This is a genomic window from Variovorax sp. F042 (genome assembly GCF_057814215.1).
In genome coordinates, this window is sequence record NZ_JBVASX010000001.1 from 1,275,830 (window position 1) to 1,722,262 (window position 446,433).

General features: G+C 66.4%; 445 protein-coding genes, 3 tRNA genes and 1 pseudogene (2 of these 449 only partly in view). 199 read left to right on the top strand and 250 right to left on the bottom strand.

Going from position 1 to position 446,433, the window contains the following annotated elements; genetic code table 11:
- From ACZYSP_RS06115 to ACZYSP_RS06140, 6 genes are all read right to left on the bottom strand, one after another.
- Positions 1-579: the 5' portion of a tripartite tricarboxylate transporter substrate binding protein gene (locus tag ACZYSP_RS06115; RefSeq protein ID WP_256216987.1), read on the bottom strand. It extends 393 nt beyond the left edge of the window; 579 of the gene's 972 nt are visible here — the first part of the coding sequence; it begins with the start codon at positions 577-579; the stop codon falls past the left edge of the window.
- Between the two features lie 68 nt (positions 580-647).
- A complete protein-coding gene (locus ACZYSP_RS06120) occupies positions 648-1,511 on the bottom strand; it encodes a fumarylacetoacetate hydrolase family protein (protein WP_093081565.1) in 864 nt (287 codons plus the stop codon).
- A gap of 43 nt (positions 1,512-1,554) precedes the next feature.
- The gene (locus ACZYSP_RS06125) at positions 1,555-2,112 is read right to left on the bottom strand and encodes a VOC family protein (protein ID WP_093081567.1); all 558 of its coding nucleotides are present in this window, start codon (positions 2,110-2,112) and stop codon (positions 1,555-1,557) included.
- Between the two features lie 28 nt (positions 2,113-2,140).
- Positions 2,141-2,860 (bottom strand): FCD domain-containing protein, encoded by a 720-nt coding sequence (locus tag ACZYSP_RS06130; protein WP_093081570.1) that lies wholly within the window; start codon positions 2,858-2,860, stop codon positions 2,141-2,143.
- Between the two features lie 6 nt (positions 2,861-2,866).
- Entirely contained in the window at positions 2,867-3,418 is a 552-nt protein-coding gene (locus ACZYSP_RS06135) for a cupin domain-containing protein (RefSeq protein WP_093081572.1), read from the bottom strand.
- A 9-nt stretch (positions 3,419-3,427) separates the two neighbouring features.
- A complete protein-coding gene (locus ACZYSP_RS06140) occupies positions 3,428-4,537 on the bottom strand; it encodes an alcohol dehydrogenase catalytic domain-containing protein (RefSeq protein WP_354338187.1) in 1,110 nt (369 codons plus the stop codon).
- 149 nt (positions 4,538-4,686) lie between these two features.
- Here ACZYSP_RS06140 and ACZYSP_RS06145 point away from each other — a divergent pair, with 149 nt between their 5' ends.
- Positions 4,687-6,315 (top strand): bifunctional 3-(3-hydroxy-phenyl)propionate/3-hydroxycinnamic acid hydroxylase, encoded by a 1,629-nt coding sequence (locus tag ACZYSP_RS06145; protein ID WP_354338186.1) that lies wholly within the window; start codon positions 4,687-4,689, stop codon positions 6,313-6,315.
- Entirely contained in the window at positions 6,312-6,722 is a 411-nt protein-coding gene (locus ACZYSP_RS06150; RefSeq protein ID WP_093081579.1) for a nuclear transport factor 2 family protein, read from the top strand. The genes ACZYSP_RS06145 and ACZYSP_RS06150 overlap by 4 nt, the downstream gene beginning before the upstream one ends.
- A 130-nt stretch (positions 6,723-6,852) precedes the next feature.
- On the opposite strand, the gene map is transcribed toward ACZYSP_RS06150, so the two are convergent.
- Entirely contained in the window at positions 6,853-7,644 is a 792-nt protein-coding gene (map, locus tag ACZYSP_RS06155) for a type I methionyl aminopeptidase (RefSeq protein ID WP_354338184.1), read from the bottom strand.
- Positions 7,644-7,898: a ParD-like family protein gene (locus ACZYSP_RS06160; protein ID WP_093080223.1), complete on the bottom strand. Its 255-nt coding sequence runs from the start codon at positions 7,896-7,898 to the stop codon at positions 7,644-7,646. Before ACZYSP_RS06160 ends, map begins: the two co-directional genes overlap by 1 nt.
- 188 nt (positions 7,899-8,086) lie before the next feature.
- Between ACZYSP_RS06160 and ACZYSP_RS06165 the strand changes: the two genes are divergently transcribed.
- The 6 genes from ACZYSP_RS06165 (at position 8,087) to ACZYSP_RS06190 (ending at position 14,055) form a co-directional block, all read left to right on the top strand.
- The gene (locus ACZYSP_RS06165) at positions 8,087-9,019 is read left to right on the top strand and encodes a DUF2167 domain-containing protein (RefSeq protein ID WP_093050667.1); all 933 of its coding nucleotides are present in this window, start codon (positions 8,087-8,089) and stop codon (positions 9,017-9,019) included.
- Between the two features lie 179 nt (positions 9,020-9,198).
- Positions 9,199-10,329, top strand: a complete 1,131-nt coding sequence (locus tag ACZYSP_RS06170; protein WP_256216933.1) for an ABC transporter substrate-binding protein — start codon at positions 9,199-9,201, stop codon at positions 10,327-10,329.
- A 1-nt stretch (position 10,330) separates the two neighbouring features.
- Entirely contained in the window at positions 10,331-11,359 is a 1,029-nt protein-coding gene (locus ACZYSP_RS06175; RefSeq protein WP_354338183.1) for an adenosine deaminase, read from the top strand.
- Positions 11,356-12,189, top strand: coding sequence for an ABC transporter ATP-binding protein (locus ACZYSP_RS06180; protein ID WP_489013131.1), 834 nt, complete (start codon positions 11,356-11,358; stop codon positions 12,187-12,189). The genes ACZYSP_RS06175 and ACZYSP_RS06180 overlap by 4 nt, the downstream gene beginning before the upstream one ends.
- The gene (locus ACZYSP_RS06185) at positions 12,186-13,016 is read left to right on the top strand and encodes an ABC transporter permease (protein WP_354338182.1); all 831 of its coding nucleotides are present in this window, start codon (positions 12,186-12,188) and stop codon (positions 13,014-13,016) included. The genes ACZYSP_RS06180 and ACZYSP_RS06185 overlap by 4 nt, the downstream gene beginning before the upstream one ends.
- A gap of 34 nt (positions 13,017-13,050) precedes the next feature.
- Positions 13,051-14,055 (top strand): isopenicillin N synthase family dioxygenase, encoded by a 1,005-nt coding sequence (locus ACZYSP_RS06190; protein WP_354338181.1) that lies wholly within the window; start codon positions 13,051-13,053, stop codon positions 14,053-14,055.
- Between the two features lie 12 nt (positions 14,056-14,067).
- On the opposite strand, the gene ACZYSP_RS06195 is transcribed toward ACZYSP_RS06190, so the two are convergent.
- From ACZYSP_RS06195 to ACZYSP_RS06225, 7 genes are all read right to left on the bottom strand, one after another.
- On the bottom strand, positions 14,068-15,009 hold the full coding sequence (locus tag ACZYSP_RS06195; RefSeq protein ID WP_176928711.1) for a LysR family transcriptional regulator: 942 nt from the start codon (positions 15,007-15,009) through the stop codon (positions 14,068-14,070).
- A gap of 100 nt (positions 15,010-15,109) precedes the next feature.
- Entirely contained in the window at positions 15,110-15,898 is a 789-nt protein-coding gene (locus ACZYSP_RS06200) for an enoyl-CoA hydratase-related protein (protein WP_354338180.1), read from the bottom strand.
- 2 nt (positions 15,899-15,900) lie between these two features.
- Positions 15,901-16,731: an SDR family NAD(P)-dependent oxidoreductase gene (locus ACZYSP_RS06205; protein ID WP_307616736.1), complete on the bottom strand. Its 831-nt coding sequence runs from the start codon at positions 16,729-16,731 to the stop codon at positions 15,901-15,903.
- A 25-nt stretch (positions 16,732-16,756) separates the two neighbouring features.
- Positions 16,757-17,176 carry a MaoC family dehydratase gene (locus ACZYSP_RS06210; protein WP_354338179.1) on the bottom strand — a complete coding sequence of 140 codons (420 nt, stop codon included), beginning with the start codon at positions 17,174-17,176 and terminating at the stop codon, positions 16,757-16,759.
- 18 nt (positions 17,177-17,194) lie between these two features.
- Entirely contained in the window at positions 17,195-17,635 is a 441-nt protein-coding gene (locus ACZYSP_RS06215) for a MaoC family dehydratase N-terminal domain-containing protein (protein ID WP_093050690.1), read from the bottom strand.
- A gap of 13 nt (positions 17,636-17,648) precedes the next feature.
- On the bottom strand, positions 17,649-18,833 hold the full coding sequence (locus ACZYSP_RS06220; RefSeq protein ID WP_097198820.1) for a lipid-transfer protein: 1,185 nt from the start codon (positions 18,831-18,833) through the stop codon (positions 17,649-17,651).
- A 40-nt stretch (positions 18,834-18,873) separates the two neighbouring features.
- Positions 18,874-20,433 carry a long-chain-fatty-acid--CoA ligase gene (locus ACZYSP_RS06225; RefSeq protein ID WP_489013136.1) on the bottom strand — a complete coding sequence of 520 codons (1,560 nt, stop codon included), beginning with the start codon at positions 20,431-20,433 and terminating at the stop codon, positions 18,874-18,876.
- A 111-nt stretch (positions 20,434-20,544) separates the two neighbouring features.
- Here ACZYSP_RS06225 and ACZYSP_RS06230 point away from each other — a divergent pair, with 111 nt between their 5' ends.
- Positions 20,545-21,570: an AraC family transcriptional regulator gene (locus tag ACZYSP_RS06230; protein ID WP_354338175.1), complete on the top strand. Its 1,026-nt coding sequence runs from the start codon at positions 20,545-20,547 to the stop codon at positions 21,568-21,570.
- Between the two features lie 49 nt (positions 21,571-21,619).
- On the top strand, positions 21,620-22,201 hold the full coding sequence (locus ACZYSP_RS06235) for a GbsR/MarR family transcriptional regulator (RefSeq protein ID WP_093050701.1): 582 nt from the start codon (positions 21,620-21,622) through the stop codon (positions 22,199-22,201).
- An 11-nt stretch (positions 22,202-22,212) separates the two neighbouring features.
- Here ACZYSP_RS06235 and cydX read toward each other — a convergent pair whose 3' ends face one another.
- The 12 genes from cydX to ACZYSP_RS06295 all read right to left on the bottom strand — a co-directional run bounded on the left by cydX (position 22,213) and on the right by ACZYSP_RS06295 (position 36,931).
- Positions 22,213-22,362 carry a cytochrome bd-I oxidase subunit CydX gene (gene cydX, locus ACZYSP_RS06240; protein WP_093050704.1) on the bottom strand — a complete coding sequence of 50 codons (150 nt, stop codon included), beginning with the start codon at positions 22,360-22,362 and terminating at the stop codon, positions 22,213-22,215.
- A gap of 20 nt (positions 22,363-22,382) precedes the next feature.
- Positions 22,383-23,537: a cytochrome d ubiquinol oxidase subunit II gene (gene cydB, locus ACZYSP_RS06245; RefSeq protein ID WP_489013140.1), complete on the bottom strand. Its 1,155-nt coding sequence runs from the start codon at positions 23,535-23,537 to the stop codon at positions 22,383-22,385.
- Positions 23,534-25,153, bottom strand: a complete 1,620-nt coding sequence (locus ACZYSP_RS06250) for a cytochrome ubiquinol oxidase subunit I (RefSeq protein ID WP_093050710.1) — start codon at positions 25,151-25,153, stop codon at positions 23,534-23,536. Before ACZYSP_RS06250 ends, cydB begins: the two co-directional genes overlap by 4 nt.
- A 44-nt stretch (positions 25,154-25,197) precedes the next feature.
- On the bottom strand, positions 25,198-26,910 hold the full coding sequence (locus tag ACZYSP_RS06255) for an amino acid ABC transporter ATP-binding/permease protein (RefSeq protein ID WP_489013142.1): 1,713 nt from the start codon (positions 26,908-26,910) through the stop codon (positions 25,198-25,200).
- Entirely contained in the window at positions 26,907-28,595 is a 1,689-nt protein-coding gene (gene cydD, locus ACZYSP_RS06260) for a thiol reductant ABC exporter subunit CydD (RefSeq protein WP_489013144.1), read from the bottom strand. Before cydD ends, ACZYSP_RS06255 begins: the two co-directional genes overlap by 4 nt.
- Before the next feature lie 156 nt (positions 28,596-28,751).
- Complete coding sequence (locus ACZYSP_RS06265; protein WP_093080249.1) at positions 28,752-29,864, bottom strand: acyltransferase family protein; 1,113 nt, start codon at positions 29,862-29,864, stop codon at positions 28,752-28,754.
- Positions 29,865-29,923: 59 nt separating this feature from the next.
- Positions 29,924-30,886: an NAD(P)H-dependent flavin oxidoreductase gene (locus ACZYSP_RS06270; RefSeq protein ID WP_093050722.1), complete on the bottom strand. Its 963-nt coding sequence runs from the start codon at positions 30,884-30,886 to the stop codon at positions 29,924-29,926.
- Between the two features lie 79 nt (positions 30,887-30,965).
- A complete protein-coding gene (locus ACZYSP_RS06275; protein WP_097198814.1) occupies positions 30,966-32,756 on the bottom strand; it encodes an acyl-CoA dehydrogenase in 1,791 nt (596 codons plus the stop codon).
- Positions 32,757-32,830: 74 nt separating this feature from the next.
- Positions 32,831-33,763, bottom strand: a complete 933-nt coding sequence (locus ACZYSP_RS06280; protein ID WP_093050728.1) for an electron transfer flavoprotein subunit alpha/FixB family protein — start codon at positions 33,761-33,763, stop codon at positions 32,831-32,833.
- A 2-nt stretch (positions 33,764-33,765) separates the two neighbouring features.
- A complete protein-coding gene (locus ACZYSP_RS06285; RefSeq protein ID WP_440533432.1) occupies positions 33,766-34,515 on the bottom strand; it encodes an electron transfer flavoprotein subunit beta/FixA family protein in 750 nt (249 codons plus the stop codon).
- A gap of 135 nt (positions 34,516-34,650) precedes the next feature.
- Positions 34,651-35,931 (bottom strand): mechanosensitive ion channel family protein, encoded by a 1,281-nt coding sequence (locus tag ACZYSP_RS06290; protein ID WP_489013148.1) that lies wholly within the window; start codon positions 35,929-35,931, stop codon positions 34,651-34,653.
- Between the two features lie 46 nt (positions 35,932-35,977).
- Positions 35,978-36,931 (bottom strand): histone deacetylase family protein, encoded by a 954-nt coding sequence (locus tag ACZYSP_RS06295; RefSeq protein WP_489013150.1) that lies wholly within the window; start codon positions 36,929-36,931, stop codon positions 35,978-35,980.
- Positions 36,932-37,011: 80 nt separating this feature from the next.
- On the opposite strand from ACZYSP_RS06295, the gene ACZYSP_RS06300 reads away from it, so the two are divergent.
- The 5 genes from ACZYSP_RS06300 to ACZYSP_RS06320 are packed head-to-tail and all read left to right on the top strand — an operon-like array spanning position 37,012 to position 42,733.
- The gene (locus ACZYSP_RS06300) at positions 37,012-37,932 is read left to right on the top strand and encodes an AAA family ATPase (RefSeq protein ID WP_093050740.1); all 921 of its coding nucleotides are present in this window, start codon (positions 37,012-37,014) and stop codon (positions 37,930-37,932) included.
- Positions 37,929-38,906, top strand: coding sequence for a DUF58 domain-containing protein (locus tag ACZYSP_RS06305; RefSeq protein WP_489013153.1), 978 nt, complete (start codon positions 37,929-37,931; stop codon positions 38,904-38,906). The genes ACZYSP_RS06300 and ACZYSP_RS06305 overlap by 4 nt, the downstream gene beginning before the upstream one ends.
- A 13-nt stretch (positions 38,907-38,919) precedes the next feature.
- Positions 38,920-40,941 (top strand): transglutaminase TgpA family protein, encoded by a 2,022-nt coding sequence (locus tag ACZYSP_RS06310; RefSeq protein WP_489013155.1) that lies wholly within the window; start codon positions 38,920-38,922, stop codon positions 40,939-40,941.
- Positions 40,942-40,994: 53 nt separating this feature from the next.
- Positions 40,995-42,107 (top strand): lytic murein transglycosylase B, encoded by a 1,113-nt coding sequence (gene mltB / locus ACZYSP_RS06315; RefSeq protein WP_307616747.1) that lies wholly within the window; start codon positions 40,995-40,997, stop codon positions 42,105-42,107.
- A 5-nt stretch (positions 42,108-42,112) separates the two neighbouring features.
- Positions 42,113-42,733, top strand: coding sequence for an HD domain-containing protein (locus ACZYSP_RS06320; RefSeq protein ID WP_489013158.1), 621 nt, complete (start codon positions 42,113-42,115; stop codon positions 42,731-42,733).
- Positions 42,734-42,746: 13 nt separating this feature from the next.
- Here the strand turns inward: ACZYSP_RS06320 and ACZYSP_RS06325 are convergent, their stop codons facing one another.
- From ACZYSP_RS06325 to glpD, 16 genes are all read right to left on the bottom strand, one after another.
- Positions 42,747-43,235, bottom strand: a complete 489-nt coding sequence (locus ACZYSP_RS06325; RefSeq protein WP_489013160.1) for a hypothetical protein — start codon at positions 43,233-43,235, stop codon at positions 42,747-42,749.
- Positions 43,232-44,311: a beta-ketoacyl synthase N-terminal-like domain-containing protein gene (locus ACZYSP_RS06330; protein WP_489013162.1), complete on the bottom strand. Its 1,080-nt coding sequence runs from the start codon at positions 44,309-44,311 to the stop codon at positions 43,232-43,234. The genes ACZYSP_RS06325 and ACZYSP_RS06330 overlap by 4 nt, the downstream gene beginning before the upstream one ends.
- Positions 44,308-44,583: an acyl carrier protein gene (locus tag ACZYSP_RS06335; RefSeq protein WP_256328860.1), complete on the bottom strand. Its 276-nt coding sequence runs from the start codon at positions 44,581-44,583 to the stop codon at positions 44,308-44,310. Before ACZYSP_RS06335 ends, ACZYSP_RS06330 begins: the two co-directional genes overlap by 4 nt.
- Entirely contained in the window at positions 44,580-45,737 is a 1,158-nt protein-coding gene (locus tag ACZYSP_RS06340; RefSeq protein ID WP_489013165.1) for an ABC transporter permease, read from the bottom strand. Before ACZYSP_RS06340 ends, ACZYSP_RS06335 begins: the two co-directional genes overlap by 4 nt.
- Before the next feature lie 5 nt (positions 45,738-45,742).
- Positions 45,743-46,651 (bottom strand): ABC transporter ATP-binding protein, encoded by a 909-nt coding sequence (locus ACZYSP_RS06345; protein ID WP_097198804.1) that lies wholly within the window; start codon positions 46,649-46,651, stop codon positions 45,743-45,745.
- Entirely contained in the window at positions 46,651-47,631 is a 981-nt protein-coding gene (darH, locus tag ACZYSP_RS06350; protein ID WP_489013167.1) for a BtrH-related acyltransferase DarH, read from the bottom strand. Before darH ends, ACZYSP_RS06345 begins: the two co-directional genes overlap by 1 nt.
- On the bottom strand, positions 47,628-48,023 hold the full coding sequence (locus ACZYSP_RS06355) for a DarG family dialkylresorcinol biosynthesis protein (RefSeq protein ID WP_093050769.1): 396 nt from the start codon (positions 48,021-48,023) through the stop codon (positions 47,628-47,630). The genes darH and ACZYSP_RS06355 overlap by 4 nt, the downstream gene beginning before the upstream one ends.
- Before the next feature lie 2 nt (positions 48,024-48,025).
- Positions 48,026-49,159, bottom strand: a complete 1,134-nt coding sequence (locus ACZYSP_RS06360; protein WP_489013170.1) for a beta-ketoacyl-ACP synthase III — start codon at positions 49,157-49,159, stop codon at positions 48,026-48,028.
- On the bottom strand, positions 49,149-50,129 hold the full coding sequence (locus tag ACZYSP_RS06365; RefSeq protein WP_489013172.1) for a dialkylresorcinol condensing enzyme: 981 nt from the start codon (positions 50,127-50,129) through the stop codon (positions 49,149-49,151). The genes ACZYSP_RS06360 and ACZYSP_RS06365 overlap by 11 nt, the downstream gene beginning before the upstream one ends.
- A 184-nt stretch (positions 50,130-50,313) precedes the next feature.
- Positions 50,314-52,047 carry an ABC transporter substrate-binding protein gene (locus ACZYSP_RS06370; RefSeq protein WP_093050780.1) on the bottom strand — a complete coding sequence of 578 codons (1,734 nt, stop codon included), beginning with the start codon at positions 52,045-52,047 and terminating at the stop codon, positions 50,314-50,316.
- Positions 52,048-52,153: 106 nt separating this feature from the next.
- Positions 52,154-52,462, bottom strand: coding sequence for a DUF2160 domain-containing protein (locus tag ACZYSP_RS06375; RefSeq protein WP_093050783.1), 309 nt, complete (start codon positions 52,460-52,462; stop codon positions 52,154-52,156).
- Between the two features lie 12 nt (positions 52,463-52,474).
- Positions 52,475-53,287, bottom strand: a complete 813-nt coding sequence (locus ACZYSP_RS06380; protein WP_019656045.1) for a carbohydrate ABC transporter permease — start codon at positions 53,285-53,287, stop codon at positions 52,475-52,477.
- Positions 53,284-54,174 carry a carbohydrate ABC transporter permease gene (locus tag ACZYSP_RS06385; RefSeq protein ID WP_489013176.1) on the bottom strand — a complete coding sequence of 297 codons (891 nt, stop codon included), beginning with the start codon at positions 54,172-54,174 and terminating at the stop codon, positions 53,284-53,286. Before ACZYSP_RS06385 ends, ACZYSP_RS06380 begins: the two co-directional genes overlap by 4 nt.
- Positions 54,171-55,241, bottom strand: coding sequence for an ABC transporter ATP-binding protein (locus ACZYSP_RS06390; protein WP_489013178.1), 1,071 nt, complete (start codon positions 55,239-55,241; stop codon positions 54,171-54,173). The genes ACZYSP_RS06385 and ACZYSP_RS06390 overlap by 4 nt, the downstream gene beginning before the upstream one ends.
- A gap of 2 nt (positions 55,242-55,243) precedes the next feature.
- Positions 55,244-56,317, bottom strand: coding sequence for an ABC transporter ATP-binding protein (locus ACZYSP_RS06395; RefSeq protein WP_093050792.1), 1,074 nt, complete (start codon positions 56,315-56,317; stop codon positions 55,244-55,246).
- Between the two features lie 25 nt (positions 56,318-56,342).
- Entirely contained in the window at positions 56,343-58,001 is a 1,659-nt protein-coding gene (gene glpD, locus ACZYSP_RS06400; RefSeq protein WP_489013181.1) for a glycerol-3-phosphate dehydrogenase, read from the bottom strand.
- 122 nt (positions 58,002-58,123) lie between these two features.
- On the opposite strand from glpD, the gene ACZYSP_RS06405 reads away from it, so the two are divergent.
- The 3 genes from ACZYSP_RS06405 (at position 58,124) to ACZYSP_RS06415 (ending at position 62,149) form a co-directional block, all read left to right on the top strand.
- Positions 58,124-58,894, top strand: coding sequence for a DeoR/GlpR family DNA-binding transcription regulator (locus ACZYSP_RS06405; protein ID WP_093050798.1), 771 nt, complete (start codon positions 58,124-58,126; stop codon positions 58,892-58,894).
- Between the two features lie 19 nt (positions 58,895-58,913).
- Complete coding sequence (gene glpK, locus ACZYSP_RS06410; RefSeq protein ID WP_489013183.1) at positions 58,914-60,410, top strand: glycerol kinase GlpK; 1,497 nt, start codon at positions 58,914-58,916, stop codon at positions 60,408-60,410.
- Between the two features lie 95 nt (positions 60,411-60,505).
- Positions 60,506-62,149: a phosphoethanolamine transferase gene (locus tag ACZYSP_RS06415; RefSeq protein WP_489013185.1), complete on the top strand. Its 1,644-nt coding sequence runs from the start codon at positions 60,506-60,508 to the stop codon at positions 62,147-62,149.
- On the opposite strand, the gene ctlX is transcribed toward ACZYSP_RS06415, so the two are convergent.
- A complete protein-coding gene (gene ctlX / locus ACZYSP_RS06420) occupies positions 62,146-63,090 on the bottom strand; it encodes a citrulline utilization hydrolase CtlX (protein WP_489013187.1) in 945 nt (314 codons plus the stop codon). The two genes, ACZYSP_RS06415 and ctlX, sit on opposite strands and share 4 nt — an antisense overlap.
- A complete protein-coding gene (gene ocd, locus ACZYSP_RS06425; RefSeq protein WP_489013189.1) occupies positions 63,090-64,139 on the bottom strand; it encodes an ornithine cyclodeaminase in 1,050 nt (349 codons plus the stop codon). Before ocd ends, ctlX begins: the two co-directional genes overlap by 1 nt.
- A gap of 146 nt (positions 64,140-64,285) precedes the next feature.
- On the opposite strand from ocd, the gene ACZYSP_RS06430 reads away from it, so the two are divergent.
- Entirely contained in the window at positions 64,286-64,708 is a 423-nt protein-coding gene (locus ACZYSP_RS06430) for an Lrp/AsnC family transcriptional regulator (protein ID WP_307616757.1), read from the top strand.
- A gap of 34 nt (positions 64,709-64,742) precedes the next feature.
- Here ACZYSP_RS06430 and ACZYSP_RS06435 read toward each other — a convergent pair whose 3' ends face one another.
- The 4 genes from ACZYSP_RS06435 to ACZYSP_RS06450 all read right to left on the bottom strand — a co-directional run bounded on the left by ACZYSP_RS06435 (position 64,743) and on the right by ACZYSP_RS06450 (position 70,720).
- Positions 64,743-65,699: an alpha-E domain-containing protein gene (locus tag ACZYSP_RS06435; RefSeq protein ID WP_093050811.1), complete on the bottom strand. Its 957-nt coding sequence runs from the start codon at positions 65,697-65,699 to the stop codon at positions 64,743-64,745.
- A 14-nt stretch (positions 65,700-65,713) separates the two neighbouring features.
- The gene (locus tag ACZYSP_RS06440) at positions 65,714-67,210 is read right to left on the bottom strand and encodes a circularly permuted type 2 ATP-grasp protein (RefSeq protein WP_093050814.1); all 1,497 of its coding nucleotides are present in this window, start codon (positions 67,208-67,210) and stop codon (positions 65,714-65,716) included.
- A 98-nt stretch (positions 67,211-67,308) separates the two neighbouring features.
- On the bottom strand, positions 67,309-68,157 hold the full coding sequence (locus ACZYSP_RS06445; protein WP_093050817.1) for an oxepin-CoA hydrolase, alternative type: 849 nt from the start codon (positions 68,155-68,157) through the stop codon (positions 67,309-67,311).
- A gap of 145 nt (positions 68,158-68,302) precedes the next feature.
- Entirely contained in the window at positions 68,303-70,720 is a 2,418-nt protein-coding gene (locus tag ACZYSP_RS06450) for a DNA internalization-related competence protein ComEC/Rec2 (RefSeq protein WP_489013677.1), read from the bottom strand.
- Between the two features lie 171 nt (positions 70,721-70,891).
- Here ACZYSP_RS06450 and ACZYSP_RS06455 point away from each other — a divergent pair, with 171 nt between their 5' ends.
- The 6 genes from ACZYSP_RS06455 (at position 70,892) to ACZYSP_RS06480 (ending at position 80,185) form a co-directional block, all read left to right on the top strand.
- Complete coding sequence (locus ACZYSP_RS06455; protein ID WP_489013193.1) at positions 70,892-74,401, top strand: transglutaminase family protein; 3,510 nt, start codon at positions 70,892-70,894, stop codon at positions 74,399-74,401.
- Between the two features lie 62 nt (positions 74,402-74,463).
- Positions 74,464-77,220 carry a circularly permuted type 2 ATP-grasp protein gene (locus ACZYSP_RS06460; protein ID WP_489013195.1) on the top strand — a complete coding sequence of 919 codons (2,757 nt, stop codon included), beginning with the start codon at positions 74,464-74,466 and terminating at the stop codon, positions 77,218-77,220.
- 35 nt (positions 77,221-77,255) lie between these two features.
- Positions 77,256-78,077 (top strand): basic amino acid ABC transporter substrate-binding protein, encoded by an 822-nt coding sequence (locus tag ACZYSP_RS06465; RefSeq protein WP_093050827.1) that lies wholly within the window; start codon positions 77,256-77,258, stop codon positions 78,075-78,077.
- Between the two features lie 11 nt (positions 78,078-78,088).
- A complete protein-coding gene (locus tag ACZYSP_RS06470) occupies positions 78,089-79,057 on the top strand; it encodes a transglutaminase family protein (RefSeq protein WP_093177159.1) in 969 nt (322 codons plus the stop codon).
- Entirely contained in the window at positions 79,054-79,512 is a 459-nt protein-coding gene (locus tag ACZYSP_RS06475; protein WP_093080114.1) for a RidA family protein, read from the top strand. The genes ACZYSP_RS06470 and ACZYSP_RS06475 overlap by 4 nt, the downstream gene beginning before the upstream one ends.
- A gap of 76 nt (positions 79,513-79,588) precedes the next feature.
- Positions 79,589-80,185 carry a nucleotidyltransferase family protein gene (locus ACZYSP_RS06480; protein WP_307616761.1) on the top strand — a complete coding sequence of 199 codons (597 nt, stop codon included), beginning with the start codon at positions 79,589-79,591 and terminating at the stop codon, positions 80,183-80,185.
- Between the two features lie 25 nt (positions 80,186-80,210).
- On the opposite strand, the gene ACZYSP_RS06485 is transcribed toward ACZYSP_RS06480, so the two are convergent.
- The 6 genes from ACZYSP_RS06485 to ACZYSP_RS06510 all read right to left on the bottom strand — a co-directional run bounded on the left by ACZYSP_RS06485 (position 80,211) and on the right by ACZYSP_RS06510 (position 86,569).
- Positions 80,211-80,876, bottom strand: a complete 666-nt coding sequence (locus ACZYSP_RS06485) for an aspartate/glutamate racemase family protein (RefSeq protein WP_489013199.1) — start codon at positions 80,874-80,876, stop codon at positions 80,211-80,213.
- Between the two features lie 21 nt (positions 80,877-80,897).
- Positions 80,898-82,352: an MFS transporter gene (locus ACZYSP_RS06490; RefSeq protein WP_489013201.1), complete on the bottom strand. Its 1,455-nt coding sequence runs from the start codon at positions 82,350-82,352 to the stop codon at positions 80,898-80,900.
- 361 nt (positions 82,353-82,713) lie between these two features.
- On the bottom strand, positions 82,714-83,556 hold the full coding sequence (locus ACZYSP_RS06495) for a MurR/RpiR family transcriptional regulator (RefSeq protein ID WP_176928712.1): 843 nt from the start codon (positions 83,554-83,556) through the stop codon (positions 82,714-82,716).
- 177 nt (positions 83,557-83,733) lie between these two features.
- Positions 83,734-84,312: a hypothetical protein gene (locus ACZYSP_RS06500; protein WP_176928713.1), complete on the bottom strand. Its 579-nt coding sequence runs from the start codon at positions 84,310-84,312 to the stop codon at positions 83,734-83,736.
- A gap of 83 nt (positions 84,313-84,395) precedes the next feature.
- Positions 84,396-85,958 carry a serine hydrolase domain-containing protein gene (locus ACZYSP_RS06505; RefSeq protein ID WP_489013204.1) on the bottom strand — a complete coding sequence of 521 codons (1,563 nt, stop codon included), beginning with the start codon at positions 85,956-85,958 and terminating at the stop codon, positions 84,396-84,398.
- 155 nt (positions 85,959-86,113) lie between these two features.
- A complete protein-coding gene (locus ACZYSP_RS06510; protein WP_489013206.1) occupies positions 86,114-86,569 on the bottom strand; it encodes a MarR family winged helix-turn-helix transcriptional regulator in 456 nt (151 codons plus the stop codon).
- 79 nt (positions 86,570-86,648) lie between these two features.
- Between ACZYSP_RS06510 and ACZYSP_RS06515 the strand changes: the two genes are divergently transcribed.
- A complete protein-coding gene (locus tag ACZYSP_RS06515) occupies positions 86,649-88,148 on the top strand; it encodes an FAD-dependent oxidoreductase (protein WP_489013208.1) in 1,500 nt (499 codons plus the stop codon).
- 104 nt (positions 88,149-88,252) lie between these two features.
- Positions 88,253-89,989 carry a GMC family oxidoreductase gene (locus ACZYSP_RS06520; RefSeq protein WP_489013210.1) on the top strand — a complete coding sequence of 579 codons (1,737 nt, stop codon included), beginning with the start codon at positions 88,253-88,255 and terminating at the stop codon, positions 89,987-89,989.
- On the opposite strand, the gene ACZYSP_RS06525 is transcribed toward ACZYSP_RS06520, so the two are convergent.
- The 8 genes from ACZYSP_RS06525 to ACZYSP_RS06560 all read right to left on the bottom strand — a co-directional run bounded on the left by ACZYSP_RS06525 (position 89,889) and on the right by ACZYSP_RS06560 (position 96,663).
- Complete coding sequence (locus ACZYSP_RS06525) at positions 89,889-90,914, bottom strand: LacI family DNA-binding transcriptional regulator (protein ID WP_093050851.1); 1,026 nt, start codon at positions 90,912-90,914, stop codon at positions 89,889-89,891. The genes ACZYSP_RS06520 and ACZYSP_RS06525 overlap by 101 nt on opposite strands.
- Before the next feature lie 52 nt (positions 90,915-90,966).
- Entirely contained in the window at positions 90,967-91,956 is a 990-nt protein-coding gene (locus tag ACZYSP_RS06530; protein WP_489013213.1) for a 2-hydroxyacid dehydrogenase, read from the bottom strand.
- 5 nt (positions 91,957-91,961) lie between these two features.
- Complete coding sequence (locus ACZYSP_RS06535) at positions 91,962-92,915, bottom strand: sugar kinase (RefSeq protein ID WP_093080089.1); 954 nt, start codon at positions 92,913-92,915, stop codon at positions 91,962-91,964.
- Positions 92,916-92,925: 10 nt separating this feature from the next.
- Entirely contained in the window at positions 92,926-93,669 is a 744-nt protein-coding gene (locus ACZYSP_RS06540; protein ID WP_489013215.1) for a sugar phosphate isomerase/epimerase family protein, read from the bottom strand.
- Positions 93,670-94,425: an amino acid ABC transporter ATP-binding protein gene (locus ACZYSP_RS06545; RefSeq protein WP_489013217.1), complete on the bottom strand. Its 756-nt coding sequence runs from the start codon at positions 94,423-94,425 to the stop codon at positions 93,670-93,672.
- A gap of 29 nt (positions 94,426-94,454) precedes the next feature.
- Positions 94,455-95,252: a transporter substrate-binding domain-containing protein gene (locus tag ACZYSP_RS06550; RefSeq protein ID WP_489013219.1), complete on the bottom strand. Its 798-nt coding sequence runs from the start codon at positions 95,250-95,252 to the stop codon at positions 94,455-94,457.
- A gap of 61 nt (positions 95,253-95,313) precedes the next feature.
- A complete protein-coding gene (locus tag ACZYSP_RS06555; RefSeq protein ID WP_489013221.1) occupies positions 95,314-95,967 on the bottom strand; it encodes an amino acid ABC transporter permease in 654 nt (217 codons plus the stop codon).
- A gap of 24 nt (positions 95,968-95,991) precedes the next feature.
- Positions 95,992-96,663, bottom strand: a complete 672-nt coding sequence (locus ACZYSP_RS06560; RefSeq protein ID WP_093050872.1) for an amino acid ABC transporter permease — start codon at positions 96,661-96,663, stop codon at positions 95,992-95,994.
- Positions 96,664-96,807: 144 nt separating this feature from the next.
- On the opposite strand from ACZYSP_RS06560, the gene ACZYSP_RS06565 reads away from it, so the two are divergent.
- The gene (locus ACZYSP_RS06565; protein ID WP_256216929.1) at positions 96,808-98,502 is read left to right on the top strand and encodes a magnesium transporter CorA family protein; all 1,695 of its coding nucleotides are present in this window, start codon (positions 96,808-96,810) and stop codon (positions 98,500-98,502) included.
- A gap of 21 nt (positions 98,503-98,523) precedes the next feature.
- On the opposite strand, the gene ACZYSP_RS06570 is transcribed toward ACZYSP_RS06565, so the two are convergent.
- Both ACZYSP_RS06570 and ACZYSP_RS06575 read right to left on the bottom strand, forming a co-directional pair.
- On the bottom strand, positions 98,524-98,865 hold the full coding sequence (locus tag ACZYSP_RS06570; RefSeq protein ID WP_489013225.1) for a hypothetical protein: 342 nt from the start codon (positions 98,863-98,865) through the stop codon (positions 98,524-98,526).
- A gap of 305 nt (positions 98,866-99,170) precedes the next feature.
- Positions 99,171-100,814 carry a tannase/feruloyl esterase family alpha/beta hydrolase gene (locus ACZYSP_RS06575; RefSeq protein WP_489013679.1) on the bottom strand — a complete coding sequence of 548 codons (1,644 nt, stop codon included), beginning with the start codon at positions 100,812-100,814 and terminating at the stop codon, positions 99,171-99,173.
- Between the two features lie 307 nt (positions 100,815-101,121).
- On the opposite strand from ACZYSP_RS06575, the gene ACZYSP_RS06580 reads away from it, so the two are divergent.
- Complete coding sequence (locus tag ACZYSP_RS06580; RefSeq protein WP_307616775.1) at positions 101,122-101,604, top strand: MarR family winged helix-turn-helix transcriptional regulator; 483 nt, start codon at positions 101,122-101,124, stop codon at positions 101,602-101,604.
- A gap of 80 nt (positions 101,605-101,684) precedes the next feature.
- On the opposite strand, the gene ACZYSP_RS06585 is transcribed toward ACZYSP_RS06580, so the two are convergent.
- On the bottom strand, positions 101,685-102,221 hold the full coding sequence (locus ACZYSP_RS06585) for a cysteine hydrolase family protein (RefSeq protein WP_489013228.1): 537 nt from the start codon (positions 102,219-102,221) through the stop codon (positions 101,685-101,687).
- Between the two features lie 62 nt (positions 102,222-102,283).
- Positions 102,284-103,876 carry an esterase/lipase family protein gene (locus ACZYSP_RS06590; protein ID WP_093080081.1) on the bottom strand — a complete coding sequence of 531 codons (1,593 nt, stop codon included), beginning with the start codon at positions 103,874-103,876 and terminating at the stop codon, positions 102,284-102,286.
- A gap of 220 nt (positions 103,877-104,096) precedes the next feature.
- Here ACZYSP_RS06590 and ACZYSP_RS06595 point away from each other — a divergent pair, with 220 nt between their 5' ends.
- Positions 104,097-105,218 carry an MBL fold metallo-hydrolase gene (locus ACZYSP_RS06595; RefSeq protein ID WP_489013231.1) on the top strand — a complete coding sequence of 374 codons (1,122 nt, stop codon included), beginning with the start codon at positions 104,097-104,099 and terminating at the stop codon, positions 105,216-105,218.
- Here the strand turns inward: ACZYSP_RS06595 and ACZYSP_RS06600 are convergent.
- From ACZYSP_RS06600 to ACZYSP_RS06630, 7 genes are all read right to left on the bottom strand, one after another.
- Positions 105,215-105,484, bottom strand: a complete 270-nt coding sequence (locus tag ACZYSP_RS06600; RefSeq protein WP_489013233.1) for a hypothetical protein — start codon at positions 105,482-105,484, stop codon at positions 105,215-105,217. The genes ACZYSP_RS06595 and ACZYSP_RS06600 overlap by 4 nt on opposite strands.
- A gap of 299 nt (positions 105,485-105,783) precedes the next feature.
- Positions 105,784-105,975, bottom strand: coding sequence for a hypothetical protein (locus tag ACZYSP_RS06605; RefSeq protein WP_093050889.1), 192 nt, complete (start codon positions 105,973-105,975; stop codon positions 105,784-105,786).
- Entirely contained in the window at positions 105,975-108,383 is a 2,409-nt protein-coding gene (gene parC / locus ACZYSP_RS06610; RefSeq protein WP_489013235.1) for a DNA topoisomerase IV subunit A, read from the bottom strand. The genes ACZYSP_RS06605 and parC overlap by 1 nt, the downstream gene beginning before the upstream one ends.
- 55 nt (positions 108,384-108,438) lie before the next feature.
- On the bottom strand, positions 108,439-109,560 hold the full coding sequence (locus ACZYSP_RS06615) for a Kelch repeat-containing protein (RefSeq protein ID WP_489013237.1): 1,122 nt from the start codon (positions 109,558-109,560) through the stop codon (positions 108,439-108,441).
- A gap of 14 nt (positions 109,561-109,574) precedes the next feature.
- On the bottom strand, positions 109,575-110,483 hold the full coding sequence (locus ACZYSP_RS06620; RefSeq protein ID WP_435459872.1) for a lytic transglycosylase domain-containing protein: 909 nt from the start codon (positions 110,481-110,483) through the stop codon (positions 109,575-109,577).
- A gap of 14 nt (positions 110,484-110,497) precedes the next feature.
- Complete coding sequence (locus tag ACZYSP_RS06625; protein ID WP_489013240.1) at positions 110,498-112,495, bottom strand: DNA topoisomerase IV subunit B; 1,998 nt, start codon at positions 112,493-112,495, stop codon at positions 110,498-110,500.
- Between the two features lie 90 nt (positions 112,496-112,585).
- On the bottom strand, positions 112,586-113,041 hold the full coding sequence (locus ACZYSP_RS06630; protein ID WP_489013242.1) for a DUF2846 domain-containing protein: 456 nt from the start codon (positions 113,039-113,041) through the stop codon (positions 112,586-112,588).
- Positions 113,042-113,220: 179 nt separating this feature from the next.
- Here ACZYSP_RS06630 and ACZYSP_RS06635 point away from each other — a divergent pair, with 179 nt between their 5' ends.
- From ACZYSP_RS06635 to ACZYSP_RS06660, 6 genes are all read left to right on the top strand, one after another.
- On the top strand, positions 113,221-114,450 hold the full coding sequence (locus ACZYSP_RS06635) for an MFS transporter (RefSeq protein ID WP_426389275.1): 1,230 nt from the start codon (positions 113,221-113,223) through the stop codon (positions 114,448-114,450).
- A gap of 24 nt (positions 114,451-114,474) precedes the next feature.
- A complete protein-coding gene (locus ACZYSP_RS06640) occupies positions 114,475-114,615 on the top strand; it encodes a hypothetical protein (protein WP_307616783.1) in 141 nt (46 codons plus the stop codon).
- Between the two features lie 13 nt (positions 114,616-114,628).
- Entirely contained in the window at positions 114,629-115,198 is a 570-nt protein-coding gene (locus ACZYSP_RS06645) for a class I SAM-dependent methyltransferase (protein WP_489013245.1), read from the top strand.
- Positions 115,199-115,241: 43 nt separating this feature from the next.
- Entirely contained in the window at positions 115,242-116,168 is a 927-nt protein-coding gene (gene dapA / locus ACZYSP_RS06650) for a 4-hydroxy-tetrahydrodipicolinate synthase (RefSeq protein ID WP_489013681.1), read from the top strand.
- Positions 116,169-116,308: 140 nt separating this feature from the next.
- Entirely contained in the window at positions 116,309-117,388 is a 1,080-nt protein-coding gene (gene bamC, locus ACZYSP_RS06655; RefSeq protein ID WP_093050915.1) for an NlpB/DapX family lipoprotein, read from the top strand.
- A gap of 5 nt (positions 117,389-117,393) precedes the next feature.
- Positions 117,394-118,170 carry an MBL fold metallo-hydrolase gene (locus ACZYSP_RS06660; RefSeq protein WP_489013248.1) on the top strand — a complete coding sequence of 259 codons (777 nt, stop codon included), beginning with the start codon at positions 117,394-117,396 and terminating at the stop codon, positions 118,168-118,170.
- Positions 118,171-118,249: 79 nt separating this feature from the next.
- Here ACZYSP_RS06660 and ACZYSP_RS06665 read toward each other — a convergent pair whose 3' ends face one another.
- From ACZYSP_RS06665 to ACZYSP_RS06675, 3 genes are all read right to left on the bottom strand, one after another.
- Complete coding sequence (locus ACZYSP_RS06665; RefSeq protein WP_093050920.1) at positions 118,250-118,504, bottom strand: hypothetical protein; 255 nt, start codon at positions 118,502-118,504, stop codon at positions 118,250-118,252.
- A gap of 93 nt (positions 118,505-118,597) precedes the next feature.
- Positions 118,598-119,104: a hypothetical protein gene (locus tag ACZYSP_RS06670; RefSeq protein ID WP_489013250.1), complete on the bottom strand. Its 507-nt coding sequence runs from the start codon at positions 119,102-119,104 to the stop codon at positions 118,598-118,600.
- Positions 119,094-120,236, bottom strand: coding sequence for a JmjC domain-containing protein (locus tag ACZYSP_RS06675; RefSeq protein WP_093050926.1), 1,143 nt, complete (start codon positions 120,234-120,236; stop codon positions 119,094-119,096). Before ACZYSP_RS06675 ends, ACZYSP_RS06670 begins: the two co-directional genes overlap by 11 nt.
- A gap of 14 nt (positions 120,237-120,250) precedes the next feature.
- Between ACZYSP_RS06675 and ACZYSP_RS06680 the strand changes: the two genes are divergently transcribed.
- Positions 120,251-120,775, top strand: coding sequence for an FKBP-type peptidyl-prolyl cis-trans isomerase (locus ACZYSP_RS06680; protein WP_093050929.1), 525 nt, complete (start codon positions 120,251-120,253; stop codon positions 120,773-120,775).
- Between the two features lie 78 nt (positions 120,776-120,853).
- Here the strand turns inward: ACZYSP_RS06680 and ACZYSP_RS06685 are convergent, their stop codons facing one another.
- The 4 genes from ACZYSP_RS06685 to coaBC form a co-directional block, all read right to left on the bottom strand.
- On the bottom strand, positions 120,854-121,354 hold the full coding sequence (locus ACZYSP_RS06685; protein ID WP_093080054.1) for a glycine zipper 2TM domain-containing protein: 501 nt from the start codon (positions 121,352-121,354) through the stop codon (positions 120,854-120,856).
- A 184-nt stretch (positions 121,355-121,538) separates the two neighbouring features.
- Positions 121,539-121,985 carry a dUTP diphosphatase gene (dut, locus tag ACZYSP_RS06690; RefSeq protein ID WP_007835673.1) on the bottom strand — a complete coding sequence of 149 codons (447 nt, stop codon included), beginning with the start codon at positions 121,983-121,985 and terminating at the stop codon, positions 121,539-121,541.
- Positions 121,986-122,453 (bottom strand): hypothetical protein, encoded by a 468-nt coding sequence (locus tag ACZYSP_RS06695; RefSeq protein WP_256328867.1) that lies wholly within the window; start codon positions 122,451-122,453, stop codon positions 121,986-121,988.
- Positions 122,453-123,676 carry a bifunctional phosphopantothenoylcysteine decarboxylase/phosphopantothenate--cysteine ligase CoaBC gene (gene coaBC / locus ACZYSP_RS06700; RefSeq protein ID WP_489013255.1) on the bottom strand — a complete coding sequence of 408 codons (1,224 nt, stop codon included), beginning with the start codon at positions 123,674-123,676 and terminating at the stop codon, positions 122,453-122,455. Before coaBC ends, ACZYSP_RS06695 begins: the two co-directional genes overlap by 1 nt.
- A 122-nt stretch (positions 123,677-123,798) precedes the next feature.
- On the opposite strand from coaBC, the gene pyrG reads away from it, so the two are divergent.
- From pyrG to ACZYSP_RS06735, 7 genes are all read left to right on the top strand, one after another.
- Entirely contained in the window at positions 123,799-125,481 is a 1,683-nt protein-coding gene (gene pyrG, locus ACZYSP_RS06705) for a CTP synthase (protein ID WP_093080049.1), read from the top strand.
- A gap of 61 nt (positions 125,482-125,542) precedes the next feature.
- Positions 125,543-125,833: a DUF1330 domain-containing protein gene (locus ACZYSP_RS06710; protein ID WP_093050941.1), complete on the top strand. Its 291-nt coding sequence runs from the start codon at positions 125,543-125,545 to the stop codon at positions 125,831-125,833.
- Between the two features lie 48 nt (positions 125,834-125,881).
- The gene (gene eno / locus ACZYSP_RS06715; protein ID WP_093050943.1) at positions 125,882-127,165 is read left to right on the top strand and encodes a phosphopyruvate hydratase; all 1,284 of its coding nucleotides are present in this window, start codon (positions 125,882-125,884) and stop codon (positions 127,163-127,165) included.
- Positions 127,166-127,184: 19 nt separating this feature from the next.
- The gene (ftsB, locus tag ACZYSP_RS06720) at positions 127,185-127,463 is read left to right on the top strand and encodes a cell division protein FtsB (protein ID WP_093050946.1); all 279 of its coding nucleotides are present in this window, start codon (positions 127,185-127,187) and stop codon (positions 127,461-127,463) included.
- A gap of 165 nt (positions 127,464-127,628) precedes the next feature.
- On the top strand, positions 127,629-128,222 hold the full coding sequence (gene pnuC, locus ACZYSP_RS06725) for a nicotinamide riboside transporter PnuC (RefSeq protein ID WP_489013683.1): 594 nt from the start codon (positions 127,629-127,631) through the stop codon (positions 128,220-128,222).
- Complete coding sequence (locus tag ACZYSP_RS06730; RefSeq protein WP_489013259.1) at positions 128,219-128,890, top strand: AAA family ATPase; 672 nt, start codon at positions 128,219-128,221, stop codon at positions 128,888-128,890. The genes pnuC and ACZYSP_RS06730 overlap by 4 nt, the downstream gene beginning before the upstream one ends.
- Positions 128,891-128,920: 30 nt before the next feature.
- Positions 128,921-129,895 carry a hypothetical protein gene (locus ACZYSP_RS06735; protein ID WP_489013261.1) on the top strand — a complete coding sequence of 325 codons (975 nt, stop codon included), beginning with the start codon at positions 128,921-128,923 and terminating at the stop codon, positions 129,893-129,895.
- A gap of 25 nt (positions 129,896-129,920) precedes the next feature.
- Here ACZYSP_RS06735 and hslO read toward each other — a convergent pair whose 3' ends face one another.
- Both hslO and ACZYSP_RS06745 read right to left on the bottom strand, forming a co-directional pair.
- Positions 129,921-130,919, bottom strand: coding sequence for an Hsp33 family molecular chaperone HslO (gene hslO, locus ACZYSP_RS06740; protein WP_093050955.1), 999 nt, complete (start codon positions 130,917-130,919; stop codon positions 129,921-129,923).
- 36 nt (positions 130,920-130,955) lie between these two features.
- Positions 130,956-131,480, bottom strand: a complete 525-nt coding sequence (locus ACZYSP_RS06745; protein WP_093050958.1) for a gamma carbonic anhydrase family protein — start codon at positions 131,478-131,480, stop codon at positions 130,956-130,958.
- Between the two features lie 41 nt (positions 131,481-131,521).
- Here ACZYSP_RS06745 and ACZYSP_RS06750 point away from each other — a divergent pair, with 41 nt between their 5' ends.
- Both ACZYSP_RS06750 and ACZYSP_RS06755 read left to right on the top strand, forming a co-directional pair.
- A complete protein-coding gene (locus tag ACZYSP_RS06750; protein ID WP_093050961.1) occupies positions 131,522-132,334 on the top strand; it encodes a ferritin-like domain-containing protein in 813 nt (270 codons plus the stop codon).
- On the top strand, positions 132,331-133,017 hold the full coding sequence (locus ACZYSP_RS06755; protein ID WP_093080035.1) for a pentapeptide repeat-containing protein: 687 nt from the start codon (positions 132,331-132,333) through the stop codon (positions 133,015-133,017). The genes ACZYSP_RS06750 and ACZYSP_RS06755 overlap by 4 nt, the downstream gene beginning before the upstream one ends.
- A gap of 2 nt (positions 133,018-133,019) precedes the next feature.
- Here the strand turns inward: ACZYSP_RS06755 and ACZYSP_RS06760 are convergent, their stop codons facing one another.
- The 6 genes from ACZYSP_RS06760 to ACZYSP_RS06785 form a co-directional block, all read right to left on the bottom strand.
- The gene (locus tag ACZYSP_RS06760; RefSeq protein ID WP_489013265.1) at positions 133,020-133,529 is read right to left on the bottom strand and encodes a MaoC family dehydratase; all 510 of its coding nucleotides are present in this window, start codon (positions 133,527-133,529) and stop codon (positions 133,020-133,022) included.
- A 10-nt stretch (positions 133,530-133,539) separates the two neighbouring features.
- Complete coding sequence (locus tag ACZYSP_RS06765; RefSeq protein ID WP_489013267.1) at positions 133,540-134,673, bottom strand: thiolase family protein; 1,134 nt, start codon at positions 134,671-134,673, stop codon at positions 133,540-133,542.
- 94 nt (positions 134,674-134,767) lie between these two features.
- Complete coding sequence (locus tag ACZYSP_RS06770) at positions 134,768-135,343, bottom strand: TetR/AcrR family transcriptional regulator (protein WP_093050973.1); 576 nt, start codon at positions 135,341-135,343, stop codon at positions 134,768-134,770.
- Between the two features lie 55 nt (positions 135,344-135,398).
- On the bottom strand, positions 135,399-136,391 hold the full coding sequence (locus tag ACZYSP_RS06775; protein ID WP_097198768.1) for a Bug family tripartite tricarboxylate transporter substrate binding protein: 993 nt from the start codon (positions 136,389-136,391) through the stop codon (positions 135,399-135,401).
- A gap of 50 nt (positions 136,392-136,441) precedes the next feature.
- Positions 136,442-137,350 (bottom strand): site-specific tyrosine recombinase XerD, encoded by a 909-nt coding sequence (gene xerD, locus ACZYSP_RS06780; RefSeq protein WP_093050979.1) that lies wholly within the window; start codon positions 137,348-137,350, stop codon positions 136,442-136,444.
- A gap of 70 nt (positions 137,351-137,420) precedes the next feature.
- A complete protein-coding gene (locus ACZYSP_RS06785; protein WP_489013270.1) occupies positions 137,421-138,395 on the bottom strand; it encodes a tripartite tricarboxylate transporter substrate binding protein BugE in 975 nt (324 codons plus the stop codon).
- Between the two features lie 107 nt (positions 138,396-138,502).
- Between ACZYSP_RS06785 and ACZYSP_RS06790 the strand changes: the two genes are divergently transcribed.
- Positions 138,503-139,420: an AEC family transporter gene (locus ACZYSP_RS06790; RefSeq protein WP_489013685.1), complete on the top strand. Its 918-nt coding sequence runs from the start codon at positions 138,503-138,505 to the stop codon at positions 139,418-139,420.
- 507 nt (positions 139,421-139,927) lie between these two features.
- Here the strand turns inward: ACZYSP_RS06790 and ACZYSP_RS06795 are convergent.
- Entirely contained in the window at positions 139,928-140,677 is a 750-nt protein-coding gene (locus tag ACZYSP_RS06795) for a sulfite exporter TauE/SafE family protein (protein ID WP_489013272.1), read from the bottom strand.
- A gap of 43 nt (positions 140,678-140,720) precedes the next feature.
- Entirely contained in the window at positions 140,721-141,983 is a 1,263-nt protein-coding gene (locus ACZYSP_RS06800; protein WP_489013274.1) for an MFS transporter, read from the bottom strand.
- Positions 141,984-142,072: 89 nt separating this feature from the next.
- Here ACZYSP_RS06800 and ACZYSP_RS06805 point away from each other — a divergent pair, with 89 nt between their 5' ends.
- The 4 genes from ACZYSP_RS06805 to ACZYSP_RS06820 all read left to right on the top strand — a co-directional run bounded on the left by ACZYSP_RS06805 (position 142,073) and on the right by ACZYSP_RS06820 (position 145,296).
- Positions 142,073-142,954 carry an AraC family transcriptional regulator gene (locus tag ACZYSP_RS06805; RefSeq protein WP_093050991.1) on the top strand — a complete coding sequence of 294 codons (882 nt, stop codon included), beginning with the start codon at positions 142,073-142,075 and terminating at the stop codon, positions 142,952-142,954.
- A 62-nt stretch (positions 142,955-143,016) separates the two neighbouring features.
- Positions 143,017-143,703 carry a phosphatase PAP2 family protein gene (locus ACZYSP_RS06810; RefSeq protein ID WP_435468590.1) on the top strand — a complete coding sequence of 229 codons (687 nt, stop codon included), beginning with the start codon at positions 143,017-143,019 and terminating at the stop codon, positions 143,701-143,703.
- A 145-nt stretch (positions 143,704-143,848) separates the two neighbouring features.
- Positions 143,849-144,091, top strand: a complete 243-nt coding sequence (locus tag ACZYSP_RS06815) for an acyl carrier protein (RefSeq protein WP_093050999.1) — start codon at positions 143,849-143,851, stop codon at positions 144,089-144,091.
- Positions 144,088-145,296, top strand: a complete 1,209-nt coding sequence (locus ACZYSP_RS06820; RefSeq protein WP_489013278.1) for a beta-ketoacyl-[acyl-carrier-protein] synthase family protein — start codon at positions 144,088-144,090, stop codon at positions 145,294-145,296. The genes ACZYSP_RS06815 and ACZYSP_RS06820 overlap by 4 nt, the downstream gene beginning before the upstream one ends.
- Here the strand turns inward: ACZYSP_RS06820 and ACZYSP_RS06825 are convergent.
- Positions 145,293-146,201 (bottom strand): LysR substrate-binding domain-containing protein, encoded by a 909-nt coding sequence (locus tag ACZYSP_RS06825; RefSeq protein ID WP_489013280.1) that lies wholly within the window; start codon positions 146,199-146,201, stop codon positions 145,293-145,295. The genes ACZYSP_RS06820 and ACZYSP_RS06825 overlap by 4 nt on opposite strands.
- Positions 146,202-146,325: 124 nt before the next feature.
- On the opposite strand from ACZYSP_RS06825, the gene ACZYSP_RS06830 reads away from it, so the two are divergent.
- From ACZYSP_RS06830 to ACZYSP_RS06845, 4 genes are all read left to right on the top strand, one after another.
- Positions 146,326-147,681: a M20/M25/M40 family metallo-hydrolase gene (locus tag ACZYSP_RS06830; protein WP_489013282.1), complete on the top strand. Its 1,356-nt coding sequence runs from the start codon at positions 146,326-146,328 to the stop codon at positions 147,679-147,681.
- Positions 147,682-147,776: 95 nt separating this feature from the next.
- Complete coding sequence (locus tag ACZYSP_RS06835) at positions 147,777-148,229, top strand: DUF2501 domain-containing protein (protein ID WP_256216807.1); 453 nt, start codon at positions 147,777-147,779, stop codon at positions 148,227-148,229.
- A gap of 82 nt (positions 148,230-148,311) precedes the next feature.
- Positions 148,312-150,033: a SulP family inorganic anion transporter gene (locus ACZYSP_RS06840; protein ID WP_489013285.1), complete on the top strand. Its 1,722-nt coding sequence runs from the start codon at positions 148,312-148,314 to the stop codon at positions 150,031-150,033.
- 13 nt (positions 150,034-150,046) lie between these two features.
- Positions 150,047-150,931, top strand: a complete 885-nt coding sequence (locus ACZYSP_RS06845; protein ID WP_489013287.1) for a LysR substrate-binding domain-containing protein — start codon at positions 150,047-150,049, stop codon at positions 150,929-150,931.
- 19 nt (positions 150,932-150,950) lie between these two features.
- On the opposite strand, the gene ACZYSP_RS06850 is transcribed toward ACZYSP_RS06845, so the two are convergent.
- Positions 150,951-151,532: a DUF3299 domain-containing protein gene (locus ACZYSP_RS06850; RefSeq protein WP_489013289.1), complete on the bottom strand. Its 582-nt coding sequence runs from the start codon at positions 151,530-151,532 to the stop codon at positions 150,951-150,953.
- 129 nt (positions 151,533-151,661) lie between these two features.
- Between ACZYSP_RS06850 and ACZYSP_RS06855 the strand changes: the two genes are divergently transcribed.
- Positions 151,662-152,195, top strand: coding sequence for a DUF2306 domain-containing protein (locus ACZYSP_RS06855; RefSeq protein WP_093051025.1), 534 nt, complete (start codon positions 151,662-151,664; stop codon positions 152,193-152,195).
- Here the strand turns inward: ACZYSP_RS06855 and arfB are convergent.
- From arfB to clpB, 4 genes are all read right to left on the bottom strand, one after another.
- Positions 152,164-152,571: an alternative ribosome rescue aminoacyl-tRNA hydrolase ArfB gene (arfB, locus tag ACZYSP_RS06860; protein ID WP_093177098.1), complete on the bottom strand. Its 408-nt coding sequence runs from the start codon at positions 152,569-152,571 to the stop codon at positions 152,164-152,166. The genes ACZYSP_RS06855 and arfB overlap by 32 nt on opposite strands.
- Before the next feature lie 5 nt (positions 152,572-152,576).
- Entirely contained in the window at positions 152,577-153,761 is a 1,185-nt protein-coding gene (locus ACZYSP_RS06865) for an acetyl-CoA C-acyltransferase family protein (RefSeq protein WP_489013292.1), read from the bottom strand.
- A 108-nt stretch (positions 153,762-153,869) separates the two neighbouring features.
- Positions 153,870-154,199, bottom strand: coding sequence for a hypothetical protein (locus ACZYSP_RS06870; RefSeq protein ID WP_256216808.1), 330 nt, complete (start codon positions 154,197-154,199; stop codon positions 153,870-153,872).
- Between the two features lie 9 nt (positions 154,200-154,208).
- On the bottom strand, positions 154,209-156,830 hold the full coding sequence (clpB, locus tag ACZYSP_RS06875; protein WP_093077649.1) for an ATP-dependent chaperone ClpB: 2,622 nt from the start codon (positions 156,828-156,830) through the stop codon (positions 154,209-154,211).
- Between the two features lie 142 nt (positions 156,831-156,972).
- On the opposite strand from clpB, the gene ACZYSP_RS06880 reads away from it, so the two are divergent.
- Positions 156,973-157,968: a Bug family tripartite tricarboxylate transporter substrate binding protein gene (locus ACZYSP_RS06880; protein ID WP_489013295.1), complete on the top strand. Its 996-nt coding sequence runs from the start codon at positions 156,973-156,975 to the stop codon at positions 157,966-157,968.
- Positions 157,969-157,974: 6 nt separating this feature from the next.
- Here the strand turns inward: ACZYSP_RS06880 and ACZYSP_RS06885 are convergent, their stop codons facing one another.
- Positions 157,975-158,451: a molybdenum cofactor biosynthesis protein MoaE gene (locus ACZYSP_RS06885; protein WP_489013297.1), complete on the bottom strand. Its 477-nt coding sequence runs from the start codon at positions 158,449-158,451 to the stop codon at positions 157,975-157,977.
- A 258-nt stretch (positions 158,452-158,709) separates the two neighbouring features.
- On the opposite strand from ACZYSP_RS06885, the gene dapA (ACZYSP_RS06890) reads away from it, so the two are divergent.
- Positions 158,710-159,606: a 4-hydroxy-tetrahydrodipicolinate synthase gene (dapA, locus tag ACZYSP_RS06890; protein WP_489013299.1), complete on the top strand. Its 897-nt coding sequence runs from the start codon at positions 158,710-158,712 to the stop codon at positions 159,604-159,606.
- Here dapA (ACZYSP_RS06890) and moaD read toward each other — a convergent pair.
- Genes moaD through ACZYSP_RS06925 form a run of 7 tightly spaced genes read right to left on the bottom strand, consistent with a single transcriptional unit; the run spans position 159,593 to position 166,708 of the window.
- Entirely contained in the window at positions 159,593-159,844 is a 252-nt protein-coding gene (gene moaD, locus ACZYSP_RS06895) for a molybdopterin converting factor subunit 1 (RefSeq protein WP_489013301.1), read from the bottom strand. The two genes, dapA (ACZYSP_RS06890) and moaD, sit on opposite strands and share 14 nt — an antisense overlap.
- A gap of 8 nt (positions 159,845-159,852) precedes the next feature.
- Positions 159,853-161,139 carry a molybdopterin molybdotransferase MoeA gene (locus ACZYSP_RS06900; protein WP_093051051.1) on the bottom strand — a complete coding sequence of 429 codons (1,287 nt, stop codon included), beginning with the start codon at positions 161,137-161,139 and terminating at the stop codon, positions 159,853-159,855.
- Positions 161,132-161,677, bottom strand: a complete 546-nt coding sequence (gene mobB, locus ACZYSP_RS06905) for a molybdopterin-guanine dinucleotide biosynthesis protein B (protein ID WP_093051054.1) — start codon at positions 161,675-161,677, stop codon at positions 161,132-161,134. The genes ACZYSP_RS06900 and mobB overlap by 8 nt, the downstream gene beginning before the upstream one ends.
- 18 nt (positions 161,678-161,695) lie before the next feature.
- On the bottom strand, positions 161,696-163,111 hold the full coding sequence (gene thrC / locus ACZYSP_RS06910) for a threonine synthase (RefSeq protein ID WP_097198754.1): 1,416 nt from the start codon (positions 163,109-163,111) through the stop codon (positions 161,696-161,698).
- On the bottom strand, positions 163,108-164,430 hold the full coding sequence (locus ACZYSP_RS06915; protein WP_093077660.1) for a homoserine dehydrogenase: 1,323 nt from the start codon (positions 164,428-164,430) through the stop codon (positions 163,108-163,110). The genes thrC and ACZYSP_RS06915 overlap by 4 nt, the downstream gene beginning before the upstream one ends.
- Before the next feature lie 14 nt (positions 164,431-164,444).
- Positions 164,445-165,479, bottom strand: a complete 1,035-nt coding sequence (locus ACZYSP_RS06920; protein ID WP_489013305.1) for a DUF1176 domain-containing protein — start codon at positions 165,477-165,479, stop codon at positions 164,445-164,447.
- Entirely contained in the window at positions 165,476-166,708 is a 1,233-nt protein-coding gene (locus ACZYSP_RS06925) for a pyridoxal phosphate-dependent aminotransferase (RefSeq protein ID WP_093077663.1), read from the bottom strand. The genes ACZYSP_RS06920 and ACZYSP_RS06925 overlap by 4 nt, the downstream gene beginning before the upstream one ends.
- Positions 166,709-166,841: 133 nt before the next feature.
- Between ACZYSP_RS06925 and ACZYSP_RS06930 the strand changes: the two genes are divergently transcribed.
- From ACZYSP_RS06930 to ACZYSP_RS06965, 8 genes are all read left to right on the top strand, one after another.
- Positions 166,842-167,225, top strand: coding sequence for an Mth938-like domain-containing protein (locus tag ACZYSP_RS06930; RefSeq protein ID WP_093077666.1), 384 nt, complete (start codon positions 166,842-166,844; stop codon positions 167,223-167,225).
- A 149-nt stretch (positions 167,226-167,374) separates the two neighbouring features.
- Complete coding sequence (locus ACZYSP_RS06935) at positions 167,375-167,851, top strand: peroxiredoxin (protein ID WP_007830801.1); 477 nt, start codon at positions 167,375-167,377, stop codon at positions 167,849-167,851.
- A gap of 211 nt (positions 167,852-168,062) precedes the next feature.
- The gene (locus ACZYSP_RS06940; RefSeq protein WP_093077668.1) at positions 168,063-169,844 is read left to right on the top strand and encodes a PhoH family protein; all 1,782 of its coding nucleotides are present in this window, start codon (positions 168,063-168,065) and stop codon (positions 169,842-169,844) included.
- 153 nt (positions 169,845-169,997) lie between these two features.
- The gene (locus tag ACZYSP_RS06945) at positions 169,998-170,375 is read left to right on the top strand and encodes a VOC family protein (RefSeq protein WP_258353967.1); all 378 of its coding nucleotides are present in this window, start codon (positions 169,998-170,000) and stop codon (positions 170,373-170,375) included.
- A gap of 7 nt (positions 170,376-170,382) precedes the next feature.
- Complete coding sequence (locus tag ACZYSP_RS06950) at positions 170,383-170,832, top strand: EVE domain-containing protein (RefSeq protein ID WP_440531977.1); 450 nt, start codon at positions 170,383-170,385, stop codon at positions 170,830-170,832.
- A gap of 13 nt (positions 170,833-170,845) precedes the next feature.
- Entirely contained in the window at positions 170,846-171,295 is a 450-nt protein-coding gene (locus tag ACZYSP_RS06955) for a GyrI-like domain-containing protein (RefSeq protein WP_489013313.1), read from the top strand.
- On the top strand, positions 171,292-171,759 hold the full coding sequence (locus ACZYSP_RS06960) for an MGMT family protein (RefSeq protein WP_093077675.1): 468 nt from the start codon (positions 171,292-171,294) through the stop codon (positions 171,757-171,759). The genes ACZYSP_RS06955 and ACZYSP_RS06960 overlap by 4 nt, the downstream gene beginning before the upstream one ends.
- A complete protein-coding gene (locus ACZYSP_RS06965; RefSeq protein WP_489013316.1) occupies positions 171,759-172,508 on the top strand; it encodes a helix-turn-helix transcriptional regulator in 750 nt (249 codons plus the stop codon). The genes ACZYSP_RS06960 and ACZYSP_RS06965 overlap by 1 nt, the downstream gene beginning before the upstream one ends.
- A 17-nt stretch (positions 172,509-172,525) precedes the next feature.
- Here ACZYSP_RS06965 and dnaB read toward each other — a convergent pair whose 3' ends face one another.
- The 7 genes from dnaB to ppsA all read right to left on the bottom strand — a co-directional run bounded on the left by dnaB (position 172,526) and on the right by ppsA (position 178,694).
- On the bottom strand, positions 172,526-173,932 hold the full coding sequence (gene dnaB, locus ACZYSP_RS06970; protein ID WP_093051090.1) for a replicative DNA helicase: 1,407 nt from the start codon (positions 173,930-173,932) through the stop codon (positions 172,526-172,528).
- 169 nt (positions 173,933-174,101) lie between these two features.
- Positions 174,102-174,554, bottom strand: a complete 453-nt coding sequence (rplI, locus tag ACZYSP_RS06975; RefSeq protein WP_093051094.1) for a 50S ribosomal protein L9 — start codon at positions 174,552-174,554, stop codon at positions 174,102-174,104.
- 12 nt (positions 174,555-174,566) lie between these two features.
- Complete coding sequence (gene rpsR, locus ACZYSP_RS06980) at positions 174,567-174,848, bottom strand: 30S ribosomal protein S18 (RefSeq protein ID WP_007830781.1); 282 nt, start codon at positions 174,846-174,848, stop codon at positions 174,567-174,569.
- 21 nt (positions 174,849-174,869) lie between these two features.
- Positions 174,870-175,184, bottom strand: a complete 315-nt coding sequence (priB, locus tag ACZYSP_RS06985; protein ID WP_093051097.1) for a primosomal replication protein N — start codon at positions 175,182-175,184, stop codon at positions 174,870-174,872.
- A gap of 4 nt (positions 175,185-175,188) precedes the next feature.
- Positions 175,189-175,563: a 30S ribosomal protein S6 gene (gene rpsF, locus ACZYSP_RS06990; RefSeq protein WP_093051100.1), complete on the bottom strand. Its 375-nt coding sequence runs from the start codon at positions 175,561-175,563 to the stop codon at positions 175,189-175,191.
- Positions 175,564-175,679: 116 nt separating this feature from the next.
- Positions 175,680-176,177, bottom strand: a complete 498-nt coding sequence (locus ACZYSP_RS06995) for a hypothetical protein (protein ID WP_307615046.1) — start codon at positions 176,175-176,177, stop codon at positions 175,680-175,682.
- Positions 176,178-176,300: 123 nt separating this feature from the next.
- On the bottom strand, positions 176,301-178,694 hold the full coding sequence (gene ppsA, locus ACZYSP_RS07000; RefSeq protein WP_093177075.1) for a phosphoenolpyruvate synthase: 2,394 nt from the start codon (positions 178,692-178,694) through the stop codon (positions 176,301-176,303).
- A gap of 177 nt (positions 178,695-178,871) precedes the next feature.
- On the opposite strand from ppsA, the gene ppsR reads away from it, so the two are divergent.
- On the top strand, positions 178,872-179,699 hold the full coding sequence (gene ppsR / locus ACZYSP_RS07005; RefSeq protein ID WP_093051109.1) for a posphoenolpyruvate synthetase regulatory kinase/phosphorylase PpsR: 828 nt from the start codon (positions 178,872-178,874) through the stop codon (positions 179,697-179,699).
- A gap of 46 nt (positions 179,700-179,745) precedes the next feature.
- On the opposite strand, the gene ACZYSP_RS07010 is transcribed toward ppsR, so the two are convergent.
- The 7 genes from ACZYSP_RS07010 to ahpC form a co-directional block, all read right to left on the bottom strand.
- Positions 179,746-180,543 (bottom strand): heme ABC transporter ATP-binding protein, encoded by a 798-nt coding sequence (locus ACZYSP_RS07010; RefSeq protein ID WP_489013324.1) that lies wholly within the window; start codon positions 180,541-180,543, stop codon positions 179,746-179,748.
- Between the two features lie 5 nt (positions 180,544-180,548).
- Positions 180,549-181,583 (bottom strand): FecCD family ABC transporter permease, encoded by a 1,035-nt coding sequence (locus ACZYSP_RS07015; RefSeq protein WP_489013326.1) that lies wholly within the window; start codon positions 181,581-181,583, stop codon positions 180,549-180,551.
- Positions 181,580-182,482: a heme/hemin ABC transporter substrate-binding protein gene (locus ACZYSP_RS07020; RefSeq protein WP_489013328.1), complete on the bottom strand. Its 903-nt coding sequence runs from the start codon at positions 182,480-182,482 to the stop codon at positions 181,580-181,582. Before ACZYSP_RS07020 ends, ACZYSP_RS07015 begins: the two co-directional genes overlap by 4 nt.
- Positions 182,479-183,582 (bottom strand): hemin-degrading factor, encoded by a 1,104-nt coding sequence (locus ACZYSP_RS07025; RefSeq protein ID WP_489013329.1) that lies wholly within the window; start codon positions 183,580-183,582, stop codon positions 182,479-182,481. The genes ACZYSP_RS07020 and ACZYSP_RS07025 overlap by 4 nt, the downstream gene beginning before the upstream one ends.
- A gap of 37 nt (positions 183,583-183,619) precedes the next feature.
- Positions 183,620-185,833, bottom strand: coding sequence for a TonB-dependent hemoglobin/transferrin/lactoferrin family receptor (locus ACZYSP_RS07030; RefSeq protein ID WP_489013330.1), 2,214 nt, complete (start codon positions 185,831-185,833; stop codon positions 183,620-183,622).
- 148 nt (positions 185,834-185,981) lie between these two features.
- A complete protein-coding gene (ahpF, locus tag ACZYSP_RS07035) occupies positions 185,982-187,538 on the bottom strand; it encodes an alkyl hydroperoxide reductase subunit F (protein WP_093051121.1) in 1,557 nt (518 codons plus the stop codon).
- A gap of 89 nt (positions 187,539-187,627) precedes the next feature.
- Positions 187,628-188,200, bottom strand: coding sequence for an alkyl hydroperoxide reductase subunit C (ahpC, locus tag ACZYSP_RS07040; protein ID WP_093051124.1), 573 nt, complete (start codon positions 188,198-188,200; stop codon positions 187,628-187,630).
- A 256-nt stretch (positions 188,201-188,456) separates the two neighbouring features.
- Here ahpC and bfr point away from each other — a divergent pair, with 256 nt between their 5' ends.
- The 13 genes from bfr (at position 188,457) to hemP (ending at position 199,568) form a co-directional block, all read left to right on the top strand.
- On the top strand, positions 188,457-188,933 hold the full coding sequence (gene bfr, locus ACZYSP_RS07045) for a bacterioferritin (RefSeq protein WP_007830763.1): 477 nt from the start codon (positions 188,457-188,459) through the stop codon (positions 188,931-188,933).
- Between the two features lie 121 nt (positions 188,934-189,054).
- A complete protein-coding gene (locus ACZYSP_RS07050) occupies positions 189,055-189,699 on the top strand; it encodes a PepSY-associated TM helix domain-containing protein (protein WP_489013331.1) in 645 nt (214 codons plus the stop codon).
- Between the two features lie 72 nt (positions 189,700-189,771).
- Positions 189,772-190,272: a DUF2271 domain-containing protein gene (locus ACZYSP_RS07055; protein ID WP_489013687.1), complete on the top strand. Its 501-nt coding sequence runs from the start codon at positions 189,772-189,774 to the stop codon at positions 190,270-190,272.
- Positions 190,273-190,324: 52 nt separating this feature from the next.
- Positions 190,325-191,134, top strand: a complete 810-nt coding sequence (locus ACZYSP_RS07060) for a DUF4198 domain-containing protein (RefSeq protein ID WP_489013332.1) — start codon at positions 190,325-190,327, stop codon at positions 191,132-191,134.
- A gap of 14 nt (positions 191,135-191,148) precedes the next feature.
- On the top strand, positions 191,149-192,153 hold the full coding sequence (locus ACZYSP_RS07065) for an FAD:protein FMN transferase (RefSeq protein ID WP_489013333.1): 1,005 nt from the start codon (positions 191,149-191,151) through the stop codon (positions 192,151-192,153).
- Positions 192,150-193,511 carry a sulfite reductase subunit alpha gene (locus tag ACZYSP_RS07070; protein WP_489013334.1) on the top strand — a complete coding sequence of 454 codons (1,362 nt, stop codon included), beginning with the start codon at positions 192,150-192,152 and terminating at the stop codon, positions 193,509-193,511. Before ACZYSP_RS07065 ends, ACZYSP_RS07070 begins: the two co-directional genes overlap by 4 nt.
- Before the next feature lie 231 nt (positions 193,512-193,742).
- The gene (locus tag ACZYSP_RS07075; protein WP_307615041.1) at positions 193,743-196,139 is read left to right on the top strand and encodes a catecholate siderophore receptor Fiu; all 2,397 of its coding nucleotides are present in this window, start codon (positions 193,743-193,745) and stop codon (positions 196,137-196,139) included.
- A gap of 91 nt (positions 196,140-196,230) precedes the next feature.
- On the top strand, positions 196,231-196,911 hold the full coding sequence (locus ACZYSP_RS07080; protein WP_093051139.1) for a Fe2+-dependent dioxygenase: 681 nt from the start codon (positions 196,231-196,233) through the stop codon (positions 196,909-196,911).
- Positions 196,912-197,026: 115 nt separating this feature from the next.
- Positions 197,027-197,299, top strand: a complete 273-nt coding sequence (locus ACZYSP_RS07085) for a (2Fe-2S)-binding protein (protein ID WP_093051142.1) — start codon at positions 197,027-197,029, stop codon at positions 197,297-197,299.
- 113 nt (positions 197,300-197,412) lie between these two features.
- On the top strand, positions 197,413-198,102 hold the full coding sequence (locus tag ACZYSP_RS07090; protein ID WP_426393189.1) for an energy transducer TonB: 690 nt from the start codon (positions 197,413-197,415) through the stop codon (positions 198,100-198,102).
- A gap of 22 nt (positions 198,103-198,124) precedes the next feature.
- Positions 198,125-198,841: a MotA/TolQ/ExbB proton channel family protein gene (locus tag ACZYSP_RS07095; protein WP_093051148.1), complete on the top strand. Its 717-nt coding sequence runs from the start codon at positions 198,125-198,127 to the stop codon at positions 198,839-198,841.
- 5 nt (positions 198,842-198,846) lie between these two features.
- The gene (locus ACZYSP_RS07100) at positions 198,847-199,260 is read left to right on the top strand and encodes an ExbD/TolR family protein (protein WP_007830740.1); all 414 of its coding nucleotides are present in this window, start codon (positions 198,847-198,849) and stop codon (positions 199,258-199,260) included.
- Between the two features lie 95 nt (positions 199,261-199,355).
- Positions 199,356-199,568 (top strand): hemin uptake protein HemP, encoded by a 213-nt coding sequence (gene hemP, locus ACZYSP_RS07105; RefSeq protein ID WP_093051151.1) that lies wholly within the window; start codon positions 199,356-199,358, stop codon positions 199,566-199,568.
- Between the two features lie 182 nt (positions 199,569-199,750).
- On the opposite strand, the gene ACZYSP_RS07110 is transcribed toward hemP, so the two are convergent.
- Positions 199,751-200,158, bottom strand: coding sequence for a GlcG/HbpS family heme-binding protein (locus tag ACZYSP_RS07110; RefSeq protein ID WP_093051154.1), 408 nt, complete (start codon positions 200,156-200,158; stop codon positions 199,751-199,753).
- 164 nt (positions 200,159-200,322) lie between these two features.
- On the opposite strand from ACZYSP_RS07110, the gene ACZYSP_RS07115 reads away from it, so the two are divergent.
- A complete protein-coding gene (locus tag ACZYSP_RS07115; protein ID WP_093077694.1) occupies positions 200,323-201,024 on the top strand; it encodes a Bax inhibitor-1/YccA family protein in 702 nt (233 codons plus the stop codon).
- A 60-nt stretch (positions 201,025-201,084) separates the two neighbouring features.
- Here ACZYSP_RS07115 and rlmD read toward each other — a convergent pair whose 3' ends face one another.
- From rlmD to surE, 5 genes are read right to left on the bottom strand one after another with little or no spacing between them, the layout of a single operon-like run.
- On the bottom strand, positions 201,085-202,521 hold the full coding sequence (gene rlmD / locus ACZYSP_RS07120) for a 23S rRNA (uracil(1939)-C(5))-methyltransferase RlmD (protein WP_489013335.1): 1,437 nt from the start codon (positions 202,519-202,521) through the stop codon (positions 201,085-201,087).
- A gap of 31 nt (positions 202,522-202,552) precedes the next feature.
- Positions 202,553-203,599 carry a sigma-70 family RNA polymerase sigma factor gene (locus ACZYSP_RS07125; RefSeq protein ID WP_093077698.1) on the bottom strand — a complete coding sequence of 349 codons (1,047 nt, stop codon included), beginning with the start codon at positions 203,597-203,599 and terminating at the stop codon, positions 202,553-202,555.
- Between the two features lie 4 nt (positions 203,600-203,603).
- Positions 203,604-204,518, bottom strand: coding sequence for a peptidoglycan DD-metalloendopeptidase family protein (locus ACZYSP_RS07130; RefSeq protein ID WP_093051166.1), 915 nt, complete (start codon positions 204,516-204,518; stop codon positions 203,604-203,606).
- An 11-nt stretch (positions 204,519-204,529) separates the two neighbouring features.
- Positions 204,530-205,303: a protein-L-isoaspartate(D-aspartate) O-methyltransferase gene (locus tag ACZYSP_RS07135; RefSeq protein ID WP_093077699.1), complete on the bottom strand. Its 774-nt coding sequence runs from the start codon at positions 205,301-205,303 to the stop codon at positions 204,530-204,532.
- A 1-nt stretch (position 205,304) separates the two neighbouring features.
- On the bottom strand, positions 205,305-206,063 hold the full coding sequence (gene surE, locus ACZYSP_RS07140) for a 5'/3'-nucleotidase SurE (RefSeq protein WP_093051172.1): 759 nt from the start codon (positions 206,061-206,063) through the stop codon (positions 205,305-205,307).
- 128 nt (positions 206,064-206,191) lie between these two features.
- Here surE and ACZYSP_RS07145 point away from each other — a divergent pair, with 128 nt between their 5' ends.
- Positions 206,192-207,178 (top strand): NADPH:quinone oxidoreductase family protein, encoded by a 987-nt coding sequence (locus ACZYSP_RS07145; RefSeq protein ID WP_093051175.1) that lies wholly within the window; start codon positions 206,192-206,194, stop codon positions 207,176-207,178.
- A gap of 84 nt (positions 207,179-207,262) precedes the next feature.
- Here ACZYSP_RS07145 and ACZYSP_RS07150 read toward each other — a convergent pair whose 3' ends face one another.
- Entirely contained in the window at positions 207,263-207,607 is a 345-nt protein-coding gene (locus tag ACZYSP_RS07150; RefSeq protein ID WP_093051178.1) for an H-NS histone family protein, read from the bottom strand.
- A 563-nt stretch (positions 207,608-208,170) separates the two neighbouring features.
- Here ACZYSP_RS07150 and ACZYSP_RS07155 point away from each other — a divergent pair.
- Genes ACZYSP_RS07155 through ACZYSP_RS07165 form a run of 3 tightly spaced genes read left to right on the top strand, consistent with a single transcriptional unit; the run spans position 208,171 to position 210,055 of the window.
- Positions 208,171-208,761 (top strand): hypothetical protein, encoded by a 591-nt coding sequence (locus ACZYSP_RS07155; RefSeq protein WP_489013336.1) that lies wholly within the window; start codon positions 208,171-208,173, stop codon positions 208,759-208,761.
- A 22-nt stretch (positions 208,762-208,783) separates the two neighbouring features.
- On the top strand, positions 208,784-209,524 hold the full coding sequence (locus ACZYSP_RS07160; RefSeq protein WP_489013337.1) for an SOS response-associated peptidase: 741 nt from the start codon (positions 208,784-208,786) through the stop codon (positions 209,522-209,524).
- Between the two features lie 18 nt (positions 209,525-209,542).
- Positions 209,543-210,055: a nucleoside 2-deoxyribosyltransferase gene (locus ACZYSP_RS07165; protein ID WP_489013338.1), complete on the top strand. Its 513-nt coding sequence runs from the start codon at positions 209,543-209,545 to the stop codon at positions 210,053-210,055.
- On the opposite strand, the gene ACZYSP_RS07170 is transcribed toward ACZYSP_RS07165, so the two are convergent.
- From ACZYSP_RS07170 to ACZYSP_RS07200, 7 genes are all read right to left on the bottom strand, one after another.
- On the bottom strand, positions 210,052-210,573 hold the full coding sequence (locus ACZYSP_RS07170) for a DUF2514 family protein (RefSeq protein ID WP_489013339.1): 522 nt from the start codon (positions 210,571-210,573) through the stop codon (positions 210,052-210,054). The two genes, ACZYSP_RS07165 and ACZYSP_RS07170, sit on opposite strands and share 4 nt — an antisense overlap.
- Before the next feature lies 1 nt (position 210,574).
- Positions 210,575-211,147: a hypothetical protein gene (locus tag ACZYSP_RS07175; RefSeq protein WP_489013340.1), complete on the bottom strand. Its 573-nt coding sequence runs from the start codon at positions 211,145-211,147 to the stop codon at positions 210,575-210,577.
- A gap of 24 nt (positions 211,148-211,171) precedes the next feature.
- On the bottom strand, positions 211,172-211,726 hold the full coding sequence (locus ACZYSP_RS07180; protein WP_489013341.1) for a glycoside hydrolase family protein: 555 nt from the start codon (positions 211,724-211,726) through the stop codon (positions 211,172-211,174).
- Positions 211,726-211,995: a holin gene (locus tag ACZYSP_RS07185; protein ID WP_013540476.1), complete on the bottom strand. Its 270-nt coding sequence runs from the start codon at positions 211,993-211,995 to the stop codon at positions 211,726-211,728. Before ACZYSP_RS07185 ends, ACZYSP_RS07180 begins: the two co-directional genes overlap by 1 nt.
- 54 nt (positions 211,996-212,049) lie before the next feature.
- Positions 212,050-221,427: a PLxRFG domain-containing protein gene (locus ACZYSP_RS07190; protein WP_489013690.1), complete on the bottom strand. Its 9,378-nt coding sequence runs from the start codon at positions 221,425-221,427 to the stop codon at positions 212,050-212,052.
- Positions 221,428-221,504: 77 nt separating this feature from the next.
- Positions 221,505-222,263 carry a hypothetical protein gene (locus tag ACZYSP_RS07195; RefSeq protein ID WP_489013342.1) on the bottom strand — a complete coding sequence of 253 codons (759 nt, stop codon included), beginning with the start codon at positions 222,261-222,263 and terminating at the stop codon, positions 221,505-221,507.
- Between the two features lie 738 nt (positions 222,264-223,001).
- The gene (locus tag ACZYSP_RS07200) at positions 223,002-224,993 is read right to left on the bottom strand and encodes a hypothetical protein (RefSeq protein ID WP_489013343.1); all 1,992 of its coding nucleotides are present in this window, start codon (positions 224,991-224,993) and stop codon (positions 223,002-223,004) included.
- Positions 224,994-225,101: 108 nt separating this feature from the next.
- On the opposite strand from ACZYSP_RS07200, the gene ACZYSP_RS07205 reads away from it, so the two are divergent.
- Complete coding sequence (locus ACZYSP_RS07205; RefSeq protein WP_489013344.1) at positions 225,102-225,743, top strand: DUF4124 domain-containing protein; 642 nt, start codon at positions 225,102-225,104, stop codon at positions 225,741-225,743.
- 32 nt (positions 225,744-225,775) lie between these two features.
- Here ACZYSP_RS07205 and ACZYSP_RS07210 read toward each other — a convergent pair whose 3' ends face one another.
- The 18 genes from ACZYSP_RS07210 to ACZYSP_RS07295 form a co-directional block, all read right to left on the bottom strand.
- Entirely contained in the window at positions 225,776-227,668 is a 1,893-nt protein-coding gene (locus ACZYSP_RS07210; protein WP_489013345.1) for a hypothetical protein, read from the bottom strand.
- Positions 227,668-228,819 (bottom strand): hypothetical protein, encoded by a 1,152-nt coding sequence (locus ACZYSP_RS07215; protein ID WP_489013346.1) that lies wholly within the window; start codon positions 228,817-228,819, stop codon positions 227,668-227,670. The genes ACZYSP_RS07210 and ACZYSP_RS07215 overlap by 1 nt, the downstream gene beginning before the upstream one ends.
- Positions 228,812-231,406, bottom strand: a complete 2,595-nt coding sequence (locus tag ACZYSP_RS07220) for a hypothetical protein (RefSeq protein ID WP_489013347.1) — start codon at positions 231,404-231,406, stop codon at positions 228,812-228,814. The genes ACZYSP_RS07215 and ACZYSP_RS07220 overlap by 8 nt, the downstream gene beginning before the upstream one ends.
- A gap of 3 nt (positions 231,407-231,409) precedes the next feature.
- On the bottom strand, positions 231,410-231,985 hold the full coding sequence (locus ACZYSP_RS07225) for a hypothetical protein (protein ID WP_489013348.1): 576 nt from the start codon (positions 231,983-231,985) through the stop codon (positions 231,410-231,412).
- A 72-nt stretch (positions 231,986-232,057) separates the two neighbouring features.
- Entirely contained in the window at positions 232,058-233,248 is a 1,191-nt protein-coding gene (locus ACZYSP_RS07230; RefSeq protein ID WP_489013350.1) for a hypothetical protein, read from the bottom strand.
- A complete protein-coding gene (locus tag ACZYSP_RS07235) occupies positions 233,248-237,264 on the bottom strand; it encodes a hypothetical protein (protein WP_489013352.1) in 4,017 nt (1,338 codons plus the stop codon). Before ACZYSP_RS07235 ends, ACZYSP_RS07230 begins: the two co-directional genes overlap by 1 nt.
- Before the next feature lie 10 nt (positions 237,265-237,274).
- Positions 237,275-238,105, bottom strand: a complete 831-nt coding sequence (locus tag ACZYSP_RS07240; RefSeq protein WP_489013354.1) for a discoidin domain-containing protein — start codon at positions 238,103-238,105, stop codon at positions 237,275-237,277.
- Positions 238,106-238,108: 3 nt separating this feature from the next.
- Positions 238,109-239,293, bottom strand: coding sequence for a hypothetical protein (locus tag ACZYSP_RS07245; RefSeq protein ID WP_489013356.1), 1,185 nt, complete (start codon positions 239,291-239,293; stop codon positions 238,109-238,111).
- Position 239,294: 1 nt separating this feature from the next.
- Positions 239,295-239,621: a hypothetical protein gene (locus ACZYSP_RS07250; protein ID WP_489013358.1), complete on the bottom strand. Its 327-nt coding sequence runs from the start codon at positions 239,619-239,621 to the stop codon at positions 239,295-239,297.
- Positions 239,618-239,965: a hypothetical protein gene (locus ACZYSP_RS07255; protein WP_489013360.1), complete on the bottom strand. Its 348-nt coding sequence runs from the start codon at positions 239,963-239,965 to the stop codon at positions 239,618-239,620. Before ACZYSP_RS07255 ends, ACZYSP_RS07250 begins: the two co-directional genes overlap by 4 nt.
- Positions 239,966-239,968: 3 nt before the next feature.
- Positions 239,969-240,376, bottom strand: a complete 408-nt coding sequence (locus ACZYSP_RS07260; RefSeq protein WP_489013362.1) for a hypothetical protein — start codon at positions 240,374-240,376, stop codon at positions 239,969-239,971.
- A 201-nt stretch (positions 240,377-240,577) separates the two neighbouring features.
- Positions 240,578-241,252 (bottom strand): phage adaptor protein, encoded by a 675-nt coding sequence (locus ACZYSP_RS07265; protein ID WP_489013364.1) that lies wholly within the window; start codon positions 241,250-241,252, stop codon positions 240,578-240,580.
- A 3-nt stretch (positions 241,253-241,255) separates the two neighbouring features.
- Positions 241,256-241,873 carry a hypothetical protein gene (locus ACZYSP_RS07270; RefSeq protein ID WP_489013366.1) on the bottom strand — a complete coding sequence of 206 codons (618 nt, stop codon included), beginning with the start codon at positions 241,871-241,873 and terminating at the stop codon, positions 241,256-241,258.
- Between the two features lie 60 nt (positions 241,874-241,933).
- On the bottom strand, positions 241,934-242,413 hold the full coding sequence (locus tag ACZYSP_RS07275; RefSeq protein ID WP_489013368.1) for a hypothetical protein: 480 nt from the start codon (positions 242,411-242,413) through the stop codon (positions 241,934-241,936).
- A gap of 57 nt (positions 242,414-242,470) precedes the next feature.
- Entirely contained in the window at positions 242,471-243,760 is a 1,290-nt protein-coding gene (locus tag ACZYSP_RS07280; RefSeq protein ID WP_489013370.1) for a phage capsid family protein, read from the bottom strand.
- 40 nt (positions 243,761-243,800) lie between these two features.
- Entirely contained in the window at positions 243,801-244,880 is a 1,080-nt protein-coding gene (locus ACZYSP_RS07285; protein ID WP_489013372.1) for a hypothetical protein, read from the bottom strand.
- A 240-nt stretch (positions 244,881-245,120) separates the two neighbouring features.
- Positions 245,121-245,810 (bottom strand): hypothetical protein, encoded by a 690-nt coding sequence (locus ACZYSP_RS07290; RefSeq protein ID WP_489013374.1) that lies wholly within the window; start codon positions 245,808-245,810, stop codon positions 245,121-245,123.
- A gap of 112 nt (positions 245,811-245,922) precedes the next feature.
- Positions 245,923-246,987, bottom strand: coding sequence for a DUF2829 domain-containing protein (locus ACZYSP_RS07295; RefSeq protein ID WP_489013376.1), 1,065 nt, complete (start codon positions 246,985-246,987; stop codon positions 245,923-245,925).
- Positions 246,988-247,203: 216 nt separating this feature from the next.
- Between ACZYSP_RS07295 and ACZYSP_RS07300 the strand changes: the two genes are divergently transcribed.
- The gene (locus ACZYSP_RS07300) at positions 247,204-247,746 is read left to right on the top strand and encodes a hypothetical protein (protein WP_489013378.1); all 543 of its coding nucleotides are present in this window, start codon (positions 247,204-247,206) and stop codon (positions 247,744-247,746) included.
- A 9-nt stretch (positions 247,747-247,755) separates the two neighbouring features.
- Here the strand turns inward: ACZYSP_RS07300 and ACZYSP_RS07305 are convergent, their stop codons facing one another.
- From ACZYSP_RS07305 to ACZYSP_RS07315, 3 genes are read right to left on the bottom strand one after another with little or no spacing between them, the layout of a single operon-like run.
- On the bottom strand, positions 247,756-250,092 hold the full coding sequence (locus ACZYSP_RS07305) for a portal protein (RefSeq protein WP_489013380.1): 2,337 nt from the start codon (positions 250,090-250,092) through the stop codon (positions 247,756-247,758).
- A gap of 9 nt (positions 250,093-250,101) precedes the next feature.
- Positions 250,102-251,853: a terminase gene (locus tag ACZYSP_RS07310; protein ID WP_489013382.1), complete on the bottom strand. Its 1,752-nt coding sequence runs from the start codon at positions 251,851-251,853 to the stop codon at positions 250,102-250,104.
- A complete protein-coding gene (locus ACZYSP_RS07315; RefSeq protein WP_489013384.1) occupies positions 251,837-252,793 on the bottom strand; it encodes a terminase small subunit in 957 nt (318 codons plus the stop codon). The genes ACZYSP_RS07310 and ACZYSP_RS07315 overlap by 17 nt, the downstream gene beginning before the upstream one ends.
- An 82-nt stretch (positions 252,794-252,875) precedes the next feature.
- Between ACZYSP_RS07315 and ACZYSP_RS07320 the strand changes: the two genes are divergently transcribed.
- The gene (locus ACZYSP_RS07320) at positions 252,876-253,097 is read left to right on the top strand and encodes a hypothetical protein (protein WP_489013386.1); all 222 of its coding nucleotides are present in this window, start codon (positions 252,876-252,878) and stop codon (positions 253,095-253,097) included.
- Between the two features lie 288 nt (positions 253,098-253,385).
- Here ACZYSP_RS07320 and ACZYSP_RS07325 read toward each other — a convergent pair whose 3' ends face one another.
- The 18 genes from ACZYSP_RS07325 to ACZYSP_RS07410 all read right to left on the bottom strand — a co-directional run bounded on the left by ACZYSP_RS07325 (position 253,386) and on the right by ACZYSP_RS07410 (position 263,757).
- Complete coding sequence (locus tag ACZYSP_RS07325) at positions 253,386-253,679, bottom strand: hypothetical protein (protein WP_489013388.1); 294 nt, start codon at positions 253,677-253,679, stop codon at positions 253,386-253,388.
- Between the two features lie 396 nt (positions 253,680-254,075).
- Positions 254,076-254,152, bottom strand: a tRNA-Met gene (locus ACZYSP_RS07330).
- A 538-nt stretch (positions 254,153-254,690) separates the two neighbouring features.
- The gene (locus ACZYSP_RS07335; protein WP_489013390.1) at positions 254,691-255,224 is read right to left on the bottom strand and encodes a nuclease domain-containing protein; all 534 of its coding nucleotides are present in this window, start codon (positions 255,222-255,224) and stop codon (positions 254,691-254,693) included.
- The gene (locus ACZYSP_RS07340) at positions 255,221-255,523 is read right to left on the bottom strand and encodes a hypothetical protein (protein WP_489013392.1); all 303 of its coding nucleotides are present in this window, start codon (positions 255,521-255,523) and stop codon (positions 255,221-255,223) included. The genes ACZYSP_RS07335 and ACZYSP_RS07340 overlap by 4 nt, the downstream gene beginning before the upstream one ends.
- Positions 255,520-255,741: a hypothetical protein gene (locus ACZYSP_RS07345; protein WP_093429329.1), complete on the bottom strand. Its 222-nt coding sequence runs from the start codon at positions 255,739-255,741 to the stop codon at positions 255,520-255,522. The genes ACZYSP_RS07340 and ACZYSP_RS07345 overlap by 4 nt, the downstream gene beginning before the upstream one ends.
- Positions 255,738-256,238, bottom strand: coding sequence for a NinB/YbcN family protein (locus ACZYSP_RS07350; protein WP_093303740.1), 501 nt, complete (start codon positions 256,236-256,238; stop codon positions 255,738-255,740). The genes ACZYSP_RS07345 and ACZYSP_RS07350 overlap by 4 nt, the downstream gene beginning before the upstream one ends.
- Positions 256,235-256,663 (bottom strand): RuvC family protein, encoded by a 429-nt coding sequence (locus ACZYSP_RS07355; RefSeq protein ID WP_489013396.1) that lies wholly within the window; start codon positions 256,661-256,663, stop codon positions 256,235-256,237. The genes ACZYSP_RS07350 and ACZYSP_RS07355 overlap by 4 nt, the downstream gene beginning before the upstream one ends.
- Entirely contained in the window at positions 256,660-256,923 is a 264-nt protein-coding gene (locus tag ACZYSP_RS07360) for a hypothetical protein (protein ID WP_489013398.1), read from the bottom strand. Before ACZYSP_RS07360 ends, ACZYSP_RS07355 begins: the two co-directional genes overlap by 4 nt.
- Positions 256,920-257,648, bottom strand: a complete 729-nt coding sequence (locus ACZYSP_RS07365; protein WP_489013400.1) for a hypothetical protein — start codon at positions 257,646-257,648, stop codon at positions 256,920-256,922. The genes ACZYSP_RS07360 and ACZYSP_RS07365 overlap by 4 nt, the downstream gene beginning before the upstream one ends.
- Positions 257,645-257,887: a hypothetical protein gene (locus ACZYSP_RS07370; RefSeq protein WP_489013402.1), complete on the bottom strand. Its 243-nt coding sequence runs from the start codon at positions 257,885-257,887 to the stop codon at positions 257,645-257,647. Before ACZYSP_RS07370 ends, ACZYSP_RS07365 begins: the two co-directional genes overlap by 4 nt.
- Positions 257,884-258,837, bottom strand: a complete 954-nt coding sequence (locus tag ACZYSP_RS07375) for a hypothetical protein (RefSeq protein ID WP_489013404.1) — start codon at positions 258,835-258,837, stop codon at positions 257,884-257,886. Before ACZYSP_RS07375 ends, ACZYSP_RS07370 begins: the two co-directional genes overlap by 4 nt.
- Positions 258,834-260,582 (bottom strand): DNA cytosine methyltransferase, encoded by a 1,749-nt coding sequence (locus tag ACZYSP_RS07380; protein WP_489013406.1) that lies wholly within the window; start codon positions 260,580-260,582, stop codon positions 258,834-258,836. Before ACZYSP_RS07380 ends, ACZYSP_RS07375 begins: the two co-directional genes overlap by 4 nt.
- Positions 260,576-260,881, bottom strand: a complete 306-nt coding sequence (locus ACZYSP_RS07385; RefSeq protein ID WP_489013408.1) for a hypothetical protein — start codon at positions 260,879-260,881, stop codon at positions 260,576-260,578. Before ACZYSP_RS07385 ends, ACZYSP_RS07380 begins: the two co-directional genes overlap by 7 nt.
- Positions 260,878-261,723 (bottom strand): hypothetical protein, encoded by an 846-nt coding sequence (locus ACZYSP_RS07390; protein WP_489013410.1) that lies wholly within the window; start codon positions 261,721-261,723, stop codon positions 260,878-260,880. Before ACZYSP_RS07390 ends, ACZYSP_RS07385 begins: the two co-directional genes overlap by 4 nt.
- Positions 261,720-262,982 (bottom strand): DNA-methyltransferase, encoded by a 1,263-nt coding sequence (locus ACZYSP_RS07395; RefSeq protein ID WP_489013412.1) that lies wholly within the window; start codon positions 262,980-262,982, stop codon positions 261,720-261,722. Before ACZYSP_RS07395 ends, ACZYSP_RS07390 begins: the two co-directional genes overlap by 4 nt.
- Complete coding sequence (locus tag ACZYSP_RS07400; RefSeq protein WP_205367246.1) at positions 262,982-263,296, bottom strand: hypothetical protein; 315 nt, start codon at positions 263,294-263,296, stop codon at positions 262,982-262,984. The genes ACZYSP_RS07395 and ACZYSP_RS07400 overlap by 1 nt, the downstream gene beginning before the upstream one ends.
- 27 nt (positions 263,297-263,323) lie before the next feature.
- Positions 263,324-263,503, bottom strand: a complete 180-nt coding sequence (locus ACZYSP_RS07405) for a hypothetical protein (RefSeq protein WP_489013415.1) — start codon at positions 263,501-263,503, stop codon at positions 263,324-263,326.
- Entirely contained in the window at positions 263,503-263,757 is a 255-nt protein-coding gene (locus ACZYSP_RS07410; protein ID WP_489013417.1) for a YdaS family helix-turn-helix protein, read from the bottom strand. The genes ACZYSP_RS07405 and ACZYSP_RS07410 overlap by 1 nt, the downstream gene beginning before the upstream one ends.
- A gap of 99 nt (positions 263,758-263,856) precedes the next feature.
- Between ACZYSP_RS07410 and ACZYSP_RS07415 the strand changes: the two genes are divergently transcribed.
- From ACZYSP_RS07415 to ACZYSP_RS07500, 18 genes are all read left to right on the top strand, one after another.
- Positions 263,857-264,570, top strand: a complete 714-nt coding sequence (locus ACZYSP_RS07415) for a LexA family transcriptional regulator (RefSeq protein ID WP_489013419.1) — start codon at positions 263,857-263,859, stop codon at positions 264,568-264,570.
- 173 nt (positions 264,571-264,743) lie between these two features.
- Positions 264,744-264,944, top strand: a complete 201-nt coding sequence (locus tag ACZYSP_RS07420; RefSeq protein ID WP_489013421.1) for a hypothetical protein — start codon at positions 264,744-264,746, stop codon at positions 264,942-264,944.
- Positions 264,941-265,063, top strand: a complete 123-nt coding sequence (locus ACZYSP_RS07425) for a hypothetical protein (RefSeq protein ID WP_309953216.1) — start codon at positions 264,941-264,943, stop codon at positions 265,061-265,063. The genes ACZYSP_RS07420 and ACZYSP_RS07425 overlap by 4 nt, the downstream gene beginning before the upstream one ends.
- Positions 265,060-265,815: a methyltransferase gene (locus ACZYSP_RS07430; protein WP_489013424.1), complete on the top strand. Its 756-nt coding sequence runs from the start codon at positions 265,060-265,062 to the stop codon at positions 265,813-265,815. The genes ACZYSP_RS07425 and ACZYSP_RS07430 overlap by 4 nt, the downstream gene beginning before the upstream one ends.
- Positions 265,812-266,003, top strand: a complete 192-nt coding sequence (locus tag ACZYSP_RS07435) for a hypothetical protein (RefSeq protein ID WP_489013426.1) — start codon at positions 265,812-265,814, stop codon at positions 266,001-266,003. The genes ACZYSP_RS07430 and ACZYSP_RS07435 overlap by 4 nt, the downstream gene beginning before the upstream one ends.
- A gap of 112 nt (positions 266,004-266,115) precedes the next feature.
- Complete coding sequence (locus ACZYSP_RS07440; RefSeq protein ID WP_489013428.1) at positions 266,116-266,352, top strand: hypothetical protein; 237 nt, start codon at positions 266,116-266,118, stop codon at positions 266,350-266,352.
- An 86-nt stretch (positions 266,353-266,438) separates the two neighbouring features.
- Complete coding sequence (locus ACZYSP_RS07445; RefSeq protein WP_489013430.1) at positions 266,439-267,164, top strand: ERF family protein; 726 nt, start codon at positions 266,439-266,441, stop codon at positions 267,162-267,164.
- Positions 267,161-268,090: a lambda exonuclease family protein gene (locus ACZYSP_RS07450; RefSeq protein WP_489013432.1), complete on the top strand. Its 930-nt coding sequence runs from the start codon at positions 267,161-267,163 to the stop codon at positions 268,088-268,090. Before ACZYSP_RS07445 ends, ACZYSP_RS07450 begins: the two co-directional genes overlap by 4 nt.
- Positions 268,091-268,098: 8 nt before the next feature.
- A complete protein-coding gene (locus ACZYSP_RS07455) occupies positions 268,099-269,196 on the top strand; it encodes a hypothetical protein (RefSeq protein ID WP_489013434.1) in 1,098 nt (365 codons plus the stop codon).
- A gap of 22 nt (positions 269,197-269,218) precedes the next feature.
- Positions 269,219-269,503: a KTSC domain-containing protein gene (locus tag ACZYSP_RS07460; RefSeq protein ID WP_489013436.1), complete on the top strand. Its 285-nt coding sequence runs from the start codon at positions 269,219-269,221 to the stop codon at positions 269,501-269,503.
- A 112-nt stretch (positions 269,504-269,615) separates the two neighbouring features.
- Complete coding sequence (locus ACZYSP_RS07465) at positions 269,616-270,323, top strand: hypothetical protein (RefSeq protein ID WP_489013438.1); 708 nt, start codon at positions 269,616-269,618, stop codon at positions 270,321-270,323.
- A 7-nt stretch (positions 270,324-270,330) separates the two neighbouring features.
- Positions 270,331-271,263: a phage Gp37/Gp68 family protein gene (locus ACZYSP_RS07470; protein ID WP_489013440.1), complete on the top strand. Its 933-nt coding sequence runs from the start codon at positions 270,331-270,333 to the stop codon at positions 271,261-271,263.
- Positions 271,263-271,589, top strand: coding sequence for a hypothetical protein (locus ACZYSP_RS07475; RefSeq protein WP_489013442.1), 327 nt, complete (start codon positions 271,263-271,265; stop codon positions 271,587-271,589). Before ACZYSP_RS07470 ends, ACZYSP_RS07475 begins: the two co-directional genes overlap by 1 nt.
- A complete protein-coding gene (locus ACZYSP_RS07480; protein ID WP_489013444.1) occupies positions 271,586-272,266 on the top strand; it encodes a zinc-finger-containing protein in 681 nt (226 codons plus the stop codon). Before ACZYSP_RS07475 ends, ACZYSP_RS07480 begins: the two co-directional genes overlap by 4 nt.
- Positions 272,263-272,712 carry a hypothetical protein gene (locus tag ACZYSP_RS07485; RefSeq protein ID WP_489013446.1) on the top strand — a complete coding sequence of 150 codons (450 nt, stop codon included), beginning with the start codon at positions 272,263-272,265 and terminating at the stop codon, positions 272,710-272,712. Before ACZYSP_RS07480 ends, ACZYSP_RS07485 begins: the two co-directional genes overlap by 4 nt.
- Positions 272,709-273,002, top strand: a complete 294-nt coding sequence (locus ACZYSP_RS07490) for a hypothetical protein (protein ID WP_489013448.1) — start codon at positions 272,709-272,711, stop codon at positions 273,000-273,002. Before ACZYSP_RS07485 ends, ACZYSP_RS07490 begins: the two co-directional genes overlap by 4 nt.
- Entirely contained in the window at positions 272,999-273,298 is a 300-nt protein-coding gene (locus tag ACZYSP_RS07495) for a hypothetical protein (RefSeq protein WP_489013450.1), read from the top strand. The genes ACZYSP_RS07490 and ACZYSP_RS07495 overlap by 4 nt, the downstream gene beginning before the upstream one ends.
- Positions 273,295-273,492: a hypothetical protein gene (locus ACZYSP_RS07500; protein ID WP_489013452.1), complete on the top strand. Its 198-nt coding sequence runs from the start codon at positions 273,295-273,297 to the stop codon at positions 273,490-273,492. Before ACZYSP_RS07495 ends, ACZYSP_RS07500 begins: the two co-directional genes overlap by 4 nt.
- 2 nt (positions 273,493-273,494) lie before the next feature.
- On the opposite strand, the gene ACZYSP_RS07505 is transcribed toward ACZYSP_RS07500, so the two are convergent.
- On the bottom strand, positions 273,495-273,737 hold the full coding sequence (locus tag ACZYSP_RS07505) for a hypothetical protein (protein WP_489013454.1): 243 nt from the start codon (positions 273,735-273,737) through the stop codon (positions 273,495-273,497).
- 44 nt (positions 273,738-273,781) lie between these two features.
- On the opposite strand from ACZYSP_RS07505, the gene ACZYSP_RS07510 reads away from it, so the two are divergent.
- Both ACZYSP_RS07510 and ACZYSP_RS07515 read left to right on the top strand, forming a co-directional pair.
- A complete protein-coding gene (locus tag ACZYSP_RS07510) occupies positions 273,782-274,003 on the top strand; it encodes a hypothetical protein (protein WP_489013456.1) in 222 nt (73 codons plus the stop codon).
- On the top strand, positions 274,003-275,064 hold the full coding sequence (locus tag ACZYSP_RS07515; protein ID WP_489013458.1) for a site-specific integrase: 1,062 nt from the start codon (positions 274,003-274,005) through the stop codon (positions 275,062-275,064). The genes ACZYSP_RS07510 and ACZYSP_RS07515 overlap by 1 nt, the downstream gene beginning before the upstream one ends.
- Positions 275,065-275,146: 82 nt before the next feature.
- Here the strand turns inward: ACZYSP_RS07515 and ACZYSP_RS07520 are convergent.
- Positions 275,147-275,222: transfer RNA gene (locus ACZYSP_RS07520), tRNA-His, on the bottom strand.
- Between the two features lie 78 nt (positions 275,223-275,300).
- On the bottom strand, positions 275,301-275,933 hold the full coding sequence (locus ACZYSP_RS07525; RefSeq protein ID WP_489013460.1) for a YbhB/YbcL family Raf kinase inhibitor-like protein: 633 nt from the start codon (positions 275,931-275,933) through the stop codon (positions 275,301-275,303).
- 208 nt (positions 275,934-276,141) lie between these two features.
- Between ACZYSP_RS07525 and ACZYSP_RS07530 the strand changes: the two genes are divergently transcribed.
- A complete protein-coding gene (locus tag ACZYSP_RS07530; RefSeq protein WP_007830716.1) occupies positions 276,142-276,390 on the top strand; it encodes a GlsB/YeaQ/YmgE family stress response membrane protein in 249 nt (82 codons plus the stop codon).
- Positions 276,391-276,433: 43 nt separating this feature from the next.
- Positions 276,434-276,766, top strand: a complete 333-nt coding sequence (locus tag ACZYSP_RS07535) for a hypothetical protein (RefSeq protein WP_093051185.1) — start codon at positions 276,434-276,436, stop codon at positions 276,764-276,766.
- 12 nt (positions 276,767-276,778) lie between these two features.
- Here the strand turns inward: ACZYSP_RS07535 and ACZYSP_RS07540 are convergent, their stop codons facing one another.
- From ACZYSP_RS07540 to ACZYSP_RS07565, 6 genes are all read right to left on the bottom strand, one after another.
- Entirely contained in the window at positions 276,779-277,453 is a 675-nt protein-coding gene (locus tag ACZYSP_RS07540) for a histidine phosphatase family protein (RefSeq protein ID WP_489013463.1), read from the bottom strand.
- Between the two features lie 121 nt (positions 277,454-277,574).
- A complete protein-coding gene (locus ACZYSP_RS07545) occupies positions 277,575-279,491 on the bottom strand; it encodes a SurA N-terminal domain-containing protein (protein WP_489013465.1) in 1,917 nt (638 codons plus the stop codon).
- A gap of 77 nt (positions 279,492-279,568) precedes the next feature.
- Positions 279,569-279,644, bottom strand: a tRNA-Val gene (locus tag ACZYSP_RS07550).
- 29 nt (positions 279,645-279,673) lie between these two features.
- Positions 279,674-279,946, bottom strand: coding sequence for an HU family DNA-binding protein (locus tag ACZYSP_RS07555; protein ID WP_007830705.1), 273 nt, complete (start codon positions 279,944-279,946; stop codon positions 279,674-279,676).
- A 210-nt stretch (positions 279,947-280,156) separates the two neighbouring features.
- Positions 280,157-281,242 (bottom strand): tartrate dehydrogenase, encoded by a 1,086-nt coding sequence (locus ACZYSP_RS07560; RefSeq protein ID WP_097198731.1) that lies wholly within the window; start codon positions 281,240-281,242, stop codon positions 280,157-280,159.
- Complete coding sequence (locus tag ACZYSP_RS07565) at positions 281,239-282,189, bottom strand: alpha/beta fold hydrolase (RefSeq protein ID WP_489013692.1); 951 nt, start codon at positions 282,187-282,189, stop codon at positions 281,239-281,241. Before ACZYSP_RS07565 ends, ACZYSP_RS07560 begins: the two co-directional genes overlap by 4 nt.
- 38 nt (positions 282,190-282,227) lie before the next feature.
- Between ACZYSP_RS07565 and ACZYSP_RS07570 the strand changes: the two genes are divergently transcribed.
- Positions 282,228-283,187: a LysR substrate-binding domain-containing protein gene (locus ACZYSP_RS07570; protein ID WP_489013469.1), complete on the top strand. Its 960-nt coding sequence runs from the start codon at positions 282,228-282,230 to the stop codon at positions 283,185-283,187.
- A gap of 12 nt (positions 283,188-283,199) precedes the next feature.
- Here the strand turns inward: ACZYSP_RS07570 and ACZYSP_RS07575 are convergent, their stop codons facing one another.
- Genes ACZYSP_RS07575 through uvrC form a run of 3 tightly spaced genes read right to left on the bottom strand, consistent with a single transcriptional unit; the run spans position 283,200 to position 286,663 of the window.
- The gene (locus tag ACZYSP_RS07575) at positions 283,200-284,087 is read right to left on the bottom strand and encodes a DMT family transporter (RefSeq protein WP_097198730.1); all 888 of its coding nucleotides are present in this window, start codon (positions 284,085-284,087) and stop codon (positions 283,200-283,202) included.
- A complete protein-coding gene (pgsA, locus tag ACZYSP_RS07580) occupies positions 284,084-284,650 on the bottom strand; it encodes a CDP-diacylglycerol--glycerol-3-phosphate 3-phosphatidyltransferase (RefSeq protein WP_093051202.1) in 567 nt (188 codons plus the stop codon). Before pgsA ends, ACZYSP_RS07575 begins: the two co-directional genes overlap by 4 nt.
- A gap of 48 nt (positions 284,651-284,698) precedes the next feature.
- Positions 284,699-286,663 carry an excinuclease ABC subunit UvrC gene (gene uvrC / locus ACZYSP_RS07585; protein ID WP_489013472.1) on the bottom strand — a complete coding sequence of 655 codons (1,965 nt, stop codon included), beginning with the start codon at positions 286,661-286,663 and terminating at the stop codon, positions 284,699-284,701.
- Between the two features lie 141 nt (positions 286,664-286,804).
- Here uvrC and ggt point away from each other — a divergent pair, with 141 nt between their 5' ends.
- On the top strand, positions 286,805-288,847 hold the full coding sequence (gene ggt / locus ACZYSP_RS07590) for a gamma-glutamyltransferase (protein WP_489013474.1): 2,043 nt from the start codon (positions 286,805-286,807) through the stop codon (positions 288,845-288,847).
- Positions 288,848-288,868: 21 nt separating this feature from the next.
- Here the strand turns inward: ggt and ACZYSP_RS07595 are convergent, their stop codons facing one another.
- Complete coding sequence (locus ACZYSP_RS07595; protein ID WP_093051210.1) at positions 288,869-290,311, bottom strand: M20/M25/M40 family metallo-hydrolase; 1,443 nt, start codon at positions 290,309-290,311, stop codon at positions 288,869-288,871.
- Positions 290,312-290,397: 86 nt separating this feature from the next.
- Here ACZYSP_RS07595 and earP point away from each other — a divergent pair, with 86 nt between their 5' ends.
- The 3 genes from earP to ACZYSP_RS07610 all read left to right on the top strand — a co-directional run bounded on the left by earP (position 290,398) and on the right by ACZYSP_RS07610 (position 293,196).
- The gene (gene earP / locus ACZYSP_RS07600) at positions 290,398-291,486 is read left to right on the top strand and encodes an elongation factor P maturation arginine rhamnosyltransferase EarP (RefSeq protein ID WP_489013477.1); all 1,089 of its coding nucleotides are present in this window, start codon (positions 290,398-290,400) and stop codon (positions 291,484-291,486) included.
- Positions 291,487-291,657: 171 nt separating this feature from the next.
- Positions 291,658-292,212 (top strand): elongation factor P, encoded by a 555-nt coding sequence (gene efp, locus ACZYSP_RS07605; protein ID WP_007830687.1) that lies wholly within the window; start codon positions 291,658-291,660, stop codon positions 292,210-292,212.
- Positions 292,213-292,332: 120 nt separating this feature from the next.
- Positions 292,333-293,196, top strand: coding sequence for an LOG family protein (locus ACZYSP_RS07610; RefSeq protein WP_489013479.1), 864 nt, complete (start codon positions 292,333-292,335; stop codon positions 293,194-293,196).
- Between the two features lie 17 nt (positions 293,197-293,213).
- Here ACZYSP_RS07610 and ACZYSP_RS07615 read toward each other — a convergent pair whose 3' ends face one another.
- From ACZYSP_RS07615 to pncB, 8 genes are all read right to left on the bottom strand, one after another.
- The gene (locus tag ACZYSP_RS07615; RefSeq protein WP_093077714.1) at positions 293,214-293,879 is read right to left on the bottom strand and encodes a TetR/AcrR family transcriptional regulator; all 666 of its coding nucleotides are present in this window, start codon (positions 293,877-293,879) and stop codon (positions 293,214-293,216) included.
- An 8-nt stretch (positions 293,880-293,887) separates the two neighbouring features.
- Complete coding sequence (locus tag ACZYSP_RS07620) at positions 293,888-294,343, bottom strand: hypothetical protein (RefSeq protein WP_354337763.1); 456 nt, start codon at positions 294,341-294,343, stop codon at positions 293,888-293,890.
- Between the two features lie 83 nt (positions 294,344-294,426).
- The gene (locus ACZYSP_RS07625; protein WP_489013482.1) at positions 294,427-295,956 is read right to left on the bottom strand and encodes an MFS transporter; all 1,530 of its coding nucleotides are present in this window, start codon (positions 295,954-295,956) and stop codon (positions 294,427-294,429) included.
- A 112-nt stretch (positions 295,957-296,068) separates the two neighbouring features.
- Positions 296,069-297,232, bottom strand: a complete 1,164-nt coding sequence (locus ACZYSP_RS07630; RefSeq protein ID WP_093077717.1) for an MFS transporter — start codon at positions 297,230-297,232, stop codon at positions 296,069-296,071.
- Positions 297,229-298,614, bottom strand: coding sequence for a DNA recombination protein RmuC (locus ACZYSP_RS07635; RefSeq protein ID WP_489013484.1), 1,386 nt, complete (start codon positions 298,612-298,614; stop codon positions 297,229-297,231). Before ACZYSP_RS07635 ends, ACZYSP_RS07630 begins: the two co-directional genes overlap by 4 nt.
- Before the next feature lie 20 nt (positions 298,615-298,634).
- Positions 298,635-299,615 (bottom strand): 2-hydroxyacid dehydrogenase, encoded by a 981-nt coding sequence (locus ACZYSP_RS07640; protein WP_489013486.1) that lies wholly within the window; start codon positions 299,613-299,615, stop codon positions 298,635-298,637.
- 25 nt (positions 299,616-299,640) lie between these two features.
- Positions 299,641-301,059, bottom strand: coding sequence for a sodium:proton antiporter (locus ACZYSP_RS07645; RefSeq protein ID WP_489013488.1), 1,419 nt, complete (start codon positions 301,057-301,059; stop codon positions 299,641-299,643).
- A 37-nt stretch (positions 301,060-301,096) separates the two neighbouring features.
- Positions 301,097-302,317, bottom strand: coding sequence for a nicotinate phosphoribosyltransferase (gene pncB / locus ACZYSP_RS07650; protein WP_093177037.1), 1,221 nt, complete (start codon positions 302,315-302,317; stop codon positions 301,097-301,099).
- Between the two features lie 178 nt (positions 302,318-302,495).
- Between pncB and ACZYSP_RS07655 the strand changes: the two genes are divergently transcribed.
- On the top strand, positions 302,496-302,729 hold the full coding sequence (locus tag ACZYSP_RS07655; RefSeq protein WP_093051239.1) for a CsbD family protein: 234 nt from the start codon (positions 302,496-302,498) through the stop codon (positions 302,727-302,729).
- A gap of 47 nt (positions 302,730-302,776) precedes the next feature.
- Entirely contained in the window at positions 302,777-303,184 is a 408-nt protein-coding gene (locus ACZYSP_RS07660) for a hypothetical protein (RefSeq protein ID WP_093051242.1), read from the top strand.
- A 33-nt stretch (positions 303,185-303,217) separates the two neighbouring features.
- Here the strand turns inward: ACZYSP_RS07660 and ACZYSP_RS07665 are convergent, their stop codons facing one another.
- On the bottom strand, positions 303,218-303,664 hold the full coding sequence (locus ACZYSP_RS07665) for an acyl-CoA thioesterase (protein WP_093051245.1): 447 nt from the start codon (positions 303,662-303,664) through the stop codon (positions 303,218-303,220).
- A gap of 229 nt (positions 303,665-303,893) precedes the next feature.
- On the opposite strand from ACZYSP_RS07665, the gene ACZYSP_RS07670 reads away from it, so the two are divergent.
- Positions 303,894-304,445 (top strand): phasin family protein, encoded by a 552-nt coding sequence (locus tag ACZYSP_RS07670; RefSeq protein WP_093077725.1) that lies wholly within the window; start codon positions 303,894-303,896, stop codon positions 304,443-304,445.
- A 130-nt stretch (positions 304,446-304,575) separates the two neighbouring features.
- A complete protein-coding gene (locus ACZYSP_RS07675; RefSeq protein WP_426389355.1) occupies positions 304,576-305,334 on the top strand; it encodes a 3-hydroxyacyl-CoA dehydrogenase in 759 nt (252 codons plus the stop codon).
- Here ACZYSP_RS07675 and ACZYSP_RS07680 read toward each other — a convergent pair.
- Positions 305,282-306,229: a YihY/virulence factor BrkB family protein gene (locus ACZYSP_RS07680; protein ID WP_093051254.1), complete on the bottom strand. Its 948-nt coding sequence runs from the start codon at positions 306,227-306,229 to the stop codon at positions 305,282-305,284. The two genes, ACZYSP_RS07675 and ACZYSP_RS07680, sit on opposite strands and share 53 nt — an antisense overlap.
- 82 nt (positions 306,230-306,311) lie before the next feature.
- On the opposite strand from ACZYSP_RS07680, the gene dnaG reads away from it, so the two are divergent.
- Positions 306,312-308,336, top strand: a complete 2,025-nt coding sequence (dnaG, locus tag ACZYSP_RS07685; RefSeq protein ID WP_093077946.1) for a DNA primase — start codon at positions 306,312-306,314, stop codon at positions 308,334-308,336.
- Positions 308,337-308,459: 123 nt separating this feature from the next.
- Here the strand turns inward: dnaG and ACZYSP_RS07690 are convergent, their stop codons facing one another.
- The gene (locus tag ACZYSP_RS07690; protein ID WP_256216812.1) at positions 308,460-308,792 is read right to left on the bottom strand and encodes a hypothetical protein; all 333 of its coding nucleotides are present in this window, start codon (positions 308,790-308,792) and stop codon (positions 308,460-308,462) included.
- On the opposite strand from ACZYSP_RS07690, the gene rpoD reads away from it, so the two are divergent.
- The 3 genes from rpoD (at position 308,785) to ACZYSP_RS07705 (ending at position 313,446) form a co-directional block, all read left to right on the top strand.
- The gene (rpoD, locus tag ACZYSP_RS07695) at positions 308,785-310,971 is read left to right on the top strand and encodes an RNA polymerase sigma factor RpoD (protein ID WP_256216814.1); all 2,187 of its coding nucleotides are present in this window, start codon (positions 308,785-308,787) and stop codon (positions 310,969-310,971) included. The genes ACZYSP_RS07690 and rpoD overlap by 8 nt on opposite strands.
- 89 nt (positions 310,972-311,060) lie before the next feature.
- Positions 311,061-312,296, top strand: coding sequence for a multidrug effflux MFS transporter (locus tag ACZYSP_RS07700; protein ID WP_093051261.1), 1,236 nt, complete (start codon positions 311,061-311,063; stop codon positions 312,294-312,296).
- Positions 312,297-312,315: 19 nt separating this feature from the next.
- Positions 312,316-313,446 carry an HPP family protein gene (locus tag ACZYSP_RS07705; protein ID WP_489013493.1) on the top strand — a complete coding sequence of 377 codons (1,131 nt, stop codon included), beginning with the start codon at positions 312,316-312,318 and terminating at the stop codon, positions 313,444-313,446.
- Positions 313,447-313,456: 10 nt separating this feature from the next.
- On the opposite strand, the gene ACZYSP_RS07710 is transcribed toward ACZYSP_RS07705, so the two are convergent.
- The 3 genes from ACZYSP_RS07710 to ACZYSP_RS07720 are packed head-to-tail and all read right to left on the bottom strand — an operon-like array spanning position 313,457 to position 316,635.
- Positions 313,457-314,443 (bottom strand): tripartite tricarboxylate transporter substrate binding protein, encoded by a 987-nt coding sequence (locus tag ACZYSP_RS07710; protein ID WP_097198720.1) that lies wholly within the window; start codon positions 314,441-314,443, stop codon positions 313,457-313,459.
- Positions 314,444-314,482: 39 nt separating this feature from the next.
- The gene (locus ACZYSP_RS07715) at positions 314,483-315,691 is read right to left on the bottom strand and encodes a CaiB/BaiF CoA transferase family protein (RefSeq protein WP_489013496.1); all 1,209 of its coding nucleotides are present in this window, start codon (positions 315,689-315,691) and stop codon (positions 314,483-314,485) included.
- Positions 315,688-316,635 carry a hydroxymethylglutaryl-CoA lyase gene (locus tag ACZYSP_RS07720; RefSeq protein WP_489013498.1) on the bottom strand — a complete coding sequence of 316 codons (948 nt, stop codon included), beginning with the start codon at positions 316,633-316,635 and terminating at the stop codon, positions 315,688-315,690. Before ACZYSP_RS07720 ends, ACZYSP_RS07715 begins: the two co-directional genes overlap by 4 nt.
- 100 nt (positions 316,636-316,735) lie before the next feature.
- Here ACZYSP_RS07720 and ACZYSP_RS07725 point away from each other — a divergent pair, with 100 nt between their 5' ends.
- From ACZYSP_RS07725 to ACZYSP_RS07735, 3 genes and pseudogenes are all read left to right on the top strand, one after another.
- Entirely contained in the window at positions 316,736-317,638 is a 903-nt protein-coding gene (locus tag ACZYSP_RS07725; RefSeq protein WP_097198718.1) for a LysR family transcriptional regulator, read from the top strand.
- 135 nt (positions 317,639-317,773) lie between these two features.
- Positions 317,774-318,667 (top strand): annotated as a pseudogene (locus ACZYSP_RS07730) (MBL fold metallo-hydrolase); the annotation flags it as partial.
- Positions 318,661-319,329, top strand: coding sequence for a DsbA family protein (locus ACZYSP_RS07735; protein ID WP_489013501.1), 669 nt, complete (start codon positions 318,661-318,663; stop codon positions 319,327-319,329). The pseudogene ACZYSP_RS07730 and the gene ACZYSP_RS07735, both read left to right, overlap by 7 nt.
- Here the strand turns inward: ACZYSP_RS07735 and ACZYSP_RS07740 are convergent.
- The 8 genes from ACZYSP_RS07740 to ACZYSP_RS07775 all read right to left on the bottom strand — a co-directional run bounded on the left by ACZYSP_RS07740 (position 319,326) and on the right by ACZYSP_RS07775 (position 327,118).
- Positions 319,326-320,030: an ABC transporter ATP-binding protein gene (locus ACZYSP_RS07740; RefSeq protein ID WP_093077741.1), complete on the bottom strand. Its 705-nt coding sequence runs from the start codon at positions 320,028-320,030 to the stop codon at positions 319,326-319,328. The two genes, ACZYSP_RS07735 and ACZYSP_RS07740, sit on opposite strands and share 4 nt — an antisense overlap.
- The gene (locus ACZYSP_RS07745) at positions 320,023-320,784 is read right to left on the bottom strand and encodes an ABC transporter ATP-binding protein (RefSeq protein WP_093051289.1); all 762 of its coding nucleotides are present in this window, start codon (positions 320,782-320,784) and stop codon (positions 320,023-320,025) included. The genes ACZYSP_RS07740 and ACZYSP_RS07745 overlap by 8 nt, the downstream gene beginning before the upstream one ends.
- Positions 320,781-321,779 carry a branched-chain amino acid ABC transporter permease gene (locus ACZYSP_RS07750; RefSeq protein WP_093177023.1) on the bottom strand — a complete coding sequence of 333 codons (999 nt, stop codon included), beginning with the start codon at positions 321,777-321,779 and terminating at the stop codon, positions 320,781-320,783. Before ACZYSP_RS07750 ends, ACZYSP_RS07745 begins: the two co-directional genes overlap by 4 nt.
- The gene (locus ACZYSP_RS07755) at positions 321,779-322,651 is read right to left on the bottom strand and encodes a branched-chain amino acid ABC transporter permease (RefSeq protein WP_093051297.1); all 873 of its coding nucleotides are present in this window, start codon (positions 322,649-322,651) and stop codon (positions 321,779-321,781) included. The genes ACZYSP_RS07750 and ACZYSP_RS07755 overlap by 1 nt, the downstream gene beginning before the upstream one ends.
- 216 nt (positions 322,652-322,867) lie before the next feature.
- Positions 322,868-324,043: an ABC transporter substrate-binding protein gene (locus tag ACZYSP_RS07760; protein ID WP_489013505.1), complete on the bottom strand. Its 1,176-nt coding sequence runs from the start codon at positions 324,041-324,043 to the stop codon at positions 322,868-322,870.
- Positions 324,044-324,209: 166 nt separating this feature from the next.
- On the bottom strand, positions 324,210-325,196 hold the full coding sequence (locus ACZYSP_RS07765) for a PDR/VanB family oxidoreductase (protein ID WP_093077745.1): 987 nt from the start codon (positions 325,194-325,196) through the stop codon (positions 324,210-324,212).
- Positions 325,197-325,238: 42 nt separating this feature from the next.
- Positions 325,239-326,015 carry a GntR family transcriptional regulator gene (locus ACZYSP_RS07770; protein WP_489013507.1) on the bottom strand — a complete coding sequence of 259 codons (777 nt, stop codon included), beginning with the start codon at positions 326,013-326,015 and terminating at the stop codon, positions 325,239-325,241.
- The gene (locus tag ACZYSP_RS07775; protein WP_489013509.1) at positions 326,012-327,118 is read right to left on the bottom strand and encodes an aromatic ring-hydroxylating dioxygenase subunit alpha; all 1,107 of its coding nucleotides are present in this window, start codon (positions 327,116-327,118) and stop codon (positions 326,012-326,014) included. The genes ACZYSP_RS07770 and ACZYSP_RS07775 overlap by 4 nt, the downstream gene beginning before the upstream one ends.
- A gap of 146 nt (positions 327,119-327,264) precedes the next feature.
- Between ACZYSP_RS07775 and ACZYSP_RS07780 the strand changes: the two genes are divergently transcribed.
- From ACZYSP_RS07780 to ACZYSP_RS07790, 3 genes are read left to right on the top strand one after another with little or no spacing between them, the layout of a single operon-like run.
- The gene (locus ACZYSP_RS07780) at positions 327,265-328,386 is read left to right on the top strand and encodes a 5-methyltetrahydropteroyltriglutamate--homocysteine S-methyltransferase (protein WP_093077747.1); all 1,122 of its coding nucleotides are present in this window, start codon (positions 327,265-327,267) and stop codon (positions 328,384-328,386) included.
- Positions 328,387-328,412: 26 nt separating this feature from the next.
- Complete coding sequence (locus tag ACZYSP_RS07785) at positions 328,413-329,078, top strand: glutathione S-transferase family protein (RefSeq protein ID WP_489013512.1); 666 nt, start codon at positions 328,413-328,415, stop codon at positions 329,076-329,078.
- Between the two features lie 46 nt (positions 329,079-329,124).
- On the top strand, positions 329,125-330,504 hold the full coding sequence (locus ACZYSP_RS07790; protein WP_489013514.1) for a phospholipase D-like domain-containing protein: 1,380 nt from the start codon (positions 329,125-329,127) through the stop codon (positions 330,502-330,504).
- Here the strand turns inward: ACZYSP_RS07790 and ACZYSP_RS07795 are convergent.
- The gene (locus tag ACZYSP_RS07795; protein ID WP_093177015.1) at positions 330,482-331,171 is read right to left on the bottom strand and encodes a TetR/AcrR family transcriptional regulator; all 690 of its coding nucleotides are present in this window, start codon (positions 331,169-331,171) and stop codon (positions 330,482-330,484) included. The genes ACZYSP_RS07790 and ACZYSP_RS07795 overlap by 23 nt on opposite strands.
- A gap of 102 nt (positions 331,172-331,273) precedes the next feature.
- Between ACZYSP_RS07795 and ACZYSP_RS07800 the strand changes: the two genes are divergently transcribed.
- The 6 genes from ACZYSP_RS07800 to ACZYSP_RS07825 all read left to right on the top strand — a co-directional run bounded on the left by ACZYSP_RS07800 (position 331,274) and on the right by ACZYSP_RS07825 (position 339,842).
- Entirely contained in the window at positions 331,274-332,287 is a 1,014-nt protein-coding gene (locus ACZYSP_RS07800; RefSeq protein WP_489013516.1) for an HlyD family secretion protein, read from the top strand.
- A complete protein-coding gene (locus tag ACZYSP_RS07805) occupies positions 332,287-334,077 on the top strand; it encodes an ATP-binding cassette domain-containing protein (RefSeq protein WP_489013518.1) in 1,791 nt (596 codons plus the stop codon). The genes ACZYSP_RS07800 and ACZYSP_RS07805 overlap by 1 nt, the downstream gene beginning before the upstream one ends.
- Positions 334,074-335,210, top strand: coding sequence for an ABC transporter permease (locus tag ACZYSP_RS07810; protein ID WP_489013520.1), 1,137 nt, complete (start codon positions 334,074-334,076; stop codon positions 335,208-335,210). Before ACZYSP_RS07805 ends, ACZYSP_RS07810 begins: the two co-directional genes overlap by 4 nt.
- A gap of 11 nt (positions 335,211-335,221) precedes the next feature.
- Complete coding sequence (locus tag ACZYSP_RS07815) at positions 335,222-336,349, top strand: ABC transporter permease (RefSeq protein WP_489013522.1); 1,128 nt, start codon at positions 335,222-335,224, stop codon at positions 336,347-336,349.
- Between the two features lie 15 nt (positions 336,350-336,364).
- Complete coding sequence (locus ACZYSP_RS07820; protein ID WP_489013524.1) at positions 336,365-337,894, top strand: efflux transporter outer membrane subunit; 1,530 nt, start codon at positions 336,365-336,367, stop codon at positions 337,892-337,894.
- 301 nt (positions 337,895-338,195) lie between these two features.
- Positions 338,196-339,842 carry an Ig-like domain-containing protein gene (locus ACZYSP_RS07825; RefSeq protein ID WP_489013526.1) on the top strand — a complete coding sequence of 549 codons (1,647 nt, stop codon included), beginning with the start codon at positions 338,196-338,198 and terminating at the stop codon, positions 339,840-339,842.
- Between the two features lie 13 nt (positions 339,843-339,855).
- Here ACZYSP_RS07825 and ACZYSP_RS07830 read toward each other — a convergent pair whose 3' ends face one another.
- Positions 339,856-340,926 (bottom strand): ROK family protein, encoded by a 1,071-nt coding sequence (locus tag ACZYSP_RS07830; RefSeq protein WP_489013528.1) that lies wholly within the window; start codon positions 340,924-340,926, stop codon positions 339,856-339,858.
- A 105-nt stretch (positions 340,927-341,031) separates the two neighbouring features.
- Here ACZYSP_RS07830 and ACZYSP_RS07835 point away from each other — a divergent pair, with 105 nt between their 5' ends.
- A complete protein-coding gene (locus ACZYSP_RS07835; RefSeq protein WP_093177005.1) occupies positions 341,032-342,585 on the top strand; it encodes an ABC transporter permease/substrate-binding protein in 1,554 nt (517 codons plus the stop codon).
- A gap of 7 nt (positions 342,586-342,592) precedes the next feature.
- Here ACZYSP_RS07835 and ACZYSP_RS07840 read toward each other — a convergent pair whose 3' ends face one another.
- The 7 genes from ACZYSP_RS07840 to ACZYSP_RS07870 form a co-directional block, all read right to left on the bottom strand.
- Positions 342,593-344,029 (bottom strand): aldehyde dehydrogenase family protein, encoded by a 1,437-nt coding sequence (locus tag ACZYSP_RS07840; protein ID WP_307615003.1) that lies wholly within the window; start codon positions 344,027-344,029, stop codon positions 342,593-342,595.
- Between the two features lie 13 nt (positions 344,030-344,042).
- The gene (gene gudD, locus ACZYSP_RS07845) at positions 344,043-345,404 is read right to left on the bottom strand and encodes a glucarate dehydratase (protein ID WP_093051348.1); all 1,362 of its coding nucleotides are present in this window, start codon (positions 345,402-345,404) and stop codon (positions 344,043-344,045) included.
- 16 nt (positions 345,405-345,420) lie between these two features.
- Positions 345,421-346,407 (bottom strand): Bug family tripartite tricarboxylate transporter substrate binding protein, encoded by a 987-nt coding sequence (locus ACZYSP_RS07850; protein ID WP_093077761.1) that lies wholly within the window; start codon positions 346,405-346,407, stop codon positions 345,421-345,423.
- A gap of 5 nt (positions 346,408-346,412) precedes the next feature.
- On the bottom strand, positions 346,413-346,862 hold the full coding sequence (locus ACZYSP_RS07855; RefSeq protein ID WP_093051355.1) for a nuclear transport factor 2 family protein: 450 nt from the start codon (positions 346,860-346,862) through the stop codon (positions 346,413-346,415).
- Between the two features lie 45 nt (positions 346,863-346,907).
- The gene (kdgD, locus tag ACZYSP_RS07860; protein ID WP_093051358.1) at positions 346,908-347,819 is read right to left on the bottom strand and encodes a 5-dehydro-4-deoxyglucarate dehydratase; all 912 of its coding nucleotides are present in this window, start codon (positions 347,817-347,819) and stop codon (positions 346,908-346,910) included.
- 52 nt (positions 347,820-347,871) lie between these two features.
- Positions 347,872-348,870, bottom strand: coding sequence for a Bug family tripartite tricarboxylate transporter substrate binding protein (locus ACZYSP_RS07865; protein WP_258353884.1), 999 nt, complete (start codon positions 348,868-348,870; stop codon positions 347,872-347,874).
- 112 nt (positions 348,871-348,982) lie between these two features.
- On the bottom strand, positions 348,983-349,849 hold the full coding sequence (locus ACZYSP_RS07870; RefSeq protein ID WP_093177002.1) for a FadR/GntR family transcriptional regulator: 867 nt from the start codon (positions 349,847-349,849) through the stop codon (positions 348,983-348,985).
- Between the two features lie 224 nt (positions 349,850-350,073).
- On the opposite strand from ACZYSP_RS07870, the gene ACZYSP_RS07875 reads away from it, so the two are divergent.
- The 19 genes from ACZYSP_RS07875 to ACZYSP_RS07965 all read left to right on the top strand — a co-directional run bounded on the left by ACZYSP_RS07875 (position 350,074) and on the right by ACZYSP_RS07965 (position 371,767).
- A complete protein-coding gene (locus ACZYSP_RS07875; protein ID WP_093177001.1) occupies positions 350,074-350,889 on the top strand; it encodes an NAD-dependent epimerase/dehydratase family protein in 816 nt (271 codons plus the stop codon).
- Positions 350,879-351,775 (top strand): SMP-30/gluconolactonase/LRE family protein, encoded by an 897-nt coding sequence (locus tag ACZYSP_RS07880; RefSeq protein WP_489013535.1) that lies wholly within the window; start codon positions 350,879-350,881, stop codon positions 351,773-351,775. The genes ACZYSP_RS07875 and ACZYSP_RS07880 overlap by 11 nt, the downstream gene beginning before the upstream one ends.
- 40 nt (positions 351,776-351,815) lie before the next feature.
- Positions 351,816-352,793 carry a TRAP transporter substrate-binding protein gene (locus ACZYSP_RS07885; RefSeq protein WP_093051373.1) on the top strand — a complete coding sequence of 326 codons (978 nt, stop codon included), beginning with the start codon at positions 351,816-351,818 and terminating at the stop codon, positions 352,791-352,793.
- Between the two features lie 64 nt (positions 352,794-352,857).
- Positions 352,858-353,346, top strand: a complete 489-nt coding sequence (locus ACZYSP_RS07890) for a TRAP transporter small permease (protein WP_093051376.1) — start codon at positions 352,858-352,860, stop codon at positions 353,344-353,346.
- Positions 353,347-353,352: 6 nt separating this feature from the next.
- Entirely contained in the window at positions 353,353-354,648 is a 1,296-nt protein-coding gene (locus tag ACZYSP_RS07895) for a TRAP transporter large permease (RefSeq protein WP_093051379.1), read from the top strand.
- 14 nt (positions 354,649-354,662) lie between these two features.
- Entirely contained in the window at positions 354,663-356,246 is a 1,584-nt protein-coding gene (garD, locus tag ACZYSP_RS07900) for a galactarate dehydratase (RefSeq protein WP_489013539.1), read from the top strand.
- 34 nt (positions 356,247-356,280) lie between these two features.
- Positions 356,281-357,042: an SDR family NAD(P)-dependent oxidoreductase gene (locus ACZYSP_RS07905; protein WP_093077767.1), complete on the top strand. Its 762-nt coding sequence runs from the start codon at positions 356,281-356,283 to the stop codon at positions 357,040-357,042.
- An 81-nt stretch (positions 357,043-357,123) separates the two neighbouring features.
- A complete protein-coding gene (locus ACZYSP_RS07910; RefSeq protein ID WP_489013541.1) occupies positions 357,124-358,101 on the top strand; it encodes a tripartite tricarboxylate transporter substrate binding protein in 978 nt (325 codons plus the stop codon).
- An 11-nt stretch (positions 358,102-358,112) separates the two neighbouring features.
- Positions 358,113-359,180, top strand: coding sequence for a lactonase family protein (locus ACZYSP_RS07915; protein WP_489013543.1), 1,068 nt, complete (start codon positions 358,113-358,115; stop codon positions 359,178-359,180).
- Between the two features lie 36 nt (positions 359,181-359,216).
- A complete protein-coding gene (locus ACZYSP_RS07920; protein WP_489013545.1) occupies positions 359,217-360,212 on the top strand; it encodes a Bug family tripartite tricarboxylate transporter substrate binding protein in 996 nt (331 codons plus the stop codon).
- Positions 360,213-360,316: 104 nt separating this feature from the next.
- A complete protein-coding gene (asd, locus tag ACZYSP_RS07925; protein WP_489013547.1) occupies positions 360,317-361,168 on the top strand; it encodes an archaetidylserine decarboxylase in 852 nt (283 codons plus the stop codon).
- Between the two features lie 136 nt (positions 361,169-361,304).
- Complete coding sequence (locus tag ACZYSP_RS07930) at positions 361,305-361,736, top strand: winged helix-turn-helix transcriptional regulator (protein WP_093077949.1); 432 nt, start codon at positions 361,305-361,307, stop codon at positions 361,734-361,736.
- 84 nt (positions 361,737-361,820) lie between these two features.
- A complete protein-coding gene (locus tag ACZYSP_RS07935) occupies positions 361,821-362,171 on the top strand; it encodes an FKBP-type peptidyl-prolyl cis-trans isomerase (protein WP_093176996.1) in 351 nt (116 codons plus the stop codon).
- A 151-nt stretch (positions 362,172-362,322) separates the two neighbouring features.
- Positions 362,323-362,895: a nucleotide exchange factor GrpE gene (gene grpE, locus ACZYSP_RS07940; protein ID WP_093051400.1), complete on the top strand. Its 573-nt coding sequence runs from the start codon at positions 362,323-362,325 to the stop codon at positions 362,893-362,895.
- A 128-nt stretch (positions 362,896-363,023) separates the two neighbouring features.
- On the top strand, positions 363,024-364,961 hold the full coding sequence (gene dnaK / locus ACZYSP_RS07945) for a molecular chaperone DnaK (protein WP_093051403.1): 1,938 nt from the start codon (positions 363,024-363,026) through the stop codon (positions 364,959-364,961).
- Positions 364,962-365,069: 108 nt separating this feature from the next.
- The gene (gene dnaJ / locus ACZYSP_RS07950; protein WP_093051406.1) at positions 365,070-366,209 is read left to right on the top strand and encodes a molecular chaperone DnaJ; all 1,140 of its coding nucleotides are present in this window, start codon (positions 365,070-365,072) and stop codon (positions 366,207-366,209) included.
- Between the two features lie 762 nt (positions 366,210-366,971).
- On the top strand, positions 366,972-368,894 hold the full coding sequence (locus tag ACZYSP_RS07955) for a PrkA family serine protein kinase (RefSeq protein ID WP_093051862.1): 1,923 nt from the start codon (positions 366,972-366,974) through the stop codon (positions 368,892-368,894).
- A 51-nt stretch (positions 368,895-368,945) separates the two neighbouring features.
- Positions 368,946-370,238: a YeaH/YhbH family protein gene (locus ACZYSP_RS07960; RefSeq protein ID WP_093051409.1), complete on the top strand. Its 1,293-nt coding sequence runs from the start codon at positions 368,946-368,948 to the stop codon at positions 370,236-370,238.
- Positions 370,235-371,767 (top strand): SpoVR family protein, encoded by a 1,533-nt coding sequence (locus tag ACZYSP_RS07965; RefSeq protein ID WP_093051412.1) that lies wholly within the window; start codon positions 370,235-370,237, stop codon positions 371,765-371,767. Before ACZYSP_RS07960 ends, ACZYSP_RS07965 begins: the two co-directional genes overlap by 4 nt.
- A gap of 11 nt (positions 371,768-371,778) precedes the next feature.
- Here the strand turns inward: ACZYSP_RS07965 and aroQ are convergent, their stop codons facing one another.
- Genes aroQ through ACZYSP_RS07980 form a run of 3 tightly spaced genes read right to left on the bottom strand, consistent with a single transcriptional unit; the run spans position 371,779 to position 373,225 of the window.
- The gene (aroQ, locus tag ACZYSP_RS07970) at positions 371,779-372,219 is read right to left on the bottom strand and encodes a type II 3-dehydroquinate dehydratase (protein WP_093051415.1); all 441 of its coding nucleotides are present in this window, start codon (positions 372,217-372,219) and stop codon (positions 371,779-371,781) included.
- Between the two features lie 27 nt (positions 372,220-372,246).
- Positions 372,247-372,711 (bottom strand): LysR substrate-binding domain-containing protein, encoded by a 465-nt coding sequence (locus ACZYSP_RS07975; protein ID WP_489013553.1) that lies wholly within the window; start codon positions 372,709-372,711, stop codon positions 372,247-372,249.
- On the bottom strand, positions 372,653-373,225 hold the full coding sequence (locus ACZYSP_RS07980) for a LysR family transcriptional regulator (protein WP_489013555.1): 573 nt from the start codon (positions 373,223-373,225) through the stop codon (positions 372,653-372,655). Before ACZYSP_RS07980 ends, ACZYSP_RS07975 begins: the two co-directional genes overlap by 59 nt.
- 109 nt (positions 373,226-373,334) lie before the next feature.
- On the opposite strand from ACZYSP_RS07980, the gene ACZYSP_RS07985 reads away from it, so the two are divergent.
- The 10 genes from ACZYSP_RS07985 to ACZYSP_RS08030 are packed head-to-tail and all read left to right on the top strand — an operon-like array spanning position 373,335 to position 380,455.
- Complete coding sequence (locus ACZYSP_RS07985; RefSeq protein ID WP_489013557.1) at positions 373,335-374,012, top strand: Rieske 2Fe-2S domain-containing protein; 678 nt, start codon at positions 373,335-373,337, stop codon at positions 374,010-374,012.
- Positions 374,013-374,021: 9 nt separating this feature from the next.
- On the top strand, positions 374,022-374,864 hold the full coding sequence (locus ACZYSP_RS07990) for an aromatic ring-hydroxylating dioxygenase subunit alpha (RefSeq protein WP_489013559.1): 843 nt from the start codon (positions 374,022-374,024) through the stop codon (positions 374,862-374,864).
- Positions 374,861-375,508: a glutathione S-transferase family protein gene (locus ACZYSP_RS07995; RefSeq protein WP_097198691.1), complete on the top strand. Its 648-nt coding sequence runs from the start codon at positions 374,861-374,863 to the stop codon at positions 375,506-375,508. Before ACZYSP_RS07990 ends, ACZYSP_RS07995 begins: the two co-directional genes overlap by 4 nt.
- A 52-nt stretch (positions 375,509-375,560) precedes the next feature.
- Positions 375,561-376,667, top strand: coding sequence for an S-(hydroxymethyl)glutathione dehydrogenase/class III alcohol dehydrogenase (locus ACZYSP_RS08000; protein ID WP_097201034.1), 1,107 nt, complete (start codon positions 375,561-375,563; stop codon positions 376,665-376,667).
- 19 nt (positions 376,668-376,686) lie between these two features.
- Complete coding sequence (locus ACZYSP_RS08005; protein WP_489013562.1) at positions 376,687-377,610, top strand: alpha/beta fold hydrolase; 924 nt, start codon at positions 376,687-376,689, stop codon at positions 377,608-377,610.
- Positions 377,607-378,485 (top strand): S-formylglutathione hydrolase, encoded by an 879-nt coding sequence (fghA, locus tag ACZYSP_RS08010; RefSeq protein WP_093176985.1) that lies wholly within the window; start codon positions 377,607-377,609, stop codon positions 378,483-378,485. The genes ACZYSP_RS08005 and fghA overlap by 4 nt, the downstream gene beginning before the upstream one ends.
- A gap of 48 nt (positions 378,486-378,533) precedes the next feature.
- Positions 378,534-379,028: a GNAT family N-acetyltransferase gene (locus tag ACZYSP_RS08015; RefSeq protein WP_307614993.1), complete on the top strand. Its 495-nt coding sequence runs from the start codon at positions 378,534-378,536 to the stop codon at positions 379,026-379,028.
- A gap of 22 nt (positions 379,029-379,050) precedes the next feature.
- Positions 379,051-379,440 carry a VOC family protein gene (locus tag ACZYSP_RS08020; protein ID WP_489013565.1) on the top strand — a complete coding sequence of 130 codons (390 nt, stop codon included), beginning with the start codon at positions 379,051-379,053 and terminating at the stop codon, positions 379,438-379,440.
- Positions 379,437-379,847: a TfoX/Sxy family protein gene (locus ACZYSP_RS08025; protein WP_489013567.1), complete on the top strand. Its 411-nt coding sequence runs from the start codon at positions 379,437-379,439 to the stop codon at positions 379,845-379,847. The genes ACZYSP_RS08020 and ACZYSP_RS08025 overlap by 4 nt, the downstream gene beginning before the upstream one ends.
- Positions 379,844-380,455 carry a 3'-5' exonuclease gene (locus tag ACZYSP_RS08030; protein WP_489013569.1) on the top strand — a complete coding sequence of 204 codons (612 nt, stop codon included), beginning with the start codon at positions 379,844-379,846 and terminating at the stop codon, positions 380,453-380,455. Before ACZYSP_RS08025 ends, ACZYSP_RS08030 begins: the two co-directional genes overlap by 4 nt.
- A 15-nt stretch (positions 380,456-380,470) precedes the next feature.
- Here the strand turns inward: ACZYSP_RS08030 and ACZYSP_RS08035 are convergent, their stop codons facing one another.
- Positions 380,471-381,199: an alpha/beta fold hydrolase gene (locus ACZYSP_RS08035; RefSeq protein WP_093051448.1), complete on the bottom strand. Its 729-nt coding sequence runs from the start codon at positions 381,197-381,199 to the stop codon at positions 380,471-380,473.
- A gap of 143 nt (positions 381,200-381,342) precedes the next feature.
- On the opposite strand from ACZYSP_RS08035, the gene ACZYSP_RS08040 reads away from it, so the two are divergent.
- Genes ACZYSP_RS08040 through arsH form a run of 4 tightly spaced genes read left to right on the top strand, consistent with a single transcriptional unit; the run spans position 381,343 to position 384,091 of the window.
- Positions 381,343-381,660, top strand: coding sequence for an ArsR/SmtB family transcription factor (locus ACZYSP_RS08040; RefSeq protein WP_489013571.1), 318 nt, complete (start codon positions 381,343-381,345; stop codon positions 381,658-381,660).
- Complete coding sequence (locus tag ACZYSP_RS08045; protein ID WP_354337770.1) at positions 381,654-382,937, top strand: arsenic transporter; 1,284 nt, start codon at positions 381,654-381,656, stop codon at positions 382,935-382,937. Before ACZYSP_RS08040 ends, ACZYSP_RS08045 begins: the two co-directional genes overlap by 7 nt.
- 19 nt (positions 382,938-382,956) lie before the next feature.
- Entirely contained in the window at positions 382,957-383,388 is a 432-nt protein-coding gene (gene arsC / locus ACZYSP_RS08050) for an arsenate reductase (glutaredoxin) (protein ID WP_489013574.1), read from the top strand.
- Positions 383,372-384,091 carry an arsenical resistance protein ArsH gene (gene arsH / locus ACZYSP_RS08055; RefSeq protein WP_489013576.1) on the top strand — a complete coding sequence of 240 codons (720 nt, stop codon included), beginning with the start codon at positions 383,372-383,374 and terminating at the stop codon, positions 384,089-384,091. The genes arsC and arsH overlap by 17 nt, the downstream gene beginning before the upstream one ends.
- 8 nt (positions 384,092-384,099) lie before the next feature.
- Here arsH and ACZYSP_RS08060 read toward each other — a convergent pair whose 3' ends face one another.
- Complete coding sequence (locus tag ACZYSP_RS08060; protein ID WP_489013578.1) at positions 384,100-385,059, bottom strand: AraC-like ligand-binding domain-containing protein; 960 nt, start codon at positions 385,057-385,059, stop codon at positions 384,100-384,102.
- 219 nt (positions 385,060-385,278) lie between these two features.
- Between ACZYSP_RS08060 and gnd the strand changes: the two genes are divergently transcribed.
- A complete protein-coding gene (gnd, locus tag ACZYSP_RS08065; protein WP_489013580.1) occupies positions 385,279-386,706 on the top strand; it encodes a decarboxylating NADP(+)-dependent phosphogluconate dehydrogenase in 1,428 nt (475 codons plus the stop codon).
- Between the two features lie 4 nt (positions 386,707-386,710).
- Entirely contained in the window at positions 386,711-387,268 is a 558-nt protein-coding gene (locus ACZYSP_RS08070; protein WP_489013582.1) for a GNAT family N-acetyltransferase, read from the top strand.
- 3 nt (positions 387,269-387,271) lie between these two features.
- Here the strand turns inward: ACZYSP_RS08070 and ACZYSP_RS08075 are convergent, their stop codons facing one another.
- Positions 387,272-387,799: a thioesterase family protein gene (locus tag ACZYSP_RS08075; RefSeq protein WP_093077792.1), complete on the bottom strand. Its 528-nt coding sequence runs from the start codon at positions 387,797-387,799 to the stop codon at positions 387,272-387,274.
- Between the two features lie 57 nt (positions 387,800-387,856).
- On the opposite strand from ACZYSP_RS08075, the gene ACZYSP_RS08080 reads away from it, so the two are divergent.
- The gene (locus tag ACZYSP_RS08080; RefSeq protein WP_093051472.1) at positions 387,857-388,351 is read left to right on the top strand and encodes a MarR family winged helix-turn-helix transcriptional regulator; all 495 of its coding nucleotides are present in this window, start codon (positions 387,857-387,859) and stop codon (positions 388,349-388,351) included.
- On the opposite strand, the gene ACZYSP_RS08085 is transcribed toward ACZYSP_RS08080, so the two are convergent.
- The gene (locus ACZYSP_RS08085; protein WP_489013585.1) at positions 388,341-388,847 is read right to left on the bottom strand and encodes a gluconokinase; all 507 of its coding nucleotides are present in this window, start codon (positions 388,845-388,847) and stop codon (positions 388,341-388,343) included. The two genes, ACZYSP_RS08080 and ACZYSP_RS08085, sit on opposite strands and share 11 nt — an antisense overlap.
- 109 nt (positions 388,848-388,956) lie before the next feature.
- Here ACZYSP_RS08085 and ACZYSP_RS08090 point away from each other — a divergent pair, with 109 nt between their 5' ends.
- The 3 genes from ACZYSP_RS08090 (at position 388,957) to ACZYSP_RS08100 (ending at position 395,010) form a co-directional block, all read left to right on the top strand.
- Positions 388,957-392,172 (top strand): efflux RND transporter permease subunit, encoded by a 3,216-nt coding sequence (locus ACZYSP_RS08090; protein ID WP_489013587.1) that lies wholly within the window; start codon positions 388,957-388,959, stop codon positions 392,170-392,172.
- Positions 392,173-392,257: 85 nt separating this feature from the next.
- Positions 392,258-393,523, top strand: coding sequence for an efflux RND transporter periplasmic adaptor subunit (locus ACZYSP_RS08095; protein ID WP_489013590.1), 1,266 nt, complete (start codon positions 392,258-392,260; stop codon positions 393,521-393,523).
- Entirely contained in the window at positions 393,520-395,010 is a 1,491-nt protein-coding gene (locus ACZYSP_RS08100; protein WP_489013592.1) for an efflux transporter outer membrane subunit, read from the top strand. The genes ACZYSP_RS08095 and ACZYSP_RS08100 overlap by 4 nt, the downstream gene beginning before the upstream one ends.
- A gap of 24 nt (positions 395,011-395,034) precedes the next feature.
- Here the strand turns inward: ACZYSP_RS08100 and ACZYSP_RS08105 are convergent, their stop codons facing one another.
- From ACZYSP_RS08105 to ACZYSP_RS08130, 6 genes are all read right to left on the bottom strand, one after another.
- Positions 395,035-395,958: a LysR family transcriptional regulator gene (locus tag ACZYSP_RS08105; protein WP_489013594.1), complete on the bottom strand. Its 924-nt coding sequence runs from the start codon at positions 395,956-395,958 to the stop codon at positions 395,035-395,037.
- Positions 395,959-395,986: 28 nt separating this feature from the next.
- A complete protein-coding gene (locus tag ACZYSP_RS08110; RefSeq protein WP_093051487.1) occupies positions 395,987-396,346 on the bottom strand; it encodes a hypothetical protein in 360 nt (119 codons plus the stop codon).
- Between the two features lie 48 nt (positions 396,347-396,394).
- On the bottom strand, positions 396,395-396,790 hold the full coding sequence (locus ACZYSP_RS08115; RefSeq protein ID WP_093051489.1) for a roadblock/LC7 domain-containing protein: 396 nt from the start codon (positions 396,788-396,790) through the stop codon (positions 396,395-396,397).
- On the bottom strand, positions 396,787-397,329 hold the full coding sequence (locus tag ACZYSP_RS08120; protein ID WP_489013596.1) for a GTP-binding protein: 543 nt from the start codon (positions 397,327-397,329) through the stop codon (positions 396,787-396,789). The genes ACZYSP_RS08115 and ACZYSP_RS08120 overlap by 4 nt, the downstream gene beginning before the upstream one ends.
- A complete protein-coding gene (locus ACZYSP_RS08125) occupies positions 397,326-398,000 on the bottom strand; it encodes a hypothetical protein (RefSeq protein WP_093177200.1) in 675 nt (224 codons plus the stop codon). Before ACZYSP_RS08125 ends, ACZYSP_RS08120 begins: the two co-directional genes overlap by 4 nt.
- Before the next feature lie 429 nt (positions 398,001-398,429).
- Positions 398,430-399,362: a LysR family transcriptional regulator gene (locus tag ACZYSP_RS08130; RefSeq protein ID WP_426389414.1), complete on the bottom strand. Its 933-nt coding sequence runs from the start codon at positions 399,360-399,362 to the stop codon at positions 398,430-398,432.
- 311 nt (positions 399,363-399,673) lie between these two features.
- On the opposite strand from ACZYSP_RS08130, the gene ACZYSP_RS08135 reads away from it, so the two are divergent.
- Entirely contained in the window at positions 399,674-400,228 is a 555-nt protein-coding gene (locus ACZYSP_RS08135) for a MarR family winged helix-turn-helix transcriptional regulator (RefSeq protein WP_093051513.1), read from the top strand.
- Here ACZYSP_RS08135 and ACZYSP_RS08140 read toward each other — a convergent pair.
- Complete coding sequence (locus ACZYSP_RS08140) at positions 400,225-401,319, bottom strand: PA0069 family radical SAM protein (protein WP_093051516.1); 1,095 nt, start codon at positions 401,317-401,319, stop codon at positions 400,225-400,227. The two genes, ACZYSP_RS08135 and ACZYSP_RS08140, sit on opposite strands and share 4 nt — an antisense overlap.
- Positions 401,320-401,439: 120 nt before the next feature.
- Between ACZYSP_RS08140 and ACZYSP_RS08145 the strand changes: the two genes are divergently transcribed.
- From ACZYSP_RS08145 to ACZYSP_RS08170, 6 genes are all read left to right on the top strand, one after another.
- On the top strand, positions 401,440-402,033 hold the full coding sequence (locus ACZYSP_RS08145; RefSeq protein WP_440532042.1) for a GbsR/MarR family transcriptional regulator: 594 nt from the start codon (positions 401,440-401,442) through the stop codon (positions 402,031-402,033).
- A 61-nt stretch (positions 402,034-402,094) separates the two neighbouring features.
- Positions 402,095-402,517 (top strand): thiol-disulfide oxidoreductase DCC family protein, encoded by a 423-nt coding sequence (locus ACZYSP_RS08150; protein WP_489013600.1) that lies wholly within the window; start codon positions 402,095-402,097, stop codon positions 402,515-402,517.
- Between the two features lie 35 nt (positions 402,518-402,552).
- Positions 402,553-403,509 carry an SAM-dependent methyltransferase gene (locus ACZYSP_RS08155; RefSeq protein ID WP_489013602.1) on the top strand — a complete coding sequence of 319 codons (957 nt, stop codon included), beginning with the start codon at positions 402,553-402,555 and terminating at the stop codon, positions 403,507-403,509.
- A gap of 43 nt (positions 403,510-403,552) precedes the next feature.
- Positions 403,553-404,587, top strand: coding sequence for an SRPBCC family protein (locus tag ACZYSP_RS08160; RefSeq protein WP_440532045.1), 1,035 nt, complete (start codon positions 403,553-403,555; stop codon positions 404,585-404,587).
- Positions 404,584-405,213, top strand: coding sequence for a DUF4166 domain-containing protein (locus ACZYSP_RS08165; protein WP_489013605.1), 630 nt, complete (start codon positions 404,584-404,586; stop codon positions 405,211-405,213). Before ACZYSP_RS08160 ends, ACZYSP_RS08165 begins: the two co-directional genes overlap by 4 nt.
- Before the next feature lie 7 nt (positions 405,214-405,220).
- On the top strand, positions 405,221-405,568 hold the full coding sequence (locus ACZYSP_RS08170; protein WP_093176955.1) for a DOPA 4,5-dioxygenase family protein: 348 nt from the start codon (positions 405,221-405,223) through the stop codon (positions 405,566-405,568).
- Here ACZYSP_RS08170 and ACZYSP_RS08175 read toward each other — a convergent pair.
- Both ACZYSP_RS08175 and ACZYSP_RS08180 read right to left on the bottom strand, forming a co-directional pair.
- The gene (locus ACZYSP_RS08175; protein WP_489013607.1) at positions 405,565-406,881 is read right to left on the bottom strand and encodes a Rieske 2Fe-2S domain-containing protein; all 1,317 of its coding nucleotides are present in this window, start codon (positions 406,879-406,881) and stop codon (positions 405,565-405,567) included. The genes ACZYSP_RS08170 and ACZYSP_RS08175 overlap by 4 nt on opposite strands.
- 21 nt (positions 406,882-406,902) lie before the next feature.
- On the bottom strand, positions 406,903-407,889 hold the full coding sequence (locus tag ACZYSP_RS08180) for a tripartite tricarboxylate transporter substrate binding protein (RefSeq protein ID WP_489013609.1): 987 nt from the start codon (positions 407,887-407,889) through the stop codon (positions 406,903-406,905).
- A gap of 110 nt (positions 407,890-407,999) precedes the next feature.
- Here ACZYSP_RS08180 and ACZYSP_RS08185 point away from each other — a divergent pair, with 110 nt between their 5' ends.
- Complete coding sequence (locus tag ACZYSP_RS08185) at positions 408,000-408,827, top strand: helix-turn-helix domain-containing protein (protein WP_489013611.1); 828 nt, start codon at positions 408,000-408,002, stop codon at positions 408,825-408,827.
- Between the two features lie 10 nt (positions 408,828-408,837).
- On the opposite strand, the gene ACZYSP_RS08190 is transcribed toward ACZYSP_RS08185, so the two are convergent.
- Positions 408,838-409,494, bottom strand: a complete 657-nt coding sequence (locus ACZYSP_RS08190; RefSeq protein ID WP_093051545.1) for a glutathione S-transferase — start codon at positions 409,492-409,494, stop codon at positions 408,838-408,840.
- Between the two features lie 81 nt (positions 409,495-409,575).
- On the opposite strand from ACZYSP_RS08190, the gene ACZYSP_RS08195 reads away from it, so the two are divergent.
- The gene (locus tag ACZYSP_RS08195; protein ID WP_354337771.1) at positions 409,576-410,796 is read left to right on the top strand and encodes a polyhydroxyalkanoate depolymerase; all 1,221 of its coding nucleotides are present in this window, start codon (positions 409,576-409,578) and stop codon (positions 410,794-410,796) included.
- On the opposite strand, the gene ACZYSP_RS08200 is transcribed toward ACZYSP_RS08195, so the two are convergent.
- Complete coding sequence (locus tag ACZYSP_RS08200) at positions 410,793-411,755, bottom strand: LysR family transcriptional regulator (RefSeq protein ID WP_489013614.1); 963 nt, start codon at positions 411,753-411,755, stop codon at positions 410,793-410,795. The two genes, ACZYSP_RS08195 and ACZYSP_RS08200, sit on opposite strands and share 4 nt — an antisense overlap.
- 88 nt (positions 411,756-411,843) lie before the next feature.
- Here ACZYSP_RS08200 and ACZYSP_RS08205 point away from each other — a divergent pair, with 88 nt between their 5' ends.
- From ACZYSP_RS08205 to ACZYSP_RS08215, 3 genes are read left to right on the top strand one after another with little or no spacing between them, the layout of a single operon-like run.
- Positions 411,844-412,944, top strand: a complete 1,101-nt coding sequence (locus tag ACZYSP_RS08205) for an adenosine deaminase family protein (RefSeq protein WP_489013616.1) — start codon at positions 411,844-411,846, stop codon at positions 412,942-412,944.
- 8 nt (positions 412,945-412,952) lie between these two features.
- On the top strand, positions 412,953-413,930 hold the full coding sequence (locus ACZYSP_RS08210) for a Bug family tripartite tricarboxylate transporter substrate binding protein (protein WP_256328877.1): 978 nt from the start codon (positions 412,953-412,955) through the stop codon (positions 413,928-413,930).
- Positions 413,931-413,949: 19 nt separating this feature from the next.
- Positions 413,950-415,026, top strand: coding sequence for a nucleoside hydrolase (locus tag ACZYSP_RS08215; protein ID WP_489013694.1), 1,077 nt, complete (start codon positions 413,950-413,952; stop codon positions 415,024-415,026).
- Positions 415,027-415,041: 15 nt separating this feature from the next.
- On the opposite strand, the gene ACZYSP_RS08220 is transcribed toward ACZYSP_RS08215, so the two are convergent.
- On the bottom strand, positions 415,042-415,494 hold the full coding sequence (locus ACZYSP_RS08220) for a CBS domain-containing protein (RefSeq protein WP_093051560.1): 453 nt from the start codon (positions 415,492-415,494) through the stop codon (positions 415,042-415,044).
- Between the two features lie 164 nt (positions 415,495-415,658).
- Between ACZYSP_RS08220 and ACZYSP_RS08225 the strand changes: the two genes are divergently transcribed.
- Both ACZYSP_RS08225 and ACZYSP_RS08230 read left to right on the top strand, forming a co-directional pair.
- Positions 415,659-416,969, top strand: coding sequence for an O-acetylhomoserine aminocarboxypropyltransferase (locus ACZYSP_RS08225; protein ID WP_093051563.1), 1,311 nt, complete (start codon positions 415,659-415,661; stop codon positions 416,967-416,969).
- Position 416,970: 1 nt separating this feature from the next.
- On the top strand, positions 416,971-417,777 hold the full coding sequence (locus ACZYSP_RS08230; protein ID WP_093051565.1) for an alpha/beta fold hydrolase: 807 nt from the start codon (positions 416,971-416,973) through the stop codon (positions 417,775-417,777).
- A gap of 12 nt (positions 417,778-417,789) precedes the next feature.
- Here ACZYSP_RS08230 and ACZYSP_RS08235 read toward each other — a convergent pair whose 3' ends face one another.
- Together ACZYSP_RS08235 and ACZYSP_RS08240 are read right to left on the bottom strand one after the other, a co-directional pair.
- On the bottom strand, positions 417,790-418,779 hold the full coding sequence (locus ACZYSP_RS08235) for a Bug family tripartite tricarboxylate transporter substrate binding protein (protein ID WP_489013620.1): 990 nt from the start codon (positions 418,777-418,779) through the stop codon (positions 417,790-417,792).
- An 8-nt stretch (positions 418,780-418,787) separates the two neighbouring features.
- A complete protein-coding gene (locus tag ACZYSP_RS08240; protein ID WP_489013622.1) occupies positions 418,788-420,215 on the bottom strand; it encodes a M20 family metallopeptidase in 1,428 nt (475 codons plus the stop codon).
- A 119-nt stretch (positions 420,216-420,334) separates the two neighbouring features.
- On the opposite strand from ACZYSP_RS08240, the gene ACZYSP_RS08245 reads away from it, so the two are divergent.
- Positions 420,335-421,276, top strand: coding sequence for a LysR family transcriptional regulator (locus ACZYSP_RS08245; RefSeq protein WP_489013624.1), 942 nt, complete (start codon positions 420,335-420,337; stop codon positions 421,274-421,276).
- 9 nt (positions 421,277-421,285) lie between these two features.
- Here ACZYSP_RS08245 and ACZYSP_RS08250 read toward each other — a convergent pair whose 3' ends face one another.
- Positions 421,286-421,948, bottom strand: a complete 663-nt coding sequence (locus ACZYSP_RS08250) for an NAD-dependent epimerase/dehydratase family protein (RefSeq protein WP_093077827.1) — start codon at positions 421,946-421,948, stop codon at positions 421,286-421,288.
- A gap of 14 nt (positions 421,949-421,962) precedes the next feature.
- Positions 421,963-422,349 carry a thioredoxin family protein gene (locus ACZYSP_RS08255; RefSeq protein WP_307614965.1) on the bottom strand — a complete coding sequence of 129 codons (387 nt, stop codon included), beginning with the start codon at positions 422,347-422,349 and terminating at the stop codon, positions 421,963-421,965.
- A gap of 123 nt (positions 422,350-422,472) precedes the next feature.
- Between ACZYSP_RS08255 and ACZYSP_RS08260 the strand changes: the two genes are divergently transcribed.
- Positions 422,473-422,811, top strand: a complete 339-nt coding sequence (locus tag ACZYSP_RS08260) for an Mpo1-like protein (protein WP_307614964.1) — start codon at positions 422,473-422,475, stop codon at positions 422,809-422,811.
- Here ACZYSP_RS08260 and ACZYSP_RS08265 read toward each other — a convergent pair.
- Positions 422,808-424,019, bottom strand: a complete 1,212-nt coding sequence (locus ACZYSP_RS08265) for a YihY family inner membrane protein (protein ID WP_093051585.1) — start codon at positions 424,017-424,019, stop codon at positions 422,808-422,810. The two genes, ACZYSP_RS08260 and ACZYSP_RS08265, sit on opposite strands and share 4 nt — an antisense overlap.
- On the opposite strand from ACZYSP_RS08265, the gene ACZYSP_RS08270 reads away from it, so the two are divergent.
- Together ACZYSP_RS08270 and ACZYSP_RS08275 are read left to right on the top strand one after the other, a co-directional pair.
- Positions 424,018-424,491 carry a DUF2069 domain-containing protein gene (locus ACZYSP_RS08270; RefSeq protein WP_307614962.1) on the top strand — a complete coding sequence of 158 codons (474 nt, stop codon included), beginning with the start codon at positions 424,018-424,020 and terminating at the stop codon, positions 424,489-424,491. The genes ACZYSP_RS08265 and ACZYSP_RS08270 overlap by 2 nt on opposite strands.
- Positions 424,488-425,921, top strand: a complete 1,434-nt coding sequence (locus ACZYSP_RS08275; protein WP_489013628.1) for an FAD-binding oxidoreductase — start codon at positions 424,488-424,490, stop codon at positions 425,919-425,921. The genes ACZYSP_RS08270 and ACZYSP_RS08275 overlap by 4 nt, the downstream gene beginning before the upstream one ends.
- Before the next feature lie 23 nt (positions 425,922-425,944).
- On the opposite strand, the gene ACZYSP_RS08280 is transcribed toward ACZYSP_RS08275, so the two are convergent.
- The gene (locus tag ACZYSP_RS08280; protein ID WP_489013630.1) at positions 425,945-426,697 is read right to left on the bottom strand and encodes a siderophore-interacting protein; all 753 of its coding nucleotides are present in this window, start codon (positions 426,695-426,697) and stop codon (positions 425,945-425,947) included.
- Between the two features lie 311 nt (positions 426,698-427,008).
- Here ACZYSP_RS08280 and ACZYSP_RS08285 point away from each other — a divergent pair, with 311 nt between their 5' ends.
- Both ACZYSP_RS08285 and ACZYSP_RS08290 read left to right on the top strand, forming a co-directional pair.
- Positions 427,009-427,626: an RNA polymerase sigma factor gene (locus tag ACZYSP_RS08285; protein WP_489013632.1), complete on the top strand. Its 618-nt coding sequence runs from the start codon at positions 427,009-427,011 to the stop codon at positions 427,624-427,626.
- A complete protein-coding gene (locus ACZYSP_RS08290) occupies positions 427,623-428,687 on the top strand; it encodes a FecR family protein (RefSeq protein WP_489013634.1) in 1,065 nt (354 codons plus the stop codon). Before ACZYSP_RS08285 ends, ACZYSP_RS08290 begins: the two co-directional genes overlap by 4 nt.
- 13 nt (positions 428,688-428,700) lie before the next feature.
- Here ACZYSP_RS08290 and ACZYSP_RS08295 read toward each other — a convergent pair whose 3' ends face one another.
- From ACZYSP_RS08295 to ACZYSP_RS08325, 7 genes are all read right to left on the bottom strand, one after another.
- Positions 428,701-428,895: a hypothetical protein gene (locus ACZYSP_RS08295; protein WP_354337777.1), complete on the bottom strand. Its 195-nt coding sequence runs from the start codon at positions 428,893-428,895 to the stop codon at positions 428,701-428,703.
- A 29-nt stretch (positions 428,896-428,924) separates the two neighbouring features.
- Positions 428,925-429,104, bottom strand: coding sequence for a hypothetical protein (locus tag ACZYSP_RS08300; RefSeq protein WP_435468215.1), 180 nt, complete (start codon positions 429,102-429,104; stop codon positions 428,925-428,927).
- Between the two features lie 213 nt (positions 429,105-429,317).
- On the bottom strand, positions 429,318-430,766 hold the full coding sequence (locus tag ACZYSP_RS08305) for an efflux transporter outer membrane subunit (RefSeq protein ID WP_489013637.1): 1,449 nt from the start codon (positions 430,764-430,766) through the stop codon (positions 429,318-429,320).
- Positions 430,763-432,775, bottom strand: coding sequence for an ABC transporter permease (locus tag ACZYSP_RS08310; RefSeq protein ID WP_489013639.1), 2,013 nt, complete (start codon positions 432,773-432,775; stop codon positions 430,763-430,765). The genes ACZYSP_RS08305 and ACZYSP_RS08310 overlap by 4 nt, the downstream gene beginning before the upstream one ends.
- Positions 432,772-433,935 (bottom strand): efflux RND transporter periplasmic adaptor subunit, encoded by a 1,164-nt coding sequence (locus tag ACZYSP_RS08315; RefSeq protein WP_489013696.1) that lies wholly within the window; start codon positions 433,933-433,935, stop codon positions 432,772-432,774. Before ACZYSP_RS08315 ends, ACZYSP_RS08310 begins: the two co-directional genes overlap by 4 nt.
- A gap of 21 nt (positions 433,936-433,956) precedes the next feature.
- Positions 433,957-434,541, bottom strand: a complete 585-nt coding sequence (locus ACZYSP_RS08320; protein ID WP_093176921.1) for a Fur family transcriptional regulator — start codon at positions 434,539-434,541, stop codon at positions 433,957-433,959.
- Positions 434,538-436,229: a cyclic peptide export ABC transporter gene (locus ACZYSP_RS08325; protein WP_489013641.1), complete on the bottom strand. Its 1,692-nt coding sequence runs from the start codon at positions 436,227-436,229 to the stop codon at positions 434,538-434,540. Before ACZYSP_RS08325 ends, ACZYSP_RS08320 begins: the two co-directional genes overlap by 4 nt.
- A 277-nt stretch (positions 436,230-436,506) precedes the next feature.
- Here ACZYSP_RS08325 and fhuF point away from each other — a divergent pair, with 277 nt between their 5' ends.
- From fhuF to ACZYSP_RS08345, 4 genes are all read left to right on the top strand, one after another.
- Complete coding sequence (gene fhuF / locus ACZYSP_RS08330; protein ID WP_489013643.1) at positions 436,507-437,238, top strand: siderophore-iron reductase FhuF; 732 nt, start codon at positions 436,507-436,509, stop codon at positions 437,236-437,238.
- Between the two features lie 62 nt (positions 437,239-437,300).
- Entirely contained in the window at positions 437,301-438,137 is an 837-nt protein-coding gene (locus ACZYSP_RS08335; RefSeq protein ID WP_093077844.1) for a formyl transferase, read from the top strand.
- A gap of 91 nt (positions 438,138-438,228) precedes the next feature.
- Complete coding sequence (locus ACZYSP_RS08340) at positions 438,229-439,530, top strand: lysine N(6)-hydroxylase/L-ornithine N(5)-oxygenase family protein (RefSeq protein WP_489013645.1); 1,302 nt, start codon at positions 438,229-438,231, stop codon at positions 439,528-439,530.
- A gap of 167 nt (positions 439,531-439,697) precedes the next feature.
- Positions 439,698-442,088, top strand: a complete 2,391-nt coding sequence (locus tag ACZYSP_RS08345) for a TonB-dependent siderophore receptor (RefSeq protein ID WP_426389458.1) — start codon at positions 439,698-439,700, stop codon at positions 442,086-442,088.
- 47 nt (positions 442,089-442,135) lie between these two features.
- Here the strand turns inward: ACZYSP_RS08345 and ACZYSP_RS08350 are convergent, their stop codons facing one another.
- A complete protein-coding gene (locus tag ACZYSP_RS08350) occupies positions 442,136-446,170 on the bottom strand; it encodes an amino acid adenylation domain-containing protein (RefSeq protein WP_489013648.1) in 4,035 nt (1,344 codons plus the stop codon).
- Positions 446,171-446,189: 19 nt separating this feature from the next.
- Positions 446,190-446,433: the end of a non-ribosomal peptide synthetase gene (locus ACZYSP_RS08355; protein ID WP_489013650.1), read on the bottom strand. 2,942 nt of this gene lie beyond the right edge of the window; only the last 244 of its 3,186 coding nucleotides appear in the window; the start codon falls outside the window, past its right edge; its stop codon occupies positions 446,190-446,192.

The following is a 446,433-nucleotide window of genomic DNA, read 5'->3' on the forward strand; positions in this document are numbered from 1 at the left end:
CGCCGTGACCGCGGCCGCATCTCCGCGATAGGGGATGTGCAGCATCTCGGCCTTGGCGGTCTTTACCAGCAGCTCGCCGGCAAGGTGGTGCGTGGAGCCGATGCCCGCGGACCCGTACGACACGCTGCGCGCGTCTGCACGTGCCGCGGCCAGCACTTCGGCAAGCCCGCGGTACGGCGAATCGGCCCGCACCACCAGCAGGAACGGAAAGTAGGTGATCGTGGAGATCATCTGGAAGTCCGACACCGTCTGGTAGCCGAGCTTGTTGTAGAGGGCGCCGGCCACGGCATGGCCGCCCGTGGCCAGCAGCAGCGTGTACCCGTCGGGCTTGGCACGCGCCACCGTTGCCGCGGCGATGGTGCCCCCTGCCCCGGCCTGTGCCTCGATCACGAAGGGCTGCGCCAGCCCCTTGGTCATCTCCGCGCCGACCACGCGCGCAATGGTGTCGGCGTTGCCGCCGGCCGCAAAGCCCTGGTAGACCTTGATCGGCTTGTCCGGATAGCCCTGGGCCATGCCGTCAAGGGGTGCCGCGCAGGCCATGGCAAGGCCTGCGGCGACGAGCAATCGTCTGCGCCGCATGAATTTGTCTCCGAATGGTTCTTGTAGGAAGGCTGCGGCTTATCGTGCCGAGGCCCGGGCGAAGGGCTTCAGTCCTGCTGCACGATCGGGTTGCGCAGCACACCGATGCCTTCGATCTCGACCTCGCACACGTCGCCCGGCTTCATGAAGCGCGGCGGCTTCTTGCTCCAGCCCACGCCTGCCGGCGTGCCGGTGGCGATCACGTCGCCGGGTGTGAGCGTGAAGATCGTCGAGGCATAGCTGATGAGCTTCGGAATGCTGAAGATCATGTGGCCCGTGTGGCTGCTCTGCACGACTTCGCCGTTGAGCCGGGTCTCGAGCTTGAGCTCGCGGCCGGGCGCGATCTCGTCGGCCGTCACCATCCAGGGACCGAAGCCGCCGGTCGACTCGAAGTTCTTGCCCGAGGCGATCTGCTTGGCGTGGAACTGCCACTCGCGAATGCTGCCGTCGTTGTAGCAAGAGTAGCCCGCCACATGGTCGAAGGCGTCGGCCTCCGCAATGTTGCGCCCGCCCTTGCCGATGATGACGGCGAGCTCGCCTTCCCAGTCCAGCGATTCCGACACGTGCGGCCGCACTATCGGCTGGTTGTGCGCGCACTGCGAACGCCACACGCGCAGGAAGATCGGCGGCTGCTCCGACAGTTCGCGATGCATGCCGGCGGCCAGCACCTCCTGGTGATGGTCCATGTAGTTGCGCACGGCGCACACGATCTTCTCGGAGCGCGGGATCACCGGCAGGAAGGTGATGTCGGCCAGCTTCGCCGCCACCGGCAGGCCTTCGACGTGCTGCGCCGCCTGCAGGTACTCGCCCGAGGCGATGTAGTCGGCCAGGCCCGCATGCCGGGGCCGCGCCTTGCCGAGATCGACAACGCCGTCACCGACGACGGCGCCCCAGGTTTCGCGGCCTTGATGGACAAATGACAAAAGCTTCATGGGAACTCCGGTTGAAAGGGGTGTGCGGAAAAGACGGAATGCGTCAGGCGGCAGGCGCAGCGGGCGAACGCGACTCGAACTGCGCCTGCCATTGCGCAAGCGGCATGAAGGTGGGGTCCTTGCGGCACGCCTCCTCGGTCTCGCGCATGAGCGTCTCGTCGTCCTTCGAAAGATCGAGCGGATCGCCGTGCGGCTGCGCCACGTAGAACGGCGTGTCGACGTAGATCTCCACCGTGTTGCCCTCCGGGTCGAGCATGTAGACCGAGAGCGCATTGCCGTGATTCAGGCCGCGGATGCTGGTGGCGCCTCGGGCCTCGGCGCGCGCGGAAATATCGCGCAGGTACTGGATGCTCGGCACCACGAAGGAGATCTGCATCACGGTGCTGAACTTCGCCTCGGCCGGCCGGCCCGAGGCCAGCACCAGCTGGTGATGCTGGTCCGGACTGGCGCTGGTGAACACCAGCTGGTTCCTGAAGGTGCGGCCTTCGCCGCGATCGGTGATCGTGAGGTCGAAGGTCTCGGTGTAGAAGGCCACCATCCGGTCCAGGTCGGTGACGAAGATTCCGAAATGCGAAGGCATGGGTCGGGCGACCTTGAGCATGCTGTCTCCTGTGAAGGGGCCGGTGGCCCTACGATTGCGCGGCCTGCGCTGCCTTGAGCGCGGCCAGCACGTTGCGTTGCGTGCTCAGGATGTGCTCTTCGAGCAAGGCGCAGGCCGTATCGGCGTCGCGGCGCAAGGTGGCGTCCATGATCTTCTTGTGCTCGTTCGACTTGCGGCGCGCGGTCTTCCGGTGGCGGGCGGAAAAACGCCGGTAGCGCTCCGCCTGGTCGAACAGGCTCGCACCCCAGACGCGCTGGCGCACGGATGGGCACGCGGCCACCAGCGCAAGATGAAAGGCACGGTGCAGCTGCGACCAGTCGTTGTCGAGAATGACGGGTCCGTCGCTCAGGCGGGACTCGACCTTCTCCAGGCGGTGGTACGCAGCAAGGATGTCTGCCTCCCAGGCGTCGTCGCCATGGGCAATGGCTTCCCGCAGCGCAGGCACGTCGAGCATGACGCGCATGCGCGTGATGTCGGCCAGATCGTCTTCGGAGATCGGCGCCACGCGGAAGCCGCGGCGCTCGTCGGCGCGAATCAGCCCTTCCTGCGCCAGCCGGCTGAGCGCCTCGCGCAGCGGGCTGCTCGAATAGCCGTAGGCGGACTGGAGTTCGTCGAGCTTGAGCTTGGCGCCGGCTTCGAACGTGCCGGCCAGGACGTCTTGCCGCAAGCGGGTGAAGGCCTGCTCGACCAGCGGCGGCTCGTAGGCGGTGGAGGTTTCTTGTTTGTGCATGGAATTAATTTTATGCATGGTCTTTCATCCCCGGCCTCCCGCCCGCTTCGCGCCCACGAGCACGAACAGCATGGTCGCGGGCTTGTCGCCGAGGTTGCGCCATGCATGCCGGTTGCCGTGCTGCACGGCCACCTCGTGCCGGCGCAGCAGCACCTGCGCGCCGTCGTCCAGCTCGAGCGTGATCTCGCCTTCGAGCACGATGTCGTAGTCGATGCTGTCGGTGGTGTGCATGCCGGGGTGGTCGGGCTCGAAGGTCTCGGCCAGGCCGGGAACCAGGCGGCCGAACTCGGCGCCGAAGGCGGCACCGTCGAAGTCGGCGCGCATCATCACCGCGTCGGGCGGGAACGTGACCATCATGAGCCGGGTGCCGCCGCTCTCAGGCACGAAGCCCGCCTCGCCCGTGCGGTCGCCCACGGCGCCGGTGCCCACGCTGTCTGAAGCATCGGTGGCCCACAGCAGCGCCGCGGCAAAGCCGGGCACGGTCGTGAACAGGGCGCTGCGCGGCGCCGCGCCATCCGAAAGAAACTTCGCCTTGCCATCGGCACCCGTGCCCGCCACTACCCGTCTGATCTTCATGGCGCGCTTTCAGGGATTGATGACGAAATTGCTGAAGCCGCCGTTGCGGCTCGCGATGCCCGAGATCGCTTCGTTGACGCGGTCCAGCGGATAGCACACATGCTCGAACACCGAGAGATCGAGCGTGCCGGCCTGCGCCATGTCGGCCATGTCCTGCCCCTCGCCGGCAGTGAACCAGGCCGAGCCCTCGATGCTCTGCTGCTCGTCCATCATGGTGTGCAGGTCCATGCCCACCATGCCTGCGATGGCGCCGATGTTGTAGGCCCGGCCACCGCGCTTGAGGGCGCGCACGCCCTGCTGGAAAGTCTCGTGCGGCGCGCCGGGGCCCAGCGCGTCGATGAAGGTGTCCACGCCCAGTCCGTCCGTGCGCGCCTTGGCCCACGCATCGATCGCCTCGCCGTCGGCGCTGGAAAAGACCTCGATGCGATCGGGTGCCAGCGCCTTCACGCGCTCCAGCAGTTCCCGGTTGCGCCCGGTACCCAGAATGCGCGTGGCGCCCATGGCCAGGCCGAAGAGCGCGCCGCCGATGCCGAGCGTGCCGCTGATGCCGTTGATCAGCACGCTCCTGCCGGGGCCGACCTGCGCCTTGCGCATCGCGGAGTACATGGTGCCGAGGTAGCCGAAGCGTGCCGCCTGGTTGAAGCTCACGTTGTCCGGCAGCTTCACCAGCGCGTACTGTGGGGCGATCATGTATTCGCACAGGCCGCCGAACGGATAGTTCTTGTAGAGCTTGAGCGAGTTCTGCGAGAAGCCGAAGTAGCCGCTGAACGCGTAGTGCGTGCAGTTGATGAGGTCGCCGTTGCGGCAGGCGCGACAGCCGCCGCAGTAGAGGCTCGGGTTCACGTAGACGCGATCGCCCGGCTTCCACGTGTGCACGTGGGAGCCGACCGCCGTTACCTCGCCGGCCGGGTCGAGCCCGAAGACCGCGGGCAGCGGCGGCAGCGGCAGCTCCGGAAACCAGGTCGTCCAGTTGGCCAGGATGTTGCCGAGGTTGGGCACGATGCCGCATGCACGCACCCGCACCTGCACATCGTTGGCGGCGGGCTGGGGAATCGGAAGTTGCTCAACCTCCATCGGGGCGCCGACCTGGTGCAGTCGGGCAGCTTTCATCGTCGTCATGGTGTCTCCTGGCTGATTGATGTCTAGATGCACAAATCGTGTTTTGTGCATTCTTTTCGACCACGCGGCATAGCGTCATCAGTGATAACCCTTTGTGCGTGAAATCATGTTTTATGCACAATCCTTGATTCATGCATTCAAACAAAGCCATGCTCCACCAGAATCCGGAACCCGTCGACGTGGCGATCATCGGCTTCGGCCCCGTCGGAGCAACGCTCGCCGCGCTGCTCGGTCAACGCGGCCTGCGCGTCGCGGTGTTCGACAAGTCGCAGCAGATCTACCCGCTGCCGCGCGCCTTCGCGCTCGACCACGAAGCACTGCGTGTGTTCCAGGAGATCGGCATCGCCGGCACGCTGGCGCCGCACATGACGCCCTACCGCCCGACGATCTACCAGGGCAGCGACGGCGAACCCATCCAGCACTTCGACATGGGGCCGTCGCCCTACCCGCTCGCGTGGGCGCCGTCGTACACCTTCAACCAGCCGGCGCTGGAAGCCTCGCTGCGCCAGGCGGTCGGCAAGCTCCCCGGCGTGTCGATCCATCTCGGGCACGAGGTGCTGCAGCTGAGCCAGTCGCAGACCCATGCGCAGCTCGGCGTTCGCGGGCCCGACGGCACGCAGGCGCAACTGCGCGCTCGCTACGTCGTGGGCTGCGACGGCGGCACCAGCCCCACGCGCAAGCAGATGGGCCTCGCGCTCAAGAGCCTCGACTTCGACGAGCCCTGGATCGTGGTCGACATGCATGTCGACGAAGACAAGCTCGACCGGCTGCCCGCCACCAACGTCCAGTACTGCCACCCGTCACGGCCTTGCACCTACGTCGTGGGTCCGGGCACCCACCGGCGCTGGGAGTTCCTGCTGCTTGCCGACGAGGCCGAGCAGCGCGAGATGCCGCACGAGGCCATCTGGCAGCTGCTCGCCCCCTGGCTCACGCTCGCTGACGCACGCATCTGGCGCGCGGCGGCCTACCGCTTTCATGCGGTGGTGCTCGAGCGATGGCGCAACGGCCGTGTGCTGCTGGCGGGCGACAGCGCGCACCAGATGCCTCCCTTCCTGGCCCAGGGCATGTGCCAGGGCTTGCGCGATGCCGTCAATCTCGCCTGGAAGCTTCAATGGGTGCTCGAGGAGCGCGCCCCCGAAAGCCTGCTGGACAGCTATGGCGACGAGCGTGGACCCCAGGTGGAGGACGTGACGGCGACCGTCAAGCGGCTGGGCCAGATCATCTGCGAACGCGACCCGGTGCGCGCCGCCGAACGCGACCTCCGCCTGCGCGCACAGCAAGGCGGACAGGTGCGGATGCAACTGCGCCAGAGCCTGCTGCCCGGCGTGCACCACGGACTGATCGAACGCGACGAGTTGCCCGCGGGCACGCCCTTTCCTCAGGCCATGGGATGCATCGAGCCCGGCGTTGCGCCGCAAATGATGGACGACCTGCTGCAGCCCGGCTTTCTGCTGGTGCTGCGCCGTGCGCCCGATCCGGCGGAGCTTCGGGAGTTGAAGACATCGGCGGCGAGCCTCGGCGCGCAGCTGCTGTGCATCGATGCCGCGACGACGGCGCCGGGCGTGGTGAAGCTGGCCGAAGCCGACGGCATTCTGGCCGCATGGTTCGAACGCCATGGATGCGAGGCCGCACTCGTGAGGCCGGATCACCTGGTCTATGGCGTGGCATGCAGCGTCGAGGACGCCGGGGTCCTGATGCAACGAGCTTCCCGGGACATCGGCATCCAGCCTCCAATTCGAGCGAATCCGAAAACTCCCACTGCCCGGAGCGCAACATGAGCGAAGCCACCTCTTCCCCGTCCCGCGACACTGAACGCCTGTTGCTCGATCTCGAAGCACAGCGATGCAACGCCATGAAGCGCGCAGACTTCGCGCGCCTGCGCGAGATTCTTCATCCAGGCCTTGTTCACGTTCACGCCAAGGGCCAGACCGACAGCTACGAGAGCTACTTCCGCTCGGGCGGCACACATGTCGACTACAGGCAGATCGACCGCTCGGAACTGAAGGTCCAGGTACTGGGCAGCACAGCCCTCATGACGGGTCGGCAGTTGCTTGTGGCCGTGCGCAAGGACGGCAGCGGCACCGTGCGCATCGACTCGCGCGTGATGCAGGTCTGGGCCCAGGAGGGTGATCGCTGGCGGCAGTTGGCGTTTCAGACGACGCCGCTTGAGATGAGCATCTCGTGATTGACGAGGGCCCGATCAACCGGCATCAATACTTCGAGAGGCGTGCGCCGAGAGAGTAGCTGGGCTGTTTCCACTTCGGCCGCTGGCTGACGAGAACCGGGTCTTCAAGATCTGCGCAGCAGGCTCAGCATCAAACCGGCGCGTAGGCGCCTGTGCCTCCAGGCCAGGGCGTAAGCACCTCATAGCCTTCGGAAGTTACAGCCACCATGTGTTCCCACTGGGCGGACAGAGACCGATCCTTCGTCACCACCGTCCATCCGTCGGGCAATTGCCTGGTTTCGCGCTTGCCCGCGTTGAGCATCGGTTCGATGGTGAAAACCATCCCCGGCTCCAGCCTGAGCCCTCCCCCGCGCTGCCCATAGTGCAGCACCTGCGGCTCATCGTGGTAGATCTGGCCGATGCCGTGCCCGCAGTATTCGCGCACCACGCTGAATTGCTCCCGGTGGGCAACCGACTGGATGGCATGGCCAACATCGCCCAGAGTCGCTCCGGGCTTGACCTGCCGGATTCCGGCCAGCATTGCTTCGTACGTCGCCTCCACAAGGCGCCGAGCCAACACACTGGGAGCTCCGACGTAGTACATGCGACTGGTGTCGCCAAACCAGCCGTCCTTGATGACGGCGACATCGATGTTGACGATGTCGCCCTTCTTCAGAATCTTGTCGGCCGAGGGGATGCCGTGGCAAACCACCTGGTTGACGGAAGTGAGAACGGTCTTCGGATACCCCTGATACCCCACGTTCGCTGGAATGGCGCCCTGGACATTCACGATGTGGTCGTGGCAGATCCGGTCGAGCGTCTCCGTGCTCACCCCCGGCACGACGTAGGGCTCGATCATGGCTAGAACCTCTGCGGCAAGCCTGCCGGCACGCCGTGACATTTCAAGCTCCTCGGCGGACTTGATGGGAACGCCGTGAGCCATCAGTGTTTTCCGCTCGAGGACGCGCGGGGCTTGCCGGGTTGAGTCGTGACAGCCGCAGCGATGTCCAGCCCCCCCGCGAGTTCAGCCTGTATCAACAGTTGGCAGACTTCCCGGTAGTCCAGCTCCGGGTGCATCTCGGTCAGCATGCCGACCCGCATCCAGTGCTCTGCCTGTGCATTGATGGACCTGCTGAGAGCGTTCCCCGCCACTCGCAGGTTCTCGTGCATCAAGTCCGAAATTTTTACGATGCCCATCGGCGACCTCTATATGAAACGTATATGAATTATATACGTCTCGTATGGCCCTGCTTGTATGGCCCTGCACTTGATCGAGCACAGCACCACCCAGCGCCGGCATCTCGAGCAGACGTATGAATGGAGCGATACCTGAACTCTTAAACTCTCCCGGCTCGCCAAACAGACAACAACCGAGGAGAGAGAACTTGCGTATTCAAACCGCCCGCCTGACGGCCGGCGTGCTGCTCGCGTGCGCCGCTTTCGTGGCGCACAACACCGCTCACGCCGCATCGCCAACCACCCCGTCCACCACTGCCCCCGCTTCGACCGCCAGTTCACTGGAAGCCGAACAGGACGCCGCATTCAAGGCCGCCAAGGCCGTGCAGAAAGCCGGCCCCGCCGACATCGTGCTGCGCGACCAGGCCCACCTGCAGCTGCCTGCCGGCTACGTGTGGGTGCCGACGCCCGCGGCCGCGCAGTTGATGCGCAGCATGGGCAACCGCACCGACGACACCTTCGTCGGCGTAGTCTTCCCCGCCGACGACGCCGACTGGATGGCCGTCGTGAAGTTCGTCAAGGAGGGCTACATCAAGGACGACGACGCGAAGGACTGGAACGCCGACGACCTGCTCAAGAGCCTGAAGGAGGGCACCGAGGCCGCCAACGAGGAGCGCGCCAAGCGCGGCATTCCCGCCATCGAGGTCACGGGCTGGGCGCAGAAGCCGCAGTACGAGGCCGCGTCGCACCGCCTCGTGTGGTCGGCCCTGTCCCAGCGCAAGGGCAGCACCGACGGCAACCAGGGCGTCAACTACAACACCTACGCGCTGGGCCGCGAGGGCTACCTGAGCCTGAACCTCATCACCAACGCGAAGGACCTCGACAAGTACAAGCCCGACGCGAGCAAGCTGCTCGGCGCGATCCAGTACGACGACGGCAAGAAGTACGCAGACTTCAACTCCTCGACCGACAAGGTCGCCGCCTACGGCCTGGCCGCGCTGGTGGCAGGCGTGGCAGTGAAGAAGCTGGGCCTCTTCGCCATCGCCCTGGCCTTCCTGGCCAAATTCGCCAAGCTGGCCGTGGTGGCGGGCGGCGCGGCGCTCTGGGGCATCGCGAAGCTGTTCAAGCGCAACAGCAACTAGCAAGCAACAGCCCCGTGCGGACGAGCCTCCGCACGACGCGCTGCACGCCGCACCGGAACAGCACGCGAACCGGGCGATCCAATGTGCGAAAAATCAGAACAATGCTGACGGAATATTGATCCACAGCGATTGGTTCCCAGGGCTAATCTCGCAACGATCCGACCAACACAGGATCGTTCATGCCCCCCCACCTGAAACTCGCCTTCGCCCGCCCTGCTCGCTTTGCCGCACGGGCCGCGGCCGCGCTCGCCGCCCTGGTCCTCCTGCTGTCTGCCACCGTGGCGCAGGCCCAGAACAAGCCGCTGAAGCCCGTGACCATCGCGCTGGGCACCCAGGTCGTCAACGTCACCTACCCCTGGCTGACGCTGCCCATCGCGCTGGGCTACTGGAAGGACGAGGGCTACGACGTGAAGATCGTCACCACCGGAGGCTCGCTGCAGGGCATCCAGCAGATGGTGGCCGGCGGCGTCGATTTCGCGCAGATCAACTCCACCGGGCTGATCCAGGCCAACACCGAGAACAACGTCGCCGTGCGCGGGCTCATGGGCACGGGCGTGATCGACTGGGGCGTGGGCGTGCCGCAGGACAGCCCCGTGAAGACGGTGGCGGACCTCAAGGGCAAGAAGATCGGCATCTTCAGCCTGGGCACGGGTGGCATGCCGCTGCTCAAGGGCTACCTGCGCGCCAACGGCGTCAACCCCGATACCGACGTGCAGATCATTGCCACCGGTGCCGGCGCGCCGGCGCTGGAGGCGATGCGCGCTGGCCGCGTGCAGGCGCTGATGTTCTGGGGCTCCGCGCTCACCGGCTTCCAGAACGCGGGCGCGAACATGCGCATATTGTTCGATCCGACGTGGCGCTCGCTGCCCGACTTCACCTTCGCCACGATGCAGAAGACCATCGACGCCGACCCGGCCATGGTCGAGGCCATCGCGCGCGGCGCGGCCAAGGCGACGCTGTTCGCACAGACCGATCCCGAGTGCGCCCGCCAGATCCACTGGAAGCACTTTCCCGGCGCCAAGCCCACGGGTGCTGACGAGGCCACGCTCGCCAAGTGGGACCTTGCGCTCCTGCAGACGCAACTCCAGACGATGGCCGACGCACAGACCATGAACGGCGGCAAGCTGATCGGCTCGATGAGCCCGGCCGCCTACGGCCGAATGCAGGACGCGATGCTCAAGGACGGCCTGATCAAGCGCACGCTGCCGCCCGAGTCGATGCTCTACCTGAAGCCCGGCTTCGTCGAGGCCATCAACCGCTTCGACCGCAACGCCGTCATCGAGGCCGCCAAGGCCTGCAAGGGGCTGTGACATGACGCCCGAACAATTCGTCGCGGGCCTGCCCAAGGCCGAACTGCACATGCACATCGAAGGCTCGATCGAGCCCGAGCTTTTCCTGCGGCTGGCCCGGCGCAACGGCGTGGACATCCGCTGGCAGACGGAAGAAGAGCTGCGCGCCGCCTACCGCTTCACCGACCTGCAGGACTTTCTGAACCTGTACTACGACGGCTGCCGTGTGCTCGTCCAGCCGCAGGACTTCCACGACGTGACGCGCGACTACCTGCGCCGCGCGCATGCCGATCGCGTGCTGCATGCGGAAATGTTCCTGGGCGTGCAAGGCCACACCAGCCGCGCAGTGCCGCTGGCCGTGGTGATGGAAGGCGTGCTCGGCGCCATGGAAGCCGCGCAGGCCGAAGACGGCATCAGCTCGGGCCTGATCGTCGTCGTGCAGCGCCACCGCAGCGAAGACGAGGCGCTCACCCTTCTCGACGACCTGCGCCCCTGGTACGACCGGCTGCTGGGCTTCGGCCTTGGCGGTGCGGAGGTGGGCAACCCGCCCTCGAAGTTCGCCGAGTTCTTCCGCCGCTGCCGCGAACGCGGCTTCAAGGTGGTGGCGCACGCGGGCGAGGAAGGCCCGGCCGCCTATGTGCGCGAAGCGGTCGAACTGCTGCAGGTGCAGCGCCTGGACCATGGCAACGCCTGTCTCGACGACCCTGCGCTCGTCGCGCAACTCGCGCAGCAGCGCATTCCGCTCACGGTGTGCCCGCTGTCCAACCTCAAGCTGCAGCTGGTGCCTTCGATGGCCGCGCACCCGCTGCGCAGGCTCATGGACGCAGGCCTGTGCGTGACCGTCAACTCGGACGACCCCTCCTACTTCGGCGGCTACGTCAACGACAACTACCTTGCGTGCCAACAGGCGCTCGGCCTCGGGCGCGACGACATGGTGAGCCTGGCGCGCAACAGCTTCGAGGCTGCCTTCATCACGCCGCTGCAACGCAGCGCCGCGCTTCGCGCCATCGATGCATGGGTGGCCCACGGCGCGGAGCAGGCACCGGCATGAACGCAATCGTTCAATTTCCGCCAAGACGGACGACGCTGCTGGAAGCATCGGGCGCCGTACCGGCGTTCCGCTTCGAAGGCCTGCACAAGACCTTCCGATCGAAGGACGGCGCGGATGTGGTCGCGCTGCACGACGTGAGCTTCAGCGTCGAACGCGGCGAGTTCGTCACTGTGGTCGGCCCGAGCGGCTGCGGCAAGAGCACCTTGCTGCGCATCCTGGCCGGCCTCGAGCGCGCGAGCCGCGGCACGGTCGAGCTCGGCGGGCGGCGCCACACCGGGCCGAGCCGCGATGTGGGCGTGGTGTTCCAGGCGCCCGTGCTTCTGCCGTGGCGCAACATCCTCGACAATGTGCTGGTGCCCGCGCAGATCCAGGGGCGCGACCCCAAGGTCGCGCGCGAACGTGCCCTCCACTACCTGCATCTGGTGGGGCTGGCCGGCTTCGAGACCAAGTACCCCGGCGAACTCTCCGGCGGCATGCAGCAGCGCGTGGGCATTGCGCGGGCGCTGGTCAACGACCCGATGCTGCTGCTGATGGACGAGCCCTTCGGCGCGCTCGATGCCATGACGCGCGAGACCATGAACGTCGAGCTGCTGAAGCTGCGCGAACGCACCGGCGCCACGATCATGCTCGTGACGCACAGCATTCCGGAAGCCGTGTTCCTCGGCGACCGCGTGATCGTCATGTCGCCGCGGCCCGGGCGCGTCACGAAGGTCATCGACGTCGACCTGCCCGCCGCCCGCACGCTGGAGCTCATCAACACCGAGAGATTCGGCAGCCATGTCCGCGACATCCGGACCAACCTGAACGCCAGTGGAGGGCTCGACGGATGAGCACCGCGAACACCGAGAACATCGACTTCGAGCCGCCCGCGCCGTGGCTCACCCCCGCACGGCGCAAGGCGCTGATCGCGGCCGTCTTCGTGGCCGTGATTGCCGCATGGCAGCTCGTGGTGAGCGCGCTGGGCATCTCGCACCTGATCTTCCCGGGGCCTGCGGGCGTGGCCCGCTCCATCTATGACGTCTTCCAGTCGGGCGAAGTGTGGCCGCACCTGTGGGTGACGCTCTACGAGATTCTTGCGGGCTTCGCGCTCGGCGCGTTCGCGGGGTTCCTGCTCGGCGCGCTGATCGGCCAGAGCGCGCTGCTCGAACTGGTGCTCTACCCGTACGTTGTCGCGTTCCAGACCGTGCCCAAGGTGGCCGTGGCGCCGCTGTTCGTGCTGTGGTTCGGCTTCGACACAACGTCGAAGGTCGTGATCACCGCGACCATCGTGTTCTTTCCGGTGCTCGCCAACACGATCGTGGGGCTTCGCTCGGCGCCCAGGGATCAGATCGACCTGATGCGCGCATTCACGGCGTCTTCCTGGCATGTGTTCCGCATGGTCCGGCTGCCGCACGCGCTGCCGTATGTGTTCGCCGGGCTGGACATCGGCATCGTGCTGGCCGTGATCGGCGCGATCGTGGGCGAGTTCGTTGGCGCCCAGGCCGGGCTGGGCTATCTCATCCTGCAGCGCAACTTCTCGATGGACGCGGCGGGCATGTTCGCGATCCTCATCGTTCTCTCGGCCATCGGCATCGTGCTGCACGGCCTGATGAAGGCGATTGCGCGGCGCGTGGTGTTCTGGGCGGACGCGTTCACCGACCTGTCTCGCGGCACATGAAGCAACAACACAACCCCTACAAAGGAGCAACGCAATGATCCAAGACGAACAGAAGCTCGAGGCACCCCGCAGGGCCTCCGCGCAGGAAATGCCGATTCTCGACCTGGGCCCGTGGTTGGCCGGCGGCCCGATCGGGCCGGTGGTCGAGCAGTTCAAGGCCGCATGCACCAACACCGGTTTCTTCTACGTCAGGAACCACGGGGTGCCGCAGGCCGTGATCGACACCGTGTTCGACGCCACCCGCCGCTACATGTCGCTGCCGATGGAGGAGCGCATGAAGGACCAGATCGACGAGCGCTTCCGACGCGGCTTCATGCCCATGGGCGTCACGCAGCATCCGGGCCACAAGCCGGACCTGAAGGAGAGCTACGAACTCGGCATGGACCTGCCGCTGACGGACCCCGACGTAGCGAACGGGCGGCCGCTGCACGGCCCCAATCGCTGGCCTGCGGACAAGCCCTGGCTCGAGCCCGCGGCCATGGCGTACTTCAACGCCACCATCGAGCTCGGCCGCAACCTGCTGAAGATCTTCGCCTCGGCCGTCGGCAAGGATGAAGGCTTCTTCCTGCAGTACGCCACCAAGCCGATGGTGCAGTCGCGGCTCTTTCACTACCCGCCGCAGGAGTCGTTCACCAACCTCGAACTCGGTGCCGCCGCGCACACCGACTACGGCATGCTGACCGTGCTGGCGCAAGACCCTATCGGCGGCCTCGAACTGTGCACACGCGGTGGGGAATGGGTGGCCGCGCCCTACGTCGAGGGAACGCTGGTCATCAACCTGGGCGACCTGGTGAAGGTGTGGACCAACGACGTCTACGTGTCCAACAGGCACCGCGTCGCGAACCGCACGGGCAAGGAGCGCTACTCGATCCCCACATTCTTCAACCTCGACTACGACACGCCCGTGGCCTGCCTGCCCGGGTTCGCGCCCGGCGAAGGCGAGCCCAGCCATGCGCCCATCAAGTCGGGCGACTACCTGGTGCGACGGTTCGCGGCCGTGCAGAAGTACAAGACGCCTGCGGAGTTGGCCGCGGGGTAAGGCTTCAGGGCCTCAAGCGGCGGGGCGGCCCTGTTCGGCACGCTGCTCCGCCTCTTCCAGCGCAACCGTGAGTTCCGAGAGAAATGCAGCCACCGGTATCGGCAGGCTGCGGCCCTTGTGCACGCACAGCGCCAGGCGCTGCGGCCTGGCGCGCGGGTCTTTCAGCGGCACATAGGAGCCAGCCCTTGGACGCCCGAACGGGTCTTCCAGCGGCGTGGTCGTGAACGTGAGGCACATGCCCTCTGCCGCCACGTTGCGCATGAGTTCGTAAGAGTTGGTCTCCAGCGCAATGCGCGGCCGGATCTTCGCCTTCGCGAGCATCTCGTCGTACTGCTGCTTGGCCCACAGCGACGAGTCGAGCGACGACAGGCTGTACTCGGCGCAATCCGAAAGCCGCAGCGACTTGTAGCCTTCGAGCGGATGCCCGGTGGGCACCAGCACGTAGAGCGGCAGCAACCGCGTATAGACCATCGAAAGATCCTGGAATGCGATGTCGCCGAAAGTGAAGCAGGCGTCGAGGTCGTCTTCGAGCAGCATCTCCGCCAACGTGGGGCTGCCGCTGACCTTCACGCTGAACGAGATGCCCGGGTAGCGCTTGGCAAAGCCGGAGAAGAACTGCGGCATGAAGTCGCGCGTCAACGATTCGGGCATGCCGAAATTGACGTGGCCCCGCTTGAGGCCCTGCAGCGCCTCGATCTCGGAATGCAGCCGGCCGGACTCCTTGACGACGTTCTTGTGATAGCGCATCAAGATCTCGCCGGCCGCCGTGAGCTTGACCTTGCCGCGCCCCTGGCGCCGCTCCAGCAAGGGTGCGCCCAACGAGTCCTCGAGCATGGCGAGTTGCCTGCTGATGGCGGATGCCGCGACGTACAGGTTCTCGGAAGCCGCCCTGATCGAACCGGTGCGAACGACTTCGGCGAAGTACCGAAGCGAGGTCGTGGAGACAAGACTCAAGAAGAAACTCCGTGGGCTGGGCGCAAAGCAAAAGCGCCGCGGAGATTCTTGCACGCATCCCATCCGCATGGCGCGGCGAATGCGATGCAGACGTCGTGCCTCAGCGACCGGTGAAGCGCGGCGCGCGCTTGGCTACGAACGCCGCCACGCCCTCGCGCGCATCGGCGCTGCCGGCACGTTCGCGCAGCAGCTTCTGCTCCAGCGCCAGATGCTCATCGAAAGGCCGGCCCGGCACACCGGCGCACAGGGTCTTGATGGCCGCGAACGATCCGCTCGCGCCACGGGCGAGCCGCGTGACGAGTGCTTCGGCGGCGGCTGCGAGTTCAACATCCGCGTGGAGCGCATCGACGGCGCCCCACGCCAGGCAGCGCTGGCTGTCGACGGCATCGCTCAGCATCAGCAATTGCTGCGCACGCACGGGCCCCACGCGACGCGCGAGGAAGTACGAGGCGCCCGCATCCGGCGACAGCCCGATGGCCGCGTAGCCCGTGCGCAGCTTCATCGATTCGGCGGCGAGCACGAAGTCGCCGCACAGCGCGAGCCCCACGCCGGCGCCGCCCACCGCTCCGTTCACCGCCACGACCAGCGGCGCCGGGTTGTTCGACAGGCGCAGCAATGCCGGATGCAGGCTGTCGAGCATCTCGCTCACCAGCTCGGGCAGCGCTTCGCCGGCCGCCACGAATTCATCGATGGCGCCGCCGGCGCAGAACACCCTGCCCTCGCCGGTCAGCAGGATGACGCGCGGCTTCTGCGCCAGCACTTCGTCGATGGCCCGCACCAGCGCGCGCCCGTTCGCCAAGCCAAGGGCATTCGCGCGTTCGGGCCGCTTCAGCACGATGCGGCCGATGCCCTCCTCCACGTCCCAGGCAATGCCTTCGCTGATGTTCATGCTCAGACCCCCGTGAGCCCGCCGGTGCACATCAGCGTCTGCCCGCTCACGTAGTCGGATTCGGGCGCGCACAGCAGGTACACCGCGCCTGCGGCTTCTTCGGGCGTGCCGCCGCGTCCCAACGGAATGGACTGCTCCATCATCGCCAGCAGCCCCGGGTTGATGCCCACCTTGATCTCGCGGCCCTCGATGTTCGCGGTGGTGGCCTCGGCGGTGCTCGCGGTCAGCCGCGTCTGGATGAAGCCGAAGGCCACGCAGTTGACGGTGACGTTCATGCGGCCCCACTCCTTGGCCAGCGTCTGCGTCATGCCGACGATGCCGGCCTTGGCCGCCGAATAGTTGGCCTGCCCCGCGTTGCCGAACAGCCCCGCCACCGACGAGATGTTGACCACCTTGCGCACAACGCGCCGGCCCGCCTCGGTCTCGGACTTCGACAGCGCGCGGATCACCGGCTGCGCTGCGCGCAGGATGCGGAACGGTGCCGTGAGGTGCACGTCGATCATGGCGTACCACTGCTCATCGGTCATCTTCTGCACCACGCTGTCCCAGGTGTAGCCGGCGTTGTTGACGATGATGTCGAGGCCCTTGAATTCGTTCACCGCGGTGCCGACGAAGCGCTCGGCAAAGTCCGGTGCGGCCACGCTGCCGACGCAGGCCACCGCTTCTCCGCCGGCAGCACGGATGGCCTGTACGGTCTCTTCAGCCGGCCCGGCATCGAGGTCGTTGACGACGATGCGCGCACCTTCGGATGCGAGCTTGAGCGCGATGGCCCGGCCGATGCCGCGACCCGAACCTGTGATGAGGGCGACCTTGCCGCCGAGCTTGAGTGTCATGTCTCTGTTCTTTCTTCGGTTGATGTCAGCGCAGCGCGACGAGCGCCTCGCCCGCAATGCGCGTCTGCCCATACTGGTTGGCGCTGAGCACCTCGACGCGCACGCAGCGCTCGCCGTTGTGCTCGAGCTTCTCGACCACGCGCCCGCTGCACCGCACCGCATGCCCCAGGTGCGTGATGCCCTGGAAGCGCACGTCGAAGCGCCGAAGCTGCGACTGCGGCGCCCACTGCGTGAGCAGGCGCCCGAGCCAGGCCATGCCCAGCATGCCCTGCGCGAACACGTCGGGCATGCCGGCCTTGCGCGCGAAATCGGTGTCGATGTGAATGGGGTTGTGGTCCCCCGAGGCGCCGGCGAACAGCGCGAGCGTGGTGCGGTTCACAGGCGGCAGCTGCAGCGAAGGCAGCTCGTCGCCGATCTTCACGGCGTCGTAGTTAAAGGCATTCATCGGTGCGGGTTCCTTCCTTCAGTGGCGGCAGACGATCACCGTGCGCAGCTCGGCCACCAGTTCGTCGCGCTGGTTGGTGGCGCGCGATGTCTTGATGACGAATTCGAGCGCACCGTTCTTCTTGTCGTAGATGTCGGTGATGGTGGAGCGCACCGTCACCGTGTCGCCCACGCAGGCCGGCCGGTGATAGCTGAAGCCCTGCTCGCCGTGCAGCAGCTTCGACAGCGGAATCTGCAGGTCGGCCAGCAATCTGTCGGACGCACCCGAGTCGAGCTCGGCCGCGAACAGGAAGGTCGGCGGTGCGGGCAGGTCGGGGTAGCCGGCGTCACGCGCGGCGGCGGCATCGGTGTAGACGGGGTCGGTCTCGCCGATGGCCTTGGCGAAGAATTGCAGGCGGCTGCGCTCGATGGGCAGCACCGAAGGCGGCAGCTCGTGGCCGATCCATTTCTTGTCGATCATCGGGTGGGCTTTCTCAGACGCGCTCGTAGAGCGTCACCACGCAGGCGCCGCCCAGCCCGAGGTTGTGCTGCAGCGCCATCCGCGCGCCCTCGACCTGCCGTTTGTCGGCTGTGCCTCGAAGCTGCTGGACCAGCTCCGTGCATTGCGCCAGCCCCGTGGCCCCGAGCGGATGCCCCTTCGACAGCAGCCCGCCCGACGGATTGGTCACCACCTTGCCGCCATAGGTGTTGTCGCCATCGACCACGAACTTCTCGGCGCCGCCCACCGGGCACAGGCCCAGCGCCTCGTAGCTGATGAGTTCGTTGTGCGCGAAGCAGTCGTGCAGCTCGACCACGTCCACGTCTTGCGGGCCGACGCCGGCCGCGTCGTACACCTTCTGCGCGGCCTCCTGCGCCATGCTGAAGCCGACCACCTCGCGCATGTCGCGGCTCTCGAAGGTGATGGGCCGGTCGGTGGTCATGGCCTGCGCCTTGATACGCACGCTGCGGTCCAGCCCGTGGCGTTCGGCAAAGCGGGCCGAGCACACGATGGCCGCGGCTGCGCCGCAGGTGGGCGGGCAGGCCATCAGCCGCGTCATCACGCCGGGCCACATGACGGGCGCGGCCATCACCTCGTCTTCGGTGACGACGGTGCGGAACAGCGCCACCGGGTTGTTCGACGCATGGCGGCTGGCCTTGGCGCGGATCTTCGCGAAGGTCGACATCTGCGTGCCGTACTGCTGCATGTGCGCGAGCCCTGCACCGCCGAAGTAGCGCAGCGCGAGCGGCACCTGCTCGTTGCCGACCAGCTCATCTGTGATGCTTTCGAAATGGTCGAAGGGGCTGGGCCGGTCGTTGAACACCGCGCCGAGCGCGCCGGGGCTCATGTGCTCGAAGCCGAGCGCCAGCACGCAGTCGGCGGCGCCGCTGGCCACGGCCTGGCGCGCGAGGAACAGCGCGGTCGAGCCGGTAGAGCAGTTGTTGTTGACGTTGACGACCGGAATGCCCGTCATGCCCACTTCATACAGCGCGCGCTGCCCGGCGGTGGAGTCGCCGTACACGTAGCCCACGTAGGCCTGCTGCACCAGCTCGTAGCCGATGCCGGCGTCTTTCAGCGCCGCATTCGTGGCATGGGCGGCCATCTGCGGATAGGGCTGGTTCGCGCCCGGCTTGGTGAACGGGATCATGCCGACCCCGACGACATAGACGTCCTGACTCATGAGAGGCTCCTTGGAGGTTCGAATAAGAAAACAGACAGGCTCAGGCTACGCCTCGCTGGCGGTCTTGCCAAAAGGGTTCGCGCAGCTTCGTCTTCAGCACCTTGCCGGCGCCCGACAGCGGCAGCGCATCGAGGACGGCCACGCTGCGCGGGCACTTGTAGTTGGCAATCAGCGTCTTGCAGTGCGCGATCAGCTCCTCGGGCTTGATTGCCTGCCCCGGCTTGAGCACCAGCGCGGCATGCACCGCCTCGCCCCACTCCTCGCTCGGAATGCCGATGACAGCGCAGGCGGCCACCGCGGGATGCTGGTTGATGGCGTTCTCTACCTCGGCCGAATAGACGTTCTCGCCGCCGCTGATGATCATGTCCTTCAGCCGGTCGACCACGAAGATGAAGCCGTCGTCGTCCATGTAGGCGCCGTCGCCGGTGTGCATCCAGCCGTCGCGCAGCGCGGCCGCCGTCTGCTCGGGCTTGTTCCAGTAGCCCTGCATCACGTTGGGGCCGCGCACGGCCACTTCGCCGACGGTGCCGCGCGGCACCTCCTTGTCGTCGGCATCGACCACGCGCACTTCCATGCACACGGCGGCACGGCCCGCCGAGCGCAGCTTGCCGTGCTTGCGGCCTTCGGCCGTGTGGAAGTACGCGGGGTTGAGCGTAGCGATGGGCGACAGCTCGGTCATGCCATAGGCCTGCACGAACCCGACACCCGGAAAGGCCTCCATCGCGCGGTTCAGCACGGCTTCGGAGATTGGCGAGGCACCGTAGGTGATGTTCTTCAGGCTGCTCAGGTCGCGCGGCTCCCGCATGGCGGGGTGGTCCACCAGCATCTGGATCATGGTGGGTACCAGCAGCAGGCTGGTGACGTGGTCGCGCTCGATGGCGTTGAGCACGCCCTCGGGCGTGAACATCGGAATGATCGCGTGCGTGTTGCCCGCAAACCAGTGCGGCGTGGCCAGGCCCATGTCGGCCAGGTGGAACATCGGCGCGGCATGCAGGTAGCAGCCGCCGGCCGGGGCCAGCCCCTCTGCCTGCGCCGCGAGCGCCGAGCTGCAGATGTTGGTGTGGCTCAGCATCACGCCCTTGGGGAAACCGGTGGTACCGCCGGTGTAGAAGATGCCGGCCAGGTCTTCGCCGCGGCGCACGGCGTCGGGCACCGGCTGGGCGGCGTCGATCAGGCCTTCGTAGCTGTGCATGCCGGGCGGCACCGGGCCGTCGCCGCAGTAGACGACTTCGCGCAGGCTCTTCGACTGGCCACGCATCTGCTCGACCACCGGCCGGAAGGTCTCGTCGACCAGCAGGATGCTGGAGCCCGAGTCTTCCAGCGAGTAAAGAATCTCGGCAGCCGACCAGCGGATGTTGCAGGGGTTGAGCACCCCGCCGCCCCAGGGCACGGCCATCTGGTATTCGAGATAGCGGTCGGAGTTGAGCGACAGCATGGCAACGCGGTCGCCCGCCTGCATGCCCAGCCGCTGCAGCGCACCGGCCAGGCGTGCGACCCGTTCGGCAAAGTCGCGGAAGCTCCGTGCACGGCCGGCAAAGCGCACGGCAATGGCATCGGGGCGCTGCTGCACGGCCCGGTGAAGGCCCTGGGTGAGGTACATGGGTTTGTCTCCGTCTCGTTCTTGTGTAGCCGCATGGTAGAAATCCGGCGGCTGCCCGGCGATTGCACTTCGCTTCGATCGCATGGCAGAAAACGTCAATCGACAGGACTCATGCTGCAACCGCCCGTCACCATTCCGATCGCCTTCGTCCACGGCATGCTGTCGGGCATTCGTGCGCGCGGCGGCGAGGCGCCGGTCGATATCGACATGGCACTGGAAGACGCGGGCATCGCCCCCGCCCTGCTCGACGAGACCGGCGCGCGCATCACGGCCGAGCAGTACGTGGCGTTGTTCGCACTGCTGATGGACCGGATGGACGACGAGGCACTGGGCTTTCTCACCCGGCGCCTGCGCCGCGGCAGCTTTGCGCTGATGACGCGCTCCACGCTGGGCGCGCGCACCTTCGAGGTGGCGCTGCGCCGCGTGGCCCACACCTTCAGCCTGCTGCAGGACGACCTGTCGCTGGTGCTGCTGCACGAAGGCCCGCTTGCGGGCTTCGGCGTGAGGCTGAACATCCAGCCCGCCACGCACCAGAACTTTCTGCACGAGCTGATGCTGCGGGTGTACTGGCGGCTCTTCGCATGGCTGCACGGCGGCCGGCTGGTGGCGCGCCGCTTCGACTTCGGCTTCGAGCTGCCGCCCTATGCGGACGGCTACGCCAAGGTGTTCCCGGGGCCGCTGCAGTTCGGCCAGCCGCTGTCGGCCGTGTGGTTCGACGCCAGCGCGCTCGACACGCCGGTGCACCGCGACGCACAGGAGATGCAGGTTTTTCTGGCGGCCGCGCCGGCCAACGTGATCCTGCCCCGACTCGCCGAGCAGGCCGTGAGCGCGCGGGTGCGTGCGGTGCTGCAGCAGCACCGCCCGGCATGGGCTGACCTCGCGACCACGGCGAGCGTGCTGCACATGTCCGTCAGCACGCTGCAGCGGCACCTGGCGACCGAGGGCACCTCGTTCCAGGCGCTGAAAGACCAGTTGCGACGCGACCTCGCCATCGTGCGGCTCAACACCAGCACCGTGCCGCTCGCGGTGCTGGCGGAGGAGCTGGGCTTTGCCGACAGCGCGGCGTTTCAGCGAGCCTTCAAGGCATGGACGGGAGGCGCGCCGGGGTCGTACCGGCGGCGCGCGCCAGCGGATTGAGTTTTCAGGACTTTCCGAAATTACAGCCATCCGCGCGACAATCCGGCGCATGGCAACTTCCTCCGATCTCCCTCCCCTCAACCGCCAGTTCGTCGCCCATTTCGGCGAGATGGGCAGCAAGTGGGGCATCAACCGCACCGTCGGGCAGATCTACGCGCTGATCTTTTTGTCGGAGCGCGCGCTCAACGCCGACGAGATCGCCGAGCTGCTCGAGTTCTCGCGCTCGAACGTCAGCATGGGCCTGAAGGAGCTGCAGGCCTGGCGGCTGGTGCACCTGCGGCATCACCCGGGTGACCGGCGCGAATACTTCGAGGCGCCTTCGGACGTGTGGGAAATCTTTCGCGTGCTGGCCGAGGAGCGCCGCCGCCGCGAGATCGAGCCCACGCTCTCGATGCTGCGCAACGCCCTGCTCGAATCGCCCACGAGCGACGCCGAGCGCCACGCGCAGGAGCGCATGCGCGAAATGCACGACCTGATCGACCGGCTGATGAAGTGGTTCGACGACGTGCAGCGGCTCGCGCCCGAGACCGCCATGAAGCTCATGGGCATGGGTGCGACCGTGACGAAGGTGCTGACGCTCAAGGACCGCATCACCGGCGGTGCAGCGTCGAAGAAGAAGGCCGCCGAATAGGCCTGGAGCCTCTAGAGCCGCTCCTGCCCCGCCGGCGGCTCGGGCGTTCCGAGCTTGGCCTTGCGCACGGCCTCGTCGTCCATGAGTTCGTACCACATCGCATTGAGTACGGCGAAAGCGGCTGCCAGCGGCAGGCCGAGGATCCAGGCGAAGTACCACATCTTTTTTCTCCTCTGTTCGTTCAGTAGGCGTGGCCGCTCTCGTCGCGGATGGCCTGCTCGTCGACCTTGCCCCACAGCACGTGATAGACCCAGCTGGTGTAGGCCACGATCAGCGGAATGAAGAAGGCCGTGACCACCAGCATGATGAACAGCGTGAGGTGGCTCGACGACGAGTCCCACACCGTGAGGCTGGCGCGCGGATCGATCGACGACGGCAGGATGAACGGGAACATCGACGCTCCCACGCTGAGGATGATGCCGGCGATGCCGAGCGCCGCGGTCAGCAGCGCGAGCACCGGGCGGCGCAGCGCGAGCCCGAGCAAAGCACCCAGCGCGCCGACGAAGCCAGCCGCCGGTGCGGCGAGCGTCCACGAGTGCGCCGCGTAGTTGACGGTCCACGCGCCGGCATGCATCTCGACTGTCTTCAGCATCGGATTCGACGGCCCCACCGCATCGACCACGCTGCTGATGCGGTAGCCGCCGATGCTCGTTGCCAGCAGCACACCGGCCAGTGCGTACAGCGCGATGGTGAGCACGGCGGCGACCATGCCGTAGGTGCGAGCGCGCTCGGCCACCGGCCCGGCAGTCTTCAGCAGCAGCCATGCCGCGCCGTGCATCACGAGCATTGCCACCGACACCAGTCCGCACAGGATCGCGAACGGATTCAGCAGGCCGAAGAAGCTGCCGTCGTAGAAGATGTGCATGTCGGCACTGAAGCGGAACGGCACGCCCTGCAGCACGTTGCCCACGGCCACGCCGCAGATCAGCGCTGGCACGAAGCCGCTGAAGAACAGCACCCAGTCCCAGCGCGCGCGCCACTGCGGCGACTCGCGCTTGCTGCGGAACTTGAAGGCCACGGGCCGCAGGATCAGCGCCGTGAGAATCACGAACATCGCAAGGTAGAAGCCCGAGAAAGACACGGCGTACAACTGCGGCCACGCCGCGAAGATCGCGCCGCCGCCGAGGATCAGCCACACCTGGTTGCCTTCCCACACCGGGCCCACGCTGTTGATGACGACGCGGCGTTCGATGTCGTTGCGCGCGGCAAAGGGCAGCAGCATGCCGCTGCCCAGGTCGAAGCCGTCGGTCACGGCGAAGCCCACCAGCAGCACGCCGATCAGCAGCCACCAGATGATGCGCAGGGTGTCGTAGTCAAGGAGTGTGTGGAGGATCATGCTGCGCTCCCGGTGGAAGGAGAAGGAATGGCCGCGCCTGCGTGGGCCGGCGGAATGTGCGAGAGCGTGTCGCCCTCGTCCGGCGCATGCTCGGCTTCAGGCCCCTTGCGGATGGCCTTGAGCATCAGCTTCATCTCGATGATGAGCAGCGTGGTGTAGATCGCGATGAAGCCAGCGAGCGTGAGCAGCAGCGTCTTCACGCCGAGGTTCGACACAGCTACAGCCGTCGGCAGCACGCCTTCGATCACCCACGGCTGGCGGCCGAACTCAGCAACCAGCCAGCCCGACTCGATGGCGATCCACGGCAGCGGGATCGCGAACACGGCGAGCTTCAGCAGCCAGCGGTAGCTGTCGAGCTTGCGGCGCGCGGAGAGCACGAAGAAGGTGCCCGTCAGCAGGATCAGCAGCATGCCGATGCCCACCATCACGCGGAACAGCCAGAACAGCGGCGCCACCTGCGGCACGGTGTCCCATGCGGCCTTGGTGATCTGTTCGTCCGTCGCTGTGCGCGGATCGTCCACGTAGCGCTTGAGCAGCAGCGCGTAGCCCATGTTGATGCCGTTGTCCTCGAAGTCCCCGCGCACGCCCTGCGTCACCTTGCCGGTGCCGCCTGCCTCGCGGATCTTCTGCAGCGCGTCGTACGCCTTGAGGCCTTCTCGGATGCGGGCTTCAGCGCGCTTCACGAGCTCGTCGATGCCGGGCATCACTGTGTTGAGCGAGCGCGTGCCGATCAGGCCCATCACCGCGGGGATGTGGATGGCGTAGTGCGTCTCGCGCGCCTCCTGGTCAGGGAAGCCGATGACGGTGAAGGCGGCAGGCGCGGGTTGCGTTTCCCACATGGCTTCGATGGCGGCCAGCTTCATCTTCTGGTGCTCGCCGGAGAGGTAACCGCTCTCGTCGCCGAGCACGGCCACCGACAGCGCGGCGGCCAGGCCGAACGAGGCCGCGACCGTCATCGAGCGCTTGGCCAGTTCGAGGTGACGGCCCTTGAGCACATACCAGGCCGACACGCCCAGCACGAACACGGCGGCGCACACGTACCCCGCCGACACGGTGTGCACGAACTTGGCCTGCGCCACCGGGTTGGTCAGCACCGCGAAGAAGTCGGTCACTTCCATGCGCATGGTCTGCGGGTTGAAGGCCGCGCCCACGGGGTTCTGCATCCAGCCGTTGGCAATGAGGATCCACAGCGCCGAGAAGTTGGAGCCGATGGCCACGGCCCATGTCGAGATCAGGTGGCCCACCTTGGAGAGCTTGTCCCAGCCGAAGAAGAACAGCCCGACGAAGGTGGCCTCCATGAAGAAGGCCATCAGCCCCTCGATGGCCAGCGGCGCGCCGAAGATGTCGCCGACGTAGTGGCTGTAGTAGCTCCAGTTCATGCCGAACTGGAACTCCATCACGATGCCGGTGGCAACGCCCATCGCGAAGTTGATGCCGAACAGCACGCCCCAGAATTTCGTCATGTCGCGCCAGATCACGCGGCCGGTCATCACGTAGACCGTCTCCATGATGGCGAGGATGATCGAAAGCCCGAGCGTCAGCGGCACGAACAGGAAGTGGTACAGCGCCGTGACGGCGAACTGCAGGCGCGATAGCGCGACGATGTCGAGGTCCATGGGGGTTCTTCCTTTTGGGTTGCCTGTTTTTTCTTTGTAAGTGTTCAGTCGGGGCGCAGGCTGCGCAGTGCGGCGTCGAAGGCTTCAGTGCCGCGCCGCAGGTCGGCGACGATGCAGCCCTGGCGCATGCACACGAGGCGGTCGGCGAGCGCGGCTTCGCGGCGCAGGTGAGTGGCGATCAGCAAGGTGCGTGGGCCTGCGTGTCGGGCGAGGCGTTGCAGCACGTCGTGTGCGGTGGCGGCGTCGAGCGCTTCGGTGGGTTCGTCGAGCAGCCAGAGGGGCACCGGGCGCAGCAGCAGGCGGGCCAGCGCAAGGCGGCGCGACTGGCCGCCGGAGAGGCCCAGGCCGCCTTCGCCGAGCCGGGTGTCGAGGCCCGTGGCCAATGAGCGCACTTCGTCTTCCAAGCCTGCTGCATGCAGTACGGCGTGCAGTTGGTCGTCGGTGGCGTTGGGCGCGGCGAGGCGGAGGTTGTCGCGCAGGCTGTCCTGGAAGAGTTCGGTGCGTTGGGTCAGAAGGCACGCGGGCTGTGCGCTCTTGCTGCCGGACAGCGGCGTGATTTCGCCTGCAATGGCGGCGAGCAGCGTCGACTTGCCGGCGCCGCTCGCGCCGATCAATGCGACGCGCTCGCCTGCGTTCAGGGTCAAAGTCACGTCGCTCAGGACGGGTGTGCGGCTGCCATCGTGGACCACGGTGACGCGCTTCAGTTGCAATGCGAGCGTCGCATCGGGTTCGTTCGCCGTTGACGTTGAGGCGGACTCCTCGCTCATGCGCGGTGCAAGACGCCGCACCGCCAGCCACGTGCGGCCCGCATCGAGCGCACCGCGGCGCAAGGCCGCGAAGGGCTCGGTGGCAGTGAGCGCCACCAGCAGCGCCAGTGCCGCCGCCGGCGCGCCGATGACGCCCTCGCCCACCAGCAGGCCGACGGCAAGCAGCACGCCGACGAGGGTCAGGGTGCCCGCGCTGCCATAGGCGAAGCCGGCCGCCGCTTCGAGCTTGTTCAATGCCAGGTCGGCCTTTGCGAGATGCATGTCGGCGTTCATCAACGCCTGGCGCTGCGCGCCGATGCGGCCGGCCATCACCAGATCGGTCTGCCCCGCCACGAGATCGACTGCGCGTGCGCGCAGCGCCTCGACGGCATGCGCCCGCTGCACGGCCGGCCGGCGGGCTCGCCTTGCGACGACGAACGCGATGCCCCAGCCGACGGTCACGAGCCAGAGCATCAGCGCGAGGCCCATGGCGACATGCATGAAGCCGAGCACCACGCCGCCCAGCAATGCCGCACCCAGCGCTGCGGCGGCTGGCACGAGCAGGCGAAGGTAGAGCGATTCCAGCGCGTCGATGTCCGCCGTCAAACGGAACAGCAGGCGGGCCGGGCGCATCAGCAACTCGCGCGCCGCCTCGGCCTTTGCCCAGCCGCGGAACAGGCGAACGCGCAGCGCTGCGAGCACGGCGAAGGTCGCGTCGTGCGTCACAAGCCGCTCGCCATAGCGCGATGCCGTACGACCGAGTGCCAGCAGGCGGATGCCGGCGGAGGGCATGAACACGTCGAAGGTGAAGGCAGTGGCCGCGTGCAGGCCGGCCAATGCGGTCGCGGTGATGAACCAACCCGAGAGGCCGAGTAGCGCCATTCCTGCGAGCACGGTGACTGCGGCGAGCAGGCAGCCGAGCAGAAGAGGACGTGGCTGCGCGGCAAGGAAGGGGCGCAGGACCAGGCGCAGATCGCGCCAATTCGTGGCGTGGATTGGCGTCGCCTTCATGCGGCCTTCTCCAGCGCTTCTGCGCCGAGGTTCACCGCGCGGTCCATGCGAGCCGCCAGCACCGGGTCGTGCGTGGCGACGACGAGGGTCTTGCCGCGCGCCAGTGCCACCAGAGCGTCGGCGACGCGCTCAGCGGTTTCGGTGTCGAGGTGCGCTGTCGGTTCGTCTACCAGCAGCAGGTCGGCGTGCGGGTGCACCGCGACGCGCGCGAGGGCAAGTCGCACGGCTTCTCCACCAGACAGGCCATGGCCACCCTCGCCTAGCGTCACGCCGGGATGCGCCTGCGTCACGGCTTCGAGCGATGCGAAGCGCATGGCTTCGGCGACCTGTGGGGTGTCGACACCCGCCCGCCCCAATGCCACGTTGGCCTGCGCTGAGCCGGCGAAGACGTGCGGCGCCTGGCCCATCCACGCCATGCGCTGGCGCAGCGCCGCCACGGTGTGGTCCGTGAGCGCCACGCCACCGATCGAGATCTCGCCGCGCGTGGCGGGCACGAGGCCTGCGAGTATTGAGAGCAATGCAGTCTTGCCAGAGCCGCTGGGGCCCATCAGCGCAATGTGTTCACCGGCCGCGATGCGAAGCTCGTAGCCTTCGAAGACCTCTTGCTGCTCGCCGGGCCAGGAGAAATGCAGGTTGTGGATGGCGATGGTCGGCGCGCCGCCTGGCACGCCCGTCGCGGCGCGCGTCAGCGAGGCGTTCGCACCAGGCAGCGGCAGGTCGTTGCGCTGCAAGCGGTCGAGTGCCTCCAGCGCCGCTTCGCCCGCAGCCCGGTCATGCCAGACCGCCGGCAGCTCTCGCAGGGGCTCGAAGAACGCCGGCGCCAGCAGCAGCACGAACAGCCCCTCGCCCAGGCTCAGCGTCCGGCCCCAAGCGCCGAAGCCGAGGGAGCCCAACAGGTGAAAACCGACGTACGCGGCCACCATCGCCACGCCCAGCGCCGAGAAAAGCTCCAGCACGGCTGACGAGAGAAACGCGATGCGCAGCACCGCCATCGTCCGTCGGCGCAGGGATTGCGCTGCATCGCCCAGCCGCTGCGCCGTGGTCTCCACCGCATCTAGCGCACGCAGTGTCGCCAGCCCGCGAAGCCGGTCGAGCAGGAAGGCGTTCATGCCGCCCATCTCCACCATCTGCGCTTCGCTCGCAGCCTTGGCGCGCCAGCCGACAATGGCCATGAAGACCGGAATGAGCGGCGCCGCGAGCAGCAGCACCAGCGCGGCCACCCATGAAAAGGCGGCCACCGCGCACAGGATGAAGATCGGCACCACCGTCGCGCGCCAACGCGCGGGTTGGTAGCGCACGAGGTACGGCACCAGAGCCTCGGCCTGCTCGGCGAGCACGCTGGCGGCGAGCCCGGAAGGCGCGCGGCTGCGGTCCAGCGGCGAGCTACCGGCCAGCGCCGTGGCCGTTTGCTCGCGCAGCGCCGTGAGTTGTGCACGTGCACGAGCAAAGGTCCGGCGAGCGCCCCAGGCCTCGCAACCCGCCCGCAGCAGCCCAAGCAGCAGGATCGCGCCGGCGGGCCAGATCACGGCAGCGAAACCGCGCCCGGAAGCCAGTCCCTGCACCGCCATCGCCAACAGCGCCGCCTGCGGCAGCCAGAACAGCGCCGCGGCACCCTGCACCACCCCGCCGACGTCAGGCGACGCGAAAGCCCGCAGCGGCGATCGGGATGGCGAGTGCTTGGTCATTCCTTAGTTTCGTGTATTTTCAGTAATTACTGAAATCTCCACAATCATACCGAAGATGCGAGCGACTGACGAGCCCGCAGACTGCACGCTCCGGCGCTCGAGCGCAACCGGGTTCAGGAAGATTCGGCCAGTGCGCCTGCGCGGGCGCCCCCGTCCTTAATGAGAAACGACTAGCCCAGTAACCAGCAGCGCAGCAAAAAGCGTGAACACCGCGCGCCACGAGGCCGGGCGCGCTTCCACCCAGCGGTACAGCAGCGCCGCCGCAGCTACCGACAGGCCGAAGGTCGCCACGAGGCCGACCGCGTCGAACCACGCACCGTGCGGCCCGGAATTCGCAACCGCCGCATTCATGGCAAGCAGCACCGGGAAGTGGATCAGGAACAGCGAGTACGACATACGCCCCAGCCGCAACAAAGGCAGGGCCACGGCAGGCCAGTGCTTAGGCGACAGCCAGTTGCGGCGCTGCGCAATGGCAATCAGCAGCGCCGTGAACAGCGCCGTGGCGATACGGCTGCGCCAGTCGATAGCCAGCGCGCCCGCCCCCACCAGCGCAAGCAATGCGATCGCGCTCTGCCAGGTGCTTGACCGTGTCGCGCGCCCGATCCAGAACACCAGCATGCCCACACCGTAGGTGCCGAAGAAATAGAAGGCTGTGTCGTCCAGCCCGGCATTGCGATTGAAGAGCGCCAGCGAAGCCACGGCCAGCCCGAGCACCAGCGCCACGGGCATCCAGCGCGCCTGTGCGCTCAGCGGTGGCGAGCCGCTGGAGCGCTGCAGCATCGTGGGTAGGCCCACCAGTGCCAGCGCCAGCGCGAACAGCTGGAAGTCGATGGCCACGTACCAGACGCCCGTCGACAGCGACTCGTAGCCCAGCAGGTCCTGCAGCAGCAATCCATGGGCGACCAGTTGCCCGAAGGTCGGCGACGCAGGCACAACCTCTTCATCGAGCCACGGCCGCACCACCGCCGCGACCAGCACGCACACAGTGAGCGCGGCGAGGTACGGCATGACCAGCCGACCATAGCGCTGCAGGATGCGCGTCACCGGCCGCTCCACGCGCAGCATGCCGTCGGGCGCGAGGCTGGCGGCTGCAAGAAAGCCGGCGATGACGAGAAACACCTGCACCGCCAGCCGGCCTTCGTTGGCCAGCCACGAGAAGAAATCAGGCGCGAGCGCGTACGCGCCTGCCGGCATCGGACCATAGCGCGAGAGATGATGTCCAACGATCACCGCACAGGCGATGCCCTTCGCCGCGTCGAGCAGCGGCATGCGCCCCAGCGATGACGGCGGCGCGCCGGCAGCAGGCGCGGCGCCGTTCGCAGTGGCAGTCAAAGCGCGAGCCGTTGCCTTGCTTCCTGGTATTCGCGCTTGAGCTTTTCGATGAAGGCCGCGGCGCTGGCCACTTCGGTCACGGCGCCAATGCCCTGGCCCGAGCCCCAGATGTCCTTCCAGGCCTTGGCCTTGCTGCCTTCGCCGCCGCCGAAGTTCATGGTCTTCACGTCGCCCTCGGGCAGGTTGGCCGGGTCCATGCCGGCCTTGACGATGCTGGGCGCGAGGTAGTTGCCGTGCACGCCGGTGAAGAGGCTCGAATAGACGATGTCGTCCGAACTACCGTCGACGATGGCCTGCTTGTAATCGTCGCTCGCGCGCGCTTCCTCGGTCGCGATGAAGGCCGTGCCGATGTAGGCAAAGTCGGCGCCCATGGCCTGTGCGGCAAGCACCGCACCGCCGGTGGCAATGGAGCCCGACAGCGCGATGGGGCCGTCGAACCACTGGCGGATTTCCTGCACCAGCGCGAACGGGCTCTTCACGCCCGCGTGGCCGCCGGCACCGGCCGCCACGGCGATGATGCCGTCAGCGCCCTTCTCGATCGCCTTCTGCGCGAACTTGTTGTTGATGATGTCGTGCAGCGTCACGCCGCCGTAGCTGTGCACCGCGTCGTTCACGTCGGTGCGCGCGCCCAGCGAGGTGATGACGATCGGCACCTTGTACTTCACGACCATCTCCATGTCGTGCTCGAGCCGGTCATTGCTCTTGTGCACGATCTGGTTGATGGCGAACGGGGCGGCAGGCTTGTCGGGGTTGGCCTTGTTGTAGGCCGCGAGCTCTTCGGTGATCTCGATCAGCCACTCTTCGAGCTGCGCCGCGGGGCGCGCGTTGAGCGCCGGCATCGAGCCGACCACGCCCGCCTTGCATTGCGCAATCACGAGCTTCGGGTTGCTGATGATGAACAGCGGCGAGCCGATGATCGGCAGCGGCAGGTTCGCGAGTACGGGGGGCAGCTTGGACATGTCGTCTCCGGAGATGGGTTCGGTTTTATAAGAGAGAGAAGCCGCCATCGCCCGTCAGATGGGCGACAGCGGCGGTGCGTCAGAAGGCGTCGAGCGCCATCGCCGTGACGCTCTCGGCGCCGTCGACGATGCTGTCGCGGATGCCCGGCACCTTGTTGAGGATGTGCTCGGCATAGAAGCGCGCGGTGGCGATCTTCGCCAGCATGAAGTCGGTGTCGAAGCTGCGCGAAGCGAGGTCCTGCGCAATGATCAGCGAACGCGCGAGCTGCCAGCCTGCCACGAGGTTGCCCGCGAGCATCAGGTAGGGCACGCTGCCGGCGAACACTGCATTGGGCGACGCCTTGGTCTGGCCGGCCACGAAATCGACCACGTCGATGAACGCAAGGCGCGCGGCCTTCAGGCGCTTGAGCACGGCTGCCGCCGCGGGGCTGTCGCTCTTGGCGAGTTCGGCTTCGGTCTTCTCGATCTGCGCGGCAATCGCCTTTGCGGTCTGGCCACCGTCGCGTGCGGTCTTGCGGCCCACGAGGTCGTTGGCCTGGATGGCGGTGGTGCCTTCGTAGATCGTCAGGATCTTGGCGTCGCGGTAGTACTGCGCCGCGCCGGTTTCCTCGATGAAGCCCATGCCGCCGTGCACCTGCACGCCGAGCGATGCCACTTCGAGGCTCATCTCGGTGCTGTAGCCCTTGACCAGCGGCACCATGAATTCGTAGAAGGCCTGGTTCTGCTTGCGCGCGTCCGCGTCGGGATGATGATGCGCGGCGTCGTAGGCGGCAGCGGCCACGCTGGCCATCGCGCGGCAGCCTTCGGTGTAGGCGCGCATCGTCATCAGCATGCGCTTGACGTCGGGGTGATGAATGATGGGCGCGCTGGCATTGATGGAGCCATCGACCGGGCGGCTCTGCACGCGGTCTTTTGCGTAGGCCACGGCATGCTGGTAGGCGCGCTCGGCAATCGCGATGCCCTGCATGCCCACCGCATAGCGGGCCGAGTTCATCATGATGAACATGTACTCGAGGCCACGGTTCTCCTGGCCGACGATGTAGCCCACGGCGCCGCCGTGGTCGCCGTACTGCAGCACGGCCGTGGGCGAGGCCTTGATGCCCATCTTGTGCTCGATGCTCACGCAGTGCACGTCGTTGCGTTCGCCCAGCGAGCCGTCCTTGCCGACGAGGAACTTCGGCACCACGAACAGGCTGATGCCCTTCACGCCCTCGGGCGCGCCGGTCACGCGGGCCAGCACGAGGTGCACGATGTTCTCGGCCATGTCGTGCTCACCGTAGGTGATGAAGATCTTGGTGCCGAACACCTTGTAGGTGCCGTCAGGCTGCGGCTCGGCACGGCTGCGCACCATGGCGAGGTCACTGCCGGCCTGCGGCTCGGTGAGGTTCATCGTGCCGGTCCACTGGCCGCTCACAAGCTTTTCGAGGTACACCGCCTTGAGCTCGTCGGAGCCGGCCGTGAGCAGCGCCTCGATGGCGCCGTCGCTCAGCAGCGGGCACAGAGCGAAGCTCATGTTGGCCGAGTTGAGCATCTCGCCGCAAGCCGCGCCGATGGTCTTGGGCAGGCCCTGGCCGCCGAAGTCCGCCGGATGCTGCAGGCCCTGCCAGCCACCCGACACGTACTGCGCAAAGGCCTCCTTGAAGCCCGGCGTGGTGGTGACGACGCCGTCCTTGAACGACGAGGGATTGCGGTCGCCCGCCACGTTCAGCGGCGCGACCACGTCCTGGTTGAAGCGCGCGCATTCCTCGAGGACGGCCTGCGCGGTTTCGAGGCCGGCGTCTTCGAAGCCCGGCAGCTTCGCGATCTCGCCGATGTTGGCCAGGTGCTCGATGTCGAACAGCATGTCCTTGATGGGGGCGGTGTAGCTCATGTCTTGTCTCCAGATACAGCGGATACGAAAAGGGCATCGCGAACGATGCCCTCTGGCTCAGTGCAGCAATGCGATCAGAGCGCCTTCACCAGTTCCGGCACAGCCGTGAACAGGTCGGCCACGAGGCCGTAGTCGGCCACCGAGAAGATCGGGGCTTCTTCGTCCTTGTTGATCGCCACGATCACCTTGGAGTCCTTCATGCCGGCCAAGTGCTGGATGGCGCCCGAGATGCCTGCTGCGATGTAGAGCTGCGGGGCGACGATCTTGCCGGTCTGGCCCACTTGCCAGTCGTTGGGGGCGTAGCCTGCGTCGACGGCTGCGCGGCTGGCGCCAAGGCCTGCGTTGAGCTTGTCGGCCAGAGGGGCCATCACTTCGGTGAACTTCTCGGCGCTGCCCAAGGCACGGCCACCCGAAACGATGATCTTGGCTGCGGTCAGCTCGGGGCGTTCGCTCTTGGTGACTTCACGGCCCACGAAGCTGCTCTTGCCGCTGTCTGCGACGCCTTCGGCGGTTTCGACGGTTGCACTGCCACCCGTGGCTGCTGCTGCGTCGAAGCCGGTCGTACGCACGGTGATCACCTTGGTCGCGTCACTGCTCTGCACGGTGGCAATGGCGTTGCCGGCATAGATCGGGCGCTCGAAGGTGTCGGGGCTGTCCACCTTGGTGATGTCGGAGATTTGGGCCACATCGAGCTTGGCAGCCACGCGAGGCGCGACGTTCTTGCCGTTGGCGGTCGAGGGGAACAGGATGTGGCTGTAGTTGGATGCGATCGCCAGCACCTGGGCTGCGACGTTCTCTGCCAGGTTTTCCGCCAGGCTGGGGCTGTCGGCCACGATGACTTTGGAGACTCCGGCGATCTGTGCGGCGGCCTTGCCGGCTTCGGCGGCATTGGCACCGGCCACCAGCACGTGGACATCGCCACCGCAGGCGAGTGCAGCAGTCACGGTGTTGAGGGTCGCGGGCTTGACGGTCGCGTGGTCGTGTTCGGCAATAACAAGTGCGGTCATGTTCAGATCACCTTCGCTTCGTTCTTCAGTTTGTCCACCAGCGTTGCAACATCGGGCACCTTGATGCCGGCACCGCGCTTCGGAGGTTCCGAGACCTTCAAGGTCTTCAGGCGGGGCTTGACGTCCACACCCAGGTCTTCGGGCTTGAAGACGTCGAGCTGCTTCTTCTTGGCCTTCATGATGTTCGGCAGCGTCACATAGCGCGGCTCGTTCAGGCGCAGGTCGGTGGTGATGACGGCCGGCAGCGTGAGGGAGATGGTTTCCAGGCCGCCGTCGACTTCGCGGGTGACGGTGGCTTTGTCGCCAGCGACTTCGACCTTGGAGGCGAAGGTGGCTTGGGGCAGGTCGGCCAGGGCAGCCAGCATCTGGCCGGTCTGGTTGGCGTCGTCGTCGATGGCCTGCTTGCCAAGGATGATGAGCGACGGCTGCTCCTTGTCGACCAGCGCCTTGAGCAGCTTGGCGACGGCCAGCGGTTGCAGTTCTTCGGTGGTTTCCACGAGGATGCCGCGATCGGCGCCGATGGCCATGGCGGTGCGCAGGGTTTCCTGGCACTTGGCGTCACCGCAGGAGACGGCGATGACTTCGGTCACTACGCCCTTTTCCTTCAGGCGAACGGCTTCTTCAACGGCGATCTCGTCGAAGGGGTTCATGCTCATCTTGACGTTGGCAATGTCCACTCCGGTGCCGTCGCTCTTGACGCGCACTTTCACGTTGTAGTCGACGACCCGTTTGACAGGTACAAGAACCTTCATTGACTTGACTCCATTGGATTGCAAAAAGGGGGCTTCGAGGGCAGCCGGTCATTCTAGGACGCGACCTTTGCGGCCTCTCCGTTCTTCTCATCGGCGCAGGCGCCAAGAAAAAAGAACGATCGTGCTTTTCCGTGATTATAAAACAGCGTTGGGCGGCTGGGCGAGTCCATCCGGTAAAGACTCCACACGCACCACCCGCTGCGGATAGGGAATGTCGATGCCCGCGCCGCGCAGCCCGTCGAGGATGGCGATGTTGATGGCCGAGCGCAGGTTGTCCTTGCCCTTGTCGGGGTCGGCCACCCAGAAGTTCAGCGTGAACTCCAGGCCGTCGGGCGCGAAGTTCATGAGGAAGGCCACGGGCTCCGGGTCGGTCATCACGCGCGGTTGGGCCTTGGCCGCATCGCACAGGATGGTCTGCACCTGCGCCACGTTGCTCTCGTAGCCGACCACGATGGTGGTCGTGATGTTGAACTTGCGGTCGGCCAGCGACAGGTTTTCCACCCGGCTGGTGATGAGCGATTCGTTCGGCACGATCGCCTCCCGCCCATTTCCCGAGCGAATGAGCGTGTAGCGGGTCTTGATGTCCGTGATGCGGCCCTCGAAGGTGTCGACCTTCACGTTGTCGCCGATGCGGATCGAGCGCTCGAGCAGGATCACGAAACCGCTCACGTAATTGGCCGCCAGCTTCTGCAGCCCGAAACCAAGGCCCACGCCGAGCGCGCCACCCAGCACGGACAGCGCCGTCAGGTCCACCCCCACCGCCGACAACGCGAACAGCAGGCCGACCAGCAGCAGGAAGGCGCGCACCGCGTTCGAAGCCACCTTGCGCATCGACAGGTCAGTGACGGCCTCGCGCAGGATGCGTTTTTCGATGGTGCTGGAGATCCACAGCGAGATCACCAGCACCAGCCCCGCCGACAGCACGCCCTGGAAGATCGTCTGCAGGCTCACGCGCGTCTTGCCGAAGGCCAGCGTGATCTGGTCGAGTTCGGCCAGCACCGGCGGCAGCAGTCCGACGATCCAGAGCACCGCCGCAATCCATGCCAGCCAGGAGACGGTGCGCTCGATCAGCCGCACGACATTGGACGCCGGGAACACCGCCCGTAGCACCCGCGCAAACAGCCGGATGACCGCCAGCGACAGGAACACCGGCACCGCGATGCGCAGCACCAGCACGGTCTGGAAATCGATCACCACGCGCCGGGCGAGATCGGTGAGCACCAGCGCCAGCAGCGGGAACAGCAGTCCGTCGAAAGTGCTTTCGCCGAACCAGATCGAGTCCTTGGGCTGGTCGCGGCCGAACCATTTGCTCACGGCCCAGGCCAGCGCCACGCAGGCCACCAGCGCAACCAGCTCGATGCCGAGGCCGCGCGCATCGACCTGGGCGAGGCGTTGGGTGAAATCGTTGAAATTCATCTATTGAAAGAAAACGGAAGCGTGGGCGCCATTCGCGCCGGCTGCGTTACAGGTCCGCGAGAACGCGGATGTGGGCTTCCACGCTGCGCGCCAGCGCATCGAGGTTGTAGCCGCCTTCGAGCATCGAGACGATACGGCCCTTCGCATGGCGCCTGGCAACATCCTGTATGCGGCCCGTGATCCAGGCGAAGTCGTTCTCGTTGAGGCCAAGCTGGCCCAGGTCGTCCTCGCGGTGGGCGTCGAAGCCGGCGCTGATGAAGATCATCTGCGGCTTGAATTCTTCCAGCCGCGGCATCCAGATCGCCTCGATCAGCTCACGCACGTCCGTGCCCCGGGTGTAGGCCGGGATCGGCAGGTTCAGCATGTTCGACGCCGGGTGCACCGTGCCGCTGTACGGGTAGAACGGATGCTGGAAGAAGCCGACCATCAGCACGTTCGGGTCGTTCGACAGGATGTTCTCGGTACCGTTGCCGTGGTGCACGTCGAAGTCGACGATGGCCACGCGCTCCAGGCCGTGCACGTCGATGGCGTGCCGCGCGGCAATGGCGATGTTGTTGAAGAAACAGAAACCCATCGCCTGCTCGCGGCAGGCATGGTGGCCGGGCGGGCGCACCGAGCAGAAGGCGTTTTCCAGGTCGCCGGCAATCACCGCGTCGGTCGCGGCAATCGCAGCGCCGGCGGCGCGGCGCGCAGCCAGCAGGGTGAAGCGGGTGAGCATCGTGTCGGGGTCGACCTGCGCGTGGTCGGGGCCACCGGCGGGCTCGTCGGCCACCAGGCGCTGATGCAGTCCCTCGAGGTACTCGACGTGCTCCGTGCTGTGCGCCCGGGTGAGCTGCTCCAGGGTGGCCAGCGGCACCTCGCAGTGCTCCAGTGCGTCACCCACGCCGGTAAGCAGCAGGCGGTCTTCGATGGCATCCAGGCGCCCGGGACATTCGGGATGCCCCCCGCCCATGTCGTGCTTCCAGAAGTCGCGATGTGTGAAGTAGCCTGTCTTGCCCATGTGTCTCTGTCGCCACGTCTAGACCTCACGCGGCATGGGGCCGGCAGGTCTTACGGTATCGTTTGCATATGGATACAAATATGGACGTTGCTGCAAAGCTAGCCACTTTGTTAACTCAGCTTAACACGGTGATCGTGGGCAAAGAGGCCCAAGTGCGCGACTGCGTTGCCTGTCTGCTGGCGGGCGGGCACCTGCTGATCGAGGACGTGCCGGGGGTCGGCAAGACCACCCTCGCCCACGCGCTGTCGCATACCTTCGGGCTGCAGTTCTCCCGGGTGCAGTTCACCGCCGACCTGATGCCGGGCGACCTGTCGGGCGTGGCAATCTACGACCGGGGCCAGCAGGCCTTCGTGTTCCACCCCGGGCCGATCTTCGCGCAGGTGCTGCTGGCCGACGAAATCAACCGCGCCAGCCCCAAGACCCAGAGTGCGCTGCTCGAGGCGATGGAAGAAAAGCAGGTCACCGTCGAAGGCGAGACCCGTCCCCTGCCCACGCCCTTCTTCGTGATCGCCACGCAGAACCCGCAGGACCAGCTCGGCACCTTCGCCCTGCCCGAATCGCAGCTTGACCGTTTCCTGATGCGCATCTCGCTCGGCTACCCCGACCGCGCCGCCGAGCGCCAGCTGCTCTCGGGCGTCGACCGCCGAGAAATGCTGGCCTCCCTGCCCGCGATGCTGACCGCCGGCGAGCTGACCGCCCTGCAGCAGCGTGTGCAGCAGGTGCATGCGGCCGATCCGCTGCTCAACTACGTGCAAGACCTTATCGCGGCCACGCGCTCTGGCCGCTGGTTCCTGCAGGGCCTGTCGCCGCGCGCCGGCATCGCGGTGCTGCGTGCGGCCAAGGCGCAGGCGCTGCTGGCCAACCGCAACTACGTCGCTCCCGATGACGTGCAGGCCGTGCTGCCGCAGACGATCGCGCACCGCCTCACGCCGGTTGGCGACGCAGGCCGCGGCGCCGTCGAGCAGGTGCGCGCCATGATCGCCGCAGTGCCGCTGCCGTGAGCCTTGCTGGCGCCCTCCGCTCGCGCATCGACGGCTGGTTCCTGTCGCGCCGTCCGCCGTCGGACACGCTGGAGCTGACGCAGCGCAATGTCTACATCGTGCCCACGCGCGCCGGATGGACGCTGGCGGCAACGCTGCTGGTGCTGCTGATCGCCTCGATCAACTATCAGCTCAACCTGGGCTACCTGCTGACCTTCCTGCTCGCCGGCAGCGTGGCCGTGGGCATGCACGTGTGCCACGGCACGCTGCGCGGACTGGCCATGCACATGGTGGCGCCTGACGCCCACTATGCGGGCGCCGCCGCCGTCTTCCGGGTGGTGCTGCACAACACACGACGCAGCGTGCGCTACGGCATCGGCATGGCCGTGCGCGGCAGCGGGCAATGGGCCTGGACCGACGTGCCGGCCGAGGGCACGTCGACCGTCGAGATCGCATTCAAGCCCGAGCGGCGCGGGCTGCATCCGGTGCCGCCGCTGACGGCGGAAACACGCTTCCCGCTCGGCACGTTCCGCGTGTGGACGGTCTGGCGGCCGGCCGCGCAGATGCTGGTGTACCCCACGCCCGAAGCGCATCCGCCGCCGCTCCCGCCGGGCGAGCCCCTGTCGGGGCCAGCGGCAGTGTCCGCCGCGCTGCGGGCACACAACTCCGGCGAATACGATGGCGTGCGAGCCTACCGGCGCGGCGATCCGCTGAAGCTCGTGGTCTGGAAGAAGGCCGCGCGGGCGCAGGCAGCCGGGTCGGAAGACCTCGTCAGCCGCGACACGCAGCAGACCCAGCGCGAAGAACTCTGGCTCGATGCGCAGGCCACCGGCCTCGCGGACACCGAGGCCCGCATCTCGCGCTTGTGTGCCTGGGTGCTGATGTCAGACCGGCTGGGCGTGGACTACGGCGTGCGGGTGGCGGGCCGGGTCGTGAAGCCGTCCCAGGGCGAAGCCCACCGGCGGGCCTGCCTGGAGGCATTGGCCCTGTGCTGAACGAGACCGTCGAATGAACAGAGTTGCACGCGAACTCGCCTCGCTTCCCCGCGACGCGAGGGACACCCTTTTCCTTCTCTGCGTCATCGGCCTGATCCTCTTGCCGCAGGTCGAGAACCTGCCCTGGTGGTGCACGGCCATCACGGCAATGGTGCTGCTCTGGCGCGCCTCGCTTGCCGTGCAGGCACGCCCCCTTCCCAGCAAGTGGTGGCGCCTTGCGCTGCTGATGCTGACTATCGGCGCCACCTACGCCACCCACCGCACGCTGCTGGGCCGGGACGCGGGCGTCACGCTGATCGTCAGCCTGCTCGCACTCAAGACGCTGGAACTGCGCGCGCGGCGAGACGCCTTCGTCGTCTTCTTCCTGGGCTTCTTCACGATGCTCACGAACTTCTTCTATTCGCAATCGCTGCTGACCGCCTTCACCATGCTGCTGGCGCTGCTGGGCCTGCTGACGGCACTGGTCAACGCGCACATGCCCGTGGGCCGGCCTCCGCTGATGCAGGCCGCGCGCACCGCGGGATGGATGGCGCTTGCCGGCGCACCGATCATGCTCGCGCTGTTCCTGCTGTTCCCGCGCTTCGCACCGCTGTGGGGCACCCCCAGCGACGCCATGGCGGGCCGCACCGGCCTGTCGAACACCATGCGCGTGGGCACCATCGCCGAACTGGCGCTCGACGACAGCATCGCCGCGCGCATCAAGTTCGATGGCGACCGCGCGCCGCCGCAAAGTCAGCTCTACTTTCGCGGGCCGGTGCTGGCGCAGTTCGACGGCCGTGAGTGGACCGCGCTCCCGTCATGGGCACGCGGTGCGCAGTGGTCCGCCAACCTGCGCGTGAGCGGCGAGCCCGTGCGCTACGAGGTCACGCTCGAAGCCAACAACCGCCCCTGGCTGCTGACCCTCGACGCCTCGCAGCGCCCTCCCGAGGCTCCCGGATTCGAAGTCACCGGCACGCCCGACCTGCAATGGTTCGCTAACCGCCCCGTCACCGATCTGGTGCGCTACCGCGCCGAGAGCTACACGCAGTTCCAGAGCGGCCCGGTGAAGCGCACGGGCGGCCAGCTCCAGGCCTACCTGGCCCTGCCGCCTGGCACCAACCCGCGCACCGCCGCCCTCGCCGCCGAGATGCGCGCCGATCCCGCGCTGGCCAACGCCAATGCACAGGCATTCGTGCAGGCCGCCCTGCGGCGCCTTCGCACCGGCGGCTACACCTACACGCTGGAGCCGGGCGTTTATGGCGACAACACCGCCGACGAGTTCTGGTTCGACCGCAAGGAAGGCTTCTGCGAGCACATTGCCTCGGCCTTCGTGGTGCTGATGCGCAACCTCGGCATTCCGGCGCGCATCGTGACGGGCTATCAGGGCGGAGAACTCAACAGCGTAGACAACTACTGGATCGTGCGACAGAGCGATGCCCACGCATGGGCCGAGATCTGGCAGGAAGGCACCGGCTGGACGCGCGTGGACCCGACAGGCTCCGTCGCCCCGGGGCGCATCGGCCAGACGCAACGGCTCGTACCGCAACCGGGTCTGTTCGCGGGCGCCATCGGCTCGATGAGCCCCACGCTCGCCCAGAACATCCGTGCCGCCTGGGAGGCCGTGAACAACGGCTGGAACCAGTGGGTGCTCAACTACACGCAGAGCCGCCAGCTCAACCTGCTGAAGAACATCGGCTTCGAAGCGCCGAGCCTCGAAGACCTGGCCTACGTGCTGCTCTACCTGCTGGTGGGCGCGAGCCTGGCCGGTGCCGCCTGGACGCTGTGGGAGCGCAGCCGGCACGATCCGTGGCTGCGCCTGCTGGGCCAGGCGCGCGTACGGCTCGCCAAGGCCGGCCTGCAGCTGCCCGACACCGCCCCGCCCCGCCAGATGGCCCAGGCAGCCGACGCGCGTTTCGGCCCTGCCGCGCAGGCCGTGCGCGACTGGCTGCTGAAGCTCGAAGCGCAGCGCTACGCGCCGGCCACGCCGGACTCGCTCTCCACCCTGCGCTCGGAGTTCCGCCACCTCGCCTGGCCCAGCGCCAACGCACGCGGCTGAAACCACATGTGTCCCTGAAGAGGGGCGGCGCGGGCGGACGGCACAATCGGCCGATGCGATTTTTTCTCCCTACGCCTTCGCGCGCCGCTGCGGCAGCCGCTCTTCTCGCCGCATGCTGCGCCTGGTCCACGGGGGCCATGGCCCAGAAATCTTCCAACGGCCCTTCCAATGGCCGGAATGCAGCCGCCAGCCCGGTGCGCGGCAGCACGCCCTACGCCACGCGCGACGACGCGATGCAATTCGCCGACGACGTGGCCGAGCGCCGAGGACTCGACCGCGACTGGGTGCGCGCCACCATCGGCAGCGCGCGCTTCCTGCCCAACGTGCCGCGCCTGATGCTGCCAGGCCCGGTCGGCACCGTGAAGAACTGGCAAACGTACCGCAGCCGCTTCATCGACCCGGTGCGCATCGCGGCCGGCGTGCGCTTCTGGCGCGCCAACGCCGACACGCTGGCGCGCGCCGAGCAGGTGTACGGCGTGCCGCCGGAAATCATCGTCGGCATCATCGGCGTGGAAACCATCTACGGCCGCAACATGGGCAACTTCCGCGTGATCGACGCGCTGGCCACGCTCTCATTCGACTTCCCCGACGGCCACCCACGCGCCGCCGAGCGCCAGGCCTTCTTCCGCGGCGAACTCGAAAGCTTCCTGAGCACCGAGAGCCGCACCGCCGACGATCCGCTCACGCCCCTGGGCAGCTATGCCGGCGCCATGGGCATGCCGCAGTTCATGCCCAGCAGCATGGCCAAGTACGCGGTCGACTTCGACGGCGACAGCCGCATCGACCTCGTCAACAACCCGGCCGACGTGATCGGCTCGGTCGCCAACTACTTCAAGTCCTTCGGCTGGACTCCCGGCATGCCGGCCATCTACCCGGTGCATTTCGAGGAAGCGCGGCTGCAGAAGGCGCTGCTGCTGGCGCCCGACATCCTGCCGACCTTCAGCGCCGACAGCTTCGTGGCCGCCGGTGCAGTGCCCGAGGGCGAAGGCATCAAGCACAAGGGCCTGCTCGCATTGATCGAACTGCAGAACGGCGCCGACGCACCGCCGACCTACGTGGCGGGCACGCGCAACTTCTACGTGATCACGCGCTACAACTGGAGCAGCTACTACGCCATGTCCGTGCTCGACCTCGGGCAAGAGGTCAAGGCGGCGATGGAGCAATAGGCGACATGACACCCGAGGCGCTGCACGCGAACTGGACCGACGCATGGCGTGCGCTGGGCATCGAGTCGCCCGGCGATGCGCTCTGCACCGAGCTGCAGCGCCGCTACGGCGAGCCGCAGCGCCACTACCACACGATGCAGCACCTGGGCGAATGCCTCGCGTGGTTCGAGCGCGAGAAGACATCGGCCGAGCGCCCTGGCGAAGTGGCGCTTGCGCTGTGGTTCCATGACGCGGTCTACGACGTGCACGCCCACGACAACGAAGCTCGCAGCGCAGACTGGGCGCGCCAGGCCCTGCTTGAAGCCGGCGTGGACGAAGCAGCAGCCGAACGGGTTCACGCGCTCGTCATGGCCACGCGCCACGACGCGGTGCCCGAAGGCCGCGATGCCGAACTGCTGATCGACATCGACCTGTCGATCCTCGGCGCCGAACGCACGCGCTTCGACGAGTACGAGCGCCAGGTGCATGCCGAGTACGCCTTCGTTCCGGATGAAGTGCGCCTGCCGCGCCGCCGCGCGATCCTTCAGCGCTTTCTCGACCGCCAGGCCATCTACGCCACGCCGCGGATGCACGCGCAACTCGAAGCACAGGCGCGCGCCAACCTGCAGCGCTCCATCGCCGGCTGACTGGCCTTGCCCGTCAGGCGGGCACCAGCCGCCACCATTCGGAACGCGACAGTTCGCCGTTGCGCTCCTCTTCAACGATGCCGAACAGCAGTCCATCACGCGACGCACCCAGCTTCGCCAGTTGCAGCGTGCGCGCCGGATCGCGGCACAGCGCGAAGCTGGCGTCGCCCTGCCATTCGAGACACCGACCGACTTCGGCCAGCATCAGCGCAGGCTGACTCTGCATGAAGGTGAAGGGCATCGGCAGGCCCGCATCGAGCTGGGTCAGGCCTGCGTGCGTGGCGCCCCATGCACCGCGCATGCTGGCAACGCGGATGCGCGCGCCGGCCGGCAGCGCTGCCTCGCCAGCGGCGTCGAGGCAGCAGCGCGCGCCGTACATCGCCAGCTCGGTCCACAGGCCGACGCGGCGCGGCCGGCGGCCGATGCGGCGGGCCAGGTCGTCGCGCCAGTCGGCGGGCGGCGGATGCGCGACGAAATGAGCTGCGGTGCGCCAGGTGCTCATGAGCCGACATCCTTCAACACCAGCGAGGCATGCCCGCCGCCGAAGCCGACCACGTTGAGCAGGATGTTGCGCAGCCTCTGCGGCGCCTGCTTGCTCAGCGCAATGCCGAGCGAGGCATCGAGCGGATAGTCCACGGTGGGCCAGACGCCACCTTCGATGCAGCCAACCAGCAGGGCCAATTCCGCCGCCCCCGCCGCGCCCAGCGTGTGGCCGATCGCCGACTTGAGCGACACCAGCGGCGGCAGCGGATCGAACACCTGCTTCAGCGCTTCCACCTCGATGGCATCGTTGACGGGGCTGCCAGCCGCCTGCACCTTGATCAGGTCAATGTCGCCGGGCTGCAGGCCGCTCTGCGTCAGCGCGCCGCGACACATCGCGAGCACGGCCGAGGCTTCGGTGCCAGAGGGGTTGCGCCCATCGACCACATTGGCGCCACCCGTGATCTGCCATCGCGCGGGCTGCGATGTCAGGCGCAATGCAGCCACCGCTTCGCCGAGCACCAGCCCCTTGCGCTGCGCACCGAAGGGCTGCGCGCTGTCCGGCGCCAGCAGTTGCATCGCGCCGAAGCCGGCCACGGTGAAGCGGTTGTCCATCTCGACGCCGAGCACAAGCGCTTCGTCGGCCTCCGCGCTTCGGATCAGGTCGGCGGCGGCCAGCACGGCGTTGAGCGCCGAGGTGCAGGCGGTGGAAACGGTGAACACCGGCCCCTGCCAGTCCAGCGCGCGGGCCACGACACCGGCAAAGTCCTGCAGATCACCGCCTAGCCGCAGATCCTGTTTCTCGTATTCCATGAAGCCGATGTCGAGCGACGACGAGGCCACGAACAGCGGCGCGGTGCGTGGTCCCAAATCACCGGTCTTGTCAGTCTGCGCAACCACGCTGCGCACGGTGCTGCATAGGCGCTGCGTCCAGTCGCCTTCTCTCGACGCCAGCGCGTAGACCGGCCAGCTGATTCCGTCCGCCACGGCCACCGGCGTCGGGGGCGTGCCACCATGTCGCAATGAGGCCAGCACGGACGGCATGTCGTCACCCAGCACACAGGCCAGGCCCATGCCGGCCAGGTAGACATCGTTCATGCCTTGCCCGCTTGCGCCAGATGCTCCGCGAGATGGGCGATGGAAGTCATCGCCCGGCGCGTTTCCTTGCTGTCGGGCATGCGCACGCCAAAGCGCTGCTGGATCGTCATCGACACCTGCAGGGCGTCGAGCGAATCGAGGTCGAGCCGGGCCTCAGGGCCGAACAGCGGCTCGTCGTCGCCGAGGCCGCCCGGGGGCGCATCTTTCTCGACGGCTTCGAGCACCATCGCCTTGAGGCTGGCAATGAATTCAGGGGTGACGGTGGTGCTCACGGTGCGCGCCTGCGAAACAGGAAAACGGCCAGAAGAAACATCAGCGCCGCGAACACGACCAGCCGGCCGATCTGCGGCAGGGCATCGGCCACGCCGCCGCCGCGCAGCAGCACGGTCAGCAGCGCCTCGAGCCCCCAGTTCATCGGAGAGATCTCGACCAGCCGCTGCATGAAGCCCGGCATGACGAACTTGGGCACCATGATGCCGCCCGCCGCCGCCATCAGCACATTGACCATCGGCCCGATGGTGGCGGCCTGCGCATGGCTGCGCACCAGGCAAGCCAGCGCGAGCGACAGGCTCACCGCCGCCAGGCTCACTGCCCCCAGCGACAGCAGCAGAGCACCCCAATGGATGCCCGCGAGCGACAGTGCATCGCCGCCGATCAGCGGCATGAACCAGATGCCGGCCGCGAGCATCAGCACAGCCTGCAGCGCGTTCACGCCCAGGTACGGCAGCGCCTTCGATGCCAACAGCATGGTGCGCGACACGCCCAGGCTCTGCAGCCGGCCGAGCGCGCCCGAGCTGCGCTCCTGCACGAACAGGCTGGAGAGCGAGGCCACCACGAAGAACATGCCGAACACCAGCCATGCCGGCACGTTCTGCTGCACCGAGGTCGGCCGCGGGCCGGCGGTGGAGAAGCGCTCGGCATGCACCATCGCCTCGATGGAAGCCTCTGGCGCAGGACTGGCCGTGCCGGGCACCGCCAGCGCGAGGCGCGCCTTGAGCTCGCCCGATGCGCCGATGAGTTCGGCACGCAGCGCGTTGAACAGGTTGGCGTCGATGCCCGGCTCGGTCAGCAGATGGATGCGCGCCTGCGTCGACAGCGCGGCAGATTCCAGTTCTTCAGACAGGCCCGGCTCCATCACGATCACGTACTTGAGCGAGCCGTTGCGCAGCCGCGCCTGCCAGTCGCTGCCCAGCGGCTGCGGTGCACCATGGCTGCGCTGCCAGAGCTGCTGCAGCCATTTGGCCGGCGTGGCCGTGTCGCGCATGTCGATGGCATAAGTCAGCTCGGCCAGTGGCGGGCGATAGATATCCTTCAGCGTGAGCGACATCAGCACAATGAAGACCATCGGCATCAGGAACAGCGCGGCAAGGCCATGCATGTCGCGCACGAGGGCGAGCAGTTCTTTCTTGATGAGCGCGAGGAGCATGGGGGTCAGTCGCGCAGCGAGCGATGGGTGAGCGCCATGAACAGCTGCTCGAGGTCATGGCGGCCGAATTCGGCATGGCGCACTTCGATGCCCGCGGCCTCGAGCGCGGCCAGCACAGGCCCCGGGCCGCTGCCGGCGTTCAGGTGAATGCGCCAGTGCACTCCCCCCTGCTCCACCGTGCCGAAGCGCGAGAGCATGTCGGCATCTAGCCCGTCAGCAGCCAGCGTGAGCAGCATCGCGTTCTTCGACAGCAGTTCGTCGAGCGAGCCTTCGCGCAGCACATGGCCGCGGTCGAGGATGGCGACACGGTCAGCGATTGCCTCGATCTCTTCCATGTAGTGCGAGGCGTAGATCACCGCCGCGCCCTGTTGCGCGAGGCTCTTGATGGCGTCGAGGATGAAGGCGCGCGATTGCGGATCGACGCCCACGGTGGGCTCGTCGAACAGCATCAGCTCGGGTTCGGGCAGCAGGGCAATGGCCAGGTTGAGCCGGCGCTTGAGGCCGCCCGAGAGCCGCTCGGCGCGCACGCCCGCGAACTGCTCCAGCTGTGCAAACTGCGTACAGGCCGCGATGCGCTCCTTCTTGCGCGCACCCGACAGGCCTCCAGCCGCGGCAAAGCAGGCAAGGTTCTCGGCCACGGTCAGCATCGGATAGAAAGCCTGCTCCTGTGGCGCCACGGCAATGCGCGTTGGCGTCTTCGCGCGCACCTGCTGCAGCGGCTGGCCATCGATTCGGATCTCGCCCGACTGCACGGCCAGCGCGCCCGACAGGTGCGAGATCAGCGTGGTCTTGCCTGCGCCGTTCGGTCCCAGCAAGCCCAATACGCAGCCCTTTGGCACCGCGAGCGATACGTCGGCCAGCGCGGGCGCGTCGGCATGCGGGTAGCGGTAGCTGAGCTGGCGCAGCTCTAACATCAGGCGACTGCAGCCTTCAGGTCGCGGAAAAAGCTTTCTTCCTGCTGCGCCTGCTCACGCAGCTTCGCAGCCAGCGCAGCCGGGTCGACCGCCTCGCGCCCCTTCACCATGCGCGCGGCCTTGAGCGCGAATGCACGCCAGCCGTCGCCGATGGCGATGAGCCGCTCGGACATCTGCTGCAACTGCGGCTTGTCGAGCAGCTGGGCCGCCTCCTGCAGAAAGCCCGCGTAGATGAAGCGGAAGCCCGCCCCGCCCGTGCCGATTTCTTCCTGCATGCGCACCACGTGGCCGATGAAGTCGACGCTGCGCGGATCGGCCGGCGACAGCCTCTGCATGCGCTTGGCCAGCGTGTGCATGCCGCGCACACCGACGATGGGAATGGGCGCGAGCATGTTGCGCACTGTCTTGCGGATGGCCTTGACCACTGAGGCCGCATCGACGACCTTGCGGTCGATGGCCTGCGGGTAGTACATGAGTCCCTTCGGGGCCAGCACGCCCTTGGCGAAGCGGGCACGTGCCAGGTCGCTGCTCGCACAACGCACGGGCTCCTCGAACACCGGGTCGCTGATCAGGTAGTCGTCGCCGTCCTTGCCGTACACCAGCAGGTTGTGCGCATTGAAGTGAAAGCGCATGTTCGGCGGAAAGTACGGCAGCCAGTACACCGACGTTTGCAGCCCCACCAGTTGGCCATCGGCCAGCAGCGCGTCGAGCCTCTGCTGCCCCGCCTCGGCGCTGCGGAAGGTCTCGAAGCGGAAGCGCGCGGCCATCGGCGCCAGCAGGCCCTTGATGATGGCCTTGGGCGGCATGCGGTACGAGATCAGCGGCAGGCCCGACAGCTTGATGAAGGGAAGGTACGCGAACGAAATCGCGGACGACAGGCCCAACGCCATGCTCTCGCTCATCGGCGCGCCGTGGTGGCGCATCAGGCTGGAGATGACGCCGCTTTCGCAATGCGCCGCCTGTTGGTGTTGAAAGTTCACGGCAGGCCTTGCAAGGTGGAAACGGGCAGGCCCAGCGCTTCGCTGTAGCGTGCGAGTTGCGCCGGCGACAGCGCGGCGAAATGGCGCGGCTGCAGGTGGCGCCGCACGCGCCACTGCCAGAAGCCGCTGGTCTGCGAGAGCAGCGCCACGTCCATGCGGCGCTCGTACATCCAGTATTCGAGCGGCGAGGCCTGCCCCGCTTTCACGCGCTCCTTTGCGGCCTGCGCCTGTTCGACGAGCACGTCGACCGCGTGACTGGTGACGATCTCTTCCGCCTCCCAGCCGCGCGAAGTGGTGGTGACGACGCGGCCCTGCGCATCGCGGGCGTACATCAGCTTGGAGTGGCCGTCGAGGGTCGCATTGCCCTCCTGCGGTACAGCGTCGAGATCCATGGCTACACCGCTTCCATATAGATGAAGCCGCTGGAAAAGCGGCCGCTTTCGGGCACGAACATCAGCAGCTTCTGGCCGCGCTGGATGCGGCCCGAGCGGAACAGCTCGTCGAGCATGATGTAAGGCGACGCCGAACCTGTGTTGCCCTTGCTCGCAAGATTGCTGAACCAGCGCTCGCGCGGAATCGGCAGGCCCAGCGATTCGAGGCACTGGCTCACCGGCTCGACGAAGTACTGCGACGACAGGTGCGGCAGGAACCAGTCGATGTCCGCCGTCTTCAGCCCGCGCCGCTCGATGATGGCCGCCAGCGGCTCGCCCAGCGTGGCGCGCACGATGTTGTCGTTGAGCAGGCGCACGTCCTGCTTGACGGCGAAGGTCGACTCGCGCTGCCAGTCTTCGGGCGACTTGCGTCCCCAGCCGTCGAGGCCGCCTTCGGCATTCTTCTCGGCGCCGGCGTACATGCACACCGGCAGTTCGTGCGCGGCGGACGACAGGTCGATCCAGTCGATGCGCAGCGACAGCGGTCCGCGTGGCTCGCGCTCCAGCAGCACTGCACCCGCGCCGTCGGACAGCATCCAGCGCAGAAAGTCTTTCTCGAAGGCCAGTTCGGGCCGCGCCTCCAATGCTTCGAGCTTGTGCTCGAGCTCGGCCTCGAAGCGCGAGCCGCGCATCACGGCCGAGGCGAGCTCCGAACCCGTGGCCACCGCGCGCCGGGCATCGCCCGCGCGCACCGAGAGCCATGCATGCTTCAACGCGGTGGCACCGGCCAGGCAGATGCCCGCGCAGGCCACTACTTCGAGCCGCGGCCAGCCGAGTTCGCCGTGCACCATTACCGCGTGGTTGGGCATGAGCTGGTCGGGCAGCGAGGTGCCGGTGACGAGGCAGTCGACCGGTCCCACGTCGCCCAGCGCGCGGATCGCGGATGCAGTGAGCTGCGCGTTGGTCATCGCCAGTTCGCCCGTGGCGCGGTCGATGGCGTAGTGGCGCGACTGGATGCCGTTGCTGCGCAGGATCAGCCGCCGCGCGCGGGACGCCTTGCCGCCGATGCGACCGAGGACGTCTTCGATGTCTTCATTGCTGACCGGGGAAAAGGGCAGAAAGGCGGCAGTGCGGGTCAGGAAGACATCAGTCGTCATAGAGGGGGGTGCGGTCCGTGGCAGAGCCCGACGGGCACTCGAATTGGGCTGTCATTTTAGTCAGCCACCCTCTGAACAAAGGTCGCAAGAGTGCCTGCAGGCTCAGGCTCACGGGCACCACCGTAATGATCAGTACCAGCAGAAACAGCACGTACAGCAGCAGCAGCGGCTTGCGCTGCCACGCGCCGGGCCCGCCGGCGGCCATGATCAGCTTGCCCCAGAGGTAGAAGCTGCGCGTGCCGGCCTTCTCGCTGATGAGCAGCCTGGCATTGGCCTGCACCGCCCCGAGGCCGGCCAGCAGCGGCTGCTTGCCGCGCTCCAGGTCGTTGTGCAGGGCATCACGCAGGGCACGGCCGAAGCGGCCTGTACCGTCGATCTGTTCGGCACTGAGCCCGGCATCGGGCATGCCCCAGAAGCCGCGCTTGCGGCCCCAGATCAGCCAGGCCGGCGTGGTGAAGAAGGTGGCGAGCGTGGGGCCGGGGTCGGTCAGCACCACGTTGTCGATCAGCCTCGCGCCGACGTCGTCGAGCATGCCCTTGAGTTTTTCGTGGGCCAGAAGCCACATGTTGCGGCAGGCGATGACCGTGACCACCGGCTTGCCCTTGAGCAGCCGCGCCGCCACCGGGTGCTTGAGGAAGGCCGCCACGGGCTGTGAAGGCGCCAGGAACCACACCTGGTACGGGAGGATGACGAGGTCGAAGTCTTCCTCGCCCGTGAGCGACAGCGGCGCCAGCGGCTGCGGCTTCATGTGGGCCGACTCTGGGAAAGCGTCGAAGAAGCTCAGGAAGGGCCAGGGAAAGGGGTACGGCGCAAGTGGGCGCAGCGTTTCCTCGTGCACCTCGATCGACGGATCGGCGCGCAGCGGCGCCACGATCCGGTCTGCAACCTCGTCGAGCTGGCCGGATTGCGAATAGCGAAGAACGAGGACGCGCTTGACGCTTCGAGGGGGGCTGGAGGGGCTGGAAGTCACTGGCGGTGGCGTTTCGGGGGCCGTCGAATGTACGCGATGCCTGTAGCGAGCGCATCTGCCAATGGTCATGGCGTCGCGGCAATCAGACGGTCGAATCGGTCAAATGGCCGGCGATGCGGAAAAAGAACAAGAAAAAAGGGCCGTACCTTGCGGCACGGCCCCTGTCGTGGTGCGCGAGGGAAGCTCAGCGCACCTTGCCTTCCTTCCAGGCGGTCAGCAGCTTGTTGTAGTCGATGGTCTCGCCCTTCGGCTTCTCGTTGGCCAGCTTCTTCCACGGGGCGTGGTCGTCGCTCAGGTACTTGGCCGGGTCGCCCTTGGGGTTGAGCTTGGGCGCGCAATGGGCCATGCCGGCGCGCTCGAGGCGGGCCATCACGTTGTCCATCTCGTCGGCCAGGTTGTCCATTGCCTTCTGCGGGGTCTTCTCGCCCGTGACGGCCTCGGCCACGTTCTTCCACCAGAGCTGCGCGAGCTTCGGATAGTCGGGCACGTTGGTGCCGGTCGGGGTCCAGGCCACGCGTGCCGGGCTGCGGTAGAACTCGATCAGGCCGCCGTACTTGTTGGCGTTCTGCGTGAAGTAGTCCGAGCGGATGTCGCTGTCGCGGATGAAGGTCAGGCCGGTGATCGACTTCTTCAGCGAGGTGGTCTTGGCAGTGATGAACTGCGCGTAGAGCCAGGCTGCCGCCGTCTTGTTGGCGTCATGGCCCTTGAAGAAGGTCCACGAACCCACGTCCTGATAGCCGTTCTGCATGCCCTGCTTCCAGTACGGACCGTTCGGGCCGGGGGCCATGCGCCACTTCGGCGAGCCGTCGTCGTTCACCACGGGCAGGCCCTTCTTGGTCATGTCGGCCGTGAAGGCCGTGTACCAGAAGATCTGCTGGGCGATCTGGCCCTGCGCCGGCACGGGGCCGGATTCACCGAAGGTCATGCCCATGGCTTCCTTGGGCGCGTACTTCTTCATCCAGTCGATGTACTTGGTGAGCGCGTACACGGCGGCCGGCGAGTTGGTGGCGCCGCCACGCGACACCGAGGCGCCGGTGGGCGTGCACTTGTCGGCGGCCACGCGAATGCCCCATTCGTCGATCGGCATGCCGTTGGGAATTCCCTTGTCGGCGGAGCCGGCCATCGACAGCCACGCATCGGTGAAGCGCCAGCCCAGCGACGGGTCCTTCTTGCCGTAGTCCATGTGGCCGTAGATCGGCTTGCCGTCGATGGTCTTCACGTCGACGCTGAAGAACTCGGCGATGTCTTCGTAGGCGCTCCAGTTGAGCGGCACGCCCAGGTTGTAGCCGTACTTGGCCTTGAACTTGTCCTGCAGGTCCTTGCGTGCGAACAGGTCGGCGCGGAACCAGTACAGGTTGGCGAACTGCTGGTCGGGCAGCTGGTAGAGCTGGCCGTCGGGAGCAGTGGTGAAGCTGGTGCCGATGAAGTCCTTCAGGTCGAGGCCGGGGTTGGTGAACTCCTTGCCCGCGCCGCCCATGTACTCGGTCAGCGACATGATCTTGCCGTAGCGGTAGTGCGTGCCGATCAGGTCGGAGTCGGACACCCAGCCGTCATAGATCGACTTGCCCGACTGCATCGAGGTCTGCAGCTTCTCGACCACGTCGCCTTCCTGGATCAGGTCGTGCTTGACCTTGATGCCGGTGATTTCCTCGAAGGCCTTGGCCAGCGTCTTCGATTCGTACTCGTGGGTGGTCAGGGTTTCGGAGACGACGGACACCTCCTTGACGCCCTTGGCCTGCAGCTTCTTGGCCGCATCGATGAACCATTTCATTTCCTCCATCTGCTTGTCCTTGGACAAGGTAGATGGCTGGAACTCGCTGTCGATCCATTTCTTGGCTTCAGCCTCGCCGGCCGTTGCCGCACCGTGCGCGGCGAACATCGCCGCTGCCAGTGCCAATGCCGTGTAGCGCATCTTCATGAAGTTGTCTCCTCGGTTGTTGCTTCCCCGGTGTTGTGTTCGATCACGGCTCCGGGGAGGCGGAGAGCCGGAACGCATTTGGTTGAACTCTAAGAGCCGTGCCCGCTCAGCCCTTGCGCATCACGAGCGCAAGCAGGCCCATCGACAGCACGAAGCTGATCCAGATCGAAGGCTCGGCCTCCAGGCTGAACCACTCCTGGAACTTGCCGGCCAGGCCGATGAAGACCAGGTTCAGGTACGCCGCCGACAGCAGCCCGATGAAGAGCCGGTCGCCGCGCGTGGTGGCCATCGGCAGCCAGCCGCGCCGCAGCGTGGTGGGCGACTTGAATTCCCACACCGTCATGCCGACCAGCATGAGCGCGATGCAGATGAAGAACACGGCCACCGGGGTGGTCCAGACCATCCAGTCGAACATCTCTCGGCCTCCTTAAACACGGCCCATCGCGAAACCCTTCGCGATGTAATGGCGCACGAACCAGATGACGATGGCACCCGGCACGATGGTCAGCACGCCGGCAGCCGCCAGCGTTGCCCAGTCCATGCCCGAGGCGCTCACCGTGCGCGTCATCGTCGCCACGATGGGCTTGGCGTTCACGCTCGTGAGCGTGCGCGCCAGCAGCAGCTCGACCCAGCTGAACATGAAGCAGAAGAACGCCGCCACGCCCACGCCGGCCTTGATGAGCGGCAGGAAGATAGTGAGGAAGAAGCGCGGGAAAGAGTAGCCGTCGATGTACGCCGTCTCGTCGATCTCGCGCGGAATGCCGCTCATGAAGCCTTCCAGGATCCACACCGCCAGCGGCACGTTGAACAGCAGATGCGCCAGCGCCACGCCCAGGTGCGTGTCCATCAGGCCGACCGTGCTGTACAGCTGGAAGAACGGCAGCAGGAACACCGCGGGCGGCGTCATGCGGTTGGTCAGCAGCCAGAAGAACACGTGCTTGTCGCCCAGGAACGAATAGCGCGAGAACGCATAGGCCGCTGGCAGCGCCACGGTGAGCGAGATCACCGTGTTGATGGCCACGTAGATCAGGCTGTTGATGTAGCCCGAGTACCACGACTCGTCGGTGAAGATGCGCGCGTAGTTGGCCCAGGTGAGCTGCTGCGGGAAGAACGAGAAGCTCGACAGGATCTCCTCGTTCGTCTTGAAGCTCATGTTGATCATCCAGTAGATGGGCAACAGCGCGAACAGGATGTACAGCACCAGGAAGATGCTGCGCTTGTGAAATCTCTTCTCGTTCATTTCTCCACCTCCGCTTCCTGCGTGCCGACCCGCTGCATCCAGTTGTAGAGCACAAAGCAGAACAACAGGATGATGAGGAAATAGATCAGCGAGAAGGCAGCGGCCGGCCCCAGGTCGAACTGCCCCACTGCCTTCTGCGTGAGGTATTGGCTCAGGAAGGTGGTTGCGTTGCCCGGCCCACCGCCCGTCAGCACGAAGGGCTCGGTGTAGATCATGAAGCTGTCCATGAATCGCAGCAGCACCGCGATCATCAGCACGCCGCGCATCTTGGGCAGCTGGATGAAGCGGAACACCGCGAACTTGCTCGCGCCGTCGATGCGCGCGGCCTGATAGTAGGCATCGGGAATCGAGCGCAGGCCCGCGTAGCACAGCAGCGCCACCAGCGGCGTCCAGTGCCACACATCCATCACCAGCACGGTGAGCCACGCGTCTGTGGCGCTGCCGGTGTAGTTGTATTCGATGCCCATCGCCTGCAGCGCATGGCCCAGCAGGCCGATGTCGGCACGGCCATAGATCTGCCAGATGGTGCCGACCACGTTCCATGGAATCAGCAGCGACAGCGCCACCACCACCAGCACCGCTGAAGACTTCCAGCCCTTGGCCGGCATCGACAGCGCCAGGCCGATGCCCAGCGGAATCTCGACCAGCAGCACCGACAGCGAGAAGCCCAGCTGGCGCCACAGCGCCTCGTGCAGCTCGTCGTCGCGCATCACCGAGGCGAACCACTCGGTGCCGACGAAGACTCGGCGCTCGGGCGAGATGATGTCCTGCACCGAGTAGTTGACCACCGTCATGAGCGGCACGATGGCCGAGAACGCAACGCAGATGAGCACTGGCAGCACCAGCCACCACGCCTTCTGGTTGATCGGTTTGTTGGTTGCGTTCATGCCACCAGTTCCTCGTCTTTGTAATAGCAGGTGTGCGTATCCAACACTCGCACCCACACCGTGTCTCCCGCTGCCGGCGGCTGGTCGTCAGAGTGCAGCCGCACCTTCAGCACGCTGCCGTCGGCCTCCACGCTCAGCATCACGTGCGTGCCCACGTCCTGCACCTGCTTCACCACGGCCGGCACCGCACCGGCGGCGCCCGCGTTGGACAGGCGCAGGTACTCGGGGCGGATGCCGATCTTCAGCGGCCCCTGCGGCAACTCGCGCGTGGGCACCAATGGCGTGCCCGCAACCTCGATGGTGCCGTTCGCGCTCTTCGCGGACAGGAAGTTCATGCCCGGCGAGCCGATGAAATGCCCGACGAAGGTGTGGGCCGGCCGCTCGAACAACGCTTCGGCGCTGCCCACCTGCACGGCCTTGCCGCGCGTCATCACCACCACCTCTTCGGCGAAGGTGAGCGCCTCGACCTGATCGTGCGTGACGTAGATCAGCGTGAGCTTCAGCTCGCGATGGATCTGCTTGAGCTTGCGGCGCAGCTGCCACTTCAGGTGCGGGTCGATCACAGTGAGCGGCTCGTCGAACAGCACCGCCGACACGTCGCTGCGCACCAACCCGCGCCCAAGGGAGATCTTCTGCTTGGCATCGGCCGCGAGGCCGGCTGCGCGCTGGTTGAGCTGGCCGCTCATGTCGAGCATCTCGGCAATCTCGCCCACGCGCTTCTTGATCTGGTCGGCCGGCACCTTGCGGTTGCGCAGCGGAAACGCGAGGTTCTCGGCCACGGTCATGGTGTCGTAGATCACCGGGAACTGGAACACCTGGGCAATGTTGCGCTCCTGCGGCGTGGCGCGCGTCATGTCGCGGCCATCGAAGGTCACGCTGCCCTGCGAGGGCACGAGCAGGCCCGAGATGATGTTCAGCATGGTCGTCTTGCCGCAGCCCGAGGGCCCGAGCAAGGCATATGCCCCGCCGTCGCGGAAGCTCATCTTCAGCGGCAGCAGCGCATAGTCGCTGTCCTGCGTCGGGTTGGGGCGGTAGGCGTGGGCCAGGTCGAGGTCGATGCGTGCCATGACTAGTTTCCTTTGCGCCATGCCGGCGCCAGCGCCAGCTTTTCGCTGGCATCGAACACATAGGCTTGCGACGCGCTGAAATACAGCGTGATCGAGGCGCCCAACTCGAAGCGGTGCACACCGGTGAGCTGTGCCACCAGTTCGCCCACCGCTGTCTCGACGTGCACGAAGGTGTCGGAGCCCGAGATTTCGGCCAGCTCCACCTTGCCGGGCAAGGCGATGTCGCCCTGCCCCGCATCCACGTTCAGTGCGCTCGCGCGCAGGCCGACCGTGACGGCGCCTGCAACGCTTTCAGGCACAGCCAGAGCCAGCGCGGGACCACCAGCCAGTTGCACCTTGCCGGCGGTCGCGGTGCCGGCCAGCAGGTTCATCGGCGGATCGCTGAAGGCGCGTGCCACTCGCAGCGACTGCGGCGCGTGGAACACTTCGGCCGTCGGGCCGTACTGCAGCAGCTCGCCGGCATCCATCACGGCCGTGTAGCCGCCAAGCAGCAACGCTTCGCCGGGCTCGGTGGTCGCGTAGATCACGGTCGAATCGCCGGTGGCGAAGAGTTGCGTGAGCTCTTCGCGCAGGCCTTCGCGCAGCTTGTAGTCGAGGTTGACCAGCGGCTCGTCGAGCAGCATGAGCGGTGCGTTCTTGGCGAGCGCGCGCGCCAGCGCCACGCGCTGCTGCTGGCCGCCCGAGAGTTCGGCCGGATAGCGGTCAAGGAACATGCCGATGTGCAGCTTGTCGGCCAGCGCCTTCACGCGTGCATCGATGTTCGACTCACCGCGCAGCTTGAGCGGCGAGGCAATGTTGTCCGACACCTTGAGCGACGGATAGTTGATGAACTGCTGGTAGACCATCGCGACATTGCGTTCGCGCACGGGCATGCCGGTCACGTCCTTGCCGTCGACCAGCACCTTGCCTTCGGTGGGCGTGTCGAGCCCCGCCATCAGCCGCATGAGGCTGGTCTTGCCGGCCTGCGTTGCGCCCAGCAGCACGGTGACCGCGCCGCTTCTGGGCGCGATGCTCTGCTCGTAGAGCCATGTCTGCGCACCCACCTTCTTGGTGACGCGCTCCAGTGTCAATTGCATTGGCGCTCTTTCCCTTGTGTTCGGTCTAGTTGTTTTTGACGCGGACCTGCTGCTGCAGCAGCCAGCGCGCGACCTGCTCGCGCTCTTCGGGCGTGTAGTGCAGCCCCAGCTTGGAACGCCGCCAGAGCACGTCTTCCGCGCTCACGGCCCATTCGCGGTCCTGCAGGAAGCGCAGTTCGCGCTCGTACAGGCCGGGCGCCACTTCGTCGCCCAGGTCGGCAAAGGACTTCGCTTCGCCCAGCAACTCCGCGATGCGGGCGCCGTAGCCCCGCGCGAGGCGGCGCGCCAGGTGGCCGTAGAGCCACGGATATTTGGCTTGCACAGCCGACACGAAGCGTTCGAAATCGTCGTCGGGCCGCTTCGCAGCGCCGATCCATGCCGACAGGTCGCCGCCCGCGAGAAAGGCGCCGTCGGTCCAGGCCGGGCGCTGCGCGCTCGACTGGCCCAGCATCCTGCCCACCTCGTCGGCCGCGTCCTCGGCCAGCTTGCGGAATGTGGTGATCTTGCCGCCCCACACCGACAGCAGCGGCGCTGCGGTGGTGTTCGATTCGAGCATGTAGTCGCGCGTGACGGCCGATGGGTCGCCCGAGTCGTCGTCGAGCAGCGGCCGCACGCCCGAGTAGGTCCACACCACGTCGGCCGGCACGATGGGCTTCTCGAAGTAGCGGCTGGCCTGGGTGCAGAGGTAGTCGATTTCTTCCTGCGCGATGCGCGCGGCGCCGGGGTCGTCGCCGGTGAGCTCGATGTCGGTGGTGCCGATCAGCGTGAACTCGCCCTGGTAGGGAATGGCGAAGATGATCCGCTTGTCGGGGTTCTGGAAGATGTAGGCGTGGTCGTGCTCGAACAGGCGCGGCACCACGATGTGGCTGCCCTTCACGAGCCGCAGGCTCTTGGTGGCCAGCGCCTCGCCCTTGGCCGACTGCGCGACGCCGCGCAGGAATGATTCGGCCCACGGCCCCGCGGCATTGACCACCGCCCGGGCGCGCAGCGTGCGCTTGTTGCCGTCGGCGCCTTGCAGCGTGGCAGTCCATCCGTCGGCGTCTCGCTGGGCGTGCACGCAGCGCGTTCGGGTCAGCACCTCGGCACCGCGCGCCTGCGCGTCGAGCGCGTTGAGCACCACGAGGCGCGCATCGTCGACCCAGCCGTCCGAATAGATGAAGCCGCGCTTGTACTGGTCCTTCAGCGGCTTGCCCGCGGCGTGGCGGCGCAGATCGACGCTGTGCGAAGCCGGCAGCACCTCGCGTTTGGCAAGGTGGTCATACATGAACAGGCCGATGCGGATCATCCAGGCCGGGCGCATCGACGGGTCGTGCGGCATCACGAAGCGCAGCGGCCACATGATGTGCGGCGCGCTCTTGAGCAGCACCTCGCGCTCCTGCAGCGCCTTGCGCACCAGCGAGAACTCGTAGTACTCGAGGTAACGCAGCCCGCCGTGGATCAGCTTGGTGGAGGAAGACGATGTGTGCGAGGCGAGATCGTCCTTTTCGCACAGCACCACGCGCCAGCCGCGGCCCGCGAGGTCGCGCGCGATGCCGCAGCCGTTGATGCCGCCGCCGACGATGAGCACGTCGCAGTCGGTGGCCGGCGCGGGCGAAATGGAAGAGAAATCGCTCACAGAAATTGAGTCCGTTGAAGCGTGACTTTGGTCACTAACGGCGGCCATTGTATTTTCGCGTCTTTTCATTTGGATTCCTTTTGGCGCGATTTTCCTACGAGTTTTCCCTTAGATGGCTTCGTTTTCTTTCGCTTTAAAGTGGCGCGCTCTGTACCCTCGGTCGCAGTCTTCCTGCTTTCCACGACGCCCCTGTGAACTCCAACCCGCGCCAGATCAACCTCCTGGACACCGTGCGCGCGCGCGGCTCCGTCACCGTCGAGCAGCTGGCCGACATGCTCGGTGTCACCCTGCAGACCGTGCGGCGCGATGTGCAGCGGCTGGCTGACGAAGGCCTGCTCACGCGCTTTCACGGCGGCGTGCGCGTGCCCAGCTCGACCACGGAAAACATCGGCTACCAGCAGCGCGAGACCCTGCACGCCGAAGGCAAGGCGCGCATCGCCCGCCGCGTGGCGGAGCTGGTGCCCAACGACTGCTCGCTGATCCTCAACATCGGCACCACCACCGAGGCCATCGCCAAGGCGCTGCTGCGCCACACGGGCCTGCGCGTGATCACCAACAACCTGAACGTGGCCACAATCCTCAGCGGCAACACCTCTTGCGAAGTGATCGTGGCGGGCGGCTCGGTGCGCCAACGCGACCGCGCCATCGTGGGCGAGGCAACCATCGACTTCATCCGTCAGTTCAAGGTCGACATCGCGCTGATCGGCGTGTCGAGCATCGAGGCCGACGGATCGCTGCGCGACTTCGACCTGCGCGAGGTGAAGGTGGCGCAGACCATCATCGCGCAGGCGCGCGAGGTGTGGCTCGCGGCGGATGCGAGCAAGTTCAACCGGCCGGCAATGATTCAGCTCGGCACGCTCTCGCAGATCGACCGGCTGTTCACCGATGCCGAGCCGCCGGCGCCATTCGCCGACCTGCTGCACACCGCCCAGGTGCGCCTCGAGATCGCGCGCGAGAACTGACAAGAAAGAACACGAACGAATGACCACCTACCTGCTCGCCCTCGACCAGGGCACTTCGAGCTCCCGCAGCATCGTGTTCGACCGCGAAGGCCACATCGTCGCCATCGCGCAGAAAGAGCTGACGCAGATCTACCCGCAGCCGGGCTGGGTCGAGCACGACCCGATGGAAATCTGGCGCAGCCAGCTCGCCACCGCGCGCGAAGTGCTCGCCAAGGCGAAGCTCAAGCCCACAGACATCCACGCCATCGGCATCACCAACCAGCGCGAAACCACCGTGCTGTGGAACCGCACCACGGGCCAGCCCGTGCACCACGCCATCGTCTGGCAGGACCGCCGCGCCGAGCCCTTGTGCGCCAGGCTGCGCGACGAGGGCATGACCGACACCATCCGCGAGAAAACCGGTCTGGTGATCGACGCGTACTTCTCCGGCACCAAGCTGCGCTGGCTGCTCGACAACGTGCCCGGCGCGCGTGCGCAGGCCGAGCGCGGCGAACTCGCCTTTGGCACCGTCGACAGCTGGCTCATGTGGCAGCTCACCGGCGGCAAGGTGCACGTGACCGACGTGAGCAACGCCTCGCGCACCATGCTCTTCAACGTGCACAGCAACGAGTGGGATGCCGACCTGCTGAAGGCACTCGACATTCCCGCCGCGCTGATGCCCAAGGTGCAGCCCTCGAGCTCGCACTTCGCCGACACCGATGCGGCGCTGCTGGGCCACACGCTGCCCATCGGCGGCGTGGCCGGCGACCAGCAGAGCGCCCTTTTCGGCCAGGCCTGCTTCGAAGCCGGCATGGCCAAGAACACCTACGGCACCGGCTGCTTCCTGTTGATGCACACCGGCGGCGCGTTCCAGCCCTCGCACAACGGCCTGCTCGTGACCAGCGCCGCGCAGACCGATGCAACGCCGCAGTACGCCATGGAAGGCAGCGTGTTCGTCGGCGGTGCCGTGGTGCAGTGGCTGCGCGACGGGCTCAAGGCCATCAAGGGCAGCGCCGAAGTGCAGTCGCTGGCCGAGAGCGTGCCCGATGCCGGCGGCGTGATGATGGTGCCGGCCTTCACCGGCCTCGGCGCGCCCTACTGGGATGCGGATGCGCGAGGCACCATCACCGGCCTCACGCGCGGCACCGCGGTTGCGCACATTGCGCGCGCCGCGTTGGAAAGCATCGCCTACCAGAGCGCCGCGCTGCTGCAAGCCATGAGCCGCGACGCAGTGGCCGCCGGCGGCAAGCCCGTGGCCGAGCTGCGCGTGGACGGCGGCGCGAGCGTGAACGACCTGCTCATGCAGTTCCAGGCCGATCTGCTGGGCATTCCGGTGGTACGGCCCGAAGTGATCGAGACCACCGCGCTGGGCGCCGCGTACCTCGCAGGCTTGTCGACCGGGGTCTACACCGACGCGCGCCAACTCTCGAAGCTGTGGAAGATCGAACGCCGCTTCATGCCGACCATGGGCCGCGCGCAGGCCGAGGAATCGATGGCGCGCTGGGAGCGCGCGGTGCGCCAGGCCACTGCGACCTGATGATCCAAAAGACCTCGCCACCATCGGGGCACTGAGGTCCGCTGCACGAGCCCCGGGGCAGAATTCGGCCGCCCCCGACTTGCCGCGCTGCCTGCTTGACCACTCCAACCAACGAAGTCTCTCCGTCGCGCAACGCGCTGCTCGCCTGCGGCGTGGTGGGCGCGACGCTGCTGGCGCTCATCGCGCTGGGCCATGACGGCCGCCGCATGGCGCAGCTCGCGGTGCTGGCAATGCCGATGGTGTTGTGGCTTGCGTGGCCGCTGCGCAGCGCGCGGATGCGGCGCATACGCACGCTGCTGGTCTGGCTCTGGGCCATGGGGTTCGCACTCGACGGCGCGGTGCGCGCCTATCTGCTCGACGCCTACCAGGCCGCGCCCGACGGCGCGATGGTGCTGGGTGCAGCGGCCAACACCAATGCGCGCGAGGGCTCCGAATACCTGTGGATGCATTGGCGCTCGGCTGCGGTGTGGTGTGCCGCGCTGGTCGTGGCGGGCGTGCTCGTGGGCATGTTCGCACAGCGCGGCGCTGTAGCCGATGCGACGGCTCCGTCCGCCCGGCCCGCGCGATGGGCCGTGGCGCTTGTCGCGCTGCTGCTTCTCGTCGCATGCGTAGCCTACGCAAGCAAACCCTGGCGCCGGCTGCATCCCGCGGTCTTCTGGACGCAGTGGGCAAATTCCGTTCACACGCTGGGCACCGCCTGGGCCGACCAGCAGAAGCAGCGCGACCGCCTGATGGCGCAAGCCAAAGGCATCGCACCCGTGATTTCGCAGACCGGCCCTTCCACGGTGGTGCTGGTCATCACCGACAGCATCAACCGCGACAACATGGCGCTGTACGGCTACGGCCGCCCGACCACGCCCCGCCTGCTGGCGCACAAGGCGCAGACCGGCGACCAGATGGCGGTGCTGAAGAACGCCTGGTCCGTCGACGCAAGCACCCTGCCCGCGCTGCGCAACATGTTCCACTTCGGCCTGCCCGAGAGCGAGAACCCGCCGCACCTGCTGGCGCTGGCACGCGCTGCCGGCTACAAGGTCTGGTGGATCAGCAACCATGACGACCTCGCCATCGAGCAGCAGCATGCGCGCCTCGCCGACGTGGTCGACATGGTCAACCGCACGCCCGGCCGCGCCAGCGCCTCGCTGGACGGCGAGATCCTCGACTGCGTGCAGGAGGCGCTGGCCGATACGAGCACCGACCGCAAGCTGATCGTGGTCCATCTGATGGGCGCGCATCCGCACTACAGCCTGCGCTTTCCGGCCAACGCCAACCCCTTCGACGACGATGTGGATGCGGTCGAGAACGGCCTCGTGAAAGACGGCCGCTCGGCCTGGGTGCGCCGCTTCCGCCAGGAATACGACGCCGCGCTGCTGTATCACGACTTCGTGGTGTCCGAGCTGCTGCAGCAGACGCGCAGCGCGGGCAAGCCGGGCGACTACCGCGCGTGGATGTACCTGTCGGACCATGGCCAGGAGGTAGGCCACGTCAGCGACCGCGCGGGGCACAGCCCGGCGACCGCCTCGGGCTATCGCATTCCGGCCGTCGTGTGGCGCAACCAGCAGCCGCTGCCGTCGGCTGCGGCGCAGCAGCACCCGTTTCGCGCAGACTGGTCGGGCTGGACGCTAATGGACCTGCTCCACATCCAGTGGAACGGGCAGAAGCCGGAACGCGATGTGCTGCAGGATGCCTACCGCTGGCAGGCGCCCACGATTCCGGTGGCGGTCGAATCGTTTTCGCGCTAGCCGTGCCGGGGCGACAGATGAACGCCGGCGATCATGCAGCGCACCGATCCGCCCGCCATCTCGATCGTCGGAACCGGCAGCGGAACCAGCCGCGCGGACCGTTCGATGACAGCCTTCTGCTGGCTGCTCAGGCTGTTGCAGGCGCGCTGCGACAGCGCGAGCACGCGGCCATCGCGGCCTGACAGCTCGATTGCATTGCCTGCGAACTCGGCGATCTGCCCTGCGGTGAGTGCAATGACCTCGCGCCCCGATTCCTCCAGCCGGGCGCGCACCTCGGCCGCGCGACGCGCATCCGGGATCATGTCGAAGCCGACCAACGCGAAGGCCGTGGCCACGCACATCAGCACATTGGTGTGATAGATCGGCCGGCCGGCTTCATCGGCCGTGTCCACCAGCATCGGCTCGAAATTGAAGTGCGTGCTGAAACGCTCGAGTGCCACCGGATCGGCCCGGTTCGAGCGAGCGGTGTAAGCCACGCGCGCCAGGTGGTCGAGCACCATCGCACCGGTGCCCTCCAGGAACAGGCCGTCGTGCTCGAGGCCGGAATAGTCGATGACGTCCTGCACCCGGTAGTTGGCCTTGAGCATCTCGATCACGTCGCTGCGCCGCTCGCGGCGGCGGCTCGGCGAATGCATCGGGTAGATGGCAACGTGCCCGCCCGGGTGGGTGGAGAACCAGTTGTTGGGAAAGACCGAGTCCGGCGTGTCGTGCTCGCCCCGGTCTTCGAACAGATGCACGCGCACGCCTTCGGCTTCGAGCTGCTCGACGGCTGCCGTTACCTCGCGATAGGCGGCGTCGGCCACGGCTTGCGCGGCCTCCTTGGCGGCTGCGGTCTGGAACGCGTTGTCGGCAGCAGTCTCCGGGTTCGGCGTGAACCTGTGCGGACGGACCATGACCACGGCGGCCGGCGCCTGAACGGAGCGGATCGCGGCCGGCATCATCAAGCCACCCTTCGGATGACAGCACGCGAGGCGCCGCTGCGAGTGTGGCGGAACAGGTCCTTCGGGTCATCGGCCCGGGGCACCAGCTCGACGTCCACGCCGAGGTTGCGACGCTCGGCCTGTTCGTGCACATAGCGCAAGGTGGCGTAGTCCTCGAGCGCGAAGCCGACCGAATCGAACACCGTGACTTGTTCAGCGCTTTCGCGCCCCGTTGCCGTGCCGGCCAGCACGCGCCACAGGTCGACCACGGGGGAGTCTTTGGGCAACTGCTGGATGTCGCCCTCGATGCGCGTCTGCGGCTCGTATTCGACGAACACGCGCGCGCCGCGCAGCACGTCGGCATGCAGCTCGGTCTTGCCGGGGCAATCGCCGCCGACGGCGTTCAGGTGCATGCCCGGCTCGATCATGTCCGGCGTGATGATGGTGGCGCAGGCCTTGTCGGCAGTCACGGTCGTCACGATGTCGGCGCCGCGCACGGCCTGCGCCGTGGAGTCGGCACGAATGATCTTGGGCGACGAAAAGGCCGAGAGGTTGCGCACCAGCTTGTCGGTGGCGCGGGCGTCGATGTCGTACACGGCGATTTCTTCGATACCCAAGTGGCAGTGAAAAGCCAATGCCTGGAATTCGCTCTGCGCGCCGTTGCCGATGAGCGCCATGCGCCGCGCGCCGGGCCGCGCCAATGCGCGCGCCGCCATCAGCGAGGTCGCGCTGGTGCGAAGCGCAGTGGCAAGGGTCAGTTCAGACAACAGCACGGGGTAGCCGGTCTCGACATCGGCGAGCACGCCGAAGGCCATCACCGTGTAGAGGCCTCTGCCGGTGTTGGCCGGATGGCCGTTGACGTACTTGAAGGCGTAGCGCGAGGCGTTCGACACAGGCATCAGTTCGATGACGCCGATGTCCGAGTGGTTTGCCACACGGGCCGATTTGTCGAAATCAGGCCAGCGGATGAAGTCTTCCCGGATGGTGTCGGCCAATGCGCCGATGAAGGGGGCCACGCCGATCTCCTGCACGAGGCGGGACATGGCGGGAACGTCGATGAAGCGGGTCATGGGGGTCTCCTGAACGGTCCGGCAGCATCGCGCAGCCGTCTTTCGATTGTTCCGGGGAGACGTGCCAGACTGAACCCCTCAACTTGTCAAGTTAGCCCTTGAACCTTACATTTCGCTCGATCTGATTAGCAATTTGACAAATGGCAATGGACGACATCGACCGACAACTCATTGCCCTGCTGCGCGACGACGCGCGCATGCCGGTGGTGGCACTGGCCCAGAAGCTCCGCGTGGCGCGGGCGACCGTGCAGAACCGGATTGCCAAGCTGGAGAACGACGGAACCATCGTCGGCTACACCGTGCGGCTGAAGCCCGAAGCGGAGGCGCACCGCATCCGCGCGATCATGAGCATCGAGATCGAAGGGCACCGCGCCGAGCGCGTGAGCCAAGTTCTGCGCGGTCACCCCAACGTCGTGGCCCTGCACTCGACCAACGGCCGCTGGGACCTGATGGCCGAGCTGCGCGCCGACTCGCTAGAAGCCTTCGACAAGGTGCTCAATGCCATCCGGCAGATCGAAGGCATCTCGAGCACCGAGACCAGCATCCTGCTGTCGACGCACAAGCTCTGAGCCGGGCGCCAGCGGCGCACCGGCTCTCTACCGCTCAGTGCGCGGGAACCAGGAAGTCCTGGCTGATGCGCCCGCCCAGCTCGTTCACGCGGTCGAGGAACTGCGTGAGGTAGGCATGCAGGCCGGTCGCGAGGATCTCGTCGACCCGCGCGTATTGCAGGTCGGCCAGCAGCTTGCCGGCGCGGCGCTGGGTTTCGGCGCTCTGCTCGTTCTGCACCTTCGCGAGGTTGTTCACCACCTCGACCAGGCTCGCGTGCAGTGAGCGCGGCATGTCGGCACGAAGAATCAACAGCTCGGCCACGCGCTCGGGCTTGATCACGTCGCGGTACACCTTGCGGTAGACCTCGAAGGCCGAAACGCTGCGCAGGATCGCGCTCCAGTGATAGAAGTCGTACTCCTGGTCTTCCTCGGTGGCGGCGCCGAAGAACTCGCTGTTGAGCGCATGGAACTTCACGTCCACCAGCCGCGCGGTGTTGTCGGCGCGTTCCAGGAAGGTGCCCAGGCGCGAGAAGTAGAAGGCCTCGTCCTGCAGCATGGTGCCCAGCGTGACGCCGCGCGACAGGTGCGAGCGGAACTTGACCCATTCGAAGAACTGGCCGGGGTCGCGCTCGAAATCGCCTGCGCGCAGCATGCGATTGACTTCAAGCCAGGTGGTGTTCTGCGTTTCCCAGGCTTCAGTGGTGAGCGCACCGCGCACAGCGCGCGCGTTCTCGCGAGCGGCCTTCAGGCAGGAGACGATCGAAGAGGCATTGCTCTCATCCTTGACCATGAACTCCATCACGTCGTGTGGCGTGATCTGGTCGTACTTCTTGTTGTACCAGGGCAGCAGCTCGCTGATGGAGAGCACGCCCTGCCAGCCGTACTTGGCCACTTCGGCGGACTGCGGCAGCAGGGAGGTCTGGTAGTTGACATCCAGCATGCGCGCCGTGTTCTCGGCGCGCTCGGTGTAGCGGGACATCCAGTAGAGATGGTCGGCGGTGCGAGACAGCATCGGTTGTGCTCCTACTACGATTGGCTTTGCGACTGCGCGGGCGCCGCCTTGGGCTTGGGTGCGCGGTCGGCTTCGAGAATCCAGGTGTCCTTGGTGCCGCCGCCCTGCGACGAGTTGACCACCAGCGAGCCTTCCTTCAGCGCCACGCGCGTGAGGCCGCCGGGCACCATCTGCACCTCGCTGCCCGAGAGCACGAAGGGGCGCAGGTCGATGTGGCGCGGCGCGATGCCGGCGTCGACGAAGGTGGGCGAGGTCGACAGGCTCAGGGTGGGCTGGGCGATGTAGCCGTCGGGCTTGGCGATCACGGCCTTCTTGAAGTCTTCAATCTCGGCCTGCGTGGCGGCCGGGCCGATCAGCATGCCGTAGCCGCCGGCGCCGTGCACTTCCTTGACGACCAGGTCCTTCATGTTGTCGAGCGTGTACTGCAGCTCGTCCTTGTTGCGGCACATGTAGGTGGGCACGTTCTTCAAAATCGGCTTTTCGCCGAGGTAGAACTCGACCATCTTCGGCACGTAGGGGTAGATCGACTTGTCGTCGGCCACGCCGGTGCCCACTGCATTGCAGATGACGACGTTGCCTTCGCGGTAGGCGCGCATCAGGCCGGCGGTACCGAGCGTGGACGTGGGGCGGAACACCTCGGGGTCGAGGAAGTCGTCGTCCACGCGGCGGTAGATCACGTCGACGCGGCGCGGTCCGCGCGTGGTGCGCATGTAGACGAAGTTGTCCTTGACGAACAGGTCCTGGCCCTCGACCAGTTCCACGCCCATCTGCTGGGCGAGGAAGGCATGCTCGAAGTAGGCGCTGTTGTACATGCCGGGCGTGAGCACCACCACCGTGGGCTCGGCCGTGGCCGGCGGCGCGCTGGCGCGCAGGGTTTCGAGCAGCAGGTCGGGGTAGTGCGCGACCGGTGCGATGCGGTTCTGGTTGAACAGCTCGGGGAAGAGCCGCATCATCATCTTGCGGTTTTCGAGCATGTAGCTCACGCCGCTGGGCACGCGCAGGTTGTCTTCGAGCACGTAGTACTCGCCGTTGCCGTCGGCATCGGGGGCACGAACGATGTCGATGCCCGAGATGTTCGAGTAGACGTTGTGCGGCACGTTCACGCCCATCATCTCGGGACGGAACTGGGCGTTGTTCAGGATCTGCTCGGCCGGGATGATGCCGGCCTTGATGATTTCCTGGTCATGGTAGACATCGTGAAGAAAGCGGTTGAGCGCCGTGACGCGCTGCACCAGCCCTTTTTCCATGCTGTCCCACTCGTGGGCGGGAATGATGCGAGGCAGCAGGTCGAACGGGATGAGCCGCTCGGTGCCGGAGCCGTCCTCGTCCTTGGCGCCATACACCGCGAAGGTGATGCCGACCCGGCGGAAAATCAATTCCGCCTCTTCGCGCCGCGAACGCATCACCTCACCGGGTTGCTTCGCGAGCCATTGGTCGTAGCGCTTGTAGTGCTGTCGGATTGCAGCCCCCGCATAGGGCAACTGCTCATACATCTCGTCAAATTTGTGCATGGAACGACCAATCTCCTTGAGCTATAGCTTAGCAAGTTCAGGGCCAGTAGAACCCCTTATGCCAAGGCCGGAGACGGGCCGGAAGACTTTTTCTTCGCTCAGCGCTCAGGCCCTTCCTCGCTGGCCGTCAGCTTCTTGCGGGGCGAGAGAAATCCCTTGATGCGCTCCCCGCTCTCGTCGCTGTAGAGGCTGGCCAGGAAGGATTCGCGCTCGGCGTCGAGCTGCTCACGCCGGCTGCGCCCACGCGCCGAATACACGAGTTGCTTGATGCGCGCCTGCACCTCGAACGGGCCGCGCGCGAGCTGCTGCGCCCAGGCGAGCGCGGTGGCACCGGCCTCCCCATGCGGCACGACCTTGTTGACCACGCCCAGTTCGTGCAGCCGCTTCGCGGTGCTGGGCGTGCCGTCGAGCAGCATTTCGAGGGCGGCCTGCGGCGGTAGCGCGCGCACCAGCGAATCGGTGCCGCCGCCGTCGGGCGTGAGGCCCACATTCACATAGGACATGGCGAACTTCGCGTCTTCCGCGGCCACGATCAGGTCGCAGGCCAGGCACAGCGAAAAGCCCCCACCCATGGCCGCGCCCTCGACGGCGGCAATGACGGGCTGGGGAGCCTCCTGGATCGCCATGATCCATTCGTGCAGCGCATCGATGTGGCCATGCTGCTCGGCGGCCGGCAGCTTGCGTTGCCGGGCTAGGCGTCGCAGGTCGCCGCCGCCGCTGAAATGATCGCCCTCCCCGCACAACACGATGGCACGCACGGTGCGAAAACCCGAGGTGGCGCGCATCGCCTTGGCGGCCGCGCGGTAGACCGACGGATTGAGCGCATTGCGCGCCGCGGGGTTGCTCAGCGTCAGCACCAGCACCGGGCCTTCGCGGTGCATCTTGAGCCGCGCGCCGGGTGCGGCCGCGGCGCTCGTGCTGGTGATGGCCGGAACAGCGGCCGTCACGGCGTATGCCCGGAAAACAGGTCCCACCGAAGGCCTTGACGGTTGCTCATGCTGTCCCCTCTTCTGAGTTGTAGCCAAACGATACAACGCATGGGACGCCAGTACGAGCACGCTGACAAGTGGCCTTTCGGACTACTTTTGACAATTAGTTCACGATTTCAGGGCTGTGCTGCCAGTACCGCGCATGGCGCTCGCGCTCGCAGGCCACGTCGGCGGGGCGTGTGCTGGTCCAGTGCGCGGCGCCGCAGCGGGTGTTTTCGACCAGCCGCACGCCGCGGTCCCGGTAGCGCGCCGCCACCTCCTGCGCCGGATGGCCGAAGCGGTTGCGATACCCCGCCTGGACAAAGGCAATGCCCGGCTGCACCGCATCGAGGAAGGCCGGGCTCGACGAAGTCTTGCTGCCGTGGTGCGGCGCCAGCAGCACGTCGGCGCGCAGCAGCTGCGGCGTGCGAACGACGAGCGCGGCCTCCTGCAGTCGCTCGATGTCGCCGGCCAGCAGCGCCGCCGCGCGCCCGTTGCCGATGCGTAGCACACACGAGACGGCATTGGGCTTGGTGAAGCCGCGGTAGTCGGTGTCGAACGGATGCAGTACCTCGAAGTGCACGCCGTCCCAGGTCCAGGCTTGCCCCGCCTCGCAACGCCGTGCCGCCAGCGTCGCCTGCAGCGGATGCGTGGCTTCGAGGGAACTCAGCAGCTCGGCCCGCGGCTGCATCGCGAGCACCGCGGGCGCACCGCCGGTGTGATCGGTGTCGCGGTGGCTCAGCACCAGCGTGTCGAGGCGCTCGCCATGCGCCCGCAGCAGCGGCACGAGCACGCGATGGCCGGCATCGCTTTCAAGGCTGTAGCGCGGGCCGGCGTCGTAGAGCAGGCTGTGCGTGGCGGTGCGCACGAGCACCGCGTTGCCCTGGCCGATGTCGGCAGCGAGCAGCTCGAATTCGCCGGCCGCCGGCCGGGGCGCCTGCCACAGCAACACTGGCAGCAGCAGCGGAATGCCGAGGCTGCGCAGCGACCAGGACAGCCGCATGGCGAGCAATGCACCGCCGGCCACGCCGCAAGCGGCCATCCACAAAGGCGGCGCGGCCATCGACAGCGTGGCATACGGCAGCCCGGCCAGCCATTGCAGCAGCAGCGCCAGCACCTGCACGGCCCGGGCTGCAAGGTCCCACAGCGGCGCCACGGCGACGCCCAGCATGGCCAACGGCGTGATCACGAGCGTGACCCAGGGGATCGCCACCGCATTGGCCAGCAGGCCGATCAGCGACACCTGCTGGAACAGCAACAGGCTCAGCGGCGTGATCGCCAGCGTGATGACCCATTGCTCGCGAAAGAACAGCAACAGGCGGGAAGCGGCACCGGTCTTCCGCTCGCCCGGCACCGCGGCGTCCGTGGCGAACAGCACGCCCACCGCCACGAAGCTCAGCCAGAAGCCGGCCTGCATCAAGGCCCACGGATCGAGCGCGACCACCACGGCCGCCGTCAGCAGCCACACATGCGGCCAAGGCCAGCGCCGGCCCGTGAGGCGCAGCAGCGCGACCGTCGCCAGCATCCACACAGTGCGCTGCGAGGGCACACCCCAGCCGCTGAAGAGCGCGTAGAGCGTGGCCAGCAGCACGCCGCCTATCAACGCTGCCTGCTGCGCCGGCAAGCGCAGCATCAGCCGCGCGCTGCGCCGCCAGAGCAGGCCGACGACGTGCGCGGCCAGCCAGGCAAACATCGTGACGTGGAGGCCGGAGATCGACATCAGGTGTGCCACGCCCGTGGCGCGGAACACGTCCCAGCCCGAGCGGTCGATGGCGCTCTGGTCGCCGGTGACCAGGGCCGCGATCACGCCCGCCTGCGCGCGGTCGGGCACGCGCTCGAAGACGCCGTCGCGTACGGCTTCGCGTGCGCGTTCGATGGGATGCCACCACGTGCTTGCCACCAGCATGGGTGCCGCATCGCGCGCGCCGGTTCGCACATAGCCGCTGGCATGCAGGCCCTGCTCCCACATCCAGAGTTCGCTGTCGAAGCCATGGGGATTGCGGCTGCCGTGCGGCGCCTTCAGACGCACCGTCAGCCGCCATCGCTCGCCGGCGTGCAGGGAGCCGACTGTGCTGGCCAAGGGCGTGCGGCTTTCGGAAGCACGGCTCCACAGGCTCGAGCCTTCGGCATACCAGCCGAGTGCAATGCGATCGGGCACCGCGGGCCGCCCCTGCGCATCCGGATCAGCCCAACCCGCGGACTCGACATCCAGGCGGAACTGCGTTCCAGCTTCGTTGCGCTGGGGCATCTCCGACACAACGCCCGTGACCTGCAGGTCGCGCCCTTCGAGCGCCGGGTCGAGCGCGCCGCTCGCATAGACCGCCGCGCGCCATCCCGCAAGCCCTGCGCCGGCCATCGCGCCGCATAGCAAGGCGATGAGCATCAGGCCCCTGCCCGGCATGCGTCGCCACCACAGGCCGGCCACTGCCACGAACAGCAAGCCGGCGTAGGCCCACGCCGGCCAAAGCACCGCCTGCTGCAACTGCAAGGCCGCTCCCAGCAGCGAGCCACCCAGCGCCACGAACGCCCCCGCTCCACCCATGGCACCGCCAGACGCACGAAACGGCGTCAACGAAAAACTCCCGAACCCATGATGCAAACCCTCCCCAAAGTCACGCTCAGTGGCGCGTTAATTGCTTGGCATCTGGGCTAGTATGCGTCTCACAAGAGACATCTTTTCGATGCAATCTCGCAGTACTGCACACAAAAACGCATGTCCATTCACGCCGCTCTCCACCACGTCACCCACTACAAATACGACCGCCTGGTGCAGTTGGGCCCACAGGTCGTGCGCTTGCGTCCCGCGCCGCATTGCCGCAGCAACGTCATCTCGTATTCGCTGCGGGTCGAGCCCGCCGAGCACTTCGTCAACTGGATGCAGGACCCGTTCGCCAACTACCAGGCGCGGCTCGTGTTCCCCGAGAAGACGCGCGAGTTCAAGGTCACGGTCGACCTCGTGGTCGAGATGGCGGTCTACAACCCCTTCGACTTCTTCCTCGAGCCGCAGGCCGAGAACTTTCCTTTCAAGTACACGGCCTCGCAGGCTGAAGAGCTCGCCCCCTACCTCGTCACCGAAGCGCCCACGCCGCTGCTGCAGGCCTACCTCGACAAGATCGATCGCAAGGAGCAGCGCACCATCGACTTCCTGGTCGGCATCAACCAGCAGGTCCAGCAAGACGTCAACTACCTGATCCGCATGGAGCCCGGTGTGCAGACGCCGGAAGAAACGCTCACCAGCGGCAGCGGCTCATGCCGCGACTCGGGCTGGCTGCTGGTGCAACTGCTGCGCCACTGCGGGCTGGCCGCGCGTTTCGTCTCGGGCTACCTGATCCAGCTCACGCCCGACGTGAAGGCGCTCGACGGCCCGAGCGGCACCACGGTCGACTTCACCGACCTGCACGCCTGGTGCGAAGTGTTCCTGCCGGGCGCAGGCTGGATCGGCCTCGACGCCACCTCGGGCTTGCTGGCCGGCGAAGGCCACATTCCGCTGGCCTGCACGCCCACGCCTTCGAGCGCGGCGCCCATCGAGGGCGGCGTCGACGAATCCGAGGTCGAGTTCGGCCATGAGATGAAGGTCACGCGCATCTACGAATCGCCGCGCGTCACCAAGCCCTACACCGAAGAGCAGTGGTCCGAAGTGCTGGCCCTGGGCGACGCTGTCGACGCGCGCCTGAAGGCCGGCGACGTGCGCCTCACCATGGGCGGCGAGCCGACCTACGTGGCCACCAGCGACCGCGACGCGCCCGAATGGAACACCGACGCCCTCGGCCCCACGAAGCGCGGCTACGCCACCGAACTAGTGCACAAGCTGCGCGCCGAGTATGGCAAGGGCGGCTTCCTGCATTTCGGCCAGGGCAAGTGGTACCCGGGCGAGCAACTGCCGCGCTGGGCGCTGTCGATCTTCTGGCGCGCCGACGGCCAGACGCTGTGGCACGACCCCGAACTGTTTGCCGACGAGCGTTTTCCCACGCACTACACGAGCGAGGACGCGCGCCGCTTCACCACCGTGCTGGCCCACAAGCTCGGCCTGACCGAGCGCTACATCCAGCCCGGCTACGAAGACATCTACTACTACCTCTGGCGCGAACGCCGCCTGCCGGTGAACGTCGATCCCTTCGAGTCGAAGCTCGACGACGAACTCGAACGCGTGCGCCTGCGCCGCGTGTTCACGCAGAAGCTCGACGCGGTGATCGGCTACATGCTGCCCATCGAGCCCGGCAATGCGAACGGCGACGCCCCCGCGCTCGCCGGCCCGGCCTGGAAGACCGGCCCCTGGTTCCTGCGCGACGACCGGCTCTACCTGATCCCCGGCGACTCGCCCATGGGCTACCGCCTGCCGCTCGACTCGCAGCCGTGGGCCAGCAAGGGCGACTACCCCTACCTGATCGAACGCGACCCGACCGCGCCACGCGGCGCCCTGCCGAGCGCGGCCGACTACCGTGCGCGCTACAGCACGGGTGTGGCCGGTGCTGCAGGCCTCGGCGACGTGCCCTACACCTTCGGCACGCCGCCAGTGGTGCCTGCGTCGCTACGCATGCAAAGCCCCGGTGATGCGGCGAGCGGCGATACGGCGGCTGCAGCAGCGGCCGATGAGTCCACCGACAAATCGACCACCCGCCAGCCGCTGCGCGGCGAATCAGCCCACTGGGTCACGCGCACCGCGCTGTGCGTCGAAGTGCGCGACCCGCGCCGGGCCAACGGCCCCTCGGCCGAGAAGAAGGGCAATGCCTCGGGCGTGCTCTACGTCTTCATGCCGCCGCTCGCGCGCCTGGAGGACTATCTCGACCTGGTTGCGGCGGTCGAAGCCACCGCGCGCGACCTGGGCGTGCGCATCGTGATGGAAGGCTACCCGCCGCCGCGCGACCCGCGACTGAAGATGCTGGCCGTCACGCCCGACCCGGGCGTGATCGAAGTCAACATCCACCCGGCCCACAACTGGAAGGAACTGGTCGACCACACCGAGTTTCTCTACAACGCCGCGTTCGAAACCCGCCTGTCGGCAGAGAAGTTCATGACCGACGGCCGCCACACCGGCACCGGCGGCGGCAACCACTTCGTGATGGGCGGCGCCACGCCCGCCGACAGCCCCTTCCTGCGCCGGCCCGAGCTGCTGGCCAGCCTGCTGCTCTACTGGCACAACCATCCGTCGCTGAGCTATCTGTTCTCGGGCATGTTCATCGGCCCGACGAGCCAGGCGCCGCGCGTGGACGAGGCCCGCAACGACCAGGTCTACGAGTTGGAAATCGCCCTGAAGGAAATCGCGAAGAACCGCGAGATCTACGGCCAGAACATGCCGGCCTGGCTGGTCGACCGCACGCTGCGCAACATCCTGATCGACGTGTCGGGCAACACGCACCGCAGCGAGTTCTGCATCGACAAGCTCTACTCGCCCGACTCGAGCACCGGCCGCCTCGGCCTGCTGGAGCTGCGCGCTTTTGAAATGCCGCCGCATGCGCGCATGAGCATCGCGCAGCAGCTGCTCATTCGCGCGCTGGTCGCCCGCTTCTGGGACGAGCCCTACAAGGCCCCCGTCACCCGCTGGGGCACCGAGCTGCACGACCGCTTCCTGCTGCCGACCTTCGTCAAGATGGACTTCGACGACGTCATCAGCGAGATGCGCCAGGCTGGCTTCGCCTTCGATGCCGACTGGTTCGCGCCGCACTTCGAGTTCCGCTTCCCGCTGGTGGGCCAGATGCAGGCGATGGGCGTGGAGCTCTCGCTGCGCAACGCGCTCGAACCCTGGCACGTGATGGGCGAAGAAGGTTCGGCCGGCGGCACGGTACGCTATGTCGATTCGTCGCTCGAACGCATCGAGGTGCGCGTGACCGGCCTGAACGAGAGCCGCCACGTCATCACCGTCAACGGCAAGGTGCTGCCGCTGCAGCCCACCGGCGTGGTCGGCGAGTTCGTGGCCGGCGTGCGCTACAAGGCTTGGAACCCGCCTTCGGCCCTGCACCCGAGCATCCCGGCCCACGCGCCGCTGACCTTCGACCTGGTCGACACCTGGATGAAGCGCTCGCTGGGCGGCTGCCAGTACTTCGTCGCCCACCCGGGCGGGCGCAATTACGACACCTTCCCGGTCAACGCCTACGAGGCGGAAAGCCGCCGCCACTCGCGCTTCACCCGCACCGGCCATACACCCGGACTCATGCGCACACCCCCGGCAACCATCGAGCTGCCGGGCAGCCGCGAATTCCCGTTCACGCTGGATCTGCGGCGATAAGGGGACATTTAGCACGCTGCCCAAACGGATACCCGTGAAGGCAGTGTGACAATCCCCCTCCTGTGGAACCTTTGAACGAATCCCTGTTCGACGCCCAGGCACTGGAGTTTCCAGCGGCCCTGGCGTCGGCGCTCGCCCCGCCGGCCCTGCCCGGCCATTTCGACGAACTGCGTGGGCAGGCCACCGCGGTAGCGCCTGTACGGCCAGTGCCGGGGGCTGCGCCAGCCCCTGCGCCCGCCCCGCTGCTGTACGACGCCGCGGTCGAACGACCACCGGCCGCCGGGCAGTCGCAGTCCCAATCGCAGTCGCAGTCGTCGCTGTCTCAATCCCAGACGCAGACACAGGGCCCCTCCGGCGAACAACCGCCGCTCACGCCCGCCTGGAACGCCTTCTTCGAACAGCTCGGCCCGGGCGGCTTCAACGACCTGCCCCGACGCGCGGCCAGCCTTGAACGGCAGATCCGCGACAACGGCGTCACCTACAACGTGTACGCCGACGCCAACGGCCCGCAGCGGCCGTGGTCGCTCGACCTGTTCCCGCTGATCGTCTCGCCCGAAAGCTGGAGCCAGATCGAGGCTGGCGTGCTGCAGCGCGTGCGCGTGCTCGACCGCGTGATGGCTGACGTCTATGGCCCGCAGCAGTTGCTGGCCGAAGGGCTCATTCCCCCGGCACTGGTGCGCGGCCACCCCGGCTACCTACGCGCGCTGCACGGCGTGAAGCCGCCGGGCGACACCTGGCTGCACATCACCGCCTTCGACCTCGCGCGCGGCCCCGACGGCAACTGGTGGGTGGTTTCGCAGCGCACGCAGGCGCCCTCGGGCCTGGGCTACCTGCTCGAAAACCGCCTCGCCATCACGCGGCAGTTTCCTCAGGCCTTCGAGGCGCTGCACGTGCAACGCCTGGCCGCCACCTACAGCGCCATGATGGAAGGCCTGCAGCGCATGTGCCCGGCCGGCGTGCCGCCGCACATCGCGCTGCTCACGCCCGGCCCGTACAACGAAACCTACTTCGAGCACGCGTATCTCGCGCGCTACCTGGGCATCACGCTGGTCGAAGGCAGCGACCTCACGGTGCGCGACCAGCGGCTCTACCTCAAGACGCTGCAGGGCCTGCGCCCGGTGCACGGCCTCATCAAGCGGCTCGACGACCAGTTCCTCGACCCGCTGGAGCTGCGCCCCGATTCCACGCTCGGCGTGCCCGGCCTGCTGCAGGCCATTCGTGCCGGCAACGTGCTGGTGGCCAACATGCCGGGCTCGGCGTTCCTCGAATCGCCCGCGCTGCTCGGCTTCTTGCCGGGGCTGGCGCGCCGCCTGATCGGCGAAAAACTCAAGCTGCCCGCGCTGCCCACCTGGTGGTGCGGCGAGCGCGCCGCGCTCGAATCGGTGCTGCCGCAGCTGGCCGACTGCGCCATCAAGCCCACCTACCCCGGCTTCGACGGCCGCGCCAGCTTCGACGCCGTGCTCGGCAGCCAGCTCGGCCGGCGCGAGCTCGACGAATGGGCCGGCCGTATCGTGCGAGAAGGCGACGTGCACACCGTGCAGGGCTACCAGCCGCTGTCGCAGATGCCCACCTGGGCCAACGACATGGGCCCGGGCCATATCGCGCCGCGCGCCGTGCTGCTGCGCGTGTTCGCGGTGAGCGACGGCGCGCAGTCGTGGCGGGTGCTGCCCGGCGGCCTGGCCCGGCTCGCTGGGCCCGATGCGCAGATCGCGTCGATGCAGCGCGGCGGCAGCAGCGCCGACGTGTGGGTGCAGACCCACGGCGAGGTCGACCGCACCACGCTGCTGCAGCCGCACGCCACGCCGGCCTCGCTCGCGCGGCACCGCGCGCCCGTTACCAGCCGCGCCGCGGAGAACATGTTCTGGCTCGGCCGCTACACCGAGCGTGCCGAGAACGCCGTGCGCCTTGCGCGCCTCACGCTCAACTTGCTGGGCAGCGAAGACCAGTCCTCGCGCCCGTTGCTCGAATGGCTGCACCGCATGGCGCTGCGCAATGCGCTGGTGCCGGCCGAGGCGCCGAGCGCGCCGCAGTCGCGCCGTGTATTCGAACGCGCGCTCATCGCCGAGCTGGGAGATGTGGAACGCGGTGCCAGCGTCGGCTTCAGCCTGCGCTGTATCCGGCAGGCCGCGGCTGCGGTGCGGGAGCGCCTGTCGCAGGACAACTGGAACCAGATCGTGCGCGCCGAGACCGACTTCCTGCGCCGCGCGGCCGAGCAGGCCGGCGAAGGCAGCTTTGCCAGCAGTGCCGCGTTGCGCGCCCTCGAGTCCGCCAGCACCGCGCTGGCCGCCATGACCGGCGCGCAGACCGACCGCATGACGCGCGACGACGCCTGGCGGCTGCTGTCCATCGGCCGCCACATCGAGCGACTGGGCTTTCTGTCGAATGCGCTGGAGGCCGGCTTCGACAACGGCGCCGTGCACGAGGTGAGCGGCTTCGAGGCGATGGTGGCGCTGTTCGACAGCACCATCACCTTCCACGCCCGCTACCAGCAGCGCCGCGATGTCGCCACCATGGTCGACCTGCTGGTGCTCGACGCCGAAAACCCGCGCTCGCTCGCATGGGTCACGCAGACCCTGCGCGGGCGCATTGCACGGCTGGCCGGCAGCGCGCCCGGCAAGCTGACCGCGCTGTCGTACGAACTGCCCGACCCGGCCGGCTGGACGCTCGAACACCTCTGCGCCGCAGGGCCCGAAGCCAACTACCCGGCCCTCGTCGAGCTGCTCGCCAACTGCGAGACGGCCGCCTACCATGTGTCCGATGCGATCGGCACACGCTACTTCACGCTGACATCCGAATCGCTGCGCTCGGTCGGAGCCTGATTCCCAGACAAAGACAGTTCCAAGGAGGCATATCCATGTCAGGCATCGCCATCAACCGCCGCTTCGCACTCACCGCCGCCGGCATGCTCGCGGCGCTCGCCATCGCGGCCTGCAGCAAGCAGGAGCCTGCCGCGCCCGCCGCAGCCAGCGCACCGCCTCCACCTGCCGCCGCCCGGGTGCTGGTGGTCGGCACCGACGCCGCCTACACGCCCTTCGAATCGCAGAACGACAAGGGCGAGATCGTGGGCTTCGACATCGACGTGGTGAAGGCGGTCGCGCAGAAGGCCGGCATCGAGGTGAAGTTCGTCAACACGCCATGGGAAGGCATCTTCAACGCGCTCGACCAAGGCGACCGCGACCTGCTGGTGTCGGCCATCACGATCACTGACGAGCGCCGCCAGACGATGGATTTCTCGCAGTCGTATTTCGACGCCAGGCAGCTGATCGCCGTGAAGAACGACTCGCCCGTCACGAAGTTCGATGACATCAAGACCCTGAAGGTCGGCGTGCAGAACGGCACCACGGGCGACGAGGTCGTGGGCAAGCTGCTGGGCAAGTCGAGCACCGCCATCAAGCGCTTCGAATCGACGCCGCTCGCGCTCAAGGAACTCGAAGCCGGCGGCGTGCAGGCCGTGGTGGCCGACAACGGCGTGGTGGTGCACTACATCGCCAACAACACTGCAGGCGGCTTCAAGACGGTGAGCGATGCGAACTTCCCGGTCGAGAAGTACGGCATTGCCGTGAAGAAGGGCAACACCGAACTGCTCGCCAAGATCAACCAGGGCCTCGAAGGCATCCGGGCCGACGGCACCTACGCCAAGATCTACGCTTCGCATTTCGGCGCCGAGTCGAAGTAGGCCAACCCATCATGCTGCTACACGTCACCCACGAAACGCGCTACGAGTACGCGCCGCCGGTCGAGACGGCGCAGCACCTCGCCCACCTGAAACCGCTGGCCACCGACTCGCAGCGGCTCGTGAGCCACAAGCTCGCCATCGAGCCCGCGCCCGCGCAGCGCAGCGAAGTGGCCGACCTGTACGGCAACACGCGCGCCTTCTTCGCGCTCGAGGCCACGCACGACCGGCTCGTCGTCACGGCCGAGAGCGTGGTCGAAACCTCGGTGCCCGTGCTGCCCGCCACCGTGGCGCGCGAGCTGCCCTGGGAGAGCGTGCGCGAACGCTTCCGCTTCCGCAAGGACGCCACCTTCGACGCGGCCTCGGAGTTCGTCTTTCCGTCGCCCTACGTGCCGCGCCACGACGACTTCACGGCCTACGCCCGCGCCAGCTTCGTGCCCGGCCGCCCCACCTTCGACGTGGCGATGGACCTCACCGAGCGCATGTACGAAGACTTCGCGTACGACGCCGACAGCACCGAGATCAACACCCCCGCCGTCGAGGCCCTCGCGCAGCGCAAGGGCGTATGCCAGGACTTCGCCCACATCATGATCGCGTGCTTCCGCACCATGGGCCTGCCCGCGCGCTACGTGAGCGGCTACCTGCTGACACAGCCGCCACCCGGCCAGCCCCGGCTGGTGGGCGCCGACGCCTCGCACGCCTGGGTGTCGGTGTACCTGCCCGGCGACGGCCCCGAGGGCGTCGGCAGTCAAGGCGGATGGGCCGACTTCGACCCCACCAACGGCCGCCAGCCGGGCGAAGACTACGTCACGCTCGCCATCGGCCGCGACTACTCCGACGTATCGCCGATGCGCGGCGTACTCCACGGCGGCGCAAGGCACACGCTGCGGGTCGGCGTGACCGTGCAGCCAGTGGGGGAAGTGGTCGAGGGCCTTCCGCAAACCCGGACACAATCGCCTTCCCAAGACAAGGAGTCTCCATGAGCGTTTACGACAAACTTTCCAGCCTCGGCATCACCCTGCCCCCGGTCTCCGCCCCTGCCGCCGCCTACGTGCCCTTCGTGCAGACCGGCAACCTCGTGTTTCTCTCGGGCCATATCGCGAAGAAGGACGGCAAGGTCTGGGCCGGCCAGCTCGGCGCCAACATCAGCACCGAAGAAGGCAAGCAGGCTGCACGCGCCATCGCCATCGACCTGCTCGGCACGCTGCATGCGGCCGTGGGCGACCTCAACAAGGTCAAGCGCATCGTCAAGGTGATGAGCCTGGTCAACTCGGTCGGCACCTTCACCGAACAGCACCTGGTGACCAACGGCGCGAGCGAGTTTTTTGCCGAAGTCTTCGGGCCTGAAAAGGGCGCGCATGCACGCAGCGCCTTCGGCGTGGCGCAGGTGCCGATGGGGGCTTGCGTGGAAATCGAGCTGATTGCTGAAGTCGGCTGATCCGTTTCTTTCGCATCTCCACGATTCGAGGCCTGACGGCGATGGTCGTCAGGCCTCTTTGCATTGCGTCGACACCATGCCATTGACACCCACCGGCTTGATCGAGCAAGCCATGCAGGACCCGGTCAACGCCGCGCTGCTTTCACGCCTGCCCGGCCTCGGGCTTCGCCAGGGCTTCCTGACCGCCGGCTGCCTGTTCCAGGCGACGTGGAACCGTCTTTCCGACAAACCGCCCGGCTGGGGCGTGAAGGACTACGACGTCTTCTACTTCGACGACACCGACCTGTCGTGGGAAGCCGAAGACATCGTGATCCAGCGCGTGCAGAAAGCGGTGGCCGACCTGGGCGTGAGCGTGGAGGTCAAGAACCAGGCGCGCGTTCACCTCTGGTATGAGCAGCGCTTCAAGTCGCCCTACCCCCGGCTCGGGTCCGCGCGCGACGGGATCGACCGCTACCTCATCGCATGCACCCGCGTCGGCATCGACCTGGCCGACGGAACGCTCTATGCGCCCGACGGGCTGGACGACCTGGCAGCGGGCATTCTGCGTATGAACCCGCTGCTCCCGATGCGCGAGTTGTTCCTCAAGAAGGCGGCGGACTACCAGGCGCGATGGCCGTGGCTGCGGATCGTGCAGCCAGAAGCGGCTACTCGCGCTTCCAGTTCGACACTGTGATGAACACGTCCACGGTGCTCATTCCTCATGCTCCCCGGGTTGCTGCGAACCGCGAACACAGCAGTCGCATGGCGGCCGAGATGGGCGCGATCACCGGCACGTCGAACCGTGGGGCCAGCGCCAGTGCGGCCTGCCCCAGCGGGCCGCCGCCGATGATCACCGCCTGGGCGCCGTCTTCGTCGATGCAGCACTGCACGGCCTTTGCCAGCGCTTCTTCCAGCGCCTGCGGATCGGCTGCCAGCGCGCGCGGGTCGCCTTGCGTCAGGCGGATGCCGGTGTAGAGAGCGCGCAGTCCCAGCGCGGCCGCCCTGCCCTCGATGGGCGACACCAGTTCGGGCGTGACCGTGGCAATGCCGAAGCGGCGGCGGCCCTCGCTGGCCGCGAGCATCGATGCTTCGGCGATGCCGACCACCGGCACGCTTGCTTCACGGCGCAGCAACTCGATGCCCGGATCGCCGAAGGCGCTGACAATCACGCCATTCCACCTTCCGCCGGCAGCGGAACGCCAGGCTTTCAACACCTCCGTCGCAGCCGCATTCAGCTCGTCTTCATTGACGATCATGGTCGGCCCGCCGGCCGCGGTGATGCCTGTCACGCGGCATCCGGCCGGTGCCTCGCTGCTGGCGATCTTCGCCATCATTGCGGTGGTCGACGACGACGAGTTGGGGTTGATGAGCAGGATTTCTTGCATGCGTGAGAACTCTCTGAAAATTCAACCCGGCTGCACGATCTTCGTGGTCGGGGCAGCGTCATCGCCGGGGCGTTCACCCGGCAGCGGCAACGCATCGGGCGACTGGCCATAGGTCTCGGGCACGCTCTGCACGCTGACCACGAAGACCGCGTACATACCGGCCGCAAGGCCGAACACGCCGACCAGGCCGAAGGCATCGAAGAGCCGGCCCGCCACCAGCGGCATCAGCGCGCCTGCCGCTGTGCCAGTGGCAAGAATGAAGGCCGTGCCGAAGGCTCGCACCCGGGTCGGGTACAGCTCGGGCGCGAAGATCCAGATCGTCGTGTTGAGCAGCAGCACGAAGAACTGGAACACCGCGCCGGCAATCAGGATCACCACGATGCTCTTGGCAACGAAGCCGATGGTCAACGCCGCCAGGCAGGCGCACACGGCGCCGGCCGTCAGCACGCGCTTGCGCGGAAAGTGAAAACCCAGCAGCGAGGCTGCGATGGCCCCCAGCAGGCTGCCGCCCTGCATCACCATCGTGAAGAGCAGACTCTTCGACATGCTGTAGCCCAGGGCAACAAGGATGGTCGGCATCAGCGTGAGCACCGAGATCTGCGCGCCGTAGGTCATCCAGATCGTGATGCACAGCGGAATGGTCCGCCGCGCCAGTGCGCCGCGAAAGATCTCGGTCACGCGTACCTTGATGCGGGCATTCGGCGCGGCCAGCCCATCGTCGGTGATGTACTGATGCTGCGGCACGTTCTTCTTCGAAAGCCTGCCCGACGCCAGTCGCGACAACACCGCATTGACTTCCTTCACCTTGCCCTGCGACAGGAGGAAGCGCGGCGTCTCGGGGATGTAGCGGCGATAGAAAGCACCGAGTAGCGCCGGCACCATCAGGCAGGCGAACAGCCAGCGCCATGCGTTGTCGCCCGGGAACATCCAGAACACCAGCAGGCCGAAGCCCGGCGCCAGGAAGTTGCCGAGCCCACCCGCACCGACGTTCACCAGCCCGACAGCGGTGCCGCGGAACTTGGTCGAGCAGAACTCGGCCAGCATGGTGACGGCGATCGCGATCTCGCCGCCCAGCCCGAAACCCACGACCGCGCGGCCCAGCGCCATCACCGCCAGGTTGGGCGCCATCGCGCAGATGCCTGCGCCGAGGGTGAACAGCAGCAGGTCGATCGACAGCATCACGCGCCGGCCGTAGCGGTCGGCGATGAAGCCCGAGATGATCCGCCCCACCGCCGCGCAGGCGAAGGTAACGGTGTTCAGCAAGCCGATGTCGGAAGCGCTGAGCCCCCACTGCTCGCGCAGCATCGGTCCCACGATACCCACGGCGTTCTGCTCGAAGCTGTCGAACAGGCAGCCGATGAGGATCAAAAAGATGATCGTGTGGTGCGATCGCGTGACGCCGATCTTGTCGAGCGCTCTGTCGAGTTCGGCGACCCGGGGCGAGTCGGGTCCGGAAGAAAGTGCAGGTCCAGCCATAGGAAACCCCTTGAGAAAGGTATGAAGTGCTTTGCTCGGCGCAGTCCGGAATCGCTTCGCATGCTATCGGCGACTCCATCGGTCTGACATATCGATTTCACCTAGTTTGTTTTGTGAAATCTAAATTTCATGCGAAACATACCTATGCAAGCGACATGCCCGCCTGCGCGTGACGCACGTAAACCACGTGCCGCAGGGGTACTTTTCAGAGGGGAAAGCGTGGAATGACCGTCACAGGCGGGCGCATCCGAGACCTGTTGCAGTCTCTGCGGATGCACCTTGGATGGGCAGATGCGCACTACGGTCGTGCGTCTTTTCAGTGCACTCCGACCAGATCAGGCCAGTCGAGCGCCGCTGCCGCTCAAAGCTCGCCGTTTTCCTCGTGCTCGAGCTCGATCGCGGCCAGACGCTTGCGACCGGCGGAGCCCGAGGCTTCGATCACCATCGTGGCGATCAGGTCGCAGATGCCCATCACGGCAGTGTGATTGTCCAGAAGCCCCGGCCCCCGGCAATCGCATTGCAGCGACCAGGTGGCCCCAGCGAAGTCCGGCGAGGCCTTGTCGCTGATGTAGACGATCTTCGCGCCGGCCTTGCTGGCGCCCGCGAGCAGGATGTCCATCTGCCGCGTCTGCCGTCGCGTGCCGAAGACGATCACGCAGTCGCGCCCGGTCAGGCCAGCCAGGTGCTCGGCCAACGTCTCGCCGGGCCCCGGAATGGCGGTGACGCGCGGCACCACCTGCACGATCTGCCAACGCAGGTAAAGGGCAAAGGCATGGCTGCTGCGGCTGCCGAAGATCAGCACCTGCCCCGCGCCGATGATCGCCTTCACGATGCCGGCCATCTGCCTGTCGTTGAGCCGGTCGAAGGTGCTGGCCAGGTTGGCCTGAGACTGCTGGAAATGCGTGGCGACAAGGTGGCCGCGCTTCGACGCCTCGGTCGCGTTCTGGAACAGCGGCGAACCCGTCTGCTTTTCCTCGCGAACCTGGCGCCGGGCCTCTTCGTAGTTCTCGTAGCCGATGCGACGGATGAAGCGGCTCACCGTCGAAGGCGACACCCCCGCCAGTTCCGCCAGCTCGTTGCCCGCATAGCTGGCCAGCTCGCCCGGAAACTCCAGGACGAAATCGGCAAGCTGCCGCTCGGTTGCGGACAACTGGTCGAGCTGGCTGCGGACGCGGCGGACAAAGGAATCTGCGGACATGGGCATGCGAGTGGGAGAGGCGCACGATGATGCCATGCCGTCCCCTTCCCGCAGCAGGATGTACGTCCCTCCTCTTCCCTGAAGATGACTTGATCGCAGCATCCCGCACCCTCGTCGCCCTGGCCGCACTGGTCGTTGCAGCGCATTCAATGTCGAGCCATGCGGCAGAACCGACGTGGTTCATCATGAACCGCGAATCGGGCTGCGTACCGCTCGCGGAGTTGCGCGACGTCTTTCCGTCGCTGACGGATCGCGAGGCAGCGCGTTGGCGACGACCTGCACCGCCTCGCGCCGACGACGCACCACGGCGGTCGGCCGCATCCGCGGCCCGCCCGGCGCCCTCGGGCGATTCCGATGCGCCCCATTGACGATGGGCAGCGGCTGCGCCGATTGCCGGTGCGCCTCGAAGCGCGCTTCCTTCTGCTTCAGGTAATGCATGAGCACATGCGAAACCATATTGAGCCCGAAGGTGCCGAACGCAGCGGGAATGATGTAAAGCGCAATCGACAGCTCTGACGAGAAGACGATGTCGTCAGCCAGCGAAGGCGTGGCCTGCGCCTCCAGCGAAAGCGCTCGCAGCACGAAGATGTCCACGCCCGCGAGCAGGATCAGCAGCAGGCCGAAGGCAAGCACAGCCTTCTTCGAGAACTCGCGCCGCACGAACAGCGTGACGAAGATCGCGGCCGGGCACACCAGCGAACACAGCACCAGCACCCAGAAGCGCACCTGCGTGAAGACCGTGGCGTCCGAAAGCATGTGCATGACGGACATTGAGCCACGAACCGCGCCCGTCAATTTGTCCGGGAAGTGAAGCGCCGGTAAAAGCGCCTCTCAAAAAGTGTGGGCTAAGTCTTCGCGCGCGTCCCTGTGAGCGTAGGCATTTCGGTTGCGCTGGAGTTCACATTGACGCTGCGGTCGAAGCGCATGTACGGTCCGGAGAAGCGGCACTCCACGGTGTCGCGGAAGGCCGACTCGACGAAGGTCCACGTCATGACGAAGGTGCGCGCGTCGCGCCACTCGCCGCTGGCCACCACGCGCATCACCTCGGGCTGGTACTCGTGGTGCAGCTTGTTGCCGGTGATGGTGGTGTCGCCCTCGAAGGGCTTGCGCAAGCCGACCTGCACCTTGTGCGTGCCGCGGTCGTCCTCCATGGTGAAGACGCACGACTCCGCGGAAGAGAAGTCGAGCCGCATCGACTTGATCTTCTCCGGGTTCTCCGCAAAGTCGAAGCGCTGGCCCGACACGTTCGCGGCAACGGGCGAGCTGGTCGGCTTCACCGGTGGGAGCAGCTGCAGCGTGCGCGTGCGGGCCTTGAGCGCGGCGTAGTCCTTCTCGCTGGCCACGGCAGTAGCGCCGAATGCCGCGGGAAAATGCTTGTACAGGATGCCCGCGTTGAACCCCGCCTTGGGCGGCAGCGCAGAATTGAGCGCGAGCACCGCGTTCTGTTCAGGGAACACCACTGAATACTGCCCGAACAGGCCATCGGCGTTGTACGCGCCGTGCTGGCCCAGCCACCACTGGTAGCCGTATCGGTCCTTGGTGTGCGGCGCGTGCACCGAATCGACCCAGGCCTTCGTAAGGATCTGCTTGCCGTTCCACTGCCCGTTCTGCGCATGCAGGATGCCGAGCTTGAGCGAGTCGACCGTCTTCCAGCTCAGGCCGTTGGCGCCTGGCGAAATGCCCTCGGGGCCCACGTCCCACTCGTAGCCGGTGATGCCCAGCGGCTCGAAGAAGCGCGGCTTGAGGTAGTCGGCCGTCGATTGCCCGGTGGTCTTCGTCACGATGGCCGACAGCATGTAGGTAGCCGCGCTGGTGTAGACGAACTTGCTGCCCGGCGTGTAGACCACGGGGATCTTGAAGAACTCGGCAATCCAGCTTGTGCGAATGGGCCGCCACACCGAGCCCGACACCATCGACTCGTGTCCGGTGCGCATGGTCAGCAGGTCGCGCACGGTCATGGCCGCGAGGTTGGCGCTGACCGTGGGCGGCAGGTGCTCGGGAAAGAAGGACACGACCTTGTCGTCGAGTCCGAACTTGCCGTCGGCAATGGCCATGCCGACCGCGCACACGGTGACGCTCTTGGTCAGCGAATGCGTCATGTGCCGGCGCTCGGGCTTGTAGGGGTCCCACCAGCCCTCGGCCACCACATGGCCGTTGCGCCACAGCATGAAGCTGTGCAGCTCGAACGCGCCGCGCTCGGCATCGTCGAGAAAGGCGAGGATCGACGCCGACGAAATGCCCTGCACCTCGGGCCGGCTGCGCGGCAGGCCGTCGGCAAAGGTGGGTACCGCGGCGCCAGTGGCTGCCCAGCCGATGCCGGGCAGCGAGGCCATGGCGGTGCCGCCAAGGGAAAGGCGCAGCAGGCCGCGGCGCGAGATGGCGGGGGTCGTTGTTGTTGTCTCTTCCATGTTCCTGGCTTCCTTGTCTTGCGGGATGGACCGGTTTCGACAGTGTCGCGCCGGTGGCTGTCAATCGCCTGTCCGCAGCGGCAGAGGAAACCCGATGAGGCCCCGGTCGCGCGCCATGTGTTCAAAGGTCAGCGAGGCAGCGCCCCTCAACCCGATCAACGCTCGCCTGCAGGGCCCGCCTCGATATCGACCGCAAACTTCTGCAGAAGCCGCACCAGCTCCTCGAAATCCTGCTGTTCCCACTTGGCAAATATGGCGCGCCCCAGCCTTTCCCTTGCTGCATCCACGGCATCGGTCATGACCTTGCCCTTCGGCGTCACGATCGCTTCGCGCACGCGCCGGTCGTGAACGCCGCCCTGGCGCTCCACCAGGCCAAGACTCTCCAACTTCGCGACCTGCCGGCTGACCGTGGTGTAGTCGCGCCCGACACGGTCGGCGAGCTCGACCACGCCGATCGGTCCTACGCGTTCGATGCCCACCAGCAGCGGAAACAAGGCGCGGTCGAGCGAGATGCCCGCTTCGCGCACCATCGCCTCGTCGCGCTGGGGGCGATTCATGACGCTCACAACGGTCAGCAGCGCACCGTGCAGCGCCCGCAGTTGCTCGGACATATGTGTATCTTGCACATTTATTTTCTTTGGCATAGCATCCGCTCCTATTGAGTGCATATTACACATATTGGAGTTTGCCATGACACAGCAGTTTTCCGCCGACGTCCTGATCTGCGGCGCCGGCGCAGCCGGCCTCACGCTCGCCATCGACCTGGCGCGGCGAGGTGTTTCCTTCCGCCTGATCGAGAAGATGGACGCGCCTTTCCGGGGCTCGCGCGGCAAGGGCATCCAGCCGCGAACGCAGGAGGTCTTCGAGGATCTGGGCATCCTCGAGCGGATCGTCGCGGCCGGCGGCCTGTATCCGCCCTCGCGTGAATACAGCGCTGACGGCAGCCATGCCGATTCGCTGGTGATGGCGCACGAAGCACCGACACCTTCTGAACCCTATGGCTCTCCTTTGATGGTCCCGCAGTTCCTGACCGAGGGCGTGATGCGCGAGCGCCTGACCGAGCTCGGGCATCGACCCGCCTTCGGCTGCGAACTGATCGGCTTCGAGCAGGACGAGGACGGCGTGACGGCGCGGCTGGCCAGCGCGGCGGGTGAAGAAACGCTGCGCGTGCGCTTTCTCGTCGGCGCCGACGGTGGCCGCAGCTTCGTGCGGCATTCGCTGGACATCGGCTTTCCGGGCAAGACGCTGGGCGTGCGTGCCGTGGTGGCCGACGTCGTCCTGTCAGGGTTGGGGCGCGAAGCATGGCACCGCTTCAACGAAGGCGAGATGAATGCACAGATGTCCCTGTGCCCGCTCGCCGGAACGGAGCTGTTCCAGCTGCAGGCACCGATACCGCTGGAGGGCGACATCGACCTCTGCGCGCAGGGACTGGCCGCGATGGTTGCCGAACGCACCGGCCGCGACGACATCCGTATCCACTCGGTCTCGTGGGCCTCGGCCTTCAGCATGAACGCGCGTCTGGCCGATCGCTACCGGGCAGGTCGCGTGCTGCTGGTCGGCGACGCCGCACACGTCCATCCCCCCACCGGCGGCCAGGGGCTCAACACCAGCGTGCAGGACGCCTACAACCTTGGCTGGAAGCTGGCGGCAGTTGCCGCCGGCGCACCCGGTACCGTGCTCGACAGCTACGAGGAGGAGCGCCGCCCGATTGCCGCGGACATGCTCGGGCTTGCCACGAAGTTGCTCGGCGAAGCCAAGCGCGGCGAGATGCGGCGCGGGCGGGAAGTGCATCAGCTCGACCTCGGGTACGCCGAATCGTCCCTCGCGATGGAAAAGCCGGCGCGCGTTGGCGGCCTGCGTGCGGGTGACCGCGCGCCGGATGCGCCGGTCACCGGCGCCGCCGGGCAACCGACGCGCCTGTTCGAGCTGTTCAAGGGCGCGCATTGGACGCTGCTGGGCTGCGAGGTCGAGCGTCGCGACGTGGCACCGCGCCCAGGCCTGCACATCCACACCTTCGGCGAAAGAGGCGACCTGCGCGACCATGGCGGCCATTTCCGCGAAGCCTATGGGCTCGCGTCGGGCGACTGGGTGCTGGTGCGCCCGGACGGCTATGTCGGCGCCATCGTCGACTCCGCCCACATCGAAGAGCTGCAGAGGTATCTGCGCGACCTCGGCATGACCTCGACCTGACTTCGGAGACAAGGGAAAACGCCAAGCCCTGATTGCACGTTCATTCCTACAGTCGAATCCGTCCGCGCGGACGCAGGCAGCACAGAACAAAAGGAAGAAGCGCCATGGAATTCGACTACGTCATCGTGGGTGGCGGCTCCGGCGGCGCCACGCTGGCCTCGCGGCTGAGCGAAGACCCCACCGTGAAGGTTTGCCTGGTCGAGGCCGGCGGCGACGGCCGCGGCATCCTGGTGCGGGCGCCTGCCGCCACGGTGGCGATGCTGCCGGGCCGCCCGCGCATCAACAACTACGCCTACCAGACCGTGCCGCAGCCTGGCCTGAATGGACGCCGCGGCTACCAGCCACGCGGACGCTGCCTGGGCGGCTCCAGCGCGATCAACGCCATGCTCTACGTGCGCGGCCATCGCGACGACTACGACGACTGGGAGCGCGCGGGCTGCACCGGCTGGTCGTTCGACGCAGTGCTGCCCTACTTCAAGCGCGCCGAGGGCAACCAGCGCGGCGCGAGCGCACTGCACGGTGCCGACGGGCCGCTGCAGGTCTCGGAGCAACAGAGCCCGCGCCCCATTGCCGAAGACTTCGTGCGGGCCGCTGCGGAGTGCGGCATTCCGCGCAACGACGACTTCAATGGCGCCGAACAGGAAGGCGCGGGCCTCTACCAGGTCACGCAGTTCCACGATGGCGCGCGCAACGGCGAGCGCTGCTCGGCGGCCGCCGCCTACCTGCATCCGGTGATGAACCAGCGCCCCAACCTCACAGTGCTGACCGACACGCAGGCCCTGCGCGTGGTGCTCGAAGACCGGCGCGCCACCGGCGTGGAGGTGCGGCGCAAAGACGGCAGCATCGAGACCCTTCACGCCCGGCGCGAAGTGGCGCTGTGCGGCGGCGCATTCAACTCGCCGCAACTGCTGATGCTCTCGGGCATCGGCGACCCGGCCGAGTTGGGCCGCCACGGCATTGCCGTGCAGCATGCACTGCCGGGCGTCGGCCAGAACCTGCAGGACCACACCGACTTCATCCTCGCCTACACCTCGAAGCACACCGACCTGTTCGGCATCGGCGTGGTGGGTGGCCTGCATCTGGTGAAGGCCATCGCCGAGTGGCGCAAGAGCGGCAAGGGCATGATCGCGACGCCGTTCGCCGAGGGCGGCGCCTTCATCAAGTCGTCGCCCGAACTGCGGCGGCCCGACCTGCAACTGCACTTCGTGATCGCGATCACCGATGACCATGCGCGCAAGCTGCACGCGGGCTTCGGCTTCTCGTGCCACGTGTGCGTGCTGCGTCCCAAGGGCCGCGGCGACGTGCGCCTGAACGATGCCGGCCCAGGCTCGCCGCCGCGCATCGATCCGCGCTTTCTGTCAGACCCCGAGGACATGGCGCTGCTGCTGCAGGGCGTGAAGAAGATGCGCGAGATCCTGCGCGCGCCGGCGCTCGAAAAGTACCGCCACCACGAGCTCTACACGGCCGACGCGCACACCGACGAAGAACTCATTCAGCACATTCGCGCGCGCGCCGACACCATCTACCACCCCGTGGGCACCTGCAAGATGGGCACGGATGCGATGGCGGTGGTAGACGCGAAGCTGCGCGTGCATGGCATCGAAAACCTGCGCGTGGTCGATGCCTCGATCATGCCGACGCTGATCGGCGGCAACACCAACGCGCCGACGATCATGATTGCCGAACGCGCGGCCGACTGGATGCGCGGGCCGATCACCTTCGACCGCGCGCAGCAGGATGCTAGAGCGCCTGCGACGAGCCTCGTACCACCAGCTCTCCAGGCAGCAGCAACTGGCGCGGCGCAGCATCCAGCCCACGCAGCCGCTCGATCAGGCAGGTAGCGGCCGTGCGGCCGATGGCGTCGGTAGGCTGTGCCACGGTGCTCAGGCCGGGGCCGATGAGCGAGGCCCATTCGGGATCGTCGAAGCCGACAAAGCCGAGGTCGGCGCCAAACTGCCAGCCCAGCCGCGCCATGGCCTGCGCGATGCGCAGCGTGACCACGGCATTGCCCGCGACCACCGCGGCCCGTCGGCCGCGCTTGGCGCGCTGACGCAGAGCGCGCAAGGCCTCGTCGAGCGCATCGCTCTCGCCCTCGACGCACTCGAACACCTCGCCCGCCACGCGCGGCTCGTGCGCGGCCACGCAGGCACCGAAGGCGGCCGTGCGTTCGCGCCGCGAGCTCACGCCCTTCTGCGGCTCAGTGACGTAGAGCAGCTCGCGATACCCGCCCTCGACCAGATGACCGCAGGTGGCCTGCATCGCGGCGTGGTTGTCGAGCGAGACGAAGTCGGTGTGCATGCCGGTGTGGCGCCGGTCGACCAGCACCGCCGGCTTGCCGTGCAGCGTGACCGCGTCGACCACATTGCTGCCGCGGCCCAGCGTGTTGAGGATGAAGCCGTCGACCTGGTAGCCCGCCAGCGCGTCGATGGCCTCTCGCTCGCGTTCGCTCTCGTTGCCGAGGTTGAACAGCATCACGAGGTAGCCGGCGTCCTGGCAGGCCTTCTCGGCGCCGCGCAGCACCGCCACCGAGTACGGATTGGTGATGTCGGCCACGATCAGGCCGATGAGCCGCGAGCGGCCATGGCTCAGCGCCTGCGCCATCGGGCTCGGCGAATAGGCCAGCGCCGCGATTGCGACTTCGACGCGCGCGGCGATGTCGGGGCTCAGCAGCCGCTCGCGGTGATTGAGGAAGCGCGAGACGGTGGCCTTGGAGACGCCGGCGGCTTCGGCGACGTCGGCGATGGTGGCGCGGCCGGTCGGCTTCATGGTTTTGCTCCCGCCCTCCCCCAGCGGGGGAGGGAGAAAAACCGGCTCGTGCTCATGCGGATGCCGTGTCGTACGGCGCAGTCGGCTTCTCGCCGGCCAGCACCTGCAGCAGGTTCGTCGTGGCGAGCTCGGCCATGGCGTGTCGCGTCTCGTGCGTGGCCGAGCCGATGTGCGGCAGCGGCGTCACGCGCGGATGGGTGCGCAATGGCGAATCGGCCGGCAGCGGCTCTTTCGCGAACACATCGAGGCCGGCGGCGCGCAGTGTGCCGTGGTCGAGTGCGTAGAGCAGCGCGTCTTCGTTCACGGTGGCGCCACGGCCACCGTTGATGAAGGCTGCACCAGGCTTCATGCGCGCGAAGAAGGCGGTGTCGATCATGCCGCGCGTTGCGTCGGTCAGCGGCAGCATCGCGAGCACGATGTCGGCGCGCGCGAGCAGGTCGTCCAGCGGCGTGTGCGTGGCGCGGCCTTGCAATTCGGGCGCCTGCGTTGCCAGGTCGACCGGGCGGCGTGCGTGATACAGCACCGGCATGCCGAAGCCCAGCGCACCACGGCGCGCCACGGCCTGCCCGATGCGGCCGAAGCCGAGAATGCCCAGCGTCTTGCCGTGCACGTCGGTGCCGAAGAGCTCTTCGCCGATGTTCTTCGTCCAGTGGCCTTCGCGCACGAGCGTAGAGAGTTCGACCACTCGGCGCTGCGTGGCCATGAGGATCGCGAACACCGTGTCGGCCACCGTTTCGGTGAGCACGTCGGGCGTGTGGCACAGCACGATGCCGCGCTTGTGCAGTTCGGCCAGCGGATAGTTGTCGACACCGACCGACACGCTCGAAATCACCTGGAGCTGCGGCGCCCCGTCGAGCAGCGCGGCATCGACCGTATGGCTCGACCCGATCAGCCCGTGCGCGCTGCGCAGCGCGGCGGCAAAGGCCTCGGGTTCCTTGCGCGGATCGGCCACGACCACGTGGTGCACGGCTTGCAGGCGCGCCAACTGGTCTTCGGGCAACGGCCGGAAGACGAGCACGTTCTTCTTCGACACATTCGTCATGGTGTTCAGAGCCCCGCTTCTTCGAGTTGCGCCCGCGTCGGCAGGCCTTCGGTGTCGCCCAGCACCTGCACTGCACGCGCGCCGATCCATGCGCCGCGGCGCACGGCCTCGGGCACGCTCTTGCCTTCGAGCAGCGCGCTCACCACGCCGGCTGCGAAGCCGTCGCCCGCGCCCACGGTGTCGATCACTTCCTTCACCGGGAAGCCGTCGACACGGCCGGTGCCGGCCACATCGCTGTCGTAGTAGGCGCCCTCGGCGCCGAGCTTGACGACCACCAGCTTCGCGCCGCGATCGCGATAGAACTTCGCCACGTCCTCGGGCTTGTCATGGCCGGTGAGCAGCAGGCCCTCTTCAATGCCGGGCAGTACCCAGTCGGCGCGCGAAGCGAGTTCGTTGACCCAGTGGCGCATGGTCTCGGTGGACGACCACAGCGTGGGGCGCAGGTTGGTGTCGAACGAGATGGTGCGGCCGGCGGCGCGCATCACGTCCATGGTCTTGAGCGCAGCCTGCAGGCTGGTGTCGGAGATGGCGGCGAACACGCCGGTGGCATGCAGGTGGCGCGCCGAACGCAGCCAGGCTTCGTCGACGTCGGCCGGGCCCATGTGGCTCGCGGCCGAGCCCTTGCGGTGGTATTCGATCGGCGGGTCGCTGCCGTCGGTGACGCGGCCCTTGAACTGGAAGCCGGTGCGCTGCGTTGCGTCGGTGATCACGTGCGAGCAGTCGATGCCTTCGGCGCGCATCGCGGCCAGCAGCGCGCGGCCCATCGAGTCGGTGCCGAGCCGGCTGGCCCAGCCCACCTTGAGGCCCAGGCGCGAGAGGCCGATGGCCACGTTGGTCTCGGCGCCGGCAGTGCGCTTGTGGAACGCCTCTGCGTTTTCCAGCGGGCCGGGCCGATCGGCCACGAGCAGCAGCATGGCTTCGCCGAAGAGTGCAACGTCGAAGGCGGTTGGTTCTGTCATGTGTTTGTTCCTACGCCCGCGCGGCGCGGATGAAGTCGATCTGCGCGCGGGTAACGGCCAGCAGGTCGTCGCCCACGAGCGGGTACTCGATGGCGTGCGGCACGTCGGCCGGCAGCGCACGCAGCACCGAGCGCCATGGCGCGACGGAGTCACCCAGCGGCACCGCCACCCATTTGTGCGGCAGGCGCTGCGCGCCCTTGCAATGCACATAGCGCACGCGATGGCCGAGCGCCTGAGCGGCCTGCAGCGGGCACTCGCCGAGCCAGTGCCAGTTGCCCATGTCGAAGGTCATGCCCAGCGGCACGCCGGCGCGGTCGGCCACGTCGAAGAAGGTCTGCAGCGCGGGCAGCGTGCCGGCGCGCACGGTCTGGTCGTTCTCGATGAGCAGCTCGACGCGGGTTTCCGCAAGCTCCACCTTCAGGCCCCAGAGTGAGCCGTGAGAAGAAGCCTGGAAGTCGCCGATGGACATCTTCAGCCGCTTCGCGCCCACGCGCGTGGCGGCGGCGATGCCGCGTTTGAGCGCTGCACTGTCGAGCCAGCCGCCCTGGGCCCACAGACCCTCGGGGCTGGAGTACACGGAGGCCAGCCCGCTCAATGCGGGCAGCTCGGCATCGGCGTCGCGCAACATCTCGCCGCGCACTTCGACCGAATCGGCACCTGCCGCGCGTGCCAGCTGCGAACACCAGAGCTGGCCATGCCGCCCCACCTCGGCCGCGCCGAAGGACGACAGAGAAATCAGAACGGAGAAAGACATTCAGTGTGCTTGGTGGGAGCTGAGGATCTGGCCGAGAAACTGTCGCGTGCGCTCGTCCTTCGGGTTACCGAAGAACTCTTCGGGCGGCGCCTGCTCGACGATCTTGCCTTTGGCCATGAAGATCACGCGGTCGGCCACGCTGCGGGCAAAGCCCATTTCGTGCGTCACGCACAGCATGGTCATGCCGTCTTCGGCCAGGCCAATCATCGTGTCGAGCACTTCCTTGACCATCTCGGGGTCGAGCGCCGAAGTGGGTTCGTCGAACAGCATGATCTTGGGTGTCATGCACAGGGCGCGCGCAATCGCAACGCGCTGCTGCTGGCCACCCGAGAGCTGGCTGGGGTACTTGCCAGCCTGCTCCGGAATGCGCACGCGCGTGAGGTACTTCATGGCTACCTCTTCTGCTTGCGCCTTCGTCATGCCGCGCGAACGCATCGGCGCGAGCGTGCAGTTCTCGAGGATGGTGAGGTGCGGGAACAGGTTGAACTGCTGGAACACCATGCCGACCTCGGCACGCACCGCGTCGATGTTCTTGCCGCCGGCCGTGAGGTCGATGCCGTCGACCACGATGCGGCCCTTCTGCACCGTCTCGAGCCGGTTGATGCAGCGGATGAGCGTGGACTTGCCCGAGCCCGAAGGCCCGCAGATCACGATGCGCTCGCCCTGGCGCACCGACAGGTCGATGCCGGTCAACACCTGGAATTCACCGTACCACTTGTTGACCGCTTCCATGCGGATGATCGATTCCGTCGTCATGCCAGGATTCCTTCAGCCTCGGGGGTTGCTTATTGCATCTTGGGCAGGTCGGCCTGCAGCCACTTCTGATACAGCTTGTTGAGCTCGCCGTTGGCGGTGTTCTTCTGCACGAATTCGTTCACCGCCTTGTGCAGCTCTTCCTGGCCCGGGCGCATCGCGATGCCCATCGACTGCTGCACCAGCGTGAACTTGTTTTCGAAGGTGTTGGCGGGTACGCGCTTGGCGATCTGCGCTGCCACGGTCACCGAGCAGCCAATGGCGTCGACCTGGCCCGAGATCAGCGCCTGCATAGCAGAAGCGTCGTCGTCGAAGCGGCGGATTTCGGTGCCTTCCGGTGCGGCCTTGGTCACGGCCACGTCTTGCGTCGAAGCGCGAGCCACGCCCACGCGCAGGCCCTTCAGGTCGCCTGCCGCCTTGATAGGGGCCTTGGTCGCGCCGTACAGCACGATGGTGGCGGCAGCGTAGGGCTGCGAGAACTGCACCTGCTTCGCGCGCTCGGGCGTCACGGCCAGCGAAGCCACCAGCAGGTCGACCTTGTTGGTCAGCAGGAAGGGAATGCGGTTCGGGCCCGTCACCGGCACGATGTTGGCCTTGACGCCCCAGTCCTTGGCCAGCAGCTTGGCCACGTCGGCGTCGTAGCCGTCGGGCTGGTTCTTGGCGTCGGTGGTGCCGTAGGGCGGAAAGTCGACCAGCATGCCGATGGTGATCTCGCCCTTCTTCTTGATGTCGGCCACGGTCTGCGCCGAGGCGAAGGGTGCGAACACGGTGAGGGCGGCGCCGAGGCCGAGGGCTGCGAGCGCTGCGCGGCGGGAAGTGATGACGGTCATTGGATGTGTCTCCTGAATAAGGGAAGGAAGCGACGAGAAAGAAAAAGAACAACGAAAAGGATCAACGCGCGAGCGCCCGGGCGCGGCGGCGCTCCATGCGCGCGGCCAGCAATGAAAGCGGCCAGCAGATGGCAAAGTAGATGACTGCCACCACCGAGAACACGATGAGCGGCTGGAAAGTGGCGTTGTTGACGATCTGCCCCGCACGCGTCACTTCGACAAAACCGATGATGGCCGCGAGCGAGGTGCCCTTGATGATCTGCACCAGGTAGCCCACCGTGGGCGCCAGCGCGATCTTGAAGGCCTGCGGCAGCACCACGTCGCGCATGCGCGAGCTGTACTTCAGGCTCAGCGCCTCGGCCGCTTCCCACTGTCCGCGCGGAATGGCCTCGATGCAGCCGCGCCAGATCTCGCCGAGGAAGGCCGCGCTGTTCAGGATGAGGGCAACGCCGGCGGCAACCCACGGGTTGATGTCCAGCCCCAGCACCGGCGCGCCGAAGAACACCAGGAACAGCTGCAGCAGCAGCGGCGTGCCCTGGAAGATCTGGATGAAGGTGGTCGATACGGCCCGCGCCCACGTCGACTCCGACGTGCGCATCAGCGCAATGATGAGCCCCAGGATCGCGCCGCCCACAAAGGCGATGGCCGACAGCGCCAGCGTCCACTTGGCCGCTTCGAGGATGAAAAGGAATTCGGGAAAGCCGAAGGTGCGCATGTTGTTGTCTCCGTCCGTCGCCTCTTACCGGCGGTCCGGGTAGTTGAGCGTGCGCTTGTAGATCAGCTTGAACATGGCCGAGAAGGCCAGCGCCAGCGCGAGATAGATGGCGGCCACGACGATGTAGATCTCGAAGCTGCGGAAAGTCTGCGACTGCAGGTTGGCGGCCACCGAGGTCAGGTCGTCGGCCGAGATGACCGACACCACGGCCGAGCTCAGCATCAGCAAAATGAACTGGCTCGTGAGCGCCGGGTAGATGGCCTTCAGCGCGGGCTTGATGATGACGAAGCGGAAGATTTCCCAAGGCTTGAGGTTCAGCGCCCTGCCCGCCTCGATCTGCCCCTTGGGAATCGACTCGATGCCCGCGCGGATGATTTCCGTGGCGTAGGCGCCCAGGTTCACCACCATGGCCACCAGCGCTGCCGTCTGCGGCGACCAGCGCAGCCCGATGGCCGGCAGCGCGAAGAAGAAAAAGAACAGCTGCACGAGGAACGGCGTGTTGCGGATCACCTCGATGTAGGCGTTGACCAGAAAGCGCAGCCAGCCCGGCCCCGAGGTCTTGCCCCAGGCACAGAAGATGGCCACCACCAGGCCCAGCACCGTGGCAATGAGCGAGAGCTGGACCGTGATCCACGTGCCCTTGAGCAGCAGCGGCCAGGCGGCAAAGACGGCGTCGAATTGAAACTGGTAGTTCATGGTGGGCGGACCCGAATGCGCGCCGGGTGGGCGCGTGCGTGCCCCGAAAGCAAGGCTTGCAGCTTATATGAAACCGGTTTCAGGCTCATATAGGGATTCCCCTAGGTGGTCGTTTTGTCTCACCTTCTGCCTACACTGAAGTCCATGCTGAACCCACCCGCGGCCACCATGCCCACAGAGGCACATACGCCCCTCACGGGCGCCCCCACCGTGCAGCATTTCCGCCAGGCCCTTCTCTGGCCCTTGCGGCTGATGCCTGCGCCGCACGCCAGCCCCGCGCACCATCACGGGCCCTGGCACGTGCTGCGCGAGATGGGTGATGCCTCGCCATGGCGCGAAGAGGTCGACGAATACACCGGCGACAGCAGCCGCTTTCACGAGCGGCACTACAACGAGTTCGTGAGCTTCCTGCCGTACGTGCAGCGCTTCCTGTACGGCGAAGGCCGCTCGCGTGGCGATGGCATGGGCGGCGACGGCGATTCGCCGATGCGCATCTTCCGCCGCCACGACATTGCGGCCGTGCGCCTGGTGGCGCAGCCAGGCGACGCGCCGGTCACGCTCGATGTGATCCATTGCGACCTGTACTTCTTCTTCGACATCGACGTGGTGCTGCTCAACCTCGAAGTCGGTGCGAACAACCTGAGCCTTGCGCAGGCGCAAGACATCCTCTACCGCTTCGGCCGCGCCTACCCTTCAGGCTGGGAGCCCGACGGCTCGGCGCTGCACTGCATGGCCAGCGTCGAATGGCTGGCCGCCGACGGCCACGTGCTCGCGAGTTCCGACGCGCAGCAACGCGAGGCCTTTCTCTCGCACGTGGCGCAGCATCGGGCGCCGCGCATCTCCGCCCATTGGGCCTACCTGATGCAGCCGCTGGTGAGCGACCATTCGGAAGACCCCGGCGTGCTGCGCTACCGGCAGATCGAGTACTACCGCATGCCGGTCATGGCTTATCTCTCGCTGGACGACCCGCGCCGCCTCACGCGCGACGACTTCGTGCGGCTCGCTCTGGTCACCGGCGCAGGCGCCACCGACGCCCACCTGCCCTACGCGGAACATCACCTCGCGGACTTCGAGCACAAGTACTGCTACGACCGCTTCTGGGTGAACGCAGGAGCAGCGCCCAACACGCGCTACCTGTGCAACGGCCATGCGCTCATCGTGGTGGGCGACGCGAACTCCGAATTCTTCTGCTGCCGCGACCGCGGCGTGCTCGCGCAGTTCAGGCACCAGCACTTCCTGCTGTTCCTCATTGCGCATTTCCAGAAAGCCTCGCTGCTGATGTTCTCCGACCAGTTGGTGGAGGCGCTCAAGCGGCTGGACATCCGCAGCACGCCGAGCGTGAAGCAGTTCAAGCGCGCCATCCGCGCGAGCTTCGAGCGCTTTTTGCGCTTCACGCATCGCTACTGGTTCCACGAGATCTCGGAGCAGGCGCAGGTGCGCGCGCTCTCGCACATGTGCGCCACGCACCTCGGGCTCGACCCGCTCTACGACGAAGTCAAGGCACGCATCGCCGACATGAACACGTATCTCGACGCCGACAGCCTGCGCAGGCAGGCCAGCACTGTCGTGCGGCTCACGGTGGTCACGCTGTTCGGCCTCATCGGCACCATCACCACCGGCTTCCTCGGCATGAACCTGCTGGCTGAGGCCGACGCGCCGCTGTGGCGCAAGGCAGTGTGGTTCGGCGTGGTGTTCGTCGCGACGACGTGGCTGACGATCTACACGATGGTGAAGTCGCAGCGGCTGTCGGACTTCATCGATGCGCTGTCGAACGACCGGCTGGGATTCAGGGGCAAGATGGCCGCACTGGCGCGGGTGTGGCGGCCTGGGGCGGATTGACCGGCGCTTGCCCCGAGCCACTCATCGATCAGGTTCGCAGACTTGCTTGCTCAAAGCGTCGCGCAAGGAGCCGATCGTGCTGTCCGCAGCGTCGATCCGCCGTTGCAGCTCCTCATTGACCAGGCGGAACAGTGCGCCGAATTCGGATCGGGTTGGATAGATCTCCTCGCGCTCATTCACCTGCGTCGGAACGACGAGCTTTTCGAGGCATACGTAGGCGCTGTGCACTTGGCGAATGCCCTCGACGTCGTCGCCTGCTTGCAGGGCAACCGACTCGGCATTTGAATGGGGATGAACCGACTTCGGCGTTGAGGCGGTATCGGTTTTCGGCGCGTGCTTGAGCACGCGAGCAGACTTGGTCACGGACGACCTCCAGAGGTTGCGATTTGCAAAAACCGCCGCTCTCGCTGTCAAACGAGGGCGGCAGCTCGGACGGGTTGACAGACCGGGCAACCTCTTGCGAGAAACCGGCAGGGCGCGAGCCCTCCCATCCGAGCCGCCAAAACTGGGGCGCGAACGAAAAAGCCGCAGGTCCTGCGGGGAAACTGCGGCTCACGTCGCAGAGATTGCTTCAGGCTGTCAAACCCGATCACGCCTCATTCGGCGTGACGGGCGCAGTATAGCCACGCGGTTCGCTCGCGGCCGAGTGCTACCAGGCGCAAAGCCTTTCATTGGCAGCTGAAACTCTCGGCCTTCTCGATATCGCCCGTGCCCTTGTAGCGCGCAACCTTCGGGTAGGCGCAGAGCGGCCGGCTGCGGGTGGGCGACCAGCCGGAGGGAACATCCCCGTTCACGCCGCCTGCGTTGCCCGCACCGCGCGCCGAGGCGACGACCGAATCGGCGGCCTCGCCCTTCTCCACCCAATTGACGAGCGGTGCGAGCATGTCGAACTGATCGGTGGTCGGGCCGCCGGCGCAGTGGTTCATTCCGGGCACCCGATAGAACCGTGCGAAGTTGGACGCATCGCCGCCGTTGGCCGCCGTCAGCTGGTCATACCAGTGCTGCGTATCGTCGCTCGAGAAGATGGGGTCGCTCGTTCCATGGTAGGCCATGACCTTGGCGCCGCGCTTCTTCAAGCGACTCAGATCCGCAGGGTTCGGCGGCGTCATGAACGAAAGCGAGTTCTCGGTGTAGAGCCCGTCGGTCGACGTGATCTTCGAGAGGATCGAATCGATGTTGGCCGTGAGCGTGAAATTGGGACCATTGAAGCCGGTCGGGTTCTCGGGCGGCACCTGCCAGACGAAGGCGACCGCACCCGAGTCGAGGTTCAAAGAATTCGAGAACTTCCACGATGACCAGCCGGTGGTGTTCAGGCCCGCGTCGAACGGAAAGCTCGCATAGAACTTCTTTCCGCCGCCGTCGAGCGCACCCGCGAAGAGCTGCCCGATGCGAAGCTTCTGGTCGGCCGACAGGCATGTGCCATCGCGCGAGCCGCTGCAGGTGGGAACGTCGCGGTCGAGCGAGAAAGCCGCCTGGCATGCGCCGGTGTCCTGGACGATGCCGTCGGTGGTGCCGTCGAGGGCGTCGCACTTGGCAAGGACTGCATTGGAGACCAAGGTACGTTCGGCCAGCGTGAAACCCGTGCCCGGATCGCCCGGGGTGGTTGCCAGGGCGTTGTAGTTCTGGGCGCCGACGATGTTTGCGGAGGCCGCAAGGGGAAGCCGGAAGCCGGGGTCGCCCACCAGGAAGCCGTCGTAGTCGTCCGCATAGCGTGACATGGCAACCATCGTGTGGCGCCCGCCGTTGGAGCAGCCGCCGATATAGGAGCGGTCCGGGCCCTTTCCATAAGCCGACGCGATCAACGCCTTCGCCATCGGCGTGAGCTTGCCGACCGCCTGGTAGCCGTAGTCGAGACGAGCCTGTGGATCGATGCCGAAGAACGGCGTGGGCGCCTGGTGCCCCGCGTCGGAGCTGATCACCGCGAAGCCCTTGTTCAGGGCGTTGTCCAGAACGCCGCCTCCGCCCACCGGCCCGGTGGCTGTGCCGACGCTGCCGTCGAGCCCCCCGTTGGCCTGATAGAAATACCGCCCGTTCCAGTTCACCGGTAAGCGCATCTCGAAGCCAATCGCATAGCTCTGGCCGTCGACCGGGCTTGTGCGCTGATACATCGATCCGCGCACCTGGCAATGCGCCCCCACCGGCTTGCCGGCGACGCTCAGGGTGCCGGCGGCAATCGAATTGGCTGCAGTGATCGTCGTGTTGGCAAAGGTGAAGCCGGCGAGCGAGGCGCAATCGATGAGCGCCGCGCCGGTGGCCGCGCCGAGCACCGGCAGTGTCTCGACAGGCGGCAGCGGATTGTCGGAAGGAGTCACGGGATTGCCGTTGCCGGCCGGCGGGGCGCTCGTCAACGTGCCGGTCGCCGGGAACGAGCCGGCGAAGCCGCCACCACCATTTCCTCCGCCGCAGGCGGTCAGCAATGAAGCGACAAAGATCAGGGATGCGGGGGTCTTCAAGAATGTCTCCTTCGACGCCTGGATGCAGCGCCTATAGTTAATCTACTTAACTATCAAAGATAACCAGTTATGGTTTTCCATTAAGTAGTTTGCACTCCCACGACGATCCCCTGAGCCAGTTAGATCAGGCAGTGAATCACTTGGAGGCAGAACGACAATGCCCGGAATGCCCAAGAACAGAAGCAATCCGGTAGATGCCACACCAGCCGGCCGGCTGGTCGAAGCGTCCCTGCATCACGTGCTCGGCTATCAGCTCGCGCAGGCGACGATCGTCACCGACGCAGTGTTCGCCGAGCGAGTAGGCACACCTTTCGACCTTCGCCCCGTCGAGTTCACGGTGCTGTGCCTGATTCACGAAAATCCCGACGTGTCGGCCGCCCGCCTGGCAAAGGCACTCGCGGTCACGGCGCCCAACATCGCGGCATGGCTCGAACGGCTGGAGAGGCGAGAGTTGATCCGCCGCACCCCGCACGCAACGGATCGAAGGGCCCAGTACCTTCGCGCCACCCCGACCGGCGCAACGCTTGCCAGCAGCGCTACACGGTTGGTGATCGAAGGCGAGCAGCATGTGCTCGGCAACCTCTCCAAGGGCGAGCAATTGATCTTGATCGAGCTCCTGCACAAGGTTGCCGTGTCACGCAGGGTGTGAGCATTCAGGCATCCATTCGATGCAGGCTCTTTCGCCTGCGGGCGCACGCCCGTGCCGCGCGCGGTTCGTGCAGGCTGCGTTCAGTCGCCGAAGGCGACTTCCGCGCTGGCCACGGCGCGGATCGGCACGCCGAAGCTCGTGATGTCCGACAGCGTGGCGTTGTGATGCTCGCGGATCTTCGCGCCCGTGGCGTGCGGCTTGTCGTGCGAAGTGTGCGCATCGGCCGCGAGCACCACGTGGTAGCCGAGGGCGGCAGCGCGGCGCACTGTCGTGTCGACGCAGAACTCCGACGAATAGCCGCAGACCACCACGCGCTTCACGCCGTGCCCGGAGAGCCAGGCTTCCAGCGGCGTGCGAAGGAAGGAGTCGGGCGTGGTCTTGCGGATGCGCGCGTCGCGCGAGTCGGTCTTGAGCGCACTCGCAAGCTGCCAGCGCTCGGAGTCGAATTCGAGGTCGATCGCGTTCTCGTGCTGGATGAAGGCCACCGGCACGCCGGCCGCGCGGGCGCGTTCGGTGAGCGCATTGATGCGCTGCATCACCTCGTGGGCCTGATGGGGACGCGGCAGATCGTCGCAAAGGCCACGCTGGACGTCGATGACGAGAACGGCAGTTTTCATGGGTCCGGAATCGGCGGGTTCTTGACCGGCGCGATTGTGCCCCACGCTGCCTGACCTGCGCCCTACTGCCAGGCGCTCACCTCCAGCCGCACCTTGCCGCTGATGCCCGGTGCGGCGGGCGCCGCCCCAAGGCTGGACAGCGGCACCACGAACTGCAGCTTGCCGCCGGCCAGCTGCTTCGGGCTCATCGGCAGCGAGGCCCGCCCGGCCGTGTCGGTCTGCCAGCCGTACTTGACGTTCCAGTTCTGCGCCGGGTCGTCGGCCTGGGGCGGCGCGATCTCGATGATCAGCGTGTCGCGGAACAGCGAGCTGCCCTCGTAGTGGCCGTCGAGCCAGAACTTGTTGTTGACCTGGTAGTCGGGCACGCGCACGCCGAGCGTCATGGCATAGGCCAGCGTCGGGCGGTCCTGCTTCACGCGGGCCTTGTTGGCGAGGAACACGGTCGAGAGGTAGATGGAGCGGCGGTCGGCCTTGGCCGGGTCGGTCAGTTCCTTGTGCGTGCGGCAGGCGGGCGAGTCTTCTTCGGCCACGCGCCTGCTCAGGTACCAGCGCTTGCCGCGCGGCGCAGCGAGCAACTCGACCTGGTAGAGCGCATCGACGTCGGCGCCGGCTGGCAGGTCGGGCGGCAGCGTGACGCCGTCTATGTCGAACCACAGGTCGACCCGCACGTCGCCGAACAGGAAGCGCGTGAGATTCTGGTAAGCCTCCTCGGAATTGACGATGCCGAAGAAGCCCGAGTGCGACCGGTAGGTGAAGGCAGTGGCCACCGGCTGCGTCTTGCCTGCGGCATCGGTGGACCAGAGCGAGGCGTTTTCGATGCGCACGAGCCCGTCGCTGCCGTGGCCCGCGAACATGCGCGACAGGCCCTTGGCGCTTTCATAGTCGCCGCGGTTGGTGCCGACCATGCAGAAGAAGCGCTCGGCCGGAAAGGCCGTGGCCGGCAGGTAGTCCATGCGGCCGTTGATCGGCTGCGTGGCCAGGAACTCGGACATTTTCTCGCGGTTGAAGGTGTTCATCTCGTTCACCGTGAGCCAGGCCGGCACGTTGATGCCGCCCATGTCGATGCCGTTGTGCGGCGTGGCATAGGTGAACACCTTGTCGACGCAGGCACGCGCGGCCGCATCACCGAGTGCGGCGTTCTGCAGGAAGGCTCGCACCACCAGGCCGCCCATCGAATGCGCGACGAGGTAGCAGCGGAAGTCTGCGGGCGAATAGCCCGGCCCCTCGCGCAGCGCCACGAGCTCGCGCACGCGCAATATCAGCTGGCTCAGGCCCTGCGCATACACCTTGACGTCCTTGGCCTGGCCGTCGCCCAGCAACTCGGAGCCCGAGTCGTAGTAGCGGTAGATGATGACCGAGGCCGAGGGGATGCCGTCGACGTCCCGGCCGTTCTCGTCCGGCGAGGGCTTCCAGTCGGGGTCGAGGATGTCCAGGCCGTTCTGGTAGACGCTCTGGTACTGGAAGTCGGCCAGCAGGCGCACCATGGGCGATTCGAAAACAAACTTCTGCGCCGGCGCTTCCTTCTTGACGGTGGCGCGATACACCGTGGAGCCAATGTTGAAGCCGCAGAACGGATCGGCCGCGGTTTCGTCCCGCTCGGACTCGGTCATGGCATAGCCGCGCACGTAGATGATGGGATAGCGATTGCTGCTCATGGAATCTGCCGCCTCGTCGAAAGTCGATGAAGCTTTCCAGTGTGCCGAACCTGGCAGGGGCCCGCCATACGGCTCATGGCATAGGAAGGCCGGGGGACATTCGCGCAGGGGAGACCGATATACCCCCGCGCCCCAAATGTTTCTACCGCTGAAACCATTGAAACGTTCGCCGTGGCTACTCTCGCGCCATCCTGCAAACAAAGATCCAGAGGGTTTTCTCATGGCTGACGATTCGGGCTCCCAGGGCTCCTACCTGCCCCAACTGCTGCGCCGGGGCACCGTGCTGGCCGCGGCCGGCTGCGCCCTCGTCGCGGGCTGCAGTGCCGCCGGCAGCGGCGAGACGCGCTATGACAGCTCGCCGCAATTCAAGGACGGCGGCTTCCACAACATGGCCAACCCCGAGCTGCCTGCACAGGCCAGCGCATGGCGCATCTGGTCGCGCTTCATCGTGGGCAGCAAGGTCGACACCGTGCCGGTCGATGCAATTCCGGTGAAGGCGCTGGACCGCGGTGCGCTCGATTCGCTCGACGTCAAAGCCAACCACGTGGTGCGCCTCGGCCATTCGTCGCATCTGCTGAAGCTGCGCGGCAAGTATTGGCTGATCGACCCCGTGTTCAGCGAACGCGCGTCACCCGTGCAATGGGCCGGCCCGAAGCGCTTTCACCAGCCGCCGATCACGCTCGAACAACTGCCACCCATCGAAGGCGTGATCCTCTCGCATGACCACTACGACCACCTCGACGTGGCAACCATCGAATACCTCTCGAAGAGCGTGCAGCGCTACTTCGTGCCGCTGGGCGTGCGTGCGCGGCTGATAGTGATGGGCGTGCCGGCCGAGCGCGTGACAGAGCTCGACTGGTGGCAAGGCGGCGAACACGACGGCGTGAAGCTCACCGCCACGCCCGCACAGCACTTCTCGGGCCGCACGCTGAACGACCGCGACCGTACGCTGTGGGCCTCATGGGTGGTGCAAAGCGGCGACCAGCGCCTCTTCTACAGCGGCGACTCGGGCTACTTCCCGGGCTTCAAGCAGATCGGCGAACGCTTCGGCGGCTTCGACATCGCGCTGATGGAAAACGGCGCCTACGACACCATGTGGCCCGCCGTGCACATGACGCCCGAGCAGAGCGTGCAGGCCTTCGAAGACCTGCGCGGCAAGGTGTTCTTCTCGGTGCACAACAGCACCTTCGACCTGGCGTTCCACACCTGGCATGACCCGCTGGACCGCATCGCTGACCTGGCGGAGGCGAAGAAGATCGAGCTGGCGACGCCAGTGATCGGCGAAGTGGTGACGGTGGGGCAGGCGCGGACCAACACGCGGTGGTGGCAAGGGTTGCGCTAGTCGCAACGCGAGGCGCTGGGCTCCTCGATACGTGAAACCTCGCCGTTTCCGGCCAGAACAATCCTGCGCAACTGAATGGTGCAGCGAGGCGCCGATGCAGGCCAGAGAAAAATCGCTTCGTACTGTTCGCCGCTGCGAGGGACGAAGCGAACGGTTCCCACGCAATTCGACCACACGGTGCTGCCGCCAGCCAGCAGCACCACTTCAGCGTCCGCCGGAATGATCCGCTCAGAGCTCATGAAGTCGGTACTCAGACGGGGCGCCATGCCTACCCTCCTGGACTCCGATCGCTCGTTGAAGAGCACACCGCCCTTGGGTCCCTCCCTGCGGCAACTCTCGCGCACCGCGAAGGAGTAAGAGATCACCCGGGCCGACGCATTCTGGACAACACGCAGCCTTGCAGTCCTGTCGCCCGTAGCGTCCTTGTATTCGACGCTCGCACACCCCGACAACACAGCCGCTGCGCCTGCGAACGCGATATAGCGAACGCAACCGAGCAGTCCCTCAGCTACTGCCATAACGCTCCCTCCTCCTGCTGTTCGACTCCAAGCGCAAGCGGCCATGTTTACTCGCCGCGCTCCTTGCGCTCACGCGCGCGCCGCACCTGGCGCGTCTCGTTGGCCTGCGACGCAATGCGGTTCTTCTCGCGCTTCTTCGCCGCCCGCTTCTCGCGCATGCGACGGCCCAGCACGTAGCTGCCAAGGCCCGTGACCACGGCAATGAAGATCCCGATGACGCTGATGTCGATGCCACCCATCACAGCACCCGCACGATGCTCGTCGGCTTGAAGCCCAGGTCGGCCGCCTTGCCCTTGCGCGCGCGGCTGCCGCGCGCGTTGTTGAGGGTGCGGATTTCCAGCGTCTCTTCTCGCTCCTTGGCACCGCGGCCGATGCCTTCGATCTTCACGCTGCGCGTGTAGGCAGCGGCTCCGGCCAGGGTGTCCTTGGCCTCGAGGTCGATCAGCGTGAGGCCACGGCCGCCCTTCGGCAGGCTCTTGAGCTCGGTGATGTCGAAGGTCAGGATGCGGCCGCCGGTCGAGGCGCAGGCCACATGCGTGGCAGGGAGCATCGGTTCGGCGCCACTTGCGCCACCCACCAGCGACGGACGGCACAGCTGCTCGCCCTCGCCCACGTCGATGAAGGCCTTGCCGCCGCGCTGGCGCGACATCATGTTCTCGACCGTGGCGATGAAGCCGTAGCCGCCGGTGTTGGCCAGCAGCACGCTGGCGCCCACCGGGCCTGCGAAGAAATGCGTGACGTGCGTGCCCGCATCGAGCTCGATGAGCGTGGTGACGGGCTGGCCGTCGCCGCGCGCGCCGGGCAGCGAGGCCACGGGCACGGTGTAGACGCGCACGCTCTTGTCCTTGGCGCTGCCGAAGACCAGCAGCGTGTCGACGCTGCGGCACTCGAAGGCGCCGTAGAGCGCGTCGCCCGACTTGAAGCTGTATTCGGGCATTGCGCCCTTTTCTCCATTCGCGCCATTGCCCGCGGCCTTCTCGCTGGCCCAGCCCTTCTGTGCACGAACCCAGCCCTTCTGCGACACGATGACGGTGACGGGCTCGTCGACCACCTTCACTTCGGCCACTGCGCGCTTCTCGGCCTGGATCAGCGTGCGGCGCGCGTCTTCAAAAGTCTTGGCGTCGGACTCGATTTCCTTCACCAGCAGGCGGCGCAGCGCGGCCGGGCTGCCGAGGATGTCCTCGAGCTTCTTCTGGTCCTCGCGCAGTTCCTTGAGCTGCTGCTCGATCTTGATGGCTTCGAGCCGCGCAAGCTGGCGCAACCGGATTTCGAGGATGTCCTCCGCCTGCACTTCGCTGAGGTTGAAGCGCGCGATGAGCGCCGCCTTCGGGTCTTCCGCCGCGCGGATGATCGCGATCACCTCGTCGATGTTCAGCAGCACCAGCTGCCGGCCTTCAAGGATGTGGATGCGGTCCATCACCTTGCTGAGCCGGAACCGCGAACGCTTCTCGACGGTGATCTCGCGGAACGCGATCCACTCGTTGAGCATCTGGCGCAGCGACTTCTGCGTGGGCTTGCCGTCGATGCCGACCATCGTGAGATTGATCGGCGACGAGGTTTCGAGCGAGGTCTGCGCGAGCAGCGTGGTGATGAAGTCGTCCTGGCTGATCCGCGAGGTCTTGGGCTCGAACACCAGGCGTACGGCGGCGTCCTTGCTGGACTCGTCGCGCACCACATCGAGCACCGACAGCATCGCGGCCTTCAACTGGGTCTGCTCGGCGGAGAGCGCCTTCTTGCCGGTCTTGACCTTCGGGTTGGTGATTTCCTCGATTTCCTCGAGCACCTTCTGCGTGCTGACGCCCGGCGGCAGCTCGTTGACCACGAGTTGCCATTGCCCGCGCGCCAACTCTTCGATCTTCCAGCGCGCGCGCACCTTGAGCGAGCCGCGGCCGGTGCGATAGGCGTCGGCGATGTCGCTCGCGCTGCTGATGATCTGCGCGCCGCCCGGGTAGTCGGGGCCGGGCACGATGGCGAAGAGCTCTTCTTCGCTGAGCTTGCCGTTCGACTTGATCAGCGCCACGCAGGCGTCGGCAATCTCGCGCAGGTTGTGGCTCGGGATTTCGGTGGCCAGGCCCACGGCAATGCCGCTCGCGCCGTTGAGCAGCGTGAACGGAAGCCGCGCGGGCAGCAGGCGCGGTTCTTCGGTGCTGCCGTCGTAGTTGGGAATGAAGTCGACCGTGCCTTCGTCGATCTCGTCGAGCAGCAGGCTGGTGATGCGCGCCAGGCGAGCTTCGGTGTAGCGCATGGCCGCGGCACCGTCGCCGTCGCGGCTGCCGAAGTTGCCCTGGCCGTCGACCAGCGGGTAGCGCTGCGAAAAATCCTGCGCCATGCGCACCAGCGCGTCGTACGCGGCCTGGTCGCTGTGCGGGTGGAAGCGGCCGAGCACGTCGCCGACCACGCGCGCGCTCTTCACGGGCTTGGCGCCCACAGTGCCGTTGGTGCCGCCGAAGCCCAGGCCCATGCGCGACATCGAGTACAGGATGCGGCGCTGCACCGGCTTCTGGCCGTCGGACACATCGGGCAGCGCGCGGCCCTTGACCACGCTGAGTGCGTATTCGAGGTAGGCAGTCTGGGCGTAGTCGGCGAGGGTCAGGGTCGTGTCGCCGTCGGTAGGACCCTGGAGATCGAGCGGAGGTTGGGAATCCATGAAAGAGAAGGTGAGAAAAACAGTTGCTGCGGGCCGTGCGCGAGGGTAGTCGCGATCAGCCCAATGTGAATGCCTCGTGCACCGCGGACTGCACGGCGCCGCCGAGCACCGCGCCGCCGCCCGCGACGTAGATCCAGTCACCGATGACGGCCGCGCCCACGGCGTGGCGCGGCGTGGCCATGGGAGCGTGGCGTTGCCAGGTGTCGTCCACGGGGTTGTAGCTTTCCATCTGGCCGAACACCTTGGCCTGGCGCGGTACGCCGCTGACGAGAATGCCGCCCTCCCCGCCCATGGCGAAGAAGCGGCCTCGATACACCACGAGGCCATGGCCCGAGCGCGCAGTAGGCAGCGGCGAGCGCAGCTCCCAGGTGTCGCGTGCGGGCAGGTAGACGTGATGCAGGTCGGTGTTGTATTCGAAGGTGTTGAAGCGTCCGCCGATCACGTGGATCTGGCCGCCATGCGACACGCAGCCGACGTGGTCGCGCGCGCCGGGCAGCGGCTTGGCGGTGGACCAGCGATCGGCCTTGGGGTCGTAGACCTCATGCCAGCTGACACTCGCGCGTTCGGCAGCAGGCTCCGACGCTCCGCCGATCAGGTGCAGCGCACCGTCGAGCATTACTGCAGCCGCCGCGCCGCGCGGTCGCGGCAGCGGCGCGATGGCAGTCCAGCGGTTGGCGGCAATGTCGTAGACGTAGGCGTTCGTGTCGGAGCGGCGGTTCTGCTCGACGAAACCGCCGACCGCATAGACGCGGCCGCCTTCAGCCGTCACCGCGACGTGGTTGGCGCCGCGCGGCAGGGGCGCGCCGTCGAGCCAGCGATCGGCCTTCGGGTCGTAGATGTGGTGGTAGTCACGGTTGACCTTGCCCTCGCCATATCCGCCGACCACGTGCATGCGCCCCATCGCGGCGGTGGCCCAGGCCATTTCGCTGCGCGGAATCGGCAAGGCCGCGCGCGGCTCCCAGCGGCCTTGCGGGCCGGGTGGCGCGGTGCTCTCGGTGAAGCGCTGCGCCTCCTGGTCGGGCGTCATGTGGTGCGGCACGCCGCCCTGCAGCTTGGCATAGGGCTCGGTGGACGAAGGCGCCGTCGGCAGCGTGTCGTGCGTGGCCGGATGCTGTGCACGCGCAGTGCCTGCCACCATGCTGGCAGCGGTCGCGAGGACGAAGCTTCGACGGTGCATGACGGGCTCCTTCATCAGGACAGCGGTGCGCCGGGCGCATCGGCCGCGCCGGTCGGCACCGCCGAAGGCTCGGGAATGTCTGGCATGGTCGGCATGTTGCGCGGCGCGTCGGACGGCATGTTGCCGCGGCCGATGGCCCCGCCCTGCGGCACCGTCAATTCCATGCGGATCCGGCCCGGCGTCTTGCCACCACGCACGGCACCACCGCCACTACCGCCCGTTGCCACGGACGGCTTCAGGTACGCATACAGCTGCAGCACTGTCTGCACGTAGTTCTGCGTTTCCTTGTAGTTGGGGATCTTGTTGCCCGCGCGCTGCACCGCCCCCTCGCCCGCGTTGTAGGCGGCCAGCGCCAGCTCGATCTGGCCCGGGAACATCGCGATCAGGTCGCCGAGGTAGCGCGAGCCGGCAGCGATGTTGATGCGCGGGTCGAACAGCTTTTTCTCGATGGTGTTGCGCTTGTCCGCCGACACGCCGTAGCGCTGAGCCGTCGCGGGCATCAGTTGCATGAGGCCCATGGCGCCCTTGGGCGAGACGGCCTGCGCGTCGAAGCCCGACTCGGTCGCGATGAGCGCCTGCAGCAGTTCGTAGTCGATCGAATGCTTGTTCGATGCGTCGCGCAGCGCCGTCTTGGCGGTCTTGTAGCCAGGCGATGCCTCGAACATGGCGAGCAGGCTCTGCGAGGCAGGCGACACCTTGCCGTCGAGCTTGCGGCCACCACGGCCCAGCGGAGAAATGCCTTGCGCCGTGTCGAAGCTCTGGCCGCCGCGAAAGAAGATCTGGTAGCGCTCGTCGATCTTTTCGGAAGCGAAGTGCGCGATGCCCTTGCTGTCGATGTAGCCGTAGATGTCAGCGGCGTGCGCCAGCCCCTGCTGCGTACACAGCAGGAAGGCCAATAGCAACAAGCGCTTGAAAACTGACATGCGTGGTGGAGGAATCAAACATCGATGTCGACATCGTCGGCGCGCAACTCCATGAGTTCGCGCCGGGCTGCCGCTTCGCCCTTGCCCATGAGCTTGGTGATTTCGCCCTGGGTGGACGTGAAGTCGAACCGGCCCAATTGGACCTGCATCAGGCGCCGGGTGTCAGGATTGAGCGTGGTTTCCCACAATTGTTCCGCGCTCATTTCGCCCAGGCCCTTGAAGCGGCTGATGCTCCAGGCGCCTTCGCGCACGCCATCTTTACGCAATTTGTCGAGCGTGGCGGTCAGTTCGCCCTCGTCCAGCGCATAGACCTTGGAAGCCGGCTTCTTGCCGCGCGCGGGCGCATCGACCCGGAACAATGGCGGCTTTGCGACATACACGTGGCCGGCTTCGATGAGTTTCGGGAAGTGACGGAAGAACAGCGTGAGCAGCAGCACCTGGATGTGCGAGCCGTCCACGTCGGCATCGCTCAGGATGCAGACCTTGCCGTAGCGCAGGCCGCTCATGTCGGGCGTGTCGCTGGGGCCGTGCGGATCGACCCCCACAGCGACCGAGATGTCGTGGATTTCGGTGTTGGCGAACAGCCGGTCGCGCTCCACTTCCCAGGTGTTGAGCACCTTGCCGCGCAACGGCAGGATGGCCTGGCTTTCCTTGTCACGGCCCATCTTGGCGCTGCCGCCGGCGGAGTCGCCCTCGACCAGGAAGACTTCGTTGTGGCTGATGTCCTTGCTCTCGCAATCGGTGAGCTTGCCGGGCAGCACGGCCACGCCGGAGCCCTTGCGCTTCTCGACCTTCTGGCCGGCGCGCTGGCGCGTCTGCGCGGCCTTGATGGCCAACTCAGCCAGCTTCTTGCCGTAGTCGACATGCTGGTTGAGCCATAGCTCGAGCGCGGGGCGCACGAAGCTCGACACCAGGCGCACGGCGTCGCGCGAGTTCAGGCGTTCCTTGATCTGGCCCTGGAACTGCGGGTCGAGCACCTTGGCGCTCAGCACGTACGAAGCGCGTGCAAACACGTCTTCGGGCAGCAGCTTCACGCCCTTGGGCAGCAGCGAGTGCAGTTCGATGAAGCCCTTCACCGCAGTGAATAGGCCGTCGCGCAGGCCGCTTTCGTGCGTACCGCCGGCGCTGGTGGGAATCAGGTTGACGTAGCTCTCGCGCACCGGCTGGCCGTCTTCGGTGAAGGCCACGCACCAGTCGGCGCCCTCGCCTTCGGCGAAGTTGTCGGCGTTCTTGTCGGCATGGCCGCTGCCTTCGAACAGCGGGATGACGGGGTCGCCGTTGAGCGTCTGCATCAGGTAGTCGCTCAGGCCGCCCTTGTAGAGCCACTGCTGCGTTTCCTTGGTCTTCTCGTTCGTGAGCGTGACGCTCACGCCTGGCATCAGCACGGCCTTGCTGCGCAGCAGGTGCGTGAGCTCGCCCATGGGCAGCACGGCGGTTTCGAAGTACTTGGCGTCGGGCCAGGCGCGCACGGTGGTGCCCTGCTTGCGCTCGCCCGCTTCGAGCTTGCGGATTTCGAGCGCCTCGATCACGTCGCCGGCACTGAAGGCCAGCTTGGCGGCCGAGCCTTCCCGGTGCGAGGTGACTTCGAGCCGCTTCGACAGCGCATTGGTCACCGACACGCCCACTCCGTGCAGGCCGCCCGAGAAGCTGTAGGCGCCGCCCGAGCCCTTGTCGAACTTGCCGCCCGCGTGCAGCCGGGTGTACACGAGTTCGATCACGGGGGCCTTTTCTTCAGGGTGCAGGCCGAAGGGAATGCCTCGGCCGTCGTCTTCGACGCTGACCGAGCCGTCGGTGTGCAGGGTGACCTTGATCTTCTTGCCGTAGCCCGCGAGCGCCTCGTCGGCGGCGTTGTCGAGCACTTCCTGGATGATGTGCAGCGGGTTGTCGGTGCGGGTGTACATGCCCGGGCGCTGCTTGACGGGCTCGAGGCCCTTGAGCACGCGGATGGAGCCTTCCGAATAGCCGGAGGAGGCGGACGGTGAATTGGGGGGAGTCTTGGGGGGAGTCGCCATGGGGGCGGATTGTAGTCAGTCGCCGCCAAATGACTGGATACCCATACAGGAGCCTCCGGCCGCAGCCAGAGGTTTGCATGATGGCCAGGCCTACTTGTCGATGATGACCTGACCGGTGTAAGCCAGCGAGGCAAGCTCGGGCCTGGCCTTTTCAGCCGGCTCCATGTCCAGAACGATGCTCCCGGTCACCAGGCCGAACGACGGCGACATGCGCACGTACTTCGTTTCGCCGGCTTCGAGGGAAATGCCGAGCGTCTTCCTCAGGTCGCTCATGGTCGCAGCCTGGTAGGTGCCGGCGGGGCGGTCGACATAGAAGAAGCCACCGGACTTCGAAGCTCCCACCACCACCTTGTCGAGGCGAATGAGGGGCTGCAATGCCGAGCCGTAGGGGGTTGCAGCGCGGAAGAAAAAGATGCGGCCTTCGCCGGGCTTCACCTTGGGAATGGTGCCGGACATGTCCTGATATTTGGCGCCGGTAACGGCGCAGCCCGCGGTCGCGATCGTCATCACCGTGAGTACGGCAAGCTTCAGGGCGGTTCTTCTCATTGTTTGAATTCCTCGTGAGGAAAAAGCACTGCGGATGAATGTAACGAATTACAAACACGGATTTACGAGGCCCGCGTCAGCTTGATGCGCCGATTGCATCAAAGCCGCCCCGATAAATCATCAATGGCTTTGGCCGCCGTGCCACCTGCCAAAGCAGGCGAATCGTTACATTCGAAGTCATGCAATCCCCCGCCGCCCCTGCTCTCTCGGTCAAGCAAGTCCTGTTCTGCGGGGCAATGATCGTCACGCTCTCGATGGGCATCCGCCACGGCTTCGGGCTCTGGCTGCAGCCGATCACGCAGGCGCAGGACTGGAGCCGGCAGACCTTCTCGTTCGCGCTGGCCATCCAGAACCTCTCGTGGGGCATCTTCGGCGTGTTCGCGGGCATGCTGGCCGACAGGTTCGGCGCTTTCCGGGTGTTGATCGGCGGCTCTGTGTTCTATGCGCTGGGGCTGTTCGGCATGGCGCACTCGCCGACGCCGCTGCTCTTCACACTGAGTGCGGGCGTGCTGATCGGCGCGGCGCAGGCAGGTTCGACCTATGCGGTGATCTACGGTGTGATCGGACGGCAGATTCCGGCCGAGCGGCGATCGTGGGCCATGGGCGTGGCGGCGGCGGCCGGCTCGTTCGGCCAGTTCCTGATGGCGCCCATCGAGGGGCGGCTGATCGGCCACCTGGGCTGGCAGACAGCGCTGGCCGTTGTGGCGGTGTTGGTGCTGGTGATCATCCCGCTGGCCTTCGGCCTGCGCGAACCGAAGACGGCAGCGCTGGCCGGGCACCGCGAACAGTCGGTGCTGCAGGCGGTGGGCGAAGCCTTCCGCTACCCGAGCTTCGGGCTGCTGATGGCGGGATACTTCGTCTGCGGCTTCCAGCTGGCGTTCATCGGCATCCACATGCCGACCTACCTGCGCGACCGCGCGCTGCCGGCCGAGGTGGCTGGCTACGCGCTGGCGCTGATCGGACTGTTCAACGTGTTCGGCACGTATACGGTGGGGCTGCTGGGGCAGAAGCTGGCCAAGCGCAAGATCCTCGCGGCGATCTACTTCGCACGGGCCGTGTCGATCGCGCTGTTCCTGATGGCGCCAATCTCGCCGCTCAGCGTGTATGTGTTCTCGGCGGCAATGGGCTTCCTGTGGCTGTCCACCGTGCCTGCAACCAATGCAATCGTGGCGGGCATCTTCGGCGTGGCACATCTGTCGATGCTCAGCGGCTTCGTGTTCCTGAGCCACCAGGTCGGCTCGTTCCTGGGCGTGTGGCTCGGTGGCTACCTGTACGACACCACCGGCAGCTACGACATCGTCTGGTACATCGCGATCGCGCTGGGCGTGTTCGCGGCGCTGATCAACCTGCCGGTGAAGGAAAGCGCCATCGCGCGCTCGTCGCCCCAGCCGGCCGGTGCCGCAGGCTGACGGGATTGCGTATAAACCAGGGCCATGACTCCGCAAATACGCCACCACATCATCCACGCGGGCTGGCTGGCCGCCGCGCTGGCTGTGCTGGGCGGCGTATTCGCGCTTTACGTGCACCCGGACTTTCTGGTGACGCTGGTCGATCAGATCTGGTCCTGCTTCTGAGGCCGGGCCGGTCATGAAAGACGTAGCACCCATGCACGGCCTGTCCGCGCCTTCCGAATGGATCGTCCGCTGGTCGCACCTGCTCGCGCCTGGCGCCACGGTGCTCGACGTGGCCTGCGGCGCCGGGCGGCATATGCAGTGGTTTGCGGGCCGCGGGCACCCGGTCACCGGTGTCGACCGCTCGCCCGAAGCCATCGAGGCAGCCGGCGCCTTCGGCCGCACCGTCGAGGCGGACATCGAATCCGGCCCCTGGCCCTTCACCGGCCAGGCCTTCGGCGCTGTCGTCGTCACCAACTACCTCTGGCGCCCGCGCATGGCTGACATCGTCGGCGCAGTGGCGCCGGGCGGCGTGCTGCTCTACGAAACCTTTGCCGTGGGCAACGAGACCGTCGGCAAGCCCTCGCGCCCCGACTTCCTGCTGCAGCCCGGCGAGTTGCTGGCAGCCTGCGCCGGCCTGCGGGTGGTGGCCTACGAAGACGGCTTCATCCCTGAACCGGCGCGCTTCGTGCAGCGAATCGCGGCCATACGCCCGGCCGCACCCGACGCCGGCCAGCCCGCCCGCCACCTCCTTAAGGGAAACTGAGGGGGCCGGGGCGGCTGTCTTGCGGGGCGCCGGAGTAAGTAGAATCGGCGCTTTCGTCCACCGACAAAGAGATTCCCCCTTGGAGCAACTGACAGGCAGCATCGTCGCGCTCGTCACGCCGATGCACGACGACGGCAGTGTCGACTACCCCGCCCTGCGGCGGCTCATCGACTGGCACATCGAAGAAGGCACCGACTGCCTTGGCGTGGTCGGCACCACCGGCGAATCGCCGACGGTCGATGTCGAAGAGCACTGCGAAATCATCCGTGTCTCGGTCGAGCAGGCCAAGGGCCGCGTGCCCGTGATGGCCGGCTGCGGCGCGAATTCGACCAAGGAAGCCATCGAGCTCGCCAAGTTCGCCAAGGGCGTGGGCGCCGATTCGCAGCTCCAGGTCGTGCCGTACTACAACAAGCCCACGCAAGAGGGCCAGTACCAGCACTTCAAGGCCATTGCCGAGGCCGTGGGTGACCTGCCCATCGTGCTTTACAACGTGCCCGGCCGTACCGTTGCCGATATGGCGCACGACACCGTGCTGCGCCTGGCGCAGGTGCCCGGCATCATCGGCATCAAGGAAGCCACCGGCAACATCGAGCGGGCCCAGTGGCTCATTCGCGACCTGCCGAAGAACTTTGCCGTCTACTCCGGCGACGACCCGACCGCGGTCGCGCTCATGCTCTGCGGCGGCCAGGGCAACATCAGCGTCACGGCCAACATTGCGCCGCGCAAGATGCACGAGCTGTGCGTGGCGGCGCTGGCAGGCAACGTCAAGCGCGCCATGCAGATCCAGTTCGAGCTCATGCCGCTGCACCGCAACCTGTTCGTCGAGCCCAACCCGATTCCGCTGAAGTGGGCCATGGCCCGGCTCGGCCTTTGCGGCGGCGCGCTGCGCCTGCCGCTCACCGAACTCGGCGAAGCGAGCCGCCCCGCAGTCGAAGGCGCCCTGCGCGCCACCGGCCTGCTGAAGGGCTGAGCACCCCTCCCCCTACATTCCGGAACTGCCTTTTCCCTGGTCGCAGCAAGGTTAAGCAACCTTTTGCCCGAACCGTGCTCTGAGATGGCGGGCACTGCGGCCCATAGATAGACCGAACCATTCCAACAAGGAAGACGACGTTGAAGAACCTTTCGCGACTTGCACTGCTGGCCCTCGTTGCCAGCCTCGCCGCCTGCTCCGTCCTCGAGAGCGACAAGATCGACTACAAGAGCGCAGGCAAGGCCCCGACGCTCGAAGTCCCACCCGATCTCTCCCAACTCTCGCGCGACAACCGCTATGCCATTCCCGGCGGCGCCGTGACTGCCAATGCCTACCAGGCCGGCATCGCCAACGCCCCCGGCATCCCCACCGCCGTGAGCAACATCGGCGACGTGCGCATGGAGCGCTCGGGCACGCAGCGCTGGATCATCGTCAACCGCACGCCTGACCAGCTCTGGGACCCGGTGAAAGACTTCTGGCAGGAAAGCGGCTTCCTGCTGACCACCGACCAGCGCAACCTGGGCATCATGGAAACCGACTGGGCCGAAAACCGCGCCAAGCTCCCGCAGGACATCATCCGCGGCACGCTGGGCAAGCTGGTCGATTCGGTCTACTCGACCGGCGAACTCGACCGCTTCCGCACCCGCCTGGAGCGCACGCCGACCGGTACCGAGATCTTCATCAGCCACCGCGGCATGCAAGAGGTCTACAACAACTCGCGCCAGGACCAGACCGTGTGGCAGCCCCGCCCCAGCGATCCTGAACTCGAGACTGAATTCCTGCGCCGCCTGATGGTCAAGCTCGGCGTCTCGCAAGAGCAGTCGAAGATCCTGGCCGCCACCACCGCGCCGACCAAGACCGCCACCATCGCCAAGGTCGGCAACCAGCCGGTCGTGCAGATCAGCGAAGGCTTCGACCGCGCATGGCGCCGCGTGGGCCTCGCGCTCGATCGCACCGGCTTCACCGTGGAAGACCGCGATCGCAGCGCCGGCCTGTACTACGTGCGCTACGTGACGCCCGATCCCGACAAGAAGGAGCCCGGCTTCTTCGGCAAGCTGTTCAGCGGCTCGAGCAAGACCGAAGCGCCGCTCAAGTTCCGCATCTCGGTCAAGGGCCAGGGCGAAGCCACCACGGTGTCGGTGCTCAACGAAACCGGTGCGCCCGAAACCTCGGCGAATGCCGAGCGCATCGTCAAGGTCATCGCCGACGACCTGAAGTAACCCGCATGCTCCGCTTCCGAAGTCTCGGCAGCGGCAGCACGGGCAACGCCGCGCTGGTCGAAGCGACCAGCGGCGGCCGCACCTCCCGCCTCCTGATCGACTGCGGCTTCGGCATCAAGCAGCTCGATCTGCGGTTGGCCCAGGCGGGCCTTGCCGCCAGCGACATCGATGCGGTCTTCGTGACCCATGAGCACGGCGACCATATCGGCTGCGCCCATTCGCTGTCGCGGCGCAACCGAATTCCAGTCTGGATGAGCGAAGGCACGTGGCTCGCCACCGGCGGCCGCGATTTCGAGGGCCTGCTGAACCTGGCGCGCGACGATGCGGAGTTTGCGGTCGGCGACATCTGCGTGCAGCCCTTCACCGTTCCCCACGATGCGCGCGAACCGCTGCAGCTGCGCTGCACCGACGGCAACCGCACGCTGGGCGTGCTGACCGATCTGGGCCACGCCACGGCCCACGTGCTGGCCCGCCTGAGCGGTGTGCATGCGCTGTTGCTGGAGTTCAACCACGACAGCGATCTGCTGGCCAACTCGGCTTATCCGCCTTTTCTCAAGCACCGCGTTGGCGGCAACTACGGGCACTTGTCGAACACGGCCGCGGCCGAGATCGCGCGCGCGGTGCTGCACGACGGCCTGCGCCATGTGGTCGCGGCGCACTTGAGCGAGCAGAACAATCGGCCCGAGATCGTGCGGCGCCTGATGGCCGAAGCGCTCGGCGGTGATGAAGCCGAGATGCTTACCGCCACCGCATCAGAGGGCTCGCCCTGGCTCGACGTGTGAGCCGAAGCGTCCTCACTCTCTCCTAAGAAAAAAAGCCGCCTCATGGCGGCTTTTTGCATGGCGAATGCCGAGGCCTTGCTTATTGCTTCGGCGCTTCATTCTTCTTCGCGGCCTCGGTAGCTGCGTTCGCGGCATCGAGTGCCGACGAAGCACCGGGTGCAGGCGCTGCGGCGGGATCGGTGGCAGGCGCAGGGGCCGGAGCGGGCGCAGGTTCGGTCACGGGCGCAGGAGGCGGCGTCACGACAGCCGGCGCTGCATCCTCCTTCTTTCCGCAGGCGACGAGCGCGGCAGCGGCAATCAGCGAGGCAATCAGGACGGACGATGACTTCTTCATGGAATCTCCTTTGGCAATGAAGGTCTGGACGAAAAAATTCTAGACCTGCATACCCGCCCGAATATGTCTCGCGGCCGCATTCGCGGCATTGGCTTACAAGCCGAGTGTCGATGCAGGAAAGGCGGGCCGCGCAAGGCGCCAGCACTCGTCGATGGCCTCGCGCAACGCACGGCGCGCACGCGCGTCGTCACCGCTCACGCCCCTGCTGCGCTCGGGGTCGATGCGGTGCACGAACCACGTGGGCGTCCAGATGGCGCTCGGCACTTCGGAGCCCGCGGCCTTGCCGGTGGCGCGGCATTCGATGATGTGGTCCCACATGCGGCGCCACGGCACGAAGCGCGCATGGCCGCGCTCGAGAACATCGAAGCGCTGCGCGAGCAACATCAGGCGGCGGCCGCTGGCCGACCAGGCCTGCAGCGCTTCGATGGTCGCGCGCTCGCCCAGGGGCCAGTCGGCAAAGTCGGGGTCGCTGAAGACGATCTCTTTCCAGCCCTGCTGCGCCGCGACCGACAGCGCGCCGCGCAGGAGTGCATCGAAGGCCTCGCGGCCATCGAAGCGCCCTTCGGGCAACGATAGGCTGGGCGCGTCGTCATTCGGCATGAAGCCACCCTGCTTCGCACCACTCGCCCAGCAACGCGAGTGCGCCTTCGCTCGCACGGGCCAGTTCGCGTGCGCCGAGCGCGCGCTGGTCGGCCAGACGGCGCATCAGCGTCGCGTCGGCACCGCCTGCGCGAAAGCTCTCGCCGTTGATGTAGATGTGCCGCGTGTCGTAGAGCATGCGCGTGCGGCGGTCGAGCGCCACGTGCTGCATCGCATCGGGCGCCTCGCCGCCTTCGCCGAACCAGACGTTGGCCTTGGGCTCGGTGAGTGACTCGCCCAGTGCGCGATCGACGGCGTCAGGGTCGCGCAGTGCGGCCTCGATGGCCTTGCGCGCGAAGCCCTGGAGCGCGGCAGGCATTGCGGCCGGCGCATCGACCGCGGGCTGTGCCGGATCGCGGTAGCGCGCCAGCTCGGCCGGGCCTGCATCTTCCAGGTCTTCCGCGTACGCCTGCGCCATGCGCGCCAGCAGGTCTGCGCCGAGTTCGCCCAGGGCCGACGAACGCAGGCCGATGGAGCAGGTCATGCAATCGTCGCCCACGGCCACGCCGTCGTGGGCATAGCGCGGAGGCAGATACAACATGTCGCCGGGCTCGAGCACGAAGGTCTGCTCAGGCTCGAAGTTCTCGAGAATCTTGAGCGGCACGCCCGGCTGCAGGCGCAGATCGCTCTGCTTGCCGATGGACCAGCGGCGGCGTCCCTGTGCCTGCAGCAAGAAAACGTCGTAGCTGTCGAAATGCGCGCCCACGCCGCCGGTGTCGCTCGCGTAGCTGATCATCAGGTCGTCGAGGCGGGCGTCAGGTAGAAAGCGAAACTGCCGCAACAGTTCGTGCACACCCTCGTGATGCAGGTCGACGCCCTGCACCAGCAGCGTCCAGGCCGGCTGCTTCAACGGCGGCAGGGCGCGCCGGGCCAGCGGCCCATGCTTGAGCGACCAGCCAGCCTTGCCGTGGCGGATCAGGCGCGATTCGACGTCCTCACGCTCGGCCAGGGCGAACAGCTCAGTACGCTCGATCGGTGGCACCATCGCGGGTATCGCCTGGCGGACGAGCAAAGGTTTTTTCTGCCAGTACCGCCGCATGAACTGCGCGGCGCTCAGGCCGCCGAGCAACGGCAGCGGTTGGTTAATCTCCATGGGAGAATTCTGCAATGGAAATCTCTGAACAATGCGTGGTCGGCTTGACCTGGACCATGAAAGACACGCTTGGCGACGTGCTGGATGTGCTCGACGAGCCGGTGGAATTCATGGTCGGCGGCGACGATCTCTTCGACGTGATCGAAGCGGCCCTGCAAGGCCATGAGCCCGGCGCCCGGGTGCAGCTGCAAATTGAACCCGAACAGGGCTTCGGTGACTTCAACGACCAGTTGCTCTTTCTGGAACCCCGCTCGCTCTTCCCTGAAGGCACGGAAGAAGGCATGACCTTCGACGGCTCCGCCCTGCCCAAGGGCGTGAACAGCAACATTCCAAAAGACGCGATCTACACCGTGGCCGAGATCTATCCCGATCACCTCGTGCTCGATGGCAACCATCCGTTGGCCGGCATCGCGATCCGGCTCGACATCACGGTGCGTTCGGTGCGCGAGGCCACCGAAGAGGAAGTCGGCCGCGGCTCGGCAGGCACGGGCTTCTTCAAGGTGTCGCCGATGGCGCCAAGCAACCAGACGCTGCACTGACCGAAGGGCCGCCAGCGAGCGCCCACAAAAAAAGCCGGGCGACGCCCGGCTTTTTCACGCCCCGAAGGACGAAGCGACTTACATGCGCGAGATCTGACCGTTGTCGATGCGCACGCGGTCGCCGATGCGCAGGTCGCCCGGGCTCTGCACGTCGAAGGCGCGGAAGCCGCCACGGTCGGTCTGCACCGACACGCGATAGGTTTCATAGGCACGCGGGCCGTTCTGCTGAGCCTCGATAGTGTTGCCCAAGAGAGCACCACCCACGATACCCAGCGCGGTGGCTGCGGCACGGCCATTGCCACGCCCGAACTGGTTGCCCACCACCCCACCGATGACACCGCCGGCGACAGCGCCGCCGCCCGTGGTGCCGGTGCCAGCGGTTTCGCTGCGCAGCACCTCGATGTTGGCCACATGGCCGTACTCGACATAGGAAGCTTCGCGGTACTGAATGGCCTGCGGAGGCGCCTGGTACGGATAGCGCGAGGTCTGGTAGACCGGCGCCGGTGCCACGCATGCCGTAAGCGTGGCCACGGCCAGCACGGAAGCGGTGACGGAAACAAAGCGCATTGAGATCTTCATGTTGGGAGGCTCCTCGAATAGAACGATGCATGAAGAATGCATGCATCGGCTTGTGCCTGCCTGACTAACGCCGCAGCGCCCGCTGCGATGACGTCAGAACACACACTGATACCTTCGAGGCCGGCCGGCCTTTGCCGGTTCCGCTCTTTACCGCTCGGAAACCCAACTTCCCTCCCAGATCGGCTCAGTGCTTGCCCGTGGAGCCGTAGCCGCCCTCGCCCCGTTGCGAAGGTGCAAAGTCTGTGACCACCCGAAACTGCGCCTGCACCACCGGCACGATCACCAGTTGCGCGAGCCGTTCCATCGGCTGCAGCACGAAAGGCGTGTCGCTGCGGTTCCAGGCGCTGATCTTCAGCTCGCCCTGGTAGTCGCTGTCGATCAGGCCGACGAGGTTGCCCAGCACGATGCCGTGCTTGTGGCCCAGCCCGGAGCGCGGAAGTATCAGCGCCGCATAGGCCGGGTCGGCCAGGTGGATGGCAATGCCGGTGCCCACCAGCTGCCAGCCATTGGGCTCCAGCGTGATGGGGGCATCGAGGCAGGCCCGCAGATCGAGGCCGGCGCTTCCGGGAGTGGCATACGCGGGCAATTGATCCACCATGCGCGGATCGAGGATACGAACGTCGACTTTCACTTACTTGCTGCCTTGCTTCTGTTGCTGTTCTTTTTGCTTGCGGGCGGCTTCCTCGAGCACCTGCTGCCATTTGGCGACGCCGGGGGTGAGCTTCACGCCCTTCAATTTCTTGCCGAACCAGACGGCCAGGCCCGCCAGCAGGACCAGCACGCCGAACGGCACGCCGGCCGCCCACAGCACGAGGAACGCCAGTGCGCCGCCGACGCCCAGCACCTTGAGGGTCAGGGGGTCGAACGACCCGGGCTGTGACTTCGGCACTTCGCCGTTCGACGCTGCCTCGTTGCGTTGCTGCATGGCGGCAGTCACGGGGCCGCCCTGCTGCCCGGGTGCCGTCGTGATACCGACATCGAGCCCGGGCTCGCCGGGCTGCGCTGCCCTCTTCGGCAACGCGGCCTGCGCCGACAGCCGCTCGACATAGCGAGCGAAGTCGCCGTTCGGCGGCGTGTTCCATTGGGGATTCAGGTTCATCAGACCCTCCAGTCGGTAAGCCGGGCTGCAATTTCGGTCATCAGTTCGCGCGCCAGCGTGAGCTTGGGCGCGCGCGGAAGCTCGCGCACGCCATTGGCGTCCACCAGCAGCAGCGCGTTGTCGTCCTGCCCGAAGGTCAGTGGGCCGATGTTGCCGACCAGCAGCGGAATGCCCTTGCGCTCGCGCTTGGCCTTGGCGTGCTCGGCGAGGTTCTCGCTCTCGGCTGCGAAGCCAACGCAGAAGAGCTTCTTCGACTGGGCCCGTTCGCTCTTGGCGATCGTGAGGAGGATGTCGGCGTTCTCCACGAAATTCAGCACCGGTGTCTTGCCACTGCCGTCCTTCTTGATCTTCTGGTCGCTGTGCGTTGCGGGCCGCCAGTCCGCCACGGCGGCTGTAGCTACAAAAATGCTAGCAGACTGCGCAGCGCGAGTGGTCGCTTCGAGCATGTCTTGCGCCGACAGCACGTCGACGCGCGTCACGCCGCGCGGGGTCGGCAAGTGCACCGGGCCGGCCACCAGCGTGACCTCGGCGCCCGCCTCGCGGGCCGCACGGGCAATGGCAAAGCCCATCTTGCCGGACGAATGGTTGGTGATGCCGCGGATCGGGTCCAGCGCCTCGAAGGTCGGGCCGGCCGTGACCAGCACCTTCTGCCCTGCCAGCAGCTTGGGGCTGAAGAAGGCGGTGATGTCCTCGAGCAATTGCGCCGGCTCCAGCATGCGGCCGTCGCCGGTTTCGCCGCAGGCCTGCCAGCCGTTGCCCACGCCCAGCACGGTCGCGCCATCGGCCGACACCTGCATCAGGTTGCGCTGCGTGGCGGGATGGACCCACATCTCGCGGTTCATGGCCGGTGCGATCAGCAGCGGGACGCGGTCCATGGGGCGGGCCAGGCACATCAGGCTCAGAAGGTCGTCGGAACGGCCCTGCACCAGCCGCGCGATGAAGTCTGCGCTACAGGGCGCCAGCACGATCGCATCGGCCTCGCGGCTCAGGTTGATGTGCGGCATGTTGTTGGGCTCACGCGTGTCCCACTGCGAGGTGTAGACGGTGCGCCCGGAGAGCGCCTGCATGGTCACGGGGGTGATGAACTGCTCGGCCGCCTCGGTCATGACGACCTGGACGGTCGCGCCCGCCTTGACGAACAGGCGGCACAGCTCGGCCGACTTGTAGCAGGCGATGCCCCCTGTGAGGCCCAGGACGATGTGTTTGCCGGCGAGATCTTGCATGGGGCGTATTGTTGCTCACATGCCATCGAACAAGCGGCAACAAGCCCTTGGCGAAAGGTGTCGCGAAGGGCACACCTATAATCGCAATTTCCCACTGCCCGGATCTATGGTCCGGAACTGGCATGACCAAATTTGTCTTCGTCACCGGTGGTGTCGTTTCTTCCCTTGGCAAGGGAATCGCCTCCGCCTCGCTCGCCGCGATCCTCGAATCGCGCGGCCTCCAAGTCACCCTCATCAAGCTCGATCCGTACATCAATGTCGACCCCGGCACGATGTCGCCCTTCCAGCATGGTGAAGTGTTCGTCACCGATGACGGCGCCGAGACCGACCTCGACCTCGGCCACTACGAGCGCTTCATCAACACGCGGATGCGCAAGGCCAACAACTTCACGACTGGCCAGATCTACAAGACCGTGCTCGAAAAAGAGCGCCGCGGCGACTACCTCGGCAAGACGGTGCAGGTGATTCCGCACATCACCAACGAAATCCAGGAATACATCAAGCGCGGCGCCGGCATCGGCACGGCGCACGAGGTGGACGTGGCCATCGTCGAAATCGGCGGCACCGTGGGCGACATCGAGTCGCTGCCCTTCCTCGAAGCCGTGCGCCAGATGAGTCTGCGCATGGGCCCGAACAACTCGGCCTTCGTGCACCTGAGCTACGTGCCCTGGATCGCCGCCGCCGGCGAGCTCAAGACCAAGCCCACGCAGCACACCGCCAAGGAACTGCGCGCCATCGGCATCCAGGCCGACGCCCTGCTGTGCCGCGCCGACCGCCCGATTCCCGACGACGAGCGCGCCAAGATATCGCTGTTCTCGAACGTGCCCGAATGGGGCGTCATCTCGATGTGGGACGTGGACACCATCTACAAGGTGCCCCGCATGCTGCACGAGCAAGGCCTGGACGGCCTGATCTGCGACAAGCTGCGCATCAACACCCCGCCCGCCAAGCTGCAGCGCTGGGATGACCTGGTGTACGAAGTCGAGCATCCGCAAAAGGAAGTGTCGATTGCCATGGTCGGCAAGTACGTCGACCTGTCGGACAGCTACAAGTCGCTGAACGAAGCCCTGCGCCACGCCGGCATGAAGAACCATGCCCGCGTGAAGATCGACTACATCGACTCCGAGACCATCTCGGCACAAGACGTGTCGCGCCTGGCCAAGTACGACGCCATCCTGGTGCCCGGCGGCTTCGGCCAGCGCGGCGTCGAGGGCAAGATCTCGGCCGCCCGCTTTGCCCGCGAAGGCAAGGTGCCCTACCTCGGCATCTGCCTGGGCATGCAGGTTGCCACCATCGAATACGCCCGCCACGTGGCCGGCCTGAAGAACGCCAACAGCACCGAGTTCGACCCCGAGACGCCCACCCCCGTGATCGCGCTGATCACCGAGTGGAAGGACCGCGACGGCACGGTGAAGACGCGCGACGAGAAGTCCGACCTCGGCGGCACGATGCGCCTGGGCGCGCAAAGCTCCGACGTGGCTCCCGGCACGCTGGCGCACAGCATCTACGGCGACGTGGTCACGGAGCGCCACCGCCACCGCTACGAAGCCAACGTGAACTACCTCGACGAGCTGCGCAACGCCGGCCTCGTGATCTCCGCGCTCACGCAGCGCGAGCACCTGACCGAGATCGTCGAGCTGCCGCAGGACGTGCACCCGTGGTTCATCGGCGTGCAGTTCCACCCCGAGTTCAAGTCGACCCCGTGGGGCGGCCACCCGCTGTTCAACGCCTTCATCAAGGCTGCGCTCGAGCACAAGGACAAGGGCGCCGGCAGCACCAACAAGGCACTGAAGGCGGTCGCATGAGCGCCGCGCCGGGCCGCCCCAAGCAAGCTCGCGCCGCAGTGCGGAGCACGGAGGTATTCGAATGAGCAGCGGCTACGTCATCGCCCACGTCGAGGTGACCAACCCGACGCAGTACGAGGAATACAAGAAGTGGTCGACCGTCGCCATGCAGGCGCACGGCGCCGAAGTGTGCGTGCGGGGCGGCCAGATTCAACCGCTCGAAGGCGACTGGAAGCCCACGCGCATCGTCATCCTCAAGTTCGCCAGCTTCGAGAAGGCCAAGGCCTTCTACGAGACACCCGAGTACCTCAAGGCACGCGAAGCGCGTGCCGGCGCGGCAATCATGAACATGATCGCCGTCGAAGGCCTCTGATCCCAATTTGTTCATCCGCCAAAGAGACCAGAAAGAGAAAGACAAAAGATGAGTGCAATCGTTGACATCGTCGGCCGCGAAATTCTCGACAGCCGAGGCAACCCCACCGTCGAATGCGACGTGCTGCTCGAATCGGGCACCATGGGCCGCGCAGCCGTGCCTTCGGGCGCATCGACCGGTTCGCGCGAAGCCATCGAGCTGCGCGACGGCGACAAGAGCCGCTATCTCGGAAAGGGCGTGCTCAAGGCCGTGGAGAACATCAACACCGAGATCTCGGAAGCCGTGCTCGGTCTCGATGCCAGCGAACAGGCCTTCCTCGATCGCACGATGATCGACCTCGACGGCACCGACAACAAGGGCCGCCTGGGCGCCAACGCCACCCTCGCCGTCTCGATGGCCGTGGCCCGCGCAGCAGCCGAAGAGTCGGGCCTGCCGCTGTACCGCTACTTCGGCGGCATGGGCGGCATGCAGATGCCGGTGCCGATGATGAACGTCATCAACGGCGGCGCGCACGCCAACAACAGCCTCGACCTGCAGGAATTCATGATCATCCCCGTGGGCGCCAAGAGCTTCCGCGAGGCCGTGCGCTATGGCGCCGAAGTGTTCCATGCACTGAAGAAGATCCTGGGCGACCGCGGCATCAGCACGGCGGTCGGCGACGAAGGCGGCTTCGCCCCCAGCGTCGAGAGCCACGAAGCGGCCATCCAGCTGATCCTCGAAGCCATCGACAAGGCCGGCTACACTGCCGGCGAGCAGATCGCCCTGGGCCTCGATTGCGCGGCCAGCGAGTTCTACAAGGACGGCAAGTACGTGCTGTCGGGCGAAAACCTCTCGCTCACGGCCGAAAGCTGGACCGACATGCTCGCGACCTGGGTCGACAAGTACCCGATCATCAGCATCGAAGACGGCATGCACGAAGGCGACTGGGACGGCTGGAAGCACCTGACCGAACGCCTGGGCAAGCGCGTTCAGCTGGTGGGCGACGACCTGTTCGTCACCAACACCAAGATCCTGCAGGAAGGCATCGAGAAGGGCATCGCCAACTCGATCCTGATCAAGATCAACCAGATCGGCACGCTGACCGAGACCTTCGCCGCCATCGAGATGGCCAAGCGCGCGGGCTACACGGCCGTCATTTCGCACCGTTCGGGCGAAACCGAAGACAGCACCATCGCCGACATCGCCGTGGGCACCAACGCCGGCCAGATCAAGACCGGCTCGCTGTCGCGTTCGGACCGCATCGCCAAGTACAACCAGCTGCTGCGCATCGAAGAAGACCTCGGCGACATCGCCGTCTACCCCGGCCGCGGCGCGTTCTACAACCTGAAGTAACGCCCGGACGTCACGCGGCATGCGCGCCCGCCTCGTTCCACCGATCGTCCTGCTGCTCCTGTTGGCCATCCTGCAGTGGCAGCTGTGGAACGGGCGCGGCAGCGTGCGCGACGTGACGCAATTGCGCACCAAGCTGGCCGACCAGAAGGAAGCCAACGCCAAGGCTGCGCTGACCAACGAGCGCCTGACCTCCGAGGTCAACGACCTCAAGGACGGCCTAGAAATGGTCGAGGAGCGTGCACGCGCGGAACTCGGCATGGTGAAGCCGAACGAAGTGTTCGTACAGATCGCACATTAGGATGACCCCCAGTCTTCGCGCACTTCGTGTCGCTTCGCCACCCCCCTTCCAGGGGGCGACACCAGCGGCCCGGCAAGGCCGGTTCCGCGGTGTCCCACGCACAGACTGCGACGGTGCCCTCCGGGGGAGAACCTGATCCTCGAGCTTCTCTCGGCCCCTGCATTTCTGCTGTGGAGCTCTCCTGTCAGCTGGCTCGAGCTCGTGGCCTCGCTCCTGGCGCTCGCCATGGTCGGCTGCAACATGCGCGAGATTCACTGGGGATGGCCGCTGGCCATCGTCAGTTCACTGCTCTACGTGGCGGTATTCGCCAAGGCGCGCATCTACGGCGACGCCTCGCTCCAGGTCTTCTTCGCTTTCGTCGCCCTATGGGGCTGGTCGCAATGGCTGCGTGGCCATCGCGCCGACGGCAGCGCCTTGCATGTCACCCGGCTCTCGCCGCGCGGCATCGCGCTCACACTTGCTGCCTGCGCACTGGCGTGGCCGGCCGTCGCCCTCTTCCTGCGCCGCTTTACCGACACCGACGTGCCCTGGTGGGATGGCTTCGCCACCGGTCTGAGCCTGGTCGGGCAGTTCCTGCTCGGACGCAAGTTCATCGAGAACTGGCTGATCTGGCTGGCCGTGAATGTCGTGAGCGTGGGCCTGTTCATCCACAAGGGGCTGTGGCTCACCGTGGGCCTGTACGCGGTGTTCGCCGTGCTCAGCGTGGCCGGCTACATCGCGTGGCGGCAGCGCATGCCCGCGCAGGCGGTGCGTGCATGACGCCAGTGCTGCCGACCGGCTGCGTCATCGCACTCGTGGGCGCCGAGAGCACCGGCAAGACCGAGCTGGCCCGTGCCATCGCGCAGCGCCTGCAGGACCGCGGCACGCCGACCACGCTGGTGGGCGAATACCTGCGCGAATGGTGCGAGCGTGAAGGCCGCACGCCGCGCCCCGACGAGCAGCAGGCCATCGCCGACGAGCAGACCCGCCGTATCGACGCCGCGGCCGCCACCGGTGTGGTGGTGGCCGACACAACCGCACTCATGACGGCCGTCTACAGCGAGCAGCTGTTCGCCGACACCACGCTCTACGAAAGCGCCCTGGCCGCGCAACGGCGCTATGCCATCACGCTGCTCACCGCGCTCGACCTGCCCTGGGTGGCCGACGACATGCGCGACGGCCCGCACGCGCGCCAGCCGACCGACACGCTGGTGCGCGCCGCGCTCACGGGCGCGAAGCTCTCGTATGCCGTGGTGCACGGCACGGGCGGCGAACGGCTTGCCAATGCCTGGAACGCCATCAATTCCATCGCGGGCAGCGAAGGCCGTCCGCGTACGCGCGCCCAGTCCGACGCGAAGCCCGCCTCGTGGTCGTGGCCTTGCGAGAAATGCTCCGACCCGGAATGCGAACATAAGCTCTTCAGCGACCTGATCGCGCGCCGCGAGTAGCGGCGCGCCTCACTTCTTACCGGAGACCCGATGCCCCTTTCGACCGTCGCGCGCGTCACGCTTCTTCCCGGCGTTCTGGCCGCCCTGCTGCTGGCCACTGGCCAGGCCACCGCAGCCCCCGTTACCGCCACCGTCGAGAACGGCACCACCACCACCGCCTGCGCCGAGGAAGACAACGTCTCGCTGACCCTGCGCGGCGATGGCATCCGCCACATGCACATCGAGGCGCTGCAGCCTGACTATCTCGACAAGATCGGCAACGACGTCACCAAGCCCGACTTCTCGGGCTGCAATTTCGACGGCGGTGCGCACCCGACCGACCCGGCACACCACTTCCGCAAGCGCACCGTGGTGCTGATGGACAACGCCCAGTGGCGCATCGTCGGCATGACGCTGCCGACCTTCTGGCGGCCGCAGCGCGTGCCTGTGCAGGTGGGCAAGCGCAAGGACAGCGGCTTTCACCTGCTGCAGGTGTTCAAGAAGGAAAACGGCAAGGCGCTCGAAGCGATCGTGCTCTACCCGTCCGACGGCTACTGGCGCATCAAGCCGCTGCCCGAGGCCCGCTTCGGCGATGGCGTGTACGGATCGTCGTTCCTGCTCGGCCCGGTCGAGGCGGCCGCGCGGCCGGTGGTGAACATTGCGTCGATCCGCATCGTGCCGCGGCCGCTGGCCATTAACGTGCGCTTCACCGACGGCGGCAGCGCCGCGGTGCGCGTGGACGAAATCAGCCGCGCGCGCACCGCGCTCGACGTGACGCTGTCGAAGCCCACCGCGAGCGCACAGCCCTTCGCTGTGCTGCGCTCGATGTACGTCACGCCCGACAACGCCGACGTGAGCGAAGTACGCTGGCAGGCATCGCCTCAAGCGGCGCTGCAGGTGCTGCCGTTGCCCGAGGTGAAGACGCTGCAGGCCACGCAAGTGCGCTTCGGCCGCAGCCTGCCGTCGAAGCACAACACGAGCGCGCCCGACATAGCTTTCAGCGAATTCGACGACGGCGCGCGCTGAGCCTGCCCAGCCCGGGCACCCAGGACTACTGAACGACCGGACTACCCGGAATCTGGTCGCCCAGCGGCTTGAACAGCTGCGCCGCGTCGACCGCGTCGAAGCGGTACTGCTTGCCGCAGAAGTCGCAGCCCACCTCGATGTCGCCGCGCTCGGCGAGGATGCTCTCGGCCTCCTCCACGCCCAGCCCGCGAATCATCTGCGCCACGCGCTCGCGGCCGCAGGTGCACGCGAAGTGCGGGCCCAGCAGGCCGGCCTGCGGCTCGAAGCGCAGCAGCTTTTCTTCCCAGAACAGGCGGCGCAGGATGGTCTCGATGTCGAGCGTCAGCAGCTCGTCGCGCGTCAGGCTCGACGCGAGGATCGAGATGCGGTTGTAGTCCTCGTTGCGGCCGATCTGGTCTTCGTTGGCCTGGTCGTGGTCCTTGTCGGAGGTGCCTTCGAGGTTGCCCTCGCCCTTCACAGGCAGGCGCTGGATCAGCAGGCCAGCAGCCACCTTGTCGTCGGCCGCGAGCACCAGCGTGGTGTCGAGCTGCTCGCTTTGCAGCATGTAGTGCTGCAGCACGTCGCTGAGCTTGCCGAGCTTCTCGCCCTCGTCGCCGAAGAGCGGCACCACGCCCTGGTAGGGGGTGGCGCCCGGCAGCTTGTCCTTGGGGTCGAGCGTGATGGCGCAGCGGCCCTTGTTGTTCACGTTGACCATGTCGGGCAGGCGCGCATCGGCCGGCAGGTCGCCGATCACCTTGGCGGTGGCGCGCAGGCTCAGGTCGGGCTTGGCCTCGGCCACGGCGACCTTCACGGGACCGTCGCCGAAGATCTGCAGGATCAGCGCGCCGTTGAACTTGATGTTGGCCTGCATCAGCGTGGCGGCAGCCGTCATCTCGCCGAGCAGTTCGGCCACGGGCGGCGGATAGGCGCCGGTGGCGGTGTTGGAGGCGCGCCGAGCAAGGATCTCCTGCCACGCATCTGTCAGGCGCACGATCATGCCGCGCACCGGCAGGCCATCGAACAGGAATTTGTGCAGCTCGCTCAAAACGTCTTCTTTCTGTCTGTGCCTGGAACCGGGCGGTCAGGCGATCTTTTTCAGGCCCTTCGCGAAGCGACGGGCGTTCAACACATAGTGCTCGGCACCCTGTCGCAGCTTGGCGGCCGCCGCGTCGTCGAGGGTGCGCACCACCTTGGCCGGCGAGCCCATGATGAGCGAGTTGTCCGGAAACTCCTTGCCCTCGGTCACGACGCTGCCGGCGCCAACGATCGAATTGCGGCCGATCCTCGCGTTATTCAAGACCACTGCCTGGATGCCGATCAGCGTGTTGTCGCCGATGGTGCAGCCGTGCAGCATCACCTGGTGGCCGATGGTCACGTTGTCGCCGACGGTCAGCGGGCAGCCGATGTCGGCGTGCAGCACCGACAGGTCCTGGATGTTGCTGTTGCGCCCGACGGTCAGCAGCTCGGTGTCGCCGCGCAGCACGGCGCCGAACCACACGTTGGCGTTGTCCGCCAGCTTGACGTTGCCCATGACCTCAGCGCTGTCGGCCACCCATGCTCCTTCGCCCATCTGGGGGGCCACGCCGTCGAGTTCGTAGAGCGCCATTGCTTTCAGTCCATGGAAGGTCAAAAACTAGAATTGTAGGGATGCACCCCCGTTTGAGCGCGCTAGCCGCGCTACGCCTGACAGACCCCGACGAAAAGGTGGCTGCAACGCGCGCCATATCTTTGTCCGGCGCTACCGATTCCATAGCAACCGACCCGATCCGCACCGCCGGCGACGATGTTGGCGTGCCGGGCCGCCCCGAACGACCGCTGCGCGTGGCCGCCACTGCCGTGCAAAAGCGCTCGCCCTTCACCACCGAAGGCCGTGCCGCGCTGATCCATTCGATCTGCCACATCGAGTTCAACGCGATCAACCTCGCGCTCGACGCCGTGTGGCGCTACGACGGCATGCCCGAGGCCTACTACCGCGACTGGCTGCGCGTGGCCGACGAAGAAGCTCTGCACTTCACCCTGCTGCACACGCACCTGCAAGACATGGGCTGGCGCTACGGCGACTTCCCCGGCCACGACGGCCTGTGGAACATGTGCGAGAAAACGAAGGACGACGTGCTCGCCCGCATGGCACTGGTGCCGCGCACGCTGGAGGCACGCGGGCTTGACGCCACGCCGCTCATCCAGGGCAAGCTCAAGCGCGTGAACACGCCCGATGCGCTGCGCGCGGTGGAGATCCTCGACATCATCCTGCGCGACGAAGTGGGCCACGTGGCCATCGGCAACCACTGGTACCGCTGGCTGTGCGACGGCGCGGGCCTCGATGCGGAGGCGACCTACCCCGCTTTGGTGGCGCGCTACGACGCACCGCGCCACAAACCGCCTTTCAACCTCGAGGCGCGCAGCCGGGCGGGCTTCAGCCCCGAAGAGCTCCGTGCGCTGACCGACTCGCGCCCCGAATGAGCAACATGATTTCCGACCAGACCTGGTCGCGCCCCGACCTGCTGGCCTGCCTGCAAGACCACAAGGGCGCCGAGCCGCTGCATTTCGAGCGCTGCAATTTCGATGAAGCCGACCTGTCGCGACTCGACTTGCGCGGTGCGCAGTTCACGCTCTGCAACTTCGCCGAAACCTCGTTCGACCGCGCGCTGCTGTCGGAGACGCGCTGGGCCGGATGCAGGGCACGCCAGGCCGACTTCGGCCTTGCAGACCTGACGAACGCGCGCTTCCAGGACTGCGACCTGAACAACACGCAGTGGACGCGCGCCAAGCTGGCCTCGGCGTTCTTCAGCGGCGTGAAGCTCACGGGTGCGCACTTCGGCGAAGTCTCGGCGCTGGGCATCGGCTTCAAGGATTCGCTGCTTGTGGACGCGCACCTGCGGGGCATGTCATTCCGCAAGCAGAAGCTCGAACAACTCGACTTCTCCGAGGCCGACCTGTCGGGCTGCGATTTCCGCGAGGCCGTGTTCGAGGGCGGCAGCCTGCGCAACGCGCACCTGAAGCTCGCGCGCTTCGAAGGCGCGGACTTGCGCGAGGTCGACCTGGGCGGTCTGCGGCTCGCGAACGCGGCCCAGTTCAAGGGCGCCACCATCTCACATCGACAGGCCGCCTCCCTGGTCGAGGAACTGGGCCTGCGCGTGGTCTGAACTCAGGCCGATGCTGGCCTGCTGTGCACCACCAGCTTCGGCGTGAAGGATTGAAGCACTTCGCCGCGCTGGTTGAGCGTCTGGCAGTGCATCGTCACCATCGCGCGGCCGGGCTTGGAGCGCGAGGGCATGATCTCGACCACCTCGCTCACCACGTGCAGCACGTCGCCGGGGCGCGTCGGCCTGGGCCATTGGAGCTCGCCGCCCGAACCGATGATGCCGTCGGCCAGGGGGATGCCGCTGTCGACCAGCAGCTTCATCGTGAGGGCGGCCGTGTGCCAGCCGCTCGCGGCGAGGCCGCCAAAGAAGGTGGCTTTGGCGGCCTCTTCGTCGGTGTGGAAAGGCTGCGGGTCGAACTGCTGCGCGAAGGCCTTGATCTGCGCCACGTCCAGCACGTGCTCGCCGCTCTGGAAGCGGTCGCCTACCGCCAGGTCTTCCAGGTACAGCTTGCGCTTCGCGCCGGCTTCAGTGCTTGCCGTCACATCGGGTCTCCTTGTGGTTTCTGCCCGCATTCTCGGACGCTCAGACCCGCTCGAGAATCGTCGCAATGCCCTGCCCGCCCCCGATGCATTGCGTGGCCAGCGCATAGCAGCCCTTCTCGCGCGCCAACAGCGATGCAGCCTTGCCGGTGATACGCGCACCCGTCGCGCCCAGCGGATGGCCGATCGAAAGCCCACCGCCGTCGAGGTTGATCTTCGCCGGATCGAGCCCGAGGTCGCGGATGCAAGCCAGCGCTTGCGAGGAGAAGGCCTCGTTGATCTCGATCACATCAAGGTCGGCCGCGCTCAGGCCAGCGCGCGCCAGCGCCTTGCGGGTCGCGGGAATCGGGCCGATGCCCATGATGGCCGGGTCGACGCCCACGGTGGCGAACGACCTGATGCGCGCCAGCGCCTGCAGGCCATGCTTGGCAGCGAAGGCATCGCTGGTGACGAGCACCACGGCCGCGCCGTCGGTCAGCGGCGACGAGGTGCCGGCCGTCACGACGCCATCGGGGCGAAATGCGGGCTTGAGGTTCGCCAGTGCCTCGGCCGAAGTCGTGGGCCGGATGCAGCCGTCGGCATCGACGATGTCGCCCGATGCCAGGCGCACGGGCACGATCTCGCCTGCCAGGCGCCCCTGCGCGCGCGCCTCGGCCGCCTTGCGGTGCGACTCGACCGCAAAGGCCTCCTGGTCGGCGCGGCTCACGTTCCAGCGCTGCGCCACGTTCTCGGCCGTCTCGCCCATCGAGATGTAGGCGTCGGTGTTCTCCTTCAGCTCGGGGTTCGGCGAGAAGTTGAAGCCGCCCTGCGGCACCATCGTCATCGACTCCACGCCGACGCACAGGAAGGCGTCGCCCATGCCTGCCTCGATCTGCGCGGCGGCGATGTGCACGGCCTGCATCGACGAGCCGCAGAAGCGGTTCACCGTCATGCCGCCCACCTCGTGCGGCAGGCCGGCCAGCAACCCGACGATGCGCGCGAGGTTGTTGCCCTGCGAGGCTTCAGGGTACGCGCAGCCGAGGATGACGTCTTCGAGCAGCGCAGGGTCGAGGTCGGTGCGCTGCAGCAGGCCACGCACTACGCCCGCAGCGAGCGTGTCGGGCCGCACTTCAGCGAGTGCGCCTTTCTTCGAGAAATGAAAAGGGGAACGGGCGTAGGCAGAAATGACGGCTTTCATGGGTGTGCTCCAACAGGTTTGTCTACCATCCAATCGGTAGGCTACGAGGTCAAAAAATAGGCACGCCGAAACGTGCCTGCATCAGGCCTGGCGGTCAGCCGGGCAGTGAACTCCTGAGTTGCGCGACGGCTTCGTCGAAGTCGTCCACGCGCCCTGTCATGCGCGCCGACAGCAGCGCGCCCTGGCAGACCGAAAACACATAGGCGGCCAGCGAAGCGACTGAAGTGCCCTTCTTCCGCGCCGGCATCAGCGCGCCGAGCACACCGGTGAGCCAGGTCACCTGCGTATTGCGCAACTCCTGCACGGCCTGGCGCAGCTCGTCGTTGATGACGCCCCAGCCGGGCGCCAGCGCCCCGGCGGGACACATGCCCGAGCCAGCCCGCAGCGTGTTGCGGTACATGCGGAAATACGATTCGAGCGCGTCCTTCGGCTCGCGCGCCCGGGCGGCGTCCCAGTCCTTGAAGCCCTGCGTGGCCGCGCGAATCACCGCGACGCCCAGCGCCTCCTTGGTCGGGAAGTGGTGGTACAGGCTGGCCTTGCGCACGCCGACCGCGTCGGCCACGTCCTGGAAGCTGAAGCCCAGGTAGGAGCGCGTTTCGATGAACCCGCGCGCCACCGCGAGGATCTGCTCGCGGGTGCTGCCGGTGGCAAGGGCTGTGGCGCTGGTCATCTACCTACTATAAGGTAGGGAAAATCAAACCACAAGCCGAGGTGTCATTCAGGCGTCAGTCGGCCTTGATGCCCGCGGCCTTCACGATGCGGCCGTTGCTTTCGAACTCGCTGGCGATCTCTTTCGCGAACGCAGCCGCGGTGCCGCCGGTCGGCACGTTGTCGGTGGCCGTGAGCTTGGCGCGCAGCTCGGGGCTGGCCAGCGCCTTGTTGATCTCGGCGTTGTACTTCGCAACCAGAGCGCTCGGCGTGGCTGCGGGCGCGAACACGCCGAACAGTGAATTGATGTTGGCCGCCTTGTAGCCAAGCTCGCCCAGCGTGGGCACCTGGGGCAGGCTCTCGAGACGCGCGGGCGCGCCCACCGCCAGCGGACGCAGCTTGCCCGACTGGATGTGCGACGACAGCGTCGGGCTCGCGTTGGTCGACAGGATCTCGAACTGCCCGCCGATCGCATCGTTGAGCTGCTGGCCGCCGCCCTTGTAGGGCACGTGCGTGATGTCGACGCCCGCCGCCGCACGCAGCTGCTCCAGCACGATGTGCCCGAGCGAAGCCGGCCCCGACGTGGCCCAGCGCACCGCACCCGGATGCGCCTTGGCGTCGTCGATCAGCGCGCGGAAATCCTTCGCCTTGCTGGCCGGCGTAGCGATCAGAAGCACCGGCGAATACATCACGCTGGCCACCGGTGCCACGTCTTTCAGCGGGTCGAAGGGCAGCTTGCCCAGGTGCGGGCTCAGCACCAGCGGGCTGATGGCCGAGAAGCCCAGCGTTGCGCCGTCGGGCGCGGCCTTGGCGACGGCGTCCATGCCGATGGCACCGCTCGCGCCGGCGCGGTTGTCCACGATCACCGTGATGCCCATCTGCGCAGCGAGCCGGTCACCCAGTGCGCGCGCGACCACGTCGCTGACGCCGCCCGCCGGGTAGGCAACGATGAGCCGAACCGTCTTGGGCACGGCCTGCGCGTGCGCGCCGGAAGCGGCGCACAGCGCGGCGGCGGCAAGAAGGCGGGTCGCCATGCGGTGCGAGGGCTTCGAGGAAGCAAGGAAATTCATGGTGTCTGTCGTTCGTCTGCGAGGGTTGCGTCGCTTCTCATTGTCCGCCTTCATCCACGCGGATGGTGCTGCGCATGCAGCTGCTTCAGGCGCTCGCGCGCCACGTGCGTGTAGATCGTCGTCGTCGAGATGTCGGCATGCCCCAGCAGCAGCTGCACCGCGCGCAGGTCGACCCCGTGGTTCAGCAGGTGCGTGGCGAAGGCATGGCGCAGCGTGTGCGGCGACAGCGGCACGTGGATGCCGGCCGCGGTGGCGTGCTTCTTCACGATGATCCAGAACATCACGCGCGTCATGCCCGCACCGCGCGCGGTCACGAACAGGTCGGGCGTCTGCTGCCCATCGAGGATGGCGGGGCGCGACTCCTCCAGGTAGCGCTCGATCCAGCGCCGCGCTTCGCCGCCGAAGGGCACGAGCCGCTCCTTGTTGCCCTTGCCCAGCACGCGCAGCACACCGTCGTTCAGGCTCATGTCGATGGCCTTGAGCGCCACCAGCTCGCTCACGCGCAGGCCGCTCGCATACATCAGCTCCAGCATCGCGCGATCACGCAGGCCGAGCGGCGACTCGACGTCGGGCGCGGCCAGCAGGTCGTCGACCTGCTTTTCCGACAGCGTCTTGATGGCGCGCGGCATCTGCCGCGCGGGCGCGAGCCGGATGCTCGGGTCGGCCACGACACGGCGTTCGCGCAGCGCCCAGCGGTAGTAGCGCTTGAACACGGTGAGGCGGCGGTTGGCCGAAGTGGCCTTGCCCTTGGTGGACAGGCGCGCGCCCATGTAGGCCTGCAGGTCGGACTCCTTCGCGGCATCGAGCCCGGCGCCGCTGCGCTGCGCGTGCAGCCACTGCGCGAACAGCGCGAGGTCACGGCGGTAGGCGGCCAGCGTGTTCTTCGACAGCCCGTCTTCGAGCCAGAGGGCGTCGATGAAGTCGTCGATGTCGGGTGTCTGCGTGGCTGCCTCGGTCATGCCTTGCAAGATAACAAAAGAAAAAGCCGCCCGGCATGCGGGCGGCTTTCTTTCGTGCGAAGAAGAGTTATCAGTCGAGCTTCAGGTTCTGCTTCTTCACGACCTGCTTGTAGACCTCGTACTCGGCCTTGATCTGCGCAGCGAACTGCTCGGGCGAGTTGGCCACGATCAGCGAGCCCGTGTCCTCGATGCGCTTGCGCACCGCCGGTTCTTCCACGGCCTTCTTCACGCCAGCGCTGATCTTTTCGACCACTTCCTTCGGCAGGCCCTTGGGGCCGAGGATGCCGTAGTAGGCCATGCGGTTCACCGGCTCCAGGCCCACTTCCTTGAAGGTCGGCACATTGGGCAGCGCGGCCAGGCGCTGCGGCGCCGACACCACGATGGGGATCAGCCGGCCGCTGGTGATGAAGGGCATGGCCGAGGGAATGTTGTCGAACATGATCGGCACCTGGCCGGCCACCACGTCGTTCAGCGCCGGGCCCGCGCCGCGGTAGGGGATGTGCGTGACGAAGGTGTTGGTCAGGCTCTTGTAGAGCTCCATCAGCAGGTGGCCGATGCCGCCCGTGCCCGACGAGGCGTACGAATACTTGCCGGGGTTCTTCTTCAGCTCGGCTACGAACTCGGCATAGTTCTTGGCCGGGAAGCTCGGGTTGACCGCAATGATGTTCGGCGTGGCCGCGATGTTGATGATCGGCGTGAAGTCGTTGATCGGGTCGTACGGCGTCTTCGGGTTGATGGCCGGGTTGGCCGCCGTGCTCGACACGGTGGCAATGCCGAGCTTGTAGCCGTCGGGCGCGGCGCGTGCCGTTTCGGCCGCGCCCACGATGCCGCCGCCACCGGCGCGGTTGATCACCACCACGGGCTGGCCCAGCACCTTGCCCAGCGGATCGGAGATCACGCGCGCCACGATGTCCGTCGTGCCGCCCGGTGCAAAGGGCACGCTCAACTCGACGGGCTTGTTGGGGTAGCCCTGCGCAAAGCTCTGACCCGCGATGGCGACCAGTGCGGCGCCTCCCACCAGCGCGCTCCATTGACGACGTTGCATCGAAAACTCCTTGGTATTTGAATGAATGATGTCGAAAAACGAAGCCCGGATGCTAGCGGTTCAGGAGCGCTCTCCATGCTGTGGATTACCCATGGTCAAGCGGGTTTATCCTCGAAGCGGTGAATTACGCTCAGCTGCTTTTCCCCGACTTCTCCCTCATCGCCATCGGCTGGCTCCTGTGCCGCTACACCGCGCTCGACCGCCGCGTGTGGGATCAGGTCGAGAGCCTCGTTTACTACTTTCTTTTTCCCGTACTGCTGTTCCATTCGATCGTGCGCAGCCCGCTCGACTTCGGTGCGACATCGAGCCTGCTCACGGCGGGCGTCGGCGTCGGTGCCTGCGGCATCGCGATGGCCTATGCCCTGCCCTTTATTCCGGGCCTGCGCACCCACATCGACCGGCGCGACCACGCGGCCAGTGCGCAGGTCGCGTTCCGCTTCAACTCTTTCATCTGCCTGGCGTTGGCGGAGCGGCTGGCCGGGGCCGAGGGCCTGTTGCTGATCGCGGTGCTGATCGGTGTGTGCGTGCCCATCTTCAACATCGCGGCCGTGTGGCCGATGACGCGACATGCGCAGACCGGGTTCGTGCGGCAGCTGGTGCGCAACCCGCTGATCGTCGCGACGGTGGCAGGGCTGCTGGCGAATGTGCTGGGCTTGGCTGTGCCTGCCTGGGCGACGCCTACGTTGACGCGTATCGGGGCTGCGTCGCTGGCGTTGGGGTTGCTGGCTGCGGGGGCGGGGATGAAGTTCTCCACGCTGGGGGCGGGGAAGGTGCTGGCTGTTTCGGTGCTGGCGATACGGCATCTGTTCTTGCCGCTGGTCGCATGGGGGTTGGCGCTTTGGTTGCGGCTGGATGCGACGCATGCGGCCGTGTTGATGGCTTTTTCTGCTGTGCCTACGGCTTCCAGTGCTTATGTGCTGGCTGCTCGGATGGGGTACAACGGGCCTTATGTGGCGGGGTTGGTGACGTTGTCTACCTTGCTGGGGGTTTTCAGTTTGCCGTTTGCCTTGGCGCTGCCTCGGTGAAGCCTTGCTGGTTTAGTGCGTTCCGGGGCCGGGTCTCGGCCCGGCGGCCGACTCACTTTCTTTTGCTTCGCCAAAAGAAAGTAAGCAAAGAAAAGGCGACCCTGCTGTCTGCGTCCCTTCGCTTCGCTACGGGCAACCTGCGGTGCTCGACGCAGCCAGAAGGGATTGGGGAGCCCAACAGGCCATCGCTGCGCTCGGCCTCTGAACAGCCGATACCAAGCCGAGCGAAGCAAAGGCCCGTTCCGTCTCCCCTCCCCTCTGGCTGCGCCGAGGAGCGCAGCGTTTCGCGGATAAGGGCTCGCCCTTGTCTGAGCGAAGCGAGTTTGGGCGAGACCCCGCGAAACGCGAGCACCACAGGTTGCCCCTTCGCAAAGCGAAGGGGTCGCAGACAGTGGGGTCGCCTTTCTTTTGCCTACTTTTCTTTGGCGAAGCAAAGAAAAGTAGGTCGCCCGCCGGGGCGAGTCCCGGCACCGGGAAACAACCCCTCATCACCACTCAAAAAGAACTTCAGCGCCGCAACAAAGCAGGCACTGCAGAAGCCAACAAAGCCACCCCAGAAGCAGTCAACAACCCCAACACCAGCTTCCGAAACGCCACCTCACTGATCCCGATATAAAGCCGAGCCCCCAGCAACACAGGCACAGCAACAGCCAGGGCAACAAGCCCCAGCAGAGGCACCACAGCTCGCCCGATGCTCCCGCTGAAAACATGAATGGCAAACGCCACCATCAACATCGAAAGATTGAAGTTCTGGATCACAGCCCGCTGCGTATCACGCTGAAAACCGCGCAAGGTGCACCAGAGCGTAGGAAGAGTTCCCGAGAACCCGCCGATGCCCGCCATCGCGCCACCCATGGCACCCACAACGCCATCAGCCCAACGCCCACCGAACGAAACCTTCGGCAGATGCTGCGACATCAGCATCGCCGGACACCACAGCACCAGCAGCACGCCAAGACACAGCTTGAAGACGACAAGATCGAGGTGCGGCAGCAGCCTGACACCGAACGGCACCCCGACCAGCCCACCGAGCACAAAGGGCCAGAGAACGCTCTTGTCGAAAGACCGCCGCACCGTGACCGCCGCGATCACCTGCCCCGTCAACGCGCCAAAGAGAGCAAGCACCGCCGCGAGCTGCGGCTCCAGCGTCCACGCCCATACTGACATGGCCACCAGCCCGAACGCAAAGCCCGACAGGCCCTGCACGAAACCCGCCAGTACAGCACCGGCGATCACATAGACATACAAGGCTTGCATGCGGCCGATGATATCGACCGCCCTTCGATCAAAAAGAAGGGACTCAGGCCGAGGCAGGCACCAGCGCCGTGCGCCGCACGCGGCGCACGTTGAACGCACTGGCGATCAGCACACCCTGCACCAGCGCCAGCCCCACGATCACGCTCGTGTACTGCCCATGGTCCATCAGCCGCCCGAACACCAGCGGCGCCAGGGCCTGTCCGATGTCCAGCCCCGCATACACCACGCCGTAGACGCGCCCGGTCGCATTGGGCGGCGTCGACTTCTTCACCAGCAGGTCGCGCGACGGCCCTGCGACACCCGAGACGAAACCCATGGCCCCGAACAGCACCGGCACCACGACCGGCGGAAAGCTCGCGAACGCCAGCACCAGCGCCAGCGCGGCCGCAATGCCGAAGCCCGCGCCCACGATGCGCTCGCAGCGCGTCGGATCGGAGGCCAGGAAGCCACCCACCACCATCCCCGCGGCGCTCGCCACCATGTAGACCGTGAGGCACACCGCCACCAGCGCCACCGGCACCGCATGCAGGTGTCCCGCGGCCACCGGCGCGAAGGTCTGCACCACGCTGATCACCGCGGCATAGAAGAAGAAGAAACCGAAGCACATCCATACGGCCGGAATGCGCAGGAAGTCGAACTCGCCGCCGACGGGTGCGGGCTCGCCCTGCCCCGTGGCCTTGTGCACGGCCGCCGCGTCGAGCGACAGCACGCTGCGATACGCCCACAGCACCAGCAGCACCACGAGAGCCACCACGCCCGCCGAAGCCAGCGCCACGCGCCACGAGAAGGCGATGGCGATCGGCACCACGAAGGCCGGCGCCAGCGCCCAGCCCAGGCTGCCGGTGATGCCGTGCACGCTGTAGGCATGGCCCAGCCGCGTCGGCGCGACCTTGCGGTTGAACAGCGTGTAGTCCACCGGATGGAACACGCCGTTGCCGATGCCGCCGACCACCGCGCACAACAGCAGCATCCAGTAGCTCTGCGCCGCGGCGTAGCCGAAAGCCGCCAGCCCCAGTGCCCCGAGCCCGACGAACAGCACCGGCCGCGGGCCCAGCTTGTCGACGATGAAGCCCGAGGCCGCCTGCACGATGCACGAGACCACGAAGAACACCGTGAGCACCGCGCCCAGCTCCACATAGCTCACGTTGAACGCGTCCTTCAGCCACGAGAACAGCGGCGCCAGGATGAGCTGGCTGAAATGGCTGACCGCATGGGCCAGGCCGACCAGCCCGATCAGCTTGGCGTCGGTGCGCAAGGTGTTGTTGTGAGGAGGAGAACCAGCGCTCGCGGACGAAGTGGAAGACATGGATTGCTACAAAAAAACGGGGCAGGCATCGATGCTATGCGCCGGGGACGCGGCAGAATGGCGATACAGCGACAACATTTGTCGAAACTATGCCAAGCGCCGCCTCACCCACCTCCAGGAGCGCCGCGCCCGCCAGGCCGCGCGGCGCGCTCCCCGCCCCGATCACCAGCGTTGCCTCTCTCACGCCGCACCTCTACGCCCCCGACGCGGTGCGTCCGCTGCGCGCCAAGGAGCATTTCCTGAGCGCGGACACGCTGGTCGAACTGCACGAGCACCCGTGGCCGCAGCTCACTTTTTCCACACGCGGCGTGATCCGCCTGAGCACGCAGGACGGCAGCTACATCGTGCCGCCCTCGCGCGCGCTCTGGGTGCCGGCCAACATGCCGCACAGCATCACGCTGATCGAAGACGCCGAACTGCGTACCGTCTACCTGCACGCCTGGATCGCGCCCACCTGGGAAAAGTGCGAAGTGCTGGAAATCAGCCCGCTGCTGCGCGCGCTGATGCTGGCTCTCGACACCACGCCCGATGGCCTGCCGCCGACCGATCCGCACGCACCGCAGCGCGAACGCATGATCGCGCCGCTGCTGGTCGACGAGGTGGAGCGCGCCACGCAGATCCGCATCGACGTGCCGCTGCCCACCGACAAGCGCCTGCGCCAGCTGTGCGAGGCGCTGCTGCGAAACCCGGCCGACCGCGCCACGCTGGCCGAGCGCGCCGCCACCATCGGCGCCAGCGAGCGCACGGTGGCGCGCCTGTTCCGCGACCAGCTCGGCATGAGCTGGCAGCAGTGGCGCCAGCAAGCCGTGATGGCACATGCGCTGCCGCTGCTGGCGCGCGGCATGGCCGTGAGCCAGGTGGCGGCCGCCAGCGGCTATGCCACCGACAGCGCGTTCTGTGCGATGTTCAAGGCCGCCACGGGCCGCTCACCCACTTCGTTCCAGCACCGCAAGCGGCCCACCACCCCCTGATGCAGCGGGGCATCGCGGGGATGCTTCATGGTGCTCTGGCAAGATCGGCGACCGACAACACCATGCACTCACCGATCCCCCTGCACATGGCGCCCGACGCCCGGCCCCCCACGTGGACCGCCGAGATCTGGTTGCGCGTGCGCCGCCACTTCCTGCTGAAAGCGGTCGGCACCACCGTCTTCACTTGGCTGTTCTTCATCGGCTACTTCCACCTGCTGCGCAACCCGGCCTTTCCGGTGGTGGTGATGCCGCTGACGCCGCTGGACCACCTGATTCCGTTCCAGCCCTACACGCTGGGCGCGTACCTCTCGCTCTGGGTGTACGTGGGCATCGCGCCGGGGCTGCAGCTCACGTTCCGCGAACTGGTGGTCTACGGGCTGTGGATCGGCGCGCTGTGCATCACCGGCCTGAGCCTCTTCTACTTCTGGCCGACCCAGATACCCCCTATGGCCATCGACGGCACCGGCTACCCCGGTTTCGCGATGCTGCAGGGCGTGGACGCGGCGGGCAACGCCTGCCCCTCGATGCACGTGGCCGTGGCCATCTTCACCGCCATCCGCGTCGAACACGTGCTGCGCGAGGCGCGCACGCCGGCCCTGTGGCGCGTGCTGAACTGGGCCTGGTTCGCCGCCATCGCCTATTCGACGCTGGCGGTCAAGCAGCACGTGGCACTGGACGTGGCGGCCGGCGCGCTGCTGGGTATGGCCTTCGCACTACCCTCGTTGCGCTGGCGCCCGGGGGCGCGTTAGCGAGGGGATGCCCCTCGGGTCGGAGCGGATATCATCTGCAATCACTGACCACACTCACCACTGGCCGACGAGGAAGGGATCGATTCAATGGCAACCACCACACGGTGGCAATCGATCAACGGCACATGACGACAGGCATTGCACGATGAGTTCGCTGAAGGAATTGCAGGACCTGATCCACGAGAAGTACGGCATCGAACCGTCGAAGCTCGACCCCCACGCCTCGATGAGGGAAACCGGCGGACTCGATTCGCTGGCCCTCGCCGAGTTTCTGTTCGCCATCGAAGACCACTTCGGCATCACCATGCCCGACGAGGACGCGAGCATCGACACCCTGGCCGAACTCGCGCTGCTGGTCGACAAGGTACGAGCCGCGAAAGTCGCGTGAACCACGAGGTCGCAGTCACCGGACTGGGCGTCATGGCGCCGCACGGCGGCGAGCCCGACGCGCTGTTCCAGGCCCTGCTGCAGGGCCGATCGGCCATCCAGCCCATCTTTGCGGATCTGCCCAAGCCGGCCGCCGCGGCCACCGTGGCCTTCGATGAAACCCGCTGGTTCACCAAGCTGCAGCTGGCGGGTGTCGACCGCGTGAGCCAGCTGGCCGTGGCCGCCGCCGACATGGCGATGCGCGACGCGGGCCTGGCCGTTGCCGACGCCGACCCGGAGCGCGTGGGCGTCTTTGCCGGCTGCGGCATGGGTGGCGCGGCGGCGCTCGAAGCGGCCTACCGCGGCAACGGCCGCGTGTCGCCGCTCACGATTCCCGCCTTCATGCCCAACGCGCCGGCCGCCCATGTGGCAATGCGCCAGGGTGTTCAGGGCCCGGTGCTCACCTACTCGGTCGCCTGCGCTTCTTCTTCGGCCGCGATTGCCGAAGCGGCCAAGGCCGTGCAGCGCGGCGAGGTCGACATCGCCATTGCCGGCGGCAGCGAAGCGCTGATCGTGCCGGGCGTGGTCGTGGCCTGGCAGGCCATGCAGACGCTGGCTACCTTCCAGCCCGGCGAAGCGGCCGGCGCGGTGCGGCCCTTCGCAACCGACCGCAGCGGCTTTGCGCTCGGCGAAGGCGCGGCCTTCCTGATCCTCGAATCCGCCGAGCGGGCACGCGCACGCGGCGCCCGCAGCTACGCCACGCTGGCCGGCTGGGGCCTGAGCAGCGACGCCACCCACCTCACCAAGCCCGATGCACCGGGCCAGGCCCGCGCGCTGCGCACCGCCCTGCGCCAGGCCGGCCTGCAGCCGCGGGACGTGGGCTATTGCAACGCCCACGGCACGGCCACGCGCATCGGCGACGTGGTCGAGCGCAATGCGCTGGCTGAGGTGTGGGGCGACGAGCTCGACACGCTGCGCGTGAGTTCGACCAAGGCACTGCATGGCCACCTGCTGGGCGCGGCGGGCGCGCTCGAAGCGCTCATCACCGTGCTGGCGCTGCACCAGCGGCAACTGCCGCCCAACGCCAACTGCCGCGAGATCGACGCAGACTGCAGGCTGAACCTGGTGACGCAAGACGACGCGGCGGCGCCGTCGCTCGAAGCTGCCATCAGCAACTCGTTCGCCTTCGGCGGCACGAACTCGGTGCTTCTCTTCCGCCGCGCCTAGGCAGGCAAAGTTTCTGGCAGTGCGGCCGCCGCGCACAGCCATGCCACGAAAGCGCTGACCAACGGATCGTCCGTACGGCTCGGCGCCACGAACACGCTGTAGCCCCGGCTCGACGGCGCCCGATGCGGGCAGGCCAGCACCAGCTCGCCCGAACGCAACTCGCGCTCGACGAAGTACTCGGGCACCAGCCCCACGCCCAGGTCGGCACGCACCGCTGCAACCAGCGACGAGAACAGGTCGAAGCGGTGCCCCGTCACCAGGTTTTCGGGCCGCTGCGCATGTGCCGTCTGCTCAAACCACTCTTCCCAGGCGCCCACACGCGTGCGCAGTTGCAGCAGCGACGCTGTGCGGAAGTCGCCCCGCGCCATGGCCGCTCGCCCCTTTGCCTGTGGCGAGCACACCACCACGCAGGACTCACCCATCAACGGCAGCGCATTCGCGCCCGGCCACACCGCATCGTCGTACTGCACGCCCACGTCGAAGGACATGTCTTCCATGTAGAGGTGCGTCGGAAACACCTGCAGGTGCAGGCTGCAGCCCGGGTGCCGCGCGATGAATTCCGGCAACCGCGGCGTCAGCCAGCCCTCGGCCAGCACCGGCACCGCACCTACCAGCAGGCGCAGGCCGTCGGTGCGCTGTGCCATGGCTTCGAGCGTGTGGTTCTGCAACCGCAGCAGGTCGCCTGAAATCTGCCCGTGGTAGCGCCGCCCGGCTTCGGTGAGCTCGGTGCCGCGCGCCGTGCGCTGCACCAGCCGCACGCCGATCTGCGTCTCCAGCAGCCGCAGCTGCTGGCTCACCGCGCTGTGGGTGAGGCACAGCTCCTCCGCGGCCTTGCCCACGCCATGGTGGCGGGCCACCGCGTCGAAGATCAGCAGCGCTCGGGTGCTGGGGATGTGGCGGCGCATGGCGGGCATTGTTAGAAAAACTGACGACGCCGAAGATTAAACCAGAGCGCACGGCTAACACAGCCGTAAGAATCGCTGAAGACGCCGCGTCGGCGTTGCTCGCCTACAAGGACATCCCCGCACCATGCCCCGCCTCGTGTCGCTTCGTCTCGCCCCGCTCGTTATTGCCCTGGCCTCCGCGGCCGCCGGCCTCGTGCACGCCCAGAGCGGCAGCGTCGCGGCCACCCCCACGCAGGTGCGGCCAGACGTGGACAAGGCCTACACACAGCTGATGGCCTCCCCCGCCATCCAGAAGCTGCTCGACGCGGTCAAGGCCGACCACGATCGCTCGGTCGAAGACCTGAAGATGCTGACCGAGATCGAGGCGCCCCCCTTCAAGGAACAGAAGCGCGCCGAAGCCTTTCTCGCCCGCATGAAGGCCCTGGGCCTGACGGACGCAAGGATCGACGCCGAAGGCAACGTGGTCGGCCTGCGCAAGGGCACGGGCAACGGCCCCAAGCTGCTGATCTCGGCTCACCTCGACACCGTGTTCCCCGCCGGCACCGACGTGAAGGTGAAGGAGCGCGACGGCAAGCTCTACGCCCCCGGCATCTCCGACGACACGCGCGGCCTGTCGGTACTGCTGTCGTGGCTCAAGGTGCTGAACGACAACAAGATCCAGACGGTGGGCGACCTGCTGTTCGTAGGCAACGTGGGCGAAGAGGAACTCGGCAACCTGCGCGGCATCAAGGCCATCTTCCGCGACAACCTCGACATCGACGGCATGGTCGGCCTGGAGCCCGCACCAGACGGCTCGGTGCTAATGCTGGGCACGGGCAGCCACCGCTACGAAGTGACTTTCAAGGGCCCGGGCGGTCATAGCTACGGCGCCTTCGGCCAGGTGCCCAGCGCCATCCACGGGATGGGCCGCGCCATCGCGAAGATCGCCGATATCCGCACGCCGAGCTTCCCGAAGACCACCTTCACCGTCGGCACCGTGGGCGGAGGCACCTCGGTCAACACCATCGCGCCGGATGCCCGCATGGCGGTCGACATCCGCTCCGACGAAATGGCGCCGCTGCTCGAAACCGAAAAGAAGATCCTGGCCGCCATCGACGAAGCCGTGGTCGAGGAAAACAAGCGCTGGAACGTGAGCACGCTGAGCGTGAGCACCAAGCTCATCGGCGACCGTCCGGGCGGTCGCACGCAATCAGACACCGTGATCGTCGAAGCTGCCACGCGCGCGAACAGCGCCTTCGGCCACAAGACGCTGCTGACGGGCGCGAGCACCGACGCCAATGTGCCGATGTCGCTGGGCATCCCGGCGATCATCATCGGCGGCGGCGGCAAGACCGGCGGCTTCCATGCGCTGTCCGAGTGGATCGACGTGACCGACGGCTGGAAGGGTGCGCAGAACTCGCTGGTGACGGTGCTCGGCCTGGTCGGGGTGCAAGGCACCAGCGCACCGCTGCTCGAGAAGCGCCCGCCCCGCACGAAGTAAGCAGGCAAGCGGGCGTGCACCGAGGGGGTGCGCCCATGGAAGTCTCCGGTATGCTGGTGGCCGCTTTCCATCACGCTGACCGACAGGAGGACACCATGCACGCCCGTTCCACCCTCATCGCCCTGGCTCTGCTTGCGGCAGGCGCCTCGGCGCAAGCCAACGACCTGCTCGACCAATTGAAGGAAAAGGCCGGCGAAGCGGCTACCTCCAACTCGCAAGGCAGCGCAGGCGGATCTGCGCTCGGCAGCCTCGGCAGCAACCTGGGATTCAAGATGCCCGCCATCGGCTCCAGCACCATGGGCAACGCAGCCGGCGTGCTGCAGTACTGCGTAAAGAACAACTACCTGGGCGGCGACGCGGCCTCGGTGAAAGACAAGCTGCTCGCCAGGATCACCGGGCAGAAGAAGCAGGAAACCGGCTTCGCCAGCGGCGCCAAGGGCCTGCTGCAGGGCGGCGACGGCAAGTCGCTGAACTTCAAGGGCCTGTCGTCGAAGGTGAAGGAAAAGGCTTGCGACTACGTTCTGAAGAACGCGAGTTCGCTGATCTGATCCCGACCCGCATTCCACATCGCTCCCGCGCGGCGCACCGCGCATGCGTTTGCAGTTTTCCCCAGTGCGCCCGCAAATCTCCATGACCCCGGCTGCCCCCTCTCCCTCCCTGCGCCAGCGCCTCGCGCGCTGGGTTCCCTGTCTCGCCTGGCCGCGCCCTTCCGCCGCGCTGCTGCGCAACGAGGCGATGGCTGGCATCACCGTGGCGCTGATGGTCATTCCGCAAGGCGTGGCGTATGCGGCACTGGCGGGCATGCCGCTGGTCACGGGCGTGTACGCGGCGCTGTTCCCGGCGCTGATCGCGGTGATGTTCAGCTCGTCGCAGCGGCTGTCGGTCGGGCCCACGGCGCTCACCAGCCTGCTGGTCGGCGCCTCGCTCGCGCCGCTGGCGGTGGCGGGCAGTGCCGAGTGGGTGGCAATGGCGGTGTGGCTCACGCTGATGTCGGGCACGATCCAGATCGTGCTCGGCGCGGGGCGCTTCGGCTGGCTGCTGCGGCTGGTCAATTCGCCGGTGCTCATCGGCTTCACGCAGGGCGCGGCGGTGCTGATCGCCATCTCGCAATTGCCCGCGCTGCTCGGCTTCACGGGGCGCACCATTCCGCAGGTACTGCAGGGCGGCCCGCTGCCCGACCTCGTGGCCATTGCCTTCGGGCTCGGCAGCATCGCGGTGCTGTGGCTGGGAAAACGCATGCTGCCGCGCTTTCCGACCACGATGGCGCTGGTGGCCGGCGCTGCCGCCATCAGCTGGGTCATCGACTACGCGCTGCGCGGCGGCGCGGTGGTGGGCAGCCTCCCTTCGGGCCTGCCCTCGTTCTACTGGCCGGGCCTGCTGCCGGTGAGCACCTTCAGCGCGCTGGTGCTGCCGGCGCTGATGATCACGCTGGTGAGCTTTCTTGAAACCGCATCGAGCGCCAAGGTCGACAACGCGCGTGCCGGCACGCTGTGGAACGAAAACCAGGACCTCATCGGCCAGGGCCTGGCCAAGCTGGCCTCGGGCTTCACGGGTGCGTTTCCCACCAGCTCGTCTTTCTCGCGCTCGGCCATCACGCTCTATGCGGGCGCGCAGACCGGCTGGGCCACGCTGTTCAGCGTGGTCGTCGTGGCCGGCGCACTGCTGTGGCTGATGCCGCTGCTGTATCACGTGCCGCAGGCGGTGCTGGCGGCGGTGGTGGTCACGGCCATTCTCGGGCTGGTGAAGCCAGCGAGCTTCACCGCGCTGTGGCGCATCTCGCGCATCGAGGCGGGCATTGCCTTCGGTACCTTCGTGCTGACCATCGCGACCGCGCCCAGCATCTACTGGGGCGTGCTCGGCGGGCTGCTGGCCGCCCTGGCGCACTACATGTACCGGCACCTGCACCCGCGCATCATCGAAGTGGGCCTGCACCCCGACGGCAGCCTGCGCGACCGCAACCTCTGGAAGCTGCCGCCGCTGGCGCCGCAGCTCTATGCGCTGCGCATGGATGCCGAGCTCGACTTCGCCTCGGCCTCCACGCTCGAACGCGCGCTCACCGTGGCGCTGGCCGAGCGGCCCGAGCTCACCGACGTGTGCCTGTTCGCGCAGCCCATCAACCGCATCGACATCACCGGCGCGGAGGTGTTCGGCTCGATCCGCCGGATGATGGAATCCAAGGGCATCCGCCTGCACCTGAGCGGCCTGAAGCTGCCCGCGATGCAGGTGCTGGAGCGCGCCGGCCTGCTGGCCCCGGGGCCGATGCTGTTCAGCTACCGCACCGACGGCGAAGCGCTTGCCGCGCTGATGCCGCGCATCGACGACATGCCCGTGGTGCAAGAAGCAGAAGCCTGACCTGCCAGCGCCCATGAAGACCACCATCGAAGAACTGGTCGCGTTCCGTACGGTGGTGGACACGGGCTCGATCACGGCCGCGTCCGAACAGCTGGCGCAAACGGTCTCGGGCATCAGCCGCGCCCTGAGCCGGCTCGAACAGAAGCTCGACACCACGCTGCTTCGCCGCACCACGCGGCGGCTCGAACTCACGGAAGAAGGCGCGGCCTTCCTGCAGCGCACGCGCGCCATCCTCGATGCCATCGATGACGCCGAAGAGCAAATGGCCGCGCGCCGCCAGCAGCCGGCCGGCAGGCTGCGCGTGAACGCGGCCTCGCCCTTCATGCTGCATGCCATCGTGCCTCTGGTGCCGGAGTTTCGAAGGCTCTACCCGCAGATCAGCCTCGAGCTCGACACCGACGACCTGCCCATCGACCTGCTGGAGCGCCGCACCGACATCGCGATCCGCATCGGCCCGCTGCGCGATTCCACGCTGCATGCGCGGCCACTGGGCACGCACCGGCTGCGCGTGCTCGCGAGCCCGGCATACCTCGAAGCGCACGGCAAGCCGCGCAAGGTGGCCGACCTGGCCGAGCACGCGCTGCTGGGCTTCACCCAGCCCGAGTCGCTGAACCGCTGGCCCCTGCGCGGCGTGCATGGCGACGAATGGAACATCGCGCCGACGCTGATGGCGTCGAGCGGCGAAACGCTGCGCCAACTGGCGCTGGCCGGCGTAGGCATCGTCTGCCTGTCGGATTTCATGACGGGTGCCGACCGCGCCAGCGGCGTGCTGGTGCAGGTGCTGGCGAAAGAAACGGCGGACGTGCGCCAGCCGGTCAACGCGGTGTACTACCGCAACACGCAGTTGACAGCGCGGATCACGTCGTTCCTGGACTTTCTGTCGCAGCGTATGGCCTGAGCTGCGCGGCCGGTGCGGCTTACTGCGGCTGCTTGGCCACGAAGCGCTCGACCGCGGCCGACTTGATCTCGTAGCCGCTCACGCCCATGTCCACCGACGAATAGCGCGCCGCCTTCAGCGTGCCGCTGACGTACACCGTGTCCATCGCGTGCAGGCCCTTCACGGTGGCGGCCGCGATCACGTGAACGATCTGGTTGGCGGGCGGCGGCGGTGTGTGGATGCAGGCGCCGAAATACGGCACCAGCAGGAATTCGCGGATGCCGTCCTGCGTGCTGTCGAGTGGCACGACGAAGCCCGCCAGCTTGGCCGGCTTGTCGTCCAGCGCCACGTTGACCGGCGCGTTATCCCAGACGGCGCGCATCTCGTCGAGCATCTGGATCGCGCGCGGGTCGTTGTCGCGCAGCGCCTCGAGGCTGATGTTGCGGTAGCGCTTGGTCGGGTCCCAGCTCTTGGGAACAAGCTCTTCCCACTTGAGCTCGGGGGCCGGGGCGGCGCTCGCGGTCTGCTGCGCCGCCACTCCCGGACCGCAGCCGGTCAGGAGCGCCGCGGCCGGCACCAGCAGGAGCGCGGCCAGCACGGCGCGCGAAAAGAGCCTTCTCATGACCACGATTGTGCTTGGGAGATGTTTCAGGTCCGTAAAGCAGGGCCTTTTGCACTCATTTCATCCCAGATTCCACAAATTTGATGCAACGCGCCAAAATGCCGCACCACGAACAACGAGGGGATCCGCATGGCACCGACAGGATGGCTGGGACTCACGTCCCTGGGCACAGTTCATACCGCGATCAGCCTGATCGCCGTCGCCGCAGGGCTGCTGGCCCTGTTCCGCTACAAGGAGATCACGATGCGCACCGGGCTCGGCCAGGTCTTCGTGTGGACCACCGTGCTCACTTGCCTCACGGGCTTCGGCATCTTCCAGCATGGCGGCTTCGGCAAGCCGCATGCGCTGGGCATCATCACGCTGCTGGCGCTGGCCGTGGGCACGCTCGCGGGCCGGGGCGTGCTCTTCGGCAAGTCGGCGCGCTATGTCGAGGCCATCGCGTTCTCGGCCAGCTTCCTGTTCCACTGGATTCCGGCCTTCACCGAAACGCTGACGCGCCTGCCGCTCGGCGCCCCGCTGCTGCCGAACGCCGACGCGCCGGAGCTCAAGGCGATCACCGGCGTGCTGCTCGTGCTGTACCTGATCGGCGTCGGCCTGCAGATCCGCCGGCTGCGCGGCGGCGCTGGCGCGCTCAGTCCCGCACCGGCCCGCGCAGGTTCTTGATCTGCGCGCGCTGGCTCTTGCCTTCGAGCCGGCGCTGCTTCGAGCCGTAGGTCGGCTTGGTGGCGCGCCGCACGCGCGGCGGCGTGGCCACGCTGTCGATCACCGCCTGCAGGCGCGCGAGCGCGTCGGCACGGTTCATCTCCTGCGTGCGATGCTGCTGCGCCTTGAGCACGAACACGCCTTCCTGCGTGATGCGGCTGTCGCGCAGCGCGAGCAGCCGTTCCTTCACGTCGGCCGGCAGCGAGCTGGCGTGGATGTCGTAGCGCAGGTGCACCGCGCTCGACACCTTGTTGACGTTCTGCCCGCCCGCACCCTGCGCCCGGATGGCACTGAAGTCGACCTCGTCGGGGTCGATCAGGATGGGTGGGCGGAGCATGTGGGTCAGACTCTTTCGAAGACGGCGGCAATGCCCTGGCCGCCGCCGATGCACATCGTGACGAGTGCGTAGCGGCCGCCCGTGCGATGCAGCTCCGCAATGGCCTTCGTCGTGATGATCGCGCCGGTCGCGCCCACCGGGTGGCCCAATGAAATGCCCGAGCCGTTCGGGTTCACCTTGGCCGGATCGAAGCCCAGTTCCTTGATAACCGCGCAGGCCTGCGCCGCAAAAGCTTCGTTCGACTCGATCACGTCGAAGTCGCTCACCTTCAGGCCGGTGCGCTCCAGCACCTTGCGCGTGGCGGGCACGGGGCCGATGCCCATGTATGCGGGCTCGACGCCGGCGTGCGCATAGCCGACCAGGCGCGCCAGCGGCTTCAGGCCCCGCGCCTTGACGCTCTCGCCGCTTGCCAGCACCACGGCGGCGGCGCCGTCGTTAATGCCCGAGGCGTTGCCGGCGGTGACGAGGCCGTCCTTCTTGAAAGCGGGCTTCATCTTCGAGAGCGCGTCGACGGTGGTGTCGGCGCGCACGTGCTCGTCGGTGTCGAACAGCACGACACCCTTGCGCGTCTTGATCTCGACCGGAACGATCTGCTCCTTGAAGCGTCCTGCCTCGATGGCGGCTGCTGCGCGCTGCTGGCTGCTTACGGCCAGTTCGTCCATCTGCTCGCGCGTGATGCCGTAGCGGGCAGCCACGTTCTCTGCAGTGATGCCCATGTGGATCTTCTCCCACGGGTCGTGCAGGATGCCCAGCATGTAGTCGACCAGCACCGCGTCGCCCATGCGTGCGCCGTAGCGGGCCGAGGTGTCGAAGTACGGCCCCCGGCTCATCGATTCCGAGCCGCCGCCAATGGCGATGTCGCAGTCGCCCAGCGCAATGGCCTGCGCAGCCGACACGATGGCCTGCAGGCCCGAGCCGCAGAGGCGGTTGACGTTGAAGGCCGGCGTCTCGATGGGGCAGCCCGCGTCGATGGCGGCCACGCGGCTGAGGTACGCATCCTTCACATCGGTGGGAATCACGTTGCCCATGACCACATGCCCAATGGCATCGGCGGCCACGCCGCTGCGCTCGATGGCGGCCTTGACGGCGGTGGTGGCAAGCTGGGTATTGGGCACGTCCTTCAGCGCGCCGCCGAAGGTGCCGATGGCGGTGCGGGCGGTGCCGACCACGAAGATGTCGCGCGATGTCATGGAATGTCTCTCCTGATGAAAGCGAAAGCCGCACTCAGCGGCGGCTGCAGGAGGACGATTCTGACGGCGAAAGGCGCGACGGGTTGTCGCGCCTGAAATAGCAGTGGCTCAGCCGCGCGAGACCGATTTCGGCGACACGTCGGTCACGTCGCTGGCGCTGCCGCGAATGCGCACCGGGCGCTCCACCGATTCGCCGCGTGCCCGCGCATTGGCCACGTCGGCGGCGGTCGGTTCGGCCGGCTGTGCCGCATTACGAAATTTATCGAAGCCCGAGCGCGGGTTGAAACGCATGACCCAAGGCGTCACGGGCTTGCCCGTGAGACGCCCCCAGGCGTAGCGCACACCCCACACAGCCGCCAGCAGCATGACCGCCACGGCCAGGCTGGCCGCGAAAACCAGCCCCAGGAGCAGAAGAATGACGCGAAAAATGAAGTTCATCATCCAACTTTAGGCCGAAGCCGCCGCCGTTGGTTCCCCGGCCTTGGCGAACGAGAACTTGCCCGGCGACTGGATCGGGTCGGTCGTGACCTCGATCGTGTCCTTCGGCCCGAAGCTGCCGTCGAGCAGCAGCTTCGAGAGCGGGTTCTCGATGCGCTGCTGAATGGCACGCTTCAGCGGACGCGCGCCGAACACCGGGTCGAAGCCGACCTTGGCAATTTCTGCCAGCGCCGCCGGCGACACCTCCAGCCCCAGATCCATCTTCGCGAGCCGCGCCTTCAGCACCTTGAGCTGGATCGCCGCGATCGATTCGATGTTCTTCGCGTCGAGCGCGTGGAACACGACCGTCTCGTCGATGCGGTTCAGGAACTCGGGGCGGAAGTAGTTCTTCAGCTCGTCCCACACCGCTTCCTTGATCTCTTCGGAAGGCTTGCCCACCATGGCCTGGATGATGGGCGAGCCGATGTTGCTCGTCATCACGATCACTGTGTTCTTGAAGTCCACGGTGCGGCCCTGGCCGTCGGTAAGGCGGCCATCGTCGAGCACCTGCAGCAGCACGTTGAACACGTCGGGGTGGGCCTTCTCGACCTCGTCGAGCAGCACCACGCTGTAGGGCTTGCGGCGCACGGCTTCCGTGAGGTAGCCGCCCTCCTCGTAGCCCACGTAGCCCGGCGGCGCGCCGATCAGGCGCGCGACCGAATGCTTCTCCATGAACTCGCTCATGTCGATGCGGATCAGGTGGTCTTCGCTGTCGAACAGGAAGCCCGCAAGCGCCTTGCACAGCTCGGTCTTGCCCACGCCCGTGGGGCCGAGGAACAGGAACGAGCCGGTCGGACGGTTCGGGTCCGACAGGCCCGAGCGCGAGCGGCGGATCGCGTTGGCGACCGCACCGATGGCCTCGTCCTGGCCGACCACGCGCTCGTGCAGCTTGTCTTCCATCACGAGCAGCTTGTCGCGCTCGCCCTGCATCAGCTTGGCGACCGGGATGCCGGTGGCACGCGCCACGACCTCGGCGATTTCTTCCGCGCCGACCTGGGTGCGCAGCAGCGTGGGCGCGCTGGACTTGCCCTTGTTCGCTTCGTTGGCCTCGGCCTCCTTCAAGCGCTTTTCGAGCGCGGGCAGCTGGCCGTACTGGAGCTCGGCGACCTTGTTGAAGTCGCCCTTGCGCTTCCACTCTTCGATCTGGAACTTGATCTTGTCGACGTCTTCGCGCACTTGTGCGCTGCCCTGGGCCTGGGCCTTCTCGGCCTGCCAGATCTCGTCGTAGTCGGCAATTTCCTTCTGCAGCTTCTCGATCTCGTCCTCGATCAGGCCGAAGCGCTTCTGCGAGGCCTCGTCCTTTTCGCGGCGCACGGCTTCGCGCTCGATCTGCAGCTGGATGAGGCGGCGATCGAGGCGGTCCATGACCTCGGGCTTGGAGTCCATCTCGATCTTGATCTTGGCCGCGGCCTCGTCGATCAGGTCGATGGCCTTGTCGGGCAGGAAGCGGTCGGTGATGTAGCGGTCAGACAGCTCGGCCGCGGCCACGATGGCCGGGTCGGTGATCTGCACGCCATGGTGCACTTCGTATTTTTCCTGCAGGCCGCGCAGGATGGCGATGGTGGCCTCGACGCTGGGCTCGCCCACGATGATCTTCTGGAAGCGGCGCTCCAGCGCGGCATCTTTTTCGATGTACTTGCGGTATTCGTCGAGCGTGGTGGCGCCCACGCAGTGCAGCTCGCCTCGAGCGAGTGCGGGCTTGAGCATGTTGCCCGCATCCATCGCGCCTTCGGCCTTGCCGGCGCCGACCATGGTGTGCAGCTCGTCGATGAAGACGATGGTCTGGCCTTCGTCCTTCGCGAGTTCGTTCAGCACGGTCTTCAGGCGCTCTTCGAATTCGCCGCGGAACTTGGCACCAGCCAGCAACGCAGCCATGTCGAGCGACAGCACCCGCTTGCCCTTGAGCGAATCGGGCACCTCACCCGCAACGATGCGCTGTGCGAGGCCTTCGACGATGGCGGTCTTGCCCACGCCGGGCTCGCCGATGAGCACGGGGTTGTTCTTGGTGCGGCGTTGCAGCACCTGGATGGCGCGGCGGATTTCCTCGTCGCGGCCGATGACCGGGTCGAGCTTGCCCAGGCGGGCGCGCTCGGTCAGGTCCATGGTGTATTTCTTGAGCGCTTCGCGCTGCCCTTCGGCATCGGCGCTGTTCACGCCCTGCCCGCCGCGCACGGCGTCGATGGCGGCTTCGAGCGACTTGCGGCTCAGGCCGTTTTCGCGGGCGGTCTTGCCGATGTCGGCCTTGCTGTCGGCCAGCGCGAGCAGGAAGAGTTCGCCGGCAATGAACTGGTCATTGCGCTTGAGGGCTTCCTTTTCGGTGGCCTGCAGCAGCTTGCCCAGTTCGGGGCCGACCTGGACGATGTCGTGGCCCTGCACCTGCGGCAGCTTCTTGATGGCGGCCTCGGCCGCCTGCGTCAGGCCAGGTACGTTGACGCCGGCACGCTCCAGCAGGGCGCGCGGGCCGTCGTCCTGGCGCAGCATCGCGACCAGCAGGTGGGCCGGTTCGATGTAGGCGTTGTCGCTGCCCAGCGCGAGCGTCTGGGCATCGCCCAGCGCTTCCTGAAATTTGGTGGTGAGTTTGTCTTGTCGCATGGTGGTATTCCTGCATCCAAAATAGGGCTGTTCGGGCACGATTCAAGGCTGCCGGCTACGCCGGTGCCGTGGGCACGGCTATTGCACAAGATCCGTTTCCCCTGCCCGTAGGCATTTCCCTCTCTCTCGAATGGAGTCGATCATGGTTTTTTCAATGCAGCGCGTTCAACCGGTGCGCCGGGCGATCAGCGTGGGCTTCTTTCTAGCCGCCATGGGCCTGTCCGGCCTTGCGCAAGCGCAAAGCGGCACCCCCATCCGCCTGCTCGTGGGCTTCCCCGCCGGCGCCGGCACCGACGCCATTGCACGCACGCTGGGCGAAAAACTCAAGGATGTGCTGGGCGTGCCCGTGGTGGTCGAGAACCGCGCCGGTGCGGGTGGGCAGATTGCTGCAACGGTGCTGAAGTCTTCCCCGGCCGATGGCCACACGCTGTTCCTGTCGCACGACCACACCATCTCGATCCTGCCGCAGGTGGTGAAGAACCCGGGCTTCAACCCCGCCACCGACTTCGTGCCCGTGGCCGGCTTCGCCACCTTCGCCAACGTGCTGGCGGTGTCGGGCGGCACGCCGGCCAAGAGCATCGACGAGTACGTGAAGTGGGTCCGCACGCAGAAGGGCGGCAAGGAAACCATCGGCATCCCGGCGCCGGCCTCGATCCCCGAGTTCCTGGTGAAGATGATCTCGGACAAGTACAAGATCGACGTGCAGCCCGCGCCCTACCGCGGCAGCGCGCCGATGACGGCCGACATGCTGGGCAACCAGATCACCGCAGGCATCGCCTCGGTGCCTGACTTCATCGAAAACCACAAGGCGGGCAAGGTGCGCATCGTGGCCTCCATCGGCGCCAAGCGCCAGGCCGTGATTCCGAACGTGCCGACCTTCACCGAACTGGGCTTCTCGAACCTGGAAGACCTGCCCTACTACGGCATCTTCGCGCCGGTGGGCACGCCGCAGCCGATCATCGACAAGTACGGCGATGCGCTGCAGAAGGTGCTGGCGATGCCTGACGTGAAGCAGAAGCTCACGACGATGGGGCTGACGGTCGGCTACGAGCCGCAGGGCCAGTTCGCGGGCCGCGTGCGCACGTACACGCAGACCTGGGAGCGGATCATCCAGGCGAGCGGCTTCAAGCCCCTCTGAGCGTCTTCAGGCATTCGGGGCCCTGATGCCCCAGCGCGCCAGCGCCGCGTCGTCGGCCACGCGCGCATCGACCCAGCGGGCGCCTTCGGGCGTCTGCTCTTTCTTCCAGAACGGCGCCTGAGTCTTGAGATAGTCCATCAGGAACTCGCAGGCCTCGAAGCTCTGGCCGCGGTGCGCCGACACCACCGCCACCATCATGATCTGGTCCAGCGGCTGCAGCAGCCCCACGCGATGGATCACGCGCGCGCCGAGGATGTCGAAGCGCTTGTGCGCCTCGTCGATCATGGCCTCGATGGCCTTTTCGGTCATGCCGGGGTAGTGCTCCAGCTCCATCGAGGCGACGGTGCTGCCGTCGTTGCGGTCGCGCACGGTGCCGACGAAGCTGCAGACGGCGCCCACGCGTTTGTCGCCGTCGCGCAACGCGGCGACCTCCTGCGAAAGGTCGAAATCGGCCGTCTGGATCGAAACACGCGCAACGCTCATGTCCGAATTGTGGCATCGCGATAGACTGCCGCAATGCCTTGTCCCGCCACGCTCTTCCCGGTGCCTTCGCACCCCGAAGGCCGCCGCGCGCGCCAAGGCAGCAACAAAGCCAAAAAACCAAAGCTCGTCTGACCGGAGCCGAGGTTCCGTCGTCGGATGAGCGACGGAACCTGCCAAGGTTTTTTTGGCCCTCTCATGGGTTTCGCGCGCATCGGACGGTGGTTCTTTCCATCGGTCGATTCCTGAAAGGAAACCCGCGTGCCTCATCAACAACCAAGCTCCGCTACCCCTGACTTCTCCGGCTTCTGGGTGGCCCTCGTCACACCGTTCCGCGACGGCGCTGTGGACCATGCCGCCCTCGCCGCGCTGACCCGGCGGCTCGCCGACGACGGCGTGACGGGCTTCGTGCCCTGCGGCTCCACTGGCGAGGCCGCCGCGCTCGACGAAACCGAGCAACTGGCCGTGCTCGACACCGTGCTGGCAGCGGCCGGCGGGCTGCCGGTCGTCATGGGCATCTCCGGCTACCACCTGGGCAAGGCCACGGCCTGGGCGCGCAAGCTCTCGGAACGCCCGCTGGCGGGCCTTCTGGTGTCCGCGCCGAACTACATCCGCCCGTCGCAGGCCGGCCTGCTCGAATGGTTCCGCGCCATCGCCGATGCGAGCACGGTGCCGGTGCTGGTCTACGACATTCCCTATCGCACGGGCGTCACCATCGCCCGCGACACGCTGCTGGCGCTGGCCGGGCATCCGCGCATTCACGGCATCAAGGACTGCGGCGGCGACATGGCCAAGACGCGCGCGGTGATCGCCGATGGGCGGCTGCAGGTGCTGACAGGCGAAGACCACCAGATCTTCGGCACCATGGCCGAAGGCGGCGTGGGCGCCATCGCGGCCAGCGGAAACGTGCAGACGCGCCGCTTCGTCCGGCTGGTGCGCCTGCTTGCGGAAAACCGGCTGCCCGAGGCGCGCGCCGAATGGCAGGCGTTGCAGCCGCTGGTGGAAATGCTGTTTGCCGAGCCGAACCCGGGCCCGCTGAAGGCATTGCTGGCGCACATGGGCGAAATGCGCGACGAGTTGCGCTCACCGATGACCCGCGCGTCCGACGGCCTGCGCGAGCGCCTCGTGGCGCTGGATGCCCGGCTCAACCGCCCGTGACAGGCGGGAAGAAAGCGACTTCGCAGCCTTCGCTCAGGGTGGCGGCCTCGTCGCTCATGGCCTGATCGAGCGCCATCCGCACCGCCTTGCCGCGCGCAAGCGCGGTGGCGTAGGCGCTGCCCCTGGCGATGAGTTCGTCGCGCAGGGCCGACAGCGTTTTGGCTTGCGTGTCGACGGTTTCACCGCTGCTGGAAAGTGCCTCGCGCACCGAGGCGAAATAACGGACCTGGATCTTCATGACGGGATTCAGCCCAGCAGCGATGCGAACGGAATGAAGTTGACGGTGTCGCCCGACTTGATCGTCTGGCCCGACGGGTTGTCGACCACGCCGTCGCCCCAGACCATCGAAGTGAGCACGCCCGAACTCTGGTTGCCGAACAGGTCGAGGCCGCCGGCCGCATTGCGCCGCGCGCGCAGGAACTCGCGGCGTTTGTCGGCACGCAGCCAGTCGAAATCGGCGCGCATCTTCACCGCCTCCGGCGCGACGCGCGTGGCACCCTGCAGCGTCAGCAGAAAGGGCCGCACCAGCATCAGGAATGTGAGGAAGCTCGACACCGGATTGCCGGGCAGCCCCGTCACATGACATGCGCCCTGCCCGTTGCTGCGCGCAATGGAGCCATAGGCAAAAGGCTTGCCGGGCTTCATCGACAGCGACCAGAGCTGCAGCTCGCCGAGCGACTGCAGCGCCGCGCGGATATGGTCTTCCTCGCCGACGGAGACGCCGCCGGTGGTGATGATCAGATCGCTGGCCTCAGCCGCGTTGCGCAACGCGGCGATGGTGGCTTCGCGGTCGTCGGGCACGATGCCCAGGTCGTTCACCTCGCAGCCCAGGCGGTGCAGCAGGGCCCGCATGAAGAAACGGTTCGAGTTGTAGATGGCGCCGGGCTTCATCGCGTCGGGCGCAACCTCGCCGGGCATCACCAGCTCGTCGCCGGTGGAGAGCATGGCCACGCGCGGCTTGCGGGCCACCTGCAGCTTGTGAAAGCCGACGCTGGCCGCGAGGCCGAGTGCGGCTGGCGTGAGGCGTTCGCCCTGCTTCAGTACGACGTCACCGGAGGCCACGTCTTCGCCGGCACGGCGAATCCACTGCCCGGCCGCCGGAACGATGGCGATGCGCACCGAGCCCAGGCTGCCTTCCTGCGGCGTGGCCGTGGTGTCTTCCTGCATCACGACCGCGTCGGCCCCCTCCGGGATCTGTGCACCCGTGAAGATGCGCGCCGCGGTGCCGGCCGCGAGCGGCGTGCCGACAGTGCCTGCAGGAATGCGCTGCGCCACTGTCAGCTCGGCGCCCGGCGCGACGCAGTCGGCGATGCGCACGGCATAGCCGTCCATCGCGCTGTTGTCGCGCGGCGGCACCGTGAGGCCGGAGACGAGGTCTTGCGCCAGCACGCGGCCGTCGGCGTCGAAGGTGCCGACGCTTTCGGTGGGCAGCTTCGGCTGCGCCTTCGCGAGCAGGACCGCGATGGCCTCGTCCAAAGGCATCAACGGCGGGCGCGAAGAAGAAGCGGAAAAAGGAACGGGGGATTCAGCCATGGTGATCGGGGTTGTATTCGAAGCGGTCGCCGCTGTCGATCAACCACTTCGCAATGGCCTCGGCGTCGTTGAGGTCGAACAGCGGCCGTTCGGTGGGCGACGGCAGGCTGGCCGGCGCGTCGGTGGCCACGGCGGTGACGAAGGGATCGTTGGTGTACAGCACGGGCCGCGAAGGCTCGCCCGCTTCCGGCTCGCGCCAGACCTCGATCTTGAGCACGTCGCTGTGCCGGAAGCCTTCGACCAGCACCCAGTCGGCCGCCGGGTGCACCTCGGCCAGCAACTGGTGCACGCTGAGTTCAACGGGAACTTCGAATTCGCGCATCACGGCCAGCCGCTTGTCTGACGCCACGACCACCTCGAAGGCGCCGGCCTCGCGATGGCGGTAGGTGTCCTTGCCCGGATGGTCGATGTCGAACTTGTGGTGCGCATGCTTGACCACCGACACGCGCTGGCCGAGCCGCTTGAGCGCCGGAATCAGGCGCTCGAGCAGCGTGGTCTTGCCCGCGCCCGAATAGCCGGCGAAACCGACGACCTTCATGCGGGAGCCCGGCCGTGATCAGTCACAGTTCTCTGCGATGTAGGCCTTGACGGCTTCCGCGTCCGCCGGCAGCTTGACGACGCGCTTGGGCAGCGCCTCGATGCCTTCGAACTTCTTCGGCCGCGCGGGCTCTTCGCCCAGTGCCTCGACCAGCGTGGCGGCGAACTTGATCGGCAGCGCGGTTTCGAGCACCACCATCGGCACGCCGGGCGTGATCTGCTCGCGCGCGGCCTTGAGGCCGTCGGCCGTATGCGGATCGATCAGCGTGGCAAAGCGCTTCTCGGTGTCGCGGATGGTGGCCAGGCGGTCGGCGTGCGTGCTGCGGCCGCTGCGGAAGCCGAAGCGCCCCGCGGCCTGCTTGAACGCCGGGTCGGCGCTCAGGTCGAAGCTGCCCTGCAGGCCCAGGTCGTCCACGAACAGCTGACGCAGCCTGGCGGAGTCGCGCCCGACCAGGTCGAACACGAAGCGCTCGAAGTTGCTGGCCTTGCTGATGTCCATCGACGGGCTGGAGGTTTCGTGCGTATCGACGGCCGCGCGCACGCGGTACACGCCGGTGCGGAAGAACTCGTCGAGCACGTCGTTCTCGTTGGTGGCGACCACCAGCGTCTGGATCGGCAGGCCCATCATTCGCGCCACGTGGCCCGCGCAGACGTTGCCGAAGTTGCCCGAGGGCACGGTGAAGCTCACCGGCTTGTCGTTGCTCGCCGTGGCCTGGAAGTAGCCCGCGAAGTAGTAGACGACCTGCGCCAGAAGGCGCGCCCAGTTGATCGAGTTGACCGTGCCGATGCGGTACTTGCGCTTGAAGCCCAGGTCGTTCGACACCGCCTTGACGATGTCCTGGCAGTCGTCGAACACGCCGGTGATGGCGATGTTGTGGATGTTGGCGTCCTGCAGGCTGAACATCTGCGCCTGCTGGAACGGGCTCATGCGGCCGTCGGGCGAGGTCATGAAGACGCGCACGCCCTTCTTGCCGCGCATGGCGTATTCGGCCGCGCTGCCGGTGTCGCCGCTGGTAGCGCCGAGGATGTTGAGCTCGGAGCCGCGGCGGGCCAGTTCGTACTCGAACAGGTTGCCCAGCAGCTGCATCGCCATGTCCTTGAAGGCCAGCGTGGGGCCGTTGGACAGGGCTTCGAGGTACACGCCGTCTTCGAGCTCGCGCAGCGGCACGATCTCGTCGGTGCCGAACACTTCGGCTGTGTAGGTCTTCGCGCAGATCGCCTTCAGGTCGGCCGGCGGAATGTCGTCGATGTAGAGCGAGAGGATCTCGAAGGCCAGTTCGGCGTACGGCAGCGCGCGCCATTTGGCGAGCGTGGCGGTGTCGACCTGCGGATACGTTTCGGGCAGGTAGAGGCCGCCGTCGGGCGCGAGGCCTTCAAGAAGGATTTCGCAGAAGCGCTTGCGGTCGGGGTGGCCGCGGGTGCTCAGGTAGTTCACTTCAGCTCTTCCTTGCGGATGCGCACGATGGGTTCGAGCACGGTCGGCAGCGCCTGCAGCTCGGCAATGACGTCATTGACGGTGCCTTCGCGCGCATCGTGCGTGAGGATGATGAGGTCGGTCTGCGTGGAGCCCTCGCCGCCCACTTCGTCGGCTTCGCGCTGCAGCACGGCGTCGATGCTGATACCGGCGGTGGCCAGCAGGCCCGTCACCTTGGCGAGCACGCCGGCCTGGTCGGCCACGCGCAGGCGCAGGTAGTAGCTGGTGACGACTTCCGACATCGGCAGCACCTTCAGGTCGCTCATTGCGTCGGGGTGGAAGGCCAGGTGCGGCACGCGGTGCGCGGCGTCGGCGGTGTGCAGGCGGGTGATGTCGACCAGGTCGGCGATCACGGCGCTGGCGGTCGGCTCGCTGCCGGCGCCCTTGCCGTAGTAGAGCGTGGTGCCGACGGCGTCGCCGTGCACCACCACCGCGTTCATCGCGCCTTCGACGTTGGCCAGCAGGCGCTTCGACGGCACGAGCGACGGATGCACGCGCAGCTCGATGCCCTTGGCGGTGCGCTTGGTAACGCCAAGCAGCTTGATGCGGTAGCCCAGTTGTTCGGCGTACTTGATGTCCTGCGCGGCGAGCTTGGTGATGCCTTCGATGTGGGCCTTGTCGAACTGCACCGGAATGCCGAAGGCAATGGCGCTCATCAGCGTGACCTTGTGGCCGGCGTCAACGCCTTCGATGTCGAAGGTCGGGTCGGCTTCGGCATAGCCCAGGCGCTGCGCCTCCTTGAGCACGGTCGCGAAGTCCAGGCCCTTGTCGCGCATCTCGGACAGGATGAAGTTGGTGGTGCCGTTGATGATGCCGGCCAGCCACTGGATGCTGTTGGCCGTGAGGCCTTCGCGCAGCGCCTTGATGATCGGGATGCCGCCGGCCACCGCAGCCTCGAAGGCCACCATCACGCCCTTGGCGTGCGCGGCCGCGAAGATCTCGGTGCCGTGCACCGCGAGCAGCGCCTTGTTGGCCGTAACCACGTGCTTGCCGGCCGCGATGGCCTCGAGCACCAGTTGCTTGGCAATGCCATAGCCGCCGATGAGCTCGATGACGATGTCGATGTCGGGGTTGGCGATGACTTCGCGCGCGTCGCTGACCACCTTGACGCCTTCGCCGACCACTTCGCGGGCGCGGGCAGTGTCGAGGTCGGCCACCATGGTGATCTCGATGCCACGGCCGGCGCGGCGCTTGATTTCTTCCTGGTTGCGCTGGAGCACCTTGAAGGTGCCGCTGCCGACCGTGCCTGCGCCGAGCAGGCCTACTTGGATGGGTTTCATTGGGAGAGTCGCGTTCATGGTTTGGATGGGGTGGCTGACGGCGTGGAAGTCACGACGCGGCTGACGTAGCGGGGCAAGGTCCAGGCGCCGCCGGCAAAGCCGCGGCACATGCCGTCGCCTGTGGAGCCGGTGCGCACGAAATCCTTGCCGTTGAAATGCCAGGTCTCGCTCGACCAGCAGTCGCCGATGCCTCGGCCTTTCATGGCAGAGGTGACGCTGCCTTCCTTCTCGTCGAAGTCGCCATTCGCCTCGATGGACACCGGCGCATAGGGCGGTTTGTCGTTGGCGATCCAGAGCAGGCTGGAATAGTTGTAGGCGCCCATGCCGCAGCCCAGCGACAGCAGCACCTTCCGGTCGGTCAGGCGCGAGACGTTCAACGACTTGGCGTTGATGTCTTCGCGGTTGTTGCAGTCTTCCTTGGCGCTGTCCAGCTTCAGGAACGGGAAGATGCGCGCGGCGAGCGCGTCGTCGCCGGGGTGCGCCTTCGGCGGCACGACCACGTTCACGACGGGGGCCGTCACCGGCGGCAGCACCGAAGACTCGGGCTTGCTGCCGCGGCGCACCAGCGCACCCGGCGTGCCGACGCGGCCCTGGGCTTCGTCCATCTTCAGCAGCACGGCGTTGAGGCCGGCGAGCGAAAGGGTCCACTTCTTGCCGCCGTTGGCGGTCACCGTGGCGTCGTCGCCCTTGAGCAGCTCGGGCAGGACGGTGCGAACCTGGCTGTCGTCGAAGCTGGCGGTGCCCGCAGCCAAGCCCGAGACGGTGGCCTTGCCGACCTTGAAGCGCAGCGGGCCCTTGACGCCGTCGTCATCGCCGATCTGCAGCTGGATGTCTATTGCCGTGCCGGGCCCGGCCTTGCGGGTGATGAGCATCGACACCGGCTCGCTCGCCCCGCTGTCCGGCTGGTAGCCGGCGGCGCGGCAGGTGCGCGTGTTGTCGCAGGCCAGCTCCCAGTCGTTGTGCGAGAACGAGACAAGCTCCTTGTCGGCGGCTCCGGCGGACAACGCGGCGAGCGACAGCGCCGCAGCAGCGATGCAGGCAGATTTCATGTGCGCGACTTGCGGCGCAAACGGTACTGCTCCAGGAACTTCGCGATGCGGTTGATGGCCTCGCGCAGGTCGTCTTCGTGGGGCAGGAACACGATGCGGAAGTGGTCCGGCGTGGCCCAGTTGAAGCCGGTGCCCTGCACCAGCATCACGCGGGTTTCCTTCAGCAGCTCGAGGAAGAACTGGCGGTCGTCCTCGATCGGGTAGACCTCGGGGTCGAGCTTGGGGAACATGTAGAGCGCTGCGCTCGGCTTGACGCAGCTCACGCCCGGGATGGCGGTGATCAGCTCGTAGGCCAGGTCGCGCTGGCGGCGCAGGCGACCGCCCTCGCACACGAGGTCGTTGATGCTCTGGTAGCCGCCGAGCGCGGTCTGGATGGCCCACTGGCCCGGCACGTTGGCGCACAGGCGCATGTTCGAGAGCATGTTCAGGCCCTCGATGTAGTCCTGCGCGCTGCGCTTGTCGCCCGACACCACGAGCCAGCCGGCGCGATAGCCGCACGAACGGTAGCTCTTGGACAGCGAATTGAAGGTGAGCGTGAGCACGTCGGTCGACAGGCTGGCGATGGCCGTGTGCTTGACGCCGTCGTACAGCACCTTGTCGTAGACCTCGTCGGCGAAGATCACGAGGCCGTGCTCGCGCGCGATGGCCACGATGCTCTTGAGCAGATCGTTCGAGTACAGCGCGCCGGTCGGGTTGTTCGGGTTGATGACCACGATGCCCTTGGTGCGCGGCGTGATCTTGGCGCGGATGTCGTCGAGATTGGGCATCCAGCCGTTGGCTTCGTCGCACAGGTAGTGCACCGGCGTGCCGCCCGACAGGCTCGTGGAGGCAGTCCACAGCGGGTAATCAGGGGCCGGCAGCAGCAACTCGTCGCCGTCGTTGAGAAGCGCGTTGGTGGACATGGCGATCAGCTCGCTGGCGCCGTTGCCAAGGTAGATGTCGTCGAGGGTGACGCCCGCAATGCCCTGCTTCTGCGTCTCGTGCATCACCGCCTTGCGCGCGGCGAAGACGCCCTTGCTGTCCGAATAACCGGCCGAGGTGGGCAGGTTGCGGATCATGTCCTGCTGGATTTCCTCGGGGGCATCGAAGCCGAACACGGCCAGATTGCCGATGTTGAGCTTGATGATCTTCTGGCCGTCTTCTTCCATCTGCTTGGCGGCGTCCATGATGGGGCCGCGGATGTCATAAAGAACGTTGGCCAGCTTGGCCGATTTCTTGAGCTGCTTCAAAAGGCCCTCCCGGGCGCGGGTTACGGAGTTGCTTGGATGCGCTTGATGCGGGGTCACCGCGGAGTCAAAGGCCCTTGCGAGCCCCGTGGCACTAGGGAAAACCTATAATTTGACCACAGTTCCCAGTGCCCAGATGAAGCTCCAGCCCGACAAATCCGACGCTCAGTCCCTCACCGCACACGGCCCCGGCTGGGTGGCAATCAACAACGAAAAAGTCGAAGGCAGCGTAGTGGTTGGCTCGCGCGGCGAGCGCTTCGAATGGAATTGTTCAAGCTTCGACCAGCTCGGCGCCGAACATTTCGCGCAATTGGCGACCCTGGGTGCGGAATTGATCATTTTCGGCAGCGGAAACCGTATCCGCTTCCCCCAGCCCGCATGGCTTAAGCCCCTGATGGCGCAGCGCACCGGCGTCGAGACCATGGACACCGCGGCGGCCTGCAGAACCTACAACATCCTGGCCGGAGAAGGCCGGCACGTGATTGCCGCCCTGCTGGTCGAGAGCCCGGCGGGTGGCTGAGAGAGGTATTTTCGGGGTAAAATACCGGGTTGCGAACAGGCCCGCTACCCCAAAGTTAGCAACGACCAATCCTCCATTCCTTGAGCAAGTCCCGTCCGAAACGGGACGAGAGGGCTCGGGAACGGAATCTAACGGAGAAAACAAGTTTCATGGCGATCGTTGTCAACAAACCCATTCCTGAATTCGACGCCAACGCCACGGGCGGCCTCAAGGTCTCGAATACCTCGCATCTCGGCCACGTGCTGGTCATGTATTTTTACCCGAAAGATAACACTCCGGGTTGCACCACCGAAGCCATGCAGTTTCGCGACCGCTACAAGGACTTCGAAAAGGCCGGTGCCACGGTGTTCGGCGTGTCCCGCGACAACATGAAGTCGCACGACGAATTCAAGGCCAAGCTCGAGCTGCCCTTCGAGCTCATCGCCGACACGGAAGAAAAGATGTGCCACATGTTCGGCGTGGTCAAGAACAAGATCATGTACGGCAAGAAGGTCAAGGGCATCGAACGCAGCACCTTCCTGATCGGCGCCGACGGCATCCTGAAGGCCGAATGGCGCGGGCTCAAGGTTCCCGGCCATGTCGACGACGTGCTCAAGGCCGTCAAGGCGCTCAAGAAGGCTGCCTGACCGCCGCCCGGCGAGCCGGCGGTGCACTTTTCCGCTCTGGCGTGGGGAATGCCCAACGCAGTGCGTAAAGAGCCTCCGGCGCGTCATCCGCGGTGTGCATAATGGTTTCATGCCGTTGAGCTCCACGACCGCATCCCCCGAACAAAGCCGCCTTGGTCTTCAGGCGGCTTTTTCGTTTTCTGGTTCCCACTTTCTGCGAGCGATCTGACACATGCCACTGCCCCCCGCCCCCACGAAACGCGCTGCATTGCTCTCGCCGGACGCACTCGATGCGCCTGCCCGGTCCTCGCACAGGGGCTCGCGCCGTTCCGGCGATTCGCGCGCTGACGAAGCCACGGTGCACAGCCCGCAGCCGCTGGAATTGTTCGACAGCCTCGGCACTGAAGGCGCCGGCGGCGCCACCACGCGCCCGACGCGCCGGGCCAGATCCAAACCTGCGCCGGCACCGGCGCCCGTGAGCGCACCGCAACCGGAGGCCATGGTGCAGGTCGAGACGAGGAAGGCGCCGGTCGTCGAAGTCGCACCAGCTCCCGCCCCGGCACCGCAAGCGCCGACACGCCCCAAACGCAACAAGTCCACCGGCCCGGCCAAGCTGTTCGTGCTCGACACGAACGTGCTGCTGCACGACCCCATGTGCCTGTTCCGCTTCGAGGAGCACGACATCTTCCTGCCGATGATCGTGCTGGAAGAACTCGACGGCCACAAGAAAGGCACCACCGAAGTCGCGCGCAACGGCCGCCAGACCAGCCGCACGCTCGATGCGCTGGCCGGCGCCCAGGACGCCGACATCGACAAGGGCCTGAAGCTCGACACCACGGGCCACCGCGAGGCCGGTGGCCGGCTGTTCTTCCAGACCGCCCCGCTCGACTACTCGCTGCCGATCAGCCTGCCCCAGGGCAAGGCCGACAACCAGATCCTCGGCGTGGTGCACGCGCTGCGCGACGAGTACGCCAAGGACCGGCCGGGCAAGCCGAAGCAGGAAGTGGTGCTGGTGTCGAAGGACATCAACATGCGCGTCAAGGCGCGCGCGCTGGGCCTGGCCGCCGACGACTACCAGAACGACAAGACGCTGGAAGACGGCGACCTGCTCTACGCCGGTTCGCTCGCACTGCCGCCCGACTTCTGGACCCGCCAGAGCAAGACGGTCGAAAGCTGGCAGAGCGGCAGCAACACCTTCTACCGGATCAGCGGTCCGCTGGTGCCCAACCTGTACATCAACCAGTTCGTGTACTTCGAGGCGCCCGGCGAGCCGAGCATGTACGCCCGCGTCACCGAAATCCGCGACAAGACCGCGGTGCTCAAGACGCTCAAGGACTACAGCTCGGGCAAGAACGCGGTCTGGGGCGTCAACACGCGCAACCGCGAGCAGAACTTCGCGATGAACCTGCTGATGGATCCGGAGATCGACTTCGTCACGCTGACCGGCACCGCCGGCACCGGCAAGACCCTGATGGCACTGGCTTCCGGCCTCACGCAGGTGCTCGACGACCGCCGCTACACCGAGATCATCATGACCCGCGCCACCGTGAGCGTGGGTGAAGACATCGGCTTCCTGCCCGGCACGGAAGAGGAAAAGATGGGCCCCTGGATGGGCGCGCTCGACGACAACCTCGAGTTCCTGGCCAAGGGCGATGGCGGCGGTGCCGGCGAGTGGGGCCGCGCGGCCACCAACGAGCTGATCCGCAGCCGCATCAAGGTCAAGAGCATGAACTTCATGCGCGGACGCACCTTCCTCAACAAGTACGTGATCATCGACGAGGCGCAGAACCTCACGCCCAAGCAGATGAAGACGCTGATCACCCGCGCCGGCCCCGGCACGAAGATCATCTGCATGGGCAACCTCGCGCAGATCGACACGCCGTACCTGACGGAAGGCTCCTCGGGACTGACCTTCGCGGTCGACAAGTTCAAGGGCTGGCCGCACGGCGGGCACATCACGCTGGCGCGCGGCGAACGATCGCGTTTGGCGGATTTCGCAAGCGACGTGCTCTAGAACCAGCGGCACCGGCCGACACAAGCCCGCGCATGCTCCCCGGAGCATCGCGGGCTTTTTTTCGCCTGCGGTGACAGGCTACTGACAAGACGTTGTCAGTAGGCGGCTCGCACCATCAGGGCTCCTTCAACCGACACGAAAGAGAGCCCCAGAATGCAAAAACAGAACGCCATCAGCTGGTTCGAGATCCCGGTCGCCGACATGGACCGCGCCCAGGCCTTCTACGAAACCGTGCTGGCCCGCAAGCTGCGCCGCGAGAACTTCGGCGGCGAGACGCTGGCCGTGTTCCCCTACGACGATCCCGCCACGGGCGGTGCCCTGCAGGCCGGTGCCAACGCCAGCGCGCGCGCCGGCACGGGCATTCGCATCTACCTCGACTGCAACCCCGGCATCGACGCCGTGCTTGCGCGGGTCGAAGCCGCCGGCGGGCAGATCGTGGCGCCAAAGTCTGCGTTGCCGCCCGGCATGGGCTTCATCGCCCACATGCGCGACACCGAAGGCAACGAAGTCGGCCTGCACGCGCTGGATTGATCCCGTCATGACGCAACGCAACTGGATTGCCGTGGCCAGCGCCGAGCACGCGCGGCTCGGCCGCGACCACCGGCCGCTCGGCTTCATGCAGGTCGGCCACGGCAAGCATTCGCCGCTCAAGCGGCTCGCAGCGGGCGACCGCGTCGCCTACTATTCACCGTCCACGGTGTTCGGTGGCACGGACAGGCTGCAGAGCTTCGTGTCGATCGGCGTCGTGCAACCCGGCGAGCCGTATGAGTTCGACATGGGCAACGGCTTCGTGCCGTGGCGGCGCGACGTGAGCTATGCAGCCGGGCACGAGGCGCCAATCGCACCACTGATCGAGCGCCTGGCCTTCATCGAGAACCCCAAGCAATGGGGCTACAAGTTTCGCTTTGGCATGTTCGACGTCACCGACGCCGACATGAAACAGATCGCCCAGGCCATGAAGGCCGATCTGAAAACACTGTCGCTTTGAGGAGAAGCCCCCCATGGAACCTACCCGTCAACATCAGGACGCCTTTCACGTCGCGGGCCTCACCATCCGCACCACCAACCGCGAGGAGAACGAGCCCGCAACCGCCCGCATCGGCAAGCTGTGGGGCCGCTTCTTCGGCGAAGAGACTTACGCATCGACGCCGGACCGCACCGGCGACGCTCGCATCTTCAGCGTCTACTCGGCCTACGAATCCGACGCCCACGGCGCCTTCGACGTGACGGCGGGTGTCGCCGTCTCGGACAGCGAGGGCAGCCGCGCCGTCGAGGCCGGCGACTATCTCGTGTTCACCGGCCAGGGAGAGATGCCGCAGATGGTCATCGCCACATGGCAGCGCATCTGGCAGTATTTCGAGGCGCACCCGGAAGTCGCGCGCCGCTACCGCAGCGATTTCGAAGCCTACGAAGGGCCGGACAAGGTGGCGATCCACATCGGAGTTTCATGAGCCCCAAGAAGAGCTGGCGCGACCGGCTGGCCAGCTACCCTCACCTGCCGAACGTCAAGGAGATTCCCGCCGCCATGCGCTCCCGGCGCGGCGAAGGGACCATCGCCACGCCGTCGCCGCAGGAGGTGCAAGCCGCGATGCGCAGCATTCCGGAAGGCCGGCTCGCAACGGTGATGGGCATCGGCGAAGACATCGCACTGCGCCACCAGGCGACCATCGGCTGCACCGTGACCACGGCGATCTTTGCGCACATGGTCGCGCATGCGGCCGAGGAGGCAGAGAGGACGGAAGAACGAACGCCCTACTGGCGCACCCTCAAGATCGGTGGCGAACTCAATGCCAAGTACCCCGGCGGCATCGAGGCGCAGATGTCGAAGCTCGAAGCCGAAGGCCACACGGTCGTGCAGCGCGGCAAGCGCTACTTCGTCGAAGACTTCGCGAAGAAGCTCACCGGAACACGCTGATGCGCCGCGCAGACCGCCTGTTCCAGCTCGTGCAGCTCATCCGCGGGCGTCGTCTGACCACGGCCGCGTTCCTGGCGCAGCGCCTCGAAGTGTCGGAGCGCACCGTGTACCGCGACGTGGCCGATCTGCAGCATCAAGGCGTGCCCATCGAGGGCGAGGCAGGCGTGGGCTACCGGCTGGGCGCCGGCTTCGAGCTGCCGCCGCTGATGTTCACGCAGGACGAGGCCTCGGCGCTGGTGGCCGCGGCGCGGCTTGCGCAGAGCTGGGTCGATCCGGCACTGGCACGCGACATCGAGACCGGGCTGGGCAAGATCCTGTCGGTGCTGCCACCGGCGGCGCGGGTCTCAGCCGAGGCACTGGCGCTCTACGCACCCGCAATGGGCCTGGACGACACCTTGCGCGCGCGGCTGCAGACGCTGCGCGAGGCGGTGCAGTCGCACAACAAGCTGCTGCTGCAGTACCACGACGTATCGGGCGATGCCAGCGAGCGCACGGTGCGGCCGCTCGGCTGCTTCTATTGGGGCAAGGTCTGGACGCTCTCGACCTGGTGCGAGCTGCGCAATGACTTCCGGGGTTTTCGCCTGGATCGCATGGATGCGATCACGGTGCTGCCCGAGCGCTTTCGCGACGAGCCGGGCAAGACGCTGGCAGACATGCTTCGACAGATGAAGGCCGAGACGGCGCAGGGCAAGGTGGTGCCGCAGAAGCCATCGGACTCGCCGCCCTGGTCCGGCAACGGCTCCAGCTGACGACCTTCCGAGCCGGCTCAGTACTCGTCGTTGTGGCTATAGCCCACCAGGTTCTCGAACTTGGTGATCGGCTTCAGGAAGGCCAGCTTGATGGTGCCGGTCGGGCCGTTCCGGTGCTTGCTGATGATCACCTCGGCCACGCCCGGCTCCTTCGACTCCTTGTTGTAGTAGTCGTCGCGGTAGATGAACATGATGATGTCCGCGTCCTGCTCGATGGCGCCGGATTCGCGCAAGTCGCTCATCATGGGGCGCTTGTCGGTGCGGCTTTCAACGCCGCGGCTGAGCTGGGACAGCGCGATCACCGGGCACTTCAGCTCCTTGGCCAGCATCTTCAGGCCGCGCGAGATTTCGCCCACGGCGGTGGCGCGGTTCTCGTCGCCCGAAGTGCTGGTCGACATCAGCTGCAGGTAGTCGACCACGATCAGGCCCAGGCGCCCGTACTGGCGCGCGAGGCGGCGCGCGTTGGCGCGCAATTCGCTGGTCGAGAGGCCCGGCGTTTCGTCGATGTGCAGCGACACGGTGCGCAGCTTCTCGATGGCCTCGGTCAGGCGCGGCCACTCTTCGTCGCTGAGCTTGCCGGTACGCAGGTGACCCTGGTCGATGCGGCCGATGGAGCCCACGATACGCACCGCCAACTGCGCGGCGCCCATTTCCATCGAGAACACCGCCACCGGCAGACCTTCTTCAAGCGCCACGTGCTCGGCGATGTTGATCGCGAGCGACGTCTTCCCCATCGAGGGACGAGCAGCCAGCACGATCATGTCGCCCGGCTGCAGGCCCGAGGTCATCTTGTCGAAGTCGTTGAAGCCGGTGCGCACGCCCGTGATGTCGTTCGGGTTCTCGGCCATTTCCGTCACGCGGTCGAGCAGTTCGACCACCAGGGCATCCATGCTCTGGAAGCCCTGCTTCATCCGCGTGCCTTCTTCGCCGATGTTGAAGATCTTCTGTTCGGCTTCGTCGAGGATCTTGTCGACCGCCTTGCCCTGCGGATTGAAGGCGTTGGTCGCGATCTCGTCGCTGGCGGAAACCAGTTTGCGCAGGATCGAGCGCTCGCGCACGATCTCGGCGTAGCGGCGGATGTTGCTCGCGCTGGGCACGTACTGCGCGAGCGAATTCAGGTACACCAGCCCGCCGATGTCGTCGGCCTTGCCGAGGTTCTGCAGCTGCTCGTAGACGGTGATCACGTCGGCCGGCTTGCTGGCGTTGATCAGCCCGCCGATGGCGGCGTAGATCAGCTTGTGTTCGTGGCGGTAGAAGTCGCCGTCGACCAGCAGGTCACCCATGCGGTCCCAGGCGCCGTTGTCGAGCAGCAGGCCGCCGAGCACGCTGGATTCGGCCTCGATGGAATGAGGCGGAATGCGCAGTTGGGCAACCTGGCGATCGGCCGACGGGTCATTGTCGGCATAGGAGAAAACGGCGGACATGGACTTCCCTTGCAACCCTGCATGCTAAGCCGCGCGCGCCGATGCGTGTGTGGACAAGGTTGTGAATAAACAGTGATCTTCCAGTGCAATCGACTGGAAAACTCAGGCGCAGAAAAAGAAAAGCCGCCCGAAGGCGGCTTTTGCTGCAGCGCACAGGCGCTGTGGACGATCAGGCGGTTTCGCCGTAGACCGTCACGGTGATGTCGACCACCACGTCGGTGTGCAGGGCCACGCTCACGGTGCTGTCGCCGACGACCTTGATCGGGCCGTTGGGCAGGCGCACTTGCGACTTGGCAACCTTGTAGCCTTGCTTGCCCAGTTCTTCGGCGATGTCGCCGTTGGTGACCGAGCCGAACAGACGGCCGTCGACGCCAGCCTTTTGCGTCAGCTTGATGGTCGTGCCACCGAGCTTTTCGCCTTGAGCTTGCGATTCGGCCAGCTTGGCGGCCGCAGCCTTTTCGAGTTCGGCGCGCTTGGCTTCGAATTCGGCCTTGTTGGCGGCGGTGGCGCGGCGGGCGCGGCCCGTCGGGATCAGGAAGTTGCGTGCGTAGCCGTCCTTGACCTTGACGATGTCGCCCAGGCCGCCGACGTTGACAACCTTGTCCAGAAGAATGATTTGCATGGTGTCGACTCCTTAGACGCGGTGCTGGTCGCTGTACGGCACCATGGCCAGGAAGCGCGCGCGCTTGATGGCGGTGTTCAGCTGGCGTTGGTAGATCGCGCGCGTGCCGGTCAGGCGGGCGGGGATGATCTTGCCGTTTTCGCTGATGAAGTCACGCAGCGTGTCGATGTCCTTGTAGTCGATTTCCTCGACGCCAGCGACGGTGAAGCGGCAGAAGCGCTTGCGCTTGAACAGCAGCGACTGGGTGTTGCGCTTCGGGCGCTTGTCTTTGTTGAATTTCTTGAACGTGGCCATTTGGGGACCTCTTGTCGAAAATTAATCTTGCTGAAAATCCTGGATGTGCAGGACCGGATGCTTGCCGTTGCCCGGTGTCGCGAGAAAGCCCTGAAAACGCCAGAGACTTCCCATCGACTGCTTTGCGAGCCGTTCGGCGATGGCGCCGAAGGCAACGGCCTTGAGGGCCGTCTTCACCTGCCTGGGTTTACCTGCCTCCTGGAGCGTCGACTCGTGTTCGAGCTTCAGGTCTATGGCGGGCAAGCCGGCTGGTGTGAATCGCAATGCTCCGAGTTCGGCAACGGAGGCGGTCAGCAGAAGCTGGTTGACCCCGGTTGCCGCAGCGGCAGCAGTCACGCCATCAGTTGTTGTTGGCGGCGTATTCGGCCTGCTGGGCCTTGCGAGCCTCTTCGCGCTCGACCGTCTTCATCATCGACGAAGGACCGGTTTCGGCCTTCTTCTTCTGAACGGTCAGGTGGCGCAGCACGGCGTCATTGAACTTGAACGCGTGTTCGAGCTCGCCCATCACGGTTTGCTCAGCTTCGATGTTGACGCACAGGTAGTGGGCCTTGTTGAGCTTGTTGATCTGGTAAGCCAGCTGACGACGGCCCCAGTCTTCAACGCGGTGGATCTTGCCGCCGCCGGCCGTGATCAGGCCCTTGTAGCGCTCCAGCATGGCCGGAACTTGTTCGCTCTGATCCGGGTGGATCAGCAAAATGATTTCGTAGTGACGCATGGCACTCCTTGTGGATTCTTCCGAAGAAGAGGAAAAGCCACCTGCAGCGTCGGGCGCAGTGTGGCAAGGCAAAGCCGGCGATTATAGCCCTGTAGCGCGCACTTCGGCAAGCCACCTCAGTCGTTGAGGGCCTTGTCCAGGGCGGCTGCCTTTTCCGGGCCCACCGCGGCCCGGATCTTGGGTGCCAGCGCCAGGAGGTCTTCGTAGCTCGTCGTGCCCTCGACCTGCAGGTTGAGCCGGAAGCCCATCAGGCCCAGGCCGCCGGTGAGTTGCGTGGCGATGGGATAGGCATCCTTGTAGCGCTGCTGCTTGCTGCGCCCGGAGGAGCCCACAGCGGGAGCAGCGGGTGCGGCCGGCGCGACCGGTTTCGCCACTGCCTCAGCGGATGCGCCTCCGGCGGCCGGCGATGCTGCACTGCCCTCCGCCGGCTCGAGCAGGCCCAACGCCACCATCTGGTCGATGTCTTCGCGGGCAATGCCCATGCCGTTGGCCAGCACCTCATCGACCGAGCGCTTGCCGTCGAACAGGATGAAGGCCGAGCGCTGGCGCGGCGACAGAGGGACCGAGCGGTCCTTGAGAACCTGATGGCCCGTTTGCGTCTTGACAAGAATCATGGTGGTCTTCCCTTCCGGGATGCGCCCGTGAATCTCACAAGTCTGGCATCAATTACGCAATTCGTTTCAATAACACCCCGCCGTCGCGGGAATCCCCCCATGGGGATTTCCGCAGTCCGGGCTTCAGCGCTTGGCGAGTTGCTGCCAGGTGTCGATCACGCTGTCGGGGTTCAGGGAAATCGATTCGATCCCCTCCTCCGCCAGCCACAGCGCGAAGTCCGGGTGGTCGCTGGGGCCCTGGCCGCAGATGCCAACATACTTGCCCTCGGCCTTGCACGCCTTGATGACACGGCTCAGCAGCGCCTTGATGGCCGGGTCGCGCTCGTCGAAGTCGGCTGCCAGCAGCTCGAGGCCCGAGTCGCGGTCCAGGCCCAGCGTGAGCTGGGTCAGGTCGTTCGAGCCGATCGAGAAGCCGTCGAAGAACTTCAGGAACTCCTCGGGCAGGATGGCGTTGCTCGGCACCTCGCACATCATGATCAGCTTGAGGTCGTTCTCACCGCGCTTCAGGCCATGCTCGCCCAGCAACGTGGTCACGCGCTCGGCCTGGCCCAGGGTGCGCACGAAGGGCACCATGATCTGCACGTTGGTCAGGCCCATGTCGTTGCGCACGCGCTTCAGCGCTTCGCACTCCATGGCGAAGGCCTCGCCGAAATCGGCGCTCAGGTAGCGTGCGGCGCCACGGAAGCCCAGCATCGGGTTTTCTTCTTCCGGCTCGTAGCGGCTGCCGCCGATCAGCTTGCGGTACTCGTTCGACTTGAAGTCCGAGAGGCGCACGATGACCTTCTTGGGCCAGAAGGCCGCCGCGATGGTCGCGATGCCTTCGGCAACCTTGTCGACGTAGAAGGCGCGCGGCGAGGCGTGGCCGCGTGCCACCGACTCGACCGCCTTCTTCAGGTCGTTGTCGACGTTCGGGTAGTCGAGGATCGCCTTCGGGTGCACGCCGATGTTGTTGTTGATGATGAACTCGAGCCGTGCGAGGCCCACGCCGTGGTTCGGCAGCTGCGCGAAGTCGAAGGCGAGCTGGGGGTTGCCCACGTTCATCATCAGCTGGATGTCGATCTCGGGCATCACACCGCGCTGCACTTCGGTCACTTCGGTTTCGAGCAGGCCGTCGTAGATGAAGCCGGTGTCGCCCTCGGCGCAGCTCACCGTGACCAGCGTGCCGTCCTTCAGCAGGTCGGTGGCGTCGCCGCAGCCGACCACGGCCGGAATGCCCAGTTCGCGCGCGATGATGGCCGCGTGGCAGGTGCGCCCGCCGCGGTTGGTGACGATGGCGGCGGCGCGCTTCATCACCGGTTCCCAGTTGGGGTCGGTCATGTCGGTGACGAGCACGTCGCCGGCCTGGACCTTGTCCATCTCGCTGATGTTGTGCACCAGCCGCACGGGGCCGGTGCCGATTTTCTGGCCGATGGCACGGCCCTCGGCCAGCACGGCACCTTTGCCCAGCAGCTTGTAGCGCTGCTCGGCCTTGCCCTGCTGCTGGCTCTTCACCGTTTCCGGGCGCGCCTGCAGGATGTAGAGATGACCGTCGGTGCCGTCCTTGCCCCACTCGATGTCCATCGGGCGGCCATAGTGCTCTTCGATGACCAGCGCGTACCTGGCGAGCTGTTCGACATCGGCGTCGCTCAGCGAGTAGCGGTTGCGCTGCTCGGCCTTGACGTCGGTGGTCTTCACCAGCTTGCCGCTCGCCTTTTTCTCTTCGGGCGTCGCGAACTCCATCTGGATCAGCTTGGAGCCGAGGTTGCGGCGGATGACGGCCTTCTTGCCGGCGCGCAGCGTCGGCTTGTGCACGTAGAACTCGTCAGGGTTCACGGCGCCCTGCACCACCGTTTCGCCCAAGCCGTAGCTGGAAGTGATGAACACCACGTCTTCGAAGCCAGACTCGGTGTCGATGGTGAACATCACGCCGGCGGCGCCGAGGTCGGAGCGCACCATGCGCTGCACGCCGGCCGACAGCGCGACCACGTCGTGCTCGAAGCCCTTGTGCACGCGGTAGCTGATGGCGCGGTCGTTGTAGAGGGAGGCGAACACCTCCTTCATCTTGTGCAGCACGTCATCGATGCCGACCACGTTCAGGAAGGTTTCCTGCTGGCCCGCGAAGGAGGCGTCGGGCAGGTCTTCGGCGGTGGCCGACGAGCGCACGGCGAACGAGGCGGCCGGGTTGCCGGCGCTCAGCGTGGCAAAGGCTTCGCCAATGGCTTTCTGCAGGTCGGCCGGGAACGGCTGGGCTTCGACCATGGCGCGGATCTCGGCGCCGGCGGTGGCCAGCGCGCGCACATCCTCGGTGTCCAGCGCGGCGAGCCGCTTGCTGATCTTGTCGGCCAGGCCGTCGTGGGCCAGGAACTGGCGGAATGCGTGCGCCGTGGTCGCGAAACCGGTGGGCACCCGCACGCCCTGCGGCAGCTGCGAGATCATTTCGCCGAGGCTGGCGTTCTTGCCGCCAACCGCCTCGACGTCGGTCATTCTCAGGTTTTCAAACGGTACGACCAGGGCGGTCGCGTCGAAAAGTGCAGACATGGGGAAGCTCCAGAAGTTGAAACCGGTGCCGCATGCAGACGGCGCGGCACGATCGTTGTCGTTGCTTTGGGTGCGGGCGCGGTGTGCATGGAAAGAATTGGGGCTGGGAAGCGGATTCCCGATAATGGCCCGGATTGTAGGCGTGGCAAGGTTGCCCGCGCCGCAGGACAAGGCCGCATGACCACGCATTCACGCACTGTTTTCTTCATTTCCGACGGCACCGGCATCACCGCCGAAACCTTCGGTAACGCCGTTCTGGCCCAGTTCGAGATGAAACCGCGCCATGTCCGACTACCTTTTACCGACACGGTCGACAAGGCCCACCAGGCGGTGCGACAGATCAACCACACGGCCGAACTCGAGGGCGTGCGCCCCATCGTCTTCACCACGCTGGCCAACATGGACGTGCTGGAAGTGATCGAAACCGGCTGCAAGGGCATGCTGCTGGACATGTTCGGCACCTTCGTGCGGCCGCTCGAAATCGAGCTGGCCGTGAAGTCGAACCACCGGATCGGCCGCTTCAGCGACGTCAGCAAGAGCAAGGAATACAACGACCGCATCGCCGCGATCGACTTCAGCCTGCAGCACGACGACGGCCAGAGCAACCGTGACCTGGAAGGCGCCGACGTGATCCTGGTGGGCGTGAGCCGCAGCGGCAAGACGCCGACCTCGCTCTACCTGGCAATGCAGCACGGCCTGAAGGCGGCCAACTACCCGCTGATTCCGGAAGATTTCGACCGGCGGCAACTGCCACCGGCCCTGATTCCGCATCGCAAGAAGATCTTCGGCCTGACCATCCAGCCCGAGCGGCTCAGCGAGATCCGCAACGAGCGCCGGCCGAATTCGCGCTACGCCAGCCTCGAGAACTGCCGCCACGAGGTGAGCGAGGCCGAGGCGATGATGCGGCGCGCCGGCATCCGCTGGCTGTCGACGACCACCAAGTCGATCGAGGAAATCGCGACCACGATCCTGCAGGAGCTGCGGCCCGAGCGGCTGGTCTACTGAGGTTGATTGCTATCTTTTGGATAGCAATCAGCGACAAGAACAATAGCTACCCGAAAAGATACTGGACCGTGCCGTCCACGCTCGTCACCGGCTGGCACGGCGTGCCCCAGACCGCCTCGATCAGCCCCGCCTGGAGCACCTCAGCCGTCGCCCCCTGCATCAGCCCGCCCGAAGCGCCGCCCAGAACCACCACCTCGTCGGCGTAGCGCCGCGCGAGGTTCAGGTCGTGCAGCACGGCCACCACGCCCACGCCGCGCGCGGCCCAGGCGCGCAGCAGGCGCATCGCCGAATGCTGGTGCGCGAGGTCGAGCGCCGCAGTGGGCTCGTCGAGCAGCAACCAGCGGGTCGCGCCGTCGGGCCGCGGATGCCAGAGTTGGGCCAGCGCCCGAGCCATGTGGGCCCGCGCCTTCTCGCCACCCGACAGGGTGTTGAGGACGCGCGGCGCCAGCGCCGACACGTCGGTCAGCCTCATCGCCTCTTCGACGATCGCGTCCTTGTCGCGGCCCGGCGATCGGCGGTGCGGGTAGCGGCCCAGCGCCACGATCTCCTGCGCTGTGAAGTCGAAGGCGACCGCGCTCTCCTGCGGCATCAGGGCCCGGCGCAGCGCCAGTGCCGGCATGCCGTGGTCTTCGAGCGGACGGCCGTCGAGCATCACCCTCCCCCGCGTCGGCGCGCGCTGGCCGGCCAGCACCGACAACAGCGTCGACTTGCCCGCGCCGTTGGGCCCGAGGATGGCCGTTACCCGGCCCGGCGCCAGGTGAACCGAAGCATCGGCGAGCAGCGTCTTTGCCCCGACGCGGACCTCCACACCGGCGCAGCACAGCGCCATCGGATCGCGCGGCATCGCAGTCATATGCGCCCCTTGAAGTGCCGCAGCATCCACAGGAACATCGGCGCGCCGATGAACGCCGTGAGCACGCCCAGCGGCAGTTCGGCCGGCGCCATCACCGTGCGGGCCACAGTGTCGGCCGCCAGCGCCAGCGCCGCCCCAAGCAGAGCTGACGCCGGCAACACCACGCGGTGATCGGGCCCGGCCACCATGCGCACCCAGTGCGGCGCGATCAGGCCGATGAAGCCGATGATCCCGGTCGTCGCCGTCACCGCCCCTACAGCGACGGCCGTGACGACGATGGCGCGCCGCTTGATGCGTTCGACGTCCACGCCGAGCAGCGCCGCCTGCGCCTCGCCCAGCGCAATGGCGTTCAGCGGCGCCGCCAGAGACCGCGCCGCCACGCACGACAGCAGCACCGCCGCGCCGACCAGCAGCACGGCGCTCCAGCGCGCACCGCCCAGGCTGCCCAGCAGCCAGAACTGCAGGCTGCGCAATTGCTCGTCGGTCGCCATCACGCTGAGAAAACCAAGCCCCGCGCTCGCCAGCGCATTGACCGCGATGCCCGCCAGCAGCATCAGCGCCATGCGCGTGCCACCTTCGCTGCGCGACAGGCCGTAGATCAGCAAGGTCACCGACAGCCCGCCGCCGAATGCCATGAGCACCAGCGTCCAACTGCCCAGCGTGCGCGGCAGCACGGGCCACAGCCATGCGCCGAGGATGATCGTCACGCCCGCCGCCAGCGCCGCGCCACTGCTGATGCCAACAAGCCCCGGGTCGGCCAGCGGGTTGCGGAACAGCCCCTGCATCAGCGTGCCCGCCATGCCGAGTCCCGCACCCGCCGCCACGCCCAGCACGAGGCGCGGCAGGCGGATGTTGAGAAACACCAGGTGCTCGGGCGATTTGTCGGCGCCCTGCCCCAGCGAGGTCAGCACGCCCCAGAGTTGCGGCAGGCTGATGGCATACGCCCCCGAAACAGCCCCCACCACGAAGGCGGCGACGAGCAGCAACGCACTGCCGCCCAGCACGGCCTGTGCCGAGAAGCGCTGGCTCATGCGGTGGCAGCCAGGAACTTTTCGTGCAGTTCGGCGATGGCCGCAGGCATGCGCGGGCCGAAGCCCAGCAGCAGCAAGGCGTCCTGCGTGATCAGGCTGCGCTTCTTGAACGCCGGCGTGAGCGCAAGCTCGGGCCGCTGCCAGAACTTGTCGACGCCACCGTGGGCTTCGATGCTCTGCGTGCTGGTGAGGATGATGTCGGGCGCGGCGCTGGCCATGGCTTCGGCGGTCATCGGCCTGTAGCCCTGGAAACCGCCGAGTGTGTTGACGCCGCCCGCAAAGCCGATCACCGAGTGCGCAGCGGTCTTCTCGCCCGAAACCTGCGGGCTGGCGCTGTGCGACAGCACGAACAGCACGCGCGGCTTGCGCCCCTTCGACGCTGCGGCCACGCGCTGTTGCACTTGGCTCCAATCGGCATCGAGCTTCGCCTGCAGCTCGCGCGCCTGCGCCTCGCGCGCAGCGGCGCGGCCGACGGCCTGTACCTTGCGCTGCACTTCGCCCCAGCTGTGGTCGGCCTCGATGATCTCGACCTTGACGCCCGCGCTGCGAACCTGGTCGAGCACCACGGCCGGACCCGATTCGTTGGTGGCGATGATCGCGTCGGGCTTCAGCGACAGCAGGCCCTCGGCCGACAGCTGGCGCATGTAGCCGACCTTCGGCGTGGCACGCGCGGCAGCGGGATACAGACTGGTGGTGTCGGTGCCGGCAAGCTGCGCTTCCGCCCCTAGCAGGTAGACGACTTCAGTGATCGCGCCGCTGACGGTCACGAGCTTGGGCAGCTTCGCGTCCTGCGCGAACAGGGGCAGCGCGGTGGCGCCCAGCGACGAGGCGCCGAGCAGGCGCAGCACGTCGCGGCGCTGCAGCGGAAAACGATCGTTCATTTCGTGAAAGGAGGTCATGGGGCCTCGGTCGCAGGTTGAAGACGCGGCAGCTCGCGCACGATGCGACGCCATTCCTCGCGCTCCGGCATGCCGGGCTTGCGCGCGCCGAAGAACATCGCCATCAGCTCGCCCTGCTGGTCGAAGGCTTCGACCGATGTCACGACACCGTCGCTGGTCGGCTTCTCGACGATCCAGACGCTGGCAATGCGGTCTTCACGCATGTGCAGGTTGAAGCCGGGGTCGAGCACGTTGAGCCAACGCATCGGCGTCGCGTTCTCGCCGTGGCCCTTCATTTCCATCGGTTCGATGCGCACCACCGGGCCGGAGTGGATCTGGATGCAACCTGGACTGCCGACGAAAACCATGATCGGCGTGCCGTCGAACGCGGCTTCGTTCAGCAGGCCGCTGATGGCACTCAGTTCGGCGCGCTGAGTGAACTCGCCTTCGGTCAGGCGAAAGCTCTGTTGGCGCTCCACGCCGAACTTGTTCAGCAGGCCGAAGAACTCGTGCGTGTCCTGCATGCCGCGCCAGGCTTCGGCGAGGCCTGCCGTGTCGATGACGCTGTCTTCGCGCGGCACTGCCTTGTCTTCGGGCGCGGCAAACACCACGGGTTCGTCCGGCGCGGTGAAGCTGTCGATGACCGACTGGAAGGCATCGCGGTCGGTGGCGTCGCGCACGAAGATCTTGTGCACGGCCACGCCCTGCGCATTGAAGAACTGCAGGCTCAGAGACGGCAGCACGCCCGGGTTGGCCGCTGCCTCGCTCACCGCGAAGCCCGCATGCCAGCGGCTGAAGAACAGCCGCAGGTCGATGGCCTCGCCCAGCGCGAGCCCCATCGCGTCGCTGCCCGACACCTTTTCATAGACACCGGTCTTCTCGTGCACCGTGGTCTCGTTGCGCGTGAGCGCCAGCACGGGGCCGCACAGCTCCAGCGCCTGCAGCAGCTCGACCCACGGGCCGTGCAGTCGCGTGGCGCGCAGGGCCTTGTCGTGCGTGTCCATGTGCGCGGCCACCGCCGCGCCTTCGGACAGGCCCATGGCCGCAGCGGCGTCCTTGTGGCGCATGCCCTTGGCGCGCAATGCGGCGAATCGGTCTCGGATGTCTTGGGCGTTGATCATCGGGTTTCCTTGTTGTGGCGAGAGCGGGGTGCGGCGATCAGAAGTCCGCCACGAGCGACACGTTGAAGCTGCGGCCCGGCTGGGTGTAGGCGTCGCGGATCGTCGAGGTCGAGGTCAGGCCGCGCACGTCGCTCCACATCCAGTAGCGCTTGTTGGTGAGATTGACGATTGCCGCGTTCAGGCGCAAGTCCTTGCGGATGCGCCACTGTGCGCTCAGGTCGAAGGTGGTGGCAGCGGGCGTCCGGAACTGGGTGCCGGTCGTGACCTCGGTGCCGTCGATGTCCGACCACTTCTTGCGTGCGTGGTTCACGGCGTCGAGGCGCACGCTCCACACCGGCGCCTGGTACTTGACGCCGACGCTGGCCTTGCTCGGGTCGATCGAGTTGAGTGGCCGGTTGTTGGTGCGGTCGCGCCCGCGCGTCTGGCCATAGGCGAAGGGCACGGAGAAGCCGTTGCCGTTGTCGGTGAAGTCGAGTTCGCCCTTGATCTCGAAGCCGCTGATGCGCGCGCGCCCGATGTTGACCGACTGGAAGGTCGCCGGATTGGCGCGCGAGCCGAACACGCCGCCGACCTGGCGGTCGTTCTCGATCAGGTCCTTGTAGTCACCGGTGAACGCGGCCACGTCGAAGCTCAGCACGCCGGTGCGCCCGCGCACGCCGAGCTCGATGTTCTGGCTCTTCTCGGGCTTGAGGTTCGGGTTGGGAATCGTCCTGTAGCCCGAGATCACGTTCTCGAAGAAGTTGTTGACCTGGAACGCGTTGGGCGCCTTGAAGCCAGAGGCGTAGTTGCCGTACACGCTCCATTGCGGCGTTGCGCGGAACAGCACGCCGAGCTTGGGCGATACGGCCGAGCCCGAAAGCGACACGACCTGCGCGCCGAAACCGGCCTGCTTCGCGTCGAGCGAGAAGCGGTCGAAGCGGATGCCCGGCGTGATGCTCCAGCGGTCGTGGATGAATTCGTCCTGCACGTAGAACGCGGACGAGGTCTCGCGCGTGTCGGGAAAGCGCTTGAGCGGGAAGGTCTCGCCGGCCGGGGGTACCAGGCCGGTCTGCAGGTTCTCGACGTTGGTGCGCGTGTAGTCGAAGCCGTAGGTGATCTTCTGTGCCCAATCGCCCGTGCGCACGGTCTTGTCGGCCTGCAGGCCGAACTGCCAGGTGCTTTCGTCGTAGGTGACGTCGCGCGTGCGGTCGGCTGCGGTGAAGCGGTCTTCGTAGATGAACTCGCGCGACTTCGCCTTCTGGTAGCTCACCACGGCGAGCAGGCTGTCGGCCATGACGGAGTTCAGGCGCAGGCGGCCGTCGTAGGTGAAGCGGTCGCGCTGCAGGTCGTTCTTCGCGTTGAGGCCGATGACCGAGGTGGACGCATAGGGCGGCTTGGCGACGCCCGAGAGCAGGTCGTAGCGGCTGGTCTTCTCGATGTGCTCGAAGGTGAAGCCGTGGCGCTGGTCGGCATTGGGCGTGAGGATGACCTTGGCGAGCAGCGCCTTGTTGCGGTCGCGCTCGGGGTTGGGCGTGGTGCGGTCGACGTTGGCGGCGTTGTTGGTGCCCATGTTCTCCAGCGCGCTGGAGCGGCCCATGTTGGCCGAGATGAGCCACTGCAGCGTGTCGTTGGCCTTGCCCGCCAGCGTGACGCCACCATGCGTGCCGTTGTCGTCGCCGCTGTAGCCGATGCTGGCGCTGCCGCCGAAGCTCTTGCCGTCGCGCAGGTAGGACGACGGATCGCGCGTGATGAAGTTCACCAGGCCCGCGAGGCCGTCGGAGCCATAGAGCGCAGAGGCCGGGCCCTTGATGATCTCGATGCGCTCGACAAGGCTGATGTCGAAGTAGTCGCGCCCGAACGCGTTGGCACTGAAGACATAGCTGCGCGGCGTGCGGATGCCGTCCGTCAGCAGCAGCACGCGGTTGCCGTCGAGGCCACGGATGTTGAAGCCCGCATTGCTGTCGCGGCCGGTGTTGCCCTGCGCGAGGCCGAAGCGCGCGGGGGCGCGCTTGACGGACACGTTGGGCAGGTCGCGCACCGCGTCGCGGATGTCGGTGATCTGCTTCGATTCGATGTCGTCGCGGTTGATGACCTCGGTGCTCACCGGAAGATCGTCCCTCGCCTGCTCCGAGCGCGAACCGCTCACCACCACTTCATTGAGCGCCGCGACGCGCTGGGCCCACGAGGGTGCCGAAAGACCGAGCCCGGAGGCGATCAGGCAAGGCAGGAGGGCAAGGCGATGGGAGGGACGTCGGTTGAGTTTGGAGGCCACGAAAAAAGGTCCAGAAACAGTTAAAGAACTGCTTGCTGGACCTTCAGGCGCAGAAGACTGCGCGAACGACCTGGCTGGCAATGAAGGGCTGTCGCCCAAGCCTTTTATTGTATGAGAACAATTCTCATTGAAACAACTTAGGACTTACTCATGCAGGGGCCGATGTGCGGATCAGATGGTCGAACGCACCGAGCGCCGCCTTCGCGCCGTCGCCGGCCGCGATGATGATCTGCTTGAACGGCACCGTGGTGGCATCGCCCGCCGCGAACACACCGGGCACAGAGGTCTGGCCGCGCGCGTCGACGATGATTTCGCCGTGTTTCGACAGCTCGACCGTGCCCTTGAGCCAGTCGGTGTTGGGCACGAGGCCGATCTGGATGAACACGCCTTCGAGCTCGACCTTCTTCAGCTCGCCCGTGGCGCGGTCCTTGTAGACCAGGCCGTTGACCTTCTGGTCGCCGGTGATCTCGGTGGTCTGTGCGTTGGTGAACACGTCGACGTTCTTCAGGCTCCTGAGCTTGCGCTGCAGCACGGCGTCGGCGCGCAATTGCGTGTCGAACTCGATCAGCGTGACGTGGCCCACGATGCCGGCCAGGTCGATCGCCGCTTCGACGCCCGAGTTGCCGCCACCGATCACTGCGACGCGCTTGCCCTTGAACAGCGGGCCGTCGCAGTGCGGGCAGTAGGCCACGCCCTTGTTCTTGAACTCGTGCTCGCCGGGCACGTTGATGTTGCGCCAGCGTGCGCCGGTCGAAATGATGACCGACTTGCTCTTGAGCGACGCGCCGCTTTCCAGCTTCACCTCGATGAGGTCGCTGCCGGGCACCAGCGCTTTTGCGCGCTGCAGATTCATGATGTCGACCTCGTAGTCGCGCACATGCTCTTCGAGCGCGTGCGCGAACTTCGGTCCTTCGGTTTCCTTGATCGAGATGAAGTTCTCGATGCCCATGGTGTCGAGCACCTGGCCGCCGAAACGCTCCGAGGCAACGCCGGTGCGGATGCCCTTGCGCGCTGCGTACACCGCTGCTGCCGCGCCGGCAGGGCCGCCGCCGACGATCAGCACGTCGAACGGGTCTTTGGCGGCGATCTTCTTCGCTTCGCGCTCGACGCCGCTGGTGTCGATCTTGGCGAGGATCTCTTCCAGGCTCATGCGGCCCTGGCCGAACTCGGTGCCGTTGAGGAACACGGTGGGCACAGCCATGATCTGGCGTTCCTTCACTTCTTCCTGGAAGGTGCCGCCTTCGATCATCGTGGTGCGGATGCGCGGGTTCTGCACCGCCATCAGGTTCAGCGCCTGGACCACGTCGGGGCAGTTGTGGCAGGTGAGCGAGACGTAGATCTCGAACTCGAAGTCGCCGTCGAGCGCCTTGATCTGGTCGAGCACTGCCTGCTCGACCTTGGGGGGATAGCCGCCGATCTGCAGCAACGCAAGGATCAGCGACGTGAATTCATGGCCCATCGGCAGGCCGGCAAAGCGCGGGCCGTGGTTTTCGCTCGGGCGGTTGACCGAGAACGAAGGCTTGCGATGGTTGTCGTCGCGGCTTTCGGTCAGCTTGACCAGCGGGGACGACTCGGCAACGTCCTTCAGCAGCGACAGCATTTCGCCCGAGGCCTTGCTGTCGTCGAGCGAGGCGACGATCTCGATCGGCTGCGTGGCGCGTTCGAGGTAACTCTTCAATTGGGCTTTGGTGCTTGCGTCGAGCATGAGGGACTCTCCTTCGATAACTGAAAACTATCAATTGGGGGCAAAAAAGCCCGGGGCCTCGTGAGCGCCCGGGCTTCGCACGCAGGCGCTTAGATCTTGCCGACGAGGTCGAACGAGGGCTTCAGCGTTTCGGCGCCTTCGGTCCACTTGGCGGGGCAGACTTCACCGGGGTGTGCGGCGACGTACTGGGCAGCCTTCACGCGGCGCAGCAGTTCGGCAGCGTCACGGCCGATGCCGTTGTCATGCACTTCGATGGTCTTGATCTTGCCTTCGGGGTCGATCACGAAGGTGCCGCGGTAGGCCAGGCCTGCGTCTTCGCCTTCTTCGATCAGCACCTGGAAGGCGCGGGCCAGTTGCTGGCTCGGGTCGCCGATCAGCGGGTACTGGACCTTGCCGATGGTGTCCGAGGTGTCGTGCCAGGCCTTGTGGGTGAAGTGGGTGTCGGTCGACACGCCATACACCTCGACGCCGAGCTTCTGGAATTCAGCGTAGTGGTCGGCCAGGTCGCCGAGTTCCGTGGGACACACGAACGTAAAGTCCGCCGGGTAGAACACCACGACCGACCATTTGCCCTTGAAGTTGTCGTTGCTGACGGGCACGAACTTGCCGTTGTGATACGCGGTGGCCTTGAAGGGAATGATTTCGGTATTGATCAGGGACATGCTGGTTCCTAGTGGTGGTGACTGATGAAAAGGGCGAAGCATCAGTATAACTACCAATCAAGATATTTTGATAGTTGATATCTATCAAAAGTATTGCAAGTCGCTATGTTCACGATGAGCCTGGAACCTCCTTTTCGAGGCCGCAATACGAACGTGTATCACCATCACACGCATGCAGACCGGCGCAGCATGGGATTGCTTGCAAGTGCCACCGCGCCCCTCTGACAATCACCGCTTTCAGAACAAGGAAAAAACCATGAAGGGCGACCCCAAGGTCATCGAACATCTGCAGGCGCAGCTCAAGAACGAGCTCACCGCGATCAACCAGTACTTCCTCCACTACCGCATGCTCAAGCACTGGGGTCTGGACAAGCTGGCGAAGAAGGAATACGAGGAATCGATCGGCGAAATGAAGCACGCCGACAAGCTGATGGACCGCATCTTCATGCTCGACGGCCTGCCGAACCTGCAGGACCTGGGCAAGCTGAACATCGGCGAAGACGTGCCCGAACTGCTGCGCTGCGACCTCGGTGCAGAAACCGGCGCGCAGGCCACCATCAAGGACGGCATCGCGCATTGCGAATCGGTGCGCGACTATGTCTCGCGCGATCTGCTGCAAGAGATCCTGGACGACACCGAAGAGCACATCGACTTTCTCGAAACCCAGATAGACCTGATCGACAAGGTCGGGGTGCAGAACTACCTGCAATCGCAGATGGGCGAACTCGAGTAACGCGAAGCTCTCGCACCAGCCAATCAACGGGACTTCGGTCCCGTTTTTTATTGCTTTACGTAACTTAACTCTGCACGAATAACAGTCATTCTCATTTGCACGGATAAAATCCGCGCCTTCGATGACTGCCACCCGCCCCGACAACCGCCGCCGTGCCTACTGGCTCAAGACCCTGCACGAATGGCATTGGGTGAGTTCGGCCATCTGCCTCATCGGCATGATCCTGTTCAGCGTCACGGGCTTCACGCTCAACCACGCGGGGCAGATCGAGGCCAAGCCGGCCGTCACGAAATTGAGCGGTTCGATCGACGAAGCCCTTCGCGCGCAACTCGAAAAGCAGTTGCCCGCAGCCAAGGCCAGCAAGGGAAAGGCGCCCCTGCCCCCTGAACTCCAGGCCTGGGTGCAGAAGCACTGGGACGTCGGCACCGCCGGCCGCGAGGCCGAGTGGTCGGACGACGAAATCTATCTGTCGCTCTCCCGCCCCGGCGGCGATGCCTGGCTGCGCCTGAGCCTGGCCGACGGCGAAATCGAATACGAGCGCACCGACCGCGGCTGGCTCTCCTACTTCAACGACCTCCACAAGGGCCGCAACACCGGCGCCGCGTGGAGCTGGTTCATAGACATCTTCGCGGGCGCCGCCCTGGTCTTCTCGATCACCGGCCTGTTCATTCTCAAGATGCATGCAGGCAACAGGCCGTTCACCTGGCCGATGGTGGGCATGGGGCTCGTCGTGCCGGTGCTGCTCGCGCTGATGTTCATTCACTGATTCATTCATCAATCGTCGATCCAGGAAAAGAGGTTTCCCGTGCACGTTCGCTATTCACTCGCGCCGCTGGCCATGTCGGCGCTGTTCGCAGCCCCGGCCTTCGCGTCGGGACTGGCCGTCAACATCGAGATACCCCGGCTGAACGTCTCCGAGTACCACCGCCCCTACGTGGCAACCTGGATCGAGCGCGCCGACAACACCGTCGCCGGCACGCTGGCCGTCTGGTACGACGTGCGCACCAAGACCAACAACCCCGAAGGCGAAGGCACGAAATGGTTGAAGGACATGCGCCAGTGGTGGCGCCGCGGCGGCCGCGAACTCGCGGTGCCGGTCGATGGCGTGACGGGCGCCACCAAGCCCGCCGGCAAGCACCAGCTGAGCTTCACTGAAGGCACGGCGCCCATGCCCAAGCTCGCACCGGGCGCCTACAAGCTCGTGGTGGAAGCCGCGCGCGAAGTCGGTGGCCGCGAGGTCGTGAGCATTCCCTTCCAGTGGCCGCCGACGGCAACGGCACAGCCGACCGCAACGGGCAAGGAAGAGCTCGGCGAGATCAAGCTCGAACTCAAGCCCTGACTTGCGCCGCACAGCCCCTTTCACCGCCAGCCCGTCACATCAAGGAACTGTCATGACCCATTTCAACCTGCGCGCTGCCTCCATCGCCATTGCCCTGTCAGCCGCCGCCTCGCTCGCCCAGGCGCACAACGCCTGGCTGCTGCCCTCTTCCACCGTGTTCTCCAAAGCCGACACCGTCACCGTCGATGCCGCGGTGTCGAACGACTTGTTCGTTGCCAACCACGCACCGCTGCGACTCGACGGCCTGCAGATCACCGCGCCCGACGGCAGCACCATCAAGCCCGAGACCGAAGCCAAGCTCAAGCTGCGCAACGTGTTCGACGTGAACGTGGCGCAATCGGGCACCTACCGCATCGCCGTGCTCAATGCCGGCGCCTTCGCGAGCTGGAAGGACAAGGCCACGGGCCAGACCAAGCGTGCGCGCGGCACGGCCGAGACCATCGGCAAGGAAATCCCGGCCGATGCGCAGGACGTGACGGTCACCCAATCGTCCGGCCGCATCGAGACCTTCGTGACGGTCGGCAAGCCTTCGGTGCTCAAGCCGACCGGCCAGGGGCTGGAGCTGATCGCCACCGGCAGCCCGACCGACCTGGTCAAGGGCGAGAAGGCCACCTTCACGCTGAACCTCGACGGCCAGCCCGCCAAGGGACTCGAAGTGACAGTGACGGCAGGCAACACCCAGTACCGCGACAAGCTCGAAGAAATCAAGCTCAAGACCGACGACAAGGGCCAATTCAGCGTGACCTGGCCGGCCGCCGGCATGTACTGGCTCGACGCCAGCACCAAGGACAACAAGACCACGGTGCCGCAAGCCAAGGAACGCCGCCTGAACTACGCGGCCACCCTTGAAGTGATGCCCTGACGCAGCAAGCCACCTTGGGCATTTCGTTCAGCACATGGCGCGCTGGCGGCTACGCCAACGCGGCCGTACCGCGTCCCGCCGATCCCGCGACCCTGCAGCAGCTTGGCGGGCAGACCATGGGCACGACCTGGTCGCTGCGCTTCGACAATCCGCGGATGCTGCCGCTGGCGCAGGTGCGCGCGGCCGTCGAATCGGCGCTTGGCCGTGTGATCGCGCAGATGAGCCACTGGGAGCCGGACTCGGACATCAGCCGGTTCAACCGGGCGCCGGCCGGGTCGCTGCACGTGCTGCCCGCGGAGTTCGCCGAGGTGATGCGCTGTGCTGCGCGATGGGCAGCAGCCAGCGGTGGTGCGATCGATCCGACAGTCGGTCCGCTCGTCGCTTGCTGGGGCTTCGGCCCCGAAGCGCGTGAAGGCGGCCTACCTGCTGCAAAGGCCCTGGCCGATGCGCGTGCGCGCGTCGGCTGGTCGCGGCTGGCCTTCGATTCGGTCGATGGCTCGCTGCTGCAACCGGGCGGCGTCGCGCTCGACCTTTCGGGCATTGCCAAGGGCTTCGCGGTCGACCACGGCGTCGAGGCGCTGCGCGCACTTGGCCTTGTCGACCTTCTCTTTGAAGTCGGCGGAGAGTTGCGAGGCACCGGGCAACGTCCCGGTGGGCAGCCCTGGCAAGTGCTCGTCGACGGCGACCCGACCAAGGCGCGGCGCGTTGCGCTCGCCGACATGACCATCGCCACTTCGGGCGACCGCTGGCATCGGCGCTCGCACGAAGGGCGCCACTGGTCGCACACCATCGATCCGCGCACGGGCGAGCCTGTCGCACATGCGCTGGCCAGCGTCACCGTGCTGCACGCGGAATGCATGCAGGCCGACGCGCTGGCCACCGTGCTGACGGTGCTGGGCCCGGACGAAGGATTCGACTTTGCGCAGCAGCACGACGTTGCCGCACTGTTCGTGAGCCATGGCGACGCATCGCCTGCGGCAAAGGCCACTCGCGCGTGGCCCGCACCGGCCGGGGCATGAACGACCTCACCTTGCGCGCGCTGGGCGCGGGTTCCACCGTGGTGGCGTATGCGGCGCTTTGTGCGTCGATCTACATGCGCGAGCGCAGGCGTCAAGCCGCTGCCGCACGCGACGCCGTGGCGCTCTCGGGGAGCGGCGACGAGCCCCCCGTTCTCGTGCTGTTCGCCAGCCAGACCGGCCAGGCCGAAGCCATCGCCTGGCAGACCGCGCGGCAGCTGAGCGCCGCAGGCATGCCGGCTCGCGTGATGGAGCTGAACACGCTCGATGCCCCGACGCTTGCCGCCGCGCGGCGTGCACTCTTCATCGCAAGCACCTACGGCGAAGGCGACGCACCTGATGGCGCCAGCCTGTTCGCCGAACGCGTGATGATGGATTCGCCACCCAAGCTGCCTTCGCTGCGCTATGCCGTTCTGGCGCTGGGCGACCGCCAGTACGCCAACTTCTGCGGCTTCGGCCGCGCGCTCGACGAGTGGCTACTTGCGACGGGCGCCAAGCGCGAGTTCGATCGCATCGAGGTCGACAACAGCGACCCTGCGGCACTGGCCGCATGGCAGGCGCAATGGGGCGATATGCCAGCGGCCGACGACAGCGCGACTACCAGCTTCACGCAGTGGCGGCTCATTGCACGCGAGCGGCTCAATCAAGGCAGTGCGGGCGCACCTGTCTTCCACCTCGGACTTGTGCCGCAGGCCGGTGCGATGCCGCATTGGGTTTCGGGCGACCTGGCGCAGGTGGCGGTGGCGAGCGATCCGGCGCGCCCGCGCGACTATTCGATCTCATCCGTGCACGCCGACGGCGAACTGCACTTGCTCGTCCGGCAGGAGCAGCATCCCGACGGGACGCTTGGTGCTGCATCAGGGCTGCTCACGTCCACCCTCAGCATCGGCGACACGGTGGCCTTGCGGCTGCGGCCTCATCGAGGGTTCCGCCTGGATGGCAACGAAACGCGGCCGCTGATCCTCATCGGCAACGGCACCGGCCTGGCTGGTCTGCGCGCGCACCTGCGGGCCCGTGCCGCCGCGGGCAGGCACGACAACTGGCTGGTGTTCGGCGAACGCCAGGCGGCCCACGACTTTCTTTATCGCGAAGAAATCGAAACCTGGCAGGCCAACGGCGTGCTGCAGCGGCTCGACATGGTGTTCTCGCGCGATCAGGCGGAGCGCTTCTATGTCCAGCACCGGCTGCTGCAGTCGGCCGACGCCTTGCTGCGGTGGCTGCACGACGGCGCGGCCGTCTATGTCTGCGGAAGCTTGCAAGGCATGGCGTCGGGCGTGGACGCCGCGTTGCGGCAGGTTGCGGGTGAGGCGCTGGTGAATGAGCTGACAGCCAGCGGGCGCTATCGCCGCGACGTCTATTGAGGCCCGCACGCCTGCTTCAGTTGCGCGATAGCAACAGAAAGCAAAACTTTCGGATTAGAAAGTGCTCCATCTGCGTTTCTTCGTATTGAGAAGCAATATCATTCGCAGCGATTTACAAACGCTTTGTAAGTCGACTCACCCAGCCAGTCCGCCCTCGCTTCTCCAGAAAACGCAGGCCGCCAGGACATCGCCAATCGAGTCCTGCTGCCGCCCTTTTCGGAGAAGAACTTCATGGCCTACATCAAGAGCCGCAAACACACCGTTTCGCGCGCCGTTCCACACCTCTCAGGCGCTGCCGCCGCCACGCTGATGGCCATTGCGGCCCCAGCCGCTCTCGCCCAATCGGGTGGCGCGCTGCCTGAAGTCCGCGTGCAGGACTCCACCGCCGCCGACTACAAGACCGACAACTCGTCGAACCCCAAGTTCACGGCTCCTCTGGTGAACACGCCCCAGACCATCCAGGTCATCAAGGAACAGATCATTCGCGACCAGGGCGCGACCACCCTGACCGAGGCGCTGCGCAATACGCCCGGCGTGGGCACCTTCTTCCTCGGGGAAAACGGCAACACCAACACGGGCGACGCCGTCTTCATGCGCGGCTTCGACAGCTCGAGCGCGATCTTCGTCGACGGCATCCGCGACCTGGGCTCGGTGTCGCGCGACGTGTTCAACATCGAACAGATCGAGGTCGTGAAGGGCCCGTCGGGCACCGACGTGGGCCGCACCTCGCCCACCGGCTACATCAACCTCGTCACCAAGAAGCCGAAGCTCGAAGACAGCTTCCTGGGCTCGATGAGCTTCGGCAGCGCCGACTTCAAGCGCGGCAGCGTCGACTGGAACAAGTCGCTCAGCAGCGCCAACGGCATCGGCGCGGCGTTCCGCCTCAATGCAGTAACCGAAGACGGCGGCGTGGCCGGCCGCGATTTCGTCAAGAACAAGCGCACGGCGATCGCCCCGTCGCTGGCCCTCGGCCTGAACAGCCCGACGCGCATCTTCCTCGACTACCTGCACGTCAAGCAGAACAACATTCCCGATGGCGGTGTGCCCACCATCGGCCTGCCGGGCTACAGCACGCCTGACGCCACCGCGATCACGCGCGGCCTGGCGCGCCGCACCTACCTGAACGCCGCCGCGCGCGTGGATTCGAGCAACTTCTACGGCACCAGCTCGGACTTCGACAACGTGACCGCGGACATGTTCACCGCGCGCATCGAGCACGACCTGACGCCCGACATCACCATCCGCAACACCACGCGCTACGGCAAGACCTCGCAGGACTACATGCTGACGTCGTTCATGGGCGGCGGCCTCACGGCGTCGGCAACCGGTGTCGGCCAACTGCCGGCCGCGAACGCGGGCTTCCTCAACACGGTGATCCCCACGATTCCCGCCAGCTGGACCGTCACGCGCAACCTGCCCACCAACAAGGACCAGGAAAACACGATCTTCACCAACCAGACGAGCGTGTCGGCCAAGTTCAACACCGGCAGCATCAGCCACTCGTTCAACGGCGGCCTCGAATTCATCCGCGAGAAGCAGACCGCCAACAACTACTACGCTGCGGGCTACCCCAGCGTAGGCACCACGCTGGCAGCAGCCGGTTCGTGGCCAGCCGCCAACCTGTACAACCCGAACCCGTACGTGAGCGGCTACAACCGCATTGCCAACGGCACCGGCTCGGACGGCAGCACCGACACCATCGGCCTCTACGCCTTCGACACGCTCAAGTTCAACGAGCAATGGCAGTTGACCGCCGGCCTGCGCTATGACCACTACTCGACCACGTACAACGCCACCGCGCTGACGCTGGCACGCACCGGCAACGGTCCGCAGACCTCGACGATCACGCCGACCAACCTGAAGCTGTCGGACAACCTGCTCTCCGGCAAGATCGGCCTGGTCTACAAGCCCACCGAGAACAGCAGCGTCTACGCGGCCTACGGCACCGCCGCACAGCCGCCGGGCGGCGCCAACTTCCAGCTGGCCGCCAGCGGCACCGGCAACAGCGCCGGGCGCACCGACTTCCTGCCGCAGAAGGCCAAGACCTACGAGGTCGGCACCAAGTGGGACGTGATGAACAAGCGCGTGGCCCTGACGGCGGCGCTGTACCGCACCGACGTGAGCAACGAAGTCGTGCAGGACGCGGTCTCGCAGCAGTACTTCCAGACCGGCAAGAAGCGCGTGCAGGGCGTCGAGCTGGGCGTATCAGGCGCGCTGACCGATAACTGGGGCGTGAGCTCGGGCTTCACCACCATGAACACCCGTGTGGCGAGCGGCCCCTCGGTGCTGGCCGATGGCTCGACCGCCCTCGCTTACACGCCGAAGAAGGCCTTCACGCTCTGGACCACCTACCAGTTCCCGTTCGGCCTGACTGTCGGCGGCGGCGCCCGCTACAACGGCAAGCTGCAGCGCGGCACCGACGGTGCGGTGGGAACGCCGGCGTACGTCGATTCGTACTGGGTGTTCGATGCGATGGCCTCCTATCGCATCAACAAGAACATCGACATCCAGCTGAACCTGTACAACCTGTTCGACAAGGACTACGTGGCGGCCATCAACAAGAGCGGCTACCGCTACACGCCGGGCACGCCGCGCTCGGCCAAGATCACCGCGAACTTCGCGTTCTGACGGTCCTTGCGCGCGCCGGGCTTGCCCGGTGCGGTGCGAAACTCGAGCCCCGGCCCGCGCCGGGGCTTTTCTCATTGCGGAGTTCCTGAAAATGATGCTGCATGTGCCCGAAGTGCTGAGCCCTGACCAGGTGCGTGAAATGCGCACCGCACTCGATGCCACGCAATGGACCGACGGGCGCGAGACGGTCGGCGCACAAGGCGCGCAGGTCAAGCGCAATCGCCAGTTGCCGGAACAGTCGGCCGTCGGCCGGGAGCTGGGCAACATCGTGCTGGCCGCGCTGGCCCGGCACTCGCTCTTTTTCTCGGCAGCGCTTCCGTCGCGCTTCGTGCCGCCGCTGTTCAATCGCTACGAGGGGGGCGAGCATTACGGCGTTCATGTCGACGGTGCGGTCCGTGCTCTGCCCGGCAGTGGTCAACAACTGCGCACTGACCTGTCGTGCACCCTCTTCCTGTGCGACCCCGAAGACTACGAGGGCGGCGAACTGGAGGTGATCGACACCTACGGCTCGCACGAAGTGAAGCTGCCGGCCGGCGATCTCATCCTCTACCCGGCCAGCAGCCTGCATCGCGTTCACCCTGTGACCCGGGGAGCGCGGATCTGCTCATTTTTCTGGCTGCAGAGCATGGTGCGAAACGATCAGCAGCGCAGCATGCTGTTCGAGCTCGACCAGAACATCCAGAAACTGCGCGCGCGCCTCGGCGAATGCGAGGAAACGGTGGCGCTGACCGGGCACTATCACAACCTGCTGCGGCTCTGGTCGGAGGTCTGATTCCGGGGGAACAAGATGTTGCATGAATCAGTAACACATAGTTATTGCAAATGCGATGGATTCTTATTTATAATCGACCACATCCAACAGCCAGCCAACTGCCGCTTTCACAGCCATGATCGTTTGCGTCTGCCGCCGAGTCTCCGACCGAGAAATCGCACGCCATGTGCGGGCCGGCATGACTTTTGACGAAGTGCAATTCGAACTTGGCGTGGCCACCCAGTGTGGTCAATGTGAAGGTTGTGCGCGCGATATCGTCGCGCAGTGCAGCGCTTCGCATCCGGTCGCCGCGCTGAATTGCGATTCGGGTCCGAGAGCGATCCAGCTTGCCAACTCCATCAAGGAAAGCAAGGCATGGAACTCGTCTCGGCACTCGGCGGCAGCCTGATTCTGGTCGCAGGTTCGGTCTGGTGGATCTTTCGCAAGTAGCGCGCGTGGCGTCTTCGTAGCGGTTTTGCTGCAATCGGGGCACCTTTCGCGGTGCCCGCATTCGAATGGTTGATCGTGTCTGACCGCTTTGCTCCCCCCCCATCCGTCCTTGGCCTTTCGCGCAATGTCGTCATTGCCGGCGGTGTCATCCTGTTTCACGCGGCCGCGCTCTGGGCGCTTCAAAGCGGATTGCTGCGCCGCGCCGCCGAAGTGGTGATTCCCGTCGAGATACTGAGCCAGTTCGTCGAGCCACCGAAGCCGAAGGCGGACCCGCCTCCGCCGCCCCCACCACCGCCCCAACCCAAGGTGACCAAGGCGCCGCCTCCGCCGCGGCCCCAGGCCATTCGCGAGCCGAAGCCCACGCCGGCGCCCATGGCGCCCGTCGGCGTCACGGAACCGCCCCCACCGGCAACGCCGCCAGCACCTCCCGCTCCACCGGCGCCGCCTGCACCGCCACCTGCGCCCCCGGCTCCGCCGGCCGTGCAGCTGCCATCGAGCAACGCCGACTATCTTCAGAATCCGAAAGCCACCTACCCCGCCATGAGCAAACGACTCGGCGAACAGGGCAAGGTGATCGTGCGAGTGCTCGTCGGTGTCGACGGTCTGCCCAAGAGCGCCGAGGTCAAGAAATCCAGCGGCTTCGATCGCCTCGACGAGGCGGCCGTGGAATACATCATGAAATGCCGGTTTGTGCCCGGCAAGGTCAACGGCGTGGTGCAGGCCATGTCCTATGACGCCCCCGTCAATTACGTCCTGAACTAATTTTTCTCTGGAGCAACTTCGTATGGATTCCCAATTTGGCTTGATGAACGTCTGGAATCAGGGCGATTTCGTCACCAAGGCCGTGGCGGTGCTGCTGGTCGGCATGTCGCTCGCGTCGTGGATCGTGATCATCGTCAAGGCACTCGATGTCGTCCGCTACAAGCGCCTCGCCAAGCATTCGCAGGACTTCTGGCACAGCGAAGACTTCGCCACCGCGCTGAACAAACTGGGCAAGGACGACAGCAACCCCTTCCGCGCGCTGGCCCTCGAAGGCCGCGAGGCGGCTGCTCACCACCGCAACACCAAGGCCCATCTGCACGATGCGCTCGACGTGAGCGACTGGATCACGCGCGCACTGCGCAATGGCATCGACGCCTTCACCGCCCGACTGCAGACCGGCCTCGCGATCCTGGCTTCGGTCGGCTCCACCGCACCGTTCATCGGCCTGTTCGGCACTGTCTGGGGTATTTATCACGCGCTCATGAGCATCAGCTCGGCCGGCCAGGCGACCATTGACAAGGTGGCTGGCCCGATCGGTGAAGCGTTGATCATGACGGCGCTCGGCCTTGCCGTGGCCATTCCCGCGGTGCTGGGCTACAACGCACTGGTGCGCGGCAACAAGTTCGTGCTGACCAAGCTCAACGCCTTCGCCCACGACCTGCACGCCTACTTCGTGACCGGCGCCCGCGTCCAGAGCGGCAGCGGCGATGCCGTCGTGGTTCCGCTCAAGAAGGGCTGAGCATCATGGCTTTCGGAACGCAAGACGAACCCGATGAGGTGATGAACGAGATCAACATGACGCCGCTGGTCGACGTCATGCTGGTGCTCCTCATCATCTTCATCATCACCGTGCCGGTGATGAAGCACGCAGTCAACATCGACCTGCCGCGCGCTTCCAGCGAGCCAGAGCAGCCCAAACCGCAGAACATCCTGTTCAGCGTCACGGCTGACGGTTCCTACTACTGGAACGAACAGAAGATCGACGACAGCGAGTTGCCCAACCGCCTCGCCGCCGAAGCCGCCAAGGAACCGCAGCCCGAGCTGCACATCCGCGGCGACAAGGCCGTGCGTTACGAGCGCGTGGCCAAGGCGATGTCGGAGGCCCGTGAAGCCGGTGTGCGCAAGATCGGCTTCATCACGGAGCCTGAAGCGAAGTGATCTGAAATCGCAAGCCAAAAAAAGTTGATCGCGACGATTGACTTTTTATTGCGAATCATTATCATTCACTCATCGCTTCGATAAGGGAACTCCAGATGCCAGCCACACCGAATGCCTTTTCTGTCCTGAACCATCCTTCGCTCGACCAGTCGGGTGGCGGCCATGCGTCCATCCAGGCAACGCGTCCGGTGCCGATGGTTGAAAGCACGGAGCTTCTGAAAGGAAGCAAGACTGTGGGCATCATGCACAACGGTTCTCTCTACCGGCTTCAAGCCACCAAACTCGGCAAGCTGATCCTGACCAAGTAAGTCGTCCAGCCCGCCCTTCGCGCAAGTTTCATCGTGGGGCGACTCAAGGAGATTCATCTCCGAAGGGTCGTTTTTTGCTAGCCAACGGTTCGCCGACTAGCCAAGCTTTTTTTCACGCTGAAGCAGCCCAAAAGAAAACGCCGACCTCGAAGTCGGCGTTTTGCTTTGTGCGGAAGAAAAACTCAGAGGCCGAGAGCCGCAATGCCCGCCTTGGCAATCTGGGCATCTTCATTCGACTTCACGCCGCTCACGCCAACAGCGCCGATCACCTGGCCGTCCTTGACGATCGGCACGCCGCCTTCGAGCAAGCCCTGCACTTCGGGAGCCGTCAGGAACGCCGTGCGGCCGCCGTTGATGATGTCTTCGTAGACCTTGCTTTCGCGCCGGCCCATGGCTGCCGTGTGCGCCTTGGCAGGAGCGATGTGCGAAGACAGCGCCGCGGCGCCGTCCAAGCGCTGCAGCCAGAGCAGGTTGCCGGCGTCGTCCGAGATCGCGATCGTCACCGCCCAGTTGTTCTTCAGGGCCTCGGCTTCAGCCGCTGCGGCAACGGCCTTGACGTCGGCGAGTTCGAGGAAAGATTTGGTCTTCATGATGAGCTCAGTTTGCGTGAAAACCCGACAGCATAACGGCCATGCTGCCAGGGGTGTCTTAAGGGCTTGAGAACACCCCGCATACGGTCTTTGCGACACCCCCTCTTGCAGCCCCCTAGAATGCGCCCAACTGCGTCATTGCAGCAATCACAGGAGCTCCGGCCATGAACGACCGCGTTACCACCCTAGATACTTCAACAGGCTACGGCCAGCCGCTGGCGCAGGCTGAACGCCAGCGCGTACTGCGCAACACCTACTGGCTGCTTGCACTGAGCATGCTGCCCACCGTTCTGGGCGCCTGGGTCGGCGTGAGCACCGGCATCACCCGCTCGCTCACCGGTGGCCTGGGCCTCATCGTCTTCCTCGGCGGCGCCTTCGGCTTCATGTTCGCCATCGAGAAGACCAAGAACTCCGCCGCCGGCGTGCCGGTGCTGCTGGCCTTCACCTTCTTCATGGGCCTGATGCTGTCGCGCCTGATCGCGATGGTGCTCGGCTTCAAGAATGGCTCGGAACTCATCATGACGGCCTTCGGCGGCACCGCCGGCGTGTTCCTCGTGATGGCCTCGCTGGCCACGGTCATCAAGCGCGATCTGTCAGGCATGGGCAAGTTCCTGTTCGTCGGCGCGCTGGTGCTGATGTTCGGCGCCATCATCAATGTGTTCGTTGGTTCGACCACGGGCATGCTGGTCATCTCGGTGGCTGCCATCGGCATCTTCTCGGCCTACATGCTCTATGACCTGAAGCAGATCATGGACGGCGGCGAAACCAACTACATCAGCGCCACGCTCGCGCTGTACCTCGACCTGTTCAACGTGTTCCAGAGTCTGCTGGCGCTGCTGGGCATCTTCGGCGGCGAGCGCGACTGAACGAACGAACAAGCGAGCGAATCGCGCTCACCAGAACAAAGGGCCCCGAGGGGCCCTTTTTCATTCCAGCTCGAAGACCGCTATCGACTCGACGTGCGCGGTGTGCGGAAACATGTTGACCACCCCCGCGAATGTGCAGCGGTAGCCCGCCTGGTGCACCAGCAAGCCGGCGTCGCGCGCGAGCGTCGACGGATTGCAGCTCACGTACACGATGCGCTTGGGCGGCGTCCAGCCATCGGTGCGCAACTCGGGCTGCTGGTGTAGGTCGGCCATGGCCTTGGCCAGCGCGAATGCGCCTTCGCGCGGCGGATCGACCAGCCACTTGTCGGCGCTGCCATCTGCCACCAGCATCGCCGGCGTCATGTCGAACAGATTGCGCGCCACGAAAGTTGCAGGCGACAACGCACGGCGGGCCGACGTTGCAGGCTGGTTTCTTTTGAAGTTGTCGGTCGCGCGCGCCACCAGCGTGTCGCTGCCCTCGATGCCCAGCACCTCGCGCGCCTTGCTCGCCAGCGGCAGGGTGAAGTTGCCGAGGCCGCAGAACCAGTCGATCACGCGCTCGTCCGACTGCACGTCGAGCAGGCGCAGCGCCTTGCCCACCAGCGCCCGATTGATGTGCGGATTGACCTGCGTGAAATCGGTGGGCTTGAACGGCATCGTGACGCCGAACTCCGGCAACCGATACGCCAGCGGCGTGCCGCCCTCTTCCAGCAGCTTCACGGTTTCCGGCCCCTTGGCTTGCAGCCACCACTGGACGCCTTCGTTGCCCGCGGCAAAGGCCTTCAACCGATCGATGTCCGCACGCGAGAGCGGCTCGAGGTGACGCAGCACCAAAGCGATCGTGCCGAGCCGCGTGGAATCGGGTGCGTCACCGCAGGCCAATTCGATCTGCGGGCATGTCTCGCGCGCATCCATCGAACCGATCAACGCGCGCAGCGGCATCAGCATCTTGCTGACCTGCTTCGGCAGCACCGGGCACACCTGCATGTCGGCCAAGTAGCGGCTCTTGCGCTCGTGAAAACCGATCAGCACCGTGCCCTTCTTGACCACATGGCGCACCGAAAGACGCGCACGGTAGCGGTAGTGCCAGGCCGGCCCTTCGAGCGGCCGCAGCAGGTTGTCGGGTTTGACCTTGCCGAGGTGCCACAGGTTGTCTTCCAGTGCGCGCTGCTTCACGGCCACCTGGGCGGCTGCGTCCAGGTGCTGCATCTTGCAACCGCCGCAGGCACCCGTGTGCAGGCCGAAATGCGGGCAGCCCGGGCGCACCCGCTGCGACGATTCGCGGCGGATGGTCGTGACCGTGCCCTGCTCCCAGTTGTTCTTGCGGCGATGGACATTGAACTGCACTTCCTCGAAAGGCAATGCGCCTTCGATGAACACGACCATGCCGTCGGCCTTGTGCGCCACGCCCTGCGCATCGAGGTCGAGAGACTCGACCTGCAGCCATTCTTCGCCGGGATTCGTGGGGACTTTCTTTTCTTCGATGGATTCCGTCATCCCCCGATTGTCTCAGCGTGGACGGGGGCCTCTAGAACAGCGCGTCGCGCCCCACACCCGAACGGGCCAATTGGCGGCGCATCTTGGCCAGTGCCTCGTTCTGGATCTGCCTCACACGCTCGCGCGTGAGGCCGAGGCGCACGCTCAGCACCTCCAGCGTTTCGGGCTCGCGGTCGTGCAGGCCATAGCGCCCCTCCAGCACCTCGCGTTCGCGCGCATCGAGGGCGTGCACCCATTGGTCGAGCAGGCGTTCCACCTCGTGCGTGTGCGCCACGCCAGTCGGACTACTCTGCTCGTCTTCAGAAGCCACGGTATCGGCCAGCGTGAAGCCCTCGTCTCCCCGGGCATCGCCCGCATCCAGCGAGCGCGGGGCCTCGGACAGGGCAAGCAGGTCGGCCACCGCCTGCACCTCGCGGCCCAGCAGCGCGGCAATGTCTTCCACGCGCACGCCGTCGGGCCGGTGCGCAAGGAATTCGGCGTCGCCTTCGAGGGTGCGGCGAGCCCTCAGAACTTGCTGCAGTTCGCGCACCACATGCACCGGCAGCCGGATCGCACGCGCCTGCGTCATGACGGCGCGCTCGACAGACTGGCGGATCCACCAGGTCGCATACGTGGAAAAGCGAAAGCCGCGTTCGGGCTCGAACTTGGTGATGGCGTGCATCAGGCCAAGATTGCCTTCCTCGATGAGGTCGGACAGCGGCACGCCCCGGCCCAGGTAGCTCTTGGCGATGTTGACCACGAGCCGCAAGTTGTGCTCGATCATCGATTGGCGCGCGGCGAAGTCGCCAGCCCGCGCGGCGCATGCAGTCTGGTATTCCTGCGCGGGCGTGAAGAGCTCGGTGCGCCGGACCTGGCGCAGGTAGATGGTCAGCGCATCCGCGCCCTCGCCGCCAATCAGTTCGCTCGCGACGCCATTGGGCAGCGCGGTGTCTGTCGACGACGGATCTACGCCTTCTTCTTGGGGACCAGCGCTCTCGCTGGTGAGCTCGCGCTGACCCTTGCTGGAAGATGGGCTGCTGCCCCTGCCCGCCGACCCGCGCACAGGCAACAGCGTGCGGCGGGGGCGGGAGGCAGCCATGGCATCACCGGCCGGGCAGGTAGCGCGAAGGATCGACGGGCTTGCCCTGGCGGCGAATCTCGAAATGCAGCTTCACGCGATCAGCATCGCTGTTGCCCATCTCGGCGATCTTCTGGCCCTTCTGAACCGACTGGTCTTCCTTCACGAGCAGCGTCTGGTTGTGCGCATACGCCGTGAGGTAGGTGTTGTTGTGCTTCAGGATGATCAGGTTGCCATAGCCGCGCAGACCTGCACCCGCATAGACCACACGACCGTCGGCGGCGGCCAGCACGGGGTCGCCCGCCTTGCCACTGATGTCGTAGCCCTTGTTCTTGGCTTCGTCGAAACCTGCGATCAGCGAACCGCTGGCGGGCCAGATCCAGCCGAGGTCTTCATCACCCGAGTTGCCGCTGCCAGGACTGGCCGGGGAAGCCGTAACGGGAGCCGGTGGTTTGCTCGCACCGCTGGCAGGCGTCGTAGGCACCACCGCAGGCTGCGGCGTCACAGGCTTCGTGACCGCACCTTCGGAAGAAGTGGCCGGAGGCGTCGCGGGCGCGGCCGCAACAGCCGTTCCCGAACCAACTGGCGGAATCACGCGCAGCACCTGGCCGACTTCGATCAGGTCTGGGTTATCGATGTTGTTCCAGCGAACGATGTCCTGCCAGCGCTGGCCGGTTTCATTGCCGATACGGCGGATCGTGTCGCCCGGGCGCACGGCGTAGTAGCCAGGCTTGCCATAGTTTTCGATACCGGCGAGTGGCTTGCCGTTGGCATCTGTGGTGATGGGCGGGCCGCCGGGCACTGCTGCGCCTGGCGCGCGCGTCATGGTGCCGCGGTCTTCGACCGGTGCCGGCCCACGCGGTGTGGAACAGCCCGCGATCACGAGCACAAAGGCCAACGTGACGCCAGCGAACCAACTCCGATTGCCAAAACCCTGCATTTGTTATTCCTTCAAGCGATACCTGATTTTAGGGGGACAAAGTGAACCGCCTCAAGAATGAGCCGCTCCAGTCCCCGTGAGGTCTTGTCGATGACGACAAGGGCTTGACCACCACTCGCTGATTGGGTTGGCGCCACGATGCGGCCGCCCACCGCGAGCTGCGCAATCCAGGCCTCGGGCACCGCCTCGCCGCCTGCCGCGGCAATGATGCCGGCATAGGGCGCGCCCTTGGCATAGCCGACCATCCCGTCGCCCAGCATCAGGTGCACCGTGGCCAAACGGAAGTGCCGCAGGTTGGCGCGCGCTCGCTCGTGCAGGCCACGCAGGCGCTCGATGCTGTAGACCTCGGTCGCAACATGATTCAGCACGGCCGCCTGGTAACCGCAACCGGTGCCGATCTCGAGCACGCGGCCCAGTTTGTCCTGCGGCTTTCCTGCCAGTGCGGGTGCACCCATCAGCAGCTCGATCATGCGGGCCACCACGTTGGGCTTCGAAATGGTCTGTCCCAACCCGATCGGCAGGCTCGTGTCCTCGTAGGCCTGATTGACCAGCGCACTGTCGACGAAACGATGACGCTCCACGGCGCCCATTGCGCGCAGAACGCGCGGATCGGAAATTCCTTGTGCTGCAAGCCTCTGCACCATGCGCGCGCGCACGGCATCAGACGCCATCGAGGGCGTGGAGTGCACCAAGGGCTTGGCCGGCACGGCGGGCATGCGCCCACGCGTGGCGGCAGAAGCAGTAGGTGTCAGGCGAACGGGGAAACTGGGCCGCTGTGTGGCCATGTCAGTTGCCGAGACGGGCCACCGTCTCGCGCCATTGGCCGAGGTTGGCGTGGTCGGTCAAGTCGATCTGCAGCGGTGTCAGCGCGATGTGGCCGGCTGCAGTGGCATGGAAGTCGGTGCCTTCGCCGCTGTCCTTGGCGCCGCCCGCGCCGGCGATCCAATACATGGTCTCGCCGCGCGGACTGTCCTGCGTGATCACCTTCTCAGCCGCATGGCGACGGCCGAGCCGGCAGACCTTGACGGGCTTCAACTCGTCGAAAGGCAGGTTCGGCACGTTCACGTTGAGCAGGAAAGCACCGCCGTCGAGCATGCGTTCGCGTTCGATCTGCTGCACCAGTCGACGCGCCACCTGGGCGGCCGCATCCACATGTGCCCAGCCTTTTTCGATCTGCGAGAACGCAATGGCCGGAATGCCGAACAGATAGGCCTCCATCGCCGCACCGACCGTGCCCGAATAGATGGTGTCGTCGCCCATGTTGGCACCGTTGTTGATGCCGGAAACCACCAGGTCGGGCCGATAGTCGAGCAGGCCCTTGAGCGCGATGTGCACGCAGTCGGCCGGGGTGCCGGTCACATAGCGAAAGCCGTTGTGCGCCTCGCGCACGTAGAGCGGTGCCGCCAGGGTCAGCGCGTTCGACTTGGCACTGTTGTTGTGCTCGGGTGCAACCACCTCGACCTCGGCGATGTCCTTGAGCGCGTCGTGCAGCGCGACGATGCCCGGCGCCTGAAAGCCATCGTCGTTGGAAATTAGTATCTTCATGGTGTCCTGGATGCGCTCAGATTGTAGGCGTCGGGTGCGTCGCAGCAGGGACAAGCCCACCCCACCGCGCCACCTATCATCGCCCGCATTCATTGGCCGAACATTACCTACCCGAAGGAGACCCGAGCATGCACGCATGGCTTTGCGAAAACCCCACCGGCGTCGACGCGCTGACCTGGAAAGAACTGCCGACACCGACACCGGGCCCGGGTCAGGTGCTGATCGAAATCAAGGCGGCGAGCCTGAATTTCCCAGATCTGCTGATCGTGCAGAACAAATACCAGATGAAGCCGCCCCTCCCCTTCGTGCCGGGCTCTGAATATGCGGGCGTCGTCCAGGCGGTCGGCGATGGTGTCACGCACCTCAAGGTCGGGCAGAACGTGGCCTGCCTTTCGGGCACTGGCGGCTTCGGCACCCATACGCTGGCGCCCGCGGCCCTGTGCATGCCGCTGCCTGAAGGTTTCGGTCACGTCGATGCGGCGGCTTTCATCATGATCTATGCCACATCGTGGCATGCACTGATGGACCGCGCGCAACTCAAGGCCGGCGAAACCGTGCTGGTGCTCGGCGCGGCCGGCGGCGTGGGCACGGCGGCCATCCAGATCGCAAAGGCTGCAGGGGCCAAGGTGATCGCGGCAGCCTCCACCGACGAGAAATGCGAGCTTTGCCGTTCCATCGGCGCCGATGCGACGATCAACTACACGACGCATGCGCTGCCCAACGGTTTTCGCGACGCCATCAAGGCCGCCACCGATGGCAAAGGACCGGACGTCATTTACGACCCGGTGGGCGGTGATTTTGCAGAGCCGGCCTTTCGCTCCATCGGCTGGCGCGGCCGTTATTTGGTCGTCGGTTTTGCGTCCGGCCCGATTCCGTCGCTGCCATTGAATCTGACGCTGCTGAAAGGCGCTTCGCTGGTCGGCGTGTTCTGGGGCGATTTCGCCAAGCGAGAACCCAAGGCCAATGCACAGATGATGGCGGAATTGGCGCACTGGTACGGTCAGGGAAAGATCAAGCCAGTGATCGACAGCACGATGCCGATGGCGGAATTGAAGGCCGCATACGCCCACATGGGTTCGCGCGGCGTTAAAGGAAAACTGGTGATGGTGAACTGAGCGCGTCACCCCTCAACGCCCAATAAAAAAGCCCGCGCATGCGGGCTTTTTTATTGGGCACCTGCCCAGCGAAAACAGGGGCACTTACTTGATCTCGTAATCAGAAAGCGACTTGCCTGCGGCCAATGCCTCAGTCACCCAACGCGGCTTACGGCCACGGCCACCAGACCAGGTTTCGCCCGTCGGGCCGCGGTATTTGGCGGCAGCCTTGGCCGGAGCGGCTCCCGCACTGCGCTTGGCCGCGCCCACACGGCCGGTAAGTTTCAGATCGGAAGCCGTCAAACCGTATTCGGCGATCTTCTTGCGCAACTCTTCAACCACGCCTGCGCGTTCCTGGTTGCGCAGGTCTTCAGCCTGCTTGCGCAATTGCGCAATCTGCTCGTCATGCTTCTTGATCTGGGAATTGATATCGGCGAGGGTCGAAGCCATTGTTGGACTCCTGAAATTGAAAACGGGTGGATTTTAATTCAGTTTACATTTGCCACAAGTACCTTACCGAGCGAAAAAAATGGCGGCGCATTGCATTAATGCAACAACTCGCAACGTAAAGCGCACCACTTTGGACGCGTTATATGCGAGTGAGATGGGGAAAAGAGTCTGCGGCGCGCAGGCAGAAGAAGAAGTTGCGGCGGCCAGAAATGGCAACGCCGGGGCAAGCCCGGCGCTGTGATCCTTTGAGCGCTATTGCGCAATAGCACAAAGGAGATATGAGATATTTTTTGGGGTGGCTGATGGGACTCGAACCCACGACGACCAGAATCACAATCTGTAGTCACAACCCAACATCTATGCGGGCTGCGGCGATGTTCATGGGAAGTCTACCAGCATTTTGGCATCGATCCGGCGCGGCTCGCCGGGCGACGGTTCCCACGTGTGTGAGGCCTCAACACCTCGAATCCGCTGCGTAGGCCGAAGAACATCTATTCACGAGCATGCCTTTTTCGCCCCTTCCACAGAGGGGGGAGAGCCGAATTTATCTATTCATCGACCCTGTGCAGTTCGTTGCCGGCGAGCATTGCAAAGCAGTTCGGCCGCGCACACGAAAGCTGTATATTCATACAGTGTCCTCCCGAATTCTTTACGAGGTGTTCCGCACCCGATTTGAAGGCAACAAACTGCCCTCGGAAGAGGCGGTCAAGCACACGCGCGCGGTTGGCGATCTGGTCTACACGGAGCGAGTCCCAGGGCCCAGGCCGGGGCGCGGAGTCTGGGCCGCCATGCTGCTGCGCGATGACCGCGAGACCTACATCATCCCGATACTGGACCGTGCGCGCCTTCGTCAGATCAGCGGCGGCATCCTCATCAGCGGCATCGAGATCGTGCCGCGCGGCCGCGGCATGAAGAACATCCGCTCCGATAACTACCCGCAGACCTGGTGGTGCCGCCCAGTCGCGATCACGAACAGCGGCTTCGAGCACGACGAGATCCCCAGGCCTTCGCCCGCCGAGTCCCGCCGCCAAGCGCGAGAGCTCGAGCACTCGGCGGAAGCGGTGCGCATCGCCGAGGCGATCAACCGCCGGCCGACCCGCAGGATGCCCTACAACCCAGAGACGGCCTCGGGCAACAGCCCGGGCTATTTCTAAGGCCCTGGCCTATCCTCCGCCCATGTGCAGCAACTACGAAGCCGTCTCCCGCAAGGACCGCCTGCTTTCGTTCTTCGGGGTCATTCGAGAGGACGATGACCGTCCGGTGCTCACCTGGCCGACGGGCATGGCTCCGTTCATCCGACTTGCCGAGGACGGGTCCGGCAACCGCCGCGTCGACGACGGTGCCTTCGGCCTGCTGCCCGGGTTCGCCAAGGAGCTCGTCTACGGCAAGAAAACCTACAACGCAAAGGCCGAAACCATCGCCACGCTGCCAAGTTTCAGGAGCGCCTGGCGCATGGGGCAGCGCTGCGTGATCCCTGCTGAAGCGATCTTCGAGCCCTACTACGAAACGGACCAGTCGAAGTCCGTGCGCTATCGCATCCAACAGCCTGGCGAGGTGCCCTTCGGCCTCGCCGGCATCTGGGAAAAGTGGACGACCCCGGAAACCGGCGAGGAGCTTTTCAGCTTCGCGATGATCACGATCAACGCTGATGGTCATCCGGTGATGTCGCGCTTCCACCGACCCGGCGAAGAGAAGCGCATGGTGGTGATCCTTGATCCTGAGGACTACGACGACTGGCTGAGCTGCCCCGTGCACGAAGCCCCGCGCTTCCTCCAGCAATGGATGGGGCAGTTGGAAACCTACGAGGCGCCGCTCGCTCCACGGGCGAAGAAGGAACGCCCAGCCGGCGAGCGAGCTCCGAAGCGCGCAGCCAAGGGAACACCGACACCACCGCCCCCGCAGTTGGACCTCTTCTAGACCCACTACGATCGCGCCATGACGACTCGCCCACGGATCTACCTTGCCGGCCCCGATGTTTTCCGGCCGAACGCGGCCGAGCACTTCGCCATGCTGACGGCGGTATGCGACTGCCTCGGCCTGGAGGCACTGGTGCCGTTCGACGACCAGGTAACCGCCGCGACTTCGCCGCAAGCGATCTACGAGGCGAACATGCAGAAGCTGCGCATGGCACAAGGCGTGGTGGCCAACCTCGAGCCCTTCCGCGGCGCGGAGCCAGATTCAGGCACGGTGTTCGAGGTGGGCGTGGCGGTGATGCTCGGGCTTCCAGTTGTCGCCTATGGGGTGCCGCCAGGGGACTACGTGAACCGCGTGGGCGAGCGTGCGCCGCTGCACCGTGACGCCGGCGGCGTGCTCCGAGATCCGGAGGGAATGGAAGTTGAGGACTTCGGCCTTCCGCTGAACCTGATGCTCTCGAACTCAGTCACGCAGGCCGTCGACGCCGAGGATGCGCTTAAGCAGCTCGCCGAGCTACTGCACGCCCCGCCCTAAGGTTCGGTCACCGCGTCGGCGTGTCGCTCGCAGATGGTGCCGGCACCGTGGGCAGCGTCAGCGAATCGCCCCAGCTCCCGAAGAGCCGCTCCACTCCCGCCGAGCAGCTCGGTAAGCAAATCGAGGGCGGCTTCGGCTGGCGGCCTTCCGCCGGCAACGACGGGCGCTGCGCTGGCTGCACGGACGGCTGCACGGAAGGCTTCGAGTTGTGCGCGCATCCGGCGCTCAGCAGTGCCAGCACGATCGGCATCAGCACGGTACACAGCAATCTGTTGTTGGCCATCTTGAATTACTCCATCGACGCGCGTGCGCCAGGTCTGTTCTTGGGCGCGCTGCGCGCGCTCTGCGAAACGAGCCGACTCCGCTTGCGCAGCGCGGTAGTCGGCGAGCTCTTTTTGCGCATTGGATGTCGCGACTTGCGCACTGGCAGCGCGGGACCGCTCGGCACAGCCGACGCCCCAACCGGACACAGCCAATGCCACGCATAACCAGATGACGATGTTGCGGACGTCGGGCATATCAGGCGGTCTGTAGTGCGGCCACGATGTCAGCGGCCGTGCTGGCACCCGTCAATGCGCCGATGGCGGTGATCGCACCAGGGCTCAGCTTCGCCGTATTGCCAGCCAGCGCCGTTGCGGCGGTTGTGCCCAGCGCCAGGCTCGACGTTCCTGCGCCGATCGCGGTTCGCGCAGCTGCTGCATCCGCGCCGGCCGCGATGAACGCCGGCTTAGCAGTCACTTCGGACCACGCGGGCGCGTAGTTGCCTGCCTTGGCCGTAGCAGCGGTGGTGCCCAGCACCAGGTTGCTGGTACCTGCACCGATGGCAGTTCGCGCCGCCACCGCATCGGCGGAAACAAGCACGGACCGGCCCACCTCGGACGCGTCTGTGATGTTTTCGGACGATACCGACGAGGGGCCGCCGGAGCCGCCATCCGGCGTTCCTTTGATGACGACTTGCACCACTTCGTCAGGATAGAGGGCGACGGCGAATGGTGGGCCAAAAGGCTGGAAGCCTTCGGCAATCCGAGCCGCAATGATCGTGTCGATCTGGTTCATCGGCGCGTGAACGAGCCGGTATTCGGTGATTGCCATGGAGGCTCTCCTTTCTGTGTTGATCTACTGGGCGGCCACGCAGGCGCGATGCCGCTCCTGCTGCCGCGACCACACGCCCTTGCAGCCCTGAGGGCCCCAGTTCTGCGGCAGCCGGCAGTCGCGGCCGGCTTGGAAACGCCATGCCAGTAGCGCATCGCAGGCCCCGCGATAGTCACCGCGCAGCAGCCAGGTACGCGGCGACTTCGGCTTCAGCCAATTGCCGATGCCGTATTGCCCCTCGAAATCCATGTAGAGGTCGTATTCCTCCTGGAGCAACTCCACACCGGGCAACGACTCAGCGAAGCGGCGCTCCTCGGCGCGATGCAGGTTGCGCGCGAGCTCCTCGGCGCGCCGGCGCGTGATCGCCGGATCTGCCAGCGTCACGCGCTTGCCGTCTTCGTAGCGGGTCGATCCATGACCGATCGTTGGAACATCACCCTGGGTAGGGATGTAGGGCTTCAGCACCTCGGCACCGTCCGCACGGACTGCAACAGGGCCGGTGCCCTCGTGCTGCACCCACGCGGCGAAGCCAGCTGCCGATAAGGTGAGGGCGGCAACCGCGATGCGTACGCCCTTCATCAGTCGTCCCTGCCCAGCTCGCCGAGGTCGGTGTCCGATCTCATGCCGCGGCGCAGGCGCGCGACGCGCAGCTCGTGCTCGACCAATTGCCGGCGGTTGGCCTCGCGCTTGTAGTACCACGCCAGCACCAGGCCGCCGATGGCTACGAGGGCGCCGACCAGTCCAAAAAACTCGTTGGAGAGGAACCAGCCCACACCGGTCATGCCGACGCCGGTCACGGATGCTTTCCCGCCCACGGCGGCCAAGGTGTCGATGGTTTCGTTTCGCATGAGCCCGGATGATTCCGGGCCGCGGCTTGTCTGTGAAACCCTACAGGGGCCCTTCTATTGGTCCGCGCGCATGCGCGACAGGTCCTCGCGCATCTGTGCGCGCATCGCACGCGGCGCCGTGTCTGCGATCCGCTGATCCTTCGACTTCTGCATCTCGCGCACCCGGCGCATGACGTCGGGGATGCGGATAAGCATCTTCTGCTCGGGGTTCTTGCCGTTCCAGTCAGCCACCGCCGCGCGCGCCTCGCGCACCTTGGCCTCGTCCTTCTCGAAGATGCCTGCCGCCCACTGCGCGCGAATCTCCTGTGCCCGCAGGTTGTAGAAACCTTTCGCCTGCTGGTTGAGGCTGTTGGCCTCCTGGATGGTGGCCACGCTTTGCGGCTGGAATCCGATCGCCTTCAGCGCCGCCTCGAGGTGGTTGGTGTCCAGCACCTTGTAGCCCTTGGCGTCCCGATACATGCCGGTCGCGGCCATGTCGGCACCCTTGGCCGCGTTGCGCACCGCTACGGGCGAAACCTCCAACAGACCGGCGCCCACGTTGCCCGTGGCCACGTTGAGCGCGCCCGAGAAGATGCGGCTTGCGAAGTCGCCAGCGGGTCCTGCAATCTCCAGGACGTCGCGCGTGTGGCTGGTCTTCTGCTGCAGCAGGCCAGTGCCCGGGATCAAGTTGCCCATGCCCAGTCGGCCCGAAACGTCGAGCGGCGCGCCCGGCAGGCCGCTCACGCCCTTGTCGAGGAAGTCAGCGATGCCCTTCGGCAGCATTGCTTCGAGCGCCTCCTGGCGCGCCTTCTTTGCCGAGAAGTTGTAGCCCAGCAGCTGCGCAAGACCGTCGATCACATCCTCGAGGTCTTCCGCGAAGGGAAGCCCGCCCGAACCGCCCATCATCATCAGCGTACCCAGCGCCAGGAGCGCGGCGCGCTTCCCTTCGGGTCCGCCCTGGGTGTACATGCGGTGCAGCAACTCGAGGTAGGCGATCGAGTAGGTCTTGAAGGTCATCAGCGTGCCGCCCACGGCGCCGCGACCCCACTGCATCTTCGATGCCTTCGAGTAGACGAACTGCGTTTCCTTCACGGCCCGGCTGGCGAAAGCCGCCGGGTCAGCCTCACCGCGATCGCGCGCCACACGGTACGCGGCGATGAAGGTGATGCGCCGGTTCACCTGCTCGGCCGCGCCGAAGACCTTGCCCCAGGCGAGAGACAGCCGAGCCAGCGCGTTCTGGCCAGCGGCGCGTGCCTCGCCCAGCCGCGTGCCGTCGCCAGCGCGCAGCGAGCCCGAGCCGCGTGCCTGCGCCATCAGCTGGTGCACCTCCTGCGGGCTGACCACGCCCTCCTCCTCGGCGGTCTTGAGCGCCTTCGCCAGATCCGGCTCGTACTGGAAGCCCTTCGTCGCCATGTTCTTGGCGGCGGCGCCAAGCGCCGCGGCGGCCTTGCGCGCGCCGCCGAACTGGCTGAGCCACGGGAAGGTCACGGCGGCGGGCTGCGTCATGTTCACGAACGCCGACGCGATCGAACCGCCCAAGTACTGAGCGAACAGCAGGCCGCGCACGGCCTGGGCCTCCTCCTGCGGGTTCTTCACGTACTCCGCCAGGCGCACCGCCACGTCCATCAGCTCCCCTTGCTCCTTCGGAATCGCATTGACTGCCTCGCCCAGGTCGCCCATGTTCAGACCAGCGGCCGTTTGACGGGAATTGCTGTAGATGAACGACGCCAGCACGCGGCCCACGTCTTCGCTGAAGCCGGCGATGCCCTTGCGGTGGATCAGCCGGCGCATCGCACTGCGGTTGGTCTTCGTGAGCTTGAGGTACTCCTGGAACGCTTGGTCCTGCGCGCGATCGCCGGTCGAATCCAGGCCCAGGGCGTTGCCGAAGAGCTCGAGCGTCTCGGGGGTCACGCCGGCGAACATCTTGAAGGCCTCCTCGGACAGCGTGCCTTGGCCCACCGCGGCGTCACCGAACTCGCCGCGCATGTTCGCGGCCATCGTGTTCGCCTCACGCGCGGTCTCGAAGAGGCCGAAGTACTGCCGCTCGCCTTTCGCGTCCACGACGTCGACGGTGTAGCGGCCGAAGCGCGACAGGGGCGCGTAGCCGCGGGCCTGCAGATCGCGCACCTTGTCGGCCCGATCGATGATGCCGTTGGCGGTGTTCATCAGCAGCGTGGAACGGTCGGGCTGGTCGCTGGCCAGTTGCGCGAGGTGGTCGCGAATCAGCACCGCCGCCGTCTGCGCGTCCGGCGCGTCCATCACCATCGTGCGCAGGCCCTTCGCGTCGTCGCCGGCGAAGCGCAGCATGTCGGCGCGTGCCATGGTGTCGAGGCTGCGGTTCGTGGCATCCCGGAACTCACGGTACAGCGCGACCTGGTCGTCGGTTAGCTGGAACATGCTGCGCAGCTCCGCATCGCTCCAGACCACGCCGGGCTGCAGCATGCGCGACTCGTAGCGCGATGCCACGGCCTTCTCGTAGGACTCGAGCGGCATGCCCTGCCACGCCTTCAGCATGCGCTCGTCGATCTGGCCATTGCGCAGCAGGCGCTGGGCCTTCTGCTCGGCGGAGAGACCGGCTGCGGCATCGATCAGGGTCTGCACCTGCACCGGCTTGCCTTGCTCGTCGCGCGCCCATGTCAGCGTACCCTCGAAAACGGGCTTGGCCACCGCCGTGTTGTCGGCAGCCGAGATTGGCGATTTCTTGATGTCGCGCCAGGTCTCCAGCTTCGGCAGCAACTTGGGGGCCAGTTCGGCCGCGTCTGTGGCGTAGTGGCTCACGTCGTCGACGAAGCCCTGCGCGGCATCGAACACAGGCTTGAACGCCGGCGAGCGTTCGGCCAGGTTGTACATGGTGCCGATCGTCTTGTGCCACCAGCTGAGCCGGCCAGGCGCCGAGAACGTTTTGTTCAGTTCGGCGGCTGCGGTGCGCGCGTACTCGCCCACGGTCGACCGACTGAACATGATGTCCGGGTTCAACTCATCGAAGGTGCCAGCGTTGCCGGTCGCGCTCTTGATCTGCGTCGGCTGGAAGGCAACGAATTCGCGCTCGCCGCCCTTGTGGTTCACGATGATGCCGTCGTAGCCGCGGCTGGCGAGCTCCTGTCGGACATAGTCCGCGTCCATTTCGGCACCGGGCTGCTCCATCACCTCGTTGACCACCTCCATCGGGGCGGGGTTCTTGATCGACAGGTAGACCTCGAGCGTTCGACCTTTGTCTCCCTGCGCATAGCCGTCCGCCGCCTGCTTCGAGTCGGTGAAGTAGAAGCCATTGCCCCAATCGGTGTTGCCGTTGCCCTCACCGATGAAATCGTCATCGAAGGCTGTGAAGGTCTGGTCGGTACCGTGGTAGACCTTGAGCGGTTTGCCGTCGCCGTCGACAACCTTGCTGTCCCCGAACCAGGCACGAAACGCCGGCGTGTCGGTCGGGTCAGCGGTCACGGCAGCCTCGGCCGCTGGGTTGACGCTGTAGATGCGATCGAGGACACTACGGATTGCTCCGGCACCCGCTCTGGCCTGCACCCCAGCTTCCGCTGCATCTGCACCAGTTTTGAAGGCGGTCTGCCGGAGTTTTTCTTTTAGGACTACCTCGTGCACGTACATGCGCTTGGCATTCGAGTCCGCCCTCACCAGCACCACCTCCACCATGTCGCGATCGCCAATGCGTACCGGCGCGGCCACGTGGTACACCATGCCCGCGTCGCGCGAGCCTTCCATCGCCTCGGCGTGGATGATCTTGCCGTTCTTCAACACGTCGGGCACCGCGGCAAAAGCGGTTGCCTTGTCACGGCCGATGCCGTGGAACAAGCTGCTCTTCACCGCTTGCCGATCCAGTGACACCAGGCCGATGCCCGCCACGTCCACCTGCGTGTTGCCGGTGTTCTCGTAGAACTGGGTCACCTTTTCGGTCAGCGGCACGCCGTCGGATGCAAACTCTTTGCCGCTCATCTCCGCCACCGGCGCTCCATCGAGGAACGAGCGGCTCTCGGCATCCACGTCGACGCCCTCGGCGCGGCTGAATGCGAGCCGCGCGCCTGCCTTGGCGGCACCTGCACCTCGCTCCACGAATTGGCGCGCTGGAAGGATGAAGTTGCGGATGATCTCGTCGTCCGTCAGCCGAAGGCCACGGAAACCCGGCACGTGCGCGCGCAACCAGGTCCTGATGGCAGCCACCGCGCGCCGCACGAAGTGCAATTCGGGCGTGTTCTGGGCCATCTCCGCCAGCACCTCTTCGGCAGCCGCACGACGGTCCAATTTGCTGACGCCTCGCAGGCCGTACTCGCGGATCTTCGCGTCCACGTCCGCGCGCCGCATGGTCGCGATCTGGTTGAGCACGCCGTCGAGCTGCTTGCCGAATCGACCGCGCAGCCCGTGGTGGCCGAGCACCTCGTGGTACAGCACGCGCGCCGCATCCTCTTGGCTGCCCAGCCGCGATGCCATCAGGTAGGCCTTGCCGCGGTAGTAGAAGCCCTCGGGCGCACCGCGGGCACCGCCGCTGCGCTGGCGCAGGTCGGCGCGGCGCGCCGCCTCTGGCACCACTGCGTCGTTCATGTCGAACGCCACCACAACATCAGGTGCGTTGTTCCAATTCGCACGGACCGCGTCGACCGTCTTCTGTACGCTCGCCACAGCTTGCATGCGCGCCCTCGGCGAGTACGGCATCCGGCTAAGCGCACGCATGGCCTCGGCGGCCGCCGGCGTCATGTTGGCCAGACCGTCGTCGGAGCGGCGGAACAACGCCATGTTGCCGCCCTCGCCTTCGCGCGTCTGGATCACGCCGACCAACCTGTCCAACGCCTGATTGATGGCGATACGTTCGGCGCCGTGCGGGAAGGGCCGCTTGACCCCCCAAGGCGTCAGGATGCCGGCGTTCTCCGGGCCATAGTTCAGGAACGGGCTCGTGCCGCCACGCTCTGCGATCTTGTCCTCCACATAGCCCTGGAAGGCTCGCGCGGCCATCTCGTGCGGCGTGGTCCAGTAGTCTTGCCCGCGGCCCTGGTCCAACTCGCGCGCATCCATGGCGAAGCTGGTGGGCACAGCACGCGTCTTCTCGGTGCTCTCCTGTGCGTCGGCCAACATCTTCAGGCGCTGGCTGTAGCGCTGCATGTCGCCGCGCAGCGCATCCAGCGTGCCCTTCTGATCTGCGGTGAACCCAGCCTGGCCGCGCACAGCCTTCAGGATGCCGCTCATCTTCTCCAGCACGTCATTGGTCCAGCGGAAGCCGGCCAGGCGCGCGGCTGCCTTGGGGTTCTTCGACTGCACTCGCAGTTCCAGCGCCTCGCCGTTGATGATCTGTTGGGCCAGCGTGTCGAACTCGGCCAACTGCTCGGCCGTAGCAGGCTTGTTGTTGCGCCTGAAGTAGTCGGGGAGCTTCTCCGAGAGGTATTTCCGGATGCCCGCCAGGCGGTTCTCCACTTCATTGCGCGACGTCGCGACGAACTGGTCGGCCTTCGCCGTGTCTTCGGTGTACTGCTCCGCCTTGCGCGTGATGGTGTTCATCAGGGCGCGGTAGGCGTCCTGAACCTCTGCGCGCATGCCCGAGCGCTCCCCGCGCGTGCCACCGGTGGCCGCATTGCGCTCGAAGTCATTGTTCACCTTCAGCGAGCGCGTGCCATCCTTGTCCGTCACCCACTCGGTGGGCGCCTTGCCATCCTGCCGCCCGAAGTAGTGGTCCATGGCGTGGAACCACTCATGCGCCAGCGAGCCGGCGCCGTTCATCTTCGTCAGGTTGATGACGGCCTTTTCAGGTTCGTAGTGCGCGCGTGCGCCGCTCAAACCGCTGCCGCGTGCGCCGAATGCCAAAGCCAGTTCACCGTCGAGGCTGATGGCCCGCGGCGGGATGCCCATGACATCGGCCAGGTCCAGCAGGCCGTCGTATGCATCGTTCAGCAGCTGCTGGCGGTCGGCTTGGTTGTTCCAGTTGCCGAACTCCACGCCGCGGAAACCGAAGGTGTCCCCGAAGTCGCCGTCCTTCACGTCGCCCGTGCGGCGCGCAGCTCCGATACGCTGCTCGCTTGCGGGGCGCGGCAGATCCGCTTCCCCGAAAGTGGTGTTGGTCTCGATGATCGCTGAAGCGTTCTCGGCCATGTAGCGCAGAGCATCCTCGCGCGTGTCGAAAGACTGTTCAACCACCTTCACGCGCTTGCGGTCGGTCACGTCACGCCAGATCTCGAACTTGCCGTCTCGCGTGTACGTCACCCGGTGTTTCAAAGCAACGGCCGCCAGGGGAAGTGCAGCCTCCGCTTCCTCGCGAGTCGCGTAGGTATCACGGCCGACCTGCCGAGGTTGCTTCATGAAGTCAAGCGAGCGCGTATCGCGGATGACCCAGCGCCCATCCTCGCTGCCGTCTCGACTCTTCGCGATCTGCGACACCTGGAAGCGACGCGCCCAGGCCGGGCGGTCGTCCTTCGGCGCGGCCACGCCGCGCGCGCCGGTCTTCTCCGCACGGTCCTTGCGAGCGCCGCCGATCTTCTCGCCGAAGTCCACGATCTTTCCGGCGTCAGACACGGACTCTGCAGGAGCAGCTGTTGGGGCTGCGGCCGGAACCTGCACCTTGGGTGTCGTTCCACCCATGCGCGCCGCCGGCCCGACCTTCAACTCGCGCTCGCTTGGCTGCGTGCTGTGAGTACGCTCAAGCTCGCCAGGAATAGGCTCAAACTTCGCCGCCCCGACCTTGCGCGCGGCGCGCACGGTGACCGACCAATTGCCCTCCTGGTCGGCTGGCTTGTAGCTGATGACTTCATCGAAGCCTTGGCCATAGCTGCGCACCACGTTGCCCGGCGTGAAATACGAGGCACGGGCTTCCTCCGCCTCGCGGGCGATACGGTCGGCCTTCAGTTCCCGCTTGGCTTTGGCCTCCCGAACCTTGGCAACAACACCTCGTGCCGGCTTCGTGGGTGCATCGCTTTTGCCGCTGGTCTTCTCAGACTCGGCAGCAGGCGCGGCGCTCGCCGCAGCAGCCGGGCGTGCCGGAGCGCTCGCGCTCGCTGCGTCGGTTGTGGAGCTGGGGAACTCGTGAGCAGCCGCAAGCAGGTCGTCGATGGGCGCATCTAGTCGGATGACGCGCACATCGCCGCCGCGCTCACGCGCCGCGAGCCATTGGTGGTGGCCATCGAGCACATGCCCGTCGCGCGACACCAGGATGGCGCGGTCGCCCCCCTGATAGTCTTTCGCCTGCTGCACGCGCGCTGGGCTGAACTCGGCCTGCGTGGGCTTGAGACTTGCCGCTGGCACGGTCTCTTCGGCGTGCGCAATTCCGCGCGCGTTCATGAAGTTGGTCATGGCGCCGCGGTGTTCGGCCTTGATTTGCGGCATCTCAGCCCGCGGTACGCCCTTGGTGCCTGAGTCGTTCGCGAACGTCGCCCACTCACCGTTCGACGTCTTCCGGTTCGGTTCAACAGGCGGCGTCGCTACAGAGGGCGCCGCGGCCACCGGCTCGGCGGACTTCGGTTGCACCACGAACCGCCGGTTGTCGGGCACCACCTGGTGCGTGTCGCTCAGACCCGAATCGTTTACGAAGGCGTCCGCCTTCTCCTGCGACAGGAACCAGGCCTTCCCTTGCTCCACGCGCTGCACCGCCTTCTCGCGCTTTGCCACGGGCGCGCCGCCAGCGGCAACCACACGCGCAGGCGCCACTGCCGGCGCTGCTGCCGACGGCTGCTCAGCGCGGCGGCCGCGCGCGCGCGCAATTCCTTCCTGCACGCTGGCCGGTGCCGGCGCTGCAGTCGCGGCGGCCGCCGCCGCAGCAGGTGCGGCTACTGCTTGCGTGGGCTGGGCTTGTCCTTGCTCGATCGGAGCTGCAGCAGCAACCGGTCGCGCGCCTTCGGCGACATCTGCCGCAGGCGCAATAGCGCCGCCAGCACGTTCTTCCGGGCCTGCGGCTCCGCGGGCAGTTTGAATGGCATCTGCAATCTCCTGATCGTTCGCGCCGAGTGCGCGGAGGAATTGTTCATCGGTAACGTTGCGCTGGTCCCCGAAGTCGGGGACGTCGTCCTCGAGCGCCGCTGCCATGTGGCCTTCGGTCTCGCGGTCCAGCGTGCGGTAGTAGTCGTCATAGAGCGAGCGATCTCGCTCGTCGAGGTCGGAGTAGTCGAGGACCGGCGGCGCGGCGCGGTTCGCAGCCGCCGCCTGTTCCTGTTCGGCCAGCGCGGCCGCATCGACCTGGCGCTGCGCATCCTGCAGCAGCTGGCCATGCGCGCCAGAGTCCACCGCGATCGCCGCGCCGGCCGACAGTGGGCCCGCAGTTGGATCGAGGCCCATCACTTCGGAGGGGCGCGGTGGTGCCGCGTGCTCGGCGAGGGCAAGTTCGCCCGTGTCGAACTCGCGGCGCACACCGGCGGGAGCGCCCTCGAATGGCACGCCATCTGTGGGAACCGGCGGCATCACATCGAGGGGAGGCCGGCTGCCGGGGTCGCGGGGATCGAACGTGCGTTGGATGCTCGCTGCCCCGCCCTCCACAACCGGCAGCACCTCCTCGCGCGCCACTGGCGGCTGCTCCTGCGACGAAAGCGTCATGCTGTCGGCAGGTGCCACCGGCGCGGTCTCGCCGCGCGCGCCAACACCATGCACCAGCGCCGCGCCGCCACCCATCGCGCCGCCGGCCAGCAGGCCCTGCGCCGCGGCCGCCCCCACGCCTTCGCCGATCGGCTTGTCCAGTGCGAGGTTCTGCAGCGCCTGCTCGGCCATCGACTGCGGCACCTCTTCGAGCACGCCTTCGGACACCACGCCCTCGCCTACCTGGCGCGCGAGCGAGCGCTGCGATGCACGACCAGGACCATTGATCGAGCCCTGGGCCAGCATCGTTTCAGCATCACCGATGCCAAGGCGCTGGGCTAGCTTTCCGCCCGCGGCGCCGAAGGCTGCGGTGGTGGCGCCCGTCGCAGCCGCCAGGGCCGACTGGGTTGGTGTCAGCAACCCGTCCTTGGTTTCGCCACGGATCTGCTCGGCCTGCGAGCCGGCACCGATCACGCCCTCGCCAGCAGCGCCAGCAACAGCGGCACCAATCTTCGGCGCGACTTTCAACAGCCCGCGTGCAACACCTGCGCCGCCCAGCATCTGGGGAATCGACTCGCCCACGCTGGTGGCGATCGTGCTCGGGTTTTCGAGCATCGCCTGGGCGGTACCGACAAAGCCATCCGCCGCGGCGACCTTCTTGTTCGCGGCCTTCTGGGCATCGGAATACTGATCCGCCAGGAAATCCTGGGTGTCCTTGAAACGGACGCCTGCATCGTCGAGCGCCTTGCCCACCCGGCCGCCTGTGGGAATGTCGGCAAGGCCGACGACAGCCTGCGGCAGCCCAACGGCGCCTTTCAACGCAGTGACGCCGATGTCCTTCGCGACGTCGAGGGCGGAGCGCTTCGGGCTCTCGGGCGAGTCGAGCTCACCCGAAAATGGCTTGAGGCTCTGCGGTGGGGCGTCGAGTTGCCCGTCAAAGGGCTTGAGATCGGAACTGGCCATCCCCCCATCCTCTAGGCGAGAGGAGGGAGAGTCGAACCCTATAGGGGTCCACCCCTCACGGGGCAGAGTCGGGCCAGCTAGCTGGCGGCACCTCGCCGAATCCGCACGGGTGCTGAAATGCCTTCGGGCTGGCTTTCCTGGGGTTCTACCGGCGGCGATCGCAGCTGGGGCTGATCGCGGGCAGCAATCTCTTTCCAACGGGCCTGACGTTTTGCGACGCGAGCCACCACGTGAGGCCATTCCAGCTCCACGAAGTTCGCAGGCGCCATCTTGAGGACGTCAGGCGATACCGCGCCCAGGGGGTTCAAATCGTGATGCACATAGCAGTACCTTGCATGATCTGAAAGCGCGATCGAAGCAATCTGGCGGCATGCTTTGGGAAGCTGGTCGGCGGCGTTCGGGCCGCTTATCGTCTTGAGGTACGCCTCGGCGATGTTGATCGCCCACTGCGCCTGCATCGGCCCATTCCCTTTGCGCTTGGCCGGAATGATGTGCAAGTTTGCCAACCTACTTTCCAGGCAAAGCAGTGGGTGCATCACCTTGATGACTGCCCCGCCGTGGAGTTCCACCCTTACAGCCAGGTCGTGAATGCGTTCGCTGCTCGGGCCGACAATGGATCTCATGAAGTCCATGAGCAGGATCCGCCCGTCGGGGCGTTCCAAATAGGCCAAGGCCGAACTCAAAGTGGGGTCAAAGTCAGGCGCGAGTTGCAGTTCAACTGATTCCTTGGGGCCCAGAAGGTCGCAAAACCACTTTGCGTCAACCTTGCCGCCAAGCCAGTCGACGTCTTCTGTGAGAGGGTTTGCTTCACCAATGGGGTTGGGTACATCCAGCAAGACCCCCCAAACCTCGATCGCTTGCCCACCAACTAGGATGAGTCGTGAGGGATCAGTGGCAAGCTTGCTGCTGACAAAGCGAAAATCGTCTCGAGTGAACGAGTCAATCCCCTGCCTCCTTACTTGAAGGCTCAGCCGCATAGAGGGAAAAACTTAGAGCTCAGGCCAGCAGATGACCTTGGCCGCAGCATCCGCCGGCAGAAAGCCGAATGCGCGTCGCGCGTCCTCGACCCGAGGACCGCAACTTGAGGCAGAGACTCGACGGGCAGCCTTCTTCACGGCAGCAAGATTCGGTCGTCCCAGCTTGTGAGAGGAACGCTTGGCCGCAACGGGAGAAACTGACATCAAAATCATTGAAGGCCTCAACTGTTTCTTCAACCAAATTCACGCGCTCCAAAGTGGAGCAAAAAAGCACACGCTTTTGCGTGTGCCAACTCGTGAGATCGATCGTTCGAAACGTTGCTGAAAGAATGAAGTGATTTTCGCACACCATTTTGGTTTGTCAAAACCAACAGCGTTTAAACAAGCACTTAACGTAGAGCTTTCTGAATAGAGCACCCAAGTTTCGCCGAAGTGAAAAGGAACTACATCAGAGATTTGGGGAGCATTCTAATGAAATCAAGGGATTTTCACAGAGTGCTCACTAACTTTTCGCTTCAATGTCCGTGGCACCCCGCTCTTCCTGACGGGTTCTTTGCCAACATTGAAGCCCGCCCAAGGCAGGTTGGATAGAGAAAATCACCCTCCAACGAAGCGTTTGCCCTGCGCGTCCTCGTAGACCGGCTTGCCTCCCGACGTGCCGACTTGGCGCGTCATGCCCGGCGGCAGCCCGGCGCGCTGCCCTTGGCCGGCCGGCTGATCGACGAACTGCCCGGTCTGGTTGTTGAACACCCGTGCCGGTCGAGTCGTGAGCTGCTGCGTGGTCGGGTCCACTTCCTGGCCACCGGCGACGACGGTGAAGCGGTTGGAGTGGTCCTTGCCCGTCAGCGTGCGGATCTGCTCGCCGATCGCAGCCCTCTCTTCGGGTTTCGCCTTTTCGTACTGCTCGTACAGCTTCTCCACACGCTGCGCGCCGCGCGTCTGGAAGCCCTGGGCTTCCTGGCGCAGCGCCAGCTCTCCACGCTGAACGTCGTTGGACGCGCCGGCGCGCGCATTGGCGCCGGCCTCCTGCGCCACCGTGCGACCGGACGCGCCCGACTGCTGCATGGCCTCGCGTTCCAGCGCCGCCGCATTGTTGGCGGCCGTGGTGTCGCGCGTTACGGCGTTCCGCGCGTTGGCTTCGTCCATGCCCGCAAGCGTCCGCAGCTGGTTCGCCGTGAGCTGCCCGTTTGGCGACCCCCTGTATGCCGTGCTCGCAGCCCCGATTGCGGTCCGGCGCACTCGGTCTGCCTGCGTATCGTCTCCGATCACCGAGAGGCCGTTGCCAGGGCTGAAGCCGCGGGCAACAACATCGGTGGCGGCCACGCGCTCGCCGGCTCGCGCCGCTACGCCGCGCGCCTCGAGCGCATCTGCGGCGGCCATGTTCTGGGCACTGGGCCCGCTCCGCGGCGCAAAGCCCGCGGCGGCAGCTGCTGGCGAGTCGCCGTAGCTGTTCCCCTGACGGTACACACCCGGCATGACCTGACTCGCGGCGGGAGTGGCCGCGGGTGTCTCGGTCGACGATGACGCGGTGGTCGGCGCAATGACGGGCGCCGTCGCAGCGGGTCGAACGGCAGGGGCGGCAGCCGGAGCGGGACCTGCCGGGTGCCCACGGCCCCACCCCTCGCCGACGCCAGCAAATCCGCGGCTGGTTGGCGCAGGCGCCGCACTCTCGCTGCCCTTGAACAAAGTGGAACGTGGGTCGGTGAATGCATCGAGGCGTCCAGATCCATCTTGCACCTTGGCTGGCTCGAAAGCCGAGGGCCCGGTTGCCACGTAGGGTTGCATCATGCCGCCGCGCGTGCCCGCCGTCGGCTCGCGCCGATAGACGCCGAACGCAGCACCCTGCGTCTGCGCGAGCGGATTCGTCTCGGCGCGCGGTGCGGGCGCGGCCGCGGGCGCCGGGAGCGCCTGCGGGCTCGGTGCCATGGATGCCGTCAGCATCGGCAGCGGCGCCGGGATACTTGCGCTGACGTCCGATCCTCCCGTGGGCCCCCCAGCCGCCCTGCGGCGCGATTGCTCGTCGATTAGGCCGCCGTCGGCAAAGAACAGCTCCTGGTCATCGTCGCGGGGGCGGAAACCACCCGACGCGCCCGCCGGCGCGTGCGTCGCGTCCTTGATCGCATCAAGTGCCTGCACGCCGACAGCATGCACCTGCTCGGGCGGCAGCTGGAATTCGCCATTGCTCAGGTTCACCGGCACCTTTTCCGGGCTGAAGCCCAGGGCTGCGACACCCTCCTCGCCCATTTGTTCGGTTGAATCGGCCGGCATGATGTAGGTGCCTGGGCGGGCCTCGGTTTCGATGCTGTCGGACGTCCCGGTGCCCGGCCCCCGCACCGGGCCGCCGTCCTTCAGCCCGGCCGCCTTCATGCGTCGCTCTGTCGCGCTCATGCCTGCGTACTGGGTCAGCGCCCGCTCGGGCGCGGGCGCAGGAGCGGGCGCCGCGATCGGCGCGGGTGCAGGCGTTGCTGCGGCGCCGGCGTCGACCGGCTCCGGAATGCCCATCACGCGACGGATGAGGCCTCGCACCAGGCCTCCTTCGGCAAGGTGTTGCGCCGGAGCGCGCTTGGTGGCGGATTCAAAGCCGTGCATGGGTCTACCTCTCGATCTCGATGCGCGCCATTCTTTAGACGTACTGCCCACCCGTCGAACCCCACGGGGGTGCGAGTAACATTTCGCAAAAATTGGAGGTAGGTGTCCATGAAACGCATCGTCTTTCTGGCCCTGGTGCTGGCCGCGTGCAGTGCCTCAGCGCAGGTCACGAAGTGCAAGCTGCCGAACGGCACGATCACGTACGGTGACGGGCCTTGCCCGGCCGGCGCCGCGGATTCCCGCATCAACACGACGGCCAATGTCCTCGATGGCTCGGACCAGCGCGCAGCGGCCGCGCGCATACGCGACGCCCAGTCGCGCAACGATCAACCGGCGCCCGGCGCCGCCATCATTGGCGGCGGCAGCACGAGGTCGGGAGTGCCCATCGACGATGCGGCATGCCGGGCCGCGCAACGCGACTTGACCATGGCTGGCAGCAGAGTACGCACAGAGGTTGCCCGCGGCAACCACCCAGGCCCGGGCGGATCGGCAGTTCGCTCCGCCGAGCTCAAGGTCGATGCCGCGTGCGGCACGAACCTGGCGGAGAGTCGCACAGCTTCGAGCAACGCGCGCCCGACGAGCGCGGCACCATCGCCGATTCCCGAAGCGCCCGCACAGATTGTCAACTGCGATCCGGCTGGATGCTGGGACACGGCGGGCCGACGCTACAACAATGCAGCGGGCGGCAACTTCACCCGGTCAGATGGAGCCTTCTGCACTCGCGCGGGACCAAATGCAATCTGCAATTGATCGGTGAGCGCAAAGGTGGCATGACCCCTTAATCAGTAGCTGTAGTTGTAGGTGGTGCTGGTGCTGGTGCTGTTGGAGTCCGAGCTGCTGGCGCTACCCGATCCGCTAATACCTGCGGAGACGTGCATGGCCGACATTGCGCCCGCGGCGAGCTGCGCGGTGTATTGCCCCAACGCCTTGGCAGCCTCCAGTGCGATCTGCGCTTGCTGAACCGCGTTCTGCATCCTGGCCGTGTACTCGCTGATCTGCATCTGCGCGTACGCGATGTTGGTCCGGGTGTTCATGTCGGCGAAGCGGGATTGCATTTCGGCGTCGGCCACCACTGCGTTCGACTTCGCGCGCCAGCCCTCTACTTGCGCCTGGTAGACCTGCGTGCTGTACTGCACCTCGCGCAGGCTTGCGTCAATGCGCGCCTTGAAGGCATCCACGTCGGCCAGGAATTTCGATACCTTCGTGCGGGCCGCCTCCATCTTGATCTGCGCGCCCTTCACCTTGATCTCCGCCTTGTTGGTCACGGCCTGCACCGTGGCCGCGTATGCACGCGACTGCGACTCCAGCACGCCTGCTTTGGCCGCCTCGCCCTTCACGCGCGACTCGTAGGCATCGAACTTCACCTTCTCTGCGCCCACCTGCTCGGCGAACGCCTGCACGTCGGCGCGGTAGGCGTCGAACTGCGACTTGATCGTGTCGGCGCGCACGGACGCGCCCTGCATGAGGGCCTTGTAGACCTCCACGTTGGACTGCACCGCTTCGATCTTGGCCTTGAACACCTCGACGCGCTGCTGGTTGATCTGGCCCAGCGCCACCTGCCCTTCCACCGCCGTCTTGTAGGCAGTCAGTTTCGAGAGGGCGGCATCCAGCCGCGTGCGGTAGACCTGCGCCAGCGTCTCGAAGGCTCCGTTCTGCGCGTTGAACAGGCTGATGCGCGCGTTGAAGACGTTGATCTGGCTTTCGGCCTGAAAGCGCGCCACCTCGAACAGCCGCTTCGCCATGTTCTCGTAGAGGTTGGTCGTGAGCTGCTCGAGCGCCATGCCTTGCTGCACGGCAAAGCGGATGTTCTCGATCTCCCACTTCGCGGCCTCGACGAGGATGTCGCGGTTCAGTTCCGCGGCTTTGAGACGGCCCTGCTCTCGGATCACGCTCGCCTGCTTCGTGAGCATGCCCGGCGGCATGGAGAAGCCACGCGCCGCCCAGGTGTCGACGGCCTCCTGCACCGCGCGCCCCGTCTCCGCGCTGTCGCGTTCGCGGGCCCGCGCGAAGAGCGCATCCTCAACGGCCGGCGGTAGGCCGGTGCCTCCGGCCATCATCGCCTTCACCTTCGCCTGCAGCTCATCGAGCACTTCCGATTCATAGACCGGCTCCGCCCAGTTGATGAAGACGTTGGGCACGGCGATGCCATCGGCATTGGGCGGCGCGGCGTCGAACGTCGGAAGCTGCGGAAACTCGAACACCGGCAAGTTGATGCGTTCCAGTGCCTCCATTTCCGGCATGGTGATGTTCGGCGCTGACGGCAGCTCCACCGTCGTGTCGACCTGCGGCCGTTGCGGTGCCGGGATCTCGGCCATGCCCGGCGCTTCAGGAATGTTGATCGGAATAGCAACTGGTGGGTCGGGCAGGTCCCCGAGGTCACCAAGTTCCAGTCCAGTCAGCAGCGCATCGATATTGATGTCGGCGGGCGAAGATGGCAGGACCAGGTTGGGCGGCGAGTAACCTGGCGCGTCGCCGAGGTTGATCGCGGGCGGGTTCGCAACGGGTGCCAGCGGTCGCGTCGGCACTGGCACGTCGGGCACCTGCACCGCGCCGATCTGCGCCAGGGCGGCGCTCAGCAGCGCGTTGTAGCGGTCTGCGAGTACCTCCAGGTCCGCCATCTTGTCGGTGACGGTTTCCACCGCCACGCCGAGGATGCTGTCGGGTTGAATGCCCATCACACTCTCCTTTTCGTTGGCGCCACATCGACGCTCAAGTCGTTGATCAAAGCGCGCTGGCCAGTCAGGCGGAGCGCGAAACTGAAGTGGCGGCCGCGTAGCCCTCGGCCAAAGATGAAACGCCCGTTGGTCAGTTCGCCGGCAGGCTCGACCGCCAGGGCGTAGGTGTAGGTCTCGGCCGTCCCGCTTTGCGTGCTGGTCACGTCCATCGCGGCGGTGCCATCCAACTCGTATTCCAAATAGGCCGCCACCGGGTGCACCAGGGCTCCCTGTCCTAGGTCAAGCTTTCCCGTAACGATCCGCCCCGCGATGGGGTCGGAACCGCCGTCCAAGGCGTGCACACCATCCTCTGCAATGCCGTACAGCACACCGTCGATCACGGCGACGCTGCTGAAGGTGTACGGCGCGTACCGGCTCATGGCCCAGGTGTCGGTGTTCGCGGTCCATGCCTGCCCGACGCCGGCACCAAGGGGGCCGCCATCCGCAACAGCGCCATCGATCACGAGATCTCGCGCATGCAGGTGATCCAGCACCGCGGAGGTGATCCCTGCACGGTCGACCAACGCCGCACCCGCTGTTTGGCGCGCATCGAATGCCTCATCGGCGAGCGCGGCGCTGTCCACAGAAAGCGATTCGGCCTGCACGCGGCCACCAGCCCAGTCGCTCGCGGCCGCCTGGTCCACCAGCATCACGGAGGCGAACTGGCCGCTGAAATCAGAGATCTTCGCCGCCTCGCTCACCAGTACCTGCGCGCGCCGCACACCCAGCACCTCGTCGCTGACGCGCACGGACTCGGCAACAAGCGTGAGGGACCTGTCCATCACCTCGTCCGTGCCGACGGCCGAATCCAGATGGAGCGCCAGCAGGCGCTCGGTCAATCGATCGCGGACCGCTGCGTCCTCGGCGACAAGATTGCGCGCACGCAGTACGTCGGACACGGAATCGCTCGCGGTCGCCCTCTCGTGGGCGAAATAGCTGGTGCTTCCGAACACCTCGTCGCCAGCAGTCGCGCTGTCGGCGTGCGTCACAAGCAGCCCGAACAGCACCACGCTGACGATCTTTGCAGCCTCCTCCGTGACGGCCGTCAAGCGAATCCACGTGGAGTCGCTCGCGACCGCCGTGTCCTGGCTGTCGTCTCGGTAGTTACTCATTGATGGCTCCAATGAAATGATGGGCGGTCTTGTGGTCCGCGAGAGAGGTGAAGCCAAATCGTTTGCGCTGCTTGGGGGCCTCGGGATCGCTCTCCGATGTGTTGGCGTAGGTTGTGTCTCCCGCGACGTTGCAAATCGCGTCAACGTAGAACACGTCGCCAAAATCGTTGGGGGAAGCGGTGAAGTAGCCCAGGCTCGGGTCCGCGTTCACTCGCTCGGGTTGATTCAGGATGGAGATCTGAAGCAGCCCCTCATTTTTGGAAGGCGCGCGAGTGGTGACGCTGTACTCCCGGACCGTTGGCGGGCCGCCGCCACCGCTTTGCAGCCATTCGTTTTTGTTGGGGTGAATCAGCCAGGTGTAGTCCTGCGGCAGGCCGCCCATCCAGTCACCTTGGTCTGCGAAGTCGGAGCACTGGTAGGGGACATAGTTGTAGCCCGTGACCCACACCGGATTGCCCTTGTTCGGCGCGGGCGAGACACCGGGCGCGGTTGCCATGTTGCCGCTGTGGCTGCCGCCCACCCACGCCCACACAAAGTCGTAGGTGAAGTAGCGGTAGCTGTTCGGGTCCGTGATGGAATAGACGGACAGGGAATCGGTTTTCGATGCCCCCGTGGTGGACTCACGCTGAGCGTGCAACACCGCATTGCGCGAAAGGTACGGCACGCACAAGGCGAGCGTCTTGCTGAAGCCCTCCGTGGTTTCAGCGTTGACCTTGTGCTGAAAGAATCGATTGCGCCAGATGGTGCCGACCATTGAGAAGAAGTGGTCGAAGGCGAACATCGGCACGGTGTCGTAGCCCAGGTCCGTGCCAACCGTCTTCGTAACCGTCGTGACCGGCGCAGCGGCTTCGCGCTCATCGATGTCTGTGGTGTAGAAGTTCCCCATCAGGGAAGTGTCGCCAGCGGTCGCGGTGCGCTCCCAGGCGCCCGTGATCATGCATTCCTCGTAGTTGTCCTCCACGTCCTGCTTGTAGGTCCGTTGGTCGAGGAAGTACTTCGCCGCCTTGAGCTGGTCCCCGAGGTAGTACCCGAACATGATGGTGTTGCACTTCACCGTTTGGCCTGCGGGCACGGCATCGATGCGAGCCGGCGAGAAGTCGAACGACACGCACCCTTCCATGAAGGGCTCCGGAAACTTGATCTGTGGCTGAAATTTCGGCTTGGCGCCATGCCACAGCTTGCCCTCGCCCACCTGCGCAATCGAGCCGCCATGCGTTGCAATCGGGTCTACTTCAAGGGCGTCCCAGTACTCGGCCTCCCCGGCGCCGGAGCGCTCTGAGCGAGCCAAGATCGCGGCGATCGGCACGCGGCGCAGCTTGTACCGGATCGCCAGCTCTCGAGGGCCGTTGTTTCCGAGGTGGCCGTTGAGCATCGCGAGGTACTGATTCAGCCGCTGCGCCTGGTCGGGGTCTTCGGGCTTGAATGCCTCCGGCAGCCTTCCAGCATCCCGGGCTGGTTTAAGGGCCAAGCTCAGCTTGAACGCCTTCCCGCGGCCCACATCGTCGCTCCCATAGTCGTAGCAGGTGTTGAACCCCTCGGTGCCACGCTCGTTGAACGACCAGCCGATGGCAGAGGTGTACATCAGGTTCTGGTAGAAGCTGCCCGCGTCGCAGACCTTCACGATGACCCCAGCCCGGCGCCAACTCTCGAAATCATCTGACTTGGATGGGAAGCTCTCGCCCGAAGGCATGCCCCCGAAGCGATCAAGGATCCACAGAATCTCGGTGTCGGAAACTTCCTCCATGTATTCCCGGAACGCTTCGGTCGTAGTCGCCGGGACCAGCGGTAATGGCATCGCATAGACGCCTCGCGTGTTCACGCGCAGCAGCCAAGGCTTGCCGTCGGCGTCGAACCCGACGCCATGTGTCTGGTTGAACTTGTAGTCGAACTGGAACTTCCCGTCTCGGGGGGGCAGACCTGTGTAGCCAGGCAGGCGCAAGCCAGAAATCTCGCGCTCGATGGGTGCACGAACCTTCTCCGGCAGCAGCAAGCGTGCGCGCTCAATCGGGTCATCAGGCAGCGCCTTCATGTCCTGCTTGCCGTAGCCGCCGACGATCTGCATCACCTGCGCCATGCCGCCGGAATACCAGGTCGCCCGCTGGTTCGCGTACTGAGTCGTCACCACGGTCGATGCGATCTTTGGCATCAGCTCGGACACCATCTCGTGATGCTCGATGACGAATCGCTGCAATCGCACAACCGCCGGCGGCAGTTGGGCGTCCTTCTCATAGCCCGCCAGGCGCTGGCGCGTCTGCATGGTCAACTTGAGCGCAATGCCTTGTTCAGGAAAAACGCGCCCTTGATCGATGGTGCCGGAGAACATCATTGGGATGAAGCCCTTCGCGAGTCCATCCGTTTGAGGCGTCGCAGTAGGCTCCGGCGGCTTCTGAATGATGAGACGCAGCACCCCGCCCGCGTCTTGCGCGATGGCAATGGCACCGCTCGGAAGCGTGCGGGCCATCTTGAGCGAGTCCACGCCGGAGGCGTCCTTGAAGTTCGTGAGACGACGCAGCAGCAACTCGGCAGCCGCAGCATCTTCCTCGGAGCTTGCCTCCCCCAGCGTGCCGTGCGGGCGCGGTTGATGCATCGATCAGACGGTCAGGCTCAGGCGGTAGCCGATTTCGTACACGTCGCCGCTCTGGAAGACGCGAGCAGCAGCGTATTTCGTCGCAGATACCAGCGCACCAGTGGTGCCGCCCTTGGTGCTGTTCGTCAGCATGGCTGCACCGGTCACGTTGAGCTGCGCTGCGGTCGCGATGGTCACACTCGCTGCGGCCGCCAGGTTGTCGATGGAACCGGTGTTGGTATTGGCCGAGGTCCACGCCGGTCGCGTCGGGCTCGTGTAGCCCTCCGTCAGGCTGACGATCTCCGATGCGACAGCCGCGAAGCTGGCCGCGGTCCAGTTCGCCGCTGGCGCGGCTGCGCCGCTGAACAGCGCCAGAAAATAGCCCGCAGGCTTCGGAATGCTGCCGAGCGCGACATTCAGGATGTGCGCCAGGCCTTCGGTCACGATCAGGTTCGGCGTGCGCGCCCAGGCGCCGCCGTTCACCCGGTCGAAGTATTCGCCGCGGGCCAGCACGCCCTGGCGAGGAAAGTAGATGCCGCCATCGCTGACATCGAATTGTTCTTTGTGGATGGCCGCGGCCAGCTCGTTGCGCAGGGTCATAGGAAGCTCCTGTGGAAGTCCTATGGCGCACTCCTGCGCACCGGTTGGAAAGCCCGCGGGTGCGGGAAAGTCTCAGACTACAGCGGTCAGCAGCCGCCGATCAAACACTACAGAGGTGCCGGCCCGCGCGGTGATGTCGCGCATTACGCCGGCCTGCAGCTCGGCCACCTGGCCGGACTGGGTGCCGGCCACGTAGCCGTTCTCCGCGAGCCAGATCGCTGTGCCCCCGCCACCCTGCGACAGGTCGGAGCCCATCGTGTCGGCATCGACCAGCATGGCACTGCCTGGCACCGGTGCACGCGCCGTCTTGCGCACCATGTTCAGGGTCTCAGGCGCGGAGCCTTCGAGGAAGGCCACATGATCGACCTGGCCCACCCAGATACCACCATCCACTGGTTGCACAAATGTGATGCGCTGCGGCATCTGCACGAAGCCGTGGCGCTCATCGTGCAGGTGGTAGGCCAGCGCCTCCGAGAAACGCAGCACGTTGGCCTTAGCGGTCAGCAGGCGACCGCGCCAGTACTTCAGGTACTTTCCCGTGGGCATGGGCGACAAGTTGAGGAATTGCGGCGGCCGGCCAAGATCGGGCAGCCGAGGGATTGAGATACCTGGGCCGCCCACCGCGTGGTCTTCTACGCGCGCCAGCTCCCCGCCGTTGGGCCGCGTCAGGTACAGCCGCATGCCCGTTACGCTCGCGTCCAGACACATAGGCGGCGTGATCTCCAGCGAGCCTGCATCACCCACCTCGGTGAAGCTGATCGCCGACGGCGCCGACTCCAGGGCACCACGCAACCACGCCACGGCCACGCCGTAGGTCCCGGCGCTCATTGAGCCACCACCGGCCAGGACCATCGGTGCGGCGGGCGTATCCAGCGTCAGGCGCTCTGCACGTGAACCGTTGAACGAGAAGATGCCAGCTGGTGCCGCCAGGCATACCTGGTTGTTCAGGACCTCGTGCGACACATCGCCCTCGCCCACCACCGCCAAAGACTCGCTGGCCCAACTCACGGGGTCGACCTTCACCCATTGACCGGCGAGCGTGCCGAAGGTGTCCCGGTGCAGCGGGCTTTGCCAGAGATCGCGATAGGGAATCTCGGTGACCCGTCGCGTTCCGGCGCGCAGCGAGGGCTTTCCCGCCGGCGAGACATCGACGTTTACAGCATCGCGCACGAACAGTCGCGGGTTCTCGCCGCCGCGCTGTAGCGCAGCCTCTTCCGCCACCAAGTTCATGCCGGCCAGCGGCATCAGGGGAATGGGTTTCATCAGAAAGCTCCTTTGCGATATTGATCCGAGTTGCCATCCGGTCGGATGTAGTGAAGGCCAGAGCGAACCCCGGGCGCCCCGACGCGCGCGGAATCGTGGCCAGCGGTGTTGATGTTGCGGCGGCCGCCCCACCCGTCATCTGCGTTTCGCACGCGCATGCGCTTGGCGAATTCCTGGAAGTCGTAGTCGCTGACGAAGGAATCGTGGCCCTGCGTCTGGAGCTCGCGCACCCGATGCGAAGCCCAGGCCGTCCCCAATGAGCTCGCGTCGAATCCAATCGGGATCGTTGGCCTCTTCGGCCCGACGTGCAGCGCCTGTGGCATGTAGAGCGTGCCCAGGCCCTCCGACGACCCCATCGCCTGCGAGAAGTGCCCGACTGCCTTCAACGTTCGATGGCGATGCTCCACCAAAGCACGTCCGAATGCCTGGAACGACCCGCCCGCGGGCTTGGCGAACGACGGTCCGGAATAGGGCGGCGGGGCAACGGACGGGCGCCCGGTCGCGTAGCCCGCAACCCCCTCTTCGATCACGATCCGCTGCGGACCGGGAATCGAGGTCCAGCCCATGCGCTGCATCGACGTGCCGACAGGTCGAAGAAACTGGAGCTTGTTGTAGATCGTGTGACGGCCGACAGCCCAACCGTCGGCCGAGTAGCTCTGCTTCACATCGCCGCGCCAGGTGAACACGCTTGGGCGGCCGAACACCGCCTCGGACCGCACGACGTGGAGCGTTTCCCGGCTCATTCCGTGGTTGCGGATGGCCTGGTCCGTGGCCTCTAGCACGGCATAGATCGTGTGGGGAGACTGCGCGGGCTTGCCCATGACAATCGTGTAGTCCATGCCTGCCACCTCGATCCGACGATTGAGCAGCGAGACATCCGGCTCCCCAATGTAGAAATCGAAGATGCCCGGTTCGACGCGAATGGTGTTTGCCGTGACCGTGGGCGTCCCCATCGCCAGCATCTCGGGGTCGGAGAATGGCTTCCCGTGGAAGATGTAGCCCTTCAGCAAATTGGGAACACCGGTCTGCGGATTCAGAGGCTTGATGCCATAGCCCTCTTCGCTTTCGACCTCTACGCCATCAGGTGGGATAACGAAGATTCGAAGATCGATGTACTGAGCTACCACTGGGTCCGCGCCAATGCGGCGAACCGTCACCTTATCGCTCACCAGCATGAAGTTCGCTCCGGGCACTCCAACACGCTGCTTGCGGTCGGCAATGCGCGCGGTGCCGAACAGCTCCATGCGCGTCCCCTCTGGGTTCACCACTCGCCACTGCGTGCGCACGAGCGTGTTGCCCCATTCGTCGCTCGCGCGACCGCGCGTGCGCAACTCGGGCGTCTTGTTGCGCAACGTGGCATCGCCGAACAGGTCACGGTGCGTCCACCGCGGCGTGACCTTGCGAAAGAAGATGTTCAGCGCCGGCGTGCCCATGCCGCCTGGCGGCATGCCGACGGGCGTGACGTAGCGCGAGTACAGATCCACGACTGGCAGCTCGATACGCGGCGGCGCGATGCCATAGCGCGACTCGAAGGTCAGCCCGCGGATGCGGTCAGCGACGAAGGGATAGCCGAACCACGCTGAATCGAAGCCTTGGACACGGTAGAAGCGCCGGAGATTGACCACCTCGGGTCGCCCATACTGCGTAGCCACGATACCCCTCGGCAAGATGGGCCGCGCGCCGTTATACGCCACAGCCCACTTCGACATCAACGGCGCCTCGATGCCGTCCAGGTTCAACGGGCGAATGCGGTGCGACACGGCGCCCGCCTTTTCGTACTCCGGCAGCACGGGCGCGGCGATGCCGGTCGCCGCCAACAATCTGGCGTTGTTGTTGATCGCGGGCGCGGTGATCCGCGTGGCGGTGAACCCAACGACGCGCAGCACCTTGTTGCGGTTCTCGATGGCAGTCCACTGCGGCCATGGCAGTGGCCACAGGCCGCTGCTCTGATCCTCGTACATGGCGATGTACTGCCGCAGGTTCCATGCTCTCGCCGTGCCCCAGCGCTGCGCTTCCTCAGGATAGGTTCGCACGCTCTCCGGGCGCAGATAGCGCTTGCGGTTCTGCACCGTGGGCCAGCCATAGCTGGCGAAGAATGGCGCCGGAAACACCTCGCGGTTCTCGGGAATGATGCGCGTCAGCCAGCGCGTCGCCTCGAACCCCTCCGCGCCCAGATACCGCGTGCCCCCGATGCTGTGCAGATGCATGTCGGGCTCGCGGATGCCCAGGGGCGCGAGCGTCCGCAGACCGCGGTCCACCCATGCACCTCCGAGGGCCATGAACTCGCGTCCCAGCGGGCGAACGGCCCGCGTGTTGTGCTCCACGCGCGCGCTACCGTAGGTGCCGCCCTCGATCCCCTTGCCGTCGGCAACGATGACGCGATAGGCGAATCCCACCGTTGCTACGCCCACGAGCAGCGTTTCGTTGCCGATCTGAAGAATCGGACGAACGGCCGGCCACACAAAGGGCGCCGGCACAGCAGGGGCAGCAACGCCTGCGGGCGCGAGACTCGGGGTTTGCCACAGCACGGGCCGGCCAACAGGCTGGAGCGGCACGGGCACGCCGCTGGGGGCGATCTCGCGCACGCGCCAGCCCACCACCATGTGCCCCAGGCGACCGAACTGCTGCGAGTCGATACCGGGGGGTGCGACGGACGGCGTCTTGTTGCGTGCCGCGGTGGCATCGCCCACGGCGCCCGGCGGAATGCCCATTGCGAAGAGCGTGCGTCGGGTGTTGCGCACCTCCGCCCATGGCGACATCTCCAGCGACGCCAACCCCGGCACCGACACGCGGAAGTCCTTCAGCCGAAGAGCCGTGTCGCCAAACACGGACGTGACCACCGACGCTGCATGGAAGATCCTGCGGGCACGGTCGGCCACACGCGGATACCCCGTGTCATAGCCGCCAATCCCACTCGGTCGCAGGTAGCGCGTCTTGTAGATGACGATCGGATACCCGAAGGCTGACGTGTCGAAGCCCAGCGGGCTGGGGTTGCGCCGCACCAAGGGCGTCCCGATGAGCCCGATGAACCCGCGCGGGAAAATCGTCTGGGGCGAAACGAAGGGCTTGCCAGCAACAGGTGGTGCAATGCCATCCGGCTTTGCCGTCTGGTCTGCCCTGGTGTTGATGACCTTGACCGCTCCCATGGCGAGCGCCGCGAGCCCAGTGGGCACCACAGACTTAACGCCGCCCTGTGCATAGGGCAGCCCCCACAGGGTAGCCACATGGCCAGGTGGTTGCAGGTACTGGCGCCAGTTGAAAACGCGAGCCGCGCCCGCGGAGCCGGGCGCGATGCTCGCGGGCGTTATGGCCCGCCCGGTGTTCGTCAGGTTCCCGAGGCCAAACTGCGCTGACGCGATGCCAAAGCCAGAAAGGCTGATGGTGCGCGAGCTCGTCTGGATCGTCGGCAGCCCGAACACGGCACCGGCCGATGCGCTCGTAGGTCGAATGCCGGCCGGCTGGGCAACGGTGTGCGCCCCCACGCGCAGCTGATCGAGCAGAGAAACGCTGTTGACCCGGCCCGCGCCGAGCACACCGAACTCGAGCGCGACCACTCCGCCAGGTGGCGGCGAATACGGCTCTCCGAGCCAGTTGAGCACCGCGCTTGACCCTGGAGGCGGGTTGTACCCACCGGCCAGGCGCACGCGCGTGACAGAGTAGAACGATTCGGCGGGAGCGCTGATCGTCTCCGGCACCAGGAACCGGCGCCATCGAACGTACTCTGGCGTGCCAACAGCATTGGCCGGCGGTTCGATGGAGGCTGGTCGGATGTGAGGAACATCCAGCTCAACGACCGGCTTCCCCAGTGAAGCGAATGCCGACCCGGTGACGCGCAGGAAGCGCGCGGCATTCCGAACACCGGTGATGCCGAAGCTGCCGGCCGCGAAGCCGCCAGCCTGGCGAACTGCAGCGGACACCGCGCCGAATTCGAGATTGACATCGCCGCCCGAGGGGACGGAGTAGCCGTCGGTGAATCCCAGCCCTGCGGAGCCACCAGCCGGAGGGGTATACGCCATTGCGCCCTCCTTAGAGAACCGGTGTCACATGAGCATAGACAACGCTGTTCTGCTCGGCCGAGTTGTCCACGCCCATGAGGGTGTAGACACCATTTGCAATTTCCTCGAATGCATATGCCCCGTCGGCAAACGTGTCGCGCGAGTCCACAATGACGCCAGATTTCTGCTCGAGCAGGTCAACGCGCCGCGCCGTCGGCATGCCGAGGACCGTGGTCGAGCCCGCAAGCCGGAACCTGCCGGTAAACGGCGTCATGTTGTACAGCTTCGTGAAGTTGCGGATTCGCGCGAAGCCATTACCGCGGGTGACCGTGGGAAACAGGGTCTGCGCCAGTGCTGCGCTGTTGTACTTGAACGACTGGCCGTTGCCCGGCAGCACTCGGTTCGTGATCGAAGCGGGCGGCACCGCCGTCGCATCGTACGTGTTGGTGCCACTTAGCGTGAACGTCTGATCTGCCCAGGCACGCTGGCGAGTCCACGTTGTGCCGTTGTCGCTCCAATACAGCGCAAAGTTCTTCGGCGAGAAGGTCACGCTGAAGTCGCTCGGGTAGTAGATGCGGATCTCAACGATGTCTCGCGGCGTCCCTCCGAAGTCGTACTGCAGCCACTCTGTCGCACCCGCGGGCGTGGTAGCAGAGTTCCACAGGTTGCCCGTCGCAGTGATGCCGTCGAAAGCCTTTGACGCCGGATATGTAGCGTTCAGAACGCTGCTGGCAGACGGAGTGCCCCCGGTGCACACGGACGCGCCCCCAGGGGTGATCGCCATGATCAACTCGCCGACAAGGGTCTGCGTTCCCCCGTTCGTCTGCGAGAAGTGGACACGCCAGTAGCGGTGCGCGGCCATGGTTTAGCTATCCCATGGGCCAGTGATGTCCAGCATGATGCAGCCCGACGTGGAAGACTGCTGGCCATAGAGGCACAGCAGCTTGCGCCCCATGAGGCCTTGAACGTTCTCCACGACGTCGAGGTTGTTGAACGCACGGCCATGCATCGGCTCGTAGAACCCGGGCATGCGGCCGCGGATCACCGCGGGCGAACCCTGCGTAACCATCACCGGCGCCATGTAGAAGCCGTTGTCGACCGCGTGCGGGTAGCTGATCGGCGCCGCGGAGCCAAGGCATGTGCCGGACAGGCCAGTGCCGTAGAGCGACACGTAGCGCGAGCCCGGGATGGCGGTGAAGTCACGCGCCAGCATCATGCTGGACGTGAATGTGGTCCCCGACGTGATCGAAGTCGCTGCGTTGAACAGCCCGTTCGTCGGGCTAGAGGTCTGCGCCTGCGCTGTCCCACCAGTCAGCATGGTTGCCCAAACGTCGCCTGGCTTGTACGAGATCACATCGCCGAAGCCCATGCAGTAATTCGTGTTCGAATTCGACGGGATGAGGGTGGTGTTGTCCGCCTGAACAATCAGGTAGAACACCTTTCCGTCGGACACGAGGATCCATGTCTTCGGCACAGTGTCTGCGGTGCTGGACTTCCGCCAGATGTAGCCGAACGTGCTCTGGGCAATGGTGGGGAACATGTTCACACCAGTGTCCACGTCCGTCATGCTCTCGTAGGCCCAGACGCGAGCCTCGAGCGCGGCACCGGTGCCGCCGCCATCATCCAGCACACGCAAGTAATGGCGATTGCTCGACAGGTCGTTGCAGCGATACACCGCCTTGTTGGGGCCCGCAAAGACCTTCGTGTAGCCGACCGGCGAGCGCTTCGCCGTGATCGTGCCCGTGGCGGGCGTCGCGGGCGAGTTCAGCACGCTGTAGGTGAACGTGGTGGCGGTCAGCACCGTGACCACTGCGTCGACGTTGTAGTCGGCCTGCGCCGCCCCGCCGATGGTTGCCGAGTCACCGGTCGCCAGTCCGTGGGGCGTCGCCGTGGTTACGGTGGCCGTGGTACTCGTCCGGGTGATGCTTGTCACGTTCACCGAACCGTAGCCGTTCTGGAGTACGGCATCGAGGAAGGTGACCATGCTCGCGTTCTGACCGAACAGCGAAGGAGCGCCCTGGTCGGAACTCTTCAGAATCTTGATTGCCATATCAGTTGCTCCTGCCCAATGGGTCTTCGTTCGGCCAATAGCCCTTGGCCCCGTGCCATTGCGTATAGGCATCCAGCAGCGCCTGGTCGCCCACCTGGGCAGCCTCACGGACAGCGCACTCGGTCGCCCAGACGTGCGAGTCGCTGGCGGATCGGCCGAAGCGCTCGCATGCGTACATCTGGAACGGAGGCAGCGCGGCCACCGCGCCCCAGTTGACGCGCAGAGTCGGTTCGGGCGTCAGCACGATGGGCTTGGGCTCGATGCCAGTCACACCGATGACCAGCGGCGGCGGTTTCGCGGGCTGTTGGGCGTTGACGGAATCGGTCATTTGTCGCGCAGGGCTGGTGATTGATGGGGCGCGAGAGCCGTGTAGGCCCCCTGCGTTTGCGGGTCGAGCATGGCCACCATCGCGCGGGTCGCTTCAACCGTTGCAATGGGTGTGCGCAGCTCGGCGCTGGCCAGCGCCAGGTTGTCTTTCAGTGACTGCTCGGTCACAACTCCCTGGCCGAGCTGGTCGAACAGATCGGCGTACATGCGCTGCGTGCTCTGCAGGGCGTTCTGGAGTTGCCGGCCTTGCTGCACCCAGAAGTCGCGCTCAATCAACAGAGCGCGGTTCTTGGCAGTCAGCCGCGCGATCTCTGCATCCTTCGACTGAGACTTGAACGCGGCCATGCATCAGACCTTGAAGATCTTGTTCACCCCGTTGTCCCAGGTGACGATGATGTCGCCGCCGTTGGGCGTGATGGGCAGACCCGTCGCCGTGTCGATGAACGCAACCAGCGGGCTGGTGGCCTCTGTACCGGTGTCGATGTAGATCACGATGGCTTCGATGGACGGGCCAGACACGCTGGTGAACGTCACATCGGCGCCATCGGCTGCGCCGCCCGTGGTGGTCTTCGCTGTGAGCGTCACCGGTCCCGCGATGCGCGAGCTGATCGGAATGTCGGCCAGATACTGGTGGACCGCCGTTTGCGGCGTATAGGCGCCGGTATCGACCAACAGGATCTTGACCGTATCGGTCATCCAGTTGATCTGCGCTTCGAGGAAGCGCTGGCGGGCGGCGTCATAGAGAGTGTTTGCCATTTTTGGCCTCTTCTGTAGAAGAGGCGCACTCCTGCGCGCCGGTGTGGATGCGCCCACCTGGGCGCACGATCGGGGTCTTTGGGTCAGCGCAGATCGCGAGACGAGCGCGCTGGCCCGACTTTTGAGTGAGCGTGACAAGCACGTCGCCGATGCGCACGGTCTCCCCCGCGCGCAGTTCGATGTGGTGAAGGGTGCTGGCCACTATGGATGGACCACTGTGAGGTGGTCGGTGTCGTCGCGCGTGCTGCGCCGCAAGTCCGAATCGGGCAGCGGACCGAAGTAGGCCGTGAACTCGGCTTCGGCGGCCGCCGAGCGGGTTGGGTCGAAGGTCTCGGTATCGGGGATCGAGAAGCCGCGATGCAACGCCCATTGCACCAGGTGCTCGTGGTGGGCTGGATGGATTTCCGGAGCGTCGGTGTTTTCGACCATGGGAACGAGCGGCAGCCGGTAGCCCTCGATGCGAAGGACGCCAGCGCCCACGGGCGTGCTCACGAGCCTGATGGTCGTTTCTCCCTGGATGGCGAACAGGATCTCGCCGGCTTGCAGGTGCTCGCCCGCGCGCCAGCCCGGGTTCTTGCGATCGAGCCATTCCCGCGTCACCAGCTTCGGCGTCGTCGTCTCGAACTGCGCGCCTTCAACCTGTAGGTGCACCAGCTCGTACAGTGCCGCATGCAGCGGGTAGGTGTGCTGGCCGGCTTGGATGGCGATCTCGCAGATTTCAGGCTTGGCATCCTCGAGCAGGAGCCGACCGCGCACGGCCGCCTGCGCCTGGGCGTCGTTGAGCCAGTCACGCACGTCAGCATCCGGCCAGAACGGCGGAATCTCACGGTCGAAGGCGAGCGTGCGAAAGCGACGGATCAGGTCCTGCAGCGTCATGGATCAGGGCACGCCGTACTGGTCGATCATTTCGACAATGCGGGCGCGCATGTTCTCCACGGACAAGTTCTTCGGCACCTTCTGGCTGAACTTGGTGACGCCGAATTCCTGCAGAGCGTCCTTGTCCATCGAGTCCAAGGTCTGCACGAGGTCGAGTCGGTTCTGTTCGGCCAACTTGCGCGCGTCCTCGGTCTTGTTGGCTTCAGCGAGGCGCTCCTCGGTGTCGTCAGCAGGCTCCTCGGCCGCTTCGTCCTTGGGTTGGGTTTCCCCGGTCGGCGCCGCCGGCGGTTGCCCATCAGCTTCGGTCGGCTTCGCGCTCACGCCGCCGCCTTCGCCACTGGCGCCCTGATCGCCTTCGCCGCCCTGCGCGCCGGCCTCGCCAGCGGGCTGCACAGGAGCGGTCGTTGGTGCGGGTGCGGGTGCGGGTGCGGGTGCGGCGGACGCTACGACAACGCGCTCGAAGCAGTCCGAGTGACGCAGAAACTTCGCGACCAGATCAAGGTCGCTGATGGTGCGCACCTGCTCGGGGACGAAGGTCAGGTTCGAGCCGTAGAGGCGGTCGTAGAACGGGTCTTCGCGACCGATGTACTTCACGGGCACGCCGGCGGTCTTGGAGGTCATGGTGGTTCCTTCAGAACGGGAGAGGGACAGGGGAAGGCCGGTGGCCCTCCCCTGCTCGCATTACTTCGCGCCCAGGCGTTCGCCGTGGACGATGAAGTCGATGCGGCTGGCCTTGGCGTTGGCCGCGCCCGCGAGCGTCAGCACCAGGAAGGCTTCCTTCGCCAGCGTCACCGGCGCCTTCGACGAGCTCGTGCGCAGACGGGCGGCGGCGTTGAGGACGATGCCCGCCCCGAAATAGGCGAGGTCCTGAGGCACCTCGGCGCTGTCCTCGCCGTCGGCATACTCGAAGCCGAGCGAGCCGGTCACGGCCGCGGTCATGGCGATCGACACGATCGACTGCAGGTCCTCAAGGCGGAAACCCGCCGGCAGGCTTTGCAGGTACACCTTGTCGCCGATGCCGAGAGGCGTGGTCGCGTTCGCTCGCACAGCTGCGCCGGAGGCGTCGGTTTCGAGCGTGGCCCGCAGCGTGGTGACGTTGCCGTAGGCGGCCATGCCGCCGAACTGGTTGATGCCCAGTCCCTTGAGTTTGATGTTGGCCATGTGTGGCTCCTTGATGGGGTGAAGGGAGAGAGGCCGGGTTGCCCCGGCCCTGGGTCATCAGCCGCGCGGCTTGATGATCGGCACCACCGTGTCGAGGACCGTCACACCGTGGTCGGTGAACTGGGTCTCGTCGCCATGGTCGATCGCGAAGCGAACCTTGGACATGCCCAGGATCGCGCCGATCAGGATTTCCAGCTTGTCGCCGTGGTCGTCCTTCTCTTCGCTCCAGAAGAACGGCATGCCGCTGTGCTCCGAGGCGCCGAAGGCCTGCGCCAGGCCCTGGCCACCCATCAGGATGGCGCGGTCGATGGCGAACTTCGTGGTGAAGCTGGCCGGCACGACCGCGGCCGTCTCGTTCTCGGAGTCGTAGGCGGCGCAATACCGGATGGTGTCGCCGGCGTAGAAGCGGATCGGCTTGGGCATCTTCACCATGAGGATGCCGCCCCACAGGCCAGCTTCCATCAGGAACAGCGGATGGTCCTTGGCCAGACGCGCACGGGCCACCGCGTTCGCCTGGAAGTTGCGGAAGGCCGGGTCCGTGGCGAAGCCGCTGTACTGCGCGGGCGACAGCAGCATCACACGGATCGGGCTGTCGGTAGCGGCCTGGTCGTCGTCGAACTTGACCGGGGGCGGCGGCAGCGGGATCTGGTCGATGTAGGTGCGCACCGCATCGACGGTGCCCATCTTCAGCAGGTCGGTCGAAGCGATGTCGACCTCGCCGGCATTGACGGTGAACTGGTCGATCGCGCCGGCCTTGGCCATGAAATGGCGGTTCTTGGTCGGCGCCTTGACGCGGTTAACCAGGATCTCGGAGAACGCCGGGTGCGTCTCGACCGGCACACGCCACTCGATGTTGTCGTGGAAGCCGCGCGCGCCCGCCGCGTGGACCAGGATCGACTGGTCCAGGTAGTCGTCCATCTTCTGCTGAGCAAGCGGGCGCCCGACTCGGCGCAGGTCCACCGGGCTGCGAATCTGCGACATCACATCGCCCATGTCGATCGGGAAGCGCGCCTGATTGACGCGCAGCCGGTCTTCGGACAGCTTGATGCCCACGCCGCGGCCCTTGGCGTATGCGCTGCCCATGATCGGGTAACCGCCGCTCGGGTTGATGAGGTTGAACTTCACCTCGTCGCCCTTGCCCTGGCCAAGGTCCTGCGCCTGCACGATCGGCATGTGATTGCTGGACTGCTTCTTGATCGTGCTGATCGCGCCCTCCAGCTTCGGCATCTTGCCGACCAGCCGGTTCATGGTGGTGTTGCGTTGCTGGCTGACGGCGAACACGCCAGCTGCCTGCTGGACCATCGCCTTCGGGTCGCCATACGCGGTTTGCGTTTTCGTTGCGGTCATCTAGACCTCCTTGTGTGTGGTGCTGCGTGGGCCTGACGGCTCACAGGGATCGGTTCAGGAACGCATCGATCTGCGCGGGCGTCATGCCTTGCATGGCGTCGGCCATCGATACGGGGTCCATGGCCGCCAGTCGCTCGTGCGGCGACAGCGCGTCAGCCCGCCCGCCCGGAATGTCCGAGAGGGAGGCCGGCACGGCTGGTGCCGCCGCAGCGATGGCGGCTTGCGCCGCGACCTTTGGGTCGGTCGTGGCGGCTTCGCTTTTTCCAGGAACCGGAGCCGCGGCAGGCGCGGCAGTGGCCTTCTTGAAGTCGTTGAACAGTTCGACCACCTGCGCCGTGGTGCCCTTCTCCAGCACGCCACGCAGCGTGGGCTGCAGGTAGCTGGGTTGCGCACCGATCCACTGCTGCAACTCGGCGCTCTCCGCCATGGAGTCCGCGTCCGGGTGTGCCTTGTAGATGGCGTCGTAGTGCGCGTTGCGAGCGGTGTGCTGCTGTTGCTGCTGTAGCGGAGCGATCGCCTTGTTGATCCGCTCCTCCACGCGCTGGTCCACCAGCGTCGCGATGCCGTTCGCCAGCGCCTCCTCGGAGAAGTCACCGAAGAGAGCCGGGTCCACCCCGCTGGCGATCGCCGCTTGCGCGGCCGCCACCTGGTTGTCCGTCTTCGTCGGCGCTTGCCCCGCATCAGCGCGCTGTTGCGCTTGGGTCTGCAAGTCAGCGAGTTGGCGCTGGGCCGTCTCCGCTTGCGCCTTCCAGTGCTGCTCGCCCTCGCGGGCCTGCACCAGCTTCTCGTAGGGGATGGTGTGCTTGCCATCCTTCGCGAGCAAGATTGCGTTGGACGCATCGGGCTCGGCCGCGGGAGCTGCTGCCGGCGCCGCGGCGGGCGCTGGAGCGGGGGAAGGTGCAGGCGAAGCGGCCGGAGCGGCTGCGCTGCTGTTCGTGTTGGCGGCACCCGCTTCGGTGGAAGCGGCGGCGTCTGCAGCAGTGGTGGACGCGGGCGCGCCACCGTCATCCAGCCCGAAGCTGGTATCGCCCGATGCGAGCTCGAGGAGCTGCGCAGCCTGCTGCGGCGTCAGTGCGCCGGTGATTTCGTTGTTCTGGAAAAAGTCGTTGGATGTCGTCATGCCTGTCCCGCCACATATCGCCGTGGCCGCAAAGGGGCCAGCAATCCGGTGCGAGCCACGTGGGCCCGCGCCATCTGCCTTGAATCCACGGTGTTGCCACCGTGACGTCGCCCCAACGCTCGCGCGCGGTGCTTGAGGGGCAGTTTCAAGAGACGGGAGACAAAGACGAAACCCTACAGGGGGGCATGAAAAAGCCGCCTCGAGGGCGGCTTCTCAGTTGCAAGCGGGAAGGTGTGTCGCTCAGCGCGGGTGACGGTCCACTTTGATCGGGCCGTACATGCCGCTGTAGATCAACGCCTCCCACATCTTCTTGATCGCCTGGCCCGAGTCCTGGCTCACGAACAACGACGACCGGCTGCCGTGCGGAGAGCCAAGCAAGTAGGAGCGCATCGTCTCCCACGTCTCTGCAAGCTGCGCCCACTTCCAGCCTGGAACTTCCTTCTCGAGCATTAGAGGCATCGCGATGGAAAGGGGGATCGGCTCGTGAGGAGACAGCCGCCGCGTCCATTCGCACTTGACCAGCACCGGCGTTGCGTCTGTCGTGTAGAGCTTCACGTCGAGTTTTTCGGCAGTGATCCTCGCCGCGTCCTGATGCGGTAGCGCATTCACTGAAGCGATGAGCTTGTCCGCGCCGTTGCCGTAGGGGCAGCTGATGAAACCGTGCACGAAGGCCCGAGTGTGGTCGAGCCCTTTGTAGCCGCACCGATCGCTCGGAAACGTCACTGGTTGGCGCTCGTCGTGATGCGTGACAAGGGGATGCCACGAGGGGTAGGTGCTGATGACTGGGCCGAGCTGCTCCGAGATTTGCCACAACGCATCTCGGCTCTCCGCGCGCTCCTTCTCGCTCACGGTCAAGGCGCGACCAGTGAAGTAGTCCTCGACCTCCTGGTAGCCGCTTTGCTTGGATTCGTCAGCCCTGAACGCTGCCATAGGTCGCCCCCTAAAGTTGATAGTCTGCGCATGATATGCCACTTTCATGCGCAACCATTCAACATTACGGATTGAATGGCTATTCTGCGGGCGACGCCTCCAATCCCTACGCCTACTCGACCACTACCCAGTCCTCGGCCAGCATGTCCGTCTGCGAAGCCAGCCAGCCCATCAGGATGCCGCCGTCGACAGTCTTCATGCTGATCGAGGGCAGCACGACCGCACTGCCGCCGTTCAGCCGCGCATATTCGCTGTTGTTGGTCGACCAAAAATTCTCGAACGCGATTTCGCGCCCGGTCAGTGGGCCGCTGAGCGACAGCCACATGCCTTTGCCGTTCCAGCCCGCGCGCGCTACGCGATGGCCGGCCTTGAGATGGCGGATGGCGTCGCCGAAGTCGAAGTGCGGGGGAGCGTAGCCAGCCGCCGCGAGCACTGCATCGGCCGCGATGGCGATTGCCGGCTCGACGCGGTGATCGTCGCGCACGGGCAGGCGGACCAGTCCCGCGTCGGCGGCAGGGCTGGTATCCCGCAGGCCAAGCGCCGACGCGGGTGCGGGCACCTCGCTCCAGAACGCGCCGTGCAGGTAGTTCCACGCGCGGTTGACGTGGTCGTTGAAGCCTGGATGCAGGTCCGCCAGCTCTTCCATGGCGTTGCGGATCGCCGGGTAGAGCACTCGCGACGCATGGGAGTCGCCCGCCGACGGCTCTGCGCCGGCGCCCTTCGCCAGCAACGCATCGAGCGCCTGGCGCACCGCGGCGCCGATCTGTGCTCCGGTGTGGGTCATGTCGGCGGTGCGGCCGGCTACAGCGTGTATGGCGCCCAGTTCCATTTCCTGGCGGAAGGTGCGCGGGACACAGGGCGACGCCACAGGTTCCTTTGCCTCCGCCACCTGCTTGGCGGCTTGGCCCCTCTGAAAAGGCATCCAACCGCAGAAAGCGCAGTCGGGCGCCGCGTCGTCGCCTTGCACCATGGTCACGCTGGTGCGGCTGTGCGGCGTGCCGTTGGCATCGAAGACGGTCAGGTTGAGCATCCTGTCGTTCCAGACGCGAGCGATGATGGCCGCGTAGGGCCCGCCGCTCTCGTTGCGAACAAAGCCCGACTCGGCAGTGTTCGACGCAGGGTAGAACCAGACGACACGGCCGACGGTCGGGATGATGATGGTGTTGGGATCGGTCACAGTGGGCTCCTTGCAGAAGTGCAAAGGCCCTGTGGTCTGGCATCCCCGGTAGCGGCCGTCCTCCTTTCGGAGGTGGGATGCCAGAACACAGGGCTCTGGGTTGGTTGTCGTGGCCGCTACCCGTTGACGTGGTGATCGTCGGACGGCTCGGCGTGCGCAGCGAACCCTACAGGGGGCGTGCGGCAGAATGCGCAATCGGCCCTACCTTCCTACACCATGTACCCCATCGTTGAAGTTCAGCGCGGCGCGCCCGCGGGCCATGACGTCGAATCGTTTGAAGCAAAGGTCGCCCGTGTGTGCGGTGAGCACCTCAACGCTGGTAGAGCCAAGGCGTTCGCGTTCGTCTTCGCGAGCTTCGAGGATGGCATTACCCAAGGCATCCTCACCGACCACGTATGCAACCGGGAGTTGCATCGACTGTCGGGGTCTGAGCTGACCATCTTCTTTCTATGGTCCAACATGTATCGGGCCACTGCGGAAAACTTCAATGAAGTGATGATGGGCAAGCTTGGGCTGCCGCCGGATCAGAAGCTCCCATGCATCGTTTTCTTTCGAGTCGAGGACGACAAGGCGAGCCGCATCGAGGCGGTGTCGCTTGTCGAAGACTGGCTGCGTGGCTACCAGGTGCTGCGGAAATCCATCGAGCGCTTCCTGGCCGGCGAGCAACAGGCCGCCTACCTAGACGATGTCGAGTTCACGGACATTCCCGTGAAGGACCTCACGCTCAAGCTGCTCGAGACGTTCTCCGCAGCCCGATAGCCAAGCGGCTCACGCCGGCACGTTGTCGGTGGTGCGCGCTGTCTCTATGCCGTCCATGCCGCTGGCCCCTTCCCCCGCACGCGCGGGGAACGTTGGGCTGGTGTTCTCGCGTAGTGGCGGCGTCGCTCCTGCCTCCTCCTCCGCCTCGGGCGCCACCAGCGCCGCGCCCTGGCCCTGGATGTACGGGTCCTTGATGTTCATCGCCGCGGTCTGCGCCGGCGTCGGGAAGTTGGGGTCGTCGCCGCCTGGGGTGGGCCGCCTATAGCCCGCGCCCTGCATGATGGCGTCGGCGATCGGCGCGATCATCGGCATCTGCGCCACCTGCGCGCCGCCCTGCATGGCCGCGAACGCTGCCTGCACACCGGTCTGCACCGCCTGGGCCATGACCTGCTTGATCTGCGCGTCGGTCAGCCGCTCCTTCATGTCGAGCTCGCGGGCCTTCAGATCGTGGCCGGCCAGCTTGACCTCCTGCGCCACGCGCTCCTGGATCTGCTTCTCGATGTCCTCCGGCGAGGCCTGCTGGCCCGCGGCGCGCAACGCTTCCACCAGGTCGCGCTTGAACGGCACGTCCATGAGGCTGGCGAGGAACGGCATGGCTGCGGCCTGGTACTGCGCCGGCAGGCTCTTGACGGCCTCGCTCATCGCGTTGAGTTGCTGACCGCGGTAGCTCGAGCTGCTCGGCACGTCCTCGAGCGCGACCTTCAGGCGCGTGCGCTGCAGGTCATTGGACAGGTAGGCCACGCCGGTCCTCGGATCGGTTTCGGGCTTGTTGATGAGGATCGTGCGATCGGGCGTGATGGCGTCGCCCTCGATGACGATGGTGTGCGGCTCGCGGCCCATGTCCTCCACGATCATTGCCAGCAGCAGCTCGCCGACCTGGGAGCGCGCGGCCTTGAAGTTGTCCATCAGGTGGGCGAGGCCCTGGTTCGCCTGCTCCACCTGCGTCTCTTCCTGCACGCCGCTGGTGGCTGTGCCGCGCCGGCCGGAGAACGCCGAGGCGGCCGCCGGCGACACGCGCTCCAGCGCCATGCGCGCGTCGTTGAGCATCTGCAATTGCTGGTCCGTGAGCTGCACGTCGCGCTTCACCTCGAACCGGGCGCCCGGCTGCGCCATGTGCGCCGGGTCCAACAAGATGTCGGCGTTGCGGCGCCCGACCTGGCGCCGCAGCTGCTCGTCGGTCATGGCCACCGCGCCTTTGGTGCGCTCCACGCGATAGGCGGTCATGCCCCACGTCATCGCCGCGGTGCCGCTGTTGAGGCGGTCCTGCTGGAAGATCATGCCGCGCACCAGGCCGTAGGGCACGCGCGTGCCGTCCTCGCGGTAGCCCCAGAACGGCACGTAGGGGAAGTGCCGATGGGTGTACGGGCTGGGGCCGTCGTGCAGGCGGTGCGGCCCGAGCCAGAAGCTGCGGCGCACGCGAGGGATGACAGCGTGCTGCGGCCGCACGAGACCACGCGCCAGCGAGTAGTTGTGCACCGGGTTGTCGGCGTCGTACTCCACCACGCGGCCGTCGGGCGATCGCAGGACCGTCGCCTCGGCCCAGCGGCGGTACCAGACCTCGGCCACGCTCATGTCCTTGCTGACCGGGTCGTACCAGTTGTGCTCGGCCACCGTCCAACCGCGCGCCGCATCCCAGGCGCCGGTCGTCAGCCCGGTAGAGCCACCGCCGTCGAGCGCTTCCGGAGACAGGTTCACCCACCAGGATTGGCCGTGCCGACCGCATTCGAGGATGAGCTCGCGATGCTTCGGGAACACCTTGGCGATGCGGCTCGGTTGCAGCCAACGCTCGCGGCGCAGGTATCGCGCATCGCTCAGGTCGTCCTCCTTGGCATAGAAGTCCCAGTGGATTTCGTTGCGGTGCACGGCAGAACACCGGTACGGGTACTTGAAGGGGTCCGACTCGCGCGAGACCTCCACCCAGCCGAGGCCCACGGCCGCCTGCGGGCGGAAGGCCTTCGAGCACGCCTGGTCGGCCTTCGAGTGTCGCTCTGCCTCGTTGAGTCGGAAGTTCAGGGCGTCGGCGACGTCCTGACCGTCCGGCTGCCCGTTGGGTGAGACGCGCCAGTCGGTGCGCACGGTGGCTTCGTAGCCCTGAATGGCCAGCAGCGCGGGCCCGATCAGGTCTTCCTTCGCCGGCGGAATGCCGAGGTCCTTCTGCGCACGCAGCAGCTCCGTGTCGAGCTGGTTGCCGTCGGCATAGTCGAGCTCCTTGTCTGCCACGCCACGCCACGGCGGCTGCTGCTCGATCTCGTAGATGAACTGGCGGTATTCCTCGAGGGTGAGCGCGCCGTCGGCGTCCATCTCCTCCTCCATGCTCGGGGTGGTGGTGCTGTTGTTCATGTTCATTGGGTGCTCCTACGCGCGCCAGTCGGAGACGGGCGCTTCGACGTAGGCGGTGTTCTGGGTGAGGTTGGCCAGCAGGCCCAGCTCTTTGGCCTGGGCCCATTGGCGCAGCGCGTCGGCGCCTTCCGTGCAGCCGTTGCTCTTGTCAGGCTGGTCGATGAAGCGGTTCTCAGAGGTGCTGTACTTCTTCTTGTAGCCCTGGATGCGCTCGATGCCCTGCTTCGTGCCATCGAGGTCGAAGAAGGCACCCTTGATGTGCTTGCGCACGCTGTAGATGCCGGTCATCAGCTCGGTGACGCGCGGCACGATGAAGAAGGCCTGGCCGGGCATCAGAAGCTGCAGCTGCTCTCGCGTGCTGCGGTTGTAGTCGCCGAGACGCTTGTGGTCGGCGTCGTGCGGCAGGAAGTGGCCACCATAGAGGTAGCCGCGCTCTTGGAGGTGCCGCGCATAGTGGCGCAGGTCCTCCTCGTGCTCCTCGTAGTAGCCGATGAAGCGGTCTTCGTTGCGCAGCATCTGCATGAACCAGATCGCCGTGCCGTCGCTGTTCCCGATGTCCCAGAACGTGAACACTGGCAGGTCCAGCAGCGGCACCTGGCAGATGGCGCCGCGCTTGCGCAGCAGCACCATGTCCTTCGCGTAGTAGTGGCCGGCGGTGGACTGCTGGAATGCCTCCTCGGGGGTCGAGGGGTACTCCTGCCACATGCGCTCCTCTTTGCCAGAGAAGTCGTTGCGCAGCTTCTCAACGTACCAGGCGCGCTGGCCCAGGTCGATCTTGACGTCGACCTTCGTCTCGAGCTCGTCGAAGTAGTCGTGCTGCTCGGGGCTGATCGGCACACCGACCGGGTCGATCGAGTAGTTCGGGTCCTGCCACCAAGCGTAGAAGTGGAAGCGGTACTGGCTGGGCGTGAGCTTGCGCGCTCCCGCCACCAGGGCCTGCGCGCGCTGGCATATCTCGTAGAACTCGCCCTCGGTACCTTCGGCGGTGCTCTCGATGACCAGGATGCCCGACAGCGGCACGGCCTGGAACGAGCCGGTGACGACTTCGTTGGCCTTCGCAGGGAACTTCGCGCAGATCTTCCCGAACTCGGAGACGTGCAGGCGGTGGATGGTGCCGCCGCGCACGCTGGTGGCCACGCGGATGCTGCTGTTGTTGTGGCCGAACAGCAGCTCCTTCGTGCTGGCGCGGGCGAGCGGGAAGCGCTGGCGGATTTCCTCGGGCAGGTGGTCGTAGGCGAACACAACCTTGTCGCGGAAGATGGCCTCGGCCGTCTCACGGTCCTGGGCGATCATGCCGCAGCGCTGGTTCCCGTTGAACAGGGCATGGTCGAGCCAGAGGATGGCAATCAGCGTGGTGAAGCCCAGCTGCCGGGCCTTGAGGATGGCGTTGCGGTGCCAGAGCCGCGTGATGAAGCGCCGCTGGGCCCGATTGGGCTTGAACGGCATGACGAAGGAATCGCCCTCGTCGATGATCTCGCCCGCATCGTTCTTGACCGGCTCGCCCTTGACGATGATCTGGTACAGACAGCCGCTGAACAGGCGCCATTCGGGGTCGCGCAGGCAGCGCTCGAGCTCCGCCGCATTGGTGGGCAGGATCTCGGCGTGCTTGGCGATGTGCGGCCCGCGCTTGGGCCGGCGCCGGTTGTCCCAGCGATGCCCGAGCTGCACGTCGACCGCGCGGCCGGCCTCTACGTCCAGCGCGGTGTCGTCTTCATCGAGCGTGCCGGCGTCGGCCAGGCTCGAGGCCTGCTTAGCCTGGACGGCCATCGTCGACATCCTCCCGCGGCATCAGGCTGTTGGGGCCCGTCGGGGCTTCTGGCGTCTCAGGGTCGTTGGCGACAGGCCGGAAGCCATTGCCGTTTCCGTTGGCAATGCTGTGCAGCAACGCGGCCAGCGGGTCGGTCTTCTGCTGGTTGTCCTTCTCGTAGAGGCCGAGGTGCTTGAAAAGCTTCTCCATCGCCGCGCCCTTGTCATGCATGGCGATCTCGATGCCGTACTTCGTCATCTTGGCGCCGGCGTAGAGCGCTTGCGCACGTGGCGACAGGCGGCGCGTGTCGGCCAGCACCGTGCGCGGATGGCCATCACCGCCGCAGTCCGGGCAGGCCGGATGCGGTGGCTTGAGTGGATCGAAACCGATGCCGCCCTTCTCGTCGAAGTCAGCCAGGCTGCCAGCCTTCAAGGCGTGGTGCTCCTGGTCGTGATTGAACTCGCCGATGGTGCGTTGGAACTTGAAGCCCTCGCCCCAGCAATGCCGGCAGCAACCGACCTTCACCTGCACCAGCTCTCGTGGGTCGGCCAGCATGATGTTCCACGCTTCCGTCACCACGCGATCGGCATCGACCTGGGTGCGCTCCTGTTGCAGCTTCCGTGCGGCAGCGATAGCAGCCTGGATGTACGGTTTTGACAGGTTCTCGGACGCCATTTGCCGGGCGCTGTCTGGGCTGTAGCCTGCTCGGATGGCAGCTTGGGTGCCGTTCAGGTCTACCAGGTACTCGTCGACGAAGCGCTGTTGGAGGTCAGTGACTACCAGCTGCGCGGGTTGGGATGCTGGTGCTGGTCGAGCTGGTCGAGCGGGCTTCTTCGCCGTCTTGGCGGGCGGAGCCTTCTTGCGCGCAGGTGCGCTCGCGGCCTTCTTGGCGGCTGCGGGCTTGGTGGTGGTCTTCTTCGGTGCGGGTGCCTGCTTCTTGGCAGGCTTGCGAGTTGCCATGCGCGCGAGTCTTCCCGCCCTTGGCCCAGGGGTCGAACCCTATAGGGGGACAATGCGCTGCAACCAAAACGAGGAGCGATTCATGATCGAGAACGAGATGCTGGTGCACGCATGCCTGCTGAAGGTCAGCGGGGGCCATGGGCGGACTCTTGACGACTATCAGATCAAGGTCTTGAAGACCGCCGGGCTGATCCAGGACTACGACGTGCCGAGCACCGACGACCCGAAGACTGCTGAGACCATCTTCAACTACCGGCTGACGCGAGCCGGGGAAGACTATCTCCGGCCGAAGGAAGAAAAATAGCCCACCGAGGGCGAACCTCGGTGGGCGAATCACCCGCAAGGTAGCAGGCGAGGAGACAACTGTCCGGCGAAAGCGCCGGGGGTTCGGTCCATCCGACTACGCACGCAATGTGCGCTGGACCGTGCGGTTCTCATCCCACCCTGAAACCCCTGGGATGCGCAAGGGGTCGATGCGGAGTGGCTTTCCCCCCACTCCAACGCCAGGGCTGACGCCATGTTCGGGGTCCGTGCTCGGTGAGGGAATGTTCTCGCGACTCGCCGACATGACGAATCCCTACAGGGGGCCTGCTCAGGTGGCGCTGAGATCCAGCCCGAAGCGGGCGGCGACGATCGCGCGGCCGACTGCAATGCGCGGCGTGGGGCCCTCAAGCCATGGGCCACCGGGAATGTTCGTGCCCGGCCTGCCGACGACAACAGCGCACCACTGAAGGTTCTTGCCTGGCATCGGGGAGGATTGGATGGCGTAGCGCTCGACGAGCTGCTCGAAGTCGGGCCAGATGCTGGCGAAAGCCTGGGCGCCGAGGGCCTTGGCCACCCAGGATTCCAGCTCTTTGCCGGCGAGTTCGGAGGTCTTGATGTTCACCAGGCCATTTTCGCTGGTGGTGTGAGGGTGGTGGCCGGTGCTGATCTCCGGCTCAAGGTGGCGCGCCTGTTTTCATAGCAGCCGGGAAACCGGCCTAGGAGGTCTGTCCACGCTGGTTCGCGCCCATGCGCCGCGCATCAGCCTGCGCATTCACCATCAAGAAAAAGAGCGGATCACCCGGCGGTCGGTATGTCGGTGGAGGTATCTCGGATTACCCTGGTCCACGCCCGGTTGCAGTTTTGCAGTGCCGCGCTCTTTCTTGATGGCCCCCGCTTCAGGGGCATCCCATGGGGCCGGCGCCTGCTCGCCTCGGCTTTCCCAATCCCTTCCTCCGTCCCTTCACCCGTTGCCCGGGTCGAATGCAGGTAGGTCCGGCAGTCACGCTTCACAAATGTCTGGTTGCGATGGACGGACTTGAACCGCCGACCTCTGGGTTATGAGCCCTGTGCTCTACCTGGCTGAGCTACACCGCGAGCGAACTTTGCCCCGTTGGCCGCCTTGGTGCCCGCCCTACAGGGGGTCTCGAACAGCTGGGCCTGGTTCGGGTCGATGCGCACCTCGAGGGCGGCGACCTGGCGGCGCAGGCGCTTCACCTCTTCACCAAGCTCGGCCGCCATGAGTGCAGTGTTGCGTCCCGTCTCGATGGCTGCGGCCTGCGCGGCGGCGCCGGCCATGAGGTTGGCGAGCGCACGGTCCTCGCGCGGCGTCAGCGTGAGAACCTCGTCGCCGATTTCGATCTTGACCATGCCGTCGGGCATCACGGTCTTCGACATCGGCCGGGCCGGCGGATGCTGCGGCGCCGGCACGTACACCCCGCGCTGCACGCGCAGGATGGCGCCGTCGTCGGCCAGGGTGCCCAGGCGGTCGTCGATCACGCTCAACTTCAGACCGGTGAGCTCGGCGAGCGTCTCGCGGGTGACGATCTGCTCCTGGTTGTTCAGGTCCTGCACGGCCTCGAGCACCAGTGCGGTTGTAGATTTGCGGGCATCTGCCATTCGATTGTTCTCCTCGTTAAATTCTGGCCAGCGCCCATTCAGCGGCGCGGCGCTCGCGTGGCGTGGCCGGCTGCATGCCCGCCACGATGTCTTGCCAGATGGCAACCATCCAGCGGTGGGCGGCTGCGAACCGCTCCACCTTCTCGGCGGCCGGCGCGGGCCCCTGGTCGAGCCAGCTATGGCAGCGCACGCATCCCCACACGGACCATTGGTCGTCTGCCTTGCGCGCGCCGGCCTTACCATGCACCGACTGATTGCTGTGGCAGGCCACGGTGGTGGCGGCGTCGCCTGTGCAGATACCCGGCACCTGCAGCAGGCAACGCTGACCCTTGGCCATGTTCAACAGCGCGCGGTTCTCCTGCTTCACGGTCTTCGGCATCGCCCCGCGAAAGTCGGCGTCGTTGATTGCAACCATGCTCACGATGCGGCCCGACATCGGCACCACCTTCGCAACCACCGTGATGTCCGGGCCCGAAGCGAGATCCACACCGACGACCTCGGGCCGACGGCGCTTGAACTCCGTGCGCATGAGTGGAGCGCTGCGCTTCATAGGCCGAAGTCCAGAACCAACGAAGGTTCGATCAGGCCCGGCATGTCGTCGATCCACACGTTGACGGCATAGCCGGCCTTGGCCGCGGCGTGCTTCTTGTACGGCCGACCGCCCGTGCACACGATGGGCACGCTGTCAGGCATGCGTGGCTCGCGCGAGAAGTCCGGCGGCGCACGGCGCGCGGTGACGCACACGACGGCGTGGCCGCGGGCCTGGGCCGTCGCAATGAACTGGCGCCACAGGTCTGGGTCGGCGGTGAAGGTGTCGTCGTAGTCCAGGCCGAAGAGGATGCGCTTCATGGCATGACCCGATCACACCAATGGCGCCAGAGGTCGGAAAAGATTGCGCCGCCGAGGAGTTGGCACACGGACTCGTAAGGAACGCTCATGACGTGTGCGATGGTTGGCGCGGCCTGCCTTTGCTCGCAGAAGCGGCGAAACACCTCGGCCGCCTGCTCGTGGGTAATGCCTCCTTCCAGCTGCGCCGCGGCCGGGCTCGGGAACAGAACGACCGTCACGGGCAAACCGCTCCGACGATTTCGCCCGTATCCGGGTCGACCTGCATCCGCTCCCACTGTTCGAAGCTGGCGGGGAACGTCACGCCGAGCTCGGTGGCGGCGAACGCGCTCACTCGGTCGATGAACCTGCTGTAGCCCTTCACGCCGAGGTCCTCGGAGCTGACGCGCACGCGCCGGCGCACCTTCTTGCCCGTGAGAGGGTTCTTGGTCGTGACGGTCTTGTAGCCCAGGTACTCCTCGCGGAAGTGCTCCTTCCAGACCTTGAGCGTGAACTGGGCCCCGTTCGGTCGCGCCTGCGCCGCGATCGTCTTCAGCACCACCCCGTGGTAGTACTTCCGCTGCCGATCGGTCTTCGCGTCTTCATGCAGGCGGATCTCGATTTCGAGGCGACGGCCCGCTGCCCACTGCTCCTTGCACCACGGCGCAACACGCTCGAGGAAGCTGGAGCGGGCCCGCTCCTGGTCGGGCCAAACAACAGTGAGGGCAAGGTCGGTCATCGAGCGGTTCTCCGGTAAGGCCACGCCACCATGGCGGCGTCGCGTTCGTGTTGGTTGCTGCGCCCGGCCCAGCGGGTCACGAGCGCGAAAGCCGCGGCATCCAGCTTGGCGCCCTTGGCGGTCGGGCTGATGCCGTGGGCGGGAATGCCGAGGTCGGCGCAGATGGCGGTGATGAGGGAGCACCAGGCGTCGATCTGCCCCACGTTGCGAGCGATCTTCAGCGCGGCTGCGCGGCTACCCGCGGTGGTCCACACCTTCGATTCAAGCCGGCTGTCCTCGAAGATCACGCGCGCCGGCGCGTGGTGGCGCAGGAAGTGCTCGATGGAGTGCGGCTCGATGGTGCGCAGCCACGTGAGCACGCCTTCGTCGAAGCAAGCCAGACCGGTGTTGGCGCCCGGGTCGATGCCGAGAATCTGGACCGTCAAAGCAGTGCCCCTTGCGGAGATGTGCGGAGCTGCTCGAGGCGTGCAGCCGCGACCTTCACCGCCTCGTGTCCGTCCTTCCAGTCCTCGCCCCAGATGGTGCGCAGCGCTGCCTTGTACTCCTCGCGGAGCGTACCGTCCTGGCGCGATCGCCAAAACTCGGGGCCGTTGGCGATGCCGCGCACCAGGCAGTCCCGGCAGTTCGCCGTGTAGCCTGGCCAGTCAGCGCGCACGGCTGCGCGGGTGCAGTTCGGGCACGTCATGCGCGGCGCCTTTCCGCATCGTTGGCAGCGTCAAGACCTGTAAAAGGCGTGGCGCGGTAGTTGCGCCAGCGATCGCCAGACCTCACTGCCTGTACCGTGGCCTGGCTCACCTCCATCTCGCGCGCGAGACACCGGGTGCTCCTCTCGCTTGTGAGGATCAGGGCGACCCGCTCGTCGTTGAGCTTCCCCGTGGCCTTGCGCTTGGCTGCCGCAATGGCGTTCCGGTGCAGCAGCGTCTTGGGCTTGCCCTTCAGCTTCACGCCGCGGTTGGCGCGCTGCATGTGCTCGAACAGCACGCAGTCGTCCGGATTCGCACAGGTCATCGTGATCGTGGTGGCGCGGTCGAGCTTCCGCTGCCTGACTCCCCAGATGCGCCGGCGCACAGAACGCTCGGTGCCCGCCCAGGCCGCGTACATGGCCGGGCCCCGGTCGGGGTCGATGCGCCCAGTCCACAACATGCAGCCGTCGATCGCACGGCAGCGGCCGTAGATCTCGTCCAGTTGCTCCTGCTTCGACGGGCCCCATGCCGCCACGGCGAGATGCCGGCTACCACCAAGGCGCACGAACTTCACTGCGCCGCTGGCCAGCAGTTCGTCGATGATCGGGCGCAGCATGCGGCGTGCGGTCTTGGTTCTTGCCAGGTCACTCCAGCGAACCGGCGTTTCCCGGATGCAGGCGAAAACCTCGTCCAGGTCGAATTTGATGATGGGACGGCGCGTGTTCATGCCGGTTCTGGCTCCTGGGTTGGAATAAAAGCGCCGTCGTTCGCCGGCACGAGGGCTGTGAAGTGCTTGGCGCACACCGCGAGGCGGCTCTGCTGCACTGCGCGATACCGATTGAAGGCTTCGCTGGTCGCGACCGAAAGCTCGCCGCGCTGGAGCAACGAGCGCTCCATGCAAGCGATCGCGTGCAACTGCTGCTGAGCGGACACAGCAACGCTCGTGATGGCTGTGGCATTGGTCATGCGGGAACTCCTTGTCGTTGCTCCACCGCGCGGCGAATGCGGGCGGTGTATTGCGGGAACGTCTCGCGGTTAACGCTGAGGTCGTGCTCGTTCCATCGGCCCAGGCCGAGCTCCTCGCCCTTCGCTTCGATGGTCGAGCGGTTGTCGTCCCAAGGTTTCTCGGGCATGCCCACGCCGGCGGCGATCTGTGCTGCCTCGCCAAGTTGTCGCTTCACGATGCCCAGCAGGTAGGCGAAGCCCTTGGGAGGGCTGGACTTGGCGCAGATGTCGGCTGCGGCCTCGAAGGTTTCGACAGGCACGCCCTTCGCGATCAGCGCGACGAGCTCGGGGTTCGACGGATTGACGTCGGCGACCTTGCGCGCCTTGATCGCACGGCAGACCTCCCCTGCCTTCGTTGGGCTTTGCCCATCCACCCCCACCGAACCGGCCGTAGTTCGGGCGTGGTGGGTGTTTTCTTCTTTACCAGTACTGGTTCCGGTTCCGGTTCCGGTGTCGTCTCTCCCGGTGCCATTCCGGGTGCCGTCCTGCTGATGTCCATCGTCTGTCTCATGGGACAGACCTGTCCTTTCCGCCTCCTTCCGTTGGCGGTACTCGGCCTTCCGGCGGCGCTCCGCCTCCCGGGCGGCCAGCATCTCCAGGACGCGCTTCGTCACCGTGTCGTGGTACAGGCGGCCGTCCTCGGCCTCCCACCAGCCGCGCATGAGCTTGGAACGCACCTTGACGAAGGTCTTCATGGGCATGCCGATGCGCACCGCGATGAGCTCGTCTTCGTTGGGCAGCGAGCCACAGGGCTCCTGGCGCCAGGCAGAAAGCCACAGCATCAGCAGCCACGGCTTCACGTCCGCCGGCGCCAGCGCCCACGTGTCTGATTGCTCAATGCGCTCGTGGTCCAGCTCGAAGCGCCAGCCCTTCGCGCGCGTTTCCGCGGGGTATGGAACTGGACGGGTCACGCAGCCAGCCTTTCCGCCTCGCGGCCGTAGTCGCTGTAGTTCGCTGCCACGAGGTAACGCATGGGCAACGGGCTCACCGAGTTGCCGCACATGCGCACCTGCGCCGTCTTCGTCAACACCTTGCCGGCGGCCGTGCGGTCGATCGTGTAGGTGGCAGGGAAGTCCTGGGCGTTGTAAAGCTCGCGCGGCGTGAGCATGCGGAAGCGGATGTCGACGATGACCCAGGGCTCCCCGCGGTACCAGACTGTCACCAGCGCCAAGCGGTCCTTGGTCGTGATGGTCGTGGCGGGGTCGCGTAGGTCGCTCCACTGGCCGCCAGAGCCGTGGTAGCGCATGAGGAACGCGGCACAGCGCAGCGCGCCCTCCTCGTGCTCCTTGCTCAGTTGGTACTGCACCAGGCCCTGGTGCTCGCCGCCGGCCGCAATAGTCGTGAGCGGCGCGCGCGCGTCGCGCCCTTCGCTGTGCTGCCGCAGGGTGGCCAAGTGCGCAACGACCAGTTGCTGCTGGCTGCCGCTTGTCGTGACTGCCGAGGACGGCTCACGCAGGTCCCGGGCGTGGGTGGTGTTGAAGCCCCCGTTCGCCTGCACCATGAACGCAGTGCTCAGCCCGTGCTTCAGGCCTCCGGCGACGACCGTGCCGAGCGGCTCGCGCAGGTTGAGCACGCGAGGCGCCTGCCCCTCCCGTTCGCCGTAGCCCATCTGAACCAGGACGGCCGCCGCCAATGCTGTCTCGCCGCCCTTGGCGGTGGTGATCGTGCGCGCGGGCTGCTGCACGTCGAAGGCGACATCGCGGGTATGCGTGACGGGCACCAGCGTGGGCGCCAGCTGCGCATGCGTGGTCGGAACCATGAAAGGGTCGGCGCTCTCTAGCACGAACTTACGCATGCCGTGCGCAATGCGCCGATGCGACGCGTCGACCAGCGGCTTCTTTCGGCCGAAGATGCTTTGCCCTTCGATGCTCCAGTCGATGCAGTCAGCGGCTGGGCGCCAGGCCTTGCGCTTCCCGTGCGGCTTCTTCGCGTGGGTGGGCTCGGGCCATACGATCGGCAAGCCATCACAGCGCGCGATCATGTAGAGGCGCGTGCGCGTGCTGTGCGCACCGTAGTCGGCATTGCAGATGACGCGCCATTGCACCGCGTAGCCCATGGCGCGCAGGCCTTCGACAAAGTGCTTCCAGTTGCGGCCGAGGTGCTTGCGGTCTGGCACCAGGAACTGGCGATGCCTCGGCACGTGCTCGCCCGGCTCCGCCACGCGGAAAGTCTTCCGCTTCGACACCGGGTCGACCACTTCGTCGAGGGTCAGAACGCGGCCGGTCTTCGGATCACGCTTCGCAATAAGCGGAGACCACTGCAACATCTGCTCGACGTTTTCGAGCGTGATGACGTCCGGCCGGACCTTGCCGCCCCAGCGGTGAACCACCCAGGCGAGCGAGCGGATCGCTTTCGAGCGCGGCTGGCCGCCCTTTGCCTGGCTGTGGTCGGTGCAATCCGGCGAGGCATGCAGCAGGCCAACCTGTTGGCCTCGTGTCACTGCAAGCGGATCAACCTCCCATACGTCGGCTCTGAAATGCTGCGTTTGCGGGTGATTGATTTCGTGCATGCCGATCGCGTCGGCGTCGTGGTTCACCGCGACATCGACGTGCCGGCCGATGGCCTGCTCGATGCCGGTGCTGGCACCACCGCCGCCGGCAAAGAGGTCGATCACCAGCTTCGCGGACAGCGCGAGAACGAATTGAGGGGTCAGCACGGGCGGGTCTCCGGAAAAAGTTGGGCCTGATCGGGCTGCGGGATGCGCAGCAGCTTCTGGCGCTTGTTGGTGTGGGGGTCGATACGGAAGCCGCGTTCTTCGAGGTGGCCTGCGGCCAGCAGCGAGTCGACGCGGCCGCACACGCCGTTGATCGGCATGCGGGCCTTCTGGCTAATCTGCTGGCGGCTCAGCGACACGCCGGGACGGAACAGGCGCATGACCTGCTCCTCCTTCGGCGACAGGTAGAGCGCCGGCGACAGGGAGCGGTAGGCTTCAGCAGAGGTTTCGGAGACGCTCATTGGCCACCAACCTTTCCCTGCAGGTCACGCAGCGCTTCGAGCGCCTGCTCGACATTGCGGACGGCACCCGGCAGACCGCGCCACGAAGACATCGGGTCGGCCTGCAGCGCGAACTTGATGGCGTGCACCTGGCTCTCGGTGGTTTGCCACCCGAGCACGTCGATGCCTGTCTCGTCCTGAAGTTTGGTGAGCTTGTCGACCAGCTCCTGATGCTTCTCGCCGCGCCGGCGCATCTCCTTCGCGATGCGCTCTTCGACGGTCTTGTCGACCTCGGCCAGCGCCGCGTTCTTGGCGCGATTCACCATGCCTTCGACGTCGCGCACTGGCTTCCGCAGCAGCGCGCCCAGGAACGTCCTGGTCACGGCCTTGGGTTCCAGCTTCGGCGCTGGCTTCAGCACCCGGGTCTTCACGCCGTTGAATTCCATGAAGCCCCAATTCGAGGGGATCTCATCCAGCTTGGCCACGTTGGGCGCTGCGAGAAGCCACCAGCGGTCCATGTACTGCATCACGGGCCAAGCCTTCTCCGGCTGCTTGAGCTCGCGCAACCAGTCGGAGCGCGCGGTCTTCACCTCGTATCCATTGAAGTCCATCCCGCGCGAGGGCCAGAGGTTCAGCACCACGATGTCGGCAGAGCGCGATGCGCTCGAGCCGGTGCCGTTGGCAACCTCGAACAGGCAGGCGTAGCCGTTCGCCTCGCTGTAGGTGGCGGCCATGTGGGCGTTCACCATCGGGGTGGTGACCTTGCCCGGATGAGAAGCCGGGGCTGCCTCGATCGCTGGTGCGCCGGCATCGAGAGCCTCCAACGCTTGGACCTCTACATCGTCAAGTTGCAGCTGGCTCATGCGGCCTCCAGGAGAGAAGGTTGGTGGCCAACGCGCTCCGCGAAGGCGATGCGTGCGCGCGCGATCGCGAGATAGCGCTCGTCAAGTTCGCAACCGATGAAGCGAAAGCCCTCAAGTACTGCGGCCTTGCCCGTGCTGCCGCTGCCCATGAATGGATCCAGCACGAGGCCGCCCGGCGGCGTCACAAGCCGGCACAGGTACCGCATCAGCTCCGTCGGCTTCACGGTCGGATGAAAGTTGCCCTGCTGCTTCGGCGCATGGTCCTCATCGCGTGGCGCGAGGTGCTGACCGCTGGTGTTGGACACCATGCCGCCTGTTTGCTGGGGCAGGTGCTCGCACCCTTCGCTTCGGTCCACGCCACCGGCTTTGGCGCAGTAGAAAAATCGCGCAGCACTGCCTTCGTCGTGTCGGGGTGCGCCAGGCTTCATCTGGAATGCACGAGAGTCATCCTCTTGCCGCGGGCTTCCCCGTCGCATCGCGCCGTAGACGTTTTGCGTCTTCCTGGCGCTGGCATCAGAACTCGCGTCCGCGAGTTGGCCCGGCGCATCTGGAAACGCTTCAACTACTTCCTCGCTGCCGTCATGGATGACATTGGCCGGCCACCGGCCGAGCTCGTGAGGTTGCCCGCACGGCGAGCCGTCGCGTATTTCGCTCTCGTGCCGGCGCGGCAATGCGCCCTTACCGAGGTTGGGGCGCATGGCCTCGGCAGGAACCCTGCAGCCGTCAATGTTGAGTGCCCCGGTGCCGTACACCTCCATGTTGGCGGCCACGCTGCGCCCTTTGTGCAGCGGCTTTCTCGCAACAACTATCGGCTCGTGCGCAGGCTTCAATGCCGTCCCCCAGCCCTTCCAGTCGCCGTCGAGATTTCGGGACTTAGGAAACCCCGAGCCGTACAGCCACATGATCTGGTCGCGGATCTCAAAGCCCGCGTCTTCGATGGCCACGACCATCCGGTGATAGGTGCGCGAGCCCGAGAAGCCCAGAAGGTGGCCGCCCGGCTTGAGCACCCGCAGGGCTTCGGCCCATGTCTCGGCGCGGAAGGCAACGTCACCGCCATCCCAGGCCATGCCCATGAAGCCGGTGCTGGTGGCGCCAGCGCGCGAGCGCGAGTAAGCGTTGTCTGCGCCCTTCCCACCGGGGCCGCCGCCGCTGTTCGTCAGGTGATACGGCGGGTCGGTCACGATGGCGTCGACGCTGGCTTCAGCCATGTCGCGCATCGCGGCCACGCAATCTCCCTGGTGAAGAACGAAGCGCTCCATCAGTGGTGCCCTCCCCGCTGCGCGAATTCGGGGCCCTCAAAAGGCCCTGTCAGTTTGCGCATCGCGTCGGTACGCTCCCCGTCATGAATCAACTTCTCCGCAACCATTTGTCGCCACGTCTTGCCGTAGCAGGTCAGGTAAATGAAGTCGCGCAGCAGCGTGGCCGTGTCGGTGTTGCTCAGAGCGCAGTGACGACGGAATACCTCGTCAGTCGTCTGGTCAACCTTGGTCTTCAGGTCCTCGGTCAGCTTTCCGAGTGGCCCGGCGATGCCTCGGGCGAAGGCCGGCTCTTGGTCTTGGTCGATGGTGGACATCTCGAACTCGTGGTGGGGGTGAAGTGGTCAGCCGATCGGCTGCAGGTCGGCGACGCGGGCAGCGAACACGTCGCGAAAGACGGTGTGGCGCCAACTGCCCTCGGGGAACGGGTTCGCCAGGGCGAGCTCTTCGCCCCGTTCGGCGGCCTGCGCGGCGACGTCGGCGACCTCTTCGTGGCTCAGTGAAGAGAGAGGCTTGACGTGCATCACACGACCTCCTTTGCGGTGGCAGCGACGTCGAGGACTGGACGACCCTTGGGGTGCGGCCAGTTCTTGTCAGGCACGCGCAACCACGGCGCTTCGGGGCGCAGTTGCTCGCAGACATAGCGGCCGTTCGTCGCGCGTTCGATCGTTGGGCAGTGGTGCTCCGGTATCGCCTTCCAGCCGTGCACGGTGGGCACAGCGAGGCGAACCATCCGAGCTACGGCCGTTGGGCCGCCGAGGTCTTGAACAGTGATCATGCGGCACATTCTAAGGTGCGCCTAAGATTCACCGCAAGGTGTGCCTAATGCTTTTTTTATTAGGATGGCCTAATGACCACCCTTCAGCAACGCTTCCGCATGCTCGCGCGCGAGCGACCTGACATATCGCAGGCGGACCTGGCGCGCGCCACTGGCGCCAAGCCGCCATCTGTGAACGCCTGGTTCAGCGGCGAGACGAAGACCATGAAGGCAGTGACTGCGGCGAAGGCAGCAGAGCTCTACGGTTGCAACACGCTATGGCTTTCCGATGGCGTTGGGCCAATGTGGCCGTCGTCGCACGCTGCTGCGCTACCACCTGGCCCACCTTCACCTGCTGCCGACGCGCCAGTCGAGAGCGAAAGTGAGGTCGTGATCGTCCAGTACGAGGTGAGCGGCGGGATGGACACCAGGGGCAAGCTGCTGCTGGAAGCTGAGCCGCCCGGCATCATCAAGAGCTGGAAGGTGGATCGCGAGTGGCTGCAGCTCAATGTGCGGTCGTACACGAGCCTTCAAAATCTGTGCATCGTGACGGGCTTCGGCCCATCCATGCGCGGCATGTTCAACCCTGGTGACCCCTTGCTGATGGACCGCGGCGTCAACCGCGTCGACCACGAAGGCGTGTACTTTTTCCGCGTCGGCGACGAGGGCTACATCAAAATTCTGCAGCGCGTCCCCGAGTTCAACGGGCCCGGCTTCATCCTGCGCGTGATCTCCAAGAACGAAGACTTTCCGCCATACGACCTCTCGCCGAAGAATCCGCACCTCCAGATCATTGGCAAGATTCTGACGGTGTGGAAGAGCGAGCAATACTGAACTCGCTACCCGAGCGACCACATCTGGAGCCCGCCGCGTGCGGGCTTTTTTTCGCGCGTCACAAACTGATCTTAGGCAGCCTTGAAAGAAATATTAGGCACACCTATTGACGTCAGCATTCGGCACACCTAAGATTTGCGCCGCGGCCACCGAATGGCACGCGAGGAGCGCAAATGCAAAACAACCACGGGCGAACCGCCCACCCCAAGCCGGCCGCGGTTTCGCCGCCTGGCGCTGACTTCACCGAAGAGCAACTGATCGCCTTCGACCGCGCCTATGCGGTCGCCAAGGACACCGGCGCACTGGACCAGATGCGGGTCGCGGCCGCCGTGAGCCTGGAGCTCTCCCACAACCGCTCGGCGAGGCTGGCATGAAGGCTGTCCTGCAAGCCCAGCTGCTGGAAATCCAGCGCCAGATCGCCGCCATGCGCCGCCGCTACGCCGAGGTGCGTCGCGAGCGCGCCATGGCGCCACTCGAATGGTGTGCAGCATGAGCCGCCGCATCGATTCCTCCGTGCTCGCCGTGATCGAGCGCGCTGACACCAGCGGCAACGCGCTCCGCCTGGTTGGACAGCTCGATCGCAAGACCTACTCCGCCGTGAATGGTGTCCTCGAGGCCGTCGGCGGCCGCTGGGACCGCAAGGCGAAGGCTCACCTGTTTGCCTGCGATGCCGATGACGCGCTCGAGCAGATTCTGCTGACTGGCGAGGTCCTCACGACGAAGACCAAGCAGCAGGAGTTCGGCTTCTTCGAGACGCCGGACGCGATCGCCCGCGGGGCCGTGGCCGCCGCCCTCGTCCCGCCCGGCGCGCTGGTGCTGGAGCCATCGGCCGGGCACGGCGCTATCGCCCGCCTTTTGCGCACCGCTGGCGCCACCGTGCGCTGCATCGAGTTCCTGCCGGAGAACGTCAGCGAACTGATCGGCCAAGGTTTCGAAGTGCAGGAGGCCGACTTCCTGACGGTAGCGCCGACCGCCATTTACGACCGCGTGGTGATGAACCCGCCGTTCGCGAAGCAGGCGGACATCAAGCACGTCACGCACGCGCTCCAATTCCTCAAGCCCGGCGGCCGACTGACCTCGATCATGTCGAACGGGCCCACGTTCCGCACCGATCGCCGAACGGTCGAGTTCAACGATCTCATTCGCTCGCTGGGCGGCACTGTCGAGCCGCTGCCCGAGGGCGCCTTCAAGGCGTCTGGAACGATGGTCAGCACGATCATGGTCACAGCGGAGATCGAAGCGTGAGCGCCGCCCGCCGCACCCCCGCACAGCTCGCTGTGGACTGGGCCCTCGGCACCCTCGCCTGCATCGTCCTGTTGGTGCTCATGGCCTGGATGGACAGCAAACAGTCGGAAACCGCCGCGCTGCGCCAGTCGAGCACGGGCTCCAACGATCGCGCCATCGAGCACGCGGCCGTGAAAGGCACGCGATGACCCGTGCCCGTCTCACCAACCTCCTCGCCGACCCGCACAAGGTGGTCACCGCCGCTTGCGCGCTGGCCGGCCTCTTCGTCATCGCCCTCCTCATCTACGAAAGGATCGCATCGTGAGCGTTCGCCTTGTCCATCCGCCGCGCCCGCACGCCGGCGTCACCGCACCGACCGGCTTTCCGCCGGCGGCCAACGATGAGGCCATCGGAGGCCTCTGGTTCCCCTCCACCGCTCGCGACTACCTGATCGTCGGCGCCCTGGTGTTGCTGCTGGTCCTGGCCGCCGTGCTGCTCGCCATGTACGGCGAAGGCCCGCGCGATTCCTGGTTCGCTCTCTGGGGCACCGCAAAGTGACTGCCGCACTCGCCCACACAGAGTCGGAGGTTCTCGCGCCGCAAGCGCCAGTGGTCCTCCCACCACGCAATGAGATTGCGACGGTCATGCACGCCATCACGGCGGCCGCCAACGACCCGAACGTCGACATCGACAAGATGGAGCGGCTGTTGAGCATGCACGAGCGCATGCACGCCCGCGCCAACGAACAGAAGTTCAACGCGGCGATGACCAAGGCACAGGCGGCCATGGGTCCGATCTCGGCCGACGCCGTCAATCCGCAGACCCGCAGCACCTATGCCAGCTACGCGCAGCTCAACCGCGCCCTACGCCCGATCTACACGAAGAACGGCTTCGCGCTCAGCTTCGACACTGCCACCAGCGACCAGGCGGGCCACGTCCGAATCCTCTGCTATGTCTCGCACGCGGCCGGCCACATGCGCACCTACAAGTGCGACATGCCCGCCGACGGCAAGGGCGCCAAGGGCGGCGACGTGATGACCAAAACCCACGCTTCCGGCTCGGCCATGACCTACGGCCAGCGCTACCTGCTGAAGCTGATCTTCAACGTGGCCATCGGCGAGAACGACGACGACGGCAATGGTGCCGACCCCGGCCCCAACGACCCGAGACAGGTCAGTGATGCGGATCGCCTCGCCGATTCGCTGTTCCATCGCCTCCAGGGCACCAAGACCGATGGCGAAGCCGCGGCACTGTGGGCAGAAGGATGCGTCGCGCTGGCGGATACGAAGCGCCGCGACCTCTATACAGAGTTCAAGGACGCGGTCATCGCGCACCGCCGAAAGCTGAAGGCTGGAGGCCGCCCGTCGTGATCCTGCTGAACTACACCCAAGGCAGCGAAGACTGGCTGCGCGCGCGCTGCGGCGTGGCCACGGCCTCCCGATTCAGCGAGGCGCGCGAAAAGGTCGGCGGCCTGACCGACCAGCAGCGCGTCTATGTCGAAGCGCTGCAGCTGGGCATGGATGAGCCTGATGCGCGCGCCAAGGCCGGCTACAAGACCAAGCCGGTGGCGGGGGGCATCGCCAAGGCGCTGAACGGCGAGCCGACTGAAGAGCCCGGCGCCGCGGCGATCAAGTACGCATGGCTCGTGGCCTTCGAAACGATCAGCCGCGAACCGCTCGACGACACATTTGTCACGTACGCAATGCGCCGTGGGCGGGATCTCGAACCCAGGGCGCGCATGGTCTACGAGAAGCGCACGGGCGCGCTGGTTGAGGAAGTCAGCCTGATCCTGACCGATGACGAGCGGTTTGGGTATTCGTCCGATGGCCTGATCGACGACGAAGGCATGGTCGAAATCAAATGCCCGTTCTCGTGCGACAAGCTGGGGCAGGTTTGGGCCAGTCCAGAAACCGCGCACCTCGAATACATCGACCAGATCAACGGCGGCCTCTGGATCACCGGACGCCAGTGGTGCGACCTGGTGGTGTATTGCCCGTGGCTGGAGCCGGTGGGCAAGGACCTGTTCGTCAAGCGCATCTATCGCAACGAAGACGCCATCGCCGCTCTCGAAGCCGACCTGATCGGCTTCATGCGGCTGGTCGACAGCCACCTCGAGGTGCTGCGCACGCCCACAAAGATGTCCGGCGCCCCCAGGGTTGCGCCGGCGGACGCGCCCGCGCCCGCCGTCGTGAGCGCCACGCCCCCCGCTCTGGCTCCCGCATCCGAGATTCCCCTGTTCCCCGAACCCGCCGCGCCCGTGCGCAGCGGCCGCCCCGTTGTCGACAACCCATTTTGAGAGGCCCTATGTCCGAGGTATCCACCCCCACCCCAACCGAAGTGGCCGTCAAGCCGCACACCATCGCCCAGGCGGCGCTTGCTCTCTTCTCCCCGCTGGAGACCGATGTCACCACGCTGGCAGATCGCCACCGCAACGTCGTCTTCGACATGACCACGCCGAAGGGCTTCAAGGCCGCCAAGGACGCGCGCCTGGAGTTGCGCGAGTCCGGCCGGTTCGCAGTTCAGCGCCTGCGCGACAAGACGAAAGACCAGCTCAACGACTGCAAGAAGGTCATCGAAGACGAGGCCACGCGCTTGATCGAAATCGTAGAGCCCGTCGAAACCTTCATCGACGGCCAGATCAAGGTGCACGAGAAGAAGCTGGCCGACGAGAAGGCCGAGCGCGAGCGCATCGAAGCCGAGCGCAAGCAGAAGCACCTGGACGCCATCGCCAAGATCGAGGGCTATGTGGCCATGGCCGAGGGGCTGCCCATCGAACGCATCGAAGCCGGGTTGGCCTACGTGCGTGACATCGATGTGAGCGCAGAGGTCTTCGCGGACTTCGCAGTCCGCGCCTCGGCGCAGAAGGACGCGACCATCCGCGCTCTGGAAAAGATGATCGCCGAAGCGCGCGAGCGCGCCGCAGCAGAGACGCTGCGCCAGGAGAACGAACGGCTGCAGGCCCAACTCGACGAACTGAAGCGCCAGCAGCCCGCCGCGGCGCCGGCAACAGAGCCGACCGACACGCCAGCCGCGCAAGTGGAAGAGCAGCGCCAAGAGGCCGAGCCAGTGCGCCCGCGGCCGACGCTGGCCAGCTACTCCGTCCGCCGTGCGGTGCACGCACCGGTTGCTGCGCCGGCGCCGATCCAGCAGGCCCTGCCAGTTGCGCCCGCCGCCAACGAATCCGCCGACCAAGGCGCGCCCACGTTGCGCATCGGCGTCATCGCCGAGCGGCTCGGGTTCGCCTTGACCGCCGAGCAGCTGCGCGGCCTGGGCATCGAGCCCGCCTCCCGTGAGCGCGGCGCCACGCTCTATCACGAGCACCAGTTTCCGCAAATCTGCGACGCCCTCGCGCGCCGCGCCGCAGAGGCCAAGGCCGCGCATCTGCAGCCGCTTGCGGCCTGAATCACCACCGACAGGAGCACCCATGTCCAAACCCTCTTCCGCCTCCTCGGCTGCAACCGCCGACGCCGACCTGATCGTCATCGCGATGCAGCCGGTGAAATCGAGCCAGTTGGCCTCCATCGGCTACGACGCCGCGAGCAAGACCCTCGCCGCGACCTTCGCGCGTGGGCCCGGCACCGTCTACCAGTACCCGAACGTGGACGCGAAGGTGTACGCCGACCTGATGGCTGCCGACTCCATCGGCAGCTTCTTCGGCAAGCACATCAAGCCGTTGCCGTGCAAAAAGCTCGCGCCGGCCGCGACCTGACCAGTTTCGGGCGAACCGTCGGCTGGGCACCCCTCCTCCATCCCTCCTCCCTTCCCGACCGACCCGCGCGAGCGGCGCCCACTTTCTTTCCACCCTCCACAAGGTGACCAACATGGAACTCCGAATCAATCTCGACCTCGAGGCGGCAGTTGCCGCAGCTCTCACGCCTGAGAAGCTGGGCCCGATCCTCGACAAGCACATTGGCGATGCCGTCACTAGCGCCGTCCGCGATGTCACCGGCTACCGGAGCGACTTCGCCATTGCGCTGCAAGCCCAACTCACGGAGTTGATGCCCCATGGGCTAAAGCTGGATGACGTTGCGAAGTTTCAGCAGGTACTGAACAAGTCGATTGCCGGCCTGGTGAACGGAATGAATGCGGACGCCATCAACACGGCGCTGCGCAAGGTCGCCCAGCAGGCGCTGCCCGAGGTGCCGGCTGTGGTCAAGTTGTCGAAGCTGCTAGACGACGCGCGCAGCGAATTCAATAAGGACCAGCACGAAGCGTTCTATGCACTGTGGGAGCCGTCCCATTACGGCGGTGGCCACCTCTACCTCCACAACGAGTTGCTGCGCGATTCGTCGGCGTTGTACAGCCGGACATTGAGCAAATACGACGCCCGGTATCAACTGGCTTGCAACACCGAGGGCGACGTCTACGCCCTGCGGCTCGATGGCCGCCAGATCACGCCGGCTTCGCGCCCCGACGTCATCAGCCAGTTCGATGCCGTCCTGATGGCCATGTACGTCGGACGCACTCGCCTTGAGGTCGACATCGATGCCAACGACGTGGAAGCGGCCGCGGCCGAGCAATTCGACTGAGGCGACCATGAGCGAGAACACCAAAATCGAGTGGGCAACCCACACCTTCAATCCCTGGGAAGGCTGCCAGAAGGTCGGTCCGGGCTGCGACCACTGCTATGCGGAGACGCGCAACGCCCGCTTCGGCGGCGGTAAGGCCATCAACTGGGGGCCCGGCGCGCCGCGGCGCCGCACCAGCGAAGCCAACTGGAACCTGCCGCGCCGGTGGAATGCCCAGCACGACGCCTTCGTCGCACAGCGCGGCCATCGCCAGCGCGTGTTCTGCGCTTCGCTGGCCGACGTGTTCGACAACGCGGTCGAACGGGAATGGCGCGACGACCTTGCGACGCTGATCCTTGACACGCCGAACCTTGACTGGTTGCTGCTCACGAAGCGCATCGGCAACGCCAGCGACATGCTGGGCGAAATGTTCTTGGAAGGCCCGCCTGACAACCTCTGGCTCGGTGCCACCATCGTGAACCAGGCCGAGGCCGATCGCGACATCCCGAAACTGCTGGCCACACCATCGCGCATCCGGTTCTTGAGCATGGAGCCGCTGCTGGGCCCCGTCAGCTTCGAGGGTTTCTTCGCGAATCCGGCAAACCCGGCTGACGGCACCAACGCGTTGGAAGCCATCGACTGGGTGATCGTCGGCGGCGAGAGCGGACCGGGCGCGCGGCCAATGCACCCTGAATGGGCCCGGAGCCTGCGCGACCAGTGCGAGGCCGTCGGCACGCCGTTCCTGTTCAAGCAGTGGGGCGAGTGGGCGCCGCCCGCCAAGCGCGACGACCTTCGCAGCCTCGGAGACATGATGCGCGCAGGCAAGGCCATCCACATCTACGGCGATGGTCGCGAGCCTGACGGGCATTTCCGCAAAGGAGACGAGCACCTTCTGCACATGGGCAAGAAGGTTGCCGGCCGCCTGCTCGATGGTCGCGCTTGGGACGGAGTGCCTGCCTGATGGGCTACATCAACCCCCTGCTCGATCTGCCCGCCGGCCGCGCACTGATGGCGCTGCCCGCCGAAGATCGCAAGCGAATCGAAGCAGTCATGCGCGAGCTTCGCGCCGAGGCGGCCGCGAACGCGGAAACGGCTTACCGACGCCACAAGGGTCCGATGTACGCCTACTGGCGCGCCGTCAGCACCTATGCGCGGCACTTGGCGCACGCTTTGTCGACGGCGTCGATCTGCGGCCGGAGGTCTGGGGGAGTGGCGTGCACTCTGCCCAAGGGCCACCGCTGCCCAGACTGCTCCAGCGTCGGCATCGATGCGGGAGACCCGTCGTGACCGAGGTGCGTGCCCCTATCACCCCGTGGAACCCCTCGCGCAGCGCCACGGCGCGCGTGAAGAACCCGCTGCCGGTACCGGATTGCTGCCCGAACTGCGGCTCGCCGGTCTTCATCGACTCGAACAGCTGCATCTACGGCCGTGAGCACGGCGAATGGCCCTGGGCCCTCATGTGCACCGGCTGCGATTCCTACGTTGGCCTGCACCCGTTCACGGGCATCCCGCTCGGCACGCTGGCCACGCCGGAGATCCGCGCGGCGCGAAAACAAGCGAAGGCAGCCTTCAATCCCTTGTGGGAGGGCGCCGGCGCGCCGATGACGCGCACGGCCGCATATGGCTGGCTCGCGGCCGCCCTCGGCATCGAGAACGTCGAGGAATGCCACATCGGATGGTTCGGCGTCGACCAGTGCCGAGCGGTCGTGGCAACCGTCAGGGCGCGCGGCGCCGCGCCGGCGCACCGCCATACCTGCCACTGGCCCGGCTGCTCGCGCGCCGTGCCGCCCGCCATGTGGGGTTGCAGCCCGCATTGGTTCAGCCTGCCCAAGGCGTTGCGCGATGACATCTGGCGCACGTACCGGCCCGGCCAGGAAATTACGAAGACACCCAGCGAAGCCTACATGGCCGCCGCTCGCGCGGTGCAGCAGTGGATCGCTCAACACCAGAAGGAAAACGCATGAGCACCGAACCGAACACCCTCTTCCGCAAGAAGCCCGTCGTGATCGAGGCGTTCCAGCTGCCCGCCGCCGGCGTGGACGTGCCGGATGCCTTTCACCACTGGTGCGAGCGCGTGGGCTTCGTGAACTTCACCTCCGGTCGCGATGAAACGCTGGAAATCCAAACGCTCGAGGGCACCATGACGGCGCAGCCGGGCGACTGGATCATCAAGGGGGTAAAGGGCGAGTTCTATCCCTGCAAGCCTGACATCTTCGCCGCGACCTACGAACCCGCGGCCACGCTGGCCAATGCTGCGGTACACGAGGCTGGTGGCCAGCCGTCCGGGGGCGCACTGGCACCCGATCCTGTTGCGGCGCACAACGCCGCGGTCACGGCTGCGATCGAGGCCATCCGCGAGACGGAATCGCGCAAGGAAGCAATCGCGTTGATCGAAGGCCTGCGGAAATGACCTTCGACCTCTTCGAAGCCTCCGTGCCAGCTGCAGTGTCGGCACCTGCGCCCGCGCGTCAGCCGAACCCGGACGCCGCGCGCTACGTGATGCAGCCGGTGTCCGGCGAGTTGAACCGCTGGACCTACAGCGGTGAGACCATCGTGTTCGACAGTCGCCGAGCTGTCGGCTCGAAGCTCGGCCAGTGGCGCACAGTGGAAGGCATCGACAGGCCAGTGCTGCAGAGCGACGACCGCATCGAGGTCTGCCGTGCGATTGACGCTCGCAACGATGCGAAGGGCCGCCCGTGAGTTGCCGCGACGTCCTCGTCGCCGCGATGCCCGGCACTCAGGCGCAGCTCGCACAGCGCGTGCAACGCAGCATCAAGACCGTGAGCGTTGAACTGGGCGCAATGGTGCTCGTCGGCCGCGAGGCCCACATCGGCAGTTGGTTGTGCCAGGCGCGCGGCGGAAAGCCCATCGCAATCTATTTCGCCGGCCCGGGCGTCAACATGCCGCGGCCGCCGCTCACGCCCGGAGCGATATACACGAAGCGCAGCCGTTTCCGCGGCCTGTACGAGCCTTCTGGCAGGGCGGCCCAGCCATGACGCGCACCTACAAGGTCAAGGGCGAGGACGAATTCGGCGTGGAGCTCGAGCGGACCGGCGACCTCGTGCGCCTTCGCACCCATACCCCCGGCTGGCCGTTCCCGGCCGAGCGCACGCTGCCGCGCGATGCCCTGGTCTGGATCTGCGGCGATCCCGAACCGGTGGCGGCCCCTCGGGAGACGGACACGGCATGACCTCAATCCTCATCGAGGTCGAATTCCATCTGCGCTTGCTTGATGACGCGCGCGATGTCGGGTCGGTGCTGGTCGCGATCGCGAAGGATCGGCACCGTCCAGGTCGGGCCGCCCTCACCCCCATCCATCCACCGCACACCGCCGAGGTGCACGTCGGTGACCTGCCCGGCCAGGCCCGGCAGCGCCTCGATGCGCTCAATCAGGATCTGCTGCAGCTGGCGCGCGGTTCGTGTGGCCTTTTTCATTTTTTGAGTATTGCACCGTGAGTACTGACCCCAACCGCCCCGACATGAGCGACGAAGAGATCGACTGGATTTGTCGCGGACTCACCCAGAACGCGGCCAAGGTCCGGCACCTGCGCCGGCTTGGCCTGCGCGTCGATCGCAGACCGAACGGACGCCCCTTGGTCGCACGCATTGAGTGGGCACGGCTTTACGGCCCGAAGGCTACGACCGCTCCGCCCGCGGCAAGCAATGGCCCGCGCTGGAAAACCCCTGTGGGAGCAAGCTGATGGGCAGGACTCGAGATCGAGCATCGGCCGCCGGCCTGCTGCCGCGCATGGAAGCCCGGCCCTGGTCCGATGGCAAGACCGTGACCTACCGGTTTCATCCGGTCGGGGGCAAGCCGATCAACCTGGGCACGGACCTCTCGGCCGCCTTGCGGAAGGTCCTGGACATGAACGGCGGCGCGCCCGGCGACGGCATGGGCACGCTCAGCTGGGTTTGGACCCGCTTCCAAGAGTCCCCGCGTTGGAAAAAACTGACACAGGGCACCCGCGACGACTACACCCTGGCGTGGAAGCAGATCAACGACCGGCTCGGGCACATGCACATGACGGAGGTCACCACCAACGTGGTGGCGCGCTATATCCACATCGAGCGCGCGGGCTCTCCGCGGCGCGCAGACATCGAAAAGAGCCTGCTTTCGCGGCTCTTCGGCCACGCGATCAAGCTCGGCGTCTGCACGATCAACAGCACCATCGGAGTGGAGCCACATGGCAGCGAGGCGCGCACCGAGGCGCCAGATACTGCCGTGCTGGCCCGGTTCCTGAAGTGGCTGGCCGAGCAAACACCGCAGCGGCGAATCATCGGCATGGCCGCGGAATACGCCAGCCTGGCCGGCAACCGCAAAGTCGAGTTTCTGCCCCTCACCTGGCCCCAGGTGGACCGGGCGGCGGCCGAGATCCGCGTCTTCCGTGCGAAGCAGCGCGGAAAGAAGCGGGAGCGCATCGTTGAAATCATCGCGATCACGCCGGCGCTGGGCGCCCTGCTGGACCGCCTGCAGGAGCTCCACAAGCAGCGCGGTGTGGACTGCCTTTATGTCTTTCCGACCCGCGACAACAACGCGTATACCGCGCGTGGATTTAAGACGCTTTGGCAGCGCTGCGTAATTCTTGCAATTGAAAAGAAGGTGCTGGCCGAGAGCGACAGATTCACTTTTCATGACCTCCGCGCCTATTACGCGACGCTGCACAAGCAGGTTCACGGCGAATTGCCGGATTTGCACACCAACCCCGCGACGACTGCAAAGGTTTATGACCGCAATAGGGAGGTGAAGCGCTCGGCGCTGTGACGGGCACCGGCGGATATTCCCACGGTGGGAATAAAACGAGAAAGGCGCTACAACTTTGATAGCTGTAGCGCCTTGAATTTCTTGGGGTGGCTGATGGGACTCGAACCCACGACGACCAGAATCACAATCTGGGACTCTACCAGCTGAGCTACAGCCACCGCAGAGCCTACGATTGTAGCGTTAAAAATCGCGGTTTTGACGGCAGCAATCAATGGCGAGGCTTGAAAGCCACATTTTCACCCGGCCGCCATTGGCCCGCCCGGGGTCACACCCTCCTGAATCTTGATCGAGCCATCGGATCTCTCGTGCGTGCCGATCAACAGTCCGCTGGCAATAGCGTGTCCGTGCAAGGCATCGACGATTTCGTCTCGGCCGGGAGTGTCTGAAAGCTCCGGAACGCTTCCAAGCGCAAACAACTGGAACGCGTATCGATGGATCCCGTGCCCAGGAGGCGGATCGGGCGGCAGCCAAGCTGCCTGCAGCGTCGAATTGCGCCCGACGTGCAATCCCGCGCCCTCATTGCCCTGACTGGGAATGGCAGCCTCGGCCAGCGCCCCGCTGTCCGCCGCAAGATTCACCACGATGGCATGCACCAGCGGATTCAGCGTGGGTGAATCGGCGTCTTCCACAATAAGCAGCAACGACGCCGCGCCAGCCGGCAAGCCGGTCCACTGGAGCGGCGGCGATACGCCTTCGCCATCAGCGGTATAGCGCCTCGGCAGCGGCGCATGGTCCGCAAAGGCCACACTGGTGAGCGCAATGGAGGCCATCCCTTCCCGCATGCCGAGAGTGTTGAAGACGATGTTGTCGAGGCCGGCGCGCACACCCTGCAGCGCCTGGCCGATGACTTCGGGCAGTTTTTCGAGCATGCGAACGGTGTATCGCGGCGCTGGCAGCAGACCTGTAGGACGCGGCGCAGCCTCCACGTCGCGAAGTCCGGCACAAATTCTCGCGCGCCTGTTCGATGTGCGTCGCCGGCACCGGCACGCATATCGCTCCGCTATCATGAATGCGGCCCGCGCAGACGGGCATGGCTTCTGGCCACTTCCACCACTTCACCACCAAAGGAATTTCTTCATGAGCATCGTCTGGACTATTCTGATCGGGTTCGTCGTGGGTCTTGTGGCACGGGCCGTCAAGCCGGGCGACGACTCCGCAGGCTTCATCGTCACCACCATCATCGGCGTTGCAGGCTCGCTGATCGTCACGTACGTCGGCCAGTCGCTGGGCTGGTACACCGCCGGCCAGGGCGCTGGCTTCATCGCCTCCGTGCTGGGCGCGATCGTGCTGCTCATCATCTACGGCCTGATCAAGCGCAAGAGCTGATGCGAAGAAGGGGCCGTGCCGCTCCGCGCGCACGGCCACTGTGATGCCCCGCAAACCACGCGCCAAGCATCATGTCTATGTGGTCGAACTCGACGACCGCGTATGGAACAACGGCCGCTTCAGGCGCGCCAACCCCGACTACCAACTCGGCAAGCCCTTCGTCTACGTCGGCATGACCGGCCTGGACCCCGACATCCGTTTCGACAAGCACAAGGCCGGCATCCAGGCCAACACCTTCGTACAGGAGTTCGGCCTTCGCTTGCTGCCCGCGCTCTACGAACGCTACAACCCGATGACCTACGAGGACGCGCGCCTGATGGAGGTCGACCTCGGCATCGCGCTGCGCAAGGCCGGCTACGGCGTTTGGCAGGCCTGATGCGGCAAGCCTTCAGGAGTAGGTGATCCAGTCTTCATACGCCGGACCATCCAGGTGCGGCAGCGTGTTGTAGGTCACGAGCATGTGCCGCTTGGGCGTGAAGGCGAACTCGGTCACCGACGTATTGCGGATGCGCAGGTTGAGCTCGATCGTCGTCTCGGAGCTCGTACCGAGCACATGCCCCACTGCCGTGCTGATCGGCCCTCCGCTCGACACCACCAGTACCTTCGCGCCATGGTGCTTGTCACGCACGTGGTCGAGCGCCGTCGTCACTCCAGCCAGAAAGTCGACATAGCTCGGCATGCCGACTGGCGCCGTCTTGCCCTGCATCCACGCGCTCAACCCTTCGCGCAGCAGGCGGAAGTGATGGCGGTACATCTCGGGCGAATCGGGCTTCTGAAGCTTGCCTTCGTGGATGGTGGCGATGACCGCTTCGCTGTCGTACTCGTTGAGGCCGGGCCACGGCAACACGTCGTCGCGCTCGAGACCAAGGCCCTTGGCGATGCCTTCCCACGTCTGGCGATGGCGCTTCAACGTGCCGGTGATGACGGCATCGAACTTCATGCCGCGCTCACGCCAGTACTCACCGAGGCGAACAGCTTGGCGATGTCCGAGTTCGCTCAGGTTGTCATAGTCGGCAGCGCCAAAGCTGGCCTGCCCGTGGCGCACGAGGTAGAGGGTTCCCATGCACGGGATTCTGGCAAGAAGCGAAGACGCCGCTTGTCCCTCGTGCGACCAATTCGCGCGGCCATGAAAAAAGCCCGAGCCTTTGATTGGCTCGGGCTTTGCCTGGCGACGCTCGTGTGTATCAGCGGCCCGCAGCAGTCGGCAGCGTTTCTGCCGGCTTCGGCACCAGGATCTCAGCCTTGAAGCGGTCCTTCAGCATGTTGTAGTAGGCGGCATCCTCAGCCGCGGACACGGACTGGCCGACCTGCGCCTGCTCCTGTTTTGCGAGCTCGGGTGGTGGCGGCGTACGCGGAACAATCTTGGTCACGCGGACCACGGAATAGCCCTGCGCGCCGAGGTCCACGCCCACGATCGCGGGAAGCTTGGAGCCATCCGCACGCAGCGCGGCGTCGATGACCGGCAGCGGCTGCGATTGCGCGTCGCGGCGCGACACCGTCACGGGTGCGCCGAAAGTCGCGCCGTCCGCCTTGGCGGTCCACGCGGCGAGCTTGGCCTCACCCTCGGTCTTGGCCAGCACCGCAGCGCGCTCGGTGACAAGCTGCGCACGGATCTTGTCCTTCACGTCGGCCAGCGGCACCGGGTGCGCCGGCGTGTACTTCGTCACGCGGCCCGATGCGAGCTGGCTGGGGCCGACTTCGATCGCTTCAGTGTTCTGCTTGCGGTCGAGCGAGTCGGCTGCGAACAGCGCGCTCAGGAAGTTGCGGCTGGCCAGCGGACCGGTAGCGCCCGGTGCAGGCAGGCGCGCGACGTTGTCGGCCGTCTTGATCGTGAGCTTCAGCTTGTCGGCCGCCGGCTTGAGGCTCTCGGGCGACTGGTAGACCGCATCGGTGAATGCCTCGGCCGCCTTCGCGAACTCCTGCGTCGCCTGCTGCGAGCGCATGTCGTTCTCGATGGTTGCGCGCACCTGCTCGAAGGGCGGCACCACGGCTGGCTTGATGTCGGTCAGGTGAATGATGTGGTAGCCGAATTCGGTTTCGACTACGCCGCTGATCTCACCCTTCTTGAGCGCGAACATCGCGTCCTCGAACGGCTTGACCATCGCGCCCTTCGTCACGAAGTCGAGGTCGCCGCCCTTCTCCGCCGAACCCGGGTCCTGCGAATTCTTGCGCGCGACTTCGGCGAAAGTGTTGGGCGCCTTCTTCACGTCGGCCAGCAGTTGCTCGGCCTTGGCCTTGGCCTTTTCGCGGTCGGCGGCGGACATGCTGGCTGGCGCGGTGATCAGGATGTGGCTGGCGCGGCGCTCTTCCTTGGTGCCGAAGCGCGAGGCATTCTGTTCGTAATAGGTCTTGAGGTCGGCCTCGTTCACGACGACGTTCTTCTTGGCCGCCTCGAGGTCGAGCACGAGGTATTCGATGCTGGCCTGCTCGGGCGCCTGAAACTGTGCCGTGTGGTCCTTGTAGTAGGCCTCGATGTCGGCATCGCTCACCGTCACCTTCGATGCGAAGCTCTCGGGGCTGAAGCGGGCCACCTGGATTTCGCGGCTGTCGTAGAAAGCGTTGATGGTGGTGGCGGCCAGAGCAGGCGGTGTGAAGGCCGTGCCCGAAACGCCCAGCAGCACCTGCTGCGTTGCCATGTCGGAGCGCACCGACGCTTCGTACTGTTCAGGCGTGCGACCGGTCACACGCTGGAAAGCATCGCGGTCGAACTTGCCGTCGGGTGTACGGAACGCAGCCAGGCCGGTGTCCTGCGCAAACATGCGCGACAGGCGGTCTTCAGACACCGTCATGTTGGCCTTGGCAGCCGCTGCGGCCAGCACGCGGTCGCGCACCATGCGCTCCAGAGTGGCGTAGCGCAAGGCATCGGAGTCGAGCAGCGTCGGGTCGACGTTGGGCGATTGCTGGCGAATGCGATCAGTCTCAACGCGGTGCTGCTGATCCCATTCGGGCTTCGTGATGTCGTGGCCCTCGATGCGGGCTACCTTCTCGTCGCGACCGGAGCCCTGGTAGCGCTCGACACCGAAGAGCACGAACGAGGGAATGATCAGCAAGAACAAGAAAATCATGACGATCTTGTTGTACTTGCGGAAGAAATCAAACATGCTTGAACACTCTTTTTCGACGGCTGTCGGACGGCAATAAAAAAGGCGAACTTGTGGTTCGCCTTTGCATCGGGTGGTGGTGGGTGCTGAGGGGCTCGAACCCCCGACCTACGCCTTGTAAGGGCGCCGCTCTACCAACTGAGCTAAGCACCCCACCGGGAATACTTTCCGAGTCTAACGTCTTAGTTCAGCGCGTCTTTCAGCGCCTTGCCTGGACGGAACTTCGGGATCTTGGCTGCCTTGATTTTAATCGCGTCGCCGGTACGGGGATTTCGACCGGTGCGGGCCGCGCGTTTGCCTACTGCGAAAGTGCCGAAACCGACGAGCGAAACGGAGCCGCCCTTTTTGAGCGTGGTACGAATGGCGCCGATGGTGGATTCGAGCGCACGGGTCGCTGCGGCTTTGGAAATATCGGCGTTCTTTGCGATGTGCTCAATCAGTTCGGTCTTGTTCACAAGGGCCCCTTGTAGAAAAAAAGTTGGTCGGCTTCCGTCAGCTGCGACCTGGCCGCAAACGGTGCGACTCAAGAGCCTGGCAGGCCTGACGCCTCGGCAGCGCACTGCCAGCGAGGATTACAACCACTGGTCTGCAGGGTGTCAATAAGACACAGAGCCATGCCGATCAGCGGAGCGCGCGATTTTAGGGGCCTTTCGTGAACTCCTTTTTCAAAGCGCCTCGGCGATCGCCTTGCCGAGGTCGCTGGTGCTGGCCGTCCCGCCGATGTCCGGGGTGCGTGGTGCTCCGCTTTGGGGCGCGAGCACCTTCTCGATGGTCGAAAGAATGGCGTCGTGCGCCTGCTTGTGGCCCAGAAACTCCAGCATCATCGCGCCGCACCAGATCTGCCCGATCGGGTTCGCGATGCCCTTGCCGGCGATGTCGGGCGCCGAGCCATGCACCGGTTCGAACAGCGAAGGCGTGGTGCGCTCGGGGTTGAGATTGGCGCTCGGCGCGATGCCGATGGTGCCGGTGCAGGCCGGGCCCAGGTCCGACAGGATGTCGCCGAACAGGTTGCTCGCCACCACCACGTCGAAGAAGTCGGGCCGCTGCACGAAGTGCGCGGTGAGGATGTCGATGTGGAACTTGTCGAGCGTGATGCCCGGGTAGTTCTTGCCCATCTCGGCCACGCGCTCGTCCCAGTACGGCATGGTGATCGAGATGCCGTTCGACTTGGTGGCGCTGGTCAGATGCTTCTTCGGCCGCGATTGAGCGAGCTCGAACGCGAACTTCAGTACCCGGTCGACGCCCACGCGCGACATCACGGTTTCCTGCACCACGATCTCGCGCGGCGTGCCCTGGTACATGCGCCCGCCGATGCTGGAGTACTCGCCCTCGGTGTTCTCGCGCACGATGTACATGTCGATCTCGCCGGGCTCGCGCGGCGTGCCGTCGCGCCGCACCACGGGCGCGATGATGCCGGGCATCAGGCGTGCCGGACGCAGGTTGACGTATTGGTCGAACTCGCGGCGGAACATCAGCAGCGAGCCCCACAGCGACACGTGGTCTGGAATTTTCTCGGGCCAGCCGACCGCGCCGAAGAAGATGGCGTCGTGCCCGCCGATCTGGTCCTTCCAGTTGTCGGGCAGCATCTGGCCGTGCTTCTCGTAGTAGTCCCAGCTCGAGAAATCGAAGTGGTCGAACTTCAGGTCGATGCCGAATTTGCGCGCCGCGGCATCGAGCACGCGCACGCCCTCGGGCATGGTTTCCTTGCCGATGCCGTCGCCGGCGATGACTGCGATTCTGTGGGTGCTCATGGGTTGGCTCCTGCGTGTGCGTGTTGTAGAGGTAGAAAGAATGCCTGGGCCTCGGCGAGCAATTCGTCCGGGGCCTCTTCGGGAACGTAGTGGCCGCACGGCAAGGCGCGGCCCGACACATCGGCGGCGCGGTCGCGCCACAGCGCGAGCACGTCGAAGGCCTTGCCGACTGCACCATGCTCGCCCCACAGCACGCGCAGCGGCTGCGCCAGCTGCCGGCCGGCGGCGATGTCGTCGCGATCGTGCACGAGGTCGATGGTGGCGGAGGCGCGATAGTCCTCGCAGATGGATTCGGCGGTGCCCGCGATGGCGGCGCAACGCTCGTATTCGACCAGCACCTCGGGCGCAAAAGGCGCGAGGCCGGCATGCCGCCCGCCCATTACGCTGCGCACGTAGCGCACGGGGTCGGACGCAATCAGCGCCTCGGGCAGCGGCGGTGGCTGAATCAGGAAGAACCAATGCCAGTAGGCCTTGGCAAATGCTTCGGAAGTCTGCTCGTACATCGCGAGCGTGGGTGCAATATCGAGCAGCAGCATGCGCTCGACTGCTGCGGGATGGTCCATCGCGAGCCGATGAGCCGCACGCGCGCCACGGTCGTGCGCCAGCACGCCGAAGCGCTCGAAGCCGTGATGCCGCATGGCGGCGAGTGCATCGAGCGCCATCTCCCGCTTGCTGTAGACCGCGTGTTCGGCATCGGCCGCCGGCCGACCCGAATCGCCGTAGCCGCGCAGGTCGACCGCGACCACCGTGAACCGCTCCATCAATGCCGGCGCCACGCGATGCCAGATCGCATGTGTCTGCGGATGACCGTGCAGCAGCAGCAAGGGAGCCCCGCTCCCGCCGATACGGCCATGGATGCGCACGCCGTTGCGCTCGATGTCGAAAGTGGGAAGGGAAAGAAATGAGGCCGTCACGGGAACGATTGTGCGTTGCGCCTCGACGATCATCAAGCAACAATCAGCCAATTCATACTTTCCGATTTGGCATGAATCAACTCTCGATGGACCGCGGCGACCTCGCACTGGTGCTGGCCATTCGCGACCACGGCAGCCTGGCGGGTGCGGCCGCCACGCTCGATGTCGTGCCCTCCGTCATCACCAAGCGGCTGGGCGCGCTCGAAGCCCGCCTGGGCCAGCGCCTGTTCGATCGCACCACCCGGCGGCTCAGCGTCACGGCCGAAGGCGAGGCGGTCTGCCTGCATGCGCGAACGCTGCTCGATGGCTTTGCCGCGCTCGAAAGCGAGCTCGGCGAACGCCAGAACGAGCTGACCGGCACAGTCCGCCTGGCCGCGACATTCGGCTTCGGCCGGCGCTGGCTCGGACCGGCGGTGGCGGCCTTTCAGGCACGGCACCCTGCGCTGCAGATCGAGCTGATGTTGACCGAACAGCTGCCCGACCTCGGTGCCGAAGGCTACGACGGCGCAGTCTGGCTCTGGGCCGTGCAGCAGCGCCATGCGGCCGACTGGGTTTCGCGGCGCATCGCACGCAACCAGCGCGTGCTGGCGGCGTCGCCCGGCTACCTGAAGCGCCGTGGCACACCGGCCACCGTCGAGGCACTGGCTTCGCACGATTGCCTGGTCGCCCGCGAGAACGGCGATGCCAGCCAGCGCCAGTACGCGCTCTGGACCCTGCGCCATGCGCGCGACGGCAGCACGGCGCGCGTGCGTGTTCAAGGGCCGCTGGCCAGCAACTCGGGCGAGATGGTGCGCGACTGGTGCGTGGCCGGGCACGGCGTCATGCTGCGCAGCCTGTGGGACATCGCACCGCAACTCGCGAGCGGCGAACTCGTGCGCGTGCTGCCGCAATACGCGATGGCGGAAGCTGACATCCACTGGATCGCGCCCTGGCGGCCGAAGACGCCGCGCCGCGTGCGCCTGCTGGTCGATCACCTCGTGGAGCAGTTCCGCGGCGAGCCCTGGAAGCCCGGCAAGGCCGGCGCACGTTAAGAAACCGGCCGCTCAGCGCCCGCTGCGCACCACGAGACTCACGCCCACCGCGGTGAGCGCAATGCCCAGCACTGTCACCAGCGTGATCGGCTCGGAGAACAGCAGCCATGCCATCACTGCCGTGCAGGGCGGCACCAGGTACAGCAGGCTCGTGACGGCCGTCGCCGTGCCGCGCTGGATCAGCATGTAGAGCAGCGAACTGCCGCCCAGCGACAGCGCCAGCACCGACCACGCCATCGCGCCGCCCGAGTACGCGTTCCATTCGATGCCTTGAGACTCCAGCGCAGCGAACGGCAGCGTGACCAGCAGCGCCGCCGCCATCTGCACGGCGCTGGCACTGCGCACGTCACAGGGCGCGACGAAACGCTTCTGATAGAGCGTGCCCGCCGTGATACACAGCAGCGCCATCACCACCAGTGTCATCGTCAGCGCATTGACCTCGGCGCCCTGCCCGAACTTGCGCGACACCACGAGCACCAGCCCCGCAAAGCCCAGCACCAGCCCCGCCCATTGCCGGCCCGAGATGCGCCCGCCGTTGAACGACATCCACACCGCCGTCAGCACCGGCTGGATGCCGACCAGCAATGCCACCAGCCCCGCGCCCATGCCGGCATGCACCGCGGCCCACACGCCGCCCAGGTAGCCCGCCTGCATCAGGATGCCCGTGACCGCCAGGTGCCCCCACTGCGCGCGCTGCTTCGGCCACTCGACCCGCGCCAGCGCGACCCACACGCCGAAGCACACCAGCGACAAGGCGAAGCGCACGGCCAGGAACTTGAGGGGTGGCGCATACGGCATGCCGTAGCGCGCGACGATGAAACCCGTGCTCCAGATCAGCACGAAGACCGCCGGCATCGCCCGCAGCCAGCCCCCGCCGGGGGCCGTGGCCGCCGAGGTCATTTGGTGCGGGCCCGGATTTCCGGAATGGCCTTCTGCAGGTAGTACACCATCGACCAGATGGTGAGCACGGCTGAGATCCAGATCAGCCACTGGCCCCAGACACCGGTGTCGATCACCTTGAACAGGCGCCCGTCATAGAGCAGGAACGGAATGGCGATCATCTGCACGGTCGTCTTGACCTTGCCGATCATGTGGACCGCCACGCTCTTGCTGGCGCCGATCTGCGCCATCCATTCACGAAGCGCCGAGATGGCGATCTCGCGGCCGATGATGATCAGCGCCACGAACACGTCGGCCCGGTTCAGGTGCACCAGCACCAGCAGCGAGGCGCACACCAGGAACTTGTCGGCCACCGGATCGAGAAAGGCCCCGAAGGCCGAGGTCTGATTGAGCCGGCGTGCCAGGAAGCCGTCGAGCCAGTCGGTTGCCGCGAAGACGATGAACATGACCGTGGCGATCAGGTTGCGCATCGGCTCGGCCATCGGCAGGTAGAACACACCGACGATCAAAGGGATCGCGACGATGCGCGTCCAGGTCATGATGGTCGGTAGTGTCCAGAACATCGCTTGATTGTGTCATGGCGGAAGTAACCCCCTTCGGGGGTCACGCCCTCAATGCAACGCCTTGTAGATTTCCTCCGCCAGGTCGGAGGCAATGCCCTCGACCGACGCGATGTCTTCCACGCTTGCCGCAGCCACGCCGCGGATGCCGCCGAAGCGCTGCAGCAGCCGCGCACGCCGCTTCGGCCCGATGCCCGGAATGTCTTCGAGCTGGCTGCCGCCGACGCGTACCTTCGCACGCTTGGCCCGCATGCCGGTGATGGCGAAGCGGTGCGCCTCGTCGCGGATCTGGGCCACCAGCATCAACGCGGCCGAGTCCTTGCCCAGGTAGACCTTCTCGCGGCCGTCGGCGAACACGAGTTCTTCGAGCCCGACTTTGCGGCCCTCGCCCTTCTCGACCCCAACGATCAGCGACAGCGGCAGGCCCAGCTCGCCAAACACTTCGCGCGCCATCGACACCTGCCCCTTGCCGCCGTCCACCAGCACCAGGTCGGGCATGCGTGCGGTCCGGGGCTTCGGCGGCGCGTCTGTGTCGTCGCTTTCGGCGTCACCCGGAGGCAAGGCATCGGTCTCGGCCGCCATGGCCTCTGCCAGCTTGCCGTAGCGACGATGCAGCACCTGCCGCATGGCCGCATAGTCGTCGCCAGGCGTGATGCCTTCGATGTTGTAGCGGCGGTACTCGCGGTTCTGCATGGTGTGGTGCTCGAACACCACGCACGAGGCCTGCGTCGCCTCGCCCGCGGTGTGCGAGATGTCGAAGCATTCGACGCGGAAGTTGTCGAGGTCGTCCGATGCCAATTCGAGCGCATCGACCAGCGCGCGCGTGCGCGCCTGCTGCGAGCCCTCTTCGGCCAGCAGCCGGGCCAGCTGCAGCTTGGCATTGGTCTCGGCCATTTCCAGCCAGTGCCGGCGCTGCTCGTGCGGCTGGAATACCGCCGTCACGCGCGCGCCGGCCTGCTGCGAAATCGCCTCGATCAGCTCGCGGCTCACCTGCTCGCTCAGCACCAGCGTGGCCGGCACGGGCACGTCGATGTAGTGCTGCGCGATGAAGGCCTCGAGCACCTGCACTTCGATCGGGTCGGCGGCAGCGGGCGGCGCATCGTCTCCATCGTCGTCAAGTTCGCCGTGATGGATCTGCGCCGCGTCTTCCACATGCACGGGAAAGTATGGCCGGTCGCCCAGGTGCCGACCGCCGCGCACCATCGCGAGGTTCACGCAGGCCTTGCCGCCTTGCACCTTCACAGCCAGGATGTCCACGTCCTTGTCGGACGCGATCTCGATCGACTGCTGGTGCAGCACGCGCGAGATGGCCGACATCTGATTGCGCAGTTCGGCCGCCTGCTCGAACTCGAGCTTCTCGGCATGCGCCGTCATGCGCTGTTCGAGCTTCGAGAGCACGAGTTGCGTGTCGCCCATCAGGAAGGCTTCGGCGCTGGCTACGTCTTGCGCATAGGCCTCGGGCGCGATGTAGCCGACGCACGGCCCGCTGCAGCGCTTGATCTGGTACAGCAGGCAAGGCCGCGTGCGGTTGGCATACACGGTGTCCTCGCAGGTGCGCAGGCGAAACACCTTCTGCAGCAGCTGGATCGATTCCTTCACCGCCCAGGCGGTCGGGTACGGCCCGAAGTAACGGTGCTTCTTGTCGACCGCGCCGCGGTAGTAGGCCAGCCGGGGGAACTGGTGCGACGCGATCTTGAGATAGGGATAGCTCTTGTCGTCGCGAAACAGGATGTTGTAGCGCGGCTTGAGCGTCTTGATCAGGTTGTTTTCGAGCAGCAGCGCCTCGGCCTCGGAGCGCACCACCGTGGTTTCCATGCGCACGATCTTCGAGATCATGTGGCCGATGCGGGTGCCGCCGTGGCTCTTCTGGAAGTAGTTGGCAACCCGCTTCTTGAGGTTGCGCGCCTTGCCCACGTAGAGCACCGCGCCCGCCGCATCGAAATAGCGGTAGACGCCGGGCAGCTGCGGCAGGGCCGCGACTTCGCTTAGCAATTGATCGGAATGCACGTCTGACATGGCGGCTATTGTGGCGCGCGGCACGCGGTGCGGCGCCCGCCTGCGCGCAAACCCCGACGTTGCTGGAATGGAATGTGCTGAAGATGGCTACGGGCGCGAGGAGCGCCCGTGGTTTTCAACATACCTACTCGGGAAATCCACATGAACAAAAACAACAGACGCGTCTGGTGGGCGCTCTCGCCCATCGCCCTCTCGCTGGGCCTGGCGGGCTGTGGTGGCGCCTCCAGAAACGACGCCCAAGACACGGCGACGATTCTTGCAACCATCGCCGCGATCAACGCGGCCAACCAGCCGCCCGCTCCCGACAACGGCTGCCTCACCTCGACAGGCAATTCATCCGTGGTGGTCGGCTCGGGCGACGCAGGCGACCCGGCTGCACCCGAGGCGGCGTCGGGCTATGCGCCGGGCCACAAGCTGGTGTATGCCAAGACTTACATGGTGGTGGCCAACCATCCGCTCGCCACCCGCGCCGGCTGCGACGTGCTGAAGGCCGGCGGCAGCGCCGTCGATGCGGCAGTGGCCGTGCAGGCCGTGCTGGGCCTGGTCGAGCCGCAATCCAGCGGCCTGGGCGGTGGCGCCTTCATGCTCTATTACGACGCCGCGACCAAGAAAGTGCAGGCCTACGACGGCCGCGAAACCGCGCCTACCGCCGCCAACGAGAACTACCTGCGCTACATAGACCCAACCGGTGCCGACACCACGCCGCCCCTGCCCGGTGGCGCGCGCGCCAGCGGCCGCTCCATCGGCACGCCGGGCGCAGTGCGCATGCTCGATCTCGCCTACCAGGACCACGGCAAGCTGCCGTGGAAAGACCTCTTCGGCTACGGCATCACGCTGGCTTCCGACGGCTTCCTGATCGGCGGACGCATGGCCGCCGCCATCTCGTCGTCGGCCACCAGCCTGAAGCGCGACGCCGAAGCCACGGCCTACTTCTTCAACGCCGACGGCACGCCGAAGGCGCTGGGCACGCGGCTGCAGAACCCGGCTTACGCGAAGACGCTGACCACCATCGCCACGCAGGGCGCCAACGCCTTCTACACGGGCGACGTCGCCAAGGGCATCGTCGACAAGATCGGCATCACCACCGCCGCGAACGACGGCTCGGCCATCACACCCGGCATGACCACGCTGACCGACCTGGCCAACTACAAGGCCAAGCGGCGCGACCCGGTCTGCGGCACCTACCGCGACTACTACGTGTGCAGCATGTCGCCGCCGTCCTCGGGCGGCATCGCGGTAGTGGCGAGCCTGGGCATTCTCGAGACCTTCAACATGGGCCTGTACAAGCCGACCGCCATCGACATCGAAGGCGGCAAGCCGACCGTGATGGGCGTGCACCTGGTGAGCGAGGCCGAGCGCCTGGCCTACGCCGACCGCGACAAGTACGTGGCCGACACCGACTTCGTGCCGCTGCCGGGCGGCTCGGTCGACACGATGATCAACAAGCCCTACCTGCAGAGCCGCGCCAGCCTCATCAGCCTGACGAAGAGCATGGGCGTCGCGCAGGCCGGCAACCTGGGCGCGGTGCCGCTGGGCATCGACAAGACCGAGGAGCACGGCACCACGCACTTCACCATCGTCGACAAGCAGGGCAACGTGGTCTCGATGACCACCACGGTGGAAAGCACGCTGGGCTCGTTCCACATGACGCAGGGCTTCATGCTGAACAACCAGCTCACCGACTTCTCGGCCAATCCGAACGACACGGTCGACCCCAGCATCAAGGTGGCCAACCGCGTCGCGCCGGGCAAGCGCCCGCGCAGCACGATGGCGCCGACGCTGGTGTTCAAGAAGCAGAGCGACGGCAGCATGGGCGAATTCGTCATGGGCACCGGCTCGCCCGGCGGCGGCACCATCATCCAGTTCGTCGTGAAGACGGTGGTCGGTGCACTCGACTGGGGGCTCGACGCACAGCAGGCCACCTCACTGGTCGACTTCGGAGCCTCCAACAGCGCGACCACCAACGTCGGCGGTGAGCATCCGAACATCGACGCGACGAACTCGGGACTCAACGATCCGCTGGTCGCCGGCCTGATCGGGCTCGGTCACAAGGTGTCTGTATCGGCGCAGTCCAGCGGCGTGAGCACCGTCATCCGCACCAGCGTCGGTGGCAAGACGGTGCTGACCGGCGGCGCCGACCCGCGGCGCGAAGGCATCGTGCTGGGCGATACCTTCACGCCCTGAGGGTCTTGAAGGCGCCGCTTACTACTTCGCGAGTTCGCTGACCAGCCGATACAGGAACTCGCGGCCGTCGTACAGCCGCTGGATCTCGATGCGCTCGTCGAGCCCGTGCGCCCGCGCATCGGCCGGCTCCAGGAACATGCCGGTCACGCCGTACATCGGGATGCCCGCGTTGCGCATGAAACGGCTGTCGGTGGCGCCGGTGCTCATGGCAGGCACCACGGGCACGCCCGGCCACATCTGCTGCGTGATCGACTCCACCGTCTTCACGAGATCGCCGTTCAGCGGCGACGCCGGGCTACGCAGCGGCTTGCCCAGGTTGCGCACCACGATCTTGTCGTTGCCGATGGCCTGGGTCAGCAGGCGCTCCACTTCCTCGGGGTCATCGTGCGGCAGGATGCGGCAGTTGACCGTGGCCTTGGCCGATTGCGGCAGCGCGTTCTCGGCGTGGCCGGCCTGCACCATCGTCGCGACGCAGGTGGTACGGAACTGTGCGCTGTAGGCCGGGTTGGCCGACATGCGCTCGATGACCGCGGGATCGGGATTGCCGCTGCCCACCGCGCGCATGTCGTCGGCCAGCTGGCCGGTGGCGAACGGTGCGCTGCGCGCGAAGTAGGTCTTGGTGACGTCCGCAAGCTTCACCGGGAAGCTGAAATTGCCCAGGCGCTCCAGGCCCGCGGCCAGCGCATAGATCGGGTTGTTCTTCGTCGGCACCGAGCTGTGGCCGCCCACGTCGCGCGCCTCCAGCATGTAGGTGGTGTACATCTTCTCGGCCACCTGCATGCGGTGCAGGTTCGGCTTGCCGCCGCGCAGCTCGCCGCCTCCGCCTTCGTTGATGCCGAACTCAGCCTGCAGCAGCTCGGGCTTGTTGTTGATGAGCCAGAAGGCGCCGTTGCTGAGCGCATCGCCGCGCTCTTCGTCGGCAGTCAGCGCGAGGATGATGTCGCGCTTGGGCTTGAAGCCCTCCTGCTTCAGTTGCCCCACCACGGAGACCAGTGCCGCAGCCATCGCCTTGTCGTCGATGGCGCCGCGGGCGGTGAAATAGCCGCCGGTTTCCTGCAGCTTGAAGGGATCGGTCTTCCAGTCTTCGCGCCGGGCCTCGACCACGTCGATGTGGGCCAGCAACAGCAGCGGTTTCTTGCTGCCGTCGCCCTTGAAGCGCAGCACCAGGTTGCCCTTCTTCGGGAAGGGTTCGAAGATCTGGACGTCGCCAGGCGCAAAGCCAGCATCGACCAGGCGCTTTTCCATGGCGCGCGCGGCCACGGTGTTGTCGCCCACCGAATGGGTGGTGTTGATCTCGATCAGCTCTTTGTAGATGTCGTGAAAGCGCTGCTGCTGCGGTGTGAGCGCAGGAGCCGAAGTCTGGGCCGACGCACCGGCCATGCCGCACAAGGCCAGCGACAGGGCGAGCACGGTTCTCGCGGAACGAAAGGACAGGGGCGAGCGGCGACGGGTCTGCATCCTCATGGGTTCTCTCTCCGGTGGTGGTTGTGCCGTCAGCATAGCAAGCACGGCCGGCAGCCCAGCCACCGAAGACAGGCACACTCGCGGCCATGCAATCCAGGCAATGGGACATCTTCTGCAAGGTCATCGACAACCACGGCGACCTCGGCGTCTGCTGGCGGCTGGCCTGCCAGCTGGCAGCGATTGGTGAACGCGCGCGGCTGTGGGTCGACGACGCATCGGCTCTGCTCTGGATGGCGCCCAAGGCTCGCACCGGCCGTGACGGCGTGGAGGTGATCGACTGGCTCGATCCCGCCGCACTTCAGGCGGCCGTGGCAGGGCCGGCGCCCGATGTGCTGATCGAAGCCTTCGGCTGCGAGCCGGCGCCGGAACTGATCGCCCGCTTTGCCGAAGGGCCGGGCCTTGCATGGATCAACCTCGAATACCTGTCGGCCGAGCCGTATGTGGAACGGCTTCACGGGCTGCCTTCGCCGGTGTTCAAGGGCCCTGGCGCCGGGTTGACGAAGCGCTTCTTCTATCCGGGCTTCACCCCCGCTACGGGAGGACTGCTACGGGAACCCCATCTGATGGAACGCCGGGCGCGTTTCGACCGCACGCAGTGGCTGGCTGCACAGCAGATCCCGTGGCAGAACCACGAGCGGCTGGTGTCACTCTTCTGCTACGAGCCGCCGGCGCTGGCCGCCCTGCTGGCCCGGCTGGCGGAAGGCCCAGAGCCCACGCGCCTGCTGGTGACGGCGGGCCGTGCCACGCAGGCAGTCCAGGCATGCTGTGCGAGCACGCCATTGCCCCACGGGCGCGGTGCGCTATCAATTTCATACCTTCCCCACCTCACGCAGCCCGATTTCGACCACCTGCTGTGGGCCTGCGACCTGAACTTCGTGCGCGGCGAAGATTCGCTGGTGCGCGCCCTCTGGGCCGGCGCGCCGCTGGTCTGGCAGATCTACCCGCAGGACGACGATGCCCACCACGTCAAGCTGAATGCCTGGCTGGACTGGCTCGGCGCCCCGCCCTCGCTGCGGCTTTTTCACCACGCCTGGAACGGCTTCGGCGACAGCGCCCTGCCCGCACCGGAAACGCAGGGCCCGTGGCGCGAAACGGCCCTGGATGCCCGCAAGCGGCTGCTAGCGCAGGACGATCTGGTCACGCAACTGCGGAAACTGATCGCCCAAAAAAGCTAAAATAGTGGGCTTTGCGGATTTCGGCCCGGATCTCATCGATCCGAGATGCTCTCCGCTAAACCTGCCGCGGGACCTGTACCGCGGGGCCAGACATAGCGGCAAACGTCCAAATAATCGAGACGGTCGCCGATGGCCCCGTGCACCGAGCGGCCAACATCCAGAGACCCTGTTATGAAAATCGCTCAAGAAATCCGCGCCGGCAACGTCATCATGCACGGCAAGGACCCGATGGTTGTCCTCAAGACCGAATACAGCCGCGGCGGCCGCAACTCCGCCACCGTGCGCATGAAGATGAAGAGCCTGATCGCCAACTTCAACACCGAAGTGGTCTTCAAGGCCGACGACAAGATCGACCAGATCGTGCTCGAGAAGAAGGATTGCACCTACTCCTACTTCGCCGACCCGATGTACGTCTGCATGGACGCCGACTACAACCAGTACGAAGTCGAAGCCGAAAACATGGGCGACGCCCTGAACTACCTCGAAGACGGCATGGCTGTCGAAGTGGTGTTCTACGACGGCAAGGCCATCTCGGTCGAACTGCCGACCAGCGTCGAGCGCGAAATCACCTGGACCGAACCCGCCGTCAAGGGCGATACCTCGGGCAAGGTGCTCAAGCCCGCCAAGATCGCCACCGGCTTCGAAGTGCCGGTTCCCCTCTTCGTCTCGCAAGGCGACAAGATCGAAATCGACACGCGCACCGGCGAATACCGCAAGCGCGTCTGAGTCTCGGCTTCACCGCTGACCACACCCTCGAAAAAGGCTCCGAAAGGAGCCTTTTTTGTTTGGTGGGCATGGTGGTTGCAACGCTGCACAATCTCCAAGGTACTTCTGTCTGGTTTCCCCATGAACAACACGCACAACATTCACGACAAACGCCTGGCCGATGCCTGGGCCACGCTCCGGTCCCATGCCGACCAGGGCCTGCCGCTCGACCCCGATCCCTCGCGCATCGCCTTCGCCGACCCTGAATTCCTGCTGCGCCGCGAGACGCGCGGCATCCGCATGCAGCTCGAGCTGATGAAGCCCGACATCGAGCAGCGCGCCCATGGCATCGAGAACACCGTGGTGGTGTTCGGCAGCGCCCGCTTTCGCAGCGAGGAAGACGCCGCCGCCATGATCGCCCAGGCCGATGCCAGCGGTGACGCAGCAGCGTCCGAGCGCTGGCGCCGGCTCGCGCGCAACTCGCACTACTACGAGAAGGCGCGCGCCTTCGGCAAGCTGGTGGCCCAGTACAGCAACGACAAGGAACCGCAGGACAAGCTCTTCGTCTGCACCGGCGGCGGCCCCGGCATCATGCAGGCGGCCAACCGCGGCGCGCACGAGGGCGGCGGCCTCTCCGTCGGCCTGGCCATCGCGCTGCCGATGGAAGAAGAAGCCAACCCGTACGTCACGCCGGCGCTGAGCTTCAAGTTCCACTACTTCGCCATCCGCAAGATGCATTTCATGATGCGTGCGAAGGCGCTGGTGGCGTTCCCGGGCGGCTTCGGCACGCTCGACGAGCTCTTCGAGGTGATCACGCTGGTGCAGACGAAGAAGTCGAAGCCGGTGCCGATCGTGCTGTTCGGCTCGGACTACTGGAAGCGGCTGATCGACTTCGACTTCCTGGTCGAAGAGGGCGTGATCTCGCCGGGCGACGTGAAGCTCTTCGAGTACGTCGACGCGCCGGAAGATGCGTGGAGCGCAATCAAGGGCTTCTACAAGCTCTGACCTGAACCGCGCCGGCTTCAGTCGGCGCTGTCATCCTCGGCCGGGTGCAGCGCCTGCTCGAGGAATCTCGTGAGCGTGCGCGCACGGCGCTTGCGCTCCGCCTCGCCGGTCTGCCCCACCGCCACCGCGTCGTCGGCCACGCCGTGCAGCGCATTGAAGAGGATCACGGCCGTGAGGGTCGCGTCCTCCACGTCCCAGAAGCCGGCGGCATCGCCCTGCTTCAGCAGCCCGACCAGTTGCGTGATGACCGCGTTGTCGTTGCGCATGCGGCGGTCTTCGGGCCGGTACTCGTGGAACACCACGTCGTGCAAGGCGACGTTGTCCAGATAGGTTTCGAGCCCCGTTTCGACCCAGGCCTTCAGGCGCTCGTGGTAGTTGTCGGGCCGATGGCGGTCCATGGCCTCCTGCAGCCGCGCGCAGAAGGTGTCGACAAAGCGCTGCTGCAGTGCGCCGAGCATCGCCTCCTTCGACGGGAAGTACAGATAGAAGGTGCCTTTGGCCACCTGCGCGCCGGCCGCGATGTCGTCGATGCTGGTGGTGGCGATGCCCTTCGCGATGAAGAGGCGCTCGGCGGCGTCCATCAACGCGGCGGCGCGCGTTTCGGGTGCCTTGGTGCGGCGGCGTGGCGCGGCCTCTCCCTCGGGAGATGCGGGAATCGTGACGGTGTCGCTGCTCTTGACCATCGGCTGCCTCAGGAAACGGCTGCCGCCAGGCGGGCCGAGCGGATCGCCGCACGCACAGCCGCCAGATCGAAAGGCAGGCCGCGCGGCGCCATTACGCGCTCGCCGAGCCACACCAGTGCGTCGTCGGCGTCGGCAAAGATGCTGGCGGGCACGCCGAAGAGTTTCTCGACATTCATCTTGCGCATTTTCTCGTACTGGTCGGCGGGCACCACGCTCGCCATGCCCATCATATGGCTGCGGATGTCGGCACCGCGCTCCTGCAACCATTGCCTGGCGCTCTGCGCGCTGCCTTCGGGGTGGACCAGCGCATCGGCGTCGGCGAACACGCGCAGAGAGGCGAAGGGTTCGCCGCGGTCGAGCCAGCGGTTCCAGTCCTCGGTGAAGGCCTGCATGCCTTCAAGTGTCTGAAGCCCGGCCGAGACGCTGATGACGAGGGGCCATTGGCTGAGTTCGTGATGGGTCATGAAAAGCTCCTTGGGAAAAATCGAACGAAGACGCGCACGAAAGCGCACCGGCACGTATGCGGCGGGCATGGCTGGACGAAGCCTCAGGCGCGCGCGGGCAAGGCGGCGGCGCGGGGCCGCACGCTCACTAGCAGCCCCGCCGCCAGCAGGCCGGCGATGCCGGCGCAGGCCACAGCGGCGTGGAAGCCACCGGCCAGCGCGCTGGTCAGGAGGCTGTGCGCGGTGGACGCATCGAGCGAACTCAGCGCGCTCAAGTCGTGCCTGCCCACTGCCGCAGCGGCTGCCTGCCGCGCGTTGGCCAGGCCCGCTTGCCCGAGCGCATCGGCAAGCAGCGAGGTGGCGCGCGTGCTCATCAGCGTGCCGAGCAGCGCGATGCCGATCAGCATGCCGGCCTGGCGCAGCGCGTTCATCGTGGCCGAGGCCATGCCCGAGCGCTGCGCCGGCACCGCCGCCATCACGGCCGTGCTCGTGGCCGGCACGGCAAGGCCGGTGCCCGCGCCGAGGAACACGAACAGCAGCGCCAGCAACGCATAGGACGTGTCGGCGGAGAACAGCGTCAGCAGCAGCATCGCGCCGCCGATGAGCCCGTAGCCCGCCACCATCAGCGTGTGCACGTCGAAACGTTTCGCGAGACGGCCGAACTGCGAGGCCACGACGCCGGTCGCAACGAACTGCGGCACCAGCCGCCAGCCGGTGTCGCTGGGCGACCAGCCCTGAACCTGCTGCAGGAACAGCGAGAAGAAGAACAGGCTGGCGTACGCCGAGAACCCGAGCACGAACGACGCGAAATTGGTGACCGAGAAGCGCGCATCGCGGAACAACCCGAGCGGCAGCAATGGCCGCGCCACGCGCGCCTCCACCATCAGGAACAGCACGAGCCCGATGGCGGCCGCCACCGGCGCGCTCGCGGCCTGCACCGAACCCCAGCCATGCTCGCCCGCCGCGATCAGCCCGTAGGTCAGCGCGCCCAGCCAGAGCACGCTGAGCACCTGGCCGACCGGGTCGAGCGCGGCATGCTCGGGATGCGAGCTTTCCTTGATGCCCCAGAGCCCCAGCCCCACCGTGAGCAGCCCGATCGGAATGTTGATGAGGAAGATGCTCTGCCAGCCCGCATGGTCCACCAGCAGCCCGCCGAGCAGCGGCCCGAGGACCAGCGACAGCGCCGAGAACGACGACCAGCCGCCGATCACCCGCGCCCGCCCGACCGGCTCCGGAAACGCGTGCGCCAGCAGCGACAGCGCGCCTGGAATCATCAGCGCGCCGGCCACGCCCTGCACCGCCCTGCCCGCCAGCAGGATCGGCAGGCTGCCGGCCATCGCGCACATTGCCGAGCCGATGGTGAACACGGCCACGCCGGCCAGCCAGGCGCGCTTGCGGCCGTCGCGGTCGCCCAGCGGCCCCGCCGACAGCATGAAGGCCGAGAGGCACAGCGCGTAGATGTCGATCACCCACTGCAACCCGGCGAGGTCGGTGGAAAGCGCCCGCTGCAACGTGGGCAGCGCGACGTTGACGATGCTCACGTCGAGCGTGGCGATGAAGCTGCCGAGGTACACCGCGGCAACCAGCGCGAGACGGCGGCGCGGGTCGGCCGCAGCCTGAATGGGGGAGTCCATGGACGCCTTCAAGGTCGTTGAAGAAGGCGCAGATACTGACTTCAAGTCAGTAAATTGTCAATCAGATGAGAATTGATCGCATTTGAAACGTGGATTTGGCGCCCTCGCCCCGTCAGACCTTGAGACCCCAGGTCGCACGCGCGCCAATCGCCACCACGCCCCCAACCACCCAGAACACGCCACCGATGCCGATCAGCGCGCCGAGCGAGCCGAACAACATCGGCATTGCCACGCTCGACGCATTGATGGTCATGAGCCGCAGGCCCAGCGCCTCGCCATGGCGGGTGTGCGGCGTGATCTGGTGGAGCATGCTCATCACCATCGGCTGCACCGCACCCAACGCAAACCCGAGCACCACCGAGCAGATGCCCATGGTCCAGGCCGAGTCCAGCAGCGGATAGATCGCGAACACCATCGCCGTGACCGCCGTCGAACTCAGGATCACGCTGCGCTCCGATGCCCGCGACGCAATCACCGGCAGCACCACGCGGATGACCGCCGCCGCGATGGCGAAGGCGCCCAGGATCGAGCCGATCACCGAAGCGCTGATGCCCCGGTCGTGCCCCAGCACCGGCAGCACGAAGGCGTGTACGTCCCAGCTCGACGACTGCAGCCAGTTCACGAACAGCAGGCGGCGGAACATCGGCTCGCGCAGCAAGTCCCAGGCGCGCGTCGGCTTGGCGCCCGCCACCGGGGCGGTGGGCGGCGGCTCGTGCGCGCCGCGCGCGAGCATCCAGCAGAGGATGGGCAGCGCCGCCATCACGGCGAAGCAGATGCGGAACGCGAGCATGTCCGCAGGTGCACGGCCCGCATGGTCGATCAGCATGCCGGCCAGGAACGGCCCCACGAAATTGGCCACGGCCGGCGCGATGGCGAGCCAGCTGAAAACGCGCTTGAGTTGCGTCGGGTCGGTGGCCGAGCGCCCCACATGCCGCTGCAGCGCGATGACCGTCGCTCCCGTGGCGCCGCCGGTCAGCAGGGCCGCGACGCACATCACCGGAAAGATCGGAAAGATCACCACCAGCCCCGCGCCGACAACCGCCGCGATGACCGACAGCCACAGCGGCCGCTTGAAGCCGTATCGATCGGCAAAACGCCCAGCCGGCAAGGCGAGAAAAACCTGGGTCAGCGCAAACAGCGAGATCAGCACGCCGACCGCCAGCGCGCTGTACCCCTGTTGAAGTGCCAGCAGCGGCGTGGCGAGCCGCATGCCGGCCATGGTGGCGTGCAGGCACACTTGGGCGCCGATGACACGCAGCAGTTCGGAGCCTTTCACGGGGTGTCTTCGCCCTCGCTGTCGGATTCGGCGTCAGTGCCAGCCGTGGGCGGCAGCAGCGCCTGGGCCTGCGCCTCGGGCAGCGCCTCGACCTTGCGCAGCGCCAGGCGCATCTGCCGGGCGCGCGTGTCGGCCTTGTCGAGCGTGTCCGAGGCCTTGGCCACCTGCTCCTTGATGCGCGCGACCCATTCGCCATAGCGCTCGAACTCGGTCTTCACCGCGCCCAGCACCTTCCAGACCTCGGACGCCTGCCGCTCCAGCGCCAGGGTGCGAAAGCCCATGTGCAGGCTGTTGAGCATCGCGAGCAAGGTGGTCGGGCCGGCCAGCGTCACGCGATGCTGGCGCTGCACCGCATCCATCAGGCCGGGCCGGCGCAGCACCTCGGCATAGAGGCTTTCGACGGGCAGGAAGAGGATGGCGAAGTCGGTGGTGTGCGGGGCCGCGAGGTAGTTGTCGGCAATCGACTTGGCCTCGGTGCGGATGCGCGCTTCGAGCGCCTTGGCAGCCAGCTCGGCGCCCCCGGCATCGGCTCGTTCGTGCGCATCGATGAGCCGCTCGTAGTCGTCGCGCGGGAACTTGGCGTCGATGGGCAGCCACACCGGCGCGCCGTCATCGCCGCGGCCCGGAAAGCGGATCGCGAAATCGACGCGCTGCCCGCTGCGCGGCTTGGTCTCTATCTGCTTGGCGTACTGGTCGGGCGTGAGCACCTGTTCGAGCAGCGCTTCGAGCTGCACCTCGCCGAAGATGCCGCGCGTCTTCACGTTGGTCAGCACGCGCTGCAGGCTGCCGACGCCCACGGCCAGCGTCTGCATTTCGCCAAGGCCCTTGTGCACTTGCTCGAGCCGGTCGGCCACCTGCTTGAAGCTTTCGCCAAGGCGCGCTTCGAGCGTGCTCTGCAGCTTCTCGTCGACGGTCTTGCGCATCTCGTCGAGCTTGGCGGCGTTGGTCTGCTGCAGCTGCGCGAGCTGCGTTTCCATCGTCTCGCGCACCTCCGACAGGCGCCGTGCGTTCGATTCGCTCAGGCCCTGCAACTGCGTATTGAGCGTGTCAGCCAGCGTCTTCTGCAGTGACGCGAGCTGCAGCGAGAAGGCATCGAGCTGCGCGTTCTGCGTGCGCGTGGCCTCGGCGCCCTGCTGCACCAGCGCCTGCTGGAAGGTGGCGAAGGCCTGTGCGGTTTCCTGCCGCGCACCGCGCGAGCTTTCGCCGATGTCGTTGCGCAGCTCGCGCTCGGTGCGTTCGTTGGCCGAGCCCAGCGCGGCCAGCACGCGCAGCAGGTCGCTGTGGTCGGCCGGGGCCTGCTGGCGGGCCAGCAGCCAGATCACCAGCACGAGCTGGATGGCCGCGAGTACGGCCAGTGCAATAAGAACCAGTGAAGTGTCCAAGGTTGCGGTATCGCCTCTGCCTATTTGCCGGGCACTGGCGTCACGGGCGTCAGCGGCCCTTTGCCGCCGAAGTACGCGATGAGGTTGTCCGCCGCGAGGTCGGCCATGGCGCGGCGCGTGGGCACGGTGGCGCTGGCGATGTGCGGTGTCAGCACCACGTTGGGCACGGTCAGCAGGTCGGGGTGGACCTTGGGCTCGCCCTCGAACACGTCGAGGCCAGCGGCGGCAATGCGCTTTTCGCGCAGGGCCACGGCCAGGGCCGCGTCGTCGACGATGCCGCCGCGCGCGATGTTGACGAGCGTGGCGGTCGGCTTCATCAGCGCGATCTCGGCCGCACCGATGGTGTGATGCGAAGCCGGCGAGTAAGGCACCACCAGCACCACGTGGTCGGCCGTCTTGAGCAGCTCTTCCTTGCTCACGTAGCTGGCCTTGCATTCGGCTTCGAGCGCCGCGTCGAGCTTCGAGCGGTTGTGATAGATCACCTTCATGCCGAAGCCGTGCGCGCCGCGCTTGGCAATGCCCTGCCCGATGCGGCCCATGCCGATGATGCCCAGCGTCGAGCCGTGGATGTCGGAGCCCGCGAACATGTCGAAGCTCCACTTCTGCCACTTGCCCGCGCGCAGGAAGTGTTCGCTCTCGGTGATGCGGCGTGCCGTGGCCATCAGCAGTGCAAAGCCGAAGTCGGCGGTGGTCTCGGTCAGCACGTCGGGCGCGTTGGTGCCGAGCACGCCGTGCGCGGCCATGGCATCGACGTCGAAGTTGTTGTAGCCCACGGCCATGTTGGCGCAGATCTTCAGGTCGGGGCAGGCGTCGAGCACGGCGGCGTCGATGCGCTCGCTGCCGGTGGTGAAGGCGCCCTGCTTGCCCTGCAGTTTGGCAATCAGCTGTTCCTTGCTCCAGCTCTCGTCCGACTGGTTCGACTCGACCTCGAAATGCTGCGACAGGCGTTCGATGGTCTCGGGAAAGATCGCGCGCGCGACCAGGATCTTGGGCTTGCTCATGATGTTGTCTCTCTGCGAAGGAAGGTCAGCGGAAGAAGATGAAGGTGCAAATGACGAACAGCGGAACCAATATGGCCACCGACCACGCCATGTAGCCGAAGAAGCTCGGCATACGCACCCCGCGGCTCTCGGCGATGGCCTTGACCATCAGGTTGGGCGCGTTGCCGATGTAGGTGTTGGCGCCCATGAACACTGCGCCAGCCGAAATGGCAGCCAGCGTGGAGGCGTAGGTGGTCATCAGCGCCGCCGGGTCTCCGCCCGCGGTGTTGAAGAACACGAGGTAGGTCGGTGCGTTGTCGAGGAAGGAACTCAGCACACCGGTGGCCCAGAAGTACATCGCCGGATCGGGCTGGCCGTCGGCGCGCGTCACGGCCGAGACGATGGCGCCGAACGGGCCCTGCGTGCCGGCCTTGAGCATCGCAATCACCGGGATGATGGTCAGGAAGATTCCTGCGAACAACTTGGCCACTTCGGCCATGGGCTCCCACTCGAACTGGTTGTCGGCGTGCACCTTGGGCGCGGTGAGTTTGTACGAGACCACCGCGATCAACGCCAGCCCTACGTCGCGCACCAGCCCTGGCAGGCCGACCTCGGTGCCGAACACGTCGAAGGCCACGGGCGATTTCCAGAAGCCGCTGAGCAGCACCAGCGCGACCACGCCGCCCAGGAGCCAGAAGTTGGCAGCGCCGTCGAAGCCGATGCCGGGCGTGTCGGGGGTCGGATCGACCGGCATCACGCCTTCCTTGCGGTAGTAGTGGCGGTCGATGGCATAGAACAGCGCCAGCAGCACGCCGAGGATGAACAAGGTTTCAGGCAGGATGTTCTGCGCGGTCCAGAAGAAGCCCACGCCCTTCAGGAAACCCAGGAACAGCGGCGGATCGCCCAGCGGCGTGAGCGCACCGCCCGCGTTCGACACGATGAAGATGAAGAACACGATCACATGCACCTTGTGCACGCGGTTGTCGTTGGCGCGGATCAGTGGCCGTATCAGCAGCATCGATGCGCCCGTGGTGCCCATGAAGCTCGCAAGCACCGCGCCGATGGCGAGGATCGCCGTGTTGAGGCCGGGTGCGCCATGCAGGTTGCCGCGAATGTGGATGCCGCCCGCCACGGTGAACAACGCCGTCAGCAGGATGATGAACGGGATGTACTCGGCCACCAGCGCATGCACGAGCTGCACGCCGGCAAGCTGCACGCCGAAGGCCCCGGCAAAGGGCAGCAGGAATGCCAGCGCCCAGGCCGCGGAGATCTTGCCGTAGTGGTGGTGCCAGAACGCAGGCGCGAGCAGCGGAAACAGCGCGATCGACAACAGGATGCCTGCAAACGGCACGCCCCACAGCGGCGAGAGGCTGCCGCCGTCGAAGTCGGCGGCCGAAGCCAGGGCGGGAAGAAAAAGCAGCGGCAGCGACACTGCGGCCGCCTTCAGTCGAATCGTTTTTTGCATGGGGGGCTGTACCGTACCAGACAGGTCAGTACAGCCTTCAAGCCGGAGGTTGTTCGATTTCGAACACCTGGCGCAGGTACGCCAGGTATTTTTCGTCCTCGCACATGTTCTTGGACGGCGTGTCCGACAGCTTGGCCACCGGCTGGTCGTTGCAGTGGATCATCTTGATGACGATCTGCAGCGGCTCATAGCCCAGGTCGTTGGTGAGGTTGGTCCCGATGCCGAAGGCCAGCTGGCAGCGGCCGCGGAACTGCTGGTACAGCTCGATGGTGCGCGGCACCGTGAGGCCGTCGCTGAAGATCAGCGTCTTGGTGCGCGGGTCGACCCGGTTGGCGATGTAGTGCGCCAGCATGCGCTCGCCCCACTGGAACGGGTCGCCGCTGTCGTGCCGCGCGCCGTCGAAGAGCTTGCAGAAGTACAGGTCGAAGTCGCGCAGGAAGGCGCTCATGCCGTACACGTCGGACAGTGCGATGCCCAGGTCGCCGCGGTACTCGCGCGCCCAGCTCTCGAAACCGAAGATCTGGCTGTCGCGCAGCCGCGGGCCGAGCGCCTGGCAGGCCTGCAGGTATTCGTGGGCCATGGTGCCCAGCGGGATCAGGCCGAGCTTCATCGCGTACAGCACGTTGCTGGTGCCCGCGAGCTGCGGCAACCGCGTGCCGGGCGGCGCCTGCACCGGCGGCGAAGTGACGGCGCCGAGGCGGGCGGTGAGAGTGCGCAGCACCTCTTCATGCCAGTCTTTCGAGAAGCGGCGGCGCGTGCCGTAGTCGGCGATCTTCAGGTCGGCGAGGCCAGCGTCCTGCAGCTGCGTGATCTTGGTTTCGAGACGGCGGCGGCCTTCGGCGATGTCGGGCTTCTTCTGCGTGTTGCGGAAGTAGACCTCGTTGACGATGGCCAGCACCGGGATCTCGAACAGGATGGTGTGCAGCCATGGCCCCTTGATGCGGATCTCGAGCTCGCCCGAGGGCTGGGGAATGATGTTGATGTACTTCTCGTTGAGCCGGAAGAGCCCGAGGAAGTCGACGAAGTCGCTCTTGATGAAGCGCATCGAGCGCAGGTAGGACAGCTCGGCATCGCGGAACTGCAGCGAACAGAGGCTGCGCACCTCGTCGCGGATCTGGCCCGCGAACTGGGCCAGGTCGACACCGGGGTTGCGGCACTTGAAGCGGTACTCGACCCGGGCCCCCGGGAAGTGATGCAGGACCACCTGCATCATCGTGAACTTGTAGAGGTCGGTGTCGAGCAGGCTGTGAATGATCATGGTGCTGGGCGCGGTGTCTCAAACTTTTCGGCGGCCGTTCGATTATCACGGGGCGCGTCGGCCTCTGCCTACGGGGCCTGAACAGCACGTCCTACCGGGAGGGTGAATCAGCCCCGCGACAGTGATTTCACGGCGGCGAACACAGCCCGTCGAATCAACCGTCTCAAAGGAGATTCGCATGAACAAGGACACCATCGAAGGCAACTGGAAACAGCTCAAGGGCAAGGTCAAGGAGCAATGGGGAAAGCTGACGGACGACGACTTCGACGTCATCGCCGGCAAGCGCGACCAGCTGCTCGGCCGCATCCAGGAACGCCACGGCATCAGCCGCGAGGAAGCCGAAAAGCAGGTCAAGGACTGGGAATCGCGCGACGGCCGCTCGCCGGACGCGCTCTGGTTCGAACGCTACTGAGCGCTGAGCGCCCCTCGATTTCATCAACTCCCCGAAGGAAAACAACCATGAAAAAGCACCTCCTCATGCTGGCTCTCGCCTCCACCTGCTTCGTGGCCACGCAGGCCAGCGCCATGACCAAGGACGAATACAAGGTCGCCAAGGAAAAGATCGAGGCCGACTACAAGGTCGCCAAGGCCCAGTGCGACACGATGAAGGACAACGCCAAGGACGTCTGCCAGAAGGAAGCCAAGGGCAAGGAAGACGTTGCCAAGGCGGAGCTCGAGCAGCAGTACCAGCCGAGCGACAGCCACGCCCGCAACGTGGCTGAAGAGAAGGTGAAGGCCGCCTACGAAGTCGCGAAGGAAAAGTGCGACGACCAGAAGGGCGAAGCCAAGACCGCATGCGTGAAGCAGGCCAAGGCGGATGAAGCCCAAGGCAAGGCCGACATCAAGGCCATGAAGAAGGCCATGTAAGGTCTTCGCGGCGGGGGGCCTCGGTTGCTCAGGTCAGTTCCTGAGCGAATCGACCACCCGCTGCAGCGCCTCGGGCAGCGCCACCGGCCGCTGCGTGGCGCGGTCCACGTAGACGTGGACGAAGTGGCCTTGCGCCGCGGCGGTGTCTGCCCCCTCGGCGAACAACGCAATCTCGTATCGCACGCTCGATCGGCCCGCCTGGGCCACCCGGATGCCCGCTTCCACCGTCTGCGGGAACGCGATCGGCGCAAAGTAGTTGCACTGCGTCTCCACCACGAAGCCGATGACCTGGCCCTGGTGGATGTCGAGCGCGCCGCGCTCGATCAGCAAAGCATTCACCGCCGTATCGAACCAGCTGTAATAGACGACGTTGTTGACGTGGCCGTACATGTCGTTGTCGGCCCAGCGCGTCGGGATGCTGCGGAAGGCGCTGTAGCTGCTGCGTACGTGCGGGGTGGGTTTGGTGGGGGCGCTGCTCATCGCGCGGCATTTTGCCAGCGGCCGTTGCCGTCGAAGGCGGCTTTGGACTTGAACGGGCCCGCCCGGCGGCCGAATTTAGAAGACGGCTTCTAAATTGCTGCAGGGCAGCAAAAACCCCTTGATCGCAAAACTCAGCTGCCTATACTTGGGGCCATGCTGCACCGCAACATAGACGGCGAGACAGCGCAACGTGAACCGACCACTCAATCATCCCTTCTGGAGATCCCAAATGGCCCTGACCGCTGACCAAATCCTCGCCGCCCAAAAAGCAAACCTCGAAACCCTGTTCGGCCTGACCACCAAGGCTTTCGAAGGCGTCGAGAAGCTCGTCGAACTGAACGTGACCGCTTCGAAGGCCGCCCTGGCCGAAGCCCAGAACACCGCCCAGGCTGCCCTGAGCGTCAAGGACGCACAAGAACTGCTGACGCTGCAAGCCAGCCTGTTCCAGCCCCTGGCTGAAAAGACCGCTGCCTACAGCCGTCACCTGTACGACATCGCCCAAGGCACCGGCGCCGAGTTCTCCAAGGCTTTCGAAGCCAAGGCTGCTGAAGCCCAGCAAGCCTTCGTCGGCCTGGTCGACAGCGCTTCCAAGAACGCCCCCGCCGGTTCGGAAACCGCCGTTGCCGTGCTGAAGAGCGCCGTGGCTGCTGCCAACAACGCTTTCGAATCGGTTCAAAAGGCCGTCAAGCAAGCGTCGGACGTCGCCGAAGCCAACTTCAACGCCGTGTCGACGCAAGCCGTTGCCGCCGCGAAGACCGCGACCGCTTCGCGCAAGCGCTAAGCCGCCGACCACCACCAGTTGTCTCCTTGGGTCCTCACGGATCCAATTCAGGGCCTCATCCTCGGATGAGGCCTTTTTTTTGGCCCGGCGAGGCGTCTTCGATAATGCGGGTCTCATCCAGGAGACTTCAATGCAGATCGATGGCAAGGTTTTTATCGTGACCGGTGGTGCTTCGGGCCTCGGCGAAGGCACGGCGCGCATGCTGGCCGCCAACGGCGCCAAGGTGGTGATCGCCGACATGCAGGCTGACAAGGGCGAAACCGTTGCAAAGGAAATTGGCGGCGTGTTCGTCAAATGCGACGTGAGCCAGGAAGCCGACGGCCAGGCGGCCGTGGCCGCCGCACTCAAGCTTGGCAAGCTGGTCGGCCTCGTCAACTGCGCTGGCATTGCGCCGGCCGAGAAGACGGTGGGCAAGAATGGCCCGCACGCGCTGGCCGTGTTCAGCAAGACCGTCACGGTCAACCTGATCGGCAGCTTCAACATGATCCGGCTCGCGGCCGACGCCATGGGCAAGAACGAGCCCGAAGCCACGGGTGAGCGCGGCGTGCTGATTTCCACCGCCTCTGTCGCAGCCTACGACGGACAGATCGGCCAAGCGGCCTACAGCGCCTCGAAGGGCGGCGTGGTCGGCATGACGCTGCCCATCGCCCGCGACCTCGCGCGCAGCGGCATCCGCAACATGACCATCGCCCCCGGCATCTTCGGCACGCCCATGCTGTTCGGCATGCCTCAGGAAGTGCAGGACGCGCTGGCCGCCAGCGTGCCCTTCCCTTCCCGCCTGGGCACGCCCGAGGACTACGCCAAGCTGGCGAAGCACATCATCGAGAACGACATGCTCAACGGCGAGGTGATTCGCCTGGACGGAGCGATTCGATTGGCTCCCCGCTGACCTCGGAAGCCGGCGGCTTCGCGCTGCCGGTGCGGTCCAGGCGCTCGTAGTTCGCGATCACCTGGGCCCCGAGCAGCACCAGCGTGGCGGCGATCTCCAGGCTCAGCAGCACCACGATGGCCGTGGTGAGCGAACCGTAGACCACGTTCACCTGCGACAAGGTCGAGAAGTACCAGATCAGCACGCGCCGCGTGGCCTCCCACAGCAGCGCGGCCGTCACGCCGCCCAGCAGCGCATGGCGCAGCGACATGCGCCCGGCCGGCATCACGAGGTAGAGCGAGGTCAGCATGAAGATCTCGCCGCCCAGCCCCAGCAGGTACAGCAGCAGCCCCGAAACGCCCGACAGCGACCAGCTGCGCCCCAGCAGGTCGACGCTTTCCCGCCCCACCAGCTGCAACGCGCCCGACACTAGCGTAACCAGCAGCAGCCCCACGCACAGGCACAGGATGTAGATGTAGGGCATGGCCACCGACACCAGGAAGTGGCGCTTGTGGTCGGCCTTGCGGTGGTGAAAGATCACCGCCATGGCGCTTTCGAGCACGCTGAAGGCCAGCGAGCTGAAGAAAAGCATCGTCACCAGCAGCACCGGCCCCAGCACGTCGCGATGGTCCAGGAAGCTCGACAGTTCGGCCACGATGGCTTTCGACTGCCCCGGCAGCAGCCAGCCCAGGTACTGTCCGATGGTGCGCAGCAGTTCGGCCTGCTCGATGACGTGCGACAGCGCGATCACGCTCACGATCAGCAGCGGCACGATGGAAAGCAGCGCGTAGTACGCCACCGCCCCTGCGAGCAGCAGCCCCTGGTTGGCGCGAAATTCCTTGAGCGCATCCCAGGCGAATCTCAGGGGGTGGCGCAGCAGCGGCGCGATGTGTTGCAGGGGTTTGGGCGTCGTCATGCATGGATTCCGGTCGCTTTCAGTATGCCGCCCGGCCGCCAGCCTTCGCCCGCTTGCGTATGATTTGCCGCTCTTCGCCTACATGACCATCCCCGCTTCATTCATCCAGGAACTCATCGCGCGCGCCGATGTGGTCGAGATCGTCGGCCGTTATGTGCAGCTCAAGAAGGCCGGCGCCAATTTCATGGGGCTGTGCCCGTTCCACGGTGAGAAATCGCCCTCTTTCTCCGTCAGCCCGACCAAGCAGTTCTATCACTGCTTCGGCTGCGGGGTGCATGGCAACGCCATCGGCTTTCTGATGGAGCATGCGGGCATGGGCTTCGTCGAGGCGGTGCACGACCTGGCCGGCCAGTACGGCCTGCAGGTGCCCGAGGACGACGCCTCTCCCGCCGAGCGCGCCCGCGCCGCCAGCCAGCGCCAGAAACAGGCCACGCTGACCGACGTGCTCGAAAAAGCCGGCGACGCCTATCGCAAGCACCTGCGGCAGGCACCCGGCGCCATCGAATATCTGAAGGGCCGCGGCGTCTCGGGCGAGGTGGCCAAGCAGTTCGGCATCGGCTATGCGCCGGCCGGCTGGCGCGCGCTGGCCAGCGTTTTCCCCGACTACGACGACCCGCTGCTCGCCGAGAGCGGGCTGGTGATCGTCAACAACGAGGAAGGCAAGCTCAGCGACGAAGAAGCCAAGCGCTACGACCGCTTCCGCGACCGCGTGATGTTCCCGATCCGCAACGTGAAGGGCGAATGCATCGGCTTCGGCGGGCGCGTGCTGGGCGACGAGAAGCCCAAGTACCTGAACTCGCCCGAAACGCCGGTGTTCAGCAAGGGCCGCGAACTCTACGGCCTTTATGAAGCCCGCGCCGCCTTCCGCGACCGCGGCTATGCGCTCGTCACCGAGGGCTACATGGACGTGGTGGCGCTGGCCCAGCTCGGTTTTCCGAACGCGGTGGCCACGCTCGGCACCGCCTGCACTACGGAGCACGTGCAGAAGCTCTTCCGTTTCACCGAATCGGTGGTGTTCAGCTTCGACGGCGACGCCGCCGGTCGCCGCGCCGCGCGCAAGGCGCTCGACGGTGCCCTGCCCTACGCCACCGACGTGCGCAGCATCAAGTTTTTGTTCCTGCCAGCCGAGCACGACCCCGACAGCTTCATCCGCGAGCACGGCGCCGAGGCCTTCGCCCGCTTCGTCAACGAGGCCACGCCGCTGTCGCGCTTCATGCTCGAAGCCGCCCGCGAAGGCTGCGACCTGACCACCGCCGAGGGCCGCGCCCACATGACGAGCAACGTGCGCCCGCTCTGGAGCGCTATGCCCGACGGTGCCCTCAAGCGACAGTTGCTGAGCGAGATCGCGACGCTGGTGCAGCTCGACGCGCCGGCGCTGTCGGAACTCTGGGCCTCCACGCCGGGCCCGCGCAAGGCCGGCGGCGCACCCGCGCCGCAGCGCCAAGGCGAGCCTTCCGGCTACGGCGGCGGTGGTGGCGGTGACGACTACTACCCGGACATGCCCCCGCCGCAGGACTTTGAACCGCCGCGCTATGAAAGCGATAGCAAGCCCAAGTTCCAGCCGCGCAAGTTCGTCAAGGGCAAGCGCTGGGGCGGCAAGTTCGAGGAACCCATCGAGCCCCTGCGCGGACGCGGTGCCCCGCCCAGCCGCCCGGATGTGGCGGTGCGGCTGCTGCTGTCGAACATGGCGCAATGGGAAGCCCTGTCGCACGAGCTCCACGTGATGCTGTGCGACCTGCCCGGCTCGCACGGCGCGCTCTTCACCTGGCTCGACAGCCAGCTGCACGAGCACGGCGTCCAGCCCTGGGCGGCCCTGCGCGAAGGCATGCGCGGACTCGACTTCGAGCCGCTGGCCGAGCGGCTGATGTCCGTCTCCGAGGCCGGTCCGGTGCCCGAGGGCGAGGAGGCGCAGCACTTGGCCGACGCCGCCCGCGAACTCTCCAGCGTGCTCGATTTCATGCTCGACGACCTTCTCAAGGCCCAGCAGAGCGAGGCCATCGCCGCCGTGGGAAAAGACCCGAAAGCCCTGGAACGCTACAAGGCGCTGGAAACCCGGCGGCTCGAATTGCGCGCCCGTCTGCGCGCCTCGGGTTCAGAAACTGCTTGAAATTTGCGCAACACGCTATAATGTAGGGCTTCGCAACTGGCGAAATTAGGCAAGAGCGACAGCAGCACCTCCGGGCCGACCCCTAGCGCAACGCACTCCAACGGTAAATTCCGGCGGAAAGGGTCAATAACCGCAAGGACTGCATACCAAATGTTCGCCCGACATCTTGCCTGTTGAGGAATTAATTCCTCTTTCCCATTTGTTTTTAGTCCGTGCCTGTGCACGGGCTGTGGTGGCGCTGTCCGCGTGACGGTGCGCCTGTGATCCCGCTTGTTCTTTCTTGCCGTAACGAGGTCGTATGCCCAGTTCAAAGAAGCCTGCTCCTTCACTTGCCAAAAGCGTCGCCACCAAGCCCGCAGCAGAAAAACCGTTGAAAGCCGGCGCGAAGCCGGCAACCAAGACGGCCGCCGCCGCATCCAAATCGGCAGCCGCAACGAAAGTGAAAACCGTGCCCACGAAATCGACCTCTCTCGACGATCCCAAAAAAGCAGCCGCCCCCGCAGCCAAGAAAGTCGGCCGCCCGCCCAAGGCCGCCGGCGCCGCCACGCCCGCCACCGGCGCCAAGCGCGGCCGCAAGCCCAAGGCTGACAAGGAAGCCCCCGAGAGCGACGTCGACCTGTCGGACATCGAGGACGACCTGGCCGGCGACGAGCCCGCGGTTGCGACGACCACCGAAGAGAAGGTCAAGCCGCTGCGCATGAAGATCAGCAAGGCGAAGGAACGCGCCTTGATGAAGGAGTTCGGCCTCGACGAGACCGTGCTCTCCGAAGAAGACCTGGCCAAGCGCCGCTCGCGCCTGAAGACCCTGATCACGCTGGGCAAGACCCGCGGCTACCTCACGCACGGCGAAATCTCCGACCACTTGCCCGACAAGCTGGTCGACGCCGAGACCATGGAAGTCGTGGTCACCATGCTCAACGACATGGGCGTGGCGGTGTACGAGCAGACGCCCGACGCCGAAACCCTGCTGCTGAACAACACCGCGCCCACCGCCACCACGGTGGAAGAAGCCGAGGAAGAAGCCGAAGCCGCGCTCTCCACGGTGGACAGCGAATTCGGCCGCACCACCGACCCGGTCCGCATGTACATGCGCGAAATGGGCACGGTCGAGCTGCTGACGCGCGAAGGCGAAATCGAAATCGCCAAGCGCATCGAAGGCGGCCTGATGGCCATGATGGAAGCCATTTCGGCCTCCCCCGCCACCATCGCCGCGATCCTCGAAATGGCCGCAACGATCCGTGAAGGCAAGGTCGTCATCTCGACCATCGTCGACGGCTTCTCGAACCCCAACGAGGCCGACGACTACGTGGCCGAAGAAGACTTCGACGAGTTCGACGAGGAAGACGACGACGACGGCAAGGGCGGCTCCAAGGCCCTGACCAAGAAGCTCGAGGAACTCAAGCGTGAAGCGCTCGATCGCTTCGACCGCATCGCCAGCATGTTCGAGAAGATCCACAAGATCTACGAGAAGGAAGGCTACGGCACGCCGGCGTACGTCAAGGCCCAGCAGGCCGTGTCCGACGAGCTGATGACCATCCGCTTCACCGCCAAGACCATCGAGAAGCTGTGCGACCTGGTGCGCACGCAGGTGGACGACGTTCGCAAGAAGGAACGCGAACTGCGCCGCATCATCGTGGACAAGTGCGGCTTCCCGCAGGACGAGTTCATCCGCGACTTCAGCGGCTACGACAAGAACGGCAACCGCATCGCCTCCAACCTGCTCAACCTGAAGTGGGTCGAGAAGCAGGCCGCCGCCGGCAAGCCCTGGAGCACGGTGCTCGCGCGCAACATCCCGCCAGTGCAGGAACTGCAGCAGAAGCTCGCCGACATCCAGTCGCGCGTGGTGGTGCCGCTGTCCGAGCTGAAGGACATCAACAAACGCATGAACGAAGGCGAATCGTCTTCGCGCGATGCCAAGAAGGAAATGATCGAGGCCAACCTGCGCCTCGTGATCTCCATCGCCAAGAAGTACACCAACCGCGGCCTGCAGTTCCTCGATTTGATCCAGGAAGGCAACATCGGCCTGATGAAGGCGGTCGACAAGTTCGAATACCGTCGCGGCTACAAGTTCTCGACCTACGCCACGTGGTGGATCCGCCAGGCCATCACCCGCTCGATTGCCGACCAGGCGCGCACCATCCGCATCCCGGTGCACATGATCGAGACGATCAACAAGATGAACCGCATTTCGCGCCAGCACTTGCAGGAGTTCGGCTTCGAGCCCGACGCCGGCATCCTGGCCGCGAAGATGGAGATTCCGGAAGACAAGATCCGCAAGATCATGAAGATCGCGAAGGAGCCGATCTCGATGGAAACCCCCATCGGCGACGACGACGATTCGCACCTGGGCGACTTCATCGAGGACAGCAGCAACACGGCTCCTATCGAAGCCGCGATGCAGGCCGGCCTGCGCGACGTGGTCAAGGACATCCTCGACAGCCTCACGCCGCGCGAAGCCAAGGTGCTGCGCATGCGCTTCGGCATCGAAATGAGCACGGACCACACGCTGGAAGAAGTCGGCAAGCAGTTCGACGTGACCCGCGAGCGCATCCGCCAGATCGAGGCGAAGGCACTGCGCAAGCTCAAGCATCCGTCGCGTTCGGACAAGCTGCGCAGCTTTATTGATACGCTCTAAGCCGGTCTCCCGGTATTTCCCGACGAGGAGGCGCCCGCAAGGGCGCTTTCTTTTTTGGCCTTCGCGATAAAAAGAACGGAGCAAACCTCATGAATCCCGATGCAGACAAACTCTGGCAGGCCCCGCGCTGGGCGCTTGCCGTGCTGCTCGCGGTGCTCGGCATGCTCGGGCCCTTTTCCATCGACACCTACATCCCGGCCTTCTCGGGCATCGCGCAGTCCATCGGCGCGACGCCGGCCGAGATGCAGCAGACGCTTTCGGCCTACCTGTTCGGCTTCGCGTTCATGAACCTGTTCCACGGCGCGCTGTCGGACAGCTTCGGCCGCCGCCCCGTGGTGCTGTGGGGCCTGGCCGTGTTCACGCTGGCCTCGCTGGGCTGCGCGCTCTCGCAGAACATCACGCAGCTGGTGCTGTTCCGCGGGCTGCAGGGCCTGTCGACCGGCGCCGGCATCGTGGTCTCGCGCGCGGTGATCCGAGACATGTTCCCGCCGGCCGAGGCGCAGCGGGTCATGAGCCAGGTCACGATCTACTTCGGCGTGGCGCCGGCCATCGCGCCCATCGTGGGCGGCTTCCTGTTCGTGCACGCGGGCTGGCATGCGGTGTTCTGGTTCCTGGTGGCGGTGGGCGTGGTGCTGTTCACTGCCAACTACAAGCTGCTGCCCGAGACGCTGCACAAGGACCACCGCCAGCCCTTCCAGGTGCGGCACCTGATGCGCGGCTACTGGGACCTGTGCTCCGACCCGCGCTTCCTGCTGCTGGCCTTTGCGAGCGGCGTGCCCTTCAACGGCATGTTCCTCTACGTGCTGGCCGCGCCCGCATTCCTCGGCGACCACCTCGCGCTGCAGCCGCAGCAGTTCTTCTGGTTCTTCCTGCTGACCATCGGCGGCATCATGCTCGGCGCGCGCGCCAGCGGCCGCATGGCCGGCAAGGTCGCGCCCAAGCGGCAGATCCGCGACGGCTTCGTCATCATGCTGGCCACCTCGGTGGTCAACGTGGTGGCCAACACTTTCTTCCAGGCGCACGTGGCCTGGGCACTGTGGCCGCTGGCGGTGTTCGCCTTCGGCTGGGCGCTGATGGTGCCGGTGGTCACGCTGCTGGTGCTCGATCTGCACCCCGAGCGCCGCGGCATGGCCTCTTCGCTGCAGGCCGTGATCGGCTCCACCGCCAACGGCATCGTGGCCGGCGCGGTGGCGCCGCTGGTGATGCATTCGACGCTCGCGCTGGCACTGACCTCCATGGGCATGCTCGCCATCGGCCTTGTCGCCTGGGTGTGGCTGCATGACCGCTGGCCAGAGATCGGGCGCATGGTGGCGCACGAAGGCTGAGAACGCGGGCGACGTTCCGATGCGCTTCGAAGCATTCCTGACTCATGCGCGCGCCTGGCTGCCAGGCCGCACCACCGTCGATGCCCGCGAGCGCCTGCGCGCGGTGGCGGGTGCGGGCCTCGGCCTGCTGGTCACGGCACTGCTGTGCCGATGGATGGCCGGCCCGCTCGCCGCCTCCGTCTGGCTGATCGCGCCGCTGGGTGCCAGCGCCGTGCTGGTGTTTGCTGTGCCGGCCAGTCCGCTCGCGCAGCCGTGGTCGGTCATCGGCGGCAACACGCTGTCGGCGGTGGTCGGCATTGCGGCCGCCAACTGGATTCCCGACCCGGCGCTGGGCGCCGCCGTTGCAGTGGCTGCTGCCATCGGCCTGATGTTCAGCGCACGCTGCCTGCACCCGCCGGGTGGTGCCGCGGCCCTGCTCGCGGTGCTGACACATACCACGCATTTTTCGTCCGCCCTCTTCCCCTTCTTCACCAACTCGCTGCTGCTGGTGCTGGCCGGCGTGGCCTACAACTCGCTGACCGGACGGCGCTATCCGCATGTGCAGGTGGTGGCTCGCCCGCCTGCGTCCGATGCGCGCTTCAGCCAGGCCGACATCGACGCCGTGCTGGCCCGCTACAACCAGGTGCTGGACATCAGCCGAGACGACCTCCAATCGCTGATCCAGCAGACCGAGCTCGAGTCGTACAAGCGGCGGCTGGGCACGCTGCACTGCGCCGACATCATGTCGCGCACGCCGGTCTCGGTGGAGTTCGGCACGCCGCTGCAGGAAGCGTGGGCGCTGATGCACGAGCGCCGCATCAAGGCCCTGCCCATCACCGACCGCACGCGCCGCGTGGTGGGCATCGTCACGCAGGCCGACTTCTTCCGCCAGCTCGACCTGCAGCATCACGAGGGCATCGCCGGCAAGCTGCGCGACCTGATCCGCGCCACGCGCACCGTGATGTCGAACAAGCCCGAGGTGGTCGGCCAGATCATGACGCGGCAGGTGCGCGTGGCCAGCGCCGACCGGCCCGTGGTCGACCTGGTGCCGCTGTTCTCCGAGGGCGGCCACCACCACATCCCGATCATCGATGGCGAGAAACGCCTCGCGGGGATGATCACGCAGTCGGACTTCGTGCGCGCCCTCTATCGCGCTGTGGGGCCGGCGTAAGAGCCGCTCCTCACTCAAGCACCACGTTCGCCTTCTTCACCAGCGCCGCATAGCGCGCGGCCTCGCTGCGAAAGTAGCTCGCGGCCTGCTCCGGTGTCGTGGGCTTGATGACGTTGCCCTGCTTGTCCATCGCATCGCGCACTTCGGCGCTGGTGAATGCAGCGGCCACCGCGTCGTGCACACGCTGGACATCGGCCGCCTGCATCTTCGGCGGCCCGATCACCGCGAACCAGCCTTCGACCGCGTAGTTCGGCAGCCCCTGCTCCGCGATGGTCGGGATGTCCGGCGCAGCCGGCGAACGCGTCGCGCCGCACAGGCCGATGGCGCGCAGCGCACCGCTCTTGATGTGCTGCTGCACGGCCGGCAGCGCAACCACGCCCATCTCGACCTGCCCCGCGATCATGTCGGTCACCATCGGCCCGGTGCCCTTGTAGGGAATGTGCCGCGCCTTCACGCCGGCCTCGTCCATGAACATTTCGCCGGCCAGGTGAATGATGGTGCCGTTGCCCGACGAGGCGTAGTTGTAGCCCTCGGGCTTCGCGCGCAGCAGCGCGACCAGTTCCTTCACGTTCTTCGCGGGCAGCTTCGGGTTCACCACCAGCACCAGCGGCGTCGCGCCCACCACGCTGATCGGCGTGACATCGTTGATCGCGTCGAAGGGCATCTTCTTGAACACCGCCGGGTTGATGACGTGGTTGTTCGACACCATGCCCAGCGTGAGCCCGTCGGGCGCGGCCTTGACGATGGCCGCGGCGCCGGTGATGCCGCCCGCGCCCGGCAGGTTCTCGATCACCACCGGCTGGCCGAAGGCCTTGCCGAGCGCGACCGATGCAGCGCGCACGATGGTGTCGACGCCTGAACCCGCGCTGATCGGCAGGATGAAGCGGATGGGTTTGTCGGAGCCCTGCGCAAGCGCGGGGCATGCGGCCACGGCGGCGGCGCACGCACCGAGGCCGAGCACCGCGCGGCGGTTCATCGAGGGAAGTGTCTGGGTCATGGTTTTGTCTCTCTTTATGTTCTTGAAAAGTCACTCTGCTCAGGCTACGGCCGATTCAGCGTGCAGCGCATCGACCTGCTCACTCGCGTAGCCCAGTTCGGCCAGCAGCTCGCGCGTGTGCTCGCCCAGCGTCGGCGGATGCAGCCGCACACCGAGGCGCTCGCCACCGAGCGTGATCGGGAACAGCGTCGTCTGCGCCATTTCTCCGGCACGCTCACCGTCCGGCAGGCGAATGTCGGCCAGGCCGCCGGTAGCTTTCAGATGCGGGTCGTCGTAGAGGTCTTCGGGCCGCGTGATCGGCGCGAACGGCAGCCCGCTGGCCTCGAAGATCGCCGAAAGCTCCGCCGCCGAGCGGCCTGCCAGGCGCTCACGCAAGTCGGCCAGCAGCGTGGGCCGCAGGCGCACGCGGTCGTTGTTGGTGCGCAGGGCGGGGTCGGCCTTCAGGTCGTCGAAACCCAGCGCGTCGCAGAAGGTCTTCCACTGCGCGTCGCTCACGGCGGCCAGGAATATCTGCTCGCCGTTCTTCACGGTGAACACGTCGTACAGCGCCCAGGCCGAGATGCGATCGGGCATCGGCGCAGCGGCCTGCCCGGTGATCGCGTACTGCAGCATGTGCTGCCCGACCAGGAACACGTTGTTCTCGAACAATGCCGACTGCACCTCCTGCCCCTTGCCAGTCTCGGCGCGCTGCATCAGCGCGGCGATCGCGCCAATGGCGCCGAACATGCCGCCCATGATGTCGTTGACGCTGGTGCCCGCGCGCAGCGGATCACCGGGGCGGCCGGTCATGTAGGCCAGCCCACCCATCATCTGCACCACCTCGTCGAGCGCAGTGCGGTGCTCATAAGGGCCGGGCAAGAAGCCCGTGTGGTTGACGTACACGAGGCGCGGGTTGAGCTTGCCGAGCGCGGCGTAGCCCAGGCCGTACTTGTCCATGGTGCCGGGCTTGAAGTTCTGCGCCACCACGTCGGCCGTGGCGCACAGGCGCAGCGCGGCTTCCAGCCCCTGCGGGTGCCGCAGGTCGAGCGCGATGCTCTTCTTGTTGCGGTTGAACATGGGGAAGAAGCCCGCGCCCGCGCCCAGCAGGTGTCGCGTGCGGTCGCCATCGATGGGCTCGACCTTGATGACCTCCGCGCCCAGGTCCGCGAGCACCATGCCGCAGGTGGGGCCCATGACCATGTGGGTGAACTCGACCACACGGATGCCGGTGAGCGGCAGTCGCTTTTCTCCGGTCTTTGCCGCGCTCACGCCGTGACTCCCGCCGTCGCGGCAAAGGTCTTCGGAAAGCCCGCGCGCCACACCGTGCCCTGCAAGGTTTCGCCTTCGAGCCAGCTCGCCACGCGTCGGCGCAGGTCGAGCAGCTTCGGCAGATCGACGCCGGTCGCAACGCCCATGCTCTCGAGCATGAAGACGAGGTCTTCGGTGTCGACATTGCCGCTGGCGCCGGGCGCGTGCGGGCAGCCGCCGATGCCGGCCAGGCAGGCGTCGAAGCGTGTGATGCCAACCTCCAGCGCGGCATACGCATTCGCGAGCCCCATGCCGCGCGTGTCATGGAAGTGGCCGCACCACAGCCGGTCGCCCGCGATGCGCAAGGCGCGCTCGAACAGGCTGCGCACCATCGCCGGATCGGCATAGCCCACTGTGTCGGCGAGGCTCACGCGGTCAGCGCCCGCATCGAGCAGCGCCTGCATCAGCCGCAGCACTTCGTCGGGCGCGACATGGCCCTGCAGCGTGCAGCCGAAGGCCGTGCCTACGCCGCCGTCGATCAGCGTCTTCGAGCCCGCCGCATCGCGCGCCGCGCGCATGCGCCCGACCTCGGCCACCACCTCGTCGGGCGTCTTGCGCAGGTTGGCAAGGCTGTGCGCGTGGCTGGCCGAAAGCGGCACGACCATCAGGTCGGCCTCGCCCGCAATGGCGCGTTCGGCGCCCTTGACGTTGGGCACGAGTACCGAGGCAAAGAGCCCCGGCAGCGTCTTCGCGTACGCCAGCAACTCGGCCGTGTCGGCCAATTGCGGCAGCAGGTGCGCCGGCACGAACGAGCCGACTTCGATCTCGCGCTGCCCGGCCGCGTGCGCATCGCGGATCCATTCGAGCTTGCGTTCGGTGGGCAGTACGCGGGCGATGCTCTGGAGGCCATCGCGCAGGCCCACTTCGCGGACGACCGCGCGCGGCGGCAGGAAGGCGTGAATCAAGACTTTGTCTCCGTCGTGAGGGTACGGAGTCGATGTTAGAAGTTCCGATTTGATCCACAAGGTATATTTTGGAAGCCATCTGATTCCAGAACGGAACATCATGAGAGACCTCGACCTGACCACCCTGCGCCTGTTCGTCGCCGTTTGCGAAACGCGCAGCATCGCGCGCGCCGGCGAACAGGCCAGCATCGTCGGCTCGGCCATCAGCAAGCGGCTGGCCCAGCTCGAAGAAGCCGTCGGCACGCCGCTGCTGCTGCGCAAGCGCCGCGGCGTGCTGCCCACTCCAGCCGGCGAAACCCTGCTGGAGCACGCCCGCGCGATGCTCGGCAGCGTGAATCGCATCGAGCGCGACATGGCCGCCTACGCCGGCGGCGCGCGCGGGCACGTACGCATCCTGGCCTCGGCCTCGGTCATGGCCGAATCGCTGGCCGAGGACGTGGCCGACTTTCTGCAAGACCCGGCGCACCGCAACATCCGCGTCGACATGGAAGAGCGCGTGAGCCCCGAGATCGTGCGCGGCATTCGCGAGGGCAGCGCCTCCATCGGCCTGTGCTGGGACGCGGCCGACCTCGAAGGCCTGGAGCGGCGCGACTACCGCACCGACCACCTCGCCATCGTCGCGCATCCCTCGCACCCGGTGGCGAAGCACGAGCACGTGCGCTTCGAGCAGGTGCTCGACCATGAATTCGTCGGCATGCCCGCGCTCAGCGCGGTGCAACTGATGCTGGCGCGCGAGGCGGCGGTGGCGGGCAAGCCGCTGGTCTACCGCGTGCTGGTGTCCAACTTCGATGCGGCGCTGCGCGTGGTGCGCGCCGGGCTGGCGATCAGCGTGGTGCCGGCGGAGGTCGCGCGGCCCTTCACCGATGCCTTCGGGTTGCGCCTGATGCCGCTTACCGATGCGTGGGCGCGGCGGCGTTTTGCGATCTGCTTCCGCAGTGAGGCGGCGCTGTCGCCGTCCGCGCAATTGCTGGTCGCGCACTTGGAGCGGCGCGCCACGGATTGACGGCCAAGCACGCCATTCGACCGAAATCCGAAACTATTCATTGCCCTGGAGCAGGTTTTTATTTCGATTCACGCAACCTACATTCGAGAGGTCAGAGCTGTCACTCCTTCACACCACACACAGAAAGACCACCGCATGTTCCGCAGAGCCCTCCTCTCCGCCGCCGCCCTCGCCACCACCCTGAGCCTTGCTCCGCTCGCCGCGCAGGCTGCCCAGCCGCTCAAACTCGACGTCTACAACCCCGGCACGAAGTCGATGTTTCCGGTCTCCTCGGAAATCGTCACCGGCCAGACCGAAGCCGTGCTGATCGACGCGCAGTTCCAGCGCAACGACGCCGAGGCGCTGGTGCAGAAGATCAAAGCCACGGGCAAGAAGCTCACCACGGTCTACATCAGCCACAGCGACCCCGACTACTACTTCGGCCTCGACGTGATCCAGGCCGCCTTCCCCGACGCGAAGATCGTCGCCACGCCCCAGACCGTGGCCGCCATCCAGGCCTCGAAGGACGGCAAGCTCGCGCACTGGGGACCGATCCTGAAGGACAACGCGCCCAAGGCGCTGATCGTGCCCGAAGCACTGGCCGGTGACAGCCTCACGCTCGAAGGTCGCAAGATCCAGGTCGTCGGCCTCGACAGCCCCACGCCCGAGCGCAGCTTCGCGTGGATTCCCTCGCTGAAGGCGGTGGTCGGCGGCATTCCAGTGTCGGCCAACATCCACGTGTGGGTGGCGGACACGCAAACGCCCGAATCGCGCCGCGACTGGATCAAGACGCTGGGCCGCATCGAAGCCCTGCAACCCAAGACCGTGGTGCCCGGCCACTACCTGCCGAATGCCGACGGCAGCGCGCCCTACTCGCTCGCCTCGGTGAAATTCACGCGAAGCTATCTGCAGGCCTTCGAGACCGAAGCCGCGAAGGCCAAGGACTCGGCAGCGTTGATCGCCGCAATGAAGAAGCGCTATCCGAAGCTGGAAGACGCCTCGTCGCTGGAACTCGGCGCCAAGGTCATCAAGGGAGAAATGAAATGGCCGCAATGAACGAAGGCGCGAATGAAGGCGCCACGCTCCACTACATCTTCGATCCGCTGTGCGGCTGGTGCTACGCCGCCGCGCCGCTGGTCGACGCGGCGCGCAGCGTGCCCGGCCTGAAGGTCGAGTTCCACGGCGGCGGCATGATGACCGGCGCCAACCGCCGCTCGATCACGCCGCAGTGGCGCGAGTACGTGATGCCGCACGACCGGCGCATCGCGGAACTCACGGGCCAGCCCTTCGGTGAAGGCTACTTCGAGGGACTGCTGCGCGACACCGGCGCGACGATGGACTCCGAGCCGCCGACCACCGCCATCCTCGGGGCCGAGTCGCTGCGGGCAGGCGGCGGGCTGGACATGATCCATCGCCTGCAGCGAGCGCACTACGTCGAAGGCCAGCGCATCGCCGATGAGCAGGTGCTGAAGGCGATCGCCGCCGAACTCGGCTTCGACGCCGAAGCCTTCGCGTCGGCCTTCGAACGCCTGTCGGGCGAATCGACCGCACGGCACTTCGCCGAAAGCCGCCAGTTCCTGCAGCGCGCTGGCGGCCAGGGCTTTCCGACCTTCGTGCTGACGCAGCCCGATGGCCGCGCCAGCCGCATCGACATCGGCCCATGGCTCGGCCGCGCGGAAGACTGGAAGGCGCGCCTGGCGGAACTCGTCTAGCGCGCGACGCCCAGCAACCGGTCGAGCACTTCAGGCTGCGTGCGCAATGTCGCGGCCTTGTCGGTATGCACGATGGTCCCGTGGTCCAGCACCACCGCTTCGTCGGAAATCGCGAGGATCGCCTGCGGATGCTGCTCCACGATGATCGCGGCCAGCCCCTCGTCCTGCGTGATGCGGCGGATGGCGCGCAGCAGCTCTTCCACGATGATCGGCGCGAGGCCTTCGAGCGGCTCGTCGAGCAGCAGCAGCTTCGGGTTCAGCACCAGCGCACGGCCCACGGCCAGCATCTGCTGCTCGCCGCCCGAGAGCTGCGTGCCCAGGTTCGTCTTGCGCTCCGCAAGGCGCGGGAACATTTCGTAGACCCGTTGCGGGCTCCACTTGCCGGGCCGCTCCACCGCGGTGAGGTTCTCGTGCACCGTGAGCGACTTGAAGATGTTGCGCTCCTGCGGCACCCAGCCGATGCCGGCTGCCGCGCGCTGATGCGGCGCGAGCTTGTGCAGCGCCTGGCCGCCCAGCGTGATGCTGCCGCCGTGCTGGCGCGTTGCGCCCGCGAGCGTGTTGATCAGCGTGGTCTTGCCCGTGCCGTTGCGGCCCAGCAGCGCCAGCGTCTGGCCTTCGCCGAGCGCGAACGCCACGTCGTGCAGCACCACGGCCTCGCCGTAACCGGCGCTCAGGTTTTCTATTCGCAGCAGCTCAGACATGGGCGCTCTCCCCGTGGCCCAGATAGACCTCTTTCACCTTCGGATCGTTGGCGATGGTTTCGGGGTCGCCCTCGGTCAGCAGCGTGCCGTTGACCAGCACCGTCATGCGGTCGGCAAAGCTGAACACCAGGTCCATGTCGTGCTCGATCAGCAGCACCGACACATCGGCGGGCAGCGCGGCCACGGTCTGCAGCAGTTCTTCGCGCTCGCCGGCGGGCACGCCCGCCACGGGCTCGTCGAGCAGCAGCACGCGCGGCTCACAGGCCAGCGCAATCGCGATCTCCAGCAGGCGGCGCTTGCCATAGGCCAGGTGCTTCACCTGCTGCTGCGCCACATCGCCCAGGTGGAACTGTTCGAGCAGTTGCCCCGCGCGCTCGGCAATCGCCTTGCTGGCGCCGAGCGGCCGCCACCATTGCGCGCCGATGCCCTGGTGTTGCGACACGACCAGCGCCAGCGTTTCGAGCGGCGTCATCGAGTCGAAGAGCTGGTTGATCTGGAAGGTGCGCACCAACCCGCGCGCCACGCGCTTGTGCGGCGCGAGCGTGGTGATGTCTTCGCCCAGCAGCGTGATGCGGCCTTCGGTGGGCGTGAGCACGCCCGTCAGCTGGTTGATCAGCGTGGTCTTGCCCGCTCCGTTGGGGCCGATCAGCGCGTGGCGTGCACCGCGCTTGAGTTCCATCGTCACGTTGTTGGTGGCCGTGATGCCGCCGAAGCGCATCACGAGGCCGTGGGTCGAAAGCACGGTGTCGGTCATGCGGCACCGCCCTTCTTCTTGCCGCCCAAGCCGAACCATGTCCACGGCTTCAGCAGGCGGTCGCGCCCCACCAGCACCAGCAGCACCAGGATCAGGCCGATCCAGAACATCCAGTACTGCGGCGTCACGGCCGACAGCCAGGTCTGCAGCAGCTTGAACACGATGGCACCCGCCACGCCGCCATAGAGCCAGCCCACGCCGCCGATGACCAGCATCAGCAGCACGTCGGCCGAACGGTCGAAGGCCAGCACGTCGAGCGAGGCGAAGCCGGTGGTCTGCGCCAGCAGCGCGCCCGCGGCGCCGGCGATGCCCGCCGCCACGGTGTAGATCACCACGAGCCGCGACACGACCGGAACGCCGATCGCCATGGCACGCAGCCGGTTGTCGCGGATGGCCTTGAGCGTGGCGCCGAACGGCGAATGCACGAGCCGGCGCATCACGAGGAACAGCACCAGCATCACGGCCAGCGAATACCAGGCGGCCGTGCGGCCGTACAGATCGAACTCGAACAGGCCGAGCACCGGCCCCATCACCACGCCCTGCAGGCCGTCGGCGCCGCCGGTGAGCCAGTCGAGCTTGTTGGCGAGTTCGAGCAGCAGCAGCGCGGTACCGAGCGTGACCATCAGCCGCGTGAGGTCGCTGCCGCGCAAGATCGTCACGCTCGCCACGAGGCCCAGCAATGCCGACAGCACGGTCGCGATCACCAGCCCCACGGTCGGGTCCGGCATCACGAGCTTGGCGAACAGCGCCGCGGCATACGCGCCGAAGCCGAAGAAGGCGGCATGGCCCAGCGACACGATGCCGGTGTAGCCAAGAATCAGGTCGAGCGACATCGCGAACAGCGCGACGATGGCGATCTCGTTGACCAGCAGCGAGTGCGAAGGCATGACGAGCGGCAGCGCGAAGGCCACTGCCCAGGCCACGAATTCGAGCGGGTGCCAGCGCGCCTTGCGCAACAGGGCCGACTGAAACTCGGTGGTGGAAGGCGCACTCATCAACGGCCTCCCTTGCGAGTGAACAGGCCCTGGGGCCGCCACATCAGGATCATGATCATCAGCAGGTAGACGGTGAATGCACCCATCTTCGGAATGAAATACTTGCCCGCCACGTCGGCAATGCCAAGCAGCAGCGCCGCCGCGAGCGGCCCGGTGATCGACGAGGTGCCGCCGACCGACACCACGATCAGGAAATAGATCATGTACTTCAGCGGGAATGTCGGGTCGAGACCAAGGATCTCCGCGCCCAGCGCGCCGCCCAGCCCCGCGAGCCCGGAGCCCACGGCGAAGGTCAGCAGGAACACGATGTTCACGTTGATGCCCAGGCCCGACGCCACGCGCGGGTCGTCGACCGCAGCGCGCAGCCGGCTGCCGAAACGCGTCTTCGAGAGAATGAGCTGCAGCACCACCGTGAGCACAGCGCACACGCCGATGATGAAGAGCCGGTAGTGCCCCATGCCCAGCAGCAGCGCGCCGTCGCCGATCTCGGTGCGCCCGCGCAGCCATTCGGGCAATTGCACGTTCTGCTGCGAGGAGCCCACGAAGTAGTCGATGGCCGCCACCGCCATGAAGGCAAGGCCGATGGAAAAGAGCACCTGATCGAGGTGCGGCTTGCCGTACATCGGCCGGTAGAGCGTGCGTTCGAGCAAGGCCCCGGCCAGCGCGACGACGATGAATGCGAGCGGCAGGCAGGCCAGGAAGGGCACGCCCAACTTCTGCATCGCGAACACCGTGAGATAGCCACCCGCCATGGCGAAAGCGCCATGCGCGAGGTTGATGAAATTCATCAGGCCGAGCGTCACTGCGAGGCCTACCGCCAGCACGAAGAGCAGCATGCCGTAGGCGATGCCGTCGAAAAGAATGGTCAGCATGTCGTGTTTTTTACGAAGCTATTTCTGGGGCTGTTCGTTTCGTTCGGGGTGCGTGCTTATGCCGGCCGATCAACGACTGCTCTGAAAGATCACGCCGATGGGGTGCCTTGCGCAGCGAAATAAAGGAGGAGGCCGAAGGCCGGGGGACATTCGCGGAGCAAGGTACCCCGTCGGCGTGATCGCGCCCCGAACAACAACGCCCCCCAGAGACAAGCCTCACTTGGCTTTACCTGGGTCCTTCACGCCTTTGATCACATCGAACTCGACGTTGTAGAGCTGCCCGTCCTTCTTCTCGACCTTGCGCAGGTACACGTCCTGCACGATGTCACGCGTCTGCGCATCGATCAGCACCGGGCCGCGCGGGCTCTCGAAGACCTGGCCCTTCATGGCAGCCAGCAGCGCTTCGCCGCCGCCCTGCCCCTTGGTGGTCTTGAGCGCTTCGTAGATCACGCGCATGCCGTCATAGCCACCCACGGCCATGAAGTTGGGGCGCATCTTGGGGTTGGCCTTCTCGAAGGCCTCGACGAACTTCTTGTTCATGGCCGAGGGGTGCGCGGCCGAGTAGTGGTGCGAGGTGACCACGCCCAGCGCGCCGTCGCCCATGTCGTTGAGCTGGTCGTCATCCGTCACGTCGCCGGTGGCGATCATCTTGATGCCGGCCTTGTCCATGCCGCGTTCGAGGAACTGCTTCATCACCGCCGCGCCCGCGCCCGAGGGCACGAAGACGAACAGCGCGTCGGGCTTCACGTCGCGCACCTTCTGCAGGAACGGCGCGAAGTCGGGGTTGCGCAGCGGCACGCGCAGCTTGTCGAGCACCTTGCCGCCGTTGAGCTGGAAGCGCTCGCTGAAGAACTTCTCGGCGTCGTTGCCCGGGCCGTAGTCGGCCACCAGCGTGACGACCGTCTTCACGCCGCTCTTAGGCGCCCAGTCGCCCATGGCCACCGACACCTGCGGCAGCGTGAAGCTCGAACGGATGATGTAGGGCGAAGCCTCGGTGATGCTCGACGTGGCCGCGGCCATCACCACTTCGGGCGTCTTCGACTGCGTGGCAATCGGCGCCACGGCCAGCGCCAGCGGTGTGAGGCCGAAGCCGGCCAGCACGTTGACCTTGTCGTTCACCACCAGTTCCTGCGCGAGGCGCTTGGTCACGTCGGGCAGGCCGGTGTCGTCCTTGACGATCAGCTCTACCTTCTTGCCGGCCACGGTGTCGCCGTTCTGGGCCATGTACAGGCGCGCGGCGGCTTCGATCTGGCGGCCGGTGGAGGCCGACTGGCCGGTCATCGGAAGGATCAGGCCGATCTTGAACTTGTTGGCGTCCTGGGCACTGGCCAGCGACATTGAAAGCGCAAGTGCCGAGAGGGCGGCGGTCTGGATGAGATGGCGTCTTTGCATGTTTTTTCCTTTGAGGGGCGGAACGCGAACCGGGGCTATTTTCAACACTTTGCAACATCCGGCGGAGCAGGCAATCACCTAGCCGGCCATTACCGTTGACCTTTGTTGCGCGATTGCCAAATGAACTGCGCGATCATCGCGCAAGGCGGCCTGCGGAGCGCGCGCGTCAGCTGTCGGCGCGGTAGGCGGAGTCGAGCGTGAGAGTGCCCACGGCGCGTGACACGCAGGCGCAGATGCGCGTGGTCGACTTCTTCTCGTGCTCGCTGAGGAACACGTCGCGGTGATCGATCTCGCCGTCGACGGCGATCACGTCCATGGCGCACAGGCCGCATTCGCCGCGCTTGCAGTCCGAGAGCGTCTGCACGCCGGCTGCGTCGAGGGCTTCGAGCAGCGTGCAGTCGGCCGGCACGGTGATGGCCAGGTCGTGCCGGGGAATTCGCACCTGGAATGACTGCGTGGCCAGGCGGCCGCTGCTGCCGAAGGTTTCGAAGCGCAGGTCTTCGATGGCACGGCCGGCTGCGTGCCACGCGCGCTTGACGGCTTCGAGCATCGGCACCGGGCCGCAGGTGTAGAGCTGGCCGCCGGGCGGCAGTGCCGCGATGGCGGCGGCGAAGTCGATGGGGGCCGAGCCTTCATGCGCTTCGACGCCCTCGCCCAATGCTTCCTGCAGATGCGACAGATAGCCGAGCTCGCCCGCATGCCGCGCGCCGTAGAGCATCTTCACCGGCACGCCGGTGCGCCTTGCATGTGCGCCCAGCCGCTGCGCCATCAGTACCAGCGGCGTGATGCCGATGCCGCCCGCCACCAGCAGGTAGCCGGGAGCCGAGAGGTCGAGCGGAAAGTGGTTCTGCGGCGCGCTCACTTGCAGGCGGTCGCCCACGGCCAGCCGCCACATCGCGAGCGAACCGCCACGGCCGTCGTCGAGCCGCTTGACGGCGATGCGCCAGCACTGGCCGTCGCCCTCGCCCACCAGCGAGTACGAGCGGGTCTGCACTTTGCCCTGCGCCGTCAGCACCTGCACCTGCAGGTGGGCGCCGGGCTCATGGGATTCGGCAAAGCCGCCATCGGGGCGCAGTTCGAATTCGCGCACGGTGGGCGTGACGTCGCGCAGCGCAACGACTTGCGCCTGCATCCATTGAAGATCGCTTTTCATCGGGGGAGCAACACGAAAGAGGAGGGAAAAAGAAGAAACCGATCAGCCGCGCCGGCGGATCAGCTGCACACCCGGCAGCGGGCGCTGTTCGGCGGTCGGCGTGCCGTGCAGCGCATCGCGCAGGTTCCGCCGCGCAATGCGGCTGTGCTCGCGCATCAGCGCCTCGGCGCGCGAGCCTTCGCCGGACTCGATGGCGTCGAGCACCTGCACATGCTGGTCTTGCGCAATCACGAGCATGTCGCGTGCGGCCGGCGAGTTGGCCTGCACGATGACGAAGCCCGAGGGCGACGCGAATGGCAGGTTGATCACGCGCTCGAGCTGCTGCGCGATGACGGGGCTGCCCGCCATTTCGCAGAGCAGTGCGTGGAAGCGCTCGTTGTGCGTCACGTAGCGCGAGAAGGCCGCGTCGTCGAGCGCGGGCTCCCGCAGCAGTTCGTCGATGCGCTGCAGGCAGGCGCGCGCTTCGCGCAGCACCACGGGCGCCGCGCCGCGCTCGGCCGCGAGCCGGGCGACCAGTCCTTCGAGCGTGCCGCGCAGCTCGATGGCATCGGCCACGTCGCGCTCCGAAAAAGTACGCACCGCATAGCCACCGTTGGGCAGCGCCTCGAGCAGGCCTTCCTGTTCGAGCCGCATCAGCGCGGTGCGCACCGGCGTGCGCGACACGCCGAGCTGCTCGGAGATGGCAACCTCGGCAATGCGCGCGCCACCGGGCAACTCGCCCGCAAGGATCATCTCGCGCAGCCGCAGCTGCGCCTTCACGGCCTGCGAACTGCCGCTGTCGCCGGGCTCGGCTGTGGTGGAAACGGCAGCGACCTTCACGCGGCTGCCTTCTGGGCGGGCCGGATCGGGATCGCGGCGCGCGCGGGTTTTTCCTTTTCGATCATGCGATCGATCAGGCGTCGCGCCCACATCGAGCCGGCGTCGATGTTGAGGTTGTAGAACTTGTGATCGGGGTGGTCGTCCATCGCCTTCTGCTGCGCTTCGAGCACCAGCTCGTCTTCGCGGAAGATGCCGGCGACGCCCTCGCGCAGTTCGTGCGTAAGGCGCTGCTCACCGAGGCAGTAGTTGCGCGAGAAGGCCCAGAAGTAGAGGCAGGTCTTGTCGGTCTCGGGCGTGATGGTGTTGAGCACGTAGCCGTTGACGCCCTTGCTGCGGTCACCGGGGTTGCTGCCCTGGGGCACCGCGCCGCTGCCCGCCTCGGCCACGCCGACGTCGATGTTCACCGTGCACGGGCCTTCGAAACGGATGATCTGCCAGCGGTCGACCTTGCCGGTGTAGCCGCGCGCATGGCGGATCTGGTTGCCCCAGAACGGCGGTGGGTCGATGTCTTCCATCCATCGCGTGACGGTGGCCGAGCGGTCGCCGTGCGTGGCCACGAAGGGCGCCTCGGCCACTTCGCGGTTGCCGATGGACGAGCCGTGCACGAAGGTCTCGTGCGTCAAGTCCATGAGGTTGTCGACCACGAGGCGGTAGTCGCAGTTGACGCGGATCATCTTGCCGTCGCCGGCCCAGGCCGGGTCGTCGTTCCAGTGCATGTCGGGCACCAGCGCCGGGTCGGCCTTGGCCGGATCGCCTGGCCAGATCCACACGAAGCGATGCTTCTCCACTACCGGAAAGCTGCGCACGCATGCCGAGGGGTTCAGCGTTTCCTGGCTCGGCATGTGAGTGCAGCGGCCCTGGCTGTTGTAGACGAGGCCGTGGTAGCCGCAGACCAGTTCGTCGCCTTCGAGGCGTCCCAGCGACAGCGGCATCAGCCGGTGCCAGCAGGCGTCTTCGAGCACGGCCACCTGGCCGTCGGTGCGGCGGAACAGCACCACTTTCTGGTTGCAGATCGTGCGTGGCAGCAGCGCGTGACGCACTTCGACGTCGTAGGCGGCGGCATACCAAGCGTTCAGTGGAAAGGCGGTCGTGGGCGTTTTCATGAATACTCAATGTATACAGAAAACCTGAAATTTCTAGCCTTTTGAAGCATTTCGAGGGTAAACACCGAGATATCTGTATACAGTCATCGGCATTTCGAAGGCGATACGATGTTCCGCTCGTTCCCCAAATCACGACGGAGTCATCCATGTCACAGCACGCCGCCTTGCCTGCCCGCTACGACCACGTGGGCAGTTTCCTGCGCCCCAAATACCTGCTCGATGCCCGCGAACAGAAAGCCAAGGGCGAGATCACGCCCGAACAGCTTCGCCTCGTCGAAGACAAGGCCATCACCGAGATCGTCCGCTTCCAGGAAGACATCGGCCTGAAGAGCATCACCGACGGCGAGTTCCGCCGCACCTACTTCCACATCGACTTCCTTGACCAGCTCGGCGGCGTGAAAACCGACATCCCGGTCACCATCCGCAAGCCCGACGGCACCGAAGAACTCGCTCCGCCCGCGATGCGCGTGCTCGACAAGGTGCGCCACGTCAAGGACATCCAGCTCGCCGACTTCCAGTACCTCAAGAGCCAGGTCTCGGCAGGCCGTACGCCCAAGGTGACGATCCCCTCGCCGACCATGCTGCACTTCCGCGGCGGCCGCGCCGGCATCAGCAAGGAGGCGTACCCCGAGCTCGACCCGGCGTTCTACGACGACGTGGCCAAGGCCTACGGCGACGAGCTGCGCTCGCTGGCCGCCGCCGGCTGCACCTACGTGCAGATGGACGACACCAACCTCGCCTACCTGTGCGACGAGCACATGCGCGAAGCCGCCCGCAAGCGCGGCGACGACCCGAACGAACTGCCGCATCGCTATGCCGCCTTCATCAACAAGGTGGTGGCGCAGAAGCCCCCGGGCATGCTGCTGGCCATGCACCTGTGCCGCGGCAACTTCAAGAGCACGCACGCCGCGGCCGGCAACTACGAGCCCGTGGCCGAGGCGCTGCTCAAGGAGATGGACCTCGACGCCTACTTCATGGAATACGACGACGCCCGCTCGGGCGACTTCAAGCCGCTGCGCTATCTGCCCAAGGGCAAGACCGTGGTGCTCGGCCTCGTGACCACGAAGTTCGGCGAGATGGAAGACAAAGACGAGCTCAAGCGCCGCATCGAGGACGCAGCCAAGTACGCCTCGCTCGACCAGCTCGCGCTGTCGCCGCAGTGCGGCTTCTCCAGCACCGTGCACGGCAACAACATCGCCGTGGAAGCGCAGCGCAACAAGCTGCGCCTGGTGGTCGAGACCGCGCAGGAGGTCTGGGGCTCGACCTGACGCGCCGTTTCTGGTGAAGTCGGGGCATGACGACTCACATCTACTCAGGCCCCCTCAGCATGTTCGGCGCCAAGGTCGAGATCGCGGCACGCGAAAAAGGCGTGCCCTTCGAACTGGTCATGGTGCCCTTCACCAAGGACGATGCCTACGAGCCCAAGCACCCCGAGGTGCTTCGGGTCAACCCCGTCAAGCAGCAGGTGCCCGTGCTGGTCGACGACGAGGTCTCGCTGTTCGACTCGACGCAGATCTTCGAGTACCTCGAAGACCGCTATCCCAGCCTTGCGCTGTGGCCTGAAGGCATTGCCGAACGGGCCCGCGCGCGGCAGCTGGAGCAGAAGTCCGACGAGGTCTTCTTCCCGAACGTCATCAAGCTCTTCGGCCTGCAGCACGACATGCAGAGCGCCGCGGCAGTCACGGCCTGCGCCGGCTGCGCGCGCTTCTACGAAGAGATGGAAGGCCTGCTGGCCACACGCGAGTACCTGGCCGGCCCCTACTCCTTCGCAGACATCGCCTTCTACATGGCCTATGTGTTCGCCGACCGCAAGGGCGCCGGCATGACCGACGCCACGCCGCGCCTGCTGGCCTGGCGCACGCGCGTAGGCGACCGGCCCGCTGTGCGTGCGGTGGTCGATCCGATGATGCGGTTCCTGGCCTCGGAAGGGCGCGGCGTGCCGGCCTTCCTGCAACGCTGAAGGGACACTGAAGGCACAGCCCGCAACGCTGAGGCATCATCGGTCCATGCCGACCAAAGAGTTCGACTGGCTGCCCTCTCCTTCGCAGCATTTCCTCGTCGTCACTTTCGCGCTGCTGGTCTACGTGCTGACCACGCGTGCGCGCCGCGAGCAGCGCGCCCCCACCACGGCCATCGCCTGGGTCATGGGGCTGGTGCTGATGCCTTACTTCATCCTGCCGATGTACCTGCTGTTCGGCCAGCGCAAGCTGCGTCCGGCGGGGTCGCCCAGGCCGCCGCGCTCGGTGCCGCCGGGCCACTGGGCTGCCGACCTGATCGAGAGCTTCGGCCTCGCGCCGCCGGGGCGCTGCGCGATCCGCATGCATGCCGACGGCGAGGCCGCGCGCGATGCGCTGTGGCAGGTGATCGACGGCGCGCGCGAGCGCATCGACGTGTGCACCTTCATCATCGGCGACGACCCGCTCGGCCACGCGGTGATCGACCGGCTCGCCAAGCGCGCACGCGAGGGCATCAAGGTGCGGGTGCTGCTCGACGGCTTCGGCGCGCTGTCGCTGCCGCGCCATCACTTCGACCGGCTGCGTGTGGCGGGCGGCGAGGTGGCCGTGTTCCGCCCCTTCTTCAGCCTGCGCCGCATCGGCCCGCGCAACCTGCGCAACCACCGCAAGTTCACCATTGCCGACGACGGCTGGCTCTGGTCGGGCGGGCGCAACCTCGCGGGCGAATACTTCACCGGCAACGACAAGCACCCCGAGGCCTGGCGCGACCTGTCGTTCGACCTGCATGGCAGCGTGGCCGCAGCGGCAGCGCGCCAGTTCGACCACGACTGGGCCTCGGTGCGCAGCCGCAAGGCCCGCGCCATCACCGCCGACGACGTGCCCCCGGGCCCGGGCACGGCCATGGCGCAGTTCCTGCCGAGCGGCCCCGACCAGACCGAAGACACGGCGCACGCACTGCTGATCGATGCATGCTTTCGCGCCGACCACCGCGTGCTCGCGATCACGCCCTACTTCGTGCCCGGCGACGGCCTGCGCGATGCACTGCGGCTGGCCGCGCGGCGCGGCGTGCAGGTGACCATCGCGATGCCCGCGCAGTCGAACCATCGCCTTGCCGACTTCGTACGTGCACGCGCCATGCGCGACCTGGCGCGCGCGGGCGTGAGCTTCAGCATGCTGCCGTTCATGGCGCATGCCAAGGCCGTGGTGGTGGACGACGAACTCGCCATGTGCGGCTCGATCAACCTCGACCTGCGCAGCCTGCTGCTGAACCACGAGGCGGCCGTCGTGTTCTACGGCCATGAAGACATCGAATGGCTGGCCGAGTGGATCGAGACCACCGCCTCGGCCGGCGAGCCCTATCGTGCGCGACGCCCGGGGCTGATGCGCGACGTGGCCGAGGGGCTGCTGCTCACCGTCGCTTTCCAGCTTTAGGCGTTGTGGACGCCGGGGACGGCTCGGCCGCCTTGGCTTCCTTCGCCACGGCATCGAGCCCCGCGAGCACATAGCGCACAACTTCTTCGGCCAGGGCCTGCGTGTCCTTCAGGGCCGGCAACACCTTGCTGCTCAGGTCCTTGGGCGCCACCGTCATCACCAGGCACGGCAGCACCGTCAGCAGCAGGCTGCGCTGCACCGATGGATGGTCGTCGGGCAAGCCCATGATCTCGCCGACGATGCCGCGCATCAGCCTGGCCTTGGGCAGCACAGCCCGCTGGATCAGCGCCGGCATGGCAGGCGACGGCGACAGCGCCTCGCGCAGCACCACGCGGAACCCCCACGGCGCCTTCGGCTGGGCGCTCATCTCGACCATGTGCGTGAGAAAGGCGCGCAGCTTCAGGCGCGGATCGGTCGACTCCAATGACAGCGCCATCAGCTCGTCGAGGCTCACCAGCTGCTTGTGCGCTTCGACCAGCACCGCCTCGTAGAGCCCGTCGCGGCCGCCGAAGTGGTAGTTGATGGCGGCCATGTTGGTGCCGGCGCGGGTGCAGATTTCCTTGCTGGTGCTTTCTGCGAAGCCTTGCGCCGCGAACAGCCGGCCGGCGGTTTCGAGGATGTGCAGGCGCGTGGTGTTGCCGTCGGTACGCGGAGTGCGGGTTGCCATGCCCCGAGGCTAACCCAAACAAAAGAATACTTCAAATTCAAATTTCAATTTGATAACATCGCACCGACTTCCGGGCAGCAGCCTCGTCAGGACACACACGCCATGAACAAGAAGCCCCTCATTGCCATCGCCGCCGCGGCCATCGTCGCGGCGGTGGGCGGCTGGTGGTACACGCACCGATCCGCCACGCCCTCCGACCAGCTCGTGCTGTACGGCAACGTCGACCTGCGCCAGGTCTCGCTGGCCTTCAACGCCAACGATCGCGTGGCCGAACTGACGGTGCGCGAGGGCGACCGCGTGCGCGCCGGGCAGGTGCTCGGCCGGCTCGACACCCGCTCGCTGGTGCTGCGCGTCGCGCAGTCGCAGGCGCGCATCGGCGTGCAGGAACAGGCCCTGCTGCGCCTGAAGACCGGCAGCCGCCCCGAAGAAGTGGCACAGGCCAAGGCCCAGGTGGCCAGCGCGCAGGCCGATGCCGATCTGGCACAACAGCAGCTCACGCGCCTGCAGGCCATCGGCGCCAGCACGGCCGGCCGCGCCGTGAGCCAGCAGGACCTCGACAGCGCACAGGCCAGGCGCAAGGTGGCGCTGGCGCAGCTCGACAACGCCCGCAAGGCACAGCAGCTGGTCATCACCGGCCCGCGCAAGGAAGACATCGGCCAGGCGATTGCCCAGCTCGAATCGGCCCGCGCCGAGCTGGCGCTCATGAACCACCAGCTCACCGAGGCCGAGCTCAAGGCGCCCATCGACGCCGTCGTGCGCGCCCGCCTGCTGGAGCCCGGCGACATGGCCTCGCCTCAGCGCCCGGCCTTCACGCTCGCCATCACCGATCCCAAGTGGGTGCGCGCCTATGTGGCCGAGCTCGACCTTGGCCGCGTGCGCGCCGGGCAGGACGCCCGCGTGAGCACCGACAGCCAGCCCGGCGAAGCGATCGCCGGCAAGGTCGGCTACATCTCGTCGGTGGCCGAGTTCACGCCCAAGACCGTGCAGACGGAGGAACTGCGCAGCAGCCTCGTCTACGAGATCCGCGTGATGGTCGATGACCCGCAAGACCGGCTGCGGCTCGGCATGCCGGCCACTGTGCGTCTGCAACTATCGCCCGCCACCGGCAAACCCTGATGCCAATCACCGGGCCGGCCGTGGCCGGACGCTCGCTGCACAAGCGCTTCCTGCTGAAAGCGTCGAAAGAACCCGTGCTCGCGCTCGACGACGTATCGCTCGAAGTGCCCGCCGGCACGCTCACCGCCCTGGTCGGCCCCGACGGTGCCGGCAAGACCACGCTGCTGCGCCTGATGGCCGGCCTGATGCGCGCCGACGCGGGCGAGCTGCGCGTGCTCGGCATCGATGTATCGGCCGATCCGCAGGCCGTGCAGGATCGCATCAGCTACATGCCGCAGCGCTTCGGCCTCTACGACGACCTGAGCGTGCAGGAAAACCTCGACCTCTACGCCGACCTGCACGGCGTGCCACGCGACAAGCGGCGCGAACGCTATGCGCGGCTGATGGAAATGACCGACCTGGGCCGCTTCACCGATCGCCCGGCCGGCAAGCTCTCGGGCGGCATGAAGCAGAAGCTAGGGCTGGCCTGCACGCTGGTGCGCTCGCCCGACCTGCTCCTGCTCGACGAGCCGACCGTGGGCGTGGACCCGCTCTCGCGCCGCGAACTGTGGCAGATCGTGCAGCAGCTGGTAGACGACGAAAAGCTCTCGGTCATCGTCAGCACCGCCTACCTCGACGAGGCCGAGCGCTGCAGCCATGTGTTCGTGCTGCATGGCGGCAAGCTGCTGGCGCAGGGTGCGCCCAGCGAACTGCGCGACCGGGCACACGGCCTCTGCTTCATCGCGACACCGCCCGACGGCGAGCCGCCACGGTTGCTGCAGGCCCGCCTGCTCGACGCACGGCTGGAGATCATCGATGCGGTGCCGCAAGGTGGCGAGGTGCGCTTCATTCGCCGCAGCGAGACAGACGATGCGCGGCTCGATGCATTGCTCGAAGGCGCGCGCACCGAGCCGGTCGCGCCGCGCCTCGAAGACGGCTTCATGACGCTGCTGCGTGCGCAGCCGTCGCCCAACGCCGACGCCACCCCGGCCACCAGCATGGCCACTTCGCAACCGAGCACAGGCCAACCCGGCGAAGTGGTCATCGAAGTCAAGGACCTCGTACGCCGCTTCGGCGGCTTCGTGGCGGTGGCCAGCACCAGCTTCTCGGTGCGGCGCGGCGAGATCTTCGGCCTGCTCGGCCCCAACGGTGCGGGCAAGACCACCACCTTCCGCATGCTCTGCGGCCTGCTGCCCGCGAGCGGCGGCCAGCTGCGCGTGGCCGGCGTCGATCTGCGGCATGCCCGCGCGCAGGCGCGCCAGCGCATCGGCTATGTCTCGCAGAAGTTCGCGCTCTACGGCAACCTCACAGTGCACGAGAACCTCTCGTTCTTCGGCGGCGCCTACGGCCTGCGCGGCGCGAAGCTGCGCGAGCGCATGGACACGGTGCTGCGCCAGTTCGACCTGGCCCACTCGCTCGATGTACCCAGCGGCCAGTTGCCCGGCGGCTACAAGCAGCGCCTGGCCATGGCCACGGGCCTGCTGCACGAACCCGAGATCCTGTTCCTCGACGAGCCCACCAGCGGCGCCGACCCGCTCGCGCGCCGCGAGTTCTGGCGGCGCATCACAGCGCTGGCCGAAGGCGGCACCACGGTCGTCATCACCACGCACTTCATGGAAGAGGCGGAATACTGCGACCGCATCGTGATCCAGGACGCGGGCAGGGTGCTGGCCATCGGCACGCCGCAGGAAGTGCGCGCGCAGGCGCTGGGCGGTGAGGAAGACAGCGGCAGGCGCATCGACATGGAACAGGCCTTCATCGGCATCGTCGAGAAGGCACGGCAAGAAACAAAGACAGAGGTGACGGCATGAGCGGCTTCCGGTCCCGCCTGATCTCCCTCACGCGCAAGGAATTCCGCCAGCTGCTGCGCGACCGCAGCAACCTGGCCATCGGCATCCTGCTGCCGATGGTGCTGATCCTGATCTTCGGCTACGGCATGTCGCTCGACGTGAAGAACGCACCCGTAGCGGTGGTCATGGAAGACGCATCGCCAACCGCGCACGAGGCCATCGCCGGCCTGCAGCTCTCGCCCACCATCGCGCCGGTGCTGCTGGGCTCGATGCACGACGCCGAAGAGCTGATGCGCGAACGCAAGGTCGACGGAATCGTGCGCGTGCCTTCCGATTTCTCGCGCTCGCTGGCTGCCGGCAATGCGCGCGTGCAGCTCATCGTGCACGGCTCCGACGCGGGGCGCGCGAGCATCATCCAGGCCTATGTGACAGGCGCCCTCGCGCAATCGGCAATCCGGCAGATGGACAGGAGCGGCAACGCCTCCGGCGCCGACGCCCCGCCCGTCGGCAGCGTCACCGTCGAGCAGCGCATGTGGTTCAACGCCGCGAACACCAGCACCTGGTACCTCGTTCCGGGGCTCATCGTGCTCATCATGACGCTGGTCGGCGCCTTTCTCACCGCGCTGGTGATGGCGCGCGAGTGGGAACGCGGCACGCTGGAGGCGCTGTTCGTCACGCCGGTGCGGCCGGTGGAGATTCTGCTGGCCAAGATCATTCCGTACTTTGCGGTCGGCATGCTGGGCCTTGCGCTGTGCCTGCTCTCGGCGCGCTACCTGTTCGCGGTGCCCATGTACGGCTCGCTGCTGGTGGTGGTGTTCAGCTCGATGCTGTACCTGATCGTGGCGGTGAGCCTGGGCCTGGTGATCTCGTCGGTCACGCGCAACCAGTTTCTCGCGAGCCAGGTGGCGCTGATCGCGACCTTCATGCCCTCGATGATGTTGTCGGGCTTCCTGTTCGACCTGCGCAACGTGCCCACCGCCGTGTGGGTGATCGGCCACCTGCTGCCGGCCACGTATTTCATGGACCTCATCAAGACGCTGTTTCTCGCGGGCGACGTCTGGCCGCTGATCTGGCGCAACTGCGCGATCCTGATGGCGTATGCGGTAGGCCTGTTGCTGGTGGCGCGCGCGGTAACGCGCAAGAGCCTCGACTGAAAGCCCCGGCCATGAACGCCCTCATCGATTTCTTCCTGCGCGTTGCCAACCTCTGCCGCAAGGAGCTGCTGACCATCCTCAAGGACCCGGCCACGCGCGCCATCCTGATCGCACCGGCGATCATGCAGAGCCTGGTCTTCGGCTACGGCGCGACCTACGACCTCACCAACGTGCCCTATGCGCTGCTCGACCAGAGCCACAACGGTGCCTCGACGGAGCTGATTGCGCATCTCGACAGCACCGGCGTGTTTCACCGCGTCGCCACGCTGCGCTCGCAGGCCGACATCCGCGAAGTGATCGACACCGAGAAGGCACTGCTGGTCATACAGATACCCGCCAACTTTGAGCAGCAGTTCAGCGCGGGGCAGACGGCGGCCATCCAGCTGATCCTCGATGCGCGCAACTCCAACACCGCGGGCTCGGCGGCCGGCTACGTGAGTGCGGTGGTCGAGCGCTACAACGCCGAGCTGCGCACGCGCGTGGGCGCACCGCCGTCGCCACTGGTCGTGGAATCGCGCGCGTGGTTCAACCCGAATCTCGAAACGCGCTGGAACCTGCTGCCCGGCATGATCGCCGCGCTCAGCATGCTGCAGACGCTGCTGCTCACCGCACTGTCGGTGGCGCGCGAACGCGAACAAGGCACCTTCGACCAGCTGCTGGTAACGCCGATGTCGCCGCTCGAAATCATGATCGGCAAGGCGCTGCCGCCTGTGCTGGTGGGGCTGGTGCAGTCGTCGCTGATCCTGCTGGTGGCGCTCTTCTGGTTCGGCATTCCGATGGCGGGCTCGCTCGTCACGCTGTACACGGGGCTGCTGTTCTTCACGGTGGCGAGCGTGGGCATCGGCCTGTCGATCTCGGCGGTGTCGGCCAACATGCAGCAGGCCATGCTCTACGCCTTCGTGCTGCTGATGCCGCTGATGCTGCTGTCGGGCCTGACCACGCCGGTGCGCAACATGCCGCACGCGCTGCAGGTGGCAACGCTGGCCAACCCGCTGCGCTTTGCCATCGACCTGGTGCAGCGCGTGTACCTCGAAGGCGTGGGGCTGGGCACGGTCTGGCACAACCTGATTCCGCTTGCCGTCATCGCCGCCATCACGCTGCCGCTGGCGGCGTGGCTGTTCCGCAATCGTCTTGTCTGATAACGGGAGCACGTCATGCCCCTTCCATTTCCTCATTCTTCCGTCGCGGCCACGCTCTCTCTCGCTTTCATTCTTGTCGGCTGCGCCGTGGGACCCGACCACAAGCCGGCCGAAGCCCGCGCTCCCGCCGACTGGTCTGCATGGCATGGCGGTTCGCCCGCGCTGCTTGGTGCGGAGCGGCAAGGTTCCTTTGGCGGCGTCGCATCTGGCGACTGGAAGGCCTTCAACGATCCGGTGCTGGACCGCCTCGAGGCCATGGTGCTCGCGAGCAACCCCGACCTGCAGACCGCCGCCCTGCGCTTCGCGCAAAGCCGCGTGCAGCGCACCACCACCGCGGCCCAGCAGGGTCCACAGCTGAATGCGAGCGCCGGCGTCACCCGGCAGCGCCAGAGCGAGAGCGGCTCCGCCACGCGGATGATCGACGCGCTGGGCTCGTCGGTTTCCAACCGCGACCAGCTCATCCGCACGCTCAGCGAGCCCTACAACCTCTATCAGGCCGGCTTCGACGCCTCGTGGGAAATCGACCTGTGGGGCCGCGTGCGCCGCGCCATCGAGGCGGCCGATGCCGACTCGAGCGCATCGGCTGCGCTGCTGCAGCAGGCCCGGCTCAGCGTGCAGGCCGAACTGGCGCGCAACTATTTCGAGCTGCGCGGCACGCAGCGCGAACTGCGCATCGCGCGCGCCGACATCGCGGCGGCCGCCGAGTCGCTCGAACTGGTGCAGGCACGCGCCGACGGCGGCCTCGTCACCGACCTGGACCCGGTGCGCCAGCGTGCGCTGGTGGCCGAACTGCGCGCACGCATTCCCGCGCTGCTGCAGCAGGAGGCCGATGCAATGAACCGCATCACGCTGCTGGCCGGTGCCGCGCCTGGCGCACTGAACACCGAGCTGGCAGACACCGCCACTGGCGACACACCAGACGCCCCCGCGCTGCCCGCACTCACGCTGGGCCTGCCCGCCGAGCTCGCACGCCGCCGCCCCGACATCGCAGCCGCCGAGGCGCAGCTGCACGCCGCCACAGCCCGCATCGGCGTGGCCGTGGCCGACCTCTATCCACGCGTGACGCTGGGCGCCGGCTTCGGCTACGAATCGGTGGGCAGCGAGCGCTTCGGCGACTGGGGCAGCCGGCAGTGGCACGTGGGCCCGTCGATCAGCCTGCCGATCTTCGACAACGGCCGCCGCCGCGCCACCATCGAACTGCGCGAGCTGCAGCAGCAGGAAGCGGCCGTGGCCTTCCAGCAGACCGTGCTCAAGGCCTGGCACGAGATCGATTCAGCCCTCAACGCCTACGCCGCCGAGGGCCAACGCCAGGTCGAGCTGGCCGAGCGCGAACGCCGCAGCCGTGATGCGCTGGTGCTGGCGGCGGCTCGCTACAAGGGCGGGCTCACCGACTTTGGCGTTGAACTCGATGCGCGCCGCACCTTGCTGCAGGCGCAGCGCGACCAGGCACAGAGCACCAGCCGTCTCTCGGTGGGCCTGGTGGCGGTCTACAAGGCGCTGGGTGGTGACACTGTGGCGTCAGAAGCACAAATGCAACACAATTGAAACAAGTTGAACATGCAGACTAAAATACCCACCGGTTTCCGGGATTGACAAGCCTGCCTGCCCACTGATTCGTCATCGGGCAGACGTGAACGGATCTTCCGGCACCCCCTGCATCGCGGGGCAGCCCGCCTGGGCCCGGCCCCTGAAAAGGCCGACCGAGGCGTCATCCGTTTGAGTCCTGCGCCCCTGCCCCGGGGGAAAACCGATGCGAGCTTTCTTCTCGCTGCGTGCATTCGCGAGTCTGGCGTTCGTGCTACCAGCTCTGTTCGCGCTTTCTGGAATGGTGCCCGCCTTCGCCGCAATGGACGAAGTCGGTCGGGCCGCCCCCAGCACCCATCGCCTGAAGTTCATCGTCGACCCCGAGCTGGCCACCGACATCGGCGCCGCCGAAGCCGCCCGCCGGCTCGCGCAGTACGTGGCCGACGTCAACACGGTGTTCACGCGCGAGACCGTGCGCAGCTTTGCCTTCGACCCCGCCGCCGACCTGCAGCTCGCAGCCCCCGCCACCGCGCCGCAGTGCAGCTACAACGGCTTGGTCAACGGCGAGGTGGTGGTGTGCATATCGAAGTCCACCCGCGGCTACAGCCACGGCGGGTTGTCTACCAGCTGGACCTTTCCGCAGAAAGGCGTGACCTGGAACCTGAACTGGATTGCCATCCACGACCCGCTGCGCCTGTCGCGCGCGCCCACCCCGGGCGCGCCCGAGTCCACCGAGAAGGACTACCTCGCCCGCCAGCTCAAGACCCTGCTGCACGAGCTGGAGCATGTGTTCGGCGCCGGCGCGGGCGAGTACTACAACGGCGTCGCGGTGGCGGACACCACCGGCGTCGCGCCCATCGTCGACCTCGCCCTGGCCAACGACAACGACCGCTACTGGTGGACGCGCCAGCACTGGCGGCTCGACCCGCTGCTGGGCACCGTCTTCGAGCAGCGCCGCGACCCTGCGGCCAACCGCATCGCCACGCTGGAGATGATCCGCTTCACGGCCGGCACCAAGGCCAACATCGACACCGACTGGACCGACTGGCCCAAGCTCGGCAGCTCGAAGTTCATGGCGGCCACCACCGGCACCCAGGTGCGCGTGACCGACCGCGACACCGGCGCCGCGCTGCCCGGCGCGCAGGTGTCGGTGTGGCGCGACCCCGGGGCCGGCAAGCCGCTGGTCATGCTGGTGACGGGCGTGGCCGATGCGTCGGGCCGCTTCGTGTTCGACTGGAACTGCGGCTTCAGCTGCTTCGCCGTCGGCAAGACGACGCTGCTGGTCAAGGCGCGCGCCGCCAACCGCGCCCCCGGTGCGAGCTGGTTCACCATCTTCGATGCGTTCGAGCAGAAGGCCGTGCAGGGCCAGCCGATGTTCACCATCGACCTGGCGCTCGGCGGCACCGACGCGACGCCGCCGACCGTTTCGCTGGCCGCGCCTTCCATGGCCGTGGTGGGCCAACCCACCACCATCGCGCCGGCCGTGGTGGACAACGCGGGCGTGTGGGGCGTCAAGGTGCTGGGCCGGGACAGCATCCCGATCTGCACCTTCACCGCCCCGCCCTACACCTGCAGCTGGACGCCGACCGCGCCCGGCGTCCAGACGATCCGGGTGGTCGCGCTCGACGCGGCTGGCAACGCCGCCGTGGCCTCTGCCAACGTGATCGTCAATCCGCCTTCCGACACGGTGGCGCCGACAGTTGCACTGGCCCCGCCGCCAACCGCCGCGGCAGGCATGGCGACAAGGCTTTCCGCCACGGCATCCGACAACGTGGCCGTGGCTGAGCTGAAGTTCGTCGTCGACGGCAAGACCGCGTGCACGCTGCACGCCGCGCCGTACGTCTGCACGTGGACGCCGAAGAGGCCCGGCGCCGCGAACATCGAAGTGCGCGCCATCGATGCGGCAGGCAACGTCGCCACCGCTTCCGCAAGCATGCGCATCGAAGGCCTGCGGCCCGAAGACCTGTAGCGTTGGCCCGGCCTCAGGGCCGGTTGGTGAAGCTCGCGTTGCCCAGCCCCGTGCCGATGGTCAGCACGCCCCAGTGCCGCACGTCGCGCATGAAGGGAAGCTCGCTCAGGCCCTGCACCACCGCGTCGTTGTGCATCAACACCAGCGTCGGGCCGGAGCCCATCATCGGCATGCGGCGCCACAGCTGGCTCGGCAAGTGGAAGGCGTGGCCTTCCCAGTCGCCCGGCAGATTCTGCGCACCGCGCGCAATCGAGCCGTCCTGCCGGATCAGGCCCGGGCAGCCGATGCCGATGAAGGGCGCCAGCCGGATCTTCTTGCGCTCGCTGTAAAGCACCATGTCCTCGAGCATGCCGGCGATGTGATCGACCATGCCGCCGCGGTTGGGGTCCTCGTCCGCATGGCGCCACTTCTCGCGCCGCACCACCTTCGCGAGCGAGAAATCGGGCGCCTTGCGGTGGCGCGTTTTCACGATGCCGCAGCGCACGTTGGTGCCGCCGATGTCCACCGCGAGGATCGCGTCGTGCCCCTTCAGCATATGGGGCGGCACGAGGTGCGCCCAGCCGATCAGGCCGCCGTCGTCCACGTCGTGCGAGAGGCGGCCGATCTGCACGTGCAGGCCCATCTCTTCGAGGATGGCGCCGGCCTGCAGGATGGCGCGCTCGCCCGCGTCGCTCTCGGGAAAGCCGCCGCCGATCACGATGCGCTGCACCTTCTGCCACGAGGGCTGGCGCATGAAGCGCTGGATCACGAAGGCCAGCTCCTGCGCGAACTCCTCGATGGCTGCATGCATCACGTCGGTGGCTTCGGACGCCTTCTTTTCCTGCAGCGCCTGGTCGAGCTCCCTCTTGCTCAGGTCGCGCGAATGCGAGAGGCCCAGCGGGTCTTTTCCCTTCCTGCGGTGGCGCTTGCGCCAGCGTTCGAGCAGTTCGCGGAAGGCCGTCTGGCTGGCCTGGTCGCCTACGAAACCGTCCTTGTCGCGCAGTTGCAGGCTGTAGCCGTCTACCTGCACACCCGGCAGTTCGCGCAGGCCGTGGACGTCGGGGCCGGGGAGCTTGTCTTTCCTGGGTTGGGTCTTCATGGCCATCGACTGTGGGGCCGATCGGCGGCCCGCCGCATCGGCACCGCGCACCACGGCGTGTAGGAGATTGACGGGTACGCCGAACGGGGCGTTGTCTATACACTGGCCCGGATGCATCTGCCCCGCAGCCTCTGGCGCGCCGCCCTGTTGTTCGCCCTTGCCTGGCTTGCCGCGTCCGGCGCCGCTCGGGCCGCGGACGAGACGCTGCGCGTCGGCTCCAAGCGCTTCACCGAGTCGTACATCCTGGCCGAGCTGCTGGCGCAGACGGCGGCGCCGCACACTGCATCGCCCCCCGTCGTGCGGCAGGGGCTGGGCAACACGGCCATCGTCTACGAGGCGCTGCGCTCGGGCGCCATCGACATGTACGCCGAATACACCGGCACCATCGCGCTCGAAATCCTCAAGGGCTCACCGGCCAACACGCGCGAGGCCATGAACGCGGCACTCGCGCCGATGGGCCTGGGCGTGGCGATTCCGCTGGGCTTCAACGACGGCTACGCACTCGCGGTGCGCGCGCCCGATGCCGAACGGCTGGGCCTGCGCACGCTGAGCGACCTGGCGAAGCACCCCGAACTCAAGCTCGGCCTGTCGAACGAATTCATCGGCCGCGCCGACGGATGGAAGGGCCTGGCCGACCGCTACGGCTTCACGCAGGTGCCGACTGGTCTCGACCACGGGCTGGCCTACGACGCCGTGGCCGCCAAGCAGATCGACGTGATCGACATCTACACCACCGACGCCAAGATCGATCACCTCGGCCTGCGCGTGCTGGAAGACGACAAGAAATACTTTCCGCGCTACGACGCCGTGGTGCTCTACAAGCTGGACCTGCCCACGCGGCTGCCCAAGGCCTGGGCCGCGCTGCAGACGCTCGAAGGCAAGGTCGACGAGCACGCGATGATCGCGATGAACGCGCGCGCCGAGCTGCAGAGCGTGCCCTTCGACGTGATCGCGCGCGACTTCCTGGCGAATACGGGCAAGGATGCGAAGGCGCAGCCGCAGGAAGCGCGCCGCGGCTTCATGGCCAAGCTGTTCGGGCCCGACCTGTGGAAGCTTGCGCGGCAGCACCTGGTGCTGGTGGCGCTGTCGGTCGGCATCGCCATCTTGATCGGCGTGCCGATCGCGATCCTGGTGTTTCCGCATGTGCGGTTGCGCGCTGTGGTGCTGGGCTTGGCGAGCCTGCTGCAGACCGTGCCCTCGCTCGCGTTGCTGGCCGTGCTGATCTCGATGCTGGGCGCCATCGGCGCGCTGCCCGCGCTGATTGCGCTCACGCTCTATTCGCTGTTGCCGATCATGCGCAACACGGTGACGGGCCTGGCCGAAGTGCCCAACGGCCTGCGGCTCGCCGGCACCGCGCTCGGCATGACGCCGCCGCAGAGCCTTCAGCTGGTGCTGCTGCCGCTGGCGCTGCCAACGCTGCTGGCGGGCGTGCGCACCGCCACTGCGATTGCCATCGGCACGGCGACCATCGCGGCCTTCATTGGTGCGGGCGGCTTCGGCGAGCGCATCGTGACGGGGCTGGCGCTCAACGACCGCGAGCTGCTCGTGGCGGGCGCACTGCCGGCAGCCGCATTGGCGCTGCTGAGCGAAGGGATCTTCGAGCTCGTGGAGTACCTGATGCGGCGGCGCCGTCGCGCGCCGCCGTCTTCGCTGCCGCCCGCCTGAAGATCGATCAGGCCAGCGTGTAGGCCGTTTTCACCGTCGTGAAGAACTCCTGCGCATAGCGGCCCTGCTCACGCGGACCGTAGCTGCTGCCCTTGCGACCGCCGAACGGCACGTGATAGTCCACGCCGGCCGTCGGCAAGTTGACCATCACCATGCCGGCCTGGCTGTGGCGCTTGAAGTGCGTGGCGTACTTCAGCGAAGTGGTGGCAATGCCGGCCGACAGGCCGAACTCGGTGTCGTTCGCCGTGGCCAGCGCCTCTTCGTAGTTCTTCACGCGGATCACGCTCGCCACCGGGCCGAAGATCTCTTCCTTGTTGATGCGCATGGCCGCGGCCGATTCGCTGAAGAGGGCCGGAGACATGTAGTAGCCGTCGGTCTCCAGCTTCAGGCGTTCACCGCCGGCGGCCAGCGTGGCACCTTCGCTCTGGCCGATCTCGATGTAGTTCAGGTCTTGCTCGAGCTGCGACTTCGACGAGACCGGGCCCACATCGGTGCCCTGCGCGAGTGCGTCGCCCACCTTGATCTTCGCCATGCGTTCCTTCATGGCGGCGATGAACTTCGGATAGATGCCTTCGGTGACGATGAGGCGGCTCGACGCCGTGCAGCGCTGGCCGGTCGAGTAGAACGCGCTCTGCACGCTGAGCTCCACGGCCTGCGCGAGGTCGGCGTCGTCAAGAATCACCTGCGGGTTCTTGCCGCCCATTTCGAGCTGCACCTTCTTATGGTTGGTGACGCACTGGATCGCGATGTTGCGGCCCACGCCCACCGAGCCGGTGAAGCTGATCGCATGAATGCCCGGGTGGTTGACCAGCGCCTCGCCGATCACGCTGCCGCGCCCCATCACGAGGTTGAACACGCCGGCCGGAATGCCCGAGCGGCTGATGATTTCGGAGAGAGCCCAGGCGCTGCCCGGCACGAGGTCGGCGGGCTTGAGCACCACGCAATTGCCGAAGGCCAGTGCAGGCGCGATCTTCCACGCGGGAATGGCAATAGGGAAGTTCCACGGCGTGATGAGGCCGACCACGCCGACCGGCTCGCGCGTGATTTCCACGCCGATGTTGGGGCGCACCGAAGGCAGCAACTCGCCCGACAGGCGCAGGCATTCGCCCGCGAAGAACTTGAAGATCTGGCCCGCACGCGTGGCCTCGCCAATGCCTTCGGCCTTGGTCTTGCCTTCTTCGCGCGCCAGCAGCGTGCCCAGCTCTTCCTTGCGCGCCAGGATCTCGTTGCCGATCTTGTCGAGCGCGTCGGAGCGCGCCTGCACGCTGCCCGTGGCCCAGGCCGGGAACGCTGCGGTGGCGGCTGCCACGGCGGCGTCGACATGGGCGGCATCGCCCTGCGTGTACTGGCCGAGCACGTCGGACAGGTTGCTCGGATTGACGTTGGGGCTGTAGCTTGCGCCAGCACGCCATTCGCCGGCGATGAGGTTGTCGAAGTTCTGCATTGCGTCGTTTCCTTCAGCGCACCATGCACGGGCGCTTGTTGTCGAAAGTCCAGTTGGGAATGAGATATTGCATCGCCTGTGCGTCATTGCGCGCGCCGAGGCCATGTTTCAGGTACAGCTGGTGCGCCTTCTCGACTTCGTCCATGTCGAGTTCGATGCCCAGGCCGCCGCGAGTCGGCACCTTCACGAAGCCGCCTTCGATTTGCAATGGCGCTTTCGTCAGGCGCTGGCCATCCTGCCAGATCCAGTGCGTATCGATGGCCGTGACCTTGCCCGGCGCAGCCGCCGCCACGTGCGTGAACATCGCCAGCGACACGTCGAAGTGGTTGTTCGAATGCGAGCCCCAGGTCAGGCCCCAGGCCTGGCACAGCTGCGCCACGCGCACCGAGCCTTGCATGGTCCAGAAATGCGGATCAGCCAGTGGAATGTCGACCGACTGCAGCGAGAGGCTATGCACCATCTCGCGCCAGTCGGTGGCGACCATGTTGGTGGCGGTGGGCAGGCCCGTGGCGCGGCGGAACTCGGCCATGACCTCGCGGCCGGAGAACACGCCTTCGGCGCCGCACGGGTCTTCTGCATAGGCCATCACGCCGTGCAGGTCGCGGCACAGGCGGATCGCGTCCTGCAGCAGCCAGCCGCCGTTCGGATCGAGCGTGACGCGCGCCTTCGGAAAGCGCTCGTGCAGCGCGCGGATCGCCTCGACCTCTTCCTCGCCGCGCAACACGCCGCCCTTGAGCTTGAAGTCGGTAAAGCCGTAGCGCGCATGCGTGGCCTCGGCCAGGCGCACGATGGCTTCGGGCGTCATCGCTTCTTCGTGGCGCAGGCGAAACCAGTCGTTGTCGGCGTTGGGGTCGGTCTCGTACGGCAGATCGGTCTTCTTGCGGTCGCCCACGTAGAAGAGGTAGCCGAGCATCTGCACCGCATCGCGCTGCTGGCCTTCGCCGAGCAGGGCTGCCACGGGCACTTCGAGGAACTGGCCGAGCAGGTCGAGCAGCGCGGCCTCGACGGCCGTCACCGCATGGATGGTCACGCGCAGGTCGAAGGTCTGCTGGCCGCGGCCGCCGCTGTCGCGGCCGGCAAAGGCGCTGCGCAGGCTGTTGAGCACCGCGTTGTGGCGGCCGATGGGCTGGCCGACGATGAGGTCGCGCGCGTCTTCGAGCGTCTGGCGGATCTTCTCGCCGCCGGGCACTTCGCCCACGCCGGTGTGGCCGGCGCTGTCGGTCAGGATCAGCAGGTTGCGCGTGAAGAACGGGCCGTGCGCGCCGCTGAGGTTCATCAGCATGCTGTCGTGGCCCGCGACGGGAACCACGCGCATGCCGGTGACGACGGGGGCGCCCGACACGACTTTGGAAACAACGGATTCAGGACTTGTCATCTTCGGGCTCGGTGCCTCAGTCTGCGGTGATGTGGCGGGTGTCGATCAATGTCTTCCATCGCGCCCATTCGCGCAACTGGAAGGCGGTGAATTCTTCGGGCGTGCTGGCAACGATCTCCAGGCCCTGGTCGAGCATGCGCTTCTTCGTCTCGGGGTCTTGCATGGCGGCAATCGCGGCGTCGCTCAGCTTTTTCTTGACGGCAGGCGGCAGTCCCTTGGGTGCGGCCATGCCCTGCCACGAATAGACCTCCGCGCCCTTCACGCCGGCTTCGGCCAGCGTGGGCACGTCGGGCAGCACGGGTGAGCGCTTGTCGCCGGTAACGGCAATGGCGCGCAGCTTGCCCGCGCGGATGTGCGGCAGCACGGCATTCACGTTCTGGAACGAGAAGTCGACCTGGTTGCCCAGCAGGTCGTTGACCGCCGGCGCGCCGCCCTTGTAGGGCACGTGCACGCCTTCGGTTTTTGTCTGCTGCCAGAACAGTTCCGCCGAGAGATGGTCGGACGAGCCGTTGCCCGAGCTCGCGAACGAGACCTTGCCCGGCGTCTTGCGCAGCAGCGCCAGCACGTCGGCCACCGTGTGCTCGGGCCGCGCGACGTTAGCGACGAGCACATTGGGCGCCTGCACGGGCACGCTGATGTAGTCGAAGTCCTTGGTCGCGTCGTAGGGCACGCTCTTCTGCAGGTGCGGCGTGACGACGAAGGCGCCGAGCGAGGACACCAGCAGCGTGTAGCCATCAGGCGCCGCGCGCTTGACGAAGCCGGTGCCGATGGTGCCTGTGGCGCCAGGCCGGTTGTCGACGACGAAGCTGCCGCCGAGCTTGGTCTGCATCTGCAGCGCGATTGCGCGCGCCACCATGTCGGTGGAGCCGCCAGCCGGGAACGGCACGATGATGGTCACCGGCTTCTGCTGCGGCCATGCATCGGCTTGCGCCGAGGCATGCAGGGGCAGCAGCGCGGTCGAGGCAGCCGCGAGGGCCGCGGCAAGAAGGAGTCTCTTCTTCATGCGGACTAGATCCTCACGGCCTGGCGGGCGAGCAGCTTCCAGCTTCCGCCCTGCTTCTGCCAGACGCCGAGGATCTTCAGCGCCACCTTGCCGGGCTTGCCCGAGTCGTTGGTGTCGGCCGTGAGCGTGTGGCGCACGATGGCGGTGTTGGCATCGACCACCTTGACGGTCTGCTCGGTGATGGCGATGGACACGAAGTCCGACTTGCCGTCGAGCAGGTCGCTGATGAAGCTGGCCTTGGTGTCGACCTTGCCGCCCGAGTGGCCGTAGCTCAGGTCGTCGGACACCAGCGCGCCGAGTGCGGCAGGGGTTGGGTCGACCATCGCGATGCGCAGGCGTTCGGCGGCGGCAGCCACTTCGGGTGCGGCCGGTGCCGCACTGCCCGCGGGCATCATCGAGCAGGCCGAGAACAGGGCTGCCGAAGCGGCGATCAGGAAAAACTTCTTGAGGAACATGGCGTCTTGTCTCCGTTGTTGTTTGTGGTGTTCGACGCTGCAGGCTTACTGCGGGCCGAGCGCGTCGATCAGCGCCTTGAGCTGTTCCATCTCCGCGGGCTTCAGGTCGGTGAGCGGTGCGCGCACGGGGCCTGCGTCGTGGCCGACGATCTTTGCGCCGGCCTTGACGATGCTCACGGCATAGCCCGGCACGCGGTTGCGCAGCTCGAGGTAGGGCATGAAGAAGTTCTTCAGCAGGTGGTGCTGCGTGGGCAGGTCGTCGGCGGCAACGGCCTTGTAGAAATCCATGGCGGTCTTCGGAATGAAGTTGAAGACGGCCGACGAATACACCGGCGTGCCCATTGCCTTGTAGGCGGCGGCATAGACCTCCGCCGTGGGCAGGCCGCCCAGGTAGGCGAAGCGGTCGCCCATCTTCTGGTAGATGGCGACCATGGCTTCGATGTCGCCCACGCCGTCCTTGAAGCCGACGAGGTTGGGGTTGCGCTCGGCCAGGCCGGCCAGCGTGTCGGGCTTCAGGCGGCTGGTGGCGCGGTTGTAGACGATCACGCCGAACTTCACGCTCTTGCACACGGCTTCGACGTGCGCGGCCAGGCCTTCCTGGCCGGCTTCGGTGAGGTAGTGCGGCAGCAGCAGGATGCCGTGCGCGCCGGCCTTCTCGGCGGCCTGCGCGCACTGGATGGCAAAGCGCGTGGGGCCACCTGCGCCGGCAATGATCGGCACCACGCCGCGGCAGGTGTCCACTGCGGTCTTGATGATGCCGGGGTACTCCTCGCCGGTGAGCGAGAAGAACTCGCCCGTGCCGCCGGCCGCGAACAGCGCGCTCGCGCCGTAGGGGGCGAGCCATTCGAGGCGCTTGGCATAGCCCGCCGGGTTGAAGTCGCCGTTGCTGTCGAAGTCGGTCAGCGGAAACGAGAGCAGGCCGGAGCCCATGATGGTCTTGAGTTCTTGCGGGTTCATCGGGAATCGTCCAGTGAAGATTTGAGAAAAGAAAAAGGGGGGAAGCAGCCGGTCAGTCGAGCCTGACGTTGGCTTCCTTGATGACTTGCGCCCAGCGCGCGCGCTCCTTGGCGAAGAACTGGTCTTGCTCGGGCGCGGTCATGGTCACGACCTCGGCGCCCTGCCCCGCGAGGCGGGCCCGGATGTCGGGCGTGCGGATGATGCGAACCAGTTCCTTGTTGAGCCGGGCGATCACCGCGTCAGGCACGCCGCGCGCCGCGACCACGCCCTGCCACGTGCCCGACTCGTAGCCGGGCGCGCCCTGCTCCGCGATGGTGGGCACATTGCCGATCAGCGGCATGCGCGTGGCCTTGGACACGGCAATCAGCTTGAGCTTGCCGGCCTGCACCTGCGGGTAGGTCGCGAGCATGCCGTTCATGAGCACCTGCGTCTGGCCAGACACGGTGTCGAGCACGGCCTGCACGCCGCCCTTGTAGGGCACGTATTCCCACTTGGCGCCGACCTTGCGTTGCAGTTCGATGCCCGCGAGATGCGCGGTGCTGCCGCTGGCGGTAACGGCAAAGTTGAGATCGCTTTTCTTCGAGAGCTCGACCAGTTCCTTCAGCGTGCTGGCCTGCACCGAGGGGTGCACCACCAGCAGGTGCGGCGAATAGGCCAGCATGGAAACGCTGCGCAGGTCCTTCGACGGATCGAAAGGCAGCTTGGGGTACAGCGACGGGCTGATGGCCAGCGCGCCGAGGTCGCACAGCATCAGCGTGTAGCCGTCGGCCGGCGCCTTGGCCAGCAGGTCGGCGCCGAGGTTGCCGTTGGCGCCCGCGCGGTTGTCGATGATTACCGACTGGCCCAGCGCCTCCGACAGCGGCTGGCTGATGGCCCGCGCAATGATGTCGGACGAGCCGCCCGGCGGGTACGGAACGATGATCCTGATTGGCTTCGAGGGCCAGTTGCCGGTGCCGCCCTGCGTGCCCTGCGCAATGGCGCGCAGGGGCAGGCTGGCGGCCAGCGTCGTGGCCAGTGCGGCGCCAAGTGCGCCGCGTCGATTGATGGACATGCTGCCTCCTGTTGTTCGATGGTCGTCATGGCTGCGCACGGCTGGCCGTGCGAGTTATCAGTCATCGTACAACTAGAAAAACAACTTGTCCAGCGGGCAAGACAAGAAAAACTCAGCGGGAGGGAGCGTCGTCAGGCGACGGTGCGGCCGCACCCGCGCCGGCAGCCGCATCGGCTTTCGCCTTCTGCTGCGCGGCCTCTTGCGCCATGCGCAGCCGCTCGCGGCTGTTGGTCAGGTGGATGCGCATGGCAGCGCGCGCCGACTCGGGATCGCGGCGCGCGATGGCCGCGTAGATCTCTTCGTGCTCGCGATTGACGCGGCTCAGGTAAGGCGCGCCACCACCCTCGTGCGTGCGGATGGCGCTGATGCGCGTGCGCGGAATGAGCGTGGTGCCCAGGTGCCGCATGATGTCGGCGAAATACGGGTTGCCGGTCGACTGCGCGATCTGCAGGTGAAAGCGGAAGTCGGGCGCCACCGTGTCCCCCGCCACTGCCACGTTGTGCTCGAAGTCGTCGAGCGCCTGGCGCATGGCGACCAGTTGCTCGTCGGTGCGGCGGGTGGCGGCGAGGCCGGCCGATTCGGTCTCCAGGCTGATGCGCAGCTCCAGCACGGCCAGCACGTCGACCGAGGCGGCGATCTCGCCGGGATCGAGGCGGAACACCCCGCCGGCCCGCGGCTGCAGCACGAAGGTGCCCACGCCGTGCAGCGTCTCGACCAGCCCGCCGGCCTGCAGCTTCGACAGCGCCTCGCGCACCACGGTGCGACTCACGCCATAGGCCTGCATGATGGCCGACTCGGTCGGCAGCTTGTCACCGGGCCGCAGCGACTGGTTGCGGATCTTCTCGCCCAGGTCCTCCACCAGCCCATGCGCCAGGCCGCGTGCGCGCTGACGCGGACGGCCCACGAAAGCAGCAGACGCCGTTTCCGCCGGCGCCTCCGCTTCCGATATCAAGGGATTACCCGCAGTCGTCTGAACCATGGCCACGATGATAATCCTCAAACTAGTTGTACGACAACAGATAACTTATCACTCAACTCCTGGCGCCGCCGGCCATTCCGCCAGCGGCTTTCCGGTCTCCACGGCACCGACATGCAGCGCCCTTTCGACCTTGCTCCGTCGGCATCGTACCGGCCGCTTTCAGAAAAGCACCGTGACGGCGGGCCCTCGGAAACCATGACTCTTCCGTGTATGGACAGGCAACGATGAACGACAACAAGATGAACCGCCTCCTCCTGACCGGCGCGGCCGGCGGCCTGGGCAAGGTGCTGCGCGAGCGGCTCAAGCCCTATGCGAACGTGCTGCGCCTGTCGGACATCGCGTCGCTGGCCCCGGCCGCCGATGCGCACGAGGAAGTCGTGCCCTGCGATCTTTCCGACAAGGCCGCGGTGCATGCGCTGCTCGAAGGCTGCGACGCCATCGTCCACCTGGGCGGCGTCTCGGTCGAGCGCCCGTTCGAGGAAATCCTCGAAGCCAACATCAAGGGCATCTTCAACGTCTACGAGGCCGCGCGCCGCCACGGCGTGAAGCGCGTGGTGTTTGCGAGCTCGAACCACGTGATCGGCTTCTACAAGCAGAGCGAGCACATCGACGCGCATGCCGTGCGCCGGCCCGACGGCTACTACGGCCTGTCGAAGTCCTTCGGCGAGGACATGGCGCAGTTCTACTTCGACCGCTGGGGCATCGAGACCGTGAGCATCCGCATCGGCTCGTCGTTCCCCGAACCGGCCAACCGCCGGATGATGAGCACCTGGCTCAGCTACCGTGACCTGACCTCGCTGATCGAGAAGTCGCTGTTCACGCCTGACGTGAAGCACACCGTGGTCTACGGCATGTCGAACAACCGCGACGTGTGGTGGGACAACAGTGCGGCCGCGCACCTGGGCTTCGTGCCGCAGGACAGCTCGGAGGTGTTCCGCGACAAGGTCGAGGCACAGCCGCCCGTCGCGCCGACCGATCCAAACGCGATCTACCAGGGCGGCGCCTTCACCGCACAGGGCCCCTTCGGCGATGCAAGCTGAGCTCGTTCTCGACGCACGCAACGGCACCGGCGAGAGTCCGGTGTGGCACGCGGCCGAACAGGCGCTCTACTGGGTCGATATTCCCGCGCGCACGCTGAACCGCTGGCACGCGAGCGAAGGCCACGCGCAGTGGACGGCGAACGAAATGATCGCCTGCATCGCGCCGCGCGCCGACGCGCCCGGCGAATGGATCGCCGGCATGGAGAGCGGCCTGTTCTCGCTGAAGCCGCAGGCCGACGGCACGCTGGCTGCCACCTCGCTCGCCCCGGTCGAGCACGCGGCCCCGGCCATGCGCTTCAACGATGGCCGCTGCGACCGCCAGGGCCGCTTCTGGGCCGGCACGATGCTGCTGGACATGGCGGCGGGCGCACGCGTCGGCCGCCTCTACAGCTACGGCAAGGGCGACAAGAGCGCCGCTCTGCGCCTCGACGACCTCATCGTGCCCAACGGCCTGGCCTTCAGCCCCGACGGCCGCACGATGTATCTCTCGGATTCGCACCCCACGGTGCAGGCCGTCTGGGCCTTCGACTACGACACGGAAACCGGCACGCCAAGCAACCGCCGCCTGTTCATCGACATGAAGCCCCTGCCCGGCCGCCCCGACGGCGCCGCCATGGATACCGACGGCTGCTATTGGATCTGCGGCAACGACGCCGGCCTGGTGCACCGCTTCACGCCCGACGGCCGGCTCGACCGCTCGCTCGAAGTGCCGGTGAAGAAGCCCGCGATGTGCGCCTTCGGCGGCCCGGCCCTCGACACCCTGTTCGTCACTTCGATCCGCCCCGGCGGCATCGACCTGTCGGACCAGCCGCTGGCCGGCGGCGTGTTCGCGCTGCGGCCCGGCACCGGCATCGCGGGTGTTCCCGAACCAGCCTTCGGCACCTGAAGAACCTTTTTCGACAACCACCAAGCAGAGGATGAGACAAATGAAATTCACCAAGACCCTGATCGCACTTTCCGCGTGCGCCGCAGCCGCGCTGACCACACTGGCTGCACACGCCACCGAGTTCCGTTCGGCCGACATCCACCCCGACGACTACCCCACCGTGACCGCGGTGAAGTTCATGAGCGAGCGCCTGAAGGCGCTGTCGGGCGGCAAGCACAGCATCAAGGTGTTCAACAACAGTTCGCTCGGCAGCGAGAAAGACACGATCGAGCAGACCAAGATCGGTGCGCTGCAGATGGTGCGCGTGAACATCGCGCCCATGAACAACATCTGCGCCGAGACGCAGGTGCCGACCATGCCCTTCCTGTTCCGTTCGGTCGACCATCTGCACAAGGTGCTCGACGGCCCGATCGGCGAAGAGATCCTGAAGTCGTGCGAGAAGCAGGGCTTCATCGGCCTGGCCTACTACGACAGCGGCGCGCGTTCGATGTTCACGGCCAAGAAGCCGGTGCGCACCTTCGCCGACATGAAGGGCCTGAAGGTCCGCGTGCAGCAGTCCGACCTGTGGGTGTCGATGCTCGAAGCCATGGGCGCCAACGCCACGCCAATGCCGATGGGCGAGGTCTACACGGGCCTGAAGACCGGCCTGATCGACGCCGCCGAGAACAACTACCCCACGTATGAAAGCGCGCGTGCCTTCGAAGTGGCCAAGTACTACAGCAAGACCGAGCACTCGATGGCGCCCGAGATGCTGCTGTTCTCCAAGCGCGTGTGGGACAAGCTTTCGACCGAAGAGCAAGGCTGGATTCGCCAGGCCGCCAAGGAATCGGTGCCCTACATGCGCAAGCAGTGGGAAGAGCGTGAAGTGAAGTCGCTGGCCACGGTGAAGGCCGGCGGCGCCGAGATCATCGAAGTCGACAAGGCTCCGTTCCAGGCAGCGATGAAGCCGGTGTACGACAAGTTCATCACCGACGCGAAGCTGAAAGACCTCGTCAAGCGCGTGCAGGACACGAAGTAAGCCCGCCCTCGTCGACTCGACCTGCTCCCCTCCTTCCCCCTCGGGGGAAGGGCAAAGAAAATCTATGTACACCAAACTTTGCCGCACCCTCGCACGTGCCTGCATGTGGTTGGGCATCTTCGGCCTCGTCGCGGTGATCTGCGCCGTGAGCTGGCAGGTGTTCGGCCGCTACGTGCTCAACAACACCCCCACCTGGGCCGAAAGCCTCGCGCTGCTGCTGGTGCTCTACGTCACCATGCTCGGCGTGGCCGTGGGCGTGCGCGACGCGGGCCACATCGGACTCGAATCCTTCCTCGTGCTCGCGCCCGACTGGCTGCGGCTGAAGATGGAATACCTCATCCACGCACTGATCCTGCTATTCGGCATTGCCATGGCCTGGAACTGCGCCTCGCTCGCCGAATCGGTGTGGGACTACAGATTGCCCACGCTCTGGATCTCCGAGGGCTGGAAGTACGTGCCCGCCGCCGTGTCGGGCGTCCTCATCGTGATGTTCTCCATCGAACACATCATCGCGCTCGCCCAAGGCCGCGAAGTCGAACCTGCCTGGGCCTGAGCCACCATGACCATTCCTCTGCTCATTCTCTGCATCTCGTTCACGCTCTTCCTGCTGCTGGGCGTGCCGGTCGCTTTTTCCATCGGCCTGTCGGCCCTGGCCACGCTGCTCTATGAAGGCCTGCCGCTGGCGGTCGGCTTCCAGCAGATGACCTCCGGCATGGGCATCTTCTCGTTCCTGGCCATTCCGTTCTTCATCTTCGCCGGCGAGCTGATGCTCTACGGCGGCATTGCGGACCGCATCGTCAACCTGGCTCGCGACCTCGTGGGCCACGTGCGCGGCGGCCTCGGCATGTCGAACGTGGTGGCCTGCACGCTGTTCGGCGGCGTCTCGGGTTCGCCCGTGGCCGACGTCTCGGCCATGGGCGCCGTGATGATCCCGATGATGAAGAAGGAGGGCTATCACGCCGACTACGCAGTCAACGTGACGACCCATGCGGCACTGGTCGGCGCGCTGATGCCGACCAGCCACAACCTGATCATCTATTCGCTCGCAGCCGGCGGCAAGGTGTCGATCGCGGCGCTGATCCTGGCGGCGCTGCTGCCGGCGGCCGTGCTCACCATCAGCAATCTCGCGGCCGCCTACCTGGTGGCGGTGAAGCGCGGCTATCCGGCCGGCAGCTTCCCGGGTTGGTCCATCGTGGCGCGCTCGTTCGCGGCGGCGCTGCCTGGCCTGTTCATCGTGGTGCTGATCCTCGGCGGCATCCTGTCGGGCGTGTTCACGGCAACCGAGTCTGCGGCGGTGGCGGTGCTGTATGCGCTGGGCCTCACGATCTTCGTGTACCGCACGCTGAAGTGGGAACACTTCATCAAGGCGGCCTCGAAGGCGGTGCGCACCACGGGCGTGATCCTGCTGCTGATCGGCATCTCCAGCACCTTCGGCTACCTCATCAGCCTGTACGGCGTGGCCGAACTCACGGGCGAGATGCTGTCGCAGGTAACCAGCACGCCATGGGTGATCTTCCTGCTGATCAACATCATCCTGTTCGTGCTCGGCACCTTCCTGGACATGGCGGCCACCATCCTGCTGTGCACGCCGATCTTCCTGCCAATTGCCCAGCACTACGGCATGACCTCGGTGCAGTTCGGCATCGTGATGCTGATCAACTGCGCGCTGGGCCTGAACACGCCGCCGGTGGGCACGACGCAGTTCGTCGGCTGCGCGATCGGCGGGGTGTCTGTGGGCACGGTGATGAAGACCATCTGGCCGTTCTACGGGGCATTGATCTTTGCGCTGGGAGTAGTCACATTCGTTCCCGCGTTCTCGACCTGGCTGCCCAGCATGTTCATGGTCGTGAAGTAAGCAAGGAGCCCACGATGTCCGAACCCACCCGCCCACCGCTCTACATCCGCATCCACGCGGCAGACAACGTGGCCATCGTCGCGAACGACGGCGGGCTGAAGGCCGGCGCGGAGTTCGCCGACGGCCTTCGGCTGGCGGACAACGTGCCGCAAGGCCACAAGGTCGCGCTGGTCGACCTGGCCGAAGGCGACGCCATCCGCCGCTACGACGTGGTGATCGGCTACGCGCTGAAGGCGCTGCCGCGCGGCAGCTGGGTGCACGAGCGCGTGATGCGCATGCCGACCGCGCCCGAGCTCGACGGCCTGCCCATCGCCACGGTCAAGCCCCCTGCCCTGCCGCCGCTGGAGGGCTACACCTTCGAGGGCTACCGCAACGCCGACGGCTCGGTGGGTTCGCGCAACATCCTGGCCATCACGCAGACGGTGCAGTGCGTGGCCGGCGTGACCGACTTCGCGGTGCAGCGCATCAAGGCCGAGTTGCTGCCCAAATACCCGAACGTCGACGACGTGGTGGCGCTGGCGCACACCTACGGCTGCGGCGTGGCCATCGATGCGCCCGATGCCATCGTGCCGATCCGCACGCTGCGCAACATCAGCCTCAATCCGAACTTCGGCGGCGAGGTGATGGTGGTGAGCCTGGGCTGCGAGAAGCTGCAGCCCGAGCGCCTGCTGCCGCCGGGGAGCATTCCCATCGTCGACAAGCGCGGCGAAGACGAAGGCAAGCGAGGTGACGCGGAACTCGACGTGGTCTGCCTGCAGGACGACGAGCACGTCGGCTTCATGTCGATGATCGATTCGGTCATGCGGCAGGCCGAGGAACACCTCGCGCGGCTCAACAAGCGCAAGCGCGAAACCGTGCCCGCCAGCGAGCTGGTGGTGGGCGTGCAGTGCGGCGGCAGCGACGCCTTCTCGGGCGTCACCGCCAACCCCGCCGTGGGCTTCTGCACCGACCTGCTGGTGCGCGCAGGCGCCACCGTGATGTTCTCGGAAGTGACCGAGGTGCGCGACGGCATCGACCAGCTCACCTCGCGCGCATCCACGCCCGAGGTGGCCGAGGCCATGATCCGCGAGATGGCCTGGTACGACGCCTACCTGGAGAAGGGCCGCGTCGACCGCAGCGCCAACACCACGCCGGGCAACAAGAAGGGTGGGCTGTCGAACATCGTCGAGAAAGCGATGGGCTCCATCGTCAAGTCGGGCTCGGCTCCTATCACCGGCGTGCTCGCGCCCGGCGAGAAGGCAACGCAGAAGGGCCTGATCTACGCTGCCACGCCAGCCAGCGACTTCATCTGCGGCACGCTGCAGCTGGCGGCCGGCATCAACCTGCACGTGTTCACCACCGGCCGCGGCACGCCCTACGGCCTGGCCGAAGTGCCGGTGATCAAGGTCGCCACGCGCAGCGACCTCGCGCGCCGCTGGCACGACCTGATGGACGTGAACGCGGGCCGCATCGCCGACGGCGACGCCACCATCGAGGACATCGGCTGGGAGATGTTCCACCTGATGCTCGACGTGGCCAGCGGCCGCAAGAAAACCTGGGCCGAGCACTGGAAGCTGCACAACGCGCTGGTGCTGTTCAACCCGGCCCCGGTCACCTGACTCTTTTCATTCCCTTCAGACACGGAGCGACGACATGGAAGACCTCAAGGACAAGACCGCGCTCGTCACCGGTGCCAGCACCGGCATCGGCGCCGCCGTGGCCATCGCCTTTGCCGCACGCGGCATGCGTGTGGCGGTGCACTACAACAGCTCGGCCGATGCGGCGAACCGCGTGGTCGACACCATCCGCGCGGCCGGCGGCACAGCCTTCGCGCTGAAGGCCGACGTGCGCGACACGGCCGCGATCCGCGACTGCGTGAAGCAGGCCGCGGCGCAGTTCGGCCGCATCGACGTGCTGGTGAACAACGCCGGCAGCCTGGTCAAGCGCGTGCCCATCGCCGAGTTCGACGATGCACTGTTCGACGAGGTGATGCACATCAACGCGCGCTCGGTGCTCGCGTTCTGCCGCGAGGTGGTTCCGCTGATGCGCACGCAGGGCGGCGGCAACATCATCAACGTGACCTCTGTCGCGGCGCGCACCGGCGGCGGGCCGGCCGCATACCTCTATGCGGGCTCGAAGGGCTTCGTGAGCACGGCGACGCACGGCCTGGCGAAGGAACTGGTGGGCGACCGCATCCGCGTGAACGCGGTGGCACCGGGCGTCATCCAGACGCCGTTCCAGGACCGCTTCTCGACGCCCGCGATGCTGGAGAACTTCCGCGCCAGCATTCCGATGGGCCGCATCGGCGAGCCCGAGGAATGCGTGGGCGCTTTCCTCTATCTCGCCTCGGAACAGCTCTCGGGCTATGTCACCGGGCAGGTGATCGAGGTGAACGGAGGCCAGTACATGCCCTGACGCGCGAGGACAGTGAGGAAGCCCACAGAGGAAACACCCCCGGGGCTGAAGGATCAGATCAACAACGGAGACAAAGACATCATGAAGAGAAGCCAACTTCTTCGCGGCATCGCCGCCCTCTCGGCCACGGCCGCGCTCTCGCTCGGGTTGGCCGCGCCGGCCGCGGCGCAGGCCGATTTTCCGAACCGCACGATCGAGCTGCTGGTGCCCTACCAGCCCGGCGGCGGCACCGACGGCCTGGCGCGCGCATTCGCCGAAGCGAGTCGCAAGCACATCTCGCAGAGCATCGTGATCGTCAACCGCCCCGGCGCGGGCGGCGCCATCGGCTGGACGGAAGTGATCAACGCCAAGCCCGACGGCTACAAGCTCGCGGTGCTCACGGTCGAGCTGCTGACGCTGCCGCATCTGGGCCTGGCCAAGTTCAACTACGACGACTTCCAGCCCATCGCACAGCTCAACGCCGACCCGGCCGCGATCACGGTGAAGGCCGATGCGCCATGGAACACCATCGAGGAATTCCTCGCCGCCGCGAAGAAATCACCCGAGAGCGTGCGCGTGGGCAATTCGGGCAACGGCTCGATCTGGCACCTTGCCGCCGCAGCACTGGAAGACAAGACCGGCGCCAAGTTCGGCCACATTCCGTTCCAGGGCGCAGCACCCGCTGTGCTGGCGCTGCTCGGCGGCCACATCGAAGCCGTGGCGGTGAGCCCGGCCGAGGTGACGACGCACGTGCAGGGCGGCAAGCTCAAGGTGCTGATGGTGATGGCCGACAAGCGCGTGAAGGGCTTCGAGAAAGTGCCTACCGCCAAGGAGCGCGGCATCGACCTGTCGATCGGCACCTGGCGCGGCCTCGGCGCGCCGAAGAACACGCCGCCCGAAGTGATGGCGAAGCTGCGCGAGATCACAGCGAAGACCGCCGCCGAGCCGCTGATGCACGAGGTAATGGACAAGCAGAACCTGGGCTACGTCTACACCGACGGCGCTGCGTTCAAGGAAACGCTGGCGAAGGACAACGTGTACTTCAAGCAGCTCATCACCAAGCTCAACATCAAGCCCTGAGCCGCACAGCCATGAAGAAAACAACCATCGCATCGCTGCTGTGGCTGGCCGCCATCGGCCAGGCCTCGGCCGCGACCTGGGTCTATGTGTCGAACGCCGACAGCCAGGAAATCTCGGTGCTCGAACTCGACCGGGCCCAGGGCGCACTCAAGCCCGTTCAGACGCTGAACGTCGGCGGCACCGTGATGCCGATGGTGGTGAGCCATGACAAGCGCATGCTGTATGCCGCGCTGCGCTCGCAGCCGTTTCGCGTGACCGCGCTGTCGATCGACGGCGCCACCGGAAAACTGCAGAAGCTCGGCGAGGCGCCGCTGGCCGACAGCATGGCCAACATCGACCTGGACGCGAGCGGCAAGTGGCTCTTCGCGGCCTCGTATCAGGGCGGCAAGATCACGGTCAACGCCGTCGGAAAAGACGGCGCGGTGGGCCCTATTCACCAGCTGATCCAGACCGGGCCCAACGCGCACGCGATCCATGCGGACGCGAGCAACCGCTTCGTGCTCGCCACCAGCCTCGGCGGCGACAACGTGTCGAGCTGGCGCTTCGATGCGGAGAAAGGATTGCTGTCGCCCAACGATCCGCCGCTGACCACCACCGCCGCGAAGGCGGGCCCGCGCCACTTCGTCTGGGACAAGGCGCAGCGGCACGTCTATCTGCTGGATGAACTCGACGCGGCGCTGCACGTGTTCGCGTGGGATGCCGCGCGCGGCACGCTCAAGCTCGAACAGAGCACGACCACGCTGCCCGCCGGCTTCACCGGCAAGCCCTGGGCCGCCGACCTGCACCTGACACCCGACGGGCGCTACCTGTACGCGTCGGAGCGCACGTCGAGCACTCTCTCGACATTCAAGGTCGATGCCGCCACGGGGCAGCTTCAGCCGCTCGGACAGACCCCGACCGAGAAAACACCGCGCGGCTTCGCCATCGATGCCACCGGCCGCTACCTGATTGCCGCAGGGCAGGAGTCGAACGGCATCTCGCTCTACGCCATCGACGTCGCCACCGGTGTGCTGGGCAAGCCCCAGCACCTGGACGTGGGCAAGAACCCGAACTGGATCGAGATCGTCGACATGCCCTGACGGGCACCGCACCACACTTCAACAGGAGACCTTCGCATGCAACGCCGCACACTCATTCGCACCGCCCTCGCCTCTTCGCTCGCCGCCGGTCTTCCGGTGGCCTTCGCGCAGAGCAGCAACAGCTGGCCGACGGGCAAAGCCATCACTTACCTCGTGCCCTTTCCGGCGGGCGGCACCACCGACGTGCTGGGCCGGCTGATCGGGCAGAAGCTCGGCACCGTGCTGGGCACCAGCGTGATCATCGACAACAAGGGCGGCGCCGGCGGCAGCGTTGGCTCGGAAGTCGGCGCGCGTGCAGCGCCGGACGGCTTCACGCTGATCGGCGGCACCATCAGCTCGCACGCAATCAACGTGAGCCTGTATCCGAAGATCGGCTACGACCCGCAGAAGTCGTTCGCGCCGGTGACGCTGATCGGCACCAACCCGGTGGTGCTGGTGGTGAACCAGGCGAGCCCGTACAAGACGCTGAAGGACGTGATCGCGGCCAGCAAGGCCAAGACGGGCGGGCTCTCGTCGGCCTCGGCCGGCACGGGCACTTCGCAGCACCTGGCGCTGGAACTGCTGGCCTTCAAGTCGGGCGTGAAGTTCACTCACATTCCGTACAAGGGCAGCGGCCCGGCGATCCAGGACGTGATCGGCGGACAGGTCGACATGATGTTCGACACCACGGTGGTCGCGGGTCCGCACATCCAGAGCGGCAAGCTGCGCGCAATTGCAGTCACGTCGTCGAAGCGCCTAGCCTCGATGCCCGACGTGCCGACGGTGGCCGAGTCGGGCGTGCCGGGACTGCAAGACTTCGAGGTGGTGTCGTGGCAGGCGATCTTCGTGCCTGCGGGCACGCCTGCACCGGTCGTCGACAGGCTGCACACCGAGATCCGCAAGATCCTCGCAACGCCCGAGATGCAGGACAAGCTCAAGGGTTTCGGCATGGAGCCGACCGACCTGAGCACCACGCAGATCGCGGCGTTCCAGAAGGCCGAGGTGGAGAAGTGGGCGCAGGTGATCAAGGCGGCAGGCATCAAGGCCGATTGACCGGCTGACTGCGGGCCGGGCGAACCAAGGGAAGCTTCCTACGCCCCGAGGAAGAAGCGCTTTATAGAATGCCCCTCCGATTCCGCATTCCAGGCCTTCCCCACGTGTCCGACCGCTCTGCCGTACTGCCCCAATACCTGTTCCCCAAGCAGGCCCTGACCAATTTCGCCGGCTGGGTTGCGGGCAAGGAACGGGGCGCCGTGACGACGTGGATCATCCGGCGCTTCGTGGCCAAGTACGGCGTGGACATGGGCGAGGCGCTCGAGTCGGACATCCAGCACTACAAGAGCTTCAACCAGTTCTTCACGCGCGCACTCAAGCCCGGTGCGCGGCCGCTCGCGCAGGCCGACCTGGTCTGCCCCGTGGACGGTGCGATCAGCCAGTACGGGGCGATCCAGGGCGACCAGATTTTCCAGGCCAAGGGCCACAACTACACGACCACCGCACTGGTCGGCGGCGACGCCGTGCTGGCCACGAAGTTCGCGCACGGCAGCTTCGCCACGCTGTACCTGAGCCCCAAGGACTACCACCGCATCCACATGCCCTGCGACGGGCGGCTTGTGCGCATGATCCATGTGCCGGGCGACCTGTTCTCGGTGAACCCCACCACGGCGCGCGGCGTGCCCGGCCTGTTCGCGCGCAACGAGCGCGTGGTGTGCGTCTTCGAATCGGCGCATGGGCCCTTCGTGCTGGTGCTGGTGGGCGCCACCATCGTCGGCAGCATGGCCACCGTGTGGCATGGCGTGGTCAATCCGCCGCGCGTGGGCGAGCTGCGCGAGTGGCACTACACCGACCAGCAGATCGACATCCGCAAGGGCGACGAGATGGGCCGTTTCTTGCTGGGGTCGACGGTCGTCATGCTGTTCCCGGCGCCCGCGCTGGCCTTCAATCCGGACTGGTCGCCCACCCGCGCGATCCGCCTGGGCGAAGCCATGGCCAACTACACCAATTTGTGAGTGTTTGTCTCACAACCCGCATGCAGCATGCCCTGACAGCTATAAAACTAGTAGCATCCTCATCGATTGCGCTATAGTCGCCGGCCAACGAGACGGTTCATACCAACCACAAGAACGCTTCGAGGAGATGATGTCGATGAGTACCAAGGAAAACGCAGCCGTCAGCCAGTTGCTCGCCCTGCTCGAAGCCCGCTACGCGCTGCGCGTGCTCTGGGCCCTGCGCGACGGCCATGCGCAGACCTTCCGTTTGCTTCAGGACAGCGTGGGCAGCATCACTCCCAACACGCTCAACACCCGCATCAAGGAACTGCGCGAGGCCGGCATCGTCGGCCACGGCAGCGACGGCTACAGCCTCACGCTCAGCGGCCAGGACCTGCTCAAGCGCCTTTCCGACCTGCAGGCCTTTGCCGGCAAATGGCAACTGGGACAACTCAAGAAAGCAGCGGCACCCGCAGCGGTCGCATCGCCCGCCGCGCCGGTTTCTCCAGCGGCCGCACCCGCTCCGGCCCCGGTGGCGGCACCTGCGTCCACACCCGCGCCCCCTTCCGACGACACCAGCCAGAGCTGACGGACCACAGGCCTGCCTGTCCGGCATCGGTAAACTCCGCGCCTTCGATCCACTGATCTCACATCGACGCAAGGAGCGTTTCTCATGCCCACCACTTCCTCCGGCCTGCAATACGAAGACACCGAAGTCGGCACCGGCGCCGAAGCCAAGGCCGGCCAGCACGTGCACGTGCACTACACCGGCTGGCTCTACAACGACGGCGTGCAAGGCGCCAAGTTCGATTCGAGCCGCGACCGCAACGACCCGTTCGCGTTCTCGCTGGGCGCGGGCCAGGTCATCAAGGGCTGGGACGAAGGCGTGGCCGGCATGAAGATCGGCGGCAAGCGCACGCTGATCATTCCCGCATCGCTGGGCTATGGCGCTCGCGGCGCCGGCGGCGTGATCCCGCCGAACGCCACGCTGAAGTTCGACGTCGAGCTCCTGGACGCACACTGAGCATTCGAGCCGACGGCTCCAAGGCCCGATTCCGGGCCTTTTTCATGCCTCCGCGGCCCTTTTGGCCGCGTTTTTTCGCTTGAAATGCTTTGGGCCAGCCCCATGTGGCTGGCTAACGTTTGTTTTCCGGCACACGCCGGTTCTTTGAAAAATGTCTGACCCGCAACAATCCGCACAGAATTCTCAAATGCTGCAAGGCGAGCCAAGCCCCGAAGAACTGGAGGCTGCGCACGCCGCCAATGAAGCCGAGGCGCTCGACGCCCTGGCCGTGGCACAAGGCGAGCTCGCCGCCCTGCAGACCAAGAATGCCGAACTGGCCGACCAGTACCTGCGCGCCCAGGCCGATGTGCAGAACGCCCGTCGCCGCGCCGACGACGAGATCACCAAGGCCCGCAAGTTCGCCGTCGAGGCCTTTGCCGAGAGCCTGCTGCCGGTGACCGACAGCCTCGAAGCCGGCCTGGCCATCAAGGACGCCACCCCCGAGCAGATCCGCGAAGGCGCCGAAGCCACGCTGCGCCAGCTCAAGAGCGCGCTCGAACGCAACAAGGTGATCGAAGTGGCCCCCGCACCCGGCACCAAGTTCGACCCGCACCAGCACCAGGCCATCTCGGTGGTGCCCGCCGACCAGGAGCCGAACACCGTGGTGAGCGTGCTGCAGAAGGGCTACACCATCAACGAGCGCGTGCTGCGCCCGGCACTGGTCACGGTCAGCGCGCCGAAGTAAGCAACGCACACCAGCGTTCGCCGGCACACAAGATTCCCACAGGAAATCCCCGCTTCATACCTTGAATCGCGACGGGTTATCCACAAGTTCATAACAACATATTTTTCAGGCTTTCAGGAGTAAAGAACATGGCAAAGATCATCGGCATCGACCTCGGCACCACCAACTCGTGCGTGTCGATCATGGAAGGCAACACCACGCGTGTGATCGAGAACTCGGAAGGTGCGCGCACCACGCCGTCGATCGTCGCGTACCAGGAAGACGGTGAAGTGCTGGTCGGTGCCTCGGCCAAGCGCCAGGCCGTTACCAACCCCAAGAACACGCTGTACGCGATCAAGCGACTGATCGGCCGCAAGTTCGAGGAAAAGGAAGTCCAGAAGGACATCGACCTGATGCCCTACACCATCGCCAAGGCCGACAACGGCGACGCATGGGTGGAAGTGCGCGGCAAGAAGATGGCCCCGCAACAGGTCAGCGCCGACATCCTGCGCAAGATGAAGAAGACCGCCGAAGACTACCTCGGCGAAACCGTGACCGAAGCCGTGATCACGGTGCCGGCCTACTTCAACGACGCCCAGCGCCAGGCCACCAAGGACGCCGGCCGCATCGCGGGCCTCGACGTCAAGCGCATCATCAACGAGCCCACCGCTGCCGCCCTGGCCTTCGGCCTCGACAAGCAGGACAAGGCCGACCGCAAGATCGCCGTGTATGACCTCGGCGGCGGTACCTTCGACGTGTCGATCATCGAAATTGCCGACGTCGACGGCGAGAAGCAGTTCGAAGTGCTGTCGACCAACGGCGACACTTTCCTGGGCGGCGAAGACTTCGACCAGCGCATCATCGACTACATCATCGGCGAGTTCAAAAAGGACCAGGGCGTCGACCTGAGCAAGGACGTGCTGGCCCTGCAGCGCCTGAAGGAAGCCGCTGAAAAGGCCAAGATCGAACTGTCGAACAGCGCGCAGACCGACATCAACCTGCCCTACATCACGGCCGATGCCTCGGGTCCGAAGCACCTGAACATCAAGCTCACCCGCGCCAAGCTCGAAAGCCTGGTCGACGAGCTGATCGAGCGCACCATCGCTCCCTGCCGCGTGGCCATCAAGGACGCCGGCATCAGTGTGGGCGACATCAACGACGTGATCCTGGTCGGCGGCATGACCCGCATGCCCAAGGTGCAGGACAAGGTGAAGGCCTTCTTCGGCAAGGAGCCGCGCAAGGACGTGAACCCCGACGAAGCCGTGGCTGTCGGCGCCGCCATCCAGGGCCAGGTGCTCTCGGGCGACCGCAAGGACGTGCTGCTGCTCGACGTGACCCCGCTGTCGCTGGGCATCGAAACGATGGGCGGCGTGATGACGAAGATGATCGCCAAGAACACGACGATCCCGACGAAGTTCGCGCAGACCTTCTCGACCGCCGAAGACAACCAGCCGGCCGTGACCATCAAGGTGTTCCAGGGCGAGCGCGACATCGCCGCGGGCAACAAGGCGCTCGGCGAATTCAATCTCGAAGGCATTCCGCCGGCATCGCGCGGCACGCCGCAGATCGAGGTGAGCTTCGACATCGACGCCAACGGCATCCTGCACGTCGGCGCGAAGGACAAGGGCACCGGCAAGGAAAACAAGATCACCATCAAGGCGAGCTCGGGCCTGTCCGAGGACGAGATCCAGAAGATGGTGAAGGACGCCGAACTCAACGCCGAAGACGACAAGAAGAAGCTCGAAATCGTGCAGGCGCGCAACCAGGGCGAGGCAATGGTGCACAGCGTGAAGAAGTCGCTGGGCGAACATGGTGCAAGCCTCGAAGCCGCCGAGAAGGACGCGATCGAAGCAGCGATCAAGGACCTGGAAGAAGCCCTCAAGGGTGAAGACAAGACCGCGATCGAGGAAAAGACCAACACGCTGATGACCGCAAGCCAGAAGCTGGGCGAGAAGATGTACGCCGAATCGCAGGCCGCGGCCGGCGCCTCGGCCGCCTCCGGCCCGGGTGGCGCGGAAGCTGCTGCAAGCGCACAGGCCGACGACAACGTGGTCGACGCCGAAGTGAAGGAAGTCAAGAAGGGCTGATCTTCAGTCCCTTGAGCAAGGCTGGAACACCTGAAAAGGTGCTCCAGCCTTTCTCGCTTCAAGTTACCCGAGTTCCCGCTGCTTCCCTGATCTGCTGATCGACCTGCCATGGCCACCAAACGCGACTACTACGAAACCCTCGGCGTCCCCAAGAACGCGAGCGAGGAAGAAATCAAGAAGGCTTATCGCAAGCTTGCGATGAAGCACCACCCCGACCGCAACCACGGCGACACCTCGAAGGAGGCCGAGGCCAAGTTCAAGGAGGTGAAGGAAGCCTACGAAATGCTGTCCGACGGACAGAAGCGCGCGGCCTACGACCAGTACGGCCATGCCGGCGTCGACCCCAACATGCGCGGCGGCCCGGGCGCGGAAGGCTTCGGAGGCTTCGCGGAAGCCTTCGGCGACATCTTCGGCGACGTGTTCGGCGGCGGCGGCCGAGGCCGCACCAGCAGCGGCCGCCAGGTGTTCCGCGGCAGCGACCTGAGCTACGCGATGGAGATCTCGCTCGAAGAGGCTGCAGAAGGCAAGACCACCGAGATCCGCATCCCCACCTGGGACGAGTGCGACACCTGCCATGGCTCGGGCGCGAAGCCCGGCACCAAGCCCATCACCTGCACGACCTGCCACGGCGCGGGCGCGGTGCAGATGCGCCAGGGCTTCTTCAGCGTGCAGCAGACCTGCCCTACCTGTCACGGCAGCGGCAAAATCGTTCCCGAGCCCTGCACCGTGTGCCACGGCCAGGGCAAGATCAAGCGCAACAAGACGCTCGAAGTGAAGATCCGCGCAGGCATCGACGACGGCCAGCGCATGCGCGTGACCGGCAGCGGCGAGCCCGGCGTCAACGGCGGCCCGCCGGGCGACCTGTACATCGAGATCCGGCTCAGGAAGCACGACATCTTCGAGCGCGACGGCGACAACCTGCACTGCGTGGTGCCCGTGAGCATGACCACGGCGGCGCTGGGCGGCGAGATCAACGTGCCCACGCTCAAGGGCGCGGCGGCCATCGACATTCCCGAAGGCACGCAAAGCGGCAAGCAGTTCCGCCTGCGCGGCAAGGGCATCAAGGGCGTGAACTCGAGCTACCCCGGCGACCTCTACTGCCACGTGCGCGTCGAGACGCCTGTGAAGCTCACCGAGTTCCAGCGCAAGCTGCTGAAGGACCTCGACGAGTCGCTCAAGAAGGGCGGCGAGAAGCACAGCCCGACCGACAAGGGCTGGTTCGACAAGGCGAAGGAATTCTTCAGCTGAGCTGCCTTGTGAGCACCAAAGGCGTGCAGGGACTGGCCAGTTGCCTGAATCCCTGCCTGATCCGGCGCCAGCGTTACACGTCGGACCTGTTCTCCATCTGAGATATGTAACGCCGGGGGCTTCACTTCAGTGGATGCCACCACCTCCAACCAGGGCCGCTTAGCGGCCCTTTGTCATGCTGGAGTCGCCGGACTGGTGCATCCAGGCCTCCCAGGCCCGTAGCAGGCACATTGGCAGTGCGTCTTGCACCTCTGCGGTACATGCCGACCCGCGCCCAAGCTTCCTTCCCACGCCAACACGCGCAAGCGGCCCATCAAAAAGTGGCGCGAGGATTGCTTTTATATTTTTTTTGGCTGTGCAATAAACCAAACGACAGACCGCGCGTTATTGCAGGAGACGCCCGTTTTTTTGAGCCCTGAGGCTCAATAGGCGATGCTTTCCCGGAGAAAAGGCAAAAACGGACGATAGCCATTTGGCATAGGTGTTTTCACCCGGGGAGAATTGGGAAAGCGAGCCTTTGAATTTAACTGAAATCCGGAAATTTGTTCCTTGTTTTTCGTTGAACTTTACTCGTCCGTGTGGTTCTGAATTAACAAATGATTTGCCGGGTTCAATCTTTGCTTTATGCTGATTGTTAGCAGATTGTTGTAAGGGAGTTTTCCGCGGCATGCAGCCATGGGCAGGCACACCTTTAAATGTTGCGCAAGGCCTTTGCTGCACGCCATCGGGCTAAAAGCCCACTGACTTGATGGAGGCGTGACCATGGATGTGATCAGCAACTTTGCCGCCCGCTACGAGCGCACCCGCGAGGAAGTCATCTCGCTGCAGGACTACCTGGATATCTGCAAGCGTGACCCCACGGCCTACGCCACTGCCTCCGAGCGCATGCTCAAGGCCATCGGCGACCCGGAGCTGGTCGACACGCGCAACGACCCCCGTCTTTCGCGCATCTTCGCCAACAAGGTCATCAAGATCTATCCGGCGTTCAAGGAGTTCTATGGCATGGAAGACGCCATAGAACAGGTGGTGTCCTATTTCCGACACGCAGCCCAGGGGCTGGAAGAAAAGAAGCAAATCCTTTACCTGCTGGGCCCGGTCGGTGGCGGCAAGAGCTCGATCGCCGAACGCCTGAAGCAGTTGATGGAGCACGTGCCCTTCTACGCCATCCAGGGCTCGCCGGTGAACGAATCCCCGCTCGGCCTCTTCGACACGCTCGAAGACGGCGAGATCCTTGAAAAAGAATACGGCATCCCCCGCCGGTACCTGAATCGAATTCTCTCGCCCTGGGCCGTCAAGCGGCTCGAGGAGTACGGCGGCGACATCCGCCAGTTCAAGATTGTCAAGCGCTTCCCGTCGGTGCTGCGGCAGATCGCCGTCGCCAAGACCGAGCCCGGCGACGAGAACAACCAGGACATTTCCTCGCTGGTCGGCAAGGTCGACATCCGCAAGCTCGAAACCTATGCCCAGGACGATCCGGACGCCTACGCCTACTCCGGCGGCCTGTGCTTGGCCAACCAGGGCCTGCTGGAGTTCGTGGAAATGTTCAAGGCGCCCATCAAGGTGCTGCACCCTCTGCTCACGGCAACGCAGGAAAGCAACTTCAAGGGCACCGAAGGCTTCGGCGCCATCCCGTTCGACGGCATCGTGCTCGCGCACAGCAACGAGAGCGAGTGGAAGGCCTTCCGCAACAACAAGAACAACGAGGCCTTCCTCGACCGGATCTACATCGTCAAGGTGCCCTACTGCCTGCGCGCCTCGGAAGAAATCAAGATCTACGAGAAGCTCGTGCGCAACTCGTCGCTGGCCCAGGCACCCTGCGCGCCCGGAACGCTTCGCATGATGGCCCAGCTCTCGGTGCTCACGCGCCTGAAGGAGCCCGAGAACTCCAGCACCTTCAGCAAGATGCAGGTGTACGACGGCGAGAACCTCAAGGACACCGACCCCAAGGCCAAGTCGATCCAGGAGTACCGCGACTACGCGGGCGTCGACGAAGGCATGAGCGGTGTGTCCACGCGCTTCGCCTTCAAGATCATCTCGAAGGTCTTCAACTTCGACAGCTCGGAAGTGGCCGCGAACCCGGTGCACCTGATGTATGTGCTCGAACAGCAGATCGAGCGCGAGCAGTTCGCGCCCGAGATCGAGCAGAAGTACATCAGCTACATCAAGGAACTGCTGGCGCCGCGCTACGCCGAGTTCATCGGCAAGGAGATCCAGACCGCCTACCTCGAGAGCTACAGCGAATACGGCCAGAACATCTTCGACCGCTACGTCACCTACGCCGACTACTGGATCCAGGACCAGGAGTTCCGCGACGTCGACACCGGCGAAGTGTTCGATCGCGCCTCGCTCAATGGCGAACTCGAAAAAATCGAGCGGCCCGCCGGCATCGGCAACCCCAAGGACTTCCGCAACGAGATCGTCAACTTCGTGCTGCGCGCACGGGCCGGCAACGCGGGGCGCAACCCGGCGTGGACCAGCTACGAAAAGCTGCGCGCGGTGATCGAGAAGAAGATGTTCTCCAACACCGAAGAGCTCCTGCCGGTGATCAGCTTCAACACCAAGAGCAGCGCCGACGAACAGAAGAAGCACGAAGACTTCGTGACCCGCATGGTCGAGAAGGGCTACACGGCCAAGCAGGTTCGCCTGCTCTGCGAGTGGTATCTGCGGGTGCGCAAGAGTTCATAAAAAAGACGACCCTTCGTTCGTTCTCTCTTTGCAAGGAGCTTTGACAACATCGTGGCCATCCTGCAGCAGATCATCGACCGCCGGCTATCGGGCAAGAACAAGTCCATTGGCAACCGCGAGCGCTTCCTTCGGCGCTACAAGGGGCAGATCCAGGAAGCGGTGAGACGCGCCGTCAGCGGCCGCAACATCCGCGAACTGGAGCAAGGCGAAGACGTGACCCTGCCGCGCCACGACGTGTCCGAACCGGTGTTCGGCCATGCACGCGGCGGCGACCGCGAGTACGTGCACCCAGGCAATCAGGAGTACCTGAAAGGCGACCGCATCAAGCGCCCCGAAGGCGGGGGCAGCGGTGGTTCCGGCAGCGGCGAGGCCAGCGACAGCGGCGAAGGCGAGGACGACTTCGTCTTCCGCCTCACGCGCGAAGAGTTCATGCGCGTGTTCTTCGACGACCTCGCGCTGCCGCACCTCATTCGCACGCAGATCGCCGACGTGCCCGAGTGGAAGAGCCACCGCGCCGGCTTCACCAGCGACGGCTCGCCCAACAACCTGCACGTGGTGCGCTCGATGCGCGGTGCGCTCGCCCGCCGCATCGCGCTGGGCGGCGAACCGCGCAAGGAGCTCAAGCGCCTGGAAGCGCACCTCGAACACCTGAAGCTGCATCCGCAGGTCACTTCAGCGCTCATCCAGAAGGAAATCCGCGAGACCGAAGAGCGCATCGCCGAGCTGCGCCGCACCATGCGGCACGTGCCCTACATCGACCCCATCGACCTGCGCTACCGCAACCGCGTGAAGACGCCGGTGCCCAGTGCCAAGGCCGTGATGTTCTGCCTCATGGACGTGTCGGGCTCGATGGACGAGGCGCGCAAGGACATGGCCAAGCGCTTCTTCATGCTGCTGTACATGTTCCTCACGCGGCACTACGAGACCATCGACCTCGTGTTCCTGCGCCACCACACGCAGGCGCAGGAGGTGACTGAAGAAGAGTTCTTCCACGCCACCGAAACCGGCGGCACCGTGGTGTCGAGCGCGCTGGTACTGATGGACGAGATCATCAAGGCGCGCTACCCCAGCGGCGAATGGAACGTGTACGGCGCGCAGGCCAGCGACGGCGACAACTGGCACCAGGACAGCGGCCGCTGCCGCGAGCTGCTGGTCGAGAACATCCTGCCGGTGGTGCGCTACTACGCCTACGTGCAGGTGGCCGAGACCGAGCAGAACCTGTGGCAGGAGTACCAGCAGCTCGAGGGCGTCGCGCCCAACTTCGCCATGCGCAAGGTGTCTGACGCGCAAGACATCTATCCGGTTTTCCGCGACCTGTTCAAGAAGGAAGGGGTCACGTCATGAGCGCCATCATCGTCCCCCCCCGGCTCGAACGCCTGCCCAGCCCTTCCGACTGGACATTCGACCTCATCGAGACATACCACACCGAGATCGCCAAGACCGCCAAGGGCTATGGCCTCGACGTGTACGCGAACCAGCTCGAGGTCATCACGGCCGAACAGATGATGGACGCCTACGCGAGCGTGGGCATGCCGATGATCTATCGCCACTGGTCGTACGGCAAACAGTTCATCGCCACCGAGAAGAACTACCGCCGCGGGCACATGGGGCTGGCCTACGAGATCGTCATCAACTCCGATCCGTGCATCGCCTACCTGATGGAAGAAAACACCATGGCCATGCAGGCCCTGGTGATCGCGCATGCGGCCTACGGCCACAACAGCTTCTTCAAGGGCAACTACCTGTTCCGCATGTGGACCGATGCGTCGTCCATCATCGACTACCTCGTCTACGCACGGCACTACATCGCCGAGTGCGAGGAGCGCCACGGCCTCGACGCGGTCGAGGAACTGCTCGACTCCTGCCACGCGCTCATGAACTACGGCGTCGACCGCTATCGCCGCCCGCAGAAGCGCTCGCTGGCGCAAGAAAGCGCCCAGCGTACCGAGCGCGAGCGCCACATGCAGCAGCAGGTGAACGACCTGTGGCGCACGCTGCCGCGCAAGAGCGAGCAGGCGGCCGAGTCCGATTCGTCAAAACGCTTTCCGTCGGAGCCGCAGGAGAACCTGCTCTACTTCATCGAGAAGAACGCCGCGCTGCTCGAACCCTGGCAGCGCGAGGTGGTGCGCATCGTGCGCAAGATCGCGCAGTACTTCTACCCGCAGCGCCAGACCCAGGTGATGAACGAAGGCTGGGCCACCTTCTGGCACTACACGCTGCTCAACACCATGTACGACCGCGGTCAGCTGGCCGACGGCTTCATGATGGAATGGCTCAGTTCGCACACGGGCGTGATCTTCCAGCCGCCAGTGGGACACCGCGCCTACAGCGGCATCAACCCGTATGCGCTGGGTTTCGCGATGTACACCGACCTGCGGCGCGTCTGCGAGAAGCCGACCGAGGAAGACCGCCGCTGGTTCCCCGACTTCGCGGGCAGCGACTGGCTCAAGACGCTCGACTACGCGATGCGCAACTTCAAGGACGAGAGCTTCATCGGCCAGTTCCTGAGCCCGAAGACGATGCGCGACTTCCGCCTGTTCTCGATCCGCGACTTCCAGAGCGAGGCCGAGCTGGAGGTATCCGCCATCCACGACGACAGCGGCTACCAGGCGCTGCGCGAATCGCTGTCACGCCAGTACGACATCAGCAGCCGCGAGCCCGACATCCAGGTGTGGAGCGTGGCCACGCGCGGCGACCGTTCGCTGACGCTGCGTCACACGCAGCGCAACAACCTGCCGCTGCACGACGGGGCTGAAGAAGTGCTGAAGCACGTCGCGCGGCTCTGGGGCTTCGACGTGCACCTCGAAAGCATCGACAGCGCCGGGCGCATCAGCCGCAGCTGGAAGGCCACGGCGCCGAAGCAGCTCTACTAGAAGTACGAGGGTCAGGGCACCAGGGCCGCGATGGCCAAGGTGTAGCCCTTCACGCCCAGCCCCACGATGATTCCCTTCGCCGCGGGCGAGATGTACGAGTGGTGGCGAAACTCCTCGCGCGCGTGCACGTTGGAGATGTGCAGCTCGATCAGCGGCACGCTCGCGCCCTTGATCGCATCGTGCAGCGCGATCGACGTGTGGGTGTAGGCGCCGGGGTTCATCACCACGCCGAGCATGTTGCCCGCCGCCACTTCGCGGCCGGCTTCCTGGATCCAGTCGATCAGCACGCCTTCGTGGTTCGACTGGCGGCATTCGATCTCCACGCCCAGCTTCGCACCCGTGTCCTTGCACAGGCGCTCGACGTCGGCCAGCGTGTCGCGTCCGTACTGTTCGGGCTCGCGCGTGCCGAGCAGGTTGAGGTTGGGGCCGTTGAGGACGAGGATTTTCTTCATGATGGATGAGGGTCTGGCGGTCTGCAATTATGGTCTCGCGGCCGTCCTGCGGCGCCGCGCCGTAGACGATCCGACGTAGTAGTTGTACGAATCGATGTCGACCACGCAGCGTGCCATCAGGTCGACGAACGAGCGCAGCTTCTGCCCCATGTAGCGCTGCCGTTGGTAGGCACAGTAAATGCGCCGCGGCTCGGGCTGCCACTGCGGCAGCACCGGCACCAGCACGCCCTGCTCCAGCTCCGGGCGCACGAAGAAGGCCGGCAGCAGCGCGATGCCCAGGCCGTCGATGCAGAAAGTCTTCATGACCCAGTGGTCGTTGGTCTCGAAGGCCGGCTCGGGCTGGAAGGCAAAGCTCGATGCACCCGACACCAGCAGCACCTGCGAGCGCACCGAAGGCTCCTTCATCACGATGGACTGGTGCGTGGCCAGCTCTTCAGGCGACGACGGCGTGCCGCGGCGTGCCGCGGCGTGCCAAGTACTGCGGGCTCGCATACAGCCCGTAGTTCAGCCGCCCGAGCAGCTTGGCCACGAGGTTCGGCGCATCGGGCGGCTCGGAGCACACGTAGCAGTCGACATCGCCGATCTGCGGCGCGTGAAAGCCGTTCGCCACATCGAGCTGGCAGCGCACGTCCGGGTGCATTTCCAGGAACAGCTTGACGACATGGCAGACGAAGGAGGTGCTGAACTGCGTGTCCGACAGCAGCGAGAGGCCGCCCGAGACGCCCGCCGCCAGCGCGTGGATCTCGGTGCTGGCCGCTTCGAGCCGGCCCGTCACTTCGTCGAGCAGCCCTTCGCCGCGCGCAAAGAAGGCGCGGCCAGCCTCGGTGAGCGCAATGCGGCGGGGGCTGCGCATCAGCAACTGCGCGCCGAGCAACTTCTCCAGCCGCGTGAGCTGCCGGCTCAAGGTGGCCTTGGAGACACCCGAGAGGCTTTCGGCCTTGGTGAGACTGCCGCTCCGGGCGATCAGTACGAAGGCCTCTACAAGGGCGAGATCGATCCGGCTCATGAGGCCCGGCGTTGCAGGAATGAAAAGTAGCGTCTCTTCATGTGGCTTTCATCGGTGCGGCGGAAGCGTTACGGTATCACCGGCGCCCAGCCTTGCTCCCCCACGATCCATGAACACACAGAACACCGCCACCTGGCACCCCGTCGCGCGCTCGGCCGACCTGCGCGCCGGCACCAACATCGTCGCCGGCTTTGCCGAGGGCCAGGAGCTCGCGCTCTGGCGCGCCGCCGACGGCACCGCCCAGGCCTGGGAGAACCGCTGCCCGCACCGCAGCGTGCGCTTCACGCTGGGCCAGGTCGTCGACAACCGCCTGGCCTGCGCGTACCACGGCTGGCAGTACGCGGCGGGCAGCGGGCAGTGCACCAGCATTCCGGCGCATCCGGCCATGCAGGCTCCGCGCAACGTCTGCGCGAAGACCTTCGGCACGATGGAGGCCGCAGGGATGCTGTGGGTTCACCTGTCGCCCGAAGTGCCGCCCGCGCCCGCCGAACTGGAAGGCGCCGTCCCCACAGGTTGGCACTTCTGCCGCACGCTGACCGTGCGTGCGCCCGCCGGCACGGTGCAAGAAACGCTGGCACAGCGCGGCCTGACAGCCGATGCGGTCTCAGCCGCCTGGCGCGGCCTGCTCGACGACGTGAACACCGTCGCCCTTGTCCTCAACGCCCAGCCCCGGCTTGCCTTCGTCCACCTGTGGACCGATGCAGCCCCCGACTCCCCCGCCATGAAGACCCTGCACACCGCCGCCCGCGAACTGCGCGCCGGCATCGAAGCCCTGCCCCAAGGCTGAAAGCACCCCATGCCCTTCGTCACCGACGACCCCAACATGCTCGACGACTGGCTGGTCGTCGGGCCCGCGACGACCACGCCCCGCACGACCCGCCTGCTCGGCGAAACCGTGCAGCTCTGGACCGACGCCGACGGCACGCCCCAATGCCGCCTCGGCGACCAGCCGCTTACTGTGCAGTCGCGCTACGGCTACTTCTGGGTCTGCCCCAGCGGCCGACCCGCGCGCGCCCTGTTCGACTTCCCGGAGTACAGCGAGCCCGGCCGCCGCATCATCGACTGCGGCGGCATCGGCGTCGCGGTGTCGGGCCTGCGCGTGATCGAGAACTTCCTCGACATGGCGCACTTTCCCTTCGTGCATGCCGACTACCTCGGCAAGGTGCCGCACACCGAGGTGGCGCAGTACCAGGTGCAGGTCGAGCCCGCCACCGGCGAGATCTGGGCCACCGACTGCCGCTTCTGGCAGCCGCGCGCTTCCGCCGCGCACGATTCGGGCAGCGAGGTGCTCTACAAGTACCGCGTGATGCAGCCCTTCTCGGCCATGCTCTACAAATCGAGCTTCCGTGCGGGCGCGCTCGACGCGATCGGCCTCTTTCTTCAGCCCATCGACGACGAGCACGTTGTCGCCCACACGCTGCTCGCCTGCTACGACGACGACTCCACCGATGCCGAGCTCATCGCCTTCCAGCACACCATCTTCGGCCAGGACAAGCCCATCCTGGAAAACCACGCCTTCAAGCGCATGCCGCTCGAAGGCCGCGCCGAAACACCGACACGCGGCGACACATCCTCCGTCACCTACCGGCGATGGTTGCGCGAGCGCGGCATGCGCTTCGGCGTGAGGGCAGCGGCATGACGACGCTGAAGCTCTACGACTACCCGCTGTCGGGCAACTGCTTCAAGGTGCGGCAGATGCTGGCCTGGCTGGGTGTCGCGTACGAAACGGTGCCGGTCGATTTCTTTCCCGGCCGCGAGCACAAATCCGCCGTATTCCTGGCGAACATCAACCCGCTCGGCCAGCTCCCGGTGATCGACGACGACGGCTTCGTGCTGCGCGATGCACAGGCCATCCTGGTCTACCTGGCAAGCCGCTACGACGCGCAAGGCCGCTGGTACCCCGACGACCCGAAGCTGCGCGGCCAGGTCGCGATGTGGCTCGCCACTGCCGACGACATCACCCGCACCGCCTCGGCCGCGCGGCTGCACGACGCACTGGGCTACCACCACCTCGACATCGAGGCCTGCCGCAGCGGCGCGCGCGCCGTGTTCCGCGTGCTCGACGACCATCTCGCCGAGCAGGCCAGCGCGGGCCTGCGCTGGCTCGCATCCGCGCCCGAGCCGACCATTGCCGACCTCGCCTGCTTCCCCTACGTCGCGCTCGCCGGCGAAGGCGGCATTTCTCTCGATGAATTTCCCGCACTGCGAAACTGGGTCTGGGACTTTCGCCACCTGCCCGGCTTTGTGGGAATGTCGGGAATCTTTCCCGCCGGCCCTGTTTGAACGTCGTCTGGGTATCCTTACCGCTTCGCCTTTCTGAAGAATCACACTCGCCATGAAAACCAAAGCCGCCGTCGCCTGGAAATCCGGAGCCCCGCTCACCATCGAAACCGTGGACCTCGAGGGCCCGAAATTCGGCGAAGTGCTGGTCGAGATCAAGGCCACCGGCATCTGCCACACCGACTACTACACCCTCTCGGGCGCCGACCCCGAAGGCATCTTCCCCGCGATCCTCGGCCATGAAGGCGCAGGCATCGTGGTCGACGTCGGCCCCGGCGTCACCACGCTCAAGAAGGGTGACCACGTCATTCCGCTGTACACGCCCGAATGCCGCCAGTGCAAGTTCTGCCTGAGCCGCAAGACGAATCTGTGCCAGCTGATCCGCGGCACGCAGGGCAAGGGCCTGATGCCCGACGCCACCTCGCGCTTCAGCCTCGATGGCAAGCCGATCTTTCACTACATGGGCACGTCGACCTTCAGCAACTACACGGTCGCCCCCGAGATCTCGCTGGCCAAGATCCGCGAGGACGCGCCCTTCGACAAGGTCTGCTACATCGGCTGCGGCGTCACCACCGGCATCGGCGCGGTGATCTTCACGGCCAAGGTGGAAGCCGGCGCCAATGTGGTGGTGTTCGGCCTCGGCGGCATCGGCCTGAACGTGATCCAGGGCGCCAAGATGGTGGGTGCCGACAAGATCATCGGCGTGGACCTGAACCCCGAGCGCGAGGCCATGGCCCGCAAGTTCGGCATGACGCACTTCATCAACCCCAAGGACACCGAGAACGTCGTCGACGCCATCGTGCAGCTTACCGACGGCGGCGCCGACTACAGCTTCGAGTGCATCGGCAACACCAAGGTGATGCGCCAGGCGCTCGAATGCACGCACAAGGGCTGGGGCCGCAGCATCATCATCGGCGTGGCCGAAGCGGGCGCCGAGATCAGCACGCGGCCGTTCCAGCTGGTCACCGGCCGCAAGTGGGAAGGCTCGGCCTTCGGCGGCGCACGCGGGCGCACAGACGTGCCGAAGATCGTCGACTGGTACATGGAAGGCAAGATCAACATCGACGACCTGATCACGCACACCATGCCGCTGGAGGACATCAACAAGGGCTTCGACCTGATGAAGCGCGGCGAATCCATTCGCGGCGTGGTTCTCTACTAAACCCCGGGAGGCGCTGGCCATGAATCGCATGGAACCCCTGCGCAAGATCGAAGCGGGCGTCCTCGAAGTCGCCTACTTCGAAGCAGGCCCCGCCGACGGCCCACCCGTGCTGCTGATGCACGGCTTTCCGTACGACATCCACACCTATGCCGAAGTCGCGCCAATGCTGGCCGACCAGGGCTGCCGCGTGATCGTGCCGTACCTGCGCGGCTACGGCGCCACGCGCTTCCTGAGCGAAGCCACACCACGCTCGGGCGAGCAGGCCGCGCTGGGCGCCGACCTGCTCGCGCTGCTCGACGCGCTGAAGATCGACCGTGCCGTGCTGGCCGGCTACGACTGGGGCGGCCGCGCCGTCTGCGTGGTCGCGGCGCTGTGGCCCGAACGCTGTGCGGGGCTGGTGTCCCTCAACAGCTACAACATCCAGAACATCGCGAAGGCGATGGAGCCGGACACACCGGCCAACGAGCACAGCCTCTGGTACCAGTACTACTTCCACAGCGAGCGCGGCCGCGCCGGCCTCGAGAAAGACCGCAAGGCGCTCACGAAGCTGCTGTGGAAGCTCTGGTCGCCAACCTGGAAGTTCGACGACGCCACCTTCGAGCGCAGCGCCGCCGCCTTCGACCACCCCGATTTCGTGGACGTGGTGATCCAGTCGTACCGCCACCGCTTCGGCCTCGTGCCGGGCGACCCGGCCTACGCCGACATCGAACGCCGCCTTGCGGCCCAGCCCACGATCACCGTGCCCGCCATCACCTTCGACGGCATCGACGACGGCGTGCGCCCGCCTGCCGATGCATCGGCCCACGCACACCGCTTCAGCGGCCCGCGTTCGCACCGGCTCGTGCCCGGCGCGGGCCACAACATGCCGCAGGAAGCGCCGCGCACCTTTGCCGACGCCGTGCTCGAACTCGTGCCCGCCCTGCGCGGCAAGAACCCGCAATGACCGACAACACTCCGAAGACTCTTTCCGAGCACCACGCCTTCGGCGGCGTGCAGCGCTTTCTCGAACACCGCTCGCATGAAATCGGCCTGCCGATGCGCTTCTCGGTCTACCTGCCGCCGCAGGTCGCGCACGAGCGGGTGCCCGCCCTGCTCTACCTCGCGGGCCTGACCTGCAACGAGGAGACCTTCGCGATGAAGGCCGGCGCGCAGCGCATGGCCGCGAGCCTGGGCCTTGCGCTGATCGCGCCCGACACCAGCCCGCGCGGCCGCGAAGCGGAAAGCATTCCGGGTGCGAAGGACGACTGGGACTTCGGCATCGGCGCCGGCTTCTACCTCGACGCGCTCGTCGAGCCATGGGCCACGCACTGGCGCATGGAAAGCTGGGTCGTGCACGAACTGCTGCCGCTGGTCGCAAAGCACTTCGCCATCGACGGCGAGCGCATCGGCATCTTCGGCCACTCGATGGGCGGCCACGGTGCGCTCACCCTGGCGCTGCGGCATCCGGGGCGCTTCAAGTCGCTCTCGGCCTTTGCGCCGATCTGCGCGCCCACGCAGTGCCCATGGGGCGAGAAGGCACTCGGCGGCTATCTGGGCCAGCCCGGCGCCGACCGTGCGCAGTGGCTGGCGCACGACGCCAGCGCGCTCATGAAGTCGCAGGTGGTGGCGCCCTACCCGCAAGGCATCCTCATCGACCAGGGCCTGGCCGACAAATTCCTCGCCGAGCAGCTGCACCCCGAGGCCTTCGAGGCCGCCTGCTTCGCGGCGGGCCAGCCGCTCACGTTGCGTCGCCATGCGGGCTACGACCACGGCTACTACTTCATCCAGAGCTTCATGGCCGACCACATCGCACACCACGCGCAAACCCTGCGCTCCTAGGGCCGCGCCTCATCGACCACAGCGGCCCCGCGCCGTATCATGGTTCGCATGTCCGCCGCCCAAATTCCCGCCTTCCACCTGCGGTTGCGCGAAGGCAGCGCCGAAGAGAACATGGTGCTGGCCGGCATCTGGCGCCGCGCCTGGATCGCGGCCAACCGGGGCGTCCCCCATTTCGAGCCGATCGGCTACTGGCTGCACCGCGTGCAGACCGAGTTCGGCCCGCCCGCCGAAGTGGTGCTGGCGGAGCGCGACGGGCAGGTGCTGGCGTTCATGGTGCTGCTGGAGCGGCGCGAGTACGTGGCCCAGCTCTTCGTCGAGCCCCATCTGCGCAACCAGGGTTTGGGCAAGGCCTTGCTCGACGAGGCCTGCGTGCGCATTCCCACAGGCTGGTGGCTGCATGTGGCGGCCACCAACACGTCGGCGCAGCGCTTCTACGAGCGCTATGGCCTCGAGCGCGGTGCGGTCGATCGGCACCCCTCGAGCGGTCGCGAACGCATCGCCTATCATTGGTCGCCCTCGCGCCCGCCGTGGCGCATCGGCTGAACCCCATCTTCTTTTCGTGCCCATGCGTATCGACCACATCGCACTCTGGACCACCGATCTCGAACGCTGCAAGCGCTTCTATGTCGACTACTTCGGCGCCACCGCCGGCGCGGGTTATGTCAACCCGGCCAAGGGCTTCGCCTCGTGCTTCCTGAGCCTGGGCGACGGCGCGCGCATCGAGGCCATGACCACGAGCACGCTCTCGCCCGTGGCGGCCGAAGCCGGCGCGCAGCGCATGGGCTGGACGCACCTGGCGATCAGCGTGGGCTCAGACGCTGCGGTCGACGAACTCACGCAGCGCCTGAAGGCCGACGGCTACCCGCTGCTCGACGGCCCGCGCCGCACCGGCGATGGCTACTACGAGAGCGTGGTGCTCGACCCGGACGGCAACCGCATCGAGATCACCGCATGAGCGAATTCGTCGAAAGCCTGCACGAAACCTTCGAGCGGCTCGGCCGCATCGAAACGCGCCGCATGTTCGGCGGCCACGGCATCTGGCACGAAGGCCGCATGATCGCGCTGGTCGCCAAGGACACGCTCTACCTCAAGGCCGATGCCGAGAGCGCCGCGCATTTCGACAAGCTGAACCTGCCGCCCTTCACCTACGTGCGCCAGGGCAAGTCAATGCCGATGTCGTACCGGCAAGCCCCGGCGGATCTTTTCGAAGACCGCGAGGAAGCCGCCCTGTGGGGCCGCCTTGCATATGAAGCAGCGCTGCGCTCGGGCCAGCCACCGAAGCCGAAGAAAACACCCGCAAAGAAAGCCGCAGTGAAGAAAACCTCAGTGAAGAAAAAGACAGCGAAAGCAGCCTCCCGGTGAGCGAGAACCCCAAGCTCCCTCCCCTGCCCGAGCGCGAACAGATCGCGCTGCTCGAACCCTTCGAAGGCCTCGGCCTGAAAGACATCGTGGTCGTGCAGACACTGCAAGATGCAGAACGTGCCGCCGCCATGCTGCTCACCGCGGGCATCGCCGGCTTCGACACCGAATCCAAGCCCACCTTCGCAAAGAACGAGGTGTCGGGCGGCCCGCACGTGGTGCAGTTCTCCACGCGCGACACGGCGTGGCTGTTTCAGCTTCACCGCACCGAGTGCAACCCGGTGGTGGCCGCGCTGATCGCCTCCACCGAGCTGCGCAAGGTCGGCTTCGGCCTGTCGGGCGACCTCACGTTGATCCGCAACCGGCTCAACATCGAGCCGAAGGCGGTGTTCGACATCGACAACGAATTCCGCCATCGCGGCTACCGCAAGTCGGTCGGCGTGAAGGCGGCGGTGGCTCTGGTGTTCAACCGCCGCTTCATCAAGTCGCGCAAGGCGACCACTTCGAACTGGGCCAACAAGCAACTCACCGAGGCGCAGATCCGCTATGCCGCGAACGACGCCTATGCGTCGATCCGCGTGTACGACGCGCTCTTCAGCAGCAGCAACTGACCGATCGAAACGGGGTCAGTCGCGCCCCGCTTCCAGGATCGCCTGCGCGAGCCTCTGGGGGTTCGAGAAGAACATCTCGTGGCTGCCGGGGCACTCCACCAGCCGGAACAGGCCCAGCCGCTCCGACAGGCGCGGATGCCACGGCATGCCGTGCGGCAGTGCGGTGTCCTGCAGGCAGTTGACGTACGACTTGCCCAGCGCCAGCGCAGCCAGCGGCTGCTGCAGCCTGATCTTGTCGGTAAAGGTGCGGTACGGATGCGGGTTGAGCTTGCCGTAGGCGGCCGTCGCGGTCGCCAGGTCCGCATCGTTGATGAAGGCTTCGCGCCAGATCTCGAAGGGCAAGGTCACGGCATTGCCGTTGGCCTCCGCGACGGCGTCGAACATCGTCACGTAATGCGGCGGCACCATGTCGTTGAGCGATTCGCCATCGAGCGGCACGAAGGCGTTGATGTACACCAGCCGCTTCAGCCGCGGCGCAATGCGATCCGCCACGCCCGAGATCACCATGCCGCCGTAGCTATGGCCCACGAGGCGCACCTGCGTGAGATTCTTTTCCTCGATGTAGCGCACGGCGGAAGCGATGGCGTCTTCCAGGCCAATGCTGGAGCGATCGTCGCCGGGGTTGTTGCCAGCGAGCGTCGGGCAATACACGGTGTGCCCTGCTGCGCGCAGGCCGTCGGCCACGGCTTCGATTTCTGCGCCGGTGTGCCAGGCGCCGTGGACGAGAACATAGGTGTCGGACATGGTGGGTGTGTCTCCTTTTGTTTGTGACGGAGCACGACTGTAAGGAACATCGGTGACTTGCGCATGGCCGATGTGTGCCAGCGCGATGGCCGATTCGCGCCAGTCGTGTTGCTTCGATTCAATTATTCAACGATACTTGAATTATGGAAGAAAACGAAGTTGTCCGATCCCTTGCCGCACTGGCGCAGCCCGTTCGCCTGCGAGTGTTTCGCGCGCTGGTGGTGGCAGGCCCCGCCGGACTCACGCCCGGCGCGCTGACCGAAGCGCTCGAGGTGCCGGCCACGGGCCTGTCGTTCCATCTCAAGGAGCTCGTGCATTCGGGGCTTGTCTCGCAGGAGCGGCAGGGCCGCAACCTCATCTACCGCGCGGCGTTCGAGCAGATGAATGGACTGCTGGCCTACCTCACCGAGAACTGCTGCGAGGGAGAAACCTGCGCTGTCGGATGCCCGCCGACATGCTGAGCGCCGTTGCGATCTTCGTCTTCACGCTCGTGCTGGTGATCTGGCAGCCGCGCGGGCTGGGCATCGGCTGGAGCGCCTCGCTCGGCGCCGTCATCGCGCTATTGCTCGGCGTGGTCCAGCTGTCCGACATCCCCGTCGTCTGGAGCATCGTGTGGAACGCAACCGCCACCTTCATCGCCGTGATCGTCATCAGCCTGCTGCTCGACGAAGCGGGCTTCTTCGAATGGGCCGCGCTGCACGTGGCGCGCTGGGGCGGCGGAGGCGGGCGGCTGCTGTTCGCGTTCATCGTGCTGCTGGGCGCCGCTGTGTCGGCGCTGTTCGCCAACGACGGCGCGGCGCTGATCCTTACGCCCATCGTGATGGCGATGCTCGTGGCGCTGGGCTTCTCGCCGGCCACCACGCTCGCCTTCGTGATGGCGGCTGGCTTCATCGCCGACACGGCCAGCCTGCCGCTGATCGTCTCGAACCTGGTGAACATCGTGTCGGCCGACTTCTTCCGCATCGGCTTCGGCGAGTACGCCTCGGTCATGTTCCCCGTGAACATCGCGGCGGTGCTCGCGAGCCTGCTGGCGCTGATGCTTTTCTTTCGTCGCGACATCCCGGCAAGCTACGACGCGACCCAACTCAAGGCGCCTGCGGATGCGATCCGCGACCCCGCGACCTTCCGCGCGGGCTGGGTCGTGTTGGTGCTGCTGCTCGTCGGGTTCTTCGGGCTGGAGCCGCTGGGTGTGCCGGTCAGCGCGGTGGCCGCCTTCGGCGCGGTCGTGCTGCTGGCTGTTGCAGGGCGCGGCCCGGTGATCGGCATTCGCGGGGTACTGCGCGGCGCGCCCTGGCAGATCGTGATCTTCTCGCTGGGCATGTACCTCGTGGTCTACGGGCTGCGCAACGCCGGCCTGACCGGCTACATAGCCTCGCTGCTGAATGTGTTCGCGCAAGGCGGCGTCTGGGGTGCGGCGATGGGCACGGGCTTTCTCTCGGCGCTGCTCTCGTCGGTCATGAACAACATGCCTACCGTGCTGGTGGGCGCGCTGTCCATCGACGCGTCGAGCGCGAGCGGCGCGGTGAAGGAAGCGATGGTCTACGCCAACGTGATCGGCTGCGACCTCGGCCCGAAGATCACGCCTATCGGCAGCCTCGCCACCCTGCTCTGGCTGCACGTGCTCGCGAAGAAGGGCATGGCGATCGGCTGGGGCTACTACTTCAAGGTCGGCATCGTGCTGACCCTGCCCGTGCTGCTGGTCACCCTGGCTGCACTGGCGCTTCGACTGAGTCTTTGAAACCCGACACCACACTTCCATGAACGACATCACGATCTATCACAACCCCGACTGCGGCACGTCGAGGAACGTGCTCGCGCTGATCCGCAACACAGGCGACGAGCCCACCGTCATCGAGTACCTGAAGACCCCGCCCGATCGCGCGACGCTGAAGCAGCTGATCGCGGCAATGGGCATGCCGGTGCGCGAGGTCATGCGCCGCAAAGGCACGCCTTACGACGAACTCGGCCTCGACGATGCGAAGTGGAGCGACGATGAGCTGATCGGCTTCATGCTGCAGCACCCGATCCTCATCAACCGGCCGATCGTGGTGACGCCGCTCGGCACGCGGCTGTGCCGGCCTTCGGAAGCGGTGCTCGACATCCTGCCGCGGCCGCAGCAAGGCGCCTTCTCCAAGGAAGACGGCGAGGCCGTCATCGACGCAAAGGGCCAGCGTGTCGTCAAGCCCTGAACTGCCGAACATCGACGCCGGGCATTTCCACCGGCCGGACCTGCGGCAACTGCTGCCCACGGAGCGCGCCACGCACGCGCCGCGCATCCTGTTGCTCTACGGCTCGGTGCGCGAGCGCTCCTACAGCCGGCTGCTCACCGAAGAAGCCGCGCGGCTGCTCCAGGCCCTGGGCGCGGAGCCGCGCATCTACGACCCGCGCGGCCTGCCCCTGCCCGACGACGCGCCGGAAGACCATCCGAAAGTGCAGGAGCTCCGCGACCTCGCCCAATGGTCCGAGGGCATGGTGTGGACTTCACCCGAACGCCACGGTGCCATGACCGGCATCATGAAGGCGCAGATCGATTGGATCCCGCTGTCCGTCGGCTCGGTGCGGCCCACGCAGGGCAAGACGCTTGCGGTGATGGAAGTGTCGGGCGGCTCGCAGTCGTTCAACGCCGTGAACCAGCTGCGCGTGCTCGGCCGCTGGATGCGCATGCTCACCATCCCCAACCAGTCGTCGGTGGCCAAGGCTTTCCTCGAGTTCGAGGAGAACGGCCGCATGAAGCCCTCGCCGTATTACGAGCGAGTGGTCGACGTGATGGAAGAGCTGGTCAAGTTCACGCTGCTCACGCGCGACTGCGCGGGCTACCTTGTGGACCGCTACAGCGAGCGGCGCGAGAGTGCGGAGGCGCTGTCGAAGCGGGTCAACCTGCGCAGCATCTGAGCGACGGCTCAGTGCCGCGAGCGGCGCAGCTCACCCGGCGTGGCGCCCAGATGCCTGCGGCACTGGCGAACGAAGTGCGAGGCATCGGTCAGCCCCACGCGGAAGCCGATCTCCGCGATGCCCAGGCGATCGAAGCGTGCATCGGCCAGCATGCGCCGCGCCGCCTGCATGCGAAAGCCCGCCAGCGCGGTGGCGAAGGTGGTACCGCCTTCGCCCAGGCAGCGGTGCAGGCTGCGCTCCGAAATGCCCAGCTCGCGCGCCACGCCCGCGGCCGTGAGGCCCGGCTCTGCATGGCGCTCGCGCGTGGTGTCGAGCACGCGGCGGCGCAGCGCGGCGCGCCCTTCGCTCCCGGACTCTGAAGGGCTGTGCCCCGTGGCCAGTGCCAGCAGGCTACCGAGCTGGTCGCCCAGCAACGCCGCCGGCAGTGGCGGCTTTGCTGCCATCTGCGGTGTCAGCTGCCGCACGAAGCTGCACAGCACGCCGCCCCACCCCGCCTGCCCGTCGATGCGCCGCGCCACCTGGTCACCCGCGTCGGGAATCCATGCATCGACCCAGGCGGTCGGCAGTTCGAGCGAAATGGTGTCGGCCGATTGCAGCAGGTGAAATTCGTAGCGCCGGCGCGAGTCGACCAGCACCGCATCGCCGGGCAGCAGCCGCGCGGAACGGCCGTCCTGCACGGCCACCCAGGCCGAGTCGGTCTTGCACAGCAGGTAGAAGTAGTTGTTGCGGCTGTGGGCGATGGCGCGGCGCGTGCGGTAGACGTCCTGTGCGCTGCCGCGCACCTGGTTGACGACGATGGGGCCGAGCGGCGCGGATTCGAGCGTGGCGCCGAAGCTGCCGGCCACCGGGCTGGTCACATCCATCTCCAGGAAGCCCTCGCAGACCGCGCCCACCCAGTAGTCCAGCCGCTGCGCGGGCGGCACGGCGTCGGTGGACCAGCGGTGGATGGTGTCGATGGCTTCGCTCATTGAAATACCTTCGTGCTTCGCACTGCGGTGCGAGCTTGCTTGGGGCGGCCCGGCGCGGCGCTCATGCGCGCCAAACATACCCAAGCCATGCCCGCTTGCCAAGCGGGTATAGACCGTCTCCGACGCCACCCTGCGCCCGGCACCGGCAAAATGACCCGCGAACCAACCCGTGCGCGGGACATTCCGGCGCACGCACATGAAAGAAGGGCAAGACGGGTCATGAGCAGCAACAAGCAAAGCGATTTCGGACTGATCGGCCTGGCCGTGATGGGCCAGAACCTCGTGCTGAATGTGGAAAGCCGCGGCTTCCAGGTCAGCGTGTACAACCGCACCGAGGCCACCACCGAAGCCTTCATTGCCGCCAACCCCAGCAAGAAGCTGGTCGGCGCGAAGACGCTGGAAGAGTTCGTGCAGAGCCTGGCCAAGCCTCGCAAGATCCAGATCATGGTGAAGGCTGGCGCGCCGGTCGACCAGGTGATCGAGCAGCTCATTCCGCTGCTGGACAAGGACGACATCGTCATCGACGGCGGCAACAGCCTCTACACCGACACCGAGCGCCGCGACGCATACCTGAGCAGCAAGGGCCTGCGCTTCATCGGCGCAGGCGTGTCGGGCGGCGAGGAAGGCGCGCGCAAGGGGCCGTCGATCATGCCGGGCGGGCCGCTTTCCACCTGGGAGGTGATGAAGCCGATCTTCGAGAGCATCGCGGCCAAGGTGGACGGCGAGCCCTGCGTCATTCACATCGGCCCGGGCGGCGCCGGCCATTACGTGAAGATGGTGCACAACGGCATCGAGTACGGCGACATGCAGCTGATCTGCGAGGCCTACAGCCTGTTCAAGGCGGCCGGCTTCAGCACCGACGAGATGGCCGCCATCTTCAACGAGTGGAACGACGGCGAGCTGCAGAGCTACCTGATCCAGATCACCGCCAAGGCGCTCGAACAGAAAGATCCGGAGACGGGCAAGCCCATCGTCGACGTGATCCTCGACAAGGCTGGCCAGAAGGGCACTGGCCAGTGGACGCTGATCAACGCGGCCGAGAACGCGGTGGTCATCAGCACCATCAACGCGGCCGTGGAGGCGCGCGTGCTGTCTTCGCAGAAGAAGCAGCGCGTGGCGGCCAGCAAGCTGCTGCAGGGGCCGAAGATCGAGCTGTCGGTCGAGAAGAAGGCGCTGGTGGCCAAGGTGCACGACGCGCTCTATGCGTCGAAGGTCATCAGCTACACGCAAGGCTTCGACCTCATCAAGACCATGGGCGACAAGAAGAACTGGGGCCTCGACCTGGGCGGCATCGCGTCGATCTGGCGCGGCGGCTGCATCATTCGCGCGCGCTTCCTGAACCGCATCACCGACGCCTTCCGCACCGACCCTGCCCTGGGCAACCTGATGCTCGACCCGTTCTTCAAGGACCTGCTGAACCGCACGCAACAGAACTGGCGCGAAGTGGTGGCGCTGGCGGTGAGCAACGGCATTCCTGTGCCGGCCTTCAGCGCCTCGCTGGCCTACTACGACAGCTACCGCACCGAGCGCCTGCCGGCGAACCTGCTGCAGGCTCAGCGCGATTTCTTCGGCGCGCACACCTACGAGCGTACCGACAAACCCGAAGGCCAGTTCTTCCACACGGACTGGCCCGAAGTGATCGGCTGATGCCATGCCGGCCCTCGACTACCCCAGCCACCTGGTCGAGGACTGGCAACTGCGCGACGGTACGCCGGTGCGGATCCGCCCGATCCGCGCCGACGATCTGGCCATGCACACGGCCTTCGTGGACGGCCTCTCGAAAGAAACGGGCTACCACCGCCTGCTGTCGCCGCGAAAGCCGCAGCCCGACGAGCTGTGGCGCATGACGCACATCGACTACGACCACGAACTCGCGCTCATCGCGACGACCGAGGTCGATGGCGTGGAGCAGCAGATGGGCGTGGTGCGCTACGTGCGCGGCGAAACGCCCGAGACGGCGCACGTCGCCGAATTCGCCGTCGTCGTTGCAGATGCATGGCAGCACCACGGCGTTGCCCACAAGCTCATGCGCAGGCTGATCGACGCGGCCGCGACAGCCGGCGTAAAGCAGCTGGCGGACATCACGCTCTACGACAACAACGGCATGCTGGCGCTGGCGCGCAAGCTGGGCTTCAAGCTGCAGCGCGATCCGGGCAACCCGAACGTCACGCGGCTGCGCCTGGCGCTCGATGCGCCGCCAACGCGCTGAGCCTTACCAGGCCGCATTCATCACGCCCTGCTCAGCCGCTATCCAGTCGCGCACCGGCAACGGCAGTGCATGCGCCGGCGGCACGAGCCCCATGGCCGCATACGACTCCTGGTTCGGCACCAGCCCGCCGCGCCCCACGGCTGCGCCCTTCATGTAGCCGGCCGCGCACACCCTGTCGCCACGCACGAACTCGAAGCGCATGTAGTTCCAGTGCTGGTCGGTGGCGTCGAGCCGAAAGCGCAGCGTGTACACCTGAAAGGGGTTGAGCCCGCGCCGGTAGCTGATGAGCGAGCCGCCGGACATCGGCCTCCAGCCCTGGCGCAGCATAGCGGTTGCGAAGCCGGTGCGCACGAAGTATTCGACCAGCATCAGGTCGACCACCGTCAGGTAGCGGCCGTTGTTCATGTGGCCGTTGATGTCGAGGTCGTTCGGCAGCACGCGCAGTTGCCGCTCCAGCGTGTCGCCCGGCGCAAGGCGCGGTGCACGCCAGGCGCGCAGCAAGGTCATCAGCAAGCGCAGGTAGAGATTCATGGACAGCCTAGAATTGGTTCAATTCAGAACATTCTAGTTCAAGACTGAACCATCTCGATGCCCGCAGCAAAGTCCTCCAAGCCCGGCAAGACCGACAAGGCCCCCTCCTCGCCCCACGGCACGGCCGCATGGCTGGCGGTGGTGCGGGCCTACAACCTCTGCGATGCGGTGATGACGGCACGGCTCGCCGCCATAGGCCTGCGCGTGGGCGAGCACGAGGTGCTGGCCACCATCGCGACCACGCCGGGCATCACGCAGCAGGCGCTGGCCGCGCGCTGCTTCGTGGCGAAGAGCGGCGTCAGCATGCTGCTCACGCAGATGGAGGCCAGGGGCTGGGTGCGGCGCGACAGCGATGGCGCCGACGCGCGCGTGCGGCGCCTCACGCTCACCGACGACGGCATGGCAATGGCGCAGAAGTGCCTGGCGGTTCAGGCGGAGATGGTGACCGCGATGGTCGCGCCGGCCACGCGCGACGAACTGGACGCAGTGGCCGACGTGATGGGCCGCGTGGCCACCACGCTCGAAGGCATGCGCGCCGAACTCAAGGGCTGACCAGCCACGCCTTCACGGCCCCCACCGACTGCGCCAGCGGCGCCGTCGCATCCACTGCGAGCACACCCGCCTCTCCCACCGGCGACTCCAGCGTGGCGAACTGGTTGGCTACGAGGCTGGCGGGAAACATGTGCTCCCCCGCCCCGGCCCGCGCGGCCACGCGGCGCTCGGCCTCGGCCCGCTCGATTGCCATGAACACGAAGCGCAGCCCCGGCGCGGCCGCGCGCAGCTGCTCGCGGTAGATGCGCTTGAGCGCCGAGCAGGTCAGCACCGCGCCCTGCGGTGCATCGGCCAGCGCGCGGCCCAGCGTTGCAAGCCAGCCCGCGCGATCGGCGTCGGTCAGCGCGACGCCGTGGCTCATCTTCTCGACGTTGGCCGGCGGATGGTGGTCGTCGCCTTCTATGAGCGGCAGGTCGAGGGCGGTGGCCAGCGCCGCGCCCAGGCTCGATTTGCCGCATCCCGAAACGCCCATCACTACCAGCCAGACCCTGTCCATATGCACCCTTTTGGTAAAGCGCCACACCCTATTTAACGGAGTCGGCAAACTTAAATCTACTTCCTTATGATGCAAAACCTTTTTCCGTCGGAAGCAGAGAGCCCCCTCCATGGTCCAGCTTGCGTTGCGTCGTCCGTACACCTTCATCGTCATGGCGATGCTGATCGTGCTGGCCACGCCCTTTGTCCTCGCACGCATGGCGACCGACATCTTCCCGGAAATCAACATACCGGTGGTCAGCGTCATCTGGAACTACACCGGCCTGCCGGCGCAGGAAATGGGGCAGCGCATCTCGGGGCAGGTGGAGCGCGGGCTGACCACCACGGTGAGCGACATCGAGCACATCGAATCGCAATCGCTGGCGGGCGTATCGATCATCAAGGTGTTCTTCCAGCCCACGGCCAATATCGAGATGGCCATCTCGCAGGTGGTGGCCTCGATGCAGGCGCAGGTACGGCAGCTGCCGCCGGGCATCACGCCGCCGCTGGTCATCAAGTATTCGGCCTCCAGCGTGCCGGTGATCCAGCTGGCGCTGTCGAGCCCCACGCGCTCTGAAAACTCGCTGTTCGACTCCACCGTCAACCAGCTGCGCCCGCAGCTCATCACGGTGCCGGGCGCGGCCATTCCGTTTCCCTACGGCGGCAAGAACCGGCTGATTTCGGTCGACCTCGACACCCAGGCGATGCAGGCGCGCGGCCTCTCGCCGGCCGACGTGGTGAACGCGGTGAACACGCAGAACCTGATTCTTCCGTCGGGCACGGCCAAGTTCGGCGCCACCGAATACAACGTGAAGATGAACGGCTCGCCCGACGCCATCGCGGGCTTGAACGACCTGCCGATCCGCACGGTGAACGGCGCCACCACCTACCTGCGCGACGTGGCCTACGTGCGCGACGGCTTCTCGCCGCAGACCAACGTGGTGCGCCAGGACGGCGTGCGCGGCGTTCTGCTGTCGGTGCTGAAGAACGGCGGCGCCTCCACGCTGGACATCGTCTCCAACATCCGCGCCATGCTGCCCATCGCCGCGCAGACGATGCCGGAAGACATCAAGATCACGCCGCTGTTCGACCAGTCGGTGTTCGTGAAAGCGGCCGTCAAGGGCGTGGTGTTCGAAGCCATCCTGGCCGCCGCGCTCACCGCCGCGATGGTGCTGCTGTTTCTCGGCAACTGGCGCAGCACGCTGATCATCGGGCTGACCATTCCGCTGTCGATCCTGGCGTCCATCCTGGTGCTGTACTCGCTGGGCGAAACGCTCAACCTCATGACGCTGGGCGGGCTGGCGCTCTCGGTGGGCATCCTGGTCGACCAGGCGATCGTGACCATCGAGAACATCGAGCGGCACCTGCACATGGGCACGCCGCTGAAAGAGGCCATCGAGGTCGGCGCGGGCGAGATCGGCTCGGCGGCCTTCGTCTCCACGCTGTGCATCTGCATCGTGTTCGTGCCGATGTTCTTCCTCTCGGGCGTGGCGCGCTTCCTGTTCGTGCCGCTGGCCGAAGCTGTGGTGTTCGCCATGCTGGCTTCCTACCTGCTTTCGCGCACGCTGGTGCCGACGCTGGTGATGCTGCTGATGGGCGGCTCGCACGGCGGCGGCCATGCACCGGCGGAAGGCGCGAAGCAGAGCGCCCTGCAGCGCCTGTACCGCGCCTTCGACCGCCGCTTCGAACGCGTACGCCGCGCCTACACGCTGGTGCTGTCTGCGGTGCTGTCGAAGCGTGCCGGGTTCATCGGCCTGTTCCTCGGCTTCTGCCTGCTGTCTTGCCTGCTCTACCCCGCGCTGGGGCGCGACTTCTTCCCGACCGTCGATGCCGGCCAGATCCGCCTGCACCTGCGTGCGCCCACCGGCACGCGCATCGAGGAGACCGCTCGCCTCACCGACCAGGTGGAGGCCGCCATTCGCGAGCTGGTGCCGCAGGACCAGCTTGAAACCATCCTCGACAACCTGGGCGTGCCCAACAGCGGCATCAACCTGTCTTACAGCAATGCCGGCACCATCGGCACCTTCGACGGCGAGCTGCTGCTGTCGCTGAAAGAGGGCCATAAGCCGACCGAGCAGTTCGTGTCGCTCCTGCGGGCCGAACTGCCAAAGCGCTTTCCGGGCATCGAGTTTTTCTTCCAGCCGGCGGACATCGTCACGCAGATCCTGAACTTCGGCCTGCCCGCGGCCATTGACGTGCAGTTCAGCGGCAACGACATGGCCGGCAACGCCCTGCGCGCGGCCGAACTGACCAAGGCGATCCGCCAGATTCCGGGCGCGGTCGACGCCCACGTGCACCAGCGGCTCGACGGCCCGGCGCTGAGCCTGCAGATGGACCGCACGCGGCTGCAGCAGTACGGCCTGACCGCCTCCAACGTGGGGCAGAACGTGCTCATTGCGCTGTCGGGCAGCTCGCAGACGGCACCGGCCTTCTGGCTGAACCCGGTGAACGGCGTGGTCTACAGCATCGCGGTGCAGACGCCGCAATACACCGTCGACTCGCTCGACTCGCTGCTGAACATTCCGGTTGGTGCGGGTGCAGGCGCAGCAACGGGGGGAACCGGCGCGCAGCAGCTGCTGGGCAACCTCGTGAGCACGCAGGCCGATCGCCAGCCGGCCGTGATGTCGCGCTACAACATCGCGCCGGTGATCGACGTGTACGTGAGCGTGCAGGGCACTGACCTCGCCAGCGTGGCGTCGAAGGTGCAGAAGCTGGTCGACGAGATGCGGCCCAAACTCTCGCGCGGCAGCCGGGTCGAGATCCGCGGGCAGGTGCAGACCATGCAGTCGTCGTTCATAGGCCTGGGCGTCGGCCTCGCGATGGCGATCGTGCTGGTGTACCTGCTGATCGTGGTCACCTTCCAGTCATGGCTGGACGCGGCCATCATCATCACCGCCCTGCCGGCCGCGCTGGCGGGCATTGCGTGGATGCTGTTCATCACCGGCACCACGCTGAGCGTGCCGGCGCTGACCGGCGCGATCATGACCATGGGCGTGGCCACGGCCAACTCGATTCTTCTGGTGTCGTTCGCGCGCGAGCGGCTGCAGGCGGGCATTCCGCCGCTGTCGGCCGCACTGGAAGCCGGCGCCACCCGTATCCGGCCAGTGCTGATGACGGCGCTGGCGATGATCATCGGCATGATCCCGATGGCACTGGGCCTGGGCGAAGGCGCAGAGCAGAACGCGCCGCTGGGCCGCGCGGTGATCGGTGGCCTGATCTTTGCCACGGTGTCGACATTGTTTTTCGTACCCGCCGTGTTCGCGGGGGTGCACAGTCGGCTTGCGCACCGCCGGGCAGCCGCATCAACCGCCAGCGGGCGCAACGCCCCAGGAGAACTGAAACTTTGACCCCCACGCTCATTCACTTCGTGTATTCGCTGCCCCCCGAGGGGGCCGCAGCTCGCCTTGGGAGCGGCCCGGCGCCGAGCTGGTCATGACGGAGCAACGCCATTCGGCATTGGCCATCCACCCCATCGCCGTTGAAGAGGGCGAGGGTGAACTGCTGCGCCGCCGGCAGATCGTGCGGCGCACGCGCTGGCTGGTGCTGATCGTGCTGGTGCTGCTGGCTCTCGGTGCGGCGCGCACCGTGTTCGTGCGCATCGCCAACGCTCGCGCGCTCGAAGCGGGCACCAGCGAGCGCGCCAGGCAGTACGTGCAGACCGCCCTGCCCCGCGTGCCCACCACCGGCCAGACGCTGGCGCTGCCGGGCACACTGCAGGGCTTCGTGCAGTCGCCCATTTCGGCGCGCGCCAGCGGCTACCTCAAGCGCTGGACCAAGGACATCGGTAGCCGCGTCGAGAAGGGCGAGCTGCTTGCCGAAATCGAGACGCCCGAAATCGACCAGCAGCTCTCACAGGCCGTGGCCGCGCGCGCGCAGGCCGCCTCGGGGCTGGAGCTGGCGCGCAGCACCGCTGACCGCTGGGAAGCGCTGCGCAAGAAAGACGTGGTTTCGCAGCAAGACCTGGACGAGCGCCGCAGCGCCGTGGCGCAGGCCACCTCGAACGTGGCGGCGGCCGATGCCAACGTGCAGCGGCTCAAGCAGACCGAAGGCTTCAAGCGCGTGGTGGCGCCGTTCGCGGGCGTGATCACGCGGCGCAACGTCGACGTGGGTGACCTGATCGACGCGGGCGCGGGCGGCGGTGCCGGTCGCGCCCTTTTCCTGCTCGCGCAGACCGATCCGCTGCGCGTGTACATCAACGTGCCGCAGGCCTATGCGCAGCTCGTGAAGGCGGGCCAGCCGGTGGTCGTCACGCAGGCCGAACTGCGCGGCCAGAGCTTCAAGGGCCAGGTGGCGCGCACCGCAGGCTCCATCGACACGACCACGCGGATGATGCAGGTCGAGGTGTCATTGCCTAACAAGGACGGCGCGCTGCTGCCGGGTGCCTACGTGCAGGTGTCGCTGCCGCTGGCCGCGAGCCGCACGCTCACCGTGCCGTCGAACGCGCTGCTGTTCCGCGCCGAGGGCACGCGCATCGCGGTGGTCGATGCGAAGGGCCGCGTCGGCCTGCGCGCCGTGACGCTGGGGCGCAACTACGGCGAAAACGTCGAAGTGATCGATGGACTCGAAGGCACAGACCGCATGGTGCTGAACCCTTCGGACTCGCTGGCCGAAGGCGACATCGTGGCCGTCGCGCCCGAAGCGCCGCCGGCCGCCGCAAAGGCTGCCCCGCCCGTCATGCCGAAGAAGGAACCGGCGTGACATTGCGATCGCCAGCCGTTGCAGTGGCCGCTGCGGTGCTCGCGCTCGTCGCGGGCTGCGCGGTCGGCCCCGACTACAAGACACCCGACACGCCCCTGCCCGTCAGCTGGAAGCTCGAAGAGCCCTGGCGCGTGAGCACGCCCAGCGACAGCGCCGACAAGGGCCCGTGGTGGAAGCGCTTCGACGACACCACGCTCGACACATTGCAGGCGCAGGCCCTGGCCGGCAGCCCGACGCTGGTCATTGCCAACGCGCGGCTGGCGCAGGCGCGCGCCGCGCTGGCGTCCAACGCAGCCAGCCAGTACCCGCAGCTGGGCCTCGGCACGCGCGCCTCGCGCCTGAAGATTTCCGCCAACCGGCCGCTGACGAACTACGCGACCGCCAATGCGTCGACAGTGCAGAACGACTTCACGGTCTCTCTGAACGCCAGCTACGAGCTCGACCTCGCGGGCCGCGTGCAGCGCACCGTCGAGGGCGCCTCGGCTTCCGCCGAGCAATCGGCTGCCGACCTGGCCAACACGCGGCTGCTGCTGAGCGCCGACGTGGCCAGCAACTACTTCAACCTGCGCTCGACCGACATCGAGCTCGACGTGCTCTCGCGCTCCATCGGGCTGCAACGCCGCGCGCTTGAGTTGGTCACGGCGCGGCACGACCTGGGCGCGGTGTCGGGCCTCGACGTGGCGCAGCAGCAGGCGCTGCTCGAAACCACGCTGACGCAGGTCGACGTGCTGAAGAAGCAGCGCTCGCAGTACGAGCACGCGCTGGCCACCCTCACCGGCACGCCCGCGCCGAACTTCGCACTGCCGGTGGACCTGCGCGAGATCAAGCCGCCCGCGGTGCCGCTGGGCGTACCTTCGGAAATCCTGCAGCGCCGGCCCGACGTGGCCTCGGCCGAGCGCGCGATGGCCGCGGCCAATGCGCAGATCGGCGTGGCCACCGCGGCCTTCTATCCGAGTTTCATCATCTCGCCGACCGTGGGCGTGGACAGCCGCCTGATCGAGTCGCTGTTCAACGGGCCCAGCCTGCTGTGGTCGGTGGGCGTATCGGCCACGCAGATGCTGTTCGACGGCGGGCGCGTGCGCGCCAACGTCGACTTCGCCAAGGCCGGCTACGACGCCACCGTGGGCAACTACCGCCGCACCGTGCTGACGGCGATGCAGGAAGTCGAAGACGGCATCACCGGCTTGTCGGCGCTCGACAGTGCGACGACGCAGGCGCAGTCGGCCGTGACGGCGGCGCGGCGCGTGCTCGACATGGCGACCAGCCGTTATGAAGGCGGCGCCTCGACGTATCTCGACGTGATCACCGCGCAGCAGTCGCTGCTGACGGTCGAGCGCCAGGCCGCGCAATTGCAGGGGCAGCGGCTGCTGACCTCGGTGTTCCTGGTGAAGGCGCTGGGCGGCGACTGGTGCGGTGCCGACGCGACCGGTGCAACGCCCTCGTCCTGCCCCACCGCCGTCGCAGATCGCTCCGCCAAGGCGGGTTGAACGCGACAGGCGCAGGCGGCGACGCTAGGCAGCCAGCCTGGCTGCGGGCGCCCAATCCTGCTGGCTGAGCCTCTCCATCGCCATGTCGACGAACGTGGACACCGCCTGCGGAACGTACTGCCGGCTGGCGTAGATGACGCTCAGGCCGCGCCCTGCCCGCATGTACTGCGGCAGCACCGGCACCAGCCGGCCGGCCGCCACGTCGGACGCCGTCAGGATCGACGGCAGCGCGGCGATGCCCAGCCCTGCACACGCAGCCTTCAGCAGCACGCCCTGCACGTTGCTGATGAAGCGCCCCCTCACCCGCACGTCTTCTTCCACACCGTCGGGGCCTTGCAAGCGCCAGGTCGAGAGATTGCCGCTGTCCGGTGGCTGCGTCACGCAGTCGTGTTCGAGCAGCTCCTGCAGGCTGCCGGGTGTGCCCCGCGCCGCCAGGTAGGCGGGACTGGCAAGAAGGCCGCCGTAGCTTGCGAAGATCTTGCGGGCCACGAAGCTCGAGTCCTGCAGGGGCCCGCCGCGAAAGGCGACGTCGATGCGATCGCCGATGAGGTCGGCCACGACATCGTCGAGAACGAAGTCCAGCCGCACCCGTGGATGCGCGGCCAGGAAATCGGCAACCCATTCCATCTCGAAAAAATCGAAAAAACTGGCCGGCGCGGCCACGCGTACCAGGCCGCTCGGTTCCTGGCCGCCCTCGACCTGCAGCCGCCCGGCGCCTATCAACGCTTCGACCGCCGGGCCGCATCGTTCCTGGAAAGATTGGCCGGCATTGGTCAGCGCCAGTTTGCGGGTGGAGCGCTGCAACAGCCGGGTGCCCAGGTGCGCCTCGAGTTGCCGGATGCGCCGGCTCACTGTCGCCGACGGCACGCGCAGCTGCCGCGCGGCTTCCGCGAAGCTGCCGAGACGCGCCACTTGCACAAACATTGCGACTTCGTTCAGGTCGAGCACGGAGATTCTTTCTGCCTTTCCGCTGATCTCAGAAGTCCATCAGCTTGTCCACGTCCTGTGTCTTGCGGCGGGCCAGCGCGAGGTTGGCGCGCTGCTTGTCGAGCACGACGTAGAGAAAGACACCCTCCTTCGATGCCGAGGGACGGATGATGTGGTACTGCTTGCCCAGGGTGATCAGGATGTCCTCGATCACGTCGCTCAGGCCCAGAGCCTGCATGGTCTTGAGCTTGGCGCGCACGACTTCCGTGTTGCCGGCGGCGGCAATCTCCATGTCCACGCCCGAACCCACGGCGCCGAGGATCATGCCGCTGCCCGAGTCGACAACGGCGGCGCACATGGCGCCGTCGATGGTGAGGATGTCGTCGAGCGTTTGCTTAATGGATGCCAAGTTGTTCTCCTGTCGGATGGTTGAAAAGGTTGTTGTGGAAATCTGCTGTCATGCCTCGGCCAGGGTCTTGGCGAGTTGAGCGGCCTTGTAGGCCACCAGTGCCGGAACCGCGCTGTCGCGGGCGAGCACGCTGATGACGAGTTCGCCGTCGCGCCGGTGCACGCTGTGGAAAACCGCAAAGCCCGAATCCGTCAGGACCATCACGCTCTGATGGCGGCCGAGGCGTGCCTCTTCGGCGACAACGCCGCTGATCGCCACGATGGAGCTGGCCATGGCAGCCATGCGGGCAGGATCGGCATCGCCGATGGTTGTGGACGCCACGTCGAAACCGTCCACGGTAGCCACTACGGCAGCCGTCACGCCGTTCAGTTCGTCGACCAGTTTCTGCACCTCGCGTTGCGCGTGCGCGGTTGCCGTCCTGGACAAGCCATGTCGAACACTCACTCTGTCTCTCCCTGCATGTCGGCTTCAAGTTGCATCAGCAGCGCGTCGATCAGCAGGATCACGTCGACCCTGCTTCGCACGTCCACATCGAGAATCGGAAACACCCGACCCGTGGACTCGAGTCGTTGCGCGTAGTCGTCGAGGGTCGGCACAGGGTGGCGGTGCATCCGCCCCACGCCGATCACGCAAGGCAAGGTCCGCAGGGCTTCGGCGAAGCCTTGCATGTACATGGACAGGTCGCCCAGCGGGTCGGGCCGGGAGTTGTCCATCAGAACGATCACGCCCAGCGCGTTCCTGACGAGGATCTTCCAGAGAAATTCGAAGCGGGCCTGCCCGGGCGTGCCGAACAGGCGAACGCGGTCCCCGTTGTCCAGCGTGAGCTGGCCGAAGTCGAGGCCCACGGTGGTGCGCTCCTTGTCGATGGCCGCATCGGAGTTCGGCACCTCGGTCATGACCGGCGAGGTTTCGCTCACGCATCCGATCGCGGTCGTCTTGCCTGCCCCCACAGTGCCCGTGAGAAGGATCTTGTATTCCTTCATGACGCTCGCAGGCCCAGCCGGCGGCGAATGCCATCGAGGAGACTTCGCGCGAAGTCGCTGCGGATCGGCCTGTCGGATTGCGGTGTGAACGACGGCGGCAGGGCCTGCTCGACATGCAGCTCCAGCACGCCGGCCGTTCGCAGCGCCTGCAGGAACGCGGCGCACTGGGTGAATGGAAGCTGGCTGATCTCGGCCAGCTCACTCGCATTCAGCGCGCGCCGCGCCAGCAGGCTCGCCATGCGGATGTTGTCGAGGTCGTTGCGCAACAGCGTGGCCGGTGGCCAGCGGCGCAGCATGAAGCGGACCGCATCGGAAACCTCGACCTCCAGGGCGGTCTGCTCGTCCAGGGTCGGCCCCGCGGGTCGCGACTCGCGCAGTGCCTGCTCGGTGCTCTTGAGCCAGCGCTGCAGCTTGTCGGCACGTATCGGCCGCTCCAGCGCGTTGGGCTGTCCACCCGAATTCATGCGCGTGAGCCTGAGCACGGCCGCGGCCATGCCGACCACCGTGGGATATTCATGCTCCACGGCGGCGGCATCGACGAGCAGCGCGTCGTACGGCGGCGCGTTGACCAGCTGCCACGGAAAGGCAGCGTCGCTCGCATACAGCCGGACGATCGTCTGGATCACCACGACCTCGGCGACTGGCAACTTGTAGACGCCGAGCCTCAGCATGACCACGTGACGCGATGCCCGAGTCGTTCGAATCCCGGTTGTTTCGCTGCGCTCAAAGACCGTGTGTGCATCCGCTGTCCATCCTTGCAACAAAGAAAATCCGTTCATCTCCAGATCGGAGGAACGACGAAGACGAATGAATTGGCCTGCACCGAAAGACTCGTCCAATTCGAGGCGATCCCGAGATACGCTCCCAACGGAGCGGAAATGGATCAGCAATACGCCGCTCTATCGAGAGATGGCGTGTGACAATTGTTTACGAACTTTGGTACTCTCCGCTAGCACCCGGAATGAAATTCAGCCGCTCAGTTTTCGAGGCAATCCTGATGGCAGCCAATGCAATACGCACCGAATTGGGGCATCCACACCCAATATGGCTCACCCGGCGCCCGCAATTGGGCGAATCGCGAAATGCGATTCACCAATGAATTACGAGATGTCAATTAATGCGGGGGACGACGGTGTCCACTCCTGCAGGCTGAGCTTTTCCACGGCCATGTCGACGAACGCCGAGACTGCCAGCGGCCGCTGCTGGCGGCTGGGGTAGACGACGCTCAAGCCGCGGCCCGCCCGCATGTATTGCGGCAGCACCGGCACCAGCCGGCCAGCCGCCACCTCCGCCGCCGTCAGGATCGACGGCAGCGCGACGATGCCAAGCCCGGCGCAAGCGGCCTCGCGCAGCGCCACTTGCATGTTGCTGGTGAAGGCCCCTCTCACCCGCACTTCTTCCTCCACGTCGTCAGGACCCTGGAGGCGCCAGATGGCGAGATTTCCGGTCTCTGGCGGCTGTGTCACGCACGCGTGCCTGCTCAATTCCTCCAGATCGGCGGGCGCACCATGCGCCGCCAGATAGGCAGGACTGGCAAGAAGCCCCCCGTAGCTTGCAAAGATCCTGCGGGCAACGTAGCTGGAGTCCGGCAGGGATCCGATGCGAAACGCGACGTCGATGCGGTCGGCAATGAGGTCGGCCGTGATATCGCTGAGAACAAAGTCGATTTGCACCAGGGGGTGCGCAGCGAGAAAGGCCGACACCCATTCCATTTCGAAGTATTCGAAGAAGCTGGCCGAGGCGGCCACCCGGATCACGCCGCTCGGCTCCTGGCTATCCGCGACGTGCGATTGACCGGCTTCGATCAGTTCCTCGACCGCCGGGCCGCATCGCTCATGAAAGGTCTGGCCCGCGCTCGTCAGCGTCAGCTTGCGGGTGGAGCGCTGCATCAGCCGGGTGCCCAGGCGCGCCTCCAGCTGCTGGATGCGCCGGCTCACCGTTGCCGATGGCATGCGCAGCTGCCGCGCGGCCTCGGCAAAGCTGCCGAGGCGCGCAACTTGCACGAACATTGCGACTTCGTTCAGGTCGAGCACGGATATTCTTTCTGTGAATGGCGGAAATACAATTCGCTCGCAGCGTTCGGATTTTTCAATTTCTCAATTGCTATCGATCGATAACTGAAATGCAATCACACGGTGCCATTCGGCACAGGCACGATTACATCGACACTGAGCAGAAGCTGACCAATTGACCTTGACGAGTGTTCAAAAAAACCTGCATATCAATACTTACTCCGGCACTATTTATCCTTTGTTGCTTTGTTATAAACAGGCAGTCAATAGTTAATCTAATCAATCACTTGCCGCCAAAGCGGCTTGGCCACAGTTCTTCATTTCCGACTCGCATGCAAGCTTTTCCCAATGCAGATGCCTTGCGCGATCCGCGCTCCCTGGACGACCTGCTCCTGTACCGGCTGTCGCGCGCGGTGCGTGCCTGCAGCGGCATGGCAACCCGCCTGGTCGAGGGCGGCTTCGGCATCACGCATCGCGAGTGGGGAATGATCGGCATGCTCGCGCAGATCGGCGAGATCACCTCCTCCGCATTTGCCGAGCGCCTGCAGCTGGACCGTGTGCGCACTTCGCGCGGCCTGCGCAGCCTCAGCGAGAAGAAACTGGTGGAGCGGCGCCAGGATGCGCAGGACGGCCGCGAAGTACATGTGCGCCTGAGCTCCACCGGCCGCGAGCTCTGCGACGCGCTGTTTCCGCGGGTCGCCCGCCTCAACATGGATCTTCTCGACGGCATCGACGCGGAGCACCTCGACATCTTTCTCGAGTGCCTGCACCGGCTCGAATTGCGCGGCAGGGAACTGAGCGCGCTGGGCGTGGTCCCGGAAAAAGCCGACCGCCGCTCGGGCGGCACGCGCCATCGATGGCCCGAGTGCGCGCCTGAGTACGGCTAGAACAAGTTGCCCTGCCCCGCAGCCCCAGGCGGCCGGAACGCGGTGACATCCAGCGGAATGCGCTCGCGGTTGTAGCCGAGACGGTTCGTGGCCTTCTCGAAGCGCTGGTGGATCAGGTCGGCCCACAGGCCCGAGCCCTTCATGCGCGTGGCGAAGTCGGCGTCGTAGTCTTTGCCGCCGCGCATCTCGTGGATGCGCGCCATGATGCGGTCGGCGCGCTGCGGGTAGTGCAGCATCAGCCATTCCTTGAAGAGCGGCGCCACCTCCCACGGCAGCCGCACCACCGTGTAGAAGGCGCTGCGCGCGCCGGCCTCCCACGCGGCTTCGAGCACCTGCTCCATGTCTTCGGTGACGAAGGGAATCTGCGGCGCCACGCTCACGCCGACCGGCACGCCGGCGTCGGTCAGCGTGCGGATGGTGCGCAGCCGGCGATGCGGCGCGGCGGCGCGCGGCTCCAGCTTGCGGGCGAGTTCGCCGTCGAGCGTAGTCACGGTCACGTATACGGCCACCAGGTGGTCGGCCGCCATGGGCGCGATCAGGTCGAGGTCGCGCTCGATGGCGCTCGACTTGGTGACCAGCGCGAACGGATGCCGCGTTTCCTGCAGCAACTCGATGATCGAACGCGTGAGCCGCAGATCGCGCTCGATGGGCTGGTAGCAGTCGGTGGCAGTGCCGATGGCGATGTAGCTGGGCTTGTAACTCTTGCGCCCGAGCTCGGTGCGCAGCACCTCGACGATGTTGCGCTTGGCGATGAGCTTGGTCTCGAAGTCGAGTCCGGGCGAGAGATTCAGGTAGCTGTGCGTGGGCCGGGCGAAGCAGTAGATGCAGCCATGTTCGCAACCGCGGTACGGATTGAGCGATCGGTCGAAGTAGATGTCGGGCGAGTCGTTCCCGTTGAGCACCGACTTCACGTCCTCGAAGCGCACCTCGGTGGCAATGGGCTGGAGCTCATCGGCCTCGGCCACGCCTTCTTCGAGCGTGCCCCAGCCGTCGTCGAAGGCGTTGCGCTCGTCCTTCGAGAAGCGATGCGCGATATGCGTGGCCGCGCCGCGGCCCTTGATGGCGTGAATGGGGATCCGGGCAGCTGGCATGGCAACTCCTTCGAGGCTTGATTTACTGTTTATTCATACAGTATTCCACTGATTCACCGTTGTCGCCAGTTTTTCAATTTCTCTATTGACAGAAATTTCATAAATCCTAAACTCGACGCCATGGAACTCACCGACATTCAACGCAAGTTCGTCCTGCACTGGGGCGAAATGGGCTCCATGTGGGGCGTCAACCGCACCGTCTCGCAGATCCACGCCCTGCTCTTCGCACACGGCAAGCCGATGAACGCCGAGGAGCTGTGCGACACGCTCGGCGTCGCCCGCTCCAACATCAGCAACAGCCTGAAGGAGCTGCAGGCCTGGAATCTCGTGCGCGTAACCCACACGCTGGGCGACCGGCGCGACTATTTCGAGACCAGCGTCGACGTGTGGGAGCTGTTCCGCACCGTCGTGCGCGAACGCAAGGAACGCGAATTCGACCCCACCGTCCGCGTGCTGCGCGAGCTGGTCTCCAGCCCCGACTTCCAGAAAGAACCGGCCGATGCACAGGACCGCATCCGCTCCACCATGGAACTCATGGACAAGCTCGCCACCTGGGCCGACGAAATGCTGCGGCTGTCGCCCGGCACGCTCGACAAGGTGATGACGCTGGGCGCGAGCGTGCAGAGGTTCGTGCGCGGCGATACCGCTGCGACCGGCAAGGGCGGCAAGGACGAAGACCCGGACGCACACCATGCCAGCCTGCCGATGATCTGAGGCCCCCTTTTTTTGCCCTTCAGTTTCTGTTTTGACAGAAATATCGAGAACCAAAAGCAACATGAGCCACACCGCCCTTCCTGCCTACCCGCTCACGATCTACTTCGACGCAAGCTGCGCGATCTGCTCGGCCGAAATGGGCAGCCTCAAGGCGCGCGATGCGGGGGGGCGACTGCAACTGGTCGACTGCTCGCCAGTAGCATTCAGCAGCGGCCCTGCTCCGCGCGACGCGCTGATGGCGGCCATCCACGTATCGGACGCCGAAGGCCGGGTGTTCGTCGGCGTGCCCGCGATCCGCATCTGCCGCACAGCTGTCGGCTTGTCGAGCGGCAGCTTCCTGCTCGACCTGCCGATCGTCGCGCCGCTGGCCGACCGCGCCTATGCACTGCTGGCCCGCAACCGCTACCGCATTCCGCGCTGGCTGGCCGCAAGGCTGGCCGGGCGTGTCGCGCCTTCCTGCGACGACGGCAACTGCCGCCTCTGAGAACCAACGAACAAGCAACCACCGAGGGAATCGCCATGCCCACCGTCTTCCAGCCCGACTTCCGCGTGCCGCACGAAACGCCCCTGCGCACCCCGGCAAGCCACGCCAGCGCGCCCATCACGACCGAGGACACGCAGGACTACTTCACCGAAGTAGCGACCGACTACAGCGCCTGGAGCCCCAGCTACAACATGCACTTCGGCTTCTGGCGCGTGGGCCTGAACCCGCTGCGGCGCGAAGGCATGCTGGTGGAGATGAACCGCGTGGTCGGCAGTGCGCTGCAGCTCGGCGACGCACAGCCCGGCACCGCGCCACGCCGCTGCGTGATCGACATGGGCTGCGGCGCCGGCGCCACCGCGCGCACGCTGGTCGGCGACGATCCGTCGCTCTACGCCATCACCGTGACCAACGTCGCCGTGCAGAACCGCATTGCCGCGAAGCTCGACGCCGCTGCCGGCGTGGCCGACCGCATGGCGCACCTCGAAGCCGACTACACACGCACCGGCCTGCCCGCCGCGCAGGCCGATGGCGCGTGGGCCGTCGAGAGCGCCTGCTATGCCGACGGCACCGCCAAGGCCGACTTCATCCGCGAAGCCGCACGGCTGCTGAAGCCCGGTGCGCGGCTGGCTGTTGTCGACGGCTTTCTGCTGCGGCCCCGGCCCGGCAGCCTGGCAAGCTGGCTGCACCGCCTGTGGGCCGACAGCTGGGCCGTGCCCACACTGGCCGTGCGCGAAGACTTCGTCGCCGCGCTGCGCGAGCACGGCTTCGACGACATCGAGGTGAAGTCGCTGCGCTGGCGCGTGGCGCCCAGCGCGCTGCACATCCCGGTGCTGGCCACCCGCTTCACGCTGGCCGAGCTCTGGAAGGCGCGCGGCAAGCTCAGCCCGTGGCGGCGCAAGCACATCGTAGCCAGCTACTGCGCGCTCGCGCTGGGCATGTTCTGGCGCGACTTCGACTACTGCATGGTCACGGCGAAGCGCCGCGCCGACTGACAGGACGAACAACACAAGCACAACGAGGAGAAGAGGTTTCCACATGAGCAACGACAACGAAGAAAGCAGGCTCTCCGAGCTCGCCCCCGCCGAGCAGGCCGAGCCCCGGCGTCGCATGCCCTTCGCATGGTTCTGGCCGATCCTGGCGGGCGCGCTCGTCGCGCTGGTGCTGCGTGTCGTCTTCAGCGGCGGGCCTGGCCAGCGCTTCTCCCCGATGCTCGGGTCGTTCGTGTACTTCGTGCCCGCCGTGTGCGGCGCGGTCACGGTGTACCTGGCCGAGCGCATCGAGCGGCGCAGCTGGGGCTACTACCTCTGGGCGCCCTGGGTGGCGACAGCGCTGTTCGTCACCGGCACGCTGGCGGTGTTCATCGAAGGCATCATCTGCGCCATCGTCATCATTCCGCTGTTCGCGGTGATGGGCAGCGTCGGCGGGCTCGCAATGGGCATCGTGTGCCGCATCACCAACTGGCCCAAGCCCGCGCTGTACAGCTTCGCCCTGATGCCGCTGCTGCTCGGCGGCATCGAGCCGCAACTGCCCAACCCGGACCAGTTCTCGAACACCTCGCGCACGCTCTTCATTGCCGCGCCGGCCGAGCGCGTGTGGCACGAACTCAATGCCGCGCGCGACATCCGCCCCGCCGAAGTTGGCGACGCATGGGCCTACCGCATCGGCGTGCCGATGCCGGTGTCTGGGGTGACCGTCGACACGCCCGAGGGCCGCGTGCGCCAGGTGCAATGGCAGAAGAACGTGCACTTCGAAGAAATCGTCACCGAGTGGCAGCCCAACCGCCTGCTGAAGTGGCGCTTTCGCTTCTCGCCCGACTCCTTCCCCGCCGGTGCGCTCGACGATCACGTGATGATCGGCGGCCAGTATTTCGACCTGCGCGACGCCACCTACACGCTGACCCCGCGCGAGGGCGGCACCGAGCTGCGCGTAGAAGTGTCGTGGCGTCTGAGCACGCGCTTCAACTGGTATGCGGACCGGGTCATGCAGATGCTGCTCAATGACGCCTCGGAGAACATCCTGCGCTTCTACAAGGCGCGCAGCGAAGCCACGGCAACGGCGGCAGCAGGATGACGATGCAACCCGTCTTCCAGCAGGCGCTCGGCCCCGCGTGGGACCGGCTCGGCGACGTCATCCGCCGCCACTACACGATGACACCGTTCTCCGGCGACTACGTATGCGTGCGCGGCACGATGAACGAGGTCTGGCACGCCCCCTGGGCCGCGCTGCTGATGCCCTTCGGCCGGCTGTTCGGAGCGCTCGTTCCGCACCAGGGCACGAATGTGCCGATCGAGGTGCACTACCGCTGCCACCCCGACGACGCCAATCTCTACTGGGACCGTGTCTTCCACTTTCCGGGAAAGCCGCCCTTCCATTTCCGCTCGCACATGGAACGCGATGCGAAGCAAGGCAGCGAGGTGATCGAATACGTGCGCTTCGGCATCGGCATGCGCCTGGCGGTGAGCGCAGAAGACGGCGCGGTGGTGTTCCGCGACATGGGCTACATCTGGCGCATCGCGGGGCTGCGCATTCCGCTGCCGCTGGGCCTCTTTCTCGGCACCGCCTATGTCGAGGAGCGGCCCGACCCCGCCGATGCCGACCACTTCACCATGAAGATGCTGCTGCGCCACCGCTGGTTCGGCGACGTGTTCCGCTACAGCGGGCGTTTTCACCTGGGCCCGCGGTTAGGGCCACAATGAGCGCACCATGCCACGCCGCCCCGAAAACCTCTACGCCCAGTACCACGCCCACGTCTATTTCGCGCCCGACACGGTGGTGCAGGCCCGCGCCCTCTGCGAGCGCGCGGGCCACGAGCTGATGGTGGTGGTCGGCCGCGTGCACGAGCGGCTGGTGGGGCCGCATCCGCACTGGAGCTGCCAGCTCGCCTTCGACGCCGCCGAGTTCGACCAGGTCATCGGCTGGCTCGACGCCAACCGCAACGGCCTCGACGTGTTCGTGCACGGCGTGACGGGCGACGACTTTGCCGACCACACAGCCCATGCCATGTGGCTCGGCGAAGAAAGCGCGCTCGACCTGCGGATGTTCCGCCACTAGGCCTTTTCTTCGACCCCGGCGCCGTGCACCTTGAAGAAGGTCGCGCCCTCGACCTTCTGGCCAATGGCCTTCTCATAGGCCGCGCGCACCTCCTCAGGCTGCCCGGCCTGGCCGAAGAAATCCTTCAGATACGGCCCCAGCAGCGGATGCGCGGCCAATTCGGCACGCGGCAAGCCGTTCAGCATCTCGTCGCGGCACGCTGACGGCAGGAACACATCGCGGTTCTTCTCGGGATCGCGGATCAGCCCCTTGGGCTCGTGCGCCGGGTCGGCCTGCATTGCCTCGAGTTCCTCGAAGAAGCGGCGGCGCATCATCACGATGCCCTTGTCGCTCTGGCCCAGCTTCTCGCGCGTGCGGTCGGTGATGGCGCCCTGCCCGACCCACACCACGAAGTCCTGGTTGGCAACGTGGCTGGTAATCCACCGCCCGGTGACCGGGTCCTTGATGGGCCCGTACCACGAAGGAATGCGCTCCTGCACATAGGGCTCCTGCTCGCTCGGCACGCGGCTCAGCACCCACAGCACGCTGAGCGTGTGGTGGTCGTCGATGGGCACTCGCCATTCGAAGTGATGGCCGAGGAAGAAGCCGTTCGGCCACAGCGTGACGCGCCCGGTGGTCCACATCACGTTGTCTTCACGCTCGCCGCCGCGCAGGCGCTTGTAGACGAAGCCGTGCTCGAATTCCTCGAAGGCCAGCTTCAGGTGCGTGGGCACGTACGGCCCTTCTTCGCCCTGCAGGCGCGTGGTCCAGTTGTTGTGGGTCCACTCGAAGTGCACCGGGTCGATGGAGTTTTCCTGGCACTGGAACCAGTTGCACGGAATCTCCGCGAACACCGCCTGCGCAAAACCGTTCCTGCAGTTGAACAGCTCCCAGTCGGGCAAGAGCGGCGCGGGCTGCGGGCCCATGTAGGCCCATAGCAGGCCGGCCTTCTCCTGCACCGGGTAGGCCTTGATCTTCGTGTTCTTGCGCATGCGCGCGCCGGGGTCCAGCGTTTCCTCGAAGGGCTGGTGCACGCATTGGCCGCTCTGGTCGTACTGCCAGCCGTGGTAGCTGCAGCGCAGGCCGCACTGCTCGACGTAGCCGTACGACATGTCGGCGTTGCGGTGCGGACAGCGGCGGTCGACCAGGCCGTAGTTGCCGCTCAGATCCTTGTAGAGCACCAGGTCCTCGCCGAGGATGCGCAGCGGCTTCACGGCCTTGTCGTCGAACTCGCTCGCACCGGCAATCGGGTGCCAGTAGCGGCGCAGGTAGTCGCCCATCGGCTTGCCGGGGCCCACTTCGGTCAGCAGGCGGTTCTTTTCTTCGCTCAACATGCATCGTCTCCTTGTTCTTCTTCAATCGGCGCGGATGCCGAACTCGCGCACCAGCTTGCCGAAGCGCTGGTCGTCGTCTGCAATCTGCTGCGCCAGCACGGAGGGCGCGCCGCCCACGGGCTCGATGCCGAGCGCGGCCATCTTTGCCTGCACGTCGGGCATCTTCAGGATCTCGTTGAAGTGTTTGTTGAGCGCCTGCACGACTTCTGCCGGCATCGCCTTCGGGCCGAGCAACCCCATCCAGGCACTCACGTCCACGTCCTTGAAGCCCAGCTCGATGAAGGTGGGCACGTTGGGCATCAGCTTCGTTCGCTGGCGTTCCGCGACGGCGAGCGGAATCAGCTTGCCCGCGGCGATGTGGCCCGCCACGGCGCCGGGCGTGATCCAGCCCACGCTGACATGGCCGCCCAATGCATCGTTGACCACCGGCGCCACGCCGCGGTACGGCGCGTGCGTGGCCATGATGCCCGCGTCCTTGTTGAGCAGTTCGCCCGCAATGTGCATCGGCGAACCGGCACCGGGCGTTCCGTAGGTCGTGGTCTTGCCGGCCTTCGCGCCGGCAACGAGTTGCGCCACGCTCTGGATGCCGGTCGACGGCGCGGTCACCAGCAGCAGCGGGATGTTTCCGGTCTTCACGATGGGCGTGAAGTCTTTCACCACGTCGTGCGCCACGCCGGGGCCGGTCTTCAGCACGTGCTGCGCAATGGGAAAGGTGCTGGGCGTGAAGAGCAGCGTGTAGCCGTCGGCCGGCGCCTTGGCGACCCAGACGTTGCCGATCATCCCGCTCGCGCCGGGCCGGTTGTCGACCAGCACCGGCTGGCCGATGCGCTGCGACAGCTTCTCGGCATAGGTGCGCGCGATGGCGTCGGTGTCGCCGCCGGCCGGGTAGGCCACGACGATGGTGATCGGCTTGGAGGGCCAGGCCTGCGCCATGGCCGCGGTGGCGGCGCATAGCGAAAGAACGGCTGCTGCAGCGGCACGGACCGCGTTTCGCGGGTGAAACATCATGCTCTTTTCCTTCTCGGTGGGACGACGTTGGTGTCGTCCGCACTATAGGAACGGGGCCTCGAAGCCAGAAGATATAGTTTCACTGAGTGAACTTTTTTCCGGAGGCCAGCATGTCGGACACCACGGGCGCGCAGAGCGTGAAAGCCATCGACGCGCTGCGCCGCGGGCTCGACGTGATGCTGGCCATCCAGCGCTCGTCGGCCGTCACGCTGCAGGAGCTGCACCGGCAGACCGGCCTGTCGAAGGCCACGCTGCTGCGCATCCTCAAGACGCTGCAGCAGGCGGGCTGGGCCGAGCGCAGCGAGCACGACAGGCGCTACGTGCCCACGTCGGCCACCGGGCAGTCGGAGCCTGCAATGGCATGGCGCACGCGCCTGTCAGCGCTGGCGGCGCCCGCGCGCGCCACGCTGCAGCGGGTGGTGCCGTGGCCCATCGACCTGGGCGTGCGTGACGGCACGGCCATGCTCATCCTCGACACCGACCGGCCGCGCAACGGCCTGGCCGTCAACTACCGTGCACTGGGCTTTCGTCCACCGATGCTGCTGTCTTCGCTGGGGCGCTGCTACCTGGCGTTCTGCCCGGAAGACGAGCGACGAGAAATCCTCGCGGCGCTGGCACGTTCGCCGAACGACTTCGACCGCACCGCGCGGCGGCCCGAGAACATCCGGCGCATGGTGGCGCACGCGCGCGACCTGGGCTACGTGGCGCGCGACCCGACCTCGACCAGCATGGATTCGCCCGACCGCTTCGGCGCGATCTCGGTGCCACTGCGCCAAGGCGAGCTGGTGGTGGGCTGCCTCAGCTGCGCCTGGCTGCCGGCGGTGAAGAGCGAGCGCGAGATCGTCTCGGCCCACCTGGCCGACCTGCAGCAGGCCGCGCAGAACATCGAGCGCAAGCTCGCGCAGGCCGGCTTCGAGCCGCCCCCGGCGAGTTCATGAAGCGCGCGGCTCAGAACTCCGCGTCGAGCTCGTCGATCTCCTCGGGCTCCTGCTTCGCGGCCGTCACCCATTCCTTCATGGCCGGCAGCTCCATCACGCGCTTGCAGTAAGCCGCGCACACGCTGTCTAGCGCCACGTCGTAGCTCAGGAAGCGCGTGACCACCGGCGCGTACATCGCGTCGGCCATGCCCGGCTGCTTGCCGAACAGGAAGGGGCCGCCGTACGCCTTGAGACATTCGCGCCAGATGGCGACGATGCGGTCGATGTCGGCCTGCGCGCGCGACCACACCTTGAAGTTCTTGAAGTGGGCCTTGATGTTCATCGGCAGCGCGCCGCGCATCGAGCCGAAGCCCGAGTGCATCTCGCCGCAGATGGCGCGGCAATGAGCGCGGGCCGCCACGTCGTCCGGCAGCAGGCCGGCCTTGGGCTTGATCTCGTTGAGGTATTCGCCGATGGCCAGCGTGTCCCACACCTTCACGCTGCCGTGCTGCAGCGAGGGCACCAGCATCGACGAAGACAGCAGCAGCATCTCGGCCTTCATGGCCGGATCGTCGGGCGGAATGACCTTCTCGCTGAAGTCCAGCCCGGCCAGCCTGCACATCAGCCAGCCGCGCAGCGCCCACGCGCCGTAGTTCTTGCTGCTGATGGTGAGAACGGGTTTGGCCATCGTGAAGCTCCTTGGGCGTTGTGCTGTTGCGTGCAAGCGCCATGCCATGCGGTTGGCCCGCAACTTGCCTGCGAGGTATTCATGCTGTACCGGGCCTACCAGAACCAAGCCGACCTGCTCTCTCCGGCGCGGCTCGCGGCGCAGTACATGAGCAAGGCCCTGTGGAAAGACGGCACGGAGCGCACCATATTGCGGCGCATGGCAGCCCAGTTCGAGGTGTTCTCGCGCATGCGGCTGACCCACACGCGGCCCGACTACGGCATACACAGCGTCATGGTCGACGGCGCGGAAGTGGCCGTACACGAGGAGACGACCCTCGTTTCGCCCTTCGGCACCCTGCTGCATTTCCGCAAGGACACCGATGCGGTGCATCCGCCGGTGCTGCTGGCCGCACCACTCTCGGGCCATTTCGCCACGCTGCTGCGCGAAACCGTGCGCACGCTGCTGCGCGACCACGACGTGTACCTGACCGACTGGCACAACGCGCGCGACGTGCCGCTGTGGCACGGCGGCTTCGGCCTGGACGACTACACGCTGCAGCTCATCAGCTTCCTGGAGGCCGTGGGGCCGGGCGTGCACATGGTCGCGGTCTGCCAGCCCTGCGTGGCCGCGCTGGCCGCCACCGCGCTGATGGCCGAAGACGACAACCCCGCCACGCCGCGCAGCCTCACGCTGATGGCCGGCCCGGTCGATTGCCGCATCAACCCGACCGGCGTGAACACGCTGGCCACCAGCAAGCCCATCGAGTGGTTCAGGCGCAACCTCATCAGCCACGTGCCGTGGCCGCACGCGGGCATGATGCGGCGCGTGTACCCGGGCTTCCTGCAGCTCTCGGCCTTCATGAGCATGAACCCCGAGCGGCACAAGAAGCAGTTCGAGGACATGTACAGCCACCTGGTCGAAGGCGACATCGAGAAGGCCCGCACCATCGGCACCTTCTACGACGAGTACCTGGCCGTGAACGACCTGCCGGCCGAGTTCTACCTGGAGACCGTCGAACGAGTCTTCCAGACGTATGACCTGCCACGAGGCGTGCTCACCGTGGGCGACCGCACCGTGAACCCCGCCGCCATCCGCCGCACCGCGCTGCTGACGGTGGAAGGCGAGCGCGACGACATCTGCGCCGTGGGCCAGACGGTGGCGGCGCAAGACCTCTGCACGGGCATCCGGCCGTACCTCAAGACGCACCACCTGCAAGCCGGCGTGGGGCACTACGGAGTGTTCAGCGGCAGCAAGTGGAATGCGCAGATCTATCCGCGCGTGCGCGAGACGATCCACGCCGCGGCTGAATTGAACGGCTAGGACTGGCGCCGCGCGCGCACGCCCTTGCCGCTCACGCGCCGCACCGTCGCTTCGCCGGCCTGCGGCAGGCGCTCGCGCAGGAACGCGATCAGCTCTTGCGCCACCACGTTGCGCATCGGCCCCGGCAGGTAGGCCAGCACCACTCGGCGCTCGACGCGCGGCTTCAGCAGCGGCAGCACCACCAGTTCGGGGTCGCGCAGCGACGAGGTGTACAGGCGCGGCATCAGGCCCAGCGCCTGCCCGCTGCGCACCAGCGCATAGAGCGTCTCGGAATAGCTCACACGGTACGGTTCCGGGCCCTGCGCGAACTGCGCGCGCGCCGGGTTGCCCAGCGCAGGCATGCTGCCGCGTTCGAACAGCACCAGCCGCTCCTTGCCGATGGCCTCCCACTGGGCATCTCCGGCCGCCGCCAGTGCATGGTCGCGTCGTACCACCAGCACCAGCGGGTCGCGGAACAGGTCGATGCAGGTCAGCCCGCCCGGCGGCTCGGTGATGGCGGCCACCGCCATGTCGATCTGCCCGCTGCGCAGTTCGGCCAGCAGCGTGTTCGAGGGGGCGTCGCGCCAGGCCAGCTCCACCTCGCGCTGCCCACTCTGCAAAAACTCGCTGGCAGCCGCCGCCACGCGCGCACTGGCCGAGGGAATCACGCCGATGCGCACGAAGGCGCGGCCGCGCTGCACCGTGCTTTCGATGTCGCGCAGCGCCACCTCGAAGGTGTTGACCAGGAAGTCGGTGCGCGCCAGCACCTCGGCGCCCACGGGCGTGAGCTCCAGCCGGTGGGTGGAGCGCGTGAGCAGTTCGGCGCCGAGCAGCTTCTCCATCTGCTTGATGGCGTTGCTCAAGGCCGGCTGCGTGATGGCGAGCCGGCGCGCGGCGCGGCCGAACTGGCCTTCTTCCACCAGCACCGAGAAGAACTGCAGCTGGCGCAACGTGAGTGCACGCAGAGGCAAGGCGGCCATGGGCGAATCCCCGGTTATTGATTCAGTGAATCAAATTATAGAAATTCAAAATTTTCTTTATGAGAGCGCCGTTACTAGACTGGTCAGCATGACCAGCCCCACGCCTGCCACCACCGCGCCTCTCGCGCTGGAATCGATGCTCCGTGCCATGCCCAAGGCCGAGTTGCATTGCCACCTGTTCGGCACGGTGCGCCACGAAACCTTCAAGCAGCTCAACCTGCGCGCCGGCTCGCCGCTGGCGGCCGACGAGATCGAGGGCTTCTACACGCGCGGCGAAAAGCCCGTCGGCGTGCTGCGGGTGCTGCGCGCGCTCGACGCCCAACTGGTGCGCAGCGCCGGCGACCTTTATCAGCTCACGCTCGAATACCTGCAGGATGCGGCCTCGCACAACGTGCGCTACGCCGAGTTCTTCTGGAACCCGACCGGTACGGTGCACGAGTCGGGCATTGCCTACCCGCTCGCGCAAGGCGCCATCGTCCGCGCGATCCAGGACGCGCAACAAGAATTCGGCATCGTCGGCCGCCTCATCGCCGCCATCGACCGCGAAGCCAAGCCCGAGGCGGCCGTGGAGATGGTCGAGTGGGTCAAGGCGCATCGCTGCGAGGAGGTGATCGGCATCGGCATCGACTACCGCGAGGTCGACCGTCCGCCCGAGCTGTTCACGCAGGCCTATGCCGATGCGAAGAAGGCGGGCCTGAAGACCACCGCGCACGCGGGCGAGTTCGGCATGCCCTGGACCAACGTGCGCACCGCGCTCGACGTGCTGCAGGTCGACCGCATCGACCACGGCTACACGGTGGTCGACCAGCCCGACTTCGCGCGCGAATGTGCTGATCGCGGCGTGATCTTCACGGTGGTGCCGACCAACTCGTACTACCTGCGCACGCTGCCGCCCGAGCGATGGGCCATCGACCACCCGATCCGCCGCATGCCCGGCCTGGGCCTGCGCATCCACCCCAACACCGACGACCCGACGCTGCACAAGGTCACGCCCACGCAGGCCTGGCTGATGATGGTGCGCGACTTCGGCTTCGGCCTGGACGACCTGCGCGGCTTCATGCACAACGGCCTGGACGGTGCGTGGATCGACGACACGCAGCGCCGCGCATGGCGCACGCAGTGGAGCGATGAATTCGACACGCTGCGCGCCCGCCTCGATACCGAACCCGCCCCCACCACCCTCGAATGACCCACGCCATGAACACCCCTCGCCGCCTGCTTCTCGCCGCCGCACTCTGCGCCGCGCTTCCTACCGCGGCCCTCGCGCAGGCATGGCCCGCTGCCAAGCCCATCACGCTGATCGTTCCCTACACGGCCGGCGGCAGCGTGGACGTGAATGCGCGCCTGGTCGCGCAGCGCCTCGGAGAGCGGCTCAAACAGTCGGTCGTCATCGAGAACGTGAGCGGCGCGGGCGGCGCCATCGGCGTAGCCAAGGCGGTGAATGCCACGCCCGACGGCTACACGCTGGTGGTGGGGCCCGACAGCGCCATTGCCATCGGCAAGCTGGTCAACCCCACGGCCTTTCGCTTCGATCCGCTGAAAGACCTGGCGCCGGTCGGCCTGCTCAACACTGCGCCGATGGTGCTGGTGGCACGCCCCGGCCTCGAGGCCCAGACTTTCTCCGACTTCGTGAAGCTTGCGAAGGCCAAGCCCGGCAAATACAACTACGCGACCTCGGGCGTGGGCACGGTGCTGCAGCTGGCCATGGAACTGCTGAAGGAACGCAGCGGCATCTTCGTCACGCACGTGCCCTATCGCGGCGGCGCGCAGATTGCCACCGACGTGATCGGCGACCAGGTCGACCTGGCGATGCTGGTGAGCACCAGCGCCATTCCGCACGTGAACGGAAAGCGGCTGAAGGCGCTCGGCATCACCAGCAGCAAGCGGCTGGCCGCGCTGCCCAACGTGCCTACCTTCGACGAGATGCCCGGCCTCAAGGGCTTCGACATGGTGAGCTGGACCGGCATCTTCGCGCCCTCGAAGACGCCGCCGGCCGTGGTCGCGCAGATCAACCACGAGCTCAACGCGGTGCTGCAGGAAGAAGGCGTGCGCAGCAAGCTGATGGAGCAAGGCGCGCTGCCAGGCAGCGGCACGCCGGAGAGCTTCGCGAAGTTCGTGCAGACGGAGTACGCGCGCAACCAGAAGATCGTGCAGACGGCCAACATCAAGGAGTGAGCGCGTGAAGACGACGCCCATGCTGTCCCGCCGCGCCCTGCTGGGCGTGTCCGCCGCCGGCCTTGCAGGCATGGCCTTCGCGCAGAGCCCCAGCCCCGCCGAACTGGCACAGGCGCTTGCCGGCACGCCCGCCACGCGGTTGCCGCCCGTGGCAGGCAAGCGCCAGGTCATCATCGACACCGACCCCGGCCAGGACGACGCCATCGCGCTGCTGATGGCCATGGCCGCGACCGACCGGCTCGACATCGAGGCGCTGACGGTGAGCGTGGGCAACCTGCCGCTGACGGTGACAGAGAAGAACGCGCGCATCGTGCGCGACTGGGCAGGCAGGCCCGAGATTCCGGTCTACGCCGGCTACCCGCGCCCGCTGGTGCGCGAACCCATCTTCGCCGACGACGTACACGGCAAGACCGGCATGGAAGGCCCGACGCTGCACGAGCCGCGCGGCCCGCTGATGCCCACACACGCGGTGCAGTACCTCATCGAGACGCTGCGCGCCGCAGCGCCCAAAAGCATCACGCTCGTGGGCCTGGGGCCGCTAACCAACTTCGCGGCGGCGCTCAACTCGGCGCCCGACATCAAGCCCGCCATTGCCGAGATCGTGGTGATGGACGGCTCCTGGGGCGTGGGCGGCAACATCACGCCGGCCGCCACCTTCAACGTGTACGCAGACCCCGAGGCGGCATCGATCGTGTTCCGCAGCGGCGTGCCGGTGACGGCCATGTCGCACGACGCGGCGCGCCGCGTGCTGCTGACACCCGAGCGCATCGTGCCCTTCCGCACCATGGGCAACAACGCCGGCAAGGTGGTAGCGGATATCTTCGATTCGATGATGGCGTACGGCCAGCGCCGCCGGGGCGTGGCGGTCGGGCCGATCTACGACCCGTGCGTGATCGCATACCTGCTGAAGCCCGAACTCTTCAAGGGCGCGAAGGTGAGCGTCGATGTGGAAACCAAGGGCGAGTTCACGACCGGCGCGACGGTGGTCGACTTTCGCGGCTACAACCGCCGCACGCCCAATACGCTGTGGATCAGCGAGGCCGACACCGAAGGCTTCTACGCGCTGCTGCGCGCGCAGATCGCGCGGCTGCCCTGAACGGGCTGGCCGGGATCAGCCGGCCTTTTCGTCTTCCGCCGGCCAGTCGCGGATGTAGGCCTTGAGCATCTTGTTCTCGAAGTTCTGGCTGTCCACCACGGCCTTGGCCACGTCGTAGAAGCTGATCACGCCCATCAGCATGCGCTTGTCCATCACGGGCATGTAGCGCGCGTGGCGCTCCAGCATGATGCGGCGGATTTCGTCGAGGTCGGTTTCCAGCGTGCAGGTGACGGGGGCGTCGTCCATGGCCTTGCGGACCAGCGTGGTGCCGACCTGGCCGCCGTTGCCGACGATGGCCACGATGACTTCCCGGAAAGTGAGCATGCCGACCAGGTCGCCGTGCTCCATGACCACCAGCGAACCGATGTCCTTTTCCGCCATGGTGTTGGCGGCTTCTGCCAGCAGGTCGTCTGGCGTGATGGTGAAGAGCGTATTGCCCTTGACGCGAAGGATGTCGCTGACTTTCATCGTGTGCTCCTCTCGGACTCAATCTCGGCTATCTAGGCGGGCGTGCCGTTTTTGAATATAGCCCACAATCGACGCCGACCTGAGCGCCCATGTCGCGGACGCATGAATTGCATACGTAACGGGGCATTGCCAGGAGACAACTGCTCAGACCCAGAAAGGCCCTCATGCCCGGTTATTCCGACCCCGGTTTCGACACCCTCGCGCTGCACGCCGGCGCCGCGCCCGACCCCGCCACCGGCGCACGGGCGGTGCCGATCCACCTGACCACCTCCTTCGTCTTCGAGTCGAGCGATCACGCGGCGGCCCTGTTCAACCTGGAGCGCGCGGGCCACGTGTACTCGCGTATCAGCAACCCGACCAACGCCGTGCTGGAGCAGCGCGTGTCTGCGCTCGAAGGCGGCATCGGCGCCATCGCCACCGCCAGCGGGCAGGCGGCGCTGCACCTGTCGGTGGCCACGCTGATGGGCGCTGGCTCGCACATCGTGGCCAGCACAGCCCTGTACGGCGGCTCGCAGAACCTGCTGCACTACACGATGCGGCGCTTCGGCATCGACACCACCTTCGTGAAGCCCGGCGACCTCGACGGCTGGCGCGCCGCGGTACGCCCCGAGACCAAGCTGTTCTTCGGCGAGACCGTGGGCAACCCCGGGCTCGACGTGCTCGACATTCCGGCCGTGAGCGACATCGCCCACGAGGCCGGCGTACCGCTGCTGGTCGACTCGACCCTCACCTCGCCCTACCTGATCAAGCCCTTCGACTGGGGCGCCGACCTGGTCTATCACTCGGCCACCAAGTTCCTGTCGGGCCACGGCACCGTCATCGGTGGCGTGGTGGTCGACGGCGGCAGCTTCGACTGGGAAAAGTCCGGCAAATTCGCCGAGCTGACCCAGGCCTACGACGGCTTCCACAACATGGTGTTCAGCGAGGAAAGCACCGTCGGCGCCTTCCTGCTGCGCGCCCGCCGCGAGGGCCTGCGCGACTTCGGCGCCTCGATGAGCCCGCACACGGCCTGGCTGATCCTGCAGGGCATCGAGACGCTGCCGCTGCGCATGGAGCGGCACATCGACAACACGCAGAAGGTGGTCGAGTTCCTGTCCACCCACCCGTTCGTGTCGCGCGTGGGACATCCGCTGATCGAATCGCACCCGAGCCACGTGCTCGCGCAGAAGCTGCTGCGCCATGGCGCGCGCGGCGCGGGCGCGGTGTTCAGCTTCGACATCAAGGGCAGCCGCGCGCAGGGCAAGGCTTTCATCGAGGCGCTGAAGCTCTTCAGCCACCTGGCCAACGTGGGTGACTGCCGCAGCCTGGTGATCCACCCTGCGAGCACCACGCACTTCCGCATGACCGACGAGGCGCTGGCGGGTGCGGGCATCTCGCAAGGCACGATTCGCCTGTCGATCGGGCTCGAAGACCCGGCCGACCTGATCGACGACCTGAAGCGTGCCCTGAAGGCCGCGGAAAAGGCGGGCGCCTGACATGAACTACACCGTCAACGGCCACACCACCTACTGCTATACCGGCGGCAAGCCCTTCGATGCGGCCAAGCCAACCGTGGTGTTCATCCACGGCGTGCTCAACGACCACAGCGTGTGGATCCTGCAGAGCCGCTGGTTCGCCAACCACGGCTGGAACGTGCTCGCAGTCGACCTGCCCGGCCACTGCAAGAGCGAAGGCCCGCCACCCGCCAGCGTGGAGGACGCGGCGCAGTTCGTCATTGCGCTGCTCGACGCGGCCGGCGTGCAGAAGGCCGCACTGGTCGGCCACAGCTTCGGTTCGCTGATCGCACTCGAAACGGCTTCGCGCGCACCCGACCGCATCACACACCTCGCGATGGTCGGCACGGCCTACCCGATGGTGGTGTCGCCCGCGCTGCTCGAAAGCTCGGTGAGCGACCCGCAGCGCGCCATCGCCATGGTCAACACCTTCTCGCACTCGCTGCTGGCGCCGCCGCCCTCCTCGCTCGGCCCGGGCACCTGGCTCTACGGCAGCTCGCGCGCGCTGATGCGCCGCGTGCTCGCGAGCAACCGCGATGCGAACGTGTTCCACATCGGCTTCAAGGCCTGCAACGACTACGCCAACGGCGAGGCCGCAATGGAGAGGGTGCAGTGCCCGGTGCTGTTCCTGCTCGGCGACGCCGACCAGATGACGCCGCCGCGCGCCACCAAGGCGCTGGTGGGCAAGGCGCGCAACGCCAAGGTGGTGACGGTGCATGCCGGCCACTCGCTGATGAGCGAGGCGCCCGACGAGGTGCTGTTTGCGCTGCGCGACTTCGCGACAGCCTGAGCAGGCACGCTCTTATTCCGCTGCGATGCCCGCGCGGTGTGCAAGCGCACGGTAGCGCGAGATCTCGCCTTCCATCTGCGTACGGAACGCCGCAGCGCCGATTGCCACCGGCTCCATGCCCTGCGCTCGCAGTTGCGCCTGCAGCGCAGGGTTGCCCATGGTCGCTGTAACCGCGCGGGCGAGCTTCTCGATCACCGGCGCCGGGGTGCGGGCTGGCGCGGCAAAGCCATACCAGGCATCGAAGGTGGCGTCGGGCAGCCCCTGCTCGGCCAGCGTGCGCACTTCGGGCAGCATGCTGGAGCGCGTCGCGCCCACGATGCCGAGCGCGCGCAGCTTGCCCGAGCGCACGTGCGGCGCCACGGCGGCCACGGTGTCGATGCCGATCTCGATCTCGCCGCCGATCACCGCCATCGAACTCTGGCTGCTGCCCTTGTACGGAATGTCCTGAAGCTGGATGCCGGCGGCCAGCGCGAGCAGTTCGCCGGCCAGGTGCGGGCCCGAACCCGAGCCGAAGGTGGCGTAGCGGATGCTCTTCGGCTTGGCCTTGGCCGCGGCGATGAGCTCGGGCATCGAGTGCCAGGGCGTGCCCTTGCCCACCACCAGCACCAGCGGCGTGCGCGCCACGATGGCGATGGGCGCTAGGTCGCGCACCGGGTCGTACGGCAGCTTGGCGCGCAGGGCCGGGTTCACGCTGTAGCTGGTAGAGCCCGAGAGCAGCAGCGTGTAGCCGTCGGGTGCGGCCTTGGCGACTGCATCGGTGCCGATGATGGTGGAAGCGCCGGGCTTGTTGTCGACCACGATGGGCTGGCCCAGATGCTCCGACAGCGTCTGCCCCATTGCCCGCGCCACGATGTCGGTGCCGCCGCCCGGCGGAAAGGGCACGACCAGCCTGACGGGACGATCGGGCCATGCGCTCTGCGCGAAGGCGGGTGCCTGGACGCCCAGGACGGCGGAAGCGGAAAGCAGCAGGCCGAAGGCGCGACGGGAAATGACGAGGTTCATGGTGCGTGTCAGGAAAGGGAAGAAACGGATGGCGGCAGTTGCCCGGCGGCCCACGGCGCGAGCCCCGGCTCGCCCAGGTCCCAGTACAGGCCGGCCATGATCTGCAGGCCCTCGCGCGCCAGCGACGCGAGCAGGTGCTCGTTGGGCGCGTGCTGCGCACAGGCCGGGTATGAGTGCGGCACCCACAGCGTGGGCAGCCCCAGCAGGTCGGCGAACACGTCGTTGGGCAGCGAGCCTGCGAGGTTGGGCAGCAGGTCGACGCGCTGCCCGCTGCTTTGCGCGATGGAGTGGCGCGCCCAGCCCACCCACGGGTTCTCGACATCGAGCCGCGTCGCCGCGCCGGTCAGCGTGATCTGCACCTCGACCTGGCCGAAGCCGTGCGTATCCAGGTGCGCGCGCACGATCTTCTCCAGGTCTTGCCACGGCGTGCCGACCACGAAGCGCAGCTGGCAATGCGCCACGGCTTCAGACGGAATCGCGTTGACGGGACGCTGCGCCGAACCCGCGCCGAGCGCCAGCACTTCGATGGTGTTCCACGCCACCAGCCGCTCGGCCGGGCTCAGGCCGGGCTCGCCCCAGCCTTCGTCGACCGCGGGGTCGTCCGCGCCGCCGCCGATGGCGATGTCGGCCAGCGCATCGCGCACGGCCTGCGTGACCGGCGGCGGGCGCAAGGCTTCGACGAGGATGCGGCCGCGCGCATCCACCAGCGAGGCCACCGCATGGCTGATCACTGTGCCCGGATTGACCAGCACACCGCCCCAGTTGCCCGAGTGGTAGCCGCGCGGCCGCGCGCGCAGCCGCAGGCTGAAGTTGACCGCGCCGCGCGAACCGAGGAACAGCGTGGGCCGCGCGGCGCTCACGCGCGGGCCGTCGCTGGCGATGAAAACGTCGGCGCGCAGCTTGTCGCGCTCCTGCGCGCACACCGCGTGCAGGCCGGGCGAGGCGGCCTCCTCGCCCATCTCGACGAGCCACGTCATGTTGTAGCCCAGGCGCCCGCCGCGCGCCTCGAGCACGGCAGCGAGCCCGCCGAGGTTGATGCTGTGCTGGCCCTTGTTGTCGGCGGTTCCGCGCCCGTACCAGCGCTCGCCGCGCACGGTCAGCGCCCACGGGGCGAGGCCCTCTTCCCAGTGCGCGTCCTGCCCGCTGACCACGTCGCCGTGGCCGTAGGTCATTACCGTGGGCAGGGCCGGGTCTTCGATGCGGCGCGCGATGAGGAACGGCCCGCCGCCGGGCACCGGGTTGGCGATCACCTCGCAGGCGAAGCCGAGCGCCGCGAGCGGCGGCATCAATTCTTCGCGCAGGTAGGCCTCCAGCGCGGGCGTTGCGGCGCCGGTGTCGCTCTCGGTGCGAAAGGCGATGCGGCGCCGGAGGTCGGCGAAGAAGCCGCCCCCGTCGAAGTAGGCGGCGGCAGCGGCCAGGCTGTCTGTGCGTTGCATGAAGTGCTTCCTTGTCTGTCTTTCCATCGGGTGCAGCAAGTACAAGGCCTGAAGGCCGATGCTTCCAGCATCGTTTTGGCAAGCTACCATTGCCTTAAAGGCAATACTCTCCAGGCGCCATGACTCTCCCGCTTCTCAGCATCCCGATGCGCCACTTCCTCGAAGTGGCGCGCAGCGGCTCGGTCAACCAGGCGGCGGCGCGGCTGTTCGTGGCGTCTTCGGCGGTGAGCCGGCAGATCGCCAAGCTCGAAGACAGCCTGGGCACGCCGCTGTTCGAACGGCATGCGCGCGGCATGGCACTCACGGCCGCCGGCGAACGGCTGGCCGCGCACCTGCGCAATGCGCAGCTCGACATCGAGCAGGTGGTCGAGCAGGTACGCGATCTTGGCGGGCAACGCGCACGGCGCATTCGCATGGCCTGCACCGAGGGCTTCGCGGGGCATTTCATGCCGCTGGTGATGCGCAGCTTCGAGACGGCGAATCCGGGCTGCCAGCTCGAACTGCACGTGGGCTCGCCCGACGGCGTGAGCGCGCTGCTGGCACGCGGCGAGACCGACATCGCACTCAAGTACGTGGTTGCGCCCGAGCCGGGCTTGAAGATCGAGCACACGGCCACCGCGCCGGTGTACGCGGTGCTGCGCCCCGACCATCCGCTGGCGCGCCAGCGCGTGGTGTCGGTGGACGATGCGGTGCGCTATCCGCTGGCCGTGGGCGACAGGGGCGTGACCGCGCGCCAGCTGTTCGACCAGGCCTGCAGCCTGCAGGGGCTGCAGTACCACGCGCTGTTCGTGAGCAATTTCTCTTCAGTGTTGCTTCCATTGCTGCGCACACCCGACGTGATGCTGTCGGGTCTGCTCACGGTGATGCACCTGATCGACGCGGGCACGGTGGTGGCGCGGCCCTTTGCAGAAGCGCCGCTGCAGCAGCGGCAGTTGCAGGTGCTGGCGCTCGAAGGCCGCACGCTGCCGCCGCTGGCGCAGGACTTCGTGCGGCACCTGGTGAGCGCGATCGCCAGCGCGGGCCGGCGCAAGCTGGGGCGCGCGCGGGCTGCGGCAGCCTGAAGAAGCTCTTCAGCCCAGCGCGTTGATATCCGCCGGATCGAGCAGCACCTTCGGTGCGCCGTTGCGCGCCACGGCCAGCATGGCGCGACCGATCTTCTCGGTGGTCGTCACCTTGTTCGGCCACAGGCTGTGGGCCAGCCCGAGCACGGGCCTGAGCACGACGATCGCAGCGTCATAGAGCGGCGTCTTCGAGCGAATGCCATGCAGCGGCTGGATCATGCCGGGGCGGAACATGTAGGCCGCCTTGAACGGCAGGCGCAACAAGGCGTTTTCCGTCGCGCCCTTCACGCGCGCCCACATGCTGCTGCCGCGCTCGCTGCTGTCGGTGCCGGCACCCGTCACGTAGGTGAAAGTCATGGCCGGGTTGAGCCGCGCGAGCACGGTGGCGGCGGCCAGCGTCAGGTCGTAGGTGATGCGCTTGTACTCGGGCTCCTTCATGCCGACCGACGACACGCCGAGGCAGAAGAAGCAGGCGTCGAAGCCCTGCAGTTGCGGCTCGATGGCGCTGTAGTCGTACATGTCCTTGTGGACCAGGTCGCGCAGCTTGGGATGCTGCTGCCCCGTGGCATTGCGGCCGACCGCGACGACGCTCTCGACGTCGGGCGCCAGAAGGCACTCGCGCAGCACACCCTGCCCCACCATGCCGGTGGCGCCGAAGATCAGGATTTTCATGACGGGGCTTCCGGTCAGACCGTGAAGACGGTCGGTTTCTTGTTGAGCACGGCGAGCAGCAGGTCGACGTCAAGGCTCGAAGGCTTCGGCGGCTGCAGCGCGGAGAGCATGCGCGACAGCGTCTCGGCATGCGGCAGCAGCGGGCCCAGAAAGCGCGTGCCGTCGGCGCCCGCAACCAGCAGGGTCGGGAAGGTCTCTACGTCGAAGGCGTCGGCGATGTCTGCGTGGTCTTCGATGTCGACCCAGGCAAAGCGGAACTGCGGGTGCGCGCGCGCCACCTCTTCGAGCAGCGGCCGGTAGTCGCGGCAGGTGCCGCACCATTCGGCGCAAAGGCACACGACCCAAGGCGCATCGTTGCTGGCCGGCTCGACGGATTCGGGGGTGCTTGGAAGGGCGCTCAAGGCTGATGCGTCGGTGGTGTGATCGGAAGGCCGGGGTGGTGCGGCCGGAAGGTCGTGGCTATTATGGACAAAGCCCTCATCCGCCGGGACCACCGGGTTTCAGGGGCACAGGAGACTCGCACGATGAACACCACGACCGCCCCAGAATCTGCCGTCGATCCGCGTCAATTCAAGAGCTTTGCGCAGTTCTATCCCTTCTACCTGACCGAGCATGCCAACCTCACCTGCAGGCGGCTGCACTTCGCGGGCTCGACCATTTCGCTGCTGTGCTTGGTGGCGCTGGTGGTCACGCTCAACCCGCTGTGGCTGCTGGCCGGACTGGTGGCGGGCTACGGCTTTGCCTGGGTCGGGCACTTCGGGTTCGAGAAGAACAAGCCGGCCTCGTTCAAGCGGCCGCTTTACTCCTTCATGGGCGACTGGGCGATGTACCGCGACATCTGGCTCGGTCGGGTGAAGATCTAGATCAGGAGCACGTCGCCCAGGCGCAGCGAGCGCAATGGGCCTTTCTGCCACAGGTCTTCGAGCGGCTCGGCCTGCGGCATCAGCAGTTCTTTCAGCAGCGGCTCGATGGGCGTCGAAGGGTCCGCGAGCAGCACGTAGCGCGGGTCTTCGTTGGCGGGCTCTTCCGCGAGCGGCGCGATCCAGTCGAGCGCCACCAGCGTTTCGAGCACCGGCGCCAGTTGCAGCGCATCGACCCGCATGCGCGTGACCAGTTCGGTCGCGCCCATGCCCTTGGCCGGCGTGGCCTGCGCGCGGGCCAGGTGCTGAAGCGCTTCCATTGCCAGCTGCAAGGGCCAGCCCGCGGTGCCACCGCGCCGTGCCACGCCCGTGAGCAGGCTCGGCAAGTAGGCCGCGATGACCGCGCCGAGCAGCACGATCACCCAGGCCACATAGATCCACACCAGCAGGATCGGCACCGTGGCAAAGGCGCCGTACAGCACCGAATAGGTCGGCACCAGGCTCAGGTAGTAGGCCAGCACGCGCTTGGCGATTTCAATGGCGGCGGCCACGAAAATTCCTCCGGCCCATGCATGCGACCAGCGCACGTTGGTGTTGGGCACGTAGTGGTAGAGCGACGCCATGCCGACCGCGAGCAGCGCGAACTCGAAGGTGTCGAAGAACAGCTTGACCATGCCGCGCCCCACCACGTCGCTGGTAGCCGAAACCACGTACGAAGTGGTCGACAGGCTCACCGCAAGGATGATCGGCCCCAGCGTGATGGCCGCCCAGTAGATGAGCACCCGCTGCGCGAACGGCCGCGGCGAGCGTACGCGCCAGATGTTGTTGAGCGTCTTGTCGATGGTGAGGATCAGCGCGATGGCGGTGATCAGCAGCACGATCAGGCCCGCGATGCCCAGCCCGCTGGCCTTGCTCGCGAACTGGTTCAGGTAGCCCAGCACCTGCCGTGCGATGTTGTCGGGAATCAGGCTCTCGATGAGCCAGCGCTGCAGGCGGCCCTGCATCTTCGCGAACATCGGGAACACGGTGAACAGTGCCAGCGCCACCGTGAAGAACGGCACCATTGCGATGGTGGTGGTGAAGGTCAGGCTGCTGGCCGTGAGGCCGAGCCGGTCTTCGCGAAAACGCTCGCCCAGCACCGCTGCGGTGTTGCGCCACGGAAAGCGCGAAAGATCCCTCCAGAGTTGCCTGCGATTCATGGCGGCTATCATGCCATCCGCTCTTTTTGTCGCCGCTGGCCGCCTGCCGGGCGCTCTCTTCTCTTCGCCGCCCAACGTGTCCGACACTCCGCTCCCGCCCTCTTCCGTTCGCGCGACCCGCTGGGCCGCCGTGGGCAGCCTCGTCGGCCTCATCGTGCTGGGCCTGGCCTGGGAGCTGTGGCTGGCGCCGCTGCGCCCGGGTGGCTCGCTGCTGGCGCTGAAGGTGCTGCCGCTCGTCATTCCGCTCGCGGGTCTGTGGAAGAACCGCATGTACACCTACCGCTGGGTCAGCCTGATGATCTGGCTCTATTTCACCGAGGGCGTGGTGCGCGCCTGGAGCGACACCAACGGCGTGGGCCAGGTGCTCGCGCTCGTCGAGGTGCTGCTGTGCCTCGTGCTCTTCGCGGCCTGCGCATGGCATGTGCGGCTGCGCCTGCGCCACGCCAAGAACGCTGCCCGCCAACTGGAGGCTTCCGCCCAATGACCACTGCTGCTTCTTCTTCCCTGATCGATCAACTGCGCGCCATCGTCGGCGCGGCGAACGTGCTGAACGAGGGCGACCTCACTGCCTACGAGCAGGACTGGCGCAAGCGCGCGCGCGGCAAGTCGCTGGCCGTGGTGCGGCCCGGCACCACGCAGCAGGTGGCAGACGTGGTGAAGGCCTGCGCGGCGGCCGGCACGGCCGTCATTCCGCAAGGCGGCAACACTGGCCTGGCGGTCGGCTCCATTCCGGACGAGAGCGGCACGCAGGTGGTGCTGAGCCTGCAGCGCCTGAACGCGATCCGCACCATCGATGGCGCCAACCTCACGATGACCGTCGAGGCCGGCTGCATTCTTCAAACGCTGCAGGAGACCGCCGAGAAGGCCGGCTTCCTCTTCCCGCTGAGCCTCGCGGCCGAAGGCAGCTGCACCATCGGCGGCAACCTCGCGACGAATGCGGGCGGCACGCAGGTGGTTCGCTACGGCAACACGCGCGAGCTGTGCCTGGGCCTCGAAGTGGTCACGCCGCAGGGCGAGATCTGGGAAGGCACCAGCGGCCTGCGCAAGGACAACACCGGCTACGACCTACGCGACCTCGTCATCGGCAGCGAAGGCACGCTCGGCATCATCACCGCCGCGACCATGAAGCTCTACCCGCTGCCGGCCGCGCAGCTCACGGCCTGGGCGGCGGTGCCATCGCTCGACCATGCGGTCACGCTGCTGGGCCTTGCGCACAAGCACCTGGGCTCGGGCCTCACGGGCTTCGAGGTGATGGGCAAGTTTGCACTGAGCCTGGTCGACAAGCACATGCCGCAGCTGCGCGTGCCCTTCATCGAGGATGAGGCCGTGCCGTACTGTGTGCTGCTCGAAAACTCCGACAGCGAATCCGAAGACCACGCACGTGCGCGTTTCGAGGCGCTGCTCGAAACCGCCTTCGAAGACGGCTGCGTCACCGACGCGGTGGTGGCCGAGAACCTCACGCAGGCGCACCAGCTGTGGCACATCCGCGAAAGCATTCCGCTCGCGCAGGCCGAGGAAGGCCTGAACATCAAGCACGACATCTCGATTCCCGTGTCGCGCATCCCGGCCTTCGTGGCAGAAACCGACGCGCTGCTGGCGCGTGAAATTGCCGGCGTGCGGCTGGTGAACTTCGGCCACCTGGGCGACGGCAACCTGCACTACAACGTGCAGGCGCCGGAGAACATCGACACCAAGGCGTTCCTGAAGAACGAGGAAGAGCGCATCAACACGCTGGTGTACGACGCGGTCGAGAAGTTCGGCGGCTCGTTCTCGGCCGAGCATGGCGTGGGCTCGCTCAAGGTCGACAAGCTGGAAAAGCACAAGTCGCCGGTGGCGCTGGAGATGATGCGGGCGATCAAGCGCGGGCTCGATCCGAAGAACATCCTCAACCCGGGCCGCGTGATCCGGGTCTAGCCTGGCCCGCTCGCGGACTGCGTTCAGTCGATCCCGGTCTTCCCCGGTGCCCAGTAGGCCTTGGCCTTGATGCGCCGCGCCTCGACACCCTGCGCCTTGAGCGCTCGACTCACCTGCTGGATCGACGCGGCCTTGCCGGTCAGCACATAGTGCGTGCTGCCGTCCATGGGCGGCACCATCGCGGCCAGCAGCTCGCCGAGGTGCGAATCGTCGGTGCGGCGCTCCATCAGCGCGAGCGGCTGGACGCCCAGCGCATCCAGTACCTGACGCGATTCGGCGATGGCGTTCACCTCGAACACGGCGCGAACACCCTGCCCGGGCGCATCCCTGCCGCACAGCGACGCCGCGAGGCCGAAGGAGGTCTCGTCGCCGAAGAGAATCGTCGACGCCGGCAGCGGCTCGAGTTCCAGCGAGCGGCGCGGCCCGAACACCTGCTGTTCGTCGCCGGGCCGGGTGCGGCGCACCCATTCGCTGCCCGGCCCCTCGCCGTGCGCAAACGCCACAATGCGCGCGACGCCGCGTGCGGCATCCAGGCACAACGGGGTGTAGGTGCGCGCCTCGAATGCGCCGCCGACCTTGATCTGGAGCTTCTGGCCAGGCGACCAGCGATGGCCTTCGAAAGCCGCGCCTTCGAGGTCGATGAACCGGAAGTGCGTCGACAGGCTGGTGGCCGCAATGACACGCACCGGACGCAGGAACAGGCGGGTGAACGTGCGTTCGATCAGCCCGGGTTGGGGGGCATCAGGCGAAGGCGCCGCGAAACGGGAAGAAGACATAAGAAGGAACTCTCTGGACAGTGAGTGGATGCGGCAACGCCGCGAGAACCTGACAAGTTAGTTTCGACAGCCGGTGGCAAAAGTGGCAAAGGCGGCTCATCCGCGACGCGCCACAGTCATGTCTTCAGCTAACAATTCAGTGATACACTCCAATAAGAATAGTTCTTATTCACCCTTCCCGGGGATTTTCAAAACCAAATGCTTCTGCGGCCAGCTCGCCTCTTCCCACGTGGAAGTCGGGGCGAATCCGTCGGTGCGTTCTGGCGAGCGACCCCGGGGTCCATCGTCGATGCTTGCGAGAAGGCGGCCGGATGCGCGACCTCGTTCAGGAACTGGTAGCTCACTACGCGGACTTGCGCCGGCAGCTCACTCGCGACCTGAGAGACCCGCACTACGCGGCCGACATCGCGCAGTCCAGCTTCGAGCGGGTCTATGCGGCCTCGCTCAAGACGCGCGGCGGCAATCGCGGCGATGCCCTGCCCGATCTGCAGGACGCCGCCTATTCCATCGAATCGCCCCGCGCCCTGCTGTTTCGCGTGGCGCGCAACCTGTGCGTCGACGATGCACGCCGGCGCAAGGTCGCGCAGGAATGGGTCAGCACGCATGCGGGCATCGGCACGCACCAGACGGCCCAGTCCAGCGAATACGTCGTGGCCCAGCAACGGGTGCTGGCGCGGGTGGTCGAAACCATGGAACAACTGCCGCCGCGCCGGCGCGAGGTGTTCCTGTTGTTCCGCGCCTACGGCCACACGCGCGCTGAAATTGCGCAGCGGCTGAACATCACCGAGATGGCCGTGGCCAAGCACCTGCTGCGCGCCACCATCGATTGCTCGCGCGCGTTTGCCGAGCTGCGCTCGGAGCTGATCGAGCCGCAGGTCGTGCTGAGCCGGCCGGGCTTCGACGCGGCGCTGGCCGAAGACTTCTCGTGAACGGCGGCAGCATGGCGGCAGGCGCTCCTCCGCGCGAACGGCTGATCGAGCGCGCGCTCGCGCTGATCGTCGAAGGAGAGATCGCACCCGGCGAGGCCGCGGGCCGCGCCCGCGCGTTGCTCAACCAGTGGCGCGGCAAATCGGCGGAACATGCAGCGGCCGTGCAGGAGGCTCGCGAGCGCTGGGACGCACTCGGTGGCATGGCGAGCGACTTGCGCGCGCACTTCGACGAACCCGACGCCGCGCTGATGGCCAACGCGGCCGCCACTGCCGCCGCATCGACGCACCGGCAGCAGCGCCGCAAGATGCTGCTTTCGGTCGCCGCCTTGCTGGGCACCGGCCTGGTCGCGGGCCGGGGCGTGCAGTGGTACTGGCAGCAACCCGTGTTTCGCGCAGCTTACGAAACCCGTACCGCGCAGATGCTGAAGGTGACGCTGACCGACGGCCGCAGCGGCGCGCCCGGCAGCCAGCTCGACCTGGCACCGCAGAGCGCGATCGACGTGGCGCTCTATCGCCAGCACCGCGCCGTCGACATGGCGCACGGCGAAGTGCGCTTCGAGGTGGCGCGCGATGCAGACCGCCCTTTCAGGGTCCGCACGCGCGGCGCCACCATCGAAGTAGTCGGCACCGCGTTCACCGTGCGCGACCGTGGCGGCCCGATCACCGTGGGCGTGGAGCATGGCCATGTGCGCGTGCACATGCCGCCGCGCGACGGGTCCACCGGCGCAGAGACGGAAGTGATCGACCTGCGCATGGGCGAGCTGCTTGAAATCGACGACGGCCGTGCCGCCGCAGTGCGGCAAACCGACACGGCAGCCCTGTCTGCGTGGCGCAATGGCTGGCTCGTCTTCGAGAACACACCGCTCGGCGACGCTCTGGCCGCGGTCAACAGCTATCGCGCACGGCCCATCGTCAGCACGAGTTCGCGCGTCGACGCGATGCGGCTGTCGGGCCGTTTCCGCACCAACGATTCCGACGGCCTCGTGGCCGCCCTGCCGACGATCCTGCCTCTGGCCGCCGAACCGCAGCCGGACGGCAGCGTGACCCTGCGAACGCGCTGAGTCCTTCGCCGCGTCAGGCGCCGCGCACATTCCCCACGGGGTGGCCGGACTGCACCAGGCCCCACTCCGCCAGCGCGATGTCGAGCGCGCGCAGGTGCCGGGGGTCTTTCCCGAGCCACTGGGCCAGTTCCTCCGTGTTCTGCAGGGTCGGCGAGGCGTGCATGCAAGCGAAAAGCGACGCCGCGGTGCGGACGCATTCATCGGGCACGAGGCAGTGCGCGGCCAACCCGGCGCGCCTCATTCGAGCCCGCCCGTGGGCGGATGCAAATTCCTGCGGCGGCTGACGACCAGAGCGGCGCCCGCCAGTGCCCAGAGGCGCAGGGCGCGGTCGAATGCGGGCGGATGCGCCTGGTCTTCCCGCAGCCAGTGCGTCAGCTTCAACGCGCCCGTGCGGCATGGATTCTCTCGGAGGTCCATGTAGAGACGCCATGCGGTCTCCTCGGCGGACGGTGCCTCCGGATGGTTTTGCGGGGCCACTGCTACTCCAGGCGCTGTGTTGTTGATTCAGGGGGATGACCGTCGAGGCCGATGCGCACCGGAAAATGCCAGCGCGCAGGCGTCTAGAGAAAAAGACGATCCGCGGCCCCGAATGTTCAAGGAGGCCGGCCCGGCGATGCAGGGCCACGAGCGTCAAACGCATTCGGCATGTCCTTCGACTGCGGCGGGTGCGGCATCCGCGCACCGGGCCTGCCGCCATCCGCCGCCCATTGCACGGTAGAGCGAGACCCGTGCCTGCAAGCGCGCCATGCGCAACTGGACCGCCAGGTCCTGCGCGGTGTAGAGGGTGCGCTGCGCGTCGAGCAAGGTCAGCAGTGTCTCGGCGCCCGCACGGTAGCGGGCCTCCGACAGATCTGCCGCGCGGCGCGCCTCGGCCAGTTCGGCGCCTTGCGCCGTTGCCTGCGCATCGATGGCCGACACGCCGTTCAGCGCAGTCTCCGCGTCCGCGAACGCACCGACGATCGCGCCCCGGTAGGCGGCCAGCAATTCTTCGCGCCTCGCCTCGGCCAGGTGCTGGCCGCCCGCCAGTCGCCCACCGTCGAAAACCGGCGCTGCCAGCCCGGCAGCCAGGCTATAGAGCGGGTTGTCGAAGAGCCTGCCGAAGCGGCTATCTCCGGTGCCTACCGTGGCGCTCAGGGAGACGGTCGGCAGCAGTGCGGCGCGCGCCGCCAGCACGTTGGCATCGGCCGCAGCCAGATGCGCCTCCGCGCGTGCGATGTCCGGACGCCGCACCAGCAATGCAGAAGGCGCGCCCGCGCCAACGACGGGAACCTGAAGCGCATCGAGCCGCGGCCCCCGCAGTTCGAACGCCGGCGCCGCAGTGCCCAGCAGCAGCGCCAGCGCGGTCTCGGCGTCGCCCGCCTGCTGATGCAGCGCTGCGAGCGCACGTTGCTGCGCGGCCACCAGACCGCGCTGCTGTGCAAGATCCAGCGGCGACACCGCGCCGGCGCGGCTACGGGCCTCCACCAGCGCCAGCACGCGGTGCGCGTTGTCGAGGTTGCGTGCCGCAATTTCGGCGCGTTCGCGCAGGGCCAGCGCCAGCAGCCAGGTGGCGGCGACATCGGCTGTCACGGTGAGCCGCACCGTGTCGCGGTCGAAGGCGCTTGCGCGCAAGCCTTGCAGCGCTTCGTCGCGCAGCGCGGCATCGCGGCCCCACAGGTCGAGTTCATAGCTGGCGGCAAAACCCGCCGCATAAGTGCTGCCGGCAACCGTTGCATTGCCGCCCAGGCGGCCCTCGCGACTGACGCCGAGAGTGCCCGTCACCTGCGGCCGCAGCGCCGCGCCGGCGATGCGCGCCCGCGCGTCGGCCTGCCGCACCCGCGCGACAGCGGCCGCGAGATCGTTGCTTTGCGATTGCGCACGCGCAATCAGCGTGTCGAGTTCCGTGCTGCCGAAACTGCGCCACCACTGCGCATCGACCGGCCCCGTGTCGCCGAGTACCTGCGCATGTCGCCATGCGGAGGGAAGCTCCACCGCGCGCTCGACGCGATCGCCATGCAGCGCGCAGCCCGACGACAGCGCCGCACACAACAAAGCCGCCCACCAGCCGCATCCAGAGCGCGTTCGCAGCAACACCGTCATTCCCCCGCCAGCGCCACCACAGGGTCCAGCCGCGCAGCGTTGCGCGCCGGCATGAACCCGAAGATCACGCCCGTCAGCACCGCGCAGCCGAAGGCGCCCACGCTCGCCGCCAGCGAAAACAGCACCGGCACGCCGGCCAGCATCAGCCCCACGACGATGCCCAGCCCGGCAACAACGCCCACGGTGCCGCCCACCGACGTCACCAGCACCGCCTCGGTCATGAACTGCCGCAGGATGTCCCGCTGGCGCGCGCCCGTCGCCACGCGGATGCCGATTTCGCGCGTGCGCTCGCGCACCGTCATGAGCATCACGTTCATCACGCCGATACCGCCCACGATCAGCGACACGATGGCGATCAGCCCCAACATCAGCGTCATGGCGCGCGCGGTTTCGGTCTGCACGCGCAGCGCCTCGACGCGGTTCCATATCAGCACGTGGCGCCCGGCCTGCTGCCGTTCGAGCTGGGCCTCGATGGCGGTGGCCGTTTCCTGCGCCTTGTCGATGTCGCGCACCTGCACTGCAAGCCACGTCGGGTGGGGATGGCCGTAGACGCGCGTGGCCGCGGAAGACAGTGGCACCACCACCCGGTCGTCCTGGTCCTCGCCGTTGGTGGCGCCCTTCGACGCCAGCACGCCGACGACCTGGAACGGCACCTTGTCCACCAGGATGTCCTGTCCGACGGGGTCCTGCCCGTCGGCGAACAGGCGCTGGCGCACCGTTTCGCCGATCACCGCGACCTTGGCGATGCGCCGTTCGTCCTCGGCGTCGAACATCACTCCCCGACTCACGCCCCAGCCGAGCACTCGCGAGAAATCGACTGTGGCACCGCCGCCCTCGGTGAGGTGGTCTATGTTGCCGCGGCGCACGACCACCCTGTCCTCGATGTAGGGCGCGACGCCTTCGACATTGGGCAGCGCGCGAACGGCCAGCGCGTCGTCCAGCGTGAGCGGCGCGCTCGGATTGCGCAGGCTGGCGAGCTGCACGGAAACGAACATGGTGCGGGTGCCGAAGGTCTCGAACTGCGCCATCACCTTCCGCTGCGAGCCGCCGCCGACCGCCAGCATCACGATGACCGAGGCCACGCCGATCACGATGCCCAGCAGCGTGAGCCCGGTGCGGAACCGGTTGCTCCACATCACGCGCCACGCGGCCCGTGTCGCCTCGCGAATGTCGGCAGGCAGCGAGGCACCGCCACTGACAGGTGGACGACTGAAGACCGGGGCCGGTACGGCAGCGATTGCCGCCGCGCCTTCGCCGGTGTGCTCACCCGAGTCCGCCACGATGCGCCCGTCCCGGATCTCGATGATCCGCCGCGCCTGCGCGGCCACCGAGCGGTCGTGCGTGATGAGGATGATGGTGTGGCCCGCATCCGCCAGTTCGTGCAGCAGCGCCATCACTTCGGCGCCGCTCTTGCTGTCGAGCGCACCGGTGGGCTCGTCGGCCAGGATGATGCGCCCGCCGTTCATCAGCGCACGCGCGATGGCCACGCGCTGCTGCTGCCCGCCCGACAGCTGGTGCGGGCGATGGTCGAGCCGCGCGCCCATGTCCAGCCGTTCGAGCAGTGCGGTGGCGCGCGCACGCCGCTCGGCCTCCGGCATGCCGGCATAGAGCGCGGGAATTTCCGTGTTCTCGCGCGCCGACTCGCTGGGCACCAGGTGGTAGCCCTGGAACACGAAACCGAAGGCCTCGCGGCGCAGCCAGGCGAGCGCGTCGGCATCGAAGCTGGCCACGTCCTGGCCGTCGAACAGGTAGCGCCCGGCGCTCGGCCGATCGAGGCAACCCAGGATGTGCATCAGCGTGGACTTGCCGGAGCCCGAAGCACCGACGACGGCCACGAACTCACCCGCGTACAGGCGCAACGAGATGCCATGCAGCACGGTCGTTGCCGGGCTGCCCGCCCCTGTTTCCTTGCCGCCCCGGCCACCGCGCCCGCCGTACGACTTGCGAATGCCCTGCAGCTCGATCAGCGGCCGCGGTGCATCGCCCGGCGCATGCGCCGCGGTCGTCATGGCTTCGGAGCCCTGGCGGCGATGACGATGCGGTCCCCGGCCTGCGCGCCTTCCAGCACCTGCGCAGCGAGCCGGTTGCGCACGCCGACGCGCAGCTGCCGGACCTCGACCTTGCCATCGGGGCGAAGCACGCGCGCCGTGAAGCGGTCGCTGCTGCCGGCCACCGGCACCAGCGCGGCGAGCGGCACCGAAAGCGCGTCTTTTTCGGCGTACTCGACGAAGGCGACCTTGGCCGTCATCTGCGGCATGAGCTCGCCGTCGGCGTTGTCGACATCGAACAGCGCCGTGTAGACCACCACCTTGCTCGCCGCGGCGGAAGGCTTGGCGCTGCTGTCGCTGCCCGTCTTGTTCTCGGGCACCGGCGGCGCGGGCAGCAGCTGCCGCACGTGCCCCTGCCAACGGCGCTGGCTCTCGCCGAGCGTGGTGAAGTAGACCGGCATGCCGGTCTTGATGCGCCGCACGTCAGCCTCGGAAACCTCCGACCACACCGTCATCGAAGACAGGTCTGCGATGCGCAGCACATTGGGCGTCTGGTAGGTCGCGTTCAGCGTCTGGCCCTCGCGCGCCTCCACCGACACGACGGTGCCGGACATCGGCGCGTAGATGCTGGTGTAGCCGAGGCGGGCCTCGTCGGCCTTCAGCGTCGCCTGGGTCTGTGCGATCTGCGCCTCGAGCTGTCTTACGCGCGCACCGGCCGACGCCAGCGCGGCTTGCGCGGCCTGCACGTCCTCGTCCCGCGTGGCGCCGTCGGCAGCCATCTGGCGCTGTCTCGCATGCTGCTGCTGCGCCAGCACGTGCTGGGCCTGCTGGTCGTCGCGCTGTGCGCGCAGCCCCGCCAGCGAGGCTCGGCCCGCATCGACCGTGGCCCGCTGCACGCTGGGATCGATCTCCACCAGCAACTGCCCCCGCTTGACGACGTCGCCCGGCTGCACATGCAGCCGAAGGATCTGCCCGGAGACCTGCGCGCCCACGTCCACGTAGTGCCGCGGCTGCAGCACCCCGAGTGCCGAGACGCTGGACTCGATGGTGCCGCGCGCAACCGGCACGGAGTCGACGTCCATCGGCTCGCCCCTTCCCCAGAGCAACCCCGCGCCGGCCGCCGCGCAAAGGGACACGAGCACCGCGGCGACCGCACGGCGGCGCCAGGCGCCTTGACGCACATCACTCACGCCGGCTCCTCGTCAAGCGGCAAGGCGCTGCGCGCGCGGGCGAGCCCTGAAGCCCGCGAGCGGCAGCATCCTGCCGTGCTCGCGCGACGACTGGTGCTCGCTCGACGATTCCCCTGCGGACCGGTGCTCGCAGGACGAACAGGAGCCGTGGATCTGCACGTCGAAGGTACCCGCGAGCGGCAGGCCCTTGCTCTGGGCCACGCGCACCAGCGCCTCGTGAAGCTCGCGGTCCTGCACCTCGGTGAACGTGCCGCATCCGTTGCAGCGCATGCGCACGCTCAAGGCGTCGGCATCCGCACCGGGCGCGGCGTAGCGGAACACCGCCAGCGCACCGCCGCGGCTGCGCGCCCATTCGCGCTCGACAAGCCCCGAATGTTCGAACTCCTTGAGGATGCGGTAGACCGTGGTCAGGCTGGCCGAGGTGCCGCGCAGCAGCATGCGGCGAAAGACTTCTTCACCGCGCTGCCATTCGCTGCCCGCGTCCGCCAGCGTCTGGAGCACGCACAGCCGCACCACGGACGGCCGGATTCGCGCAGCCCGCAGCTGCGACATGAACAGCGGCCGCTGCGTATCGTTGGTTTGCGGGCCGTCGGTCATGCAGCAAGACTCTCCAGGTGGGCGCGGGGCCGGTCGTCCGCGATGCGGCCGGCGCTCATGGTGATGATGCGGTCGGCCAGGTGGAAGTAGCGGTCGTCGTGCGAGATCACCACCAGCAGGTGCCCCTTGGCACGCAGCTCGGGCAACAGCTCGGTATAGAACAGGTGGCGGAAGGTCGGGTCCTGGTCGGCGGCCCATTCGTCGAACACCAGCACCGGGCGCCCCTCGAGATAGGCGTGCACCAGCGCCAGTCGCTTGCGCTGGCCGGTCGACAGGTCCGTGGTGGTGAACGCACCGTTCTTCAGGCTCACCTTGTGTGCGATTTCCAGGCGCTCCAGGTAGGGCAAGGCGCGCTGCGGCAGCACCTGCATGCTGGCCTCGCCCTGCTCTTCGTCCGGGCCGGCTGCGAGGTCCTCGAACAGGTAGAAGTCGGAAAACACCGTGGTGAAGAGCTGGCGGTAGTCGTCGCGGCGCTCGGGGCCCACCGGGGTGCCGTCGATTGCCACCTCGCCTTCGTGCGGCGCGTACAGGCCGAGCAGCAGCTTGATCAACGTGGTCTTGCCGGAGCCGTTGTCGCCCACCACGAACACCATCTCGCCGCGGCGAAGCCGCAGGTCGATCGGCCCGAGCGCGAAGGGCTCGCCGCCCTCGGGCGCATCGAAGGCATAGCGCACGCCGCGCAGCGCGATCTCGTGCTCGAACTTCAGCTCGCTGCCCGCATGGCCGACGTGCAGGTGCGGCTCCGGCGTGGCGAATCGCGCCGACAGGTCGGCAATGCGCCGGAATGCGACCCGCGCGCGCCCCACGGCAGGCAAGGCACCGGCGATCTGGTCCATCGGCCCCTTGAGGAACAGCAGCACCAGCACGAAGCCGCTGAGCACCGCGGGCTCGGTCGGCCGGAACGAGGCCCAGCCCAGGATCAGCGCGATCAGCAGGAAGAACAGGCCCGAACCGAATGCGGCGGCAATGACGAAGGTGTTGATCGCGCGCCCGTTGACCGTGCGGATGTTGTCGACGATGCGCTCGATCTGCCCGCCGAACATGCGCTGGCGGCGCACGCGGTGCATGCGCAGCTCCTTGGCGCCCTCGCTGATCGCGCGGTAGGCCTTGTGCAGCTGGTCTTCATGTTCGCGCGCCTTCCAGAAACCGCTCACCCCGCGGAACTGCGCCATGGCCTGCACCGTCGCGCCGATCGCCAGCGCCACCAGCAGCACACCGAACAGCGGCAGCGACAGGTAGGCCAGGTAGGCCAGGCAGCCGAGCGCCGTGACGCAGGCGATCAGCGTCGCGGACAGCGCGAACGCCACGTCGCTGACCATGTCCACGTCCTGCGACAGCACCGGCATCAGCCTGTGGGTGCGGTAGCGCTCCAGCGCATCGATGGGCGCCGAAAGGATCTTCTGCGCCAGGCTCTTGCGGACCTGCGCGACCACCCGCTGGCCGACGAAGTTGGTCGAGACATCGGACACCATGCGCCCGAACAGCGCCACCGCGCACAGCCCGATGAACGTCAGCAGCAGGCCGCCGGACAGACCGCCCTGCCGGTTGAGCACCTGGTTGATGGTGCTCAGCAGCGCGACCGTGGCCGCGCCCGCGCCGATGCCCGTGACCGCCGACAGCAGGATCCACGGCAGGAACGGCTTGAGCAGGCGTGCGAACTCGCCGTCGGGAGCGGGGGCAGTTGTCATGCAAGAACTCTTTCCGCCCTTGGGCGACTGGGGTCCGGCGGCATGGGCAAGCCCTGCCGCCGGACGCGAAACGGATGGATGCGCCCCTGCCGCGCCGGCTGGGCCACAGGGCTGCGGGCGGCAACGGACCGCCTGTACCCCACTTGACGGGTGGCCCGCGCAAATGTTCACGCCGCGCGGCATGAACACCTGCGCGGCCCATCCGTCCTAGCTTCATGCCCCCTGCAAACCGCCGCACCGCCAACGCCTCCTCTTTCGCGACGACTCCATGATCGCCATGCTGGAACCCCTGTTCCAGGGCAACCTGGCGCCGCACGGCGAGGCGCTGCAGTGCGCGCCGCAGCCGCCCGCGGGCGCGCTGCGCGTTGCCGACCTGGTGCACTCGCCCGAACTGCTGGGCCGTGTACTGCGTCTGAATGCGTCGCACCTGGGGGTCGAGGGCAAGGACCTGCGCGCAGTGGCTTCGGCCTGGAGCCTGGACTACCTCGGCATGCTGCTGCCGCCGGTCGCGGCCGCGGCCAGCGTGCTGCAGCATGGATTTCCCGTTGCCGCCGAGCAGGTCTGGGTGCGCCTCGGCCCGCACGCCCACCCACTGAGCTTCCACATCCGCGAACTGGGCCAGCCGCAACGCGGCGCGACCACCGAAGAACGCTACTCGGCGCTGCTGCGGCAGCACCTGGAGCCGCTGTTCTCTGCGCTGTGCCGCCTGACGGGCATCGCCGCCAAGATCCTCTGGGGCAACGCGGCGCGCAACCTCGAACCGGTGCTCGACCAGGCGCTTGCGTTGACCGGCGGGTCGCCGCCGATCGCCGGCGACAGGCAGCAATTGCTGCACAACCCCGCCTGGCCGGCATGGAGCAACCCCCTGCCCGGCCGGCAACGCGAAATCCGCGTGCGCCTCGAGGGTCGCGAGCGGACCGTGAAGCTGCACCGCCAGTGCTGCCTCTTCCATCTGTTGCCACGCGAAGGCTACTGCGGCGCTTGCCCGCTGTCGCCGGCGCACCGCTGACAACGCCATCACGTCATCACGTCATCACTTCTTCCATCCACCCATCCATCGAGCGCATATCCATGTCCAAGGCAAAACTCGTCTACATCATGTCCCTGAGGAATGCGGCGGCCGACAAGGCCGGCCAGTACATCGACTACAAGGGCGGGCAGCGCTACATGAAGTCCCCGCTGGAGTACCTGGCCGAGGCACTCGAGCGCACGCCGCTGGGCGATGCCTACTCGCTGGAGGCCGTGCTCTTCGACGACGACGAGGGCTCGCCGCGCGACCGCCAGGCGCTGCAGGACTACGGCTTCGGCTTCGATCCGGCCCGCCAATGGATCTACCCGGGCGACCTGCAGGTGCAGGGCCGCCGGGCCAACGACATCTTCCACAACGTACCGTCGACCTACCGGCGGCTGCCGCTGGACGCGGCCGCCGAGCGCGCAGCCGGAAAGAAGGAGTTCGAGCAGCGCCTGCTCGAGCGGCTCACCGCGCTGGAGGCTGACCTTGTCGTGCTCGACGGCCTGCTGGTGATCCTCGACCAGCTGGCGCGCCCCGAAAGTCCCTTCTTCCGCCGGATCGTGAACATCCATCCGGGCATCACGCGCCTGGAGTCGCCATTCGAGCGCCGCGGCGCCTGGGCCACGCTCGACGCGCTGTACGGCGCCAAGGGCCAGCGGGTGGTCGACTGGCGCACGCGCGAGACGGTCGCGATCGAGCCGGTGCTGAAGACCGGCGCCTCCTTCCACTACGTGGACACCGGCATCGATTCGGGCGAAGTCATCTTCGACGTGCTGGGCACCGACATCGACCCCGCGGACACCATCCTCGAGCTGCGCTGGAACAACTTCAACCGCAGCCTCTTTCCCGCGCTCCACCAGGGCCTGGCCCTGATGGCCGAGACCGTGGAAGCGTGAACATCCCGCGCCGCCGAGCGTCTTCTTACACACGGCCCAGGGTGGGCTGCCGCATGCGGCGCGCCGCCCTCCACCACAGGAGTTGATTTCAATGCCACACGTCCATGATCTGGTCGGGATCGGGTTCGGCCCGTCCAACATCGCCCTGGCCATCGCCCTCGACGAAAAGCGCCATGCCGGCCGCCCGCTCGATGCGCTGTTCATCGAGAAGCAACTGAGCTTCGCCTGGCACCCGCACATGCTGCTGGACCACGCGCACATGCAGATCTCCTTCCTGAAGGACCTGGCGACGCTGCGCAACCCGACCAGCCGCTTCACCTTCATCAACTACCTGCACGAAAAAGGCCGGTTGACCGACTTCGCCAACCTGAAGAGCTTCTTCCCCAGCCGCCACGAGTTCAACGACTACCTCTCGTGGGCCGCCGAGCAGTTCGAAGACGCCTGCGCCTACGGCGAGGAGGTGTTCGAGGTGCTGCCCGAAGAAAAGGGCGGCGAGGTGGCCCTGCTGCGCGTGCGCTCGCGCAACCATGCGGGCAAGCTGGTCGAGCGGCTCGCGCGCAACCTCGTGGTCAGCATCGGCGGCATGGCGAACATCCCCGACGGCTTTCGCACGCTCCGCAACGACCCGCGCGTCTTTCATTCGAGCAGCTACCTGCAGGACATCGCACAGCTGCCGGACGCCCGCCGCATCGCCGTGGTGGGCGCGGGGCAGAGCGCGGCCGAGATCTTCATGGACCTGCAGGGCCGGCCCGGCGCGCCGCAGGTCGACCTCGTCACCCGCTCGCGCTCGATCCGCCCGGCCGACGACAGCCCCTTCGTGAACGAGATCTTCAACGCCGAGTTCACCGACTACACCTTCAGCCGCTCCGACGAGGAACGCGCCGCGCTGCTCGACGAGTTCTGGCACACCAACTATGCGGTGGCCGACCTGGAACTGATCCAGCAGATCTACAAGGCCTTCTACCAACAGCGAGTGACCGGCGGCAACCGCCTGCGCTTCCTGCGCCGGCACGACATCCGCAACGTCACGGCCGACGACCAGGGCGTGCACCTCACGCTGTGGGACCAGAACGCCCTGCGCGAGCACACCGTGCGCTACGACGCCGTGGTGCTCGCCACCGGCTATGTGCGAGAGCACCACAAGGCTCTGCTCGCGCCGCTGGCGGGCTATCTCGGCAGCTACGAGGTCGACCGGCACTACCGCGTCCTGGCCACGCCCGACTTCCATCCGGCCATCTACCTGCAGGGCGCCTGCGAGGATTCGCATGGCCTGAGCGACACCCTGCTGTCCGTCACCTCGGTCAGAACCGGCGAAATCGGCAGCGCCCTGCTGGCCACGCCGGCCGGCGCGGCAGTGCATCTCCGGCCGGAACCCGAGGCCGTCCAGAACTGAAATTCCGGCGCCGCACCCCGGCGTACTAAAGATTTGTGCAGGGAGAGTGTCTCTGTTTGATGAGTTCGAACGTCTTACTCATAGATGCGCCAGAGACCGGAAGTTGGGCCGGCATCCGCACCTGAATGTGAATGCGTCGTAATTCAAAAAACTGGAGTTGTTCTTTTATGCGTCCCCTGCCTCGTCAACATCTGCTGAATGCCGCGCTTGCCGCGGCGTTCGGTTCCGTTCTCACCGTCTGGGCCCCACTGGCTTCAGCGCAAGCGCAGGCTTCCGGCCAGGCCGTGGCGCAGGTGTTCGACGTGAAAGTGCCGTCGCAGGCACTCGGTGCAGCGCTCAACGAGCTCTCGCGCCAGACCAGCGTGCAGGTGTTTGCTGCCGGCGAGGTGGTCGCGGGCACGAACTCGCGCGCCGTCCAAGGCAGGCTCACGGTCGACCAGGCCCTGGGCCAGATGCTCGCCGGCACCTCGCTCGAAGCGACGCGCGCCGCCAACGGCAGCTTCACGATCCGCCGCACCGCCGACCTTGCCAGCTCCCAGGGCACTCTGCCCGCGGTGCAGGTGGTGGCCAACGCCGACGAATCGCCCACCGGCCCGGTCACCGGCTACGTGGCCCGCCGCAGCAGCACGGCCACCAAGACCGACACGCCGGTGCTCGAAGTGCCGCAGTCGATCTCCATCATCGGCCGCAATGAAATGGAGGCGCGCGGCGCGCAGGACGTCATGGAGGCCATTCGCTACACGCCTGGCGTCACGACGAACACGTACGGCCCCGACAACCGTGGCTGGGAATACATCCTGCTGCGGGGCTTCAGCACTTCCGCCAACGGCGTCTATCGGGACGGGCTCGCCCAGCCGGCGTTCGGCCCCACCTACTACCTGAGCGAACCGTATGGGCTGGAGCGCGTGGAGGTATTGCGCGGCCCGTCGTCGATGGTGTTCGGCCAGGGCGACGCAGGCGGCATCGTCAACCGCGTGAGCAAGGAGCCGACCGGGGAGAAGAGCCGCGAAATCGAACTCCAGTACGGCAGCTACCAACGCAAGCAACTGGCGTTCGACCTCGGCGACAAGATCGGCAACAACACCGATCTGAGCTATCGCCTAGTTGGCGTAGGCCTCGACAGCAACGACCAGGACAGATACCCCGACGGCCACAAGCTGAACCACACGCGCACCTACATCGCGCCTTCCGTGCGCTGGCAGCCCAATGCAACGACCTCGTTGACCGTCTTTGCGGAGTACCTCAAGAACAACACGTCTGAAGACCCGTACTACCTCACCCAGGACTACGTTCTCTACCCCGTGAAGGTGGGCGACTACAGCTTCGGCCAGCTCAAGCAGAAACAGGCCGCCATCGGCTACCGCTTCGAAACGGCCCTGAACGACACCTGGACCCTCCGCCAGAACTTCCGCTACAGCAGGATCGACTTGAACAGGCGAGCAGTCTGGGCCGGCTCGCTCGGCGATGACCAGCGCACGCTCTCCCGCGTTGCCAGAAGCTGGAACGACCCCGTGAACCTGGCAACGCTCGACACCAACGTGCAGGGCAAGCTGCAGTACGGCTCCGTCCAGCACACGGTGCTGCTCGGTTTCGACTACACCGACCAGAACGGCAAGCAGCGGCGTTTCCGCGGCGCGGCACCAGACCTCGACGTGCTCGCACCCGTCTACGGCCAGGCCGTGGCAACGCCCACCATCCCGGTGACCGATCTGTCGCAGTCGACGCGCCAGATCGGCATCTACGCCCAGGACCAGATCAAGTTCGGCGACAAATGGGTCTTCACCGTCGGCGGCCGCCAGGATCAGGTACGCCAGAGCACCAGCAACTACCTGAGCGAAACCTTCACCCGGAAGTCGGACAGTGCGTTCAGCGGCCGGGCAGGCCTTAGCTACCTGCTCGGCAACGGTTGGGCGCCTTACATGAGCTACACCACGTCCTTCCTGCCCAACAGCGGCGTCGACGCGAACAACCAGCCCTTCGATCCCAGCCGCGGCAAGCAGGTCGAGGTCGGCGTCAAGTTCCAGCCCGAAGGCACGCGCACCCTGTTCACCGCCGCGGCCTTCGACCTGCGCAAGACCAACGTGGTCACCTACGACCCGGCAACCTCCGAGGGGCGCCAGATCGGCAAGCAGCGCTCACGCGGCATCGAGCTGGAAGCCAAGGGCGAACTCGCACCGGGCCTGAACATCGCTGCTGCCTACACCTGGCTGGACATGAAGGTGCTCGCCAGCGCCGATCCGGACGAAGTCGGCAAGATCCCGCCGCTCGTGCCCAAGCAGTCCGCCTCGGTGTGGCTCGACTACACCCTGGGCAACGGCCTGGGCTTCGGCGGCGGCGTGCGCTACATCGGCAAACGCCAGAACGACGAGTACAACACCACGTTCGAACGCGGCGTGACGCTCGTCGATGCGGCCGTGCACTACGAAACCGGCCCGTGGCGCTTCGCGCTCAACGTCTCCAACCTGGCGAACAAGAAGTACAACTCGATCTGCTACCACGGCGAGTGCTACCAGGGCACCCTGCGCGCGGCGACCCTGACCGCCCGGTACAAGTTCTGATCGATCAGCCTCGCCCCCCGCGTGAATGCGGGGGGCGAGGCCATCCATCAGCGCGCGCCTGCTGTCTCCCCGTCCTGCGCATCGCACATGGCCGCATGCAGATGACTCAACATCGCAGCGTGGCGCACGATGCCCTGATGGTCGGCATCCACTTCGACTGAAGCACGCGCTTCGCCGTCGAACTGCGACAGGAGCGCGGCCTTCTCCGCAGCCGCTCTTCCCTTCTTCCACCAGAAATGCGGCGCCACGTTCAGGCGCGGGAACGCGGCGATCTTTTCCGTGATCGCGTTCATGCGCCTGGTTGCGACGATCCCCTGGACGATGTCGGCCGTCTTCATGCTCATGCCGGCCGCGGCCACGATTTCTTCGACAGCGTCGCGCACGGTCTCGTCCGATGCTGAGCGGATCGGTTCGAACCTGTCGAGCATCGCGTCGACGGCCTCGCGGCCCATGCTGCCGTTCGCGGTGTCCAGAACGAAATCGCGGAAATCCTGGTACCAGCCGTCCGGATCGAAGCTCTCGTCCAGCAGGAAACTGTCGACCATGCCGAGGAAGGCGACGTCCACGCCCTCCTGCTCCAGCAGGCTGGCGACATGCACTGCAACAACCGCTCCCAGTGACCAGCCGACGATGCCAACGGCACCCTGCGGCCGCGTCTTGCGGATGAGATCGACGTAGTACCGGGCCATCTGCCCGATGGACTCCAGCCCGGTGATGTCGTCCGTGTAGCTCAGGCCGTAGACGGCACGCGAGTCTTCCAGGTGGCGCGCCATCGGCCGATAGTCGACCGGATGGCGCAGCCCGGGCGGCACGCAGAAGAGCGGCATCGCTTCTGCCGGCCCGGCATACGCGTTCAGCAACTGGACAGGCTGCGGAGTCGCCCCGATGTCCAGCTGTGCAACCAGCCTGGCGATCGTCTGCTTCTGAAGCAGGTCCTGCAGGGAGATCTTCACGCCCAGCGCACGCGACTTGTTGATCCTGGCCAGCAGCCTGAGCGCGACAAGGGAATCGCCACCGAGCTCGAAGAAGTTGTCGTGGCGCCCCACGTGCGGCACGCCCAGCACCTGCCCCCAGATCGCTGCCAGTGCGCCCTCCACCAACCCCTGTGGCTCCTCGCCTGCCCGCGCCTCCCCGAACTCCGGCGCCGGCAACGCCTTGCGGTCGACCTTGCCATTGGCGTTCAGCGGCAATGTATCCAGCACCACCAGCGCCGCCGGCACCATGTAGTCCGGCAACGCCCCGGCAAGACGTTCACGCAACACGGCTGTCTCGATGGCCTGCCCGGCGTGGGCGGAGACATAGCCCACCAGTCGGGCTCCGCTTGCGGCATCTCGTGCCACCACCACCGCTTCGCGCACTTCGGGCTGCGCCAGGAGTTGCGCCTCGATCTCGCCCAGCTCGATGCGGAAGCCCCGCACCTTCACCTGGTGATCGATGCGGCCCAGGTACTCCAGCTGGCCCTCCGCATTCCAGCGAACGAGGTCGCCCGTGCGGTACAGCCGGGCGCCGGCTTCCGTCGCAACAAAGCGCTCTGCGGTAAGGGCCGCCCTGTTGAGATAGCCGCGCGCAAGGTTGACCCCGCCCAGGTACAACTCTCCCGCCGCTCCTGCCGCTACCTGGTTGAGCTCCGCATCCAGCACATGCGCCTGGGTGTCGCTGATGGGTCGTCCGATCGGCACCTGGCTCCGCCCGTCATCCCGGCAGGTCCAGTGCGTCACGTCGATCGCGGCCTCGGTCGGGCCATAGAGGTTGCAGAGCACCGCCTGCGGCAGCCGCCTGAACACTTCGTTCTGTGCTTCGGCCGACAGGGCCTCGCCACTGCACACGATGCGCCGCAGACTGGTACAGGCCTCGATGCCCTCGTGGGCCAGGAAGGCCTGCAGCATCGAGGGCACGAAGTGCAGGATCGTGACCCGGTGCTGCCCGATCAAAGTTCGCAAGCGTGCCGGGTCGCGGTGGTCGCCCGGAAGGGCAACCGCCAGGCGGGCACCGAACATCAAGGGCCAGAGAAACTCCCACACCGACACGTCGAAGCTGAAGGGAGTCTTCTGCAGCACGGTGTCGTCCGCACCGAGTGCATAGGCTTGCTGCATCCAGGCAAGGCGGTTGTACAAGGCGCCATGACGGTTGGCGGCGCCCTTCGGCTTTCCGGTGGAGCCGGAGGTGTAGATGACGTAGGCGAGGTTCTCGCCGCTCAACGCAATCTGCGGATTTGTCTCGGGTTCGGCGCGAACGTCCAGCATGTCGAACGACAGCACCTGCACGGCCTCGGTGCCCGGCACGGTGAGATGGCTCTGCGTCAACACCAGCCCGATGCCGCTGTCGGCCACCATGTAGGCCAGCCGGTCCGCCGGGTAGTCCGGGTCCAGCGGCACGTACGCACCGCCTGCCTTCAGGATCGCCAGGATCCCCACCACCATCTCGATGGAGCGCTCCACCGCGATACCAACCTTCGCCTCTGGCCTTACGCCAAGGCCAATCAGATGGTGCGCGAGGCGGTTCGCCCTCGCATTGAGCTGCGCGTAGCTCAGCGTCTCTTCGCCGAAGCTCAAGGCCGGCGCATCCGGGGTTCGTTGCGCTTGCCCTTCGATCAGCCGATGCACCGGTGTCGCGTTTTCATGGCGCTGCGTGTTCACACCCCACGCCGCGAGTTGCGCGCGCTCCGCCGCGCTGCAAAGATCGACGCCCGAAAAGGCCTGCCCCGGATCGACCGTCAATGCCTCGAGCAGGCGCACGTACCAGCCTGCCAGCCGCGCCACGGTCGCCTCGCCGAAAAGGCCCGTGTTGTATTCGATCTGCGCGTGCGCCCGCGTCGGTTCGATGAAGAAATCCAGTGACAGGTCGAACTTGGCGCTCGCATTGCGGGTACCGATCTCCTCCGTGCGCGCGTCGCCGAACGCGAGGCCGGCAGCGCTGTCGCCCATCTGCACGCCGAACATCACCTGGAACAACGGATTGCGCGACGCGTCGCGCTTCACGTTGCGGCTGGCCAGCAGCGCCTTGAGGGGAAGATCCGCATGCTCCAGCGCGGACAACGAATCGCGCCGCACCCGTCGGCAGATTTCGAGCAACGTGGCGCGCGGCTCGAGCCGCGCCCGGAACACCTGGGTCGTGATGAAAAAACCCACCAGATCGCGTACCTCGTCGCGATGGCGACCGGCATTGGCCACGCCGACGGCGAAGTCGTTCTGGCCGCTGTACCAGCCCAGCAGCATCTGCCACGTCGCGAGCAGGACCACGAAGGGCGTGCACTTTTCCGTGCGGCAGAACTTCTGCAACGCCACGGCCAGTGCAGGCTCCAGCTCGAAGCGATGCACGGCACCGTCGAAGGTCTGCCGCGAAGAACGAACCCCGTCCAGCGGCAGTTCCAGCGGCGGCACGTCGGCACCCAGATGGGTGTTCCAGTAGTTCAGCTGCGTCGCCAGGGCCTCGCCCTGCAGGCGTTCCCGCTGCCACAGTGCGTAGTCGGCGTACTGGACCGGCAAGGCCGGCAGCCGCACGGCCGCGCCCGCGGCCAATGCCAGGCGGTAGGCCGAAGCGAGGTCCGCCGCGAGGATGGGGTTGGACCAGGCATCCGACACGATGTGATGCAGGCAGACCGTCAGCACATGCTCTTCGTCCGACAGCCGGATCAACCTCGCCACCAGTGCGGGCGCGGCGCCCAGGTCGAACACGTGCAGGGCCATCTCGCTCGTCAGCGCATCGACACGCGCCTGCCGCACGACCCCGGACTCCAGGGACAGATCGAACCGCTCCAGCACGAACGTCACGTCCTGCACCATCTGCTGCATGGGAACGCCGTCTTTCTCGAAGAAGCGGGTGCGCAGGATGCCGTGGCGATCGATCACGGCCTGGAACGCCCGCTCGAGCGCATCCGCATCCAGCGGGCCCTGCAGGCGGAGCATCCTCGGCAGGTTGTAGGCCGTCAGCCCCGGCTCCAAGCGCTGCAGGAACCAGAGCTGCTCCTGCGCATGGGACAACGGCACCGCGTCGCCGTTCGACACACGGCGGCGGATTTCGTCGTCTTCCTCCGCCCACTCGTCTGCTGCCGAAATCCGCTGCGCCGCATCGGTGATGTTCATCACTGTTCCATCCTGCATATCAAACTGATCCTGAGTCCTTGAGGCGAGCTTGCTCGTGCGTGTGCGCCAGCAGTTCCATTCGCTCGACGTCCTGCTCCTCCAGCGCGCGAAGCGCCGCCGCCAGCGTGGCGACGGTGGGATGGTCGAACACCAGCCCCGGCGCGATATCGAGTCGCAGCAGCTTGCGGATGCGCGCCACCAGCTTGATCACGAGCAGCGAGTGCCCGCCCAGTTCGAAGAAGTCGTCTTCCACACCGATGACG

Bases quoted from the DNA above. Each gene is read 5' to 3' on its own strand.
- ACZYSP_RS06120 (WP_093081565.1), bottom strand. From the start codon at position 1,511: ATGAAGCTTTTGTCATTTGTCCATCAAGGCCGCGAAACCTGGGGCGCC.
- ACZYSP_RS06125 (WP_093081567.1), bottom strand. From the start codon at position 2,112: ATGCTCAAGGTCGCCCGACCCATGCCTTCGCATTTCGGAATCTTCGTC.
- ACZYSP_RS06130 (WP_093081570.1), bottom strand. From the start codon at position 2,860: ATGCATAAAATTAATTCCATGCACAAACAAGAAACCTCCACCGCCTAC.
- ACZYSP_RS06135 (WP_093081572.1), bottom strand. From the start codon at position 3,418: ATGAAGATCAGACGGGTAGTGGCGGGCACGGGTGCCGATGGCAAGGCG.
- ACZYSP_RS06140 (WP_354338187.1), bottom strand. From the start codon at position 4,537: ATGACGACGATGAAAGCTGCCCGACTGCACCAGGTCGGCGCCCCGATG.
- ACZYSP_RS06145 (WP_354338186.1), top strand. From the start codon at position 4,687: ATGCTCCACCAGAATCCGGAACCCGTCGACGTGGCGATCATCGGCTTC.
- ACZYSP_RS06150 (WP_093081579.1), top strand. From the start codon at position 6,312: ATGAGCGAAGCCACCTCTTCCCCGTCCCGCGACACTGAACGCCTGTTG.
- map (WP_354338184.1), bottom strand. From the start codon at position 7,644: ATGGCTCACGGCGTTCCCATCAAGTCCGCCGAGGAGCTTGAAATGTCA.
- ACZYSP_RS06160 (WP_093080223.1), bottom strand. From the start codon at position 7,898: ATGGGCATCGTAAAAATTTCGGACTTGATGCACGAGAACCTGCGAGTG.
- ACZYSP_RS06170 (WP_256216933.1), top strand. From the start codon at position 9,199: ATGCCCCCCCACCTGAAACTCGCCTTCGCCCGCCCTGCTCGCTTTGCC.
- ACZYSP_RS06175 (WP_354338183.1), top strand. From the start codon at position 10,331: ATGACGCCCGAACAATTCGTCGCGGGCCTGCCCAAGGCCGAACTGCAC.
- ACZYSP_RS06180 (WP_489013131.1), top strand. From the start codon at position 11,356: ATGAACGCAATCGTTCAATTTCCGCCAAGACGGACGACGCTGCTGGAA.
- ACZYSP_RS06185 (WP_354338182.1), top strand. From the start codon at position 12,186: ATGAGCACCGCGAACACCGAGAACATCGACTTCGAGCCGCCCGCGCCG.
- ACZYSP_RS06190 (WP_354338181.1), top strand. From the start codon at position 13,051: ATGATCCAAGACGAACAGAAGCTCGAGGCACCCCGCAGGGCCTCCGCG.
- ACZYSP_RS06200 (WP_354338180.1), bottom strand. From the start codon at position 15,898: ATGAACATCAGCGAAGGCATTGCCTGGGACGTGGAGGAGGGCATCGGC.
- ACZYSP_RS06205 (WP_307616736.1), bottom strand. From the start codon at position 16,731: ATGACACTCAAGCTCGGCGGCAAGGTCGCCCTCATCACAGGTTCGGGT.
- ACZYSP_RS06210 (WP_354338179.1), bottom strand. From the start codon at position 17,176: ATGAATGCCTTTAACTACGACGCCGTGAAGATCGGCGACGAGCTGCCT.
- ACZYSP_RS06215 (WP_093050690.1), bottom strand. From the start codon at position 17,635: ATGATCGACAAGAAATGGATCGGCCACGAGCTGCCGCCTTCGGTGCTG.
- ACZYSP_RS06220 (WP_097198820.1), bottom strand. From the start codon at position 18,833: ATGAGTCAGGACGTCTATGTCGTCGGGGTCGGCATGATCCCGTTCACC.
- ACZYSP_RS06225 (WP_489013136.1), bottom strand. From the start codon at position 20,433: ATGTACCTCACCCAGGGCCTTCACCGGGCCGTGCAGCAGCGCCCCGAT.
- ACZYSP_RS06230 (WP_354338175.1), top strand. From the start codon at position 20,545: ATGCTGCAACCGCCCGTCACCATTCCGATCGCCTTCGTCCACGGCATG.
- ACZYSP_RS06235 (WP_093050701.1), top strand. From the start codon at position 21,620: ATGGCAACTTCCTCCGATCTCCCTCCCCTCAACCGCCAGTTCGTCGCC.
- cydX (WP_093050704.1), bottom strand. From the start codon at position 22,362: ATGTGGTACTTCGCCTGGATCCTCGGCCTGCCGCTGGCAGCCGCTTTC.
- cydB (WP_489013140.1), bottom strand. From the start codon at position 23,537: ATGATCCTCCACACACTCCTTGACTACGACACCCTGCGCATCATCTGG.
- ACZYSP_RS06250 (WP_093050710.1), bottom strand. From the start codon at position 25,153: ATGGACCTCGACATCGTCGCGCTATCGCGCCTGCAGTTCGCCGTCACG.
- ACZYSP_RS06255 (WP_489013142.1), bottom strand. From the start codon at position 26,910: ATGAAGGCGACGCCAATCCACGCCACGAATTGGCGCGATCTGCGCCTG.
- cydD (WP_489013144.1), bottom strand. From the start codon at position 28,595: ATGACCAAGCACTCGCCATCCCGATCGCCGCTGCGGGCTTTCGCGTCG.
- ACZYSP_RS06265 (WP_093080249.1), bottom strand. From the start codon at position 29,864: ATGCCGCTGCTCGACGCGGCGAAGGGCATCGCCTGTGCGGTGATCGTT.
- ACZYSP_RS06270 (WP_093050722.1), bottom strand. From the start codon at position 30,886: ATGTCCAAGCTGCCCCCCGTACTCGCGAACCTGCCGCTGCCGATCATC.
- ACZYSP_RS06275 (WP_097198814.1), bottom strand. From the start codon at position 32,756: ATGAGCTACACCGCCCCCATCAAGGACATGCTGTTCGACATCGAGCAC.
- ACZYSP_RS06280 (WP_093050728.1), bottom strand. From the start codon at position 33,763: ATGACCGCACTTGTTATTGCCGAACACGACCACGCGACCGTCAAGCCC.
- ACZYSP_RS06285 (WP_440533432.1), bottom strand. From the start codon at position 34,515: ATGAAGGTTCTTGTACCTGTCAAACGGGTCGTCGACTACAACGTGAAA.
- ACZYSP_RS06290 (WP_489013148.1), bottom strand. From the start codon at position 35,931: ATGAATTTCAACGATTTCACCCAACGCCTCGCCCAGGTCGATGCGCGC.
- ACZYSP_RS06295 (WP_489013150.1), bottom strand. From the start codon at position 36,931: ATGGGCAAGACAGGCTACTTCACACATCGCGACTTCTGGAAGCACGAC.
- ACZYSP_RS06300 (WP_093050740.1), top strand. From the start codon at position 37,012: ATGGACGTTGCTGCAAAGCTAGCCACTTTGTTAACTCAGCTTAACACG.
- ACZYSP_RS06310 (WP_489013155.1), top strand. From the start codon at position 38,920: ATGAACAGAGTTGCACGCGAACTCGCCTCGCTTCCCCGCGACGCGAGG.
- mltB (WP_307616747.1), top strand. From the start codon at position 40,995: ATGCGATTTTTTCTCCCTACGCCTTCGCGCGCCGCTGCGGCAGCCGCT.
- ACZYSP_RS06320 (WP_489013158.1), top strand. From the start codon at position 42,113: ATGACACCCGAGGCGCTGCACGCGAACTGGACCGACGCATGGCGTGCG.
- ACZYSP_RS06325 (WP_489013160.1), bottom strand. From the start codon at position 43,235: ATGAGCACCTGGCGCACCGCAGCTCATTTCGTCGCGCATCCGCCGCCC.
- ACZYSP_RS06330 (WP_489013162.1), bottom strand. From the start codon at position 44,311: ATGAACGATGTCTACCTGGCCGGCATGGGCCTGGCCTGTGTGCTGGGT.
- ACZYSP_RS06340 (WP_489013165.1), bottom strand. From the start codon at position 45,737: ATGCTCCTCGCGCTCATCAAGAAAGAACTGCTCGCCCTCGTGCGCGAC.
- ACZYSP_RS06345 (WP_097198804.1), bottom strand. From the start codon at position 46,651: ATGTTAGAGCTGCGCCAGCTCAGCTACCGCTACCCGCATGCCGACGCG.
- ACZYSP_RS06355 (WP_093050769.1), bottom strand. From the start codon at position 48,023: ATGGATCTCGACGCTGTACCGCAGGAGGGCAATGCGACCCTCGACGGC.
- ACZYSP_RS06360 (WP_489013170.1), bottom strand. From the start codon at position 49,159: ATGACGACTGATGTCTTCCTGACCCGCACTGCCGCCTTTCTGCCCTTT.
- ACZYSP_RS06370 (WP_093050780.1), bottom strand. From the start codon at position 52,047: ATGAAGATGCGCTACACGGCATTGGCACTGGCAGCGGCGATGTTCGCC.
- ACZYSP_RS06375 (WP_093050783.1), bottom strand. From the start codon at position 52,462: ATGTTCGACTGGATGGTCTGGACCACCCCGGTGGCCGTGTTCTTCATC.
- ACZYSP_RS06380 (WP_019656045.1), bottom strand. From the start codon at position 53,287: ATGAACGAGAAGAGATTTCACAAGCGCAGCATCTTCCTGGTGCTGTAC.
- ACZYSP_RS06385 (WP_489013176.1), bottom strand. From the start codon at position 54,174: ATGAACGCAACCAACAAACCGATCAACCAGAAGGCGTGGTGGCTGGTG.
- ACZYSP_RS06390 (WP_489013178.1), bottom strand. From the start codon at position 55,241: ATGGCACGCATCGACCTCGACCTGGCCCACGCCTACCGCCCCAACCCG.
- ACZYSP_RS06395 (WP_093050792.1), bottom strand. From the start codon at position 56,317: ATGCAATTGACACTGGAGCGCGTCACCAAGAAGGTGGGTGCGCAGACA.
- glpD (WP_489013181.1), bottom strand. From the start codon at position 58,001: ATGAAAAGACGCGAAAATACAATGGCCGCCGTTAGTGACCAAAGTCAC.
- glpK (WP_489013183.1), top strand. From the start codon at position 58,914: ATGACCACCTACCTGCTCGCCCTCGACCAGGGCACTTCGAGCTCCCGC.
- ctlX (WP_489013187.1), bottom strand. From the start codon at position 63,090: ATGATGCCGGCCGCGATCCGCTCCGTTCAGGCGCCGGCCGCCGTGGTC.
- ocd (WP_489013189.1), bottom strand. From the start codon at position 64,139: ATGACCCGCTTCATCGACGTTCCCGCCATGTCCCGCCTCGTGCAGGAG.
- ACZYSP_RS06430 (WP_307616757.1), top strand. From the start codon at position 64,286: ATGGACGACATCGACCGACAACTCATTGCCCTGCTGCGCGACGACGCG.
- ACZYSP_RS06435 (WP_093050811.1), bottom strand. From the start codon at position 65,699: ATGCTGTCTCGCACCGCCGACCATCTCTACTGGATGTCCCGCTACACC.
- ACZYSP_RS06440 (WP_093050814.1), bottom strand. From the start codon at position 67,210: ATGCACAAATTTGACGAGATGTATGAGCAGTTGCCCTATGCGGGGGCT.
- ACZYSP_RS06450 (WP_489013677.1), bottom strand. From the start codon at position 70,720: ATGGGTGGAGCGGGGGCGTTCGTGGCGCTGGGTGGCTCGCTGCTGGGA.
- ACZYSP_RS06455 (WP_489013193.1), top strand. From the start codon at position 70,892: ATGTCCATTCACGCCGCTCTCCACCACGTCACCCACTACAAATACGAC.
- ACZYSP_RS06465 (WP_093050827.1), top strand. From the start codon at position 77,256: ATGTCAGGCATCGCCATCAACCGCCGCTTCGCACTCACCGCCGCCGGC.
- ACZYSP_RS06470 (WP_093177159.1), top strand. From the start codon at position 78,089: ATGCTGCTACACGTCACCCACGAAACGCGCTACGAGTACGCGCCGCCG.
- ACZYSP_RS06475 (WP_093080114.1), top strand. From the start codon at position 79,054: ATGAGCGTTTACGACAAACTTTCCAGCCTCGGCATCACCCTGCCCCCG.
- ACZYSP_RS06480 (WP_307616761.1), top strand. From the start codon at position 79,589: ATGCCATTGACACCCACCGGCTTGATCGAGCAAGCCATGCAGGACCCG.
- ACZYSP_RS06485 (WP_489013199.1), bottom strand. From the start codon at position 80,876: ATGCAAGAAATCCTGCTCATCAACCCCAACTCGTCGTCGTCGACCACC.
- ACZYSP_RS06490 (WP_489013201.1), bottom strand. From the start codon at position 82,352: ATGGCTGGACCTGCACTTTCTTCCGGACCCGACTCGCCCCGGGTCGCC.
- ACZYSP_RS06495 (WP_176928712.1), bottom strand. From the start codon at position 83,556: ATGCCCATGTCCGCAGATTCCTTTGTCCGCCGCGTCCGCAGCCAGCTC.
- ACZYSP_RS06500 (WP_176928713.1), bottom strand. From the start codon at position 84,312: ATGCACATGCTTTCGGACGCCACGGTCTTCACGCAGGTGCGCTTCTGG.
- ACZYSP_RS06505 (WP_489013204.1), bottom strand. From the start codon at position 85,958: ATGGAAGAGACAACAACAACGACCCCCGCCATCTCGCGCCGCGGCCTG.
- ACZYSP_RS06510 (WP_489013206.1), bottom strand. From the start codon at position 86,569: ATGTCCGAGCAACTGCGGGCGCTGCACGGTGCGCTGCTGACCGTTGTG.
- ACZYSP_RS06515 (WP_489013208.1), top strand. From the start codon at position 86,649: ATGACACAGCAGTTTTCCGCCGACGTCCTGATCTGCGGCGCCGGCGCA.
- ACZYSP_RS06520 (WP_489013210.1), top strand. From the start codon at position 88,253: ATGGAATTCGACTACGTCATCGTGGGTGGCGGCTCCGGCGGCGCCACG.
- ACZYSP_RS06525 (WP_093050851.1), bottom strand. From the start codon at position 90,914: ATGAAGCCGACCGGCCGCGCCACCATCGCCGACGTCGCCGAAGCCGCC.
- ACZYSP_RS06530 (WP_489013213.1), bottom strand. From the start codon at position 91,956: ATGACGAATGTGTCGAAGAAGAACGTGCTCGTCTTCCGGCCGTTGCCC.
- ACZYSP_RS06535 (WP_093080089.1), bottom strand. From the start codon at position 92,915: ATGACAGAACCAACCGCCTTCGACGTTGCACTCTTCGGCGAAGCCATG.
- ACZYSP_RS06540 (WP_489013215.1), bottom strand. From the start codon at position 93,669: ATGTCTTTCTCCGTTCTGATTTCTCTGTCGTCCTTCGGCGCGGCCGAG.
- ACZYSP_RS06545 (WP_489013217.1), bottom strand. From the start codon at position 94,425: ATGACGACGGAATCGATCATCCGCATGGAAGCGGTCAACAAGTGGTAC.
- ACZYSP_RS06550 (WP_489013219.1), bottom strand. From the start codon at position 95,252: ATGACCGTCATCACTTCCCGCCGCGCAGCGCTCGCAGCCCTCGGCCTC.
- ACZYSP_RS06555 (WP_489013221.1), bottom strand. From the start codon at position 95,967: ATGCGCACCTTCGGCTTTCCCGAATTCCTTTTCATCCTCGAAGCGGCC.
- ACZYSP_RS06560 (WP_093050872.1), bottom strand. From the start codon at position 96,663: ATGAACTACCAGTTTCAATTCGACGCCGTCTTTGCCGCCTGGCCGCTG.
- ACZYSP_RS06565 (WP_256216929.1), top strand. From the start codon at position 96,808: ATGCTGAACCCACCCGCGGCCACCATGCCCACAGAGGCACATACGCCC.
- ACZYSP_RS06580 (WP_307616775.1), top strand. From the start codon at position 101,122: ATGCCCAAGAACAGAAGCAATCCGGTAGATGCCACACCAGCCGGCCGG.
- ACZYSP_RS06585 (WP_489013228.1), bottom strand. From the start codon at position 102,221: ATGAAAACTGCCGTTCTCGTCATCGACGTCCAGCGTGGCCTTTGCGAC.
- ACZYSP_RS06590 (WP_093080081.1), bottom strand. From the start codon at position 103,876: ATGAGCAGCAATCGCTATCCCATCATCTACGTGCGCGGCTATGCCATG.
- ACZYSP_RS06595 (WP_489013231.1), top strand. From the start codon at position 104,097: ATGGCTGACGATTCGGGCTCCCAGGGCTCCTACCTGCCCCAACTGCTG.
- ACZYSP_RS06600 (WP_489013233.1), bottom strand. From the start codon at position 105,484: ATGGCGCCCCGTCTGAGTACCGACTTCATGAGCTCTGAGCGGATCATT.
- ACZYSP_RS06605 (WP_093050889.1), bottom strand. From the start codon at position 105,975: ATGGGTGGCATCGACATCAGCGTCATCGGGATCTTCATTGCCGTGGTC.
- parC (WP_489013235.1), bottom strand. From the start codon at position 108,383: ATGGATTCCCAACCTCCGCTCGATCTCCAGGGTCCTACCGACGGCGAC.
- ACZYSP_RS06615 (WP_489013237.1), bottom strand. From the start codon at position 109,560: ATGCACCGTCGAAGCTTCGTCCTCGCGACCGCTGCCAGCATGGTGGCA.
- ACZYSP_RS06620 (WP_435459872.1), bottom strand. From the start codon at position 110,483: ATGTCAGTTTTCAAGCGCTTGTTGCTATTGGCCTTCCTGCTGTGTACG.
- ACZYSP_RS06625 (WP_489013240.1), bottom strand. From the start codon at position 112,495: ATGGCGACTCCCCCCAAGACTCCCCCCAATTCACCGTCCGCCTCCTCC.
- ACZYSP_RS06630 (WP_489013242.1), bottom strand. From the start codon at position 113,041: ATGAGAAGAACCGCCCTGAAGCTTGCCGTACTCACGGTGATGACGATC.
- ACZYSP_RS06635 (WP_426389275.1), top strand. From the start codon at position 113,221: ATGCAATCCCCCGCCGCCCCTGCTCTCTCGGTCAAGCAAGTCCTGTTC.
- ACZYSP_RS06640 (WP_307616783.1), top strand. From the start codon at position 114,475: ATGACTCCGCAAATACGCCACCACATCATCCACGCGGGCTGGCTGGCC.
- ACZYSP_RS06645 (WP_489013245.1), top strand. From the start codon at position 114,629: ATGAAAGACGTAGCACCCATGCACGGCCTGTCCGCGCCTTCCGAATGG.
- ACZYSP_RS06660 (WP_489013248.1), top strand. From the start codon at position 117,394: ATGCTCCGCTTCCGAAGTCTCGGCAGCGGCAGCACGGGCAACGCCGCG.
- ACZYSP_RS06665 (WP_093050920.1), bottom strand. From the start codon at position 118,504: ATGAAGAAGTCATCGTCCGTCCTGATTGCCTCGCTGATTGCCGCTGCC.
- ACZYSP_RS06670 (WP_489013250.1), bottom strand. From the start codon at position 119,104: ATGCCGAATGACGACGCGCCCAGCCTATCGTTGCCCGAAGGGCGCTTC.
- ACZYSP_RS06675 (WP_093050926.1), bottom strand. From the start codon at position 120,236: ATGGAGATTAACCAACCGCTGCCGTTGCTCGGCGGCCTGAGCGCCGCG.
- ACZYSP_RS06680 (WP_093050929.1), top strand. From the start codon at position 120,251: ATGGAAATCTCTGAACAATGCGTGGTCGGCTTGACCTGGACCATGAAA.
- ACZYSP_RS06685 (WP_093080054.1), bottom strand. From the start codon at position 121,354: ATGAAGATCTCAATGCGCTTTGTTTCCGTCACCGCTTCCGTGCTGGCC.
- ACZYSP_RS06695 (WP_256328867.1), bottom strand. From the start codon at position 122,453: ATGAACCTGAATCCCCAATGGAACACGCCGCCGAACGGCGACTTCGCT.
- coaBC (WP_489013255.1), bottom strand. From the start codon at position 123,676: ATGCAAGATCTCGCCGGCAAACACATCGTCCTGGGCCTCACAGGGGGC.
- pyrG (WP_093080049.1), top strand. From the start codon at position 123,799: ATGACCAAATTTGTCTTCGTCACCGGTGGTGTCGTTTCTTCCCTTGGC.
- ACZYSP_RS06710 (WP_093050941.1), top strand. From the start codon at position 125,543: ATGAGCAGCGGCTACGTCATCGCCCACGTCGAGGTGACCAACCCGACG.
- eno (WP_093050943.1), top strand. From the start codon at position 125,882: ATGAGTGCAATCGTTGACATCGTCGGCCGCGAAATTCTCGACAGCCGA.
- ftsB (WP_093050946.1), top strand. From the start codon at position 127,185: ATGCGCGCCCGCCTCGTTCCACCGATCGTCCTGCTGCTCCTGTTGGCC.
- ACZYSP_RS06730 (WP_489013259.1), top strand. From the start codon at position 128,219: ATGACGCCAGTGCTGCCGACCGGCTGCGTCATCGCACTCGTGGGCGCC.
- ACZYSP_RS06735 (WP_489013261.1), top strand. From the start codon at position 128,921: ATGCCCCTTTCGACCGTCGCGCGCGTCACGCTTCTTCCCGGCGTTCTG.
- ACZYSP_RS06745 (WP_093050958.1), bottom strand. From the start codon at position 131,480: ATGGCGCTCTACGAACTCGACGGCGTGGCCCCCCAGATGGGCGAAGGA.
- ACZYSP_RS06750 (WP_093050961.1), top strand. From the start codon at position 131,522: ATGCACCCCCGTTTGAGCGCGCTAGCCGCGCTACGCCTGACAGACCCC.
- ACZYSP_RS06755 (WP_093080035.1), top strand. From the start codon at position 132,331: ATGAGCAACATGATTTCCGACCAGACCTGGTCGCGCCCCGACCTGCTG.
- ACZYSP_RS06760 (WP_489013265.1), bottom strand. From the start codon at position 133,529: ATGCGGGCAGAAACCACAAGGAGACCCGATGTGACGGCAAGCACTGAA.
- ACZYSP_RS06765 (WP_489013267.1), bottom strand. From the start codon at position 134,673: ATGAAAGCCGTCATTTCTGCCTACGCCCGTTCCCCTTTTCATTTCTCG.
- ACZYSP_RS06770 (WP_093050973.1), bottom strand. From the start codon at position 135,343: ATGACCAGCGCCACAGCCCTTGCCACCGGCAGCACCCGCGAGCAGATC.
- ACZYSP_RS06775 (WP_097198768.1), bottom strand. From the start codon at position 136,391: ATGAATTTCCTTGCTTCCTCGAAGCCCTCGCACCGCATGGCGACCCGC.
- xerD (WP_093050979.1), bottom strand. From the start codon at position 137,350: ATGACCGAGGCAGCCACGCAGACACCCGACATCGACGACTTCATCGAC.
- ACZYSP_RS06785 (WP_489013270.1), bottom strand. From the start codon at position 138,395: ATGCAACGTCGTCAATGGAGCGCGCTGGTGGGAGGCGCCGCACTGGTC.
- ACZYSP_RS06795 (WP_489013272.1), bottom strand. From the start codon at position 140,677: ATGCAAGCCTTGTATGTCTATGTGATCGCCGGTGCTGTACTGGCGGGT.
- ACZYSP_RS06800 (WP_489013274.1), bottom strand. From the start codon at position 141,983: ATGTCTTCCACTTCGTCCGCGAGCGCTGGTTCTCCTCCTCACAACAAC.
- ACZYSP_RS06805 (WP_093050991.1), top strand. From the start codon at position 142,073: ATGCCAAGCGCCGCCTCACCCACCTCCAGGAGCGCCGCGCCCGCCAGG.
- ACZYSP_RS06810 (WP_435468590.1), top strand. From the start codon at position 143,017: ATGCACTCACCGATCCCCCTGCACATGGCGCCCGACGCCCGGCCCCCC.
- ACZYSP_RS06815 (WP_093050999.1), top strand. From the start codon at position 143,849: ATGAGTTCGCTGAAGGAATTGCAGGACCTGATCCACGAGAAGTACGGC.
- ACZYSP_RS06825 (WP_489013280.1), bottom strand. From the start codon at position 146,201: ATGCGCCGCCACATCCCCAGCACCCGAGCGCTGCTGATCTTCGACGCG.
- ACZYSP_RS06830 (WP_489013282.1), top strand. From the start codon at position 146,326: ATGCCCCGCCTCGTGTCGCTTCGTCTCGCCCCGCTCGTTATTGCCCTG.
- ACZYSP_RS06835 (WP_256216807.1), top strand. From the start codon at position 147,777: ATGCACGCCCGTTCCACCCTCATCGCCCTGGCTCTGCTTGCGGCAGGC.
- ACZYSP_RS06840 (WP_489013285.1), top strand. From the start codon at position 148,312: ATGACCCCGGCTGCCCCCTCTCCCTCCCTGCGCCAGCGCCTCGCGCGC.
- ACZYSP_RS06845 (WP_489013287.1), top strand. From the start codon at position 150,047: ATGAAGACCACCATCGAAGAACTGGTCGCGTTCCGTACGGTGGTGGAC.
- ACZYSP_RS06850 (WP_489013289.1), bottom strand. From the start codon at position 151,532: ATGAGAAGGCTCTTTTCGCGCGCCGTGCTGGCCGCGCTCCTGCTGGTG.
- ACZYSP_RS06855 (WP_093051025.1), top strand. From the start codon at position 151,662: ATGGCACCGACAGGATGGCTGGGACTCACGTCCCTGGGCACAGTTCAT.
- arfB (WP_093177098.1), bottom strand. From the start codon at position 152,571: ATGCTCCGCCCACCCATCCTGATCGACCCCGACGAGGTCGACTTCAGT.
- ACZYSP_RS06865 (WP_489013292.1), bottom strand. From the start codon at position 153,761: ATGACATCGCGCGACATCTTCGTGGTCGGCACCGCCCGCACCGCCATC.
- ACZYSP_RS06870 (WP_256216808.1), bottom strand. From the start codon at position 154,199: ATGAACTTCATTTTTCGCGTCATTCTTCTGCTCCTGGGGCTGGTTTTC.
- clpB (WP_093077649.1), bottom strand. From the start codon at position 156,830: ATGCGACAAGACAAACTCACCACCAAATTTCAGGAAGCGCTGGGCGAT.
- ACZYSP_RS06880 (WP_489013295.1), top strand. From the start codon at position 156,973: ATGGTTTTTTCAATGCAGCGCGTTCAACCGGTGCGCCGGGCGATCAGC.
- ACZYSP_RS06885 (WP_489013297.1), bottom strand. From the start codon at position 158,451: ATGAGCGTTGCGCGTGTTTCGATCCAGACGGCCGATTTCGACCTTTCG.
- moaD (WP_489013301.1), bottom strand. From the start codon at position 159,844: ATGAAGATCCAGGTCCGTTATTTCGCCTCGGTGCGCGAGGCACTTTCC.
- ACZYSP_RS06900 (WP_093051051.1), bottom strand. From the start codon at position 161,139: ATGGCTGAATCCCCCGTTCCTTTTTCCGCTTCTTCTTCGCGCCCGCCG.
- mobB (WP_093051054.1), bottom strand. From the start codon at position 161,677: ATGAAGGTCGTCGGTTTCGCCGGCTATTCGGGCGCGGGCAAGACCACG.
- ACZYSP_RS06915 (WP_093077660.1), bottom strand. From the start codon at position 164,430: ATGAAACCCATCCAAGTAGGCCTGCTCGGCGCAGGCACGGTCGGCAGC.
- ACZYSP_RS06920 (WP_489013305.1), bottom strand. From the start codon at position 165,479: ATGAAATCTGCCTGCATCGCTGCTGCGGCGCTGTCGCTCGCCGCGTTG.
- ACZYSP_RS06930 (WP_093077666.1), top strand. From the start codon at position 166,842: ATGAAGCTCCAGCCCGACAAATCCGACGCTCAGTCCCTCACCGCACAC.
- ACZYSP_RS06935 (WP_007830801.1), top strand. From the start codon at position 167,375: ATGGCGATCGTTGTCAACAAACCCATTCCTGAATTCGACGCCAACGCC.
- ACZYSP_RS06940 (WP_093077668.1), top strand. From the start codon at position 168,063: ATGCCACTGCCCCCCGCCCCCACGAAACGCGCTGCATTGCTCTCGCCG.
- ACZYSP_RS06945 (WP_258353967.1), top strand. From the start codon at position 169,998: ATGCAAAAACAGAACGCCATCAGCTGGTTCGAGATCCCGGTCGCCGAC.
- ACZYSP_RS06950 (WP_440531977.1), top strand. From the start codon at position 170,383: ATGACGCAACGCAACTGGATTGCCGTGGCCAGCGCCGAGCACGCGCGG.
- ACZYSP_RS06955 (WP_489013313.1), top strand. From the start codon at position 170,846: ATGGAACCTACCCGTCAACATCAGGACGCCTTTCACGTCGCGGGCCTC.
- ACZYSP_RS06960 (WP_093077675.1), top strand. From the start codon at position 171,292: ATGAGCCCCAAGAAGAGCTGGCGCGACCGGCTGGCCAGCTACCCTCAC.
- ACZYSP_RS06965 (WP_489013316.1), top strand. From the start codon at position 171,759: ATGCGCCGCGCAGACCGCCTGTTCCAGCTCGTGCAGCTCATCCGCGGG.
- dnaB (WP_093051090.1), bottom strand. From the start codon at position 173,932: ATGTCCGCCGTTTTCTCCTATGCCGACAATGACCCGTCGGCCGATCGC.
- rplI (WP_093051094.1), bottom strand. From the start codon at position 174,554: ATGCAAATCATTCTTCTGGACAAGGTTGTCAACGTCGGCGGCCTGGGC.
- rpsR (WP_007830781.1), bottom strand. From the start codon at position 174,848: ATGGCCACGTTCAAGAAATTCAACAAAGACAAGCGCCCGAAGCGCAAC.
- rpsF (WP_093051100.1), bottom strand. From the start codon at position 175,563: ATGCGTCACTACGAAATCATTTTGCTGATCCACCCGGATCAGAGCGAA.
- ACZYSP_RS06995 (WP_307615046.1), bottom strand. From the start codon at position 176,177: ATGATTCTTGTCAAGACGCAAACGGGCCATCAGGTTCTCAAGGACCGC.
- ppsA (WP_093177075.1), bottom strand. From the start codon at position 178,694: ATGTCTGCACTTTTCGACGCGACCGCCCTGGTCGTACCGTTTGAAAAC.
- ppsR (WP_093051109.1), top strand. From the start codon at position 178,872: ATGACCACGCATTCACGCACTGTTTTCTTCATTTCCGACGGCACCGGC.
- ACZYSP_RS07010 (WP_489013324.1), bottom strand. From the start codon at position 180,543: ATGCCGCGCGATCCGATGGCGCTGTGCTGCGCCGGTGTGGAGGTCCGC.
- ACZYSP_RS07015 (WP_489013326.1), bottom strand. From the start codon at position 181,583: ATGAGCCAGCGCTTCTCGGCACAGGCCGTGCTGGGCGGCAGTGCGTTG.
- ACZYSP_RS07020 (WP_489013328.1), bottom strand. From the start codon at position 182,482: ATGACCTCCTTTCACGAAATGAACGATCGTTTTCCGCTGCAGCGCCGC.
- ACZYSP_RS07025 (WP_489013329.1), bottom strand. From the start codon at position 183,582: ATGATCAACGCCCAAGACATCCGAGACCGATTCGCCGCATTGCGCGCC.
- ahpF (WP_093051121.1), bottom strand. From the start codon at position 187,538: ATGCTCGACGCAAGCACCAAAGCCCAATTGAAGAGTTACCTCGAACGC.
- ahpC (WP_093051124.1), bottom strand. From the start codon at position 188,200: ATGTCCCTGATCAATACCGAAATCATTCCCTTCAAGGCCACCGCGTAT.
- bfr (WP_007830763.1), top strand. From the start codon at position 188,457: ATGAAGGGCGACCCCAAGGTCATCGAACATCTGCAGGCGCAGCTCAAG.
- ACZYSP_RS07050 (WP_489013331.1), top strand. From the start codon at position 189,055: ATGACTGCCACCCGCCCCGACAACCGCCGCCGTGCCTACTGGCTCAAG.
- ACZYSP_RS07055 (WP_489013687.1), top strand. From the start codon at position 189,772: ATGTCGGCGCTGTTCGCAGCCCCGGCCTTCGCGTCGGGACTGGCCGTC.
- ACZYSP_RS07060 (WP_489013332.1), top strand. From the start codon at position 190,325: ATGACCCATTTCAACCTGCGCGCTGCCTCCATCGCCATTGCCCTGTCA.
- ACZYSP_RS07070 (WP_489013334.1), top strand. From the start codon at position 192,150: ATGAACGACCTCACCTTGCGCGCGCTGGGCGCGGGTTCCACCGTGGTG.
- ACZYSP_RS07075 (WP_307615041.1), top strand. From the start codon at position 193,743: ATGGCCTACATCAAGAGCCGCAAACACACCGTTTCGCGCGCCGTTCCA.
- ACZYSP_RS07080 (WP_093051139.1), top strand. From the start codon at position 196,231: ATGATGCTGCATGTGCCCGAAGTGCTGAGCCCTGACCAGGTGCGTGAA.
- ACZYSP_RS07085 (WP_093051142.1), top strand. From the start codon at position 197,027: ATGATCGTTTGCGTCTGCCGCCGAGTCTCCGACCGAGAAATCGCACGC.
- ACZYSP_RS07095 (WP_093051148.1), top strand. From the start codon at position 198,125: ATGGATTCCCAATTTGGCTTGATGAACGTCTGGAATCAGGGCGATTTC.
- ACZYSP_RS07100 (WP_007830740.1), top strand. From the start codon at position 198,847: ATGGCTTTCGGAACGCAAGACGAACCCGATGAGGTGATGAACGAGATC.
- hemP (WP_093051151.1), top strand. From the start codon at position 199,356: ATGCCAGCCACACCGAATGCCTTTTCTGTCCTGAACCATCCTTCGCTC.
- ACZYSP_RS07110 (WP_093051154.1), bottom strand. From the start codon at position 200,158: ATGAAGACCAAATCTTTCCTCGAACTCGCCGACGTCAAGGCCGTTGCC.
- ACZYSP_RS07115 (WP_093077694.1), top strand. From the start codon at position 200,323: ATGAACGACCGCGTTACCACCCTAGATACTTCAACAGGCTACGGCCAG.
- rlmD (WP_489013335.1), bottom strand. From the start codon at position 202,521: ATGACGGAATCCATCGAAGAAAAGAAAGTCCCCACGAATCCCGGCGAA.
- ACZYSP_RS07125 (WP_093077698.1), bottom strand. From the start codon at position 203,599: ATGGCTGCCTCCCGCCCCCGCCGCACGCTGTTGCCTGTGCGCGGGTCG.
- ACZYSP_RS07130 (WP_093051166.1), bottom strand. From the start codon at position 204,518: ATGCAGGGTTTTGGCAATCGGAGTTGGTTCGCTGGCGTCACGTTGGCC.
- ACZYSP_RS07135 (WP_093077699.1), bottom strand. From the start codon at position 205,303: ATGGCCACACAGCGGCCCAGTTTCCCCGTTCGCCTGACACCTACTGCT.
- surE (WP_093051172.1), bottom strand. From the start codon at position 206,063: ATGAAGATACTAATTTCCAACGACGATGGCTTTCAGGCGCCGGGCATC.
- ACZYSP_RS07145 (WP_093051175.1), top strand. From the start codon at position 206,192: ATGCACGCATGGCTTTGCGAAAACCCCACCGGCGTCGACGCGCTGACC.
- ACZYSP_RS07150 (WP_093051178.1), bottom strand. From the start codon at position 207,607: ATGGCTTCGACCCTCGCCGATATCAATTCCCAGATCAAGAAGCATGAC.
- ACZYSP_RS07160 (WP_489013337.1), top strand. From the start codon at position 208,784: ATGTGCAGCAACTACGAAGCCGTCTCCCGCAAGGACCGCCTGCTTTCG.
- ACZYSP_RS07165 (WP_489013338.1), top strand. From the start codon at position 209,543: ATGACGACTCGCCCACGGATCTACCTTGCCGGCCCCGATGTTTTCCGG.
- ACZYSP_RS07170 (WP_489013339.1), bottom strand. From the start codon at position 210,573: ATGCCCGACGTCCGCAACATCGTCATCTGGTTATGCGTGGCATTGGCT.
- ACZYSP_RS07175 (WP_489013340.1), bottom strand. From the start codon at position 211,147: ATGGCAATCACCGAATACCGGCTCGTTCACGCGCCGATGAACCAGATC.
- ACZYSP_RS07180 (WP_489013341.1), bottom strand. From the start codon at position 211,726: ATGAAGGGCGTACGCATCGCGGTTGCCGCCCTCACCTTATCGGCAGCT.
- ACZYSP_RS07185 (WP_013540476.1), bottom strand. From the start codon at position 211,995: ATGCGAAACGAAACCATCGACACCTTGGCCGCCGTGGGCGGGAAAGCA.
- ACZYSP_RS07190 (WP_489013690.1), bottom strand. From the start codon at position 221,427: ATGGCCAGTTCCGATCTCAAGCCCTTTGACGGGCAACTCGACGCCCCA.
- ACZYSP_RS07200 (WP_489013343.1), bottom strand. From the start codon at position 224,993: ATGCACGGCTTTGAATCCGCCACCAAGCGCGCTCCGGCGCAACACCTT.
- ACZYSP_RS07205 (WP_489013344.1), top strand. From the start codon at position 225,102: ATGAAACGCATCGTCTTTCTGGCCCTGGTGCTGGCCGCGTGCAGTGCC.
- ACZYSP_RS07210 (WP_489013345.1), bottom strand. From the start codon at position 227,668: ATGGGCATTCAACCCGACAGCATCCTCGGCGTGGCGGTGGAAACCGTC.
- ACZYSP_RS07215 (WP_489013346.1), bottom strand. From the start codon at position 228,819: ATGAGTAACTACCGAGACGACAGCCAGGACACGGCGGTCGCGAGCGAC.
- ACZYSP_RS07220 (WP_489013347.1), bottom strand. From the start codon at position 231,406: ATGCATCAACCGCGCCCGCACGGCACGCTGGGGGAGGCAAGCTCCGAG.
- ACZYSP_RS07225 (WP_489013348.1), bottom strand. From the start codon at position 231,985: ATGACCCTGCGCAACGAGCTGGCCGCGGCCATCCACAAAGAACAATTC.
- ACZYSP_RS07230 (WP_489013350.1), bottom strand. From the start codon at position 233,248: ATGAAACCCATTCCCCTGATGCCGCTGGCCGGCATGAACTTGGTGGCG.
- ACZYSP_RS07235 (WP_489013352.1), bottom strand. From the start codon at position 237,264: ATGGCGTATACCCCTCCGGCTGGTGGCTCCGCAGGGCTGGGATTCACC.
- ACZYSP_RS07240 (WP_489013354.1), bottom strand. From the start codon at position 238,105: ATGGCCGCGCACCGCTACTGGCGTGTCCACTTCTCGCAGACGAACGGG.
- ACZYSP_RS07245 (WP_489013356.1), bottom strand. From the start codon at position 239,293: ATGGCAATCAAGATTCTGAAGAGTTCCGACCAGGGCGCTCCTTCGCTG.
- ACZYSP_RS07250 (WP_489013358.1), bottom strand. From the start codon at position 239,621: ATGACCGATTCCGTCAACGCCCAACAGCCCGCGAAACCGCCGCCGCTG.
- ACZYSP_RS07255 (WP_489013360.1), bottom strand. From the start codon at position 239,965: ATGGCCGCGTTCAAGTCTCAGTCGAAGGATGCAGAGATCGCGCGGCTG.
- ACZYSP_RS07260 (WP_489013362.1), bottom strand. From the start codon at position 240,376: ATGGCAAACACTCTCTATGACGCCGCCCGCCAGCGCTTCCTCGAAGCG.
- ACZYSP_RS07265 (WP_489013364.1), bottom strand. From the start codon at position 241,252: ATGACGCTGCAGGACCTGATCCGTCGCTTTCGCACGCTCGCCTTCGAC.
- ACZYSP_RS07270 (WP_489013366.1), bottom strand. From the start codon at position 241,873: ATGACCTCCAAGACCGCCGGCGTGCCCGTGAAGTACATCGGTCGCGAA.
- ACZYSP_RS07275 (WP_489013368.1), bottom strand. From the start codon at position 242,413: ATGGCCAACATCAAACTCAAGGGACTGGGCATCAACCAGTTCGGCGGC.
- ACZYSP_RS07280 (WP_489013370.1), bottom strand. From the start codon at position 243,760: ATGACCGCAACGAAAACGCAAACCGCGTATGGCGACCCGAAGGCGATG.
- ACZYSP_RS07285 (WP_489013372.1), bottom strand. From the start codon at position 244,880: ATGACGACATCCAACGACTTTTTCCAGAACAACGAAATCACCGGCGCA.
- ACZYSP_RS07290 (WP_489013374.1), bottom strand. From the start codon at position 245,810: ATGGCAGCGTTCAGGGCTGACGAATCCAAGCAAAGCGGCTACCAGGAG.
- ACZYSP_RS07300 (WP_489013378.1), top strand. From the start codon at position 247,204: ATGTACCCCATCGTTGAAGTTCAGCGCGGCGCGCCCGCGGGCCATGAC.
- ACZYSP_RS07305 (WP_489013380.1), bottom strand. From the start codon at position 250,092: ATGAACATGAACAACAGCACCACCACCCCGAGCATGGAGGAGGAGATG.
- ACZYSP_RS07310 (WP_489013382.1), bottom strand. From the start codon at position 251,853: ATGGCCGTCCAGGCTAAGCAGGCCTCGAGCCTGGCCGACGCCGGCACG.
- ACZYSP_RS07315 (WP_489013384.1), bottom strand. From the start codon at position 252,793: ATGGCAACTCGCAAGCCTGCCAAGAAGCAGGCACCCGCACCGAAGAAG.
- ACZYSP_RS07320 (WP_489013386.1), top strand. From the start codon at position 252,876: ATGATCGAGAACGAGATGCTGGTGCACGCATGCCTGCTGAAGGTCAGC.
- ACZYSP_RS07335 (WP_489013390.1), bottom strand. From the start codon at position 255,224: ATGAAGCGCAGCGCTCCACTCATGCGCACGGAGTTCAAGCGCCGTCGG.
- ACZYSP_RS07340 (WP_489013392.1), bottom strand. From the start codon at position 255,523: ATGAAGCGCATCCTCTTCGGCCTGGACTACGACGACACCTTCACCGCC.
- ACZYSP_RS07350 (WP_093303740.1), bottom strand. From the start codon at position 256,238: ATGACCGACCTTGCCCTCACTGTTGTTTGGCCCGACCAGGAGCGGGCC.
- ACZYSP_RS07360 (WP_489013398.1), bottom strand. From the start codon at position 256,923: ATGACGTGCCCGAACTGCACCCGCGCAGCCGTGCGCGCTGACTGGCCA.
- ACZYSP_RS07365 (WP_489013400.1), bottom strand. From the start codon at position 257,648: ATGAACACGCGCCGTCCCATCATCAAATTCGACCTGGACGAGGTTTTC.
- ACZYSP_RS07370 (WP_489013402.1), bottom strand. From the start codon at position 257,887: ATGACCAATGCCACAGCCATCACGAGCGTTGCTGTGTCCGCTCAGCAG.
- ACZYSP_RS07385 (WP_489013408.1), bottom strand. From the start codon at position 260,881: ATGAGCGTCTCCGAAACCTCTGCTGAAGCCTACCGCTCCCTGTCGCCG.
- ACZYSP_RS07390 (WP_489013410.1), bottom strand. From the start codon at position 261,723: ATGAGCCAGCTGCAACTTGACGATGTAGAGGTCCAAGCGTTGGAGGCT.
- ACZYSP_RS07395 (WP_489013412.1), bottom strand. From the start codon at position 262,982: ATGGAGCGCTTCGTTCTTCACCAGGGAGATTGCGTGGCCGCGATGCGC.
- ACZYSP_RS07400 (WP_205367246.1), bottom strand. From the start codon at position 263,296: ATGTCCACCATCGACCAAGACCAAGAGCCGGCCTTCGCCCGAGGCATC.
- ACZYSP_RS07405 (WP_489013415.1), bottom strand. From the start codon at position 263,503: ATGCACGTCAAGCCTCTCTCTTCACTGAGCCACGAAGAGGTCGCCGAC.
- ACZYSP_RS07410 (WP_489013417.1), bottom strand. From the start codon at position 263,757: ATGATCACTGTTCAAGACCTCGGCGGCCCAACGGCCGTAGCTCGGATG.
- ACZYSP_RS07415 (WP_489013419.1), top strand. From the start codon at position 263,857: ATGCTCGCGCGCGAGCGACCTGACATATCGCAGGCGGACCTGGCGCGC.
- ACZYSP_RS07420 (WP_489013421.1), top strand. From the start codon at position 264,744: ATGCAAAACAACCACGGGCGAACCGCCCACCCCAAGCCGGCCGCGGTT.
- ACZYSP_RS07425 (WP_309953216.1), top strand. From the start codon at position 264,941: ATGAAGGCTGTCCTGCAAGCCCAGCTGCTGGAAATCCAGCGCCAGATC.
- ACZYSP_RS07430 (WP_489013424.1), top strand. From the start codon at position 265,060: ATGAGCCGCCGCATCGATTCCTCCGTGCTCGCCGTGATCGAGCGCGCT.
- ACZYSP_RS07445 (WP_489013430.1), top strand. From the start codon at position 266,439: ATGCACGCCATCACGGCGGCCGCCAACGACCCGAACGTCGACATCGAC.
- ACZYSP_RS07455 (WP_489013434.1), top strand. From the start codon at position 268,099: ATGTCCGAGGTATCCACCCCCACCCCAACCGAAGTGGCCGTCAAGCCG.
- ACZYSP_RS07460 (WP_489013436.1), top strand. From the start codon at position 269,219: ATGTCCAAACCCTCTTCCGCCTCCTCGGCTGCAACCGCCGACGCCGAC.
- ACZYSP_RS07465 (WP_489013438.1), top strand. From the start codon at position 269,616: ATGGAACTCCGAATCAATCTCGACCTCGAGGCGGCAGTTGCCGCAGCT.
- ACZYSP_RS07470 (WP_489013440.1), top strand. From the start codon at position 270,331: ATGAGCGAGAACACCAAAATCGAGTGGGCAACCCACACCTTCAATCCC.
- ACZYSP_RS07475 (WP_489013442.1), top strand. From the start codon at position 271,263: ATGGGCTACATCAACCCCCTGCTCGATCTGCCCGCCGGCCGCGCACTG.
- ACZYSP_RS07485 (WP_489013446.1), top strand. From the start codon at position 272,263: ATGAGCACCGAACCGAACACCCTCTTCCGCAAGAAGCCCGTCGTGATC.
- ACZYSP_RS07490 (WP_489013448.1), top strand. From the start codon at position 272,709: ATGACCTTCGACCTCTTCGAAGCCTCCGTGCCAGCTGCAGTGTCGGCA.
- ACZYSP_RS07500 (WP_489013452.1), top strand. From the start codon at position 273,295: ATGACGCGCACCTACAAGGTCAAGGGCGAGGACGAATTCGGCGTGGAG.
- ACZYSP_RS07505 (WP_489013454.1), bottom strand. From the start codon at position 273,737: ATGAAAAAGGCCACACGAACCGCGCGCCAGCTGCAGCAGATCCTGATT.
- ACZYSP_RS07510 (WP_489013456.1), top strand. From the start codon at position 273,782: ATGAGCGACGAAGAGATCGACTGGATTTGTCGCGGACTCACCCAGAAC.
- ACZYSP_RS07515 (WP_489013458.1), top strand. From the start codon at position 274,003: ATGGGCAGGACTCGAGATCGAGCATCGGCCGCCGGCCTGCTGCCGCGC.
- ACZYSP_RS07525 (WP_489013460.1), bottom strand. From the start codon at position 275,933: ATGCTCGAAAAACTGCCCGAAGTCATCGGCCAGGCGCTGCAGGGTGTG.
- ACZYSP_RS07530 (WP_007830716.1), top strand. From the start codon at position 276,142: ATGAGCATCGTCTGGACTATTCTGATCGGGTTCGTCGTGGGTCTTGTG.
- ACZYSP_RS07535 (WP_093051185.1), top strand. From the start codon at position 276,434: ATGCCCCGCAAACCACGCGCCAAGCATCATGTCTATGTGGTCGAACTC.
- ACZYSP_RS07540 (WP_489013463.1), bottom strand. From the start codon at position 277,453: ATGGGAACCCTCTACCTCGTGCGCCACGGGCAGGCCAGCTTTGGCGCT.
- ACZYSP_RS07545 (WP_489013465.1), bottom strand. From the start codon at position 279,491: ATGTTTGATTTCTTCCGCAAGTACAACAAGATCGTCATGATTTTCTTG.
- ACZYSP_RS07560 (WP_097198731.1), bottom strand. From the start codon at position 281,242: ATGAGCACCCACAGAATCGCAGTCATCGCCGGCGACGGCATCGGCAAG.
- ACZYSP_RS07565 (WP_489013692.1), bottom strand. From the start codon at position 282,189: ATGATCGTCGAGGCGCAACGCACAATCGTTCCCGTGACGGCCTCATTT.
- ACZYSP_RS07570 (WP_489013469.1), top strand. From the start codon at position 282,228: ATGAATCAACTCTCGATGGACCGCGGCGACCTCGCACTGGTGCTGGCC.
- ACZYSP_RS07575 (WP_097198730.1), bottom strand. From the start codon at position 284,087: ATGACCTCGGCGGCCACGGCCCCCGGCGGGGGCTGGCTGCGGGCGATG.
- pgsA (WP_093051202.1), bottom strand. From the start codon at position 284,650: ATGTTCTGGACACTACCGACCATCATGACCTGGACGCGCATCGTCGCG.
- uvrC (WP_489013472.1), bottom strand. From the start codon at position 286,663: ATGTCAGACGTGCATTCCGATCAATTGCTAAGCGAAGTCGCGGCCCTG.
- ggt (WP_489013474.1), top strand. From the start codon at position 286,805: ATGAACAAAAACAACAGACGCGTCTGGTGGGCGCTCTCGCCCATCGCC.
- ACZYSP_RS07595 (WP_093051210.1), bottom strand. From the start codon at position 290,311: ATGAGGATGCAGACCCGTCGCCGCTCGCCCCTGTCCTTTCGTTCCGCG.
- earP (WP_489013477.1), top strand. From the start codon at position 290,398: ATGCAATCCAGGCAATGGGACATCTTCTGCAAGGTCATCGACAACCAC.
- efp (WP_007830687.1), top strand. From the start codon at position 291,658: ATGAAAATCGCTCAAGAAATCCGCGCCGGCAACGTCATCATGCACGGC.
- ACZYSP_RS07610 (WP_489013479.1), top strand. From the start codon at position 292,333: ATGAACAACACGCACAACATTCACGACAAACGCCTGGCCGATGCCTGG.
- ACZYSP_RS07615 (WP_093077714.1), bottom strand. From the start codon at position 293,879: ATGGTCAAGAGCAGCGACACCGTCACGATTCCCGCATCTCCCGAGGGA.
- ACZYSP_RS07620 (WP_354337763.1), bottom strand. From the start codon at position 294,343: ATGACCCATCACGAACTCAGCCAATGGCCCCTCGTCATCAGCGTCTCG.
- ACZYSP_RS07625 (WP_489013482.1), bottom strand. From the start codon at position 295,956: ATGGACTCCCCCATTCAGGCTGCGGCCGACCCGCGCCGCCGTCTCGCG.
- ACZYSP_RS07640 (WP_489013486.1), bottom strand. From the start codon at position 299,615: ATGAGCAAGCCCAAGATCCTGGTCGCGCGCGCGATCTTTCCCGAGACC.
- ACZYSP_RS07645 (WP_489013488.1), bottom strand. From the start codon at position 301,059: ATGCAAAAAACGATTCGACTGAAGGCGGCCGCAGTGTCGCTGCCGCTG.
- pncB (WP_093177037.1), bottom strand. From the start codon at position 302,317: ATGATCATTCACAGCCTGCTCGACACCGACCTCTACAAGTTCACGATG.
- ACZYSP_RS07655 (WP_093051239.1), top strand. From the start codon at position 302,496: ATGAACAAGGACACCATCGAAGGCAACTGGAAACAGCTCAAGGGCAAG.
- ACZYSP_RS07660 (WP_093051242.1), top strand. From the start codon at position 302,777: ATGAAAAAGCACCTCCTCATGCTGGCTCTCGCCTCCACCTGCTTCGTG.
- ACZYSP_RS07665 (WP_093051245.1), bottom strand. From the start codon at position 303,664: ATGAGCAGCGCCCCCACCAAACCCACCCCGCACGTACGCAGCAGCTAC.
- ACZYSP_RS07670 (WP_093077725.1), top strand. From the start codon at position 303,894: ATGGCCCTGACCGCTGACCAAATCCTCGCCGCCCAAAAAGCAAACCTC.
- ACZYSP_RS07675 (WP_426389355.1), top strand. From the start codon at position 304,576: ATGCAGATCGATGGCAAGGTTTTTATCGTGACCGGTGGTGCTTCGGGC.
- ACZYSP_RS07680 (WP_093051254.1), bottom strand. From the start codon at position 306,229: ATGACGACGCCCAAACCCCTGCAACACATCGCGCCGCTGCTGCGCCAC.
- dnaG (WP_093077946.1), top strand. From the start codon at position 306,312: ATGACCATCCCCGCTTCATTCATCCAGGAACTCATCGCGCGCGCCGAT.
- ACZYSP_RS07700 (WP_093051261.1), top strand. From the start codon at position 311,061: ATGAATCCCGATGCAGACAAACTCTGGCAGGCCCCGCGCTGGGCGCTT.
- ACZYSP_RS07705 (WP_489013493.1), top strand. From the start codon at position 312,316: ATGCGCTTCGAAGCATTCCTGACTCATGCGCGCGCCTGGCTGCCAGGC.
- ACZYSP_RS07710 (WP_097198720.1), bottom strand. From the start codon at position 314,443: ATGACCCAGACACTTCCCTCGATGAACCGCCGCGCGGTGCTCGGCCTC.
- ACZYSP_RS07725 (WP_097198718.1), top strand. From the start codon at position 316,736: ATGAGAGACCTCGACCTGACCACCCTGCGCCTGTTCGTCGCCGTTTGC.
- ACZYSP_RS07735 (WP_489013501.1), top strand. From the start codon at position 318,661: ATGGCCGCAATGAACGAAGGCGCGAATGAAGGCGCCACGCTCCACTAC.
- ACZYSP_RS07740 (WP_093077741.1), bottom strand. From the start codon at position 320,030: ATGTCTGAGCTGCTGCGAATAGAAAACCTGAGCGCCGGTTACGGCGAG.
- ACZYSP_RS07745 (WP_093051289.1), bottom strand. From the start codon at position 320,784: ATGACCGACACCGTGCTTTCGACCCACGGCCTCGTGATGCGCTTCGGC.
- ACZYSP_RS07750 (WP_093177023.1), bottom strand. From the start codon at position 321,779: ATGAGTGCGCCTTCCACCACCGAGTTTCAGTCGGCCCTGTTGCGCAAG.
- ACZYSP_RS07755 (WP_093051297.1), bottom strand. From the start codon at position 322,651: ATGCTGACCATTCTTTTCGACGGCATCGCCTACGGCATGCTGCTCTTC.
- ACZYSP_RS07760 (WP_489013505.1), bottom strand. From the start codon at position 324,043: ATGCAAAGACGCCATCTCATCCAGACCGCCGCCCTCTCGGCACTTGCG.
- ACZYSP_RS07765 (WP_093077745.1), bottom strand. From the start codon at position 325,196: ATGAAAAGCGATCTTCAATGGATGCAGGCGCAAGTCGTTGCGCTGCGC.
- ACZYSP_RS07775 (WP_489013509.1), bottom strand. From the start codon at position 327,118: ATGAAAACGCCCACGACCGCCTTTCCACTGAACGCTTGGTATGCCGCC.
- ACZYSP_RS07780 (WP_093077747.1), top strand. From the start codon at position 327,265: ATGTCACAGCACGCCGCCTTGCCTGCCCGCTACGACCACGTGGGCAGT.
- ACZYSP_RS07785 (WP_489013512.1), top strand. From the start codon at position 328,413: ATGACGACTCACATCTACTCAGGCCCCCTCAGCATGTTCGGCGCCAAG.
- ACZYSP_RS07790 (WP_489013514.1), top strand. From the start codon at position 329,125: ATGCCGACCAAAGAGTTCGACTGGCTGCCCTCTCCTTCGCAGCATTTC.
- ACZYSP_RS07795 (WP_093177015.1), bottom strand. From the start codon at position 331,171: ATGGCAACCCGCACTCCGCGTACCGACGGCAACACCACGCGCCTGCAC.
- ACZYSP_RS07800 (WP_489013516.1), top strand. From the start codon at position 331,274: ATGAACAAGAAGCCCCTCATTGCCATCGCCGCCGCGGCCATCGTCGCG.
- ACZYSP_RS07805 (WP_489013518.1), top strand. From the start codon at position 332,287: ATGCCAATCACCGGGCCGGCCGTGGCCGGACGCTCGCTGCACAAGCGC.
- ACZYSP_RS07810 (WP_489013520.1), top strand. From the start codon at position 334,074: ATGAGCGGCTTCCGGTCCCGCCTGATCTCCCTCACGCGCAAGGAATTC.
- ACZYSP_RS07815 (WP_489013522.1), top strand. From the start codon at position 335,222: ATGAACGCCCTCATCGATTTCTTCCTGCGCGTTGCCAACCTCTGCCGC.
- ACZYSP_RS07820 (WP_489013524.1), top strand. From the start codon at position 336,365: ATGCCCCTTCCATTTCCTCATTCTTCCGTCGCGGCCACGCTCTCTCTC.
- ACZYSP_RS07825 (WP_489013526.1), top strand. From the start codon at position 338,196: ATGGACGAAGTCGGTCGGGCCGCCCCCAGCACCCATCGCCTGAAGTTC.
- ACZYSP_RS07830 (WP_489013528.1), bottom strand. From the start codon at position 340,926: ATGGCCATGAAGACCCAACCCAGGAAAGACAAGCTCCCCGGCCCCGAC.
- ACZYSP_RS07835 (WP_093177005.1), top strand. From the start codon at position 341,032: ATGCATCTGCCCCGCAGCCTCTGGCGCGCCGCCCTGTTGTTCGCCCTT.
- ACZYSP_RS07840 (WP_307615003.1), bottom strand. From the start codon at position 344,029: ATGCAGAACTTCGACAACCTCATCGCCGGCGAATGGCGTGCTGGCGCA.
- gudD (WP_093051348.1), bottom strand. From the start codon at position 345,404: ATGACAAGTCCTGAATCCGTTGTTTCCAAAGTCGTGTCGGGCGCCCCC.
- ACZYSP_RS07850 (WP_093077761.1), bottom strand. From the start codon at position 346,407: ATGAAGAAGAGACTCCTTCTTGCCGCGGCCCTCGCGGCTGCCTCGACC.
- ACZYSP_RS07855 (WP_093051355.1), bottom strand. From the start codon at position 346,862: ATGTTCCTCAAGAAGTTTTTCCTGATCGCCGCTTCGGCAGCCCTGTTC.
- kdgD (WP_093051358.1), bottom strand. From the start codon at position 347,819: ATGAACCCGCAAGAACTCAAGACCATCATGGGCTCCGGCCTGCTCTCG.
- ACZYSP_RS07865 (WP_258353884.1), bottom strand. From the start codon at position 348,870: ATGTCCATCAATCGACGCGGCGCACTTGGCGCCGCACTGGCCACGACG.
- ACZYSP_RS07870 (WP_093177002.1), bottom strand. From the start codon at position 349,849: ATGGTTCAGACGACTGCGGGTAATCCCTTGATATCGGAAGCGGAGGCG.
- ACZYSP_RS07875 (WP_093177001.1), top strand. From the start codon at position 350,074: ATGAACGACAACAAGATGAACCGCCTCCTCCTGACCGGCGCGGCCGGC.
- ACZYSP_RS07880 (WP_489013535.1), top strand. From the start codon at position 350,879: ATGCAAGCTGAGCTCGTTCTCGACGCACGCAACGGCACCGGCGAGAGT.
- ACZYSP_RS07885 (WP_093051373.1), top strand. From the start codon at position 351,816: ATGAAATTCACCAAGACCCTGATCGCACTTTCCGCGTGCGCCGCAGCC.
- ACZYSP_RS07890 (WP_093051376.1), top strand. From the start codon at position 352,858: ATGTACACCAAACTTTGCCGCACCCTCGCACGTGCCTGCATGTGGTTG.
- ACZYSP_RS07895 (WP_093051379.1), top strand. From the start codon at position 353,353: ATGACCATTCCTCTGCTCATTCTCTGCATCTCGTTCACGCTCTTCCTG.
- garD (WP_489013539.1), top strand. From the start codon at position 354,663: ATGTCCGAACCCACCCGCCCACCGCTCTACATCCGCATCCACGCGGCA.
- ACZYSP_RS07905 (WP_093077767.1), top strand. From the start codon at position 356,281: ATGGAAGACCTCAAGGACAAGACCGCGCTCGTCACCGGTGCCAGCACC.
- ACZYSP_RS07910 (WP_489013541.1), top strand. From the start codon at position 357,124: ATGAAGAGAAGCCAACTTCTTCGCGGCATCGCCGCCCTCTCGGCCACG.
- ACZYSP_RS07915 (WP_489013543.1), top strand. From the start codon at position 358,113: ATGAAGAAAACAACCATCGCATCGCTGCTGTGGCTGGCCGCCATCGGC.
- ACZYSP_RS07920 (WP_489013545.1), top strand. From the start codon at position 359,217: ATGCAACGCCGCACACTCATTCGCACCGCCCTCGCCTCTTCGCTCGCC.
- ACZYSP_RS07930 (WP_093077949.1), top strand. From the start codon at position 361,305: ATGAGTACCAAGGAAAACGCAGCCGTCAGCCAGTTGCTCGCCCTGCTC.
- ACZYSP_RS07935 (WP_093176996.1), top strand. From the start codon at position 361,821: ATGCCCACCACTTCCTCCGGCCTGCAATACGAAGACACCGAAGTCGGC.
- grpE (WP_093051400.1), top strand. From the start codon at position 362,323: ATGTCTGACCCGCAACAATCCGCACAGAATTCTCAAATGCTGCAAGGC.
- dnaK (WP_093051403.1), top strand. From the start codon at position 363,024: ATGGCAAAGATCATCGGCATCGACCTCGGCACCACCAACTCGTGCGTG.
- dnaJ (WP_093051406.1), top strand. From the start codon at position 365,070: ATGGCCACCAAACGCGACTACTACGAAACCCTCGGCGTCCCCAAGAAC.
- ACZYSP_RS07955 (WP_093051862.1), top strand. From the start codon at position 366,972: ATGGATGTGATCAGCAACTTTGCCGCCCGCTACGAGCGCACCCGCGAG.
- ACZYSP_RS07965 (WP_093051412.1), top strand. From the start codon at position 370,235: ATGAGCGCCATCATCGTCCCCCCCCGGCTCGAACGCCTGCCCAGCCCT.
- aroQ (WP_093051415.1), bottom strand. From the start codon at position 372,219: ATGAAGAAAATCCTCGTCCTCAACGGCCCCAACCTCAACCTGCTCGGC.
- ACZYSP_RS07975 (WP_489013553.1), bottom strand. From the start codon at position 372,711: ATGCGAGCCCGCAGTACTTGGCACGCCGCGGCACGCCGCGGCACGCCG.
- ACZYSP_RS07980 (WP_489013555.1), bottom strand. From the start codon at position 373,225: ATGAGCCGGATCGATCTCGCCCTTGTAGAGGCCTTCGTACTGATCGCC.
- ACZYSP_RS07985 (WP_489013557.1), top strand. From the start codon at position 373,335: ATGAACACACAGAACACCGCCACCTGGCACCCCGTCGCGCGCTCGGCC.
- ACZYSP_RS07990 (WP_489013559.1), top strand. From the start codon at position 374,022: ATGCCCTTCGTCACCGACGACCCCAACATGCTCGACGACTGGCTGGTC.
- ACZYSP_RS07995 (WP_097198691.1), top strand. From the start codon at position 374,861: ATGACGACGCTGAAGCTCTACGACTACCCGCTGTCGGGCAACTGCTTC.
- ACZYSP_RS08000 (WP_097201034.1), top strand. From the start codon at position 375,561: ATGAAAACCAAAGCCGCCGTCGCCTGGAAATCCGGAGCCCCGCTCACC.
- ACZYSP_RS08005 (WP_489013562.1), top strand. From the start codon at position 376,687: ATGAATCGCATGGAACCCCTGCGCAAGATCGAAGCGGGCGTCCTCGAA.
- fghA (WP_093176985.1), top strand. From the start codon at position 377,607: ATGACCGACAACACTCCGAAGACTCTTTCCGAGCACCACGCCTTCGGC.
- ACZYSP_RS08015 (WP_307614993.1), top strand. From the start codon at position 378,534: ATGTCCGCCGCCCAAATTCCCGCCTTCCACCTGCGGTTGCGCGAAGGC.
- ACZYSP_RS08020 (WP_489013565.1), top strand. From the start codon at position 379,051: ATGCGTATCGACCACATCGCACTCTGGACCACCGATCTCGAACGCTGC.
- ACZYSP_RS08025 (WP_489013567.1), top strand. From the start codon at position 379,437: ATGAGCGAATTCGTCGAAAGCCTGCACGAAACCTTCGAGCGGCTCGGC.
- ACZYSP_RS08035 (WP_093051448.1), bottom strand. From the start codon at position 381,199: ATGTCCGACACCTATGTTCTCGTCCACGGCGCCTGGCACACCGGCGCA.
- ACZYSP_RS08040 (WP_489013571.1), top strand. From the start codon at position 381,343: ATGGAAGAAAACGAAGTTGTCCGATCCCTTGCCGCACTGGCGCAGCCC.
- ACZYSP_RS08045 (WP_354337770.1), top strand. From the start codon at position 381,654: ATGCTGAGCGCCGTTGCGATCTTCGTCTTCACGCTCGTGCTGGTGATC.
- arsC (WP_489013574.1), top strand. From the start codon at position 382,957: ATGAACGACATCACGATCTATCACAACCCCGACTGCGGCACGTCGAGG.
- ACZYSP_RS08060 (WP_489013578.1), bottom strand. From the start codon at position 385,059: ATGAGCGAAGCCATCGACACCATCCACCGCTGGTCCACCGACGCCGTG.
- gnd (WP_489013580.1), top strand. From the start codon at position 385,279: ATGAGCAGCAACAAGCAAAGCGATTTCGGACTGATCGGCCTGGCCGTG.
- ACZYSP_RS08070 (WP_489013582.1), top strand. From the start codon at position 386,711: ATGCCGGCCCTCGACTACCCCAGCCACCTGGTCGAGGACTGGCAACTG.
- ACZYSP_RS08075 (WP_093077792.1), bottom strand. From the start codon at position 387,799: ATGAATCTCTACCTGCGCTTGCTGATGACCTTGCTGCGCGCCTGGCGT.
- ACZYSP_RS08080 (WP_093051472.1), top strand. From the start codon at position 387,857: ATGCCCGCAGCAAAGTCCTCCAAGCCCGGCAAGACCGACAAGGCCCCC.
- ACZYSP_RS08085 (WP_489013585.1), bottom strand. From the start codon at position 388,847: ATGGACAGGGTCTGGCTGGTAGTGATGGGCGTTTCGGGATGCGGCAAA.
- ACZYSP_RS08090 (WP_489013587.1), top strand. From the start codon at position 388,957: ATGGTCCAGCTTGCGTTGCGTCGTCCGTACACCTTCATCGTCATGGCG.
- ACZYSP_RS08095 (WP_489013590.1), top strand. From the start codon at position 392,258: ATGACGGAGCAACGCCATTCGGCATTGGCCATCCACCCCATCGCCGTT.
- ACZYSP_RS08120 (WP_489013596.1), bottom strand. From the start codon at position 397,329: ATGAAGGAATACAAGATCCTTCTCACGGGCACTGTGGGGGCAGGCAAG.
- ACZYSP_RS08125 (WP_093177200.1), bottom strand. From the start codon at position 398,000: ATGCTGAGGCTCGGCGTCTACAAGTTGCCAGTCGCCGAGGTCGTGGTG.
- ACZYSP_RS08135 (WP_093051513.1), top strand. From the start codon at position 399,674: ATGCAAGCTTTTCCCAATGCAGATGCCTTGCGCGATCCGCGCTCCCTG.
- ACZYSP_RS08140 (WP_093051516.1), bottom strand. From the start codon at position 401,319: ATGCCAGCTGCCCGGATCCCCATTCACGCCATCAAGGGCCGCGGCGCG.
- ACZYSP_RS08145 (WP_440532042.1), top strand. From the start codon at position 401,440: ATGGAACTCACCGACATTCAACGCAAGTTCGTCCTGCACTGGGGCGAA.
- ACZYSP_RS08150 (WP_489013600.1), top strand. From the start codon at position 402,095: ATGAGCCACACCGCCCTTCCTGCCTACCCGCTCACGATCTACTTCGAC.
- ACZYSP_RS08155 (WP_489013602.1), top strand. From the start codon at position 402,553: ATGCCCACCGTCTTCCAGCCCGACTTCCGCGTGCCGCACGAAACGCCC.
- ACZYSP_RS08160 (WP_440532045.1), top strand. From the start codon at position 403,553: ATGAGCAACGACAACGAAGAAAGCAGGCTCTCCGAGCTCGCCCCCGCC.
- ACZYSP_RS08165 (WP_489013605.1), top strand. From the start codon at position 404,584: ATGACGATGCAACCCGTCTTCCAGCAGGCGCTCGGCCCCGCGTGGGAC.
- ACZYSP_RS08170 (WP_093176955.1), top strand. From the start codon at position 405,221: ATGCCACGCCGCCCCGAAAACCTCTACGCCCAGTACCACGCCCACGTC.
- ACZYSP_RS08175 (WP_489013607.1), bottom strand. From the start codon at position 406,881: ATGTTGAGCGAAGAAAAGAACCGCCTGCTGACCGAAGTGGGCCCCGGC.
- ACZYSP_RS08180 (WP_489013609.1), bottom strand. From the start codon at position 407,889: ATGATGTTTCACCCGCGAAACGCGGTCCGTGCCGCTGCAGCAGCCGTT.
- ACZYSP_RS08185 (WP_489013611.1), top strand. From the start codon at position 408,000: ATGTCGGACACCACGGGCGCGCAGAGCGTGAAAGCCATCGACGCGCTG.
- ACZYSP_RS08190 (WP_093051545.1), bottom strand. From the start codon at position 409,494: ATGGCCAAACCCGTTCTCACCATCAGCAGCAAGAACTACGGCGCGTGG.
- ACZYSP_RS08195 (WP_354337771.1), top strand. From the start codon at position 409,576: ATGCTGTACCGGGCCTACCAGAACCAAGCCGACCTGCTCTCTCCGGCG.
- ACZYSP_RS08200 (WP_489013614.1), bottom strand. From the start codon at position 411,755: ATGGCCGCCTTGCCTCTGCGTGCACTCACGTTGCGCCAGCTGCAGTTC.
- ACZYSP_RS08205 (WP_489013616.1), top strand. From the start codon at position 411,844: ATGACCAGCCCCACGCCTGCCACCACCGCGCCTCTCGCGCTGGAATCG.
- ACZYSP_RS08210 (WP_256328877.1), top strand. From the start codon at position 412,953: ATGAACACCCCTCGCCGCCTGCTTCTCGCCGCCGCACTCTGCGCCGCG.
- ACZYSP_RS08215 (WP_489013694.1), top strand. From the start codon at position 413,950: ATGCTGTCCCGCCGCGCCCTGCTGGGCGTGTCCGCCGCCGGCCTTGCA.
- ACZYSP_RS08220 (WP_093051560.1), bottom strand. From the start codon at position 415,494: ATGAAAGTCAGCGACATCCTTCGCGTCAAGGGCAATACGCTCTTCACC.
- ACZYSP_RS08225 (WP_093051563.1), top strand. From the start codon at position 415,659: ATGCCCGGTTATTCCGACCCCGGTTTCGACACCCTCGCGCTGCACGCC.
- ACZYSP_RS08230 (WP_093051565.1), top strand. From the start codon at position 416,971: ATGAACTACACCGTCAACGGCCACACCACCTACTGCTATACCGGCGGC.
- ACZYSP_RS08235 (WP_489013620.1), bottom strand. From the start codon at position 418,779: ATGAACCTCGTCATTTCCCGTCGCGCCTTCGGCCTGCTGCTTTCCGCT.
- ACZYSP_RS08240 (WP_489013622.1), bottom strand. From the start codon at position 420,215: ATGCAACGCACAGACAGCCTGGCCGCTGCCGCCGCCTACTTCGACGGG.
- ACZYSP_RS08245 (WP_489013624.1), top strand. From the start codon at position 420,335: ATGACTCTCCCGCTTCTCAGCATCCCGATGCGCCACTTCCTCGAAGTG.
- ACZYSP_RS08250 (WP_093077827.1), bottom strand. From the start codon at position 421,948: ATGAAAATCCTGATCTTCGGCGCCACCGGCATGGTGGGGCAGGGTGTG.
- ACZYSP_RS08260 (WP_307614964.1), top strand. From the start codon at position 422,473: ATGAACACCACGACCGCCCCAGAATCTGCCGTCGATCCGCGTCAATTC.
- ACZYSP_RS08270 (WP_307614962.1), top strand. From the start codon at position 424,018: ATGCCATCCGCTCTTTTTGTCGCCGCTGGCCGCCTGCCGGGCGCTCTC.
- ACZYSP_RS08265 (WP_093051585.1), bottom strand. From the start codon at position 424,019: ATGATAGCCGCCATGAATCGCAGGCAACTCTGGAGGGATCTTTCGCGC.
- ACZYSP_RS08275 (WP_489013628.1), top strand. From the start codon at position 424,488: ATGACCACTGCTGCTTCTTCTTCCCTGATCGATCAACTGCGCGCCATC.
- ACZYSP_RS08280 (WP_489013630.1), bottom strand. From the start codon at position 426,697: ATGTCTTCTTCCCGTTTCGCGGCGCCTTCGCCTGATGCCCCCCAACCC.
- ACZYSP_RS08285 (WP_489013632.1), top strand. From the start codon at position 427,009: ATGCGCGACCTCGTTCAGGAACTGGTAGCTCACTACGCGGACTTGCGC.
- ACZYSP_RS08300 (WP_435468215.1), bottom strand. From the start codon at position 429,104: ATGGACCTCCGAGAGAATCCATGCCGCACGGGCGCGTTGAAGCTGACG.
- ACZYSP_RS08305 (WP_489013637.1), bottom strand. From the start codon at position 430,766: ATGACGGTGTTGCTGCGAACGCGCTCTGGATGCGGCTGGTGGGCGGCT.
- ACZYSP_RS08310 (WP_489013639.1), bottom strand. From the start codon at position 432,775: ATGACGACCGCGGCGCATGCGCCGGGCGATGCACCGCGGCCGCTGATC.
- ACZYSP_RS08320 (WP_093176921.1), bottom strand. From the start codon at position 434,541: ATGACCGACGGCCCGCAAACCAACGATACGCAGCGGCCGCTGTTCATG.
- ACZYSP_RS08325 (WP_489013641.1), bottom strand. From the start codon at position 436,229: ATGACAACTGCCCCCGCTCCCGACGGCGAGTTCGCACGCCTGCTCAAG.
- fhuF (WP_489013643.1), top strand. From the start codon at position 436,507: ATGCTGGAACCCCTGTTCCAGGGCAACCTGGCGCCGCACGGCGAGGCG.
- ACZYSP_RS08335 (WP_093077844.1), top strand. From the start codon at position 437,301: ATGTCCAAGGCAAAACTCGTCTACATCATGTCCCTGAGGAATGCGGCG.
- ACZYSP_RS08340 (WP_489013645.1), top strand. From the start codon at position 438,229: ATGCCACACGTCCATGATCTGGTCGGGATCGGGTTCGGCCCGTCCAAC.
- ACZYSP_RS08345 (WP_426389458.1), top strand. From the start codon at position 439,698: ATGCGTCCCCTGCCTCGTCAACATCTGCTGAATGCCGCGCTTGCCGCG.
- ACZYSP_RS08350 (WP_489013648.1), bottom strand. From the start codon at position 446,170: ATGAACATCACCGATGCGGCGCAGCGGATTTCGGCAGCAGACGAGTGG.